Below are 461,373 nucleotides of genomic sequence, written 5' to 3'. Positions count from 1 at the left end.
CCGGGCAGGTGGAACAGCAGCGGGAAAAGCTGCGCAAAGAGCTGGAGATTAAGGAAAAATTTGAGATGATTGTCCCGATCATGGAGACCGGCTTCATCAATGCGCTTTGCATGTTTGAGGACAACGCGGAGGAGCTGAAAAACTTCAGCCGCCTGCTGGGAAACGAATCCACGGGCGGCTACGTGATGATCATCGCGTTTGACGATAAGGACAGCAGAGGCGGCAACAACCGCATCGGCGCCGGCGTCAAAGGGCAGGCGCTTTACAACCGGTACCGCGAGGCGTTAAAATCAATGAGCCGGTGCATGGTTGGCCCGATCATGCTCAACCGTCTGGTGGTTTATGTTTGCAGTGATTTTCCGGAGCCTTCCTTTGAACAGCGGCTTGCGGCCCTGAAGCTGGCAGAAAATCTATACGACCGGGTGGGAAGTTTGCATCCGGAGATCTCTATTGGTATTGGACGCAACTACGGGCGTTTGGATGAGGCAAAGAAGAGCTACCGGGAAGCTTTACAGGCGCTGAGTATGGCGGACAGCCGGCCGGAGGCCACCAACATCCTGCATTTTGATGATGCGGTGAAGGGGATGGAAGACAACGACGCGCTGTATGAAGACCAGATGGTCCATCTGATCTTTGCAAAGGCGGCGGAGGGGGATTCCACAGGAGCGGTCCTGGCGTTTGAGCGCATGTTTTCCGGCCTGTGTAAGAATGAACCGCAGGATTTTGATATGATTAAGAATAAAACGATCGCCCTGGTGGTAGAATTTGGGAAGCGCTGGGGGAACGTGATCGGCAATTCCTGCAATGCCTTGTCTGCGCTGTTGCAGGCGGAACACATGGATGTGCTCCACGAGCTCTGCCGCCGCTTCATCCGGGATGCGGTGGAGCGCATTGATTCCGGAAAGCAACGAAAAATCAGCGCGATCATTGAGCAGGCGGACCGCTATATGGAGGAACATTTTGACCAGGATATCGCCCTGGAAAGCGTGGCCCGCGCGGTCAACCTGAGCCCATATTATTTCAGCCGGTTTTACAAGGATGAAACGGGAACAAATTTTATCGACCGGCTGACGGCGATCCGGATGGAGAAAGCCAAACAATATCTGGCGCGCGCCGAATATACCGTTAAGGATGTGGCACGCATGGTGGGATATGCAGACCCCAATTATTTTTCCAAGCTGTTTAAGAAAATTACGAATATGACGGCGACGGAATACAAAGAATCCTGTGGGAGGTGAGGGCATGAAAAAGCAAAAGCATTTGTTCCGCCGCTGTGCGCTGCTTGTGTTAGCGGTACTGCAATGCACCATGGCGCTGGCCGCGTGCAGCGGCGATACGTCGCCGCCGGAGCCGGAACAGGAAAAGCGCTTGCTGGTGGGTTTTTCCATGGCGACGCTCAAGGAGGACCGCTGGCTGCGCGATCGGGATATTTTCTCCGCAAAGGCCAAGCAGGAGAACATAGACGTCATCATTGCCAACGCAAACAACAGCACGGAACGGCAGTATGAGCAGGTGGCGGACATGGTGGAGCGGGGAATTGACGTGCTGGTGATCGCACCGCACGACAGCGATAATTCCGCACAATGTGTCACGCTGGCCAAACGGGAGGGGATTCCCGTAATCTCTTACGACCGTCTGGTCAAGAACGCCAATGTGGATGTTTATGTTTCCTTTGACAATTACAAGGTTGGGGAACTGCAAGGCGAGGCCATTCTGGAGGAAGTGCCGGAGGGCGGTTACATTTTGCTGAACGGGTCCGAGGACGACAGCAACAGCCAGATGTACCACCAGGGCTGTATGGACCGTCTGCAAGAGGGGATCGACAGCGGCAAAATCCAGATTGAGGCGGAGACCTGGGTGGAGGACTGGCGCAGAGAGACGGCCTTTGACTTTATGTCCGATGTCCTGAAGGAAAAAGGGGACAGCATCAGCGCGGTGATCGCGGCGAACGACTCCCTGGCGTGGGCGGCGATTGACGCTTTGTCCGAAGCGCGGCTGACGGACAGGGTGAAGGTGGTAGGCCACGACGCGGACCTGGCGGCCTGCCAGCGCATCGTGGTGGGAACGCAGCTGATGACCGTTTATAAACCGATTCCCAACCTGGTGGACCGGACGATCGAAGCCTGCCAGACACTTGCCGCGGGGAAAAGGGTCGATTCTGACAAGACCATCGACGACGGAACCTATCAGGTCCCCTATCTCATGTGCGATGTCATCAGTGTAACAAAAGAGAATATAGATGACACGGTGATCAAGGATGGCTTCCATTTAAAGGAAGATGTCTACCGGCGGGAAGAATGAGGAAAAGGCTCTGGATTTTTTTACCCAGGGCCTTTCTTTTTTTGTTGCAAAATAATACAGGCGAAAAATAAAAATGGTGTATATGTTAAAAAAGACCTGAAAAAGTGCAAGAAAATTTATTGATTCTCATTCAATTCCATTGTATGATGAATACAACAAGGAGTGTTCAAATCTCCTATGAGAAAGGTGGGAACGAAGAGGTATAGAAAGGGAGAAGAAATGGGTAAAGATGGTCTTTTCCAGCTGATCACAGCCGGAAAAGGAGACAAGAAAGGGGTTTGTATGAGAAAGAAAAGATTACTCAGCCTGCTGTTGACTGTGGCAATGGTTTTCTCCATGATGGTCCTGCCGGCGACGGCGGCACAGGGGGCGACCTTGGCGCAGATCGGCGATGTGACTGCACTGGCGGAGGACGGCAACGTGCTGACCTTCAGCTGCGACAGACAGGAAGTGACGGTTGAGCTGTGCACAGACCGCACCGCACGCATCCAGCTTTCCCTGGATGGCGCGAACGGTTACCGGCCGGAGGATCCGCAGTACTATATGGTACAGAAGAACATCTGGGACCCGGTAAATCGCACCGTGACCGAGGAGGACGGAACCATCAAAATCCGTACCGACGCCATGGAAATCCGTGTGCAGAAAAGCCCGCTTCGCATCGGCATGTATGATCTGGAGGGCAATCTGCTCAGCAAGGACGCCGATGATCAGGGCATGTATTGGGACGATTCCGGCGTACGCGGCGTCAAGCGTGTGGAAGGTGCCAAAAATGCCGGCGGCATTTTCGGTTTTGGATCCGGTGACCACGGCCGCCGTTCCAATCTGAATCGCTACGGCAGCGACTTTACGGAATTCAGCATGAGCCACGGCCGGCTGATCGCACCGTTCTTTATGAGCACGGTCGGTTACGGCGTGTTCCTCAACACCATTGAGAAGGAAACCAAGTTCTTTAAACAGGGCGGCGGTTTCCAGACGAAGGGCTATCTGGATTATTTCTTTATGTATGGCCCGGACTTTAAGACCATTCTGAACGAGTACGCGGAGATTACCGGCCGCATGGAGCTGTACGGCAAATGGGCGCACGGCTTTATGCTCTCCAAGTACGGCAACGACAACGCGACACAGAAGGAATTCCTGGAGTGGCTGCATCGTCTGCGCGACGAGGGATATCCGACCGACTGCTATGTGTTCGACTACGGCTGGCGCGGCGACGTTGCGGATAACGGCAACCCACAGCACGGCGCGGGCGAAAAGTGGGGCAAGCAGATGTGGAGCAACGATACCAATAAATTCCCGGATATCGACGCCATGTTTAAAGAAGCGGACGAGCTGGGATTCCATGTCGGCCTGCATAACAACGCGGGTACGCCGGAGGCTTCCGGCGGCAAGGAACTCTACAAGCCGGAGAACGAGGAAAAATGGGTGAAGTCCTATATGGACAGCGTAATCACCACCGGATACGGCGATTGGTTCTGGCCGGATGAGTTCGACGTTCTGGGCACCAACACCGCCCCGACGTTCTCCTCCAAGGGCGCCTATGAGGCGTGGCAGGAATATACGGACGAATCCCGTCCGATGTTTGTCACCAGAGGCAGCTATGCGGGCCAGCACTTTGCGACCGCATGGTCCGGCGATATCAATAATACCAGCGCGGAGCTGGATAACCAGATCGGTTTCAGCATTGACGCAGGCCTGGTCGGTTACTGGACATCCTCCAACGACCTGGGCGGCTTTATGAAGCGCCCGAGCAATGAGCTGTATACCCGTTGGGTTTCTGAGTTCGGTGCGTGGAGCGGTATGATGCGTACACACGGCCACGATGGACGCGAGCCCTGGACCTTTGACCAGACCGCGCAGGACACGCTCAAGCAGAACCTGCAGGTTCGTTATGCACTGTACCCGTACACCTATTCCCTGGCATGGCAGGGCTACAGCCAGGGCGTACCGATGATGCGCGCCATGCTGTTGGAAGATGACAGCCAGTATAACCCGGCTGCCTGGGATCTGAACAAGCAGTACTACTATGGCGATTGGTTCCTGGTAGCGCCGGCTTCCGCCACAGCGGACACCACCGTCAAGGTGTGGCTGCCTCCGGAAACCACATGGTACAACTATTATACCGGCGAGCGCTATGAAGGCGGCCCCATCGGCAAAAACATCACCGTGGCGGCGGCGCTGGAAGAAATCCCGGTATTTGTTAAGTCCGGCGCAATTGTCCCGATGGGCCCGGACGTCAACTATGCGGACGAAAAACCGCTCGACCCGCTCACCCTCGACATCTATCCGAAGGGAAAGACCTCCTTTACCCTGTACGAAGACGATGGTCAGAGCCGCAAGTACATCACAGAGAATGCTTACAGCACCACAACTTTTGAAAGCATTCAGGACGGAACCGATATCTCCTTCAAGATCCATGAGAGAGTGGACAACAATCCGGCGGTCTACACCCCGGATGCGCGTTCTTACAATCTCAAGTTTAACCATATCGCAGAAGTCAGCGGCGTGACCATCAACGGTACGGCGATTACAGCTGCGGATTCCCTGGAAGCATACAACGCCGCGGAGCAGGCTTACTGGCTGGATACGGACGCCAACACCGTCTATGTCCGCACCCCGGATACCGGCAAGGAGATCGATGTAGTCCTTGCGTCTGGCGGCATCGTGGAGCCGGAGCTGGGCGACGAGAACGAAGGAAACCCGCCGACCAGAATCACGGACGGCAGCGTCATTGAAATGGAAGAGACGGAAATGCTGCCCGCGAGCGGCGGAGAAGTCAAACCGGACAATGAGTGGAAGGGTTACACCGGCAGCGGCTTTGCCAAGGGCTTTAAAGCGGTTGGCGATGCGGTTCAGTTCGACGTCAATGTTGAGACCGCCGGCACCTATGATCTGGTGCTGCGCGTCAACAACGGCAAAAAGAACGCGCCGCAGTTCGACAGCACGCCGCGCACCGGCGGCCTGTATATCCAGAACCAGAAGGCGGTAGACCTCGCCTTTGCAGTGACCGACAAGTGGGGCGAAACCGTGGATGGCGTCAAGCAGGGCGTTTGGGTGGATTACACCTACCGTGTGAAGCTCGAATCGGGCGTTACCACCATGAAGATTCGCGCTGAGGGCAGCAATCCGGGCAATTACAATCTGGATTCCCTGACCTTCCGCTATGTGGACACCTCTGTCAACGCGTTCAGCAAGATTGAGGCGGAAAGCGCATCGCACCTGGAGGGCGGCGTGGCAGTCGCTGCGGATACCGCGGCCTCCGGCGGCAGCAAGCTCGCCGTGACAGAGAACGGCGCCTGGGTGCAGTTTGACGAAGTGCGCGGCAGCCAGAAGAGCGGACTTGCCCTGCGCGTCAAGAGCACCACCGGCGGCAGCATAGTCGTCTATGAAAACGGTGTGGGTGATAAGATTCTTGCCACGCTGGAAATCCCGGCAAATGGCAAGTGGACCACACTGACATCTGTATCAAAGGATACGGATGCTGTGACCAGCAACATTTACCTGTCCTTTGTTGCGAAGGAAGGCGCGGAGAGCTTTGACTGCGATGTAGACTGGTTCCACTTTACAACCGATAAAGCGACCATCGATGCATACAGCCAGATTGAGGCGGAGACCGCAAACGAGCGCCATGGCATCGATACCACCTCAAAGACCATCAGCGGACAGCGTTATACTCTGCTGAATCACATTGAGGACGGCGACTGGGCGAAGTTCAGCGACGTCAACTTTGGCGAAGGCGGCGTGGTAAGCTTTGAAACCCAGGTGGCAGCCGGCCTGCAGGGCGGTACGCTGGAAGTTCGTCTCGACTCCGTGAACGGTGTCAAAGCGGCGGAAGTCGAAATTGCACCTACCGGCAACTGGGATACCCTGAAGGTGTATTCTGGCGACTGCATGGAAATCACCGGAATTCACGACGTCTATCTCAAGTTTGTCAACACCTCCACCACCAGTTCCATCTGCGATATGGACTGGATCAAATTTATTTCCAATCGCAAGGTAATTGACGCCTTCAGCCAGATCGAAGCGGAAACCGCCGACGATCGGCAGGGAATCGATACCGCCTCCAAGACGGTTAACGGACAGAAAATTACTGTCTTGAACCACATTGAGAATGGCGATTGGGCCAAGTTTAACAACGTAGACTTTGGAGACGGAGACGCGGCGAGCGTGGAAGTCCGCGTCGCGGCCGGCCTGCAGGGCGGCACGATGGAAGTCCGTCTCGACGCCGTGGACGGCGAGAAGGTCGCAGAGGTAAAGATTGCAAATACCGGCGACTGGAATACGCTGAAAACGTACACCGGCGTATGCGATACCGTTGTCGGCACGCATGACGTCTATCTCAAATTCGTCAATACAGAGACAGATAAGTCCATCTGCGATATGGATTGGTTCCGCTTTAAGAGCGACCGTTCCTCTGTTTCCACAGAGGTGACCGGCGGCAGCGCGACCGTAGCAGTGACGCCGGAGAGCGTAAAAGTGGGCGACACTGTAACTGTCCGTATTTCCAATATCGAGATGGGCAGAAAGTTTAAATCTATTTCCGCAGTCGATGCGGATGGCAACACCGTTGCGCTGACCGAAGTGGAAGCGGGCAAAGAGTACACCTTTGTCGTGCCGGACAGCACACGTGTGGACGTTACTGTAACGCTGGAAGAGGGCGAGAACGACATTGAGTCCGGAAGCGTCTTTGAACTGGAGAACGCCAGAGGCGATACCAGCAGCGGCAATGGCGACGGCAGCGGCAAAGTCCGTGTGGACACCGAGTGGAAGGGCTACACCGGCAGCGGCTATGTAGCGGGCTGGAAAGCGGTAGGCCACTTTGTTGAGTTTGATGTCAATGTCAAACAGGCCGGCATGTATGACTTGGCTCTCCGTGCGGCCTGCGGCAAAAAGAACGGCGCACAGTTCGATAATACGCCGCGCACAGGCGCGCTGTATGTGGACGGCGTCAAGGTGAAAGATTTTGCATTGAAGGTCCGTCAGAGTTGGGGCGAATGGTTTGAAGAAGTTCTCTCTGGCGTTGCCCTGACGGAAGGCAAACACACCATTAAGATTCGTTCCGAGGGTTCTGCAAACTCCGGCAACTTTAATCTGGATTCCCTGCGGTTCGACCGCGTCTCCGGCTTGGAGAAGCAGGTCCTGACGGTGCAGTATGGAACAAACGCAACGCTGTCTGTAGAGGGTGCATACGAAGCGCTCATCGAGCGGGACGGCATGCTCGGCGCGACGGTCTATGCGGGCGACACGCTGACCTTCAGCTTCACCCCAGCAGACGGCCCGTTCGCAAGCGCGCAGCTTAACGGAGAAGACATCCCGTTTGAGGCAGACGGCTGCACCTACACCTTTACCATGCCGAACGATAAGGCGTCCCTGCGCTTTGTATTCACCAGCGTAAGCAAGGGGATTCTGGAAACCCTGCTGGAGAAGGCAAACGAAGTGACCAATGAGCAGCTTGCTGGTCTGGTCGAGTCCGTAAGCAATCGCTTCATCGCGGCGCGCGACAACGCGAAGGCCGTCTATGAAGACGACAGTGCCACCCAGGAAGAAGTAAACGAAGCCTGGAAGGAACTGCTCGACGCGATGCATTACCTCTCCTTTGAGGCGGGCACCAAGGACGAGCTGGAATACTGGCTCGACTACGCCGCCATGCTCGACTTGAACAACTTCACCCCGAAGAGCCTGGAAGGCTATGCGGAAGCGCTCGCCTATGCGGAAGAGATCTACAACGACGAGGGCGAAACGCTGAAGGCGGAAGTTGAAAAGGCGGCAAAGAACCTGCAAGAAGCAATCCTGCGCCTGGAGTTCAAGGCAAACACGGAAGTGCTGGGAGCCTTTGTACAGCAGGCACAGGAGATTGAAATTGACAAGTACCTGGACGGCCCGGAAAAAGACAAGTTCAACGAGCTGTTCCCGCAGGCGGAAGCCCTTCTGGAGGACGCGAATGCGACCCAGAAGCAGGTGGACGAAATGGCGGACGCCCTGTACAAAGCGATGATGAACCTGCGCATGATCCCGGACAAGAAAGTGCTGAAGGACCTGATCGACGAGTCGGAAGCGCTCAATCCGGATGATTACACCGAGGCGAGTTACGCAATCCTGCGTGCGGCGCTGAACAACGCGCAGGGCGTCTATGAAGATGAGAACGCCACCCCGGAGGAAATCACGGCGGTCTGCGCGACGGTAGAGAAGGCCCGTGCGGGTCTGGTTCTGGCGGACAAACCGGAAGAGCCTGCCAACAAGCCGAGCAATAAACCGTCCAGCAACGGCAGCAAGAAGCCGGTTGGCAACACCTCCGGAACAGGAACGGCAGTTGCTGTGCCCAACCCGTTAATCAACGCGGTACAGAACGTGATGGGCCAGAAATCCGTCCGTTCCGATACCACGGCAAACTTCACCTTGAAGAGAGGCAGCGCCTACTGCTTCAAGATGACGGTTGTCAACGGCAGCAGCGCGGCCCCGAACTTCACCGTGGGTAACGGCAGTGTGCTGAAGACCCAGTTTGTGGCGAAGATCGGCAATGACTACTATTACAGAGTCTGGGCGGTCGGCACTCCGGGCCAGAGCACCGGCGTGTATACCACAATGGCGAGTGAGAAGGTCCAGCAGCACTGTGTGGTAACGATTGGCTGATTGCTGCCACTGAAAACCACCGTAGGTGCGAATGACGTTGCACGTCCGCAGCAGCACTGTGTGGTAACGATTGGCTGATTGCTGCCACTGAAAACCACCGTAGGTGCGAATGACGTTGTACGTCCGCAGCAGCACTGTGTGGTAACGATTGGCTGATTACTGCCACTGAAAACCATCGTAAGTGCGAATGACGTTGTACGTCCGCAGCAGCACTGTGTGGTTACAATCGACTGATTGCCGCCACTGAAAACCAACATAGGTGTGAAAGACACTTTGTGTCTGTATTCCAGATGCGGTAAAGAGCAGCCGGTCCTGTGAAAAACAGGGCCGGCTGCTTGTTTTTTTGCCTTATAATTCCAAAGTAGATACAAGTAAATATGTTGTAAAATTATCAATAGTATAAATATATTCTGTGTATTTTATAGAGAATTCTATTGACAATCTCTTCCAGTTGTAGTTTAATAAGATCATAGGTTCAACGGATTAATAACTATAGTGAGGTTTTCATTGGGGAGGGGAGATGGTATTACATTCAATATAGCAAAAGAGCTGTTTATGGAACCATTTCCATACTGATACAACTGATAAAGAAAAGGAGGGACAAAATACAGGATCGGGCAAACGATTGGAATAAGGAGTTTATGAAACGAACGGGGGTTTGAAAATGAGTTTGAAAAGAAAAGGCGCAGCGAAGAAAATTCTGGCGGCGGCTCTTACCATGACTATGCTGTTTGGAACAATACCGGCGGCGCCGGTAGCCAGCGCTAAGTATTCGCCGGGCAATCCGGAGCTGGCGCGTCAGGTGGCAAGCGAAGGTATGGTATTGCTGCAAAACAAGGACAATGGCCTGCCGATTCCGCAGGGCGGTTCGGTGGCACTTTTCGGGCAGGGCCAGATCGACTACGTGAAGGGCGGCTGGGGTTCCGGTGACACGAGCGTAGATTATCTGGTCAATATTCTGCAGGGAATGCAGAATAAAGAAAAAGAAGGCAAGATCACCCTGAACAAAACGTTGGTTGATGCTTATACAGCGAACAAGGCGTTGACACTGACGGCAGATATGGCCAACACGGCGGCAGCCGAGTCTGATACGGCGGTTGTAGTCATCAGCCGCAATTCCGGTGAAGGCTCTGACAGAAGCGCCGGAAAGGGAGATTATCTCTTAAGTGATACCGAATCCCAAATGCTGGATCTGGTCTGCGCGGCGGGCTTTGAGAATGTTGTCGTGGTCCTGAATATCGGCGGTATTATCGATACCAAATGGATCACAGCGCATCCTGAGATCGACTCCGTTCTGATCGGCTGGCAGGCCGGTATGGAGGGTGGAAACGCCATCGCGGACGTGCTTTGCGGAGACGTCAACCCCTCCGGCAAACTGACGGATACCTGGGCGAAAAATTACGAGGATTATCCGTCTTCCAATAACTTCAGCAATAACGCATATGTCAACTACGAAGAGGATGTCTTTGTAGGATACCGTTATTTTGAGACCTTTGATCAAGAGTATGAGAAGGTCAGCTATCCGTTTGGTTACGGCCTTTCCTATACCACATTTGATATGACCGATGTAAAGGTTACATACGATGAAGAAAATATCAATGTGGAAGCGACAATCACCAATACCGGCGATGTGGCGGGTAAAGAAGTGGCGCAGGTCTATTTCAGTGCGCCGCAGATGGGTACCGGTACCGCTGTCTTGGGCAAACCTGCAAAAGAGCTGGCGGCTTATGCAAAAACGGGGCTTTTGGAGCCGGAGGCTTCTGAGACTCTGAAAATGTCTTTTGCAATCGAGGATATGTCCAGTTATGACGATACTGGGATTACCGGACATAAATCCGCTTATGTGCTGGAAGCCGGCGACTATGACGTCTATGTCGGCAATTCTATTCGGGACGCCGGCGAAAAGGGCGTGCGCGGTACCTATACGGTAGAAGAAGCGTATGTAACCGAGCAGCTTTCCGAGCAGGCGGCTCCGAAACGCCTTCCGAAACGTCTTTTGGCGGACGGCAGCTATGAGGATATGCGCAGCGAGGCTATCAAAAAGATTTCCGCCACAGAGCCGACAAAGGTGGAGGCGGAAGACTATGAATCCGCACATGCAAACGTAGTGGTAGAGTCATTTGGCGATGGACAGTGCGTGGCGTTCATGGACAGTGCGGAAGAACACCGCTGGGTTTCCTATAGTCTGAATGTGGAACAAGCCGGAACCTATGCCGTGCAGCTCCATATGTCCAACGGTTATGCGGAAATTAAAGACATGGTTACTGTTGAGGTGGAAGGCCGCGATCAGAAGGTTGTTGTTAACCTGCCGCAGACAGGCGACGGCAGCGGCAAAGCAGAATGGTATAACTTTATCGACCTGGAGCCATTTGAGGTTAAGCTGCCAAAGGGTCCCTGCACATTAAAGCTTACCTGCAAAGGTACCAAATACGGTAACACCGACTATATGACGTTTAATATGGTTCAACCGGAAGAAGGTTTTGCCATTTCTGCAACAGAGACCTCCCGCGTGGAAGCAGAACAGTTCTTCGGCGCGGCGGGCAGCGTCCGAATTGAAAACTGTGTTCCCAACCATCCGCTGGGCTATGTGCCGCAGCCGGGTGACGAAGAAATCAGCACGCTGGCCTACATGAACTATGAAGGCAACTGGGTTACCTATTACCTCAATGTGGAAGAAGAAGGCGAGTACAACATTTCTTTCAGCATGTCCAACGGCCGTCCGGAAATCCCGGATATGATGCGCGTTTACGTGGACGGCAAGCTGCAGCCGGGCATCAATTTCAACCTTCCGCAGACCGGCGACGGTGAAGGCAAGAGCGAGTGGTATAATTTTGAGACCTTTGGCCCAATTCAGGTGAATCTGCCGAAGGGGCTTTGTGAATTCAAACTGGTTTCCACCGGATTGTTCGGTAATATCGACTATATGGATTTCTCCAAAGCAGAAGCTGAGGAGCCTGCGGCGGCAGCGTTCCGTGCCTCCTCTGCCGCGAGCAGTAAGGCTGCGGGCAGCCGTGCGGCATCTTCCGCAAAAGCGGCGGACGATGAACCGACGGATAAAATCATGCTGATCGACGTCTATCATGGGACGGCGACGATGGACGATTTTATCGCGCAGCTCTCCAATGAAGACTTGGCTTATTTGTCCCAGGGACATCCCGGTATTGCGACAGGTATTATCGGTGGACTGGACGAATATGGCATCCCGGGAGCGCAGACCACCGACGGACCAGCCGGCGTTCGTTCCGGTACAGCCACCGCATGGCCGTGCTCTACGAACCTGGCCAGCACGTGGGATGTTGATCTTGCACAGAAGGTCGGCAAAGGCGTTGCAACAGAGGCGTTGGAGAAGAAGCTGGATATCTGGCTTGCACCTGGCATGAACATTCACCGCAATCCGCTGTGCGGCCGCAACTTTGAGTATTACTCTGAAGATCCGCTGCTCACTGGTAAAACGGCGGCTGCTATCACCGAAGGTGTGCAAGGCGAAGGCGTTTCCATTACCCTCAAGCACTTTGTGGCAAACAACAAGGAAAACAACCGAAATGCGAGCGACAGCAGAATGTCCGAGCGCGCTCTGCGTGAAATCTATATGAAGGGCTTTGAAATCGCGGTAAAGGAAGCGGACCCGTGGTGTATCATGTCCTCCTACAACTATGTAAACGGAACGGAAGTTTCTGAAAACTACGATATCCTGACCAATATTCTCCGTGGCGAGTGGGGATTCAAGGGTATGGTCATGTCCGACTGGGGCAATGACAGCACCCACTGGAAGGAAGTCAAAGCGGGCGATGATGTCAAGATGCCGAGTGGCAGCTCCGACAGCATCCTGACCGCTCTGGAAAACGGCGATCTGACCCGTGCGGAGCTGGAACGCAATATTGCCCGCACGCTGGAAATGATCATGAAAACCCCTGTTATGGATCGCGAAATCGTCAACCCGCCTCAGCCGGAATATGTGCCGATCAGCGCGACGGAAGAAACGACCATTAAAGCAATCGATTATTTCAAAGCCCTCGGTATCGGCGAAGAAGCCTGCGAGGACGAAGGCGGCGGTACCAATCCGACTCATACGGACAAGGGCAACTGGATGAAGTACTACTTTGATATTGAAGCTCCCGGCACCTATGATTTCTATACCAGAGTGGCGGTTAACGCGGATGGTGGATTTGACCTCCGTCTGGACGGCAAGAGCATCGGCGGCGTTTCCAGCATGGCCCCCACCGGCGGCTGGCAGAGCTGGACGACCCTGGAGCCGTTTGAAATCACCCTTCCCGCCGGACGTCATGAGCTGCAGTTCTACTGCACGGTCACCGGTTTTAACGTCAACTGGTTCAAATTCGTACCCAAGGTAATGGAAGATGTCTCCTACACAGTCAACTATGTTGGCAGAGATGCTTCCCTGCTGGTAAACGGCGAGGAGCAGAAGTTTGCGGACAACATCAGCCGCTACGACGGTATTGCAAAGCGCGGCGAGACCGTGGCGCTCAGCTTTATCCCGCGTGCGGACGGTAAGGAATTCAGCAAGGTCCTGCTTAACGGCGAACCCGTTGCAATAAAGGATCCGACACGCTTTGACTATGTGTACACAGCGGATTACCAGAACAACACGCTGAATTTCTCTTACACCCTGCTGAACAAATCTACCCTGCGCACTGTACTTGCAATTGCGGAGGATTGCCTCACGACCGACGAGTACAAGGAAGCAATTCCGGCGGTGCAGGAAGCCCTGACCGACGCCATCGCGGCGGCAACAGCGCTGCTGGATAACCCGGACGCGACGCAGGCGGAACTGAATGACGCAAGCTTCAAGCTGATCGACGTCATCCAGATGCTGAGCTTCAAGGCCGGCGATAAGACCTACCTGAATTATCTGATCAATATTTCCGAAGAGGTCGATACGGAAGGTTCCCTGCCGAGCGACATCGAGGCATTTGAGAATGCCCTGGAAGCGGCAAAGGTCGTCGTTGCGGACGATAATGCCCTGGAAGAAGAGGTAAAAGACGCGGCAGACGCGCTGTACGACGCCATGATCGCCCTGCTGGATAAGGTGGATAAAACCTACCTGAACACTGTGGTCGTCGAGGCAATGGCCATTGCCGAAGAGATCGAAGCGGGCGCGTTCCTGCCGGATAATCAGGAAGCGTTCCAGACGGCATTGGCAGAAGCGAAGAAAGTCGTGGATGACGAAGAAGCGTCCCAGAGCGAGATCAAGGCGGCGGCGAAGAAACTGGCGGACGCGATGGCGGCTCTGCGCAGAGTACCGAACAAGAAGGCGTTGGAAACCCTGATTGCGGACGTAGAGAAGATGGACCTCAGCAAATATGAGGCTTCCGGCGTCAATGCGCTCCTGAGCGAAATCAAAGCGGCTAAAAACTACCTGGATACAGACCTTGACGCAGAGGATCAGCCCGAGATCGACGCGAGAGCAGCAAAAATTGACAACCTGGTAGACGCGCTGGTCGAGAAAGGCAAGGACAACAACAGCCATGGCAGCTCCGGCGGCGGTTCCGGTAATAAGGGCGGTTCCTCCGGTAAGGTTTCCGGCGATGGAACAGCTCCGGTTGTACCGGCGGCCCCGGTCGTAACGGGTGGAACAACTGTGGCGAAGACCGCTTCCGTTGTTTCCGATACCACATTGCCGTTCTCCATTAAGAGAGGCGCGGCGTACTGCTTCAAGATGACGGTTGTCAATGGAAGCGCTGCGGTGCCGAGTTTCACTGTCGGCAATGGCAATGCATTCAAGACCCAGTTCGTGGCCAAGATTGGCAATGCGTATTATTTCCGCATTTGGGCGATTGGCGCACCGGGCCAGAGCACCGGCGTATACACCCAAATGCCAAATGAGGCGCCGCAGCAGCATTGTGTTGTCACAATCGCTTAAAAGGGGTGCTCGCTGTAAGCGCGTCCCGACCGGAGCTTCCGGACGAAGCTCCGCAGAAACATTGTATGATTACCGTCGCCTGACAATGGATAGAGGTCCGGTAATCGTAAAGACAGACCAAAGCCATACAGGGCGCCCGGTTCCATCAAAATGGAGCCGGGCGCCTTTTTTCAGCTGCTGTTTTCCCTTTTACCAAGCCCGGTTCCATGGGATTCGGATTGAATTTCCATCAAAAGTATGGTATGATAAAACCAGTTAAAGGATGGTGGAGAGGATGGAAGTAGGTCAGCGAATCAAGGCGCTGCGGACCTCCCGCGGCCTGACGCAGGAAGAGTTGGGACGGCTGCTGGGCGTAAAAAAGGCGGCGGTTCAAAAGTATGAAAACGGCAGTGTGGAAAACCTGAAACGGGCCACGATTGCAAAGCTGGCGGAGATTTTTGAAGTAACGCCCTCTTATCTGATGGGATGGGAAGAGAAGCCAGAAGGGCAGGCGCCGCAGATCGACGGCGTATATCTGAACCTTGCTAAAACGGCGCAGGACTTAGAGTTGGACCCGGAAGACGTGGAACTGATCATGCAGACGGTTGCGCAATTAAAAAAACGGGGAAGCCGCAGTAAAGGCTGAAACGATAATAAAGCAGTTTGGAAAAATCTTAAAAAAGGTTTTTCCAAACTGCTTTTTATTTTGCCGTTTCAGTGAATGGGTAAATATATATCCTGTGCAAAATAAAATCCTTCCATTATATACCAATAATATAAAAAAGAATTAATAACATGGATAATTTATATATACTATGTTAGTAAAATATATCTAAATATGTAATAAGCGGAGCTGAAAAGGAGATAATTGATTTCCTTTTTAGATATAAAATGGGGAGGAAGGAGGTTCAATTGCGTAAAATTTTGGAAGAATGAAGGATGGTTGAGAATTGAAAAGGAGTGATTTTATGAAAACACGGCTGGGCAAAAAGCTCGCCGCGGCGGTATTGGCATGTACCATGCTGTTCTCGGCAGGGCCAATTGGCGCGGTCGCGCAGGCACAAGCATTTGAACCGGTGGAGACGTTCTTCACGGTCGACAAAGAAACAAACGGTGCATTCAACGGCGTATATGGGTTAGACGGCTATACGCTGCCCGCCTATGATGGCGCAGGCACCGGCAACCGGACACCGCGGGACAATTATCCCGACTATGTGGAAGGTGTTACGTATTCTTATTTTGCGCGCCACGGCACATGGTTGAAGAGCGGCGCACCGGACGTCTCCAAGATCGCAGTGGAAGGCGAAGAAAAACGTCTGGGTTATATTTTTGACGATGAAAAAATGGTTATGCATGTGGATGTCAACGACGACGAAATGCATACCATTACCATTTATGCGGCTGAGGGCCAGGACCGCGAGCAGAGCTATCAAATTTTTGAGGCTGGCACGGACCGCGCACTCTCCGACAAAGTGACCATCTCCAATTTTATCAATGGCCAGTATGTTTCCGCGGAATTCTGCGGGGATGTCGACGTGGTTATTTTGAATGAGAATATTAAAGAGTTGGTCACAAACGTCGTGATTAGCGGTGTATTCTTTGACACACTGGCATATGATGATGTGCCGGTGCGCAAAGTTACAGTCAGCGCGCCAAATGGACAGACTTCCTTTGATGAGTCGGACTTCCCGATCCAGATGATCGCTTCTGTTGCGCCGTCTTATGCGGCCAACAAAGAGGTTTCATGGTCTGTGGAGCCCATGCAGTCCGAGAACGAAGGCAAGGCCACGATCGACGGGACAGGCCTGCTGAACATCGAAGCGCCGGGCAATTACAATGTGATTGCGACGGCGAAGGACGGCACCGAAATCAGCGGCAGTTGCTTGATCAGCGTGGTTGAAGGCGAAGCCGCCGAGTGGACGGTCGACGAAACAACGATGGGCGACTGGACCGGTACTTACGGCGGGGACGGATATGTGCTGAACGCCTGGAATGCCGGCTCTGTCGACGTGGAAAAGTTGCCCTACTATGTGGACGGCATTACGTACGGCGTGGAAGACCGCAACGGCAACTATACAGCGAAAACCGGCACGGCGGCAACGCTGCCGTACGGCCTCGTCAATCCGGACGACGAAACAGGCACCCGCAAAATTTCCTACCGCTTTGATGACAAGTGCCTGACAGTGCGCATCCGTGTGAACGATACGGATACGCATACCCTCACATTCTACGCACTGGCGGAAAATGAAAACGGCAGAGCGGTCAGCTACCAGCTCTTCCAGCCGGGAACGGATATTCCGATATCCAAGAAGACGGAAATCGGTACCCTCTCTAAGGGCAAATATGTGACCATTCCGTTCAGCGGCTCCGTTGACGTCAAAGTCAACAATGAAAATTACAGCCCTGTTAAAACGAACGCAGTGGTCAACGGCATCTTCTTTGACAGCGACTACGGTGAAGTGGTCCCGGTCAAACGGTTGGTGATTGCGCCGGAGGACGGCGAAACCATCCGCCAGGAACTTGGCTCCGTGCAGATGAAGGCGACCGTTTATCCGATCATCGCGACGGACAAGTCGATCACCTGGTCCGTGCAGTCCGATGATCCGGACGTTGCAACGATTGACGCGGACGGTTTGCTGACGATTTTAAAGAGCGGTTCGTTTAAGGTCGTGGCAACCGCAAACGGCGGCGAGAATATCACCGCGGAAGTTGGCTTTACCAGCCTGGGAGACGTCGCGGTTCCGGAAAAGACGGAAATCGTAAAGCTGGGCGACACGTTCACCATGATTCAGAACGATATGGTCCGCGTCGTATATGACGAAATGACCGGCCGCTATTCGGTGTATGAGCAGGAAAGCGGTTTGCCGTATGTGCTCAACGCCTACACACAGGTCAACGATGACAAGAGCACCAATGGGTATGTATTCCATATGGAAGACGTGACTGAAGACGGCTTCGCGGGTAAAACCATGCGCATGATCGGTGAAAAAGACGGCGCGAACGGCATTGTGCTGGATGTGACGCTGGAGGATCATTGCGGCGATGTCATTCTGACCGCTGGTATTGTCAACAACACCGACGCGGGCGTCAAGCTGATGCAGATGTACCCGATCATTGCCAATTATGCTGGCAGCGGCGGTATCTTTGTCGGCCCCGACCCGGCTGAAGACCACACGATCCTGACCGGCGAGGGCAACTGGACCGTGCCGCGCGTGGTAAACAGTGCGACGGCAACCTCCAAGAACAACACCATGCTTTCCTACCGGAACGATCCGGAGAAGGAAAGTTTCCTCATCGGCGGCCTGACCACCTATGAGTTCCAGAACACCATCGACACCGCGTACAACGCGGGCCTCTCTCTGGAAAACAACGGCAGAAAGAGCGTGGATGCGAAAATCCGCATTTATGATAACACAGGCAAACTGGTCGACGCCGGGCAGCTCTATATGGGCGACAAGGCGCTGATCAACTTTACCGAAAAGAACCCCTACGATTCCCTCGACGCCTATGCGACCAAGCAGGCAGATGCGATGGAGGTCGATCTAATCGACTTTGACCCGTATTACTATGAATGCCTCTGGTATGTCAACTGGCTGACCCCGGGCTCCAACAACGCGGACTTCGCTGTGCAGGAGGTCAAGGATCTTGTGGACCGCGGCATGGCAAATTATGCGATTCCGAACCTGCGCGTGGAGCCGGACAGTTATGTCAACCCGAATGAGCAGCTCTGGTGGGACGATGCACATTGGAAGCAGTTTGGGCATATGACGGACAACTATCCGACCATTAAAGACTGGAACAAGGCGATGAACAACGCCGGCGGCGAGGGCGGCCTCTATATGCAGGCTTCCTATCGTTCCGACGACTACTGCGAGCAGTACCCGGGCCACATGCTCTACAACGATCCGCTGGAAGGCCCCGACTACACCGATCCGGAATTCATTGCCCATATGGCGGATGTGTATGCCAATATTAAGGATGCGGGCATCCGCTCCCTGTTCTTCGACTATGCGGGACAGTACCACGGCAAGAGCGGCGGATATCTGCTGGATAAGACCGGCGGTTTTGAAGACCCGTATGCTACAACCGTTTCCGCATACCGCAATATCTTTGCGCTGCCGAAGAAGTATGTCGGCCCCGATATGCGCATTTCTGAAAACTCCTGGGAGCACAGCGGTTCTGATTTGGCGATCGGTCTGATCGACATTCAGCGCACCATCGGAGATACCAACCAGTTCTCCCCGGAAATCGCCCGCACGGCGATGTACCAGTGGTACCGCCATAGAAAGACCAAGCTTCTCTATTCCGACGTTAAAGTTTTTGAGGACAACGATCTCGACCTGCGCCGCGCGCAGATTACCGGCACCGCATTTCTGTTTGGCAAGATGACCATCGGCGAGAGCGTCACCCGTATGGACGACCAGAAGATCAAGGACATCGGCCGGTCTGTTCCATTCCCGATTGACGGCATTTCCGCCCGCCCGGTCGGCCTCTTTGAGTGCGGTACGGACATTCCGGAATACTTCGATTACAAGTTTAATTCCGAATATGACGACCATATCCTGATGTTCTGGAACCAGGGCAGCCAGACCAAGACCATGCAGGCGGATCTGGGCAAAGACACCGCGTTCGGCGGCGTTGGACTCGACCCGGAAAAAGAATACGAGGTCTGGGACTTCTGGAACTGGAATTACATCGGCAAATATCAGGGCAGCGACATCCTGAGCCAGCGCGTCAGAAAGAACGAGATGCGCACCATGGCGGTCCGCGAGGTCCGCGACGACCCGTATCTGCTTTCCACCAACCGCCATGTCCTGCAGGGAGCGTTTGACGCAAAGAACATTGCATACGACGCAGCCAGCAAGACCATGACCGGTACATTTGAAGTGGTTGGCAACGATACCTACAAGGCGATCATCCCGCTGGATGGCCACGAGCTGATTGCGAAGGATCTGAAAGTCGACAATGAAAATGTAACGGCGAGCTTTGTACACAGCGCGTTTGGCAATTATGTGGAATTGATCATGGACGCTGCGGAAAATCAGACAGCCAACTGGACGCTGACCTTCGAGGAAGGCACGATGGAGCCCGATACCGAGGCGCCGACAGATGTTATGGGTCTGAAGGCTTCTGCGGATTATGACGGACTGGTTTCCCTCACCTGGCAGCCGTCCACGGATGACAGCGGCTTTGTGCGTTACAATGTTTATGGTTCCGATCAGGCGGACTTTGTGCCGTCCGAGGATAACCTGATTGTCACGGTAAATGAAACCTCCTTTGTGGACGAAATTGTCCATAATGGAAGCTACTATTTCGCGGTCGCGGCGACGGATGCGTCCGGCAATGTCGGCGGCGCGGCAAGTGTCCGCACCCAGTCCGTACCGGAGGCAATCCCGGTCAGTAAGATGACTGCCACCGCGGGGGATGCAAACTCCACAAGTGAAGCGGCCTCCAAGGTTCTGGATGACAATCCAAGCACGATGTGGCATACCAACTGGAACGGTGTTTCCAGAGACAAGCAGTGGATCGATATTAAATTCAATGCACCGACCGTCGTCAACACCTACCGGTATCTGCCGAGATCCGGTGCGGGCAACGGTACCATCAAACAGTTTGAACTGCTTGCCAGCAAGGACAATGGCGCAACCTATGAGAAGATTGCTTCCGGTGAGTGGAAGGCGGAAGACGGCTGGAAAGAAGTCCGTTTCCCGGCCACGACCGTTACCAACCTCAAACTGATGTCCATCACCTCCGTGGGCAACTATTCCTCCGCGGCGGAGATCCGCGCATACAATACGCCGGATATGACGGGAATTTCCATGCGCGAAACAGCGGTTTCCCTGGATGTAGGTGACAACGATACGCTTCTGGTGGATATCTATCCGACGAATTTGAGCGGAACGGCGCTTACATGGACTTCCTCTGCTCCAGATGTGGCGGTAGTGGACGAAAACGGCGTGGTTACCGCGCTGAAGGAAGGCATGGCAGTCATTACAGCAAGTGTTCCGGATACGGAATTCCAGGCAAGCTGTGAAGTATCGGTTGGCACGCCGGTTCCGGAGGAGCATACAATTACGGTCCGGTACACAAAGAATGCGAGCCTGTCCATCGATGGCGAAGTACAGAAGCTGGCAAACCTGCTCGGCAAGTATGAGGCTGAAGTACTGGCGGGAACAACGCTTACACTGGACTTTACGCCGTTTGTAGAAGGCAGAAGCTTCGCAGGCGTCACGGTCAACGGCGAAACAGTGGACTTTGACATAGACGCGTATACGTACACCATCGATATGCCGAATCAGGCGGTCGAAGTAGACCTCCATTTTGAAGCAGTCGATAAGAGTGTTCTGGGTGCGACGATCGTTTATGCGGAATCCTGTGCGGATGAAGCGGCGCAGGCCATTCCAGTGATAAAGGCGAAGTATGAGAAGGCGCTCAAGCATGCCAAAGAAGTTGATAAGCAAAAGACCGCAACCCAGCAGGAAATCAACGATGCGTGGGGCGAATTGCTCGACGCGCTGCATCTCCTCAGCTTCCAGCCGGGCAATAAGACCGCGCTGCAGGGCCTGATCGACGTCGCCAAGGCGGTGGATCCGGAACTGTACACGGAAGCCAGCATGGAGAAAATTGCAGCGGCGGTTGCACTGGCAGAAGGGGTCATTGCAGATGAAAACGCAATGGACGATTCCATCCAGGAAGCTTATGACGCACTGATGAAGGCGCTGGATGAGCGGCAGATGAAGGCGGATTTGAGCGAGCTGGAGAAGATGATTCAGCAGGCAAAGGATATTATTGAAAACAGAGACAGCTACATTGACAGCGGCTTTGACAAGCTGCAGGAAGCGCTGGACGCGGCGGAAGAAATGACCGCGGAAAATACGCAGAAGGAAGTCAATGCGGTGGTCAAGACGCTGACCGAGGCGGTTGCAAACATGCGTCTGAAGGCGGATAAATCGAAGCTGGAAGCGTTGATTGCGGAGATGGAAAAGGTCGATACCTCCCGCTACACGGCAAGCAGCGCCCGCGTGTTCCTGAACGCGCTCAAGGACGCAAAGGATGCGCTGGCAAATAGGAATCTCAGCGAAGACGATCAGCTGTTTGTAGACGAGAAGTGCAATCGTTTGCAGGCCGCGAATGCCCAGCTGGAGCACAAAGGCAGCGGCGGAAACGGCGGTTCCTCCTCCGGGAATAAGAACACTTCCAATTCCGGCAAGACCTCCGGGGAAGGCACGCTGGTTGCCGTTACCACTCCGGGCGTCGTTACAGGCGGTGCGACGGTTGCACAGGCGGCGTCGGTTATTTCCGATACAACGCTGCCGTTTACCCTCCGTAGAGGAAGCGCATATTGCTTCAAGATGACCGTTGTCAACGGAAACAACCTTGTTCCGAACTTTACGGTCGGCAACAGTGACGTTTTGAAGACACAGTTTGTCGCAAGGATTGGAAACGACTATTATTACAGAGTGTGGGCAGTCGGCACACCCGGCGCAAGCACCGGCGTTTATACCCAGCTGTCCAACAGCGTGCCGCAAAAGCATTGTGTTGTCACGATTGCTTAAAATAGGTTTTGCTGTAAACACGTCTCAACCAGAGATCCCGGGGCAGAATCCGGTTAAACACGGTACAGTAATCATTGATTGAGATTTTAAACGGGCCGGTTAAGAGAATCGTCGTAGACGCGTGCCGGCCGCAGTTCCATTATGTTGTCAGAAATGGATCTCGCTGAAAGCGTGTCCCGACAGGAGGCCCCGGGTCAGACGGCACAGAACCACGGTGGGGTTACTGTGCACTGATTTGAAATCGCACTAAAAAGCAGACCAACTGAGAATCCCCCGGCCATTTGGCCGGGGGATTCCGTGTTTTTAGAGAGGAGAGAAGGAAGAGCGTGATCGTGCAAACGCTGTGAAATGGCCCTTTGCAGCAACTGCCGTCTGCAAAATCTGGCAGTCATTTGCTGGGTTTATCAAATTTCTTTTTCAAAGCAAGCAATGCCTTTTTTTCAATCCGGGAAACGTATGAGCGCGAGATTTTTAATTTCGACGCAACCTCCCGCTGGGTCAGCGGAAGATCGCCGTTGAGTCCGTAGCGAAGTTCAATAATGGTTTGTTCGCGGGGAGAAAGGGTTTCCAGTATGTAGCGCTTCAGCTGTTCGGATTTGATTTTCCAATCCAGGTTGTCAACAATATTGTCCTCTGTGGCCATAACGTCCATCAGCGTCAAAGCGTTGCCGTCCTTATCGGTGTCGATCGGTTCATTCATGGAAACGTCCTGCGCGCTCTTTTTGGAGGCACGGAAAAACATCAGCACTTCGTTTTCAATACAACGTGCGGCATAGCTGGAAAGACGGATTCCCTTGGAGTTGTCAAAGGTGTTTACCGCTTTGATCAGGCCAATGGTACCAATGGAAATCAGATCGTCCTGATCATTTGTGTTTGAATAGTATTTTTTTATAATATGTGCAACCAGCCGCAAATTGTGCTCAATCAGTTCGTTGCGGGCTGTCTGATCCCCGTTTTGCAGGCGTTCCAGACAGTCTTTCTCTTCTTCTGCGGTGAGCGGCCTTGGGAAAGAACCGGCTCCGGTGACATGCAGAACCCAAAAAATCAGCCCGGAGAGCGCGCAGGAGAGCAGAGCCGTCAGCATAGAATCGCCCCTATCCAATTTGTATTAAGGTGGCATTATATCAACAATTAGTATATAACAGCTTGTGAATGGGCTAAATAGCCATGTGTTGTGATGCCGCCTTTGGTCATACCTCTATTCTATGGATAAAGTGCTTGTTTGTTGCCAGTCCGTTTAGGGAAATAATTGGTCGGCGGGGCGGTGTCCCTGTTGTTGATTATTCCGAAAATGTTCTCTGTCGTATAAAGTAACAGTTTTTTCACGGATGGAAGAAAAAAGTCTGGACACAGAGGATGCGGCTAATTGATCCGCGGCAATTAAATCTTTCCTGTGGTTGCGTATACTATGAACAGTATATAAGTTTGAAAGCAAAAAGGAGTGGCAGAAATTGGCGATTCGATTGGTGGCCCTGGATATGGACGGCACAATTCTTTTGGACGACCATCTGACAGTTACCCCGGCGGTACGGCAGGCGATCTGTGCAGCGGCGAAAAAGGGAGTACAGGTGGTTCCTGCCACGGGGCGGGTTTTTTCCATGCTGCCAGATGTGTTTCAGCGGATGGAGGACGTCCGTTATGTGATTAATTCCAACGGCGCGTCGGTGCGGGATATGCGGGAGGACAAAGTGATTTATCATAAGTGTATCTCTGCTGAAACTGCTGGAAAAATTTTAGATATGCTGGAGCCCTACGGCTTGTTGATACAGTTCTATTGCGAAGGAAACATTTATACGGAAAAGCGTCTGATGAAACATGTGGATGAACTGCCCTTTTCGAAAGAGTTTATTGCAGAGATTCGGAAGACACAACAGGAAGTGGACAGCCTGCGTACCTTTTTACAGGAGCATCCGGAAGGCATTGAAAAATGTAATCTGGCGCACGTACCGTCCCCGCTGCGTGAAGAACTTTGGAAAATGTTTGACGCCATTCCGGAGCTTGCCGTTGTCTCATCTGCGGGCAGCAATCTGGAGTTAAACCAAAGGGATGCAAGTAAAGGTGATGCGCTGCGCCACCTGTGTGAACAGCTGCACATCGCTTCGGAAGAGGTGATGGCGGTAGGCGACAGCGGCAACGATATTGAAATGCTGCGGTTTGCCGGATGCTCCGTCGCCATGGGGAACAGTACGCCGGATGCGATGGAAGCCGCCAAATACCGGACGGCTTCCAACCAGGAGGACGGCGTGGCGCTGGCGATTCAGAAGTATATTTTGGAAGGCTGAAGAAGGGTTTCTTTGGCGGAGTACAAAAAGGCAGATAGCCTCGAATACAATAAAAAGCCCGCACAATCCAAATGAAAACGGATTGTGCGGGCTTTCTTTTATAAGGCAGTTATAAAGAAGAGGTTTCCTGTACCAGCCGCATGAATCAACGCGAAGTTTACGATTATATGGAATATCCTGGCATAATTTGTATAAATCAGGAGTTTGTATACTCAATGTATTCGTCGTAGGTGCCCATGCGGTCGATCACACCGTCGTCAGTGATCTCAATGATGCGGTTTGCGATGGTTTGAATGAATTGATGGTCATGTGAAGCAAACAGTACAATCCCCTTGAAATCGATCAGGCCGTTGTTAACCGCTGTAATGGATTCCAAATCCAGGTGGTTGGTGGGCTGATCCAGTACCAATGCGTTGGAACCGAACATCATCATACGGGAGAGCATACAGCGCACCTTCTCGCCGCCGGACAGCACATTGACAGGCTTTTGCACGTCGTCACCGGAAAAGAGCATCTTGCCGAGGAAGCTGCGCAGATAGGTTTCTGTGGTGTCCTGCGCGTATTGCTCCAGCCATTTGATAATGCTGAGGTCGCAGCCGTTGAAATAGGCGGAGTTGTCCTGCGGGAAATAGGACTGTGTTGTGGATACACCCCATTTAAAATAGCCTTCGTCGGGCTCCAGCTCCTCCATCAGGATTTTAAACAGCGTGGTCAGGGCAATATCGCTCTTGGCCAGGAATGCAATTTTATCGCCTTTATTGACGCGAAAACGCACATTGTTCAATACTTTTATGCCGTCCACAGTTTTGGAAAGGCCTTCGACCTCCAGAATCTCCTTACCGGGCTCGCGGTCCATCGTGAAGCCCACAAAGGGATAGCGGCGGCTGGACGCCGGCATTTCCTCCACTGTAATTTTATCCAGCAGTTTTTTACGGGAGGTCGCCTGTTTGGATTTACTTTTATTGGCGGAGAAGCGCTGAATAAAGGCCTGCAACTCTTTAATCTTTTCCTCCGCTTTTTTATTCTGGTCGCGCATCACGCGCTGCATCAGCTGGCTGGACTCGTACCAGAAATCGTAGTTGCCCACGTAGAGCTTGATTTTGTTATAATCGATGTCCACGATGTGGGTACACACATTGTTTAAGAAATGTCGGTCATGGGAAACGACGATCACTGTTCCAATATAGTCCGCAAGAAAATCCTCCAGCCAGGAGATGGATTTTACATCCAGGTCATTCGTCGGCTCGTCCAGCAGGATGATATCCGGCTGCCCGAACAGGGCCTGCGCCAGCAGGACTTTAACCTTCTCGCTGCCGGTGAGAGAATCCATCTGCGAATATAGGGTCATATTGTCCACGCCGAGGCCCTGCAAAAGCTTGCCGGCCTCCGTTTCTGCTTCCCAGCCGTTCAGCTCCGCAAACTCCGCCTCCAGTTCCGCCGCCAGGTCGCCGTCCGCGTCGGAGAAATCCTCTTTTTCATAGAGGGCGTCCTTCTGCTTGAGGACCTCATACAGGCGCGGATTGCCCATCAGGATGGTTTCAAATACGGTGTATGCGTCGTAGGCATGGTGGTCCTGCTTCAGGACGGACATGCGCAGTTTGGGGTCGATAACAACTTCCCCCTTGCTGGGCTCCAGTTCTCCGGAGAGGATTTTCAGAAAGGTGGATTTTCCCGCACCGTTGGCGCCGATGACGCCGTAACAGTTGCCCGCCGTAAACAGCAGGTTGACGTGGGAAAAAAGCGGCTGGCCGCTGAAACTCAGGCCGAGATCGGAAACGGTAATCATGTGTTTTTCTCCTTTATCTGTCCGTTTGGTAGTTTTGTTATTTATTATACTGTTTGTATATAAAAGACTGTGGGAAAGGGAACTTTCCTGCAAACGCCTTTTATTTTACCATAAAGTGCGCGTTTAAAATATGGCGAAAAAGATGAAGGAACGGAATCTCTCTTGTTATTTTTGAGGAAAACTGCTACAATTAAAAAGATACAATCACAATGACACAGGAGGTGTCTTATGAAAATTCAGGAATCGGGCGAAAATTACCTGGAAACCATTTTGATTTTAAAAAACCGGAACGGGTTTGTGCGCTCTGTGGATATAGCCAATGAGCTTAATTTTACAAAGGCGAGCGTCAGCCGCGCCATGAGTATTCTCCGCAAGGCGGAGTTGATCGTCATGGAGAAAAACGGAAATATTGTTTTAACGGAAGCGGGATTGAAAAAGGCCAGCGCCGTATATGAGCGCCATACCACGCTTTCCCGATTTTTACAGCTTGCACTGGATGTCTGTGCGGAAACCGCCGCGCAGGATGCCTGCCGGATGGAGCATATCCTCAGCGAGGAGACGTTTGACAAGATCAAGGAATATGTGCAGGCGCGTCAAAGCGATTGCGAATAGAGGTGCGGAAAATGCGTTTTATTACGGCGGAATGTCCCCACTGCGGCAAGGTGCTGCAGCTGCCGGACGATGCGGAGCAGGTGGTCTGCATGTACTGTGCGAAGCCGATCGATGTGCCGGCAATTTTGAAAAAGCAGGCCGGATCGGAGCAGGAAGAAGAGCTGTTTGTCTATTGGATGGGGGAAGCCAAACGCTTGATGGACGACGAGCTGGTTGCCTTCTGCGCCGATATGCGGCAATTTACGGCGGAAAAATATCCTCCGGCCTTCGAAGCTTACACGGTTCGTCTTGCGCCGGTCATCAATACCTATTGCAAGGCGGCGGAAAACGGTTCCATGGTTTGTGCGGCGGAAGAGTTCAGCGAATTTTTGATGGGTAAATATTTGGAGCACTTTCAAAAAGAGGGCGTAAAAAAGAACGACTCCAAATTTTTTGACTACCGTTATACGGTCGTTGCGTTCCTGATTCCGGGCATGCTGGAGAGCAGGCACAAAGCGGCGTATGAACTGGCGGACCATTTTTTGGCACACTGGAACAAGGAGTACCCCAAAAATCCGCTGGGAAGAGCGGATTTTGAAAGCATCAACCGCGGCTTTAAAAAGAAGCTGTGCTTTATTACCACGGCGGTCTGTGAATCCCTTGGTAAGGGGGACGACTGTGCGGAGTTGAACGCGTTCCGCGCGTTCCGTGACCATTGGCTGCTGGTACAGCCGGAGGGGGAGCGGAAAATTCGCGAATATTATCTGTTTGCACCGATGATCGTGGAGAGAATTGAGCGAAATCCGGAAAGAGAAGCAATTTACCGTTCAATCTGGCGGGAGGATCTGGAACCGTGCCTCAAAGCGCTGGAGAAGAACCAAATGGAAGATTGTGCGCAACGCTACGAATCAATGGTTGGACGGCTGGAACAGCGTTTTCTGCCGTGTTGAAAGGAAGGAGTGCATCTGAAAATGGATACAGGCAGGTTGGAACAGCAGCTGCGATTTTTGGTGGAGGTCGACAAGATGAAAAGCGTCTACCGGCGCACGATTCTGATCGATAAAACCCGCCGGGAATCGGATGCGGAGCACTCCTGGCACTTTGCCCTGATGGCGATGCTGCTGCTGGAATATGCGCCGGAAAACGTCAGCTGTGAGCGTGTGATGCGCATGGCATTGGTGCATGATCTGGTGGAGGTCTATGCAGGCGATACCTTTGCGTATGATGAACAGGGGTATCTGGATAAGGAACAGCGCGAACAGGAAGCGGCGGACCGGTTGTTCACGCTATTGCCGGCAGACCAATCGGCAGAGCTTCGCATGCTGTGGGAGGAATTTGACCGGGCAGAGACGCCGGACGCGCAATTTGCCGCGGCAATCGACCGGCTTCAACCCTTCCTCAACAATTATCTGACGCAGGGGCATACCTGGGCATTAGGCGATGTAAAGAGCGAGCAGGTTTATAAACGAATGGACATGATCCGGATCGGTATGCCGGAAGTATGGCCGTTTGTGGACCGGATGATTCAGGAGAGCATTGAAAAAGGCTATTTGCAGAAATAAGAGCGGAAATCAGCGAACGGGCTGCCAGTATAAAAAGCTGGCAGCCCGTTTTTGCAATAGTATGAAGTTTACCGAATCATCGTTGTTTTGACAGCGCGCTTTAAAAAGCTCTGTTCTGCCCCCGTTACCCTACGCGCCTTTTTTCTCGGAGGCCGGCAGCAAATCGACAATCACGAGTTCCGGCGGGTTAAAGACGCGCGGCCGGTGATTCCGGCAGAGCCCGCGGCTGACGATCAGCGTCGTACCGCCCAGCTGGTAGCGCCCGCCCGCATAGGCGGGAAAAATCCCCTGATGCGGGGCGAACAGGCCGTTCAGGATGCCGGGGATGCGTACCTGTCCGCCGTGCGCGTGACCGGCCAGAACCAGGTCGAAACCGCTGTCCCGATAGTACGCAGTCAACTCCGGATGATGCGACAGCAGTACGGTGTAGACGCCATCCCCCGCAGCCGCCTGGCAAGCTTGAAATTGCTTTTTCCAACCGGCGGCAATGCGATCCTTGCGAAGACTGAAGCCGCTTGGATCGTCGACGCCACAGATGCGGAGCGGCTGTTGATTTAACATTACGGTTTCCGCGGCGCCTTCCAAAACGATGACGCCATAGGAACGGAACATCTCTTTGATTTTTTCCACTTCGCCGGTGCGGATCTCGTGGTTTCCCGTTACATAATAACAGGGATAGCGGTTTCCAATCGCCGCAAGGAGCAGTTTGGTGTTGTCGTGCGGCAGTTTGTCGTCTGCAATATCCCCGGCGAATAAAACAAGGTCTGGATTCTGCTCCTGAATGGCGTGGATCAGCGTTTCCTGCTTGTTGCCGTACCGACTGCTGTGCAGGTCTGTCAAAACAGCCAAACGCACGGCGGCGGAAACCTTTTTTGTTTCAATAGAATAGGGCCTGACGGTCAGGCCCTGCCAAAAGGCGGCGGTAAAAAATGCGAGTGCCGCGAGAACAATTCCAATTTCAATCAGAACACCCATATATTTTCCTTTTTGGCTTTTAGTCGTTCATGTCGTACTGGTGGGACGCGTGAAAGAAACGGCTTGCATTACTTCCGCGCTTTGGCGGGCTGGAGCTGAAAAAACTGCTCGTACCACAGGATGAAGGAATAGACGGACCAGATGCGCTGCATATTGGCGGCTTTACCCGCCTTGTGGTCGTTGAGAAGCTCCATAATGGCCTCCTGATTAAAAAACATCGCAGCCACGGGCCCCTCGAATTTTTCCCTCACCATGTTGTAGTATTTGTCCATGCGCAGCCAGTCGTTCAGCGGGACAGGGAAGCCCAGTTTCTTTTTATTGGCGGTGCGTTCCGGCAGCTGTTTGATCGCCGCGCCGCGCAGCGCAACCTTGGTGACGTCTCCGTGCACGCGATACCGGGAGGGAATCTGCATCGCCAGCTCCAGCATCTTTTTGTCCAGGAACGGCACGCGCAGTTCCAGAGAGTTTGCCATGCTCATACGGTCGGCCTTTTGCAGGATGTCGAACAGCATCCAGGTATGGATGTCCACATATTGCAGCTGGCTTGGCTCGTCCAAATCTTTGACCTTATCAAAATACGGCTTCGCATAGTCAACCGGATTCTTCTGGTGGTAGTCTTTTTTCAGATAGCGGTTGACGTCGCCGTAGGTGAAGACAAAATTGCTGCGCATAAAGCGCTGATAGGGTTCCATGCCGCCACGCACAAGGAAATTTTTTCCCTTAAAGCCCGGCAGCTTTTTTGCGGCGGAAGCAGCGGCGCGGCGCAGGCCCGCGGGAACCTTCCGGTACGATTCAAAGTGCATACCGGCCAAATACATCGGATAGCCGCCGAACAGTTCATCCGCGCCTTCGCCGGAAAGAACCACTTTCACGTATTTTCGGGCGTTCTGTGCCAGAAAATACAGCGGTACTTCAGAAGGATTTGGCAGCGGCTCGTCCATGTAATACTGGATTTCCTTGTTGGCTTCAAAGAACTCGTCCGCGCTGACCTTATTGCTGATATTTTGTACGCCGACGGTTTTGGAAAAATCCTGCGCATAAGGCAGTTCGCTGTATTTTTCCTCTTCATAGCCGACGGAGAAGGTTTTGACGTCCTTGGTCACTTTGGAAACCTCTTTCACCACGTAGCTGGAATCCACGCCGCTGGAAAGGAAGCAGCCGACTTCCACGTCGCTGATCTGGTGGGCCTCCACGCTTTTGGTGAATTCCTCCGTGATACGCTGTTCCCATTCCTCCAGCGTTTTGGATTCGTCGATCTGGTAGTGAATGTCGTAATATTTTTGAATGGTCATTTTGCCGTTCTGGTATTCAAAATAATGTCCGCCCAAGAGCTTATAAACATTGCGGAACATGGTTTCTTCGTCCGGGATATAGGAATAACACATGTACTCCGGCAGGCGTTCTTCGTTCAGCTCCGGCTTGAAGGCGGGATGTTCCAAAAAGCTCTTGACTTCGGAACCGAACAGGAAATCGCCGTCTTTGTGATAGTAATAAAACGGCTTAATACCGAAGATGTCGCGCGCGCCGAACAGCTTTTTTGCCTTGCTGTCCCAGATGACGAACGCGTACATACCGCGCAGCTTCTGTAAAAAGTCTGCGCCGTACTGCTCGTAGCCGTGCAGCAGGACTTCGGAATCCGTGGCGGTTTTAAAGATATGGCCCTTTTCAACCAGGTCTTTGCGCAGCTCCTGGAAATTGTAAATTTCTCCGTTGAAGACCAGCGCCATCGTACCGTCCTCGTTGAGAATGGGCTGGGAACCGCCGGACAGGTCGATGATACTCAGACGGCGAAAGCCGAGTGCGACGTCGTCGTCCACATAATAGTCGTCCTGATCCGGTCCGCGGTGCCGGATACGGTCCGCCATTGCACGAATGACTGCGTTGCGGTCGCCGCCGTATCCGTTTGTAAAAAATCCTACAAAGCCACACATGGGCAGTCCCTCCTTGTCGTTGGGCAGTTTATTCTTTCGTAATTAAAGTATCGTATGCGGGACGAAGCGGTTTTTCACAGCGCAGGATGCCGGCACGCGCTAATACATCCAGTGTATCCAACACACCCGGGCCAACGGGATAATCCCGCTTAATGAGCGAAAGCTCCGTACAGCCCAAAATGACGCATTCCGCACCCTGCTTTTGTACCGCGCTGGCGGCAGCATGAAACTTGTCCAGCTCGACGGGGCGGCCCGCTTTACAGTCGTCGTAAATCAATTGCATGACACGCTGCTGGTTGGTTTCGTCCGGCAAAACGCATCCGATTCCCTGTTCTGCCAGTGCATACTGAAACAGCCCGGCGCGCACAGTGCCGGTGGTCGCCAGAATGCCGGCGGTCTTTACGCCGTTTTCCCTGAGGTGCAGCGCGGTTTCCCGCAAAGCGTGCAGGAAAGGAATCCGCACCGCCGCGGAAAAATCTTCATACAGCGCGTGGGAGGTGATGCAGGGGATTGCAATACAGCAGGCCCCTAAAGCTTCCAGTTTTTGCGCCGCTTCAACGATGGGCACAAGGGGAGAGGGCTTGGCATGATCCAGAATGTAGGCCGTCCGATCCGGAATGGAGGGCCGGTTAAACACGATCGCGTCCAGATGCTCCTGATCGGTTTGCGCGTCCGTCATCTCCACAATGCGGCGCAGAAAATAGGCGGTTGCCATCGGGCCAAGTCCGCCGATCACTCCCAGTGTCTTCATTCGTGCAGCCCCTTATTGCCAAAGTATTTCTTGTACTTTTTGCGGTAGTTCATCTGGTTCAGGAAGAAGGACAGCGCATGCTTTGGACTCCAGTCCGGTTTATACTGCATGGACTGGCAGTATTTCCCCTCTTTAATGAGGTTGCGCGCCTTTTCCTTTAATGACGCGTCTTTGACATATTGAAAAATAACATCTTTGGGGATGATGCTCCAAAGTACTTCATTGGTGGCGACGGTAAGCTCCATATTCTTCTGTTCGATCACGTCGTCAACCAGCCATTTGGCGAGGTTGTATCCGGCGGCGGTCACATAAAAGCTGCTGCGGCCCTGCCGCAGGTTCATCTCAAACAGCTTGTACTGTTTGTCGCGTGGGTCGTACTTCATATCAAAATTGGCGAAGCCAATGTAGCCGATGTCTTCCAGAAAACGCTTCATGCGTTCCGCCAGCTCCCGGTCGCAGGTGCTGATGATCGCGGCGTAGCTGCCAATGCCTTCCGGAGAATGCTCCTCCAGCAGGGCGTGCCCCAGCGCGATGAGTTTTACCTTTTTATCGCGTCCGCTGTAGCAGTTCATTACGCGCATGTTGCTGTCGTCACCGGGGATGTATTCCTGCAGGATCAGGTGGTCCTGATAGGAGGAACTGTAGATGGCGTTCAGAATGTCGGTGAATTCCTGTTGGTTGTTGGCGACAAACACCTTCTTTTTATACGGGAAGTGGCAGTTCCAATAGGCCACGGAGTTGCTGGGTTTAATGATCACCGGGAAGTTGAAGGGAAGCTGAATTTCCTTGTAATTCTCATAGGTGCAGGCCGTGGTTTTGGGAAACGCGAAACCATGCTCTTCACAGACCTGATAAAAGCTCTCCTTGATGCTCAATCGCATCAGAAGTGCTTCGTCAATGCATTCAAAACGGTAATAAGGGCGCAGCTTGTCCTGATTGCGCACCAGCAGTTTAATGTAATTGTCGCCGCAGGGGACCAGCAGAAGCGTCCGGTCCGGATAACGGCCCGCGAAGGCAATCAGCGTTTTACAGAAAACGGTATCGTCCTCCAAATTGGGTTCCACGCACTCCACCGTGACAATCTTGCTGTTGGAGGTCGCGTTTAAACGGCCCTTTCCCACAGCGACACTCTTGATGCCGTAGGCTTCGTGAAACGAACGCGCCATGCCGTAGACGTTTACATCGCTGCCAAGCAGTACCGGCAGAAAATCGGGTTGACTCATCCAAATTTCCTCTTTTCTTTATCGGGCGTGCGGGCTGCATGCAATCCGCACGGTTCTCTTTTCAGTATGGGCCGGCCGGACCTCTGCCATACCGAAAATCCGGCCGCTATATTTGATTATTATACTATCTTTACCAGGGAATGACAATAATAGATTCCCGGATTACGGGCATGGAAGCGTATCAAATAAAAAGGGCGGCGGGAAAATTCCCAGCCGCCCGGTCGATGCTTTTAAGAGAGGGGCCCCTGCAGGTATTCAATGTATTCCTCCAGACACATGCCCAAACGATTGATTTCCTCCGCGTTTTCCTTGCCGACATACCGGTAATGCCAAGGTTCAAAAATGATGCCGGTGACGTCCTGTTTGCCGTCCGGATAGCGCTGGATAAAGCCGAACTGCGCGGCGTTCTTTTTCAGCCATTTGCCCTCCGGCGTATCGGCAAAGTCGCTGTCCAGTGTTTGATGGTCGACGGCGCAGATATCCGCCGCAAGCCCCAGATTGTGTTCGCTGGTGCCCGGTACAGCCACGGTGGTCTTTGCCGCGTCATAGGCTTCCTCATAGGAGTAGCCCTGGTTTTCGTATTTGGCCATTTCTTCTTCAAACAAATTGGTTTGCTTTTCAATTGTCCGGTAACCGGAACAGACCATCAGGTCCAGCCCCGAGCTGTTGCCGGCTTCCAGCAGGGCGGTCAAAGCGTCGAATGCGCGCGCGTCGAATTCCTTTCCGTTGGGAAGCGCTTTGGTTTCGATGGAATGATTTTTTGGAAGCGGATTTTCTTCATTAACCAACAGTAAGCGCCAGTCGTCCAGACGGGGATCGGGCGTCTGTGGGCTTGTACCGCCGGCAGGAGACTGCTGCATGTATTCGGATACCGATTCCGTGGGGGGCATATCCGGATTGACCCGGGACTGAGCTGCGCCGTCCGCCAGATTGTTATATAACGCGGTTGTACCGAATCCGATCAATACCAGCGCGGCGATTGCTCCCAGGACAATCTTGATCCGGCGTCTGCGCAGAGCGATGACTCTATACGTCTTTGGCATGTCTTTCCTCCTGTATTTTCGTTCCTGTTCTATAGATAATACAGTTTAACCAATGGATTCCTTGCATACTGTCCCTTATTATACGCAGTTTTTGAACAAAAGACAACAAACAAACGGGTGCATTTTAAAATCGTTCGACAAAAAATGAGGGACACAGATATTCTGTGCCCCTCATTGGTAAGACGGTTTATTTTACATATCCATGCTTTTGACGCCATTCCTCTGCCGTGCCGTTGTAGAAGAAATCGTTGGTTTCACCGCTTTTCCAACCGGCGGAAGAAGCGATCTTGCTGACCACAAAGCAAAGCACCAGTGAAACGATCATGGCCAGGCACGCGTAGAGCGGGCCGTCCGGCGTGGTAAATCCGGAGATGGCGACCGGCACAAACGCGGTCAGGAAGCCGCCGATCATACCGGCCCAGGCGCCGGCACGGTTGATCCCTTTCCAGTACAGCGCGATTGCGTACGGGGCAAGGAACGAGCCGGAGATGATGCCCCAGGAATACGACATCATTTCCAGAATCGGCGTCGGGTAATTTGCCACGATGTAAGAACCGACCACAAATACCAGGCACAGGATACGGGTGAGCATTGCAACGTTGGAATCGCTCATTTTCGGTTTCCATTTCCCCTTGATGAGGTCCATGGAGACGGTGGAGCACGCAGTCAGCGTGATGCTGGAGAGCGTGGAGACAGATGCCGAAATCAAGAGCACCAGCACGATGCCGATCAGGATATTCGGGAGCCCTGCCATGTTCAGCATGTTGGGAATGATGTAGTCCTTGCCGCCCGCAGGCATGCTGTCGCCAAAGAACAGGTGCGAGAAAGAGCCGATGAAGTAACCACCGCCCGCGACCAGAAGGGCGAAAAGGGTGGAGATGATCGTACCGCGCTTGACTTCCCGCGCGTCGCGGATGCCGTAATACTTATGGATCATCTGCGGCAGGCCCCAGGTGCCAAAGCTGGTCATCACGATGGTTGCAATCAGAGAGATGATGCTCTGTGTACTCATGGGCGTCATGCCGCTCTGGCTCATGTAAGAAGTCATGCGCTGGAAGCCCTCGGAGAGGCCCCCGACCTGCGGGCAGATGACGACCATCGCCAGCAGCGCCGTCACGCCGAACATCATCACGATGCCCTGTACAAAATCGGCTTTGAGAGTCGCCATGTAACCGCCCAGCACCAGCACCACTGCGGAGGCGACCGCAATCATGATCATGCAGACGCGCTCATCGATGTTCAGAAGAATGGAGCAGACGCTGGTCAGGCCCTTGTAGACAGAAGCGGAGTAGGGAAGTAGGAAGATGAAAATGACAACGCTGGAAAAGATTTTCATACCGCTGCTTAGGTACCGTATCTCGAAGAGCTGGGGCATGGATTTGATTTTCAGCCTGCGCGTAACCTCGCGGGTGCGCCCAGCCAAAACCATCCAGGCGAGCAGAGAGCCAAAAATAGCGTTGCCGATGCCGACCAGTGTGGCATACAGGCCGAAGTTCCAGCCGGAGCCGCCGGAGTATCCGATGAACATCACCGCGGAAAAATACGCGGTGCCGTAGGAAAGAGCGGAAATCCACGCGCCCGCGTTGCGTCCGCCCACGGTGAAGTTTGCCATGCCGCCGTTGCTGTTCTTGGAGTTGATCACGCCGATTGCCAGCATGAAGATGGCGTAAATGGCGATGACAATCCAAATGGTCGTTTCTTTACTCATGTTACCAGCCCCTCAATGTGCTTTTTTAGTTTAAACCATCGATGAATCAACTTGCTAAATCGTATGTTATTTTATCAAAAAGCGGAGGGAATAGCAAGAGGTTTTATGCAGAAAATATAATTTTTTGTTATAAATGAGCGTTTTGCTTATTATTATACAAATTTAGAATAAAAACCACCTGCACCGCAGTTGCGATGCAGGTGGTTTTTGGTGTCATATTGCCGTATTTGAATACACAGAGTCGTTCACAGGCACGAAGTATCTTGCACGCTTCCAGTCAGAACGCACTTACAGAAGTGATAACGCCATGTTTTTGAGGCTGACGTACAACATCCTTCGCAGACACAAGGTGCCGCACACCTGCGGCGCTTTTCAGTGAAAGCTTCTTTCCAAACAGGGCCGTTTCAGACTCCGTTTATACAGAGGCGATCCTCTCAACTGGCCAATATTCGTTTCAGCCAACCGTTATCACACAGTGCTGCTGCGAACGTACAACGTCATTCGCACCTACGGTGGTTTTCAGTGGCAGTAATCAGCCAATCGTTACCACACAGTGCTGCTGGGCCTTCTCGCCAGACATAGTGGTGTACACGCCAGTGCTCTGGCCCGGTGTGCCAACCGCCCAGACTCTGTAATAGTAGTCGCTGCCGATCTTCGCCACAAACTGGGTCTTCAGCACGCTGCCGTTGCCCACGGTGAAGTTCGGGGCCGCATTGCTGCCGTTGACGACCGTCATCTTGAAGCAGTAGGCATTGCCTCTCTTCAAGATGAAGTCTGCTGTGGTATCGGAACGGACGGACTTCTGGCCCATCACGTTCTGTACCGCGTTGATTAACGGGTTGGTTACGGCAACTGCCGTTCCTGTACCGGAGGTGTTGCCAACCGGCTTCTTGCCGCCGCTGTTGGACGGCTTATGGCTCGGCTTGTTGTCGGGTTTCACAGGATCTTCCGGTTTGTCCGCCAGAACCAGACCCGCGCGGGCCTTCTCTACCGTCGCGCAGACCGCCGTGATTTCCTCCGGGGTGGCGTTCTCGTCTTCGTAGACGCCCTGCGCGTTGTTTAATGCCGCACGCAGGATTGCGTAACTCGCCTCGGTGTAATCGTCCGGGTTGAGCGCTTCAGACTCGTCGATCAGGTCCTTCAGCACTTTCTTGTCCGGGATCATGCGCAGGTTCATCATCGCTTTGTACAGGGCGTCCGCTATTTCATCTACCTGCTTCTGGGTCGCATTCGCGTCCTCCAGAAGGGCTTCCGCCTGCGGGAACAGCTCGTTGAACTTGTCTTTTTCCGGGCCGTCCAGGTACTTGTCAATTTCAATCTCCTGTGCCTGCTGTACAAAGGCTCCCAGCACTTCCGTGTTTGCCTTGAACTCCAGGCGCAGGATCGCTTCTTGCAGATTCTTTGCCGCCTTTTCAACTTCCGCCTTCAGCGTCTCGCCCTCGTCGTTGTAGATTTCTTCCGCATAGGCGAGTGCCTCCGTGTAGCCTTCCAGGCTCTTCGGGGTGAAGTTGTCCAAGTCGAGCATGGCGGCGTAATCGAGCCAGTATTCCAGCTCGTCCTTGGTGCCCTCCTCAAAGGAGAGGTAATGCATCGCGTCGAGCAGTTCCTTCCAGGCTTCGTTTACTTCTTCCTGGGTAGCACCGTCGTCTTCATAGACGGCCTTTGCATTGTTGCGCGCCGCGATGAAGCGATTGCTTACGGACCAGACCAGACCGGCAAGCTGCTCGTCGGTCACTTCGTTTGCCTTCTCCAGCAGGGTTTCCAGAATCCCCTTGCTTACACTGGTGAACACAAAACGCAGGGACGCCTTGTCGTTCGGCATGGTAAAGGTGTAGGTGCAGCCGTCGGCCTCAAACGGGATGTCTTCGCCGTTCAGCTGCGCGCTTGCAAACGGGCCGTCTGCCGGGGTGAAGGTGAAGGTCAGCTTGTCGCCCGCATAGACCGTCGCGCCGAGCATGCCGTCCCGCTCGATGAGCGCTTCGTATGTACCCTCTACTGAAAGCGTTGCGTTTGTTCCATACTGCACCGTCAGGACCTGCTTGCTGACCGGTGCGGAATCTTTCAAAATGACCTGAACGGTAACGCCGCAGGGAGGCATGGTGAAGGTGTAGGTTCCGTCTTCCTGTTTGATGGTTTCAATGTCGAATCCATCTTCATCAGTGACGGAAACAGACTGAACTTCCTTGCCCTGCTGTACATCCGCAACAGAGATGGAAACGGAATCATTTTCTTTTGCCATCGCCGGGCTAGCCGTCACATTCGCTGTGCCGCTGGTGACATCCGCGACGGAAACCGCATAGGTTCTTGGTGTAACCGGTTCACCCCATGCGTCAAAGGTGAACAGAGAGTAGCCATAGGAGGTACCTCTCTCCACACCCTGCATGCGCAGATAACGGCCTGTACCGGATACGTCAAAGGTTTGTTCGCCTTCTCCGGAGGCACTTCCTTCATAGATGGTGGTGTACTGTTTGTTGTCGTCGGATACCTGAATCAGATATTTTTTGCCATAGGCAGCTTCCCAGTTGAGGAGGACCTTATTAATGCGGTAGGCCTCTCCCAAGTCGATGGTAATCCACGCATTGTTGAGGACTTCCGCGGAAGAACCTTCGATATAGGAGCTCCAGCGGGTGCCGTTGCTGCCGTCTACCACGTAGGAAGCGGGGTATTTGGTTTCTTCCAGATTGGCAAAGGTCTCCTTGCCCTGCGCGATGCTGACGGGGCTGTCGTCGATGGTCCAGGTTCTGCGGCTGTAGACGGTTTCTCCGTCCAGGGTGTACTCTGCCGTGACCTCGTACAGCTTTGCATCCGTGCGCGGAACCTTGACCGTATAGGTCTGTACCTGCCGGTCTCCGCCGTCCGCGTCTCCCGCCGCTTTGACGTCGTATACCTTGGTTTCGCTGTGTATTTCTTTGCCGTCCTTCAAAACGGTCAGCTTTACTTCCAGCCCGTCAAGGTCCTCGTTCCGGTCGTTGATGACAGTGACGGGAAGTTCCTTGACCGTACCTTTGCGGACGGTTTCGGACCAATCCTTGATGATGACGCCGACCGGTGCAAACGCGTTGCGGAACGCTTCTTTAATGCAGGGGTGAATGGTGGGCGTATTGATGTCGGGCATGAAAATGTCGCTGGTTGCGCCGCCCGCGTTCGGTTTGGAATAGGTGAGGCCCGCAAAGTGCATGAGGCCGACATAATGGCGGCCCTCACGCCAGAACTCGCTGCTCTGTCCAACCGCTTTCGCGTAAAATTCCAGGCGCTCTTCGCGGGTGGAGCCGGGCAGCCACTTGTCATAATAGCCTTTTGTCAGGGAAGTCGGGTCGCCGTAGCGGTCCAGCCAGAGCCAGCCGTATTCATTGTTGATTTTGGGATTGTCATTGTTCCAGGAATCCCTGCCGCTACTCTTGTATTCGGTATTGGAGATGGTGTTATAGTCGGAAAGGGTAAACGAGTTATTCAGGAACATATACGGGTGGCATTCACTGGGGTCTGTATCGCTCTGCGGGGCAGTCCAGCCATTGTCCCAGGGGCGGTTCTGAATGTCGTAATCGCGTACCGCCCGGATGGTAGCGGAATATTCTGTAAAATTGTTCGCCTCGTTCTGGATGTCCCAGATGATCAGGGACGGATTGTTGCACTTTTCGTCCATCCAGGCATACATTTCCGGAGAGAGCGTCTCCATGGTGCAGCCGTCGGCACAATGTCCAAAGACGGCATACTCGTCCATGATCATGAAGCCCTCTTCGTCCGCGACATCATACCAGACGTCTGGCGCAAAGCCGACGTGGAAACGCAGTGAATCCCAATGCATGTCCTTAAACTGCTGGTAGACGTCTCGCGCCCACTCGCGGTCAAACGGATGGTCCGCACGCAGCGGATCTTCATAGAAGCGGTTCATGGCGACGTTGGTGCCGCGCAGGTAATAGACCTTGCCGTTTAGCATGGGCAGCTTTGTCTCCGCGTCAAAGTGGAAAGTGCGCATGCCGAAGCGGTCGGTATAGGTATCGCCGCTTGTGATGACCTCCATCTCGTACAGGAAGGGATTGTCCGGCGTCCAGAACTTGTCCTCCGTGCAGCCTTCAATGGAAATGGCTTCCACGTCAAACTTCATGCTGCTGCCCGCGGGAACGGAAACGTTTGATTCCGTGTGGGTGCCAACCAGCTTCTTTTCCTGTGTGGGGACGCCGTCTTTAAAGACGCCCAGCTCATAAACATTGAACGTAACGTCGGTAATGACGTCGGCATCCGTGCGATTGTTGAGCGTCGTGCGGGTTTTAACGGTACCGTTTTCCAGATTGGGCGCGGTCTGCAGCGCCGTTACGGCGGGAGAGTCGTTCAGAATAAACGTGACGCCGTCGATGATACCGGAATAGTAGCTGTTGCGTTCTCCGTCGGTGCCCACATGCGCGGGGCAGTCCGGATCGGTCCGCTGCTGTTCATAGTTGCCCAGCATGATGACGATATCATTTTTACCCTCGTGCAGCAGATCGGTGATGTCCATATTGGACGACGTGTAGTTGTACTGGTAGTCGCCCACATAGACGCCGTTGACGTAGACATAACGTCCATAATACGCCTTGCCGATACGCAGCACCGCATTGCCCTGCGGAGCTTCCGGCAGGGTGAGAGTGGTGTGGTACCACAGCGCGGAATTGTTGTAGTTCGGCATTGCGACGCTGGCCTGATCCCAGAAACCCGGCACGGGAATGGAGTTGTCGAACGTCTTGGGAATCGCCTGAGGGATGGCGCTTCCTTTGCTGAAGGAAGAGCGCGTGCATTCCCAAATGCCGTTCATATTGAGTTCCAGGCGCTCACTGCCGGTGGGCATTTGCTCCACAGCGAACCGGCTGATCGGTTTTGCATAGTTCAATGACAGGCTGTCCAGATACAGCTCGGCGTCCGCGGGCAGGGAGATAGAGAAGGTTTCCCCGGACGCAATGGGGATTTCCTTTTCGCCAAAGCTCTCATAATAGTGGGGACGTGTAGCGGGCAGCGTAACCTGCCGGCTGGTATCCCCGATTCCAATCGTGACCGGAACCGGAACGTCGGCCTTATACTTCAGATTGTATACGTTCAGTTCTCCCAGGTTGTCCGGGACCGTGAAGGAGACGGACTGACCCGCTTGCTCCATCTTTACGGAGGTGCCTACAGCGGCCATGATGTCCTCGTAAAGCGCCGCGCCCGTCAGCTCTGCATTTTTTGCCAGCAGAGTATTGGCGGCAATCGTTTCCTCCGTGTACAACTGCCCGTAGGAAAGCGTGAAGTAATCGAGATTGACGTCCATCTGCGGAACCAGCTTGATCGTTGCGCCTTCCGGAATATACAGCGCATCGGAGTCCGCAATTTTCAGGGTGTCCATGTACCAGCCCCCGGTGGTGGAGAAGTTGATTGCGCCGATCTCCTCATAGGAGCCGTCCTCCAGCAGCATGTAGACCGTAATGGTACTGGTGTTGGGGGAAGAATACGCCACGGAAATGCGGTTTGCCTGTGTGGTGCTCTCCAGAATGAAGCCCTTGCCGCCGGTTTGCCCCATGTAGGCGCCGCCGCTGGCGGTTTCATCCCGGTTGATTGATCCGGTGATTACCTTGCCGTTCTCATCGACCACTGTGGTGCTTTCCGCCTCAAACCGGGAAGCGGGGATGCGCCGGTAAACAGGAACCACTTGCAGGTCTTCGTCGGCCCGGCAGACAAGCGTGCCGTCTTCCCGCACGTCGCCGATTCTTTCTTCGCCGTTTACCAGGACGGACTGCAGCTCGCAGTTTTCCAGCGGCATGAAGCGGACCGTGGTTTCACCGCCCTTTGCGGCCCAGGTGCCGGTGGAGCAGATGCTCCAGCCGTTGTTATGTGCCTGTACGTTGACGTTGACCACGTCCGTTGTCTCCGGTGGATTTTCCACCGGTGTGCCATATACCTCAAATTCATAAAGAGAGGTGCCGTAATCCTGCCGGTAAACTTCGTTGGCGTACATACGGATATAACGGCCCGTACCGGAAAGATCCAATGCTTGTACGCCGCCGCCTTTGGCTCCGCCGTTATAAACGGTCGTAAACGTGGTGTAGTCGTTGGAAACCTGAATATCATAATCCTTGGCATAGGCGGCCTCCCAATTCAGCACGACACGGGAGATGTCGTATACGCCGCCCAGATCGACACAAATCCAGTTCTCATCCGTGGGGCCGTGCCGTTCCGGCAGGTAAGCGCCGGTGGCCCAACGGGTTTTCGCGTTTCCGTCCAGTGCAAGGCTGGGCGTCATTTCAGCATGACTGCGGTCTGGGCGGCTTGTGGTTGCCGGTTTGTTTAGGGCAATGTTTTCCTCCGCAGCCAGAGCGGCGGCAGGGACGGCCCCAATGCCCGTCAGCAGCATGGTGGCGGACAGGAACAGTGCGGTCAATTTCCTCTTTAGCAATGAAAACTCCTCCTTTTCGTTACAGGAATACCTTGTATTCCGATTCTTCCTAAAACAAATTCACCTGCCTTTCGGATCGCCGGAACAGAATTTCCGGACGATCCGGCGAATTTCAATTCCGACAAGAGTAATTCAATGAATAGTTGCAATTTTATTAAAACACATCTAAAAAAAGAAGTCAATGTGGTTTATTCATGTGTGGAATGCTGCGAAAATAATCTTTAGAGTTGACGATAGGAACGGTGAAATGCAGGTGAATGGAGAGCTCAAAATGCAGCAGGTTTCGCATCCCGAGCAGATCAAATCCTATGGTTGAATGGAGGAGTCGGCGCTCTGTGCGCACATGAATGGACGTCTTACCTGCCACAGGAAAGACCTGGCAGAAGAACAGGATCTGCCCCGCCTGCTGAGAGAAAGGGCTCAAAACCTGTAAAATCGGCCGCAGGAAGGAAAATGCCGCCCTGGTTACGGAGGCCGGATACCGGCAGCCAGGCAAAACACTTTTTAGATAGGCGTTGCGAGGCCAATCATCTCATGATATGAATCAGAGGGCGGATCGTCTGCTGTTCAACCGGGCGGCAGAATGAGAAGGGCTTCCCGGTGTCATTCCTCAGGCGGATGTCGGATTTTGTTAGAATTATGTAAAGTGGAAAGCAGCCGGGATTTTCAACGGTTTTCTGTTTGCGAACATAGTAAAGTGGTGGAAAAGCGGGGGAAACAAAGCAGTCTGCCTCTTTTTTCGGTTGAAAACCCGGTGGAAAATGTGGAATTCTTTATTCCATCCAAATGGGGATTGAGGAAAATACAGGGATTATGTAAAATGAAATACATGGATATCAATTTATACTTGCCAAAATGGTGCCAGGTAAAGACATCCTGAAAAGAATGCCGCGATATATGACAGACGCCGGATAAAATAATGATATGATAAAGAAGGGGAGCGCACGCAGCAAAAATACGTGTGCTCCCCTTTATTCAGAGTACTATTCTGCACTGATGGTTTCCACAATGGACAGTTCCCGGATGCGCTTTGCTGGCCCGCGCACCGCAAGAAATGCGGTTACGGCGACTAGGGCAATGATCATACAGAGAGGGACGACAGGAATTTGCCATGGGTCGCCCCAGCGGAAGGTCACCATTTTGGTGAAAAGGAACCAGTGAATGGGCAGACCGAGCAGACAGCCCGCCAAGCTGCCTGTGGCGGCATAGGTTGCCGCCTCGGCCGTTACCATTCGAATGAGCTGACGGCCGCTCATGCCGATGGCCCGCATAGCGCCGTATTGCCGCATCCGAGCGGAGACGCTCATGGAGAGGCTGTTGACAACGTTGAAAACGGTAATCAGTGCAATTACGGTCAGGAACCCGTAGACAAAGAGGGAAAAGGCGAGATATGCCCCGGTCACTTCGGCATTGCTGGCGCGGCGGTCCGAAAATTTTATCTCCGGTCCGGCCAGCGTATGAATTGTCTCCACCTCGCTTTCGGTGATCCCCTGGGAAACCTGTAGGTCGATGATGGTATATCCACCCGGCCCAAAGAGATCTTGGAAGGTATCCTCGGAACAGATCACGTTTCCGAGTCCCTTTCCGGTGCTGAAGACGCTGTCGGAGAGAACGCCGACAATTTTCAAATCCTTGGGCGTGCCATTGCATTCCAGCGTGACGACATCGCCCAGCTGCAGCGGGTTTTCCGGACTGTAGACGGTCAAAGCGGTTCCCGCTTCGTCCTCGGCCGCTTCTACCGACCCCTCCAGCAGCGCCTGTTCCGCCCATCGAAACTGGTGCTCCTCGTAGGAGATCAGATCAACGGTGCCATGCAGCTCGCCGCGTGTGATGGGGACGTCGTAGGCAAACATCCTGCCGTAGGCGCGTTCTATGGCAGGATTGTCCTGCAGGGACGCCAGCAGTTCGCCGCTGATGGAACGGGTGCTGTCCGGACTGACGACCGAGAGATCGGGCGTCGTGGGATCGAGCGGCGTGAGGGCATGGTTCATAAAACTGATAAGCGTGGAAAAGGACAGAAACAAGATGATGCTTAAGGCAAAGGAACCGGCCATCAGGAGCAGGTTTTTTCGATTTGCTTTGGCATGGTGAATGCCAAGGGCTGTATCCACCTTTAAACAGGCGGTATGGGCGGCGTTCCGGGCCGGCGCAGTACTGTCCGCATTGCCGGACACTGCCGTCAGCGGGGAAACCCGCGCCGCCCTTTTAGCCGGAGCCCTGGCCGCCAGCAGAACGGTCAGTAAACCGATCACCGCGCCGACCAGGAGGCTGGGGACACTCACCGCAAACACGGGCATATCTGCAAAATAATAGGGGCTGAGCCACCGCAGAACGGCACACAACGTCCAGATTGCCGCGATGCCAATTCCCAGTCCCAGCGGAATTGCAAACCGGCACCAGGAAAGGGCCTCGGCACGCACCAGCCGGATTACCTGTTTGGGTGTGGCGCCGATACAGCGCAGCATCCCGAAAAACTGGATGCGCTGGGCCACATTGCTGTTCAAACTGCTGGCGATCATCAGGATGCCTGCCAACAGCACCAGGAAAACAAGGATGGCAGCCGTCAGATAAAGCCCCAGCATAGTCGGATCGTCGCTCTGTCCCATGAGTCCCAGCAGCTTGAAGTTCTGTCCAACCCGTTCGTCGGAGAGACCAAGCTGCAATTGAATGTCAGATATGGCTTTTTGAATGTTGCTGTAAGGGGAAAATTGCACATAGTACATCCCGGGGACAGTCCCTGCGTTTTTGGCCGCTATTTGTGGAATCGCCCGGTACTGTTCCGTCGAGAGAAAAATGCCGTAGGCGTCAAAGCGCAGCATCATGGACGTGTTTTCTGCAAATCCACAAATCGTCAATGTCAGCGGATTTCCCTCCGGCATTTTTACGGTGATGGTGTCTCCCAGTTTGAGGTTCATCGCTTCCTTTGCGTTTTGTGTTACGATTGCTTCCTGTCCTCCGGCGGGGAAACTGCCTTCCAGGAGAGGGATACCGGTGTAAATGTCCGAAAGAAAACTGGCGTCAAAGCCGCAGATTGCCGCCGGTTTTTCACCGAGGGAGCAGTCCGGCTCCGCCTGATAATTATAGACGTCATACCAGGAGATGGCTTCTACGTCCGGTCGTGCGGCGATCAGCGCCGCATCCTCATCGGTGATCTGTTTGAAGGCGGCGTGCCAGTTGCCGTCCGTTTTGTACGACTGGATTTTCTGGCTGCGAAGGAACATGTCTGCCATGCCGAAAATCGCCGTGACGAGAAGAACGGAGAAAACGATACAGAGGATGGACATCCGGTTCTGCTTTTTATGAGCCCGGGCGGAGATGGGGACCAGATCAAGATAGCGTTTCATTCCCTCACCCCGCCCAAATCGGTCAGTACGCCGTCGATCACCCGCAGCACACGGTCGCAGGAAGCAGTCAAATTGGCGTTATGGGTGATCATCAGGATAGTTTGCTGAAAGCGGCGGGAGGCCTGCACCAGCAGTTCCATGACGTCCTGGCTGTTTTTACTGTCCAGGTTACCGGTTGGTTCATCTGCCAGAATGAGCATGGGTTTCATTACCAGGGCCCGGCCGATGGCCACGCGCTGCTGTTGGCCGCCGGAGAGCTGGCTGGGCAGGTGATGACGCCGGCCGCGCAGGCCAAGCACCTGCAAAATTTCATCGATCCGACCCGGATCGGGTTTCCGGTAATCCAACAGCATGGGAAAAGCAATATTCTGCTCTACCGTCAGTTCGCTCACCAGCTGAAACGACTGGAATACAAAGCCGATATTCCGGCGGCGGAAGACGGTGCGCTCCTGCTCCTTCATGGTAAACAGGTTTTCTCCGTCCAGCAGTACCGTGCCGGAGGTGGGATGATCCAGTCCGCCAATGCAGTTGAGCAGAGTGCTTTTTCCGGAGCCGGATTCCCCGACCACCGCAACGAATTCTCCCTTAGGCACTGAAAAGGTTACCTCCCTCAGTGCCTGCACGGCTGTTTCTCCGGTTCCGTAGGTTTTGTTCAGGTCTTTGACCTCTAAAAGATTCATGTCATCTCTCTCCTTCTGTGTAAAGCTTCTGCGGGTGGCGGGGTGTCAGGCAAAGGGCGGCGCTGCAGGCGCAGGAAATCAGCAGGGCGGCGCCGGATACCTGTGCAAGGCCGGTCAGGCCGCCGATACCAAAGCCGAAGGTGAACATAAAAACCGCCAAAGCGCCCAACAGTGTCATAGCGGCCAGCGGGAACAGAATGCGCCTGCGCAAAGCGGTTTCCGCGTGGCAGGCGGCTGCAAAATAGGCGGCGCCCTCCAGCAGTAAAAGTCCACTTAAAAGGACGGGCGTAATCTTGGCAAGATAATGGGCGAAGATGACGCAGTGAACGCCGAAGATGAGGATCAGGCCGCCCACCGCCAGATTTGCGTAAGAGAAGGGTGTTCTGGCATCCTTATGCAGAAGAAAACACACGATGCGAAGCATTCCGCTCAACAGGAAATATCCAACCAGAAGAGCGTAAAAGACATTGCTGAGTAAAAATTCCGGGAAAAGAAGCGTCAGAATGCCCATCAGACCCAGAAAGACAGCCTGTAGTAGGGCATGCCTACTGTAATTTTTAAGAAACGAAATACCCATCTGTTTACCCACCTTTCGATACGGAGCTGCTCCCAATGGAAATCATTCATAGTCAGTACCTCCTATAACAAAAGGATACCAATTGGAACTTACAATCAGATGAATTTCAGCTTACACTTCCGTAAGAAAGGAGATGGTAAAAGCAGCGCCTTCACCCGGCGCGCTGCGCACGGTCAGCACGCCGCCCTGTCCTTCAATCATTGCCTTTGCCAGCGGCAGGCCCAGCCCCACGCCCTGGCGGTCCAGGGAATGGCGGCTGCGGTAAAACCGTTTGAAAATATGGTGAATGTCCTCAGCCGCAATGCCGCACCCGTCGTCCGAAACGGTAATGCGGGAGACGGCGGGGGAATGTTCCCAGGCAATGACGATTCGGCCCCCGGGCGAAGTGTGGTCCAGCGCGTTCTTGATCAGGTTGCCGACGGCCTCGCTTGTCCACTCCGGGTCGCAAAAAAACGTATCCTCCGGATTACCCCTCACGGCAAGGGCTTTTTGCTCCCGCTCCGCTCTGGTTTTCAGTTCCGCCATTGCCCGGTTGACCAAAGCGTCTACGCGAATCCGCTTCCGCTCAAAAACAATCCCGCCCGCGTCCAGGCGGGTGATTTTTAAAAGGGATTGAATCAGTCCCTCCATACGGCCAAGGGCTGTCTCTGTTTTCTGTGAGAACTCCGTCACAACTGCCGGATTGCCGGATTCCTCCTCGATGATCTCGTGGTACATCCGCAAGGCGGCCAAAGGTGTTTTTAACTGATGGGAAATATCCGATATCGTATTCTTGAGAAATTCTTTTGTCCTGTGTTCCGTTTCTCCCTTGGCCTGCAATGCACAGGCCAGGTCGTCCACTGCCGCAAAAAGCCGCGCCAACGTTCCTTCACCGGTACGGGGCAGGTGGAAGGAGAAGTCGCCGGAGGCAAAACTGCGGACGGTTTGTTCCGCAATGCGGTATCGGTGGTCCAAACGGGAAAGGAACAGCAGAGCCGCGCACAGCAGCAAGGCCGCGCACAGGACAATCCCCGGCAACAGATTCCAAACCGTGTTTTTTTCAAATGTCCGCAGGGTGGGGAACAGTTGTCCGGGTGTGTTTTCCGTTCGGCCGATCCGTTCCAGCAGTTTTCGGCCCAGTCCGTTGTCCGATGCATTGTTCAGGGCGGCTGCGATTGTTTCCTGCGGCACGTCCCGTTCCAGCAGTCCTCCGGCGATGGCCTGTTCCCGTTCCAGCAGCATCGTCTGGGCGGCCCGCGCCTGCCCCACACAGAACAGAAGAAAGCCTCCGATCAGAGTAACGCAGAGTAAGGATACGGCCAGCAAATACCATCGGTTTTGTTTGTCCCGAAAAAGCGTCATACCGGCACCTCATTCCATTGATATCCAAAGCCGCGTACCGTCGTCAAATGTGCCGGATGCGAGGGGTCCGTCTCAACCTTTTCCCGCAGGCGGCGGATATAGACGGATAGGGTGTTGTCATCCACAAAATTTCCGTTCTGATCCCAAAGGGTATCCAGAATCGACTGGCGGGAAACCACGTGACCCGCGTTCCGCACCAGCAGACAGAGCAATTTGTACTCGCCCAGCGTCAGTTCCAGCGGGATGTCCCGGAGGGTAGCACGGCTTTTTAACAGGTCAATCGCAATGTCCCCGCATAAAATCTCCCCACTCTCCGGCGCATCTGTCCGTCCGGTCCGGCGCAGCAGGGCGCGGATACGGGAAAACAACTCTCCCATCCGAAAGGGCTTGGTAATGTAATCGTCACCGCCGCAGTCCAGGCCGCGGATGACGCTTACCTCCTCATCCGAAGCGGTCAGGAAGATGATCGGCACGCGGTTGCCCCGTCCCCGAACCCATTCACAGACGGAGAAGCCGGTCCCGTCGGGCAGGGTTACGTCCAGGAGCAGGAGGTCGAATGCCTGCTGTTCCAAAAGGGTTTTTGCTTCACCCACAGTCCGGGCGATTTCAAAGGTATAGCCGTTTTTTCTTAAAGCGTATTGCAGTCCATCGATCAGGCTGATGTCATCTTCTAAGAGCAGGAGTTGATTCATATGGCGTTCCCCCTGTAAATAAACTTTATATAATTGTATTATACCAATAGATTGCTCTGAGACACAGCGGGTTTGGCGCAACTTACGAAACTGTAAGTTTTAAGAAAAGCCCGTTCATGTGAGGATGTATTTGTGTTTTGCATTTGTTTCATTGCTCTTCATTATAAAAATCCGATTTCTGGAAAAAGAGACTTGAAACGGCCGGGGCTTTGTGATAAAATAATAAAGCTATGCGGGAGTAGTTCAGTGGTAGAGCGTCAGCTTCCCAAGCTGAATGTCGCGGGTTCGAACCCCGTTTCCCGCTCCAAACATAATAAACCCGGAAGTCCAGCAAGTTTGTGGACTTCCGGGTTTTATTTTTTAAAATACCAAAATTTATGCAAAAAGAATAATTTACAACGATTCAGGAATCATGCTCATCCTTGTTCCCGTCTGATCAAATTTTAACGTAATAATTGTATGGTTCTGAATGTCCAGGTTGAAAACATATCGATATGGGTTGATACCGACGGAAAAGATAAATTGATGCTCCCCAACCGGGATGGAGTACGCCATGCTTTGCCCGTACAGAACGGAACTGACTGGTTGGCCGTCTATGCGGATATCGATGATCGTACAGGAATTGCAAGGCATATAGCCTTCCGGCCAATAGATGGAAACTTGCTTTTTGAGAATATCTTCTGCCGGCGGCTCGGTCTTTATCAATTGTATTTTAATTGGAACCGGTTTTCCACATTCCAGACAGAATTTGCTGTGATCCGGGATTTCTGTTCCGCAGTAGATGCAAAACATGAGTGTATGCTCCTTATCCTGTATTTTTTCCTATCATAGCATGTTTATTTTGCTTTTTCCATTGTCTTTCGAAATATTTCACCCTTGTGTTATCAAAAGAGAACCCTTCCGCGGCAAATCAATTGTTGCGGAAGGGTTCTTATGTTTGAAGTAAAGCAGAGAACGGCGAAGGGAATTGTCAATACCTTAAAGTATCAATTTCAGCCAACCGTTACTACACAATGCTGTTGTGTACGTACAACGTCATTCGCACCTACGGTGGTTTTCAGTGGCAGCAATCAGCCAATTGTAACCACACAGTGCTGCTGGGCCTTCTCACCCGCCATTGTGGTATACACGCCGGTGCTCTGGCCCGGTGTGCCGACCGCCCAGACTCTGTAATAGTTGTCATTGCCGACCTTCGCCACAAACTGGGTCTTAAGCACACTGCCGTTGCCCACGGTGAAGTTCGGGGCCGCATTGCTGCCGTTGACAACTGTCATCTTGAAGCAGTACGCGCTGCCTCTCTTCAAGGTGAAATTCGTCGTGGTATCGGAACGGACAGACTTCTGGCCCATCACGTTCTGCACCGCGTTGATTACCGGGTTGGTTACGGCAACTGCCGTTCCTGTACCGGAGGTGTTGCCAATCGGCTTCTTGCTGCCGTTGCTGGACGGCTTATGGCTCGGCTTGTTGTCGGGTTTTGCAGGCTCTTCCGGTTTGTCCGCCAGAACCAGACCCGCGCGGGCCTTCTCTACCGTCGCGCAGACCGCCGTGATTTCCTCCGGGGTGGCGTTCTCGTCTTCGTAGACGCCCTGCGCGTTGTTCAGCGCCGCACGCAGGATTGCGTAACTCGCCTCGGTGTAATCATCCGGGTTGAGCGCTTCCGACTCGTCGATCAGGTCCTTCAGCACTTTCTTGTCCGGGATCATGCGCAGGTTCATCATCGCTTTGTACAGGGCGTCCGCCATTTCATCCACCTGCTTCTGGGTTGCATTCGCGTCCTCCAGAAGGGCTTCCGCCTGCGGGAACAGCTCGTTGAACTTGTCTTTTTCCGGGCCGTCCAGGTACTTGTCAATTTCAATCTCCTGTGCCTGCTGTACAAAGGCTCCCAGCACTTCCGTGTTTGCCTTGAACTCCAGGCGCAGGATCGCTTCTTGCAGGTTCTTTGCCGCCTTTTCAACTTCCGCCTTCAGCGTTTCGCCCTCGTCGTTGTAGATTTCTTCCGCGTAGGCGAGTGCTTCCGCGTAGCCTTCCAGGCTCTTCGGGGTGAAGTTGTCCAAGTCGAGCATGGCGGCATAGTCGAGCCAGTATTCCAGCTCGTCCTTGGTGCCCTCCTCGAAGGAGAGGTGATGCATCGCGTCGAGCAGTTCCTTCCAGGCTTCGTTTACTTCTTCCTGGGTGGCTGTGTCGTCTTCATAGACGGCCTTCGCGTTGTCGCGCGCCGCGATGAAGCGTTTGCTTACGGACTCAACCAGACCGGCAAGCTGCTCGTCGGTCACTTCGTTTGCCTTCTCCAGCAGGGTTTCCAGAATCCCCTTGTTTACACTGGTGAACACAAAGCGCAGGGACGCCTTGTCGTTCGGCATGGTAAAGGTGTAGGTGCAGCCGTCCGCCTCAAACGGGATGTCTTCTCCGTTGAGCTGCGCGCTTGCAAACGGGCCGTCTGCCGGGGTGAAGGTCAGGGTCAGCTTTATGCCCGGCACCACCTTTGCGCCGTAGATGCCGTTGCCGTCGATCAGCACATCCGCCTCACCGGCAATTTCCACATCTGCCTGATTCGGGTTCCACTGCACGTTCAGCAGCTGCGGATCTGTGGCTGCTGCTTCTTCAAATACAAAGGAGTGCAGGGCGACCGCGCCCTCAACCAGTTGGAGGGTGATGTCTTTCACGCCGTTGAAACGTTCAGAGGGAATATCCACGGTAAAGTCTCTGTCGTTGGCGGCGCCCCAGCCGCCGGTTTGCAGAATCCGGACGTCCGCGTAATCGTTCTCGCCGGTTCCATAGCGGAAGCGCAGGACGGCTTCTTTTTCCTTTTCGGAATCGCTGCGTCCGTTAGCGGCGCGGACCGTCAGCTTTATCGCGCCGGAGCTACCGAAGTCGAGGCCCTTATAGTAGAGGGTTTCTCCCTTGTCAAAGCCGCCGACGACCTGATCCGGTTCTGCGCGTTCCAGTTTCACGCTGCCGTCCAGATCATCATAGTTCCGGGCGTAGGTGACGGTATACGCGGATTTGGTCTTTCCGGTCAACACCAGGCTGTCCAGTGCATCCTGCAGCTTCTTTGCCGCAGCAGCGACCGCGTCTTCATCATCCATATCGACCTTGGACGCTTCTTCATAGGCCGTGGTGAACACCTGCCACGATGCCTCCGTGTACAGCAGCGGACGGTTTTCCACCGCTGCCAGTTTCTCCTGTGCTTCGTTCATTGCGTTCACATAATTGGGGTTTATGACGGGCTCGCTGGTGTATCCGGTGAAGAGCAGTGCTTCCAGGTCAAAGCTGGTGCCCTTATCGAATCCGATCACCAGGTTCTGCGCGCCCTTGATCCCCTTTGCTTTAAAGGTCTGCTTGAAAAACGTCTCCGAAGAGAGTTCATAAGATTCGCCTTCGCCGGCCTTGAAGACAAAGGGAATGGTTTTTTCTTCGCCCGCGTCTTCATAACGCAGGTAGCCGCTCACGTCCTTGCCGTTCAGGGACCGGCCCTGGATGGTCACGTCCTTGGAACCGAACGTGCCGAACTCCACGTGGTTGAACCGGATCTCCACCTGATCGGTGATGGCGCTGACATAGTTCTGCATGATGATGTGGCTGCCGCCGTCGATATCGGTTATGGTGATATCGCCCGCCGCGGATTCCGGCTCCAGCTTTTCATACGCGCTGACGTATTGTATGGAGCCTTCTCCAAACCAGAAGGAGTTGAACGCGATGCCGCCGTTCTGCGAAACCAGGACGACGTCGTTCAGGCCGGAGATGCGCGGGATATCAAAGGTCTGGGATTTATACTGGCTCCATGAGCCGGTATTCTTGAAGTTCAAAGTGGCGATCAGCGGGCCGGTGGAGGAGCCGGTGCGCAGCTCCAGTACGGCGTCGTAGCTGTTGGCGTTGGCGCCGTTCAGGGTGATGGTGGAACAGCCGTTGAGGCCGAACTCCACTTTTTCGTAGCGCAGCCAGTTGCCCTTGTTGATATTGCCGAGCGCGGTTGCCTTTTCGCCGTCTTCTCCTGTGCCGGATTCTGACTTGAAGCTGCCGTTTCCTTCGGAATAGGATTCCGACTCAATGGTGGCATAGGCGTCGGTGTTGGTAAGCTCTTTAAAAGTATCGGTCAGGTATTCCTGTGTCAGTGCGGCCTTCGGCTGGAATTCTTCCGACGCCATGTATTGGAGGATGCTGGCATACAGCTGCTTTGCCTCCGGATAGACGTCCATCTGATTCAGCAGGTCGAAGGTGCAGACGACCAGCTTGCCCTTGCCGACGTTTGCCTCAAACAGGCTGCCCAATTTGCGGCTCCACTCCATGTGGTCGATATTCCATGCCAGAGGTTCCAGGTCCGCCGGTGCGTCGTCCAGTACAACCGCGCGGGAACCCTTCATCAGATTGAACCACTGGTAGTCGCTGAAAAATTCCGTTGGGAAGTTCGCAAAAATGGGATGCTCGTTCTGCACGTACATACCCATTGTGTGCGCGTTCCGGTCGGAACGGTGGAACATTTTGCTCCAGTAATCGGTGGTCCAGCGGACCGCCACGCTGTCGGGGATGACCTTTTCGGAAGGCTCCGGCAGATAGAGGACCTTGCCGCCGTTTTCCAGTGCGTTCAGCGTCGCCTCGTCCAGGTTGGAGGAAACAGTTACATCGGCGGGAACGGTGGTATCGATTTGCTGCGGATACACCCAGATGTCGTAGCTGTTGCTGCCGATGGAATCCACGGATACCTCCACCGTCAATTTAGCCGCTTCCGTAAGATCGGACAGGGAGGCGGAGAAGGTTCCCAAATTGGTGACGCTTCCCTGTGGAACATCCATTGCTTCGAGAGCTCCCTGTGCGAGGACCGCGTCGCCGTTTTTCAGCTTCCACTGTCCCACTTTGCCCTGGAGCGCAGCCGGGCCGTAGTTAACCACGGAGATCGTGCCGCTGAGTTCCTGGTCGTTGCGGTAGACCATCTTGGGAAGCTGTGCCAGCACGACGACGGAGTCGTTGAAGCTCTTATACTGTTCGGTGGTGAACCCGCCGGGCTTGTCTTCCATAAAGTTGTCCAGAATGCCCACATGTGCGGTGCCCTGGCCGGGGAAGTCCTGGATGCTGAGCAGCTGGTAGCCGCCAAGGCCGGGGGTGCGCAGTGCGGTTTCCAGATCCGCGCGATAACCGATGGCGGAGACGCGCGCGGAAACCTTGGAGAAGGTTTCGTTCATATAAAGCAGGCCTTTGCTCTCCATCAGGTCGCGGTAGTATTGCAGGTTGCGCGCCTCAAAGACGCCGGCTTCATACTTCGGAATTTCTTCGTCGAAGAGCGGGAGCACTTGATACTGACCCGCCTCGTGGTTCATCAGCGGCTTGTCGACGATGCTGATGGCGTTTGTGTAGGTGAAGTTGCTGTTCGGCTGCATGGATTCCAAAGCGCCTCCGGAGGCTGCGTCCACCCAGGAGAAGGAAATGCGGGTGTGATACGGATCGGAGTTGGCTTTGGTTTTACAGGTTGTCCAGTAATCATCCCCTGCATTGAGGGACGGCGCCCAGTAATTGTTGTTGCTGCCTTCCGCGTACAGGCGGGTATCATCCACACTGCGGCAGAGCTCGCGCAGCGCATTGGCGCCGTCGCGGTTGCTGCCGGTGGTGTTCAGCTCGTTGCCCCAGGCAAACATGACGAACGACGGATGGCTCGCCAGGTATTCCAGGATGCGGACGGCTTCCTCGCTGTAATACTCGTTGAACGGTGTTCCGCCAAAGCCGTACAGCTCGGGCTGCATGTAAATGCCAAGCTCGTCCGCCGCTTCAAACGCCGCTTCGGGCGGCGTCCAGGAGTGGAAACGGAAGAAGTTGATGCCCAGGTCCTGCGCTTTGGTAAAGAAATCGATCCATTCCGCCTTGGTCATGTACGGATACCCGGTGAGCGGGAACACGGCGGAGTTGCCCTCGCCGCGCATGAAGGTGGTCATGCCGTTGATGGTAAATTTGGTGCCGGAGGTTTTAAACTCACGCATACCAAAGTTTTCGGTAAAGGAATCGGCTGCGCCGTCGGCATCCAGGTCCACAGTCAGGCGGTACATGGAGGGATCGAATTCCGACCAGAGGCGTGCCTCTTCGCTCATCGCGTAAACAACCGCAATTTCTTTCTCGGTGTCACTGCTCTCCAAAGAGAACGCCTGAACCATCTGCGGAACGGTGTGCGTTGCTCCGTCGTGGTTGTAGCTCTGCGCGTTCAGGGTTAGGGTGCCGCTCACCGCCATGCCGGTGTCGTTGGCGACGACGGCTTTGACCGTTGCGGTTTTATCCTGGATATTCGGATAGACCCGGACGTCCTTGATAAAGACGGGGGTGCTTGCTTTCAGCTCAATTTTGCCCAGAATACCGTTCCAGTTGGTTACGGTTTCTTCTGTCAGCATATGGCATCCGGTACCGACCGGGTAATCAGTGTTGCGCACCTGAACCGTCAGGGTGTTTACCTGTCCGGGAACCAGGCCGGTCAGTGTATACTCCTGCGCGACGCCCAGTGTGTTGTTGGCGTTGCAGTCGGTTTGCTCTTGGCCGTTGACCCAGACGCGGGTGTTCTTTGTGCGCTCCATCAGAAAAGTAATATGCTTGCCTTCCCAATTCTGCGGGATAAAGACCTGCTTCTGATAGACCGCGTCGCCGGTATAGGTGTACTTGCGGCTGAGGCGGTTGGTGTTGACCGACGTATTCAAATTGCCCTTCTTGTTTTCATCCAGCGTGCCGGGAAGCACACAGGTGTCGGACAATGCGCCGTCGTCTACGGAGTAGGAGCCCAGCTTCAGCTCCCAAACGCCCGCAAGGGATTTCAGGCTGGTTACAATGCGGTCCTTAAAGGTTTCCATCGCCTGTACCAGTGTTTCGTAAGCCAGATGGACCGCTTCTTTGTCCGCCTCGCTGTTGTTCAAAACGGCTTCTGTTTCGTCCAGCACAGCCTGAAAATTCTGCTTGGCCTGTTCGGAAACCTGTCCGTCCGTCTCTCCGGTGGGCGTGCTGTCGTTGAGAGCGTTTGCCTGCTCCGCAAGGGCGGCAAGCTGCTCTTTGGTGTATGTAATGCGCGCATTGCGGAAAGCGTCCAATGCACTGCGGAGAATGTCCGCTGCGTTCTGGATTCCCTCCAGATCGGACTCCGGCAAGGAGGCCGCTTTCAGCTTTGCGTCTTCAATGGCCTGTTTTAATGTGTTTACGGCATCCTGCGGATACTGGTTCGGCTGGCTGCCGGTTTCCGCTCCCGCAAGAAAGCTTTCTGTCTCGTCAATGCTGCTCCAGAGCGGTGCATAACTGCTGGAGGACGCGTAAATGTTCAGTTCCGCACAGGACATCATGGAGGCGTTGACGGCTTGCAGCTTTACATAACGGCCGCTGGCCGGCGTCTGCAACACGGCTTCCTTTTCCGCCATATCGGCGCCCCAGGCGCCCTCCGCTGCTTTTGTGTAGGTTTGTCCGTCTTCACTGACAAATACTTCATAGTTTCTGACGGTGCCGTTCTGGCTGCCGTCCTGCCTCGGCAGATAGGTCAGCCTGGAGATTTCTACGATGCTTCCCAAATCCACGGTGATCCAGTGCGGAGACGGCGGCGTGGTGCTCCATTGGGTGTGCCACATCGAAGCGGCGTTGCCGTCGACCGCCATGGAGGCGTAACAGGTATCGCTGGTTTCCTCCTGGCTGGAAGCGGTTGCCTCCATCAGGAATTGGGGCACTTTGACCGGTTGGTTTTCCCGGACGGCCGCCTGTGAAAGCGACACCGGGATGCTGCTGACCAGCAGGGCGGCGGCGCATACAAACGCTGTAAGTTTCTCTCTAAATCGATTTCTTTTCAAATTTTCCCCTCCATCATACGTAGGCGCAAACGGTCTGATTCCGTTTGCTGTTCGAATCAATCCATTGGTCATGATTTTGCTGCGGCCTTCTCACCTCCCCATTCGTTCCTATAGACGTGTGCGGTTTTCACATCCTTCCCGGGACAAAACTGGTCCAGTCGAACTTTACAAATGATAAAATAGTATCTCTTTTATTAAAACATGCGCAATTTTTTTTGTCAACCTGTAAAGAGTTTATAGATATTTGGTAAATTCATAAATGAATTTTGGAGTTCTGCCGATGTCTTACATCAGATGTTTTGATCGAAGTGCGCCAAAAAGAGAAAGGCCTGCCGCGGAACGATTTCCGTTCCGCGGCAGGCCTGTTTATCCAAGATTATTCAGCTTTAATTTTTCTGCACTCCAAATAGAAGCGTTTGTCCCAGGCATGTCCCATAGAGAACGTTTTGCGCGGGAGCGCGCCGTCCAGCACAACGGTTTTAAACAGCTCCTCTTTCGGCATGGCTTCCAACAGGAAACCGATGTTTCCGGGTTTGGAGGAAAGTGCTTCGACGACTTCGTTTCCATGGATATAATCGACCCTTCCGCCGTTTTCCGCGATATAAGCGTCCAGGAACGATTGCAGCGTGCCAACCGGCAGGTTGGAAACGGCCGCGTTGAAGCGAAGCTCCTTCTTTTGGCCGTTGTTGCAAACCAGGATGCGCTGGCCGTCCGCAGAGCCGCACTGTGATTCCAGCGCCGCCAGAAACATTTCCTCGTCCACGTCGAAGACAATGCGGTGAATCGGTTCGAATTCCAGAGAGGCGTCGTGCAGGTTGACCACCTCTACCAGCGCGTAGCGGGCCGGATGTGCGCGATATTCTTCCTCCGGCAGGGTCTTTTTCAGATTTTCATAGCAGGTTTTTGCCGTTGCAAGGGAGTGATTTCCGTCGCCCACCGCAAACAGGAGGGGGGATTTTCCATTCAGGCCGTAGTGCCGGTTGAATGATTCCGGGTCGGCCAGTTCGCCCAGCGCGCCAAGGATGCGCATGGATTCCGCATCGTCGCACTGGTATCCGGCAATGGAACCGCTGTCCTGCATCAGGTCAAACCGGTAAACCTCTTCCAAATCGCCCATGCGGTCTGCAATGGGTTCAATCACGGTCTTTGCGGGGTCGTCGATCAACAGCATGATATGCGGGCATTCCAAAGAGGCGTCCTCACGCACCTTAACACGGGGCGGGATGCGCTCCAATACAGTGCCCTCCGTCGCGCGGATCAGGGATTCCGAACCCTTGGTGAAGTCATACTGCTCCAGATCGACCACACCCATCAGGCCACGGCGCAATTTTCCGTCGCGCAGGGTGCGTTCCACATACAGGAACTGGTCCGTTACGCGGAACAAATCGGATGCCAGATAGCGATCCATTGCGGCATTGACGTCCGCAATCCGCTTTTCCACACCGTCTTCCTCCAGATAAAGCTCCGGCACAATCATGCGCAGGGTGGACGGCGCTTCACCGACGAACTGCTCCACCTCCTGCCAATAATCCGGCTGTGAGGTATATTGGTCGCATGCGACTACGCTCCACTTGGTCAAATCCGCGTTTGCGGGCAAAAGGGCCTCTGCGGGATAAAAACCCAAACCGTTCATATCATTTCTCCCTACTTTTGGATTGCCTGTGCACGGCGGCCAGGCTGTGAGACACAAAGAGAAAGGCCATCCGCATGGATGGTCTTCCTGGAATTTATGTCTATTGTATCGCGTTGCCAATAAAAATTCAAGGCTGTTTCGACAGTTTCTGCAAGCTTAAAATTAAGAATCAGTTGCACTTTTGGGGACAGGGTGCTATCATGGAGAAAATGAAACATAGGGGAGGACTTATGATGCAGACGCCCACCGTATTTCTCTATAATCTGGATACTCCAAAGGGGAGCCAAATCAAACGCATGTGCCTGCCGATGAAAATTCGTGTCCGTTCGGTCAAACCGGAGGAATACGCCGAACCGCTGGCGGCCTTGTCAGGGCAGATGGAGCCGACAGGCCATATACCGGAGAACGCCGTCTTTACCGACGAAATGCTTTTGCTGGTTCATTTTACGAACAGCCTGCTGGATGCTTTTTTGCAGGGCTTCCGCAGGCATAAAATCGCGCCGGTGGCGCTGAAAGCAATTTATACGCCTCATAACGCGGCATGGAATTCCATTCAGCTCCGGGAAGAACTGGTGAAAGAGCGGGAAGCGATGACGCGGGGCGGGCAGGCGCACGGGCCGGAAACCCCATGAAAATTCTGCTCTCGCCCGCTAAAAAAATGAATGCCGACGTGGACTTTTTGGAGCCGCGCCAGTTGCCCGCACTGCTGGAGCGGACGGAACAATTGATGCAGTATCTGCGGAGCCTTCCGTATGAGGAACTGAAAAAGCTGCTCTGCTGCAACGATGCGATTGCGCGGTTGAATTTTGACCGCTACCGGAAGATGCAGCTGCGCCGGAACCTGACGCCCGCGCTTTTGAGCTATGAGGGAATTCAATATCAATATATGGCGCCGCATCTTTTCACTGAACCGCAATATGCGTATGTGGAAGCGCATGTGCGGATTCTCTCCGGATTTTACGGCGTATTGCGGCCGTTTGACGGCGTGGTTCCCTACCGGCTGGAGATGCAGGCGAAGGTACAAACACCTTTCTGTAAAAATCTATACGATTTCTGGGACGGCAGCCTGTTTGACCAGTTAGAGGAACCGGAGGGAACGATTGTGAACCTGGCCTCTAAGGAATATGGAAAGGCGGTGCTTCCGTATGTTCCGCAGGGAGTGCGGGTGATCACGCCCGTCTTTGGAGAGCGCTGTGAGGATAAAATCATGGAAAAAGGCGTTTATGTTAAAATGGCGCGCGGAGAGATGGTCCGTTATATGGCGGAACACGCGGTTTCCTGTCCGGAGGAGATCCGGCAGTTTGGCAGGCTGGGATACCGGTATTGCGCAGAACGGTCAAGCGATTCAGTCTTCGTATTCCTCCGATAACATGCTATTGATGGAGGCGGTGGAAACGACGACGTCCGATGCTGGCTGCAAGGCGTCGACGGCGCAGCGCAGTTCCTCCAGCTTAACATAAATTTCATTCTGATTTTGAATCAACATATTCAGATTGTGGTTGATCAATCCCAATTCCTTACATACCTTTTTATGATGTTTCATTGTCGTATTCGCCTCGTTCTTTTTTCTACAGTATACACGTATTTTTCTAAATAAGCAACCACATGCGTGTGAGAAAAGACGTCAGAACGCTCCCCGGATGGCAGAATAGTATGAAGGGACGGGGGTGAATATCATGAACAATCGGCAGTTATTGACACAGCTTAATACCGTCCGAAATGCAGTTTTGACCTACCAGCGGATGCAAAATACCTCCTGCCAGGTAGAAAGTCTGCTGCGCCAGGCGGGATGGGCTGCCGGTTATATGCAGGATATCCGTGCGCTGAGCAGTGCCATGCGGCAGATTCAGTACACAATGGCGCATGTACGCCGCCGCGGAAGACGATAAAAAACAGCAGTCCCGGATCTTTACAAAATCCGGGACTGCTGTTTTTTATAAATATAGAATTGTAAGGGCTTAAATTAATGGGCGTCGCAGGCGCATTCCTCACACGCCGGGACTTCTCCGACAAAAGGCGTGGGGTCGATGCCCTGGCGCTTATAATAGTCGGATACCGCCGCTTTAATGGCCTGTTCAGCGAGAACGGAACAGTGCACCTTAACCGGCGGCAGGCCGTCGAGTGCTTCCATCACGGCTTTGTTGGTCAGTTTGAGCGCGTCTTCAATCTTCTTACCCTTGATCAGTTCTGTTGCCATGGAGCTGGTGGCGATGGCCGCACCGCAGCCGAAGGTCTTGAACTTCACGTCCGTGATGGTATCGCCGTCGACCTTAATGTACATGCGCATGATATCTCCGCAGCGGGAGTTGCCGACCTCGCCGACGCCGCTGGGATCTTCCATCTCGCCGACATTGCGCGGGTTTGCAAAATGATCCATTACTTTTTCACTGTATGCCATAAACGATCAGCCTCTTTTCTTTGACATTCTTTTTCTTTCCATATTATAAATCAGTTATACTTTTTTCCATGAATGATTTCGTCCCAAAGCGGGGACATGGCGCGCAGCCGCTCCACGATGCCGGGCAGGACCTCCAAAATGTAGTCGACGTCCTCCTCCGTATTCTGGTCACTGAAGGAGAGGCGCAGGGAGCCGTGCGCGATCTCATGCGGCAGGCCGATGGAAAGCAGCACATGGCTGGGGTCCAGGGAACCCGAGGTGCAAGCGGAACCGGAGGAGCCGCAGATGCCGTTCAGGTCCAGAAGAAGAAGAAGGGACTCGCCTTCGATGCCTTCAAAACAGAAATTCACATTTCCCGGCAGGCGTTTGATGTGGTCGCCGTTTAAGCGGGAACGCTCAATCTGTAAGACGCCGTCGACCAGTCTGTCCCGCATGGCGGTCAGGCGTTTGGCACGTTCCTCCATGGTGGCGCAGGCCTCTTTTAAAGCGGTGCTCAAGCCGACGATACCGGCCACGTTTTCGGTGCCGGCACGCCGCCCGCGCTCCTGTGCGCCGCCGTCGATTAAATTGGGAAGCTGTACTCCTCTGCGGACATATAGCGCGCCCACGCCTTTGGGACCGTGGAACTTGTGCGCGGAGAGAGAGAGCAGGTCGATGTTTTGCGCTTTCACGTCGATCGGCACGTTGCCGACCGCCTGTACCGCGTCGGTGTGGAACAACACGCCATGCTGTTTACAAATAGCGCCGATCTCCGGAATCGGCTGGATGGTGCCGATCTCATTGTTTGCATACATAATGGTGATAAGCGCCGTATCCTCACGAATCGCGGCTTCCAGCTCCTCCGGACGGACAAGGCCGTCTTCGTGTACGTCCAGATAGGTGACGGAGAACCCCTCTTTTTCCAGAGAGGCGCAGGTATGCAGCACAGCGTGGTGTTCAAATTTAGAGGTAATAATATGTTTTTTCCCCTTCTTTGCCTGTACATGTGCTGCACCCTTAATTGCCCAGTTGTCGGCCTCGCTGCCACCGGAGGTAAAGAAAATCTCGCTCGGTTCCGCGCCGAGACAGGCGGCAACTTCTCCGCGTGCCAGCTCCAGCGGGCGCTTGGCGTCCCGGCCTACAGAGTACAGGCTGGACGGGTTGCCGTAAATCGATGTAAAATACGGTTTCATCGCCTCAAAAACGGCGGGGGAAACCGGTGTTGTAGCGGCGTTATCAGCATAAACAAAACGTGCCATGTGTTCAATCACCTTTTCTTTCCTTTATCAGTGTGCCGATGCCCCAACCGGGCCGGCAAAATTTTTTACAAAATTGGATTGGCAAATCCTGACTGATTTACTATGATTATAATATACACCTTTTTAGTATAGTATGCAATAGGGTTTAAAAATTTTTTCACTGCCGTCCGGCTTTGGCGCGTTCCGCCGCCGCTACCGCCAGGCGGTCGCAGCGTTCGTTTTCCGGATGGCCGTTATGCCCCCGCACCCAATGGATGGTGATTTTGTGCTGTTCCAGCAGGTTCAGCAGCGTCTCCCACAGGTCTGCGTTCAGAGCGGGGGATTTGTCCGACTTGCGCCAGCCGTTGCGCCGCCAGCCTTTGGCCCAGCCCTTTTCTATGGCGTTGCAGACGTATTGAGAATCGCTGCACAGTGTTATTTCGCACGGTTCTTTCAGGCATTGCAGGGCGGCAATGACCGCACTGAGTTCCATGCGGTTGTTGGTGGTGTCCGCGTCGCCGCCGCTGATCTCCTTTTCCACGCCGTTATACCGCAGGACCGCGCCCCAGCCGCCCGGCCCGGGGTTGCCCTGGCAGGCGCCGTCCGTAAAAATTTCCACATGTTTCATCGTATCCATCCTTTTCCTAATATATGTATCCTATGTTTCCTGTTTGTTTTATAGGCAGTTTCAACCTAAGTCAATTGTGAGCTGCGATTCCGCTAGGTTATTATAGCATAGAAATATATTGCGTGCGCGCGGAGCCGCAATTTTTTTCAGACGGCGGTGCAATTGGTTTAACAAGCGCAGAAGGGGCCATAATATGAATAAAAGTGCGGCCTGCTTTTTAGGAAACTTGACAGCTATCCAATATCAAGGTACAATAAAAGCAATCATAACCGGTGGGAAACGGCGCCGTTTTTGGAAAAGGACGGGCCAGACCCGCGGTCGGGAATGTATCTGCCGCAAAAGCCGTGTGGACGGTGTGCGGCGTCCTGCTGAAAAACATTTCACAAGTATTTTAAATGTGTGGCAGGATGGAATTTACCCGGATCAGGGGATTCCTTTTTCACTGAAATATTATTAATGCGCGCGGTTCCGGCAGCGTATCCGGAGCGGCTTTGCGCGGATTAAAAATATAAATATTTTACTTTGGAGCGTCATGCCCGCCAGGCACCGTTTGCAGGCGGACATTTTATCGGCGTATCCAAAAATAATGGAGGTCATATCTTGACGGAAAGAAATCAGAATCAAACGGATACGGTGCACCTGCAGGAGACAGCTGCAGAAACAGGGGTGCATCCGGCGCTGTATGGAAAAGTAACTTTGCCAGCCAGAGCGGAAGAAACGCCGGAAAAAAAGCCGGAGCAGCCCCGCCGCCGTCCTGCAAAGCGGCCGGCGCAGCCCAAAAAACCGCAGCAGGCGGAACCGGCCGTGGAACAGGCGGCCAAACCGGCACGCGGCAAAAAACGCGGACAGCCGCCGGTGAAGAAGCCGTCCATTAAAGCCTATTTTCTGGGCGGGCTCAACGAGATCGGAAAGAACTTTACCCTGTACGAGTGTGAAGGCGATATGTTGATTGTGGACTGCGGCATGGCGTTCCCGGACGAGGATATGCTGGGCGTGGACCTGGTCCTGCCGGACTTTACCTTTGTGGAGCGCAACGCGGATAAAATCCGCGGCATTGTGCTGACGCACGGACATGAGGACCACATTGGCGCGCTGCCGTACCTGCTCAAGCGTGTCAACCTGCCGATTTACGGCACCATGCTGACGCTGGGTCTGGTGGAAGGAAAGCTCAAGGAGCACGGCCTCGCGGGCAAGGTCAAAATGAACGTCGTCAAACCGGGGCAGACCGTGAAGCTCGGCTGCATGAATGTGGAGTTTATCCATGTGAACCATTCCATCCCGGATGCGGTCGGTTTTGCGATCCACTCTCCGGCGGGCACCGTTGTGTACACCGGTGACTTTAAGATTGATTGCACGCCTGCCTGGGGCGAAATGATCGACTTGGGCCGCTTTGCGGAGCTGGGCAACGAGGGCGTTCTGGCCCTGCTGGCGGACTCCACCAACGCCGAACGGCCCGGCTACACCAAGACGGAGCAGATGGTGGACAATACCTTTGAAAACCTGTTCAAGCGCGCGGAGAAAAAGCGCATCATCATTGCGACGTTTGCGTCCAACATCAGCCGCGTGCAGCAGATCATCAACTGTGCGGTTCGTTATGGCCGCAAGGTAGCGCTTTCCGGGCGCAGCATGCTGAACGTGATGGGCATCGCCGTGGAGATGGGGTATCTGCAGGTGCCGGACGGCGTGCTGATCGACATCGACTTGCTCAACCGCTACCCCAAGGAGAAAGTGGTGCTGATCACCACCGGCAGCCAGGGTGAGCCGATGAGCGCCTTGACGCGCATGGCGTTTGCCGACCACCGAAAGGTGGAAGTCGGCCCCGGCGACTTTATCATTATCTCTGCAAGGCCGATCCCCGGCAATGAAAAAACCGTGGGCGCGGTGGTCGATGAGCTTTTGAAGCGCGGCTGCGAGGTCATCTACGAATCGATGTATGAAGTGCACGTTTCGGGCCATGCCTGCCAGGAGGAACTCAAGATCATCCAGGGGATTACCAAACCCAAGTATTTTATTCCGGTCCACGGTGAGCAGAAGCACCTGCGCAAGAACGCGGGGCTTGCCGCCTCGATGGGCATGGACAGCTCCCGGATTTACATCGGCGACATCGGCGATGTGGTGGAGCTGAACCAGGATTATATGAAGAAACTCACCAGCGTCCCGGCGGGCCGCATTTTGGTGGACGGCCTCGGCGTGGGCGACGTGGGCAGCATCGTGTTGCGGGACCGCAAGCATTTGGCGGAGGACGGCCTCATCGTTGTGGTGTGTACCATCGACGCGTCGGGCAATGTGGTTTCCGGTCCGGACGTTGTCTCCCGCGGATTTGTCTATGTGCGTGAGGCGGAACCGCTGATCGACGAGGCAAAGAAGCGTGTGGTCGCCGCTCTGGAGAGCTGCTCGGAACACCACATTCATGAGTGGGGCGCCTTAAAGACGCGCATCAAGGACGAGTTGTCGCGCTTCCTGTACGAGCGTACGCGCAGAAGCCCGATGATCCTGCCAATTATCATGGAAATATAAAACGACATGCTGGCTGCGGCGGAAACGCCGCGGCCATTCGTCATGCGTGCCGGCCAGTTTGGATTTTAAGGAGTAGGAACGGTGAAAAAAAAGATATGGGTTGCATCGCCGGTCTGCCTGGTTGTCGCGGCGGTTATGCTGGCGATGGCAGGGGTAAGCTGGTTTACCCACAATCCGGCGGTGTTTGTCACAGAGATCATTCTGGCAATCGCGGCTGTGATTCTGGTCGCGATTTCTATTTTCCGGTTTCAATCGCATATCCTGTATTCGGTACGGGCCGTGCGGCGTGTCCTGTCCGGGCAGGAATACCAGGCGCTGCAGCGTTTGACCATGCCGGTTGCCATCATCGGGGAAGCCGGGGATATCGTCTGGGCCAACCCCGCGTTTCTGGAGAGTGTAGGCGGAACGAGGGACTGCCGCGGGGAAAATATCCTGCGCTACCTCTATCCCCACACGCTGGAGCAGGTGATGCAGGCGAAGGGGACGGATGTCGGCGTTGGGAACCGCCGCTTTACCGCCTATGCCTCGCAGACGGCGGGGGGCAGCATCCTGTATCTGGTGGACGATACATATTATAAGGCCGTCAACAAAGAATTTGCGGAAAAACGGCCGGTTGTCGCCATTGCGCATTTTGACAACCGGGAGGAGCTGGCGCGGGACCTCAACGGAGGTGAAGACGCGCGCCTCGCTTCCGATGTGGAAAGTACGCTGGCGGAATGGGCACAGAGCATGAACGGTTTTCTGCGCCGTCTCAGCGGCGGCCGCTTTTTAATCCTGACAGACGAGGCCCATATTCGGCAGGCGATGGAAAAGCGCTTTGAGATTCTGGACAAGGTCCGCGGCATCAAAACGGTGGAACGCCGCAGCCCGACGGTTTCCATCGGTGTGGGGCGCGGTGCGGGAAACCTGCAGGAATCCGAGCTGTGGGCGCGCAAAGCGCTGGAAATGGCGCTGGGCCGCGGCGGCGACCAGGTGGCGGTCAAACAGAAAAACGATACCTATGAGTTCTTTGGCGGCTTGAGTAAGGGCGTGGAAAAGCGCGACAAAGTGCGCACCCGCGTTATTGCCGCCACACTCTCCGACCATATCAAGGATTCCGACAATGTGATGATCATGGGTCACAGGTTTTCCGACCTCGATGCGGTTGGTTCGGCGGTCGGTATCTGGAGCGCGGTGACCAAGGCGCTGCAAAAGCCGGCATATGTGGTGACCAACCGGCAGCAAAGCCTGGCCGGGCAGCTGATCACCCATGTGGAGGCGGCGGCGCCGGGCAAGACAGTGTTCCTTGCGCCCGCGGAGGCGCTGGAGCAGATGACGCCCCGCACCCTGCTGATCGTGGTGGACACGCATTCTCCGGACTTTGTGGAGAGCAAGGACCTGCTGAACCGGGCGGCGCGTGTGGTGGTAATCGACCACCACCGCATGATGGTCAAGCACATTGAGAACGCAATTGTCTTTTACCATGAGCCGTACGCCAGCTCCACATCGGAGATGGTGGCGGAACTGGTGCAGTATGTCGGCGACCACACGCTGACGCAGGCGGAGGCCGAGGCGCTTCTGGCCGGCATCATGCTGGATACCAAGAGCTTTGTGCTTAAGACCGGCGTGCGCACCTTTGAAGCGGCCGCATATCTGCGCCGCCGCGGCGCGGACACGGTGGAAGTTAAGCGTATGTTTGCCGATACCATCGACAGCTACAAGGCGAAATACGCCATTGTTTCCGCGGCGGAGATCATGGAAAGCTGCGCCATCGCCCACACGGACCACGAGTTCCCGGATATCCGGGTAACCTCTTCCCAGGCGGCGGACGAACTGCTCTCCATTCAGGGCGTCAAGGCGTCCTTTGTGATCTTCCCCACGGGGAATGTAATGAATATTTCGGCGCGTTCGCTGGGAGATATCAATGTACAGATTGTGATGGAGGAGCTGGGCGGCGGCGGTCATTTGAACATGGCGGCGGCACAGATTCCGGATATCACGGTGGAACAGGCCAAAACACAGCTGCTGGCGGCAATCAAAAAGAAGGTACAGCCGGCGGGGAATCAAAAATAGGAGGAAATTTACCATGAAAGTCATCTTATTGCAGGATGTAAAGGGAAGCGGGAAAAAGGGCGAGCTTGTCAATGTTTCCGACGGGTATGCGCGCAATTTTCTGTTTCCGCGCAATCTGGCCAAGGAGGCCAACGCACAGGCGATGAACGAGCTGAAAAACGCCGAATCTGCCAAAGCGCATAAAATTGAGATGGAAAAGAAGACTGCAACGGAGGCCGCGGCCAAGCTGGAGGGCAAGAGCGTCAAGCTGACGGCCAAGGGCGGCACGGGCGGGCGCCTGTTCGGCTCCATCACCTCCAAGGAAATTGCGGAGGCGATCCGCAAAACCTACCACATCGACGTGGATAAGCGCAAGATCGAAGTGGACGGAGATATTAAGGCGTTTGGCACCTACCAGTGCGTGGTGAAGCTCTATACCGGTATCAGCGCCAAGGTTTTCGCTGTGGTATCGGAATCGCAGGAAAAATAAAGGAAGAGAAAAGCGGGAGGGATGCACATGGACAATTTAACGGCGGGTTACAGCGCCCTGAATTTGCCCTTCAGCCCGGAGGCGGAACAGTCCGTCCTGGGCGCGATCCTACTGGATTCTTCCTGTCTGGACCGGGTGGCGGAGATCCTGCCCCGCCCGGACTATTTTTATCAGACCAACAACAGCCTGATCTATGCCGCCATGCTGGACATGTTCACGGTGGGCAGGCAGGTGGACTTCGTCACACTGCTGGAAAAGCTCAAGGAATATCGGGAGTTTGACGAGACCAGCGGCAAGACGTATCTGCTGCAGCTCGCGCAGATTGTTCCTTCGATCAGCAACGTTGAGTCGTACGCCCGCATTGTGCGGGATAAATACGATATCCGCACGCTGATCATCACCGCGCGGGAAATCATGGAGGAGGCGTCCGACGGCGGTGTCGACGCCGAAAAACTCCTCGATTCCGCGGAGCAGCGGATTTTTGACATCCGCCGCGGGAAGAATATGCAGGGGCTGCAGCGGATCGACGAGATCATCATTCAGACGCTGGACCGGCTGGACCTGCTCAATTCGCCGGACAGCGATTTATTCAAGGGCGTACCCACCGGCATTCGGGAGCTGGACGATACCATCACCGGGCTGAACCGCTCCGACCTGATTTTGCTGGCGGCGCGTCCCGGCATGGGTAAAACGAGCTTTGCGCTGAATATTGCGCGGCACGCGGCGGTCAAGGCGGAGAAGAAGATTGCATTTTTTTCTCTGGAAATGACGAAGGAACAGCTTTCTTCCCGTTTGATCTCCACGGAAGCCATGGTGGGCGGCACGAAGCTGCGCACCGGCAAGCTCAGCGAGGACGAGTGGGTGCGCATCATCGAGGCGGGGGACATCCTCTCCAAGACGAAGATGTATTTTGACGACAGCTCCGGCATCACTGTACCGGAGATGAAGGCAAAGCTGCGCCGCCTCAAAGATGTGGATCTGGTAATCATCGACTATTTGCAGCTGATGTCCGGTTCCAACAACCGCAAGGGAGACGGCAACCGCGTACAGGAGATTTCAGAGATCACCCGAAACCTGAAGATCATGGCGAAGGAGCTGAACGTGCCGGTATTGACGCTTTCACAGCTGTCCCGTGCCAGCGAGCAGCGCACCACGCACCGGCCGATGCTTTCTGACCTGCGCGATTCCGGTTCCATTGAGCAGGACGCGGATATCGTCCTGTTCCTGTACCGCGAGGATTACTACGCGAACGCGGACGCGCCGGGAGAATCCGACGACCGCAACAGCGGCGAATGCATTGTGGCGAAAAACCGTCACGGCGAGACAAAGACTGTGCCGCTGCATTGGCAGGGCGAGTTTATGCGCTTCACCGCACAGGAGGTTTTGCGCAGTGAATGAGGAAATTGCAAACATAAAAGAGCTGGTTCAAGGGGTAATCGCCGAGTTTGGTATGCTCCCGCCGGGCGGCAGGGTCGTTGTGGGCCTGTCGGGCGGGGCGGACTCAATGGCGCTTACCCATTTTCTCGTTTATCAGGAGAAGGCGGAGGTACTTGCAGCGCACGTCAACCATGGCCTGCGCGGGGCGGAATCGGATGCGGACGAGGCGTTTGTCCGCAAATGGTGCGCGGAAAACCACATTCCACTCCGGGTTCTGCATGCCGATGTCAAACGCCTGGCGGAGGAGCGGAAGCAGGGTCTGGAGGAATGCGGGCGGGAGGTGCGCTACGCCTTTTTTCAGGAGCTGGCGCAGGACGCCAGGATCGCCACGGCGCACACCCTTTCCGACAATGCGGAAACCGTTTTGCTCAACTTGACAAAGGGTACGGGCGCGCGCGGGCTGTGTGGGATTCCACCGGTGCGCGGCAATATTATCCGTCCGCTGATCCGCGCCACCCGTGAACAGGTGGAAGCGTATTGCCGGTTTTACGGGCTGGCGTATGTGACGGACAGCTCGAATCTGGAGCGGAATTTTGCACGCAACCGGGTGCGGCTGGACGTCGTGCCGGTTTTAAAGCGGATTAATCCCGCCTTTGAGAAAGAAATTGCGGGCATGACCATGCGGCTGGCGCGGGATGAATTGTTTTTGCAGGGGCAGGCGGAGCAGGCGGTCCGGCGGGCGGAAACGCCCCATGGATATGACCTTGCCGTTTTAAAAACGCTGGCGCGGCCGGTCCTGGTGCGCGCGGCGGCGGTTATACTCCGGCGCGCCGGGGAGGTGCGGCTGGAAAGCAAGCATCTGGAAGCCGCCGCGGACGTGATCGCCGCAGGAAAAGGCTCCGTCAGCGTTGCGGGAGGAATACAAATCGCCGCGCAGGGCAATACTCTTTTTGTCGCACCGGAGCGCATGGAGCCGTGGAGCGTGCCGGTTTCATTCCCGGTCACACGGACGCCGGACGGGCGCAGCATTTGTTTAAAAAAAATTAACAAGAATGCCGTTCAAACCGAGAATAAATTTCATAATTTGTTATTTCATAATTGTATCAACTGTGATACAATATGGACTAATCCAGTCTTTCGGACCCGGCGCGCGGGCGATGTTTTTCGTCCGGCGGGCCGCGGCGTGTCGAAATCGCTGAAAAAGCTGTTTAATGAGGCAAAGCTGGAACCCCTGCTGCGCGACAAAGTCATTTTGTTGGAAAGCGGCGGGGAAATTCTTTGGATAGAGGGCTTTGGCCCGGCGGAAAGCGCCCGGGTTTTGCCCGGAACACAGCAGGCGGTTACAATCAGAGTGGAACCTGCCGGGAGCAGCGCACAAGTGTGCGGCTCCCAGGACGAATGGGAAAGGGATGGATAAACCAATGGTGAATGATATTCAGGAAGTGCTGTTCAGCGAATCGTATCTGGCGGAAACGGTCCAGCGGATCGGCAAGCAGATCAGCGAGGATTACAAGGATAAAAACCTGTTGATGATCAGCGTGCTGAAGGGTTCCGTGGTCTTTATGGCAGACCTCATGCGTGCGATCACAATTCCGTGCCGGGTGGACTTTATGTCTGTGTCCAGTTACGGTTCCGGGGTGAAAACCTCCGGCGTGGTCAAGATCGTCAAGGACTTGGATATTCCGCTGGCGGGTTACGACCTGCTGGTGGTGGAGGACATTCTGGACAGCGGCATGACGCTCAGCTACATACTGGAGCTTCTGCAGTCCCGCGGACCCAGAAGCATCAGGCTCTGCACGCTGTTTGACAAGCCGGAGCGCCGCACCGTGGACATAAGCGCGGATTATGTAGGTACCAATGTCCCGGATGCCTTTATTGTGGGCTACGGGCTTGATTATGATGAAAAATACCGCAATCTTCCCTTTGTGGGCATTTTAAAGCCGGAGGTATACGGCGGCTGACGGAACCTCTGTAAAGGAGTGAATGTAGATTTTGGAAAATAAGGACACCATGAAACGCATGCTGATCTATCTGGGAATCCCAATCGCGCTCTTTCTGGTGATTGCTCTGCTGTTCAGCAACCGGCCTTCGGAAAAAGCCTACGTCTATTCGGATATCGTGAATTACTTTCAGGACGAACAGGTGACGGAGTTTTCCATTAACATGGGCACGGGCGAGATGCGCCTGCAGCTCAACGATGAAAAGAAGAGCATTATCAACTATACAGCGCCGAACTCGCAGTATTTGCTGTTGGAAATTCAGCCCTATGTGGATGAGTACAACGCCAAGCACGACGGCGAAGAGCGCATGAAGCGCGACATCCAGCGCGCGCCGGAAACCTCCTGGCTGGTGAGTATGCTGCCGATGCTGGTGGTGCTGGCCCTGGGTGTGTTCCTCTGGTGGTTTATGATGAAACGCCTGAACTCCACCATGGGCGACGCCGGCAAGCAGATGAACTTTGGCAAGGCGAAGATCAAGCAGATGGCGGATGAAAAGCGCAAAACCACGTTTGCCGATGTGGCGGGCGCGGATGAGGAAAAAGAGGAACTGCGCGAAATTGTGGAGTTCCTCAAAAATCCGAAGAAATACAACGAGCTGGGTGCACGCATCCCGAAAGGCGTGCTGCTGGTGGGCCCTCCGGGCACCGGTAAAACACTGCTGGCGCGCGCGGTCGCAGGCGAGGCAGGCGTGCCGTTCTTCTCAATTTCCGGCTCGGACTTTGTGGAGATGTTCGTCGGCGTTGGCGCATCCCGTGTGCGCGACCTGTTTGAACAGGCAAAGAAAAATTCTCCCTGTATCATCTTCATCGATGAGATCGACGCGGTCGGCCGCCAGCGCGGCGCTGGACTGGGCGGCGGGCACGATGAACGCGAGCAGACCCTGAACCAGTTGTTGGTGGAAATGGATGGCTTTGGCGCAAACGAAGGCGTGATCATGATCGCGGCGACCAACCGCCCCGACGTTCTCGACCCGGCGCTGATGCGTCCCGGCCGATTTGACCGCCAGGTGGTTGTCAGCTATCCGGACATCAAGGGCCGTGAAGAAATCCTGAAAGTCCATGCGCGCGGCAAGCCGCTGGCGCCCGACGTGGTGCTGCGGACCATTGCGAAGACCACGGCCGGCTTCACCGGCGCTGACTTGGAAAACCTGCTGAACGAGGCCGCTCTGCTGGCGGCCAGAAAGAATCTCAAGGCCATTACCATGGCGGAGATCGAAGAAGCCACCATCAAGGTGGTAGTGGGTACGGAGAAGAAGAGCCATGTGATGACAGAGCGGGAAAAGACCCTGACGGCGTATCACGAGGCGGGCCATGCGGTGGCGACCTTCTACTGTCCGACGCAGGACCCGGTGCATCAGATTTCCATCATCCCGCGCGGCATGGCGGGCGGCTATACCATGCATCTGCCCACGGAGGACCGCTCCTATCAGTCCCGCAAGGAGATGAAGGAGGACTTGGTTGTCCTTTTGGGCGGCCGTGTGGCGGAGGCTTTGACGCTGGACGATATTTCAACCGGGGCTTCCAATGACATTGAACGCGCGACCAAAACGGCGCGTTCCATGGTGACAAAATACGGCATGAGTGAAAAGCTCGGCCCGGTACAGTATGGCGCGGACGACAGCGAACCGTTCCTGGGGAGGGACATGGGCCATGTCCGCAATTATTCCGAGGAGACCGCTTCCGCGATCGACCGGGAGATCAAGAGCCTGCTGGTGGATGCGTACCATCGGACGGAGACAATTCTCACCGAACACATGGACCAGCTGCATGATGTGGCGAAGTTCCTGTACCAGAATGAGAAGATGGGCGGGGAAGATTTTGCCGCTGTCATGAATGGGACGTATCAATATCCGGAAGAGAAAAAAGAACCCGTCACAATCGGGTAAAATAGAAAGAGGGGAATGTACAAACATTCCCCTTCTTTTTGCGGATGGGATTCGTACGTATGTTTTTGTCGAAACAGGGGCATCCGCAGAGTACAGGAACGATAAAACTTGGGGAGCGATTAATTCAATGGCAAAGAAACCGGTTTATGGCAATGAAAGCATTTCATCCCTGAAGGGGGCGGACCGTGTCCGCCGCCGTCCGGCCGTCATCTTCGGTTCGGATGGCATCGAGGGGTGCGAACATTCTATATTTGAAATTTTATCCAATTCCATCGATGAGGCGCGTGAAGGCTACGGCAGCGAAATCACCATCACCCGTTACGCGGATGATTCAGTGGAGGTCTGCGACCACGGGCGCGGCTGTCCTGTGGACTACAACCAGAAGGAAGAGCGATACAACTGGGAGTTGGCCTTCTGTGAGCTGTATGCGGGCGGCAAATACAACAACGCGGCGGCGGAGAGCTATGAGTATTCGCTGGGCCTCAATGGTCTGGGCCTGTGCGCCACGCAGTATGCCTCCGAGTATATGGATGTAGAGGTATGCCGGGACGGGTTCCGGTTCAATCTGCATTTTGAGCACGGCGAGAACGTTGGCGGCCTCAAAAAGGAGCCGTACAACGGCAAAAGCGGCACCAAAATCCGCTGGAAACCGGATATCCAAGTGTTCACGGATATCCATGTGCCGGCGGAATACTATCTGGACATTATCAAGCGGCAGGCCATCGTTAACGATGGGATTCGGTTCCTGTTCCGCAACCAGGCAGGCGGTAAATTTGAAACAACGGAGTTTCTCTATCAGCAGGGCATTGTAGATCATGTTAAGGAGATTGCGGGGGAAGACGCGCTTACGTCCGTGCAGTTCTGGCAGGCGGAGCGCAAGGTGCGTGACCGCGCCGACAAAGCGGAGTACCGCACCAAAATCAATGTGGCGCTGGCATTTTCCAATCGCAGCAAGCAGGTTGAATATTACCACAACTCCAGCTGGCTGGAACACGGCGGCGCACCGGACAAAGCCGCGCGCAACGCCTTTGTGTATCAGATTGATTCCTACTTAAAGCAGACCGGCAAATACAATAAGAACGAGAGCAAGATTACCTTTGCGGATGTGGAAGAATGTCTCATTCTGATCATCTCTTCGTTTTCCAACCAGACCTCCTATGAGAACCAGACGAAAAAAGCCATTACTAACAAGGGCATTCAGGAGGCCATGACGGAGATGCTCCGCCATCAGCTGGAAATTTATTTCATTGAGAATCCGCTGGAGGCGGACAAGATTGCCGCACAGGTCCTGATCAACAAGCGCAGCCGTGAGGATGCGGAAAAGACGCGCCTGAATATCAAAAAGAAGCTCAACAGCAACATGGATATCACCAGCCGCGTTGCGAAGTTTGTGGACTGCCGCACCCGCGACGTCAACGAGCGCGAAATTTTCATCGTGGAGGGAGATTCTGCGTTGGGCGCCTGTAAGCAGGCCCGCGACCCGAACTTTCAGGCGATCATGCCGATCCGCGGCAAGATCCTGAATTGCCTCAAGGCGGATTACGATAAAATTTTTAAAAGCGAGATCATCACCGACCTGCTCAAGGTGCTGGGTTGCGGCGTGGAAGTCAAGGCGAAGGCAAACAAAGAGCTGTCCACTTTTGACCTGTCCCAGCTGCGCTGGAACAAGGTCATCCTTTGTACCGATGCGGACGTGGACGGCTTCCAGATTCGCACGCTGCTTTTAACCATGCTGTACCGCCTGACGCCTACCCTCATCAACGTGGGCAAGGTGTTTATCGCGGAATCGCCGCTGTTTGAGATCACGACAAAGACGGAAACCTTCTTTGCCTATACGGAGAAGGAGAAAGATGACGTGCTTAATAAATTGGCAGGGAAAAAGTTTACGATTCAGCGTTCCAAGGGATTGGGCGAAAACGAACCGGACATGATGAACCTGACCACGATGAATCCGGAGACGCGCCGTCTGATCAAGGTGATGCCTGAGGACGCGGCGCGCACGGCGCAGATTTTTGACCTGCTTCTGGGGGACAATCTCTCCGGGCGCAAGGATTATATCGCGGAAAACGGACATCTGTATCTGGATGCCGCGGACGTCAGCTAAGGAGGTGAGAATATGCCGAGAAAACGCAAGGAACAAGCCGCGCCGCGCGCCAAAGCAAGCGGCGTCATTGAGGGCGCCGGCGAGATTGTAGAACAGCAGATCACGGAGACGCTGGAACAGAACTATATGCCCTATGCGATGAGCGTCATTTTGTCGCGCGCCATCCCGGAGATCGACGGCTTTAAGCCCGCCCACCGCAAGCTGTTGTATACCATGTATAAGATGGGTCTTCTGGGGCAGACCCGCACCAAGTCCGCCAACATTGTGGGACAGACGATGAAGCTGAATCCGCACGGCGATGCGGCAATTTACGACACGATGGTGCGATTGAGCCGCGGTTACGAGGCTCTTTTACACCCGTTTGTGGATTCCAAAGGAAACTTCGGTAAATTCTATTCCCGTGATATGGCATGGGCGGCATCTCGTTATACGGAAGCGCGCCTGGACGACATCTGCAAGGAGCTTTTCGGCGACATTGACAAGGACACCGTCGACTTTGTGGACAACTACGACAATACCCTGAAGGAACCGACGCTTCTGCCGGCAAGTTTTCCGACGGTATTGGTGAATGCCAACACAGGCATTGCCGTCGGCATGGCGAGTTCCATTTGCCCATTTAATCTGGCGGAAATCTGCCAGACAACGATTGCGCTGATGCGGGACCCGGAACACGATATTGCCTCCACCCTGCAGGCGCCGGATTTTCCCGGCGGCGGACAGATCATTTACGACGCCAAGCAGATGCACGAAATCTACCGCACCGGACGCGGAAGCTTCCGTGTCCGGTCCCGGTATTCCTACGACAAAGCGGCCAACTGCATCGATGTGACGCAGATTCCGCCCACCACCACCGTGGAAGCGATCGTGGAAAAGGTGGTGGACCTGGTCAAGCAGGGAAAGGTCAAGGAAGTCGCGGATATTCGCGACGAAACCGGCCTGGACGGCATGAAGATCACCATCGACCTCAAGCGCGGCGTAGAGCCGGATCGTTTGATGCAGCGATTATTTAAGCTTACGACGCTGGAGGACAGTTTCTCCTGCAACTTTAATGTGTTGATCGGTGGTATGCCGCGCGTACTGGGCGTAGGTCCGCTGTTGCAGGAGTGGGTAGCGTTCCGTATCGAGTGCGTCCGCCGCCGCACGTATTACGACCTCAGCAAGAAGCGGGACAAGCTGCACCTGCTCAAGGGTTTGCAGGCGATCCTGCTGGATATCGATAAGGCGGTTTCCATTGTCCGCAATACGGAGGAGGAATCCGAGGTGGTGCCGAACCTGATGATCGGCTTCGGCATCGATGAAATTCAGGCGGAGTTTGTGGCGGAGATCAAGCTGCGCCATCTGAACCGGGAGTATATTCTCAAGAGAACGGAAGAGACGGACCAGCTGGAAAAGGACATTGCGGTACTGCAGGCGATCCTGGACAGCAAATTCAAAGTGAAAAGTATCATCATTGCGGAGCTGCAGACGGTCGCCAAGCAGTACGGGCAGCCGCGCCGTACGATGTTGATCTATTCCGATGAGCTGGAGGAGTATACCGAGGAGGAAAGCGTGCCGGACTATCCGGTGCATCTGTTCTTTACCAAAGAAGGCTACTTTAAAAAGATCACCCCGCAGTCCCTGCGCATGAGCGGAGAACAGAAGCTCAAGGAAGGGGACAGCGTGGCACAGCAGATCGAGAGCAGCAATGCGGCGGAGCTGCTGTTCTTTACTGACCGCGCGCAGGTGTACAAGGCGAAGGCCTCCGACTTTGGGGACACTAAGGCCAGCGTGCTGGGCGAATATATTCCGGCGAAGCTGGGGATGGATGAGGGGGAAAACGCCCTCTATATGGCCGTTACAAAGGATCACAGCGGCTATATGCTGTTCTGCTTTGAAAACGGCAAGGTGGCAAAGGTGGAATTGCAATCGTACGCCACAAAGACCAACCGCCGCAAGCTGCTGGGCGCGTACAGCGACAAAGCCCCGGTTGCTGCTATTTTGCAGCTGCATGAAGACAGTGAGGTCCTGTTTACCAATGCGCAGGGCCGGATGCTGCTGGTGCATACGGGAGCGATCCAGCCCAAGGCAACGCGCAATACGCAGGGTGTTGCAGTAATGACCCTGCGCAAGGGCGGACGCCTGATGCAGGCCGTTCCGTATGCAGAAGGGATGCTGATGAAACCGGACCGCTACCGCAAGAACATCCCGGCAATCGGCGCGCTGCCGACGGCGGAGGAAACGGCGGGAGAGCAAATCACATTATCATAAAAACAAAAAGCAGGCGCCGACAGCCAATAGCTGCCGGCGCCTGTTGTGGTTTTCGAAACGGCAAACGCATGCATTCCGAAACACCAAGAATAGCATGACCGGATTCGCGGGTTGTTATTCATTTTTTATATAAATTATTTTGCTGACATGCCAGACTGCATTGAAAGAGATACAAATGCAATTCGATACTTCTACAGCAGCAAGGATTGTCTTTGTCATTTTTACTAAATCTGTTCCATGTTTACAGATGATGGCAAAGTTTCTTTTTTGGCAGCTGTTATGAGAGAGGCAGACAATACATTGGCCGGCGTCTACGTGGACCGGGCGTATCAGGAAGAAAAACTTGCATTATATGCCTCCATTTTAGGGCAGGCAGATGGCGCCTTGGCAGACGTGTATATAGAAAAAGCATATCGAGATCAAAAGCTTACCTATTTTGCGAGCGCGGCACCGTATCTCACCGATGATGCCCGGCAAGCCTGGATTGCCCGGTGTTCCCGGGACAGGCGGAACACCTATCTTGCGGTACTGACCAAAGAAGCCGGATAAACTGCCGGATGCTTGCAGTTCTTTTCAAATCCCTGTACAATAACGGCAAGGGAAAGAAGGGATACGATGGAAGGTTCTGATTTCTTTTTAGATGCCAGGGAACTGCGTTTGGAAAAAAATATCTGGCGCGTATTCGATACGCTCCAGACGCCGCGCCTGTATGCAAAGGGACAGATGATCTATCTGCAGGGGGAACACGCGGAATACTTGTACTATTTACGCAGAGGCAGGGTAAAGGTTTTTCTCAGCTCGGAAAACGGCATGGAAAAAACACTGACCATTCTGGAAGAGGGAGAAATTTTTGGGGAAGCGGCGTTTTTAGATCAGCTTCCGCGCATGTCCTCTGCCAAAGCGCTGATTCGTTCGGAGATTGTGGCGGTGGACCGCGCCTGCCTGTTGCAGTATTTTGCCCGCCAGCCCGCGCTGGCAATGGATTTGCTGCGGTATCTGGCACGTACGGTGCGGATGCTCTCCGCACAGGTGGACCATATGACGTTCCTGCGCGCAGACCAGCGCGTGGCACAGTTGCTGCTGAATCTGTCGGGCGCGGAGCACAAGCCAGTCAGCTGCACGCATGAGGAACTGGCAAATCTGGCGGGCACCTCCCGCGTGACAGTCAGCAAAATTTTGGGGCGGTTTGAAAAAGAGGGGTGGATTGCCACCCATTACCGAAAAATCTCTGTGACAGCGCCGGAGCAGCTGCGGAGCTTTGCGTTTACATCACAAAAATAACGGAAACGGCGGCAAAGCAGGTGCTTTGCCGCCGTTTCTGGTTGTAGTTGGTTGTTTTATCTTTGATCCAATGGGATATACTCTCTGTGAGCCGAAATGCTCTTGTATGCGGGACGGATGATTTTGCCCACGTTGATCTGCTCTTCCAGCAGATGCGCGCTCCATCCGGCGATACGTGCCATGGCGAATACCGGCGTGAATAATTCGGGCGGAAGGCCCAGCATATGATATACGAAGCCGCTGTAGAAGTCGATATTGGCGCTAACGCCTTTGTAGGTTTTCCGCTCTTCTCCAATGACGAGGGGCGCAAGGCGCTCCACACGGGAATACAGGCCGTATTCCTTGGACAGGCCTTTCTCCTCGGACAGCTTCTGCACGAAGGTTTTAAAGATGTTGGCGCGCGGATCAGAGATGGAATACACCGCGTGGCCCATGCCGTAGATCAGGCCCGCCTTATCAAAGGCTTCCTTATTCAACAGCTTATGCAGGTAGCCGCGAATTTCGTCCTCGTCTTCCCAGTCCTTGATGGTGGCTTTCATATCCTCGAACATCTTGACCACCTTGATGTTTGCTCCGCCGTGCTTCGGTCCCTTCAGGGAACCTAGCGCCGCCGCGATGACAGAGTAAGTATCCGTGCCGGAGGACGCTACCACGTGCGTGGTAAAGCTGGAGTTGTTGCCGCCGCCGTGCTCCGCGTGCAGGACAAGCGCAAGGTCAAGAATGCGCGCTTCCAGATCCGTGTATTTGTGGTCCAGACGCAGCATATACAGGATATTTTCCGCAATGGAAAGCTCCGGCTGCGGAACATGAATGAAAAAGCTGTTGGAGGGATGCAGTTCACGATAATACGCCTGGTAGCCGTAGACGGCCAGCTGCGGGAACAGAGCAATCAATTCAATACACTGGCGCAGAACGTTCGGCAGGGATGTGTCGTTGCCCTTTTCGTCGTATGCGTACAGGGTCAAAACGCTTCTGGCCAAGGTGTTCATCATGTCCGATGTGGGGGCTTTCATGATAATGTCGCGCACAAAATTGGTGGGGAGCGTGCGGTACTTGTTCATGATCTGCTTAAACTCTTCGAGCTGTACCATGGTGGGAAGCTCTCCAAACAACAGCAGATAAATGGTTTCCGCAAAACCAAAGCGGTTTTCACGCAGGAAGCCGTTCACCAGATCCTGTACGTTGACGCCGCGGTAATACAGCTCGCCGTCGCAGGGAACGGTCTGCCCGTCGATCACCTTGCTGGACACGATCTCCGCGATCTCCGTCAGACCGGTCAGGACGCCCTTGCCGTTGATGTCGCGCAGGCCGCGCTTGACGTCATATTTGGCGTAAAGGCTGGTATCGATGGTGCTGTGCGATTTACAAAGATCCGTTAGCTCCAGAATGTCGGGAGTGATCTCAAAAAATTCGTCATTCGTTGTTTTTGCCATTCTGATTCCTCTTTTCCTATGGTATTCAGTAAAGCCGGCTACACTGCCCATTCTTCAAACGGCTTTGTACTCCCCGGCAGCCAGGGGCAACTGCCTGCAGCGCCACGACGACGGCACTTCAATTTGACGCATTATCGTTAAGCAGTTAACTATTAATATTAAGTATAATACATTTTGGCAGTTTTAGCAAGCAGCCACCTGTTAACTAAATGTGAATTTCATGCAAGAATGTCTGAGGAATGGGGAAAAAAGCCGGGCAAGATTATGCAAAACGGTGAGAAAACAAGCGTCCTGACAGCATTAGGAGCAAAAAATATGCCGGATGGAAGTGCCGCAGCTGCAAAATTCAATCAGAATGTGCAATGAAAATCGAACCGGGTTGCATGCTTCCGCCGATTGGATTACAATAAGAATAAATATGGCTCGTGAAGGGGGCAATGGCGTGAAAAAGAACCATATCGCAATGGGCTTGCTTGTTATGATGGCTTTTGCAACAGGTATATGGTGGTATTTTCGTCCAGCGGTATTGGGCAATATAAACCATGCGAGTACAGAACCGGAGACGAGCGTTTCAACCATTTCCTTTTCCGGAGAGGCGGGCGATAGAATAAAACTTTCATTTCAGTCGACCATAGAGAATGGGAATCTGGATATAGTGGTTTGTGATGCAAAGGGGACGGTTGTAAAAGAACTGGACAGGGCGAAAAGATTAGAAACGTTTGTTACTCTGGATGATACAGATACATATACATTGGAGGCGGATTATCGAGATTTTATAGGAAATTTTCAAATTACAGTTTATAAAGAATCATGAGAACAGCCCTGCGGGGCGGAAAATGGGGGATTCCTGTGTTAAAAGATTTACTGAAACAAAACAGAAGCTACCGCGGATATGACGAAAACCGCAAAATCACCCGAGACGAGCTGGTGGAGCTGGTGGACTGCACGCGCTATGCGCCGTCCAGCGTCAATATGCAGCCATTTAAATACTATCTGGCCTGCGACGCGGAGACGGTTGCGAAAATCCAGCCGCTCACCAAATGGGCTCGTGCCCTGCCGGAATTGACGCTGCCGCATCCGGGGCATTGTCCCACGGCATTTATTGTGATCTGCCAGGAGACGGAGTGGCATTCGTCCCTTCCGCGCTTCCAGAGAGATGTGGGCATTGTGGCGCAGACCATCCTGCTTGCCGCAGTGGAAATGGGTCTGGGTGGCTGTATGATTGGCAATTACGACGCGGGCGAGGTCCGGCAGGCGCTCGGTCTGGCAGAGCATTTAAGCCCGGTTTTAATTGTTGCGCTGGGAAAACCGGACGAAACAATTGTCCTGACCGAGGTGGGAGAAGATGGTTCCACCGATTATTATCGCGACGAACAGGACGTGCATTATGTCCCCAAACGCAGTCTGAAGGATATTTTGCTGTAATAAAGGAAGGCGGTGAAGTATGGCGGTCTCTCCCTTTGTAATCGGAGTGGCGGGCGGTTCCGGCTCCGGCAAGACGACGCTTGCCACAAAACTAAAGCGCGCCATTGCCGACAATGCGCTGATCCTTTCGCACGATTTTTATTATCGCGCCAATACGGATATTCCCTTTGACGAGCGGGTCAAAGCCAATTACGACCACCCCAATGCGTTTGATACGGACCTGCTGATCGCGGATGTCAAAAGGCTGAAGGAGAACCGGCCGATTGACCACCCGGTGTATTCGTTTGCCACGCATTCCCGCACGCCGGAAACCGTACATGTGGAGCCCGCGCCGGTTATCATCCTGGAAGGCATTCTGATCTTTGAAAACCGGGAGCTGCGCGACCTGATGGACATCAAGGTGTTTGTGGACGCGGATGCGGATATCCGCCTGATCCGTCGGCTGCTGCGCGATGTGAAAGAGCGCGGGCGTAGCCTGGACTCCGTCATTTGCCAGTATGTGGAGACGGTCAAACCCATGCATGAACAATTTGTGGAGCCCAGCAAAAAATACGCGGATCTGATCATTCCGCAGGGCGGGGAAAACCGCGTGGCACTGCATATGCTCGTGGACCGCATCAATGCGCTGCTCCAGCATACGGCGCTGTTTGATCTGTGCTGAAAAAGAAAACGACGGACCGATTCATCGGTTCGTCGTTTTCTTTTTCATGTTTTTATAAGCGATGAGACTTTTTGTACGATCCAATCCCCAACCAGCTTGGTGGGAGATGACAATGCCACCGACAGAACGAGAACCAGCAACGCTTTGTATCCGTCCGGAATGTCAACCAGGGACCGGACCGCCAGCATCAGCACGTATTCGTTCAGATAAATATAGTAGGCCCGATCCCCCAACTTTGCCAGCAGCTTGGAGTGCAGCCCTCTGGCACTCAACAGGCCGAACAGCGAGACGCAGAAAACCAGGTAGGAGAAGTTCAGGAGATAGTATGTCTCGTACCGGACAAACCCGTATGCGTTCAACTGCGTAAAAATAAATGCCAGCGCGCAGAGAACCGAGAGTCCTTTTCCGGAGAGCCTTTGATACCGCTGGTAAAACAGATAAAATATGACGCCCAGGCCGAAACTCAGATGGTGGGAGTAGCACTCCATAAACGGGGAATCTGGTGTGAGGCCCTGATAGAAGACAAAGCCGTTGACGATGGCGGCCGACACAAAGATCAGGAACACAAGGATTGCTTTCCATTTGAGGGAAAGCTTACGGATGCAGAACACCAGAAAGAAGATGAGGTAGCAAAGCAGGATGTACTGAATGTACCACATGGAAGGGTCTGTGCTGCCGATGTCCACCAGAATAAAACTGAGCAGAATGCTTTTGGGAGGCACTTGGAAAACAGCATAATAGACGATTTTTACAAGATTGACGATCCACAGCGGAATCAAAACCGCCAGAAGCCTGCGCGGGATAAACCCCTTCAATCCTTTTTTGTGATAGGAAGAAACCAGTCCGAAGCCGGAAAGAAACAGAAAGATTTCCACCGCGGGCGCGCCCAATACCGGTGTGGCTGGAATACCGATCCAGCCGTGCACCAGGGTCATATGTCCAAACAGAACCATCAGAATTGCCAGACCCTTCAGTTCCCGAGAGGTGTCCCTGCCCAGCTTTTCCCCGCTGGCAGAGGGTGACTTCCGAAATGACAGAATTAAAAGAAGCGCGACCAAATAGAATAAGCCGTATTGCAAAAACGCGTTCATAAATAGCTCCCTTTCCTGTGCTGTGCGGCCTAACTGCCGGCCAGCTTTTGTTTAATATCCGGGATACACACGCCCTGCTGCTTCAGGGACTGAATCTCTTCCAGCCGGGCGACTGCTTCCTCCCGGGGGAAGCGGCGAGTCAGATTTTCTCCTTCCTGCTCAAAGGGGAGTATCCCCTCTTCCGTGTAAAATTTCAGGGTGCTGTACCGGCACCCGGTCAGGCGCACCAATTCTCCAATGGAGACATATTCGGACGCCAGTATTTTTTCCATTGAACGCTGCCGGGACATGATTTACCCCTTCCTGTCATTTTAAAATTGCCTGCGGATATCTGCGCAGGCGCATGCCCTGGACGGGTACTTTGCTTTGAAAGATCGTGGGTACGGCTTCATATAGAATGTTATCTATTTTGATCAGCGGTACGGTGCCCTCGCGCAGGATGGTATAATGGTGGCCGTATTTTTCCAGACGGGCGGTCACGTCGTGCAGACGGTTTTCTTTTCCCTCAAACCACGCCTCCACGTCGATAAAAATGGACTGCGAACGCTCCAGAAAAGGAAAGCTGAAGTTGACGCCGATCCCGACTGGCGTAGTAAAGGTTTGCTTTTTTGCCTTTAAAAAGTTTTTGGCAAAGAATTCCCAGGAGTTGTGGATTTCCACGACAAAAAGCTGTTTGGCGAGGGCGTTTTCATAGTAGATTTCGTTCATACGGCTGGCGACCTGATGGACCTCTTCTTCTGAAAAAAGGTCAAATAGGCAGCTGCTTTCCCGCAGGAGCCAGAGCATCAGCAGCATTTCGTCCGTTACCGCTCCATCCTCTAAGATTTCCGCGCGAAGCCCCTCTGTCAGGCGCGCATACAGGGACTCGTCACTCCGGTATTCCCGCATGGATACCTCCGCTGTGACGTAGTTCATATCGCAGCCCAACAGGTTTGGAATTTCTTCCAGCACGTCGTGTGCTTTCAGGTAATCCGTGAACGAACGCTCAATGGTCTTGAGTTTCCGGCTGGAAAAATGGGCAACCTGCTCCAAAAAATGGGGCAGGGTATTTTGTACCGATGCTTTCTTTCCCAGGATGCATTCCAATACCGCCCGCTGATGCTGCGGAAGGCCCGAGCGGTTTAAATGTGTGCGGTCGAACGTCAGCTGCTCCCCCTGCATGACAAATCCGTGATCCATGTAACATTCCAAAATTGCGGCAGCGGCCATACAACGCACAGCAATTTTCTTTACGGTGGGCATATGAAGGCTATCCTGCGCGTTGAGTGCAATCAGAGCAAAATTTTGTGCAAAGGTGAATGTTTCCATAATAAAACCTCCTCAGGATCTCTCTGCGGATAAATCGTATTTACATACTACTTATTACTTACTACTTACGATTTAAAAATAGCACAGCAAATGAGGAAAGTCAAGAGACCCGCGGATAAAAAGCCGGAAAGATTTCTGCGTTTATCAATGATAGAGAATAGAAGCAGTTTTGGAGAGCGAAAGAAGAAATAAAGAAAGGGCCGTTGCAGAATACAAACTGCAACGGCCCCGGAAGTTTACCCGGCAGCACAAAAGGCCCGTAAAGGACCCTATCACTCGTTCCCACTCGCTCTTCTCAGGAAGAGGATTTCCGGTTAGGACGCTTGCCAGGGAGGAAAAAAACTCGCTCGAAGTTTTAAACGAACATCGCCGGAGGCGCGTGCTGACTGCAAGTCCGCCGCTTTTCTGAAAAGCGAAAAACACACAGCTTGCTCTATGCCACAATCAAAACAGGAGCTGTTTTGCAACGTGCCCGCGTATGGATCAGAATGCATGAATTTTTTCGCGGGTGATGTCTGCCAGCGCGGCGCACCCGGTCATTTTCATCGTGTCGCGCAGCTCGGACAAAATCTTCTGCGTGTACAGGGCAACGCCTTCCGCGTTTCCTCCGCAGGCGGCGGTCACGTAGGGCCGTCCGATCAATACCGCGTCCGCGCCGAGGGCAAGCACCTTAAAGACGTCCGCGCCGGTACGGATCGCGCCGTCCGCCAGCACCTTGATGCGTCCGCCGACCGCGTCGCAGATGGCGGGGAGCACCTCCACTGGCGCGGGCGTGTGATCCAGCACACGCCCGCCGGGATTCGGTACGATGCTGCCGTTTGCCCCGGCGTCCACCCCTTTTCGCGCCGCCTCCGGGGTACTGATGCCCCTTAACAGGGACGGCGGCCACGTGGGGCCGCCCGATCAATCCCGCGTCCGCGCCGAGGGCAACCCCCTAAAAGCCGTCCGCGCCGGTACGGATCGCGCCGTCCGCCAGCACCTTGATGCGTCCGCCGACCGCGTCGCAGATGGCGGGGAGCACCTCCACTGGCGCGGGCGTGTGATCCAGCACACGCCCGCCGTGATTCGATACGATGATGCCGTATGCACCGGCTTCCACCGCTTTGCGCGCGCCCTCCGGTGTCATGATGCCCTTTAACAGGAACGGCAGCTTGGTGGAAGAGATGATCTCCCGCAGCTCATCCACGCTTTTGGAGCAGACCGGCTTACCGGCCGCCGCCAGCAGGGGAAGCCCGGCGGAGTCAATATCCATGCACAGCGCCATTGCGCCGGCATCTTCCGCCAGCCGGATTTTTTCCAGCACCTTGGCCTTGTCCCAAGGCTTGATGGTGGGAACGGCGACGCCGCCCACAGCCTTTACCGCGCAGAGCGGGTCGGTGAAAAAATAATCCGCCGCGCCGTCTCCGGTGAAGGCCGCGCAGCCCGCGGCGACCATGCCGGGAACCAGTTCCACCGCGTACGTCTTTTCGTTAAAATAGCCGTTGTAGTTATTGGAAAGGCCGCTGATTGGAGCGGCGAAGACCGGGCCGGCAAAGGTTTTGCCGAACAGGGAACAGGCGGTATCCTGTCCCTTGTTGGTATAGATCAGGTCCATGTTGATTTTTATCCGCGCCAGCGCCTCGTAGCTGTGGATGAATGCGGCGCCTGTCCCTTTTCCACCGGTTCCGGGAATTTCCCCGCGACAGGCCATGCCGTTGCATTCGCGGCAGACGCGGCAGTTCGGGGCCATGTTTTTCCTTGCGTTTTCCAAAAGTTCTTTGTATTCCATTTCGGATGCCTCCTCAGATTCATTGCGCCCAGTATTCCATAGAGAGGCGAAGCCTCAGTCACAACGGAACAATGTTCTTTCAGCCGTCGGAAGCTCTGCTTCCGGTCACGGCGTGAGGTTATTATACCATATTTTTGAAGAGGTTTCTATTCTAATGCAAAGAAGGCCGCCCGACGAAATCCTCTGAGGAAGATGGTTTCGCCGGGCGGCCCTGTTTGGAGTTTATGAATTTGATGTGGAAAAATCGGTGATCACTTCTTTTTCGCTGCCGTCCGGGGAATAGACAAAGCGGTCGATGTGGTTCCCCTCGTAAAAATACTGCGGCGGCGTGGGCCGATAATGGTAATCGAAGGTATCGATGATGACAAGCTTTACCTTCATGCGCGCGGGAATAATGCTCTTTATGTAGACGCTGGCCTGCTGGCCGGGAATGACATCCTCGCGGCTTTCCGCCAGGCCCGCCAAATTGGGAGACAGCTCCACAAAAATGCCGTACGGCTCCACGGAGCGCACAATACCCGCTACGGTTTCTCCGGCGGCAAACTGGGCCACATTTTCTTCCCAGGTGCCCAACAGCTCCTTATGGCTCAGGGTGATGCGCCCGTTTTCAATGGATTTAATGACGGTGCGGATATTCATTCCCACGCTGAAGCGCTCCCGCGGATGGTCGATCCGGGAGACGGAGATGGCGTCGATGGGCAGCAGCGCAATGATGCCGCAGCCAATGTCTGCAAACGCGCCAAAGTTTTCCAGGTGCGTCACCTGCGCGTTGATGATGTCGCCGGGCGCCAGGCGGCTGACAAACTGTTCCCTGCATTTTTCCTGTGCAATCCGGCGGGAGAGCAGCGCCGTGGTGTGTCCTTCGCCGTCCTTTTGAAAACCGGTCACAACAAAGCAGACCGGACGGTTGACTCTGGAAATAATCGCGATGTCGCGCACGGTCCCTTCCCGAATGCCGACCGCGCCTTCCTCACGCGGGATCACGCCTTTGACACAGCCCAGGTCGACCAGCAAATTGTGAGCGCTGTCACAAACCAGCGCACGTCCTTCCAGAATTTGACCCGTGCGGCAGGCTTCGATCAGCGCCGCGGTGCTCTGCAGAGCCGCGCGGTTTTCCACTGTGTCGATCAGCCAGCCCTCGGGGTAATATTCAATCATTTTAAACCCTCCTTACTGTCTTACCGTATCTATATGCGATTTTTAACAGAGGCATTCGTGCGCAAAGGTGATAATTTTGTGAATTTAAGCCCGCTTCGCTTGCATATTTCCGGGGAATATACTATCATTAACATATTACGCCGTCATTTCGGCAGACTTTAATGTAATAGAAAGAGAGATCGATTATGAAATTTGGAAAACGTAAAGCCGTCAGCGCTTTTCTGGCGTGCGCTTTGATTTTGTCCCTGTCCGCCTGCGGCGGCGACCCCGCTCCGGAGAGCGAAGCAGAAAGCGCCCCGCCGGAAAGTTCGACCAGCTCCACTGTGTCCAGCGGAGAGAATACTTCCTCCCAGGCGGCGGATCCGGTGGCGATTCCGTCCGACGCGGAGGACCACGTGCGCCCGGACGACGGCAAGCCGGTCGGTTACCAGATGGACAAGCCGGCGGCAGGCGAGGAGATCGCTGTGCTGCATACCTCTATGGGCGACATTAAAATTCGCCTGTTCCCGGACGCCGCGCCCAAGGCGGTGGAGAACTTTAAGGGCCATATTCAGGACGGCTACTACAATGGGCTGACCTTCCACCGTGTCATTGAAGATTTTATGATTCAGGGCGGCGACCCGGCGGGCGACGGTACAGGCGGCGAGAGCATCTGGGGCGCTCCCTTTGAAGATGAGTTTAACAGCAATCTGCTCAATATCCGTGGCGCGCTCTCCATGGCGAATTCCGGCGTGGACACCAACGGCAGCCAGTTTTTTATTGTACAGACCGATGAAAAGGTGACCGATGAGACCGCAGAAAACATGATGTTTAATATGTATATGAACCGCGAGGTCTGTAAAGCAACGCTGATGATGAATGAAAAAGGTGCGTCCGGCGCTTCCCAGGAGGAAATGAACGCCTATACCGACAGCCTTAACGCCGGTTTGAATGAAGTTGCGGCGGCGGGTATCCCGGAGGATCAAAAGGCAGTTTTGCAAAAGGCGATTGATCTGTACAAGGAAGTTGGCGGTACGCCGCATCTGGACTATAAACACACGGTATTTGGCCAGGTTTTTGAGGGCATGGATATTGTGGACCAGATTGCTAAGGTGGAAGTGGATGCGAACAGCATGCCAACGACCCCGGTCAAAATCGACAGTGCGGAACTTGTTGCTTACGAGGCGTAATAATCGACGCGGAAGAAAGGCATACTAAGGAGGAAACAGCGATGAGCGAGAGCAATACACCGAATCCGCAGGAAGAAAACCGCGGCCCGCAGGAGCCCCAACAGCCGCCGTATCCACCCGTGCCGGGACAGCCGCCCTATCCAGGCGATCCGACAAAGGGGCCGCAGACGCCTCCGCCTTACCAGGCGCCGTACCAGCCGTATGGACAGCCGCCGTATCAGCCCTATGGGCAGAACCCGCCGCCGTTCCAAAAGCCGCCGCGTGCACCGTCCAGCCCGGAGACGGTCAGGCTGTACAACATCCTTTCCTATTTCAGCTTTTTGTGGATTGTCGGACTGATCGCGGACCATCACAACCCAAAGGTGCGCTTCCATGTAAACCAGGGCATTTTGCTTTCAATCCTGGAATTGATCCTTGGGATTGCGGTTGGAATTGTCAGCAGTCTGCTGACGTCGATCTTTTCGGTGGGATTCGGCCCCCTGCTGGTGTTTTCCCAGTTGGGCGCGACCGTGGTGGGATTGCTCAAGCTGGCGCAGTTTGGCATTATCGCCGCGTTGATCATCATTGGCGTCATGCACGCCGTACAGGACAAAGAGGAGCCGCTGCCAGTCATTGGCACCCTGTTTACCGTGGTGAAATAACGCGGCAAAACAGGAGGGTATACCATGTCTGAGAAACTGGTTCATGCAACGGAGGATTCCTTCGACGCGCTGGTATCCGGCCATCCGCTTGTGCTGGTTGACTTCTGGGCGAGCTGGTGCGGCCCCTGCCGCATGCTCGGACCCATTATGGATGAGCTTGCGGAGAAGTACGAAGGCCGTGCCGTCGTTGCAAAGGTCAACACGGAGGAGGAGCCGGACCTGGCCGCGCGGTTCAACGTGCAAAGCATTCCCAACGTCCTGCTCTTTAAAAACGGCCAGATGATTGAAAACGAAGTGGGCGTGCGTCCACTCCAACATTTTGAAGCGCTTTTAGACAAAAATATCTGAGGCGGTTCTCTATATTTCTACTGCTAAATATCGCCCGCCGCATTGACAAGCTTTGCGGCGGGCGATATAATTTTTTAGTATTTTTGCAGGGTCAATAGGTAAATCCTGCAATTTTAGGAAGGATAACCCTGAAAAGAGATTTGAAAAACAAAATGCAGCAGGAGGGGATTGGATGTCTGTCAAGTATATTTTTGTCACAGGAGGCGTTGTGTCCGGACTGGGAAAAGGGATCACCGCGGCTTCGCTGGGGCGTCTGCTCAAAGCGCGCGGGCTGCGCGTCACCATGCAGAAGTTTGACCCGTATCTCAACGTGGACCCCGGCACGATGAACCCGTTTCAGCACGGCGAAGTCTTTGTCACGGATGACGGTGCGGAGACCGACCTGGACCTTGGCCACTACGAACGTTTTATCGATGAAAATCTGACGCAGAACAGCAACGTCACCTCCGGGCGTATCTATTGGAATGTGATCCGCAAGGAGCGCAATGGCGATTACGGCGGCGGCACCGTGCAGGTGATTCCGCATATTACCAACGAAATCAAAGACCGAATCGCCGGGGGAAAAGACGACGTGGACGTCGCGCTGATCGAGGTGGGCGGCACGGTGGGCGACATCGAAAGCCAGCCTTTCCTGGAGGCAATCCGTCAGTTTGCCGCGGAGGTTGGGCGCAGTAATTGTTTATTCATCCATGTGACGCTGGTGCCTTATATTGCCTGCTCCAAGGAATATAAAACCAAGCCCACGCAGCACAGCGTTAAAGAACTGCTGAGCATCGGCATCCAGCCGGACGTGATCGTCCTGCGCTCCGAGCAGCCGGTGGGTACTGAACAGAAAAAGAAAATTGCCCTCTTCTGCAATGTGCAGGAAGATTGCGTCATTGAAAACCTGGATCTTCCCTTGTTGTACGCGGTGCCACTCGCGCTGCGGGAGGAACGGCTGGATGATATCGCCTGCCGCCACTTTGGATTGGACACGCCCGGGCCGGATTTGGCGGACTGGATCAACATGGTAAACGCGGCGATGGATCTGCAATCCAGTGTACGGATCGCGCTGGTCGGTAAATATGTCGAATTGCATGACGCTTATCTCAGCGTTGCAGAAGCCTTGACCCACGGCGGAATTGGAAACGGTGTAAAGGTGGAGATCGACTGGGTGGACTCGGAAACGATTACACCGGAAACCGTGGGCGGGATTTTAAAGGACGCGGACGGCGTTTTGGTTCCCGGCGGCTTCGGACAGCGCGGGGTGGAGGGTAAAATTGAAGCGATCCGCTACGCGCGGGAAAACGGCGTGCCGTTCCTCGGTATCTGCCTGGGGATGCAGATGGCGGTGGTGGAATTTGCCCGCCACGTGCTCGGCTACGAGGACGCAAACTCCGCGGAGTTCGACCCGCAGAGCTGCCATCCCGTGATCGACCTCATGCCCGAGCAGAAGGATGTGGTCCAGCTGGGCGGCACCATGCGGTTGGGGAAATATCCATGCAAACTGGAGGAGGGCTCCAGGGCGGCGGATTTGTACGGTGAACCACTGATTTACGAACGCCACCGCCACCGCTTTGAGGTCAACAACGAATTTCGCGAAGAGCTGGAGCGCGCTGGGGCAAGGTTTTCCGGAAAGTCGCCGGATGGCCACATTGTGGAGATGATGGAGCTGCCAGACCATCCCTGGTTTCTCGCGGCGCAGTTCCACCCGGAATTTAAGTCCCGCCCCAATCGTCCGCATCCGCTGTTCCGGGGGTTGGTTGGCGCGGCGAAGGCCTACACGGAACTCCGTCAAAAGTAATACATCTTTAGGTTTTAAAAGACACCATAGAAGGGTATCAAGGTTTCATCAGCAATATGTCGGTGAGTAAAGCAGACTAGAAACGAAAACCTGGAAATGGATCAGACAGCGGATGTGCTGCAATTATTTTTACGATAAAAGAACCCGGTTCCTGCACAGCAGGAACCGGGTTCTTTTATGATACAAAGCAGAATCTGGCAGAAACAGCTGCCAGGTTATTTTTTAAATACCCCTATGCCCAGCAATCCGGGGCCGGTGTGAACACCCAACGCGGGGCTGATCTGTCCTTCCACCACGATTTTTCCTTTGGGAATGCGCGTTTTTAAGTCCGCCTTGATGAGATTTGCCTCATCCTGTGCCGCGCCATGCATGATCGCCAGTTCCACCTCACTGTCTCCGGCGGCATTCTGTGCCAGCGTTTCAATTTTACGGATGGATTGCCCGCGGCCCAATGCCTTTGCAACGGTATAGTAGATCCCTTCTGTGTTACAGGAGATTACCGGTTTCAGGTTGAGGGCAGTGCCCAACGCCGCCGCAACCAGGCCGATGCGCCCACCCTTTTGCAGGTATTCCAGAGTTTTCACACAGAAGAAGATGCGGCAGTTGCCCACCTGTTTTGGAAGGGTGTCGATCAGCTCTTCCCAGCCCATTCCATTTTCCAGATATTGCGCCGCGCGCAGGGCAAAGAATCCGCTGCCGATGGAGATGTTTTTTGTATCCATGACATAGCAGTCCAGCCCCTCGTAATCCTCGCAGAGGATTTTCATCACGTTGTAGGTGCCGCTGAGCCCGCTGGAAATGCATACGACGAAGACCTTTTCATAGCCGTCGGCTTTAATCCGATCCAGGATCGTATTAATATGGTCGCCGCCGGGAAGGGACGTTTTGGGAACCTCGACCGGCAGCATGGCGTAGACGGTGTTGGCCGTGATATCGACGCCGTCCAGGTATTCACGTTCCTTGTAGAGAATTTTTAGTGGAATCTGGTAGATATGATATTTTTCCGCCAGCGCTGCGGGGATATCTCCGCCGGAATCCGTTAAAACTGCTACTTTGTCTTTGTTCATTTTACAGCCTTCCCATCTTATGATTCTATCTTATATGTAATAAAAAACATGGTATTACCTGATATTCGTAACAAGATTATAACGGCATTTTGCACAAAAGTCAAGCAGAGGCAGAACCCGGCGTCAAACTGCGCCGGGCTGCCCTGCCACGCCTGCGTCAGGCGTGCGTGTGAGGCGGAAAATAAGAGTTTGCGTAGATGTCGCGGATTTCGCTGATAAGCGGGTAGCGTGGGTTTGCCGTGGTGCATTGGTCCTCGTGCGCTCGCTCGGAAAGCGCCTGTAAATTGTCAAAGAAGATCTTTTCGTCCACGCCGCAAGCCTGGATGCTGGTGGGGCAATCCAGTTCTTTTTCCAGACGGTAAATCGCCTCAATCAGATTGTGCACGCTCTCTTCCGTCGTTTTCCCGCGGCAGCCGATAAACTCCGCGATCTTGGCATACTTTTGGTCCGCAATGAACTTCTCATATTTGGGGAATGCCGGGAATTTGGTGGGCTTTTGAGCATTATAGGCGATCACATGGGGGAGAATGACCGCATTGGCGCGTCCATGCGGAATGTGATATTCGCCGCCCAGCTTATGCGCCATCGAGTGGTTCAATCCCAGAAATGCGTTGGTGAACGCCATACCTGCGATACAGGAGGCGTTGTGCATCTTCTCGCGGGCTTCCGGGTCAGCGCCGCCGTTGTGGTAGGCGCGCGGCAGGTAGTCGAATACCATGCCGATTGCCTGTAGTGCCAGCCCGTCCGTGTAGTCGCTTGCCATAATAGAAACATATGCTTCAATTGCGTGCGTCAGCACATCCAGACCGGTGTCGCGCGTAGCGGCTTTGGGAAGGTCGCGGACAAACTGCGGGTCGATGATTGCGACATCGGGGCGCACCGCGTAGTCTGCCAGCGGGTATTTGATATTACCGTTCTGCCGGTCCGTGATGACGGCAAAGGAAGTCACCTCGCTGCCGGTGCCGGAAGTGGTGGGGATCGCCACCAGCTTTGCCTTTTCTCCCAGACGCGGGAATTTGTAGGCGCGTTTGCGGATGTCAAGGAATTTCAGCCGCAGGCCGTCGAACGAGGTCTCCGGATGCTCGTAGAACAGCCACATGCCTTTGGCAGCATCCATTGCGGAACCGCCGCCCAGCGCAATGATGACATCCGGTTCAAAGATGCGCATTGCTTCCACGCCGCGGCGGATGGTGGACACATCCGGATCCGGCTCCACATCGGCATAGATTTCGGAATGGCAGTAAACCGCCCGCTTGCGCAGGTAATACAGAACTTTGTCCACATATCCCAGCTTGACCATCGTGGCGTCCGTCACAATGAACGCGCGTTCAATGTCTGGCATTTTCTCCAGATATTGCACAGAGCCTTCCTCAAAATAAATCTGCGGCGGGATTTTAAACCACTGCATATTAACCCTTCTCTGCGCAATGCGCTTCTTGTTGATCAGGTTGACGGAGGAGACGTTGGAGGTCGTGGAATTGTGGCCGTAGGAGCCGCAGCCCAGCGTCAAAGAGGGCGTATTGGTGTTGTAAATATCGCCGATCGCGCCCTGCGAGGAGGGAGAGTTGGAGATGACGCGGCCCACCTTCATCTCTTTGCCGTAGGCCTTGATCAGATCTTCGTCGGTGGAGTGGATGACGGCGGAATGGCCCAAGCCACCCAGCTCCAGCATTTTTTTCGCCATGGCAAAGCCCTCGCGGCTGTCCTTGACAACAAAGTAAGCCAAAACAGGGGAGAGCTTTTCACGTGAGAGCGGGTAGTCCGGTCCCACGTCCTGCAAGCGTGCGATCAGGATTTTTGTTCCCTCCGGCACATGGACGCCGCTCTGCTCTGCAATCCAGCGGGCAGGTTTTCCTACAATGTCGGGATTGACAGCCTGCGTCTGCGGATTGATGACATAATTGGACACCTTCTCAATCTCCGCTTCATTGAGAAAATAGCAGTTGTTATCCGCCATGATGCGCTCAAAGTCGTGCGCTATGACCTCGTCCACGATGACCGCCTGTTCCGAAGCGCAGATCATACCATTGTCAAACGTTTTGGACAGCATCAGATCCGTGCAGGCGCGTTCCAGCCGGGCGGTCTTTTCAATATAGCACGGCACATTGCCGGGGCCGACGCCCAGCGCCGGCTTGCCGGTGCTGTAAGCGGCTTTGACCATGCCGCTGCCGCCGGTCGCCAAAACCAGCGAAACGCCGGGGTGGTTCATCAACGCGTTGGTAGCCGCAATGGACGGCGCGGTGATCCACTGAATGCAGTCCTTCGGTGCGCCGGCTTTAACCGCCGCGTTGTACATCACGCGCGCCGCCTCGGAAGAAGAAGCCTGTGCGCCGGGATGGAAGCCGAAGATAATCGGGTTGCGCGTTTTCATGCAGATCATGGACTTAAACATGGTGGTGGAGGTCGGGTTGGTCACAGGGGTCACGCCCGCGACGACGCCGACCGGTTCCGCGACCTCCACATAGTCCTCCAGCTCATTTTCGTCGACGATACCGACGGTTTTCTGATTTTTAATGGAGTGCCAAATATATTCCGTCGCAAACATGTTTTTGATAATCTTGTCTTCCACGACGCCGCGGCCCGTCTCTTCAAAGGCGAGCTTTGCCAGGCGCATATGCTCTTTCAGGCCGGCCAGCGCCATGGCATGCACAATGTTGTCCACCTGCTCCTGTTCCATCTCCATAAATTGTTCCAGTGCGGTGTTGGCTTTTTTCACCAGGCGGTTGATCATTTCATTGACGTCTTCCTGCGGCTCCGTCGCGCGTTCCCGTGCGGCGGCCTCGATGGCTACATCGGTTTGTGCTTTTACCGGGTCCGCCCGTTTCACGACGGGAACTCTATGTGTATTCTCTTCAGGCATGCTGTTTCCTCCCGTTCTGCGTTTGATATGCGTTATTATGTCCTGTGGAGAAAACAAATATGCCGTTTTACGGAATTGCCGGGCGTTTTAACAAGTGAAAAAAGGAGATAAAAAAGAGCTGTGTTTTCTTAGTTCCTGAGTGCTTTCCCGGTTGGCCTGATAGGAAAGGATTTTTTGTTACGTTTAGAAGTGGAAAATCTGATGATTTTCTTCATGTAATAAAAAAATCTCTTGACTTGGAGTTTGCTCCAAGTGTTAGACTGTTGAAACAGGGCTTTGCATGAAAGATCATTTGGTCCACTACATAGGTTTACCGCCGCATAAATCTTGCGGCGGAGAAAGAGGGAAAAATGCGTAAAAAAGTTTTGATGCTGTCCGCCAGCCCGAGAAAAGGCGGAAATTCGGACTTGCTTTGCGATGCGTTCATGCGCGGGGTGGAAGAAACGGGCGGTTCGGCAGAGAAAATATTTCTGCGCGACCACGAAATTAGGTACTGTACCGGCTGCGGCGTCTGTAACACGACACACCGCTGCGTGCAAAAGGACGACATGGAGGAAATTCTGCGTAAAATGATAGAAGCGGATGTGATTGTCATGGCAACGCCGGTCTATTTTTACTCCATGGATGCGCAGATGAAGACGCTGATTGACCGTACCGTTCCACGCTACACGGAGATTTCAGACAAGGATTTCTATTTCATTGTGACTGCCGCCGATACCGATGTGGGCATGATGCGGCGGACCATAGAAGGATTCCGCGGCTTTACAGAGGATTGCCTGCATGGCGCGCAGGAAAAAGGAATCATCTATGGAACAGGAGCCTGGCAGATCGGAGAGATCAAAAACAGCCCCGCCATGCAGCAGGCGTATGAGATGGGAAAACATGTTTAATGTTGCTGAAAAGAGCCGTTTTCTGTTTTTAATAGGCCTGTTTGTATTATAGGTCATAAATAATACAAACAGGATTTATTGAGTGGAGGAATAAAACGACTTTTGGCATGTAAATCAAAAAACGGTACAGCTTCTGCTGTACCGTTTTTGATAGTTTCCTTATTTTTTTGCTGTTTCCGCGGGGGGGGAATTGGTAATCCGGTAGCACAACGTCATCAGGCTGTCGTTCAAATGGACGTTTTCCACAATGGTATCCGGATATTTCATGGTGATGTCGTAGTGGCTGAAGTTCCAAAAATTGCGGATACCCAGCCCATAGAGCCGGTCGCTCAGGGTACCAACCGCGGCGCGCGGCACACAGAGTACCGCCATCGTCGGTTTCTCTGCCAGACAGAACTGATCCATCACGTCCGTGCTGCGCACCACCAACCCGTTGATGGTCTCTCCCATTTTATCCGGAGAGTTATCAAAAATGCCCGCCAGAATGAACCCTTCCGTTTCAAAGGAGAGATGAGAGGCAATTGCCCTTCCCAGGTTGCCCGCACCGACCAAAATGGCCTTGTAGGAATGAGACAGTCCCAGAATATTACCGATTTCCGTACAGAGCTGGTCCACCATGTAACCGTAGCCCTGCTGGCCGAATCCGCCGAAGCAGTTGAGGTCCTGCCGGATCTGGGAAGCCGTCAGGCCGAGCTTGGCGGAGAGCTCGGTAGAGGAGATGCGTGTGACGCCCTTTTCGTTCAGTAGCTTCAGGAAGCGGTAATACCGCGGAAGCCGCCGGATGACGGACATCGATATATTATCCCGTTTTGGCATGGTTGCAAGGTCCTTTCAAAAATAGGCGGCAAGAGCAACGCTCTGTTTCCCGCCTGCAATTTCGGCGTTTAAAAAGTGGTCTGGATTACAGCATGGCAGCAAGGCGTTTGTCGATCTCTTTCAGGAAGGTTTCCGTATCGACAACGGTCTTGCCGGGCAGGTTGGAAAGGCTGGCAAGATCGCCGGTCATCACGCCTTCTTCGATGGTCTGGATGGAAGCCTGTTCCAGCTTGTCGGCAAACGCTTCCAGTGCTGCGTTGCCGTCCAATTCGCCGCGCTTACGCAATGCACCGGTCCATGCGAACAGCGTCGCCATGGAGTTGGTGGAGGTCTTTTCCCCCTTCAGGTGCTTGTAGTAGTGGCGCTGAACCGTGCCGTGCGCCGCTTCGTATTCATACACGCCGTCCGGGGAGACCAGCACGCTGGTCATCATTGCCAGGCTGCCGAACGCGGTGGCGACCATGTCGCTCATTACGTCGCCGTCGTAGTTTTTGCAGGCCCAGATGTACCCGCCCTCGGAGCGGACCACGCGTGCAACCGCGTCGTCGATCAGGGTATAGAAATACTCAATACCTGCCGCGTCGAATTTCTCCTTGTATTCCGCGTCGAAGATCTCCTGGAAAATATCCTTAAAGCGGTGGTCGTACTGCTTGGAAATGGTGTCCTTTGTGGCAAACCAGATGTCCTGTTTGGTGTCCAGCGCAAAGTTGAAGCAGGAACGGGCAAAGCTGCCGATGCTCTTATCCAGATTGTGTACCCCCTGGATAATGCCGGGCGTCTGGAAATCGTGGATGGTGGAACGGCTCTCGTTGCCGTCCTGATCCGTCACAACCAGCTCCGCTTTCGCGCCCGCGGGAATCTGCATCTCCACATTGCGGTATACGTCGCCGTAAGCGTGACGTGCAATGGTGATGGGCTTTTTCCAGGTGGGGATAAAGGGGGTGATCCCCTTGACCAGGATCGGTGTGCGGAACACCGTGCCGTCCAGAATGGCGCGGATCGTGCCATTCGGGGATTTCCACATTTCCTTCAGGTTGTATTCCTCTACGCGCGCGGCGTTCGGGGTGATGGTGGCGCATTTGACGGCGACGCCGTATTTCTTGGTGGCCTCCGCACTGTCAAAGGTAACTTGGTCATTCGTCTCGTCGCGATGCTTCAGACCCAGATCGTAATATTCCGTTTTCAGGTCGATATAGGGATTGAGCAGAATGTCCTTGATCATTTTCCAGATGATGCGGGTCATTTCGTCGCCGTCCATCTCGACCAGCGGGGTTGTCATTTGAATTTTATCAGCCATGGGGTGTCCCTCCCGAGCGATTTATTTTATTTGGATTGTTCCCTGGTATAGTTCAGCAGGCCGCCTGCGAGCACCATTTCGCGCTGGCGGTCGGAGAGGACCGCTTCCGCTTCAAATTCCGTGCCCTTGGTCAGATTTTTGACCATGATTTTGGTATTGCCCGCGATGGCGGTGCGGATGTCCGGCAGCTGGAGCTCGTCCATCTGGTCCACCGCATCGTAATCAGCCTCATTTTTAAAGACCAGCGGGATGATGCCGGCGTTTGCCAGGTTGGCGCAGTGGATGCGCGCAAAGCTCTTGGCGATGACGGCCTTCACGCCGAGATACAGCGGAACCAGCGCCGCATGCTCACGGGAGGAACCCTGCCCATAGTTTGTGCCGCCGATCACAATGCCCTGTCCGTATTCCTTGCAGCGCGCCGGGAATTCCTTGTCACACACGGCGAAGCAGAAATTGCTCAGGTAGGGGATGTTGGAGCGGTACGGCAGAATTTTCGCGCCGGCCGGCATGATATGGTCGGTGGTGATGTTATCGCCGACCTTCAGCAGGGCCTTTGCGGTGATGGTGTCCTCCAGCGCCTCCGTGGTGGGGAATTCCTTGATGTTCGGGCCGCGCAGGACTTCCACCTGGTCCATCTCGCTCTCCGGCGCGGGAGCGACCACCATGTTGTCGTTGATCAGGAACTTCTCCGGCAGCGCGACCGGCGCTTCTGCACCGAGGGTCTGCGGATTGGTCAGCACGCCGGTGATGGCGGAAGCTGCCGCGGTCTCCGGGCTGACCAGATAGACCTGTCCGTCCGCAGTGCCGGAGCGGCCCTCGAAGTTGCGGTTGAAGGTGCGCAGGGAAATGCCGTTGGAGTTCGGGGACTGGCCCATGCCGATGCACGGGCCGCAGGCGCATTCCAGAATGCGCGCGCCCGCACCGATCAAATCGGCAAGCGCGCCGTTCTGCGCCAACATATTGTAAACCTGCTTGGAGCCCGGCGCAATGGACAGGCTTACATCAGAATGTACGGTCTTGCCCTTGAGGACGGCCGCTACGCGCATCAAATCCAGATAGGAGGAGTTGGTGCAGGAGCCGATGCAGACCTGGTCGACCTTGATTGCACCCAGCTCGTCCACGGATTTTACATTGTCCGGGCTGTGCGGGCAGGCGGCCATCGGGACCAGTTCGGAGAGATTGATTGCAATTTCTTCGTCGTAAACGGCGTCCGGATCGGAGGCCAGCGCCACCCAGTCCGCCTCGCGTCCCTGCGCTTTCATGAAGTCAAGGGTTATTTCGTCGGAGGGGAAGATAGAGGTGGTCGCGCCCAGTTCCGCGCCCATGTTGGTAATGGTTGCGCGCTCCGGGACGGTCAGGCTTTTAACGCCCTCGCCCGCGTATTCTACGATTTTGCCCACACCGCCCTTGACGGAGAGAATCTGCAAAACCTTTAAAATGACGTCCTTCGCGGAAACCCAGGGGGAGAGCTTGCCGGTCAGGTTGACACGCAGCATTTTCGGCATGGTGATGTAGTACGCGCCGCCACCCATCGCGACCGCCACGTCCAGTCCGCCTGCGCCCATCGCAAGCATGCCAAGTCCGCCGCCGGTAGGCGTATGGCTGTCGGAACCGATCAGCGTTTTGCCCGGAATGCCAAAGCGCTCCAAATGTACCTGGTGGCAGATGCCGTTGCCGGGGCGGGAGAACCAAATGCCGTGTTTTTTGGCAACGCTCTGGATAAAGCGGTGGTCGTCCGCGTTCTCAAAGCCTGTCTGCAGGGTGTTGTGGTCGATGTATGCGACGCTGCGTTCCGTTTTGACGCGCGGTACGCCCATCGCTTCAAATTCCAGGTAAGCCATTGTGCCGGTGGCGTCCTGGGTCAGGGTCTGATCAATTTTCAGGCCGATATCGCTGCCAACGGTCATTTCACCGCTGACGAGATGGTTTTTGATGATCTTTTGCGCTAAAGTCAATCCCATACTGATCGTTCCTCCATTCATTCTTGTCCGATTTCCGATCCTTATCGTTCTAATCAGATTTTTATTATTCCTATTATCGGTCAATTTGATCAGATTGTCAATATATTCACAGGAATTGTCGGTGCGGAAGGAACGGATTCTGTGCAGGAAAAACAGCCGTTTGCTGCACACTTGATGGACACTGTAAATGATGGTATAATAACCGCACGGCGTTACCAAAATCAGAGATTTTGACGCCTGGGCGAACATTGTTCCGTTGTGATAGAGACTGTGTCTCTTTAATGGAATAATAACCTCACGCCGTGACCAAAAGCAGAGCTTCCGACGGCTGAGAGAACATTGAATCATGCCAGCTGAAAACAGTTTGTTAAATTGCTGCGCGATGCGAACCGTTCTGCATAAAGGGCATGATTGAATAACCGCACGGCGTTACCAAAATCAGAGATTTTGACGATTGGGCGAACATTGTTCCGATATGATGAAGGCTTCACCTCTTTATGGTATAATAAATGCAAACAGAACAAACTTGCGCCTGTATGGCAATTTTTGTGCCGGAGCCGCGTATGAACGGCGGTTTCCCCGGCACACTAATGCGGTAGGAGGTGGCAAATTTGGACAAAATGTATTCTGCCATGCGTGCCGCGCGGTATTCTATCGTCCCGCCGGCGAGCAATAATGACAGCAATGATAGCGGAGAAAATAAAGAGCAAAACGACGCGCGCGACGAAGAGCGGCGGCAAACGGAACAGATTGTCGACACCGGCTCGGTTATTACGGGCGACGGGCGCCATATGATCCACTGCCTGACCATCATCGGGCAAATCGAAGGACATAACGTTTTGCCGTCACAGAACAAGACCACAAAATACGAACATGTGATCCCGCAGCTGGTGGCAATTGAGGAAGAGCCGCGCATTGACGGCCTTCTGATCATCCTGAATACGGTGGGCGGCGATGTGGAGGCGGGCCTTGCACTCGCGGAGCTGGTGGCCGGAATGAAAAAGCCCACGGTTTCCCTGGTGCTGGGCGGCGGACATTCCATCGGTGTGCCGCTTGCGGTCGCGGCCAAGCATTCGTTCATCGCGTCAAGCGCGACCATGACCATTCATCCGGTACGTATGAACGGCCTGATGCTCGGTGTGCCGCAGACGCTGGAGTATTTCCAGCGCATGCAGGAGCGGATCACACAGTTTGTCACGGACAATTCCCACATCACACCACAGCGGTTTTACGACCTGGCGATGAACACGGAAGAACTTGTGATGGATGTCGGCACCGTGCTGGACGGCCCGGATGCTGTGCGGGAAGGGCTGATCGATTCGCTGGGCAGCCTGTCCGATGCGATCGACTGCCTGTATAAGATGATCGACAAGGATAAGAAGGCGGCAAAGAAGCCCGCCAAATCGACAAAGAAAACCGGCAAGAAAGCGTAAAATATAGCTTTGCGGCGGAATGAAAGAGTTGATAAGCGCGGTTCGCCGCGCTTTTACATAATTTGCAGACTTTAAAAATTTATACAAGCGTTTACCGCTTGAAATCAGGTGATAAAGTGGCTGGAAAATACGAAAAACAAACGCAAAGCCCCAAAAAGAAGGCCCCTCCCAAACGAGCGGCGCCCGATCCAAAGACTCGCCGCCAGGCGGAAAAACAGCGCGCCGCAAACCGGCGCGTGCAGGAACCGAAGCTCACCAAAGAGGAGCGGGAGGCGAAACGCGCGGAGGAGGCAAAGCAGCGCAACCAGATCGTCGCAATTTTGCTGTTTGCCCTGTCCATATTCATGGCGTGCCTGGTGTTGATTGAAGGCGACCATGTCTGGTTCTGGCTGCACAGCGTTCTGATGGGCCTGTTTGGCACCTGTTCCATCCTGTGGCCGGTGCTGCTGCTGTACATATCGGTTGTCACGGCCTTTGAGCGAAAGAGCAGCCGGACGCGGGGCCGGGTTGGCCTGATGGTGGGCATCATTGTGCTGGTGTGCGCCGCTTTCTATATCTTTGCAGAGCATTCCGCCGTGGGCGTGTCCTACTTCCAGGAGCTGGGAAGCCTGTACGGCGAGGGCATTTCCCGCAGCGGCGCGGGACTGGTCAGCGGGTTGATCGGCATTCCTCTGGTGGCGGCGCTGGGGAGCGTCGGCGCGCGGATTGTCATTATTCTGCTCCTGTTTGTGGCGGTTATGATTTTAACCGGCACCAGTCTGGTGCAGTTGTTCCGTGCGGTGACCAAGCCGGCGGAGGCGGTTGCCAGCAACATCGGCGAGGCGCGGGAGCGCTGGCAGATGGAGCGGAACCGGCAGGATTCCATCGACATCGCGCTGGACGCGGAGGACGAAAACAAGCTGCCCGCACATCCGGTGAAGTCGGCAAAGCCGGTTAAAAATGAGAAGCTGGAAAAGCTGGAGAAGGTCTTCAGCACACCGGACCCGGTGCTCAATAAAGAGAAGCCGAAACCGGATCCGGTAGAAACCGCAGAAGCGCTCAGCAAACCGATCGGATTGCAGCCGACGGAATCGGCGGTGGAGCCGGTCAAGGACCCCTCTGGTTCCACAGAGGCCGCCGCCGCGTTTATCCGCAAAATGACGGAGAAAAAGCCGCCGGAACCAGTCAAACCCGCTCCGGAAATTCAGCTCACCATGCTGGACGAGCCGCCGATGGACGGGGATTATCATTTCCCGCCCGCCTCCATGCTGGAGGTTTCCAAGGCGGTGGATGAGTCGGAAATTGCAAATGAATTGCAGACGAACGGAAAGCGTCTGGTCGAAGCGCTCAAGAGCTTCGGCGTGCAGACGAAAATTCTGGATATATCCCGTGGCCCGGCGGTCACCCGCTACGAGCTGCAGCCCGCGTCGGGCGTTAAAATCAGCAAGATCACCAATCTGGCGGACGACATCGCGATGAATCTTGCGGCTTCCGGCGTGCGGATCGAAGCGCCGATTCCGGGTAAGGCCGCCGTGGGGATTGAGGTGCCGAACCAGAAGGTCAGCGTGGTGCGTATGCGCGAGCTGATCGAATCCAATGCGTTTGCCACCAGCAAAAGCCGCCTGACCGTCGTGCTGGGCCGCGACATTGCGGGTGCGATTGCCACGGCAGATCTGGCGAAGATGCCCCATCTGCTGATTGCCGGTTCCACCGGTTCCGGTAAATCGGTCTGTATCAACTCTTTAATTGTCAGTCTGCTGTACAAATCCACGCCGGACGAGGTCCGCTTTTTGATGATCGATCCGAAGGTCGTGGAACTGGGAATTTACAACGGCATCCCGCAATTGCTGGTCCCGGTGGTGACCGATCCGCGCAAAGCGGCGGGCGCGCTGAGTTGGGCCGTGACGGAAATGCTCAAACGCTATAAAATTTTTGCGGAAAACAATGTGCGCGATCTGGCGGCGTATAACCGGTTGGCGTCCTCCTGCAATTACCAGACGGAGGATGGGCAGCCGATGCAGCACATGCCGCAGATCGTCATTATCATCGACGAGTTGGCGGATCTGATGATGGCCGCGCCGAACGAGGTGGAGGATTCCATTTGTCGTCTGGCGCAGATGGCGCGTGCCGCCGGTATGCATCTGGTCATTGCGACGCAGCGTCCCTCCGTGGACGTCATTACAGGCATTATCAAGGCCAACATCCCCAGCCGCATTGCGTTTGCGGTTTCATCCCAGGTGGATTCCCGCACGATTCTCGATATGGGCGGCGCGGAAAAACTGCTGGGACGCGGCGACATGCTGTTTTCTCCGGTGGGTTCACCCAAACCGATCCGTATTCAGGGCTGCTTTGTCAGCGACAGCGAGATTGAAAGCGTCGTTAATTTTGTAAAGAAATCGCAGGAGCCGGGCTACGACCAGGGCATTGTGGAGGAGATCGAAAAGAACGCCGTGGCCGAAAAGAGCAGCAACGGCGCGGATACGGATCCCTCTGACACCGACCCGATGATGCAGGAGGCGATCAAATGTGTGGTGGAGGCCGGTCAGGCGTCCACATCCCTTTTGCAGCGCCGCCTTCGTCTGGGCTATGCCCGCGCGGGCAGGTTGATCGATGAGATGGAGCAGATGGGCATTGTTGGTCCGCACGAAGGCAGCAAGCCGCGACAGGTTCTGATCACCTATCAGCAATGGCTGGAGATGAGCATGCGCGTCAACGATGAGCAAAACAGCCAGCAGGGCTAGTTTTCAAATAACCGGAGCCTGTATCATAATGCACGGCTTGCGTGAAATTTCGGCTGAATAAGAGTGGTTCTCCCCCGTCAAAGGCGGGGGAGAATTGTCTTTAGCCAATCTTTGCATATGCATTCTGCGGTGATACAACCTCCTATTTTATAACAGGGGAATCAATATGGCTTTTTTACCGATCACAAAAGAAGAGATGGAGCAGCGCGGCTGGGACGCGCCAGATTTTGTACTGGTGACGGGCGACGCCTATGTCGACCACCCAACCTTTGGCACGGCGATCATTTCGCGTGTGCTGGAAAGCTATGGATACCGTGTGGCGATTCTATCCCAGCCCGACTGGCGCACGGACGAGGATTTCCGCCGCTTTGGCATGCCGAAGCTGGCGTTCCTGGTCAATGCCGGGAATATCGATTCCATGGTTGCGCATTACACCGTTGCCAAAAACCGCCGGAAAACGGATGCGTACTCGCCGGGAAGCAAGCCAGGCCTGCGCCCGGACCGCGCGACCATCGTTTATACGCAGAAGCTGAAGACGTTGTATCCGGATACACCGGTGATCATCGCCGGGCTGGAGGCGTCCCTTCGCCGGTTTGCCCACTATGACTATTGGGACGACCGGGTGCGCCCTTCGATTCTGGCGGAGTCCGGCGCGGACCTGCTCTCCTATGGAATGGGAGAAAAACAGGCGGTTGAGATTGCCGGGCGCTTGCTGGATGGAGAGCCAATCCAAAACATCACCGATGTGCGCGGCACCTGCTATCTGGTTCCCACCAGAGAATACCGGCCCGGCCCGGCGGTGGAATGCCCCTCCTTTGAGCAGGTCAGTACAAATAAACGGGAGTACGCGGTCTCCTGCCGGAAACAGCAGGATGAGCAGGACGCGGTGCGCGGAAAAAGGGTGATCCAGCGCCACGGGGACCGAATATTGGTTCAGAATCCGCCGATGGCGCCGCTGACACAGGAGGAGCTGGATGCGGTATATGAGCTGCCCTATGAGCGGACGTATCATCCCAGCTATGAAAAGCTGGGCGGTGTTCCCGCGATTCAGGAGGTGGAATTTTCCATCACACATAACCGCGGCTGTTTTGGAGCGTGTAATTTCTGCTCCATTGCGTTCCATCAGGGGCGCGCGGTCACCGTGCGCAGTGAGGAATCTGTCCTGCGCGAGGCAAAGCTTCTGACAGCGAACCCACATTTCAAGGGGTATATCCACGACGTGGGCGGCCCGACAGCAAACTTCCGCCAGCCGTCCTGCAAAAAGCAGGAAACGCAAGGACTTTGTCCGGGCAAAAAATGTCTGGCGCCGAAGTCGTGCCCGGCTTTACAGGTGGACCACAGCGAATATCTGGACATGCTGCGCAAACTGCGCGCTCTCCCCAAGGTAAAGAAAGTGTTTATCCGCTCCGGGATTCGGTTTGATTACCTGATGGAGGAAAAGGACGATTCTTTTTTCCGGGAGCTGGTGGAGCATCATGTCAGCGGGCAGCTGAAGGTCGCGCCGGAGCACTGCACCGCACGCGTGCTGGACTGTATGGGCAAGCCGCATATCGAAATATACCTCGCGTTCCAGAAGCGCTTTTTCAAGCTGACCAAGGAAGTTGGCAAGGAACAGTACCTGGTGCCATACCTGATGTCCTCTCATCCAGGCAGTACCTTGCAGGACGCGGTGGAACTGGCGCTGTTCATCAAGAAAAACCACCTGCATCCGGAGCAGGTGCAGGATTTTTACCCGACGCCCGGCACCATTTCAACCTGCATGTTTTATACGGGATTGGACCCGTACACGATGAAGGAGGTCTATGTGCCGCGCGACAACAAAGAAAAGGCAATGCAGCGCGCGCTGATGCAGTATTTTATTCCGAAGAACAAGCCGCTGGTGATCGAGGCGCTGAAGCTGGCGGGCCGCACGGACCTGATCGGTAAGGGCGAAAACTGCCTGGTGTGGGGAACAATTCCCGGCATAAAAAGAGAAGTACCGGACAGAAACCGCCAGAGGAAGCCGCAGAAACGCGGCAAGCCCGCCGTCAGAAAGAGAAAATAATATGCACGGAGATTTGCAGAAAAACGCGCTGCGGCCCGGGATGATCCTCCTTGCCGTGTTGGTGCTGGCCTGCGCATGTATTCCGGCTTCAGCGGGGAGCTGGCACAGGCTGGGCAAATTTTTTAGTTTAAACGATTTTTCCGATGCCGCGGATGATATGCCATTCTCTCTGCATGTATTGGAAGTAGGCAAGGCGGACAGTCTGCTGCTGGAATGCGGCGGGGAAGCAATGCTGGTGGACGGCGGTACGGCGGACCGCGGGGAAGAGGTTATCCGTTACCTTCGTCGGCGCGGCTGGGACTCCCTGCGGTATGTGGTTAACACCCACCCGGACGCCGACCACATCGGCGGCCTGGCGGAAGTGCTGAAGGACTTTTCCGTGGGAACCTATCTTTGCCCAAGGCTCCCCGATTCCCTGCTGCCGGATACGGAGGAATTCCGCGCGGTGAAAAACGCGCTGGCCCAAAAGGAGATGGAGCCGGTCTATGCGGCAGATGGGCAGTCATTTTCGCTGGGAAAAGCGAGCGTTACCATTTATCAGCCGGAGGTTGAAGCGAAAAGTCTCAATAATGCCTCCTTGATTCTTTACGTTGCGTATAAGAACACTTTCTTTTTACTGATGGGAGATGCTGAGCTGGAGGAAGAGGAGGCACTTCTGGCGCAAAATCGAACGCTCAAGGCGGATGTACTGAAGGTCGGCCATCACGGAAGTGAGACCTCCACAGGCAAAGCGCTGCTGAATGCCGTGACTCCAAGGTTTGCAGCCATTTCCGTTGCGAATGACAGAAATAATTTGCCGAGAGTGAAGGTATTGCGCCGCCTGCAAGCGGCGGGAACAGAGGTGTGCCGCACGGATGTCAGCGGTACGCTGCTGTTCCTGAGCGACGGGAAAGAAGTGCGGCTCTTGACGGAACGCTGAAGCGCCTCTTGCATCCCGGCGCAATTTCCGATATGATTAGAGAAAGTGAAACAAAAAGGAGGAATTTCCTGTGCGGATATTGGTCATCGACCGGTTTGAGGGTACGTTTGCCATTTGTGAAAACGAGGAGCAGAAGCTCTTTGCCATTGAGGCGTCGGAGCTGCCGCAGGGCGCGGCGGAAGGATCGGTTCTGGAAATCGACGACGAAGGAACCATCCGGGTCAACGAAGAGAAGACAGCGGCGCGCCGTTCCAAGGTGAAAAAGTTGCAGGACGGCCTGTGGAAATAAGAAGAATATGTATCATAGATGCATGTTCTGCGCAAAATTTTGGGAGAATAAAAGCGATGGGGCCGTTGCAGGATACAAACTGCAATGGCCCTAGAAGTCTGTGCGGCAGCATATAGGGTCTACAAAGAACGATATCACTCGTTCCCACTCGCTTTTCTCAGAAAGAGGACCTCCTGTCGGGACGCTCGCTTGAGGCTAAAGCCTCGCTCGAGATTCTAAACGACCATCGCCGCTTTTCAGAAGCGGAGAAAAACATATTTTAAGAATTGCCACAAGGTGAAAATGGTCCTCGCCGGAGGCGTGTCCTGACCGGAGGTCCGCGAAAGACGTTGCACGTCCGCTGCCCTTTGATCCCGCCGCTTTTCAGAAAAGCGGAAAAACACTTTCTAACCATTGTCTGCAAGGTGAAAATGGTTCCCGCCGGAGGCGCGTCCTGACCGGAGGTCCAGAAAAGCGGAAAAACACATTTTGCTTTACGCTGTAATTCATAACAAGGTCTGTTTTCCCTTTGTCGGCGCCATACCGTGTATTTTCCTTTCAGAAAGAGAATACTATGAAGGAGAATCAAAAGGGGGCTGACATATGTTTCAGAATACCATACAGGGAGAAACCGTCTACGGGAACCTTTTAAATGGGGAATGGGTAGAGTCCGCATCAGGCCATTTGCTGGAAATCCGGTCACCAGTGGACGGCAGTCTGGTCGGTAAAATACAGGCCATGACAAAGGAAGAGGTCACAGAAGCCATTCAGGATACAAAGCTGCACGGAAAGACATGGGCGGAGTGGCCCATTCATGAACGGGCGGAAATTTTTTACCGCGCGGCGGATCTGCTGGTGGAGCGCGCGGAGGAGATCGCAGATATCCTGACCATGGAGGTGGCCAAGGAACGAAAGTCGGCGCTGTCTGAGATTGTCCGTTCTGCGGACCTGCTTCGATATACGGCGGATATGGGAAAGAGCATGGAGGGGCAGGCCATCAGCGGAGAGAACTTCCCCGGCGGTTCGCGCCGGAAAATGTCCTTTGTGCGCCGGGTGCCGCTGGGAACTGTGCTGGCAATTTCCCCGTTTAACTACCCGGTCAACCTTTCTGTTTCCAAGATTGCCCCGGCGCTGATCGGCGGCAACACGGTGGTGCTCAAGCCTGCCACACAGGGCGCGGTCAGCGCGCTGCATCTGGCGGATGTTTTGCAGAGCGCCGGGCTGCCGGGCGGCGTGCTCAATACAATTACAGGGCGCGGCAGTGAAATCGGCGACTATATTGTGACACAGGATGGGATTGATTTTATCAACTTCACCGGCAGTACGGAAATCGGGCAGCATATCTCCAGCCTGGCCCGCATGACGCCCCTGCTGTTGGAGCTGGGCGGCAAGGACGCCGCAATTGTACTGGAGGACGCAGACCTCGACTTTGCGGCCAATACCATCGCGGACGGCGCCTTCTCCTATTCCGGGCAGCGCTGCACGGCGGTAAAACGCGTGCTGGCGACGGACGCGGTGGCGGACCAGCTGGTGGGAAAACTGAAAGCCCGCGTGGAACAGATGAAAGTCGGCGACCCGCGCGAAGGCGCGATGATCACGCCTTTGATCGATGAAAAGGCCGCGGAGTCGGCACAGAAGCTGATTGAGGACGCGCTGGAAAAAGGCGCTCATCTGCTGACCGGGAATAAACGCGAGAAAAATTTGGTATATCCCACGCTCCTGGACCACGTGACAAAGGAGATGGAGGTTGCGTGGATCGAACCGTTTGCGCCGATTTTGCCGGTTATCCGGGTGAAGAGCATTGAACAGGCAATTGAAATTGCCAATCAATCGGAATACGGTTTGCAGTCTTCCGTCTTTACGAACGACATCAACAAGGCGTTTTCCATCGCGGAACAGCTGGAGGTTGGCACCGTGCAGATCAACAACAAGACGGAGCGTGGGCCGGACCACTTCCCGTTCCTGGGCGTCAAGGCCTCCGGTATGGGAACGCAGGGCATCCGCTACTCCATTGAGGCGATGACCCGGCCGAAGGCGATTACCGTGAACCTGCGCGACGAAGATTTATCATAACCGGCTATTGGTGGATTTATAAATAGAAAAGACGTTCTTGCCAGCTGAATCAGCCGCGCAAGAGCGCCTTTTTCAATTTATGTTTATTACATCATTTGCGCAAAGGATATTATCAGACATATCGAAAGGATAAAAACAGGTATTTGTTATTTCCGTCCCGCATCAGCGCGTGTTTTCATTCGGCAATGTGATGGGCGGGCCGTGCGTGCAGGCTCAGCCTGCCCTGCTCAGTTGCCGTCTTCGAGGCTTATTTGGTTGAATTTTTCGGTGAGGTCGCGGGTGCTGAGGACGGATTTCTGTTCGCTTGCCGCATCCAGCACAACGGAGCCGCGATGCATCATAACCAGCCGGTCGCCGTAGTTGATCGCAAATTTCAGGTTGTGCGTCACCATCAGCGTGGTCAGCTTTTTTTCACGCACGATGCGCTCTGTCAGCTGCATCACGTTTTCCGAGGACTTCGGGTCCAGTGCGGCGGTGTGTTCGTCCAGAATCAGCAGGTCGATGGGTGTCATGGTGCAGATCAGGAGGGCGAGCGCCTGCCGCTGTCCGCCGGAAAGGCTGCCCACAGAGAGATTGAGTTTATCCTCCAGCCCGAGCTTTAACAGCTCCAGCTGCGTGCGGTATGCATCGATCCGCTTTTTGTTGACGCCGCGCCGCAGGTTGTAAGCGCCGCCCTTGTTGTCCGCCAGAGCCATGTTTTCCAGAATCGTCAGTTCGGGGCAGGTGCCCTTGCCGGGATCCTGAAAAACGCGCCCAATGAATTTAGAGTGCTGGTATTCTTTTAATCGCGTGATGTCCCGCCCGCCCACCGTAATGGTTCCGCTGTCGACCGGGATACTGCCGCACAGCAGGTTCAAAATGGTGGTCTTTCCGGACCCGTTGCTGCCCACCACGGAGACAAACTGCCCTTCTGCAATGGAGAGATTGAAGTCCTGAAACAGAACGACTTCGTTGACGGAATGCGGATTGAACGTCTTGTAGATGTGTTCCATCCGCACAAGCGCGTTGCCGTCAGATTTGGGTTGGATTGACATGTTGCTTTCTCCTCCTTCCGGACAGCAGGTTGTTGGAAACCAGCGCAAGCGTGAACAGCACCGCCATCAGCAGCTTCAGGAAATTGGTCGGCAGACCCAGTTGCATGGCGATCACCAGACAGGCCTTGTAAAGAATCGCGCCCAACACGACGGACAGGGTCGGCTTGATAAACTTTACTTTGCGGAACAGGCTGGTGCCGATGATTACGGAGGCCAGCGCCATGACCACCATGCCGGTGCCGCTGCTGACGTTGGCGGATTCGCCCTGCTGCGCGAGAATGCAGCCCGCCAGCGCGGTGCAGGCGTTTCCAATCGCCAGGCCGATGATTTTCATGGTGCCGGGGTTTTTTCCAAGAGAGGTGACATATTGCGCATTGTTGCCGGATGCGCGCAGCAGCAGGCCGGACCTGGTTTTCAGATACGCGTCCAGCAACAGCTTGACGATCAGACAGACGATTCCCGCAAAGATCACAATGCGATAGGGGGACGCCGCCTCCGGCAGGAGCGCGGCGGGACCGGCGTTAAAAATGGTATTCCTGTTGTAGAAGGGCAGAATGGAGCTGCCGCCGGTGATCACCAGGTTGACGCTCCACAGGCCCGTCATCACCAGAATGCCGGAGAGCAGATCGGTGATCCCCAGCTTGACATGCAGAAATCCGGTGATACAGCCAGCCAGCCCGCCGCATACAAATGCAATCAGGCAGGCCAGCCACGGATTGACGCCCGCGGTGATCAGCGCCGCCGTAACGCATGCGCCCAGCGGAAAGGTGCCGTCCACCGAAAGGTCCGGAAAATCCAGCACCGTGTAAGTGATGTAGACGCCAATTGCCATGATGCCATAGATAAAGCCTTCTTCCAGGACGTTGATCAGTAGACCAAGTGCGATATCCATAAAAATCGGAACCTGCTTTCTGTTTATTTACTCAGTGCCGTTGCGTCTGCATATGCAGAGGGGAGGGAAAGCCCTAATGCGTTGAGGACCGACTCGTTGTAAACCGGCGCGTAATCTTTTACCATAAAAACAGGCAGGTCGCCAGCCTTTGCCTCGCCCTTCAGAATCTGTGCGGCCATTTTGCCGGTTTCTTTGCCGAGCGCCACGTAATCGATGCCCATGGAGGCCAGACAGCCGTTTTTAACCTGCTCTTCCTCAGAGCCAAAGACCGGAATGTTCGCCTCGTTGGCGGCTTGTAACACCGTGGAGAGGTTATCCACCACGTTGTTGTCGGTAAAATTGTTGATGCAGTCCACGCCTTTGGCAATCAGCGTTGCCGCGCCCGCCGCCACTTCGGAAGCGCTCGTCACACCGACGTCGACGATTTCAAAGCCGTACTCCTTGACAATCTCTTTGATTTCCTTGAGCTGTGAGACGGAGTTTGGCTCGCTGGTGGTGTACAGAATGCCGATCTTTTTTGCGTCCGGGAGGAACGCGCGGATCATCTGTACCTGCTGTTCCAGCGGAAGCACATCGGAGGAACCGGTGCAGTTGCCGCCGGGCTTTTCATTGCTCTGTACGATGCCCGCCGCGACCGCGTCGGAAACGGCGGTGAATACCACCGGGATGTCTGTGGACTTCGCGGCGGCGTAGGCGCTCATGGCGGACGGCGTCGCGATGCCTGCAAGCAGGCTGTATTTCTTGGCAACCATATTTTTGGCGATCAGGTCGCTGTTGGAAGTGTCATTCTGCGCATTCTGGAAGTCGATCTCCAGGTTTTCGCCATCTTTAAAGCCCGCTTCCTCCAGTCCCTGTACAAAACCGTTGTAGCAGTTGTCCAGGGAAGGATGCGCGGCAAACTGGATCACACCGATCTTGATTGTTTCATTCTGGCCGCCGGCGCTGCTGCCGGCAGGGGCGCCGCATGCAATACAGGTTACCGCCAATACGGCGCTCATCATCAGGGCCGCCATTTTTTTCAAAAGATGTTTCATCGGTAAATTCCTCCTGAAAGTTGATTTATCATAATTGTTGAGGGAACGTCCCGGCGACCGGGACAGGGATACAGGAAACGCCAGCCATCCGCCAAGGACACCACCTCCTGAACAAGGTCGATTTGAAAAAAAAAGCCCTTGCCCCTGTAAAACAGGGACAAGAGCTGTAACTCCTGCGGTACCACCCGGATTGGCGAAAATTCGCCCGCTTTGTTCATGCACAATGAAAAATGCATGCTCCCCTGATAACGGGCGGAGTCCCCGTCAAAAGCTACTGGGCGCAAAGCCGTTCATTTTGCCCTCCCAAGTCCATTCCGCCTGCTGTTTCCCGCCGCAATTCCACCGCCTGCGGCTCTCTGTGTGGTCCCTATGCCTGCGTACTACTCTCGGTCATCGGTTTGATATGTTTTCTTTGTCTGCTATTATATGCCGCGGCCTTTCTTTTGTCAAGCGGAAGACGGATTTCTCTTAATACCTTACGATACTTTGTGGAAAAGTAAGGCTGTAATATTGCCCTTTTATCCGGTTTGTAGTACGATGGCATTGGAATGAGAAAACTCCTGTAACCGTCACAAAATCATCACAGTGGCATGCGACAATCAATATAAATAAGGAGGAGTGCATGCATGTATCGCATATTGGTAGTGGACGACGAGGATAAAATTCGCGAGCTGATTAAAAAATACGCCGTATTTGAAGGGCATACCGTCACAGAGGCAAAAGACGGCATGGAGGCCGTCGGCATTTGCCGGGAACACCCGAACGAATTTGACATTATCATCATGGACGTCATGATGCCGGAGCTGGACGGCTTTTCTGCCGTGCGGGAAATCCGCAAATCCAATTCCACGCCGGTGCTGATGCTTTCCGCACGCGGCGAGGAATACGATAAAATCCACGGTTTTGAATTGGGCATTGACGACTATGTGGTCAAGCCCTTTTCCCCAAAAGAGCTGATGATGCGCATTAACGCCATTATGAAGCGCGCCCAGCCCGCGCCGGACCAGCCGCAGAAGGAGCAGGTCAGCTTCGAGGGCCTGACAATCGACTTCACAGGACGCATTGTGACCATCGATGGGGAGAAGGCGGACCTTTCCCCCAAGGAGTACGACCTGCTGTTTTATTTTGCGCGCAACCGCAACATTGCCCTGACGCGCGAAAATCTGATTACCAACGTATGGGGGTACGATTTTTACGGGGACGACCGCACGTTGGACACGCATATCAAATTGCTGCGAAAAAGCCTGAAGCAATACAGCAAGTTTATTGTAACGCTGAGGGGAGTTGGCTACCGTTTTGAAGTTTCGTGAGCGCTGGGAACGGATAGAGGAGCGCTTTCACCACGGACCGCATGGCCGGATCAGCATGAAATGGGGATTGTTCAGCGGCTTTGCCATTTTTGCGGCTGTGATCCTGGTCCTTCTGTGGGTGTTCCAAACCATGTTCCTGAACGATTTTTACCGATTTATAAAGATTCGGGAAATCAAGGATACCGCGCAGACCATTGAAAAAGGCATTAATTCCGACGACCTGGGCATGCAGCTGAGCAAGCTTTCTCAGAATAACCAGGTCTGCATCATTGTATCGGATGAATTTGGAGACCTGTTCTACTCGGAGGACGCCTCGCCGAGCTGCGTCATTCATCGACTGAATCCGCTGCAGCGCGCGGCCATCTATATGCTGACGGACCGCAACGGCGGCACCTATTTTGAGACGTTCTTCAGCGACAATCTCAAGACGGCGCCGGATCTGCAGCGCCGTACGTACCGCGGGGAGGACCCCGATGCACCGGAAAATATGATCTATACCTTTATTGTGGAGCGGGAAAACGGGCGCAAGCTGCTGGTGCTGCTGAACTCCACCATCTCGCCGGTCGGCGCGACGGTGCAGACGCTGCGCATCCAGCTGATGTGGATCACGGTGATCATGCTGGGCCTTGCCATTGTGCTGGCGCTGTTCATGTCCAGAAGGATTTCCGGCCCGATTATTCAGATCAATTCGTCCGCGAAGGGATTGGCGCACGGCGACTACAACGTCGAATTCCTGGAGCGGGGCTACCGGGAGATCGCGGAGCTGGGCGAAACGCTCAACTATGCCGCGAAGGAGCTTTCCAAGGTGGAGACGCTGCGCCGCGACCTGATTGCCAACGTTTCCCACGACCTGCGCACGCCGCTGACCATGATCACGGGGTACAGCGAGGTCATGCGCGACCTGCCGGGCGAAAACACACCGGAGAATGTGCAGGTCATCATCGACGAGGCCAACCGGTTGACAACGCTGGTCAATGATATGCTGGACCTGAGCAAGATGCAGTCCGGCACGCAGACGCTGACCCGGAGCGTATACGACCTGACGGAAAGCATTCGCAATATCCTGAAGCGGTATAACAAGCTGACGGATTATAATATCAGCTTTACCGCCGGACGGAATGTGGAGGTCTATGCGGACGAGCTGAAAATTTCTCAGGTGGTGTACAACCTGGTCAACAATGCGCTGACCTATACCGGCGCGGACAAATGCGTCTATGTGCGTCAGCTTGAGCTGGGCAGTAAAGTCCGCATTGAAGTGCGCGATACCGGGGAAGGCATCGAGCAGGATAAGCTCAAGGATATTTGGGAGCGCTATTACAAGGTGGACAAAGCCCACAAACGCGCGCAGGTCGGTACCGGGCTGGGGCTTTCCATTGTCCGGACCATCCTGGACATGCACGGCGGCGCGTACGGCGTGCAGAGCGAAGAGGGCGTGGGAAGCACCTTCTGGTTTGAGCTGGATATGAATACGGAGCCCGGCTGATAAGAAAATTTACAAATCTTCCTCTTTTTGGTTTCAATCCTGTTGCATCGTCCTCCAATATGGTACAATAAGATATATCTATAAATGGAAGGGGGCATCGCGCGGGTTGGGGAGCACGCCCGTGCGGCTTTTTATGAATATATCGGTGATTGGATGCGGACGTTGGGGAAGTTTTCTGGCCTGGTATGCAGACCGGTTGCATCATACGGTTACCCTGTATGGGCGGGATGGTTCCAAACGCTTTGCGGAATTGAAAGAAACACGGTCAAATGGTTTGGTAACGTTAGGAGATTCCGTACAGCTGACCAGCGATTTGAGCCGGGCTGTGCAGAACGCGCAGATTTTGATTATTTCCATCGCGGCGCAGAGCTTGCGCATGCTGATGCAGCAGTTGTCCGTGCTTGACCTGAACGACAAGGCGATTGTGCTCTGTATGAAAGGTCTGGAAGCGGATACGGGTAACCGCCTGACACAGATTGTGGAGCAGTATGTGCCCAAAACGACAACGGTTTCCATTTGGGTGGGGCCGGGTCATGTGCAGGACTTTACGGCGGGCATCCCTAACTGTATGGTGATTGACAGCCGTTCCCCGGAGGCAAAGGAGATGCTGGTTCAGGCATTTTCCAGCGACCTGATTCGGTTTTATTACGGCAGCGACCTCATCGGCAACGAGGTGGGAGCCGCGGCGAAGAACGTCATCGGCATTGCGGCCGGTATGCTGGACGGACTGAACAAAACGGCGTTGAAGGGCGCGCTGATGGCGCGCGGCACGCGCGAGGTGGCCCGTCTGATCAAGGCGATGGGCGGCAGCGAGATCACCGCTTATGGCCTGAGCCATCTGGGAGATTACCAGGCCACCATTTTTTCCGAGTACAGCCACAACCGCCGCTTTGGCGAGGCGTTTGTGCGCGGAGAACCATATGGGGAATTGGCGGAAGGTGTGGCGACGACGACCGCTCTTTTGCGCCTGAGTGAACTGTACGGGGTGGAAATGCCGATCTGCCGTGCGGTCGACGCAGTGGTCAATCAAAAGGCGGAACCGAACCGGGTTTTGACAGACCTCTTCCTGCGGAGCCTGAAAAAAGAATTCTGACCGTTCCTTTCTTTGTTGACAAATTTGGTATAGTTTATTACAATAGAAAACACGTCCGGTAAGATACGGGCGGATTTTTGCCGTGAGAGGCGATAAAGGAGATATCTGTATGAGTGAAAACTGCACGCACGATTGCAGCAGCTGCGGGGAAAATTGTTCCTCGCGCCAGTCCAATCCTGCGGATTTTCTGGAAAAGCCCAATGCGATGAGCAGCATTAAAAAAGTAATCGGCGTGGTCAGCGGCAAGGGCGGCGTCGGTAAAAGCATGGTGACCTCCATGCTGGCGGTCCTGCTGAACCGCCGCGGCGCACATACCGCGGTGCTGGACGCGGACATTACCGGCCCTTCCATCCCGAAGGCGTTCGGCGTGCATGAAAAAGCGATGGGCAGTGAATTTGGCATCCTCCCCGCGAAGACCAAGACGGGCATCGACATCATGTCGGTCAACCTGCTGCTGGAAGACGAGAGCGCACCGGTTGTGTGGCGCGGCCCGATCATTGCCAATACAGTCAAACAGTTCTGGACCGATGTGGTATGGGCGGATGTGGATTACATGTTTGTGGACATGCCTCCCGGAACCGGCGACGTGCCGTTGACGGTGTTTCAGAGTATCCCGCTGGACGGCATTGTAATCGTCACTTCTCCGCAGGAGCTGGTATCCATGATTGTTGCAAAAGCGGTCAATATGGCGAAGATGATGAACGTGCCGATCATCGGCATTGTGGAGAACATGAGCTATGTCAAATGTCCGGACTGCGATAAGGAAATTAAGATCTTCGGCGACAGCCATGTGGAGCAAACGGCGGAAACCTTTGGCCTGAAGGTGCTCGGCAAGCTCCCGATCGATCCGGAGGTTGCAAAGAATTACGACGCCGGTCTGGCGGAGTTGGTGAACGCGGATTGGTTGGATGCTGCCGCGGACGCCGTGGAGGCTCTTTAAGCTGTGTTTTTAAAATCGCCCTGATTTTTACAAAAATCGGGGCGATTTTCGTTTCTTTTTTATAAATGGTAGGGTATAATAGGACATAAAGTACATTTTGAGATAAGAGGGGTTTATATGAAACAAGGGGTTTCCAAGACGCTTTGGCTGATTTCCGGGATTGTGTTGATTTTTGCGGGGGTGCTGGCGATCATCGCACCGACGTCCATCATTCTGTCCCTGACCATCGTATTTGGGCTTGCCATGCTGATTACCGGCCTGGCGGAAATCGGCATTTATGTATTTGCGCGCAGCGCGATGTACGGCGTTGGATGGCTGTTGGCGAACGGGATCCTGACCGCGCTGCTGGGCCTGTTTGTCATGTGCAACCAGGTGGTGACAGAAGCCATCATTCCCTATATTTTTGGCTTGTGGGTCGTGTTTTCCGGCGTGCTTCGCCTGGTCGATGGATTGGACCTCAAAAAATTTGGGGTGAAGGGCTGGTATTGGATGGCTCTGGTGGGCGCGGCGTGCGTCCTTTTGGGTTTTATCTCGTTCATCCGCCCAATCATTGCGATCAACATCATCGGCGTCATGATGGGCGTGATTTTCCTGTTGCAGGGGGCGGCGGCGCTCTTTATGTGGTGGTTTGAAAACCGGCTGAAAATTGATTGAGAAATAGATGATACACATAAAACCGGGCTGTATCACGATGCAAATTTTGCATAGAATATTGGCAGTATAAGAGTGATTCCCCTCGCCGCTGGCGGGGGGATTCGTCTATTCAGCCGGTTTTTATGGATTCTGCCAATTGTGATACAGCTCTGTTTTTTGCTGTATGAAGGTTCTGTTAATTATTTGTGAAGAGTCTCAGGGTTCGCTTGACAAAGATCAAAAAAGGCTTATAATCATACATTATTCATAGTATTAACTATTTATAGATGCAATGGTTAAGAGAAAGCCGGTTTAAAAAGCCGTGCAGCGGGGAAGCATTGAAGGAGGATTTTTACAAATGGGACCGTGTTATAGTCGATTATTGGAATTGTTTTGGCGTTATCGCAGCGTCAGGCCGTTTCTCTCTCAGGCGGAAGGACTGCCTATGAGCGCATTTTTCATGATGCATGGCATTGCGCTTTGCGGCAAGGTTCAGGAGGAACACGGGGAAGAGACCGGCGTGCGCATTTCCGAGATCAGCCGACGGACCAATATGTCGATGCCCGCCGTGTCTCAAATGCTGAATTCGCTGGAGAGCAAGGGCCTTGTGGTCCGCAGTATGACAAAGAATGACCGGCGCGCCGTATTTGTGTCCCTCACCCCCACGGGAAAAGCCCTGCTGGAGGAAGCGCGGGAGGACCTGTTTGCCACCATGGAAGAAGTGGAACGGCGGATGGGCAAAGAGGAGACGGATCAGCTGATTCAGCTTTCCACGCGGCTGTTTGACATTATGGATGAGATGAGAAACCAGAAAAAATCAGAGGGAAAGGGTGAATCCACTCGATGAGAAAACTCGCAAGGTACTTAAAGCCGTACACCTGGCCCATTATAGCATGTGTGCTGCTGCTGTTCGGCCAGGCGATGTGCGACCTGAACCTGCCGAACCTGATGTCCAATATTGTCAATGTTGGCATTCAGCAGGGCGGCATAGAGGATCTGACGCCCCAGGCCGTCAGTGAAAATGGTTTTGCGCTGATCAAGACCTTTATGACGGAGGAAGAGCAGGACCGGATGGACGGCGCATATCAGAAAATCGACGCCGGCAGCGCGGAAGCGGAAGCTTACCGTTCCGCTTATCCGGCGCTTGCTTCCACGAATATCTATGTGCTGCGCGCGGAATTGCCGGAGCAGGTGCAGCAGTTGGCCGAAGCGTATGAGAAAAGCGTCATGACCTTCTCCAATGTGATGAAGGGCGCCAACGAACAGGGGGACGTGGAGTTGTCCGCCGATAAGATGAGTCTGCATGACCTTGATTTCACAGAGCTTTACCGTGCGCTTCCCATGCTGGAACAGCTTCCGGAGGAATCGGTTCAGCAGGCGCGCAAGCTGGCGGAGGCCTCCCAAAGCTCGATGGGCGGGCAGATGGGCGTCGCCATGACGCGCGAATTTTACAAGGAACTGGGCGTAGATGTGAACCAGATCCAGAGCAATTATATCCTGAAAACCGGCCTGTTCATGCTGCTGCTGACGTTGGCCGGCGCGGTTGCGACGATCTGTGTGGGCCTGCTGGCGGCGCGGGTTGCGGCAGGCACGGCGAAGAATCTCCGCCGGGATGTGTTCCGCAAGGTTGAAAGCTTCTCGAACGACGAGTTCGACCAATTTTCCACAGCATCCCTGATCACGCGTACCACCAATGACGTGACGCAGGTGCAGATGCTGCTGATTCTGGGCCTGCGCATGATCTGCCTTGCGCCAATCATGGGCATTGGCGGCATTTTGATGGCATTGAGCAAAAGCGTTTCCATGAGCTGGATCATCGCGCTGGGCGTGCTCATCCTGATCGGCATTGTGGTGGTGGTGTTCTCCATTGTCACGCCGAAGTTTAAAATTGTGCAGAAGCTGGTCGACAAGCTGAACCTGGTCACCCGGGAAAACCTCAGCGGAATGATGGTTATCCGTGCGTTCGGTACGCAGAAATTTGAAGAGGAACGCTTTGAGAATGCCAATAAAGACCTCACCAGCACAAACCTGTTTGTCAACCGTGTGATGGTTGCCATGATGCCCGCCATGATGTTTATCATGAACGTGGTCTCCCTGCTGATTGTCTGGGTGGGCGGCCACCAGATCGAACAGTCCATGATGCAGGTGGGCGACATGATGGCGTTCATGCAGTACGCGATGCAGGTGATCATGTCCTTCCTGATGATCTCCATGATGTTCATTATGGTGCCGCGTGCGGCGGTTTCCGGCAGCCGTATCGCGGAAGTGCTGGAGACGGAGCCGACGGTCCGCGACGCGGAGCAGCCGGTACACCTGAAGGAGAGAGCAACGGGAAAAATTGAATTCCGCGACGTCAGCTTCCGCTACAGCAATGCCGAGGACGACGTATTGCAGGATATCAGCTTTACGGCCCTGCCGGGACAGACCACCGCGTTCATCGGTTCCACCGGTTCCGGCAAATCGACGCTGATCAATTTGATCCCGCGCTTTTACGATGTAACCTCCGGAAAAATTTTACTGGACGGCGTGGATATCCGTAAAATCCCCCAGCATGAGCTGCGGGAAAACATCGGGTATGTACCGCAGAAGGGCGTATTGTTCTCCGGAGATATCGCGTCCAACCTGCGCTACGGCAGCCCGGATGCGACGGATCGGGAGATTGAACGTTCTGCCGAGGTGGCGCAGGCCGCGGAATTCATTCAGAGTATGCCAGACGGTTTGCACACGGATATTTCACAGGGAGGAACCAACGTCTCCGGCGGGCAGAAGCAGCGCCTGTCCATCGGCCGTGCGCTGACGAAACGGGCGCCCGTATACATTTTTGACGACAGCTTTTCGGCGCTCGACTTTAAAACCGACGCCGCCCTGCGCCGCGCGTTGAAAAAGGATACCGGCGATTCCACTGTGCTGATTGTTGCCCAGCGCGTCAGCACCATCATGGACGCCGAACAGATTATTGTGCTGGACGAAGGCAAAATTGTGGGAATCGGCACCCATAAGGAACTGATGCGGACCTGTGGGACGTACCAGGAAATCGCCCGTTCCCAGCTTTCAGAGGAGGAATTGGCATGAGCAGTCCGATGAAAGCCCAGGCGCCCAAAAAACATGGCCCGTTTGGCGGCGGGCATGGACCGGTGGGAGCGCCTACGGAAAAGGCAAAGGATTTCAAAGGCAGTATGGGAAAGCTGCTGCGGTATCTTGGACGGTATAAAATCCGCGTCGCCATTGTGCTGGTGTTTGCCATGCTGTCCACTGTGTTTATGATCGTGGGCCCGAAGATTTTGGGTACTGCGACCACAGAAATGTTTAACGGCATTATGGGGAAAATTGCAGGCACCGGGACCGGCATTGATTTTGGACGCATCCTGCAAATTATCCTGTTTTTGTTGACGCTGTACCTGATCAGCCTGGCGTTCTCCTATATTCAGGGCTGGGTCATGACGGGCGTCTCCATGCGTGTGACGTACAATCTGCGCAACGACATCATGAAGAAGATCAACCGGATGCCGCTCAACTATTTTGATACCACCAGCCACGGCGAGGTTCTCTCCCGTGTGACAAACGATGTGGATACGCTGAGCCAGACGCTGAACCAGAGCATCACGCAGATCATCACTTCGGTGACAACCATCGTGGGTATTTTGATTATGATGTTTTCCATCAGCTGGCAGCTGACGCTGGTTGCGCTGTGCATCATCCCGGTTTCTCTGATTTTTATTCTACAGATTGTCAAGCGTTCCCAGAAATATTTCTCGGCGCAGCAGGAATATCTGGGCCACGTGAACGGCCACGTCGAAGAGATGTACGGCGGGCACATGGTGATGAAAGCATTTAACGGCGAAGAGGCCTCCGTGCAGGAATTTGACAGCTATAATGAAACCCTGTATCACTCCGCGTGGAAGTCGCAGTTCCTCTCCGGCCTGATGATGCCGGTGATGAACTTTGTCGCCAATGTGGGCTATGTGGTCGTCTGCATCATCGGCGGCTGGCTGGCTTCCGGCGGCCGTCTGGACGTGGGCGGTATTCAGGCGTTTATCCAGTATGTACGCCAATTCACCCAGCCGATCACGCAGGTTGCCAATATCAGCAATATCCTGCAACAGACCGCGGCGGCCGCGGAGCGCGTGTTTGAATTCCTGGAAGAGCCGGAAGAAACGCCGGATGTGCCGATTGTGCATATCAATGACGACGACGGCGTGCCGGATAGCGACAGCCTGATTCATATTCATGGCAGTGTACAGTTTGCACATGTCAAATTTGGATACAATCCCAATAAAACGATCATCAACGACTTTAGCGCCAACATTCTGCCGGGCCAGAAGGTGGCGATTGTCGGCCCCACGGGCGCCGGAAAGACCACCATGGTAAAGCTGTTGATGCGCTTCTACGATGTCAACGAGGGTGCGATTCTGATCGACGGCTACGATATCCGCAATTTCTCCCGCGATGAGCTGCGCTCTGTCTTCGGTATGGTATTGCAGGATACCTGGCTGTACAACGGCACCATCCGCGAAAATATCCGATATGGCAGGCTGGATGCGGACAACGACGAGGTGAAGGTAGCGGCGAAGGCCGCACAGGTACACCATTTTGTGCGCACCCTGCCGGGCGCTTACGATATGGTGCTTAATGAGGAGGCCAGCAATGTTTCCCAGGGGCAGAAGCAGCTGCTGACCATCGCGCGTGCGATCCTGTCCGACCCGAAGATTCTCATACTGGATGAAGCGACCAGCTCCGTTGATACCCGCACGGAGGTGCTGATTCAGAAGGCGATGGATAACCTGATGAAGGGCCGCACCAGTTTTGTGATTGCGCACCGGCTGTCCACGATCCGCGACGCTGACCTGATCCTCTGCATGAAGGATGGCGACATTGTGGAGCAGGGCACGCACGACGAGCTGATGGCGAAGAATGGCTTCTATGCAAATCTGTACAACAGCCAGTTTGAAAAGGTTTCCACGCCGTTGGCAGAGTCGTAAGAGGAAAAATGTCCGCAGTAATTTCCTTATAATCATACGAAAAGGGCTTATCGAAAAGATAAGCCCTTTTTTTGTGCCAAAAATGGTTTGGTATAAATTGAACGATTTTTGGTCATTTTTTATAAAATGATTCGGATAATTCTACGTGCATTTTTCTGCAACATATGGTATAATACAAAAACAAGAAAAAGATATGCCAAATTATGGTATATCCTGCGCCCGCTTGTAACATAAAAAGGAGGAGACCAAACATGAAAAAAAGCAGAATCATTCTCTCAGGTGTCTCCGTGCTGTTGGTGCTGAGCCTGTTGATCGGAGGAACGATGGCATGGTTTACCGACACGGAGAAAGTCAACGCCAACTTTTCCGCCGGCGTGCTGGATATCAGTGTGAAGCCGGATGTGGAAGGCCAGACGACGCTGGAATTTAAAAATCTGCGTCCTATGAAGTATGAAAACTTTGAAAAAGAACTGAATCCGACGGGTGGACACAACCGAGTAGACAAGAACGGTATGAACATCGGTGATTTTGATCCGGCTCCGGTTTATTTCCAGCCGGTTAAGATTACCAACGGCGGCACGCTGCCCACGAAGGTGGATATTTCCGTCAATCTGGGGGATTTCTGCAAAGCGGGCGAAGGCAATACCGGCTTGAGCGAGGATGGCAAAACGATTCACTGGGACAAGAAAAACAATGTGCCCTGTACCAATGGCCTGGAAAAAGTTTTGAAAATTTTTATCTACAAGAATACCGGTACGAGCTGGGAAAGAATCAAAGACGTCAACCTGAATCAGTCTTATGACAATACGGTAGCCGATCCGGATGCATTGGCGACGGATAACACGGAGCCGGAAACCAAAACCGTATACACCACGGCGATGCTTCCGGCGGGCGGCGATGAAACCTATGTGATCGCGGGCTATCTGCCGGAAACTGTCGGCAACGAATACCAGGGCAGGCACTACCATGCGGACCTGATGTTCAACGCGTATCAAATGGATGAAGGCGCGAGCGGCGGCAGCCCCGATGGGGATGTGGACCGGTTTAAAGACAATGTAAAACTTGAATGGCGTGAGGGTGGCCAGGCGGGCGAATTGGCTGCCAGCAAGTTCATTACGTTGAAAAACAGCGCCGATATTTCCGCGGCGGAGTACGCGGCGCCGGCCGGCTATGTGTATGATCCGGAAGATCAGGCGGAGGCGGTAACCGTCGATGACAAGACCGGTTTGGCTGTGCCCGCTACCGTCGTGTTCACCGTGAAGAAAGGGGATTCCGATTTTTCCGGGGGTGACGGCACGGAGGAAAACCCGTTCCTGATCATGAACAAGCGGCAGTTTAATAAAATCCGCGATTACAGTGATAAGTTCTTTGTTTTGGGTGCTGACATTGCGCTTGGCAGCGATTACGTCCCCACCCAGTCCATCAGCGGCGGACTGAACGGCGAATACCAAGGCGCCAGATATACGGTCAGCTATACCATAAACGGTGTGGACAATTTGGGCCTGTTTGTAAACAATACGGGCGTTTTAAAGAACCTGACGGTTGAAGGAACCATTAACAGCAGCGGCAATGACGTGGGCTCCATCGCGGTAGTCAATGCCGGAACCATAGAAAATTGCACCTCTTCGGTCGATATCAACGGCACCCTGCGTACGGATGAAGCAATGGAAGCGAATGAAGGTAAAAACTGCTACTTTGGCGGGCTTGTTTCCACAAACACAAAAAATGCAGTGATGAAAGCTTGCAGCTATACCGGTTCCATTAACGCAGGTTTGGCGCAATATGAATTGATATTGGCAGATCATCATTTATGCCATATGCACCTTGGCGGCCTGGCTGTAGTGAATGCCGGCACAATCGAAAATTGTTCGCTGGCCGCTCCGGAAAACGGTGTAAATGTGCGCGGCGTGTGCTGTGTGGGCGGTATTGTTTCTGAAAACAAGTCCTCCGGCATCATCCGGAATATCACAACAACCGGTCATACAGCCGGTTATCTGGTTGCAGATGATGAAGGCAGGCTGTTTAACAGTCAGACGATTGTCCAAAACGATGGAATCTATGAATAAGGAGGACGCATTATGAAATTTACAGGCAGTAAAAGATGGAAACGCTTCCTTGCGGTTGGGCTGACGGTGGCACTGATCATAACGGCATTTTCCATTGTTGCGGCGGCTCAAACGAGGGCTTCGCAAAAAACAACCACAGTTACCATCCGGTGGACAACGGCGTTGGCGCCAAACGCGTCCGCGACCTTAAAAACGGATAAACCCTCAACATATAACGGATATCCGGTTACCTATTCCACACGTTATGGAGCACCGCTCATTACCATTGATTTGGGCGAATATAATGTCAGCCTTGACGAGTTTCAGATTCCTTCCCTCAGCACCTTCTGCGACCTTCACGGCACTTCCGCGGTTGACTATGTATCCACCCATAGCGGAGACAAAAAAGAGGGACAAAATCTTTTGCTCTTTAATGGCGGCAATGAACTGGTTTATTATCTGAAAGGAAGTGCGGAACCGGAAAAGAAGACCGCAACCGTGCATGTCTATGGCCGCGGAGAAACCGGCGCGTGGACAGGCCCTACGCAGAGCAATCCAAAAACATATACGGTGGAGCTGGATCAGGATTCCGGTTATGGGAGTTTTACCATTCCAACACTGGCGTCTGCGGGCTTTACCATTACAGATTCCACAGTGAAGCTTGCCCACTGTACCGTTCCAGGTTCCACACAGCAGCAGCCGGGCGCGTCCATCCGTTTGTCAGAAGGGACCTACTCCGTAATTTACGAGTTCCAGAAAAAGGATCCGTCTGAAATCGAGAAAGACTTTATCGTTCAGTTTGTCAATTCAGATGGGGATGTGATTCCTGATTTATCCTACACCATTCATTTTGATGCTTATGGGACAAAGGTAGTCGATGACGATCTTGTGTATAAGTATCTCGCAGAAAAGAGCTACATGCCCAATCCCAAAGGGCAGTCTTACCGCGTGACGTATTCCGACGGCGCGTTCAATCCGCAAGAAGTAAAATTCCAGGTTACCGCGGTTAGTACGCACAACTGATCAGAAACCTTTTTTAAAAAGCCCCGGCAGGCGATTCTTCTAAAATCGTCTGCCGGGGCTTCCTTTTTGTTGTTTCCTTTTCTGTGATATGTTATAATAAAAATGCATAAAATTTAGAATGCCGTATCCAAAAACATTGTATAGGATGAAATGGGAGGAAAGTTCTATGACAGTACGCGACGTAGTACAAATTTTAAAGGCGGAAATCCTTGCGGAAGGGGATTTGGATGTGGAAGTGCGCACAGCGTGCGGAAGCGATATGATGAGCGATGTGCTGGCCTTTGTGAAGGACCAGTCCGTCCTGCTGACAGGCTTGACCAATCCGCAGGTGGTGCGCACGGCGGAGATGATGGACATGCACTGCATCATCTTTGTGCGCGGCAAGGAGGTCGATGATACCATCCTGGAGCTGGCAAAGGAAAAGGACATGACGGTGCTGCGCACACCCTACCGGATGTTCACCGCATGCGGCCTGCTGTATACAAATGGATTGTCAGGGGGATGTGACGTTACATGAGTACCCTGCATTTTGATTATGTAGTTCCGGGAGACGATTTCACCCAGGCGGGCGCGGCATCCAGCGACGTCAAGAGAAAACTGAAAAAGATCGGCTGCAGCTCGGATGTGATCCGCCGCGTCGCGATCGCCATGTACGAGGGAGAAATTAACATGGTGATTCACGCGGGCGGCGGCACGGCGCACGTGGAGATTGATCCGGACAAAATTTATGTGGCGCTGGAGGACCATGGTCCCGGTATTAAGGATGTGAGCAAAGCCATGCAGGAGGGCTGGTCTACCGCGCCGGATAACGTGCGTTCGCTGGGCTTCGGCGCGGGTATGGGGTTGCCCAATATAAAAAAGTATTCCGACGTTTTGAAGATAGACACCGAGGTCGGCAAGGGAACGACCTTACATATGACTGTTTTCACGGATCGGAGCAAAGCAGGCGGTGATTAATTTTGGATAAGTTTTTCCATTCCGTCATTTTGGACAAGGATAAATGCATGGGATGTACCAACTGTATCAAGCGCTGCCCCACGGAGGCGATCCGCGTGCGCGACGGCAAGGCGCTGATCCTTTCGGAGCGCTGCATTGACTGCGGCGAATGTATCCGGGTCTGCCCGCATCATGCCAAGCGTGCAAAATTTGATCATCTGGATCTGTTGGACGGTTACGAATATAAAATTGCCCTTCCCGCCCCTGCACTGTTCGGGCAGTTCAATAACCTGGACGACATCGACATTGTGCTCACCGGTTTAAAGGCCTTTGGCTTTGACGAGGTGTACGAGGTGTCCCGCAGTGCGGAACTCATTTCCGACGCAACACGCAAACTGATGCAGAAGGGCGTCCTGGAGCGCCCTGTGATCAGCTCGGCGTGCCCGGCGGTGGTGCGATTGATCCGTGTGCGCTTCCCGGACCTCTGCTCCCACGTGCTGCCGCTGAATTCCCCCATGGAGACGGCGGCGCGCATTGTCAAAAAGGAAGCGATGAAGAAGACGGGACTTCCGCTCGAAAAGATCGGGGCCTTTTTTATCACGCCTTGTCCGGCTAAAGTGACAGATACCAAATGTCCGATCAATTCCAAAACTTCGTATGTCGACGGCGCCATCGCCATCAGCGAGATTTTTCCAACACTGGTGGAAAAGATGGAGCACGCGGATGCGGTGGAGCCGATGATGCAGTCCGGCGTAATCGGTGTCGGCTGGGCGTCCAGCGGCGGCGAATCCGCCGCCCTGCTCAACGATAAATATTTGGCGGCGGACGGCGTGGACAATGTGATCCGTGTGCTGGAGGAGCTGGAAGACGAGCGCATCAAAGAGCTGGATTTCATCGAGCTGAACGCCTGTGCGGGCGGCTGCGTCGGCGGCGTGCTTTGCGTGGAAAACGCATATGTGGCAAAGGCACGCTTACAGCGGCTGCGCCGCTATTTGCCGGTATCGCAGAACCATCTGGAAGGGGATGTCCCGCCCTGTATGCAGTGGCAGGACAACCTGGAATTTGCACCGGTGCTCAAGCTATCCGACGACATGGGAGAGGCGCTGCGCATGATGGCAGAAATGGACGAGATCGCCGCGCGGCTTCCCGGGCTGGACTGCGGCTCCTGCGGCGCGCCCACCTGCCGTTCCTTTGCGGAAGACGTTGTGAAAGGCGCGGCAAAAGAGAACGAATGCATCTTTGTCCTGCGGGAAGAGATCAAGCATGTGGCCCAGGCGCTGTCCTCTATGGGCGGTTTTGTGCCGGGACATAATAAGGAGGACGGAACCGATGACGGTAAAGGAACTGTATGAAAAGCTGGACTTGAAACAATTGGTAGAGGGCGACTTTTCGCGTGAGGTGACGGGAGGTTATACGGGCGACCTGCTCAGCTGGGTCATGGCGCGCCTGCCCGCGGACGCGGCCTGGTTCACGGTGATGGGCAACGTCAACGCCATTGCGGTGGCGTCCCTGGCGGACGCGGCCTGCATTGTTCTTACGGACAATGCGGGACTGGACGAGGATGCGCGGCAGCGTGCGGAGCAGCAGGAAATCATTGTGCTGAGCAGCGAAAAGAACAGCTATGAGCTGGGAGCGCGGCTGGCGGAGCTGCTCAAGGAATGAGGGCGCTTTACGATCTTCACCTGCATTCCTGTTTGTCTCCCTGTGGCGATGATGATATGACGCCCTGCAACCTGGTGAACATGGCAAAGCTGCTGGGATATGATATCATCGCCCTGACGGATCACAATACCTGCCGGAATACGTCGGCAGCGGTTCAGGCAGGAGAAGCGGCGGGGCTGATTGTAATACCGGGCATGGAGCTTTGCACGGAGGAAGAGGCGCATGTGGTCTGTTTGTTTCCGGATGTGCCGTCCGCGGAGGCTTTTGAAGCGTATGTGAAGGAGAAGAGCTATTCCATCCGGAACAAGCCGGAAATTTTTGGCCATCAGTATGTGATGGACGCGGAAGACCATATCCTTGACGAGGAGGAGCGCCTGCTCATCAACGCGACGCAGATCAGTGTCAACCGTGTCTATTGGGAGGCGGTGCGGTTTGGCGGGACGGCGTTTCCCGCGCATGTGGATAAGCCGGCATACAGCGTGATCGCATCCTTGGGCGCGATTCCGCCGGAAGCCGGATTTCGCACGGCAGAGATTAGTTTTAACGGCAGCCTGGAAAAGCTGCTGAAAACCAACCCGGAGCTTACAGCATTGAGACATTTGCACAATTCTGATTCCCATTATCTGGAACATATGCGGGATCCTTCGTGCAGCTTGGAGCTGCCGGCGTGTTCCGCAAAAGGTTTGATTCAACTTTTAAATGAGCCAAAGGGCAAATAAGAGGAATAAAACAATCCGATCTGTTAAATCAGTAACAATCTATGGAAGAATCCCCAGGGGATGCGATATATCAAGGGGTAATTGATAAAATTATAACAAACAAATGAATTTCCCATGGAAAAAAAGCAAGGAATCATGAAAATTTAGTAGAAAATGTAGATTTTAGTCGTGCATTATGCTATAATTAACAACAATGCATATGGGGCGTTCTGTCCGAATTTTTAATGGAACGCCGCATTTGAAATCACAGGGAGGAACGAGAATGCAAAAAAAAATCAGCAATCTGCCTTTCAGTGGAACCCCGGAGCAGGAGAAACAACTGCACGCGGTTATTGAAAAGCACAAGGACGACAAGGGCGCAATCATGCCCGTTCTGCAGGAAGCACAGGAAATCTACGGCTATCTGCCGGTAGAAGTGCAGACCATGGTGGCGGAAGGTCTGGGCAAACCGCTGGAGGAAGTTTTCGGCGTGGCGACCTTCTATTCCCAGTTTTCCCTTACCCCCAAGGGTAAATACAACATCTCCATCTGCCTGGGCACCGCGTGCTATGTAAAAGGCGCGGCGGCGATCCTGGACAAGGTCAGCGCGAATCTGGGCATCCAGCCGGAAGAGTGCACCGAGGATGGAAAATTCTCTCTGACCGCCTGCCGTTGTATCGGCGCATGCGGCCTGGCTCCGGTTCTGACCATCAACGACGACGTTTACGGCCGTCTGGTGCCGGAAGAAATCGACGGTATTTTGGCAAAGTACAACTGATATGCGTGAACTGTCTTTAAATGTGATGGACATTGCGCAGAATTCCATATCGGCGGGGGCGAGTCTGGTCACGATAGATGTCTGCCAGAGCAGCGCGGCGGACCGGCTGGTGATTTCGATCATCGACAACGGCCGCGGCATGAGCGCGGAGCAGGTGGCCCGGGTGACGGACCCGTTTTTTACGACGCGCACCACGCGCAAGGTTGGCCTCGGCATTCCGCTTTTTAAAATGGAGGCGGAAATGACGGGCGGCGGGCTGCAGATTCACTCTGTGCCCGGCGAGGGCACGACTGTGCGTGCGGAATTTGTGCCGTCCCACGTGGATTTTATCCCGTTGGGAGACATCAATTCCACCGTGCTGCTGCTGATTACCTGCAACACGGACCGGGATTTTGTGTTCCATCACAAGATGGACGAACGCGAGTTTACCCTGGACACCCGCGAACTGCGCGGGATTCTTGGAGAAGAGGTGGAGCTGAACACGCCGGATGTCGTTGCGTGGATCAGGGAATACCTCGAAGAACAAACAGAATGCATCAAAGGGGAGAAAATATAGTTATGAAGTCGTTAGCTGAACTTCAGGCAATCCGTGATAAAGCCCGCAGCAGAGTGACGCTGCGCGAGGGACAGGACGACGCAATCCGCGTGCTGGTCGGCATGGCCACCTGCGGCATTGCGGCGGGTGCGCGCCCGGTCCTCACCACCCTTGTGGACGAGGTGGCAAAAAGAGGCCTCCAGAACGTCATGGTGACCCAGACGGGCTGCATCGGCATCTGCCAGTTTGAGCCGGTCGTCGAGATCGTGGAGCCCGGTAAGGAAAAGGTCACCTATGTCAAGATGACCCCTGAAAAGGTAACGCGTGTTGTCAACGATCATCTGGTCAACGGCAATGTCGTGACAGAATACACCATCGGCGCAAATTCAAAATAAGGAGGCTGCAAAATGTATCGTTCCAATGTATTGGTTTGCGGCGGTACCGGCTGTACCTCCTCAAACAGCGAGCTGATCATTGATAAGCTCAAAGAAGAAATTGCCGCACAGGGCCTTGAAAAAGAGGTCAATGTGATTCGCACGGGCTGCTTTGGCCTGTGTGCGCTCGGCCCGATCATGATCATCTATCCGGAAGGCGCTTTCTACAGCATGGTAAAGCCCGAGGATGTGCCGGAGATCGTGGAAGAGCATCTGCTCAAGGGAAGAATCGTCAAGAGACTTCTGTACCAAGAGACCGTGGTGGAGAATTCCGATGCCATCAAGTCCCTGAACCACACGCCTTTCTATGAAAAACAGAACCGCGTTGCGCTGCGCAACTGCGGCGTGATCAACCCCGAGGACATCGACGAGTACATAGCAGTGGACGGCTATCAGGCGCTGGGTAAGGCCCTGACGGAAATGACGCCGGAACAGGTCATTGATGTAATGAAGAAATCCGGGCTGCGCGGCCGCGGCGGCGCGGGCTTCCCGACCGGCCTGAAGTGGAGCTTTGCTGCACAGAACCAGGCGGATCAGAAGTACGTCTGCTGCAACGCTGACGAAGGCGACCCAGGCGCGTTTATGGACCGTTCCATCTTGGAAGGCGACCCGCACGCCGTGTTGGAAGCCATGACGATCGCCGGCTATGCAATCGGCGCGTCCCAGGGCTATATTTATGTCCGCGCGGAATATCCGATCGCGGTCAAACGTCTCCAGATCGCCATCGATCAGGCCAAGGAATACGGCCTGATGGGCGATAATATCTTTGACAGTGGTTTTAACTTTAATATTGAGCTTCGCCTCGGCGCGGGCGCATTCGTATGCGGTGAAGAAACCGCATTGATGACCTCGATCGAAGGCAAGCGCGGTGAGCCGCGTCCCCGTCCGCCGTTCCCGGCGCTTAAGGGATTGTTCGGCAAACCGACCATCCTGAACAACGTCGAGACCTGGGCCAACATCCCCCAGATTATCCTCAAGGGCGCCGACTGGTTCTCCTCCATGGGTACGGAGAAGAGCAAGGGCACCAAGGTGTTCGCGCTCGGCGGCAAGATCGAGCACACTGGCCTGGTGGAAGTGCCGATGGGCACCACCCTGCGCGAGATCGTCGAGGAAATCGGCGGCGGCGTTCCGGGCGGCCACACCTTCAAGGCGGCACAGACCGGCGGACCTTCCGGCGGCTGCATCCCGGCTTCCCAGATGGATGTGCCGATCGACTATGACAACCTGATTGCCATCGGTTCCATGATGGGTTCCGGCGGTTTGATCGTCATGGACGACACCACCTGTATGGTGGATATCGCGAAGTTCTTCCTGGAATTCACCGTTGACGAGTCCTGCGGCAAATGTACGCCCTGCCGCGTCGGCACCCGCCGCCTGCTGGAGCTGCTCAACAAGATCACCAGCGGCAACGGCACCCTGGAAGACATCGACAAGATGGAAGAGCTGTGCGAGTATCTGAAAGAGAACGCGCTGTGCGCTTTGGGCCAGACCGCACCGAACCCGGTGCTGTCCACGCTGCACTATTTCCGCGACGAGTACATCGCGCACGTCACGGAGAAGCGCTGTCCGGCGGGCGCCTGCAAGGCTCTCACCAACTATCATATCATTGAGGACAAGTGTAAGGGCTGCACGCTCTGCGCGCGCAACTGCCCGGTTGGCGCTATCACCGGTACGGTCAAGAAGCCGCATGTGATAGACACGGTCAAATGTATCAAGTGCGGCGCTTGCATGGAGAAGTGCAAGTTCAACGCAATTGTGAAGAGATAAGAAAGGAGTGTGCCAACAATGAGTATGGTCAATATCAAAATCAACGGCATGCCCCTCTCAGTGCCGGCTGGTTCCACCATTTTGGAGGCCGCAAGATTTGCGGGAATCAATATCCCGACCCTGTGCTTCCTGAAGGACATCAACGAAATCGGCGCTTGCCGTATGTGCGTTGTAGAAGTAAAAGGCGCCCGTTCCCTGGTGGCGGCCTGTGTTTATCCGGTCAACGAGGGGATGGAGGTTTTCACCAATACGCCCAAGGTGCAGCAGTCCAGAAAGCTGACATTGGAGCTGTTGCTCTCTGTGCATGACAGAAAATGCCTCACCTGCAAGCGCAGCGGAAGCTGCGAGCTGCAGTCGCTGTGCTATGAGCTCGGCGTGGACGACGCCGAATATTTCGACGGTTCCAAGCCGGAAGCGCTGGTCGATGAAACCACCGACTATCTGGTGCGCGACAACGGCAAGTGCATCCTGTGCCGCCGCTGCGTCGCAGCGTGCGCCAATCAGCATGTATCCGTCATCGGCCCGAACAGCCGCGGCTTCGATACCCATATCGGCTGCATGTTTGAGCGTCCGCTGAGCGACGTGGCCTGCGTATCCTGCGGCCAGTGCGTCGTAAGCTGCCCGACCGGCGCCCTCACCGAGCGCGACCAGTGCGACGATGTGATGGCCGCGATCAACGATCCGGAGAAGTACGTCGTGGTACAGACCGCTCCGGCCATCCGTGCAACGCTGGGCGAATGCTTCGGTATGCCGGTTGGAACCAACGTCAAGGGCAAGATGGTTGCAGCGCTGCGCCGTCTGGGCTTTGATAAAGTGTTTGATACCGACTTCGGTGCGGACCTCACCATCATGGAAGAGGCCACCGAATTCCTCGGAAGAGTGAAAAACGGCGGCGTTCTGCCGATGATCACTTCCTGCTCTCCCGGATGGGTGAAATTCTGTGAACATTACTTCCCGGATCTCCTGCCGAACGTTTCCAGCTGCAAATCCCCGCAGCAGATGACCGGCGCAATGATCAAAACCTGGTTCGCAGAGAAGAACAATCTGGATCCGAAAAATATCGTGGTTGTGAGCGTCATGCCCTGCACCGCGAAGAAATTTGAGATCAAGCGCGACGATATGAGCGCGGCAGGCGAAGAACTGCCGGATACCGATATTGCGATCACTACCCGCGAGCTTTCCCGCCTGATCAACATGGCGCATCTGGACTTCGTCAACCTGCCGGATGAGGACTTTGACGACGCGATGGGCGTTTCCACCGGCGCGGCCGCCATCTTTGGCGCGACCGGCGGTGTAATGGAAGCGGCTCTGCGTACCGCAGCAGATGTTCTGGAAGGCAAGAGCGTCGAGAACATCGAGTATACCGAGGTGCGCGGCACCGAGGGTATCAAAGAAGCGGTTTACCATATCGGCGGTATGGATGTCAAGGTTGCGGCCGTCAGCGGCCTGAACAATGCCAATGAGGTGTTGGAGAAGGTTCGCAGCGGCGAGGCGGATTACCACTTTATCGAGATCATGTGCTGCCCGGGCGGATGCGTCAACGGCGGCGGCCAGCCGATCCAGTCGTCCACCGTGCGCAGCTTCACAGACCTGAAGGCGGACCGTGCCAAGGCGCTGTATGAGGAAGACAAGAACCTCCCGCTGCGCAAGAGCCACGAGAGCCCGTTGATCAAGCTGGTCTACGATGAGTATCTGGGCGAGCCCGGCAGCCATAAGGCGCATGAGCTCCTGCACACCAGCTACGTGGCGCGCAAGAAATATTAATAAATTTCGGCGTGGATGTCACGCATTTTAAAGAACCCGAAGCGGCAACTGTCGCTTCGGGTTCTTTGCAGCAGAAAGTTGGAAGGTTTTGCTTTTTACTGTCCAATACGGTATAATAACCTCACGCCGTAAGCGGAGGCGAAGCCCCCGACGGCTGAGAGAACATTGAATCATACCGGAATGAGAAAGCATGAATCATATCCCGAATGAACCGTTTTCAGCCGTTGGACTGTTGCACGGTCCACGGATATGTTATAATAGCTTCAATACCGTAGCCGGAAGCAGAACTTCCGATTGACGCTTGTAAAAACAGAATACGGTTGTGATAGAGGCCTTGCCTCTTTGCGGTATCATTTCAAAAATAGAAATGCTTTTGGGAGGTGCACTTTGGAAAAGCTGCTGATACAAATGGCACGAATTGTCGATTCTGTGAATGGACGGGATGAAACAGGCGATATCCTGATTGAGAATGGAAAGATCACTGCTATTGGTAAAAAAATTGACTGTCCGGATGCAAAAAAGCTTTGGGCGGACGGTCTGGTTGCCGCGCCTGGATTGGTGGATATGCACGTTCATCTGCGGGATCCCGGATTTACGGAAAAAGAAGACATTCTGACAGGCTGTAAAGCGGCGGCGGCGGGTGGTGTAACCAGCCTGCTTTGCATGCCGAATACAAAGCCGACGATCGACACACCGGATACGGTGCGCTACATTTTAGAACAGGCGGAACAGGCGGACGCGCGCGTTTATGTTGCCGCTGCGATTACACAGGGGCTGCGGAGCGAGCAACTGAACGATCTGTCTGCGCTGAAAGAGGCGGGGGCAATTGCATTGAGCGACGACGGACGCCCTGTGGTGGATTCCCGTCTGATGGCGCAGGCCATGCAGGCGGCACCCGGGCTGGGGCTGTGCGTGGTTTCCCATTGCGAAGACCTGTTTCTTTCAAAAGGAGGCCTGATGCACGAAGGTGTTGTTTCCCAAGAGCTGGAGGTTCCAGGTGTGCCGGCCTCGGCAGAGGATTGCGGTACCGCAAGGGAAATCGCTTTGGCGGAAGCCTACGGCGTGCCAATTCATATTTGCCACGTCAGCTCCCGCACGTCCGTTGCCATGATCCGCGACGCAAAGCGCCGCGGCGTACGGGTGACGGCGGAGACAGCCCCGCACTATTTCAGCTTGACGGACGAGCTGCTGCGCGCAAAAGACGCGGATTACCGGATGAGTCCCCCTCTGCGCACGGAGCGCGACCGGCAGGCGGTTATTGAAGGGTTGCAGGACGGCACCATCGATGCAATTGCAACGGATCACGCGCCGCATACGCCGCTGGATAAGGCCAATTTTGCTTCCGCACCGAACGGAAGTATTGGAATGGAAACGTCGTTGGCGGCTGGAATTACCTATTTGGTGCAGCCGGGCCTGTTGACGCTCGGCGACCTGCTGCGCTTGATGAGCGCGGCGCCGGCGCGGCTGTTAAATATTCCGGCGGGAGCGCTTTTAGCGGGCCGGTCTGCGGATTTGGTCCTGTTTGATGAGAAAGAGAAGTGGACCGTGGATCCGGATAAGCTTCATGGAAAGAGCCGTAATGCGGTCTTTAAAGGCCGCACGTTGAGAGGCAAGGTTAAATATACCGTTTGCAGAGGAAAAATCGTGTACCGCGATACCTGATAGACTGGCATGACTGTCCGCCGTTTTTTGTGAGCGGTGGGCGTAAAATAATCGCCTTGGAGGAATGAAAATGTCGTTTGACAGATTGATTGAGAAAATTGCAGAGATGCAGAACCCCACAGTAGCGGGCCTTGACCCGAAACTGGCGTATATCCCGTCCTATATCAAGGAGAAAGCGTTTGCACAGCATGGCAAGAATCTGGATGGCGCCGCCGCCGCCATTCTGGAGTATAATAAAGGGTTAATCGACGCGTTATGCGGTATCGTTCCGGCGGTCAAGCCACAGTGCGCGTACTATGAAATGTACGGCTGGCAGGGGGTAAAGACGCTGCACGACACCGTCGCGTATGCGCGTGAAAAGGGTATGTTCGTCATCACCGATGGTAAGCGCAACGACATCGGCACCACCATGGAAGCGTATGCCGCGGCGCATCTCGGCACAGTGGACGTGGAGGGCGAATGCTGTGTCCCGTTTAACGGCGATGCACTCACCGTAAACGGCTATCTTGGTTCCGATGGTGTAAATCCCCTGCTGTCCATCTGCAAAGAGCAGGATAAGGGCATTTTCATTTTGGTGAAAACTTCTAACCCATCCTCCGGAGAGCTGCAGAACCGCACGTTTGACGACGGCAAGACGCTGTATGCCACCATGGGGGCGCTTTGTGAATCCTGGGGCGAACAGCTTCCCGGCGCGCACGGGTATTCCGGTGTGGGCGCGGTGGTCGGCGCGACCTACCCAGAGCAGCTCAAGGAGCTTCGCACGGCTCTGCCGCATACCTTCTTCCTGGTGCCGGGTTACGGCGCGCAGGGAGGCGGTGCAAAGGACGTCGCTCCGGCATTCGATGTAAATGGCTGCGGTGCGATTATCAATGCCTCCCGTTCCATCCTGTGCGCGTGGCAGAAGCAGAACGCGCCGGAAGCAGATTTCGCCAAAGCCGCTGCCGCGGAGGCGGTGCGGATGCGCGATGAAATTATTGGAGAGATTGGATCGATTCAGTTATGAAATATGATGTAAAGCAGTGCAAGATTTTGCGCAAGCGGGAGATTGCTAAGGGTATTTTTGATGTGACAGTACATAGCCCGGAGTTTGCACAGGCAGCGCAGGCCGGTCAGTTTGCGCATATTTATGTGCCGGGCAAAACGCTTCGCCGCCCCATTTCCATCTGTGGGATTGACCGGGAAAAAGAGACGCTGCGCTTTGTTTATCAAATCCGGGGAGAGGGCACGCAAATTCTGGCGGAACAGAACGAGGGTGATGATCTGGACATCCTGGCGCCGCTCGGAAACGGGTTTCAGCTGGGAGACCCCTCCCGCAAAGCGGTGCTGGTTGGCGGTGGAATCGGCGTGCCGCCTCTGCTGGGCGTCGCGGCAGCCTATGGCCACAATGCAACGGCGGTGCTGGGATTTCGCAGTAAGGATGCAGTCATTCTACAGGATGACTTTGCAGCTTTGGGCTGTGCCGTCCGCATTGCGACGGACGACGGGACGGCGGGCCACCACGGTGTGGTGACGGATTGCTTGCAGGATCTGGACTTCTCCGTGATTTATGCCTGTGGCCCCATGCCGATGCTGAAAGCGGTGTGCAGGGTTGCGCGGGAACGCGGTGTGGAATGTCAGATTTCTCTGGAAGAGCGCATGGCCTGCGGGATTGGCGCTTGCTTAGGCTGTGCCTGTAAGCTTCATCGGGACGGCAAGGAGTTTTACGGCCACGTTTGTAAGGATGGGCCGGTGTTCCCCTATCAGGAAGTTTGTTTAGAGTGAGGAAGGGCGGTACAATATGGCAGATTTACGAGTAAATATTGCGGGAGTGGATTTTGCAAATCCCCTGATCGCCGCCTCCGGCACCTTTGGATTTGGGCGGGAATATCAGGAATTTTATCCGCTCTCCACGCTGGGAGGCATCTCCTGCAAGGGGATTACGCTGATGGAACGTCCGGGCAATCCGCCGCCTCGCATCGCGGAAACGCCGTCCGGTATGCTCAACTCGGTGGGATTGCAGAACCCCGGCGTCGATCATTTTATTGAAAAGGACCTGCCTTGGCTGAAGCAGCAGGGGACGGTGGTTATCGCCAACATTGCAGGCAACACACAGCAGGATTACTGCCGTATGGCAGACAAGCTTTCCGCCAGCAGCGTCGATCTGGTGGAACTGAATATCTCCTGCCCCAACGTCAAACAGGGCGGGGTGCAGTTTGGAACCTCCTGTCAGGGGGTGGAGGAGATCACCTCTGCGGTGCGCAAGTACTGCAAAAAGCCGTTAATGGTCAAGCTGTCCCCGAATGTAGCGGATATTGGAGAGATCGCAAAAGCGGCGGAAGCTGGCGGCGCAGACGCAATTTCCCTGATCAATACGCTGACCGGCATGCGCATTGACATCCGTACCCGCCGCCCGATTCTGCACAACAACACCGGCGGCCTTTCCGGCCCGGCGGTGTTCCCGGTGGCGGTGCGCATGGTCTGGCAGGCAGCGCAGAAGGTCAAGGTGCCTGTGGTGGGACTTGGCGGAATCAGCACCTGGCAGGACGCGGTAGAAATGCTTCTTGCGGGCGCGTCGGCGCTGCAGATCGGCACGGCGCTCTTTACGGACCCATATGCCCCGGTGAAGATTCTGGATGGGCTGAACCGCTATTTGGATGAAAATCATATTGCCTCCGTTACGGAGCTGACCGGCGCCGTGTGCCCGTATGGAAACTGATACAAAGAGAGGACCTGGCATGAAAGATTATAGGAACGTGATGGCCGATCCAGCGCGGCATACGCCCATTCCGCCAAAGCCGGAGGAAGCGACGCGCGTATTGCTGGTGCGCCACTGTGAGGCAGAGGGCAATACAATGGGCGTCTTTCAGGGCAGTTCGGACTGCGGAATATCTGGCAATGGGGAACAGCAGCTGGAATTGCTGGGCCTGCGGTGCCGCAATATGCGGATCGATGCGCTGTATACCAGTCCGCTCAAGCGTGCCTATCAAACAGCGGAGGCGGTCAATCGGTATCATAACCTGCCGATCCACACGGATGTGCGGCTGATGGAGCTGGATGGCGGCGACTATGAGGGACTCCCGTGGGCGGAGCTGCCGAACGTCGCGCCGGAGCAGGACAGCAACTGGTATACTGCGCCACAGGATTTTATCGCGCCAAACGGAGAGTCCATGCGTCAGGTATACGACCGTGTGTGGGAAGCGCTTCTTTCGATTGTACAGAAGAATCGTGGGAAAACCGCCTGTGTCGCGTCCCATGGGTGTGCAATTCGCAATATGCTTTGTCACGCAAAGGGGTGGCCTTTGGACCGGCTGAATGACGTGGATTGGTGTGATAATACGGCGATCAGCGTCATTGACATTGACCGGGAAGATATTCCGCATTTGGTCCTGCAAAACGACGCAACCCATCTGACGCCGGATGTCTCGGTCTTTGCCAGGCAGACCTGGTGGAAGCGGGAGAATTTGGAGCGGAAAAGATGAGGATTTTAGCGGTTGATTTGGGAAAAGCCCGTACCGGACTTGCTGTCTGTGACGAGGGAGAACGCCTTGCATCTCCAGCCGGTGTGATTCAGGAGTATAACCGGGAAAAGCTGGCGGTGACTATCGCGGAACAGGCAAAGGCATATGGCGTTGGAGAGATTGTCGTCGGCTTGCCGCGCAATATGGACGGCAGCGAAGGGGAGAGCGCCCAGGGCGCGCGCCTTTTTGCGGAACAGCTGCGGGCATTGACGGAACTGCCGGTTGCGTTACAGGATGAACGCGGTACGACGATTACCGCGCACGGGTATCTGAACGAGACCGATACGCGCGGCAAAAAACGAAAGGCTGTGGTGGACGCGGTTGCGGCAACCATCATTTTAGAGGATTACCTCATGCGGCGCAGGAACGGAGGAAATCCTGCAAACGTGTAAACAGCTGTTGCCTGTTCGATCGTTTGCAGGCGGAGCTGAATGAAAATCATATAGAGATTGACTTTTTACGGAAAGGGAACGCTGCTGAGCGACAGTTCGGCGGCGTTCCCTTTCCGATTTTTTGCCAGCCTGAAAAAAACGGATCGATTTTTCAGATGTTGCGGTCAGGAAAGAATGGGGCGGCATGTACTGGGGTGTGTTTTAGAAAAAATTGTTAATTATATAAACATTCCTGTTGTAAAGTGGGAGTTCTGGCAAGAAATATAAGGTTTATTCTTTTTTTCGCACACTTACAAGGTTTACTCCTATATAATAATTTTAAAAAGATTTAATAAATGTAAGGATGAAGGAACAGATGAAGTGGAGTAAACGGGTCATTGTCTTCCTTCTTTTGTGTTTTGTACTCATTTCCATGTTGATTCTGATTTCTTTCGCCCAGTACCGTACACAGCTGGACGAGGAGTTTGATCAGTTGATTGGAGAAAATCTGACAGCATACGCAGAGGGGCAAAGAACGGAAGTTCAGGGAATGATAGTGGATATCAAAGGTACGCTGGAAGCGATCGCCGTCATGGTGGATTCCGCGGAGATTGATCCGGAAGGCACGTGGCTGGCAAATTATCTACATGCTATTGGGGAAAAACAGGCACGCTATCAGGTAACGTATGCGTCCTTGAGCGAGTTGTTCAGTGGTTTGAACGACTCGGGCGTCCGTCCGGAGGACTGGCAGACGTATGATCTTCTGTCCCATGGAAAGGCTGTGGTTTCAAACGTACGGTTTTCCGAGCGCATGGGGGAAAAGTACTATTTCAGCATCGCGGTTCCGGTGTATGAAAATGGAGAAGTAGTAGGCGTTTTAAGGAGCCTGGTGCAGGCGGAGAAGCTGGTTCAGACGCTGCAAACCAGTTATTTCAGGGAACCGGTACATAGCTACCTGGTAAAAGGGAACGGCGATTTTGTGGAGATATCGGAGCCGCTTCCAAGCAATCTGTACTCAGCAATGAAGTCCTATTTGGCAGAGCAGAAGGATCTGGACTCCATTCGTGCGATGCTGAAGCAAAATCAGAATGCGACCTGTAAATTCAGATTGGCAGATAAAAATTATATTTATGTTTCAACTGTTTCATTGGGATACAATGATTGGCATATCGTAAACTTGACAAGCGCTGAAAATGTTTCGCATCATTCAGAAGTCATTATGCGGTATACCGTAGAAATGGGCGTGTTTTTAATCCTGTTGACTGCGGCTGCGGGGTTGGCGTTTTTCTGGACAGTTCAGCGGCAGAGGAAGAAACTGCGGTTGGAACATGAGCGATACGCGGTTCTGGCAAAATTCTCCGATACGGTGCTGTTTCAATATTTCTATAAGGATCAGATTTTGGAGTTTACCTCCAATGCACAAAAGCTGCTGCCGCTGTCCAGTTCCCGAATTTGCGGTTGGAAGGAGGCCTCTGGACAGATGTTGCATCCGGACGACCGAAAGCTCGTAGCATGGCAGATGGAAAACCCGTTGCCTGAGGGCGAAATTTGCAGCCAGGAATTTCGTATGATGGGATTGGACGGGACATATTTTTGGTGCCTCTGTCAATATCAGACCTTCTATGACAAAAAGAAAAAGCCCTATCTGGCGATGGGAAAGCTGGTGGATATCAGCAGTCAGAAAGAGCGGGAGCGTATTTTGCTTGAAAAATCGGAACGGGATTCGCTGACCGGGCTTTATAATAAGGCAACGGTGGAAAATCAGATTCGCCTGTATCTGCAAAAGGAGTGCTCCAAGGGCTTTCTCTATATGATCGATATTGACAATTTCAAACAGGTGAATGACCGCCGCGGCCATGCGGAGGGCGACCGGCTGCTTGCGCAGATTGGGACGGTGCTGTGCTCGGTATTCCGCGAGGAAAGCGATATTCTGGGGCGTGCCGGCGGCGATGAATTTGTAGCCTTTATGACTGGTTCCGATGATCAAAGTGTAGCAGCGGATCGGGCCCAGCGCATTCTGGAAAAGATTCGTGCACTCAGCGATTTGTCGGCAGGCAGCGACCCTGTTTCCTGTAGTATCGGCGTTGCCGCATGGCCGGGAGACTCCGCCAAGTATGAAGACTTGTTCCGTGCGGCAGACCATGCGATGTACCTTGCAAAAAAGAAAGGGAAAAATACGTTCTCTTTTTAGAGTTATTAAAACGGGACTCACTGATATAAAAGTATGAGGTGTGTATGGAGCAGATTCAGTTGAGAGTATTCAAAGATACGGATATCCTTCCATTTGAACAGTGGCTGCATCAGGATTATGTGGCGCAATGGTATGAGCAGCCTTCGGCGTGGATGGATGAGGTGCGGCAGCGTGACGGTGCGTTCCGTTTCATTCATCACTTTATTGCCGTATACGAAGGCGTGGACATTGGATTCGGCCAGTACTATGCGTATGAAAAGAGCGGCGAGGATTGGCACGGAGCAATAGAAACAGCCGGCACCTATAGCATGGATTATCTCATTGGCGAACGGGCGTACTTAAAAAAGAGCCTGGGGACCAGCCTGGTAAAAGCTTTGCTGACAGCGATTTTTCAGGAGCCTGACGCACAGCGTGTAATTGTGCAGCCTGAGGCAGAGAACCGGGCTTCCTGTAACACATTGCGTTCCGCGGGTTTTCAATATGATGAGGAAAACAGGCTGTACCTGTTTCTGCGGGTTTGACCGGTCCGGAGAGGTTTTAAAGGAACAATACATGATAAGGCCGCGGCGCACTTTTAGAATGCGCCGCGGCCTTATGTTTTATCTAATGCCTGTGTTTCCGTACAGAGACAGCGTTCAGGAATCGGCCTTTTTCAGCTGTTCCTCAGCCTTGAGCATATGGTCCTCGTAACCGTCAATTTTCTTGTCCAACCGGGCCAGTACAGTTTGCATTTCTGCAATGCGTTCTGCCAACAGCCGCCGCTGTTCAATTAAAAGTTCCTTCCGGGCGGGAACGGTTTCACTGCCCTGCTGGAACAAAGAGACATACTCGATCAGAGCTTCAATTGGCATGCCGGCGTTCCGCATACATTTGATAAACTCAACCCAACGGCAGTCTTCCTCCTCATAGGTCCGGACGCCGCTTTTGTTGCGGTGTACCGGGGGAATCAGTCCGATGCGTTCATAGTAGCGCAGCGTATCTGCGGAGAGGTCAAATCGTTTGCTCACTTCGGTAATCGTCATGGGAAAACCTCCTGTTGCCAATTTTTTAAAGAGTAAGGGGGCAGGACGAAAGTCTTGCCTGCTTGTTTAACAGTGCATTAGCCGTTAAAAAGATCATACCACTTGGAGTGAGCTTCAAGTCAAGGGGATACAGATAAATTTTTATTTTTTCTTGACATGGTGTGCACTCCAAGGTGTATGCTTTGATAAAGAAAAGACATATGGAGGGATAAAAATGAATATGGAAAACATGAAAAAGGAATTGGGACCGGCTTCGGTGTTTCCTATTGGTGAGGTAAATCCGTTTGGAGCGTTTTTTGACGGGGTCAGCTATTTACAGATGTTGACGACATCAGGAGTCAGCATCGGCAATGTTGTTTTTGAACCGGGATGCCGCAACCATTGGCACAGACATATAAACGGCGGGCAGATTCTGCTGTGTACCGGTGGCCGGGGCTATTATCAGGAATGGGGAAAACCTGCGCGGGAATTGCATCCGGGAGAAGTGGTACAGATCGGGGACGAAAAACACTGGCACGGCGCAGCGCCGGGCAGTTGGTTTTCTCACATTGCAGTAGAGGTTCCGGGTCAGGAGGCGAAGACGGAATGGCTGGAGCCGGTGGATGCGGAAACGTACAACAAGTTGAAATAAGAACCTGCTGCAAATGAAAAAGCCGCCCTTTCGGACGGCTGATTCAAGAAGAGTTTAGAAAAGGAGAAATATGAAAAGAGAAGTTCTTGTAATCGGTTTTGGGTTCCTTTTGGATTGGTTATAGTATACCGGCCGTTTGTGAAAAATACCTGAAGACCGGTTGAACCTTTATAAAAGGGACCCTGATGATTTGGTCAAGCTTCAAAGTACGGGAAATGAAAACGGCCCTGCTTCAAACAAGGGCCGTCAGTCATCTTATTATCACATGCCTAAGCACTTGCGCAGCAGTTCCCAAAGATCTTTACAATTCATGGGTTGTTCCTCCTTGCAACGAAAAAATTGTCTCGCGAGGACATTGAAATAATAACAAATTTGTAACCTTTTTGCAAATGCAATTTCTGGGAACGCAAATATCAATTGCCGGAAGACGCAATTTCAAGGGAGATCTTGGTGATGTAATCTTCACTGGACTGGTTGGTGATTTCATCCAGCAGACCATCTTCATAGGAATATGCCCCTATTTGCAGGTGTTTATTGTTCAGAAAAGCCAGCAACTTTTGATATGTTCCCGCAGTCGATTCGTAACTGCCGCGGTGATAGGCGGTGGCAAAGATTCCGGCGGGCTTGTAATGCACCGGTAAATCCGCGGGAGGAGCCGATACCTTTGTATAAAAGTAGGCGTATTGGCCGCATCCGGCGTTCAAAATGGCTTCCCGCTTAACCATCGTGCCCAGAAAGGCGGCACAGGGAAGCTTGTTCCTGCTGCACAGATTGATGTGCTCCGTCAGGATTGTCAAAGATTCGTCGTCGCTGACACCTTCGATGGACTGGCTCAAAACAAGAAATTCGGCGGGCTGTGTCTCCAGCTTGACTGTGTCGCAGTCAATTTCCCTGGCACGGCGCACCAGCTCGATTTTTGCGTCCATCATTTGGTGGATGCGGTGAAGGTTTTGCAGCGTCTCTTCGAGTGCGGTTCTCTGGCGCTCAAACAGCGCGACAAAAGCGTCAGGATTCCGTTGGTCAAGATAGGATTTAATTTCCTTGATGGGGGTTCCCATTTCACGGAGCGTATGAATGACACTGAAGGCTTCGAGCTGTAAATAGGTGTATAGACGATACCCGTTCTCGCGGACCGATTCCGGCTTAAAAATGCCGACTTCGTCATAGTAGAACAAGGTTTGCTTGCTTACCCCACACATTTTGGCAAATTCCCCGGTGGTAAAAACCCATTTTGTATTTTTTTCCATGATTTTAAAAAATCTCCTTGACTATATGGTTACTATATACTTTATTATAAGCTATGCTGCCAATTTATACAATGGAGTTGTGCTTTATGAATTCGTTAGCAAGGGAGTTCCGCTTTGGCTCCCTGATCGGTTTTACCCTGCCAACCATCATTATGATGATCTTCCTGTCCTTTTACACGATTGTCGACGGTATTTTCGTCGCCCGATATGTGGGGTCAAATGCGCTGTCTGCCGTCAATATCGCCATGCCGCTGATCAACATTATCACCGGCGTCGGCATCATGTTTGCAACAGGCGGAAGCGCCGTTGTGGCCAAGGAGATGGGAGAAGGGCAAGAGGAAAAGGCCCGCGGGCATTTTTCTCTGATCATATGTTTTTCCATTCTTGTCGGTTTGATTATCGCGGGGATCGGTCTGTTTTTTACCGGGCCTATTACACATTTGCTGGGCGCCACGCCCGTCCTGTACGATGATTGTTACACCTATTCCATCATAGGAATGTTGTTTGCGCCTGTCTGCATTGTGAAATGCCTGTTCGACTATTTTCTGGTTACCGCCGGCAAGCCGCAGATTGGCCTTTTAAACAGCATTTTGGGCGGTGTCATCAATATGGTATTGGATTATGTCTTTATTGTTCCCATGCAGATGGGGATCGCCGGTGCGGCAATTGCTACCGGCATCGGGCAGCTTTTGCCGGCGATCATCGGCATTGTCTTTTTTTGCAGGAAAGGCAACGAGTTGCATCTGCAAAAACCATCGTCTGATTTTAAAACGCTGGGCAAATGCTGCGTCAACGGTGCGTCTGAGATGGTTACAAACCTGTCCATGGGGATTACCACGTTCCTGTTCAATATGGTGATGTTGCATTATCTGGGAGAAAACGGCGTGGCGGCGATCACCATCGTTCTATATGCGCAGTTTTTTCTGGTTTCCGCCTTTTTGGGCTTTACCTCCGGCGTTGCGCCTGTCATCAGTTTCCACTACGGCAGCAAGAACTGGAAACAGGAGCAGCGGATTATACGGTATTCGTACATTTTCATCCTGGGCTCGTCCGCAATTACTTTGGTAGCGGCAATTCTCCTGGCGCCATTCCTGATGGGGATTTTCTCACCGCAGGGGACGGAAGTTTACGACATTGCCCTGCACGGATTTTATCTGTTTTCCATCAGCTTTATCCCGGTGGGAATCAATATCTTCGCATCGGGGATGTTTACCGCATTTTCCAATGGGATTGTTTCCGGTTTCCTGTCTCTTTTGCGTACATTGGTCTTTGTGGTTTTGGGAATTTTGGTTTTGCCCATGTTCCTGGATATCGACGGCGTATGGCTCACGATTCCCTTCGCGGAGTTCGCCGCAGTGTTTTTCTCTGTTGGCCTGACCTGGAAATACCGGCAGCGTTACGGGTATGGACGGAGAGAGGATACGGTAAAATCGATTCCAGCGGTACAAAAAGTGGAATAAAACGTCTGCATAGAAAAATGCACAGGTCCGCCGCGGCGAATCTGTGCATGGCCTGTGCAGGCTTTTTCTTTTAGGTGAGGCGGATGAACCGGCTGTCGGAATAACCGACATTGCCGTTGTAATTGACCACGTACCAGCCCTGCCATTCCCCGTTGACGGTGATCGGCGCGCCGTTGGGCGCCTGCGCGATAACCGGCGCCTCCAGGCTGGGGCGGGCGCGGATGTTCAGATTGCCGCCCTGCGTTGTGACAACGCCTTGACGGGCCGGCTGTGGATTGCTGATAAACGGCAGACCGAAATACTCGGTGAGGCTCTCCACGATATTGGCGGCGATCTCGTTGATATTATTGCGGATCCAGTCGGCGTCCTGCACGTTGTCGTGATAAGCGACCTCGATCAATACGGAAGGGGCATTTGTCTTGGTTACTTCTGCAAGTGTCGTGGTGGGTACCGTCTTGACCAGGCTTGGCTGTGGATAAATGTTTTTGAAGTTATCGGCAATGATGGTAGCGGCGCGTTTTCCACGTTCACTGGCAGGATAATAATAGACGTCGGTTCCCCTGATTTGTCCGCTTAAATTGGGCGGCGCAGCGTTGGAATGCAGCGCCAGATGCAAGTCGTAATAACCTTCGTTGGATTCCCGAATGACCTGGCCCAGGGTCATATCCTTCCGGCTGCGGGTGAAGCGGATGCCGTTCGCACGCAGATAGGGTTCCATGGCGTCTGCGATCAGGTTCATGTAATACTGTTCGTTGCCGCCGCCGACATATTCGTTAAACGGCTGCAGCGATGGGCTGAGATAAATAATGGGCATTCAAATTCCTCCCTGTCATTATGGTTTAAAAAATAAGCATGTATCCTCAGTTTATGCCGCGGCTTTGGGAGGCGCCAGTTTTTTAAAGAAATCTACGCTGCTCTGCCCCGGTGGACGCAGATACCGCCCCAGGCCGTAAAGGCATTCGGGGTCCCTGGTAATGGTGTTAATGCGGCTCTCACAGGTCAACGTGGCGGAGAATCCCAGGCTGCGCACGATGGGGACAGCGTCGTTGCTGATTGCGCCGAAGGGGAAGACAAAAGTGTTTGGCGTGTAACCGGTGTGTTCCTGCATCTCCTGCTGCATCTGTGTGATGTCGTCGGTCAGAAGGGCGGTATATGCCGCAAGGCTTTCGCCTTTCAGCTTTTTGGTGCCCAGGCGTTTCCCGTTGCTGGAATGAAGGTTGTACGAGTGATTCTGAAATTCCACATAGCCGGAGGACATCATTTCTTTGATCTGGTCCCAGGTCACATGGGAATAGGTGGCGTGGTTGGCGTCTGCTTTGCTGAACTGGTCGGTGAAATATCCGATGGGAGAAATGACGATCTTGCTTTCATATTGCTTGGCCAGAGGAAATGCGTACAGATAATTATTGTAGTAGCCGTCGTCGAAGGTGAGCATGATGGGGTTATCCGGCAGGGCCGTTCCCTCGTTTACATAGTTCAACAGGTCCTGCATATTGACGGTATGATAGCCGTTGTCTTTCAGATATTTTAAATCCTCTTCAAATGTCGCGGGCGAAATGATATATTTGCCCTTTCCCTCCTTCAACATACTGTGATACATGATGATGGGAAGTTCAATGCCCTCCTGCTGCACCTGTGCGCTGGCAAGCTGCGCTTGCCCAATTTTGCTGCTGGTTAAGGCGCAGGCGCCGACGGTTGCAAGAACCAGCAGCAGAGCCAAAACCCGCTTGATATGGAACGTTACATACATATACGGATGCTCCTTATGCAGTTACTGCTAATATATATAGAGAAATGCGAAACTTTATGATATAATAACCTCACGGCGTGACCAAAATCGGAGATTTTGACGCCTGAGAGAACATTGAATCATACCGGCTGAGAAAATGAAGGCAATTTCAAAGATGAAAGAGTCTTTCTGTAAGTCGGGTATGATTGAGTAACCTCACGGCGTAACCAAAATCGGAGATTTTGACGCCTGAGAGAACATTGAATCATACCGGCTGAGAAAGTGCAGGCAATTTCAAAGATGAAAGAGGTTTCTTGTAAGTTGGGTATGATTGAGTAACCTCACGGCGTGACCAAAATCGGAGATTTTGACGCCTGAGAGAACATTGAATCATACCGGCTGAGAAAATGAAGGCAATTTCAAAGATGAAAGAGTCTTTCTGTAAGTCGGGTATGATTGAGTAACCTCACGGCGTAACCAAAATCGGAGATTTTGACGCCTGAGAGAACATGAAAATGTATAGAACAAATTTAAGAATGAGATGGTGAAGTAATTTGAACGATGATAACAAAGAGATGATTCCAGAGCAGGAAGTACAGCAGGATGAAGAGCAGGCGGATAACGGGGGAAAACCCCGCAGAAAGTTTAATAAAAAGGCATATACCTTTGGAATTGCCCTGTTGCTGATGTTTTTTGCAATTTCCATTTATCGCACGCACATGAATGGGTTTGGTATGATTGTACAAACGACGGATACCTACAATTATGAGGTGCAAACGCTGGAGCAGCCGGTCCTGTTCACAATCGATTTGGATGATCTGAAAGGCAACGAGGGAAACAATATTTACAGTGATGGCGACTGTACCATTAATATTTCTACGGTAGAAAAGGCGGACGACGGGTATCTGCTTACTTTTATGGCAAACCCCAAGCATGACTTCTTCCAGAACTACGCGGTCTTGGTTTCCGCAGCACAGGAGGAATACCAAATTGTGCCGGACGGAACGGCTCATCTGGCGGTGCTGAAAGCGGAATTGAACGGAAGCTACCAAGACGAAGCTTTTGTCGGCGAGCCGGGCGAAGCGAACGACATCGGCACGCTGTTTACTTATACCATTCCCGTAGAAGAAACAACCGGGAAGGTAACGTTGACATTTAGTGGCCTGCGGAAAATGAACTGGGATATCAAAAGATAAAAACATAATGCTCCGGTTCTTACGATTTTCAGCGAATGTACGCCGGTTATTCCAACGTGCCGTCGTTGATGGGATAAAAGAAAAGATTGATACCCGTACAGGAACGATCGTAATCCAGTATGACCCGCATTGCACCCAAAAATAGTCCCGTGCCAGGGTTCCATTCCTGACACGGGATTTTTGTTTGTAGCGTTTTGTTTCGTCAGCTTCAGATCCAGCAATCCTTTTTTAGCAGCGATGGCATTCCTCATATCGCGCTTTTTCAGCTGGAAGCGTTAGTGAATTACGCCACTTTGAAAGTTGGCTTTTCAGCCGGCTTGTCAAACGCCGCTTTTGCTGTATCTTGCTTTGCGATTTTGTCCGCATGGTCGGCACGAAAATCTTTTTTGTGTTGTGACCATTTATAAACGACTTTAATACTCTCGTTGCGCCGTGTATTTACCTCTGGAAATAGAAAAATCTCCGTCGTAATTTACGACGGAGATTTTGGAGCTTGTGATCGGACTCGAACCGATGACCTGCGCATTACGAATGCGCTGCTCTACCAACTGAGCCACACAAGCATTTATAGGAACCGGGTTCTTTTATCTAGCCCTGTTTGTTAGTATACCACATTTTTGCCAAGTTGAAAACAGTATCTTTCCAAACAATCCGCGACCTGCGCATTACGAATGCGCTGCTCTACCAACTGAGCCACAGTAGCAAATGATTTAGAAACGATCAAACCCAATATATACTAAAATCCCAGATTATGGGTATTTCATACAAATGAATTCTGACAGCTAGATTATTATATAAAATTTTACCGGTAACGTCAAGGGCTTTTCTAAAAATATTTGGTTTCCCTGAGAGATTCGCAGACTTTCTGTAAATACTATTGACAAAGTTGACAGTATTGTAGTGAAGAATGTTGACATATTTATCCGAAAATATCTTTATTATATTATAATATAGCATATACTACCCAAATTACATGAAAGATGGGAATCAATGTTGACAGATAAAAAGCTGTGCGAAAAACTGCGCGCGCTCCGAGAAAATAACGGTTTTAAACAGTTGGAAATCGCCAAAATTCTGAATTGCTCCCGTTCTACTTACACGTATTACGAAACAGGCAAAACGACGCCTTCCATTGCTGTTTTGAAAACTCTGGCAAAAGTTTATAATGTTTCCTTGTTGGAACTGTTAGCGGATGAAAAGGAATCCGGGGAGTTGCGTGATGCCAACCGTCCCGACAGTTTTGATCATATTAAATATATCTATGACCTTTCTCCCAATGAACGCATGTTGGTTGGGATTTTTCGTGCTGCATCGCCCAAAGAGCGAGAACAGATTTTGGCTCATAGTAAAAGCGTTGTTGGTATCAAAAAATAATCGCCTTTTCTCTCCTTGCGCAGCGGCTGGCCTTATGATAAACTAAATATAGAAGAGTTGGTCAAAGCGAAATCGCCGTGTTTGGCGTTTTCTTTGCTTTGGCTTTTTTATAAGTAGCCGGCCTTTACCGGTATTCCGGTAAGCTGTTTGTATTTTTAAGAAATGGAGAGGATCCCGTGGATTATGATGCTTTTACCGGCGGCGTTGAGCCGGGAGGACTGCGCACGAAGAATCAGATTCGGATTTTGATCTGCTATCTGCTTTCCAGTGTTGATGCGCCGTTGTCCCGAGAAGACGTCATCCATATTATGCAGGACAACGGTCTTGCCAATTATTTTGAAATTGCGGATGCGGTTGCGGAGCTCTTAGCGAACGGGAATCTTATGGAAGACCCGCAGCATCCAGAACTTTTGACCGCCACTCCTCAGGCGCACATGATTGCCAAGCAGCTGGATGCCGCTGTGCCGATTGCGGTGAGGGAGCATGCGGTTTCTGCAGCAGCCAACCTGCTGGCGGCTGCTAAAAGGGAACGTGAGAACAAGGTGGAAATTCGCCGCACAGACAACGGCTATAATGTGGTCTGCCATGTTTCCGGCGGGGACATGGAGCTGATGAGCTTTACGCTGTACGTGCCGGACTTGTACCAGGCAAGGATGGTCAAACGGAACTTTCACCGCGCGCCGGAAAACGTCTACCGCATCCTGTTGGCGGCGGTGACAAATAACACCGATCTGGTCGCAGATATTTTAAAAAGTGCAAAGGGAAAAGCTTTATAGCTGTTCCAAAATCTGTCGGGCGGCGGCGATTTCGGCTTCGTCCGTTTCAAAAATTGTATATTCGCTCATCATGGGCAGCCCCATGCTCACGCCGGCTTTCCGGTACTGCATGGCGCTGTCCTTCTCTTTTTTGGCGGAAAGGTGAAAACTCTTTGCACCGGTTTTCATCGCCAGTTCGCGCAGATTGCCCGATTTTACGCCGCTGCCTACCAAAATTTCAACCGGCCCGGCTTGCTGGACCAGATCGCGCAGCAGTGCTGCGCCTTCGACAGCGCTGTTTTGCTGGCCGGAGGTCAGGATGGTATCGATTCCCAAGGTTTTTGCTTCCTCCAATGCGCGGTAAGGATCGGCGCACACATCAAAGGCGCGGTGAAGAGTAAGGCGGCAGTTTTTGCAAAGCGTCCGGACTTTTTCCATTTTTGTAAGGTCCAGGTTGCCGTCCGGAAGCAGAAAGCCTGTGACAATGGCGTCTGCGCCCGCCTGCACCAGTGCGGAGATTTCCTCCAGCATCACGGCAAATTCGTCATCGGTATAGCAAAAATCACCGAAGCGCGGGCGGACCAGCACATGAGTGCGCAACCCGGTTTGCTCTTTTACCTGGCGGAAGAAGGGCAGGCCCGGCGTAAGGCCGCCGACGACCAGTCCGGTGCAGAGCTCGAGCCGGTCCGCACCACCGCGCATGGCCGCTTTTGCGGAGGCGATGTTATCGACACAGGCTTCCAAAATAAAATGGTTCATAGAGGACCTTCCTTTTCAATACGTTATTCGGCTGTATTGTACCACATATGATTTGAGAAATCCAGAAAAACAGATCTGTATCCCTGATTGGAAGAATGTGTAAAAAGTCGGCTAAATGGACAACTCCCCCACTAAAAGCGGGGGAGTTCCTCTTATCCTGTCAAGATTTTGGCAAAGCTTGCATCAAAAATACAGGTCTATTTTTATCATTAAGAAGATACAGGACGTTTATTGTTTCTCATTTTCGGAAAGATTTTTATCTTTCAACGAAATAATCCATGCTTCAATTGCTTGCGCCAGTACATATTGTTGTTGTAGAACGGCCATACCGGTTTCCGGAATATTCGGGACGATTTTCTTTTCCCGAATGTTATCCTCCAGATACGCCTTTAATGTTTTTATATTGTTTTCAATTTCTGTGAGACAAGTTTTTTGGCCTTCTGGTGGAAGACTTGATAAATTTACAACTACGGCGTTAAAGTCCAGAAAAAAGCGAACAGGCTGCGAGGCAATCTCATACATAAGGCGTTCAAATTCCTTTTCGCCAGCTTCTGTCAGAGAATAGACTGCTTTTTCCGGCATTTTTCCCTCTTTTACAGAATTGCTTTTGATATAGCCTTTTGCTTCAAGCTGAATCACTTTTTTATAAATGGAGGGTGTGCTGATTTTTACCCACTTGGATATGTTTCGGTATTCTACCAGTTTTTGAATGTCGTAGGCGCTTAAGGGTTCTTTTTTTAAAATTCCCAGTACGATCAAATCGATGGTTGCCATTTACTCCTCCTTTTTTTATTGACAAATAGTATAAATTATAGTAGTATAATCAGCAGCAACGATATACTATAATTTATACTACTGTATTTTGCGTTTTGTGTCAAGAGAAGGGAGAAGGTAAGATGAAAAAACATCATACAAAAATGGACTTGTTGGGAAGCGCACCAATACCAAAGGCGCTTTTGGCGTTGGGACTCCCAACGATGATTGGTATGTTGATCAACGCGCTTTACAATTTGGTGGATACCTACTTTGTGGGAGGGCTTGGAACCGACCAGATGGGAGCAGTTACGGTGGCGTTTCCCCTTGGGCAAATTGTTGTAGGTTTGGGATTGTTATTTGGAAATGGCGCCGCCGCTTATCTTTCAAGATTGCTTGGGCGCGGGGACAAAGATACGGCGAATAAAGTAGCCAGTACGGCCGTGTACAGCAGTATTTTGGTGGGAGCAATTGTCATTCTTTGCTCTGTCATTTTTCTGAAACCAATTTTGAAGCAGCTGGGTGCGATTGAAAGCGTCCTGCCCGATGCGATTGCCTATTCCGGTATTTATATCACATTCTCAATTTTTAATGTATTTAACGTCACCATGAACAACATTGTGTCCAGTGAGGGGGCTGCAAAAACGGCAATGTGTGCATTAATGACGGGCGCCATATTGAACGTGCTATTAGACCCTGTTTTCATCTATGCGTTGCATCTGGGAGTTGCCGGTGCGGCTATCGCCACTGCCATTTCACAAATCGTTTCCACCTTGGTTTATTTATGCTATATCCTCCGCAAAAAGAGCGTGTTTCATTTTCGTATCAAGGATTGTTGCTTTTCCAAAGAGATCGTATCTGAAATTTTGAAAATAGGGATTCCCACATTGCTTTTCCAATTGCTGACCAGCCTGTCAATCGGTATGATGGACAATGCGGCCAAAGAATATGGAAATTCCGCGCTTGCTGCGATGGGACCGCTCACAAAAATGATGTCTATGGGTAGTCTGATGGTATTTGGTTTTTTAAAAGGTTTCCAGCCGATCGCCGGATTCAGCTATGGTGCAAAAAAGTTTGACCGCCTGCATGAAGCGATCAAAACTTCCATACTCTGGTCTACGATATTTTGTCTGATATTTGGTTTGATCGTTGCCATATTTCCTGCACAGATCATGTCCCTGTTTACAAAAGGCGATTTGGAAATGATCCGCGTCGGTTCCATCGCATTGCGGGCAAATGGCCTTTCTTTTATCCTTTTTGGTTTCTACACGGTATATTCCTTTTTGTTCCTGGTGATGGGAAGAGCGAAAGAAGGTTGTATCCTTGGCGCCTGCAGACAGGGAATATTTTTTGTGCCAGTTATTCTGCTTCTCCCGATGTTTTGGGGGCTGAATGGCGTGCTTTATGCCCAGCCGATTGCTGATGTGCTTTCTGCTGTTGTTACCGTATGGATGGCTGTACATCTTCATAAGGAATTGGTTGTGACAAAAGAGCGTTTCTTATCGGCAGGATAATAAACAAAACTGCTTTCACCGCACGTATTTCCCTTTGTTTTTAAACGGCTGCATGAACCAACAGAAATAAAAAGGAAGAAAGCCATACAAACGCTTGGTTTGTATGGCTTTCTGAATGGTTCATTCAATTGTTTAGAGTGGATGAAGCTTTTTGAGCGCAATGTGATTATGTAAGAATTAAATTTAACAGGAGCATGAGCGTCACGCCAGGAATTCCCGCGGCACCCGACACGCCGATTGCCAATGGGCTGAGCGGCAGCGATACGCCCGTGAAAAAGCCGGTGAGATTGACCACCGCTAAAGCGCAAAGTCCGGTTGCAACGCCGCCCATTGCACGTTGGACCGGGTGGGACGCCCTTACGATTACCTGTAATAGGACCAAAAGGGCAAATACACCGAGTCCCGCCAGAATCACCATCCAACTTGTCATTGTACATCACCATTTCCCTTCGCTTGTCTTCCGTTTGCCTGTTTCTTTGTTATCGACTGAGGGGAGGGAAAAGCCTGCGGTTCAGGCCTGACCCTCCGCCCTTTTTGACTGAAACGGCGTACAGCTGATCCCTTTGCGCTTTGCGGTTTCCAACAAATGACGGTACCGCGCGCGCAGCGCCTCGCGCTGGTAGATACAGGCTTCGATCAGGTCGCCGTCGCATTCCAGTTCAAACCAGCGGTCGTTGCAGGCCATCAGCCTGCTGACTTCCCGGACTTCCTCCAAAAGCTGCTGCTTTTCTTTTTCCTCCTTTTGATTGGTTCGTTCCCGGCCATCCACCAGTTGTATCAGTTTCAACACCGATTCCATAGTAACACCACTTTCCATCCGCACCCGTGCGGTTCCGTCAGAGTCCCCGCGCGTACGTTTATCTTTATGTTCCTATGGTGGGCGTTTATTCCATCCTTTATTCCGGTTTTTGGAGAAAAAGCAAAGGAAATCTTAACTTGGTTTAGCATAAGCAGAGTTGAGATAGGGGAATGATGCGTAATGCAATTGTAAGAGCGGGCGGACATGGGGAAAGAATCCAAAAGAAAGCGAATTTTTGACAGATAGAAAAACCCCGGCACGGTTTTTTCACCGCGCCGGGGTTTTGTGTTGGAGATCATTCCGCCGGAACAAAGTCGATGCGTCCGCTGGCCACATCCGCGGCGGCCGCTTTAACACGCAGAGGTTGGCCGATGGTCAGCTTCTTGCCGGTTGTCTCGTCGTATTGGGTAATCAGGCCGTCAAACTGGAAGTGTGCACCCTCAAAGGATGTGACCGGGACAAAGCCCTCCACCGTGTTGGGGAGCTCCACAAAGACGCCGCGCATGGTCACGCCGCTGATGATGCCATCGTATTCCTCGCCGAGATGCTGCGTCATATATTCCGCCATATAGCAGTCCTCCGCGCTGCGTTCCGCCATCATCGCGCGCACCTCACACTTGGAGGACTGAGAAGCTGCCTGTTTTGCAAAGTCGGCAAAGTGCAGGTCCATTTGCTTGTCCTTCTCCAGATACGCGGAGATGATGCGGTGAATCGCGGTGTCGGGGTAGCGGCGGATGGGGGAGGTGAAATGACAGTAGTCCTCCAGAGCCAGGCCAAAATGCCCGACTGGCTGGGTGTCGTAGCGGGCTTTTGCCATCGTGCGCAGCAGTTGATGAGAAACCACCTTCTGCGCCGGCGTGTTTTGCGCCTGCGCCATAACTTTGGCAAAGTCGGCGGTTGTCACGCTGGCGCTATGCCGCAGGCTTACGGCATTCAGGCCCAGCGCCGCCACCAGATCCGCCAGCGTTTCCACGCGCGCGGGGTCCGGCTGCTCGTGAATGCGGTAGACAAACGGGATACGCGCCTGCTTGGCCAGCTTTGCCGCCGCCTGGTTGGCGGCAATCATCAGCTGTTCAATCATTTGCTCTGATTCGCCGGTACCGCGCGGACTTACATCGACGCACACGCCTGTTTCGTCCAACGTGAATTTAGATTCCGTACTTTCCAAATCAACTGTACCATTTTTCCTGCCGCGTTCGCGCAGGATGTCCGCCAGTTCGCGGGCGGCGTTCAGGGAACGGATCACCGGCGCGTATTTTTTGCGCAGCTCCTTATCGGCCTTGCCCGCAAAAATCTCGTTGACTTCGGCGTAAACGCCGCGCACTTTAGAGTTGATGACGCTCTTGCGGAACCGGTAGGACAAAATGGCTCCCTGCTTATCCAACTCGATGATCGCGGAGAGCGTCAGTTTATCTTCACCCGCGTTCAGGGAGCATACGCCGTTGCTGAGCTCCACCGGCAGCATGGGGATGACCCGGTCCGCAAAGTAAACGGAGGTGCCGCGTTCCCGCGCCTCCATATCGATTGCGCTTCCCGCTTTTACGTAATGGGAGACATCCGCGATGTGTACGCCCAGCCGGTAACCCAGCCGGGTGCGGCTGACCGATATGGCGTCGTCCAAGTCCTTGGCATCCGCACTGTCGATGGTGCAAATGTTGGTGTCCCGCAAATCCAAACGGCCCTTCAGGTCTTTTTCGGAAATCCCTCTTTTGGAGACCTTCTTCGCTTCCGCCAATACTTCATCCGAAAACTTGGTGCGGATGCCGTTTTGATCAATGATGGCGTCTGCACAGATTTTAGCGCTGTTGGAGGTTCCGTAGACCTTGACGATCCGCGCGGACAGGTCGTCCCTTCCGGGAATTTGGTGAATTTCCGCCTGTACCTTCGTCCACGCCCGCAGGTGTTTGATGCTATCTTTCTGGACCGGCAGGTTGTACCGGATCGCATCGTCCGGCGCGAATTCCAGGCCCAAGTCGCCCTGTACCAACGTACCGGTCAGCAGGCGGCTGGCTTTTTCCGTCACGGTTTCCACGTCGGCGGAAAAACCGCGTTCGCTGCGCTGAATGTGATCCAGCACGACGGAATCTCCGATGAAGGCGGATTTCAGCTGGCGGGCGTGGATAAACAGATCGTCGCCGCCGTCTTCAGGCCGCGCGAAGGCAAAGCCCTTGCTGAGGGATACAATCACGGCATTTTTTACGCCCTCGATTTTTTCCACGGGCTGGCGCAGCTTTTCGCGAATCGGGCGCAGGTTTCTTGCCTTGGGAGCCCCGCCTTTCTCCGCACGTTTGACAGCGCTGGACGGCGCCATGCGCGGGCCGGGCGCAGCCTGTACCCGGTGCTTTTTATTGACGCTGACAAGGCCCTGCTGTTTGAGCTGGTTTAAAGCCTGATAAAACAGCTTGGTGTCTTTAATTTTCATCTTTTGAATCAGGCCGCGGGAAGTAAATACCTGCGGCGTTTTCTGCACAACATGCAGAATTTTATCTTTCATTTCTTCCAACATTATCTTGTACTCCTTTGCCCGCCGTCTGTAGCGGGGCGGCGCGGTCCGCGCCTTTACTCAAATCATTCTTCCCTGGTTTTAACGGTTTTATATCTTTGTTTTTGAGGACTGACTCAGCTAAATTCAGGCAAAAAAAGCCCCGCTTTCAGAAGCGGGGCTTTTTGCATTCGGATTTATTGGCCTACGCCAAAAAACAGGATCGCGTTCAATACGATGACCAGAAGGAAGAAGCCGACGGCGACCACCTTTGTCCATCTTGCGAGAAACGCATCCACGGTCCGCGCCTGGTTTTTTGCCAGAAATGTATCCGCACCGCCTGTAATTGCTCCCAGTCCCGCCTGATGGCCTTCCTGCAACAGAACAATCACGATGATAGCGATGGAGAACAAAGCCAGAACGACCCCGAAAACAATTTGCAACGCGTTCATACTGCACCTCCGATAATACTGCCTGGAGCCTAAGCTCCCATAAATAGCTTTGATTATAGTACCACAAAAAAGCAGCTATTGCAAGTATCTTTTCCATTTTTCCCGGCATTTGCGCCCAAGCCTCTGCGGCCTAAAAAGGCCCTGTGCCTGGAACCATTTGATTTTACCTGCATAGGATGGAATAAATGGGTCTTTCTGAGAACAAAAAGGCCGCAATCCGGTGAGGGGGCTTTGCTATGGCAACGATCAGCCTGTGTATGATTGTAAAAAATGAGGAAGACGTCCTGGCGCGGTGCCTGGACTCCGTCCGGGCTTGTGTGGATGAAATCATCGTAGTGGACACCGGGTCCACAGACGCGACAAAAGAGATTGCGCGGAACTATACGGATCAGGTGTATGATTTTCCGTGGATCGACGACTTTGCTGCCGCTCGGAATTTTTCTTTTTCAAAGGCGGAAATGGACTATTGTATGTGGCTGGACGCCGACGACGTTTTGCTGGAAGAGGATGCAAAGCAGCTTTTAAAATTGAAAGCGGAACTGGACCCGTCGGTCAGCATCGTCATGATGAAGTACCACACGGCTTTTGACGGTGAAGGAAATCCGACCTTTTCCTATTATCGGGAAAGGCTGATCCGCAACCGGATGGGATTCGTCTGGCAGGGCGCGGTGCATGAGGTGATTACGCCCGCCGGGAAAATTCTCCATGTCAATACGGCTGTTACGCATCAAAAGCTCCATCCGAGCGACCCGGACCGGAATTTGCGCATTTTTGAAAAGCTGCGGTCAGAAGGAAAATCTTTAGATCCGCGCGAACAGTTTTATTATGCGCGCGAATTGTATTATCATAAACGGTATGAGGACGCATTAAAGGAATATGCATCCTTTCTGGACTCCGGCCGGGGCTGGATAGAGAACGAGATTGACGCATGCCGGCAGATGTCCTACTGTCATTACGCCTTGTCAGAGGACGACTTAGCGCTGCGCGATTTATTGCGCAGCCTGGTTTATGATACGCCGCGGTCTGAGGTGTGCTGTGAAATCGGCAAGCATTTTTTGGACCGGAACCAATTGCAACAGGCGGCCTTTTGGTTTGAAACTGCGGTGGAGCAGCCGCGCAGGGAAGAAGCCGGCGGGTTTTCAGAGCCCGACAGCCATGACTATCTTCCGTATTTACAGCTGTGTGTCTGCTACGACAAACTGGGCAAATATGATGTCGCCAATTTTTACAATGAATTGGCGGGAGAGTGCAAGCCGAATTCCCAAGCAGTGCAGTTCAATCGAACGTATTTTGAAAAGCGGCTGAGCGAAAACAAATGAATGGTTATATAAACATATTGACGGGTTGCCTGTGATCTGGGCAGCCCGTCTTTCTTATAAAAAATCTGGTAAACGAAGGAAAAACATGATGGTAAAATGTTACATATACGCTCTATCTGCAACAAAATGAACTGTGTGGAAAAGATACTTTCTTACTAAGTAATAAAATTAGAAAAATATGATAAATCATCCAGTTATTGCATTAAAATTAAGATATTATTGCTTGAAATAAGGAACAGGAGAGCAGGTACACAAATGTTGAAATTTTTTATCTAAAAGTGTTTTATATCTTGTGATTGAACCTGGGATGTGTTATTATTAACAATATCTTCATGGCGATTTTGTGTTTCGTTATACAGATCTGTATAATGAGGGACAAATGGAACCTTTTCCACATGAGGGAATAGTAGTATCTTAATAGTGTTCTAAAGGAGGAATGCTGAGGTAAAATTTGAGAGGTGAGACAATGAAGAGAAGAGAACGAGTGAAGGAGGTATTTGAAGACGTGAAACATAGCAAAAAGCTGTTGGCTTTGCTTCTGGCAGCAACAATTGCGACAGGTAGTTTCACCAGCGCGCTGGCGATGACGGAGCAGGATGTGAAGGACAGCGCCGAGAGTACGGTGCTGACGGAAGTAACGGATGAAACCGAACGAGAAATCCTGTTTAACGACGATTGGAGATTCTATTTGGGGGACCCTTCCAATGCCAGTGACAAGAACTTTGACGATTCCGACTGGCGCAGTTTAACATTGCCCCATGACTGGAGCATTGAACTCGATTTTACAAATGGTAATGCGACCACTTCGGAAATTGGCCATCTGGCCGGAGGTACCGGCTGGTACAGAAAAGCTTTTGTTCTGCCGGAGGAAATGGCGGGAAAGCGGATTAACATTGAATTTGGCGGTGTCTATATGAATAGCACCACCTATGTCAATGGTAATTTGATTGGCAATTACCCCAACGGATATCTGGAATTTACGTATGATATTACCGATGACCTGATCTGTGATGGTAAAACAGAAAACGTGATTGCAGTTCGCGCGGAAAACAAAACCGAAAGCAATGGTAAAACCAGCCGCTGGTATTCCGGCAGCGGCATTTACCGCAACGTCAATCTGATTGTGACGGAGCCGGTGCATCTGGCCAAATACGGCACGAAGATCACCACGCCGAATCTGGAAAAAGATTATGATGTAAGCGACTTTACAACAGATGTCAATATTGCAACAAAGGTACAGAATGATTCTGACGCGGAGCAGACGGTTCAGGTGCGCACTTCCATCCTTAATTATGAGGACGACAGTGTATTCACTGAAGCGGAAACCTCTGAAGAGATTACGGTTGCCGCTGGTAAGACGCAAACAGTGGAGCAGACGTTGGAAGCTGTGAATCCGGAACTCTGGTCCGTGGATTCCCCGAATCTGTATAAAGCTTTAACCGAAATTTTGGTAGACGGCGTTGTAACAGACCGTTACGAATCCCGCTTTGGATTCCGTTGGACAACCTTTACCACAGATGACGGCTTCTATTTGAACGGCGAATGGATGAAGCTCAAGGGCATGTGTATGCACCATGATCAGGGCGCCTTGGGCGCTGTGGCAAATTACCGTGCGATTGAGCGCCAGATGCAGATCCTGAAGGGGATGGGCGTCAACGCCATCCGCGTGACGCATAACCCGGCGGCGGACGAGCTGCTGGAAATCTGCGACAAGCTTGGCCTGATGGTCATTGAGGAAGCGTTTGACAGCTGGTATAAGGGGAAAAATACCTATGATTATGGCAGGCGCTTCTTTGAACAGGCCGCCACGCATCCGGACGCGAAGCCGGGCCAGACCTGGGGACAGTTTGACCTGCAGCTTATGGTCAACCGCGGCAAAAACTTCCCATCTGTCATCATGTGGTCCATCGGCAATGAAATCTATGCGACCGATGATACAAAAGGCCTGACAGTAGCAGATTATTTGTTGGCAGCAGGCAAGGAAATTGACGACACTCGACCGTATACCATGGGGGAAGACAAATTCCGCATGAATACGAACGAGGGCAACTACACGGCGGTTGCCTCTAAGATGGATGTGGTTGGCATGAACTATGCGGAAGCTAACTACGACTACCGCCACAATCAACATCCGGATTGGATCATCTACGGCGCTGAGAATTCTTCCGCAACGAAGAGCCGCGGCATCTATGCGCATCCAGACAGAAGCGGCTCCATGGATTCTGGCTCGCATCCGGATTACCAGCAGTCCTCCTATGACAACGACCATGTGGGCTGGGGCCGTACGGCGACCAGCTCGTGGGTGGCGGACCGCGACAGGAAATTTGTGCTCGGCGAGTTCGTGTGGACCGGTTTCGACTACATCGGTGAGCCGACCCCGTGGAACCAGAATGCCTATGCGCCTCCGAAGAATTCCTACTTTGGCGTAGTGGACACGGCAGGCTTTGTAAAGGATGACTATTATCTGTATCAAAGCCAGTGGACCAGTGTGGAAGAGAATCCGATGGTACATATCATGCCGCACTGGAACTGGGATGATCCCGCCTTGGCTTCCCAGGTTACTGTAAATGGTAAAATTCCGGTTCGTATTTATTCTAATGCACGCTCCGTGGAGCTGTTTAAAGACGGCGAAAGCCTTGGCATGCAGACCTTTAAAACCATTGCGCCGTATCAGGATGAAAACGGCGACGATGTGGTCTATCAGGTTAATCCGGATAGCGATAGTAAGCTGTATCTGGAATGGCGTATTCCGTATGAACCCGGTACCCTGACTGCGGTTGCTTACGACGCCGACGGCAATGAAGTTGCCGAAGATGTTGTAGCTACAGCAGACAACCCGGCGGCAATCAAGCTTTCCGCGGATCGTCAGGTCATTAAAGCGGACAATTATGATCTCTCCTATATCACGGTGGATGTTACCGACGCGAACGGCAACTTTATGCCGACAGCGGACAATCAAATGTATTTTGATATCACAGGAGACGGCGAGATTGTCGGCGTGGACAACGGCAATGCCCCCAGCTGGGAGCGTTACAAAGACTATGACGGCGTTTGGAAGAGAAAAGCATTCAGCGGTAAAGCGCTTGTGATTGTCAAGTCTACGAAGGACGAAGGTTCCTTTACATTGACAGCGACTGGCGATGGCTTGTCCTCTGATAAGATTACTTGCTATACCACGGCGGATATTGAAGACGGCAGCCGTATTCTCGGATATGATGCACCGTCCTCTGTAACAACCAATGTTGGTGTACAGCCGGCTCTGCCTGCGTCCGTAACTGCGATTTACAGCGACGGTACCAAGGAAGATGTTTCGGTTGAATGGGACGCTGTTTCGGACGAGGATCTGGCACAGCCGGGTTCCTTTGTTGTCAGCGGTACCGTTGACGGCGGAGAAGCGATTGAAATCACTGTTATTGTCAAGGGTGTACTTGGCGTAAGGGATACCCGCATTGTCACGAAGACCGGGACAGTCCCGACTTTGCCGGCTACTGTCAAGGTTGTGTACAGCGACGGTACAGAGCAGAGTGCAGCTGTTACTTGGGATGCAATCACAGAAGACGAAGTGGCACAGGCCGGAGTGGTTGAAAAGATAGGCACGGTGGAAGGCCTTACGTCCATAAAGGCAAAGGCGTACATTCGCATTGGCACAGAATCAGTGCCGGGCAAGAACATAGCCTTAGCGTCTGAAGGAACTACTATTTTGGGATCCACTAAGCATGGAACAGGCGATAACTACGACGGGGCTGTAATTGATGGCAATACCGGCGATGGGAATATGCGCCCCTGTTGGAACAACTGGGTTTCGGGCGGAATTGGCGACGCCGCTACGGATGATATTACGCACAGCGGCGAAACTTCCTGGCTGGCGTTGACCTTCCCGGAGGCATATTCCATTCAAAAGGTTGGTATTTATTACTTTACAGACAGTGCAACCCAGCTGCCGCAGCAGGCAATCCTGCAGTATCAGGATGCGGAAGGAAATTGGGTGGATGTTTCCAATCAGAGCAAAAAGGATAATTTTGCGGGTAGAGTCAAGAACGATATCACTTTTGACGCAGTAACTACGCAGGCAATGCGCTTGGTTCTGAAGGGACAGCCGACTGGCTCCAATTTCAGACCAGTTGGCGTTACCGAGTGGGAAGTATATGCGGATACGATTGACGCTCCCGTTCCGAGCAGCAATGCGACGCTGACCGCGCTGCAGCTGAACGGCAAGGATCTGGAAGGCTTTACACCGGATACATTCGCTTACACCTATACGCTGGGCTTTACGGAAGAAATTCCGGAAATCACAGCAGTGGCGGCGGATAATGCCTCCGCGTTTGTCATTCCTGCAATGAGCGGCGATGATGCGGCGGTTATCTCCGTTACGGCGGAAGACGGCACAACCAATCGCTATACCATCCAGTTTACCCGCAGCACAGCTATGATCCACGAGGCTGTGATTGCAGCGGATAAGGCCACCTTTGCGGAGAACGAGCTTGTTCCGTTTACGCTGACGGCGAAAATGGAGGACGGCACCGTTCTGGATAACAAAGACCTGAACGTCACATACGATGTGAAGGCGGTTGACGCAGAGGCAAAGGGCTGGATCAAGGTAAACAGCAATATGCAGATTGAGGCGCATTCTGCCGGTACGGTGGAACTGACCGCCGAAGTTACCTATCGCGGCAAGAGCATTTCCTCCAATACGTTGACGCTCACCATCACGGAAGGCGCGCCCATTGTTGTGATCGCCTATGACGTCGTGACGGTGACCACAAAGAAGAATGAGGCCCCGGTCCTGCCTGAAAAGATTAAGGCGTATGTGGAAAACAGCTTCGCAAGAGAGCTTTCCGTCACATGGGATTCCATCGATCCTTCCAAGTATGCGGGCTTCGGCCAGTTTACGGTGGAAGGCACTGTTGAAGGACAGAGCCTGAAACCCACTGCAACCGTTATTGTGAAAGATGCGGTGGCAGCAAGACAGTTCTCCACGGCAACCCCGTATGCGGTTGTTCCGCAGCTGCCGGAGACGGTTACTGTTTACAACAGCGACGGAACCTCGACGACGGATGTAGCAGTTGTTTGGGACGATGTATCTGCCGATGCCTTTAAGGTAGAGGAAGGCACGATTGTTCCGGTCAACGGTACGGCGACGGTTGATGGCACGGAGCTTCCGGTTGTCGCGAATGTCCGCGTCACCAAGACGGAAGTAACGCAAAGTGCAAACTTTGCGTTGATGCGCAACGGCTACGAACTGCCGTTTGCAATCGCTTCCTATACCAATGACGTTCCCGAGTCCACGGACCGCGTAGACAAGCTGAATGATGGTACCGTGTCCTTTGCGACAACAGATGAAGACGGAAAGAACATCTGGTGCGATTGGCAGCGCGGCGCAGGCGGCACAGAAAACTGGATCGGCGTCATCATGGCGCACGAAGGTGTTGTCACAAAGAGATTTGTAGACAAGCTGAATGTTGGCTTCTATGACGAAGGCCCGACCGGCGGCACACAGAAGCCGTCCGATTACCGCGTTGAGTACTACACCGGCCCCGTCGATTTTGAGTTGCCGGCAGGTCCGTCCACAGGGCTTGGCCCGAACAACCCGCGCGGCCATATCCGCGATAATTACCCGGGCAGCCCGCTCAACAACGAAGACAACTGGACAGAAGTTACCTACATCAATGGCAAACCGTCCGTAAAGACCGGCGCGCTGACGGAAGTCTCCTTTGAGCCGGTGGAAACCTGCATCCTGCGCGTCTATATGGTCCCGACCGGCACTGTGTGCCTGGGCGCGACGGAACTGCAGTTCTTTGGAAAGATTGCAACAGCGAAATCCAATTACGAAGTCACGGCAATTCGTGTTGGCGATCAGGAAATTCCGCTTTTCCCGGGCATGATGGATTATGAAATCAAGCTTCCGTCCGCGGAAGTCCCGACCGTGACTGCAACGGCTACAAACAACGCTTCCGTTACAGTCGTTCCCGCCACAGACGCCAACGGCAAAGCGCAGATCATCTTTGTGCCGGAGGACGGCAGCGTGGCGAACATCAAGACCTATACCATTCAGTTCAGCAGCGACGTTGTAGAGCCCACCTATCCGGTGCAGGTTGCTCCGGCAGAGGGCGCGACCGTCAGCAGCAATGTCCAGCAGGCGAAGGAAGGCGATACCGTCACCGTCAGCATTGCGGACATCGCATCCGGCAAACAGTTTAAATCTATTGCTGTTGCTGACGCACAGGGCAATTCGGTTGTAACAAATGAAGTTGTAAAGGGCGAGCAGTACACCTTTGTAATGCCTGCCTCTGCTGTAACGGTAACGGTTACCCTGGAAGACACGGATCCGACTGGCAAACATGTTCTGCGCGCCAACTATAACGGCAAGGATGTTTCCCTGTGGATCAACGGCGAGCAGCAGAAATTTGCGGATAACATCGGTTACTATATGGTGAAGCTGGAAGCGGGCGCGCCGATCGCGCTGACCTTCAAGCCGCGCCATGATGGCAGAGAGTTCAGAGAAGTTACACTGAACGGTGAAGCCCAGACTCTGTTGGGTACCAAGGAGTTCCTCTATACGGGAACCATGGACGCAACAGATACCATTCTTGACTTTACTTTTGATGTTGTGTACAAGAGCCTGCTGAAGATTGTCATCGACGCCGCCCAGGCAGAGGTGGACAATGGAAACGCAGACAAGGTGATCCCGACTGTCAAAGAGAAGTTTGAGGCCCGCTTTACGACGGCGAAGGCCGTCTATGCGGACGCAGAAGCAACACAGACTCAGATCGACGCAGCTGCATACGATCTGACTGTGATCCTGCATTACATGATGTTCCGTCCCGGCAGCAAGGAAGACCTGAAGAAGATGATCGACGACGCAAAGGCCATCGACTTCTCCAATTTCCTGCCCGAAGGAAAACCGGCGGTAGAAGCGGCTTTGGCCAAGGCAGAGGCTGTTTATGCAGATCCGGACGCCTTGCAGGGGGACATCGACGATGCGAGCGAGGCTTTGTTCGACGCGATGATGGCGTTGCAGCGTCCGGCGGATCGCGAGCTTTTGGACCGTCTGATCGAAGAAGCGGACGCAATTGTCGCTGATTTGGATAAGTATGTTCCGGCCGGACAGGAAGAGTTCCTTGCCGCTCTGGCAGAGGCGAAGAAGCTGACCGAGACCGCGACACAGGATGAAATCAAAAAGGCAGTGGATACGCTGACGCTGGCGATGGCGGAGCTGCGCAAGAAGGCGGACAAGTCTGAACTGGAAGCGCTGCTTGAATCCGTTGAAACCCTCAAGGCCAGCGATTACACACCAGAGAGTTTTGCACGTCTTGCCAAAGCAATCGCAGATGGACAGGCCGTTATGAAAAACGAGAACCTGAGTGATCGCGACCAGGCTATTGTGACAAACTCGATCAATGAAATCAACACGGCGAGGGCTCTGCTTGTTCCGGCAAACCAGACGAGTAAACCGTCCAACGGTGGTTCTTCCTCTGGCGGCGGTTCCTCTTCCGGCAACGTCTACGGTGGTACCGGTACAGCGGTTGTAACCTCCCCGGTGGTAACAGCGGGCCAGGATGTGTTGGCGGCGGCTTCTGTCCGTTCCGACACGACCCTGCCGTTTACCCTGAAGAGAGGCAGCGCGTACTGCTTCAAGATGACCGTGGTTAACGGCAATGAAAGCACCATTCCGAACTTCACAGTGGGCAACGGCGGTGTGCTGAAGACCCAGTATGTAACAAAGATCGGCAACGATTATTATTACAGAGTATGGGCGATTGGCAAGCCGGGCCAGAGCACGGGTGTTTACACCGCTCTGCCGGGCCAGAACCCGCAGAAGCATTGTGTGGTTACAATCGGCTGAAAATAACTGCAAAATCCCGAATTTATAAGAGGAGCCGCAGACTAGGGTCTGCGGCTCCTTTTCGTTTGTGGATGAATCAACTTGCTATTTAATATCATTTCTCGGAGAGAATGATTCAATCACTAATATTTCTGATGACGCGCTAATTCGATTGATGCGCTTGCAGGCATATGGTATTATATAACAATAGTGATGGAGATTTCAGGGAATATTTATCTATATCTGATAATTCCCGAATCTCCTATTATGAAAAGAAAGGAGTGTTAAAAGCAGAGACAGGATGCCTTTTGACTGGCATCGGAAGGAAAGAGAAGAAATTCTGGATTAGGGAGGTTTTGAAGGAATGGTACGATCCAAAAAGTTGATGGCGCTTCTGCTGTCTTTGACTCTGGCAACCAGCAGCTTTGCCGGTGTGCCAGGATTTGCACAGGTGGCAGAACAACAATCGGATTCAGCCCGGCAGGTATTGCTGCTGGAACAGGAAACAGAGCGGGAAGTAAACTTTAACGAAGGCTGGCGGTTTCTTTTGGGGAATCCCTCCAACGCGAATGACAGCCGCTTTGATGATTCCGACTGGCGGCAGCTCGATTTGCCGCATGATTGGAGTATTGAACTTGACTTTGACCGCAATTCCCCCTCTACACATGAGGGCGGCTATTTAAACGGCGGCACCGGTTGGTATCGCAAGACATTTATGCTTCCCGCCGAGTGGGCGGATAAGCGCGTATCCATCGATTTTGGCGGCGTCTATATGGACAGCACGGTCTATGTAAACGGGGAGCAGGTGGGCAACCATCCATATGGTTATACGCCGTTTTCCTACGATATTACGGATCGTTTAACAGCTGACGGCGTGACAGAAAATGTGATCGCCGTTAAGGTGGTCAACCAGCAGCCCAGCAGCCGCTGGTACTCCGGCAGTGGTATCTACCGCGATGTGTCGCTTACGGTAACAGAGCCGGTCCATGTGGGGCGGTACGGCACATTCCTCACCACGCCGGATTTGGAAGAAAAGAATGGAACCGGCGAAGTGACCGTGAACGCGCAGACGGATGTTGTCAACGATGCGAAACAAGCGGTGGAAGCCGTTGTTACGACAACGCTGTATGATCCGGACGGACAGGAAGCGGCACGGGGAACGGCAGACGCGCAGACTGTCGCCGTGGGAGAGACCGTTCTGGTGGAGCAGGAAATTCCTGTTACAGACCCCGTGCTCTGGTCCACCAAAGAACCGAATCTGTATCAGGCGGTTACGGAGATTGAAATAGGCGGCGAGATTGTCGATACGTATCAGACGACCTTCGGTTTCCGGTGGTACCAGTTTGATCCGGATACCGGCTTCAGTTTGAATGGAACAGACATGAAGCTGCACGGCGTCTGTATGCACCACGACCAGGGTGCTCTGGGCGCTGTGGCAAACTACCACGCGATTGAACGCCAGATGCGGATGATGAAGGAGATGGGTGTCAATGCGATCCGCGTGACCCACAATCCGGCGGCGGACGAACTGTTGGAGGTCTGTAACAAACTGGGCCTGATGGTGATCGACGAGGCGTTTGATACCTGGTACGGCACGAAAAAAGCATATGATTACGGACGTTTCTTTGAGAAGGCCTGTACGGATCCCTCCGCGGAGCCGGGCATGACTTGGGCGGAATTCGACATCAAGACGATGGTGGACCGCGGCAAAAACGATCCCTGCGTCATCATGTGGTCCCTGGGCAATGAGATCGGGGAGACCAACCAGGCAAAGGGCCTGACGACAGCGCGGAACCTGAATGGCTGGATCAAGGAAATCGATCCAACCCGCCTGACCACCATTGGCGAAAACAAGTTCAAAAGAAATCCCACGCAAAATTGCTTTGACGTATCCGATACGGTGGACGTGGTCGGCATGAACTATGAGGAGCCGAATTATTCGCTGCGGCATGAGCAGCACCCGACCTGGAGCCTCTACGGCTCGGAGACTTCCTCCGCGGTCAAAAGCCGCGGTATCTATCAGACCAACAATGCCCTCATGCAGCTGACCTCCTATGATAAGGAGCACGTCGGCTGGGGCCAGACGGCGGCGACCTCCTGGAAAGCGGCGCGCGATCATGCGTTTATCGCGGGAGAGTTTGTATGGACCGGCTTCGACTATATTGGCGAGCCGACGCCGTATTATAACAGCTATCCGGCAAAAAGCTCCTACTTTGGCTCGGTGGACACAGCGGGTTTCCCAAAGGACTCCTTCTATATCTATCAAAGCCAGTGGACCAGTGTGGAAGACAACCCAATGGTGCATATTCTGCCGCATTGGAATTGGGGTGCTGATAAAAATGTTCTGGTAAATGTCTACTCCAATGCCGCCAGTGTGGAATTGTTCCTGAATGGGGAATCTCTGGGCGAAAAGGCGTTTGAGCAAAAGGTGACAGATTACGGCCTGGCGTATCAGGAAGCGGCGGACGGCAAACTGCAGCTGGAATGGAATGTTCCATTTGTGCCGGGCGAGCTGAAAGCGGTCGCCAAGGACGAGCAGGGCGAACCCATTGCGGAGGACGTGGTCCGCACAGCAGGTGAGGCGAAGAAACTGCGCGTCACTCCGGAAGAAAAGGTCATCGCGGCGGACAGCTACGATCTGTCCTACATCACAGTGGATGTGACGGACGAGAATGGGACAATTGTCCCCGACGCGGACCATCTGATCCAATTCCGCGTGACAGGAAATGGAAAAATTGTCGGTGTAGACAACGGCAATCCCACCAGTGTGGAACGGTATAAAGCGGAACAGCGCAAGGCGTTCAGTGGCAAAGCGCTGGTCATCGTCCAGTCAACAAAGGATGCGGGCGCTTTTACCCTGACGGCGACATCGAAGGGATTGGAATCTGCACAGACAAAGGTCTTTACGATCGATCCAAACAGCGAGGAGACCGGGGTTGTTGGTTACGAGACCCCTGATCTGACGATAAAAGCCGGAGAAATCCCGTCGCTTCCGGAGCAGGTAACGGCGATTTATGCCGACGGCAGCGAGGAAACGGTTGCGGTTACCTGGGGCGAGCTTCCCGATCTGACGGAAGCTGGCAGCTATCGGGTGGATGGCGACACGGAGGACGGCGGAAGTGTAACACTGCTTATCCATGTCCGCGGCGAAGCAGGCGTCAAGGCGTATTCGGCGGCGACGTTGGTCGGCAGCATTCCGCAGCTTCCAGAAACAGTTCAGGTGCTCTATACGGATGCCAGTGTAGAGGACAAGCCCGTAGAGTGGGACGCGATCACCCCGGAAATGGTTTCTGAAGAAGGCGTATTTACCGTTTATGGTGCGGTGGAAGGAACTTCCCGGAGAGCAGCGGCAACGATCCGCGTTTCCAGCGAATCGGTACAGACCAATGTGGCACGCAAGGGAGAGGCGATCACCTCCTTCCCCGGCAACGATAATATCCATTCCATCAACGACGGCGTACTCCGCCCGGCGAATGCCGGTTCTACCCGGTGGACCAACTGGCAGGCGGGCGGCCAGCACCGCGCCTCTGATTGGGTGGGCATCGCGCTGGATCAGGCGTATACCGTGGACCAGGTTGCCGTGGACTTCTATACCGACGGTGCGGTATCCCTGCCCAAGTCCCTGATTGTGGAGACCTCAACCGATGGGGAAACCTGGACTCCGGTTGCAAATCAGAGCAATACAGACAGCTTTGTCCTTCCGGCGACCGGGCGGTCGAACGATATTACCTTTGACCCGGTGGAGGCGGGCTATGTCCGCATCAACATGACCTGCCATACAGACGGCAGCGGCGCACCGGACAAATTTATCGGTGTGACAGAGTTGCAGGTATTCTCTCACGTGGTAGCCGCTCACTCAAATGCGGCGCTTTCCGCAATTTCGGTGGATGGGCAGCCGCTGGAAGGCTTCCAGCCCGATGTCTATCAGTATGAATATGCGGTAGGTTTTGATCAGGATGTTCCGGCTATTACCGCGGAGGCGGCGGACAATGCAGCAGTTTCCATTTTACAGGCGGTTAATACCGACTCCGCCGCACTGGTCTATGTACAGTCCGAAGATCACAGTGTGGAAAATATCTATACGATTCAGTTTGTACCTGCGCAGGCGCCGCTGCAGAAGGCGGTTCTCTCTGCGGTGCGTACGGACATTACAGAAGACGACACAGAAGCGCTCCTTCTGGAAATTACGCTTACGGATGGCAGCAAGGTGGACCGCTCCGCCTGCACGGTGAAGTATACGGTTCAAACGGAGGGGGAAGCACAGGCGGAGGTTAAGGAGCATGCGCTTTCCGCAAACAGCGGACCGGGTGCGGCGATTGTTACAGCGGAAGTTACCTATGGAGGAGATACCGTTTCCTCCAATGCCTTGCGCTTTACCATCGCAGCGAATCCGGAAAAGACGACGATTACCTCTTATGAGGCAGTGCGGGTTCTGACAGACAGGGGCCGGCAGCCAACCCTTCCGGAGCGCATCAAAGCGACCTTCAATACCGGTTTACCGAAGTTGGTTCCCGTCGTCTGGGATACCATTCCAGAAGAAAAGCTGGAGGAATACGGGACGTTTACCGTTGAAGGAACAGTAGAGGGGCAGAAACTGAAGCCCACGGCGACCGTTGTAGTGCAGGGGAATCTGGCGGCGAAGAACCTTTCCATGGCGACGCCGGTCGGCATCCCGCCCGCACTGCCGGAGCAGGTTCCCGTCTATCTGAGCAACGGCGGCACGATGGATGTAGCGGTTGTATGGGATGCTTATGACGATGCCCTCCTGTGGGAAACGGGAACCTTCGTGGTAAACGGTACAACAGAGACGGGTGTACCGGTCAGTGCTTCGATCCGCGTATCGGATGAAACAATCAAGGGCGACAACGTGGCGGCTGCCAGAGAGGGCTGGGCGCTGCCCATCGCGGTTGCGTCCTTTACACATGACATCAACCCACCAAATTCCGACAGCGTGGCGGAGGTCAACGACGGTCTGGTCAGCTACGACGCCAATGTGCTCAAGAACAAGTGGACCAACTGGCAGCGCGGTACCCAGCGCGCAGGCGATTGGGTGGGCGTTGTGTTCGGACTGGGCCTCCCCGAAAAGAAATATATTGACAACTTGGAGGTGCATTTCTACACGGACAGCGGCGCCAGCCTGCCCGCTGATTTCCAGATCCAGTACTATGTGGGCGAGGATGCGCCGGTGATCCCGGAAAACCCGGGCCGTGTCGCGCAGGTGGCGGATAATGCCATGAATGAGGAGGCCAATTGGCAGGATGTATCCAATCTGGTTTCTGATCCGGCGCAGACAACAGAGAAAGCGGGCAACACCTATACGTTTGACACCGTGGAAACCTATGCGATCCGCATCAAGATGACGGGTGTCAGCGGCAAATGCCTCGGCGTTACTGAAATGCGCGCATTTGAAAAGAGCGTCGTGGCGCACGATGACTTTACCGTGGAAGAAATTCTGGTGGATGGCACGCCGCTGCAGCTTGCAGGTGGACAAAAGGAATATGAAATTGAGGTTTCAGGTACAGAAGTTCCGGCTGTAACTGCGGAAGCAGATCACAATGCGGCGATAACGATTCTTCCCGCGAGCCGTGTTCCGGGTACAACACAGATTATATTTACTTCGGAAACGGGAACCAACGAGGAGAGCTATCGCATTCGGTTTGTACAGAAGGCGGAAGAGCCGGTACGGCCGCAGGGTTCCGGTACACAGGCTGATCCGTTCCGCATTACCAGCGCGGCAGAGCTGGACAGCCTGCATACGCTGGGGACCTCTCGCTTGGAAGGGCTGTATTATTACAGTGTTGAGAATGACATTGACTTGTCCGACCGTATCTGGATGCCGATTGGCACAAAGGAGGATCCATTTAGGGGAACTGTCTTGGGCAATGGGCATACCATCAGCGGCCTGCGGGTGGAAAGTGCCGATTCCCATGCCGGCCTGTTTGGCAGCTTGAAGGAGGCCGTCATCGAGTCTTTGACGGTGGAAGTCGACACGGTTCAGGGCAAGAACTATGTAGGCGCATTGGCGGGATACGCCAATGAAGGTACGATCACGGACTGCCATGCAACAGGCGGAACGGTGACAGCGACAGCGGAAAAAGCCGGTGAAGCCGGCGGCCTGCTGGGCGTGGGCCTGTATACGGTGATCCGGGACAGCAGTGCGTCCGTGGAAGTTCGCGGCTATTCCAATATCGGCGGCCTGCTGGGCGACTACTCAGGAGAAGGCTACTACGGCGAAGGCATCGCCAACTGCTATGCAACCGGCGATGTCACCACCACGAATACAGAGCCCGAAACGCCCGTGCAAGCGGGCGGTCTGATTGGCAAATGCGCCACGAAGATCAACGCAAAGGGCGGCCTGACCAACTGTTACGCGACCGGCGATGTAATCGGCGCGGGACGTGCGTTCGGCGGACTGGTGGGAAGGAGCGGGGACAGCGCGATTGTCAACTGCTACGCGACCGGCGAAGTGGGCGGCACCAAGGAGGCGGGCGGCCTGATCGGCCAGGGCAACGTCGCAAACTTGGTCAACTGTTACTCCACCGGCACGGTGAAGGGCGAGGCCGGGAAGGTCGGCGGATTCGTCGGCAACGCGAACGGCGTATCCTTTACGGACTGCTATTGGAACCAGGCTGCGGCTGCGGCATTTAACGGTTGGGGGACTCCCAAAGCGGGAGAGCCAACAGCAATGGCGCCTGCGGATATGCAAAAGCTCTCGTTTGCCCTGCTGTTGAATGAAAAGAAACCTACTCTGCCCAAGTACTGTGCAGACTGGGGCTTTGATGCGGAGAAAAACAACGGTCTGCCGGTTCTGTGCGGCGTTGGCGTCGGCAAGGACGTCGATAAGGCGGAAGAGCCGGAAGAAAAGCTTGTCCACTATACAGTGTTGCTGAGCAACGTGGGCGGCCTGCTGCAAACAAGCTTTGAAGTGGATGTAAAGGTAGGAGACAGCCTGCAGCTCGGCTACGAGTACGGTAAGAAGTGGGGAAGTGGCGCGACCAGTGACTACGGCTATTGGCTGACGGTCAACGGCAAGAAGGTCAGCTGCGACAACTACGGCAAGTGCAAATTCATCTACAATGGCGAAGAGGTCAAGGTCGGCACGAATATCGGCTGTATCACCTCCAAACTGCCGCCGGTGGATATCCCGGCAATTGTCCCGACAGCGGACATGGTTGGAAACAACCAGACATTGGTTCTGCCGCTGCGCGACTTCACGGAGAATGTGATTACGATTCCGATCGTAGCGCAAAACCTGGAGAGGCAGGAGATCGGCTTCTTCACCTTCACGGTGGATTCCTACACGGATTCCAGCCGGTTCCAGGTGAAGGACCTGACACAGCGCAACATCAAGGTTACGATGAACAGCGGCTATGAAGTGGAAGACTGCACACCGGTGCAGACGATGAACTACGCGGTCCTGCTGGGCGCAGACGGCGTGGCAAAGCTCGGCACGAGCGCCGAGTGGATGGGCCAGTTCGCTGTGGTCGTAAAGACCGTGGCTGTGACGGGCGTCACGCTGGACAAGACAAACCTGACTTTGGAAAAGGGCGCAACGGATACGTTGACCGCGACGGTTCTGCCGGAAAATGCGACGAACAAGAACGTCACATGGACGTCCGAAGACCCGACGGTTGCAACCGTGGAGGACGGCGTTGTCACAGCGAAGAAATCAGGAACCACGGTGGTCACCGTTCGCACAGTGGATGGCGATTACAGCGCAACCTGTAATGTGACCGTGAAAGCGGCCGGACCGGAAGAGCCGCAGGCTCTGACGGTGACCTATGGCTCCAATGTGACGCTGAAGGTCAATGGAGAAGCACAGCCGATTGCGGATAAGATCGGCAGATACCAGGTGCAGAAAGCGGAAGAGGGAACCGCGTACCGGTTCACCTTTGAGCCGCGTCTCAGCGGCCGGATGTTCCGCTCCGTCACAGTGGGCGATGCGGAGCCGGCAATGATCAGCGGCAGCACCTACAACTATGATTTCACCATGGGCAAAGAAGAGGCCGCACTGCACTTCACGTTTGAAGTGACGGACAAGAGCGTCCTGGGCCTGATTGTCGATTACGCGAAGGAGCGCATCGACGCGGGCGACGTGGAAGTTCTGGTGCCGGATGTGAAGACGCAGTTCATAGCGGCGTACAACACAGCAAAGGCTGTGAATGAGGACGCGACCGCGACACAGGCGGAGATCAACAAGGCGTGGAGCGACCTGCTGCACATGATCCATTACCTGGAGTTCCGTGCGGGTGACAAGGAAGACCTGCGCGACATGATCGCGATTGCGGAAGGCCTTCAGGAGGCGAATTACACCGCGGCAAGCTGGGCGGCCATGCAGGCAAAGCTGAGCGAAGCCAAGGTTGTGGAGCAGGACAAGAACGCGCTGGAGAACGACGTCAAGACAGCGACAGAAGCCCTGTATGACGCGATCATGGAGTTGAAGCTTGTAACGGCGAACTGGAGCGGGCTCCAGAAGCTTCTGGAAGAGGCGGAGAGAATCGAAAGCGTACTTGACAGCGAGTACCTGCCGATTGGACAGGATGCCTTCAAGGAAGCGCTGAAGGCGGCAAGAGAACTGCCGGCGGACGCGACACAGGCACAGATCGACGCGGCGGCGAAGACGCTGACCGTAGCGATTGCCAGCCTGCAGAAGATTCCGAACAAGGATGCGCTGAAGGCGATCCTGGACCGCACGGCGAATGTGGACCTGAGCGGCTATCCGGCGGCAAAGGTAGCGTATTATCTGGCCAGACGCGCCATCGCGGAGAATGCTATGAACAATCCGCTGGCGACGCAGGCAGACGTGGACAGCGCGTGTGACGGATTGCAGGATGCGTGGGATAAGCTGCATGACAACCACAACAGCAGCAAGCCGTCCGGCGGTAATTCCGGCTCTTCCGGCAACAGCTACGGCGGCGCGGGCACAGCGTCGGCACAGACTTCCCCGCTGGTAGCGGCGGCGCAGGGCGTAACCGTACAGGCGAGCGTCCGTTCCGACACAACGCTTCCGTTTGTACTGAAGAGAGGCAGCGCGTACTGCTTCAAGATGACGGTGGTCAACGGCAATGCAAATACGGTACCGAGCTTCACCGTAGGCAACGGCGGCGTATTGAAGACGCAGTTTGTAGCGAAGATCGGCAACGATTACTACTACAGAGTGTGGGCGACCGGCAAGCCGGGCGAGAGCACGGGCGTGTACACAACTCTGCTGGGCCAGAATCCGCAGAAGCACTGCGTGGTAACCATCGGCTGAGTTTCCAGACGAATCGATTGACAACCTGAATAACAGGACCGCACCCTTGGCAGCAGCTGAGGGTGCGGTCCTTGTTTCTGTAAATGGATCAGAAAAATAATTTCTGGTACTGTTTGACAAAAAAGGAGCGTGTCCAGCAGCTGCATCATGTAAAATAAAAGCGATCCAATGTCCATTTTGAAGGTAAACGTGCAAATCGATGGCTTTTGGCAGGGATAAAAAGGCGTGGATACAGAAAGCGGGGTGTTGACAAAATAATGATCTGTGGTAAAATAATACTTAAAATTTTTTAATTATTGGATATAGGGGCGTAGCCATGCTGGAAGCCGTTTTTAATGAGATCTACATGAAGTTCAAGCTGAATTTTTATAAGAGTGTCTTCCGGCGGGTAGGAGAGCGCAAGCTTTCACTGAGCGCAACGGAGGTTTTTTCCGTTGAGGTCATTTACGCGCTGGGGCGTCCCACCATCCGGGAGTTTGCCGATTTTATCCACATCTCGCAGCCGAATGCCACTTATAAAGTCAATTCCCTGGTCAAAAAAGGGTATGTCAATAAAGTGAATTCCACATCGGACAAGCGCGAGTACCATTTGGAAGTGACGGCAAAATTTCGGGATTATTACCAGGTCAACGATACCTATATTAAAGAGGTGATGGGCCGGATCCGCGAACGGTTTACCGAAGAAGAGGCCAGGCAGTTTGAGCGGATGCTGACCATTATGTCAAAAGAGTTGATGTAGAAAACCAAAACAGAGGGCTTCCTGCGGGAAACAGTCTGTTTTGTTTCATAGATTGAATTTTAATAAAAAGGGTGGTACAACCATGGCAATCAGAATTCTTACAGATTCCACATCGGACATTACACAGGAACAGGCACAAAAAATGGGCTTGACCATCGTTCCTCTGAAGGTGGTCTTTGAGGACGGCGAGTATCTGGACGGCGTGACCTTGCAGACAGAAGAGTTTTATCAAAAGCTGACGGAGTGCAAGGAACTGCCTTCTACCAGCCAGCCCTCGCCGGATGCATTTAAGAAATATTTTAAAGAAGCGCAGGCGGCGGGCGACAGCGTTGTGGGAATTTTCATTTCCAGCAAACTGAGCGGAACGGTGCAGAGTGCCAACATTGCCAAAGAAGCCTGCGGCTATCCGGAAGTCTATATTGTCGATAGCTTGAATGCGACGATCGGTATGCATCTTCTGATCGATATCGCTGTTTCCATGCGCGATGCGGGCAAGTCTGCGCAGGAGATTGTGGAGGAAGTAGAAGCGGCAAAGAACAAGGTTTGCCTGCACATTGCGGCGGACACGCTGGAGTATCTGAAAAAGGGTGGCCGTCTGACCAAAACGGCGGCATTTGCCGGAACCCTGATGGGAATTAAGCCGTTGATCGGCCTGGAAGACGGCGTGGTGGCCGTGCAGGGCAAGCCGCGCGGCATGCAGAAAGCGTTTGAGGATTTACTCGGTCTGGTGGAGAAAAACGGCGGCGTCGACCAGCAGCATCCGGTTTACATCGGTTATGCCGGCAGCGCGGAAACCATGGCGCCTTTCCAGAAGTTTATTGAAGAAAAGCTGACCGGTGTGCGTATTTATACCAGCCCCGTTGGATGTGTCATCGGGACACATACCGGCCCCGGTGCGCATTTCATCGCCTATATTAAAAAATAAGCGGGCGCTTTTGAGTTTATAAAATAATCGGCTTTGCAGAGATGCAGGGTCGATTTTTTGTTATGAGAGGGAGATTCGATGTATATTCTGTTTAAACGGATTTGCGCTTTGTTTAAAGAAGGGGCCTGAAAAGGGAATCATATTTGGATAGAAGGATACAAATGTCGTCTGAGAAACGAAAAAAATACAAGAAAAGGATAACTTCAGGTTGAAAAATTGTGCAATCTATGGCATAATAAAAACCTGCGCATGCTGTTGTTTTTGAACAGCAAAAAATATAGGAGGGGATTCAGTGGGAAAGGAAAGAAGCAGCTTTTCCAGTAAAATTGGCTTTGTATTGGCGGCGGCCGGTTCGGCGGTCGGATTGGGAAACATTTGGAGGTTCCCTTATCTGGCGGCAAAATACGGCGGCGGAATTTTTCTTCTGGTCTATATCATCCTTGCGGTTACGTTTGGTTTTTCTCTGATGATCGCGGAAATTGCGATCGGCCGCAAAACGGGGTTGAGCGCGGTTGGAGCGTACGGCGCGCTGAGTAAAAAGTGCGGCTTCATGGGCTGGCTGACATCTCTGGTGCCAATGATTATCCTGCCGTACTACTGTGTGATCGGCGGATGGGTCATCAAATATTTTGCGGCGTTTATCTCCGGGCAGGTGCAGGCTGCCGCGGGAAACGACTATTTTAACGGATTCATTTCACAGACGGGACAACCCCTGTTCTGGTTCTGCCTGTATGTGGCGGCAACCGCTTTTGTCGTGCTGCTGGGTGTGGAAAAGGGCATTGAAAAAGTCAGTAAAATCCTGATGCCAGTCCTGATCGTACTGTCCATTATCGTCTGTATTTATTCCATGACGATGCCCGGCGCACTGGAAGGCGTCAAATACTATCTGCTGCCGGATTTCAGTAAGTTTTCCATCACAACAGTGCTGGCGGCTCTGGGACAGCTTTTTTATTCCATGTCCCTCGCGATGGGAATCATGATCACCTACGGCTCGTACATGAAAAAGGACGCCAACCTGGAAAGCTCTGTCGGCCAGATTGAGCTGTTTGACACGGGAATCGCCTTTATCGCGGGTATGATGATTATTCCTGCGGTCTTCGCTTTCTCCGGCGGCGACGAATCTGCTTTGGGCGCAGGCCCCGGCCTGATGTTCGTCACCCTGCCAAAGGTATTTGCCAGCATGCCGATGGGCGGATTCATCGGCACGGTTTTCTTCCTGTTGGTGCTGTTCGCGGCGCTGACCTCCTCTATCTCCCTGATGGAGACGGTCGTTTCCATTTTCCAGGACAAATTCCACTGGAACCGCAAGGCGACCTGTCTGGTCGTGATGATCGGAATGCTGGTGATTGGCGTCCCGTCCTCGCTCGGCTTCGGCGTGTGGGACTTCATTCAGCCGCTCGGCATGTCCATTCTGGATTTCTTCGACTTCATCAGCAACAGCGTGCTGATGCCGATTGTGGCGTTCCTGACCTGTATCTTTGTCGGTTATATCATTAAAACAAAGGTCATTGTGGACGAGGTCAAGCTTTCCTCCAAGTTCCGGCGTGAAAAGCTCTTTGTGGTGATGATCAAATATGTAGCGCCGATCTGCATTGTCGCCATCCTGGTCAGCTCGGTTTTGAACGCGTTTGGCATTATAAAAATTTAACAAGGCGAACAAAAACGGCAATATTGTGAATCGTCAAAAAATTAAGTTTGTATCATGTATGTTTTGCAAAAAGATTCTGATAAATATAAAAATGATCCCCTCCCCCGCCACAGGCGGGGGAGGGGATCATCAATTTTACTGATCTCGAAAGTTTCATGAAAATGCGCGTTTTAATACAGACTCGTCTATGCTTCCAAACCTTCAAACTGCATGTTGTAGTATTTGGCGTAGATGCCGCTTTTTTGTAAAAGGGACTTATGATTGCCGCGTTCCTGAATGCCGTCGTCATCCAGTACGATGATTTCGTCCGCGTTGCGAATGGTGGATAGACGGTGTGCAATCACAATCGTGGTGCGGTTTTTGGAGAGCTGCTCCAGACTGTGCTGGATGTGCTGTTCGCTCTCGTTGTCCAGCGCGGAGGTTGCCTCGTCCAAAATCAAAATCCTGGGATTTTTCAGGAACACCCGCGCGATGGCAAGGCGCTGCTTCTGCCCGCCGGAAAGCCGTGTACCGCGCTCTCCCACGTAGGTGTCGTAGCCGTCCTCCAGCCCGGAGATGAAATCATGAATGTTGGCGTTTTTCGCCGCTTCAATGATTTCTTCCATGGTGGCGTCCGGTTTGCCGTAGGCGATGTTATCCTTGATGCTGCCGGCAAACATGTAAACGTCCTGCTGTACGATGCCGATGGAGCTGCGCAGGCTTTTCAGAGTCAGACCGCGCACGTCCTGCCCGTCAATGGCGACAACACCGTTTGTGACGTCGTAAAACCGGGGAAGCAGGGAGCAGAGCGTCGTTTTTCCGCCGCCGGACGGGCCGACCAGCGCGACGGTTTTGCCCGCGTCGATGTGGATATTAATGTGGTTCAGGATGGTGTTTGCGTTGTCGTAGCTGAACGAGACGTCCTGATAATCGATTGTGCCCTTCACGTTCTTCAGCTCTTTGGCGTCAGGTACATCCACGATCTCCGGTTCTGTTTCTACAACCTCTAAAAAGCGCTTAAAGCCGGAATAGCCCTTCTGGAACAGCTCGGTAAACTCAATCAATACGTCGATCGGGTTGATAAAAATGTTGATATATAGCGCGTAGACCGCCAGGTCAGAGAGCTGAATGGCCCCCTGCGAGACAAAGTATCCGCCGCTGACCAGCACCGTGGTAAACAGGACGCCCTGAAAGAAGTTGTTGCCCGCGTGAAAGCTTCCCATGCGGCGATAGTTGCGCTCTTTGGAATCCAGAAATTGCAGATTGCTGTCCGAAAACTTTTCCCGCTCCAAATCCTCGTTGGCAAAGGACTTGACCACGCGGATACCTGCGAGACTGTCCTGCACACAGGAGTTGACGCCCGCAATCTTTTTGCGGTTGTCCATAAAGACCGCGCGCATCTTTTTGTTTTGCTGGATGCTGAATACCAGCATAATCAAGGTGACCGCCGCCAGAATCAACGTCATCGGCACATTGATCCAGAGCAGCAGAGCAAACGAGCCCAAAATTTTCAGCAACGAAATAAAAATGTTTTCCGGCCCGTGGTGTGCCAGCTCTGAGATGTCGAACAGGTCGGAAATTAGCTTACTCATCATTTCGCCGGTGTTGTTGCGGTCGTAATAGGAAAACGACAGGCGCTGAAAATGGTCAAACAAGTCCTGCCGCATGTCGCTCTCCATGCGCGCGCCCATCACATGGCCCTGGTAAGTGATGTAGTACCGGCCCAAAAAGCGGACGAAGTACATGACCAGCAGACCGATGGCCAGCCACGGAAGCGTCTGTAAAATGACTTGTGTGCCGCGTGCGAACAGGTCCTTGGTGAGCCAGTTCAAAATCTGGGGGAATGCCAGGTCGATCAGACTGACGACCAGCGCGCAGAACATATCCAGCCAGAAGACGACGCGGTACGGTTTGTAATATTTAATGAACTTCTTTAAGACAGACATGTGCCCTCCTCATAGTAAATGCGTGTCACCGGGCACAGACGGGGGATGCTCAGAGCGTTTCCGGTTCCGGGTATTCCTCGCCAAATGTTTCCACGGTGACGGTTTTCATGATTTGATCTTCGCGCGGGCGGTCGTTGTAGTCGCGGGCGGCACTCACAATGCGGTCCGCCTCCTCCATGCCGGAGATCACCTTGCCGAACGCGGCGTACTGGCCGTCCAGATGCGGTGCATCCGCGACCATGATGAAGAACTGGGAGCCTGCGGAGTCCGGGCTCATGGCGCGCGCCATGGAGAGAACGCCGCGGGAATGCTTCAGGTCGTTCGGGAAGCGGTTCATGGCGAACTCGCCCTTGATGCCGTAGCCGGGGCCGCCCATGCCGGTACCCTCCGGATCGCCGCCCTGAATCATGAAGCCCGGAATGACGCGGTGAAAGATCGTTCCGTTGTAAAAGCCCTTTTTGACCAGGGAAATGAAGTTGTTGACCGTGTTGGGTGCGACCTCCGGGTACAGCTCCGCCTGAATCGTGCCGTTGTTGGTTTCGATGGTGATGATCGGATTTTTCATCTATAAAACCTCCTGATGTAAATTTTTTGCACAAGCAGTTTTCCTATTATACCTTTCTTTTTCAGAAACGGCAAGGCGTATGAAGATTTTATGGTTCATTTTGGAGCGGTTTTGTGGTATACTTATCTACTAAGACATTAGGGGCATTCTGAAAACTTCAAACTCTTGGCTAATTCTACTGAAAGCGGCTCGTTTGCGCCCCAAAAGCCTCGGAATACATACAGTATTCCTGCGTTTTTGGGCCATAAGTCGCTCGCTTTCAGCGAATTTTCCGGTGGTTTTCTGTTTTCAGAAACGCCCTTGAAAATACCTGTTATCAGGAGATGCGTGGGCGTTGGTTCCCACCGGATTGGAGTAAAAATGGAAGATACGTTTAAACTGGTGGTGCCCTGTCTGTTGGGCGTAGAAGGCCTTGTGGGCGACGAACTGCGCCATATGGACGCGCAAAATGTGGAGCCGCAGAATGGCCGCGTGCTTTTTGACGGGGACGCCGCCATGCTGGCCCGCGCCAACCTCTGTTCCCGCTACGGGGAACGCGTACTGGTCCAGCTGGGAAGCTTCCGGGCACTCAGTTTTGAGGAGCTGTTCCAAGGGGTGAAAGCCCTGCCGTGGGAACGCTGGATCGGCAAAAACGACGCGTTTCCGGTCAAGGGAAGCTCGCTGAATTCCAAGCTGGCCAGCGTGCCGGACTGCCAGTCGATTATTAAAAAGGCAATTGTGGAGCGGCTCAAGCAGAAATACCATGTCAACTGGTTCGAGGAGACGGGCGCTCTGTACCAGGTGCAGTTTCTGCTGATGAAGGACGTGGTCAGCATTATGATTGACACTTCCGGTGCGGGTCTGCACAAGCGCGGTTACCGTGCCAACGCAACGGACGCGCCCATCAAGGAGACGCTTGCCGCGGCGATGGCGTACCTGTCCCGCGTGCGCAGCGACGGTGTGGTGGTCGATCCCTTCTGCGGCTCCGGCACAATCCTGATCGAATCCGCGCTGTACGCGATGAATATTGCGCCCGGCCTGCGCCGCCATTTTGCGGCGGAGCGCTGGGAGGGCATGGGGCCGGAGATCTGGCAGAGGGAAAAGGAACGTGCGCAGGATCTGGTCCGGCGCGACACGGGCTTTACCTGCTACGGCTACGATATCGATGGCGCGGCAATTTCCCTCACGCTGGAAAATGCGAAGAAGGCGGGCGTAATTTCCTGCCTGCGCGCGGAAAAGCGGGACATCACCGCGTTCCGGCCCGCAGGAGAACGCGGCAACGTGATTTGCAACCCACCGTACGGGGAACGGCTGCTGGATTTAAAAGAAGCGGAAGACATCTACCGCACGATGGGAACCGTCTTTGCGCCGAAGCAAAAGTGGAGCTATACGATCATCAGCCCGGATGAAACCTTTGAGGACTGCTATGGCCGCAAAGCCGACCGCCGCCGCAAGCTGTATAACGGGATGATTAAGTGCCAAATATACATGTATTACAAGTCTTGACAGGGGCCGTTGAAGAACAGCCCTTTGTGGTTTAGGGCAAAATGTGTTTTTCCGCTTTTCTGGACCTCCGGTCGGGACGCGGACTTCCAGTCGGGACGCGCCTACGGCGAGTACTATTTTCACCTCGCGGACAAGGCTTAAAATATGTCTTTCTCCGTTTCTAAAAGCGGCGAGGATCATTGTCACTTTGCAGGTAATGGTCAAAATGTGTTTCTCCACCTTTCTGAAAGGTGGCGGGATCAAAGGGCAGCGGACGTGCAACGTCTTTCGCGCCTCCGGCTATGGTCGTTTAGAATCTCGAGCGAGGCTTTAGCCTCAAGCGAGCGTCCCAACAGGAGGTCCTCTTTCTGAGAAGAGCGAGTGGGAACGAGTGATATGGTCCTTTATGAGCTTTTTGTGCTGCAAAATAAACTTTCGGGACCGGGCGGAAGCCCGGCCCTTTTTTCTCTGTTTTGGGCGGAATTGTAAATAATTTATGAAATTGTAATTTTTCGGGAAAAACCCCTTGATTTTTTATAAACGAGTGGCTAAAATAGGTTTAGCACTCAAAGATACGGAGTGCTAAACAAAAATAACCTTTCAAGCGGCGCAGAAAATGAGCCGCGCAGTTTGAAAGTGTATTTTTCATATAGTAAAAGTTTAGTAAGATCATTTCTTGAAGGAGGAACTTTAAATGACAGTCAAACCTTTGGCAGACAGAGTATTGATCAAGATGGAAGAGGCGGAGGAAACCACGAAGAGCGGGATCATCCTCGCGGGCTCCGCAAAAGAAAAGCCGCAGGTAGCAAACGTGATCGCGGTTGGCCCGGGCGGCCTTGTGGACGGCAAGGAAGTCACCATGACCGTCAAGGTTGGCGATAAGGTTATTACCAGCAAATATTCCGGTACAGAGATCAAAATGGACGGCGAGGAATACACCATCGTCCGCCAGAGCGACATTCTCGCGGTTGTAGAGTAATTTGACCGGTTCCCGGAAATACACATGATATGTTTGGAGGAATAACAATATGGCAAAGCAGATCATTTATGGCGAAGAAGCAAGAAAAGCGCTTTCCAGCGGCGTAAACCAGCTGGCAGACACCGTAAAAATCACCCTTGGCCCGAAAGGCCGCAACGTGGTTCTCGATAAGAAGTTCGGCGCGCCGCTGATCACCAACGACGGTGTGACCATCGCAAAGGAAGTCGAGCTGGACGATCCGTTTGAGAACATGGGCGCGCAGCTGGTCAAGGAAGTTGCTACCAAGACCAACGACGTTGCGGGCGATGGCACCACCACCGCGACTCTGCTGGCGCAGGCGCTCATCCGTGAGGGCATGAAGAACGTTACCGCGGGTGCGAACCCGATGGTTCTGCGCAAAGGTTTGCAGAAGGCGGTCGACGTCGCGGTTGACGCTCTGAAGGAGCATTCCAAGAAGGTCGACGGTTCCAAGGACATCGCGCGCGTTGCAACCGTTTCTTCCGCGAACGAGGAGATCGGCCAGCTGATTGCGGACGCAATGGAGAAGGTTTCCGCCGACGGCGTCATCACCGTGGAAGAGAGCAAGACTGCAATGACCGACTGTGACGTTGTGGAAGGCATGATGTTCGACCGCGGCTACATCAGCCCGTATATGGCGACCGATACCGACAAGATGGAAGCCGTCATGGACGATGCGTACATCCTGATTACCGATAAGAAGATTTCCAACATTCAGGAAGTCCTGCCGCTCCTCGAAAAGATCGTACAGTCCGGCAAGAAGCTGGTCATCATCGCGGAGGACGTGGAAGGCGAAGCGCTGACCACCCTGATTCTGAATAAGCTGCGCGGCACCTTCAACTGCGTGGCGGTCAAGGCGCCGGGCTTCGGCGACCGCCGCAAGGAAATGCTGCAGGATATCGCGACGCTGACCGGCGGCCAGGTTATCTCCTCCGAGCTGGGTCTGGAGCTGAAGGATACCGAACTGTCCCAGCTGGGCCATGCACGTCAGGTCAAGGTTGACAAAGAGAACACCATTATCGTCGACGGCGCGGGCAACCCGGACGAGATCAAAGCCAGAGTCCACCAGATCCGCACCCAGATCGATGCCACCACCTCCGATTTCGACCGCGAGAAGCTTCAGGAGCGCCTTGCAAAGATGGCGGGCGGCGTAGCGGTCATCCATGTCGGCGCGGCGACCGAGATCGAAATGAAGGAAAAGAAGCTCCGTGTAGAAGATGCGCTGGCTGCAACCAAAGCGGCTGTGGAAGAGGGCATCGTATCCGGCGGCGGCGTTGCGCTGATCGACGCGATCCCGGCGGTTACCAAGCTGCTTGACAGCACCGACGGCGACGAGAAGACCGGCGTGCAGATTGTCCTGAAAGCGCTGGAAGAGCCGGTTCGCCAGATCGCTGCAAACGCAGGTCTGGAAGGTTCCGTCATTGTGGAGAATCTGAAGAAGGCCGGTAAAGTCGGCTACGGTTACAACGCACTGACCGAAGAATACGGCGATATGATCAGCTTCGGCATTGTCGACCCAACCAAGGTTACCCGTTCCGCATTGCAGAACGCGGCTTCCGTTGCGCAGATGGTTCTCACCACCGAGAGCCTTGTCGCAGATAAGAAGGAGCCGACTCCGCCTCCGATGCCGGCGGATCCGGGCATGGGCGGCATGTATTAATCTCAATAAATAAATGGAAAGGGACTGTCGAAAAACAGTCCCTTTTTTGTTTGTAGTACTAAGTGAAAGATAAAGAGTGTTTCTCCGCTAACGGTTAAAACGAGTTTTTCCGCTTTTCTGAAAAGCGGCGGGATCAAAGGGCAGAGCCCTTTGCCGTTCTCCGCAGAGAACGGAACCTCTTCCTGAGAAGAGCGAGTGGGAACGAGTGATAAACTTATTTACAAACCTTTAATGATACCGTGTTTAATTTTCCCCGGCTCCGTATGGAGCCGGGGATTTCTGTGTCATAATATCCCTAACCAGCGGAGCAGGTAAATACAGTCCTGAAAACCCTGTTGGTAGATGTAGGGGCTTTCAATGGTCTGCACCCAGTTTTTCGCGGCGTCAAATTTATCGATCCATTCGTCGTTTTCGCCCAGCTGCTCCTGTATCTTTTGGTACAGCTCGGAGCAGGTGTCGGATGCGCGCTGGTACTCCGGATGATTCTTCGTTTGTTCGTAGGAAAGGCGGCCATAGGATTCCGCGCAGCACTGCCGAAAGTTTTCCGCAAAGTTTGGATATGCGTAATTTGATTCCATGTGTGTTCTTCCTTTCAAATTTCGTTTGCCGCAGCGCTTGCAGGAAATGGCCGCACAGTGTATACTATTTGTGCGGACCGCTCCTGTGAGCGGCTGCGGCATGGAGGGGAAGCGGTGACTGTTTTGCGATGGACGCCGCTTCCTTTATTTTTCATCACTCTGCGTTTATCACCTCACTTTATACATACAATTAATTTAATAAAGTATAAATTCACTTTACAGTTAAATAATACATTTTTATACACGTGGTGTCAATAGAGGATTCATTTATAAATCAATTAATAAATTCATGTTTGATTTTTTACGCTATTTAATGTATAATTATTCTAAGAAGGTGATTGAATGGGAATGGCTGGAAAGATAGAACATTTATTAAGAGAAAGAAAGATAAAGAAAAAAGAACTCGCTGAGAAGTTAGGGACAACGGCGTCAAATCTCAGCGGAAAACTAAATAGAGATAATTTTTCGGAGAAGGAATTGCAGGAAATTGCGGAAGCCTGCAATGCAACTTTTGAAGGAAGCTTTATTTTAAACGATACGGGAAAGACTATATAAACGGGCTGCCGGTGTGCTGGGAACGAATCCCCGCCGCCGGCTGTTTTGTTTTATAGAAGTTTAAAGTTTATGGCAGTTTCAGGGATATTTACCTCCCTTTGACAATACAGTGAAGAGGGATGGAAAACATTACACTTTTGTAAAGAATCCCGTAAAACCGGGCTTTTTCGCGATTGAGCCCGCCTGGATTCGCCCCGGAGCGACCCGGTTCGCGGGGGAGAGTAGCTTTACAAAAAGGGCGGAAATCCGCCTTCTCCGTCCTCCTGCGCGGTTTGTGCAAAAATTTCGGTTATGGTAAGATAAATGCAATCACCGGAGAGGAGGTGTAACGATGGAACCCAGTTCCTATTTATGGCTCGCAGTGATTGTCATCGCTGCAATCGCAGAGGGGGTTACGACGCAGTTGGTTTCGATCTGGCTGGTGGTCGGCGGCATCGGCGCGCTGATCGCGGATATCTGCGGGGCGCCGTTCTGGCTGCAGTTTACCATCTTTGTGGTCGTGACCGCAGTCACGTTGGCAATCACCCGCCCGCTGGTAAAGAAGGCCATGCGCTTTCAAAAGGAAGATACCAACGCGGGGCGATGTATCGGCAAAGAGGGCGTCGTCCTCACGCAGATCAACAATATTCAATGTGCCGGTCAGGTGACCGTGCTCGGTAACGTCTGGACCGCACGTTCCGCGGACGGTTCCATTCTGCCGGAAGGGGAGAAAGTACGCATCAAAGCGATTGAGGGCGTAAAGCTGATTGTAGAACCGGCGCACGGCGCCGGCTGCATCGAAGAAAAATAAAGGAGGCTGTTTTTATGCCGTATGTGTTGTTAGTTCTGGTTCTTTTGATTATCATTGTTATTATTTCCAACATCAAAATCGTGCCGCAGGCGCACGCGTTCGTCATGGAGCGTTTGGGCGCGTACCATGTCACCTGGGAGACCGGCCTGCACGTCAAGGTGCCGTTTATGGACCGGATTTCTAAAAAGGTTTCCCTGAAGGAGCAGGTCATTGACTTTCCGCCCCAGCCAGTTATTACGAAGGATAACGTGACCATGCAGATCGATACCGTCGTATACTTCCAGATTACGGACGCAAAACTCTACGCCTACGGCGTGGAAAACCCGATCTCCGCGATTGAAAACCTGACGGCGACGACCCTGCGTAACATCATCGGCGACTTGGAGCTCGACCACACTCTAACTTCCCGCGACGTCATCAACACCAAAATTCGGTTGATTCTGGATGAGGCGACCGATGCATGGGGCATCAAAGTCAACCGTGTAGAACTGAAGAACATCCTGCCTCCGTCCGAAATTCAGGATTCCATGGAGAAGCAGATGAAGGCGGAGCGCGAGCGCCGCGCCAGAATTCTGGATGCGGAAGGCCAGAAGCGCAGCGCCGTTTTGATTGCAGAGGGCGAAAAGGAATCCGCCATCCTGCACGCGGACGCGCTCAAGGAGTCCAAGATTCGCGAGGCGCAGGGCGAGGCGGAGGCAATTCTCTCCGTGCAAAAGGCTCTGGCGGACAGTATCAAAATGCTGAACGAGGCGAACCCGGGCGAAGGCGTTATTGCCATCAAGAGCCTGGAGGCGTTCCAGAAGGCGGCGGACGGCAAGGCGACCAAGATTATCATCCCGTCCAACATCCAGTCTATGGCCGGTATGGCGACTTCTTTAAAGGAGCTTATCTCGGAGGATAAACTGGCGAAATAAGCCGCGTTTGAACCATCTTGCGGCAGAATATACAAAATACATGGGGATAAAGCAAGAACCTCTCCATATCTGGACGAAAAAGGAATTTTGCTGGAAATCGCTTGCTTTTAATGTCGAAATATCCTAAAATAAAGGAAGTGAATGCCATACCGGCGGTTGGCATCCGGAAAAAGCCGGAGGCAGAAAAACAACAGCGGAGGTATGCGCGATGAAGGGGTTTACCGTTCGGATTTGGTCTTTCTGCGCAATGGGCTTCGACTATCTTTCTTTATAAAATCAGGGCTGCGTCGTATTGCCGTCGCAGCCTGTTTTTTATTTCAAAAAGGAAGATTGCTGGAAAGAACCCCCTTCCTAAATTTATAAAGAAACAGGAGAGTGCACAGCTATGGCAGTAAAAAAGGTAGCAGTCATTATGGGCAGCGACAGCGATTTTCCCACCGTTTCCGCGGCGATCAAGCGCCTGAAAGCGTTTGAAATCCCGGTGGAAGTACATGTGATGTCCGCACACCGCACGCCCCACGCGGCGGCGGCTTTTGCGGGCGACGCAGTGAAAAACGGTTTTGGCGTGATCATCGCGGCGGCGGGTAAGGCGGCGCATCTGGGCGGCGTTCTGGCGGCGCACACCACACTTCCGGTCATCGGTATCCCGGTCAAGTCCTCCACGCTGGACGGCTTGGACGCGCTGCTCGCAACGGTGCAGATGCCCAGCGGCATCCCGGTGGCGACCGTCGCCATCGACGGCGCGGACAACGCGGCGATTCTTGCGGCCCAGATGCTGGCGCTCTCCGACGAAAGCCTTGCGGCGAAGCTCGTGGAGATGAAGCAGCAGATGGCGGACGGCGTCGCTAAAAAGGACGCGGCGATTCAGGAAAAGGTGGCAGAGCTTTAATTTAAAACTTGAAACCGGCTGGCCCGGGGAGGAGATAACAATGAACAGTTTTAGCGATCGGTACAAAGAGGCGGGCGTGGATGTGACCGCCGGATACAAAGCGGTGGAGTTGATGAAAAACCATGTCGCGCGCACCAAGATTCCGGGCGTGGTTTCCGGCATCGGCGGCTTCGGCGGATTGTTCCAGCCGGATCTGGGCGGCATGGAGGAACCGGTGCTCGTCAGCGGGACGGACGGCGTCGGCACCAAGCTCAAGCTTGCGTTTTTGATGGACAAGCACGATACGGTCGGCATCGACTGTGTGGCGATGTGCGCGAACGACGTGGTCTGCTGCGGCGCAAAGCCGCTCTTCTTTCTGGACTATGTGGCGGTTGGCAAGAATGTCCCGGAGAAGGTCGCGGAGATCGTCTCCGGTATCGCGGAGGGCTGCGTGCAGTCCGGCTGCGCGCTGATCGGCGGCGAGACGGCGGAAATGCCCGGCTTCTACCCGGTGGACGAATACGACCTCGCGGGTTTCTGTGTGGGCATGGTGGATCGCAAAAAGATCATCGACGGAAGTAAGCTGGCGGAGGGCGACGTACTGGTTGGCCTGGCCTCCTCCGGCGTGCATTCCAACGGTTTCTCTTTGGTGCGCAAGGTCTTTGACATCAACGAGAAAACGGTCAACCGCTATGTGGACGAGCTGGGTATGACACTGGGCGAGTGTTTGCTCACCCCGACAAAGCTCTACGTCAAGCCGATTCTGGCGCTGATGGAACAGTGTGAGATCAAAGCGGTTTCCCATATCACGGGCGGCGGCTTCTTTGAGAACATCCCGCGCATGCTGAAGGACGGCCTGACCGCGAAGATCAACACGGCGGCGATCCCGAAGCTCCCGATCTTCGACCTGTTGCAGAAGGAAGGGGATATTCCCACGCGCGAGATGTACAATACCTTTAATATGGGCGTTGGCATGTGCGTCGCCGTTGCGAAGGAGCAGGCGCAGGCGGCTGTGGAGACGCTGAAGGCCGCGGGCGCGGACGCGTTCATTATGGGCGAGGTGGTCTCCGGCGGGGAGGGCGTCGTTCTATGCTGAACATAGCCGTTCTGGTTTCCGGCGGCGGCACCAATTTACAGGCGCTGATCGACGCGCAGAACGCCGGACAGATCGAAAACGGCGCGCTGTCCTTGGTGATCTCCAGCAAGGCGGACGCGTATGCGCTGGAACGCGCCAAACAGGCGGGAATTTCCACCCGTGTGCTGCTGCGCCGGGCGTTTGCCGGGCAGGCGGATTACGACGCGGCGCTGCTGGCGCTGCTGGCGGAATACCAAATCGACCTGGTGGTGCTGGCCGGCTTTATGACCATCATCAGTGAAACGGTGATCCGTGAATATGAAAATAAAATCATCAACGTGCATCCCGCGCTGATCCCGTCCTTTTGCGGTCCGGGCTTCTACGGCCTGCACGTGCACGAAGCGGCTCTGAAAAAGGGCGTCAAGGTGAGCGGCGCGACCGTCCACTTTGTCAATGAGGTGTGCGACGGCGGACCGATCATCCTGCAAAAGGCGGTGGAGGTCTGTCAGGACGACACGCCGGAGACGTTGCAGCGGCGGATTATGGAACAGGCGGAATGGAAATTGCTGCCGGAGGCGGTCTCCCTGTTTTGTGCGGGAAAGATCGCTGTGGAAAACGGCAGAACCATCATAAAAGACTGATCGGAAACAGGGAAAGGGCGTAATGAAAATGGTGACAAAGAATCTTGCTGAGGAACTGGCTTCCAATTCCTATCCGGGGCGCGGCATTGTCCTGGGCAGAAGCGCGGACGGAAAACAGGCGGTCATCGCCTATTTCATCATGGGACGCAGCGAAAACAGCCGCAACCGTGTGTTTGTAGAGGATGGCGCGGGCATCAAAACCAAAGCGTTTGACGAAAGCAAAATGGTGGACCCGTCCCTCATTATCTATTCCCCGGTGCGTGTGCTGGGAAAAACCACGGTTGTGACCAACGGCGACCAGACGGACACCGTCTACGATTATTTGCAGCAGGGCAAGAGCTTTGAGGATGCGCTGCGCACGCGCACCTTTGAGCCGGACGGCCCGAACTTTACCCCGCGTATTTCCGGCGTGGTGGAGCTGGAAAACAACTGCTATAAGCTTTCCATCCTGAAGAGCGCCTGCGGGGACGAATCCTCCGCGCGCCGCTATTTCTTTGACTATGACGCGCCGCGCGCAGGCGAGGGACACTTTATCCACACCTATGAGGGAGACGGCAACCCGCTGCCGTCCTTTGAAGGGGAGCCGACCCAGGTCAAGCTGGAAGGCGGCATTGACGCGTTTACCGATCTGGTCTGGAACGCGCTGAACGCGGACAACAAGGTTTCCCTGTTTGTCCGGTATATCGATCTGGAAACCGGTGAAGCGGAAACCAGAATCGTCAACAAAAATCAGTAATGGGGGAGTTACCAATGGCAAACGAGCTTTTATTGAAATATGGATGCAACCCGAACCAGAAGCCGTCCCGCATCTTCATGCAGGACGGCGGAGACCTGCCGATTGAGGTGCTCAATGGCAAGCCCGGTTTTATCAATTTCCTCGACGCATTCAACAGCTGGCAGCTGGTCAAGGAGATGAAGGAGGCCACCGGATTGCCGTCCGCCGCTTCCTTTAAACACGTCAGCCCCGCCGGCGCGGCGGTCGGCCTGCCGTTGACGGAGACGGAACAGAAGATTTATTTTGTGGACGATCTGGAGCTATCTCCGATCGCCTGTGCCTATGCGCGCGCCCGCGGTGCGGACCGCATGTCTTCTTATGGCGACTGGGCGGCGCTCTCCGATATCTGCGATAAAGAGACGGCGACCCTGTTGGCCCGTGAGGTATCCGACGGGATCATCGCGCCCGGCTACACCGACGAGGCGCTGGAAATTTTGAAAACCAAGCGCAAGGGCAACTATAATGTGGTCAAGATCGATCCGTCATACAAGCCCGCGCCGATTGAGCACAAGGATGTCTACGGCGTGACCTTTGAGCAGGGCCGCAACGAATTCAAAATTGACAACAGCCTGCTGGAAAACATCGTGACGGACAATAAGGAGATGCCGGAGGATGCAAAGCGCGACCTGCTGATTTCTCTGATTACGCTGAAATACACGCAGTCCAACTCCGTCTGCTACGCCAAGGGCGGGCAGGTGATCGGCGTCGGCGCCGGCCAGCAGTCCCGCATCCATTGCACACGCCTGGCGGGCAACAAAGCGGACATCTGGTTCCTGCGCCAGCATCCGAAGGTGCTGGGTCTCAAGTTCAAAGAGGGGATCCGCAGACCGGACCGCGACAACACCATTGACGTCTATATCTCCGACGAGTATATGGATGTGCTGGCGGACGGCGCATGGGAAAACCTGTTTGCCGAAAAGCCGGAGCCGCTCACCAGCGAAGAGAAGCGCACCTGGCTGGATACGCTCACCGGCGTTTCCCTCGGCTCTGATGCGTTCTTCCCGTTTGGCGACAATATCGAGCGCGCGCATAAGACAGGCGTGCAGTATATTGCGGAGCCGGGCGGTTCCATCCGCGACGACCACGTGATCGCAACCTGCAACAAGTACGGCATCGCCATGGCATTCACCGGCATGCGCCTGTTCCACCATTGATCGGCGGGAGGGCATAAGAGTGAAAATACTGGTAATCGGCGGCGGCGGACGTGAGCATACCATTGTCCGCAAGCTGAAAGAAAGCCCCAAGGTGGAAAAGCTTTACTGTGCGCCGGGCAACGGCGGCATTGCGAAGGATGCGGAATGTGTTGCAATTTCCGCGATGGACCTGGATGGCGCGGTAGCCTTTGCAAAGGAACACCAGATCGATCTGGTGTTTGTCGCGCCGGACGACCCGCTTGCGGCTGGCATGGTGGACCGTTTGGAGGCTGCGGGCATTCCCGCTTTTGGCCCGAACGCGCTTGCGGCGGAAATTGAAAGCAGCAAGGTATTCTCCAAGGACCTGATGAAAAAATACAACATCCCCACCGCAGGCTATGAGGTGTTTGGTAACCCGCAGGATGCGGTGGCTTATATAGAAAAAAACAACCGGTTCCCCATTGTCGTTAAGGCGGACGGACTCGCGCTCGGCAAGGGCGTGATCATTGCCGCAGACTTGCAGGAGGCAAAGGACGCGGTCAAGAAGATCATGGAGGACAAGGCGTTCGGCGCGTCCGGCAACCAGGTGGTCATTGAGGAATTCCTCACCGGCCCGGAGGTTTCCGTGCTGGCGTTCACGGACGGCAAATGCGTTAAGCCGATGGTTTCCAGCAAGGACCACAAGCGTGCACTGGATGGAGACAAGGGCCTGAACACGGGCGGTATGGGAACCATCAGCCCAAACCCGTTCTACACCGATGCGCTGGCACAGACCTGCATGGATACGATTTTCCTGCCGACAATCCGTGCTTTGCAGCAGGAAGGCCGCCCCTTCAAGGGCTGCTTGTATTTTGGCCTGATGCTGACGCCGAACGGCCCTAAGGTGATCGAGTACAACGCCCGCTTTGGCGACCCGGAGGCGCAGGTCGTCCTGCCGCGCCTCAAGACCGACCTGGTGGACATCCTGCTGGCGGTCCGTGAAGAACGTCTGGATAAGCAGCCGATTGAGTGGAACGATGGCGCGGCGGCCTGTGTGGTGATGGCGTCCGGTGGCTATCCCGGTTCCTATCCGAAGGGGTTGGAAATTACCGGCCTGGACGAGAACGGCCAGGTGGACGGCGCGACGGTCTATCATGCGGGAACCAAACTGGAAAACGGCAAATTCTATACCAGCGGCGGCCGTGTGCTGGGTGTTACCGCGACCGGCGCGACGCTGGAAGAAGCACTGCAAAAGGCCTATGCGGCGGTGGAGAAGATCCACTTTGACGGTGCGCACTACCGCAGGGACATCGGCAAATACTGATAAGAATCAACGGGCCTGGATCACGTGCGGTTTGCACGAGAGACCAGCAGAATCAGAGAGACCCCCTCGCCTTGGCGAGGGGGTCTCTCTGATTCTGCTGGTTTTTATGCGTTTTGTCAATTGCAAAAAAGGCCTTTTCAATTGAGCATGGCGACAAATAAAGTCAGATATCCGGCAAATGTAACCCAGAGCAGATATGGGACTTGCAGCCAGGCGGCGGGCTTGCTGATTTTGGAGAACAGAATGATCATGGCCAAAATCAAGACCCAAAGCAAAATCAGCCAGACAAAAGCAAACCAATAGAGCTGCAGGTTAAAGAAGATAACCGACCAGAGGAAATTGACCGCCAATTGTACCGCGTAGACCCACAGGGCAGCTCTTTTATTTTTGGAGTCCGAAACGTAAATCAGATAGGATGAAATACCCATCAGCAAAAACAGAATCGTCCAAACGACGCCGAATACCCAGCCGGGCGGAGAAAGCGGCGGTTTGGTCAACCCCTCGTACAGCTCCATGCTGTGCATGGTAGCGAGCGCGGAGACACCGGCGACGCCCATACTGATCAACAGGCTGATAATCAGCGGTTTCCACTTGATTTTCATAGGATCCCCCCGTTTCTTTTCTATATCATATGGAGGAAAACCGCCCACCATACCACCAGGGAAAAACATCCAATATTTTGCGGTGCGTCATAAGAAGGAAACGGGACGCAAAAGAACCGGCGCGGTCTGCACCTCGCCGGTTTGGTTTTTTGATGTACAGCAGTGATGATCAAACCATCTGCAAAAACACGTTTGCTGCGAATAAGCAAAGAACGCTTCCAAAGAGGAGGTCCATGCGGCGGAAGCTCCAACGCGTCGTTTTTTTCTTAATCAGGTTGGAAAGAGCCGTGAGAATGCCCCACCAGATGTAGGTCCCAAGAAATACGCCGCACACCAACAGAATTCCCTGCAAAAGTCCTGCCGTGCCGGAAATGCCAAAATAAGAAAAGGCGAACAGAAAGGTGAGGACCGCCGTTGGATTGGTGATGCCAACGGCAAAAGAGGAAAAAAACATCTTTGCAAATCCGATTGCTTCGCCTTCGTGACGGTCTGCTTCATTTTTACGCAACAGCAGGCGGATTCCCATAAACAGAATGAAGCTGCCGCCAAGGACATTGATAACGGTTTGATGTTTCAGGAGAAAATCGGAAAGGAATGTCATTCCAAAAGCGCCCGCACAGGCGTAGACGCAGTCGGCAACAGAGGAGCCAAGCCCTGTCAGGAGCCCAGCTTTTATGTCACTGCGGAAGGTGCGCTGCACGGTTAACGTACCCACCGCACCTACGGGAAGTCCAAACAGCAGGCCGATCAAGATACCTCGCAGCAGATACTCTGTCATACGCGTCCTCCCAACTTTGTTTTGTCTGATTCGTGAAAGAGATTGCATGCTGGCAAGTGTCAAAAAAGCTGTGCTTATAAAAAACAGAAGAAGTTTTTACGGACAGCGCGTTGGAAAGATACTTGCCAGGGGGATACCGCCGATGTCAAGCGCAGCAGCACCGCTCTGTTACAATCACCTTGCCTTTTGCGTTGTCCCAATCCATGATGATTTCGCCTACAGTCGGAACGTAAATATGGCCGGAAAGCGGATTTTTAATGCTGACAATGGGTGCGGTGAGGGTTGCTTCCACCTCGGAACGTTCAAAACACAGATCGGCGTCCGCCATCTCGCAGTCGATCAACTTCAGGTTCCGGCAGTAGCACAGCGGCTGAGTGCCGATGATCTGGCAGTTTACAAAGGTGATATTTTCACTGTACCAGGCCAGGTATTCGCCTTTGACGACGCTGTTCTTGACGGTGATATTTTTTGCATGCCAGAAGGCGTCCTTTGTATCAAAAATGCAGCCATCGAATACCGCGTCCTGGATGTACTGAAAGGAGTATTTCCCCTTCATGCGCACGTTTTTAAAAGTCAGATGATCGGAGCGCATCATAAAATATTCGCTTTCGGCGGTGCAGTCCTCCATTGCAATGTCCCGCACCGACCAGCCAAATTCTGGGGAAACGATGTCACAGCCGTACAGTTTTACCTTGCTGCATTCTCGCAGCGCTTTAATACCGTGGAGTTTGCTGTTGTTGATCTCTACTCCGTCGGAATACCACAGCGCTGCCCGGCAAAGCGCGGTCAGTTCAGAGTTTTCAATTTTAAGGTCGGTATCGTGCCAGAACGGATAGCGCAGATTAAAGAAACAGTGGTCAACCTGCACCGCTCTGCCTTCTTTAAAAGCGCTTTCGCCGTCAGCGGGACCGTCAAATGTGCAATCCTTTACAAGCAGGCCGTCTGCGCCGTAAAGCGCTCTCTCTTCGTCAAAGGTTTTGTTGGTTATGGTTTTCATTGCGGGTACCCCTTTCCAATGGTTTTATGCCTGACCATTTTTGGATTTTTGTATTTGATAAATCAGGTAATCCAGGCAGTCGATGCAGGTTTGCTCACTGTGTATCTGGTCGAGAAGGGTTCGCCTGTGAGCCGCCAGCCGTTTCAGACCGTGTGCTTTTTTACCTGCCTGCCAATCAGCCATAAAGTTTGTAATCATTTCGGAATCGCATCCTGCATCCTTCAGATTTTGCAGGATGAATTTTTCGTTTTTGCTGGTCTCCATGTTGCGCCTCTTTTCAGTGTCAAAAATCAATCGCCATCGCTGATTTGGATGATTTTATTGTTCCAACCCTCCACTACAGGGTTATTTGCTACCGCGCTCCGGAATGTCTCCGTGTTATCGAAGTACCCCACCGGTGTATATTCGCCGGATAATTCCGCATTGCCGTAAAACAGGACAATCCGGTTCGGCTCGGAATAATAAACGGCTCCGGCGGCGGCTTCCGTGACGCTTTCGGGATTCGATGGAATCTCGTACCGGCTGGGAATGTCATAATACTGCATGACCTCCCAGTTGTCATAGTCCTCGTAGTGATAGATGGGCAGTCTCCAATCGGCGGTTCCCACGTGGCGTGCAATGGCGGTAGCCGTCTCGTTGTTGTACAGATGCATGACAAAGGGCTCCCCCTCGTCGCCAAAGCGGACGGTCAGTTCAGTGGCCGCCGGTTCTGCGTCGTCCGGCTCCACCTCAGAACTGCCGCCGGTATCTTCCTGGCTGCTTGCAGAGTTTGCAGGGAGGGAGGAGAGGTCCGTTGCATCGCTGCCGGAAGGAAGAGTCTGGCTGCATCCGGCCAGCGCCGCAGTAAACAGCACAAAAGTGAGCAGCAGGGAAACATGTTTTAATATCTTGTATTTCATAGTCGTTCCTTTCCTGTGCCGGTTTCCGGCACATCTCAGATGAAAACCGTGTTGATTTTCTGTTCCTATCATATGCCTGACAGCGATACATAGCAAATACTTATGTTAAATAGTTAGATATAGTAAATAAGTATATATAAATTACTCCGCCATCAACATGGTTAAGTCCTGCCTTTTGATCCTTCTAGAGGCGAACCAGCCAAAAAAGAAAAACAGCAGGGTGACGAGCAAGCCGGGGAACAAAATGGTGCCCATCTCGGGAGCGGATATAAAATTGCTGATCCCAGCCAGCTTCATTACCGCGGATACCAGGGGATCTGTAACAAGTGCGGCGAGAAGCGTGCCGACAGCAGCACCGGTCATTGCTGTCATCCCCAAGCGAAGCGCAAAGGTAAAACGCAGGCGGTTGGACGTAAATCCGACGGCCTTGTAGATGCCCAGATCCTTCTGCTCCGCGGCTAAAATTTTACTTCCGGTCATGGCGGGTTCTACCCAGGGAAAAAACCCAACCACACCCCTTTCTTTTTAACCACTTTATGTTTATAAAAGACAAGGAACCAGGCCAGGATTTTCGCCCCCGCGGAAAAAATTTTACTTCCGGTAATGGCGGTTACGACAAGAAAAAACAGCACACCCATACCATAAAGAAAGATCATAAGCATCCGCATGGCGGAGACAAGGCAAAAAAACCCGGGCCAGGTATTTTCATGTATATGGATGTCCCCGCCGTAGACCGTTTCCAGTGTCTCGATGATGGCCGGTTTCTGTGAGGGGTCGGAAAGAAAATAGTGCCAGCACCAAAGGTTTGGAGAATCCGAAGCGATCTTCAAGTATGCGTCCCGGCTCATGCCGATGTTCTGTCCCATGTCGTTGGCGCAGGAGTAGATGCCGGAAATCGTATATACATCGCTTCCCAAACCGGCTCCCACGATGAGGGAATCGCCTACGCCCACACCGAAATCCGCCGCTACAAATTCGGTGACGACGATTTCACTGTCGGCTGCGGAGGTACGGCTCTCTATAAGATGGAAACGCTCCGGCTGGTCAATCACATTGGCGGTAAAATCCACACCGTTTACCGTTACACTGGGCATAGCCAGCGCATATGTATCACGGATGCCGGAGTAGGATTGTATGGTCTGCTCGAATTCCTCACGGGTCAGTTCTCCAAAGGATTGGACGCCCAAGTCGTGGTCTGCGGGGTTGAATGCGTCCATCATCCCTTTGCCGTCTGCCCCCAGCCAGGCGTCCATCCGCCCAACCAAAGACGCAAAGAAGACCAACAGAACCGCTACCAGGCAGGCTCCAGCATACCGCCGCTTGGAAGTCAGAAGCTGGCGCAAAGCAAGGCTGGCGGACAGCCCTTTGCCATGGATGGAAGGCAGTCTTTTAATGGAAACCGGACGTCCCTCTGTTTCTCCCCGAATGGCCCGCATCGGGGTCGCGCGGCTGATCTTTCGCAGCTTATAAAGAAGAAAGCTGATAAGCAACAGGTACACAATGGCAAAGGCAGACAAGCACAAACCAAAGGGAAGCGAAGAAGGGATCAAAATACCGGTTGTTGTAAGCGTCATGGCGTTTACAAGTCCGGTCGCGGGAATGGCAGCGATCAGTCCCAAAAGCATCCCAGGCAAAATGACCGTCAGATATGTTGTCAGTTGGACGGTCCGCAGCTTTTGGCTGGTTAAGCCCACAGTTTTGAGAATGCCCATATTGACAAAATCCTGCTCGATACCGCTTTGCATATGATGCCCAAGCACCACCATGGCGGCCAAGAGCAGTACGGACGCAAAAGCCAGAAGAAATCCGCTGAAGGCGTTTTGCAGCACCAGCATGAAGCCGGCAATGGCTGTTTGACTGTGTACAAACTCGGTGTAACCGGGCAGGCTGGTTTGTTCGTTGATTTGCGCGCTCAGTTCTCCGATGGATTGGCCGGGGGGATCCGCAAAGATGTGGAGCATAGCTCCTTCCCTTGCCAGTGCGTCGATTCCCGCATTCTCCAGAAGGGTCAGGGCCTTGTTCCAGCCAGCCTCACCGATGAGAAATCCTTTCATGCCAATCATTGAGCTGCCCATAATGGGGTCTTCATACCAGCCCGCAATAGTGAGGGTAAGGGCTTTCCCTGCCCGTGCGATGGGGAAGGTGATATCGTCTCCGATCTGGGCGCCAAACATTGAAGCCAGAGAGGGGGATACATAAACCTCGCCGGGAGCAACTTTGTCCGGCTGCGCTCGGTATCCGAAGAGGTCGTCGGTAAAGAAACGGTAACGGTTTTCCTGCGGGACATAAAAGATCAGCTGTCCTTCGCTGTCTGATTCCTGTCCATGGATCGAGTAGTTTGTATAGAGGAGACGCTGATACGCGACCCGTTCCACCGCGTCCACGCCGGCGATCTCTTCCGCTAAGCCGTCCCAGTCGTCGGCGCCGGACACCCAGACTGTTAAATCGCCAAAACCGACTCTGCGCAGTTCGGATGTGAGATAGCTTCCGGAACGGGCCCAGACCGTCAGTACGGTGGCAAGGGACAGAGAAACGATGAAAATCAGAATGAAGATGCCGGCCAGACCGCCTTTGTGCCGGTTCAGATTTGCTTTCAGCAGTGCTTGCAGTTCCATATCATCCCCTCCTTACCACTCCAAAGAGGAAAGCCAGCCGCTTACTTTTGCTTCCCGGTCTTTAGCGAAAGCTGCGTCGTAGGAGGGCAGGGAAAGCTCGTCGAGGAGTTTGCCGTCCTCCAGGTAAAGCAGGCGGTTGCCCCGGATAGCCGCCCGCAAATCGTGCGTGACCATCAGGATACTCTGCCCATTTTCATTGAGGTTGGAAAGCAGGTCCAACACCTCTTCTGTATGGGAGCGGTTGAGCGCCCCGGTGGGCTCGTCAGCAAAAATGAGACCGGGTCTGTTGATCATAGCCCGCGCGATGGCCGCTCGCTGCGCTTCCCCGCCGGATACATGGGAGGGCAGCCGGTCTCTGGCGCTTTCCACGCCCATTTGCCGGAGCAGGTTTTGCGCTTTTTTTCGTATCTCTTTCGGTGTTCCGATTTTTCCCACATAACCCGCCATCGCCACATTTTCAAAAAGCGTCAGATTGCTCACCAGTTGCGTTTGCTGAAAGACAAAACCAAACACGGTAGCCCTGAGCCCGGCCATCTGGTTTTCAGAAAGGCCGGTCATTTCTGTTCCGCGGTAGGTCACCTTGCCGCCGGTAATCTGGTCCATTCCGCTGAGGGCATAGAGCAAAGTGGATTTTCCCGCCCCGGACGCGCCCATAATGATAGTGAAATCGTCTTCATAAATATCCACGTTTATGGATTGAAGAATGGTTGTATGGCTGCCGTTTCCCGTAAAGGTTTTGCAAATATTCCGGCCTTCGATCAAAGTTTGTTTCATCCGGCCCGCCTCGCTTCTTCCCGATATGGTTGGAGAACCAGCCGCTTTTTCCCTGTGTGGGGGTCCGGGAAAATTTGTTCTACAAAATGAACCGTAAACTCGACGTAAGAAAGCCCCTTTTCTTTTAAAATCTGATCCATCTGCCGATCTATTTTCTCCCGGATCATCGCTTCCAACGCCGATTGAGAGATTTCGGCCCGCATCTCAAAGGCGTTATTCCCGGTTTGGAGGAACTGATAATCCAGCAGGCCTTCCACGCAGAAGTCTTCAATCGCCAGAGGATGCAGGAATTCGCGGTTGCCCTCTTCGTCTTCAAACCAGAAGATATCCTCACTTCTTCCAAGGAGGCCGACGGCCTTTGAGAACGGGCAGCGGCTGTGCTCGTCCGGCGCTTCTATTGTCAGCCGGTCAGCCAGCCGGTAGCGGATCAGCGGTTGACTGAAGTTGTAGAGGCAGGTGAGATACATCACACCGTTTTCCACTTCAATCACATTCATATCGTCAAACAGCAGAACTCCCTCCGTTGGATCGGCCTCGACGCCTAACGCCAGAGACTCGCTGGCTCCATAAAAATTGATCACCTGTGTGTGGAAGGTATTCTCCAGATAGCGCCGCAGGCTCGCGCCCAAAGGCTCCCCACAGGAAACGACTCGCAGGATTTTTAAGGCGACATCGCCGTTTTCCGCAAGTTCCGCAAGAATTTTGATCGCGGAAGGATATCCGATGATGATATTGGGGCGGAACTCCTGAACCTGGCGTACCCATTCAGAAAGCGGCGTTTGAATATCCAGATAAAGCTGGCTGACCCCACGCCGTCGATGCCGTCGCCGACTGCCATGGCCCCGCCGTAACGTCCGTCAGTGGCGGCGATATAGAGAATACGTGGCTTCCCTGCCAGAAGCTTTAAAATCTGCGGCATGGACATTCCCCATAGAGCCCCGCGGAGGATGCCCAGAAGCATGCTGCTCCAGGCTTTTTCGTCGTAGACAAAGTATCCCGGTTTGCCGGTGCTGCCGGAGGAATGTACCACATGGTATTCACCCAGGAAGGGCTTGCGGCCGATGGTTTCCTGTTCGTCAAACCGGCGCAGCTCCTCCTGCCGAAGGCCTGGCATGGTAACCAGTTCGTCGAAATGCTTGAGCAAAGCGGATTTATCCATTGTGGGAAAGTGAGAAAGCGGGGTAGTGTCAAGATTTTTCGCCGTAATACCGGCCTTTTCAAAAGTCTTACGGTAATAGTCTGAATACGCATAGGCATGGCGGAGCATTTTACGGAGCTTGACCTGCTGAAACGCATGCATTTGGTGGAGCGTCATCTTCTCGTTTCGTTTGAGCTGCCAGAGGTTCCATAAGGTTCTTGGGATGTTCATGCCGGTTCACCTCCTTTGATTGTCAGCACATAGCCGGTTTCATAGTTTTCCCGGTGGTAGTACCGGGCTTCTCCGGTGGTAAGATTCATCACAATGCTCCATTCGGTGGATGCAAATTCATCAAAGTTGTCCTTGCTCACGCTGTCCAGTGCATCCCGCATATCTGTCATGCGCATGTGTTCAGATTGGGAAAAGCGTTCCATCAGGAGGTCGTAGCGCTCGTGGGATTGACGCGTACCAACGCCGTATTTTTCTCCATCAGACAGATAAAAGTTGGTGACCGCCGGTGTTTCCGTCACGACCATTTCGTTGTTCACATACTCTACAACCACACTGTTGCCGCTCCGGTCCGCCAGGGCGAAGTGGACCATGTAGCCCATGGAAGCATGCATATCGTATTGCTGCAGTAGCATTAAAGCCTCATCCACGTCCGCGGCGTTGTCCAGCAGCAGACGGACCGCCGTTGTAGTGGTGATGTCCGGTTGATCCGTGTCCTGATCGATGGTGTCACTGTCCTGGATCATATTTACCGAAACTGCCAGCCCTGCCTCGTTCATGCCATCCAACGGGGCATACAGCGCTGCGAGTGTTTTTACCTGATCCAGTGCAAGCGCTGCTCCCACAGTACCGCTTTCCGCTCCCTGGGCCACAAAATCGGTATTGACAGTAGAAATAGAGGCATAGCCATCGTCGGGATAAGAGGCTACCACCAGGGCATTGCAGGTGTCCCAGTCAAAATTCCGGCCAAAGAGGGCGTCGCCTTCCGGACTTGTCGCGGCCAAGGTGCTGCAGCCGAACAGATTGCCTAAAATCCCTTCGATGTTGAAGTTGTCAAGCAGGTTTGCAGCCAGATACTCGACGACATCGCGATCCGACGATGCGCCCCCTTGTGCCAGAAAATCAGAGAAACCGTAGTCTCCCTCGAACCTTACGACATCCAGGCCGTCTTCCAAGGCGGTGATTTTGTCTGTGGGGATGATTTTCGTCCCGTTATCCGGTTCCGACCCGCTGCTTGTCATGCCGCTGCTGTCTTTGTTTATGGGCGGGTTCGCCTGTTGGCTGCATCCGGAAGTCAGCAGAGAGAAAGCCATGAGAATACAGGCAACGATTCGCTTTGCGTTTTTCATTCGGGATGTTCTCCTTTGTTTTGCGATTTAATCTGTGCCTTCATCTTAGCATTGAAATTATGGGATAGCAAATACTTATGTTGGATACATATCTATGCTAAAAAACTATATCAAAACAAAAAGGAAAGCACCAGATGAAAATGCGGACACCGCGATGCTGTTTGGGAAGAGAGCTGAAAAATACAAGAAGCTCCATGTGGATTCTTTTTCACCACATGGAGCTTTTCTCTTATGGGTCACGAATGCTTCTTTTTGGCTTACAACCTTTTGCCGTTCTATATCTCTTTATGGCTGGCGATGCAGCCGGTATTCGTTCGGTGTATAGCCGGTTTCGGTTTTAAATAACTTGGAAAAATACGAAAAGTTTGAATAGCCGACACGAGAGGCAATTTCTCCAATGCTGTATTCCGTCTGCCGCAGCAGCCGTTTGGCTTCCTGTAGCCGCGCGCCGACCAGATAGTCGTTGATGGAAGTCCCCGTTTCTTTTTTAAACAGGCGCCCCAGATAGTCGGGATTAAGGAAAACCTCGCCCGCGAGTCCTTCGCGCGTCAGCGGTTCGCCGAGGCGCTGCGAAATGCTGCGCTTGACCCGATCGACCACGGAGTCGGACGGTGGGCTCTTTTTTTGCGGTTCCGTATGCGGGTGCCCTTCCTTGGCGAGCATTTGCACAGCGGTATACAGGGCGTGGACCGGACAAGGGCCTGCCTGAGAGTACCGGACCTCTGCGTGCAGATGTGCCCGGCAGGCGGCAGCAAACCGCCTGCATCGGGAGGTGATTTCCGCAGGACTGCATACGGGCAAAAGCACCGCGAAGCTGGATTCGTCCATGGAGACAATCGGAATCTGTGGAAAGCCCTCCAAGAGGAGTTCGGCGGCGATGTTTTTGAAGGCATAGGCAAACAGGTTCCGTTCCACAATGGCGGAACCGGCGGCTTTTGCATGCAGCAGCACAGGGGTGTAGAGCGCATCCGCATCGAATTCGGCGGCGCGCAGACGGGCGTCCTTTTCAATGAAGCGGTAGTCGATCCCCTGGTAAGCGCCCGACAAAATATCGTACCAGAAGCGTTCCGCAACCAGGTTCTTGTTGCTTTCCCAATATTGCCGGCCCTGCTGCTGTTCCCGCTCCTCCTGCTGCCGTGCAATCTGTGCGGCGGCTTTTTGCAGCGCGCGGCCCAATTCCGCAAAGTCCACCGGCTTTAACAGGTAATCGGAAACGCCGTTCCGGATGGCCTGTGCCGCGTAAGAGAAATCTGCATGACAGGTCAAAAGGATACAGACGATCTCCGGAAAATCGGTTTGCAGCCAGGCCACCAGTTCCAGTCCGCTTTCGCCGGGCATCTCGATGTCGCACAGCAGAATGTCAATGCATTCCTCCTGCAAAATCTGCTTGGCCTGTTTGCTGCTGTTTGCAACAAAGACGCTGCCGACGCCCCAATTTTTCCAATCAAATGCCTGCCGGAGCGCGTTTGCCGCAATTACCTCGTCATCCACCAAAAGAAGCTTCATGGCCGGGGCCTCCTTCCTTCCGGACAAGAGGCAGCCGCAGGTGCACGGCAGCCCCGCCGGATGCCAAGTTCTCAAAATGCAGAACGGCCTGCTGTCCATAGATCAGTTTCAGCCGCTGCTTAATGTTATAAATACCGATATGCGCTTCCTGGTCCTCGTCGGGAAGCTCCGCGAGGTTCAGTTCCGGCAGCAGAGCTTCCGGATAGCCGGAGCCGTTGTCAGAAATCCAAATATCCAGCGCTTCTCCGTGTCCTTTAATAGAGATGTGAATTTGTGTTTCTTTCTCGTTGGAATACGCGTGCTTTACAATGTTTTCTACAAAGGTGTGCAGAACCAGGGTGGGGATACAGGCGCTGTACAGGGCGGGTTCTATCTCCACGGAGGGACGGAATTTGGCATCAAATCGCAACTCCTGGATGCGAAGGTAATTTTGCACATGGACCAGCTCTTCCTGTATGGTCACCAGTGTGTCCGGGCTTTTAAACATGTAGCGGAAATGCTTCATTAAGCAGGTGGTCATTTCCAGAATCAGGCGATTATCCTTGACCAGCGCAAGGCTGTAAATGACGTTGAGGGAATTCAGAAAGAAGTGCGGTTTGATCTGTAGGTTTAAATACTGCAATTGTGCCCGATTCCTCTTTAGTTGCTCCTCGTATACATCGATTTTTAAGGTGTGGATTTCCCGCGTCATCTCGTTGAAGGCGTCCGTCACAGCGGCCAGTTCGGTGGTTCGGGGCATATCGGGAAGACTTACGTCAAAATTGCCGTTGCGCACTGCGTGCATACCGTCTGTGACGCGGCGCAGCGGAACAAAAATTTTCTTCCAGAGCAAAATCATTAAAATGGGGATACCGGCGATGGAGACGACGGAAAGCAGGACCAACAGGATGTTGGACAGATCCAGGCCCTCCAGCAGGGTCCGGTCCGGAATCAAAAACAGGAGATGAAACGAGCCGGTTGCGGAGGCGACGTCCGCGATCAGATAGTCCGACCGGGAAAAAAGATGCGCATCGGGCTGCAATTCATTTGAAAGGACGATGTCCTTTTCCTTCAGAAGCATCTGGTCGGTCATTGGCTGCCGGTTGGCAGTGGAAAGCAAGACCAGGCCGCCGGTGTTTTCCACCACCTTTTTGGTGGGGGTCGCCAGATTGTCCGCACAGATCCAGGAACCGGCATAGACGCCATTCAGCTTGGTGATGCGCAGGAGATAAAACTGCCCGCCGATCTCCTGCGGAAACCAGCCCGTTTCCCATTGATCCGCAAAGGCGGCATCCGTCAGGTGTTCCAGCAGGAATTTACGGATGGCGTTCCGTTCTGTTATGGTTTCGTTTTTCAGGCTGGCGGCGATATAATCCCGCGTGGTGTGGTAGTAGAAAAACAGCCCGTCCGTGTTTTGATACGCACGCAGGTATTTAGAAAACGCGTTTTGTACGGCAGTCAGCGCATTCAGCCGCGCCAGACTGTCCCGCGGCGCGGATATTTTGGAATAGGTGGAGGTGTCCAGAAGAAAGGAGGAAAGAAAGGAAGATGTATTTTCCAGATCCCGGTCGATCGATTCCATCCGAAGCGCCAGTGTGTTCCGGTTGGCTTGAAACGCCTGGTCCCGCACGACGCGGACCGCGTGCAGGCTGCTGGCCAGCGCGATCAGGACCACTGGCACCACGCACAGAAGAAAAATAGCGGTGATCTGACTTCGCATGGTGCGAAATATCCGTTTACGGCCTGTCACGTTTTGTCTCCCTCTTTCATCTAAAATTGCATTTGCATCTTTGTTTATTTTAGACTATTATGATAAAAAAGTCAAAAGCATAAGGGAATAAAGCTTTTTTCAATAAACTAAGTAATCCGAATACGAAAGTCGGAATAGCAACAATCCAGGTCGGGATAGAGGCAGAAAACACAGGGGAAAAGCGGTATGATAAACCCACAGAAAGCTTTTCCTCCGGCTGGAAGGAGAGTTTTTATGAAGCGAATTTATCTGGCGGCAATCCTCGCGTCGGTTTTGTTTCTGACGGGATGTACCGGAACAGAACCGGAAAAGAGGGCAGAACCGGAAGCGGAATTGCCAATTGTCCGCGTGCAGGTTGCAGCGTACGCAGAGCCGGAAGAATACGCGCTGGTCAGCGCGGAAGCGGACCGGATCGGCGTGGAGAAGGCGGGCGTACATATTGAGCTGGTGGCAAATGCGGACGCCGGCGGCAGCTTTTATATAAGCAACAGCGAGCCGACGGATCTGGTTTATTGCGGTTACAGCAGCTACAAGGAGTACGCGTCCAAGGGATACCTGGCGCCGCTGGACAGTGCGCTGGAAGATTGCGGTCAGGACATTGTGGAGGTGATGGGGAAACCAAAACTGGAGCTCGCCCGGCGGGATGGCGTAATATACGGCGTTCCCAAGGCGATGGGCGATATTGAGTGCGACGGCATCATGTTTGCGAAAAAATATCTGGACAAATATGGGATCGATGTCTCGCAGATCAAACGATTTGAAGATCTGGAGAATGTATTTTCTGTTATCCGGCAGCAGGAACCCGACCTGATTCCCTATGTGGCGAATGTGCCTCTCGCTCCGGTGGACACGCGATGTGTCATCGGTGACGTGCTGGCTGGCGGGATGGCAATGGTGTACTATGGCGACGATTCCCTGCGGGCGGTCAATTTGTATGAAACGCCGGAATACGAAGCGCGGGCGCGATTGCTGCGCCGATGGTATCAAAAGGGCTATCTGCAGCAGGATGTTGTGACCAATATGGAGACTGGTGTGGATCAGGTGGCGGCAGGCAATGCGTTCTGCACGCAGTTTGTCATTCGTCCGGACGAGGTCCATTATGCGAAGGCAATCTATGGAGACACCATGGAGTTTATTTCCTTTGGCGACCGGCCGCATCGGAATACCCTGAGCGACTGCATGTACCTCTGGTGCGTCAACGCACGGTCGGCGCATCCACGGGAAGCGGTCAAGGTGCTGAACCTGCTGTATACCGACAGCGACCTGACCAATCTGATCTGCTATGGATTGGAAGGGCGGCATTATGTGAAAACCGGAGACGGGCATTTTGATTACCCGCCCGGTATCAACAAAGATAACGTAACCTATACCTTTCTGGGCAAATGGCTTTTTAACGGTTCGCTGGCAAACCCGTGGACCGGAACCCCCTTGGATATTGCAGAGCAAATGAAACGATTTAATCGTTCGGCAATCGTATCCCCTGCCTATGGATTTCAATTTGACGAGGACCAGCTGCGCGGCGTAGATCTGGACGAGCTGGAAGCCGCGGCGGCCCCATACAGGCGCGGCCTGGGCTTTGGCGTATTGGACGTCGATCAGGCGCTGCCGGCGCTTTTGGAAAAGTGCAAAGCGGCCGGTGCGGACAAGCTGGTCGAGGAGACGCAGCGTCAGCTGGACCAGTGGAAGGCAAGCCGGCGCTAAGGCGGGAACGGGAAACGGTTGCGGGACAAAGAAGCACGCGGAACAATTGGAAAAGAAAAAGGAGAGACAAAAGATGAGGCATCTTTGGAAAAGAACCGTATCCCTGATGCTGGCATGCATGCTGGCGGCGGGCAGCACCGTGGCAAACGCGACCACCGGACCGGTCGGCACAACGGACATGAGCATTGCCAATACGAAGCTGGCCAAACAAATGGAACTGGAAAGCATTGTCCTGGCGCAAAATGAAAACAGCGTTTTCCCGCTGCGCACGGATAAGCCCGTGGCGGTGTTTGGCAACGGACAGATTAAGCCGTCCACCGGCGGCAGCGGCTCCGGCGCGGCAAACGGCGCGTATACAACAAACTTCCTGGACGGCATGGATAAGCTGGGCATGGAAGCGTATCCGGAGCTGCGCGCCTATTACGAAGCGCACGTGAGTCAGTCCGGCAATGTGGACCACGGCTGGGATACCGCGAAGGAGGCGCCGGACGAGTGGGGCACCCCGGTTTATTCCGGCACGGGCTTCAGCATGACGGCGGGTGTGGCGACGCCGGAAGTCAAGCTGGACGACGGCGAAGTGAAGGACGACGGCCTGGTGGCCCGCGCAGCGGAGGCCTGCGATACGGCGGTCGTGTTCCTGACCCGGACCACCGGCTCTGAGGAGATGGACCGCATCCAGCAGCCGGGCGACTGGTATCTGAACCATTCTGAGAAAGTCCTGTTGGAGCAGGTCAGCGATAAATTTGACAAAGTGGCGGTCATCATGAGCGTCAACGGCTCCATGGATATGTCCTGGGTCAAGGAGTACGGCGTGGACGGCGTCATGATTTCCTACGCGGGCGGCTCCCAGAACGGCTACGCGCTGGCGGAACTTGCGTTCGGTTACGCCAATCCCAGCGGAAAGCTGGCGGACACCATTACGGAGACTTATGAAGAACATCCCACGGTGGACAGCTTCGGCTACACCTCCTATGCGGACGCCGGGCTCGATTTTGCAAAGAACAATTCCGCGTTCGGCCCGCAGGACCCGGTTTCCCTGTACACGACGGGAATCTTTGAGGGACAGCGGTATTTTGATACCTTTGGAAAAGACGTCCTGTATCCCTTCGGCAGCGGCCTGTCCTATTCCGAGTTTGCGTTTGAGGACATGAGCGTTTCCGTAAAGGAAGGGGCAAAGGAGCTGACCGTTGAAGTCACCGTTGCAAATGTGACGGAGGACCCGGAGGCTGTCCCCGGTAAGGAGGTCGCGGAGGTATATGTCAGTGCGCCGGAGGGCGACTTGGAGCAGCCCTATCAGAAGCTGATTGACTTTGAGAAAACGAAGCTGCTGGCGGGCGGCGAATCGCAGGAAATCACATTCAACATCCCGCTTGAAGACTTTGCTTCCTACGACGAGGAACAGGCGGCCTACATTTTGGAACCGGGCAACTATTATATCCGCGTGGGCGGTTCTTCCCGCGATACGCATGTGGCGGGCTGCTTCCGTGTGGAAGAGGAACTGCTGGTGGAACAGCTCTCCAATGAACTGGTGATGTCTGAAGACGCCAAAGCGCTGTTTGAAGAAAAAGCCCTGACCACCAAAAACGCGAAGCCCATCACCTATGAGGGGGAGGAAGAAGAACTGGCCGCGGCGCGGGAAGCTGCCGCAACCGTGGACGCTTCCAACATCGATGCAAAGACACAGGCCCCGCAGCTGGAAGAGACCGTTGTGGAAGAGCTGCCGGAGGACGCGCCGGTCTATAAATACAGCGCTGTCGTGGACGGTACCATCAGCCTGCCGGAATTTGTATCCCAGATGACACAGGACGAACTGGTCATGTTCTGCTCCGGCGGTGCAACGGCGGGGATCGAGACGTATTACGCCGATGATTCCGGCATCCGCATCGACAATGTCGGGACAAAAGCGAATATTGGAACCAGCGGCGCGGGACAGTCCCGTACGGTCGAGCGTTTGGCCATTCCGTCCATGATCTATGCGGACGGTTCCGCGGGTATTTCCTACAATGCATCTGAATCCCTGGGTCTGGATAAGAATGTCGGCTGGCCCCGCGCGGCGGCAGTGGCCTGCATCTGGAACAAGAACTTGCTGAAAGAATTTGGCGAGGCCGTCGGAGAAGAAATGGTTGCCATCAATGTGGATATCTGGCTTGCGCCCAGTATCAACCTGCATCGCAACCCGCTCAACGGGCGCAACAATGAGTACTATTCCGAAGACCCGATTCTGAGCGGCATCACCGCCGCCACTGTGGCGACGGGCGTCAACGAGAGCGGCGTTACGGTCTGCCTGAAGCACTACGCCGGCAATGATCAGGAGTGGTACCGCCGTGGCCTGCAAAATGAAACAACGTTGGAAAAAGGCACCAGCCTTGACGCAATGAACGTCATCAGCACCGAGCGCGCGCTGCGTGAAGTAACCCTCAAGCCGTTTGAAATGGCGGTGAAAACCGGTGCGGTGACCAACGTCATGTCCGCGTTCAATAAGCTCAACGGCCAGTACTGTGCCGCCAGTGAAGAACTGCTGATCGACATTCTCCGCGGAGAGTGGGGCTTTGACGGTTTCGTCGTCACCGACTGGGGCGATCTGGATACCATCGCAGACCCGGATTTGGAAATGGCGGGCGGCAATGACGTCATCATGTCCGGTAAGCATGTCATGTATCGCATCCCGGATAAGATCGTGGAGGGCCTTGGAGAAAAGGGAACTGTCACCATCGAGGACATGCAGCGCAACGCTTACCACTTCCTGCGCGCCATCGGGCAGAGCGCGCTTTCCACCATGGAGGATAAGCACCAGTATGCGGAGACACTGGAAATCCGCACGACGGAGCTTCCGCTTGCAAAGGTCAACCGCGAATACGCGGAGAGAAAGGTCAATCCGCTGATTGCAGCTGGCGGCGAAGGAACCTCCTATTCCTTTTCTGTCGCGCAGGACAGCAAGGACCAGCTCCCCGAGGGCTTGACACTGCTGCCGAACGGCCGGATCACCGGCAAAGCAGCGGAAGGCCAGCAGGGCGTCTATGATATTACCTTCCAGGTAACAGACAACGAGGGCGCCGTCGCCGTGAAGGAGTTACAGCTGACGGTGGAAGGTGAACTGGAAATCGTGCCGGAAGCGCTGCCGATCGCCCGCCAGAACCAGGAGTACCGTGTGGAACTGGAAGCAAAGGACGCGGACGGCAACAAGATTGCAGGTGCAGTTTATCGTACAGAAGACCCGCTGCCCAACGGCATCACGCTTTCTGAGGACGGCGTGCTCAGCGGCAGTTCCCAGGAAGCGGAGCCGAAGCAGTTTGACATCGATGTGCAGGTAACTGCCCCGGACGGCAAAAACGGAACCGCGCATTATACCCTGCATACCATTGTGAAGTCGGTAGAAGTCAGCCTGGAAGAGCTGAGCCATGCGGAGCTGAATACAAGCTACACCTGCGACCTGCAGGCGGAAGGCGGCTTGGCCCCGTATACCTGGAAGGTGAAAGACCTCCCGTCCGGATTCGCTCTGTCCGGCAGCAGCATCAAAAGCGGCAACCTGATGTTCGGCCTGTTCTTTATCCCCGGCGTGGTGCCGGAATCTGCGGAAGGCAAATATGAGATCACCCTGATTGTCACCGACGCCCTGGGTGAAAGCAGCACCAGGGTGGTTCCGCTCGTCGTCGGAGACCCGTCTGAGAGCCAGGAGCTGCAAATTGTGACCGGCAGCCTGGAGATGGGCAACGCGAACGAAACCTATCCCACCGTGCAGTTGAAAGCCGCAAACGCGCAGGGCGATGTCAAATTCTCCGTCGATGCGTCCGGCGACCCGCTGCCCAACGGCCTGGAGCTGTCTGAAGATGGCAAACTGGAAGGCACGCTGGCCTCCGATTCCTCCGGGGTTTATCAGATCGTCATCCGTGCGGAAGACAGTGTCGCTTCTGTGACAAAGACCTTCCAGCTGTTCGTCAAGGGCCGTTTGGATTCCGATCCAATGCCCTTCAGCGTATTCACGGCAAAAGAAGGCAAGGCGTTCTCCCAGGAGATTAAGGCGCTGAATGGCCCGTTCAGCACGGACTATACCTATAAACTTGCGGCGAACAGCGATGCACTGCCGGAAGGCCTCAGCCTGACGGAAAAGAACTTTATTGGAACCATCAGCGGTACGCCGGCGGCTGGAACGGCGGGCACATACAACCTTTATCTGGAACTGGATACGCAGACCTTTGCAGGCAACCCGGTTACCAGCATCGTACCGTACACGCTCATAATTGAAGAGAATACAGACGCTCCGGAGGCTGATAAAACCCTGTTGAACAAGGTCATTGGCTATGCGGAAGAACAGATGGCATCTGAAGCGTATGAAGGGGTTCATGCGGATGTCAAAAAGGGCTTTGAAAAAGCCCTGGCCGAGGCGAAGCAGATAAGAGGCAATTCGGACGCGACCAGGGAAGAGGTACTGGAAGGCTGGACCAATCTGGTCAAATGGATCCACGCTCTGGGCATCGAGGCGGTCGACAAGTCTCTCCTGGCAGAAGCCATTGCAGAGGCGGAGCGCTATGATCTGGATCAGTATGTAGAAGCCGGAAAAGAAGCGTTTATTGCGGCGCTGCAGGAGGCGCAGGACGTCTATGCGGACGAATATGTGACCCAGCAGGAGATTGAAGCGGCGACGGAGAAACTGATGAATTCTATTCTGGAACTGCGGTTGAAGGCGAATAAAACAAATCTGGAAGAACTGTTGAAGTCTGCGAAACAGATCGACCTGACCAAGTATACAGCGAAGACCGCGACAGCCGTTCGTCAGGCGATCGCAGAGGCGGAAGCCGCCATGGCGGATGATGCCCTGAGTGAAAACGATCAGGCGTATGTGGACCAGCTTGCAAAGAATCTGGAAACGACTGTCAAGGAGCTGGAAAGGAAGACCAGCAGCTCCGGCAAGACCTCTTCCAGTTCGATACCGGCTGGAAATGCATATGGCGCGGATGGCACGGCATTCGTCACAGGCGGCACAGCGGCACAGGGCGCCTATGTCCGCTCTGACACGACGCTTCCGTTCACAGTCCGCAGAGGGCAGGCGTATTGCTTCAAGATGACAGTTGTCAATGGCGCTTCCGGTATCGTACCGAGCTTTACGGTCGGCAATGGAAACGTGTTTAAAACGCAGTTTGTCGCGCAGATTGGAAACGATTTCTATTACAGGGTCTGGGCCATCGGCGCACCGGGCCAGAGTACCGGCGTGTATACGCAATTACCCAATGGAGAGCCGCAAAAGCACTGCACAGTCACCATCGGTTAATTGAGAACATCACCGAGGTGCGTACTTGACCGCAGCTCCACGGCACAGTTACCATCAGAAATAAATGGTTATAAAACAATCCCCATGTTTTATAAATAAGCGAAGAGGTCCTCCACATTCTGGAGGACCTCTTCGCGCTTTGTTTTTTCTGTGTTGCGCCTTTAATTGCGGCCTTTGCCGATATAAAAGATGGCAATCGCACCTGGGCCGGTGTGCGCGCCGATGATTGGACCGATGTTGTTTGTGTAAATATGCTTGGTCTTATAGCGGCTCTTAATCTCTTTTTTCAGATAGGATGCATCCTCCGGGCAGTCGCCGTGGATGATGAAAACCACCTGGTCGCCGCTGTCACGGAAGTTCTTTTCCATGTGGCTCAGCAGCGTGTTCAGGGACGGCCTGCGCCCGCGAACCTTTTCCATCGGGACCAGTTTGCCCTCTTCCGTGATACGCAGAATCGGTTTAATGCCCAGCATCGTGCCGACCAGTGCCGCCGCGCCGGAAAGCCGTCCGCCGCGCTTGAGGAAGTTCAGGTCATCCACCGTAAACCAGCCGGACACCAGAAAACGCTCGCTTTGTAACCACTTGCTGAGCTGGTCGATGTCCATACCCTCATTCTTTTTCTGCACGGCATAATAGACCAGCAATCCGGTTCCGAATGTAGCAGTCAGGGAGTCGCAGACGTGAATTTTGCGTTCCGGGTATTTCTGCGCCAGCTCTTCAGCAACCAAAACGGAATTGTGAAACGTTCCGGAAAGCGCGGAGGAAAAACCGATATACAGAACATCCTGTCCATTTTGCAGGTATGATTCAAAAACTTCCGTGAAAATGGCCTGGTTGATCTGGTTGGTAGTGGCCATTTCACCCTTGCGAAGGCGGTCAAAAAAGGCCTTTGCGGTGAGTTCCCGCTCATCGGGATCATGCGTATAGCTTGTATCACCCATCTGAAAGCCCATGGGGATGACGTCGACTCCGAGTTCTTCCACCAGCTTTGGTGTCAGATCCGCACAGGCGTCCGTGATGATTTGATAGTCGTTCATACAGATCGTTTCCTTTCCTTTGGGCGGCAGCGGAAAACTGCTCAGTCTTTACTCTTTCCAAGGAAAAACAACGCGATGGTACCGGGTCCGGAATGCGAACCGATGACCGGTCCAATATAGTTGATATAGGTATTCTTTACATGAAAGCGCGATTTTACTTGTTCCGCAACATATTCTGCGTCTTCCAATGCATTTCCATGGCTGATGAAAACCGTCTGTTCTTCCGGACATTCCACCGTCTTTGCCATGTGGTCCACAAGTGCGTTCAAAGACTGCCGCCGTCCGCGAATCTTTTCCACCGGAATCAAATGGCCCTTGTCATCTACATGCAGCACGGGTTTGATGCCCAACATCGTGCCGAACATGGCCGCCGCACCGGAGACGCGTCCGCCGCGCTTGAGAAAGTTCAGATCGTCCACTGTGAACCAGTGCGCCAGCCGGTTGCGGTTGTCCATAACCCATTGGTACAGTTCATCGATGGAACGCCCGGCGTTTTTCTGCTGCACCGCGTTGTAGACCAGCAGGCCTTCTCCCATGGATGCCGCGAGAGAATCTGCAACCAGGATTTTGCGGTCCGGGTATTTTTCCGTAAGCTCCTGCGCCACCAGGCGGGAGCAGTTATATGTTCCGGAAAGTCCGGAGGAGAACCCAATATATAGAATGTCCAAGCCCTTTTGCAGGTATGGCTCAAATGTCTCTGTAAAAGTCAGGGAATTGATCTGGTTGGTAGTGGCAACCTCTCCGGCGGACAGGCGTTCGTATACCTCTTTGGTAGGAAGCTCGCGCTCGTCGGGGTACTGCAAATAGGTAGTTCCGCCCAATGTATACTCCATCGGGATTACGTGCACGTCCAGTTCCTCCACCAGCGCGGGGGTTAGGTCTGTATTGGAATCGGTAATGATTTGATAACCGCTCATAAATTCAGCTCCTTTTGTCCATAACAACTTCCATTTTGGGTCAAATGTCCATCAATGGATTATCCAATATTATACTCGATCCCAAAACGTCTGTCAAAGACTGGAACGCTGACTGGATAAAACAAAAGGCTCCTGTCAAAAACAGGAGCCTGATTTTTTAAATGAATCCCGCCTGGCCGTAATGTGCGAAATAACCTGCCTACGAAAGACAGGTGGGTGCCCGCCCAACGGTTTTCCACTCCCTTCTTCCAGCACAAGGCCGGGAGGTCTGCGGTCCGCCGCCGGAGCTAAGCTCCCGATTTAAAAGTGTAGGGTTATTTATACACAAGTCCACGCACCAGGCAGGGGGAACATTTAATCTTCTGGTTCTTCTTCGTAGAGCTCTTCAAAATGCTTTTCAAAGATTTCCGCAAGGCGGTCCAGCAGTTCTTCGTCTTCCACTTCCGCAAGCTGCTGCTCGCCGTCCTCTTCGATTGCCTCGAAGATGTAATAGGTGCCTTCCGATTCCAGCTCATCCTGCGGATCGTCAAAGGTAGGAAGCAACGCGTAGAAGCAGCCTTCATCGTTATCAATTACATCGAGGATTTCAAACTCGTGTTCTTCACCCTCGTCATCGATCAATGTAATCAGATCAGCGCCGAATTCTTCGTTCATTGGGGTCATCTCCTTTACAGATTGATCTTCGTTATTTATTTTACCTTTCCAGGAACGCTAAGTCAACAGAAATCTTTTGTTATAAAATTATCTATATATAAACGCTAAAAAGTTTAAAAAAAGTATTGACATTCACAAAAACGGGGCTTATAATATAGACAGAAACAGGGGAGAGAAAAAGAATTAAGATGCCAGATAAGTAAACGCTTTGGTGGTATTACAAAAATGGTACCATGAGAAGCAATAGGGAAAAGGCATCGGCTATTGAAAAGGTCTCTTTCATGTAAAGGTAGCTTTTAAGAGAAAGGGTGAGTCCCATGGACACAGAAAGTATACAGTTTCAAAGTGCAGTCTGTCGGGCTTGCACTTCTGAACAATAAGATCCCCAACAGTGGAAGCTGTATTCCTGAAAATTGATTAGTCTATCCTAAATAATCAATTTTATTTATTTGCAACCAATGAGATACCAGCTGTTACCAAAGTGCAAAGTATAAACAGGTTGGAAAATACAGTGTTTATCGCATAGAGGAAAAGCTGGAGAATCCAAATGAGCAACCACAGACACCGGTAACTGAAAGCAGGATAGAGCAATCGGTCAGTATTCTGGAGAAAATTGCATCGCAACACTCAAATAGTCTGTAAACCTGGAAATCTTTAAAAAAGGACAGAACGAAAGACAGGATGAGGTCTACAATCAGTATTTCGTTTTTAGAGGGGTTGTAACTGTATAACGGAGAGCCTGTAATGCCGGATTCTGAAAAGACCGGAGCGAAAACAGGAGGAAGAAAACAGCCAACCAGTCGAAAAAGAAAGCTGTAATTGAAAAACCGATAATGCCTGTAAGCTGGATTTCTTTTGAGAAGGTACAGAATAAAAGCAGAATGAAAGTGAGCGGTCCAATTGGATCAACAGGGAATTTGTAACCAGAAAGCCTAGAAGCCTGTATCGCTGGTAGAGTGAAGTACTTGTTTAGGTTGAATGCCGGAAGAAACCTGCATATAGTTTTTGAAAACGAAAAGATTGGAATAAATCGTAAGTTGAAGAGAGAACTGATGATGCAGAATTTTCTAAAGGCGATCGTTTCTAGCAAAGATCAGAGAGTAAAAAAGGACCCGCGCGGGAAATTTGATTTATTCACAAGCTGATTTTGCAAAAGAACGGTATCATTCATTATCTCGTTTTTATAAAATAACGCGAAAAGGAATGAGTCCAAAGGGCAATTGAATTTTTAGCCGACCATGAATTGAGAAAGGATACGATCTGTATTAAGAATCAACCAATGGTTTGCACAAACAAACTCCTTTATTCGGAATAGCGTGATCTATACTTTAAAACCCGGTTAACTTTTATTAAAAAGTAGTTCAGCATGAACATGAAGTATTATTTGGGTAGTTCTAAAATATAGTTTCAAACACGCGTAAGATTCCAGAATCGTGGGAAGATAAGGAATGATTCCAATGGTTCCCATGTACTAAAATTCCAAAGACCTGAAAAGGTATTTAGATAGTAAGAGGATCATAATTTGTTCGATAGCTCTGAATAAGGAAGCTCTGGTAATTAATGTTACCGGAGCTTCTGTTTTTATGTTTTCCTTTTTCTTCTATTTTGTGTACAAGTTGTGTATAATAAGGATAGGAAAAGCAGCCAAACTGAACATAGACTGTATGAAGGAGGATTCGGTATGAATCAATACGATGTCATCGTTGTCGGCGGAGGGCCGGCTGGATATACGGCGGCTCTGTACTGTGCCCGCGCGGCACTTTCCACTTTAATTATAGAAGCAATGGCACCAGGTGGACAGATGGGGACTACTGACCAAATTGACAATTACCCGGGGTTTGCAGACGGCGTAAATGGATTTGAGTTGGCCATGGAAATGCAGAAACAGGCGGAACGTTTTGGTGCAGTCAGTGTTTTTGCACAGGTTTCTTCGTTGCATTTAGACGCCCCAGTCAAAAAAATTTGTACAGAAGATGGCGAGAAATATGAGAGCAGCGCCGTGATTTTGGCACTTGGCGCTTCTCCGCGAGAACTGGGATTGCCAAACGAAAAGAACTTGCGCGGGAAAGGTGTTTCCTATTGCGCAACCTGTGATGGAATGTTTTATAAAGGAAAGACAGTTGCTGTCATTGGCGGTGGAGATACCGCGGCTGCGGATACAGTTTTTCTATCCAAGATATGCGAAAAGATCTATTTGGTGCATAGGCGCGATACGCTCAGAGCGTCAAAAGCGTACCTGAAGCCGTTGGAAAAGTGTGAAAACGTAGAGTTTGTATGGGATTCCGTCGTGGAGAAGATTTTGGAAAACGGAAAAGTAACCGGTATCCGCGTGAAAAATGTTAAGACGGAAGAGCAAAAAGAACTGACCTGCGATGGCGTTTTTATCGCAGTGGGAAATATTCCGAATACTGGACTTGTGAAAGAATCGCTCCGATTGACCCCGGCAGGATATATTGATGCAGGAGAAAGTACAGAAACAAATTTACCGGGTGTCTTTGCCGCTGGCGACGTACGTCAAAAGGTTTTGCGCCAGGTTGTAACAGCAGTTTCTGATGGCGCAGTAGCCGCGCACATGACAGAAGAGTATCTTACCAAAAAATAAATTGACAGTTTGGCGATGAAAAACCCTGACGATACAGCAGTGATAGGACTGTTTTATCGTCAGGGTTTTCTTTGTGTGGCTTGAAAGATAGGGTATACAGCCCAAGCGACTTAATGTTTGATAGAAATTTTAGGACCAAAACTGTAAAAATTGCAAAATAAAATATTATTCTGTCATTAATAGGGTGAATATGTTATACTTGTACCAGAATATTCCTGAAATCAGGAGGTGAAATCGTGTATATAGCCCATATAAATACAAACGATGGGACAGAACAGAGCATTTTACAACATTCACAGGAAACAGCAGAATTGGCGGAGCAGTTTGCAGACTGTTTTGGCGACGGGGAATATGGAGCGCTCTGTGCGCTGTTGCATGATGCGGGAAAGTATACCGAAGCGTTTCAAAAACGAATCCATGGCGCCAATATCCATGTGGACCATTCCACCGCCGGTGCACAAATTGTTAATAAGATGATACCGGGTATGGGAATGTGGTTGGCCTATTGCATTGCAGGCCACCATGGAGGGCTGCCAAACGGAGGCAATCCCACGGATACGCAGGCAGAGGCGACCCTATGTGGCCGTTTGAAACGCAAAGTCGAAGACTACAGCGCTTTTTACGATGAAAATACACTGCCGCCGCTGCCCCAAAAACAGCCCTTCCAGCCGCTCTATAAGGCGGGCTTTTCCATATCCTTTTTTATCCGTATGCTGTATTCCTGTCTGGTGGATGCGGATTTTCTCGATACAGAAACCTTTATGAAAGGCGGCCATACAGGACGCGTGCAAAGTCAGGTTTCATTGGAGTACCTGAGGGATAAATTGGATCAGAAGCTGAAAACCTTTGCGGGAGCCACGAAACCCATCCACATTAAGAGAAATGAGATTTTACAAAACTGTCTGGAGGCTGCCGATTCAGACAGAGGGTTGTTTTCACTTACTGTCCCGACAGGCGGGGGAAAAACATGGTCATCCCTTGCCTTTGCGCTGCGGCATGCAATACGCAACAGAATGGACCGTGTGATCTACGTTATCCCCTATACCAGCATTATCGAACAGAACGCAGGCGAATTTAAATCCGTTTTGGGAGAAGAAAATGTTTTGGAACACCACTCCAACTTTGATTTTGAAGAAGACCGGGAAAATGATGTGCTAAAAGTACAAAAGCTGGCGGCGGAAAATTGGGATATGCCCGTGATTGTTACGACGAATGTGCAGTTTTTTGAATCCTTGTTTGCCTGTAAATCATCCCGATGCCGGAAGCTGCACAGTATAGCGAACAGTGTGGTGGTATTTGATGAGGCGCAGATGCTGCCGACAGAATACTTATTACCCTGTGTCAGAGCCATTGCGGAATTGGTGGCGAATTACCGATGTACGGCGGTTCTGTGCAGCGCGACGCAGCCGGCGTTGCAGCCCTTTTTCCCACCGAATATGCCAATGCAGGAAATCTGTAAAAATACTCGGGAACTGTACGACTTTTTCCGGCGGACACGATTGATCTATCGGGGAGCGATGTATAACCAAATGCTCGCGGAAGAGATGGGACAGGCCCAGCAGGCGCTATGTATTGTGGACAACCGGAAGCAGGCGCGGGATTTGTATCAGTTGCTGGAAGGGGATAGATGCTACCATCTTTCCACTTTGATGTATCCGATGCACCGTAAGAGGGTGATTGCGGAGATAAAATCGCGCTTAAAAGAGGGAAAACCCTGCAAAGTGGTCGCGACGCGGTTGATCGAAGCGGGCGTGGATGTGGATTTCCCCGTGGTATACCGTGCAATGGCAGGTCTGGATTCTCTGGTGCAGGCGGCGGGCCGATGTAACCGCGAGGGAAAAAGAGGAATCAGCGATGTGTTTGTATTTGATCCGGAAGAACAATATGCCAATCGACCACATGCACAGGGACGGCCGTTGAAAGCGGCGCAATTTGTGATGCGCCATCATGAAGACCTGTCGTCTCCGGAAGCGATCCATGCGTATTTTACTGAACTGTATAAAGTAGAGGGGCCGGAGGGCTTGGATATACCCCAAATTGTGGATGAACTGGAGTCCAGCCGGACTGAATTTGGATTTTTATGTAATTTTCCAGAAATAGCGAAAAAATTCAAGATGATCAAAGAAAATACTGTTCCTGTCATTATCGCCAAAGAAGAGCGCGTAAAGCAATGGGTTCAGGAACTTGCGAAGGGGCCGAACCGCGATTTACTGCGTCGCTTGCAGCCCTATGCTGCAATAACATATCAGCAGGAATTTGACTGTTTGCGAGACGCCGGAGCCATTACATATATTTGTGGAAAAACCGCAGTCTTACTAAACGATGAAAGATATAGTGAGCAACTCGGGTTGGATGCCCTGGCATCCAGTGGAATCGGAATTATAACATAAAGGGGGACTTGATTTGGGATATGGCATTAAATTGAAAGTTTGGGGCAAATATGCGCTTTTTACCCGCCCCGAAATGAAGGTGGAACGCGTCAGTTATGATGTGATCACTCCTTCCGCCGCAAGAGGTATCATAGAGGCGATTTACTGGAAACCGGCGATTAAATGGAAAGTTGACAGGATTCAGGTGTGCAGAAAAATTTCGTTTACCAACGTCAGAAGAAACGAAGTAGGGTGTAAAATATCGGCTCGGAATGTCCGATCGGTTATGGAAGGCGCGAATAAACCTTTGTATATTGATACTTCGTCGGAAATCCAACAGCGAGCTTCTATGTTGTTACAGGACGTCTGCTACATCATTGAAGCACATTTTGAAATGACGCAGCAGGCGGGAGAACGTGATACGCCGGAAAAGCATTACGCAATTGCGGCGCGCCGGATGCGGAATGGACAATGCTATCATATGCCGTGCTTCGGTTGCCGGGAATTCCCTGCGCATTTTCGTCTGGTGGAAGAGGACGAGCCGGAGCCGTTGGGCATCCCGGAGAGCCGGGATTTGGGATATATGTTGTACGACATGGACTACAGTGATTCCCAAAATATTCAGCCGGTCTTTTTCCGTGCCAGAATGGAAAACGGCGTAATTGATTTACGTGACTGTGAGGTGGTACGATGATTTTGCAGTCGTTGGTGCGTTACTATGAAATTTTGGCGGAGAACGACGAGTGTGACATTGCCAGCCCAGGATATTCCTCAGCAAAGATATCTTTTGCAGTCAACCTATCTGCCCAAGGAGAGCTCTTGGGTTTGATTCCCTTGAAAAAGAGCGTTTTGCGCGGAAAAAAGACCGTGGAAATTCCAAGGCCGATGAAAGTGCCGGAGCAGGAAAAGAAGACGGTAGGCGTTAAGTCCAATTTTTTATGTGAGAATGCCGCCTACATTTTTGGAATTGACAGTAAGGGAAAGCCGGAGCGAGCCCTAAAGTGTTTTCAGGAGTTTCAAAGGCGGCACCGGGAAATTTTACAGGATGTGGATTGTCTTGAAGCGAAGGCTTTGTTGCAGTTTATTGAGCAATGGAATCCGGAGCAGGCAGCGCAATCTCCGGTGCTTGAGCCATATATGGATGAATTGCTTTCGGGTGCATTTTTGATCTTTAAATTGGACGGAGGTGCATATTTACATCAGGTACCAGCGATTCAGTGTGCGTGGGAAACGAACAAAAATGCAGAAAAAAGCGGTGCGCAGATGCAGTGTCTGGTCACTGGCAAGCAACAACCTATTGCAAGACTGCACCCCAGTATTAAAGGTGTAAAGGGCGCTCAATCTATGGGTGCGTCTATCGTATCCTTTAATGGCCCAGCATATGAATCTTATGGACGAGAAAAAAGTCGGAATGAAGGCCAAGGATTAAATGCACCTGTCAGTCAATATGCGACCTTTGCATATACCACGGTTTTAAACTATCTTTTAGCGGATGAAAAACACCGGATCGTTTTGGGCGATACCACCGTTGTCTATTGGGCGGAAAGCTCTCAGCCGATTTATCAGGATGTCTTTGGCGGCTATTTCTCTCCTGCTCCAACGTCAATAGATGAAAAGCAGGTCCAGAGTAAAGGGGCAGAGTTTCTGGTTAAAAGTGTAGTAGAAAAATTGCTGCGTGGCCAAAATATTGCTGATTTTTCGGATATTTTAAATCCTAAGACAGATTTTTATATCTTGGGCCTTGCCCCTAACGCGGCGCGCCTTTCCATTCGTTTTTTCCTGCACAATACCTTCGGGAGCTTTATTGAAAATATGCAGCAGCACTATAAACGTCTGGAACTGGAGCATGCGGCGTATGAAAGAGAGATCATTTCCATTAGAGAAATGTTGGAGGAAACCGTATCAGAAAATGCGACAGATAAAAGCGCTTCTCCCCTTTTGGCTGGGGCGGTTTCCCGTGCAGTTTTAATGGGGCAGAATTATCCCGCGCTGCTGATGAATGCCGTTATGCTGCGAATTCGTGCGGAGCATGAGGCAAGCTATAGAAAAACGGCAACCATTAAAGCATATCTATTGAAAAATTTTAAAGGGTATCAGGAGGAATGTAAAGTGGCTTTAAATGAAGAAAGCAATAACAAGGCATATGTTTTAGGCCGATTGTTCGCTGTTTTGGAAAAAGTACAGCAGGATGCGAATCCTGGGATCAACGCAACGATCCGGGATCGCTATTTTACCTCTGCCTGTGCAACGCCGGGCGCAGTTTTTCCAGTGCTTTTGCGGCTTTCGCAGCACCACATCGCCAAAGCGGCGTATGGTGGTGTCAGTGACAAACGCATTGAGCAGCTTTTACAAAAACTGGACGTAGAAAATGATCCGATTCCTGTTCACTTGTCTTTGAACGAGCAGGGTGTATTCATTTTGGGATACTATCACCAGAAAAATGCAAACTATAAAAAGAAAGAGGGAACTGAAAATGAGTGAACCGATTTGCAACCGCTATGAATTTGTAATCCTGTTTGACGTGGAAAACGGAAATCCCAACGGAGACCCCGACGCCGGAAATATGCCGCGTATTGATCCGGAAACCGGTCATGGCATCGTTACAGATGTATGCCTTAAACGCAAGATCCGCAACTACATAGAAACCGTCAAGGAAGATGAACCGGGTTATAAAATTTATATTAAGGACAATGTGCCTCTGAATGCAAGCGATGAAACTGCGTTTGAAATGCTGCAAATTGATCCTAAGAATATTAAAGAAGCCAAAAAGAACCGTGAAAATCTGGATTTGGAAATCCGTGACTTTATGTGCAAAAACTTTTTTGATATCCGGACCTTTGGTGCGGTTATGACCACCTTTGTAAAAGCAAAACTGAACTGCGGCCAGGTTCGAGGTCCGGTGCAGCTGACCTTTGCCAGAAGCATCGACCCGGTTGTACAGCAGGAGGTTACCATTACCCGTGTGGCAATTACGACCAAAGAAGACGCGGAAAAAAAGGGAACGGAGATGGGAAGAAAGTATGTGATTCCCTATGCGCTTTATCGTGCAGAAGGATTTATTTCTGCCAATTTGGCCCGGAAAGTCACCGGTTTTTCCGAAGAAGACTTAGAACTGTTTTGGAATGCAGTTGTCAATATGTTTGAGCACGACCATGCCGCGGCTCGTGGAAAAATGACCGTGCGCGAGTTGATTGTTTTCCGCCATGAGAGCGAGCTGGGGAACGCTCCGTCATATAAGCTGTTTGATACGGTATCCGTTAAGCGGAAAGAGAGCGTACAAATCGCCAGGCAGTATCAGGACTACGAGATTGCGGTGGATACGGCGGTATTACCGGAGGGAGTCAGTTGCGTCAGGATGGTGTGATATGGCGTATCGTGAGGAAGAGTTTCTAAACATTGCGGGAATTCAGCATTTTTCCTATTGTCGCAGGCAATGGGCATTGATCCATATTGAACAGCAATGGCAGGAAAACATCTGGACAGTAGAAGGCAGCATTATGCATGAAAAGGCGCACGATGCGCTGTTTACCGAAAAACGCGGAGACGTGTTGATATCCCGAGGTATGGCGGTGTTTTCCGGGACATTGGGCGTCAACGGCGTTTGCGATGTAGTAGAGTTGCATGCATCTCCCGATGGAATTCCCATCTTTGGAAGGGATGGAAAATGGCGTCCTGTGCCAGTGGAATACAAAAGGGGAAAACCGAAGGAAAACGACGCGGATCGTCTGCAGTTATGTTGTCAGGCAATGTGTCTGGAAGAAATGCTGGGCTGCGACATTCCAGAAGCTTCGCTGTTCTATGGAGAAACAAATAGGAGAAACAAGGTGCCCTTAGACCAGGAACTGCGTGACAAGGTACAGGCAATACTGTTGGAAATGCATGCGCTTTATAACCGAGGACATACGCCAAAGGTAAAACCCGGTGCGAACTGCAAAGCATGTTCACTGGCGGATTTGTGTTTGCCCAAAATGATGAAGCAGACGACCGTTGCGGCCTATCTGGATAAAAAGTTGCGGGAGGACACCGTATGAAAAAACTGGGAAATACAATTTTTGTAACCACTCCGGAAACCTATTTAGCGCTGGACGGTGAAAATATTGTAATACGAAAGGACTCTGTAGAGTTAAAACGTGTTCCACTCCATAATCTGGAGGGAATTGTTGCGTTTGGTTATACGGGAGCCAGCCCCGCTTTGATGGGAGCTTGTGCAAAACGAAACATTGCACTCAGTTTTTTAACGTCTCACGGACGTTTTTTAGCTCGTATTACAGGAGAAGAATACGGCAATGTTCTGCTGCGAAAAACGCAGTACCGTTTGTCAGACAGTGTTGTGGCAAGTACGGAGATTGGGAGCCATTTTATAATTGGAAAACTATACAATGCCTGGTGGATTCTAGAGCGTGCAATACGTGACCATGCGCTCCGTCTGGACATAGAAAAAATGAGACGTGTGGCACAGTTTTTGAAGACATCCATAGAGCAGATACAGCAGGCAAAAAATTTGGATGAGTTGCGGGGCTATGAGGGAGAAGCGGCAACACAGTATTTCAGTGTATTTGATGATTTGATATTACAGCAGAAGGAAAGCTTCTATTTCCACGGCAGAAATAGCCGCCCGCCGCTGGACTATGTAAATGCGTTGCTTTCGTTTGTGTATACACTCCTGACACACGATACCGCGGCTGCTTTACAGGCGGTCGGTTTGGACCCATATGTGGGGTTTGTCCACAGAGACCACCCGGGCAGGGTGTCGTTGGAGCTGGACCTGATGGAAGAATTGCGTCCCGTAATGGCGGACCGTTTTGTCATATCCTTAATCAATAAAAAAGAGGTCAAACCATCGGACTTTGTGCGAAAGGAAAACGGCGCGATTTTGATGGAAGATGACGTTCGAAGAACCATTTTGACAAAGTGGCGGACCAAAAAGCAGGAAATAATATCGCATCCATATTTAAATGAAAAAATCCAATGGGGTTTGGTTCCCTATGTACAAGCAATGCTGTTGGCACGTTATCTCCGCGGAGATTTAGATGCATATCCACCGTTCTTGTGGAAGTAGGTGAAGGGAAATGCTGGTACTGATCACATATGATGTCAACACGGAGACGCCGGCAGGAAAAAAACGTTTGCGCAAAGTAGCAAAACAATGCGTTAATTATGGACAAAGAGTGCAAAATTCTGTTTTTGAGTGCATTCTGGATGCGGCCAAATGCAAGGAGGTACAGCATAAACTGGAAGTTCTGATCGACCCCAAAACAGATAGCCTTCGGTTTTATTATTTAGGAAACAACTATAAAACAAAAGTAGAACATGTTGGGGCAAAACCATCTTTTGATGTCACGGAACCTTTAATTGTGTAAGAAAGGCCAGTGCGAATCGGAAGCTAACATAAAAATGCAGGGAGATTCGCACTGGCGAAAATGAAATTTGAGTCTGTATTGGAAAATTGCAACCTAGATGAGAAGCTTTAGTTTGCGTAAAGAGTGGAAATAAATTGGATATATGTATAAGTTGCATTAGTAGAGAGGGTGATAGTTAGATACTTTTGCTGTCAGGCTCCGTGCGAGCCTGTGGGTTGAGATATAAAAAAGCCGCCCAGGTGAAAACCTGGGCGGTGTCAGGTTACGTGCGAGCCCATGGATTGAAAGCAGCACCCCGACACGGGTGGAAGGGGTCCCTAGGTCAGGCTCCGTGCGAGCCTGTGGGTTGAAATACTCTGAGTATCCAGAGGTTTTTTGGCGGAGTATGCTTCCAAATAGTAAAGCTTGCTGTAAAGATTGGGCTCTTTTTACTTTATCATTTGCTTTTCAATTTGGAGCAACGCTCTATCAAAAAGCTTTTTATCTATCAAACTCCGGGTTAAACGCATAGAAGTTTTTGGAGTTCAAATTATCTGTTGCAATTCGTAATGCTTCGCCAAAACGCTGGTAATGCACGACTTCACGTGCACGCAGGAACTTGATTGGATCGCGTACGTCGGGATCGTCTGCATAGCGAAGAATATTATCATATGTCAGACGAGCCTTTTGTTCTGCAGCCAGGTCTTCATGCAGATCGGCCAGCATATCTCCGGAAACAGCAAATGTGTTTGCGCTGAACGCTTCTCCGCTTGCCGCCTGTGGATATACAGCAGTGGTATGATCCACAAAATACGTATCAAAGCCGGCCTTTTTGATATCTTCTGTGGATAGACCACGGGTTAACTGATACACGATGGTGCTGACCATTTCCAGATGCGCTAGTTCTTCTGTACCTATATCGGTCAGAATTGCCTTTAATTCCGGATAAGGCATGGTGTAACGCTGGCTGAGGTAACGAAGAGATGCACCCAGCTCGCCATGCGGTCCTCCGCATAGTAAAAAGAGAGGAAAATTAGACTTGATAGTGGATTTCCAAATGCTGATTTTGAGAGTCAAACACAATGTATTTAATGAAAGTGCCTAACAAACGATTTTTGCCCAACGGTAAAATATCAGGATTTAATAGAAGTGTTGGCAACGTGTAGGCTTCTTCGCTATGAATAGAGAGAAACAGACAACACTTTTCCTGAAGCAGAGCAATTTGACTTTTTAGTCGTTGTTTTTCTTCCTGGTACTCCTCCAATGTTTCAACCCCGGATTCGTATGCGCATCGCAGCCGGTCCAGTCTCTGTTGCTCTCTTTCAAGCTGAACCTGGAGGAATTTCCGATTCCTTGAGCAGTCGGACAGCTCCAGTGAAATCGAGCAGGAGTTCAAATCTGCACAGCAGACTGCAAGGACCATGCTCTCTAACTTTTGTACGGATATACAGTGAGATACATTGCAGGTACCGTGGGCATATGCCTGACATTGAAAGGAACTGCGCGAAGATTTTACCAGTCGCGCTCCGCAGTTGGAACAACGCACAAGGCCGGATAGAATCGTTGGCTGTGCCGTTTTGGCGTGTTTGCTTTGTTTTGCCTGAGATTGATTCAAACGATTCTGCACCTGTGTCCATAGATCAGGGGAGATGAGAGCTTCGTGGCGTCCATCTGTGAGCAGGGCGGATAGATCCGATCTGCGTCCGACGGTATCGGCCGTATGCCATTGAATTTTTCCTGCATAGACAGGGTTGTAAAGGATGTAACGAATCGCACGGCTTTCCCACAAATTTCCCTTTGCGGTGCGGATGCCAAGCGCATTCAGCTCCTGTGCAATTTCCCGGAAAGATGCGCCGCCGTTAAAACGGCGGAAAATGGACTGTACGACAGGGGCCGTTTCCGGATTCGGCAGGTAGGCTTTTTCCCGGATCATGTATCCGAACGCGGGAGGCGTTACCGGTTCTCCCCGGCTGACCTTTTCCTGCATACCGCGCTTTACTTCCTCCGCCAGATTGATGCTGTAGTATTCGTCCATGGCTTCAATGATTGCCTCCATAAGCATGGAGAGCTTGTCGTCCCCCAGTTGCTCTGTGACGGAGACAACGTCGATTCCCAGCTGTTTGCGGAGCATGGATTTATATACAATGCTATCCCGGCGATTGCGTGCAAAACGGCTGAATTTCCACAGGATGATGCAGTCGAATGGTTTTGGTTTTTGCTTGGCAATGCCGATCATCTGCATAAAAGCCGGACGTTTTTCCGCTTTTTTTCCGCTGATCCCTTCTTCCTCTCGAAAAATATATTGCTCCGGAAGGGAAAAACCGTTTCGCTGGGCGTAATCCCGAATAACTTTTAACTGGCTGTCTGGACTGTATTCCAACTGTCCATCCGTGGAGACGCGAATATAGGCCGCGGCGGTTTTCATGGCATATCCCTCCTCATTATCATGTTTAATCAATCGTTTGAGGGAATATGTAAAAATTCTGCATAGGACAATCCATAAAAAGAATACGCTTTTTCAGGAGGGATGCTTATGGGTTCGAAAGGATTTACGGCGGCCGTTTTTATAGACCAAGGGGAAAAGACAACAGAACTTGCTTCCTATTCGTTTTGTAAAAATCCATCGTCTCAAGGAATTTATTGTTACGAGCTGGAAACGGGAGAAGAAGCAATTCGTGAAGGGGATAGGGTGGAAATCAACCAAAAAATAGCGGAACATTTAAAACCGGTTTTGTGTCAATTAAAAGAAGACGCCTTATGGAAAGAGAAATAGGAACTGCCGCAATTCGCGCGACAGTTCCTATTTCTAGTTCATCAGCAGTTCTACATATTGCTGCAGGTCATTGACGGAACGGATTTCTTCGGACCTCATACTGATTGCATCCTGCATATCGGGGGGAAGCGAGCAAAAGTACAACTGTACATCGGGTGCTTCCTCGAAAAGGTCATCCAAGCTGTTGGCCATTTGACATCCCTCCTGTTGCATCAAAACGTCACATGTCTTCTTCTGTCTGAAAGTTGACGGCGAAGGCGTGCAGATCGTCCATGGAAGAAATGCTGTCCGCTTTGTATCCGAGCGTCTGTTTGACATCGTACGGAAGCAGGGAATAGTATTGGCATGCTTCATAGTCTTTGGACAGCAGTTGGTACATGTCGGCATATTGTCCCATATTACCATCACCCCGCTTTTAGTTTTAACAGGAAACGGCGTTTTTAACAGCCGAAACTTTTTTCAAAATTTTCTTCTACCTGTTTCCAATTGATCACGGAAAACCACCTGTCCACATATTCGGGTCTGCGATTCTGGTATTGCAGATAGTAGGCGTGTTCCCACACATCCACAAGCAGCAGAGGGCGCATGAAGCTGGGAAGGGGCGTATCCTGGTTCGGCGTTTTTACAACGTGCATCCGCCCTTCCTGGTCGACGACCAGCCAGGCCCAGCCGGAGCCAAACTGCGTGACGGCTGCAGTTTTCATTTTTTCTTTCCAATCCTCAAAGGAACCGAAATAGCGGTTGAGTTCCTCCATAAATTTCTGGGAAGGGCGTGTGTCTTTCTCCGGTCCCATGCAGCGAAAATACAGCTGATGATTATATACGCCGCCGGCGTTGTTGCGTACAGGCGTACGAATGGCTTCCGGCAGGGAATCTCCCTGTGTAATCAGCTTTTCCAAGCTCCAATCGTGGTAATCCGGAACCTTTTCCAGCGTTTTGTTTAAGTTGTCCACATACGTCTGTAAGTGTTTATCGTGATGAAAATGGAGCGTTTCCGCGTCGATCTGCGGTTCCAGCGCATCGTATGCATAGGGAAGAGGCTCCAGGGTGAATGGGTAATGCTGGCTCATGGAATCATCCTTTCTTTTTGTGATGGGTATTCCCTTTATAGTATGTTGCGGAGCATGTGTTTCATGCGAATGGGTGGCTATACAAGTTGGAAATGGCCCCGGAGGAAAATTCCAGCCGGAGCCATTTTATTAAAAGCTGAAAGTCAGTTGTCACCGCGCGTCAGCTTGTCCACATAATTGCACAGGCTTTCAAAGGAGTTTACACCATCCGCGCGTTCGCTGATGGTTTCCTGTACGTAGGCCGGCAGGGTTTCAAAATATTGGCGCGCTTCGCCATCGCTTTCCAGCAGGCTGTAAAGATCGCTGTATTTCTGCATGTTCGTATCACCTCCGCGCTTAGTCTTTACGAAAAAGAACGGAACATACATCACGAACCGCCATGCGGTCCACCGTACTGCGAGATGACGATTTTAGCAAGTGCGGCGTTCGGATTTTTAATTTTAATTGGATATTGCAGCCTTTTTTCGTAAACCCACATTAGTTATCATCCTCCATTCCGGTTTCCCACGGCCACGGGCCGGTAATCCAGGCCCAGCGGCTTGTGTTGGAGCTGGTCTCATGAAGAGGACCATAAGCTGCTTCGTATTGTGCGGTCAGTTCGTCCGCTTTTTTGCGGGCTTCGTCCAGTTTTCTTGCAGCGTCACAGTTGTTCGGATGGGAATCCAGGAAAAGGTGAAGTTCCCACATGGAGAAACGCAGAGAGGAAATTTTACGCATCAGCATTTCCTGTTCGTTCATTTGGGTTCACCTCTCCTTCCATAAAACGGTTTGTTCAATTCCGGGAATATCGTACCGTTATCCAGGCCCTGTTCCGGCGTGTAAATGGTGCTGAACTGCTGAAAAGGCACGTAAGCCATTGCAGGCACGGTTACAGCCGGCAGAGGAGTCGGTTGGGCAAGATCACACATCTGCCCATTCATATTGTTGGCCATAGTGACTCTCCTTTCAAGTGATTTTAACGCATTCCAATTTGGAATGATATGGAGCTTATCCCATCTTCATAGTATGCAGAGGGCAAGGACCCGGTGCCCTTTCGGTGCGCAAATTTCGCTTGTATATTTTCAAGAACTGTTATAGAATAAGAAAACAGCTGAAAAATAAAGGAAGAAAGCAAATGTCCGCATACTTGTGCGGGATGCAGAAATTTGAGGAACCGATATGGGGCATAAATTACTGGAAGTTTTAAAAAAGAACCTGTTTGTCATAATTACGATCGTTATATCCGCTGGTGTTCTGTTGTATTTTTTATTTACCACCGACGGAATTACCTCGCTGGGGCAAATTGCCTCCAGTATTCGCGTGGAGTGGCTTTTGGTGGTGTTGGGCGCCATGGCGGGCGGTTGGGTGCTGGAAACCTATGTGCTCAACGTCTTTTGCAAACATCTGTACCCCAATTGGCGGTATGGGCAGTCCTTTCATGTGGCGATGGTCGGCCTGCTGTACAGCGCGCTGACGCCGTTTGCCACAGGCGGCCAGCCGATGCAGATGTACTCTATGAACAAAATGGGTATGGATACCGGTAAAGCCGGTTCCATTGTAGCAATGAAAACGCTGACCTATCAGGCGATTATGGTGATTTATGCAATGCTCATGGTGGTGCTGCGCTTGGGGTATTTTCAGCAGAACGTCAGCAATTTTTCGTTTGTTACGATCATCGGCCTGGTTACCAACGGGACGTTTATTCTGGCGGTCACGCTGTTTATGCTGAGTGAAAAGGCGACCAACCGCTTCCTGCGTTTTGTCATGCGCACACTGTACCGGTTCCGCTTCTGTAAGCATCCGGTTGCAAAGTACAAAAAATGGCATAGTCAATTAAAGATGTTTCACGATAGCGCCCGGACGATGGGGACTTCCCCGAAGGTCTATTTACAGGCGGGTTTCTTTACTGTGGTGCAAATTACGCTGGCAGGTTTAATTCCCTACTTCATTTTCCGCAGCTTTGGTTTGGCAGGAAATCCGGAGGCAACCGTCCTCACTATGCTGGCGGCGCAGACCTTTGTGACGATGGTTTCCGCCTTTATTCCGCTGCCGGGTTCCTCCGGTGGGGCGGAAGGCAGTTTTTACCTGTTTTTTGGCATGTTCTTTGGACCGACGATCATTCCCGCTATTATGCTATGGCGGCTTGTCACATATTATGCGAATATTCTGTTCGGCTGCATTTCCGCCTCCACAGGGCGTAAAAAGTATCTGCCGGACGAGGAAAACCCCGCAAAAATGCAATAGAAAAAAGGGAGCCGATCGGCTCCCTTTTCCGTATAAACCGAAAAATTTACAATTTGTTTTCACCCCTTTGGTTGAAAAAAGAAATGAGCTGCACTATACTGAACCTGAATAAAATGGAATTTTTGGTAAGGAGTGTTTGTTTTGCAAAAAATATGGTTAAAAAGAGGATTGGCACTGGCACTGTGCCTGCTGTGCGCGGGTGGTGCAGCTGTTTATATGCCGCCGGTGACAGCGGACGCGGCTGTTTCCGTTGCAGCGGCGAGCCCGGTGATCCGTCTGGATACGGCAAGCTGTGAACTGAAAACAACGGCGCAGAAATACTATTTGGCGGTTACTGTCACACCGGACCGCGGCACGCCGCCGGACGCGGTTTCCTCCAATCCGGATGTAGCAGTGGGAAAATATGTGAAGAAATCCGGCAGCAACTATCTGTATGAAATCAGCGGCCTGAAAGAGGGCCTTGCAACCATTTACCTGCGGTATGCCAACACGGAGAACATGCTGGCAGTCAAGGTAGGGGATGAGAAGGGGACGGTCAATGTCCGTGTGCCGGAGGGTTCAACCCTGCGTGAGGTGGCGCAGACATTGGAGCGCAGCGGCGTGTGCACCATGAAGGCCGTTTTTGACGCGGCAAACAGCAGTGCCTTTGACAGCTATTCCTTTATTTCCTCGATCCCCAATGCGGACAGCCGTTATTACAAACTGGAGGGCTATCTTTATCCGGATACCTACAACTTCTGGAAGGGACAGAATGTGGAAAGCGTGCTGAAGGCCATGCTCAACAATTTCCAGACAAAGACGGCAACGATCAACTGGCAGAACAGTGCGGGGCTGACAAAGGAGCAGGTGCTCACTTTGGCGTCCCTGGTACAGCGGGAAGGCACCGCGGCGGATATGGCGAATGTCTCCTCTGTATTTTACAACCGTCTGAACTCCGGCAGCAGTGTAAATGTGTACCGCCTGCAGGCGGATTCCACCATGTACTATCCGTACCGGGCAAAGGGCAACGTGCCCTCTCAATTCCCGGATTTCCAGAGCACCTATAATACCTACAATTTTGAAGGTTTGATGCCCGGACCGATCTGCAATCCAAGCCTGACAGCGATCCAGGCGGCGCTGAATCCGGCGTCTACCAATTATTACTATTTCTGTCACTCAGCAGCGGGCAGCTCCTATTTTGCATCGACGCTGGAGCAGCACAATGCGAATCTGGTGGCAGCCGGGCTGCGCGCGGCAAATACAGGCGCTGTGACTGCGTAATGTTCTAAATTTTAAGTTCAATAGAAATATCAAAAAGGAGGCCCTTCCAACGTTTGGATGGGCCTCCTTTTTGATGCACACGGAGAGAACATTATAAATACCTATGTTAATTGCAGATTTTTTTCTGTTTTCCATAAAATTGCGGTTAGGATCGTTGCGCAGATGTCGGTTGCAAGTTGTGCCAGGATTAAGCCGGGGATTCCCCAGATATGTGTAAAGAGAAGAAGCAACGGAATAAAAAAGAAGCCTTGCCGGCACATGCTCAAGATGCTGCCCTGTTGTGCTTTGCCAATTGACAAAAAATAATTTCCAATGACAATTTGGAAGCCTAACGTCATAAAGGAAACAGCGTCGATCGTCAACGCCAGTCTTCCAATTTCCATTACGGCCATAGATTCTTGATTAAAGAGGTAGATCAACTGTTTAGAGAAAAGAATGCACACAACGCCAAATAGAATATTGACTGCGGTGCTCCACAGGAGGACGGTTTTTGTCGCCTCAGCAACTCGCTTTTTATTCCCGGCCCCGTAATTGTACCCTACGAGAGGGGAATACCCTTTTAAAAAGCCATACAGGATACTGGTGTCCAAAGACATGATGCGGTTGACAATTCCCATGGCGGCGATGGCTGTTTCTCCAAATGGGCGGGCGGCGATGTTGGTCAGGCTCACTGCACCGCCCGATAAAAGTTGGAAGATACAAACCGGCAGGCCGATTTTGAAAATTTGTCCATATACAACACCATCGGGTCTCCATCTGTGAATGGAAATATGAAGCAGGCTTTTTCCCCTCAGCAAATAGAGAAGATATAATACAGTGGAAATGAACCGGGAAACCAGCGTTGCGACCGCTGCGCCTGCAACACCCATATGGCATGTAAATATCAGGATGGGATCTAAGATCAGGTTGGTACAGCCACCCACCAGCATGGCAAGCATTGCAAAGGATGGATTTCCTTCGGCAACCAGTAAATTGTTCATCATGACGTTGAACACATTGAAGATCAGCCCGAAGATATAGATCATCCCATACGCCTTTACAAAAATCATAGTACTGTCTGTTGCACCTAAAACAGTCATCAGGGGATCAAAGCAAACCAGCATGCAGGCCACTAAGACTGAAATGATAATGGTTCCGGAAAAGATGGCAATGCTGCTACAGACAGAAACCTTCTCGTAATCTTTTTTTCCAAGAAGTCTGGAAATGTAGGAGCCCGCGCCGCTTCCAAACAGTAAACCAATTCCAGTCCCCACCATCGTAAGCGGGTAAACAATGGATACAGCCGCTGTCTGCAGGGTTCCCAGCTGACCAACAAAGAATGCGTCTACAATGTTGTACAGAGCAGATACCAGCATACCAATCATAGTGGGAATCCCCAGTTTTAACAGTGCTTTCTGAATCGGTTGTTTTTCTAAAAGATCCATTCTTTTTTGCGTTTCATCCATAAAAATAAAATCCTTTCCCTAAAGTGAATTTAGTTGCAATACTGTATAGCATCTAAACAAATACGGGTAAAAAAATGCCGCCGTTTGCGACAGCATTTTTTAAATACGGAATCATTCATTCAGCTTTTGATCAAGAGCATTTTCAAAGGAGGAAAGAAATTTAACCATGAAGGCGTAAAGTTCCACCGGCATATCTCGGAGCAATCGAATGGTTTCATCATTGGTTTGACGATGATACTCGTTATGGACAGCATAATTTTTTTGCCCGTCTTCTGTAAGTGTTAAAACCACCTCTGTATCCGAATGAGGGGAGCCCCTTTTTTCGATGGCGCCCTTGTCTACCAGCTTATAGATCATTTGAGAAGCTGCACCCTTCGTAATTCCTAACGTATGGGCCAGTGTCGTAATATTGATTCCCGGATGATCTCCAACAGCAGCGATTGTATGAATTTCAGCCCTTGACAGGAGTGTATCGGTCCCATAGGTGCGCTTCTTACTTTCCCATTGGTTGTATTTGTGAATGACTCGCTCCATTAGAACGGTAAGCTCTATACGTTCGTCTATCTTTCATCCCTTCCTTCTGTTTAGAATTTATATAGTATAGCTTCTATACATTAGAGTATTCCTTGATTCTGGAATTGTCAAGTGTTTATAAGAAAAACAGTGCGAAAAGTGCCAGATTATATTTTCCTTAATAAAAATGCTCCCGTTACTTTGCAATACAAAAAACGGGAGCATTTTCTTTTTTAAAATAGTGCGACCAGGCCTGTAAGCCGAGTTCTGTCGTGAACAGTCATCTATCTTGGCCGTGCGTTGCCGCTCCGGCTCAGTGCCACCTTCTCGGGACGCGCCGGGCCGACGCATGGTGTCCCTCTGCGGTGTTGCTCCGAATAGGGTTTGCAGAGCCGCACAGTCTCCTGTGCGCTGGTGAGCTCTTACCTCGCCTTTCCATCCTTACCGTAAAACGGCGGTATATCTCTGTTGCACTTTCCCTAGGGTCGCCCCCGGCGGCCGTTAGCCGTTATTCTTGCCCTGTGGAGCTCGGACTTTCCTCAGGCGGACCCTTTCGAGTTGCGCCCGCGACTGTTTGGCCTGCTCGCAGGTTATTATTTTACCGTATTTTAAAAGAGATGTCAACGCTGCGCTCCGCTCTTGTGCAAGGCGGTGTGCTCCTCCAGCAGGTTGTTTTTGATGTCCCACAGAGGCTGAGAGAGGTCCACGTAGTACTGGTGTGGATTTTCAAAACGCGTAACTTCATCCCAGAGGCTGTCCACCTGTTCCGCACAGTATGCTTTGATTTCCTCCAGGCTGCGTTCCTCGCCGATATAGCGGCCACCTTCAAACAGCTTCTTGCGCAGCTTCACCGCGCGGAAATTGGTAACCAGCTTGCGTTTCCAGATGTGCTCCGGATCAAAAATTTCATACGGCTGCGTGTCGTCGATTTTTTCTTCATGAAGGGTGATGACGTCGGCGATCGCCTTGCCGGTCTCGCGGTCAAACAGACGCCACAGGCCTTTAAAGCACGGCGTGGTGATTTTACTGACGTTTTCACTGATTTTAATTTTCGGCGTAATGGTGCCGTCTTTATTTTCCACGCCGGCCAGTTTGTAGACGCCGCCAAACACTGGCTCGGAGCCGGAGGTGATCAGTCGTTCACCCACGCCAAAGCTGTCAACTTTCGCACCTTGAATCAGCATATCGCGTATAATATACTCATCAAGAGAATTTGAGGCGCAGATTTTACAGTCGGGGAAACCGGCCTCGTTCAGCATCTTGCGGGCCTTGCGGGACAGATAGGTGATGTCGCCGCTGTCGATGCGGATGCCGGCGGGACGGAACCCGCGCGGAAGCAGCTCTTCGTTGAAAACCTTAATCGCGTTGGGAACGCCGGATTTTAAAACGTTATAGGTGTCCACCAGCAGTGTGCAGCTCTGCGGATACTCGCGGGCGTAGGCGCGGAACGCGTCCAGCTCGCTGTCGAACAGCTGCACCCAGCTGTGGGCCATGGTTCCCAGAGCCGGTACGCCGAACTGCGGGTCGCTGATGGTGCATGCGGTGCCGCAGCAGCCACCGATGTATGCGGCGCGCGCACCGTAAATCGCGCCGTCGGCGCCCTGCGCGCGGCGGGAACCGAACTCCATGACAGCCCGCCCTTCAGCGGCGCGGACAATCCGGTTTGCCTTGGTGGCGATCAGGCTTTGGTGGTTGATGGTCAGCAGCAGCATGGTTTCAATCAGCTGCGCCTGGATCACGGGGCCGCGTACAGTGACGATCGGCTCGCCGGGGAAAATGGGCGTTCCCTCTGGAACGGCCCAAATGTCGCAGGTGAACTGGAAGTTTTTTAAATCGTTCAAAAAATCCTCCCGGAAAATACCCTTGGACCGGAGGTATGCAATATCGTCATCGGTGAACTGCAGATTTTTGATGTAATCTACAAACTGCTGCACGCCGGCCATGATGGCAAACCCGCCGTCATCCGGAACCCGGCGGAAAAACATGTCAAAATAGACGATAGTGTCCCGGTAGCCGTTGGCGTAATATCCGTTGGACATGGTGATTTCGTAAAAATCGGTGAGCATGGTAAGATTGCGCGCGGACATTTCCTGAGTGGTCATTTTAAACATCTCCAATGATAGAATAGCTGCCGTGCGCTGAAGCGCGGCGAGCGATAAAAGCCAATATGCAAGAGCATAAACCCTGTTTTGCATATTATAACAAGGTTAGAAGAAAATAACAAATGAATTCTCTTGTAAAAATTGACGGGAAAGACCGTGTCGAAGAAGATAAAAAAATGTCGGATATTTTTATTGCATTTTCAACAAATAGATACTATAATAGAAATATCGAGTGAATTTGACTGGATATACCGGTGGATTGGAAGGTTTTATCCAGAATTCTCATCGTTTTAGGGGTTGTTATGGGTTAAATTTAATGAACGTAGGGAGTGAATTAGGATGAGATTACGCAAACAGGCACTTGGAACCCGCAATCTTGTTGGAGCGCGTGTAGAGATGGCCCGCAAAAGCCAGGGTATGAAGCAGAAGGAGCTTTTGGCTCAGCTTCAGGTTAATGGGGTCGACATGAACGCTTCCGGATTGTCCAAGCTGGAAGGCCAAATCCGTTATGTGACGGACTTTGAGTTATTGGCGCTGTCCAATATTTTGAACGTCTCCGTGGATTGGCTTCTTGGAAAAGAACAATAAGTTCTGAATGCCAGAGGGCGTTCCGCTCGGCGGGACGCTCTCTTTTTTATGCCCTATTGGCAAAGCTTACGGCAGAATGAATCCCTTCTATGTCCCATATATATGCATGGGGAAGGAGGGAACGCTTTGTTAAATCAGAAGCTTTGGGGGCGATTGAAGCCGTATGTTTTGTTTATTGCGTGTTACACGGCGGGCTTTGTGCTGTTCGCCTGTACGCTGCGTTTCACTTTTCCGTTTGTGGCGGGATTTCTGCTGGCGCTGCTTTTGCAGCCGGGCATCCGGTTTTTGCGGCAGCGCCTGCATGTGACCTCCGGGCCGGCCGCTGCTGCGGCAACGTTTGCCATTTATCTTTTGTTATTTGGCCTGGTGTTCCTGCTGGGACTCTGGCTGGTCAGCGAGATCAGCAATCTGATCCGCGCCATAGCGGAAATGGATATCGGCCGTTTGACAGAGCCGTTAAACCGGCTCATTGCACAGGCGGGCGAATTTGCCAGCCGCATCGATCAAAACTTTATTCAGGAGAATCAGAAACAGATCATCAATTTTGCCCAGACGGGTGCGTCGATTCTTACAGGTGTCCTGACGGCGGTGCTGGGGGTTTTGACCTCTCTGCCCACGGTGCTGGCGATGTTTCTGGTAATGGTGGTTTCCACGTATTTCTTTTCCAAAGATATGGTAAAGATTAAGGCGGCGGCAGTACAGGCTTTTTCACCGCGTATGGTAACGCACCTGCGCGACGCCTCCCGGCATGGCGTATCGATGGGCGGACGGTATTTTGCATCGTATCTGCTGCTGTACTTCATTACTTTTCTGGAGACGCTGGTGGTCTTTGCGTCTGTGGGGGTACCGTATCCATTGGTGTTGAGCATGATTGCCGGATTTGCGGATATCCTGCCGGTGCTTGGGCCGGGTGCGGTGTACCTGCCCGTAACCCTGGCCTATTTGGCAAATGGGAATCCGCTGCGTGCAATCTCGTTGCTGGTTTGCTGGCTGTTGATCACAGCGATCCGCCAGGTGCTGGAGCCGAAGCTCGTCTCTGCCACGACGCATATCCATCCCCTGACGATGCTGGCGGCGCTTTACTTTGCCTTGGTGGCAAACAGTTTTGTGTTGTTGATATATTTTACCAGTTTGCTGCTGATGCTTCAGGTTTTGAAACAGGCCGGAATTTTACGGCCTGTTTTTTATTGTGAGCGACCCCTGGCTTCGCCGGCAGAAAGGAAAATTTGGCAGAAAGTGCATTGACAGACAGAGTGCTGCGTGCTATAGTATTGCTGTACTAATACGCATAATACAGAAAGGACGGTGAGAGAATTGTTGTTTTCACTGGATTACAAGAGCCGGCTGCCAATTTATGAACAGTTGTATAAAAATATCACGCGCATGGCGGCACTTGGCGCCGCAGAGGAAAACGAACAGCTGCCTTCAGTCCGTGCGCTGGCGCAGGAGTTGGGCGTGAACCCCAACACCGTGCAAAAGGCTTATCAGCTGCTGGAGCGCGATGGCATTATTTATTCAGTGCCCGGTAAAGGGTCGTTTATATCAGAAAATATCAACGCTTTGTCTCAGCAAAAAGAAATGGCGGCACAAAAACTGCGGGACGCCGCAAAGAGCGCCCTGGATTGTGGGATGCCGAGAGAAGAAGCGGTGCGCCACGTGGAGAACGTCTATGAAAGACCGGCGTCAACAGAAACGAATGAAACACCCCTGAGATAAAAGGAGGGATTTACGATGATAGAAGCAAGAGAATTGACGAAAAAGTTTGATCGCATAACGGCGCTGGACCACATTTCGTTTCAGGTTCAGTCAGGGTCTGTGTTTGGCCTGGTAGGCAGCAATGGCGCGGGTAAATCTACATTTCTGCGCACTTTGGCGGGGATTTATCAACCGGATGGCGGCGAGATTTTGCTGGACGGTGAGGCGCCGTTTGAAAAGACCGCGGTAAAATCCAGGATCTTTTTCATTCCGGACTACCCCTATTTTTTGCCGCAGGCGACGCTGACCGACATGGCCGCATTTTATAAAAAGCTGTATCCCAACTGGAGCGACGGACGGTATGAAGCACTCTGCGGGATGTTTCCAATCGATCGGAAAACAAATATTGGCAACATGTCAAAGGGGATGCAGCGCCAGGCAGCGTTGATCTGTGCGATGGCGACGCAGCCTGACCTGCTTTTACTGGACGAAATTTTTGATGGGTTAGACCCGGTGATGCGGCAGCTGCTCAAGCGGATCATTGGCAGCGAAGTGGCCGACCGCGGTATGACGGTAGTGATTGCATCTCATAACCTGCGGGAGCTGGAGGATGTATGCGACCATGTGGGCCTGTTCCACAGAGGCGGCGTGCTGTTTGAGCGCGATCTGGATGAACTGAAGCTGGGAATTAACAAAGTACAGGCAGTCTTTAAACCAATGCCGGAATACAGCGCTTTTGAAGGACTGGATATTGTAAAGACGGACCTGCGCGGTTCACTCATCAGCCTTGTGGTCCGTGGAAAACAGGAAGAGATTCTGGAACACATCAATGCGCTTCATCCGGTATTTGCGGAGGTGCTGCCGCTGACTCTGGAAGAAGTATTTATCAGTGAAATGGAGGTGGCGGGATATGACATCGAAAACATCCTCAAATAAATTTTTATCCGAACTTAAAAACACGTATCTGTGGGCGTCAAAGAAGAACCTGGGCATGACGTCGCTGTTGGCGGTGCTGCTGTTCCTGGCGTTTCCGCTCGTTGTTTGGTTTTCCCTTGCCAATACGGAAATGAACATCTGGATACCGGCGGGGGAACAATATGCAAATGTTTTCAGACGGACGTCTTTTGCGTCCATGACCTTTTTTGTGACGCCGCTTTGTCTGCTGTTCGTCCTGCTGACGGCGGTTTCGCTGTTCCAGTACATGCACAATAAACGCAGCGTGGATTTGTTTCATGCACTGCCGGTGGGCCGTTCCGCCATGCTGCTGGGACGTTTTCTGGCGGGGCTGACAACGCTCTTTGTACCGCTGCTGATCAATTTCAGCGTGGTGGCGGTGGTCGGTCTGTCGTATGGGATCGAAAACAGTGGGACGCATATTGGCTATTTATACAGCGTGCTTCTGTGGCTGTTCCTGATGCTGGCAGCGGCGCTTTTGTTCTGTGTGCTGATGGCGGTTTGCAGCGGAACGACACTCGACATGGTTTTGTCCGTCATCGGCGTCAATATCGCCTACCCGCTTTTGATCCTGGCCGTTCTGTTTGTGATATCCTGCTTGCTGCCGGGCTTCAATACGGAGCACGTTTCACCTCTTTTGACAACGCTCATCTCTCCGTTTACGGCTGTTTTTGCAGCAATTTCATCTGTTGACCAGGCATTTGATGCTGAAAAAATCACTTTTTTAATTTGGTGGATCGTTTTTTCGGTCTTTTTGGCTGTGTTGTGCGTCTATCTATACAGAAGGCGCAAGAGTGAGTCTGCAGAAAACACCTTTGCCTTCGCGATTCCCAAGCAGATCATCCGGTTTCTGCTTACCGCGGTTGGCGGCCTGGGACTGGGGCTCATCTTCTACTGGTACAATTCCACGACCCTCAATTTTCTCCTGGGCCTGCTGATCGGTTCTTTGGTGGCGCACATCATTGTGGAAGCGGTATATTCCCGCGGTTTCTCCCGAATGGTGCGAAGCCTGGGCGGCTATGGCGTGTTTCTGGTGGTATTCGCAGCCTTCTACGGCATTGTCTGCACAGGCGGTTTCGGTTATGCGGATCGTGTTCCCAGCGTAGACCAGGTTGCAAGTGTAACCTATCAGGATTACTCTTATTACGACAGCTTTACGGACTGGCATTTCTACATTACAGATGAAAAGTACAATACGCTTGCAAAAGCGGAATCTCATGTGGTGCAGCCGGAGAACATCGAGAAGGTTCTTCAATACCATCAGGGCTTAATTGATTTCAAAAAGTCAATTGGTTTTCCGTACCGCATGGAACGACAGAACGGGACGCTTTGCAGCATTACGTATCATCTGAAAAATGGCAAAACGCTCACCAGGACCTACTGGGATGTTTACCGGGATTCGCATTCCGTCGGCCTTCCGAAAGAGCTGAAGGATCTCAGCGGCGAAATCTGCAATTCCAGGGAATACAAAGAGAGCGGGAATATGTTGTTTTATTTGACACCGGAGATTGTCACCGGCGTGCAGATCGAGGATTACACCCCGGAGAAAGAAACGACCTCTGTCTCCTATAAGCTGGCCCCGGAGGAGAGCGAAAAGCTGCTGGAAGCGATGCGCCAGGATGTGTTGGATATCGATGTGACGCAGGTGAAGGGCCGGTATGCGGAAACAGCGGAAAGCACGGAAGCGGCGGAAGTTACCCGCGGGGATAATGTGGCTCTCAGTTTAGTGCTTGGAGAAAAGGATACAAGGCTGTTTACTCCAAAGGAAGGCAGCAAATTAAAAGAGTTAATCGGCGCCTATTCTGGAAAAATTTCTCTGGAGCAGGGGCAATATCAGATGTCTGGCATGGAAGATAGCCATACATGGGCATTTATGAAAGAGCAAGGTTGGATTAAGTAAACAAAAATCCGTTAGAAATTTGTAAGAAATTTGTCACCTGGTTTGAAAGAAATTGCCGGTATCATGTGTATTACTGATAGAAGGCGATTTAAATAATCTACTCGAAGGGAGGAACGCCCCGGGCAAAACGCGGCGGGGACGGCGAACGATGAAAAAATGGATGGCGATGGGATTGATAACGCTGCTCTGCTTTACGGCACTCTGCGGATGTGGAAGACAGGAACCCTCCGCGGTGGTATATCGAGGCGGCGCAGCAGCCCCTCTGGTGACGCTGACCGCCGACGGCCCGTTGGACGTTCTGGACGAAATGCTGCGTTCGGTAAAACCCGCACAGGAAAGCACATTTCTGCCGGAGAACGCGGATTATGAAATCAATCTGACGCAGAATGGAGAGGCCCGGAGCGTAAAGGTCTGGCTTCAGAAAAACCGGGTATACCTGCGGGAGGGCAGCGACGGCAAGCTGCTGGTTTCTACCCAGGTGGACGCTCCCAAGCTCAACAATCTGTTTGAAGGTGAAATGACAAACGTTTAAAGAAAAGAATTGCAAACAGGCAGACCCTGCTGCAATAGATGGAAAAAGACGCCCGGTGGAACGTGTCCGCCGGGCGTCTTTTTTGCACAAGCTTGTTTAATTTTAGTCCTGCGGCTCAAACACATCTTTTCCCAAGCCGCAGAGAGGACATACCCAGTCATCCGGGATGTCTTCAAAGGCAGTGCCGGGCTGGATGCCGCTGTCCGGATCGCCCACTTCAGGATCATACACGTAACCGCATGCGGTGCAAACGTACTTTTTCATACTGAAAGACTCCTTTTTTAGTAAAATCCATTTTGATGGAATTCTGGCTGTTTCTTATCGTTCGCCAAATGCCCCGGTTTATGCGTGCGTCGATGGAAAAACACCAGAGAATTGGTTAAATCTAGCAGATTAACCTTCTAAAGTATAGTCAATCGATGGACGTTTGTCAATAGGAATGATTACTGAATTTAAAATCTACCAGATGTTCCGCCAAATTGCCGGGAAAAACAACATTGCGATGCATCTTGCGGACAAACGCTTCTGCTGTCCGGTAATCTTTGGATATAACGCCGCAAGCTTCTTCTGTTCTGTACGCCACAATCTTTGCGCAGTATCCTCTTTTTGGATTCCCAAGCAGGTAATACCGCAAGTTTGTGTTTGGCAAATACACATCCCCAATATGTCTTGTCAATTCCTGCGTCCTCCTTTTCTCTGTTGTGAAAATTATTCACGCGTGACATCTATAATGATAAAGTATAATTGAAAATAAAGCAAGAGAAAGAAAAAAGATTTTTCCACAAAACAATTGTTTGCGCTAGATGTTCCAAACGGGCATCGTCGCACGAATACATATTGTGTCGAATTTTAGAGGAATAGCAAGAATCTTGGAACAGAAAAACGGATTTTCATATAAAATGACTGACGTTTGTGCAAAATACAGTAAAGATGGCCAGAGATGAGATGATTCATGATCTAGCATACCATATCTTGTACATGGTTTCGTTTCCATGAATAATAGAGCACATACAAGCACACCGAACAAAGCGTTCCGAGTACCGCTCCGGCCAATACGTCGCTGGGATAGTGGACAAAAAGAAAAATACGGCTAAAGGCAATCAGAATCGCCATCACGAGCGCGGGGATGGCCTTTTTGCGGTATACCAGCAGCAGCATGGTCGCGGCTGCAAAGGAGGAGGCAGCGTGGCCGGAGGGGAAGGAAAAGCCGCTGGGGGGAGGGATCAGCAGGGCAACGGAAGGGTCGTCCATGAAGGGCCGCGGCCTGCAGATGATGTTCTTGAGAATGACTTCTCCCAGCAGATACGTAATGGCCAGTGCCGCCACCAGTAAAATTCCGTTCTTGCGGTGTTTTTTGATGAGCAGCAGGATCAGGGCTGTGCACAGCCAAATCAGGCCAACTTCCCCCAGCATGGTGATGATGGGGAACAGGAAATCTGTTACAGGGTTATGAAAATATTGTTGTATGAACTGCATGATGGATGCATCCAATACATCGCCTCCTTTTCTTTTATATCAGAGTATATATCAAAGCATAACGTTGTTTTTCCGCTGCGTCAATAGCATTCCCTGAAAACATACGCTTCCGGCTTCTAGCAGGAACAAACGGCTCATATAAATTGACAAAGGGCAGAAACATGCCTTGTATCCGCCTGTCACCGGGCGGAAAAGGGACAGGAGGGAACGGAGATTTGGAATGGCAAAGCCTGACAAAAGCGGAATGTGAAAAACGTCTCGGCACAGACGCACGGGCAGGGCTATCAACCCAGACAGCACGGGAACGGCTGAAACAGTACGGTAAAAATGAATTGGACCCGCCAAAAAAGAAAAGTCTGCTGCTGCGCTTCCTGGCGCAGTTTTCAGATTTTATGGTCATTGTCCTGCTGATTGCAGCGGGAATTTCTTTTGTTACGTCTTACCTGCAAAAGGACAACGATTACATCGATGCGATTATCATCCTAGCCATTGTGGTTATCAACGCCATCACAGGATTGGTGCAGGAAAGCCGCGCGGAAAAAGCCATTGAGGCGCTGAAAAAGATGAGCAGCCCGCACGCGCGGGTCATACGTGACGGAAAAGAATCCGTCATCGACGCGGCGGCGCTTGTCCCAGGCGACGTGGTTCTGCTGAAAGCGGGCGATCTGGTGCCGGCTGACCTGCGCCTTCTGGAAGCCTATGAGCTGAAAGCGGAAGAGAGCGCACTGACCGGGGAGAGCCTTCCGGTTTCCAAACAGGCGGAAAAAACGCACCCGGCGGGGACGCCGCTGGGAGACCGGAAGAACATGGCGTTTGCGACCAGTTCTGTCACCTCCGGGCATGGCAGCGGCATCGTGACAGCGACCGCCATGCAGACGGAGGTTGGCCGGATTGCGCACATGATCAATTCTCAGGAGGCACCGCAGACACCGCTGCAGCGCAAACTGGAGCAGACCGGGCGGTGGCTCGGCATCGGGGCGCTGCTTGTCTGCGCGGTCATCTTTGTTATGGGCCTGTTCCAGCATGTGCAGCCGCTGGAAATGTTCCTGATTTCTATCAGTCTCGCTGTCGCCGCCATTCCGGAGGGGCTTCCGGCGGTAGTGACCATTGTGCTGGCAATTGGCGTGCGCCGTATGGCGGCGAAGCGCGGAATTGTGCGCCGCATGCCTGCGGTGGAAACATTGGGCAGCGCGAGTGTGATATGCTCGGATAAGACCGGAACGCTTACCCAAAATAAAATGACGGTAGTGGAGTTGGCAACCGCGTCCGGAAAACTGGCGATAGACTCGAATGAAGGAAGAAACCTGCTCAAGCTGGCGGCGCTTTGCAGCAACTGCTCTTTTTCCGGAGGCGTCGTTTGCGGGGATCCAACAGAAGCCGCCTTGGTGCGGGCGTGCCCTACGTCTAAAAAGGAGCTGGATGCTTTATATCCGCGGGTGATGGAAATCCCCTTCAGCTCGGAGCGCAAGATGATGACCACGGTGCACCGGATGGAAAATGGAAGATATCGTGTCATTTCCAAAGGTGCGCCCGACGTGTTAATGACCCATTGTACCAGCCGGACAGCCGCCGGGCAGAACGATGCGATGGCGCGCCGCGCGCTGCGTGTTTTGGGCGTTGCCTATAAGGATATAGACGCTTTGCCGGCGGATAAAACGGAACTGGAACGCAATTTTAAATTATGCGGCCTGATTGGTTTGATTGACCCGCCGCGCCCCGAGGCAAAAGAGGCGGTGGCCCTTTGCAAGCGCGCCGGAATCCGCCCGGTGATGATCACCGGCGACCACGCGGCCACCGCTGCCGCGATTGCGGAGCAACTCGGTATTTTGCAGCCCGGACAGTCTGTCATGACCGGCGCGGAGTTGAACCGCACCAGCCAGGAGGAACTGACAAAAAACATCTACCGGTATTCCGTATTTGCGCGCGTTTCACCGGAGCATAAGGTGCGGATAGTGCAGGCGTTCCAGGCGCGCGGCGAGGTGGTCGCCATGACGGGAGACGGCGTCAACGATGCGCCCGCGTTAAAGACGGCGGACATCGGCTGCGCGATGGGGCAGTCCGGTACGGATGTCGCCAAAGCCGCCGCGGACATGATTCTGACGGACGACAATTTTGCGACAATCGTTGCGGCAGTACGCGAAGGGCGCGGTATCTTCGAAAATATTAAAAAGACGGTTCATTTCCTGCTATCCTGCAACATCGGCGAGATCCTGACAGTGTTTGTCAGTTTCCTGCTGCGCCTGCCGACGCCGCTGCTGGCCATTCAGCTGCTGTGGGTCAATTTGGTTACAGATTCCCTGCCGGCGCTGGCACTGGGTGTGGAGCCGATTGACCGTGACGTTATGGAGCGCAAGCCAATCAAGCCCACACAGAGCATTTTTGGCGGGGGAATGGGCTATAACATCATTGTGGAAGGCTGCCTGATCGGCTCGCTGGCACTGCTGGCGTACAGCATCGGGCGTATCTTCTTCGATGTGGATCCCGCGGCGCCGATCATCGGCAGGACAATGGCCTTTGCGGTTCTCAGCTTTTCCCAAGTGGTGCATACCTTTAATATGCGTTCCTCTGAATCTGTTTTTCGGGCTGGAATCTTTAAAAATAAAAAGCTGGTGTTGGCGGCAATCGCCTGCATCGCGTTGCAGTTGAGTGTGATCATTGTTGAGCCGCTGTCCCGTATTTTCAAGACCGCTTCCCTGGCGCCCATGCAATGGCTGGTCGTGGCGGCCTTGGCATTGGTTCCGCTGTTTGTAGTGGAGGTGGAAAAGGCGCTGGCAAAGCGTGCACGACGCAGAAAACAGCGCAAAGAGGATCGTAAAAAAGCGTTTGTTTCGTAAAAAAAGTCTGTGTGATCATTGGCAAAATTGACGATTCCCCCCGCCCTACGGCGGGGGGAATCACTCTTATCCTGTAAAATACGCACGAGGAGCCAGACTGTTTTACAAGATCAACAGAAATTAAGAATACAGGAGGAATATGCGGCAATGGTTTTGTCGCACCAGGCGTCAAAATCCGGGTCGGGCGTCTGACATTCAGGGTGGGATAGGACGTATTCTACTGTGCGCTTTACGCCTTGGTCAAACCGCGTGGTAGCGCAATAGTCCGGAACAAGGCGCTTTAGTTTTGTGTTGTCGAATATGACGGAATGCGCTTTGTCACCGAGCAGCGTGCCGAGCAGGTCCGGACGAAACGCTGCTAGCAGATCGGAAGAGATGTGCGTCAAATTTGGCTTGACGCCAAGCGCTTTGCCGATGGCGTCAAACGCCGCGTTCCAGGTGAGGCTTTCGTCGCTGGTGATGTGTACGGCCTGTCCAATTGCGTGCGGGTTGCCCATCAGACCGGTAAAGCCCTTGGCGAAGTCGGTATTGTGTGTAAACGTCCACAGGGACAGTCCGTCCCCATGCACGATCACCGGTTTTCCCTCCAGCAGGCGGGCCAGAACCTGCCAGCTGCCCTTTTTACCATGGATCGCCACCGGTACGCTGCGGTCGCCGTAGGTGTGGCTGGGTCGGACGATTGTCACCGGGAAGCCGGACACCCGGTAGGCAGTCATCAGCAGATCCTCGCAGGCGATTTTATCGCGCGAGTACTGCCAGTAGGGATTGTACAGAGGCGTGCTTTCCGTGATCAAATAGTTTGTGACGGGCTTTTGATAAGCGGAAGCGGAGCTGATGTAAATGTATTGTTCCGTTTTGTCGTGAAACAGCTCAATGTCCCGTGCGGCCTGCTCCGGCGTATAGGCGACAAAGTCGGCTACCACATCAAAGGTTCGTCCACGCAAAAGGGAAACAATCTGATCGACATCTTCAATGTCGCCCTTCAGCATTTCTGCACCCTTCGGTCCGCCGGTTCCGCTACGGGTCAAAAGGGTGAGTTCCACGCCCTGTTTGACAGCGAGTTCCGATACGGCAGAGCTGATCGTTCCTGTGCCTCCGATAAAAAGTGCTTTCATATTGCACACTCCTTCTTTTTGTATTATAATAACTTCTATAAAACATCTTGTTTTGGTGTTTTAATCGTAACACAGATTGGAATAATAATCTATCAGAATAAGATGAAATGCGGAGCAAGTTTTGCGGGAAGGGGAAGCTATGCTGAGGGATTTATCGGGAGTCCAAATGTTTTTTTGGAATGTATTGATTATTGGAATTTGGCATGTAGCCATATTTTTAGCATGTATCAAATTGCCGCCGGCCACCTTTGACGCGACAAAACCGCGCTATGCTGCGCGGGCCTGGGAGCATAACGGCCGTTGGTACCGCGATAAGCTGAAAATCCAGATGTGGAAGGATAAAGTACCGCAGCACATTGGCAAGGATGGATTCTCCAAAGCCCATTTGACGGATGTTTCCATTGAATATCTGGATGAGTTTATTATGGAAACCTGCCGTGGGGAATGGATGCATCTGACCAATTGCATTTGCGCGGTGGTGGTGTTGCTGCTCAATCCGCTGGGCGTTGGTTTGCTGTTTGCGTTTTTGATTCTTTTGGGTAACGTGCCCTTTGCCGTGATCCAGCGGTACAACCGGTTCCGCTTGCAGGTGCTGCGGAAGAAGCGCGTGCGCGATTTGCGAGCGGCGGCGATGGAGACGGACCCGGCGCCGGTTTCCGCTTAATTGTATATATCAAGGAGGAGTGACAATGCTGCGAAAGGTACTGTTGTTCCTCCTTGTTTTCTTGTTTGGAGCGATCTTTTTTCCAGCACATACAAGTGCTGCAGCGGAGGAATATTTCCAGTTTGCGGTGGACAGGCAGGAATACCGTCCGGGGGACAAATTATATTTATCCATTGATGCACAGAAGCAGGAGGAAGTCGCTGCAGGATTTCGGCTTTGTGCAGAGTATGACGATACACGCCTTTCTTTTGTCCGCGTCGAGACGTCCGACCAGATTAAAAGCAAGACGCTTTATACCGACAGCAGCGGCAACCCGGTGCGCAGCACCTATGTCTGCAATGTAGACATGGGCCATCCACCGGAACTGTCCGGAACGGTCATCACCTACGTGTTTGAGGTGAAAGAAGGTGCGGCTGCAGGAGAAACTGACCTGCAGATACATATGGACCAGATTTGCAATTGGGACGGCGTGCAGTTGAACCGGGACTGCAGCGCGAGTCTGAATTTTACAATACTGGCTGCAAAGTCCGGCAAGGCGTATTTAAACGCTTTAAAGCCATCCAATGGAAAGCTGGAACCGGTGTTCTCACCCGATGTACTGGATTATGTACTAAATGTACCGTCTTCTGTTTCCACAGTGGAGTTTCAGACAGAAGCTGCGGAAAATGGCAGTGTAAAGGTCAGCCGAAAAACTCTGCAAAAAGCGGGCAGCGCCACCACGATTACGGTTACGGCTCTTTCAGAGGATGAAAAGGAGCGGACGCAGTATGTCATTACGGTCAATCGCGCGGCGGTTCCCGAGGAAGAGGCGTATCTTGTTCAATTGGAACCGTCGCACGGCGTATTGCGTCCATCCTTTTCACCGGATATTTTGGAATATTCCGTAGATGTTGATGCGGATGTACAGTATGTCACCTTTCATGCGCGGGCTGGAGAGGACGGTTCCGTGAGTGTCAACCGGGAGAAGTTAAACCGCGCGGGAACCGCAACAGAGGTCAAAATAACCGCTCTTTCTTCTGACAAGAAAAACCGTGTGACCTATACGGTGACAGTGAATCGCGGGGAAGTGCCGGTTTATTCCAGTGTTGCACAAATTCCATATTTGACGGCACTGCAGCCTTCAGAGAGCGTTCTGGAACCCACTTTTTCACCGGATACTTTTGCCTATTTCATGCGGGTCGGTTCGGGAACGCGGGAGGTTATATTCCAAGCCAGTGCAAGCCCGGATGCGACGGTAACTATTAACCGCAAGACGCTGTTTAAAGCGGGAAGCGAAACAGATATTGTAGTGACAGTTCGTTCTAAGGATGGAAAAGAGAAGGTTGAGTATGTTGTAACAGTATATCGGGAAGAAGAGGCAATGACAACTCAAACGGACAGTGCTGCCAGTGGCAAGCCAAGAGGGCAGATCGTATCAAAGAGCGGTTCTGCGCCACAGGGTGAAAAATGGAATGAAACCGGACCAACTGGAGCTTCTTCTGAGGAGGAGACGTATACGCCAGAGATGCCGCCAGAGGTGCAGACCGTTCAGCCGGAAGAGCAGAGGATAGAACCGCTGCCGCAAGCAGGGAGCATACTGTTGCGGGAGGGCAATCAACTGCCCGTTTTCCTGGCCGGAATGGGCGGTACGCTCTTATGCGTTGTGTTGGGGGCTGGCCTCGTACTTCTGGTGCAAAGATTTGGAAAAAAATAAAAATAAAAAAATTAAAAAAACACTTGCAATTGAAGATTAGATATAGTATAATAAATTCTGCACTCAAGAAAGAGTGTGGATATCGCGGAGTGGAGCAGTCCGGTAGCTCGTCGGGCTCATAACCCGAAGGTCGTAGGTTCAAATCCTGCCTCCGCAACCAGTGGCGTCTGTGTCATCGGCAACGATGATGCAGGCGCTTTTTTTATTTCCTCCGGAAGTATGGAGGAAAAATCCGCCAAAGAATGAATCTCGATGCGATCGGCGTAAACATCAATGCGAGTGATATATTTTTTTAGGACCTCTTTGATAAACCGCGGGTCGTTTTTCAGACGGTCCGCGTCTTTTGTAAGCTCTGCGATCAGCTCGTCCCTTGTGAGGGTGACGGTAGATTGCAGAGCTTTTATTTTTTCTGCAAGGATTCCGCGGCGAACCTCCAGGTCGGCAAGCTTTTGGCGCACGGCGTCGCTGCTGAACCCGTCAGCCAATACATCAGTCAGATTGGATATTTTAGCCTCAATTGCATCATAGCTGTTTTGCAGGGCTTTTGCATCCTCGCCGTCGGTCGCTGCGGCCGCAGCAAGGATACCGTCCGCGGTTGCCTCAATCATGCTTTGGTCAAACAGAGATTTTTTGAGCAAGGATACAACCAGTGGCTCAATGTCGTTCGCTGGCATGTTTTTTGCCTTGCACGTTTTCTGGCGGCTTTTCGCTCCGCAGATATAGGACTTGTATTCATAACCTTTTTTGTTGGTCGTGGTGTTGCCGATCATGGCGGCGCCGCACTCCCCACAGTAGAGGACGCCGGTTAACAGGTAGGTTCTTCCCCTGCGGGAGTTGTTCAGCTTGTTGTGTTTATTCTCTTCCATTCTTTTTCTTACCTTCTCCCAAATTTCTTTTGTGACAATCGGAGGAATGACACCCTCAATTTTAACAGCCCGGTCGCTGGGGCCGCCTCCGGCCCATTTGGTCATGTATTTAACCTGGCGCTTGCACCAGGTATAAGTACCGGCATAGCGCTCGTTTTTTAAAATCTCATGTAAGGTGTTTTTCCCAAATGGTTTTCCCCGCCGGCCGCGGAGGCCGGACGGAAGGGCGGCGAGTATTTGATCGTAGCTGCGCCCGCTTGCGTACATCTCAAAAATCATCTTTATAACGGGCGCTTCGTCATCTCTAATAATGTACTGGCCGTCGTTTATCGAATATCCAAACGGCGCATATCCTCCCAAAAATTTACCTTGCTGTGCCAAATAATCTATCTTGTCCATAGACTTGATGCGGGACGTGAGCACATGAGTCTGGCCGATGCCGACCGTGATCAGCTCCGTCAAAAAGTCCGATGGATTATCCAGGTCTCCAAGCCTGTCCATGCAGGATTCAACCGCCACGCCGCGCGCCCGCATCTCCCGGCGGAAAGAAAACCAGTCCACCACATCACGGGAACCGCGCGTCAGATCATAAAGGACAATGCAGTCTATCATTCCGGCCTCTACGGCGCGCATCAGGGCTTCATATCCTTTTCGGTCGAGATTTGTACCGGTCAAGGCTTCGTCCTTATACAGTCGATTATCGGGCAAATAATAGCCATTGTCAGCGCAGTGCTTTTTAATAACCGCGTATTGGACCTCTATGCTGCATTGTTTATCGGTTGAGTACCGGGCGTAACCGGCGGCGCGTATCATTTAAAACGCCTCACTTTCTATTATTTGTACAATCAAACTATATTTCTAAAAAATACCAATCAAAATTATGGAACAAAAGTCAAATGCGACGGCCCAGTGTTATATAGAGGGGGGGAGGGGATAAGCCCTCAACTATATAATAATGGGGAGTGTATAAAATGGATAAAAATTGTATTTGCCCGGAAAGCTCTATAAGGATTATCCAAAACGCCGTGCGCAGAAAGCAGCACAAAGAGTCAGACAGCCTTGTCTTTTTGGACCTGTACCGGTCGGGCAGGGAAAGCCGCGTTGACCATCTGGACAAGCCCGGCGAAAAAGTCAGCCTGGACAGCGGTAACATCATCGCCTTTGAGTACATATCCGCGCTCAACCAAAAATCGATAAAATAGGTCATACGCCTGCCGCGGGATACCGAGTTCATCCCGGCCTTCGTCCTCCGCCTCTGGCTCTTCAGGGGCGGGGGATTTTTTTTTACCTATTTCATCATTTATGTCAATTGAATAGGCTCTATTTTGTTTAATATAATTCGGATCGTATTTTTCCTGTTTACCATAATGATAATCATTAACGTCATCACGCACTAGATAATCTAAAGTAACATCAAAATATTCGCACAACTTTTGAATCGTAGGTAATTTTGCATTTTGGTATCCCTTTTTATAAAATGCGTCAATTGTTGTATATGGAATACCGCTTTCTTTTGACAGTACGCTTTTGTTTATTCCTTTTTCTGCAATTAGATTATCTAGTTTTTCTAAAAAATTCATTTTATCAAATCCTTTCATAAGCTCTATTACATTGTAACGTTATATCGGCTACAAGTCAAGAAAATAATTACGATGCATTGTAAAAATAGTATTGACTTATTACAATGCATCGTATATAATATTAACAACAGATACGATGCATCGTAATTCGAAAGAGAGGGACACAAAGTGTTTGATAATTTAAGAAACGCACTTGAAAACAAAAAAATCTCCATGAAAGCATATGCAGCGGTTCTGGGGGTTACAGAGAAAACCGTACAAAACAAGTTAAGTGGTCAAACTCCGTTTACGTTACCGGAAGTTTGGGCAACCTGCTTCGATCTGCTCCCAGAATATTCTTGGACGTATTTATTTAATCAGGATACATTCCAAAAACCCGCATGAAAAAGCCGCCCCTGTAAGGGGGCGGCGAGATCAATCGATATTTCTATTGTGTCCATAAAAAACACGTCCATTTTCTAGGTTTTTACGATATTGACATGCCGTGGCGTAGATTAAATCCGGATGGATACATTTCATTTGATCACTACAATCCACACATTTGCTACAGCATCCAAAATCCGAAAAGCAAAAAGAAGCAGTAAATATTTTTTTCAAAATTGGATAAAGCATCGTTAGTTTTTCGGATAGTTCATCAAGATTTATACGACAAAAATCCAATTGCGATTTAATTTGTGTGACTTTTACACCCTCGTTTTCAAACAGATTTTTGAATTTGGAAGGGAAACTCACATATTTAAAATTACCATTAGATTTTATTCTCGCGTAAAGAATGTTTTTAGTCGTCGAAGAACGAAAAGCCGATGGTTCGACGTGGATTAAAATACTATTTTCAGCGCCAACGTTTTCGCATAATTCAAATCTGCATGTTTGGTTTAAATCATCTGACATTATATCGTTTAGCCTTTGAACAAAATCATAGTCATACATTTCAATCACCCCAACATGTCATAAAATACGGATTCTGATATGATTTGCAAATCATACCCCTTCAATATGTATTCTTCTGCTTTTTTCATCTTGCCACTTTTGCCGTCGTGAATACTTTTGCAATAACTTAAATTTCCTACAACCAGAAAATTGGTATGCCTATTTATAGAGTCGCCGCAAATCCCGCCTGCATCCACAACTGCCTGCATTGCTTCTTTTCGTGTAAACCGATCAAGCGCTCCTGTAAAAACACAGACCTTTTGATACAGAATATGAGACTCGTCAAAATATATTTTACAGGTATTAATCTCTCTCGCTTTTGTCCGGGAAAAGCCTAAACACAGCACCTCTAAATCAATGTGGTTTTTATGTACATATTGTTTTAAATGTTCGTAGCACCGGTGAGTTGTATCACAATCTGCCAACGCGCGATGCTTGGTCGAAACAGTCAAATCAAAGGCGTTTGCAAGAGTATCTAATTTGTAGTTTGGAAGTCCCGGAATAATCCTGCGAGACAGCCTCAACGTATCAATGAAATTATTATCCAATAGAACACCTATATCACGCATACAACAATCATAAAGAAAATTAATATCAAAATTGACATTGTGCCCAACGATAATAGAATCTTCAACAAAACTTAAAAACGAAGGTGCAACGTCCTCGAAAGAAGGAGCAGAAGATAGCATTTCATTCGTAATGCCTGTCAAGGTCGTTATGAAGTCACTAATCGGGAAATACGGACGCACTAACGAATTAAAACTTGAAATTGGAGTTTGGTTCTTTATTCTTATTGCGCCAATTTCGATGATTTCGTCATATTTTGGGTCTAGGCCCGTAGTTTCTATATCAACAACAACATAGCTATCGACACACTGTAGCAAACTTTTACCTTTAAATTCTCTGTTTGTGGTAGACATTATTTTCCCTCCAATTCGTTTATATTTTACCATCATATAAATTTTCTTACAATGACAAAATTCAACAAAATAGAAAAATACGCATCATAGCAAAGAGAGGAAGTGAAAATCATGGAATGCAACGGGCGCGCGGTAAAGATCATCAGGGACAACCAGCCGGTAGACATAGACGGGATCGTCCGTACTGCAATAAGCTTTTTGACCAACGGCGACCCTGCCGGATACATAGACAGCATCAAAAAAAGAAGGGCGGCAGGGCAGACAGATAATTCTAAAAATTGAGAGGAAGTGAAAAAATGGACACTTGGAAAAGAGTCATGGAAAACCTGGTGAGGCCCAACACGGACGAAGACAATTACAATTATCTGATGGGCGTCAACAATGCCCTTTTCGGACTTCACTCCGGATATACGGGAGGGGCGGATTACATGCCCAATTGTAAATGGTATCAGCAGGGGTACAAAGATACCATTGAAATGGTCAGCGGAATGACCGTAAAAAAATTGAAAAAATTGAAAAGAGGGAACAAAAAATGAAAAAACTTAATGAAATTGCGAAAACAAACCATATCGTTGCTTACGGATTCGGCGCAATCGTATCGTTCGCCGCTCTGTCTAATCCGGGTGGACCGGAAATCGTGGTATCTACGTTGTCTCCATCAGCGATGATCAATATGGGCGTAAGCGACTACTACGCTCCGGTCTTTCCGCGCGGAGCACAGTACACAACCGCCGCCGACATTGCTAATGCTGATCTGGCTGTCAATCATGTGTCTGCATCCCGTGTGCCTGATGCGACCGTAAACTTGATTGTATCCCGGCATCCTGGCACGATCAAGGTGTTAAGGGATTGCTATCCCTCGGCATCCGTGTTAACCGGAAATGTGTCCCCGGAAGATATTCGCGGGCGTGTGGTTGTTGGAACTCTCCCTCCGCACCTGGTCGCAGAGTGCCGCGCATATATCGCGGTCACCATCGACAGCTTTGACCACACCAAAGACGGAGACCTTGACGGCGGAGAGTTGAGACGGCGCATGCGCATCTACGATCCGGTCGCCGTGTCAATCGATTAAGGAAACGCCAAAAGAAGGTGAGGAAATGGAAAGAACGGAAAATCTGTATCTCGTGACGAGCTATAGCGATCGGAAGCTCCACGTCTGGGCCACATCCGGCGGGCAGGCGAAGCGCCTCTACTGCCGGGAGTATGGCATCCGCCCGAGCGATGCATGGTGCGGCGTCTCGTCCTTGACGGCGCACAAGTTGACACCTGCGGAGGTCGCCGCATGGCAGGGGCAGACCGAAATGAGTCGTGTGACCGGTGCCTTTATCACCGGGATGCTCGACCTGCACGCAAAGGTGTACGAGGACGCATGTCGTAGGTAAAACACATCTATATAAAACTGACATTAAAAAAACGAAAGAAGGTAAACAAATGAGACGGAGAGAAAAACCGATGGGAAACCGGAATTGCACCGGAGCACGCATCACGCTGGCCCGCGAAAGACTGGACATGAAGCAAAAAGACCTTTTGGCCCAGATCCAAGTAAAGGGAATTGAAATGAACGCCTCCGGCCTGTCCAAAATCGAAGGCCAGAACCGGTACGTTATGGACTTTGAGCTGAAAGCCTTTGCGGAAGTCCTTGGTGTATCGGTTGATTGGCTGCTGGGAGGCGAACAAAATGAATGATCAACCTTACATAAAGCACAGCCGACTGGGTGTGATCCTGTTTGTCGTCGGCCTGGTTGGTGGATTCCTCACAGCGATGGCGTCGGACAGCGGCATGCTGACCATCTGGCAGGTGTGGGCGCTCGGCACGATCGAGAGCCTGGCCATGGGGATCGGCGGGTTGATGCGTGAGTAAAAATCACAAAACGGAGGTTGAGAAGAAACAAAAATGAAAAGCTGTATGGAGAGAATGAAGGAGAATCACACGGATGAGAAAATTGCGTCGTTTCGGGTAAAACAGAAACTACCGTATGAAGCAAAGATAAACTATGCATACACTCGCGCATGGGAGTTCTATAACGAGTGTGGTAAGCGAGGACTGAACTGTCATGTATCCGTAGGCGGTCTGGACAGCATTACGCTACTGTTGTTTTTGCGATCCATTGGAATAGATGTTCCAGCGGTTTCGGTATCGACCCTGGAAGATAAGAGTATTCAGGCCATACATAAAGCATTGGGAGTCATCTCGCTGAAACCATTAAAGAGCAAAACACAAGTTTTGCAGGAATGCGGGTTCCCTGTACTGTCCAAAGAAACGGCATCGAAGATCGAGCTGCTACAGAATCCATCTCCGAAGAATGCCACAGTTCGGCATGCGATCATCACAGGAGAAACCGGAGAGTATGGTGGGAATCGGACAGGTACACGGATGAAGATGGCTCAGAAATGGCTGGAGCTGTTTGCAGGTGGTGAAAATGAACGGGAAGATGTGCAATATCAATGTGCTCCGTTTAAAGTATCCGCCAAGTGTTGTTATTACCTCAAAGAGAAGCCGTGTGACGACTGGGCGAAAGAACACAACAGTGTACCGTATCTGGGTCTCATGGCGTCCGAAGGAGGCCGTCGCCAAAAGTCGCTTATGATGAATGGATGCAACTACTTTGGAAAGACAGCGATACGGTCGGCGCCATTTGCAATATTTGACCGTCAAGACTTGTTGCAGCTTGCCCTTGACCTGGAAGTACCTGTTCCGGAGATATACGGCACCATAGAACGCCAAGCGGATGGCACTCTTTACACAACAAGAGCACAGAGGACAGGCTGTTCCATGTGCGGTTTTGGGATCCAGCTCGAAAAGAGACCCCATAGGTTCGACCGACTCTACGAAGACAATCCGAAAGAATGGGATTTTTGGATGTACCGATGTGTGAAGGATCCAGTTACTGATGAAGTATATGGATGGGGCAAGGTGCTGGATTACATAGGGGTACGTTGGACACCAGAATCGTTAGAAACGGATTTGACTTTGCGAGAACGAAAGGCTGCCAATAGGAAGAGAAAAAAGGGGGAGATATAGATGCATAGCAAAAAAGCCGCCGCCAGAGTTGCGACCTCTGACAGCGGCGAAGGAAATATTGCCAAACCAAATATAGCGCACAGCGAAAAGAAAGTCAATCACGATCCGCCGCCGGACATCTGCATCACCTGCCGTGCCCACACCTCTTGCAACGGTGCATGGCGTAAAAGCTGCAAGCGAGTAAAAGCGTATAATGCCCGTGCGGAAGAAAGAAGGATAAACGGGCACGGCGCAGAAATCGCAAACAAAATCCGCAGCAGCAGAAAACGGCACGAAGGGAGGCCGGGGAAAAATGGGTACATCCCATACTAACTATCCCGGAAACGTCCCAACACGCATATTGCATTATTGTAATAATTTTGCAATAGCGCAAAAAGGCGATTATTACCTGTTTATTAAGGACTTCTCCCGCCTCTCCGGCGGAGGCTGGGAATTTACGCATGCGATCATAGCCAAAAATCCCATTATGATATGGACAACATATTGGGGATCAGTAAATCAAGCTGTCCGCGAAAAAATTGGAAAGATGTTGATCGAACAAGGGTGTAATCCAGACACGGGAGAGCCTATCCCATATGCCCCGGAAGGATATGCACGCCCGGAAAGAAGTGTAAAATGAAACTCACAAAAAAGACCGCTGCAGCCCTTGCGCGGCAGGAAATCGGAAGCGCCTCAAGCATGAAGGCGATCGGACAAGATGAAAAAAGATACTATATTTTCGCAATGGGAAGATTTCGAGCAGAAATCATTAACCATCCGGAAAACGCCACGTTCATAATCATGGTCATTTATGACTTGGACAGCGATTGTTCTATTCGCAAAATTTTCAACCGGGAAACGCTTGCGTATAACGCTCACGAGACAGAGCGCATCAACCGGGACGAGCTGATCGAAGAGGCATATACGATCCCGCCGCACATCTTACGCGAGATCATTGAAAACATGGAATAGGAGGCCGTCTGCATGAACCCTAAAGACGCCCGCCGCGGGCCGGACCCGGAATGCAAAAACACATGCCAGTGTGCGTCCTGCACGCAGCTGCAAACCTGTAGGCTGCACCGGGGTGTAGCCGTAAAGAATCCATACATACACACGCCGTATCCCTGCCGGGGGTGCAAAGGCGCAAATGATCCGTTAGTAAAGCGGATGAAGGTTGACTGCGCCATGTGCCAGACTCTCGCGTGGCCGCAGAAAAAGGTCCCAAGAAAAGGTGTAGCGCAATGAACCGCTTCACACCGGACAAAATTGTCAACACAATTTGCCCGATTTGTGGAAAATCCACGCCGCGCGCAGTGTGTATCTGCCCTGTGCATCATGCCCGCGTGTGCATGGATCACTGCTATAACGATTGCTCGATCCACGACAACCGAATCGGGCACTGCATGTACAATGATCAAAAATGATCCATCCATAAAACAAAAAATCACCCTCTGACTATCAGGCCTGGCAGCCGTCAGAGGGTGAAACCTTACTCATATCTGAGCGCTTTTATTATATCATAAGCGCCGCAGATACGCAAGCCAAAAAACGGCATAAGACCGGGCTTTGACCCCTTGGTAAAGGTATTAATAATAGGCCGGGAAAGCAAAAAAGAAGGACGGGAAATCTGCCATGGGATACCGGAAAAAGACATACCGGACAGGACCGGTAATAGAGATCGAAAAAACCTATTATGTCCCCCGGAGCCAAGAACGCGCGTCGAAAGCAGCGGCCACGGCGGAAGCGGTCAAGAAGAACAACGATAAGCTTGCCCGCCGGGAGCTTACGCGGCAGCTAACGACGTACTTTACCGCGAATGATTGGTTTCTCGCTCTTACCTATCGCAAGGAAGAGCGTCCGGACCCAGAAACCGCCAAAAAGCAGATGAAAAAATTTTGGCGGGATATGCGGAAACTGTATGCTGAAAACGGGCAAGAGCTATTTTACATATCCACAACAGCGATCGGTTCCCGCGGAGGAATCCACCATCATGCGGTCGTAAATTACATCGACCTGAGAGAGATCAAAAAGCTATGGCCTTACGGACAAGTGCGACCGGTCCTGACGTACATGGATGGTGCATTCGCAGCCCTGGCCGATTACATCATCGATCAAAACAAAACGGCACCAGATAAGACCGAGATTATACCGGGCCGCCGCTGGTCTCACTCGCGGAACATCAAAAAAGTCGAACCCAAAATAGAGGAAGTCTCCGCAAAAGAGTGGAAAAAGGAACCGCAGCCGCTCAAGGGATACCGGATTATATTAGAGTCGGTTGAGAACGGAGTGAATCCCATAACGGGAATCCCCTATCAGTTTTATCGAATGATAAGAATTAGAAGGAGAAATAAAAGTGAACAGTGCTTTGCATAGCTCGAAAAAAATGGATTGGTGTACGCCTCAAAGTTTTTTGAAAAATTAAATGAAGAATTTAATTTCAAATTGGATGCAGCGGCCACAGATAAAACTGCAAAATGTTCGCGATATTTTACGCCGGAAACCGATGGGTTAAAATCGTCGTGGAAAGTGGAGGGTGACGGAGCGGTATTTTGCAACCCACCCTACGGAAGAGAAATAGAAAAATGGGTTCAAAAATCATACAACGAGGCGCAGAGCGGGACGACAATTGTTCTTTTAATTCCAGCACGCACGGATACTTCATATTTCCACAAATACATTTATGGAAAAGCGGAAATTAGGTTTGTCCGCGGAAGATTAAAATTCACGGACGAAAACGGAAAAGAAAAAGATAGTGCGCCCTTCCCATCGATGATCGTAGTCTATAACAGGAAAACAAATAAAAGGACAAAGGGATGATTTAATGGGAAAAACCAATTTCATCTATTCGTCATCGGAGGCATACACCCCGCGCTACAAATGCCGCATCTGTGGAAAAGAATTTGATGGAACACCGGTTTGTGCGAAACACGAAGCTAAAGTTTGCATGTGGAACGCTATACGAGGTCAAGACAACGAATACATGGGTTTTGATGGTAGCTACACCGGCCACGAATGCAAAAACGGAAGCTTTGGGATTGCTGACCTCATCGGCTTCCGCCGGGAAAGCGGGGCAAAAAAATGAAGCAGTACAGCGGAAAATCCGCCGCCAAAAGCTGGCAGGGCAGGGTCAACCGCGCCCAAGGCGGGTATTTTGAAGACCGTATCAAAAACGGATGCCAAAAATATCGGGACCAAGGCCGCGCGGATGTCGATAAGGTCCCAGAGCCGTTTCACGTCATCAAACGGTTGTCGGGCTTGCAGTTTGTGGGCAACTTCGTAGGCCGCGCGCAGCCGGACTTTGCCGGGACCCTGATCGGGGGCCGTGCAATCCGGTTTGAGGCCAAGCACACCGATACCAGCAAAATGAACAAGTCGGAAGTGAAAGACCATCAGGCAAAGGCCCTTGCCGGCCACTACAAGATGGGGGCCGCTACCGGTGTCTGTGTCGGGATCAAGCTGCAAACCTTTTTTGTGCCGTGGGCCATTTGGAACGACATGGAACGAATATTTGGGCGGCGGTACGTGACAGCCCAAGACCTGCGCCAGTACGAGGTGCAATTCGACACGAAAAATAACGCTGTGCTGTTTTTGGATTTTGTAGGCTTGGGAGATAATCCAAGCCGGGCAATCGCAGCGGAAAAAGAAAATATACAGCGGAGAATGAAATAAGGAGGAAAATAACCATGAACGAAATCAAAATCGGCCAGCGGATCAGATGGAAAAGTACCGGATCCGGACCAATGGTTGGAACGGTCATAAACAAAATCCCGAAAAACCGGCCAATGTCTCAGTACATGCCGCAAAACACTGAGCCGCGGCAGTGCCACACAAAGAGAGAAGTCAGCGACCGCGAAAGGTATCTGGTAGAGGTATTCGGAGAACCTCCCGCTTATTATGCTATCTCGATCAGCCGTAACATCCAGATCGTCGGTCAAACAATTGGTGATAAAGTAAAAAACGATTTGGACATGATAGCAAAAGAACTTGCTAAAACAGAAACATGTCCCCTCAAAAAAGACTGGGACTGCATATCCGTAGGGCGCGAATGCGTCAAGTGTTGGCGCCGCTATCTTGATCAGCCGCAAGAGGATGTCTGCGATGAGTAAGCGAGACGTGAAACTTGACCGGTATGGAATTGGGAAATACGCATATCGGGAGCTGCACAATTTTTGTTTGCAGTATCAAGAGAAGAAAAGAGACATACCACGGGCCAGCGGAGAGTGGAAAGAAAAGCTGATACATGACTGTGAGCTGATAGAGCAGACAGCGGTAGAGGTATCGGACCGAGACTATCAATGCATCATCCTGCATGTAACACAGGACATCCCATGGCACAATCTTAGGCTTGTACATGGACTGATGACATACGAGAGAGGATTTCGAGAGGAGCGGCGCAGATTTTATCACGCGCTGGCCCAAAAGAAAAAAATTATAGAATAGCCGTTTTTGGCACGTACTTTTGTGGTTTGATAGATGCATAGAGTACGTGCCATGACTATTTTTATAGATAATCTCCGTAAAGGCTCCTATAAATAAAATCCGGGATAGATGGAGCTGAAAGGAGAAGAGATGGATTACATAAATAAGATATTTAACGAAGACTGCATAAGCGGAATGAGCCGTTATCCAGATAAAAGTATCGACATGATAATGTGCGATATGCCATACGGAATAACGCACTGCCGCTGGGATGGGTTGTTTCCGCTCGAAGCTCTTTGGAAACAATACAAAAGGATTATAAAAGACAACGGTGCTATATGCTTAACTGCCTGCCAGCCGTTTACAACTCGCCTTATTAGCAGCCAGTCCAAGCTATTTAAATACTGTTGGTACTGGAACAAAAATATGGCAACTGGTTTTGCCAACGCAAAAAAGCAGCCCCTTCGATGCGTCGAAGAGATTTGCGTGTTTTATAAGCGCCCGCCTGTATACAACCCACAAGGGATTGTAACGCTAGATACTCAGATACATCGTAAGGGTATTTCTAATCCGCGACATAACGATTGGGCCTATAGTATTAATGGGTTTAAAAATGGAGCAGACACATATATAACCAATTACCCACGTCAAGTTTTAAACATTAAATGCGAACGCGGTTTACATCCAACACAAAAACCAGTCGCCCTATTTGAATACCTGATCCGTACATACACCAATCCGGGTGATTTAGTCCTTGATAATTGCATGGGGAGCGGAACTACAGCTATAGCCTGCATGCATTCGGGACGAAATTATACCGGTTTTGAATTTGATGAAGCGTACTTTAAAATATCAGAAAATCGCATTTTAAAAGAGTGCATAAGCAAATGAGGGGGAGTACGTGCCAAGGTGTTTTTGAGGCACAGCGGAAAAAGAAAGGCGGAAGCTTACGCCTCCGCCTTAGGATCACCGTATTCGCGCCGCATGGCGGCTTCCGTTATTACCCACTGCTTTCCGTATTTCTGTGCATCAATACCCGCCTTTAGCTTTCCATAAGACAGAGCTTTGCGCAGTGTGCTTTCGTTCAGGCCCCACATATTTGTGGCGTCTGAAAACGCAAGCAGCCCGTCGAACGGAGTCGAGACCGTTTCCCCATTCGCCCAAAGCTCATCGCAGGCTATGTCGATGTCGTCGTTCCAGCACACTCCATACCCTCCGGCGTCAACCTTTGCCAGAGCAAAAAGGCCGGGAACGTCACATAGGGACCGGAACACAGGGTGACGATCAAACAGCGGCTTGAAATCATACCGCTTGGTCGTGCCGCAAACAAAGCCTACCAGCATTTTATAATCCGGCAATGCGGACACAGTTTTTACTTTATGGAACATATAGCTTCCTCCTTATTCAAGCGGTGGCAGTGCCTTAAATTCTTGTGTGTTCCAGATGTTCAGTAGTTCTTCCCGGTGCATCCCGACCCATTCCCGCATCATTGCAAGCGCCTTGTTTGGGAGATCGCCTTCCATCATTTCTCCGGTTCGTATGTCGATCGCTCCGATATATTCGCCATAGATTACGTGGATGTGAGGCGGATTGTGTTCCTTTCCGAGGAAGAGCATTTTGACCACCAAACCATAAAACCTTGAGAGTACAGGCATTTTGTTTCACCCCCTTTCTGTAACTATATTATATCACGGTATCGTGATTAAGTCAAGGGGTTTTTCGTAATTTCTAAAGTTTAAAGTTTTTGGAGGCAAAAGACATGCCATTTAAAAAAATATGCAGGCATGCTGGTTGTCTACAATTGGTGGAGCACGGAGAATCATATTGCAAGCAGCACAAGTCCAAAGAGGCAACAAGGAAGTCCGAGAGGCAGAGGCAATATGATCAATCCGTGCGGCTTGAAAGAGACGCGAGAGAACATGCGTTTTATATATCCGCTGGATGGAAAACGATGCAGAAAAGAATCATGTCGATCTACAGCGGTTTGTGCTTGTGGAGTTATTACAAGAACGAATCAATAGAAAGTGCCGATGAAGTACATCATATCGAGCCGATCAAAGAACGCTGGGACTTGAGACTGGACCCGGATAACCTCGTGCCTCTGTCTCACCGGGAGCACATGCGCATTGAAAAAAGGATGCACAGCGGAGATATGCGGGTAAAAAGCGAGCTACAAGAGCTAAAACGGCGTTGGAATGTCGACTTCCGAGGGGGTAGGGGGCTGTAAAAAAGTTCCGGCTTGCATGGTGCAATACCGCAAGGCCTCTTTTTCCGCGCAAAAACTCCCCACGGAAAATTTGAAATTTGGATTGGTGGCTGATGAAGAAGAAAGGTCCCGGAAAATACGATAAATACCTGCTGATGCAGTCCGCGGGCGCACAATATGTTTGCTTTGATCTCTATTTATCACGATATGAATTGGGTAAATTTTTGGATCATTTACCGCGAGAAAATGAGATTTTCAAAATGATTTCTCCCGCCGGTGGATGGAGCAGTTGCAGCCTTGTCATGTGGATTGCAACGCAGTGTGTAATCCACGGCCTGCTGGTTACAACTTTACGCGTAGGCCAAAAAGAACTAGATGCGATTGTAGCGCTAAAGAAAAAAGGCGCGATTGAAAACGTGGAATTTTTACTCAGCGGCCTTGCCAAGGAAAATAAGGTACGAGGCAAGGACTACGGGTACAGTCAAAATTTTGAACAGGTTTGCGAGCGCGCCGGTATCAAATACCGGTATGTCAAAAATCACAGCAAGGTAATTTTGCTGGACACCGACAAAGGAAAATTTGTGATTGAAACGTCCAGCAATTTTAATGAAAATCCCAAGATCGAACAATTTAGCTTTGAGAAAAGCGAGGAACTATATGATTTTTATAAAAGAATTTTTGACGAATTGCTGGGGGTGGGGTAAATGGCAGGCCCAAGACAACCGATTGATCTGTTGAAGGCAAAGAAAAAAGCGCACCTTACAAAAGCCGAAATAGAAGAACGGGAAAGAGCCGAAATCCACGCGCCAGCAGATGCAGTGGAGCCGCCGAAGTACCTTATCAAAAGGCAAAAGGATGAATTTAACCGGATCGCCTCCCAGCTAATCGATCTGGGGATCATGTCGAACTTGGACTGTGAATCACTTGCCCGGTACATCATCGCAGAAGAAAACTATCGCAAGACCGTTAAGATGATGCGCAAATTGCCGTGCGAACCGGAAATGATCGGGCTGATTGACAAGGTAACGGCGGTGCAGGATCGCGCGTTTAAGCAGTGCCGGGCTGCGGCAAGCGATTTGGGGCTGACGATTTCAAGCCGGTGCAAATTGGTAATCCCAAAAGAGCCGGAAAAACCAAAGAGCAAGTGGGATCAGTATCGGAGTGGTACGACCGGTGGATAAAGCAATCAAATACGCGGAAGCAGCGGTTAAAAACGCGCTGGATCGAAATGTTGGAAGCAGCGAAATCATGGGAGCACAACGGTTTTTGAAGGACCTGGAACGCCAGGGGACGCCGGATTTTCCGTTCGTATATTCTGAAAAACGTGCCGCCCACATGTTCGGATTTTCCGAACAACTCATCCTGGCGGAAGGAGACGATCCGCAGCCGTTCCGGCCAGCGGATTTCCAGGCATTTATTATGGCGAACTGGAACGGATGGGTGATAAAAGACACCAACAACAGGCGGTTCCGCACATCGTACATCCAGGTTGCCCGCCAGAACGGAAAAAGCGTGATGAACGCCATACCATCCCTTTATTATGGAAATTTTGACGGTTATCAGTACCCGCAGGTCTATGCAACGGCCACAAAAGAACTGCAAGCGCGCATTGTCCTGAAAGAGTGTATAAAGTTTATTAAAGCGGACCAGGAACTGGAACGGGAACTCTTTAAAATCAAAGAATACCGCGGGGAAATCGAATGTCTCCTGACAAATGGAACGATCAAGGCGCTGGGCAGGGATACGGACAGCATAGACGGCTTTCGTCCGTACTTTGGAAGCGTCGATGAATACCATAAGCACAAAACCAACCAGATGTACAAGCTCTTGACGGATGGGTGTAAAAAACTGAAATCCTGTTTGGTATCCATCATCACCACTGCGGGATTTGATTTGAACAGCCCATGCAAAAGCGAATATGACTACGGAAAGAACATACTGAGTGGATTTCCAGATGAAACACACTTTGTTTTCATCGCGGAACCAAATCAGGAAGACGCCATAGGCGAGCGAATCTGGAACGAGGAAGTTTGGCAGACGGCGCACCCACTTTGGACGCCGGAAACATGCATCAGCATGCGCGCGGACGCGATCAAAGCCAGAGAAAAAGGCGGAGACGATCTGCTGAACTTTATGACAAAGGACCTCAACATATGGGTACAGGCGACGGAACACGGGTATTTAAACGAAAGAAAGTGGACCGAATGCGCAAGCGACACCACAATCGACGACATGGCCGGGCGCGCCTGTTATTTGGGACTGGACCTCTCTGCCGGCGGGGACTTGACCAGCGGATCGTTGGATTTCCCGCTTGACAATGGAAAATTTTTTATCGATTCCCATTCTTTCATGCCGGAAAATCGGCTATTGGAACACGAACAAACCGACAAGGAGCCGTATCGTATATGGGCGAGAGACGGTCTGCTGACATTGACACAAACCGGCGGCGGGTACATCACCGATTACAAATACATTTTGCGATATTACAAAGAATTGGCAGATCGCTTGAACCTTGAAATCCTTGGGATTGCCTATGACCCGCATGGAGCATCGGCGTTTCTCCCGGATTTAGAAGATACATTTCATTGTGATTTGATAGAAATAAACCAGTCGGCGCGCAGTCTGAATGATTCAACGGATCACTTTAAGAACTGTGTAGATGCAAAAAAAATCATCTATGATAGAAAAAACACGCTGCTGGCATGGAGTTTTAGAAACGCGGTCACGGTATCAAACAGTTTTGGAGAAATCAAACTCAGCAAAGATTATGCCTCCAAACGCATAGACCCATGCGACGCGACGATCGACGCACACAAGCTGGCAATGGGAACAAAGCCAAAACTGGACATATCGAAATACGATTTAGAAAAATGGTGGGGTCTGGAATGAAAAAATGGTGGAATAAAATACGGGACAGCACGGAAGATGTATGTATCCTCTCAGGGCTGTGCTGCATCGCGGCGGCGGCGCTCTGCGTTTGCATTCCGTTGGGGCTGCTCGCCGCAGGGATTGAACTTGTAGGGATTGGGGCTTGGTTTACGATCCATCCGATCGGAGGCGGAGATAAATGATTTTTAGAAAATCATATCTTGCAGCCACGCAGGCGAAAGCTCAAATGAATGACGGATGGGATAGCCTGCGGGAAGCTCTTGGAATGGATGAATCCGACAGCATCAGAGGGGAAAAGGCCCTAAAGGAAGCCACGGTATACACCTGCGTGAAAATACTGTCTGAAACGCTGGGAAAACTGCCCTTGAAGGTATACCGGTACACCGAAGGCGGACAGCAGCAGGTAAACCACTCAATCGCGCCGATTTTGAAACTGCGGATGAATCGATATATGAGCGCGATTACCGGTTGGAAATGCCTGGAGGCGCAGCGAACGTTATATGGAAACGCCTATGCGTGGATTTCTGCATCAAAAAAAAACGGAGCGATAGAAGGCATATACCCGTTGGACAGCCGCAGGGTGTCGATTTATATGGACGACGTCGGATTGTTGAGTGGAAACAGAATGATCTGGTACTACTATACCGACAACGACGGAACGCCATACTGGTTTAGGCAGGATGAAATTTTGCATTTCAAGGGCCTCTCGACCGACGGGATTGTAGGACTGAGCGTCATAGAGGCCCTGCGCGCGTCGGTAGAAAATGCAAAGGCCAGCGGGACGTTTTTAAACACCAGCTACAAAAAGGGCATGATGGCCTCCGGCGTGCTGCAATATACCGGCGACCTAGATACAGAAAAGTCAAACAAAATACGGAATCAATTTGAAAAGATGACAATGGGAATTGTCAACGCAAACCGGATTGCTGTTATGCCAATGGGAATGCGGTTTGAACCGTTCCAGATGAAACTGACAGATGCGCAGTTTTTGGAAAATTCGCGGTTTACGGTCCAACAGCTTACAGCGGCATTCGGGGTCAAGCCGCATCAAGTGAACGATCTGACAAAGGCGTCGTATGCATCCGTGTCGGAGAGCAACCGGGAATTTTACACAGATACCATGATGGCAATTCTCGCGGAATACGAACAGGAAATCAATTACAAGTGCTTCCTGCCAAGCGAAATCAAGGCCGGATATTATGCCAAATTTAACGCTGACGCGATCACGCGCGCGGAAATTGAAAAGCGGATGACCATGTACAAGGACGCGATTCAAAATGGGGTTATGACGCCAAACGAGTGCCGTCAAAAAGAAGACCTTCCCCCGCGGGAAGGCGGAGACGAACTATTCGGAAACTCTGCCCTGGCACCGGTAAAACTGCTGGCGCAGGGCATGGCGATGAAAGGAGGGAACGCGATTGGCGATACTTAAACTATCCTGCGAAAAAACCGGGGCCAAGGGAACCATTGAAATCAAAAATAAAACACCGACCATTGCGGAGCTATACATATTTGGTGACATAGTTGGAACGGAATGGGAAAAGTGGGCGCCGGAAGATAAATGCCCAATGGAAATTGTTGATTTTTTGAAAGAGGTAGAGGACAAAGAAGAAATCCACATGTATATCAATTCCGGCGGGGGTGATGCTTTTGCCGGTAAAGCGATGTATGAGATATTGATGCGGTCTAAGGCGCGTAAGGTTGCGCATATCGACGGTATGGCTGCCAGCGCCGCCACAATGCCTCTCTTTGCGGCGGATGAAATTATCGCTCCGGCGGGAGCTTTAGTGATGATGCACGATCCGTGGACATTTGCAATAGGAAATTCTGTTGACCTGAGAAAAACAGTGGAAACGCTGGAAAAACTCGAAGAATCCTATGCGGAAATATATCGCGCTCATCTGAAAAGCGATACGGAGGTTGACATCCGTCAAAAAATGCATGATGAGTGGTGGGTGAACGGCGCTGAACTGGCTGATTTTTTTGAAAATGTAAAAACAGAAGAAACAAGGGTTGCTGCTTGCTCCAGCGCGATGTTTGTAAAGTATAAAAATTTACCAGAATCCGCGTTGAAAAAGGCAAAAGAAGATGAGCAGCGGGACGAAAAAGAAAAGCTGCTCTTAATGATTGATGCGATTTGAGAAAGGGGATTAAAACTGTGACAAAAGAAGAAAGAGAACTCCGGGTACAGGCAAATAAGCTGAAACAGGAAGCACGCGATCTGGTGGCAAAAAACGAGATGGAAAAGGCGAAGGCAAAGGTGGCGGAAGCAAAAGACCTGATCGAAAAAGCCGACCTGATGGCAGAGCTGGATACGGATCCGCCGCCCGCTGATCCGCCGAAAGGTGAAGTAAAAGACAAAGAAGAAGCAAAAGCGGATTACAGAAGGGCGTTTTTCTCCGCACTCCGAAGGCGCGACATGTGTGTCGCGTGGCTGAGGCCGAACGAAAGAAGCGCTTACGACGCCGCGCTGGATGTTTACGCTGCCGAGGGATTGCACGAGACGCCGGACGAAAACGGCGGACTGCTGCTGCCGCAGGACATCCAGACCAAGATCAACGAGTACAAGCGCACACTTGACCGTTTGGAGAGCCTGGTTGACGTAATTGCGACAAACATGAAGTCCGGAAGCCGCGTTTACGAAACTCTTGCGGAACTGACGCCGTTTGAAAACCTCACATCGGACGACATGGATTTGCCCGAAATGATCCCGCCAAAATTTGAGGCCATCAAATACGACATCAAAGATTACGGCGGATGGACGCCGATCCCGAACGATCTGCTGGAAGATACTGATCAAAATATCATCGCGTTTTTGGTCAATTGGATCGGGAAGAAATCGGTTGTTACCAGGAATCAACTGATCTGCGCGAAGCTCAACGCGCTGGATGCCACTCCATTTGCCGATTACAAAGCGATCAAAAAAGCGATCAACGTAACACTGGATCCGATCTTTGCGGCAAGCTCCATTATCCTGACCAACCAAGATGGGTACCAGTATCTTGACACGTTGGAGGACAAAAACGGCAGGCCCTTGATGCAGGTGGACATTACCAATCCCAGCGGAAAAGTTTTTGCCGGAAAATCTGTTAGAGTCGTATCCAACTCGACGCTGCCGACAGAGACCAGCGGCACCGGAGACGCGCAGAAGCAGCTTGCCCCCATTTTTATCGGAAACATCCCGGAGTACATCAAGATGTTTGAGCGGAAAGGGCATCAGATTGCATCTACAAACATTGGCGGCACGGCATTCCGGAAGAACCGGACCGAAATGCGCGTGATTGAGCGCGAAGACGTCGTGACGGTGGATGCCGCCGCCGTTGTACGCGGCGCAATGGATGTAACCGGTAAAATCTGATGGGAACGCTTTTGGAAGATGCCTTGAAATATGCAAGGGTGGACCAGAGGGAGATTGAATATGGCGCAAAAATCATCTTTGATGCAGCTGAAGCGTACATAACAGAGGCGATCGATCAAAAAAGCAGGGAACTCAACGAAGCGAATCCGGCATATCGACTGGCGGTATGCATGCTGTTTTCGCATTGGTACGACAACCGGGAGGCGGTCGGAAACGATAAAGACCTTGGTTTCGGTCTGCGGAATTTGATTTCTCAGCTGCAAGCCGGAGCCTTGCAGGAGGATAGCTGATGAATGCAGGCGAATTGAATGAAAGAATCGGATTAAAACACCTGCAAAACAGCGGCGCGTATTTTTGGTGGGACAGTACAGAAGACACTTGGGCAAAGGCGGAAATACAGCAAGGGAGCAATTTATTTTCAAAGGTTGGAATTGGGGTGGCGGGCGTAAAATTTACGGTTCGCCGCCGCCCTATATCCCTGAACAACGCCATAGACTGGAATGGGAAACACTGCTTTCTAACGTCGATCAAAGAAATAAACCGGATGTACTGTGAAATACAGGCTGCGATGATCGAACCTGTAAAATGTATTGCGTCCAGGAGGCCAAAAACGAAGGACCAGTACAACCGCCCGCAATGGCAAGAAGAGCCGATCCGTATCGCTGAATTTCCGGCCTGTTTAACCGAAAAGTATATGGGTTATCAAAAAGATACGCCGGAATCTCAGACCACGACCACCTTGGTGATAGTAACGCCAAAGAAAATCGAGCTGCTATCAGGGGACCTGGTAAACATCGGCTCCGAAACCTATGTTGTACAAATCGCTCATTGCCTGGATCAGTACAAAAATGAGTATGAAATTGTCAATACAAAGGATGTGTAAAAATGTCCCAGAGCATTGACACGTCGCAGTTTGATGGGTTTTCGCGCCGGGTGGAAAATATTTTGAAGGGAAATAAAGAAGCCCGGCGCAAACTCCATGAACGGCTGGCGTCTATTGCAAACGAAACCTTGGACCAGAAAACGGACGAAAGGTTGAACGGAGACACTACGAAAATAAAAGGGTGGCAGGAAAAAGCCGTTGGAACAAAAGGCGGATATGCAGCCGTAAGACCGCGAAAAGGCGAGCTGCCGCCGAACGGAAAAGGGAATGCGTACAGATATGGACAAATCACAAACGCGATCGAAAACGGGCACCGCGTCCGTCCACCCTCCCCGGATACAAAGCGAAAGCGGCCAGGCCGGGCTAAAATGATCGCCGTAAGCGGAAGGTTTTTTTACAAGGCGGCAAACGATGAGTTGGGGAAAAAGGCCGTTGAAGAAGCCGAACGGTTTGCGGACGAAATTTTGCAGAGAATGGAGGGCGGATAGTTGCTCACATACACAAACCTGATAGATGCAATTTGCGCCGTGTTGTGCAAGATGTTTCCGGGCGCGACCGCGTATACGGAGAATTGCCCGCAGGAATTTGAAAGGCCAAGCTACTACATTGAATTGAAAAAATGGGAATCGATTCCAGCCACCCGGTGTGCCGTGAAATGCAAGGCGGAATTTACGCTGATGTATATGGGAGAACTGGATGCCCATAAAAATCCGATCATGTCGCAGTTGGTAGACGCGCAGCAAAAGATCATATCGGCGTTTTCCCCCGGTAAGCTCGCCGTTGGAAATCGAAAGCTGAATATCTCGACCAAGGTGGACGAAGCCGGGCCAAATTTGCTTGCTATGACCATCACGGTATCGTATTTTGACGACACGGACGAACAAGCCGAGCAATATCAGACCATCAAAACAGTAGAAACGACCATAAAGGAGGCATAACGCTATGGGACTGCCAAATATCAATATCGCATTTAAAACAGCTGCGGCCGCAGCCGTGCAGTTATCAAAAAAAGGTACGGTCGGACTGATCATAAAGGACAGTAAGCAAAACGGCGCGCACGTGATTACCGGCGCAACAGAGGTTCCGGCAGAACTTGCGGCGGACAACCAGGAATATGTAAGCCGCACGTTTTTGGGCTATGTCAGTGCGCCGAGCAAGGTGATTTTGTACGTCCTGCCGTTGGACGCAGCAAACCTGACAGAAGCGCTCGACTATTTTGCGACACAGACGTTTGATTACCTCGCCGGTCCGCCGGATACCTCAAGCGCGGAATCGACCGCCATTGCATCCTGGGTGAAAACGCAATGGGAGCAGGGAGCGACGCCGCGCGCGGTTTTGCCGGGGCATACAGCAGATAACGAAGCCGTGATTAATTTTGTGGCAGAGGAAATCCAGACAGGAGATCAGATATACACCGCGGCGCAGTATTGCAGCCGCATCGCGGGATTGCTGGCCGGAACGCCGATGAATATATCCTGCACCTATGCCCCGCTTCCGGAAATCACCGACATTAAGCGCATGACCAAAGAGGAAATGGATACCGCGATTGACGCCGGAAAGTTCATTCTGATGCACGACGGACGCAAAGTGAAAGTAGGCCGTGGAATCAACTCTCTGACCACCACAACCAAAGACAAGGGAGAACAGTTTAAAAAGATCAAAATCGTGGATGCCGTGGCCGCGATCAAAAGGGATATACAGATCACCGCGCAGGACAGCTACATCGGGAAGTACGCCAACAGCTATGACAACAAATGCCTTTTCATCACGGCGATCAAAGGATATTTTACGCAGCTTGAGATCGACGGTGTGCTTGACCCCGGAAAAAACACAATCGACATCGATGTAGAGGCGCAAAAAGCCTATTTGCAGAGTACAGGCGTAGATGTGTCCGCGATGAGCGAGCAGGAAATCCGCAGCGCAAATACCGCGGATAAAGTGTTTTTGCTGGCAAACATCAAAATTTTGGATGCGATTGAAGACATCGACTTGCAAATCGTAATTTAAGGAGGCATAAACCGTGGAAAGTGCAAAAAGAGTCATATCCGGTACTTGGGGCGAAGTCTGGCTGGATGGTGAGTACGTGACCGAGTGCTACGGGATGCAGCTCAAGGTGTCGTTTAAAAAAGAAGATATTGCCCGGTGCGGGATGATGGCGGTTGACAAAAAGATCACCGGAATAGATTGCACCGGCTCCGTGAAGATGTATAAGGTATCCAGCCGCATGGCGCGGAAGATCGGAGAAAAAATCAAGAACGGCGAGGACGCCCGGTTTACGATCATTTCAAAGCTGGACGATCCGGATGCCTACGGCGCGGAGCGCGTGGTGGCAAACGGCGTGTCCTTCGATGATCTGACTTTGGCAGACTGGGAGGCGAACACCGCCGGGAAAATCGAATCCCCGTTTACCTTCACCGATTACGATTATCTTGACATGATCCCGGAGGTATAAAGATGGACGTATTAAAAAGCCTGCTTGCGGCAGACGAAAAGCTGATCATGGCGGCGCCGGAAAAAGATTTCAAGGTAAAACGTCTAAGTGAAATTTGCGGGGAAGATGTGATCTTTTCCCTCAAGGCGCTGTCCTACAGCCGCGTAGCGGACATCAAAGCTTCCGCCGCCACAAAGGACCAGGATATGAGCATCCACATCGTGCTGGCCGGAGTTACCGCGCCGGACCTGAAATCGAAAGAGCTGATGGAAAAATTCAGCGTGCCGACTCCTGCTGAATTGCTCAAAAAGATGCTGCTTGCGGGAGAAATCGAAGACTTGGCGCAAGAAATTGAAAAGTTGAGCGGATACCGCAAAAGCACAGTGGAGGAAGTTAAAAAAAAATAGAGGAAGACCCGGAAGTACAGCTGATGTACTACCTGTTCGCTGAAAAAAATATACTGCCCGGCTCTTATTACAACCTGCCCGCCGGGGAAAAGGCTGTGATAAGAGCTTTTTTTGAAAAAGACATGGAATCCAGAAGAAGGTGAACGCAGTGCCGAATGTATCCATCGTTATAAGCGCAAGAGACAATTATTCAAACGCAATAACGTCAATGCGTAATGCAAATTCGGCGTTTTCAAGAGAAACCGACGGATTACAGCATAAAATTGATGCGTTAAATCGAACAAAGGCAACCTTGAAAATAGAATCAGATCGAGCGAAAAAGCAATTGCAAGAAGCAAAAAAGGCGATGCAACAAGCTCGTGATGAAATAAGAAACTTAGAAGACGAAGCCGGAAAAACAAATAAGCTTGTCGAGCTACAAGAAGAATACGACCGAATCCAAGAAAATTTGAAGCTTGTGACCAGGGAGGCGCGATCCGCACAGCGTGAAATGGAAAACCTGGGACGCACAGAACGCCGAGAGGGAAACCGGGCTGGAAGCGGAGGCGGCAGGCCGGACGGCGGAGAATCAGGACTCCTGAAATCGTTTGCATCCGCCGGGTTTACCCAGATGATCGGAAACGCGCTTGCCTCCACGGCGAACACAGCGGTATCAAGTGCGTTTGGTAGCGAAACGGGAACAATGTTTGGATCGATTCTGGGGAGCGCTGCCGCGGGGGCTGCCATGGGGTCGATGATTGCGCCGGGAATCGGGACGGCCATCGGCGGAGCGATCGGCGCGGGTGTCGGGGCTATAACCGGCGCAACACAGATATTTGAGAACCAGGATCAGGCATACCGAACAGCGGTACAAGAGCAATATCAAGTGGTCACACAGGAACAGCAAGAGAATTTGACCGCCGGAAGTGGGATCGCGGCGCAGAGAGAAACGGACCTCGTGTCGTTTACGACGCTGTTTGGAAACGATAAAGGAAAAGCGGAAACGTTTTTGAGCGACTTGAAGGATATGGCCAATTCAACGCCATTTTTGTACGGAGACCTGACCGCCATGTCTAAGACGCTGAAAACGTTTGGCTATGACGAACAAAACACGTTACCGACTCTGACCAGCGTCGGTAACGCTGGTGCGGCATTGGGCATGACAACGCCCGATATGAACATGGTTGCAACAGCTATCGGCCGCATGAAATCCAGCGACAAGGCGACGCTGGAATACCTGAATATTTTGAACGACCGTGGCGTTGATGCTGTCGGATACATCGCCGAGAATCTGGGGAAATCTAAAGGTGATGTCTATGACCTGATATCAGAAGGAAAATTGAGTGGTGTAGAAGTCTCCGAACTCATCATCCAAAAATTTGATGAATTGTACGCTGGGGCCATGGAGGAACAATCTAAAACCTATGCGGGCATGCAAAGCACGCTGACCGGATGGAATCAAGAAATGCAGTCTGCCATGGGAAAAGGGTACAACGAAGCCCGGAAAAAGGGAATCCAGGATGAAATCCGGTTTTACGAGGGCGACTCTGGCGAAGAAATGAAAGAGGCCAATCGCAGAATCGGAGAATATAAAGCTTCTTTGGAAAATCTCCAAGAAGAAATGCAACGAGACGCCTACAAATCCGTAACCCAAGGAAATATATATAATACATTTTCAGAAGAAACGCAAAAACGTCTATCCGAGCTGTACAAAGAATATGCGGAGGCTTCCGCCAAGGATGACGGCGCCGAAATGGGGCGTGTGTTGCAGGAAGCACAGGTAATCGCCGCTGCTGAGTACAACAAAACAGAGGGCGCGAAGCTTGAGGTGGAAAGTCAAAAAGCACTGGTTGGCGGAATACGCGACGCCATGGTACAGGATGAAGTGTATAAGACTTTTGGCTATGAAATGGGAGAAGAATTTAGTAAGGGCATGGCGGTTGCTCTTGCAAAAAATGATCCGGTAAAAAACTATCTCAACGGAGATTATACCGACGGATTTTATTATGGGGGACCAACAGAAACAGGCGAGGCCCCGCAAGAGGGGATCGGAACCTACTCAAACCAGAGAGAAAATCAAGAAAAGGAAACCGCGCCAGCAGATCGATCCGGTGCACAGCAATATGGACCCGCGAAAGCATTTGGCATGGCACGTGTCCCTTACGACAATTTCCCTGCCCTCTTGCACGAGGGAGAACAGGTGTTGACCGCGGCGCAGGCGAGGCAGTACGCGTCTGGGGCCGGGCCGGTTATCGTTGTAAATATGGACGGGATGCAGATCAGGGAAGGTGCAGAAGACGAAGCCCGTCACGTTGCCGAATTAGTGGCACAAGAAGTGTGCCAGGCAATGAGAACGGTATAAGGAGATCGACATGCTAAGAAAGATTATATTTAAAAACGCGGAAAATGGCGCGGAAATGAACATGCCGGTCACTCCCCCGTCATTTGAGATCACAACGGATCGCAATATGGAAACGGTCAACATCCATGCCATGGGCGATGTTGCGCTGCTGGGGACCGATACATATAAAACCATCAAATTGGATTTTTTGATCCCGGCGCAAAAATATCAGTTTGTGACAGTGAACGAAATCGTGGAACCATACGCCTATATCTCGACGTTTGAGCGATTCAAAAATGAAGGGACCGTTCTGCGGCTGATCATCACAGACACGACGGTGAACATCCCTGTCAGAGTCCAGAGCATCACGTACAAGGAGCAAGACGGGTCGAATGACTTGTACATGTCGCTGGAACTGTGCGAATACAAAGAGCTTGCAGCCGTAAAAATCGAGGCGGCCGCAGCGGCCAGTTCCGCGCGCGCCGTGGAAGCCCCGCCCGCCACACCTCAAACGTACAAAATTGCGTCCGGAGATACGCTGGGGGCGATCTGCCGCAGGTTTTACGGGAGCGCCGGACTTGCCGCGAAACTGGCGACATTCAACGGGATCAAAAATCCAAACCTGATCCGTGCGGGATCGGTCCTGCGGCTGCCGGATAAATCAAAATTGGGGTGATGCCATGATTACGATCACGCTGCAAAACAGCAGCGGCGTCTATGACATAACGACGCTCGTCCCGACCGTAACCTGGTCGGGAAATTATAAGCAGTGTACGCGGACGCTGTCATTTGAACTGCTATCATCCCCCATAGACAAATCAGTGCCGTCCGTATCAATCGAAAACGGGAATTACGTCACACTCCTGCAAGACAGCACCACGTTGTTTACGGGAATCGTGTTTAGCCTCCAGAAATCCAGCGAGGGAAATACGATCAAGGTGACGGCGTATGACCGGGGAATATATCTAAAAAGCAACAAAGTGGTAAAAAAATATACCGGCCAAGCGCCGGAATCTATTGTGAGAAGTATATGCAGCGAGCACGGGATCACTGCCGGGGACATCGCTACAACAGGAGTACCGATCACGCGCAATTTCATTGGCGTGTCTCTCTATGACATCATTCAGACGGCCTATACGCTCGCGGCGGCCAAGACAAAGAAAAAATATCACCTGGTTTTTGACGCAGAAAAGCTCTGCGTGCTGGAAAAAAAGGTGAACGACAAAACCCTGGTGCTGGAGGGCGGATCAAACCTGATCGATATAAGCACAACGAACAGCATCGACAGCATGGTAAACCAGGTTGCCATATATGACAAAAATGACAAGCTGATCCGGACCATTAAAAACGACGATACAATCCGTCTGTATGGCCTGATGCAGAGTCAGGTGAAACAAAAGGATGGGGAGGACGCCACGGCAGAGGCGCAAAAACTGCTCGATGACAATGGGCTGCAACAAAAAATCACGGTCAACAACTTGGGTAATATCGCAAACGTAACCGGCGGAACTGTTGTGGTCCACGAGCCGCACACCGGTGTATATGGGCTATTTTATATCGATGAAGACACGCACGAATGGAAAAAAGGGCTGTACCTGAATAAGCTCGTGCTAAACTTTAAAAACATCATGGATGAGCGAGAGGCCGGAAGCCTGCCGAATAAAACGGGAAGCAAAACCGCGGGCAAAAAGAAGAATAGACAAATTGTCCATCTGAATCTCGGAAAGAAGGAATGACATGGAAGGAAATGCTTTTGTGGAATTGGCGGCAGCGATAAAACCAAAAGACGAGGCAAGTATCGTGTATCTGGGAAAAGTGTTGTCCCTCTCCCCTTTCTGCATCGATCTTGCCGGAACAATTCAGCAAGGAACGGACCTGCTGAGGAACCCAGACATTCGGGACCTAGAAAACGGGGATCAAGTGCTGATGATCTCAGTGAACTGCAACCAACAATTTGTGGTGGTCTGTAAGGTGGTGTGAATATGACGCTTTTTCCGTCGTTGCAGCCGCAAGCTGTGACAGTGACGCAAGACCTGCCGCTATACCGGGAAACAGCCTGGGACTATAGCGAAAATACACCGATATTTAAGGGAGGATCACCGGTAATTGTAACCGGAGTTGAGGCGGTGAAGGTGTGGGCATACAAAGCTCTATCGACGCCGCGGTACATGTATGAGATGTACTCGTGGGATTTTGGAAATGAAATGGAATCCCTCATTGGACAGGCATACACAGAAGACTTAAAGCGGTCGGAAATCCCACGTTTTGTAAGGGAATGCCTGTCGGTAAACCCGTATATTACCGGCGTGACCGATATAGCAATGACGCTGCAAGACGACAAGCTGAACGGAAGCTGCACAATACAAACCATTTACGGGGGTGACACGATCCGTGTATGAGGAAAAAACGTACGAAGCCATAAAAGCGGATATTTTATCCAGTATGTCAAATGAGCTTGACAAGCGGGAGGGCAGTTACACAAACGATATTATCTCCCCCGTGTCGTTGGAAATCAGCAAGGTGTACGAATCGATCAACGCGGTGATCCCTATCGCATTCGTGGATGAAGTCTCTGGAGAGTACCTTGAAAGGCGATGTGCGGAATACGGAATTGAACGAAAGCCGGGAACAAAAGCGAAAGCAACCGTCACGCTTACCGGAAGCAACGGGACGACCGTAGCTAAAGGGACCGTGCTGCTGTCGATGCCAGGGTTGGAATATCTTACGATAGCGGCGGCAACCATTGCAAACGGAACCGCCCAGGTAGAAGCGGAAGCGGCGGAGATCGGATCAGAATACAACGCGGATGCCGGGAACATCGACCGGTTGGCCTCCAGCATAAGCGGCATCACCGGCGTAAGCAGTGGAAAGGCGGAGGGCGGAACCGACCGGGAAACGGACAAGGCGCTATACGGAAGGTTGTGCGACGTCCTGCAAAATCCAAGCGCAGGCGGAAATCTATACGATTACAAGCGCTGGGCAGAAGAAGTAAACGGAGTTGGCCGCGCGAAGGTGCTGCCGCTGAACAACGGACCGGGGACTGTCGGGATCATCATTGTGGACCAAAATATGAGGCCGGTCGGAACGGAAATTACCGCTGACTGCAAAGCGCACATCGAAGACCGCCGGCCGGTTGGCGCAGCGGTCACGGTTGTGTCCGCAAGGGCGCTGACAATAAACGTATTGGCGCAGGTAAAAACAGACGGAAGCGTCGGCGCTGCCGCCATAAAAGCAGAATTTACCGCGGCGGTTGGAAAATACCTCGATGAGCTGGCGTTTGTGAAAAACGAAATTGTCTATAACCGAGTATCGTATATCCTGCTGGGAATGCAAGGTGTAACAGATTATGTCACGCTGACAGTTAATTCTGGTAAGGCAAATATATCGCTGGATACCGATCAAGTGCCGGTCTTAGGAAACGTGGGGGTGACAGTTGTATGAAAGCCCTAAAGAACCAAGTGCCACCAGATTATCTGAAAAGCCCAGAAACCTGTGCGACGCTGGACGCGATGAATCCGGAAGCAGTCGCCCTATGGGAAGCTCATGAATCTCTCTTGGATCAGCTTTTTGTGAGTACAGCCACTTGGGGGCTGGATTTTTGGGAAAAACTTTATGGAATCGAGACTGACATAAGTAAACCGTACGATTTCCGCCGCTCGCGCGTTATCAGTAAAATCCGCAGCAAAGGGACCGCGACGATTGCGATGATAAAAAATGCCGCGGAAAGCTTTGTAAACGGAGATGTAGAAATCATCGAACATCCGGAAAATTACTCGTTTGAAGTGAAATTCAGCAGCCTTGGAATACCCCCAAATTTAGAAGACCTGACCGCGACTATTGAAGACATCAAGCCCGCGCACCTTGCTTTTAGTTATATATATAACTTTTTGACTCATGCTGGTGTGTCGGCCTATACACACGGACAGCTACATGCGTATACCCACGATCAAATACGGAATGGAGAAATGCGGGAATGATCGATACAACCTATTACAAATTGCACAAGCCTGCCGAAAACGACACTTATGATATAACCAAACAAAACGAGAATATGGATGCGATTGACTCTGCGCTGCGAGGATTGGAGACAGGAAAAGAAACGCCAGCCGCCGCCCAGGATAAAGCGGATCAGGCCAAAGCTGCGGCAGTTGCGGCGTGCCGACCAGTTAACTGGATGCCGTCGGCAAAAGAAGTTGGGGCACCAGACTTGATTGACGGAAAAATTAAAATTGGACAAATACCAATTTTGCCCCCGGTGGTCACGACAGCAGGAACAGGAAGTCTATATACCGCAACAATTGACGGAATCGCAGAGCTATCAAAGGGGCTAACGATTACAATCATCCCGCACACCGTCAGTACCGTCAGCATCCCATCGTTAAACCTGAATGGACTTGGATCAAAAAGCATTAAAATCAGAATAAATAATAGTCAAACCACAGGGACAAGCAAAAACAGCAACTGGATTTTGGCTGGAAAGCCTCAAATCTTACAATATGATGGGACGTGTTGGGTTGCGGTTGGAGTAACAAAGACGGATAGCCAAGATATATCCGGGATCATACCAATATCAAGCGGAGGGACGGGAAAAAGCGGGTGGACCGCCAACCGGCTGATCTATCCCACGTCGAGTAGCACACTGTCGCAACTGTCCCCACCTACATCTGGAACAGGGTATTTAACGCAGGGAACGAGCGGCGCTCCATATTGGAGCGGAAAAGAGAGCATGTGCGGGACGATTGGCGCCGTACCAACAAGCCGGACAATAAACGGAAAACCATTGACGTCAAATATCGTGCTAACCGCAGGCGACGTAGAGGCCACGGAAAAAATAGAAGCCCCAACGAAGGACGCCTGCGTATTATGCCGAGATACCGAAGGACCGTATTACTGGACATCGATAAACGAGATTTCCGGAACTTTTGACACCAAAATTACAATAAATGGGGAAAGCTCTCAAAATATATATTTTAAAGAAAGAGGAAGCAAAGAAGGGTACTGTCAAATAGCCAGAAATTCGCGTGGCAGATTTGCAATTGAAAATATAATAACAAAAAGAGATGATCAGGGTGCGGCAGTGACCAGTGGAACTATAAATCTCACGATCGGGAATCTTAGCGCGGAAACAGATAAAACGTGGGAGAAACCAGATTTAATCACTGTATATGTATCGGAAGGGATAAAAAGCGATACATACAAATTATACGGGGAACACAATGTTACTGTATCAGAGACAATCCCGACTGATTTTATCGGAGAGGGTTGCATTGTCTTTTGTACAGCCGACCACAAAATATATAGAGGCATCAACGGATCAAATGTTGCTTTCTAAAAAACGAGGTAAAGAAAAAATGGATATATTATCTCACGCCATCAGTTTTAGGCGGAATGTAGAATATGCCGCAAACAAGCTAACTGACAGCGAAGCAGCCGAAAGAAGAACGATGTTTAAGCCGTGGAAGGCAAACGAACGAGTCTGTTCGGGAGATCGTCGGTATTTTCCGCCGACAGACAAACTCTACAAAGTCCGCGACGGCAAAGGCCATACCACGCAAGCCAATTGGACGCCAGATGTTATGGCGGACTCATGGGAAATTATTGACGTATCTCACAGGGGCACACAAGACGACCCGATTCCAGCAGCGCGGGGCATGGAATACACATACGGACTGTATTACTCTGACCCAGAGGACGGCAATCTGTACATTTGCCAACGAACCGGGGAGTCAAAAGGAGGAAAGATCAATCTGCAATACCTACCGCATGAGCTGATTGGTCAGTATTTTGCGGAGGTAGCCGAATGACCCTTACACAAAATCTGGTTCCAGACAGCAAATACAGCATCAAATGCCCCTACTCCATGTCACCAACCCGTGTAGTTATCCACAATACCGCCAACGATGCAAGCGCGGAAAATGAAGTCGCATATATGACCAACAACGATGCTCAAGTCTCTTTTCATTATGCCGTCGACGATATTGAGGCCATCCAGGCGATTCTGGAGACCCGGAACGCCTGGCACGCGGGCGACGGGAATGGACGAGGAAACCGGCAGGGCGTCGCGATTGAGATCTGCTATTCCAGAAGTGGAGGGCCGCGGTTTGAACAGGCTGAAAAAAATGCCGCCGAGCTGACCGCGTCGATTCTGGCGCGGTACGGTTGGGGATTGGAGCAGGTGACAAAGCATCAGGACTATTCTGGCAAAAACTGCCCGCACCGCACGCTGGCACTTGGCTGGCCGCGGTTCCTGGACATGGTGAAGCAGGCACTGTATGCAATCAAGTCCGACACGACGATGGACATGCACCTACCAGAGGGGCAGGTCTATACGGTAAAGCTGACCAGCTACAAAAAGCCGGCTTTCACCGCCGGAAACGGTGCGGTGCTGAAAACGAGGTTTGGGAAGCAGCAGGGATGGGACTGGTATTTCCAGATCAAGGCGATCGGCCCGCCCGGCGCGGGCTGCGGCGTGTACGCGAACGGCGAGCGGCTGTTTGCTGTGACTATTACATAAAGGAGGACAACACCAATGGAACCAGAAAGCATGGCGGTGCAGGCTCTTGAAAGCGCCAAGTCTGCACATCACCGGCTTGATCGGCTGGAAGTTGAGGTTAAGGACATACATGACCTTGCGGCGGCTATGGCGGCCACCCGGCAGGAGATTACCGGGGTGCAGGAGGACATCAGGGAAATCAAAAAGAACGTCACCGAACTAACCAAACGCCCCGCTGCATGGTGGGACAAGCTGATTGCGGCGGCAATCGGCGCGGTGGCAACGGGCATTGTGGGGGCCGTACTGGCCCTGATTTTTAAATGATAAGGAGAGATAAAACATGGAAGCAATCGCATTATTTCTGACCTTGGCAGTCACAGTAGAAGGAATCGTCGAATACATCAAGACCATCATCGACGGCGAGCGGAAAGCCGCCGTTATCCAGATCGGCGCACTGGCGGTAGCTGTCGCCCTGTGCATCCTGTCCGGCGCAGACATTTACGCAGCTATTGGTGCATCCTTTACCGTGCCTTACGTTGGGTGCGTCCTGACGGGCGTTTTTGCGTCGCGCGGCGCGAACTATGCTTCCGATATTTTGGGCCGTCTGAAAGGGGCAGGTGGCGGCAAATACGCAGCCTAAAATACATAACCCCGCCTCTTTGACGGGGCGGGGTGTATTTGATTATAGGGGGCCAAATGATTACTTTAAACAAAAATTGGAGTTTTACTGCGGATAGAACCGACTTAGAAATTGGATATGCAGAAGAAAATAAAGTGTTTACTTTAAAAATTCAAAAATCCGGAACGGAATACATGAATTGGAATATTGTACTGGACGTATCTCAAAATGGAGAAAAGAATATTTGGGCCGTAGAGAAATCGGAAGAAGCCGGAAATACGATTTTATCCATACCGATTAAAAAGGAATATACAATGAGGGCTGGGAAAATCGCGGCCCAGTTGAGAGCCACACATACAGACGGACGCGTAAAAAAATCTGCGCAACTTGTGTTGTATGTAGATCAAAGCATCAATGCGCCGGATGTAGTCCCGTCCCCGCTACCGTCGGAATTTATTGAATATGAAAACAGTATTTTGACCGCGCGAAATGACGCAAAGGCCGCCGCAGGCCGGGCCGAGGAATCAGAGCAAGCCGCGGCAGACGCTGTGGAACAGTGTGAAAAAATCTTAGAGGACGTAAAGACAAGCGGCACATGGCGCGAGTTTGGCACCACTCCGTGTACGTTTAGCGTCTCCCAGTTTGGCGAGGTGAAGCTCAAGTCCGATGCGGCGAGCTGCACGTATCGCGCTTATAGCGACACGGTCAAGGACATGGATACACAGTCTCGCACCTACTCCGGTGGGATTACGGAAGATGTCTCTAAAGGATACTACGAGTATACATTATCCAGCACGGCAACCCAGTGGTTTAATGTGTTTGTACGGATGATTTATAAAGATTTAGAGATCGGAAAACGGTACAAAATTTACGTTGATACGACCGACTTAAAGCCTGGCTCAAATACAGCTACCATGTTGTATGGCCAATTTATGCTTAACGAGTCAACCAACGGAAGCAAGGGCGACCAGATCATGCCCCCAATGCGTATATCGTCAGCGGGATTACATGGCTATGAGTTCACAGCCTCATCCGCTGACGTGATGATGGAATACTATCCCGGTAACGTAGTGGCAGAGTTGGTCGCCGGATACCAATTCAGGTTCCGCGACATATACATAAACCGGGATGGGGCGGGCACGGCCCACACGCCGGTATATGATCGGAAAGGCGCGTTTGAAAGCGAAGTTGTTTTGATAAATGTACCTACACCGATTCATTTTGAGTCGGATCCAATTTGTACAATTTGGTATTCGCGGGCCGAATCAAATGTTTTTACCATAAACGGAATATCTCCGGACAGTGGCGGAAATGTGATATTGCCGAATCCTCCTTTGTCTCGAATGGACGGCAGAACGTTGGTCTGTTTTGGGGACAGCATTACAGGCATGTTCCGGCCACCCACGGATTATCCGTCGATCATAGCCAAATTGACAGGAATGCAAGTATACAACGTTGGAATGGAGGGGTGCCGCATGTCGCGGCATCCGGATCAATACTATGATGCATTTTGCATGTACCGGCTGGCAGATGCAGTAGCATCTGGTGATTACTCGTTACAGGAGGCCGCGATAGGCCACACCGGCAGCTATGCGGCGGAGCGGGTGTCTAATCTCAAGGATATCAATTGGAGGGATGTCGACCATGTGACCATTTTTTATGGCACAAATGACATCCAAGGCGGGGTGCCGTTGGATAATGCCAACAATCCCAAGGACACAACGACCTATCTTGGCGCAGCACGGTACGCGCTGGAAAAGCTCTGGGGCGCGTATCCCAATCTCAAGATTCTGCTACTCACGCCAATCTTCCGCTACTGGGACAATGAATATATTGATAGCGACGAAAAAACTTTTTCCGACGGTAGACATTTTTATGAATTTGGAGATGCATTGATCCAATTGGCGAGAGGGTACAAAATTCCCGCCGTGGACATGTATCGAACATTAGGAATCAACCGATTTAACCGAACGCATTATTTCCCGCCAAACGACGGCACGCATCCAAATGAAACCGGGAGAACATTGTTGGGCGAAAAAATTACATGTGAACTTTTAAGCTCCTACTAAAATTTACATTGGAGGCATAAAGAATGGCAATCCAAACCGTGAAGGCGGTCATAAACGGCCAGGAACACAATCTTACGTATAACAGTAGCAGCGGAAAGTGGGAGGCGACGCTTACCGCGCCGGGAAAATCGTCTTACAACCAAAGTGGGCACTATTACGGTGTCGCAGTCACAGCTACAGATAACGCGGGCAATACCGGCACGGCCAGCGCTTCCACAAGCGGCGCAGTCGGTGAAGCCCTGCGTCTGGTTGTCCGCGAGAAAGTCAAGCCCACAATCAGCATCACGTCTCCCGGCGCAGGTGCGCTGCTCACCGACAGCACGCCGACGATCACCGCGCAGCTCCGAGATGACGACAGCGGAATCGACATCAGCACGCTGGCGCTCAAGATCGACAGCGGTGCCACGGCAGGAAGCACAGCAACCGGCATGACCGTCACGCAGGTAACGGGTGGATACGACATTATCTACACGCCACAGACGACCCTTGCAGACGGTGCGCATACCATCACGATCAATGTGTCCGATCACGATGGGAACGCGGCAACAGCGGCCACGCGTAGCATCACCATCGATACTACGCCCCCCACACTGGATGTGACCAGCCCGCAGGACAACTATGCAACCAACCGCACGGCCCTGACGGTATCTGGTACGACCAACGATGCGACCAGCGGGCCGGTGACGATCCGCGTTACACTCAACGGCACGGACCAGGGCGCGGTAACGGTCAACAGCTCCGGCGCATGGACCAAAGCAGTAACGCTGCGCGAAGGCGTTAACACCATCGTGGTGACGGCGACCGACCGGGCAGAAAAAACAACGACCATCACACGCACGGTAACGCTCAACACCACGGCACCAGTGATTTCCGCAGTGACAATCACGCCGAACCCGGTCGACGCGGGCAAAACATTTATAATAAGCGTGACGGTGAAATGAGCGCAGCGGTGAGGATGTGGGGGCGGGCAGATGCGTTCGACCTCACGTTTGATTTGGGAAAAAGCGGGGAATGGCAGGCGTCAGTCCCCGCAGACCTTGAAGATGGTCAATATGCATGTGAGATATGGGCCGAAAACGCTATTGGTGAACAAACCTACTGGACGGGGATGCTCTATATGGTGGACAGCCGTCTGGTCTGCATCCATCTGGCGAACGATCCATATCAAGTGGTGCTACTGCCGGATCGCACAGGAATCGCCTTGATAGACGACCGGTACGTCGCGGTCTTGAAAAGGGGGTGCGCGTGTGTCGCCAACGTATAAGATGGACTGGATACTCGGAGAGGACAAATATGTGGACCTGGAGGTGCGCAGCCGGCCGGCCGGCCCGGTAGTTGTTCCTCGCGCGGTTTGGAATCTGAAGCGGAACATCGAGGGCACAATCGAGCAAACCGGAACGTGTGAAGTGGACGGCGGGCGCATCGGCGTGCTTGTAGAGCCGCAGCAGGTGGGCGCATACACGCTGGAAATTACTTACGAGATACCGCCAGAAACGCGGAAGGTACGGGTGATGCTGGATGTCCGTTAAAATCATATCCGCAAAAATCGAACCGCAGATAGTAAATGCCGGGACACAGTATCAAATTACCATCGGCGCGGAAGAATACGGCGTGCTGATGGAGTACATGGGGTACATCCTCGCGGACAGCGACGGCATGGAGCTGCACACCGCCGACAAAAAGGATTATCTGCTGAATTACACAGATACGGAGATTGATGCGGCGCTGGGATGGCTGCTGGACTTAGGGAGGCAACTGGAATGAGTAACAACACAACACGTGCCGCTGGGCCAGGCGGCGTTGGGGGCGTCGACGGGGACGCTTATCCACTTGCGTACACCGGCGCGGAGATCGACACGGCCATATCCGGCTGGCAGACGGCGAAAAGTCAAGCTGACGCAACCGCCGCTGACATTGCAGCCGGTAAAAAGGCGATCACTACTGCGGGACTGGTGACGGGAACCATGCAGGCCAGCGGCGGAGATAGTGGAATTGCAGATGCGATAATTAATAGGAGTGTTGAAAATATTAACAGCATAGCGGAAAACGTTGGCGAAAGTGCTTTTTATGGTTGTGAAAAACTTGCTACGGCTCGTTTTTCTGTAGCGCTGAACGTTGGAAAATCTGCATTTCGTCAGTGTGTTGCCCTTGCAGAAATAGATTTTCATGAAGCACAGGAAATAAGCGAGTATGCATTTTACGGGTGTAAGGTTTGCAATATTTTTATTTTTAGATCAAAAAGCTTATGCAAACTTGTTAATTCTAACGCATTTACAAATACTCCTATACGGTCAAGTGGTGGATACATTTATGTTCCTAGCGACTTATTGGATAGGTATAAATCAGCTACAAATTGGGGCACGTTTAGTTCTAAATTCCGCGCCATTGAAGATTATCCAGAGATCTGTGGAGGTACAACATGATCAAGACAGAGACTATCGCCATTGATGGAAAGCAGTACGATCGCACGTACTCAACCATCAGCTGCTATATTGAGCGCGACGGCGCACGGTATTCGGAGGCTATCGATCCTCTGAGCAGCGGACGAATGTACAAGGAGACCGATATTCCGATTGAAAATGAAAGCAATGAGCTAACAGCTTATCGCACAGCCTACAACATCGTTACGACCGGACAAGAGGTAGCGCCATGAACCCACGCGTAGACGATCACGGGATGGTCGGAAAAGGTGTGCCGTTTGACCGAATACGCAGGATTACCGGATACTTGGTAGGTACGGTCGAGCGGTTCAATGACGCAAAACGTGCGGAAGTGTGCGACCGCGTGAAACACAGTGTACATAAGCAAATGCCACAAATTACCTGTAGCGATCTGTGACTCGACGGGAGTATAATATAACTGTCTCCATCTATCCCGGAGACAAAAAGAGCCCCCCAACCTGTTTTTTCCAAAATGCAGGTTAGGGGGCTTTTGTTTTTTATATTTTGGTGTTTAGTTTTTCATACGGACGTTGTAAGCGCCTTCCGGCGACTGATTTCCCTAGTATGTGTTGTACTTTATTATACGATTCAACGCTAATAATCGCGGGGTGATTTCCTTTGTATATTTTTCCACGGTAACTGTTATACCCCGCATATATCGGACGGGTCAATATTTTGCGAACACTCTCAGCGGTTTGAACTTTACCGCGTTTGCCCGTATACCCTTTGAGCCTGCAAAGTTCGGCCACGGCGGATAGGTTTTTGTATTCAAGATATTTTTTGAATACGTACCGCACTCGTTCGGCCTCGCGTTCATTAATTCTGAGGCTGTCTTTTCCGTCAAGATCGTAGCCTAAAACATCGTGGCATGTTCGTTTACCCTGTGCGGCGCGTTCTCCCATTGCGGCGCTTACGCGCTCTGCTGTCAATTCCCGTTCTAGTTGGGCGAACACACCGCAGACCCCCACCATCGCTCGGCCCATTGCGGTGCCCGTATCAAACGACTCGGTCAAGCTGACGAAAGTTATACTACATTTTTGCAGCACGCCCAGTGTATCATAGAGATCAGCTACGGAACGGGTAAACCGGCTCAAAGACCAAACTACGACAAGATTAAAACATTTATTTTCAATGTCTTTTAAGAGCCGCTTCATACCAGGACGATGCTCTATATCCTTTCCGCTAATTCCTTCATCGGCATAAACAAAATAGACACCATACCCGTGATCCTCGCACCATTTTCGCAGAGCCCTTTCTTGTGCCGACAGAGAATACCCCTCCCGCGCTTGATCAAGCGTCGATACCCTTATGTAGATAGCTGCTTTTTTGCGCATATTCTTGCCTCCATAGGCCGGGCCGTGCTATAATAAACACGGCCCGGTTTTGTGTGTTTACTTGCCGGCCGCTTCGCCGTTGTCCTGTTCCCGCAGGGCAGCGGCATTTTTAATTGCGTGGATGCCAGTTGTGTCGATCAAAACCGGCTGGTTGTTGTAGCCAGCGGTTAAAATGCAGTGCTCTCCGGCGGTGTTGTAGATGGCACTACTGCCGTCAACACACTCCGCGACCTCAAAGCCATCGGGGAGGATATATTCTTCCGGGTCGTACCAGATGCGGCTGATATTCTGCGGCTCATCCAGGGTAAAAGCATCCTGCCTTCCGAACTGACACCGTGACTCAGATGTACAGCGGTAGATGGTGACTGTTTTGATTTCTTTCATTTTGGTTCCCTCCTGTTAATTAAAATAAAAATTGGTGCCATTGTTTAATCGGCACTCTGAATACGTGCCTAAGCTACAGCTAAAGTCGCGGAAGATACACGGCGGGACGCTGTTCCGTTTAACTACGGAGGCCGAATATCCTTTATTCGTCAACCTCGCAATGTGCTTTTTTACCTCGCGAAGAGGGGATAAATCGTAAAACGCGCCATCTTCTCCAATTACTTTGACAAAGCGGTATGAGGACGGAATGCGATCTGTGCTGAGACTGATTATATTTCCTTTCATTTTTGATTCCTCCGTTTCTCTTTTGGTCTATCTATATTATAGCACTTAACTTTGTGCGAAGCAATTGACGTATGGCACAAAGTTAAGTGCTTTAAAGTGTACAAAATGCACTTGATTTTGTGCTGAACATTTGATAAGATAATATAGAGGTGATCAAGTGATTAAATACGATAAACTATTTATGCTCTTAAAGGATAAAGGATACAGTGCAACCCGCATAAGAGATGAAAAACTGATTGGGCAGGGTACATTAACCGCATTGCGAAGGCACACCGGCGGTCTGGACGCGAAGACAATAAATAAATTATGTCGGGTTTTGCAGTGTCAGCCTGGCGATCTAATGGAATATGTAGATGAAGAAAATCCCCCCGATAAGCCATAACGGCCTGTCAGGGGGATTTTTTATTTTTGCGCATATCCGCAGCATCTGAGAGCAGCTTTAATATTTTAGTATCAAAATCATCAGGTACCGGGTACATCTTTTTTAGGTCTTTGTCCGGGGGCAAATTTTTGAGGCTGTCGTCTATTATCTCATCCTTGTGTTTTTGCAAAAGTTCTTTTAATTCTTGCTCTGACAGGGCCATGATAGTATCACCGCCAATCTACGGGTATTATGCCCGGCGGGCAAAGAGGATAACCAAAAGATTATTGTTCACCCACTGGCTCCGGGGCGAGACTCTCCGCAATTTTGATCAGATCGTCCTTGCTCACATCCGGATCATAGCACGTTACTCGGTAAAAATTTAATCCGTCAGACCAGCCCAGCATTTGGCGCTCACCTTTACGGCTATAAGTGGATTTGTCCCCGTTAATGTAGACATATCCGACCTCATCGCCGGAATGATCATACTTTAGGTTGCCTCTTTGGTAATGACTTATTTTTATCTCTAGTTTTTCATCCCCGCCACGGTAATATGTTTGGTGCGCCAAACGGTGCAGATCATTTACATCTCGTTCCGCTAATTCATATCCGTCTGGCATGTACGCGGGAGAGTATACCGCAAATTTTGGTAGCTCGTCCTCCGGTAGCATGCCAGCGGTAACATGTTCGCCCGGCCAAATGCCTCCAATTAAGTCAATAAACCACTCACGTGCAGCGGATACTGTCATAATTGTCATTGCGGCTGCAAGGAGGGCGGCGATAAGAGCAATTGCGACGCGCTTGCCAACCCGAGCCGCAATTATATGCGGTTTATATGATTGATCATATCTATGTAAGGCCATATCAAAGGCTTGCTGCTCTTTTTTTAGGTGCGGATATTTTATATCCTCCGCGCCCATCATAAGCGCAGCGGAATTGACCTCAACTATCCGGTTAATAATATTTCCCCATTGCTCTTCTGTGAAATCCATTTGTTCGCCTCCTAAACAATATCATCAGGATTCAAATTATGTATACGTACATAATTTTTTAATTTCTCAATCCCTCGTGACCGCAAATGTCTTACATTGGCAGGGGTAGTATGCAGGCGTTCTGCGATCTCGTCATCGTCTTTTTGCTTGATATATGTAAGCTCCAAAGCATCCCGGTAGCGTTCCGGCAAATTGTTAAACAATATGCTTATATCGATGATCCACTCGTTAAAACCCTCGGGCCTGATCTCTTGTATATCATCGCAGTCGTCGAGAGAGATTATTTCCGGATGGCGTTTTCTTTTTTTATAAATAAGCCGGGCCGCATCGTGGGTGTAATCAAATATTTTATGACGGATAAAGGACTCGTCGGCGTTTGCTGGGTCTGCATATATCTCGTCCGCCCTCTCTATAAATTTTTGCATACCGGCCATTGCAGCATCTTCGGCATCCTGCCGATTCCCAAGCATCTTATAAGCCGCCCTGATAAGTGACTGCTTGTATTTATTGTGTACTTCGATAATTTTCTGGGTGTGTTTTTTATTATCATCTGATGGACCTACCAATAATATCCACATAAAAAATCCCCTTTATATGACAAGATTTTAAAATCTTATCACACAAAAAGGGGATTGTAGGCTGGGAATATATTCTTTAAATTAATTATATAGAAATCTAAGCGCACGCGGAAAGATATTGTACGTAATCTTTTAGCGAGTCTCTATAAATCAGTAGTGGTCGCCACTGGTTGCAGACCTCCGCAACCAGCTATATGTACGCCTACGTTTACGGTGAATGAACCGTCGACGTGGGCGTATATTTTTGTTACAAGCTGCTTGATGGCGGCGCGTGGATCTGCCGGTAAGGTTTCCAGCGCCTCATTGAGCAGCTTTTCTATTTTATCGCCGCTGACGGGTTGGCGATTGGATTGCGTGCGCCAAATAATATCCTCCAGCTCAGACTTACGCAGGCGAAGCTTGTCCATTTCATCTTGCAATTCCGGGTAGTTGATGCCGGATAAAATCGCTTTTGTGCCGTTGCTGATTTTGGCGATGACACCGTTCAGTTCACGCCGCTCCGCGGTCAGATCAGGGCTGGCAGAATTCACTTGATCGGCAATTTTCCTGGAAGTCTCCGCAAAGTCAGTCTCAAGCAAGAACGCCTGCAATTGCTGAATCACAAAAGCTTCAATTTCGTTGGCACTGATATTTTTTACTGTACAGGTGTGTGTACGGTATTTGTTGCCGCAAATATAGCTTCTGGTTTGGTATCCTTTTGAGTTGGTGGAGCAGTGGCCAACGTAGGTACTGCCGCAGGCTTCACACTCAATTAGACCAGAAAGCAAGTATTCCTGTTTTGCTTTGTTGCTGGCGCGTCTCTTGTTATCGCTCATTCTTTTTTGCACCTCGTTCCAAGTTTTTTCATCGATGATTGGTGGGATAACCCCTTCTATTCGTACTGCATCGGGGTTCGGAGTTCCACCGGCCCATTTTCTCATCAGCTTACAGCGGCGCTTGAGCCATGTGTATACGCCTATGTATCTCTCGTTGCGCAGGATGCTTGATAAGCTGTTTTTGCCTAAAGCACTACCCCGTTTACCATTTATGCCTTTTACAGCCTCTAAGATCGCGCTGTAGCCTTTTCCAGCGGCGTACAGTTCAAATATTTTTCGGACAGCGGCAGCCTCTGCGTTGTTGATGATGTATTTACCATCCACAATATCGTATCCAAGCGGTGGGACGCCGCCGCAGAATAGGCCTTTTTTTGCGCGCACGGTGGTTCCGGCAATGGATTTGACCCGCGTGTCAAGTACCTGGTGCTCACCTAATCCGACCGTGATCAGCTCCACGAGGAAATCATTTGGATTTGTCACGTCTCCCAGTTCTTGTGTAGCAGAGATCACCTGCACGCCAAGCCGGGCCATCTGCTTTCGGAAGGCGAACCAGTCACCGACGTCACGGGAGCCGCGGCTGATGTCGTAGATGACAACGGCGTCGAATTCACCCCGAGCCGCCGCCGCGACCATATCTATGAAGCCAGCACGGTCCATGTTGGTTCCGCTCTGTCCTTCATCGCTGTAGTAAGAGACCACCTGTATCCGGTTTTGATGGCAATATTCTTTTATTTTATTAAATTGGTACTCTATGCTGTTTTCCGTCTGTCGGTTTGTGCTGTAACGGGCATATGCCGCAGCCCGAAGCGGTTTGGATGCTGGACCGTAAAAGCTCATTTTTTGTCCTCCAATCATTGACGACGAAAAGCCAAGCAGGTATAATAAGCATGTTTCGTTATTACTGCCTGTTGGTCTTACCCGCCAACAGTCTCTCATGCCTGATCTGGTTACCGCCAGGTCAGGCATTTCCTTTGCCGCTTCATCCTGTTGGCGCAGGGTGAAGCGGTTTTTTGTTATCGGAATAAAAAGTATTTATTTATTCTGTACAATAAAATAGATGGTCGATTTGTTTCACATGTGAAATTTTTATAAAATTTCTAAAGCTTCTTGTCACAAAACGCTACTTAAAAGAGGTTATATTGGGTGGAAGATTGTATTGATGCGGCCGGTCGGTACTCTTCCAATACAAAATAAGGAGGAAGAGGCAATGGTTTATTTAAATGGCTGGTAACTAAAGCATTAATATTTGGATAATGGGAGGGTTACATATGAAAAATTTACGCAGAATTTATATGCTTCTGCATACATCATCCAGCGGTCCGAGCCTCATCCAATTGTCCATCCGCGAAGCGCGGAAAAGTAGCGTCCAAAATCTGAATGATTCCAGCGAGGACCTGAACTTGAGTGTCGGTAAAATCCTCACCTTCACGAAGGTATCCAAGAGTGACCATCGCTTTGCAAAATAATTGAAATTCTTCTTCATCGAAATCCTCCGTCTCCGGTTCTTCCGGGTCGGGGGATTTTTTTAGTTCTTCTCCACCGTTTAATCTTTCTAAGCTGACTCCTAACCCTTTTGATAATTTAAATGCGACTTCAAGGGCTACACTTTTTTGGAACCTGGTAATTATTCCTCTAACTGTTGAGTCTGGCAAATTGCATATCCTGGCTGTTTCGGCAATTGATAAATTCTTTTCATTCATTATTTCACGTAGAGTTTCGTGAACTGGTTTGTTCATGTATTAAAGCCTCCTTTTCTTGCATTATATCACAGAAATCACTCAATGCAAGAAAAAGTTCAAATTTTATATTGACTTTTTCGCTCGTTGAGTTATAATAAAACCAATAAATCGCTCGATGAGTGAAAGGAGGGTTGAAAATGCCAGCTACAAATAAAATAGCGTTTGAAAATCTTAGGGCTGAAATGGGAAGAAAGCAATTAACTATTGGTAGTATAGCAAATTCTATTGGTATGAAGAGAGAAACTTTGGGGCGTAAGCTATCACGTGAATCTCCGTTAAAACTCAACGAAGCCTTTTTAATTGTACAAAAATGTTTTCCAGAAAAAGAAGTTGAATATATTTTTGAAGAAGCTTGTTCGGAAGTAAAAGACAATCAGAGGCCTACATAAGAAAAGCCGCCCAGTTAAGGGCGGCGGAATAGTTAATCAATAACATTTGAGACAAGAAATACATCAACCGACATTAAGCTTTTCCCGCAATGCGTCCTGTAATACTTGGGAAAAGTTCATGCCTTTTTCCAAAGCGGCGGCATTGAGCCATGCGGGGAGCGTTACAGTACGGTTTACGGAACGGTTTACCTGTGCTAAACGGATTGACGGCATATAAACGTCAATCAATGCCGTGCGTTCATTTTCTCTTGCCTGTACCTGTGTAAGTGGTGTGGGAGTAGGAATTTCTTCACCGTCTTCCTCCAGACCATACATGACGCAGCCCAACAGTTCCCGAGCAGAGATTAAAGCGTCGTCGTCATTGATCCCGCTGGTGGCGGCGTTCAAATCCGGGAAAACAACTGCGATCTCCTGTCCAGCTTCATAAGTGAAAACTGCGGGATAAAAGTAACGTTCAGGCTTTTTCATTCAGAAGTAACCTCCTTTATTAAAGTTGTCAGGGAGGGGGTCGGGGCTATCTGAACTTTAGCCCCGACTGGTCTTCAATGCGATCAAGCGTTGGGCGGGGAATATCTTTGTCAGGATGTTTAACTGTTGTCCGTCCCTTTTTGGTTGGATGTTTAAATTGATGGTGGCTTCCAACCACGTTTACTTCATACCAACCATCTGCTTTCAGCATTTTAATGACCTCCCGTGAAGAATAACTTTTCATGTGTTGTTCCCTCCTGACAATCTTATAATAACACATATAAAAGTATTTGTCAATGGGTTTAGCAAATATTTTTATATGTGTAGAAAAGGTGCACGTTTTAGCTCTCGATAGCGGCGAGGAGGTGAGGGATTGGAGAGAGAACAGATAACGATTCGCCTGTCGGCTGAGTTGTTGAAGACACTCAGACAGGAAGCAGATAGGCGAGGGTACCCAACCAAAGATTTAATCATGTTTATTTTAAACGACTGGCTGAATTCTCAAAACTCTCCATTGGCATTCAAGTAGAATTCGACTGCTTGCTCAATCTCTTTGGCGACGGAACGTCGATGCGCTTTTGCTGATGTTGAAATGCGCTCAAACAGATCAATTTCCATTCTCAGAGTAAATCTTTTATCTGTTTCCTTTGTAAAACCATCATTTGCAGACATATACGAACCTCCTTTTGACGTCTAATTGACGTTTTAATAATAGCAAATATTGCAGACAAAAGCAAATATGACTATTGACGTCAAATAGATGACATGATACAATTAATAAGGAGGTGACGTCAAACAAATGACAAAAGATGATAGAGTGAGGTTTACATTCCGAATTCCTGAAAAAACATTTCACCAATTGAAGGAAGAAGCTAGATGCATGGGAGTATCTACAAATGCTCTCATTCTGCAAATATTGTGGGAGTGGGCAAACAAACAGAAAACCGCATAGAAAAAGCCGCCCGAAGGCAGCGGGGAGGTAGTAAAAATATCTGAATTTGAAATTGTCAGATTAGTTTTGGCTGTCACAGCATCCTACAAAATAAAAAAGGAGGCGATCCCATGCCGGATCAGATCAAGGGAAAATTAGTGATTGATGAAGATGCTGTACCTCTTACGCCGGACACGCTGGTACGTGCGCTGTTTGGCATGCCGCTTGACCGGTTGGCCAGAGAAATCCGTGAAAATAGAGGTGGAAAGTACGATTGTCTGTACAGCGACGAGTGAAAGGAGGACAAGCCATGAACAAAGACAGCCCATACATAAAGCACAGCAGGCTGGGTGTGATCCTGTTTGTTGCCGGCCTGACCGGAGCATTTCTCACAGCCATGGCGTCGGACAGCGGTATGTTGACCATCTGGCAAGTGCTGATCCTAGCGACGGCAGAGAGTCTGGCCATGGGGATTGGCGGGTTGCTGCGTGATAAAGATTCACAGAATGGAGGTCGAGAAAAACAAAAATGAAAAGTTGTATGGAGAGAATGAAGGAGAATCACACAGACGAGAAAATCGCTTCGTTTCGGGTAAAACAGAAACTACCGTATGAAGCAAAAATAAACTATGCATACACACGCGCATGGGAGTTCTACAACGAGTGTGGCAAGCGAGGACTGAACTGTCATGTATCCGTAGGTGGTCTGGACAGCATTACTTTGCTGTTGTTTTTGCGGTCCATTGGGATAGATGTTCCAGCGGTTTCGGTATCGACCCTGGAGGACAAGAGCATTCAGGCCATACATAAAACATTGGGAATCATCTCGCTGAAACCTTTAAAGAGCAAAACACAAGTTCTGCAGGAATGCGGGTTCCCGGTACTGTCTAAAGAAACGGCGTCGAAGATCGAGCTGCTACAAAATCCATCTCCAAAGAATGCCACAGTCCGGCATGCAATCATCACAGGAGAAACCGGAGCATACGGAGGAAACCGGACAGGCACCCGGATGAAGATGGCTCAGAAATGGCTGGAACTGTTTGCAGGAGGTGAAAATGAACGGGAGGATGTGCAATATCAATGTGCGCCGTTTAAAGTATCCGCCAAGTGTTGCTATTACCTCAAAGAGAAGCCATGTGATGACTGGGCGAAAGAACACAACAGTGTACCGTATCTGGGTCTCATGGCGTCCGAAGGAGGTCGCCGCCAAAAGTCGCTCATGATGAATGGATGCAACTACTTTGGAAAGACAGCGATACGGTCAGCGCCATTTGCGATATTTGACCGCCAAGATCTGTTGCAGCTTGCCCTTGACCTGGATGTACCTGTTCCAGAGGTATACGGCACCATAGAATGCCAAGCAGATGGCACGCTTTACACAACAAGAGCACAGAGGACAGGCTGCTCCATGTGCGGGTTTGGAATCCAGCTCGAAAAGAGACCGCATCGATTTGACCGGCTCTACGAAGACAACCCGAAAGAATGGAATTTTTGGATGCACCGATGTGTGAAAGATCCAGTTACAAATGAAGTATATGGGTGGGGTAGGGTGCTGGACTACATAGGGGTACATTGGACACAGGGATCATTACAAACAGATCTGGACTTGCAAGCAGGGAAAACTGCCAGCAGAAAGAAAGGATGACGAAGACTTGAGATTGCGAGAATATCCATTGGGGAACCGCAATATTGTAGGTGCCCGTGTTACGGAAGCACGCCGCCGTGTGAACATGCCTCAAAGAGTCTTACTTGCAAAAATGCAGGTCAAAGGCATAGAACTGAACACATCCGGTTTATCCAAATTGGAAGGGCAGCACCGGTATGTTATGGATTTTGAACTTGCGGCGCTGGCTGATATTTTGGATGTAAAAGTGGATTGGCTTCTGGGAAGAAACGATTACATAAAGGGGAAATAGAAGATGCAGAAGAGCAAAAAAGAAGCCGCTCCGGGCGTTGGAAGCACCCAGAGCGGCAAAATGAAATGCGACAACATTTCTAATCAAAGTGTAGAGCAAAACAGCGAGGATGTCAAGGCGTTGGAAATGGTAAAGGAATTGGTTTGGTTAAAAGAAAACGTGGAAAAGCGGTATACCGCCGGCAAGGTGGATTCTTGCTATGCGTATACCTATGACGATGATAACGGCGCTCAGGCCAGTGTTTCCTTTACATGTGCGGGAGAACTGTACACCCTGACTTTGCATCATGAGGTCTGAGAGATGGAACAAAACGAGAAGACAGAAATACGCCTTTTATACCGACAGCGTCAGTTTGCAGTAGCTCAGCGTGGAGACTGGTTTCTATTTATCCGGGACCTGCAACGAACACCGGACGGAAAATGGGAATTTACAAATGCGATAGAGTCGTTAAATCCTTTGCCAATCTGGGATACATACCGCGGCATGGCGGATGCCGACGCGGAAAGAAGGATCCGAGAATGGCTGAAAGAACACGGATGCAACCAAACAACAGGAGAACCGCTTCCATATGCACCCCGGAGGGCGGAGCCAGGGGAAATTGTATAGGACAACCTTTTTAAGGCAGGAAGGATGGAACATGCCCAGGAAAGAGAACAGAGACCGAATATATACCAGCCAGAAAGAAGCGTGCGAGAACTGTCAATGCCATAGCTGCACAAAGCAGGAGACCTGCCGGCTACATCATCCAATTTTGCCGGGGATGGGTAGAGACACGCTGCCGTATCCCTGCCAGAGCTGCGGTCAGGACGGAGCTTATCGGCCCTTTGTACCCAGGACAGCGGTGGCAATCTGCCAGATGTACATAACGCCATCTGCGCACAAATATAACAAATGGGATTCGTGATGAAGCCGCCGTATGACAATACCGTCTGTCCCATCTGCGATAAGACCGTGAACGAAGTACGTGTCTGGTCCCATTGTCCCATGCTTTGCGCCATGGTTTGTATGGACCATTGCTATAAAGACTGTCCATTTTTGGACAAGTGGTCCGCACATTGCAGGTATGATGTTATACCGATGAAGACGGACAACAGATGAATAAAAATAAAAATCACCCATCGACATGAGGCCCGGCAGCCGTCGATGGGTGAAGCATTACCCGGATAGTATCCAGAGCAAATATATTGTACACCATTTGTTCCCTGGGTATTATCCCAACAGGCAAAAGTCCGGGCCTTTTCTGCCTTGGTTGAAGTATTAACATTACGGGCATGTCCGGGAGAGGGAGGAAGAGCGGTGTACCTGAAGAAGACCTGCAAAGCTGGAATCACCATAGAAGTACACAAGAGCTATTCCGCCCGGTATGGCCGAAACATCCCACGGGGAAACCGGGAAAGCCGCACACCGGAGGCGATGAAGAAATACAACGAGAAGATGGCGTGGAGAAAGCTCACCCGGCAGATCAATGCAAACTTTTTCCCCGGGGATCTTTTTCTGACCTGTACCTACCGGAAGGAGGAGCGCCCGGATCCACAGCGGGCGAAGCGGAACGTGGAGAATTTCCTGGACCGTGTACGCAGGCGCTTCAAAAGAGCAGGGGTAGAGTTTAAATACATTCAGGTAACAGCCTATGGAAAAAAGGGCGCGCCCCATCATCACGTGATTATCCCTGCATTTGATTACCGGATCGTTGCAGCATGTTGGCCGCACGGAGCCATGCGGTTTACAGGCTTGTATCCGAATGGAGAATACTCTGCCCTTGCCTGGTATCTCATGGGACAGTCTCACCTGTCGCCAAACGGAGAAGAGAGCATCCCAGGGAACCGGTGGTCCGGAAGCCGGAATCTTATCAAGCCGGTAGAGAAGATACAGGAAGTGGACGCCCGGGAATGGCGTGAGGAACCTAAGCCCATAAAGGGCTATTACATAGATCCGAATTCTGTAGAGAACGGGATTTCGCCGGTTACGGGGATTCCATATCAGTTCTACAGGATGATTCAACTGCGCCCATTTGAGAAAGGAAGGTCAAAGAATGCAAAACGATCCGCGAAAGATGCAACAGCAATGGCAAGGTACGGTTAACAATGCGCAAGGGCATCTCTTTGAAGACGAGATCAAAACAGCCTGTAAGCAATACAAAGCACAGCGGCGCGCAAAGATCGACAAGATACCGGAGCCGTTCCGAGTGACGAAGAAGCACGGAAGCGGACTCTTCACCGGCCGGTTTACTGCGGCCGCAGAACCGGACTATCAGGGGACGCTGGCAGGCGGCCGGTCCATTGTGTTTGAAGCCAAGTACACAACCACAGAGCGCATGCATCGGAACGTTCTGACGCAGGAGCAGCTGAACGCGCTGGAAGACCATGCGGGAATGGGCGCAATCGCAGCGGTATGCGTTGGAATCCGTGACCGCTTCTTTTTCGTGCCGTGGGTGGTGTGGCGCGATATGAAGGAGTTTTTTGGGAGAAAGTACGTTACAGCGGAAGACCTACAGCATTATCGCGTCAAGTTTAATGGTGCCGTGCTCTTTTTGGATTACTTACGATAAAGGAACGGGAGGGGGCATGTTGCAAAAAAGTGTAAAGCTGGAACGGGGAATCTATAAACGTTGTAAAGCGACGGCGGAGGACTATTATAACCTTTTAAGGCGAAGAAAAGAGATAGAGGAAGAAGTGATCCTGGCGGGCAAAAATCCCTCTGATGGAATGCCGCATGGCGGAACCAGCGATGACGAAACAGCGCGCAAAGCGGAACGGTTGATTGCCCGAAAGCGCCATTTGGATGATCTTATCAAGGCTGTTGAATTGGCATGGAGCTTTGCCAGGGACGATACAGAAAAGGAATTTATCAGATTAAATCTGTTCAGCCATGTTCCGATGAATCACATAAAACTGCCGATGTCATTGCGTACCATGAAACGCTGCCGCCAGAAGTTTCTCATCAATTTAGCTGCAAATTTATTTGAAATATAAAGGTTGGCCCCATTTGCGTCAAAAACTGTTATAAAATAGTATTGTCAAGATACGTCAAAAAGACATATTTAACTTCTTCATGCTCTTCCTCTCCTCTGGCGCCCTGTTTTTACAGGGCGCTATTTGTTTACCTGAAAGGGGCCATTGCGGTGGATTACAGGAATGTGATAGCAGAATATGAAGCTGAAATAGCACTGATGGATGATAAATTATCGAAACTGAAGACCGGCCGCCAAGATGTGAACGCTTACATCATGCAGCTCATTTGTATGCGAGGAGATTTGTGCCAGCAACTCCATGAAGCGAGAGCTGCTGCAAGCAGAGGACGGCCTCCGGATTGAGGTGACCAGCAATGGCATTAAAAGCAAAACAAAAGCGATTTATTGAAGAATACCTTGTTGATTTAAATGCAACGCAGGCGGCAATCCGAGCTGGATATTCTCCGGAATCCGCCGGATCAATCGGAAGTGAAAACCTGAAAAAACCTGAAATCCGCGCGCGCATAGACCGTGCTATGGCCGAGAGGTCGAAGCGGACCGGGATCAACGCCGACCGCGTCCTTCGGGAACTGGGGCGGATCGCCTTCGTCGACCCTTCCCAGGTGATAGATCTGAACACGGCGGAAGTGAAGCCGGACGCAAGCAAGGATGACCTGGCCACAATCGCCGGAATAAAGGTCAAATATGTCCCACACAAGGACTTCGACGAAGACGGGGAACCGATCATTGAACAGGCCATAGAACGCGAAATCCGTTTGGTTGACAAGTTGAAGGCCTTGGAACTGTGCGGAAAGCACTTGGGGATGTTAAAGGACAATCAGGAAAGCGTGGCGCCTGTGACGGTGGTGATCAACTATGACTATGGCGACAACGATTGAGTTCAGAGCCGCCGCCCAGTTTAACCCGATCTTCCGCCCCGTGAACGAATGGCGCGGCCGCTATCGCATTTTGAAGGGGTCTGCCGGTTCTGGCAAGTCTGTGAATATCGCCCAGGATTATGTCGCTAAGCTGTCCGATCCCCGCTATACCGGCGCGAACCTTCTTGTCGTCAGGAAGATCGAGGAAACCAATCGCGATAGCACCTTTGCAGAGTTACAGGCCGCGATCTACCGAATGTTCGGCCCTTATGCCGAACGCTTCTGGAAAGTCAACCTGAGCCCCTTGACCTTGGAATGTAAGATCACCGGGAATAGAGTCATCTTCCGAGGCGTGAAGGATCAGCGCCAGCGGGAGAAGGTGAAGTCGATCACCTTCAAGAACGGAAAACTGGTCTGGATATGGTGTGAAGAAGCGACAGAACTTCTTCCCGAAGACGTTGACATTCTGGACGACCGCCTTCGTGGCGATCTGTCCAAACTGAACCCGAATCTGTATTACCAGATCACAATGACCTTCAATCCGGTCAGCGCGACACACTGGATCAAGGTCCGTTACTTCGACAAGGCTGATCCGGACGTCCTGACCCACCATTCCACCTATCAGTCGAATCGGTTCATAGACCCGGCCTATTCCCGCCGTATGGAGCGCCGGAAGGTTGAAGACCCGGAAGGGTATCGCGTCTATGGCTTGGGCGAATGGGGTGAGCTTGGCGGTTTGATCCTGACGAAATTCGAAGTACATGATTTCCCGACCGGCCGCGACTTCTTTGACGGTTTCTACTATGGCCAGGACTTCGGCTATAATCATGCCGACGCGATTCTGGGGATCGGCTGGAAGGACGGAGAAATATACGTCACTTCCGAAGTGTACGTCTTCGAGAAGGACACCGAAGAAATAATCGGACTTGCCCGGAAGGCCCAGGTTGACCCGTGCGTGGAAATGTTCTGTGACAGCGCCGAGCCGGACCGGATCAAGACTTGGCAGAAGGCTGGCTTTCGCGCCCGGCCCGTGAAGAAAGAACCTGGAAGTGTGAAGGCCCAGATTGATTTTTTGAAAGGCCGGAAAATTCATATTCACCCTTCATGTGTGAACACCTTGAAGGAAGTCCAACAATGGAAATGGAAAAAAGACCCGACCACGGGCCTTTATATCGACGAACCAGTCGAGTTCATGGACGACGCTATGGCGGCCCTTCGCTATGGAGTAGAGCGTCCACGACGCGGTTCTTCTATCACAGTTTTGAAATGAGGTAGCACGAATGGAACTGTCCGTCATGGACCGGATCAACCTGCTCCTGTCCGATCCTGAAAAAGTACCTATGACTTTGGCCCAGATCGTCAGCGAAGAAATTCGGGAGTTCAAACGGTCAGAGCAATATAAAATCATGCTGGAAGGCGAACAGTATTACAGAAATCGTTCTTCTGTTCAAGCTAAAACTAACGACGTTGCCAACCGTTCGAACGCTAAGATCGAACGACCAATACTGAAAAAGCTGATCGACCAGAAGGCGAACTATCTTTTGTCAAAGCCCTGGACCGTGGACACCGAAAGCGAAACCTACGGCGCCGCGCTGAACGAGGTCTTCGACCAGACCTTCCGTCGGAAGATCAAGAGCCTGGGAAAAGGCGCGGTCATGTCCGGGATCGCCTGGATTCAACCATACTTCGACGACGACGGGACCCTGGCCTTCATGCGCGTCCCGTCGACAGAGGTCGTCCCGCTGTGGCGGGATTCAGAGCGAACGAAGCTGGACGCCTTCATTCGCTTCTACGACCAGATCATCTATATTGGGACCAGGAAGCACACGATCACACACGCCGAATTTTGGTGGACCGGCGGAGTGAAGTATTTTAAGACCGACACCTTCGCCGGGTCCGGCGCCGGAGACTTCCAGGTCGACAAGGACCACGGCGACGAATCAAACGACTGGACGGAACCACACTTTACCGTCGGAAACAAGGCGTACAACTGGGAAGAAGTTCCGATCGCATGGCTAAAATACAACGAAGAAGAACTTCCCCTGTGCTACTTTGTGAAGGACCTGATCGACGACATCAACTGGCAGAACAGCGTAACGGCTGATGTCCTTCGGGACGTGGCGAAGTTCATCTATGTCCTAAAAAACTATGGCGGTCAAGATTTAGGCGAGTTTTTGAAAGAATTGAAAGAGTATCTGGCGATCAAGGTTGACGCCGACGGTGGCGTTGACAAGTTACAGGCCGATCTGAATATAGACGCCGTCATGGCCTTTCTGGATAATGAGCGCCGAGATCTGTATGACTTTGCGTCGGCCGTGGATACAAAGGACCCGAACCTGGGGAACGCCAGCGGAACTGCGATCGGATTCCGGTATATGGATCTTGACGCCGACTGTGATTCCCTGGGAACCGAACTGAAAGATACTTTCCATCGGCTGAAACTGTTCATTGACGTCTACTTCCAGATTACTGGAAAGGGCGATTTCACGAAGGACAACTTTGACGTGATCTTTAATATGGACCTTCCTGTCAACGAAACCGACGTGATTAACAACGCCCGAACCAGTGACGGTCTTCTATCCAAACGGACAATCCTCCAAAATCATCCGTGGGTCAAGGATGTCGATGAAGAACTGGATCAATTGGACGCCGAGAAAAAGAAAGCTATGGAGGACTTTGGTGTCGGCTTGTTTGACGATTCCTTGGGAGCAGGTAATGATCAGCAGACGACCCAGGAAGGCCAGAAAGGCGTCCCTGGAAAGGCTGGTGGCCTGAATGAGAAGGGATAAAGAATACTGGATCGCGCGTGCCATACAACGCGAGAACGAAGCCTATCTTCGCGGTGCTGGCCTGTCAGCAAAAATGTTTCAAGAATACGACACTGCTGCGAAGGAAATTCGGCGCCAGATAAATGATTTCTATTCAAAGTACGCCGGAAAACATGGCTTGACCTACGAACAGGCCGTCCGCCTTCTATCCCGTTCGGAGTTCCGCGAATGGAAGGCAAGCTTGGGCGACTATGTTGAGAAGATTGCCAGAGAGCCGGACCCGCGCGTTAAAGCCCTTCTGACGGTACAACTGGACGCCCTATCCACTAACAGTTCCATTTCCCGTCTTGAAGCTTTGCAAGGACAGATCGACCTGATCCTGAATGACTTGTTTGAAAAGGGCGTGGCCCAGATGAAGGCCGAGTTCGGCGATGCCTTCCAGGAAGGCTACTACAAGAAGATTTTTGATATTCAGTCCCGCGCCGGCTTCCTGAACGAGTTTGCGAAGCTGAACGAAGGCATGATTGAAAACGTCTTGTCGTATCCCTGGTCCGGGGCCATGTTTTCGGACCGCCTATGGCAAAACAAACAGGCTCTTATGTTTCACCTCCGAGAGACGATTACGCAAGGTGTCATGCAGGGAAAGAGTGTCGCAGCCATGTCGAAAGAAATGTCGGCCAAAATGGGACAGTCCTACAAGACGACTGAACGTCTGATTCGGACGGAAACCGCCCACTTCCACAGCGAAGCGGACAAAGCTGCATACAGAGCCGCCGGCGTTCAGGAATATGAGTTCGTCGCCACGCTGGACAGCCGAACAAGCGACGTTTGTGCGTCTCTGGACGGGGAGCATTTCAAACTTGAAGACGCCCAGGAGGGCGTCAACTATCCGCCCTTGCACCCAAATTGTCGATCGACCACGGTTGAATATGATCCGGACGATGCTTTGGACTGGTACAATTCCGGAAATCCCATGCCGGAGAATATGACATACGAGGAATGGTTAAAGACTCAAGATACAAGAGAGCCAAAACCGGAGTCAAAATCAGTTACAAAAAGCAACAAAATGCTTGAATCATCTCAAGACAAAGTTTATAATAATGGAATAGAAATTAGTGAAAAACAGTTTGGCAAAAAAATTGGAAAACATACTGTGGATTTTGGAATGGATCCATCAGACCCGAATAGTCGTGAGAAAATGAGAGCCATTATTCAAGATATAGTCTTAAATAGAGATGAGATTGTGCATGGAACATGGCGAGGATTAGGTGAAATACTTCCTAATGGTCAAAGAGCTGCTGGACCAGCTGATTTTATTATAAAAGGGCAGGATGTTGTTGTTGCGCAGAATGGTAAATTTGTTACTATAATTAAAAACGGATTAACAAGCAATTTGAGGATCAAAAATGCAAAGGAGAAAGGGGGATTGTAAGGTTGAAATTGACACCAGAGGATCAGTTTTTTGATCTAATACAGAAGGAGGCATTAAAGCATGGAGCCAAGTTTTTTGTATCGTGTGGAGAAGGGCATGAAATACAAACAGATCAATTTGAAGGTGAAGACTTTTCAGGCTGGTTAGTGCCTCTCGAATATGCAGAGTCTTTCCATAAGGATTGGATGACGAGTGACGATCAAATACTTGATCGCTGGGGTGAATATTTCACCTTTGCAGAATGGTCCATTCAAGGAGAAAGCATTAGAATTAATTTTGATGCGCATTAACAGTAATTATTAAGAGGAGAAGGACGGTATGGAGCTTGTTTTAAAAGGTCGATTAAAAAACTTGGTGGTAAACGAAGACGGGATACATATTCAGTATGCGAAAGCAATGATGAAAGGGGAAAAGACAATTCCATTTTCACAAGTAGTGTCGGTTCAGGTTAAAAAGCCTGGATTGATGAACGGATATATCTATTTTCAGACTGTGGGTGCAACTGGAACGAAGGCAACGATACAGGATATTTCAACAGATGATAATTCGATTGTTTTTAGCGGAAAAGATAAGTATCAGGCGGCACTGGAGATTAAAACATATGTTGAGCATGCTCAAAGAAATAATGCAGTAAGTCATGCACCACAGTCTACAGCTTCCGCTGCAGATGAGATACTGAAATTAAAAAATCTTTTGGATATGGGAGCTATTACACAAGAGGAATTTGAAACTAAAAAAAGACAGTTGTTAGAACTGTAAAAAATATGGTACAAATGTATAATTTATAGCTTTATTGTAATGAAATCAACGTCGCTAAACTATTTTTATAGGTTATAATCTGGAAAATAGGAGGAGCTTTTATGAAGGCAATCATGATTTACCGTAGTGGTCTTCCCACGCGGCCAAGTAAAGAGTTGTTCGAGTTAGAAATAGACTCGTGCGATCTTATTCTCAGCCAGATTGAACTGAAAGCTATCGGAAAAAATAAAGTTATTCAAAGTTATAGAATTCCTCTGATGAATATTGTGGAGTGTGGATTTGTAAGTGAACAAGAATTTATAGAAAAGGATAAAAATGTTATCGGTCGTGGCCTCGCGGGAGGGTTGCTATTTGGGCCAGCTGGTATGGTGCTGGGTGGAATGAGTGGTATTGGCAATAAAAAGAAAAAAACAACAGTAGGGCTATTTGTCATTACTTATTTATCTGAGAACTCCCCAGATGAATTGAGGAGCTTTGTTCTTGAAACAGGGTGGAATAGTCGGGATTTAACAAATATTAAATTTGCGAAAGAAGCTGGAAAGATATCCGCCGCAGCTACAAAATCATCTATGGTCAATACCTATTTAAATCACTATGTTGCAACAAACCAGGACGGAAGTATCACACTCTAAATTAAATGTTATAAACGAAAGCAGCTTACCGTAAGGGAGGCTGCTTTTTTATATCTTTATCTTGTTAAATTAGCCGCACCTGCCCGGCGCACAGGTGGGACCGCAAAGCGTGTGGAAGTCACGATAAAGACAGCGGAAGAAAGGAGTCACCATGATCACAGAGAGCATTAAAACCATTCTGGGGGAAGACCTGGCAAGCCAAGTCGAAACAGCCTTGAAAGGCAAGGGCAAAGACGGGAAAGATGTGGATTTGGTCGTCGGGAACGACGGAACTTTTGTCCCGGCCGATAAGTTTAACGGTGTCAACAGCGGCAAAACAAGCGCTGAAAATGCGCTGAAAGCGGCCGCTGAAGCATTAAAGGCAATCGGGGGATCTGGCGATCCCACAAAGATCGCGGACGACGTCAAGACGGCCCAGGAAACGATCGATACCCTTCGGACTACCCACCAGAAAGAGATCGCGAAAATCCAGAAGAACACAGCCCTTCGAATGGCCTTGGCTGACAAGACTCACGATCCGGCTGACATTATTTCTCTTCTGGACATTGACAAGATTGAAGTTGACGAAGCTGGCATCCTGAAAACCAACTTGGATGGTCTTCTAAAACCTTATCGGGAATCGAAGCCATACCTGTTCAAATCTCAGGAGCCGGGAAAGACCCCCGACATTAAGGGAGCGAAACCCGCTGACCCTGGCACAAAACAGGAACCGGTCGCACAGGTCGACGGCCCTGTCGTGATCTAACACTTACACACAATACACTGAAAGGAATGATATTCAATGGCAAGAACGAAAGCTATTAGCCTGATCCAGTCCGGTTCGACGAAGGTCGAGCTGTCCGAACTGTCCGGATTGGTAATTCAAAACATTCAAAAGGAAACCCTGTCTTCTGGTCTGAAGTCTCAATCCTACACCGGAAACCCCGCCAGCGGTTCCGTCGAATATCGGCGCTTCAAGAATAGCGCGTCCCAGGAGTACGGGACCGCCAGAGCCGCCGGCAAGGGAACCGCCCTGACCGTTCCTCCGACTACCGTGAATCTGAACACCCACCGCGAGATCGTGGAGGAAGCTGCGAAGTTTGACCTGGATACCTTCGGCGTCGGAAACATCATGGCCCGGCGCGCCGACAATCACGTCGATACCGTGGCCGCTGAGTTCGATACTGCCTTCTTCCAGGCCGGCTTCACCGAAGGGACTGCCTTCACCACGTCCGAAACCGATGCCGGAAAGATCACCGAAGCCCTGATCCAGAGCCTTGAAACCGTGAAGAACGACTATGTTCGCGGCGTTCCCCGTAATATTATGCGCCTGATCCTGTCCCCGAACTTCTATGGGAATATGCGGGACTACCTGGACAAGACCGTCCATAACGCGAACGTGGACACCGCCGCCGAGGATTTCACCACCTTCCACGGCGTCCGCGTCTATTCCAGCGTCTTTCTTCCCACGGACGCGAAAGCGATCATTATGATTGAAGGCGCGATCGCACAACCTGCAGTCATTTATCCCTACAAGGACCCGGAGAAGATTCCCCTGTCGAACGACTATGGAATTTCTATGTTCTACGACTACGGGACGAAGGTCCTGACCCCCGACCTGGTGTTTACTTACTCCAACCCCAGTGCGTAAAGGAGGGGCCGGCATGAAGTTCAAGAATAAACAAACCGGTGTGATCCTGGAACCCCGAAGCGAAATAGTCCTAGAGCAGCTTTGTAAAAGCGACGACTTCGCCCCCTGTGACGGTCCTGACGGCGCCCAAGGCGGTGAAAAGTCCCTTGCGAAGCTGAACAAGGACGACCTTCTGAAAGTTGCCCAGGAAGCCGCTATCGCGGTTCCTGACGGCGCCACAAAGGCCGATATTGTCAAGCTGATCCAGGACAAAGCCACCGAGTAATTTGAAGGTCACTGAAAGGTGGTGGAAACGTGCTTGATCAGATTCTTTCTGCTCTGGACGGCCTGACAGACCTTGAACGCGCGGAAGTCCTTTGTGTGCTTATGGCGCAGAACGACCGCTTGTCGAAGGTCAAGGCTCTTCTAGGGATCACTGGGACGGACCAAGATGACCTTCTTCTGTTCGTGGTCCAGACGACCGAAGAAATGGTCCTGGCCTATATCAACCAGGACACGCTTCCGGCGCCGCTTGAAAAGGTCCTGGTCGTCATGTGCGTCAGCTATTACAAGGCCGCCGGCCTGGGGACCACCCAGGCGGCCGTCGGCCCAGTCTCGTCTATAAAGCGCGGGGATGTCCAGACATCCTTTGCCAATGCTTCCGGTGCTTCCGGATCGGCGTCAACCTTCAACTTAGGCGCAGACGGCCAGGACTTCTTCGGATGGCGAACCGTCCTGAACAACTTCCGAAAATTAAGGTGGTGATCGTATGGTTGGAAACCCCACCGCCGAGCGCGCGGCGATCGAAATGACTTACGAAGACACCGCCAGCGTGTCCAGAACTGAACCTGTGACCGGGGCGAATAACATCACGAAGACTGCCCTGGTCGTGAAATACAGTGAAATCATTTGCGCGCTGTCGTACACAGGAAGCGACAAGAGCAATCAGACGAAGGCACAGAACGAAGTCGAATATGACGCCGTGATCTTCGCCGCGCCTGATCTTCTGGTCCTTCCTGGCGACAGTGTAATTCTGAAACGGTTTGGCCGCGATGACCCTTCCAGTCAGCTTCTTCTGATGTTCGAGGTCGTCGGCCGGCCGGCCATGTATGCCACACACCAGGAAATCAGAGTAAAGGACGGTGATCTGGCGTGAGCATTGACAGACGTAGCATGGATGCCTTTGGGATACAGCTGGAAACCTTGAAAAAGGACATTCCCGAAATTATGGATGAACTGATCGTGGGTGAAGGGGTATACGCCGTGAAACAGGCGCGACTGATTTGCAAAAATGACGCACCTGATATTGTCAACACTGGCGACTATCGCCGAAACTTTGATGCTGATACAAGAGCTATTTGCACAGGACAGACATACAGAATCAGCGTTTACAACAACCTGGACTATGCAAAACCCCTTGAATATGGATTCCGAAGTCACTTTGTTCCTGGACACTGGGAAGGGAATGTCTTTGTCCATATTCCAAACGATCCGGAAGGCGGAATGTTTGTTGGGCCGAAGAACGGATATGTGAGGGGCCATTTTACCCTTCGACGTGCGGTAAAGCGAACCAAAGATACCCAGGTTGCCCGTCTGAATCGGAAAATGAACCGATTGATTCGTGAACGCCTGGAAGGAAAGAAGGCGACGACGTGACGCTAAATAATATCCTGGAATCCGTCGCGAAGAAGCTGTCCGGAATCTGGCCCGGCCGGAAGGTCTACGTCGGAGAAATCCCAAAGGACTCCAATGGCCAGTTCTTCGTCGGGATCATTGAGTCGGGACAAGAAAAGCACCTGGACCGACGCTGGAAACGGAGCGTCCAGATCGAAGTTTTGTACTTCCTGAAATCGAAGGACACTATGGACTTCAACGACTGGGCGGAAGAAATGTATGACCATTTTGAAACCCTGGATGTCAAGGAGACTGGCGACAAGAGGCGAACAATCCGTCTGACAAACCAAAAGGCCCGGCCGAATACGAACACGCGTGTCTTTCAATTTATGTTTGATGCGGACTTTTTCTTTGTTGTGACACCGTTGGAAGTTCCCTTCATGGAAGTTTTAAATCAATCGGAGGTTTTGAAGTAATGACACAGGAAATGAAACAGCCGGCGAAGAAGCCGGCCGGGGCGTGCCAATCGCCGGAACCGACATTTACGAAAAGCCAACTGGTCAAAAGTAAAACGTTGGGCCTTCCCAAGGATGCCATTATGGTTGTACTGGAAGACGGGAAGCTCTATACAAAGGACCAGGCTGAAAGCCTGGTCATTGATTTTCTGGAAAGGAAGGTGTAAATCATGCCTATTGGCGGCGGAACATTTACCGTACAAAACAAGATTCTACCCGGTGCCTATGTCAATTTTGTTGCTCTTGGGAGTGTGGCTAAAATGGGCGCGCGTGGCGTCGCTGCTCTTCCCCTGGAATTGAACTGGGGGCCTGAGAACAAGGTCTTTTCTATATATGCCGAGGATTTCAACAAGACTTCTATGAATGTCTTTGGCTATGATCCCACGGCGCCGGACCTTCTTCTGGTCCGTGAAGCCATGAAACGCACAAGGACTCTTCTGATCTATCGCGTCAATTCCGGCGGCACGAAGGCCAGCGCCGAAGTCGGCGGAATGACCGTGACGGCCGTTTGGGGCGGAACACGCGGGAACGCGATCAGTATCGCGATTTTGACGAATGCCGATGATGCGACGAAGGTCGACGTCGTAACATATCTTGACGGAATGGCTGTGGATTCCCAAACCGTTGACAAGGCGTCCGGATCAGCCAGCTTAAAAGCAAACGATTTCATCACATTCGGGAGCGTGGACACCCTGAATGCGGCCGTCGCGACGCCCCTGACCGGTGGAACGAACGGAACCATCAACGGAGCTGCCCACACGGCCGCTCTGAACGGTTTTGAAGTCGAAACCTTTAATGTAATTGGTTATCCTGGAACAGACGAAGCGATCAAGTCCCTGTATGCGGCATTTGTTAAGCGTCTTCGGGACGATGAAGGAAAGAAGATCGTTGGCGTCCTGTATGACTATAAGGGCGACCACATGGGATTGATCAATATCAAAAATGGCGTAATCCTGACTGACGGAACCACCATTACCGGAGATAAGGCCGTAGCCTGGGTGACTGGCGCGTCCGCCGGTGCGGAAATCAATGAAAGCTTGACGAATACCGCCTATGACGATGCCGTGGATGTGGACATTAAATATACGAAGTCCCAGTTCGAAGCGGCGATCCAGGCTGGCGAGTTCGTTTTTTATGCAGACTACGGGAAAGCGCGTGTCCTGACAGACGTTAACAGTCTGACCACTTTCAGCCAAAATGCATCCAAGGATTGGACGTCAAATCGCGTGATCCGTGTCTTGGACAATTGGGCGAACGACGTTGCCCGCATCTTTGGTGAATCGTATATCGGACTTATCACGAACAGCGACACCGGTCGTCAGCTTTTCAAAGCCGATTTGGTCAGTTTGGCATTACAGTATCAAGACATTGATGCGATTAGCGACTTTAAATCCGAGGACATTACCATCCAGCAGGGCAACGGAAAACGCGACGTCGCGGTAGATTGCGCCCTGAAACCGAATGACAGCATGGAAAAGTTGTATATGACCGTGACAGTCAACTGACAGAAAGAGGTGAACAGAAATGAAAACTCTGAATGCGCCTGACACCATCTCCGGCAAGGAGGGACGCGCTTACGCAAAGATAAACGGCAACAATGAAGAACTGTTCTTTGTAAAGACCATTGAAGCGTCTGTTGAGAAATCGAAGTCAGAGGTAAAGGCGATCGGAAAGCGTATGACCGGCCACAAGACTACCGGCGGCAACGGAACGGGATCTATGACCCTCTATTACCTGACGCCTCTTTTCCGAAATATGGTGAAGTCCTGGAAAGACACCGGCGCCGACATTTATTTTGATCTGGTCATCGAGAACGACGACCAGGAATCCCAGGCTGGGAAGCAATCAACACTTCTGATCGGTTGTAACCTGGATTCTGTTGTTCTGGCAAAGTTGGACGGCGACAGCGATGATCCGTTGGACGAAGATGTCGATTTTACCTTTGAAGACTTCGATATTTTGACGCCCTTCACCAAGTTCTAATAGAAAGAGAGGTAAACGATAATGGGTAAATTACAAGAATTTCTTATGAGCCAGGAGGAAGCCGGTGAGGTCACGACCGAAGTTCAGATCAGCCAGTTTCCCGTCCCTTTTACAATCAAGTCGATCACCGAGGGCGAGAACAAGGCAATTCGAAAGAGCTGTCAAAAGGCCACTTTTGAGAAGAAGACTCACCAGAAGCAGACCGAAACAGATCAGGACCTCTACAACAACCGCCTTGTTGTGGCGTGTTGCGTGGACCCGAACCTGAAAGATGCTGATCTTCAGGCGAAGTACGGTGTCCGTGGCGCGGAAGCCCTGATCGACGTTCTCCTGAAACCAGGCCAGTTCATTGATCTTCTTCTGGCTGTTCAGGAAGTGAACGGATTTACGGAGGACATCAACGAAACGAGGGATGAAGCAAAAAACTGATCACGGGGGGCGGAAATGATGCGGAAGCCGACGGCGAATCGGTCTATGCTCATTACGCCCTCCACCGGCTGAAAATCCTTCCCGGACAACTTATGGCCCTTCCTCTTCGGGAACGGGCCTTTATTTATGCTTCCATTGACCTTCAAATCGAAAAGGAAAAGAAGGAAGCAGCGAAGGCGAAGCGGAAGGGAAAGAAAGGACGGTGACGACCAATGGCCGGCGTATCGACCAGTATGTCCATCCAGGACAGAATGACAAGCAAACTGAACAAAATCGCGTCCGCCTTTAAGAAAATGGATCGTGCGGCCCAGGCTGCTGACGCGTCGACGCGGAGCGTGGATCCAGGCCAGAATTTTGAAAGAGGTTCCGGCCTGATCGATCGTGCCCAGAAGAAGTTACAGTCCTTCATCAGCAAACAACGAGAAGCTGGAGACGGAGCCAATGCCGTTGAAGATGCCTGGTCACGGGTTGAAGGTGTGATAAAGAAGGCAATTGCCGCCTTTTCAGTAGCAAAAATTGTTGGAGCCATAAAGCAGGCGACGGAACTGTTCAGCACACAATACACTGCCGAGGTTCAACTGGCGGTTGTTATGAAGAGTGCTGGCATGGACGAAAATGATTTTGACAGAATTAGAAGTAAAGCTTCTGAACTACAAGGGAAGACCACTTTTGGTGATGAAGCCTATATTGCTGGTGCGGCGGAGCTGGGAACTTACTTGAAAGACGCTGATGCACTGGAATCTATGATGGGAACGCTTGCGAATTACGCCGCTGGTATGGGTGGTATAAGCGCGGACCCTGCACAGATGGTTGAGTATGCGACACAATTAGGCAAAGCATTGGATGGGGCCTATGAAGGTTTAAGGAAAAAAGGTTTTTCGCTTTCAGATGCTCAAAAAGAGATTATAGAAAACGGCACAGATTTGGAGAAAGTCGCCGTGATCACGGATGTCATAAATCAGTCCTGGGGAGGTCTGGCAGAGTCTTTTGCAAATACACCAGCAGGTAAAATTCAACAACTACAGAATAAAATCGGAGATATGGGTGAGGTCATCGGAGGTAAATTATCTAACAGCGTGATGAACCTAATGAATGCGGTGGACAAATTTATTTCCTCTGGTTCTATGGAAAACTTCATCAGTAATTTATGTTTAGCTTTAGACTCAATTGTAAATGCTCTTGCTTGGATCGTAGATAAAGCAAATGAAGTAAGTCAATATATACAGGAGAATTGGACCACAATTGCTCCAATTTTCTGGGGAGTAGCGGCAGCTGTGCTTGGCTATGCGGTGGCGCTCGGGATTCAGACCCTTGCAACATGGATTGCAGATGGCGCTGCAAAATCATTTTTTGCGACTCTATTAACAAATCCTTTATTTTGGATTGCTTTGGCAATAGGTGTTGTTGTAGCAGCAATTTACAAATGGGTTCAGTCAGTGGGCGGTCTGAAAGTCGCTTGGCTTATTGTCTGCAACGCGATACTGACCGCATGGGACTGGGTAAAGATCGGATTCTTCACCGGCGTTTACTGGGTCATGGACCTGTGGAACCGGCTGCAACTGGCATTTTACACAGCTGGGGTGAATATTCAAAACTTCATGGGTGACATGAAGGCTGGCGTCTTGACGATCCTTCAAAACATGGTCAACGGAGCGATCGGCATTATAAATGGATTTGTTTCCACCCTCAATAAAATTCCAGGTGTCAGTATTGATCTCATTGACCAGGTCACTTTTGGAACGACGGCGCAACTTGAAAACGAAGCCGCGAAACAAGCAAGAGCATCCGACCTGGCTGCTTATCAGAAGAAGATAGACACTCAGATTGCCGAACGTGACGCCGCCCTGAACACCATGAAGGTCGAAGCGCGCGCAGCTACGGCCCAGCGTGAAGCAGAAATTGCGGCTGCGAAAGCCGAAAAGGCTGAACAAAATGCAGAGGACGCAGAGGAAAAAATACCATCCGCCTGGGACACCGCTGGGGCTGGCGTTACCGATGTCGGTGCGGTTGACAGTGTTGGATCTGTCGGATCAGTTGATAGTGACATCAACATCGCTGAAGAAGACTTGAAATTCCTTCGGGACGTGGCCGAAATGCGCTATGTCCAAAATTTTGTCACATTGACACCAACCGTTTCCGTAGATGCGAAAATCAGCGAAAAGATTGACGTCGACGAAGTCGTTACCCGGATTGAAAGCAAATTGGAAGATGAATTTGTCATTGCTGCTGAAGGGGTGTATGCGTAATGAAAAACTACGGAATATCCCTAATTGTTGAGGAAAGGGAAATCGCGATTCCCGTTCTTCCAGAGCAACTGAGAGTGACTTCCCCTGGAAAGAACGAAACGACAACCGTCCTAAACCTGGGAGAAGTCTTAATCCTTCGGAAGAAAGGTCTTCGGACTGTTGCCTGGGACAGTTTCTTCCCTGCAAACAACGCGCCCTATGTCACCAGCCGGATCACGGACCCGGTCAAGATTGTTCAGGCAATCCAGAAGGCGCGTGACAAGGAAAATCCGCTCCGCTTCCTGATCACCGGAACGGACTTGGATATAAACTTTCGAATGGGCGTGGAAACTTTCGACTATGAAGAACGTTCCGGCGAGCTGGGGGACTTCTACTATTCAATTAAGCTATCAGAGTGGAAGGACTGTTCGCCCCGCCGAATTATTCTTCCGACTGACCCGGCGAAGCCGGCCCAGGCTCAGGAGCCGGCGCGCACGGGAAAACCAGAATCGACTACCTCAAAAACTTATACCGTGAAGTCTGGGGATTGCCTATGGAATATTGCGAAGATGTTCTATGGCAAAGGGAGTGACTACACGAAGATTTACAATGCTAATAAAGGAGTAATCGGAAGCAACCCGAACCTGATCTATGCAGGTCAGGTCTTAACGATCCCATGAGCATTTCAATTTTCTATCAGAATAATGTGGTCGGCGACGCTTTCGATATTACGTCCCTTTGCGCCGCTGCAAAGTGGTCGACGAAGCGGTCCGGTTCCCCCGCGTCCCTGGAACTGACTGTGATCGCCAACATTGAAGTGGTTTGGTCCCATGGCGGCATTATCGCCCTGAAGGACGGAAACAACGGACTTTTCTATGGTTACGTCGTGAAGATCAGCCAAAATGAGAAGGACCAGGTTGTGGTCACGGCCTACGACCAAACCTGGTATTTGAAGAAGAACAAGGAAACCTATGTCTTCAACGGCAAGCGCGCCGACGAAATCCTGACCCAGATTGCTGCCGACTTTGGCCTGAAATGCGGTGTGCTGGAGAACACCGACTATGCGATTCCATCTATGATTGAGGATGGCCAGACCCTATTTGATATTGTTCTGAAGGCACTGGACCACACCCTGATTAATACCGGGAAAATGTTCGTCCTGTGGGACGAATTCGGGTCCTTGCGGGTCACAGACGTCGCGAAGTCGAAGCTGGACCTGTTCGTCGGTGACGGAAGCCTGGCGACAGGGTTCACCTATGAAACGGATATAGATTCCGAAACTTACAATAAGATCAAGCTGGTCCAGGACAACAAGTCCACCGGAAAGCGAGACGTCTATATTTTCCAGGACTCGAACAACATGACGTTTTGGGGCGTCCTTCAAGACTACGAAGCAGTCGACGAAAAGCTGAACGAAGCGCAGATCAAGGAGCGCGGCAGTCAAATGCTGGAACTATACAACCAACCGAAGAAATCTTTTGAAGTGAAGGCGATCTTAGACCTGTCTGTCCGTGCCGGCTGTGCTCTATATATCGGGATTGGCCGGATCGGCGTCAGTTCCTTCTTCATCGTCGAGGAACACACGGCCGACTTGTTAAAAGAAACTATGACCCTAAAATTGAAGGTGGTGTGATATGGCTTTACTTGACACAATGAAAAAGGTCGCAGAACAGTCGCAAAACGTGACGGTTCCAGCGGCCTTTCTATTTGGAACTGTGACAGCGGCGGCGCCGCTGACGATCCGGGTTGATAACCGCTTCGACATATCCGGGGACGCGATTGTCCTGATGAAAGAGTTCAAGGCCGGCTATTATCCGACTCATACCCACACGATTGATCCGCATGACCACGCCATTCCACAGCATTCCACGCAAACGGCCGGAACTGGACCACACACGCACGGTATCGCGTCGTTTCAGACGCAGAAGACCGGCCTGACAACAAATACCGAAGTTTACTTCGATCTTGCTATCGGCGATAAGGTGGTTCTTCTTCGAAATCATGGCGGACAATCGTTTCTGGTTCTGGGAAGGATGTGATCCTATGGCATTGATACCAAATCCAGGGACGGTTACGATCGGACAAGCCGTCGAAGTCGCTCCGACAGCTGCTCAGACAACCAGAACCTACAAGATGGATATGGAGGCCGGTCGTGTGGCCGGCTTCGTTGACGGCACAGAAGCCATGCAACAAGTAATTTTGAAAATCCTTCTGACAGAACGGTTTGACTTCTTGATTTATTCCTGGAACTATGGAGTGGAACTGAAAACGGTAGTCGGAAAAAGTTTTCAGGTGCTTTCAAGTGAAATCAAACGAGTGATCCGCGAAGCCCTTCTGGTGGACAGCCGGATTACCGACGTCGTGGACTTTAAAATCCAGCAGATTGACAAAAGGTCCGTGAACATTGCCTTTACAGCTGAAACGGTCTTCGGTGAAATTCCGATTAAAAGGACGGTGACGACCGGTGTATGAGAACATGACCTTCGAAAATATTATGGATCGCTGCCTGGCGCGCGTGTCTTCTTCGGTCGACAAACGTGAAGGGTCAATCATCTATGATGCTATCGCGCCTGCAGCAACCGAACTGGCTATCATGTATATTGAACTTGCCTATCTTCTGGATCGGGCTTTTCCAGACACCGAAACTGGCGATGATCTGACAAAGAAGTGCCGAGAACGAAGCGTCTTCCGGACAGCGGCAACCTATGCAATTCGAAAAGGCTACTTTGAAGAAGCTGATGGGTCGGGCTGTGATTTAGAAATAGGGACCCGCTTTTCCGGGGGAGACATCAACTTCACTGTTACCGATCGAATCGCGGCCGGCCAATACAGGTTGACAGCGGAAACCGCTGGTGACGTTGGAAATGAATATATCGGAACTTTATTTCCGATCGACTACGTCCCTGACCTGACAGCGGCACGTTTGGCTGACATTTTGATCCCTGGCGAAGATGAGGAAACTGACGACGCTCTTCGGGCGCGATACTTCGCTTCTTTGGAAGCCCAAGCGTTCGGCGGGAACATTGCCGACTATAAAAACAAGGTTGAGCTTCTTCAAGGCGTAGGAGCTGTAAAGGTGATCCCTGTCTGGAACGGAGGCGGGACGGTCAAGATCATTGTCGTCGACAGTGAATGGGGTGTTCCATCGTCTGAGTTGGTCGAGTATGTCCAAGAGGAAATTGATCCTGTAGGAATCCAGGGAACCGGTGTGGGACTGGCGCCGATTGGCCATGTTGTTACCGTGGAGGGTGTCACAGGTACCACAATCGACATTTCTTTTACTCTGACCTTCAATACCGACGTTACCTGGTCCATTGTTCAGGACGCTGTTAAGGCAACGATCCAAGTCTACTTTGACGAACTGTCCCGCTCCTGGGCTGATTCTGACAGCATAGTCGTTCGTATTAGCCAGATCGAAACGAAGGTACTGAATGTGGCTGGTGTTATAGATATAGCAGGGACCGCAATCAACGGAAAGAAAACGAATATAACCCTGGATCTAAATGCAATCCCTATTCTGGGGGAGGTCACGAATGGAACTTAAAGAATACTGGCCGCGCTATCTTCAAGACTTGATCGAATTTGACCAGATTGCCAGTGCGGAACAACCGGAGTTTCAAGAAGCAATGCAGGATGTTCAGGGCGCTTCAAATGATTTCTTTTTAGATAGCTTGACCGACTATGGCTGTCAACGCTGGGAAACAATTTTGAATCTTCCGAAGATTTACAATAACACCTTAGAAGAACGTAGATTTAGAATTATGACTTGGCTGAATAGACAGGCCCCTTTTACAATGACTACCCTTTGTCAGCAACTATCATCGTTGTGTGGTGAAGGAGAATACACGGTAGAGCTTAATGCAGAAAATTACCTATTAATTGTTAGGATTTCTATAACGTCAAAAAATAATTTTGACGATATAGAAATTATGCTTCATAGTATTGTGCCAGCAAATATTGTAATAGACTTTGATTTAATGCGTAATACCCATCAAATGATAAGCAGATATACTCATACGGAACTTTCATTACATAACCATGACCAGATAAGAAACGAGGTGTTTTTATAATGCCAGATTTTACGAGTAATTATAAATTGGAAAAACCACTTCCGAACGATTTTTATAATGTCAAAACTCAAAATGATAATATGAACACAATTGATAAAGTAATGAAAAATCACGATACATCAATTTCCGGATTGATAGCTCACAGCGAAAATATTGATATGCACGTAACGGCAGAGGATAAAGTTTTGTGGGATACAGGAGCAGAAACAGCAGAACAGGCCACAGAAAACGTAACGAAAGCATTGTTAAAAATCATGAATCTGGAAAGCCGCGTCGCCCGAATTGAAGATGCAATATTTAACGACATTACTGGAAATCCGTTTCTTACGACATTCGATTCACTGTCAGGAATCGTTCTGGTAAAGGGTGTTTGGAACGAAGAACAACAAAGAATAGAATGTTGATGAAGGAGAATGGAAAATGGCAAAAATATTAAGTGATCTCCCTATTGATACACTTGTAAAAGATAATGAAACACGTTATTATGATAAACCCATTACTTGGCGGATCGTAGACAAAAACCACTCTGGTTATTCTTCCGGGGCAATTACTTTAATGTCAGATAAAATAATAACAGTTAAATGTATTGATGCAAAAGAAGCTTCTAACAGTAATAGCGACCGCAGAGATTATGGCAATAATCGTTACATCCATTCTAATATTAGACAATGGATGAATAGCTCTAAAGGTGCAGGCGAATGGTATTCTCCTCAACACAGTGCGGACGCTCCACCAAACGATGATAACGTATGGAATCACTTTAATGACTATGATCAAGAAGCCGGATTTTTAAACGGATTCTCTGTCGGCATGCAAAACGCCCTATTGCCAACTACCCTTACTGTTGGTAAATCAAGGACCGATGGCGGTGGTACAGAAACATTTGTTGATAAAATTTTTCTGGCTTCATGTACAGAAGTAGGGCTTTCTGGTGATGCGGTTTGTGGTGTGAAACTGGCAGCGTTTAATTCGAATGAAGCGCGACGTGCCTATCCTACCCCTGAATGTGTAAGCAGGAGCGAATATACTAAGCTTGATGTTTCATCTTTGTTTGGGTATTGGTTGCGTGATGCATACAAATCTGAGGCAGATAGTAATTATACTTATAATTTCAACCCCACTACCCCAGATGACTTGGATTACCAGTGGGTGCATCGTGGTCATAGAGGAATTCGTCCACTTTGCAATTTGCCGTCTTCTGTATTGGTTTCTGATTCTGCTGATAATGATGGTGCATATCACTTGATTTTTAATCATGCGCCAACAATTCCAACCACAATAACTGTGCCGGGAATCGTTCGTGGTGGCGCGAATCTAACCATAAACTGGGGAATTTCTACAGATGAAGATAACAATTTGAGCGGATACATTTTAGAGCGTCAATACAACGGCGGAGAATGGATTCAACTGTATAAAGGCATTAGCCGTACATACACGGATACCATTACTTTTGGTTGGACAAGCGTTGCCTATCGCATCAAAGCATATGACAGCATGGACGCAGAATCTGATTACAAAACCAGCGAGACCCGAAACGTCATCAACAACATGCCGCCAATAATCAGTGGAAACGATAGTGATCTAGGACTTAAAACAGAAGCTTTTAGCCTGACGTACACAGTAACGGACCCTGACGGTGGAACGGTCGCTGTTGTAGAGAAAATTGATGGTGTACAAATAAGAAGATTTACAACAACTGACGTGCAAAGTTATTCGTTCGACATTACCGCAGCGGAATGGGTAAAGCTTTTAAACGGATTGCATACATTGGAAATCGTCGCTACTGACAGCTCCAATGACACTGTGATAAGAACCTACACATTCCAAAAAAATGAGACTGAAATTGAAATCACGTTAAAAGTTGCACTTTCTGCTAGTGATATAATTACGAAGGCAGTAATGAGCGTAAACAGGCAAATTCCAACGGGAGCGACGCTTACAATTGAAGCTTGCAATAACGGAAATGATACATCTCCTACATGGGAGGACGTGACACAAGCTGTTACCAGCGGAAATAAATTCTTTTTTTCGAACACGATAAAGACCGCCGCCTCGTGGGGATTTAATTATCGAATTAGGGTAAACCGTAATGGAACCACTGGTGATTGTTTTGTTATGTCAGTAGGAGGAAACTTCGAATGAAAATCATCCGACGTCCAAGCACGAACTTCAGTGACCGCGGCGGTTGGAAGCCGGACATCATAGTGAACCACATCACGGCCGGAAGCACAGCGGCGGGCGCGCTTGCCACTCTGTGCAGTCCCGCACGGGAAGCGTCAGCTCACTTTGTGGTGGATAAGGACGGCACCGTGTACCAGCTTGTCGCACTTGACCGCGCGGCGTGGAGCAATGGGACCAGAATACTGTGACGGATAACCGGTATTATGGGCGCTCCAAGCTCGGCGTAGTGCGTACCCGGCATGTGAACGCCAATCTTTATACGATCAGCATTGAGCACGTTTGTGTAAGCTGTGGCACCCTGACGGCGGTGCAGCTTGCGGCCAGTATAGAGTTGCACCGCCATATTATCGCAGAGATCAAGCAGCTTTATGGCGTGGACATTCCGGTTGACCGGAAGCATATCGTGGGGCATTGCGAGATCAATCCAATTACAAAGCCAAACTGTCCGGGGAAGGATTTTCCATATCAAAGCATTCTGGAAGGGGTGCAAAGGGTGGAAAGCGATACCACGCAAGATATTACCCTTGCACGCGGCAGCAGCTACCACGTCAAGCTGACATCCCCGAGTAAGCCCGCGTTCACGGTAGGAAATGGCGCGGTGTTGCAGACCTTCACGGGCCGCCAGAATGGAAATGAGTACATATTCGGTATCCGGGCGAATGGAAAGCCCGGTCAAAGTACGGGCGTATACGCGGATGGCAAAATGCTGTTTACGATAACTGTAAAATAGATTTTAGGGGGAACCAACTATGAACGAACATGTTGTGCTTGGAATCAAAACAACCATCACTGCGGCCTGTGCCGCCCTGTCCGCCTGGCTGGGCTGGTTTGGGTGGTTGGTTGTCGCCTGGGCCGCCTGCATGGTGATCGACTACATCACCGGATCCGCGGCCGCCTGTCGGGCGGGGGAGTGGAGCAGCGCCGTTGCTCGCGATGGTATCTGGCACAAGACTGGGGCGATTGTCGCGGTGATCGCCGCAGCGCTGGCAGACTGGATGATTGGCCTGGTTGTCAACAACATCCCAGCGGTCGTCCTGCCATGGGATTACTCCGTGCTGCTGTGCCCGATCGTTCTGGTCTGGTATATCCTGACCGAGCTGGGAAGCATCATTGAGAACGCCGGCAAGCTGGGCGCGCCCGTTCCAGCGTTCTTGGCCAAGATCATTTCCGCCTGCAAGGGCAGCGTGGACGCGGCCGGAGACAAGCTTGCCGGCGAAGATGAAGAGGAATAAACGGAGCCTCCGCAAGGAGAAAGGTGGTGCGAGGTATGGCGGTCGGTGGTGGAAATTGGCAGGCACAAAATAAGATACTTCCTGGCGCATACATAAACTTTACCAGTGGACATGCTGAAACAGCTATTTCAGCGGACGGCGGGGTGATTCCAAGACCGGAATTCACACCTCCGTCGGTGGACGCTTCCGGGATACTGGTCTTTGCGATTGCACCTAATGTTACGACCAGCGGAGCGTTGGATATGGAACTTGTCCCTTCCGTAGATGTGAATGGGGTATTAATTTTTGACAGGGGTGATTGATGATGGCTGAATATATCACAAAAATCCGCACAACGGATGGAGACAAGCAAGTTGATTATAATGCGCTGGCGAATCTGCCGCAAGCGTTGAAGAATCCAAACAAGCTGACTTTTACCGGGGCAGTGGCGGGGGAGTATGACGGTTCCAAAGAAGTTACCGTGGACATCCCTGTGAGTGGCGGGTCTGACTGGACGTTTTACAGCCAAACGCCCTGCCGGCTGTCCGGTTCTTCTATCGGCAGCGTCAAACTGGTTTCATCCGAGACGTGCGATTATAGAATTTATTCCGATACGGTGAAGAACATGGACAGCGCGGGGAGAACGTTTCACTGGTTAACTGAGAGCCATTCAAATGGCGTTTATGAGTTTACTGTCAGCATTGTAAATAATAAGCCCAGCGGATGGTATCAAGTCTTCTGGTCTATGAAGTTCACTGATCTGGAAGTGGGAAAAGCATATAAACTGTATATTGACACAACGGGGCTTACGCCAGATTCCACAACCACAGGGATGAATTTCGGGCGATTTCTGCTGGCCAGTGTTGTCAACGGTACCAAAAGCGATCCGATCATTAATACCACGGAAGTTGATCATGCCAGGCTGAATTCCTGGGAGTTTACCGCGACGACGACGGATGTACTATTAGAGTATTACGCGGGAAAAGAGATTTCCGAGTTGGTAAATGGTTATACAGTACGATTTAAAGACCTTTATATCAATTACGCGGACGCGGGGAGTGAACATACTCCCATCCTGAATCAATCCGGCTCATTTACGGGGGAACAGGTATTCCCGGAGTATACAGACAGGCTTCATTATGAGTCGACGCCGTCCTGTGCGGTTTATTATTCCGAAGCGAAGTCCAAGCTTTTTACGATCAATGGTCAGGAGCCAGACATAAGTGGAAATATTGAAATTCCAGTCAGTCGCCTGCAGGGTAGGACGTTGGTCTGCATGGGCGACAGCATCACGGGTATGTTTGCACCGCCCGCAGATTATCCATCTGTTATTGCCCGACTGACCGGCATGGCGGTGCACAACTTGGGAATGGAAGGCTGCCGAATGAGTCATCACACAGACCAGTATTACGACGCATTTAGTATGTACCAGCTGGCAAATGCGATTTCGACCGGTAATTATACGTTGCAGGAAGCGGCAGTAGGGCATACCACAAATTATGCAGCTAATCGCGTGGCGACTTTAAAAGCTATCGACTGGAGCAAAGTGGACTATGTGACAGTCCTATATGGGACGAACGACGTCCAAGGCGGAGTCGCGCTGGATAACGCCGAAGACCCCAAAGACACTACCACATATTTGGGGGCTGCACGGTACGCCCTGGAAAAGCTCTGGATGGCATATCCCAATCTCAAGGTGCTGCTGCTCACGCCGATCTACCGTTACTGGCCTGATGCAAGCCAGGACAGCGACGAAAAGACCTTCACCGGCGGCAAGCACCTTTATGAGTTTGGTGATGGGCTCATAGAGGTTGCAAAAGCGTATAAAACCCCCGCTGTGGATCTGTACCGTAAACTGGGCATTAACAAGGTTAACCGGTCATATTATTTCCCCGTTGGCGATGGCACGCACCCCAATGATTTGGGCCGTGCACTGTTGGGGGAGAAGATTGCGGGGAAGTTTCTGAGTGAGTTTTAAAGTGAATAGAAAACAACAGCGCAGCTGTCCATAATGGATAGCTGCGCTGTTCTGCTTTTAAGGCTTAAACATGGGCTTTAGTTTACATATAATCCCTGGATATTCTTCATGGCCTTTTTGATTTCGTATTTCTCCATTTTCTTACAAAGTTAATTACAAGGGAAATTAGAATTTTGACAACGGCGATAACAATTAGAAATAAAGCGAATTTTTCAAGCATAATTGACAGCTTAGAAGAAAAAGTGTATTCTATGGGTGGGCGATAAACCCGCCCATAGAACACGGTTTAGACTTACGTTAGTTTGTCAATAATAAGTAACGCAAGTCCTACGAGGAAGTCTACGATAGCGGTTATTGTGATGGTGCGAACATCCAACCGTGGTTTCGTAGACTTTTACATTTTATGCAGTCTTGTGGAAAGTAGCACATATAATAGGTTGCAGACCTCCGCAACCAAATTTTAGCCAGGAACCATACAGGTTCTTGGCTTTTTCTTTGCATTTTGGACACTAATGGGAATTTTCTTTGTCCAATGACACCAAGTGATTCTGATTCATTTTTAAACTTATCTTCATATGCCCGTGGTTCCATGACGTCTCCTAATGTATTACAAATAATAAAATTATGTCATTGGTGGGCGTTTTCTGTGATGTACCGCATAAGTGTTTGTTTTTATATGATGAAAATAGCTCGCAAATTTCTCATATAAAAAGGTATAATGTGTTGGATGCGAATCAATGACAAGATCAACATCAATAATCTTATCATTGCCGTAACTGTTTTCAGATCAATTTTTCGTCAGTCAGAGTGAAATATTTCTCTTCATAAAAGAGAACATTTTTTCTGAGCAGCTGCTAACCCGGCGGAGTCGGTTCAGCGAAAAAATCTGTGGACGGCTTTAATCTGCGTGTTATCATATTTAATGCTTGGCAATTATAATGGACGCTCCCTTGCTATTACTTGTGTATTATATCTGGAATACATGAAAGGTAACACAAAGAAGCATTTTTTAATAAATAGCGACTTTTTGGAGCTCTTTTATAAATGCTGTTATAGGGTTTAAGATACTTGCTCATCGGAAGTACAAAACCAATTTTGGCCTGCATGTGTCTTCCTGCTACGGAAGTCTTTTACTGGTTGGCGTATTTTTTGTTGTTATAAAAGTAATTGATCGAAAAAGATAAAGCAGCCTTACTTAGTACAGGCGTTTTTATACTAGTTTTTTTCTCTGTTTTTTTGTACCTCTTTTTCATACTTGCTTTGCTCTTTTTACTGTCTATGTATAGATTCTATTTTAAAACGAAGCAGGAGCGTTGATTCGCCTTATGGGCCATCAACGCTCCTGCTTCGTTTTTCTAATGTTATTGTAATAGCCCTTCAAAATTGGACTTAACCGTATCATTTGTAAGAAAAAGTTTGTATGTATATGAACATGAAGACATCTCCCGCTTCTCCGCCTGTACCAGCAGACGGAGCTTTTTTGCAACAGCCAATTAGCGTAAAATACGTTTTGCCGCCTGCAATATAGAAGAAACGAGGGAGTTGTTTTGATGGAAAATATCTACGGTTATATCCGAGTTTCCAGCACGGACCAGAATGAAGAACGGCAATACTTTGCGATGCAGAGCAAGGCCATACCTGAAAAACATATCTACATAGATAAGCAATCCGGAAAAGATTTTAACCGACCCCAATATAAACGGCTGATTAAAAAATTGAAACAGGGTGATCTGCTTTATGTGCTGAGCATCGACCGGCTGGGACGCAATTACGAAGAAATTCAAAATCAATGGCGGATATTAACCAAAGAGCTGGGCGTTGATATTTGCGTGATCGATATGCCCTTGTTGGATACTCGGAACGGAAAAGACTTAATGGGGACATTCATTGCTGATTTGGTCCTGCAAATTCTATCCTTCGTCTCTCAAAGCGAACACGAGAATATCAAAACACGCCAAGCACAGGGCATAGCGGCCGCAAAAGCGAAGGGCACGATCTTTGGACGACCCGCAATTAGTCTGCCGGACGATTTTCGCCAGGTAGTCCAAGCATGGGAGAAAAAAGAGATCAGTATACATCGAGCGGTAGAACAATGCCACATGAGCGAAGCGACATTTTACCGGCGTCTTAGAGAATTGCGCAACCGGCAAACGGAATAAAAACAAGCCTACATCAACGCGTGAGTCCGAATAGGTTTCCTTAAACCCTCTGTTATCTACTTTTTGATGCACGATGCTGTCAAAAAGTAAAACTATCAAAAAGTGTACCTTCTGACAGTACTTAAACTTTTACTATAATAGCACAGACGACAAAAAACAACAAGGTATTTTGAATCATTTTATAAGTTTTGAAAATGCTTTTTTCTAAATACAAAAGAAGACTGTTTCGATCAAAAGGTACACTTTTTGATCGAAACAATTTGCTTGGAACGACGATCAAACGAGAGAAACGTAATGAGATAAAACCGCGAAAAGGATTTAAGGTTAAGAAGGATTGGTAAGAGGAAGGAGACAGAATTTGGACAGTTGGTATTGCTGTGGCTTGAGTCTTCAAAATGCCCGCCTTTCCAATATGGACAGCATTTTTTGGAGGGAATGGCCGTCGCCGGAAGGTCCGCTGTTGCTGGCGGTGGTATGTGATGGTGTGGGGAGCACTCGCGACGGCGCCTTTGCTTCACACTATTCAACAAGGGCGCTGGCGGTTTGGCAGGAGGAAACAGACAGCAGCAGACTGGGGTTGTCTCTGCGGGACCGGGTGCTTGACATTAATCGGGAAGTAATAAAAGCGGCGCGGAATAAGAATCTGGATGCGGCGACGACGCTTTCCGCGCTATTGATCTCGAAAGGGCGATATGTGCTTGTACATGTTGGAGACAGCAGAGTCTATCAGTGCGACGGCGCGGAACTGTGCCAATTGAGCCAGGACAACCTCTCTGATTCCGGGAAACTTACAGCTTGTATTGGCCGCTGGGATACGCTTACCGTCCAGTATGAAGAGGGTGAAGCTGATAGAAAATCTTTTCTCCTGTGTACGGACGGCTTTTATAAGCGCATAGCGAAAGATGAACTGCAGAAGGAAGTCAACCAGATCCATGGAAGGCGTGCAGAGCGTATGTTGGAGCGTTTGGCGCGCAGGGCGATAGATTTGGGCGAGACGGACAATATTTCTGCAATTCTGCTCCAAAGCAAAAAATGAGGTGACTTATATGAAAGTGCAGCTTTTAATTGCAACGGAAGATACGGATTATTCCAATCATCTTTCCGGGGTTTTGTTAGATAAGTATGCAAAGTGTTTTGAGGTAAGTACGTGTTCCTCAGATACATGCCTGTCGGAGATGTTGTCCGTCCATCGCTATGATGTTGCGCTGCTCGGCCCGGAACTAGCGGCGGGAACAACATTGAAGGAGGTGTCATTGCCTCTGATTCTGTGGGACGGAATGACGGGCGCAGGCGAACAGTCCGAACGGTATGACACTGTGCGAAAATATCAGCGCGTTTCGGCGATTGTAGAAGACGTTCTGGAAAAATACGCCAGTACCTCCGAAAAAAAGGAGTTCCCAGAAAGTCGAAATGCTCATATTACCGCGGTCTGGTCCCCAGCTGGCGGAACAGGAAAGACCACAGTGGCGCTGGCTTATGCTGCCCAGTGTGTGGCAAACAAGAAGCAAACGATCTATTTGGACTTGGAATATTTCTCCAGTGTGCCGGTGTATTTTTCCAATGACGGCAAAAGTATCAGCGAAGCATTTGGAAAACAGGGCGGTAATCTTGCGCTGCTTCTGCAAAGTATTCGTAAGCAGGATAATGGTTCGGGTATCTTCTATTTTTGTCGGCCCAACAATTATGACGACATGAATATCCTCTCCTCTCCGGAGGTTCAGGAGCTGGTTGCGGCAGCATCCAACGGAGCAGATGAAGTCGTGTTGGATCTGTCTGCGGTTTGCGACGAACGCTGCCGGGAATTGCTAAAACTGGCGGATGCTGTGTTGGCGGTAATGGATGGAAGCCAGAGGTGCCAAGCGAAATGGGAACAATTTTGCTGCCAGCATGATCTGTTTGAACAAATACGTCCCAAATGCGTTTGGGTGGGAAATATGGGTGCTCAGACCGGCAACGCTGCTGAACGGGCGGTGACGCTTCCTTATGTACGCTCTGACAACCCAATTTCTGTGTATAAGAGCTTGTCCGCGGTTAATTTTGGCGTATAGAGGACAGGAGGAGCAATGGCGTGACAGAGATAAAACGTGATGAACTGATTCGGCAGTTGAAAACAGAGGTGCAGAACAATCCCGACCTTACCATCATGAGCGATGAGCAGTTGTGGGACTTTATTCTGCGGACCATGGAAGAAAAGCAAAATTGGGCGAAAACGAGCAGCCCTGAAGCATACCGGGAGCTCTCTACCCTGAATTTTCGGGAGCGTAATCAAATCGTATCTACGGTTTATCAATCCATCAGGGGATTGGGCGTGCTGGGGCAGATCATCGCCGATTCCGAAATTACGGAGATTATGATAAACGGGCATAAGAATATCTTTGTGGAAAGAAAAGGACATCTCTCCCGGTTGGACATCCATTTTGAAAGCCCGCAGGAACTGACGACCGTCATTACGAAATTCGTTTCACAGGCGGGCCGGTCGGTCAATGAAAGCGAACCCATTGTGGATACCCGTTTGGAAGACGGCTCTCGTGTGAATGTGGTCATGCCGCCTGTGGCGCTCAATGGTCCTATCGTTACCATACGCCGTTTCCCCAAGGAAGCGATGACGGTGGAAAAGCTCATCGGATACAAGTCGTTCACGCCGGAGGTGGCGGAGGTCCTACAGGTTTTGGTCAGGGCCAAATACAATATTTTCATAAGCGGGGGCACGGGCAGCGGTAAGACAACCTTTCTGAACGCCTTATCCAATTTTATCCCGCGGGATGAGCGCGTCATTACCATCGAGGACTCCGCGGAGCTGCAAATCCGCTGCATTGACAACCTGGTGCGGCTGGAGACCAGGAACGCCGGCGCGGGCGGCAGTGGCGCCGTCACGATCCGGGACCTGATCAAATCGGCCCTGCGCATGCGGCCCGACCGTATCATCGTGGGCGAGGTCCGCGGCGCGGAGGCGCTCGATATGCTTCAGGCGATGAATACCGGCCACGATGGGTCCCTCTCCACCGGCCACGCGAACTCCACGGAGGATATGCTGCGCCGTCTAGAGACCATGGTGCTCCAGGGGGCGGAAGGATTGCCGCTGGAGGCCATCCGGCAGCAGATCGGTTCAGCGGTGGACATTGTCATCCATCTCTCCCGCCTTCGCGATAAGAGCAGGAAGACGATGGAGATTGTAGAAATCCTGGGGTACGACATTGATGAGCGGAAGTACCGGATCAATCCCCTTTACCAGTTCCGTGAGACGCCGGAGAGCACAAGGGATAAAGTCGTCGGGAGCCTGGTCCGGACGGACAAGTCCATGAAAGATACACAGAAGCTGACAAACGCCGGTATCAACCGGACGATTTAGGAGGGGGCGGCGATGGAAGACAACCTGTTTGTGTCCACGAGAGAGGAGACTCCCTCTCAACGCGGGCAGAAGGACCGGCAGCCGATGGCGGTGCCGGATTACGCGGTGAGCCCGTCGGGGCCGGCAGATCACATTCTGGCGTTCCTCATCGGGTTTGCCGCAGGGTTTGCGGTGCTGTTTATTTTTTATAAAATTCTTCCGCTGAGCCTTGTAGGCGGGGCGCTTGTAGGAATCGTAAACATTTTTGCCGCCGCGCAAAACGCCGTTCATAAACGTCTCATGAGACTCCGAATGGAGTTTTATGACCTTTTGGAGGCGATGTCAGTGGCAATGCGGGCGGGGAATCCTGTGCTGAAAGCACTTTTGAGCGCGCGGCAGGACCTCTCCATGATCTATCCCGAGGACAGTGACATCATGGCGGAGCTAAACCTTATTCTCAGCCGGTTCAACAATGCCGTGCCGCTCTCCAAATCATTTATGGATTTTGCCCGGCGCAGCGGCTTGGAGGATGTGGAGAGCTTTGCCTCCATTTATGCCACCATCGAGGGAAAATCCGGCCGGGCAGACGAGATCATCCGCGAAACCCAGCAGATTATTGCGGATAAAATGGAGATCGAAATGGAAATTGACACCATGATGACCGCCGCCAAGTCCGAGGTCAACATTATGCTCTTTATGCCGCTGGTCATCCTGCTGATCATCGGCTACGCGGGCGCCGGCTTTATGGACGCGCTCTATACCACGCCTTTGGGGCGGATCGTGGCCACCGTGGGGCTTATCGTGTTTGTCATCAGCTTCATCATGGCGCGGAAGTTTAGCAATGTGGAGCTGTGAGGAGGGGTGGCTATGCTGATGATCGTATTATCAGGTCTTGCCACGGTGCTGATGCTTCTGTGGTTGATTCTCCTGTTTCAGGCGCGGGAGGAAGATTGGATCCAGGCTGCTTACAATACGGTGCTGGGCAATCTGGACGAAATTGCAGAGCTGGAACAGAAGGACCGCAAAAACGCCAAAATACTGGCGCGGTATCACGGTTTGGCGGGCAAGGTCATGCGGCTCTTTCTGGGCAGTTCGGAAAAGCAGATCGCCAAGCGGAAGGAGGCCAATGTCCGGCTGCAAAAGGGGAATTTGAAGAGCGTGGGAATACTCGCGATGCCGGGCTACGTCCTCCAGCGGCGGGTGGACGCCATCGGCAAGGGGAATTTCAACAAGGTCATTTATGCTCAGTATGCGGAGCTGGACGGCAAAAAATATGCGGCCAACCGCACCCGGCGGCTTTTGGCGCAGATGCTTTCCTGCCTTATTCTGGGGATGGCGCTGACGTTGGCGCTGGGGTCCATCCTGCTGAGCACGGGGGACGTAAACAGCGGACTGGCCGTTTCGCTGGCAGGAACAGCCATTGCGGTGGTGCTGGCGTACGCGTTCTACAGCGACGTGAAGGATCGGGTGGCCAAACGCCGGGCAGCAATCGGCCGCCAGTTCCCCAACGTGGTTTCCAAGCTGGCCCTGCTCGTTACCTCCGGAATGATTATGAACCAAGCGTGGAAAGAGACGGCCTGCAGCCAGGACGGGGAGCTCTACCTGGAAATGCGGAAGGTCTCGGAGGAACTGGACAACCTGGTGGAGCCGGCGGTTGCGTACGCCAATTTTATTGATCGGTGCTCTACCAAAGAGACCACAAAGCTGGCCACCGCGATGATCCAAAACCTGTCCAAAGGCAACGCGGAGATCGGCCTGCTGCTCAAGAGCATGGCCCACGAGGCGTGGCAGGAGCGGCAGCATACCGCCAAGCGGGATTCGGAACAGGCAAATGCCAAGCTGATGATCCCCACCATGCTGCTCTTTGTCGCGATCCTCATCATGATTGTGGTACCTGTCATCACAAACTTCAGCGGTTTGTGACGAAGTACATAAATGTTCTGTGCGAAAGGAGGGGAAAGCAATGTTGAAAAAACTCGACAAGGCGGTCATTGCGTCTCGTCTGCATGTTTGGGAATTCTTCCGGAAATTAAAGGAGGATGAGCGGGGAGTTGACGGAATCGTGGTGGCCGTTCTGCTCGTCCTGGTGGCTGTGTTGGCCGTCGTGTTTCTGTGGGGAGCGATGAGCGGTTGGTTAGACGATATGTGGAAAGATGTGACCAGTCAGGCATCTGGAATAAAGCCAATGTCATCTGACGGGGGATAAAAGGTTAATGAGAAGAGGAGGGGGACCGTCTTGCTGCGGAAGCTTCGATTGAAAAAAGACAACAGGGGGAGCGCCGTTGTGGAGGCGGCGATCCTCCTTCCCATTATGATTATGATTTACGCCGGCCTGGTTTTGCTGGCGATGTATTTGCCCACACGGGCACTGCTCCAACGAGCCACCCAATATGCCGCGACAGCCATCGCGGTCCAGCGCAGCGATACCTGGCTGGACTGCGACGCGGAGGGGACGGGCTACGAGTGGGTGCGGAATAAAAAGGATTTGGACAATGTGTACGCCGCGCTGTTCCACGCAATCGGTTCCGGGGAGGACGGCGGGGAGGCGGAAGCCATCGTTTCCCACGTGGAATCCTCCGGGATACAAAACCCGGTGGGAGAGCTGAAGGTGGAATACAGCGTGACCAATTATGTAATCTATAAGGAAATCTCCATCACCGCCACCCGCACCATCCCCATGCCGGTGGACCTGAGCTTTGTAAAGTTTCCAAAGGAAATCCCCGTTACGGTGACGTCCACGGCGGTGGTGCAGGATGGGGACGAGTTTGTGCGCGATATGGACATTGCGGCAGATGTGGCGGCCTGGCTCGATGAAAAATACAATATCTCGCAGGCATTTTCCAAGGTGGGGGATTTATGCAGCCGGTTTAAGGACGTCCTGGGAATATAAAAACGAGGGGGATGAACGTATTGCGGCACAACTGTAAGGGAATGGTGACGGTTTTCGTCAGCCTTTTGCTGATCCCTTCCATTTTGGTCAGTGGGACGGCGGTGGACTTGGCGCGGATTTATGCGGCCCGCAGCGTGGTACAGGATGCCAACCAATTGGCGGCCAACTCGGTTTTGGCCAGCTATGACGCCCTTTTGCAGGACCTCTACGGCCTGTTCGGGGTCATGCAGTCGGATGAAAAGTTGGCGGACATGGTGGATCAGTATGTGGAGGTTGCCGTCTTTGGGCAGGAAAACCGGAAGCAGGGGTTGGGTACGTTCCAGCTGACCTACGGCTCCAATTTGAAGCCGGGGGCGGTGCTTCCCGCGCAGGGGCAGAACCTGGATAATCTGGATGTGCTGCGAAGGCAGATCGAAGAGTATGCCAAATTCCGCGCGCCGGTGATCCTGATCGACCAGTTACTGAACCGGCTGGAAGCGTTTAAAAAGGTCAAGAAGGATTCGGAGGTCATCGAGAAGAAAATGGACGTCGATGACAAGATAGAGGATTTGGAAAAGGTCTATCAGAAAATTTACGACCAAATTCAGGTGGTCAATAGCTGCGCCTCGGACGAGGAAAGCGCCATAACGGAGATCAACGGAATATTGGAAAAGATCAACGACCAGCTTAAAAAAGCGCTTGAGGTACGGGATGACTATAACCGGTTTATGAACTTTGACGATACCGGCTCTGCGGAGGATCAAAAGAAGAAAAATGTGTTCCATACCCATTATAAGGGCTGCCTGGAGAATGTTGCGACGCTGGTGGCCGGCGGCAAGATCAAGACTTTGTGGGATAAGAACAAGGGAGAATTCACACAACAGGAACAGGTTGAAAAATCGCTGGAAACCTGTATGGAAGAGAAAATAAAATCGATAAAGGCGTATCACGACGAATTGGATAAACTGGTGCGCTACTGCGAGGAAGGGGACAAAAAGAAAGCGGAGCTTTCCCGCAAGGTGGACGAGCTGGAAGATGCGCTGAACGCCGAGGACGGCTGTTCAGAGGATTTAAAAGAAGGGATGACGGCGCGGAAAGCGGAAAACGGGAACCGGTCTATGATCGATGTCTACCGCGACCTTTTGGGATACGAGATAGTCCCTATGGGGGAGGCCATGCGGGATCACGACAATGCGCAAATCGATAGGTTTATCGAGCTGCTGGATACATACCAGTACGGCGACCATATGGGTGGGACGATAGAAAACAGAGGGAAGATCGAGCTGGATGATTTAAAAAGGATGAAGGAAATTCCCGAGTATGATATTGACTGGTATCGGGATCATCAGGATCAGTTTCCTGAATTAGAAGAGCCCTTCACCAAAATCAGCAATTTAGGACCGTCACTGGTTAAAATTGAGCTACCGAAGGACGACCCATATGAGCCCTTTCAAAGCGCGGCGTTTGACCGCACGCGCAACAGGATGTTCTATGAGGAGCTGAAAAAGATGTGCGGCAGCTCCGACAATAACGGAAAAAAGAAGGCGGCAAAGCAGACGGTTTCCAAGCTCTTTAAGCAGATTCAGGAAATTTTCCGCGGCTGCCTGGTATACGAACCGGAGGGGGCCTGGACCTACCGGCCCAATGCAAGCGGTGGCGCTCCCGGGGACGATGGCGAGGTTTTGGAGTCTGGGTTCGGCTCCGATGGGGATTGGGGCAAGGAAGGCGAAGCGAAAAAACAGACCAAGGAGGCGCTGCACGGGGACTTGATCAGCCGTCTGGCCGATTTGGGGGACGATGTGGCAAACCGCTGCCTGCTGCTGACCTACGATACCGAGATGTTCTCCAATTATGCCACTAAGGCGGACGGATCGGAAAAGAACATGGCGGGGATTCCCCTAAGCACGGATGTGAACTACTATTTCCAGTCGGAGCTGGAATACCTCTACGCGGGAAACCTCTACGACGCCAGAAGCAATCTCAAGACCGTTTCCGGCATGATCCTGCTGGTGCGCTTTGTCTTCAACTACATAGCGTCCTTCAAAATCGGAGAAGTCAACCGCTTGGTGAACAAGGTTAAGCGCACGCTGACGCCTATCAGCGGTCCCTTCGCCTTCCTCATGGGCGAGCTGGTGCGGATCGCCATGGCAATGGGGGAATCCGCCATGGATGTGGGGCGCCTCCGGTCGGGACATACGGTGGTCCTGTATAAGCAGAGTAAAAACTGGCGCTTTAGTATTTGGGGGCTATCCAATACGGCGGATGGAAGCCTTTCAGAGGACTTTGAGGTGGACACGGAGGCCTCCTCCCTGGACGACGAGGAACCATCCGCCATGAACTACACGGATTACCTGCGCATTTTCCTACTCTTTGTGAGCGACAACGCGCTGGCCGAACGCACGAAGAACCTGATCGAGCTGAATCTGACAAACAAGAAAAACAACATCGGGAGCAGCGGGGACCGTGCCGCACGGGAAGCGGCCATGACCGCGGTCCCATTGGAGGACCTTTCAAAAGCCGCGACTGGGTTCAGCATCACCACCACGCTGGATTTGCGGATGCTCTTCCTGTCCATGCCCGTGGCGCGGCAGGGCGTAAATGGAACGATCCCGCCCGGGACCGTCCCGGTTTCCGTCACTGATTACAGGGGGTATTAAGCATGAAGGGGGACGAAAAAGGATATATCGTGGTGGAGACGGCCACCGCTTTCATGCTGCTGGTGCTGCTGATGGTCTCCATTCTGAGCCTGGTCAACATCGTAACGGTGCAGTCCCGCGTCCATTACGCGCTGACCCAGGCGGCGCAGACGATTTCTCTCTACAGCTACACGCTGGAGGTGACGGGAATGGCGGACAGTATCAAAAGCAACGCCGATAAGGCCGAGCAGGCGGGCGAGATCAAAGAGAACATCAATGAGATATTGACCGGGCTGAAAAACCTCTCCGAGGGACAGACGGCGGAGGTGGGAAAGAGCGCGACGGTCCAGGTAAAGGGTTGGGTGGAAAACACGGTACAGGATCCCAAACAGACGATCCAGCTGATGCTGAATTACGGCCTGAAGGAGATGGGCGACGCGGCTTTTTCAGCTCTGGTCCGGCCGCTGGTGGGGCGCTATCTGGACAACGGCGACCAGTCGGGGGACGAATATCTGAAAGCCTTTCATGTGGACGGGGGACTGAAGGGGCTGGAATTTTACAGCTTTCATTCTGTCGCCAGTACAGACTTGCCAGCCACGCACAACAGCACGCTCATGGACAGCAACGGGGACGTCTGGCTCACCGTAAACTATGAAATCGACTACACATTCGGCGCGCTTCCTCTGCCCTTTGAGCCCAAGCTGAAGATCAGCCAGACGGTGAAGACAAAGGCGTGGCTGGGCGGCGACGGGGAAGGGTATCAAAAATGAAGCAGTTAAAATGGAAAACAGCGGTACTTTGGGCCGCCCTGCCCATCCTGATGACAGTGTTGTGGCTGGTCCGGTTCAAAAATCTGTCCCCCTTTCCCCTGCTGCTGCGAGAAATGGTTTTGGCTTTTGGATATGTAGCCGCGGTTGGAGACGCCAAAAACAAGCTGGTGCCCAACCGGCTGGTGCTGGTGATGCTGGGAGGATGGGTGCTGACCATGACGCCCCAGCTCTTCTGGCAAACGGAAAAGACGCTGCCCGTTTTGGTGAGCGGCGTCCTGGGAGCCCTGCTGGGCGGGGCGGTGTTCCTCACCGTCTACCTTTTGAGCCGTCACGGTCTGGGCGGCGGGGACGTAAAATTCATGGCCGCCGCGGGGCTTTATCTGGGCATCCAAGGGGTTCTTCCCGCCATGCTGGCGGGGTCCATATTGTCGGCGGCGATCGGGCTGGGCCTGATCCTTGCACGGCGGATGGACCGCAAGGGAACAATGCCCTTGATTCCCTTTTTGTATGTGGGAATCCTGTTGACAATATTTTTCCGATAAGGAGGGAGCTTGGTGAAACGTGGGGAACGGATTTTACTGGCGATGGGCTGCGTATTGCTGCTCCTCGTTTCCTGGATAATGGCGTTTCAGGCAAAGAGCGATACACAGAAGCAGACGGAGCTGTTGGAGCAGGCGGCGGCTTATATAGAGGACGAAATCTATATCCGCGCTGTACCGCTGTTGGAGGAAGCCACCGGATATTCTGGGGAACGCACAGCTGAATGCGAAAAAGAGTTAAAAAAGGTTTATCTGGCTCTTGCCGAGAAGGGCTACCGTAGGAAATACACCGATCTCCTGGAGCTGCAGATGGCCCGCGCGGACGCGAAACCGGAGGTCTTTATGGAAGCAGCTCAATACTATCTGACACTTTCCGACGACGAAGAGGCCCTGAAAGCTTTACGAGTGGGCGTTCAAAAGACGGGAGACGAGGAGCTGAACGCACTGTATGAGGAAAATCGCTACGGTTACACTTTTGGCCGCACGATTTATGAGGACGTCGCCGGCGCCGCCAACGGAGCCATACAAGTCAGGAAAGAGGGAGCCTGGGGCCTTGCGCGAACCGACGGGACGCTTGTAATTCCATGTATCTATGACAAAGTCAGTACGTACAGCGGCGGACAGGTTCTGGTAAAAAAGAGTGGTGTGATCTCGGCGGTGGACGCGGACAACAACCGGGTGGCCCTTCTTCACGCCGCCGCCTCTGATTTTGGGAATTACAGTGAGGCTCGCACCTCTTTACTTCTGGAGGACGGTTGGCACATTGCAGATGGAGAATTCCATACAGCGGCGGCGGCCTATGAAGCGTTGGGTATGTACGCCGGCGGCTATGCCGCCGCCAAGCAGGGGGGACGCTGGGGTGTGGTCGACCAGTCGGGGGAATGGTATATTCCACCGGAATACGACGAAATTGTCCTTGATGAGCTGGGCCGGTGCTACGGACAGTCGGCAGTTTTTGCGCGGACAGGGGCCGACGTCTTTTTGCTGATAAACGGGCAGAAAGTTGGGGAACCCTATCAGGACGCCCGGCCTTTTGCTGATGGATACGCGGCGGTAAAACGGGAGGACCATTGGGGATTTATCGACGCCGGCGGGAACGTAAAGATCGACTTTCAATTTGACGACGCGCTTTCCTTTGGGGGACATCTGGCAGCCGTCCAGATTGGACAGGATTGGGGATACGTCAGTCTTTCTGGAGAAGTCGTCATCGAACCGTTCTTTTTAAAGGCGAAAAGCTTTTGTGACGGCAGCGCGCCGGTGTGTACGGTGGATGGCTGGGAATTCATCACCCTTTTGGAGGAGACGATATGAATTATGAGATTCAAAGAAAAGAAAATTCACTGTCCGGGACTGTGCTGACGGTTCAGATCCCGGAGCGAGACGTGGACCGAAAAGCCCTGTATACGCTTCAATATGATATGCCGGAGTTCCTAATTCCCTTTCGCTATCGTGATGTGGACGGTCAGGTAGAGCTGACATACCAAACGGGAGAACGGAGCAAATTGCGCTATTTTTATGGCCCAAAGATGCCGGAGGATTACGTCTGCCTCTGGGAGGGCCTGCTTCAGCCCCTGTTAAGCTGTAGCGAATGGTTCCTCAAGCCGTTTTCCTTTGTATTGAAACCGGAATACCTCTATCGGGATAAACAGGGCCGGATCAGCTACCTTTATATTCCCTCCCGGGAGGATTATTCCAGCGGAGATCAACTGAAAAGCATGGCGATGCAGGTGGCGGAAAAGAACAGCGTGAGTTCCCCAGAACTGGAGAACATGGTGCTTCGTATGTTGATGAAGGATTTTCAGCCAAAAACCTTTTTGGAAGCGCTGCACAAGGCTCAGACGCCCGCAAAACCGGCACAGAAGGAAACCCTTTATCCGCCCATGCCGCCGTTGCCGGCTATCAAGCAGGAAAAGCAAGAGACGCCTCCGCCGCTGAAGGATCCGCTCCCGGCGCCCGTTCCCATCGGGGACGGCGATATTTTTATTGATCTCTCCGGAAAGGAAAAAGAGAAGAAAAAGGGTGGCTTTTTTCGGTTTGGCGGCAAGGAAGAAAAAGCTGTTGGGAAAAAAGGCAAGGAGAAAAAAGGACGGGAGAAAAGAGTGTTTCCAGCGGGGAAACAGCCCATCGTGGCCGGAAAAATGCCTGGGGAAAAACCGTGGACGGACACGCCAGTCTACATTCCCCCCGCCGCGGTTCGCCCGGCGCCGGTCAGCAGCGAGACCCAGTTTCAAAAGCCGAAAGCGGTTTGTCCGGCGGCAGAAGAAAACGAAACCCAGCTGGAGGAGTTTGGAACCCGTTTGCGGCTGGTGGGTTCGGTAGACCTGCCTTCGGTCATTCCGGTGCATATCGAGGTGGGGGAAGTCTTTACCATCGGGCGATTTGATACCTCTGTTGGGCGTAAGCAATCCAGCTTTGAGTTCCGCGAGGACACCAAGGCGGTCAGCCGCCATCACGCGGCCATCGAACGGGATGTGGACGGCTATATCATTACGGACATTTCTTCCCGCGCGGGGACCTTTGTGGAAGGCAGGCCGCTCCAACCGAACCTGCCTTACCGGCTGCGGAAAAATGTAAAAATATCCTTTGGGACCAGCGGCGCAGATTATATCTGGGAAGAGTGAAAAGGAGGGCCTTTTATGTTCAGCGCGGCAGTCAGCGAAATCCTTTTATACGGCGGGATTGCGGTCATGGGCGCTGCTGCCGCCGCCGCAGTGGCCGCAGTTCTGCTCTTTCATCTATCTGGAAAACGGTTGGCGGAATGTTTGGAAAAAGAATTTGGGAAAAAACGGCGTTGACGTCAGGGGGGAAAGCCTATGCCCCAGATCATTGCGGGCGTATATGAAATTGTAAAGGAAATTGGTTCAGGCGGCGGTGGATTCGTTTATCTTGCTAAACATCTGCGGTTGGGAAAATGGGTGGTCCTCAAGGCGGACAAGCGTACCCTGTCTGCAAAACCGGAGGCGCTTCGCCGGGAAGTCGATGCGTTGAAGGATCTGAGCAACACATACATCCCACGGGTCTATGATTTTGTGGCGGAGAACGGCACCGTCTATACGGTGATGGACTACATAGAGGGGGAGAGCCTGGATAAGCCTCTGAGCCGGGGGGAGCGGTTTTCTCAGCCCCGGACGATCAAGTGGGCAAGACAGCTATTAAACGCCTTGTGTTATCTTCACAGCAGGCCGCCCTACGGAATCCTCCATGGGGATATCAAACCTTCCAATATCATGCTAACCCCACAGGGGGACATCTGCCTGATCGACTTCAACATCGCTTTGGCCCTTGGAGAAGAAGGGGCGGTACAGGTGGGCAAAAGTGCCGGATACGCGTCTCCGGAGCACTATGGGATCGACTATATCCAAGGCGATGGAGTTTCAGATGAAGACCCCAGCACTAAAATCTCTGCCAACGTGGAGACGGTTTTGCCGGGGGAGAGCAGTCAGAGCGGGGACAGTTCCGATATGCAAAAGAAACCGGTGCGCGTGGACGTCCGCTCGGATATTTATGGTTTGGGAGCAACGCTGTACCATCTGCTCAGTGGAGTCAGGCCGGCCAGAAACGCCAAAGAGGTGGCCCCGCTTTCCCCCAGAGCATTCAGCCCCGCGGTAATTGCGATCATTCAAAAGGCTATGGAACCGGATCCGGCACGCCGCTATCAAACCGCCGAAGAGATGCTGTATGCGCTGGAGCATCTGTGGGAAAACGATCCCAGAACAAAGCGACGCCGGCGGCGCATCTGTGCGGTGACTGCGCTCCTGGCTGGCATTTTTCTGCTGGGCGGCGGAGCTGCCTTTACCGGCCTGAAACAGATGGAACAACGGCAGAGCGCCTATGCGCTGGCAGAATACGCCCAAAGTGCTTTGCGGAAAGGAGACGTGCAGGGAGCTGTCCACTATGCGCTTGAGGCAATGCCGGAGGAAAAGACGATTTTCTCCGCTGGAGAAATTCCACAAGCGCAGAAGGCGCTGACGGATGCGTTGGGAGTCTATGATCTTTCGGACGGCTTAAAATCTCACCTGACGGTGGAACTGCCCTCGGAGGCGTTGAAGGTGACCCTTTCTCCGGATGGAACCCGGCTGGCGGCGCTCTATGCCTACCGCATTATGGTTGTGGATACCGAGACGGGAGAGCAACTGGCAGATTTGCCCGCGCAGCCCACTGCCGCGGCCGATTTATGCTTCCTCAATGAGAATGCCCTCGTGTATGCTGGGGAAAGCGGTCTGTCCGCCTACGATATCGGCGCAGGAAAACAGCTGTGGTGCGGCCAAGCGGCAACCCACCTGGCCCTTTCCGCGGACAACGGCCGGGTAGTCGGGGTGTACGGCGCGGAATCCCATGCGACGGTATACGATGCCGCCACCGGTGCAGCGGTACAAACGGTCGATTTTAGTGGACGGAGCCAACACGTTTTACCCGGCGGCGGTATTTTGGCCGACCCGGAGGACAGCCTGCTGGCCCTGAACGGGGACGGCAGCCTTCTCGCAGTAAGCTTTGAGGGGGGCGGGCTGTCCCTATATGATTTGGTAAGCGGCGAAGACGCGGAAATCTTTGACACGTCGGCGTTCACGCATTTTGAGGGCGGTTTTTACAAACAGTATTTTGCCTTTTCCGCATGGAATACGACCGAGTGCATCTTTGCGGTGGTGGACACCCAAACGATGGAGCAGACCGGCGGATTTTCAGCGCAGACGCCCTTCCAGCTTCAGGTGGACGACCGGGGAATCTGTGTGGCGTCAGAAAATGTCCTGGTCCAGATTGACCCGGTCACGGGAGAGCGGAAGGAGCTGGCCTATACCTCCGCAGATATGCTCAAATTTGCAAGGGGCGGCGGGCATACGCTGGCGTCCATCGGCGGCGGGGCGTATTTCCTTTTCGACGATGACGCCCAGATCATCGCGCAGGGAGAGCGGGAGACCGGCTGCGAGCTGCTGGGAATCGCGGGGCCCTATGCGGTCCTTGCCAGCCGGGAGACCCCGGTTGTGCAGATTTTAAAGCTGGAAAGCCATTCGGAGGCGTTGCTCCTCTCCTACGACCCCTCGTACCCGCATGCGGAGGCCCGCCTGAGCGCGGACGGAAAAACGGTCATGCTGTTCCAATACGACCGCTTTTATCTCCTTTCCCGGGAAGGGGAGCTGATCGCGCGGACGGACATTCCCGATGCAATGCGGGTCTATGACCAGCAATACCGCCGAGAAGGCGGGGAATCCCGGCTGGAGGTCATCTACGAGGACGGCACAGTGCGGGCTTACTCCGCTACGGACGGCTCCGTCCTCTGGGAGCGGCAGGGGGAAAAGCCCGACGAGAGCTTGGAGGAAAGCTTTGAGCTTTCCCAATGGAGGATCAAGGCGCCCCTTCATGAAACCCCTGTTGTTTACGATAAACGCACGGGGAAGCCTTATAAGGAATTGGAAAAGGACTCCTATCTCACCTATGTTACGGAGACGGGAGACTATATGATAACCCAGTACCTTTCCGGGCAGGGGGAGCGCTATGGGCTCCTTCTGAACCGAGACTTTGAGACACTGGCATACCTGCCCGGTCTGTGCGATGTTGTGGGGGAGACGCTGGTGTTTGACGATGATTTGGGGAACCTGCGGCAAAGCCGCATTTATTCCTTGCAGGAGCTCAAGGCCCTTGCAAAAATCAAATAAACAGGAGGAACAGAACATGAAAAAGAGAAGAAACCCGGGAAAATGGAAACGAAGGCTGGCATCTCTGCTCACACTGGCGATGCTGGTTTCCACGGTTTCCATCGCCGCTGGGGCGGCTGCGGAAGAAACCGGGTACGCCGCCCCCACGGCGACGGCGGAAACGATGGCAAACGCGAACGCATGGATGCAAAGAGAAACCATCAGCGAGGACGAGCTGATGAGCACACTCTCCCTGCTGCCCCTGGAGGAGCGGACCAGAGAGGTGGACCTGACCGCGTATCTCCCGCCAGAGCTGCGTATGTTTAAGCTCAGCGACCTTCTGACCGACCCGGATATTCCGGATGACGCTAAGGTAGCATGGAGCACAAACTATGACGATATCTATACCGTCAACGATCTAGACGACAGGATCGATCTGCAAGATGATGGGATTGACAATATCCGCTGTGTGGTGGGCTCTGCCAAACAACTGGACGATACCAACATCTACTATGATATTAATTTGATCAAAGCCGATGACGACGAGTGGCTGGTTCCTACCTTATGGCTTCCCGGGGAGGAGAATACTCCCATCCCCGTCCTTAACACCTGGTATAGCAGCGATGACGAAGCGAGCGATTTGGCTGTTGATCTATCCCATAATGCGCCGATCAAAGAAGAATTTCGATGGAGCTTGGCGTTTAGAGAAGGATTTGACGCCACCGGTCGGTTTGACAGAGTGATGATAATTGCCGATGACAATAGCTTTAGCAGGGACGGTGGTGGACGCGATATCACCTCGAGTATCTGGAATGTGGATATGGATGCGGACGATGCCGGTTTTCACTATCCAAATGACTTCAATGAGTATGAGATGTACCTGTTTAAGGGTGATGAAATAGTCGGACGGGAAACTTTCTATGTAGACTTCAATGCCATGTTTACCGGTGTTGAAACAGAAAGTTGGCTCCGTGATGAGAGAGGTACGGATGTAGCTGCCAGGCGCAGCTCTACTACTTATAATAACGGTGTGAAAACTCTCACCTATTCCCTTTACAAGGAGTATCCAGCCAGCGGCCAATATTACCAGAGCCTTTCTTATTATCTCGAGGGAATGAAAAACGACGAGGTGGAAATGGCAGTCATTGGGGATTATGCGGACATGGACGCCGCCCTTGCCGCCAGTGCGGAAGACATCAAGGAATCCTTGTTTAGCAATAAAGGCTATCTGGCCAGCTACGGCGGAGAAGGAGTAATGTTTTCCATCTTTGCCGGCGGAGAGGTGTTTCATATTGTGATCCGCGCGGAAGACGGCGATGAATCCATTGAACCGGACGGCCCCCGTGAACCGACGGAGCGTCCCGGCTCCAGGGACACGTATTTCCGCATGCAGGGAGCCGAGGAAATCGGCGACTATTATGTGGTCCCCTATGAGGAAGACACCTATTACTACAACGGATTCCAGACCGTGTTGGTGCTGGATGAAGAGACGGATCTGTCCACTTTGACCCCGGAGTTCTACACCGGACATGAGGTCAGAATGTACGCGGGCACGCCCGCCGTGGAGCAAAGGTCAGGCTTGTCTGTCCAGAACTTTACGAACGGCCCGATACAATACTCCGCCTCCTCCGGGGACAAGGAAAATGTGAAGAACTACTGGGTTACGTTTGTAAAGAAGGATTCCTCTGGCCCCAAGCTCTATGTAAACGGCGTCAACGGCCCGCAGGGCGCCCGCCGCGAGCTGTTTTTAAATGGCTTCCACGGCAGGGTGCACGATATTTTCATTGCCAACGTGGGGGCCGCGCCGCTGACCGGGCTGAAGGCGGAACTCACCGACGCCCAGAATGTGCGGCTGGACGATTATTGGACGGTCGGCGGCGAAGGCAACGATACCCTAGCCGCCTTTGATACGCTGGAAATTCCAGACGGCACGCATGGCGAGCTGCCAAATGTCGCAAAGGTGCGCATTGTCCCAACCGGCGACGGCGAAATCAGCGGCACCCTGACCATCTCCGCGGACGGACAGGAGCCAGTGGAAATCGAACTGACCGGTATCGCCGGCGACCCCACCATTACCACAACCGAAATTCCAGATGGCATTAAGTATGTCCCCTACGGCACCATGCTCCAGACCAACAATATGTACGACTGGAACAAGGTTACATTCACCCAATGGATCGGAAAACTGCCTAAGGGCCTCGTACTGAAACCTAACGGCGAGCTCTACGGTACGCCCAAGGAGAGTGGTCGTTTTGCACTCGGTGTAAGGATGTCCAGCAGCACTCGATATTTTGAAGACTCATACGCTTACTTCACTTTCGAGATCAAGGAAAACACCAATGAAAACGTAAACGCCGCCACGGATGAAGGCTATATGATTACCGAGCGCGTACCGGACCGGATGACCACCTATACCGATGAAGTATTTGAGGTGGAAGGCGTTCTGGCCGAGTTTATGGACTTCTGGCTGGACGGCGAAAAAATGGAAAAAGATACGGACTATCTGGCCGAGGAGGGAAGCACGAAGATCACCATCTACGGCAAGACCTTCCAGCAGGCGGGCAGCGGCACGCACACCATAGCCGCGGAATTCCGTGTCGACGGCGATATCAACAAGGCATTGAAGAAGGCGGCACAGAACTACATAGCTGGAAAGAAGTCTTCCGGCGGCGGTGGCGGTGGAAGCAGCACATCCTCGCAAAATACATATGCGCAGGATGCTGTCGCGGCGGTTGTGGGTCCCACGGCTTCCGCTGTTGCGGTCCCGGCGGGTGTCAAGTACATCCCGTACAGCGCAAAAATTTCGGCCGGAAATGCAGCAGCCGGAAGCAAAATCACCTTCACAAAGCAAAGCGGCAATCTGCCCATGGGTTTGGAGCTGAAGCCCAACGGCGAGCTTTACGGTGTCCCAAAGGAGAGCGGCAAGTTTACCTTCCAGGTGAAAATGAGCAGCGGCGCTTCCTCTGCGAAGGATACGTATGCCAACCTGACGCTGGAAATCAGGGAAAATACCAATGAGAATGTGAATGCCGCTGTCGATGCGGCCCATGCCGTCATTGGGCGGATTCCCGACAGGATGGACGTCTATGCCGACGAGAAGTTTGAAGTCGAAGGCGCCTTGTCCGAATTCATGGGTTTGTGGCTGGATGGCCAGAAGCTGGAGAAAAATGTGGATTATCTGATGGAAGAGGGCGGAGTGAAGTTTACCATCTACAGCAAGGCGTTCGAGCGGGTCGGCGCGGGTACCCACACTCTTGCGGCCGAGTTCCGTGCCAACGGCGACATCAATCAGGCACTGAAGAAGGCGGCGCAGAACTATACCATGGGCGGAAGCACGGATTCCGGTGCGGAGCCTGCACAGGGCGATCAGCCTGCACAGGGCAATTCGACAGTTGAAATCCGGGTGGGAGACGTGGTGAGCTTTACCGGTGCAAAACACTATTCTAATGCCAACGCTTCCGACGCGGTATCCTGTAAGCCCGGCCAGGCGACTGTTACCCAAATTTACAACGGCAGACATCCCTATCACTTGGTCGCTGTTGCAGGAGGTGACTCCACAGTATACGGATGGGTGGACGAGGCGGATATTCTCAGACGGTATGCGGAAGTGAGTGTGAAAGTCGCAAATGGCGCTAAAGTCAGAGTCAAAAGTGGCGCAAAGACCTATACCGGCGGTGGGCTCGCAGCTTTTGTTTATCGGGATACTTATACGGTGATGGCAGTGTACGGGGATCGTGTAGTTATTGGAAAAAGCGGCGTTGTTACGGCGGCTATGAATGTTAGTGATCTTACGATTGTGGGATAATCGATCCCGTTTATTGATGTATTAAATAGATGTTCGTTGAGCATGCATAACAAAAGAGGACTGTCCACAAGGGCGGCCCTCTTTTGTTATGCTTATTTTTAGAACATATTATGAAATGAATCCCCTTTGCAATGTTGTATATCAAGCAAATACATTCTCTTTGGAAGATAATTTAACGGACTCCATAAGGCTTTGATAATTGGTATAAGGACAGAGAACTGTATGAGTGAAACAATAAGGGCACCCGCTTACGCAAGTGCTCCTGTCATTCATAAAGGTATGAATGAACTACTAGTAAATCCGGCAACGGGGGAATGAGAGGATTTTCTTTAACTCGTCCGTATTCGTTTAAGTATAATTAAAAAATGCTTTCCTCTTACTTTTACTTTTTAACATATAACCCCTTCTTTGGCTGACAATTATGACAATTGGGCATAAAGTCAAAATTTATTTAACTGGACGGAAAAAACCGAGCCGTCGCCCACAGCGCTGGTCACTTTGATTGTCCCTCCATGCTGCTCCACGATCAGGCGAACAACAGCCAGACCCAGGCCGGAACCGGGGATTTGTTGGGAGCGGGAAGGATCAGCACGATAGAAGGACTCAAAGATGTGGGGCAGCGCGTCCTCAGCGATGCCAATGCCAGTGTCTGCTACCCGGATTCGGATACTGTGTCCCTCTTGTTCCAGTCCCACGGTTACCGTCCCGCCGGGTCGGTTATATTTCAAGGCATTCTCGATCAGATTATAGAAAGCCCGGTATAAAAGGCCGGCATTCCCCTGCACAGCGGCGGCTTCGCCAGAGACGGACAATGCAACACGATTTACTTCTGCCTCGCCGGACAGCTCCCGGACAGCCTGATCCAGAAGAGGCCGCAGCTCTACTGTTTCATCCTTCGGAACAGTTTCCAGGTTTGCCAGAGATAACAGTCCATCCACTGTCTTAATAATACGCTCCAGACTTTCACCAGTATCTGTCATGAACTCCCGGTAGTCCGCTTCTGTTGGATGGGGAGACATTTCCAACACCTGAAGAGAGGACTTGATGACAGCCAACGGAGTTTTCAATTCGTGGGCTGCGTTGGCGGCGAAGCTCTTTTGAATAAGAAAGGATTCTTCCAGTCTGTCCAGCATTCCATTGAAAGATTCTGTAAGGGCCAATACTTCCCCCTCGGCTCCTTGTGTGGCGACTCGGCGGTCCAGATGCTGATCATCCACGCACTGCACAGATTTTGTCAGGTGCTTGAGCGGGCGCAACATCTTTCCCGTGGCCCAATAGGTACATACCAACGCCAGAGCAACGATCAGCGCTGTAACCAACAGAGACTGGGTGGAGAATTTTTGGGATGCCTCCTGATAGAATGCACCGGGATCTGTCAATGTGGTGTCGAGCTCTGCGAAATTTTCCAAAGCGGGGTCGATTTCTGCCAGACCCGATTCAATTAACAGGGCATAATCCCCGTAGTAGGTATTGGCGGCAAAAAGGGAATTGGTGGTAAGCAGCAGGCAGGCGGCCAGCAAGATCATACCTACAATAGCGGTCAGTCGGGCCTGTAAAGTCCATTTTTTCATGATGATACCTCCTTGGAATCTTGAATGCGGTAGCCTTGCCCCCTCTGGGTAACGATATACCCCGTTGCTCCTGCTTCATCCAGTTTTTTGCGCAGAGAGTGAATATGAAATCGGAACGCGTTGGAAAAGGGGTCGGCTTCGCTGTCCCATGCGTGCTCAATAAGTTCTTCTGCGCTGACGACACGATTGGTGTGAATCAACAGGTATTCCAATAAGGTATACTCCTTTCGCGTCAACGCCACGAGTTCTTTGCCATACCATACCTGCCGAGCGGATGTATCCACCCGCAGAAGACCGCAGCGCAGCTCGGTGCTGCCAGTGGTGAAGCTTCGCCGCAGAAGGCCGCGGATACGGGCTTCCAGCTCCTGAAAGGCAAAAGGTTTCGTCAGATAATCGTTGCTGCCCTCGTCCAGGCCGCTTATTTTGTCCTCGAGGGTATTTCGGGCGGAGAGAATAAGAATGCGGAAGTCGGCATCCTTATTACGGATACGCCGCAGAACCTCCATGCCGTCCAGTTTAGGCAGGTTCAAGTCTAAAATCATCAGGTCATAATTGTTGAGGTAATACAAATCAAGGGCTTCCTCACCGTCATAGGCGCAGTCCACCGCGTAACCCAGCAGACGCAGCCCCTTGGCTATGTTTTTGGAGAGCAGCGCTTCGTCCTCTACCAGCAGCAGCTTCATCGCTTCACGTCCTTTTTATAAAATGTATTGGATTTTGCGGGTATGCCAATGCCGGAGGCGTGTGCCTCCGGCATCTTTAGTCTTACCAAATTACAATGCGATTCTCAGGGGACACGTACATTCCGTCGCCGGGGCTGATCGAATAAGTGTCGAAGAATTCCTGAAAGTTAGAGAGTACCCGGTTGACACGCAGAATGTTGGGCGCATGCTGATCTGACTGGGCCAGCTCTGCCAAAGTTTTATAGTCGGCCACCTTCAGCCAGTAGCGGGCATAGCTGCGGAAAAAGGCGTCGTAATCCGGGTTTTCCATAGTGGAGAGAATTTCCAGGCCGCAGGCAATGCCGCCGATATCGGAAATGTTCTCGCTCAGGGTTTCTTTTCCGTCAACAGGGATACCGGGAGCGGCTTCATAACCGTCATAGAAGGCCTCTGCCTTTTTACACAACTCCTGGAAGTGGGTGTAATCGCTGTCTGCCCACCAGTTGCGTACAGTGCCGGTGGCATCATATTGCGCACCGCCGTCGTCAAACATGTGGGTGATTTCGTGGGCGATCGTGCTGCCGATAGCCCCCAGATTGGCTTCAAAGGAAGCGTTTTTATCATACAAAGGGGCCTGAAGTATACCGGCGGGAAAAATTAAGGTGTTGGTATTTCGGCTGGCTGCAGCGTTAACGGTAAAAGCCGCCATGGGGAAGCGGCGGGGGTTCACCGGTTCGTCCAGTCCGTTCACCATCTTTTTCCATTTATCCGCTTCAGAGGCCGCCACGTTTGTGAAATAACTGCCGCCGTCGGCAACTCCTCTGATATCGGCGTAATTAAAGTCCCATTTGTCGGGGTAACCAATCATCACCGTGATGTTATCCAGCTTTTTTATGGCCTCCTGCTTGGTAGGCTCCTCCATCCAATCCAGGCGGCTGATGCGGGTCTTAAAGGCACGGATCATCAGCTGCACCATATGCTCGATTTCGGCCTTGGACTCGGCGGGAAAATAGCGATTGACATAGAGCTGGCCCAGCTCTTCGGAGAGGAAGGATTGAACGGCTTCGTTGGCTGTTTCTTCGGAGGTGCCTGTCTGGGAACCGAAGGTTTCCGCCATGTCCTGGCTGAGATATCTGCTGAAGCCGGAGATCAGAGCGATTTTTTGCAGGGCCTTAAAAAGTTCCAGGTTTTCTTCAGTAAACCAGACGGCATAGGCGGCGAACTGCTTGTCATCGAAGACCTGCATCCGGGCATCGGCTTTGAGACCGATAGCAGTGAGCAGTTCCGATGGTTTGGCCTGGGGCATCAGCTTATCCAGGGATGCGGGCGTGTAGCGTTTGGTTTGGCTCTGAAGATTACCCAATTCCTCAGCACTGGAGGAATTTTTTGCCAGAGTATGCTCCATATTGAGCAACCCGTCGACCAGCCGCGCTGCTTCCGTTTGACTCTCACCCGCTGCTATAAGCTGATTCACCATGGAGGTGCGGTATTCTTTTATCATCATGTTGTCCGGATCGGCGTAATCTTCTGGGGGAAACATGGGGGTCAGGGGCATGAGCTGCATCACTTTCCTGGTGCTGTCCTGCGTATCGGTGACTGCTATCATGGGAAAAAGGCCGTTTCCCATATTGCCCAGTTCCTGCACCGCCAGGACAATGGCCGCGATTAACTCGGGAAAGCTTTGAGCGGCATCTGCGGCGTCCAGGTACTTTTGCAAGGGTTTTATGCCTGCTGCATCCCGCGCCTCCAGCGCAAGGACACTCTTGTAAAAGTCCCGGATTTTTTGCTCCGGGCTGCCATGCGCGTAGTTCTCTCCACTGTTCATGATTTCTAAGATCAGATCGTGAAGCTGACGGTCTGTGTCGGCGGTTACGGTACTGGAGCCGCCGGCGGTGGAACCGTTACCGGGAAGTTCCAGTGCATCCATTTCCCCTTTGTTCACAGCGGCGTAAAAATTATCTTTCAGATGGGAGCCATACGCTTGGAAAAATCTCTGCGCTACGATCTCTGCATCTTTCTGTGTCACAGGGGCGTTCATCTTTTCATTGCCGGAGGGTTCATCGGAAGAGGTGCTTTTTGAACCGGAATTCATATCGTCCGCCATGTCTGAATCCGAAGCGGTCATACCATCGCCGTCTGTGGACGGCGTGTCCTGAACCGCTGCATCGGATGGAGCAGGTAAGTCAGAAAGGCCTAAGTCGGAGGCAGCCAACACACCGCCATCAGACAGATTGCGCAACGCGCTCCAGGACCACTCGGGCGCATCGGTCAGATCTACAGCTGGTGGAGCGGTGTTTTTTCCATTCCCTGTTGGGGCAGGAAGGTGGCCGAATGCCCGGCTGGCTAACACAAACATTTGCAGCCGAGTGGCCTGCTCCGTCTCGGAGAATCCTTCCAGAACGGAAGCGCGGTCCGCGTTGGGGTTGTAGTCGTCAGCCGCCTTAATCAGATAATCGGCAAGCCGGCCGATTGTAAGCGGTTGTATGCCCATTTCTTCCGGAACCAGTGTGTTCCCATTGAGAATGGGCTTGGCACAGCCAGTCAATGTCAGGGTCAGCATGAGTGTTGCCGCTGTCAATCTTAAAAAGATTTTTGTCTTCATAAAAATATCCTTTCTGCTTCCACGATGCGTCAACAGCGTGGGTACTGCGGAAAGGATATCATATGCTATGTTAGATTTTCGTTAGGATTGTACCGTCTGAATCAAAGAGCTTCATTATTTTGCGGTTTCCCGGCGAAGTTAAGTTTTGAAGGAGTTATGTATATACATAACTGGAGCAGAATGGGGTGCACCTGTCGTATATCGATTGGTTTGCTGACATATTTTAAGCTTGCCCAGAAGGTCCATCAGTTGTTTCAGAAAAAACCGGCCAGTATTGCAGCATGGTTGTTCTCTCAGGTGAAATTCCGAAGCAGGCTGGCTTTGGATACAAGAGAGCGGCCTGACAGACGATCCGATATATTCTAACACTCGAAGAATACTTTCGCTTCTTTTCGTCCAGCAGGCGTACATTACACCCGCGCGAGAGTTCCTGTGCCTGCGCTTATAGTATCTCAAGTATAGCAAATGAGGTCAAAAATAGCAACGGCCTGCAGGGAATGGTAGAAGCCCAAAAGGGAAAATGTTATTGTAGTTTATCATTAGATATCATTGCCGAAAAAGTTTCCGTTTGGAGATGGGACGGTTCTTTTTCATTCAGGTACCAATTTACTCAGAAAGTCCAGTTCAGTTTATCTTTCTAGATATGACAACACCTCTTGTTGCAGCTTATATCTGCAACAAGAGGTGTATTATCATTAAATATGGATGTGGATTAATAAGTAAGATGTTTTACGGATTGCGTATGATGAGGGAATATGCCCTGTAAGCATCGACCGCGTTTTTAGAAAAACAATCAGCCGATTGTGACTGTGCAGTGCTTGACCGGATTCTGGCCTGGGGTCTCCGGTCGGGATGTGTTTACAGCGGGAACCAATTTAAGCAATTGTAATGGCACAATGCTTTTGCGGTTCCCCGTTGGGCAATTGTGTGTACACGCCGGTGCTCTGGCCCGGCGTGCCGACGGCCCAGACTCTGTAATAGCAGTCATTGCCGATTTTGGCGACAAACTGCGTCTTGAGCACGCCGCCGTTGCCGACGGTGAAGCTCGGCGTCAGGTTTGCGCCGCCCTGCACTGTCATCTTGAAGCAGTATGCGCTGCCTCTCTTGAGGGTGAAGTTTACGGTGGTGTCGCTGACGACATACGCGCCCTGTGTGGAGACGCTTTGTGCCGCGTTGACCACAGCGGTACCGGCCGCGCCGTAGGTATGGGAGGAACCGGTGGAGCTGCCCTTGCCGCCGGACGGTTTCCGGTCAGGCTTCACGGGTGTTTCCGCCTTTTCCAGATTGTCCTTTGCGTCCACGGCGTTGTGATATGCTGTCGCAAGGGTTTCGTCGTCCGCGGTTTCGTCCGCTGCGGCTGCCTTCAGGTCGCTCAGCGCCTGAGCAAAGGTTGCCGCGCTGGCCTTGGTATAGCCGTTCAGGCTGATCTGCTCCATCTCGGCGATCAGGTCGTTCAGTTCGTCGCGGTTCGGGATTTTTCTGAGGCCCGCCATAGCCAGGGTGAGTTTTTCCGTCATCTGGTTGATTTCCTTCTGGCTGGCGCTTTCTTCCATGGCTCTGGCTTCATCCAGTGCTTTCTGGAAGGCGTCTCTGCCGGTTTCCAGATACGCGGAATCCAGGACGGCTTCGATTTCTTCCGCCTTTTCCATCAGGGAGAGGAGCTCGCTCCAGTCAGCCTTGTCCTCGAGGTCCTCCATCGCCTGATTCAGCGATGCGCAGGCCTCCTGGATTTCCTTGTCCATGGCGTCTTCGTCGTCATAGACGGCCTGAGCTGCTTCGCGGGCTTTCTGGAAGGCCTGCCAGGAAGCGCTGGTGTAAAGCTCTTCATCCAGCATTTCCGCTGCGGTCAGTGCCTCTTCCAGCGCGGTCTTGTCGCCCTTTGCAAAGCTCAGGAACTGGATGACATGCAGCAGATCCTTCCAGGCGCCGTCGATGTCCTTCTGGGACGCGTTGAGCTGCTTTTCAATTTCCTGTGCGTTCTTCAAAGCGGCGTCAAACTTCTTCTGTACGGAGGGGACCGCCTCCAGATATTCTTTACCGCCGTTCAGCGCTTCTGCCGCTGTCAGCACGGTGCGGAGGATTTGCTTGTTGACCACGGTGAACGCCAGGTCGTATTTGGCAGCCGTCGGGAGTCCGTCGATGGTCATGGTGTAGGAATCCGCGGTGAAGTTCTTCTGCGCCTCGCCGTTGACGGAGACGCCCGCGAATTCTCTTCCTTCCACTGCCGGGATAAAGGTCAGGGTGGTTTTGCCGTCCGGGGTGAGCTCCGCTTTGTAGCTGCCGGTCAGGTTTGCCAGCTTCTGCTCTTCGTCGTTTACAAACAGGGATGCCTGCTTGCCGCTGTAGGTTACTTCCAGCGCTTTTGGACTGGGTTTGACGCTGTTCACGAATCTGGCATCCGCGAAGTCCACGACTACGCTGCTGTTGTCCATTTCCGCAATCAAAACCAGCGCTTTGGCGTTGCCGGGCAGTTCTATATCAACGCCAAGCGCTGCGGAGGTGCCCGTCATCCAGCCGGTATTGGGGAGGATGGAGACTGTGTTGCCGTCTGTGGTGATGACATTAATTTGCAGAGATGCCCAGTTGGGGGTAACCGTATCTACGCCGGCCACCGCTTTGAAGCGCTCGTAACCCATTCCCTCAATCGGGATTTCCACCTGCATCACCCTGCGGGATTCGTAAGTAGCATCCGGATGCTGCATGGAGAGGCCTTTTTCATACGAGGTGGTTTTACCGTTGTAGTTCAGGGAAAGCGCTTTGTTGAATGCTGTATGATCCGCCGTCAGGTTTCCGCCGCCGGTGCGGACCCAGTTGCCTTGGTCGAGATCGCTCACGTAGACGACGTCCACCAGTGTGAAGCGAATGGTGTAGATCTTTGTTTCTCCGGAAAGTGCTGCCTTTACAGTGGCGGTGTCGCCTTCGACAGAAATCTTTACCGGGATGCTGGACATCGCGGTGGTCGCCGTAACCTTCGGCGTGCCGGCGTTTGCGTTGACCTCCATGGTGTATTCCATCTTCATGGGATCGAAGCCCGGGAGGGAAACGCCGTTGACCTGGATGTCGGTGATCGGATAAGCGACGGTGCTGGGCTGTACAGCAACCTTGCTGCCCGCCATTTTATCTGTGCTGCCCGCCACAGGGGAGATGCGGAACGCGTGGGTGTAGGTTTTGTCGGTGTCCAGGCGGTACGGATCCAGCGGCACATGTCCAAAGAAGGCGGTATTGCTCACACCGCGCTGTTTATAATCGATACACCAGATGGTATCTTCGCGCATGGTTACCTGGTAGGGATGGCGGAAGGAACTGCTGGAATTATACGGATGGCTGTCCAGCGCCGGGTTGAGTTCCTCTGCCGTGTAATGCTGTGCGGAGGTTTCCATGGATCCATCAGCTGTGACCATCAGGCCCGTGCCGGCTTCATCCGTCAGGGAGGTCCAGCGGACATCAGTGCGGTTGCCGTTTTCCTGCGGCTTCATGTATTTGTACTCAAACTGCTCGTCCACAGTGCTGTTGTACACGCCGAGCCGGTAGCCGGTGTTGCGGTCACAGTAGTTTTCCTCAGGGCCGCGTCCGTAGTATTCCAGGTTTTCAAATCCCTTTGCAACCTGCATGCGCATGCCGACCTTTGGCAATGCGGGCTGGTTGTTGTCGCCCGGGGCAAAATTGCTGTGCGGCACCAGCTGATTGCTGACGACGATTTCGCCATTGCTGTAAATATCGTAAGTAACGTAGTTGGAAGCATCCACCAGCAGATCTTCGGATATGGAAACGGAAACACACTTGTTGTTTTCGTTCTTCTGTACCGTGACTTCTATATTCTGCATGGTGTCCTCCGCGTTGCGGAGTTCGGTCGGGAAGGAGTTGGTGATATCGTTATAGGTCTGTGCTCTCCAATAGCTGGGAACCGGGCCCTTTTCCAGGATGGTAGTTCCATCCAGAGAATAGTTGGTGATGACGCCGGTTTTCTTGTCGAGTGCGATGGAGAATTCCTGGCCGGCGGTGGTAGCGCCTTCCAGATGCAGTTCTGTTTCATTTTCTGTAACCTGGCCGAATTCCTGCATGGCGGAGAGGTCCATACCCGCCATGGCGTCCGTCTCATAGGAAAGCGGGATTTGCTCAAAGGCCAATTCATCGCCGGCTTTGGCCCAGGAGGTATCCTCACGGTAGCGCACGCTGAATTCCAGGATATAGTCCGAACCGGCTTTGGGGGTGAATTCCGGAAGATTGAGCTGAACGGTGGTTTCCGCGTTCGGCGCCAGGGACAGATCCATGTCCTGCTCCTCGCCGATTGTTTTCGTGTCCTCCGTCAGTTTCCAGAAAACGTCGTACTGGTCCAAGTTGGTGTTTTCAAACTCGTTGACAATACGGAATTTGCCGTTGGTGGGATTGCCCTCGCTGTAGAAGTTTACCTGCTGGTGCACCTTGCGGACTTCCACAACCTTTGCGCTGGGCGAGCGGTCCGCAAAGATGAGACCGTTTGCGCAAAATGCGTCTGCGTTGGAATAGCGGTCGATCCAGTCGCCGCCGTAGCCCCAATAGGAGTTTCCTAGCTTGTCTTCCAGCCAGTCGTAGTTGGTTTCGTGGGTTTCCACCTCTTCGCCCGCAAAGTCGAGCCAGTAGACGACGTCCGCATCGTCTTTTGTGCGGCTTTCCGACTGTAGTTCTTCCGCGGTCAATGCCTTTTGGTAAATGCGGACGCTGTCAATTGCGCCGCCGAAAACGCGGTCTGAAGAAGCGGAGTCCAATCCGACCGTCAGTGCGGTGTTGGCGCTGTCAAACGGAGCGGAGGCGGTGGTGAATTTTGCGCCGGTGTTCTCCAATTCCTTGCCGTCCCAGTAGAAGTGCAGGCTCTTGTCCGCCGCGCATACACCGGCCAGCTGGTGCCAGCTGCCGTCTGTAAAGTTTTCCGGCAGGCCTGCTGTTGTTGCGGTTCCGGCCGCCCAGCCGTCCACAAACAGCTCAAAATAAGCGTTGCCGCCTCGGCTGTTGACCTTCAGGCCCAAGCCGTTGTCGCCGGTGGAGATAAAGCCTTCATCTTTGCCGGAGGGGATGCGGTCGGTCTTAATCCAGACCTCCATCGTAAGGGCTTCGCCCTTTGCCTTCAGGTTGCTGCCGCGGTTCACCGTCAGGTAGCCGCCCTGAATGGCCTGGGTATTGTTGCGTCCGTCCGTCCACGATGTTCCGGCGCTGAGGGACGCTTCCGTTCCGGTGTTGACGTCTTTAATGGTATATGTGGTCTGGTTTTCCGGAAGCGGTGTGGTGACCGACTGGTCAACCCAATCCCAGATGAAGCCGCCCTGGAGGTTCGGATATTCGCGCACCAGATCCCAGAACTCTTTGAAGCCGCCCAACGCCTGCCCCATGGCGTGTGCGTATTCCTGCTGCATATAGGGCATCTTGTAATCCGGATTGTTCGCATAGCTTTCCACCGCGCTTTGCGTGGGGTACTGCGTGCTGTGAACGTCCACGATGTTCTTGCGGCGCTGTTCCATATCCATGGGGTCGGCGCCCTCGTCCTTCTGGTAGCGGTGGTAGTAGTTGTCAGATTCGCGCTCGTACATTCTCAGGCGGCTGGGATCGCGCTCCAATACGCGCTGGGAGCTGACCCAGAAGCAATAGTTTTCGTCGTAATTGTGCTTGGTATAGGTTGCCTCGTTGCCCAGGGACCACATCACAATGGACGGATGGTTCTTGTAGAGTTCCAGCATGTTGTCCGTGCGGTCCACAACCGTTGCAACCCACTTCTTGCTGCCCGAGGGGATGACCTGGGAGGCGTCCTGATACTCGTTGATATAGCCGCCGTAGTGAGACTCAATGTTTGCCTCACAGCAGATAAACAGGCCCATTTCATCCGCCAGCTCATAGAGCAGTTTGTCGTTCGGATAGTGGGAGGTTCGGATGGAATTGACGTTGTACTGCTTCATCATTGTCAAGTCCTGAAGAATGTCGTCCCGTGTGACGGCACGGCCTGTTTCAATATTGGTGTCGTGCCGGTTGGTACCGCGGAAGACCGCCTTTTCACCGGTGATCTGCATCTGTTCCTGTCCGGCTTCGTTGATGTTCACCTTGTAGATTTCACGGAAGCCGACGCGCTGCACGGCCGTCTCAATGACCTTGCCCTCTTCGTCCTTCAGCTCGATCAGCAGCTTGTAGAGGTTTGGCGTATCCGGGAACCACTTGTCCGGATTGTCCACCCGCATGGAGCCTGTGACAGTCTTGCCGGTGCTTGCCACTTTTTCCAGGAAAGCTTCCTGCGTCTGTTCCGTGCTGGGTTCCGTTGCCTCGATATGTACCGGACCGAGCGTTGCACTTTCGATTTCCGTATCGTCCATGTCGAGCAGCGTCGCCTCAACGCTGTAATCGCCGGCCTCTGCATTGTGCAGGCCGCGCACGTCAACGTCCAGCTCCAGTGTGGCATCGCTGTTTTTATCCGCGCGGTCGTCCAGTGCGGTGCGGACGAAGAAATCGCGGAGTTCAACGTCGTCCTTTGAGTAGAGATAGACGTCGCGGAAAATGCCGCTCATGTTGATGTAGTCCTGGTTTTCCAGGTAACTGCCGATGGACCAACGGTACACTTTCAGCGCGATGGTGTTTTCTTCTCCCGGCGCGTTTAAATACGGGGTAATATTAAAATCGTGCGCGGTGTAGCTGTCCGTCGTATAACCAACGTATTGCCCGTTGACATAGAGATAATACGCGGAGCATACGCTCTGGAACGAAACAAAGATTTCCCTGCCGTCCCAATCTTTCGGTGTAGTGAATGCGGTGCGGTAAAATCCCACCGGATTGTATTGGGTTGGCGCCTGCGGATCACGATAGTTGACTTTCTGCCAGGAGCCATTTTCCAAAACAATGGATCCCCAGGGATAAATGCTGTTGGTGTACATCGGCTCGTCAAAATATTTGAAGTTGCCATCCTCGTCCTTGTAGGTCTGCCATGCCTGCGGTACAAACTCCGGTGTAAAATCCTGTGCCGCCTGTTCGTCCAGCGTTTCCGCCAGGTAAGCTGCGTCCTTCTGGTCCGCTTCCTCCGGCGTTTTCACCAAGGCGAAATCCCAGTCTTTTCCGCTCAGCAGCTGGTAATAAGCGGAATTCTGCGCGTCTTCGTCCAGCGAGGACGCCTCGTTTTCCAGGGCGAGCGAGCGGTCTTCATAAGGGATAAACTGCGCGTGGGAGGGTTCCCGGTTGACACCCGGAATTTCAATCCCTTTGTACCATTCCGTATGTTCCCCCGTGGGTACATACGCTTCGGCAGCCTTCGGTGTGCTTGCCGCAAAAGCCGGCAGACATGTGCTGGCGGCCATCGCGGCGGCCATTAAGAGAGCGAGTGCAGATCGAAACGGCCGTTTCCTTTTTACTTCCATGTTCTTCTCCTCCTTCAAAAATTGAATGAATCTGAATGCATATTTTGTCTATGCGAATTAATTATAAAATACCAAGTGTTCCAAAAGTGTTCCATAAATTGTAAAAAATACGACAATTGGCCTTTTGTTTTCTATAAAAGAGAAAAACACCTCGGCAAAACCAAGGTGTTTTTCCTTTATAATAGGATGTCCGAAGAAGAAAGAAGGACTTGTTCTTATATTTGTACCAATGCGGCAGACCTGCGTCCGGACTGTAAACATCCGGGCAGGTCACCGCAGAGATTTTTTCAATCAGCCGTTGGATGTTTTAGCTGATTGGTGACTGTGCAGTGCTTGACCGGGCTCTGTCTGGGGCCTCCGGTCGGGATGTGCTTACAGCGGGAACCAATTTAAGCAATTGTAATGGCACAATGCTTTTGCGGCTCCCCGTTGGGTAATTGTGTGTACACGCCGGTGCTCTGGCCCGGCGTGCCGACGGCCCAGACTCTGTAATAGCAGTCATTGCTGATTTTGGCGACAAACTGCGTCTTGAGCACGCCGCCGTTGCCGACGGTAAAGCTCGGCGTCAGGTTTGCGCCGCCCTGCACTGTCATCTTGAAGCAGTATGCGCTGCCTCTCTTGAGGGTGAAGTTTACGGTGGTGTCGCTGACGACATACGCGCCCTGTGTGGAGACGCTTTGTGCCGCGTTGACCACAGCGGTACCGGCGGCACCGTAGGTATGGGAGGAGCTGGTGGAGCTGCCCTTGCCGCCGGACGGTTTCCGGTCAGGCTTCACGGGTATTTCCGCCTTTTCCAGATTGTCCTTTGCGTCCACGGCGTTGTAATATGCCGTTGCGAGGGTTTCGTCGTCCGCGGTTTCGTCCGCTGCGGCTGCCTTCAGGTCGCTCAGCGCCTGAGCAAAGGTTGCCGCACTGGCCTTGGTATAGCCGTTCAGGCTGACCTGCTCCATCTCGGCGATCAGGTCGTTCAGTTCGTCGCGGTTCGGGATTTTTCTGAGACCCGCCATGGCCAGGGTGAGTTTTTCCGTCATCTGATTGACTTCCTTCTGGCTGGCGTTTTCTTCCATGGCTCTGGCTTCATCCAGTGCTTTCTGGAAGGCGTCTCTGCCGGTTTCCAGATACGCAGTATCCAAGACGGCTTCGATTTCTTCCGCCTTTTCCATCAGGGAGAGGAGCTCGCTCCAGTCGGCCTTGTCCTCAAGGTCCTCCATCGCCTGGTTCAACGATGCGCAGGCCTCCTGGATTTCCTTGTCCATGGCGTCTTCGTCGTCATAGACGGCCTGGGCTGCTTCGCAGGCTTTCTGGAAGGCCTGCCAGGAAGCGCTGGTGTAAAGCTCTTCGTCCAGCATTCCCGCCGCGGTCAGCGCCTCTTCCAGCGCGGTCTTGTCGCCCTTTGCAAAGCTCAGGAACTGGATGACATGCAGCAGATCCTTCCAGGTGCCGTCGATGGCCTTCTGGGATGCGTTGAGCTGCTTTTCAATTTCCTGTGCGTTCTTCAAAGCGGCGTCAAACTTCTTCTGTACGGAGGGAACAGCCTCCAGATATTCTTTACCGCCGTTCAGCGTTTCCGCCGCTGTCAGCACGGTGCGGAGGATTTGCTTGTTGACCACGGTGAACGCCAGGTCGTATTTGGCAGCCGTCGGGAGTCCGTCGATGGTCATGGTGTAGGAATCCGCGGTGAAGTCCTCCTGCGCCTCGCCGTTGACGGAGACGCCCGCGAATTCTCTTCCTTCCACTGCCGGGATAAAGGTCAGGGTGGTTTTGCCGTCCGGGGTGAGTTCCGCTTTGTAGCTGCCGGTCAGGTTTGCCAGCTTCTGCTCTTCATCGTTTACAAACAGGGACGCCTGCTTGCCGCTGTAGGTTACTTCCAGCGCTTTTGCACCGGAGGTCTTTTCAAAACGGATGGCTGCGCCGCCGGAAGTGGTCATGCCTTTGCGGCTGTGCGCCGTAATGGTACTGCCGTCGGCCTGCTTGAATGTGTACTCCAAAACCGGGGTTTCAAGTCCCGCGAGCTCCAACGTAAGTACATCATCGCGTGTTACGGTCTTGGTTTCTGCGATCAGGCCATTGAGAGGTTCTTCCAGATCCAGCGGATTATCCGGGTTGTCTCTGTAGATGTAGGCGGTATAGGTGCCTTCACCCAGGAAGTCCAGATCAATATCGACCGGTTTGTTCTCTTTGTAAGCGCAGATCACGCCCAGATACCAGTCGTCGCCATTTCTACGTGCCATCTCAACCAGTTCACCAACCTGGCCGTCAACCAGTTTGCTTTCATCCCATTCTGCGGGCATAGCGCTCCAATACTTTTCGTAATGTGGAATGGACTGGTAAACCGACGGCTTATCCGCCAGGCATTGGATGCCGCTTTCGTAGATAATCGGCAGTGCGTACATGTGCGCCAGTGTGAACAGCGGCGGGTTGTCAAATTCCTGCGGTTTTCCGGTATCCGGATCCAACGGGCCGAAACGCACGTTGTTCAAAGCGCCGAAGGAAGCCATCGGGGTATAATCCAGCGGACCGACCGCGCCTCTCGTGAAGGGAATTACGCAGTTGTTAGCCGAGGTCAGGTCGCCGCCCCACGGACGGCTGCCGCCGCCGTAATCATTTACGTCGCGCCAGTCGCTGACTGCGTAGCCTTCCGCACCGCCGACGGCTTCTCTTGTCAGCGCATTTGGGTAGGTACGGCGCTCACCGGCCGGTTTTACGGTTCCGTGCAGATTGATGATCATATGGTTTTCCGCCGTCAATTTCAGCAGATTGTCGTACAGCTGCATCATGGACTGCGTTGCGGAATCGAAGAAATCGGGCTTGATTCCCGCAATGCCGAGTTCCGCCCAGTAGGCGATGCGCTCGCGCTGTTTTTCTGTCACAATATCATTTTTATGGACCCATACCAGAAGTTTGATGCCTTTGCTCTTGGCATATGCAACCACTTCTTCGGTCCAGGAATAGTAACCCAGGTAGCGCTGACCAGCCGGTGCGTTCGGATCGTAACCGGGCACGTTCTCTTTGTCCTGCGTCCGATTGTACGGGATCATCCAGCCTTCGTCCAGCAGTTGATACTGCCAACCCATCTCGGCGGCGAAGTCGATGTATTCCTTGTAGATGCGCAGGCCTTCGGTTTCAAACTTGTCGGCCGGAATCTGATCGTGGCGGAGGTCGCCGTTCAGCCAGGACCAGTTGGATACGCCAGGCTCCACCCAGCTGGTGTCTTCGATGACGCTGTCCGGGCTCAGGTTTTCCGGCATGGTGTTGTCCATGATCGCTGCCAAATCGCCCATGACCAGGAAACGCCACGGGGAAGTAAACGGCGCGGTGGTGACAACCGGACCTTCGGCGGCTTGTTCCGGCGCAAATTTTACATGGAACATCTTGCCTTTGCCGCCCTGAATGACCGATCCGCAGTAAGTGCCGGTCATCAGGTCCGCTTCGGAGAACAAGCCGTAGCTGCCGTCTTTGGTCTGGTACAGCAGCGGAACATTGTATACAGAACCTTCAATGTTCGCCCTGCCGCTCTGTTTTCTGTGGGGCCATTCATTTGCAACGCTGGAATTGTCTCCGCTGCTCTGGCCCCAGAATTGCTGATACTCCTGCGGGAGCTGCAAGCCTGTGAATTCTTCCGTAATCGTCAGGTCGTTCTCTCCATCGATCGCGTAGCGCAGCGCGATCCCGTCGTCATATGCACGGAAGATCATACTGTATGCAACGCCATCCTTTGTAAACGGGAATGTGACTTCGCGGTAGCTGGTATCTATATGTTTTACCTTGCCGCCGATGAGGTCGTAAGAATCGTTGGCAATCTGCTCGGATACATCGCCCAGGACCAGGCCGGAACGGAAATCCCCCAAGTTGGTGGCAAGGCCGGTCGGAGAGACGCCCGCAAACAGTTCGTCATCTTTGCATGCGAGATATGACACAGTGCCTGCCGCGCGGTCGTATGCGACCAGAGCGGCAACGTCGCTGTTCGGTGCTTTTACCTCAAAAATACTTCCTTCAACAGGTTCTGTTCCAACGACCACCTGTGCATGTGCTCTCAAAATGGAGCCGTCGTCCAGTTCTGCACGAAACAGAATGGAGGCGGTGCCATTGCTCTTTGCGGCAGCTGTAATTCCAGTGCCTGTTTTAGTGATTTCCAGTACAGAGGGGTTGCTGCTTTCAATGGTATAATCTGTGATGGTATTGCCAAAGCGATCCGTTGCGGAAACGGACACCGAAGTGCTTTTGCCTACCGCAAGCAGAGTCTGTGCAGCCGTTACTTCTGCAACCGGCTCCTGCGGTTCCGGCTCGGGGGCAGCCGTTTTGGGGAGTTTCCAGAAGCTGGTTTTCGCGCTGCCGCTCGCCAAGACAGCCGGCGTGCCGTCCGAGGTGCCGTCGCCGTCCAGCGCAATGTAAAGCGGCGTTTCAGCTTTTTTATTCAGAATCTGGAACGTATCGTTGCTTGCCGGAACAATTTTCCACCACTGGGAATTGTCCGCATTGTTGATGTTGCCAACTGTCAATTTAACGCCAGCTTCCGCCTTGAAATCGGTTGGCATTAAGACGGTCGCGGTCGTATTCTTCGGTTGAATACGGTAGTATTCCATGTTTGCGTCGGGGATCAGGCGCCAGTACAGCGCATCGCCCTGGTAGTTCCACCACAGATCCACAACGGTTCCGGGGGCGGTGGCGCCGCCGTAAGTCTCAATGCCGGCGTCCTTTAACGAAGATAGAATCTGATAGGTAGCAGAGCTATCCCATTCGGGTGATTTTTCTGTCTTTACATAATGGATTGCCGCACCGCCGGTTTCCGCGAGCGGGATGGAAAGGGAATCGTTTTTAGTGACAGTCTGTGTTTCAGTGTCAACAACTTCCATGGGGTCTTCGCCGTCCAGGAAAATATAGGCGGTGTAGGTACCTTCTCCAAGGAAGTCAAGGTCGAACTCTGCTGTGCGGGCCCCGTCGCAGATAATCCCCTGGTACCAGTCGTCGCCGCTACTGCGTGCAATGTTGACATATTCACAGGGAACACCGTCCACCAGAAGGGATTTTTCCCATGCGGAAGGCATACCTTTGAAATAATGTTCATAGCCGGGATGTGCACGGTAGACTTCCGGTGTGTCGGCCATGCATGAGACGCCGGCCTCAAATATCACCGGGAGCGCCGCCATATGGGCCAGCGTAAATTGCCGGTGGTCACCGCTGACGCCAAAGGAGGCCATGGGGGTGTAATCCATGGGGCCGACGGCGTTGCGGGTGTAAGGAAGCGTGCAGTTGTGGCGTGCGCTGACGTTGTCCGGAATGAAGTCATACTGCTCTGCGCCGAACACTGCTTCGCGCGAGATAACCTGCGGCCAGGTGCGGCGTTCGCCGGTCGGCTTGCCTGCGCCGTGCAGATTCAGAAGCATATGGTTTTCTGCTGTCTTTTTCATGAGCCGTTCGATTTGCAGAATGGTGTCCTGCGACTGGGAATCGAAGAAATCCGGTTTGATTCCCTTGAAGCCCATTTTGGCCCACTCCGTAATGCGCTCCTGCTTTTCCGGGGTATCAAGGTCTGAACTGTTGGCCCAAACAATCAAGCCGATGCCTTTTTCATTGGCATACTGAACCAGATCGTCCGTCCAATCGTAGTAACCTTCGTAAATGTAATCGCTGCCTCTGGGCGCTTTTTTCTGCCAGCCTTCGTCTAACAGCTGGTATTGCCAGCCCATCTCTACCGCAAAATCGACGTATTTCTTGTAGATTTCAAAAGCGTCCGTCTCAAAATTGACGTTTGGATCGGTGTGGCGCAGATCGCCGTTCAGCCAGGTCCAGTCCACAGTGCCGGGCTGGATCCAACTGGTATCTTCTACCTGGCAGTCCTCGCTCAAGGTTTCCGCCATGGTGTTTTCCACGATGGTTTTCGGGGTGCCGATCACGGCAAAGCGCCACGGAGAAGTAAACGGCGCTTCTGTAACCACGTCGTCTTCCTGCTCCGGTGTAAAGGTTACGCGCAGCAGGCCAGTTCCGTCCCCCTGTAACTGTGCGCCGCAGTAGGTAGCGTTCAAGTCGGCTTCAGAGAGCAGTGCCCATGCGCCGTCACTGGTTTCATAGAGCAAGGGCATGCAGTAACCGCCGCGCAGCTTGTGCGCTTCATGCTCCTGTGCGACCGATTCATTGGCGTATTCGTAGTCCATAGCCTGTGCAACAGAACCGCTGGCCAATTGGAATCCGGTGTTTTCCTCAGAAATGTGGAGTTCCGCTCCGTCTTCCGTTTCAATCACATAGCGAAACGCCATACCGTCGTCGTAGGCGCGAACTACGATACTGTAGGAAACGCCGTCTTTGGTAAAGTGCAGCGTCATCTGATTGGCCGTTGCGCTGACCTGGTCCACCTTGGCGCCGATCAGATCGTATAAATCGGTTACCGTTTTGTCCTCACGAGCTGCAAACGTCAGGCCATCGCGAAAATCTCCTTCGCTGGTCACAAGACCGGTGGGGGAGCTGGCAACAACGGTCTTTCCTTCGTAGGAAGAAACAAACCGCACTGCGCCTTTATCATTCATAAAGAACAGGGCGGAAACGGTTCCGTCCGGAGAGGAAACCGACCAGGTTTGTCCCTCCTGACCAGCTCCAACGATGATCTCACAGGAGGCAGTGCAGACGATATCCCCGTCCACTGCTTCACAGGTGATCGTTGCGATGCCGTCGGAAATACCGGTGACTTTGCCCGTCTTTTCATTAACGGCGGCAACTTCTGGATTGCTGCTGCTGAAGGTACACTGGTCTTCGGTCAAATCAATTTTTTCTTTGCCGTTTGAATAAGCGGAAAGTACCATTCCTGCGGCAGCGCCTACTGCAACGGAAGGCTCCTCCGGCTGAATCGCGATGGTCTGCAGGCGATCCAGAACCGAGCGGTCGCAAACCAGTTTGGCATCCGCCCACACGGCATTCGGGTAGCCGCTTGTTGCCATACGAAGCACCGTTGTTCCTTCCGGAATGATTACGTCTATCGGCGTGATGCCTTTGCTGCTGTTTAGGGATTTTGTATAGATTTCTTTGCCATCCGCTTGCAGCGTGAAAGTGGTGGTGCCCCAATCACTCTGGATGGCAATCTGTGCCTGAAAACGCAGGGCGCCATATCCGGTCAGATCATAAATGATTTCTGCGTTTCCGCTAGTGCCCAAACCTTTTTCAAACGGCACGTCCGTGCCGTCCGCGTCCTTCAGGACAATCTTTTGAACGTTGACGTCTCTGTCTTTGCGAACCAGCCACCAACCGTCGTGGGCTGATGTCCATTCCATGTCGCTGAGGTAAATGCTGGTGGTGTCCCCATCGGGATTTCCCGCTTCCTCTGTGTTCACGCGTGCAAACGCGGGAATCCAGCTGGTAAATACTAAGGTAAATACCAACACCAGGGATAACGCAGAGTTCCATGCTTTTTTTCTCATTCTCATTTTTCTCCCCTTCCAATTATTTTGTGTACATTTCTAGGATACAGTATGTACATTCATTACTATATCAGACGAAGCGTTCCAAAAGTGTTCTTTGTTAATTCCAAAGTTATAGTCAAATTGCGCACATGCTGTTTTAAAGTGGCTCATCTGAGAAATTGTAAGCGTTTTTATGAGAGCCCCTTTTCATTTAAATGCATATGTCTCAGGCTGAAATAGTCTGACTTGTTTTGTGGAATAAAACATATGATTTTTATGAAAGCGGTCAGTTGTAAGAAAAAACAGTGCCCTTTGCTTATAATAGGGATTCCGGCACTATACAGTTGGCTATCTTTGTTTTTTGAATTTGTACAGAAATTCAATTGTATGAACCCGATAAAAATATTTGGTCGAAAGTCATATGTGTGGATAGCCTTTACAATGTCATTATTTTTTCATATATGGCGCTAAATGAAAGGACAGTATATGTTATAATACGCAGACAAGAAGTGATGGTTGGGACTTTTGCAGCCAAGGCATATTGCGAAAGGTTTTCATGTTTCATTATTATCAGTGAAGTGCGAAAGCGGCAGGTGATAAACGGCCTGTTTACACAGCTAAATGGAGTATACGTCGATTCCTCGAGTATTCGTTGGAATCGGCGTATATTGTTTTTTAGGATAATAAAGCTTCCCCATTCACATTCTGTATAAAAGTGATAGATTAGATGGAATGTTTGCTCTGAAAGTGTGCGGGAAGGACTGCTTTATTTCTATTAAATTCATATTCTATAACTTATATATAAATTATAAGCTTTTCAAAGCCACTCTTGGTTGAAGACTTGTGGCGGTTATCTGTTTTTACTGATGCGTCCAACCTATTTGAGCTGTCCGTAAACCCACATGTAGTGTAGTCGTTAACATCGGTCAAATGTACGGAATAAAATTTTTCAAACAATACAAGTACGATGGTGATTAACAGGATACAGCCGGACGTGAGAGTGCAATAGAAAGAAGGAATCGTCAAGTTTGGAGCAATTTTGTTGTTTCCGGAAATTAATGCTGCGGTGAATAGAATGAAGGGAACTACAAAAATAAAAATGGCAGATGTTTATAGACATCTGCCATTTCAATCGGCTTATGGGCGGGATCGCTTATTTGTTCTGCAATTCAACCAACATTCGGATCTGTTCTAAAGCGTAATCCTGGAATTCCGGGCGCAGAGCTTGAAATATCTCTAATGCCTCTTCAAGCTTTTTGTTGCAGGGAGGGGTATGGTCGAACATTTCACCATCTCCCGTTTTAAGCCAGGTTTCGTTTACGCCGTACAGATCGCAAATATGGCGAAGCTGGAGCTCCTTAGGCTGTACCCGGTCGTATTCCAAGTTGCTGATCACATCTCTGCTGACGCCCAGTTTTTCTCCGAACTCTCTTTGGGATAATTTTAAAGCCTCTCTTACAGCTTTTATTCTGTTAGACAATTTATTTGCCTCCTGTCTTCAAGGATACGTCTATATTACAACACAAAAAAGCGCTTGTCAACACAAATATAGAAAGATAAGAGCGTTGACAACTCATGTAAAACGTGTTATATTGAGGATACAACACAGCGGCGTAAAGGAGAGTGTGGCAATGACACAGAACGAAAAACAAATTAAAAGGATAGCGGAGTTAAACTCGATTTTTCTGACTTTGGATGATAAAGGGCAAGACAGCGTACTGATGATCTTGCGGTCATTGGATTTTGCGCAGACAGTTATGAACTTGTCACAAGAAGGTGAAAAGTCTTCCAAGAACCGTCCTGCTTAAATATTCGCAATGGTAAATGTTGATAAGTGCTTGAAAAAAGACCTTCCTTAAGAAAAAGCGACGAGATGCATGCGGATTTAAGGTTCTTCAGCAAATGAAAAAACACCTGCAAAAAACGTCCCGGTAATGTACCGAGACGTTTTGTATGAATTTTTAGCATTGTCGTGTATCTGAAAAAAATTCGGCAATGCTAAATACATCTCTTTTAACCAAGGATTTTCGTATAGTAAATAACTTTAAGAAAAAAGATGAGAATTGCAGGACAACACCTGCAATTCTCATCTTTTGACTAGAAAGCTGACGGCAAATTAAGCCGGTTTTAATCCATCCATATAACGCCTTTTTAGATCCATGGAAGGATGTACATAGCGGTTCATCGTTGTATTTACATTTGCATGTCCTAAAAGCTCACTTAGACTCTTTACATCAAACTTGCTTTCCACGCATCGTGTGGCAAAGGTATGCCGAAGTACGTGAAAATTGTAACTCTTAAGGCCCGCTGCTTTTAAATATCTCTTAAAGTAATTTTGGTACGTACGGGGCTCTAAATACCGTCCTTCTTTTCCTGTTAAAATAAACGCCTGCGGAGAAACCTCTTTTGAGAGATCAAACAGAATGTTTTCTAAAAAGGCCGGCAGGGGAATGTCCCGGATGGAACTCTGGCTCTTCGGTGTATCTAGAATAACAGATGTCTTCGTCTTTGCATTGGGGTCTTCGTTATGAATGCGCTGCAGGGTACCACGTACCATCAATATGCCCGAGACAAAAGAGATATTTTCCCATTTTAATGCACAGAGTTCGCCTAGGCGTAACCCTGTATACAACGCAAGCAGGATCCCAACAGTTTGATAATTTAAATTATTTAATAAAAAATTTTCTAGTATTTGTCTTTCCTCAGAGGATAAAACTGTTACTTCTTTCACGGTTACTTTTGGCTTAACAGATAGATTATAATAAGGACTCAAACATAGGTGCTGTTTTTCCCCATAATCCAGCGCAGATTTTAACAAATAGAGTATATCTGAGATCGTTTTGGGAGAGAGCCCTCCGGATTTATCGATCCTTCCGCTGGCAATTTTCTGCTCGACAAAACGATCCAGGCGGTCTGCGGTAATCATATCAAGCCTGATACTTCCAAGCCCAGGCAATATGTGCTGGTTTACTAAAAAGGTATACTGACTAAAGGTAGAAGCCTTCACCGTAATACGAATCGCACGAAGCCATAATACAAACAAATCCGATACGGTTAAGCTGTGGGTATGTTGCGGTTGGTCAACAACAAGAGAGGCCTTTTTTAACGCTGATTTGACCTCCGAATAGGTTTTTCCATAGATGGAACGATATTTCGCTTTTCCATTTTCAGCGTATCCGACGAGATAGCGGCCTTCCCAACGGCCATCTTTTCGTTTGTAAATATTTTCTCCTTTTCTGGGCATTTTTCCACCTCTTATTCTCTAATTTTATGACCAAAAAATTGACGGGAATTATATCTGCTACATTTATATTGTTAACAAATTGCAAAGAAATTTGTTACTGAAAATTCACTAATATCCCAAAGATGCATAAATTTGCAGAAAAAAGAATTTTGAACCTTGCGATATAAGGGTGCAGGGATTATAATATACAGAAGAATTTCGACCGTTTTTTACATCTTAAAGTTATTTACTTTAGGAAAATAATTTGAAATAGTAAGGAAAAGGTTTTGGTAAGTAGACAAGCAATTTTCTTACCAAAAACTTAATGAAGACAGCGTGCTAATGCATTTTCACTTTACTAGAATACCACATTTTGACAAAATTTGCTAGGAGGAGAATTAAATTGAAAGCTACTGGAATTGTCCGAAGAATCGACGACTTGGGAAGAGTCGTCATCCCAAAAGAAATTCGTCGTACTCTGCGGATCTTTGAGGGAGATGCACTGGAAATATTTACCGATGCACAAGGAGGGGTTACTTTTAAAAAATATTCCCCTGTGGGAGAATTGGCGGCGTTTGCAGAACAGTATGCAGAAGTCCTGAGCAATGTAACAGGCAAGCCCTCTGTTATTTGTGATAAAGATCATGTTATTGCTGCCGGGATATCCCGAAAAGAATACATTGGCAGACGCGTTTCTGTTGAATTGGATGACTATTTACAGGAGCAAAAATCGTACATCTGTAAAGAAAATGACGAGAAGCTCTATCCGATAGAAGGAATTGATAAAGTGGCTGGCGTTGTATATCCGATTGTTGTCTCCAGTGAAATTATGGGTGCAGTGGTTTTGTTGCAGGACGATGAGTTTACGCCGGCAAATGAATCAGAAGAGAAGCTGACGAGAGCTGCAGCAAGCTTTTTAAGTAAACAAATGGAAAAGTAAGTTGCGCAAAGGCGGCTGGAAATCGTAAAGCTTTATTCCAAAATGAACAATTGTATCATTGCCTATTAAACCATATGAATTTTAAATGGTTGTATATTATGCAGAAAATATGGATCGATAAAATGGAATAGAACACAATTTTGGAGTTTGTAAATCTGGTTGGGTGAGACTACTTTACCTTAAAAAATGCCATGATTACAAACATGGTGATACCACCGATGATAAAGCAGGCGATATTTATCCACATGGTACTGTCCACCTTTCAATAAAATTATGTTATAAGATTTGCGTTTTATGAGGGATCATGCGGAGGGAAACTGATATGATATTTCGCTTTTGTAAAAGAATATTTGACGTTGTAGCAGCGTTACTTGGGCTTGTTATACTGCTTCCTGTATGTTGCGTTGTGGGGGTTGTCATTAAATTAGAATCCCCTGGCCCTGTGTTGTTCAGGCAGCCAAGAATGGGATTACATATGAAGCCGTTTACAATTTATAAATTTCGAACCATGTATGTAGAAGCACCAAAGGACTGCGCTACCAGAAATTTGGAAAATTCGGGTTCTTATATTACGCCTGTCGGGAAATTTCTGCGCAATACAAGTATTGACGAAATCCCACAGCTGATAAACATTCTCAAAGGAGAAATGAGTTTTATTGGCCCCCGACCGGTTGTTCTTTCAGAATTAGATTTGATTCAGTCCAGAGAAGGGAAAGGCGTTTACGATGTAAAGCCTGGGCTGTCCGGCTGGGCACAGATCAATGGACGCGATTTAGTCAGTGTTGAAGATAAAACATCTTACGACACATACTATGTGGATCATTATGGCTTTAAGATGGACATGCTTATATTTTTGAAGACCATTCTTTATGTGTTAAGGAGAGCTGATATTCAAGAGGGAAAAACAAAGGTCTTTCGTTTTGAAAAACAAATGGAAGAATCCGTTGAAAATAAAGCAAGTTAAATGCTTGCATTGTTTAAAATTTATTTTATTTAGAGAGGATTGAAAACATGGAGGAAACTACCGAGCTCGATTTGCGGGAACTCTTTTATGTCATTCGTAAGCACATGAAAGGAATTCTTGCCGGGTTGGCGGTTGGCCTGATTTGCGCCGTATTGATTTCGATGTTCGTGCTTCCTAAAAAGTATACTTCATCGGTTTCGCTGTATGTAAATAATGGACAGCCGATTTTAAATAATGCTTTAAATGTGAATGATATTAACGCTTCTCAAAAGCTTGTTGGCACTTATATAGTGATCCTGCAGGATGAGCACGTGATAGAACAGGTGGCAGAGCAACTAAGCCGTCCGGTGTCAGCGGCCAAGCTGGCAGGAATGATTTCCATGGGGGCGGTAAACGATACAGAGGTACTTTCTATTTCTGCCAATACAGAGGATCCACAGCTTTCGGCGGAAATTTGCAATGTGTTTGCGGATATAGCACCGGAGGTACTGCAGCGAGTGGTAAAAGCAGGCTCTGTGGAGGTACTGGGAGAAGCAAAGGCGGCAACAGCTCCGTCCTCTCCAAGTGTAGTAAAAAATGCTCTGATTGGAGCTCTAATCGGTTTGGTTCTTATGATCGGATGGACGTTCTATCGGGAAATGGCGGACAACACAGTGAAGAGTGAAGACGATTTGAGAAAGCATGTTGATGTTCCTGTGTTGGGGGAAATCCCTAAAATCCGTGTTGAAAAGGAAAGAAGGTGATTGTTTGGCAAAGCGTTATTTAAGGGGCATGGAAAAGTTGAATTCAACCATGTGGACCAGCTATAGGCTGGATGATACAAAGAAATTCCATGTTACAGAAGCATACAAGCTGATTCGAACCAATCTGCTGTTTACTTTATCAGATGCGGATAAAAAAGTAGTTCTGGTTTCGAGTGCGGAACCCGATGCGGGAAAATCCATTAGCTGTGCCAATTTGGCAATTTCAATGGCCCAAACAGGTGCGCGTGTTTTGCTGATTGATGCGGATATGCGCCGCGCGGTACAGCACCGTATTTTTGGTATTCCGAAAGGAAAGGGTATTTCCCAGTTGCTGGGTGGTTTTTGCGGCTTGGAAGATGCTATTGTGCATGATAAGTCGTCGTTAGATATTATAACGGCAGGTCAGCAGCCTCCCAATCCGGTAGAATTACTTGCCTCCAAATCGATGAACACGATTCTGGAAAAATTGTCCGAACAATATGATTATATTTTTATTGATACGCCTCCAGTGAGCATTCTTTCGGACGCTTTGGTTTTGGCTGATAAGGTCGCGGGTGTTGTTTTGATTGCCAGGCAAAAGCAGACGACTTACGATATCTTGCAGAAAGCAATTGACAGTATTCGCAAGGTAGATGGCGTGGTTCTTGGAACGGTAATCAATGATGTTGAAGAGAAAAATAAACCGTATAAATCCTACTCTTCCTACTATAGCTCCTATTATGGGAGCTATGAGCCGAAAAAAGCAGCGGAAAAATGAGGGGAATGCCATGTGGATAGATTTTCACAGCCATATTCTTCCTGGAATAGACGATGGTGCAAAAGATGTGGAAGAAGCTTCTGCGATGTTGCACGCTATGGAAAATCAGCAGGTGAAGACAGTATTTGCCACCCCGCATTATTATGCCCATTGTGATAAGATAGAGGATTTTGTGGAGAAAAGGCAGACTGCGCGTGCTCAATTGGAAGAAGGGAATTCCATAAAAGTCGCCTTGCGAATGGCTGCGGAGGTCGCGCTTGAACCGGAGATTTGTCGGTTGGATTTAACGCCGCTTTTTTATGAGGGTTTATCCGCTGTTCTGCTCGAATTGCCGGCATCCCGCTATAAAAGTTGGATGGTACAGGAGATTGAAGAGATTGCGTACGCCTTTTCAGTGATTCCTATATTGGCCCATTTTGAAAGATACCTATGGTACGAACAGGAAGGCCTGCGGGAACTTTTGCAGCTTCCTAAAGTGGTTGTTCAAATCAGCGCTAACATGCTGGCCAATCGGGAAACGATGGATTTAATAAAAGACTTGCATTTTTTAGGAATCCCGGTCCTTTTGGGCAGCGACGCGCATAATTGCGGGGCACGGCCGGTGTGCTTTGATGTTGCGCAAAAGATTTTAAAAAAGAGAAAGTATGGAGAGCTAGAAGCTTGGATTACTAAAAGTACGCAGATGATTCTCAGCAGCTGAATTTTCCCGTATATGAAGCTGAAATGATTTTGTGTTTGATGGGCGTTCAGGCTTTCTTTTTTTATATTGATTTAATGAGGTATTTATATTATGACGGATGTGTTTTTAGTTGGGAGTAAAGGAATTCCTGCCCAGTATGGCGGATTTGAGACTTTTGTTGAAAATTTGACAGCAGGTAAAACGGATCCCTCCATCCGTTACCATGTTTCCTGTATGAATCAAGAGGAAAAGCATTTTGAGTATCATGAAGCGGACTGCTTTAACGTAAAAGTGCCTTTACCCGGGGCACCAGGTCGTACTTTACATGTCAGCCGTGTGCTACGACAGGTGGAGCAGTGGATAAAAGAAAATCATCCTGAAAATGTGATTGTTTATGTTTTAGGATGCCGGGTTGGACCATTGCTGTATCTGCATGCAAATCGACTAAGAAAATACAATGCCAGAATTTTTGTAAATCCGGATGGCTTGGAGTGGAAACGGGCCAAGTGGAACGGTTTAGCCAAAAGAATTCTACTGTATTGTGAGGCTTGTATTGTAAAAAATGCGGATCTTGTTGTCTGTGACTCCCAAAATATTGAAAAATATGTACAAGCCACATATCCGTCAAAGGCCCGGGCCACAACGTTCATTGCTTATGGAGCGGATGTAATACATTCTACCTGTTCAATGGAAAAACTCCAATCGTGGTACGAAAAGTTCGGAGTGCAAAGCGGAAATTATTATTTAATTGTAGGACGATTTGTTCCGGAAAACAACTATGAAACAATGCTGACTGAGTTCATGCAGAGTAATACCAAGAAGGATCTTGTGGTGATTACAAATGTAGAGCAGAACAAGTTCTATAAATCCTTGTCCGAAAAAACAAGTTTTGAAAAGGACTCGCGCATTAAATTTGTTGGAACCGTTTATGATCAGGAATTGCTGAAAAAAATTCGTGAAGAAGCATATGGCTATATTCATGGACATGAAGTTGGCGGCACAAATCCGAGCCTATTGGAAGCTTTGGCAAGCACTAAAGTAAATCTATTACTTAATGTAGGATTTAATCAGGAGGTAGCAGAAGAAAGCGCTCTGTATTGGTCGAAACAGCCAGGCAGTTTAGCGAATTTGCTTGAAGCGACTGATTGCTTAACACTGGAAGAAAGGACACGCTTTGGCGAGAAGGCGAATTACCGTATAAAAGATGTCTATAACTGGGAGTCGATATGTCGACAGTATGAAGGATTGTTTAAATGAAAAGAAATGCGTTTTTATCGGGCAGCTTAATGTCAATGGTGGAGCAGGGGTTTGCCAGTATTACGTCTTTCCTTACAGGTATCATCATTGCGAGAGCAACCAATTTAACCATATCCGGTTCTTATGCGCTCCTACTTTCTATTGTTATGATTTTTTTGGGGCTGCAACGTGTGGTAATTGCTGTACCATTTAATGTTCATTATCCTAAAATGCAGAATGAGAAAGATAAAATGACATATATTTCGGCATCCGCTGGAATTGAGGTTGTTTTTTTGATACTACTTGTAGCCGCTATCCCGATATTAAGAATTTTCATTTTTCATGAAGCTGCTGTTATTCCCTTGATTATTTTCTTTATAGGATATTTGGTAAAGGATTGTGCGAGGCAGTATTTTTTTGGTATCAATCGTATCGTTCGCTGTTTGATTATGAGCTGTACACAATGCGTTATACAAATTGTTCTTTTATTTTTACTTGCTAAGGACGATATGTCATTTAATGCAATCCTGATGGTAATTGGATGCAGTTGCATGTTTTGTACCGTTGTATTTCTTATAGGAAAAATAAGGGTGTCGTTACATCCCTGGGCTTTAAAAAAAGCATGGAAGACGAACTGGTGGACAGCTAAATGGAGTATCGGAATCAGTATGTCTGATTCTATTAAAAATCAGCTTGCCTTGTGGCTCATTAAGCTATTTATATCAATTGATGCTGTTGCAATTTTTAATAATAATAACACGCTGGCTGTTTTGCCACAGCCGGTTTTTGTAGGCTTATCACAGTACCTGTTGCCCAATTTCTCCGCGGCATTTGCGGAGAAAAAAGATACGTTAGTTAAAAAGCGCCTGCTTATGGTTGGCGGGTTAATTTTAGTTTGCAATTTTTTATGGGCAGGAATCTTGTTTTTTATTGGAAGACAATTGATGAACTGGCTTTATGGGGAAGAGTATCTTGTTGGTACAGCCATTTTAATGGTTTGCTGTATTCGTGGGATTTTCATGTCTTTCGTCAATATGGCCTCTGCGGTTCTTCAGGCCGTTCAGCGTCCACAGATTATTATGCGGACTTTGATGTTTTCTATTGCGTTCCTGGCTGTTGGCGGAAGCCTCCTGATTTGGAAAGCAGGGATTATGGGGGCCTGCATCACTATGTTGATGGTATATGCCATTCCTGCGACAATGCAGATCGTAGAAATTATCAGGGTATTTAAGGAGAGAAAATGAAGCAATCTGTTTTTTTATCTGCTTATAAAAATCAGGACGAAAAAATAATTTCAATTTCATTGCTTTTAATATTATTGTCTAGTTTGGTTTTGCAAAATGGATTTACTGCCCATAAAATGCTTCTATTGCCTATCGCAATTTTGCTTTTGGTGACTTATATTTTTAGCAAAGGGATAACGAAAATCCGTGTAGGTTACTTACCGTTGTTTATTTTTGCCTTTGTAGCAATATATTCCACTGCTTTTATCAGTTCAGATAAGCTTTTTAGCTTTTGGAAAATTGTTGAGTTTTTGTCACTACTTTTGTTGGCAATTGTTTGTGGGGATTATCAAGGTCGATATGCAGAGAATATCTTTGATGATTTTAGCTGTAACCTTATATTAAAGTTTATAAAGGTAATTGTTGTTTTTAGCGCAATAGTTACAATTCTTTTACCTAACCAAAATCTTCTAACATCGGGATATGCGATTCCCAGAGCGATTTTACCAGCTCTTTTAAATGTCAATACCATCATTCAAATTAATGCCAATTCCTTAGGATGTATGGCCGCAATTCTTTTGTTTGATTCGGTTTATCGTAGTATGATGTTTTCTCCGAACAGGAAGTTAACGTTTGGTAAAATTGCATATTGGTTTTGTGTGGCGTTTGTGCTTCTGTTTGCGCAAAGCAGAACAGCTATTGTGGCGTTGACAATTGCTTTTTTGATCTGTTTTAGTTTGGGTGCGACTAAAAGAAAAAAGATGCTGCTGTTTATGCTGTTTGTAGCTATAATTATTGCATGCAACGCCGAATTAATATTCGAATATATTTTGCGTGGAAGAACAAGCGAAGATTTAGCCAACTTATCTGGAAGAGCCGATTATTGGCCTATTGTTATGGACAAAGTAAACAATGGTAGGCCGGACCAATTCCTTTTTGGTTTGGGATTTGGCACAGCGGTAAAACAACAGTATGGAATTTATCAATTTGCCACTTTACATTCGGATTTTTTCGACTCCTTGGCAAATGCAGGTTGGGTTGGCGCGGCGTCCTATGTGGTATATATTGCTTATAACCTGTTTCGGTCCTTTAAACAAACCCTCATTTCTGTGCTTGCAGGGAGGGCTGAAAAGATTTATTCTTCTGTTTATAAATTGGGGATCATCATTATCATTGCGGTGCGATCCTTTACCGGTACGACAGTGATGTCTATGAGTGTGTTTGCGTTGCTTTTTATAGTCATTCTTGGAAACATAGGCTGTAATATAAAAAAGAAGGAATGATACGAATGAATACGAGAACGTCTACACGAGATTCTCGCTTTGAGCTGCTGCGGATTATCAGTATGCTTTTTATTATTGCAGGACATTATGCATACCATGGAGGAGTTCTGGAAAACAGCATAGGTGTGAATCGTGTTCTGGGGGCTTTGGCTCACGCAGGGGTTTACATAGGCGTCAATTGTTTTGTATTAGTAAGCGCCTACTTTTTATTAAATACAAAGTTTTCGGTAAAACGTGTTGTAAAAATTGAAGCGCAAGCCCTATTCTATTCAAGTTTAGCCTTTCTGATTGCTTGTTTTTATTTTCATGATTCAATAACTGGAAAAGAAGCCGTAAAGGTATTTCTGCCGACAATTTTTAGAGAGTATTGGTTTGTAACTGCTTACATCGGTTTATTATTGCTGTCTCCATTTTTAAACTACGTCATACAGGAATTTACAGTAAATTTGCCGTACTATAGAAATTTATTGCTTGTCAGCACATTGATGTTCTCGATGATCCCCTTTTTTATGCCAACCAGTACACCATGGGGAAATGACCTGCTCTGGTTTGTTCATCTCTATTTTCTGATGGGATATTTAAAAAACAGGGATTGTCAAGTAACTTCAAAGGCGAGATCAGGTGGAATGTTATTTGGACTATGTTTTTTCTGTTCGTTTGTAAGTTCCATTGTTTTCATTTGGATTGCGAATGGCATACCGGTTCTGAATCGGGTAGGAGTAATAAGTTATCTAAGTCTGTACAAAGAGTCTCCGTTTCAGTTACTGGGAGCGATTGGACTGTTTTTGCTATTCGCAAACATAAAAATGCGCCCCTCAAAGTGGATCAACCGGATAGCGGCGACCACGTTTGGTGTTTATCTCATTCACGACAACCCATTGCTGCGAACGCATCTTTGGCAGGATGTTCTACACACCGGTCAGTTTTATGACTCTCCCTTTTTAGGACTTCATATGATCGTTTCCATTGCTGTAGTTTTTTTAATCTGCAGTTTGGTGGATGAGATTCGAAGATGGATGGGTTGTGCACTAAAGGGAGTCAATATTTTCCCGAAGCTGCAAATGAAAATTGATAACTTATTTAATTTGCATTCGGATTCATGTGCATAACGGAGACTAAAATATAGACGTGAAACAATAAAAGTTTGGAAAGGTTTACTATCGATATGAAATTATTGGAACAGGTATTTACAATCATTAATGACAGCGGTCTAAACTACTGCATTCAAAATAAATATGAAATGATGCCTGAGGAAATCCCTTCAGATATCGATATGATGTATAAAGATGCGGATGAAAAATTCCTGGATGCTTTAATTATAAAAATTGCTAAGGAGACAAAACTTCTTGTTACGCAAAAAATCCTACAAGGGTTTTATGAGTATACTTACATCTTAACACCAGCGACTCCAACGGAGCGGTTTCAGCTGCAATTGGATTTCTATAGAGCTATTTCTCGAAAAGACTTTCCTAATGTGATGCCGGCGGAAGATATGTTGGAGAATCGCCGATTTTACAAGTGCTTTTATGTGCCGGATTATTTTGATGAATTAAAGTATATGTGGATCCGCCGGACCATCAAGCATGATATGAATGAGGAGCATTTGCAGATTGCCCGCGATTTATTTCAGCGTGAGCCGGAAAGGTATTCAGAAAAGTTACGGTTAGTATTTGGTGAAGAAGCAAGCACTCTGATTTTGAATATACTGCATTCAGGTAATGTAAAAGATTTTTATCAAAATTATGAAGTGTTTCAAAGAAGTGTGAGAAAGATTTCCGATCAAAACTATCATTTGAAAACACGTATCAGTAACTGGGCCTTTCAGGTTGGAAAAGTAATACCCAAAAGAGTTTTTTATACATCGGGTATTTCCGTTGCTTTTTTGTCTCCCGATGGAGGAGGGAAAAGTACGGTCATATCCAGTGTTTCCAAAACAGTATGCGGCAGCTTTTATGGAATCGAACAAATTTATTTTCGCCCCCATTTATTAAAAAATCTTGGCCATTATAACCCTCTGCATCCCTCCGATGAGGCGGAAAGCAATCCAGACCCGCACGGCAAGGAACTGAATAACCCGTTGAAATCTATGCTGCGTTATTTTTATTATAACATGGATTATCTACTGGGGACCTGGTGCAAAGTACTGCCGTTAAAAATAAGGAAAAAACTAGTACTCTTTGACAGGTACTACTATGACTATTATGTGGATCTGAAGCGATATCAATACCGGCTGCCGAAATGGTTCCCCAAGGCGTTTGCGTGGAGTATTCCAAAACCCAATCTGGTTTTTATTCTGGATGCCCCGGCGGAAGTATTATATGAGAGAAAACAGGAATTGCCGTTGAACGAGCTGGCCAGACAGCGGTTGGAATACCAGAAAGTTGCAAAATCTCTGCCGAATGCGCACCTGATAGATGCGACGAAACCGGTGGAGGAGGTTACGGGGGAGATTACAGAAATTATTTTAAATTATAAAGCCCATCAAACCGCAAAATTGCTTCGTTGCAAGGTGGATGAACAGGGGTATTTACAATGACAAAATGGGATGGTTTCAAACAGGAACTAAAAATGCTCGGAATAGAAGAGACCCAAAACGCTTCTGTTTATCTCGTGTTGCCTAATAAGGAAAATGTACGCTGGGTATTTCCCTCAATGAGCAGAAGAGCTCTTAAAATAGGCCTGATGCTCTATTCTCCCAATACGAAAAAAGGGAAGCTGTATAAAAGGTATTTGGAGCTGATGCCAGTCTGGTTTTTAAAAAAGATCGAACAGAAGCATCTGACTCATTTACAATGGAAGAAGAGCCCGTTTATTGAGAAGGATCAATGTCCTGCCTTCTTTATGGGGAATGGTGGCCCGCACAGTAAGGTTACTATTCAAGTACAGGATTCTTTTGGACCTTGCTCCTATTTAAAATATACGTACTCTCCTGTGATTGTACCATTGTTTCAAAATGAATCGGAGGCATTAAAAGAGCTGGAACAAAAAGCACCTGCGCTGCACATCTCTCATGTGATTAGCCAGAGTAAGCGGGGAAGGGCATCAATATTCCAGACCTCATCTGTAAAATCTTTGAATGGAAAAACTATCTTCGATTTGACAAAGCTGCATGTTGATTTTTTGGTTCAATTGTTTTCTGCGACCAGATCGGGTTCGTTGTGTCTAGGCAGTGTATTTTACATGGAAACAAAAGAAAAATTGAAACGGTTACCAATAAAAGACAGAAAATGGATAGACGCTCTTTTTGAGCGGTGTATTACTTCGCTTTTGCCGGAAAACCTGCCGGTATCTCGAATCCATGGAGACTTTACACCGTGGAACACAGTGATGGAAAAGGGGATTCTGTCCTGTTTTGACTGGGAATACAGCCGGCGGGAGTGTCCTCCTGTTTTTGATGCCATCCATTTCTTGCTTCAGCCTAATATGTTGAATCCCCAAAAGCCGTTGGAGCAGATTTGGACAACGGTAAAGCAAAATGTGCAGTTGCTTTCCTATTTCGAACAAGTTGGATATCCTGCTCATTTTATCCGGCAATATGTAATGCTCTATTTAATGGATATTTTTCTGTTTTATCATTCACGGTCAGAGGAACATTCGAGCCAGGAGCAACAATTGATGAACCGATGGAAAGCATTGCTGCATCTATTGGAAGAAAGGGAAAAGGTATGAGCACCATACTGATATCTGCCTATGCCTGTGAACCGGATAAGGGTTCTGAGCCTGGCGCAGGCTGGCATTGGGCCAAACAAATTGCTAAAAAGCATGCAGTCATTGTATTGACCCGCGCCAATAATCGGGGAAGCATTGAAAAAGAACTTCAAAAACATCCGGATCCCAATATGACATTTTTATACTATGATGTTCCTAAGTGTTTTACCTTTTGGAAGCGTGGACAGCGAGGGGTTCAGTTGTACTATGTTCTGTGGCAGATTGGGGCGTACCGTGTTGCGAAAAAGTTTACGGTACAGACGAAAGTGGATATCGCTTTAGCGCTTACCTTTGGCAACATGTGGCTTCCCACCTTGATGCATAAATTGCCCTGCCGGTTCATCTGGGGACCGATTGGCGGCGGAGAAGGGATTCCAAAGGAATTATGGAGTCACATTTCAACGAAACAGCGGCTTTTTGAAATCGTGCGTCATATTAATCCGTATCTATGTATCACCAATCCCTGGTTTCGGAGTGCCTGTAAAAAAGCAGAAACGCTCATCATGCGGACTGAGGATTCACGAGTCTGCATTCCTGTAAAATATCAGAACAAGTGCAGAATGATGATAGAAACAGGAGTGGATATTGCAGACTGCGAGCAAATGTCGCAACAGATACAATCGTTAAAAGGCAAACCGTCGTTTGTTGTAGTGGGACGATTAATTAGCCTTAAATTCGTAGATATTGCTGTTCGAGCAGTTGCAATTGTACGCCAACGTCATCCGGACTGTCTATTAAAAATTGTTGGCGGTGGTAAATGCAAAAAGAAACTGGAGTATTTGGTTCATGAACTTCAGATTGAAGAAAACATTTTATTTGAAGGAAATGTCCCCAGAGAAATATGTCTTCAGCATATTTCCGATTCCTTAGCGATGCTTATGACAAGTGGCAAAGAAGGAGGGGCATGGGTACTCTATGAAGCCATGATGTGCCATAAACCCATTATTTGTATGGACACATCCGGTATGCATATGCTGGTGGATCCCAATGGGGGCATTAAAATTCCCGTTGCGGACTATGACACGTTGGTAAAAGCATTTGCCGACGCGATGTGCAGATTGATTGATAATCCGGATTTGGCCCATAAAATGGGGGAGGTTGGATTTAAGCGTGTTTCCACGGCTTTGCTGTGGGACGAGAAAGGACGCTTTTTTGAGTCGATCCTGCAAGAGAAAGGAAGGGAAAATGAAAGTTCTGATTGTCCATAATTTTCATCGGTCCGGTTCGGCCAGTGGGGACGACCAGGTGTTTCGGCATGAGAGCGCTTTGCTGGAAGCAGAGGGTGTGACGGTATTGCGCTACTCTGTCAAAAACGATTCCTTTGACCAACAAAACGGCCTGGGGAAAATGTTTTCCGCGCTGTCTATGTTTTGGTCCTGGAAAGCGTATCGGGAAATCCGGAACATTTGTAAAACAGAGAAACCGGATGTGGTCCATATCCACACGTTCTTTCCTTTGCTTTCTCCTTCTGTGTTTGTAGCCGCACATCGCAGCAGCGCAAAGGTGGTGCAGACGCTCCATGACACGCGCTATGTTTGCCCTAACGCAACATCGATGCGCGATGCGGAGTTGTGCAATGCCTGTGCGGATGGAAAATATTTTCGAATGTGCAAATACAAATGCTTTAAAGGATCACGTTTGCAATCGCTGATTGTCGCCTGTATTTTTAAAATACACCGCCTGCTGCGTATATTTTATAAGGATATTGATACGTATGTCTGCCTCAATGACGTACAGATGGAGTTATTGGAACAAGCCGGGTTTGATCGAAATAAGATGATCAAAAAATATAACAGCGTTTCCCAGCCTGTACCAATAGAAACTTCGCTGCCGGATTTGCCGGAACGGTTTGTTGTTTATTACGGTCGGATTGGCGAAGAAAAAGGGATGGACATCCTATTGAACGTTTGGAAGCGGTTGCCAGAAATCCCTCTGGTTGTCATGGGGGACGGTCCCTTGGCGGAAGATTTTCAGAAATTTATGAAAAGCAATCAGATGACCAATGTACAGTATTTGGGTTATACGCCGCATGACAAATGTATTGCAATTGTACAAAAGGCAGAGTTTGTGGTTTTTCCATCTGTTTGGTATGAGGGATGCTCCATGGTTATCATCGAATCCTTCAGTCTGAAAAAGCCAGTAGTTGCAACAGATATTGGTTTTATGAAGGAAGCCATTCAAAGTGGTTACAACGGTCTGAAATGCAGGCGGAAGGATGTGGCGGATTTTACCGCAAAAATTCGATACCTGTGGGAGCATCCACAGGAGGCAAAAGAAATAGGGGAAAATGCGTACCGGGATTTCCAAAAGAACTATACCGAAGAAGCAGACGTTCGAAAGCTGCTGGAAATATACGAAAGGTAAAAACTCGTGTATATGCGATAACTGAAACTTTATAGAAAGGAAAGAAAATGGTAGAACGCTATCATTGAAAGGGAACAATGAAAGGAATTGTATTGGCCGGAGGCAGTGGGACGCGCCTGTATCCGCTGACAAAGGTTACGAGCAAACAGCTTCTTCCCATTTACGATAAGCCGATGATTTATTATCCCTTGTCGATCCTGATGAGCGCGGGCATACAGGATATCCTGATTATTTCCACGCCGGATGATACGCCGCGCTTTGAATCCCTTTTGGGAGACGGACGGCAGTTCGGCATCCGTCTGAGTTATCAGGTGCAGGAGCGCCCGGAAGGGTTGGCACAGGCGTTTATTTTGGGAGAGTCGTTTATCGGGGAAGAGAATGTGGCGATGATCCTGGGGGACAATATTTTTCATGGCCACGGGCTGGACAAGCATCTTCGGCAGGCGGCAAACCGTGCACGCGGAGCGACCGTGTTCGGCTATTATGTAGACGACCCGGAGCGGTTCGGCGTGGTGGAATTTGATTCCGAGGGCCGTGCGGTTTCTCTGGAGGAAAAGCCAACGGTGCCAAAGTCCAATTATGCGGTGACGGGCCTGTATTTTTATGACAACCGCGTGGTGGAATATGCCAAAAACCTGAAGCCCAGTAAGCGCGGCGAACTGGAAATCACTGATCTGAGCCGCATCTACTTGGAAAATGGCGAGTTGGAGGTTACGCTGCTGGGGCAAGGCTTCACCTGGCTGGACACGGGAACACATGAATCCCTGGTGGATGCCACCAATTTTGTCAAGACCATCGAGACGCACCAGAATCGCAAAATTGCCTGCCTGGAGGAAATCGCCTATAACCACCACTGGATCACCCGGGACGATATGCTCCGCGCCTATGAGGAGCAGAAAAAGAACCAGTATGGCAAGTATTTGATGGACGTCCTCAACGGCAAGTTTATTGACCTGTGAAGGAGGGGAAATAAATGAAACTGATCATCACAGGCGGCAATGGACAACTGGGGAAAGAGCTGCAATCCATTTTGAGAAAGGGCTTTTCCGAGATCGGTCCCATTGCAAAAGAGTACGGGGATTGCACCGTGCTGGCTGTGGACATTGAAGACCTGGACATTACAGACAACCGTCAGACGGCATCGTTTATCGAGCGGGAAAAGCCAGACGTCGTTGTCAACTGTGCGGCGATGACCAATGCAGACATGTGTGAAGTGGAACGCGATACGGCATACCGGGCCAATGCATTAGGGCCTGCGAATCTGGCGAAGGCCTGCGAACGCATAGGCGCTAAGCTCTGCCACATTTCCACCGATTATGTATTCGGCGGCGAGAGAAATGTCCCGTTCAGCGAATACGACTTCTGTAATCCCAAAAACATTTACGGCAGTACCAAGTACATGGGTGAGGTCTATATTCGCGAATTCTGCTCCCGGTATTTTATTCTGCGGACTGCATGGCTTTATGGATACGAGGGCAGCAACTTTGTCAAGACCATTCGCCGGCTGGCAACGGAGAATAAGACTATTAAGGTAGTTAGGGATCAGGTTGGCAATCCGACGAACGCCAACGACCTGGCGCATCATATTCTGAAGGTAATTCGGACCGAAGAATATGGCATCTATCATTGTACAGGAAATGGTATTTGTTCCTGGTACGATTTTGCCAAAGAGATTGTTTCGTTTTCCGGTTTGGATTGTGCCGTGCAGTCCTGCACCACGGAAGAGTTTCCACGTCCGGCACGCCGTCCGGCATACAGTGCGTTGGAAAACCGTATGCTGCGCTGTACGGTGGGGGATGAAATGCGGCCCTGGGAGGACGCGTTGCGGCAGTACATCCACACGCTGGACGAAGGGGAGGTATGATGAAAACATATCTTATAACCGGTGGCGCCGGTTTTATCGGAACCAATTTTGTTTATTACCTGTTGAAAAAATATCAGGATATTTGTATCGTCAATGTGGATGCTCTGACCTATGCGGGCAATCTGGAAAACCTGCGCGCGCTGCGGGGCGACCCACGCCATCGGTTTGTCCGCGCGGATATCTGTGATACAGAGGCAATGGAATCGCTGTTTCAGAAGTACGACGTACAATACGTGGTAAATTTTGCGGCGGAGAGCCATGTGGACCGCAGCATCGCTGATCCTTCCATTTTTGTGAAGACAAACGTAGAGGGTACGGTTAACCTGCTGAACCTGGCTAAAAAGTATTGGACCATCGGAGAGGACATCTATCGTGAGGGCGTCAAGTACCTTCAGGTCTCTACAGACGAAGTATACGGCTCCTTAGGGGAGACCGGATATTTTACAGAAGAAACGCCGCTTTGTCCGCACAGCCCATATTCCGCCAGTAAAACGGCAGCGGATTGTTTTGTAAAAGCCTACGGTGATACCTATCGGTTTCCGGTCAATATTACCCGTTGTTCCAATAACTACGGTCCATATCAGTTTCCGGAAAAGCTGATTCCGCTGATGATTACCCATGCATTGCAGCACAAGAAGCTGCCGATCTACGGGGACGGTATGAATGTGCGCGACTGGCTTTATGTAGAAGATCACTGTAAGGCGATCGATATGGTGCTGACAAATGGCAGTGTGGGAGAAATCTACAATGTAGGAGGTCACAATGAGCGTCCGAACCTCTTTATTGTGCAGGAAATCCTGCAATACCTGCATACACATGCGGACGCACAGATCGGAGAAGACCTGATTGAATATGTTGCGGACCGAAAAGGGCACGACCGCCGTTATGGGATCGACCCCGCCAAGATCAAAGAGGAGCTGGGCTGGTATCCGGAGACGAAGTTCGAGGATGGCATTCGCCGCACTATGCAGTGGTATCTGGATCATCCAGACTGGATGGAGCGTATCGCGGACGGTTCCTATCGGGGTCTCACGGCGCTGTAACAGAGAAAGTGAGGATGAAAAGTGGGTAAATTTACGTTTCAAGAGACGGAAATAAAAGGGGTTACCATCATAGAACCGACTGTATTTGGGGACGACCGAGGCTATTTCATGGAGACATACCAATACGAAGCTTTCCGCGCCGCGGGCATTTCCGCCGTGTTTGTACAGGACAACCAGTCCAAATCCAGCAAAGGGGTTTTGCGTGGCCTGCATTTCCATACCAGGCATCCACAGGGAAAGCTGGCGCGCGTGACAAAGGGGACCGTCTACGATGTGGCGGTGGACATTGACCGTAAAAGTCCCACCTATGGGAAATATGTGGGTGTAATCCTTTCGGAGGAAAACAAAAAACAATTTTATGTCCCGGCAGGAATGGCACACGGTTTTCTGGTGCTTTCCGATGAAGCGGAGTTCTGCTATAAATGTACGGATTACTACGATCCCAGCGGGGAAGGCGGTATCCTGTGGAACGATCCTGATGTTGCAATCGATTGGCCATTGAAAGGACTCGAAGTGAAGCTGTCGGAAAAGGATCAGAAGCAACCTTTATTACGGGACCTTTTATAGGGGACGGAACGATGGATGCATCATCCGTTGTACAAATATTAAAGGAAATTTTTAAGGAGTGAGTTACATGAAAACGAGAAACAGATTCCTATCATTGGTGTTAACACTTGCGCTGGTCTTCACTTGTTTTGCCGCCTTGCCGGCGTATGCAGCGGACAATTCGTATGACATCCGCGTGATCGGAGGAACAAGCATGGAGGCAGCGGGGTACTCCGGGACGGCGTTTAGCATGAAGGAGAGCTCTGCGGCGCAAAAGCTTACCTTCCAGGCGCAGATTTTTGATCCGGCAGGAAAGCCGGTGACCTTTGCAAATATTCTGGCGGTGCAGGCAGCCGTTTCCGTTCAGCAGTACAACGGCCAGCTCCCGATTTCCGGTGTAACACAAACAAAGTTTTTATCCGGACTCGCCATTACGGATCTGCAATCGAACGGTGTCTTTACGGTAACGGCAAACGTTGCGGCCAATACGGCGTCCGGCTCCGTTGATGCGCTGACTCTCACTTACCAGGGCGCAACGGCAAATGTGGGCGTTTCCGTTGGTACCGCATTCAGAATGTACAATGCGAAGGGCAAAAACATCACGATTAAAGCGGTTGGCAACGAGACACGTATTTATGAAGACTCTGTACCCGCGATACTCAACGGCAGTATGGACTTCACCAACGCGATGATTTCCGGGGGAGAGGCGTCCGGTTCGGCTACCATTACAATGGAGAGCGGTACAGTTGCCTACATATCCGGGTATACTGTGAAAAACGGAACGAGCACCGTCAACGTAACCGGTGGAACCGTGACGGGTAATATTCTGGGCGCGGCCGGAAACGGCGTATCCAATGTTAACGTCAGCAATGCAAAGGTTGGGACGGACGGTTTGGCCAACGGCGCAATCTACGGTGTCAGCGGCAACTTCACAGGAACGACAAACATCACGGTGAAAAACAGCACGGTTATGTCTGCGGTATATGGCGGCGGCAATCGTGACGACCATTATGGAACGGCAAATATCTGTGTGGAAAGTTCTGTCGTTGGCGACGAAATATACGGCAATACGCCGCTGATCAGTGATATGTTCGGCATTGCCGGCGGCGGAAAATACGGCAGCGGCGGCGCGAGCGTCTATATTACGCTGTCCGGTTCCACCAAGATCAATGGAAAAATAAAAGGTTCTTCCATGAGTCCGTCTTTTGGAACACAGTCGTTGGCATCGTCTAAGCTGACCTTGGATGGCGTAACCGTCCAGAAGGCGGCGCTTGTCGATATCAAAGAAGTAGTTTCTCAAAACGGAGGAAAAACCGCGTAAGTTCTGGAGGATTTTAGATGAAAAGACTATTATGCACATTGTGGATTTCTATGTTGGTTGTACTGTTTTCAGCAAACGCTTTCGCAGCCGGTTTCAATACGCATGAGCAGAGCGTACTTTCCGCACTGCGCAGCGGTGTCTCCGTCAACGGGACGACCATTCAACTGCCGGCGCAGTATTTAAACCAGGCGGAAAACTATCTGAATACGGTAGATCTCACGGCGGAGCAGGCAGATGAAATCATTGGCTATATCGGCCATGCGAAATCCCTTGTGAGGGAGGAAGCGCAGAAAACCGGCGCGACCTCCATTGCCGAGCTGAAAAAGTCCGGTAAAACGCTGCTGAATCAAATCGTAAGCGATGTTCAGAAAGCGGCGGCTGTGGCTGATTTAAAAGTCGGCTACGATAAAAATACGCTGGTTGGTACGGATGCGTCGGGCAAAACAGTTTTCAGCGCGGCAAAACCGATCAAGAAGACCGGCGGAGACTGGCAGCCCCTTGGCCTGATTGCTTCTGCTGGTACGCTGGTCGTTCTGGCAGGCGGTGCGCTGTGGGCAGCCCGCAGATTCCGGCTGTATGAAGAGGCATAATCGGGGACAGCGCAGGCTTTTGCCTGCGCTGTCGTTTATCGGAGTCCCAATTCTGTTTTGTGCAATTGGATATCTCATTCTGTATTTATCTGTGGGCTCGCTGCTGGGGACTGCTATGTCCTTTATAGACCTGGCGTTTTTGCAGGAACGCCCGCAGCACCACGCAGAATATCAGAATATCTTTGAAGAACAGGCAGAAAGCCGGCCGGATACCGGGAAGCTCAAAGCTTCGGAGATCACGGTCCCCGGCTTTGGTGACCAGTTCGGCAAACTTACCATTGAGGGGACGCAGGTTGACGCCAAACTGTTCTTTGGAGACAGCAACCAGGAGTTTAAGAACGGTGTCGGCGTGTACAACGGCAGCGGTCTGCCTGGTTACGGAAAAACGGTTCTGATTGGGGGCCACAACAATACCTTCTTTCATGATTTGGGAAGTGCCCGGGAGGGCGCGGTCATTACCGTTGAGACCAATTACGGGACATACCGTTACGAAATAACCGAAAGCAAGGTACTGCAGGCAACAGATCAATCGGCCTATGACCTGGAAACCGCGGAAGAAAATATTGTCCTGTACACTTGCTATCCGTTCGACGCGTTGGGGCTGACACAGGAACGGTATTTTGTCTATGGAAGCTACTTGTCGGGTCCGCAGATCGACCTGTATGAATAGGAGAGAGCATATGAATCACGAAAATAAACGCCGTGCCGCATGGGCGGTCAATGGAATCTTTTCGTTCCTGCTCTCGTTCTTTCTGTATCTGGCGATTCTTTGCCTGGTGTTCAGTCAGACAATTTTACAAGAGGGGTTTGCGAGGCAAATTCTAGCAGAGAGTCGGTATGTTTCACTGCTTGCTGGGGAAATACGGGATGAATTTATTGCATACGGAGGAGTCGGCGGCTTTGAAGAAGCCTTCTGGGAGGAAAAATTTTCACAAATTGTTTCGGAAGAAATGCTGGAAGCGGATGCAGCCCGCCAGCTGCACAGCTTATATACAGGGACGTCCTTGGAAACCAACGAGGAATTGGTTCACTCCAGCCTGTATACGGCTTTTTTAGAAGAAGCAGTCAGGCGGGGGACCGCCGTTGATGCGGACAAGGAGAATGACCTGCAAAGTTTGGCGGAAACCTGTGCGGAGGTATATGGAGAGGCGGTCCGGATTCCCTATGCGGACCGGATTGGAGGGCTGCTTGTCAAAGCAAAGACGCCGCTGTATGCGGGTCTTGCCGTACTTGCATGCCTGTCCGTACTATGCGCCGCGATAATAACATGGCTGAATCGAAAAAGCGGCCGGTGCCTTTATTGGCTGTATGGCGGGTTGGCCGGTGCGGCGCTTTTATCCGCTGTGGTGCCTCTGGGAATATTGTTCTCCAGAAAAATCGGGAAAATTGGTATTTTCAGCCAGGCGATGTATGCGTTCAGTACGCTGTTGCTCACGAGGACGCTATATGCATTCCTGCTGGCTGCGGGAATCCTGTTGTTGCTGGCGATCGTTTTACTGGCGGTTCAAGGGATACGGCGGGCGGGAAAAAGGCCACCGCTGGAAACAGAAAATGTACCCAAAGGATAAACACAAAGAGAGGGCTTTCAATCGTACTTCTGTCCTACGATTGAAGGCCCTCTCTTCTTTATGTTTTCCTGGGGACAGGCTTTAAACAACTTATTCTTCGGCAGTCAGAATTGAAATCTGGTGATCCTCTAAAAATTGGATGATATCCACCGGTGGGCGGGCATCTGTAACCAACACATGAATCTGTTCCAGACCGCAATAAGTGACCAGGGAAGCGGTATTGTACTTGGTATGATCCGCCAGCAGGAAGACCTGCCGGCTGCGTTGTACAGCCATACGCTTAATTTCCGATTCCATCGGGGAGGAGTTGGTAACGCCGCTGGCAATAGAGAGACCAGAGGTTGAAAGAAAAGCCTTGCTGATGTTATAGTTTTTCAGCTCCTGTACCGAGCCTGCGTCTGTAAAGGATAGAGTCTTTCGATTCAGTTGGCCGGAAAGGGCAATTACGTTAATATTTGGATAGGGGATCGCCCGGTATATGATTTCCAAATGGTTGGTCAAAATAGTCAGGTTGTCCCGTTTGGAAAGCGTTTCAATCATATGCAGGGTCGTTGTGCCGGAATCGATAAATATAATATCTCCATCGCGCACCTGCTCTGCCGCTAAAGCGGCGATGCGCTTCTTCTCTCCCAACTGGGCAATATTGCGTTCATCAAAAGAGGCCTGGGCTTTTTGTGTCTGGACGGTGATCCCACCGTAAATCTTTTTGTAGCGGCTGTCTGCCAGGATTTCATCCAGATCCCGCCGGATGGTGCTCTTTGAGACTTGGAAAGATTCGCAGATCTGGTCCAGCGTAACCGTCTTATGTTCGTTGATGTATGCTTCAATTTGCTGAATCCTCTGTGAACGCATGGTAAGCCCCCCTTTATCTGTAAGACTCTATTTTGAATCTTTAGTATTATTATAATGAAACATGTCGAAAAAATCAATTAGAATAATTTAATTTTAGAAAATGAGATAAGTAACCGGATGAGTTTTGGAGTGAAAACCGGTTTGTCAATGAAAAAACAAGCGGAAAGCTCTGTGCAAAAAAGAGCTTTCCGCTTGTTTTTTCATCAGGCGTTCTTTACCGTAAAGTTTTCGTCCCGCCAACATTTATAGCACATCCCAAGATAGCTTTCATTGCCGCCAATCAGAATCTGCTCCCCATCCCGCACGATTTTACCATTTCGGATTCTGGCGTTTACCTCCGCTTTCCGGCCGCAGCGGCAGACGGATTTAATCTCGGAGAGGGAGTCGGCCAATTCAAATAGGCGTTTGCTTGCAGGGAACAGATGGGTCTGAAAGTCGGTTTTTAAGCCGAAGCAGAGAATGGGAATCTGGTCTACTGCCAGGTCCTTAAGCTGCTCTACCTGCTCCGGCGTGAGAAACTGTGCCTCGTCAATAATCCATACCTGATATTCCGGATGTTGATGGAACCAGTCCAGCAGATTGACCTGACTGTCAATGACATAACAGCGTTCTTCCAAACCAATGCGGGATTTGACAAGGTTTGCACCGTCGCGGTTGTCGACGCTGGGTTTCAACAGTGCGACACGATACCCCTGTTCTTCGTAGTTGAATTTGACCATCAGCGCGTTTGCTGATTTGGAGCTGTTCATTGCGCCATATTTAAAATAGAGCTTTGGCATAACAATCGCTTCCCGTTCTTTTCGCATTTTTCCTTATTATATCCGCATTTTCCGAACAATGCAAAAGGAAAACACAAGAACAGAACCGATTTGTCACAATCCTGTCCACCTTGGCATAGTTTATAAGGCGGGGACAACCCCGAGAAAAATAATAATGGAGGGATCGTTGATGTGTTGCAACAACAATTGGTGTGGATGCGGAAACAGAGGATGCTGTGGAGGAAACGGCGGGGTCGCTGTTCTGCAGGATTATGTGCCTGCGGCAGGGGGCTGCGGTATGGCTGTAGATGCGGTAGGCAGCGGATGTGGGTGCGCTGCCGCCGCTGCGGAAAGCGCTGTTGCCAACGCTAGCGGATGTGGCTGCGGCTCTAACTGGGGCTGTGGTGCAAATGCGGGCTGTGGCTGCGGCTCCAGATCGGGCTGCGGTTGTGGCTGTGGAAATTCCTGGTATTAAACGCAACCGGATCACATTGCATGATTGAGAGAGGCACCGCATAAAATAGATTGCAGAAGTGGCGCCGCGGCTTTTTTGAAAAACTTCCGGATAGCACTTGACTTAGCAGGAAATTTTTCCTATACTTGAAACAAATAGAATATCTGGGTGAAGATACCGGGAGAGACCGTTGATGCGGCGCCGAAGGGGCTATGCAAAAAACTCTCAGGCAAAAGGACCGGTATCGGACAAAACTCCGAAAAGCCGCATTGCGGCACCGAAGAAGCAATCCCAATCCGGGAGAATCTTTCAGGTTATATGACGGGGCGCACAGTTTTTGTGCGCCCCGTTTTTTTGTCCAAATTTACCCGGAAAGAAAAGGAGGCCCATTATGGAGAAGAGAACGCCCCTTTATGAACGGCATGTAGAGTTGGGGGGACGGGTGGTTCCCTTTGCTGGATTCCTGTTGCCGGTTCAGTACAAAACCGGCGTCATTGCAGAACACATGGCAGTGCGGGAGCATGCAGGTCTGTTCGATGTATCCCACATGGGGGAGGCTGTCCTGGAAGGCCCTGACGCGGAAAAGAACCTCAATGCCATTCTCTCCAACGATTTTTCAGGGATGCCCATCGGCGGCGCGCGCTACACCCTGATGTTGAACGAGCGGGGCGGTGTGGTTGACGACCTGATTGTGTATCGCTGCGGAGAAGAGCGCTTTTTCCTGGTGCTCAACGCGTCCAACACGGAAAAGGACGTAAATTGGCTGCGCGGTCATCTGCGTGGAGAAGCAACTCTGGAGGACATTTCCGACCGGACGGCGCAAATTGCCCTGCAGGGCCCGGACGCCAAGGCAATGATCACCAAATTTGTACCGGAAGAAGCGCTGCCGAAAAAGTATTATTCCTTTGTGGAGCATGTATCCGTCGCAGGGGTGGACTGCATGATCTCCCGTACCGGATACACAGGCGAATTCGGATACGAGCTGTATATGGACCCGTCCGGCGCGGCCGCCGTTTGGGACGCTCTGTACCGGGAAGGCGCGGTTCCGTGCGGTCTGGGTGCGCGTGATACGCTGCGTTTGGAAGCGGCAATGCCGCTGTATGGTCATGAGCTGGACGATGAAACGGACCCGATTTCCGCCGGCCTGGGCTTTGCCGTCAAGCTGGAAAAGCCGAACTTTATTGGAAAGAGTGCATTGATCGCGCGGGGAGAGCCGGTCCGCGTCCGCGTAGGGCTGAAGGTTACGAGACGCGGGATTATCCGTGAGCATGAAACCGTTTATGCCGGAGAGACGGAAGTTGGAAAGACGACGTCCGGTACGCACTGTCCCTATCTGGGCGCCGGCTATGCCATGGCGTATCTTGACAAGGCAAGTGCGGCGGTTGGAACGCAGGTGGAGGTATCGGTGCGGGGACGCCGGATTGCGGCGGAGGTCGTACCGCTGCCGTTCTACAAAAGAGCATAACAGAAAAAACGAAATCAATAAACTGGAGGGCTTTCATATGAATATTCCTGAAAATCTGCTGTATCTGGATTCCCACGAATGGGTGGAAAAGACCGGTGAAAAAACTGCGCGCATTGGTCTGACCGATTTTGCACAGGACCAGCTGGGCGACCTGGTATTCGTCAATCTGCCGGAAGAGGGCGATTCTGTCGCCGTTGGCGAGAGTTTTGCCGATGTGGAGAGCGTCAAGGCGGTTTCCGATATTTACAGCCCGGTGACGGGAACGGTCGCCGCAATCAATGCAGATCTGCTGGATGCGCCGGAAGCAATCAACCAGGACCCGTACGGCGCGTGGCTCATTGAGGTAACCGATATTACGGAATATGGCGAACTGATGGATGCCGTTGCTTACCAGGCTTTCTGTGAGGAGCAGAATTGATTCTGTCGTTCTAGTACATAAAGAAAGGAATGTGCACCATGGGAAGCTATGTTCCATCCACTGCGGAGCAGCGGCAGGAAATGCTGCGGACCGTCGGCGTTTCCTCCTTGGAGGACCTTTACACGGATGTCCCGGCATCCATCCGGATGCCGGATTTACAGCTGGAAAACGGACAATCGGAGCTGGAGGTTTCCGCTGCTATCCAAAAAATGGCGGAAAAAAATCATCTATTCGGTTCTGTTTTCCGCGGCGCGGGCGCATATAACCACTATATCCCGGCGATTGTCCGCCGTGTGACCTCCAAGGAGGAGTTTTTGACAGCTTATACACCGTATCAGGCGGAGATCAGTCAAGGCATCCTCCAGTCCATTTTTGAATACCAGACAATGATCTGTGAGCTGACCGGTATGGATGCCTCCAATGCCTCGGTATATGACGGTGCGTGCGCCGCCGCGGAAGCCGCCGCAATGTGCCGTGACCGCAAGCGCAGCCGCGTTCTGATTTCTGCCGCTACGCATCCGATGGTCATTCAGACCATCCTCACTTACTGTGAGGGCGCGGATGCGGAGGCGGTTCTGGTTCCCGCAAAGGACGGTGCGACGGATTTGGAGTCGCTGCGGGAACTTCTCTGCAACACGGACGCTTGTTTCTACATGCAGCAGCCCAATTTCAACGGCTTGATCGAGGATGCGGAAGCGCTGGGAGAACTGGTGCACGCGGCCGGTGCAAAGTTCATCATGGGCGTCAATCCGATCGCCGCCGCAGTTTTGAAAACCCCGCGCGAATGCGGCGCGGATATTGCTGTGGGAGAAGGCCAGCCGCTGGGCATGCCGCTTTCGTTCGGTGGGCCATACCTGGGCTTTATGGCCTGCACCAAGGAGCTGTTCCGCAAGCTGCCGGGCCGCATTGTGGGTGAGACGGCGGACGCGGCGGGCCGGCGCTGTTATGTGCTGACGCTGCAGGCGCGCGAACAGCACATCCGCCGGGAGAAAGCCTCTTCCAATATTTGTTCCAATGAAGCGCTCTGCGCCATGACGGCCTCCGTCTACATGGCGGCGATGGGTCCTGCGGGAATGCAGAAAACGGCGGCGCTCTGCTATTCCAAGGCGCACTATCTGGCGGAGCAAATCTGCGCGCTTCCCGGCTTTTCGCTGACGTACGCCGCGGATTTCTTCCATGAATTCGTAACCAAAACCCCGGTTCCGGCGGAGGCGCTTCTCACCGTACTGGAGGAAAACGATATTCTGGGCGGCCTCCCGGTGGAAAATGGCATCCTCTGGTGTACAACCGAAAAGAATACGAAGGAACAAATAGACCAGCTGGTCGCATTGTTAAAGGAGGCGGCGAGCGTATGAAACTGATTTTTGAAAAGAGCGTTCCGGGAAGGGCCTGTACCCTTCTGCCGGACTGCGACGTCCCCATGGCGGCGATTCCGGAGACGTTTGTACGGAAAGCGCCGCCGCATCTGCCGGAGCTTTCCGAAACAGACATCAGCCGCCATTATACGGAGCTGGCAAAGTGTGTGCACGGCGTCAACGACGGGTTTTACCCCCTCGGCTCCTGCACAATGAAATACAATCCCGCACTGAATGAGGAGATGGCCGGGTTGGCGGGCTTTACCGGCGTGCATCCGCTTCAGCCGGAGCACACGGTTCAGGGAAGCCTGGAGGTGTTGGCAAAGGCGGAGGAAATCCTTTGTAAGGTGACGGGGATGGATACCATGACCTTTCAGCCTGCGGCGGGCGCGCATGGTGAGCTGACGGGACTTCTGCTGATCAAGGCATACCACCGCGCGCGCGGCGACGCCCAGCGCACAAAGATCATTGTGCCGGATTCGGCGCACGGCACCAATCCCGCTTCCGCATCGATGACGGGCTTTACCGTGGTAAACATTCCCTCCGGCGCGGACGGCTGTGTGGATTTGGAAAAACTCCGTGCGGCGGTGGGGCCGGATACCGCGGGCCTGATGCTGACCAACCCCAATACGCTGGGACTCTTTGACAAGAATATTCTGGAAATTACCCGCATTGTACACGAGGCGGGCGGCCTGAATTACTACGACGGGGCAAATTTAAATGCGGTCATGGGTGTGGCGCGCCCGGGCGATATGGGCTTCGACGTGGTGCACTTGAATCTGCATAAGACCTTTTCCACCCCGCACGGCGGCGGCGGACCAGGCTCCGGTGCGGTGGGGGCGAAAAGTTTGCTTGCGCCGTTCCTGCCGAACCGTCATGTGAAATGTCAGGGAGACTTCTATGCCTTTGAGGACGCGCCGCAGACCATCGGCAGCGTCAAAGCGTTTTACGGCAACTTTCTGGTGGTGGTGCGGGCGCTGTGCTACATGCTGGTTCTGGGAGAGGACGGCATGCGCGATGCGTCCCAGATGGCTGTCTTGAACGCAAACTATTTGAAAAAGCTGCTGGAACCGCATTGCGAGGTGGCGAACGAAGGCATCTGCATGCATGAGTTTGTCCTCACGCTGGAAAAACTGAAAAAAGAAACCGGTGTATCCGCCATGGATGTAGCGAAGTCGATGCTGGATTACGGGATGCATCCGCCTACCATGTATTTTCCGTTGATTGTCCATGAAGCGTTGATGCTGGAGCCGACCGAAACGGAGTCCAAGGAGACGCTGGACTGGGCGGCGGGCGTCATCGCGGAGATTTTGGAAAAGGCGCATACTGAACCGGAAGCCCTGCATAACGCGCCGGTTACCACCCCGGTTGGCCGGCCGGACGAGGTAGCGGCGGCACGCAACCCGAAGCTGCGGGCGGTTTTTGATGCTTGAGCGGCTGCAATATGTAGAAACTGCCGGGACGAATCCGTATGAGAACCTGGCATTGGAAGAATACCTGCTCAATGCGGTGGAGCCCGGCTCCTGCATGCTGTATTTGTGGCAGAATCGCCGGACGGTGGTGATTGGCCGCAACCAAAACTGCCGCTGGGAGTGCCGCGTGGAAAAGCTGGAGGAGGATGGCGGGCATCTGGCCCGCCGCCTGTCCGGCGGCGGCGCGGTCTTTCATGATATGGGCAACCTAAATTTTACATTTTTGACCCACCGGCAGGATTACAATGTAGACCGTCAGCTGGAGGTGATCCTGCGCGCGGTGCGCATGCTGGGAATTGATGCGGAAAAGACAGGGCGCAACGATTTAACTGTGAACGGAAAAAAGTTTTCCGGCAACGCGTTTTACCGCTCCGGCACGCGGTGTTACCACCACGGCACGATCCTGATTGACGTGGATACGGAACAGATGTCCCAATATCTCTCCGTTCCAGAGGAGAAGCTGCAAGCCAAGGGTGTCCAGTCGGTCAAAGGACGCGTGGTCAATCTGAAGGAACTGTGTCCGGGACTGACAATAGAAAAGATGAAAACTACGCTCTATACTGCTTTTGGGGAGGTTTACGGCCATACGCCGGACATTTTGCCTCTGTCGAGAATAGACCGTGCGGGATGGGGGCGCCTGACGGAGAAATTTGCTTCCTGGGAATGGCGTATCGGCAGGGAACCAGATTTTTCCTGTGCGCTGAAACGCCGGTTTCCTTGGGGCGGGATGGAGTGGAAGCTGCTGATTTCCGGTGGAATTGTCAAGGATGCCGCTGTCTATACGGACGCAATGGACGTCTTTTTTGCACAGTCCCTGCGCAATGCGCTGCTCGAAAAAGTTTTTTCCAAAAAGGACTTGGAAAAAGCAATCCGGGAACTGCCGGTAGAAAACGCGGAACAGGAGCAGATGCGGCGCGACTGCGGTGTGCTGTTGGAGGAGTTGAAATAATGGATCAATTTGATTTAATCGTAATTGGCGCCGGACCCGGCGGCTATGTGGCGGCACTGGAAGCCGCCCGGCTGGGGAAACGGGTTGCGATTGCGGAGAAACGCGAGGTGGGCGGCACCTGTCTGAACCGGGGATGTATCCCAACAAAGGCTTTGCTGCGCGCGGCGCGGGTGTACCGGGAGGCGAAGGACAGCGAGAAGCTGGGAATCTCCGTTTCCGGCGTCAGCTACAATATGGAAGAGATGCATGGTCATGTACAGGAAGTAACGGCACAGCTTCGCAGCGGAATTGAATTGTTATTGAAAAAGGCAAAAGTGACCGTACTGCACGGAACAGCTGCCATAAAATCACCGAATACGGTGTATGTGGGGGAAGAATGCTGCACAGCGGAGCACATCCTGGTTGCAGCAGGTTCAAAACCGGCCCGCCCGCCAATTCCCGGCTTGGATTTGCCCGGGGTAGTCACCAGCGACGAAATGCTGGAGGGCGGCGTGGACTGCAAGCGGCTGGTGATCATCGGCGGCGGTGTCATTGGTGTGGAATTCGCGCAGATATACGGTACCTTGGGCTGTGAGGTGACCATTCTGGAGGCGGCGCCCAGAATCCTGCCGGCGATGGACCGGGAAATTGCGCAGAATCTTGCAATGATCTTTAAAAAACGCGGCGTGCAGGTGCATGCCAATGCGTTTGTACAGGAGATTGCTTCCGTTCCTTCCGGCCTGCTTTGCCGCTATACGGAAAAGGAGCAGGCACAGGAAGTGCAGGCGGACTGCGTGCTTGTCTGTACAGGGCGGGTGCCGAACACACAGGGGCTCTGTGCGGACGGGCTGGCGCTCTGTGAAGAGCGAGGGTATATCCCTGTAGATGAACGATATGAAACGCGGATTCCGGGGATTTACGCCATTGGCGACGTTGTGCAGGGCGGCATCCAGCTGGCGCACGCCGCGGAGGCGGAGGCGAAAAACGCGGTTCACGCAATGTTTGCGGAAAATAAGGAAAAGGATCTGAGCGCAATTCCATCCTGTATTTTTACAGAGCCGGAGATTGCCGCCGTGGGACTTACAGCGGACGAAGCGAAAGCTACGGGGCGCGCGGTGTCTGTCAAAAAATCTTTGACCTCTGCAAACGGAAAAGCAGTAATTGACGGAGCTGACAGGGGATTTGTAAAGCTGGTGTTTGACACGGAGAGCCGCGCGCTGCTTGGCGCGCAGCTCATGTGTCCCCATGCGTCGGAAATGATCGGAGGCCTCACGACGGCGGTGTCGGCGGGGCTGACGGAGGAAGCGATGATGCGGTCGGTGTACCCGCATCCGACTGTCAGCGAAACGATATTGGCATAAATGAAAAGACGCTGGACCACATTGGGTTCAGCGTCTTTTCATTTATGTGGATTCTTTGTTCAGTTGAATGGGCGGATCGGTGGGTTCTTCCTCCGATTCCGGTTTATCCGGCGTGTTCTGCATCACCTGGTCCCGCGTCAAATGCTTGGCGCGGAGGCGGCGGCGCGTCGAATCGCGCAGCAGCGTGTACAGGATGGAAAAGACCGGAATGCCCAGCAGAATGCCAAGAATGCCGAACAGATTGCCGCATAGGATAATGGAGAGCAAAACCCAGATGGGCGGCAGGCCGATGGACGTACCCACCACGCGCGGGTAAATCAGATTGCCCTCGATTTGCTGCAAAATCAGGAAGAATACGATGTAATACAGCGTGTACCAGGGATTCACCAGGAGCAGGATGAATCCGGCGGTGAACATGGAAATGTAGGGTCCGATGATCGGAATCAGGCTGCACAATGCGACAATGCAGCTGATCAGGATCGTGTAAGGGAGCTGCAGGAGATTCATGCCGATATACACCAGGAAAAACCAGATACAGGATTCTGTCAGCTGCCCGCGGACAAAATTGGAGAAAATCCGGTTGGAAAGAGCGGAAACTTCGATGGTGCGCTTGGCGACCCGGTTCGGCAGGAACGCGTAAAGCAGGCGTTTGAGATTGGAGATCAGTTTTTCTTTGCCAAAGAGCATATACATACAGAAAATGAAGCTCATTGCCATGGTAAACACGCCGTTGGCCACGCTTGCCGTGATGCTGAAAATGGACCCCATAAAGTCGGTGGTGACCTGCGTAACTTTGGAGAGTACGGAAGGCCAATCGATTTTAATGGAATTGATCTGTTCCTGTGTGATGTTGTGCTTTTGCAGGAATTTGATAATTTCGTTGGATAGGCGGTTGATATAGGTCGGCGCACTGTTGATCAAAACCTGCAGGGAAGAGGCCAGCTCCGGGATGACAAACAGGATGATCGCGCCCAATATAATGATCAGCGTCAGGAAAGACAGCACCACACAGACGGCACGCCTGCATTTGTTCCATATCTTGCTGTTCCGACGGTTTAAAAAGGCAAAGACCTTTTCCTCATAAAACTTTAAAAATACATTGACAACAAAGGCAATGGCAATACCGATGAAGAATGGGGCCGCCATGGAGAATACGGAGAGAAGCGTGCCCAATAGCTTGTCCACGTTAAACAAGGCAAAGATCAGAAGGACCGTGTACGTGATAAGCAGAATCGCTCGTTTCATGGAGGTTTGCCCGCGGATCAGTTCTTTTATTTTCATATCATACTCCCTCAGGCCGTTTCAAAAACACGGCCGTTTTCAATCGCATTATTGTTATTATATAACCCACCGCGGGGGAAGTAAAGGAAGAATGTACCGCAGCACACAAAATGATCCAGACTGGATGAGAAAGAATACAGCAGGTTGGTAGAAACTGTATCTGTTTTGTGACGGTATCCAGATGCAAAAACCTGCCAATAGCCTGTGCCGTTTCAAAAAGTTTATGCAGTGTTGGCAAAGAAGGCAGCGGCAGTTCCTTTGTTTTACGCACCGTGTTCCTACACCTTTCAACAAGCTGTTTTGTGTCTGCCAGCACAAAAAGACAGCATCCAATGGATTTTTGGGTGCTGTCTTTTAAATGCGATTTGGTTATGGTTTGGAATGCCGTAAAACAATCGGTAGGGATTTTGCATACTTATTGGAACAAAGATGTAATGGAATTCCAAATATTTTTAAAGAGATTGACGATGCGGTCCCAGACGCCGACATCCTCCGCGGGCTGTTCCAGATCGGTTTCCGGCGCGGCTTCTTCATCCACCTGAATTTCCTCTGTGCGCAGGATGATCTGGATGCTGGAGGGCGTTGGATTCTTGCCGGAGGTAAAGGAAACCATCTCCTGCTCGGCATCCAGATCCAGCAGCTTGGTTTCGTCTTCGTATTTGTCGACTTGCTCATCGATGGTGTCTTTAATGGTGGTGTTTGCGTCCTGTAGGTCCGAGGTGTTGTCGGAGCTGTCCAACGCTTTGGACAGAACGTCGATCAAACCATCCAGGGTTTGTTTTGTTCCGTCGTTCAGACTGTCCCCACTGTTTCGCAGCGTGTTTTCCAGGTCCTTTAGGAACGCGGTGGTGCTTTCCAAGGTGGCGGAGAGCTGCTGGGTCAGCGCGGCACTGTCGGAGAGAAGGCTGACCGTTCCGTCTTGATACTTGTTTAGCGTGTCATTCAGGGCATCCAATGCGGTAATGAGGGAAGAACAGGTGTCGATACTGCTTTTCAGGGTGGTACTTGCCCGGTTCAGCTCCGCTGCTACATCCGCCGCGGAATCCAGATCAGAAAGGCCTTTCAGGCTTTCCAGCAGCTTGTTTGCGGAATAACCAAGGTCATCCAGTGCTCCGATTGCATTGCCGGTGTTACCCAGGATATCGGATAGTTTCTTGCCGGCCTGTTCCAATGCGGCAATATTTTCATCCAGTCTGTCCCGATATTTCTTCAGCGGTGCGAGGACGGTGTCGGACGCACCCTGCTGGGTCAGTTCTTCGATGGTCTGGTCCAGCTGTGCGCGCACATCCTTCAAGGTCGCCAGCAGTGCGCTCAGTGGGTCCGTCTGATTGTTGATGGCATTCTTCAAAGCCTTGATGTCGTCCTGTAAAGGGGAGAGGGCGTCACTCAGGTCATCGATGGCATCCTGAGCGGAGGACAACTGTTTGTTGCTGATGGAAGAATCGTTGATCGCGTGTTCCAGGTCTTCCAGGCTGCCCTGCAGCCGTGTGAGGGATTTTTTCAGCTCCGCCAGATCGGGCTGCAGCGCATCTACCTCTTTGACCATTGCATTGACGTTGCCGGAAATCTCGCCGACCATGCTTTCTCCGTTTTTTAAATGGGGAACCAGTGTTGTAATGGTCTGGGAAAGCCTGTTCAGATCATCCAGAGAATCATCCGCACCGCCGTACAATCCATCCTTGGCTGAGTGAATAGAATTGCGGGCCTGCTGCAGGTCTTTCAGCCCCTGCTGGGTCAGCTTGAGACTGCCGGACATGTCGTCCAGCACGCCCAGGATACTGTCCAAGTTATCATAGATCGCATCTGCGGAGTCACCGATTACATCTTTGGCTTCCTTTAGCTTTTTGATGTTTTTCATCTGTTCCAGCGTGCCGGGAATCATCATCAGAATGATTCCGGAGCTTTCAAAATTTTCCGTGCCGATACGGATTGTAAAGGTGGTGTGCTCGCCGGGCAGCGCCGCAAAGATGATTGCCTTATAGGTGCCGATTGACTGTGTCTGTGATCCGGGCGCTTCAATGCTGAGAACGTCCTCTACATTGACCATGGTGGCGGCCTGCAGCAGCATGTTGTCGCGGTAATAGGCGCCGGCCTTTTCGTTGGGAATGCATTCCACCTGCATTTCTACCAAACCGGACGCGCCGGCAAGGCTTTCCGCCTTTGCCGGAACGCCGTTTAGCTTGTAAGTAACTTTGAAATTCCACGGCAGGATGATGCTGTTTTCCTCCGGCGTGCATTCGTAAAAGAAATGGTCACTGACGTCGTCGGACAGCTTCCATTTGACGCCTTCTTTGGTAAGCTCCGGCTGGTCGTATCCTGACATGTTGTTTACTTTTTGGTAGGAGCCGTAATCGAAGAATTCCCTGTTGCCATTCAGGCTGCAGCCTTTGACAATACTGGTGTCTGTCATCGTGCCGTAGTAGTCCAGATTGACATAAACCGCTTCATCCGTGGTGACGGGGATTTCCGCTGCATTGGCAGCGGGTGCGGCTAGCGGCAGCAGCATGGAAAAAGCCAGCAAAAGGGAAAGAAAGCGTTTGTTTTTATTCATGATCGGTGTCCTCCTTCTCCTCCTCCGGCGTTCTGGCCAGAGCATTGATATCTATTTTTTCTTGTTCAATCTTCTCATGTTTCTTTTTCCGCTGTTCCATCCAGGCCTTCCGTTTGCGGTAACGCAGGGCCTTGCGCAGCTTCCGGCGGCGCATCTTCCGTTTTTGCCGCATGGAGAGCTGCACTTGCTTCAGCTTTGCCTGACGCAGCTTTTCCGCGTGTTTCCGCCGGCGCATCTGGTTGAAAATAATTTTATCGCTCATGACGAGCAGGACCGGCAGCAGGAACAAAACCAACAGCAGGCTGAGCAGCGCGCCGCGGCCGACCAGGTGTCCCATGTCTGCGATGGCGGAAACGGTGGAGATAAAGTACAGACCGTATCCAACAATGGTCAGGATGGAGCCGGAGGTCAGGATGGACAGTGCGCTCTGTGAAATTGCCTGTATAGCGGCTTCTTTTTTGTCCATGTCCGTACGCGCGTCCAGATAATTGTTGCTCATCAGGATCGAGTAATCCACGGTGGCGCCCAGCTGCAGGCAACTTACAATAATGTAGCCCATGTAAATCATGGTGTCTCCGGTAAAGTACGGCAGGGCCATATTAAAGAAAATTGCGACTTCAATGGGGATCATCACCACGATGGGAATGATTGCGGAGTGGAAGGTGAACAGAATGACGATGGCGACGCCCAGCAGGGACAGGATGTTGACATAGCTGTAGTCCGTTGTGATGATGGACTTGATATCCTGCGTGGAAGGCGTCATGCCCACGATGTATGAATCCTCCGGATAATACGACTGCACAATGGAACGGATTTCATCGGCACACTGGAAAGCGAGATCACTCTCATCCTTGGTGCGTATGTAAATTAACATCCGGCTGTAATCCTCCGTGTGAAGCTGGCCTGTCAGGGATTCCGGAAGAAAGCTTTCTGGAATGCCCTCTGGCAGTGCGCCGGAAAGGGAGGTTACCGATTTGGTATAGTTCAGGTCCTCCAGGGTGTGGGTCAGTTCCCGTTCCGTCACATTATTGGTGTTGGGAATCAGTGCCAATACCAGGTTGCTGCGCCCAAAGCGTGCGTTGATCGCCTGTTCATCCTCATACACCTTGGTGCCGGGACTGGACCCCAGCGCACTGTTGCCGTAACTGAAGGCGTTCATGTTTTGCGCGGTAAAAGCGGGAATGACAAGGATCGCGATGACGGCCAACACGCCATACCGGATTTTAAAAACAAACTTTCCAAGTCCATGGAAGGAGGGCATAAAGGAACAGTGTTCCGTCTTTTCAATTTTATCGCCCCAGCGGAGCAGCAGCGCCGGCATCAGGAGCAGGACGGTCAGCAGGCTGATGACAATGCCCTTTGCCAAAACAAAACCAAGGTCAAAACCAATTTTAAATTGCATCAGCATCAGAACCAGGAACCCCACAATGGTGGTCGCGCCGCTGGACAGGATGGATGTGACGGAGCTGCGCAGCGCGTTTGCCACCGCCTGCACCGGCTCCAGCCCGGCCTCCCGCTCACGGGTAAAGGAATGCAGCAGGAAAACGGAGTAGTCCATGGCAATGGCCAACTGTAAAATGGAGGCCACGCTGAAGGTCATAAACGAAACTTCTCCAATGATCAGGTTGGTGCCCATGTTGATAATGATTGCCACGCCCATGATGAACAGGAACAAAAACGGTTCAAACCAGGAAGTGGTGGTCAAACACAGAATGACGGCAATCATGACGACGCCCATCGCCATTGCAATTGCAATTTCACGGGTCAGAGTCTCATCCAGCGATTTATCCTGTACCGCGGCACCCATCAGGTACCCCTTGTCTCCGGTGATTTTTTCAATCTCGTCGATTGCCTGGCGGGTGGAGGGGTCGGAATCCCCATCGTCGAAGATGATGTCCATGACGGCATAGCCGTCCTTGTAGTAATCTTCGATGTTGTCATAGTCAATAAACAGTTGGGATTGGTAAACGTCTGTGGCGGTATCCGCCCAGGTGACCATATTGACGCCGTCGACGTTGCTGATGCGGTCCTTATACATCTTCGCTTCATATAAGGAGACCTCGCCGACCATGACGCGCGCGGTGCCGGGATAACCGAATTCCTCCTCCATGATGTTCAGTCCCTGCTTGGACGGGGCCGTATCGGGCAGATATTTGCTCAGATCGTAGTTGACGCTGACAAAGCAGGTGGCGACAACACTGCAGATGACCGCGACGGCGAAAACCTTTTCTATGATGTTGCGGCTGTTGATGATCAGGTCGATGAGGTTGTGGGACGCATGCTTCTTTTTATCCAAACCGGTTCGCCTCCAAAGAAATCTCGTTACTTATTTAACAACAAAGCCAATCATACGGGATGACAAACGGAAACGTATATAATAAAAATACATAAAATATCGTTTATTCCACCAAAATCAAGAACTGTTCCGAGTACAGGCTGATTTGCGGCGGTTACTTCTCCGGAACTGCTGCGGCGTCATGCCGGTGTAGCGCTTGAAAATCTGAATGAAATAACTTTGGGAGACAAAGCAAAGAAAATTGCTGATCTCTGAAAGACTTTTATCAGAAAACAGCAGCAGGTTCTGTGCCTCGCGGATGCGCTCCTGCTGAATGTACGCAGTCAGGTTGACGCCGGTTTCCTGTTTAAACAGACGGGAAAGATAGCGCGTACTGAGCTGCAGCTCAGCGGCGAGCGTCTGCAGGGAAAGCTCCTGATGCAGGTGGTTGTCAATGTACTGGATACATTGTGAAATCGGAAACGAATACGCCTTTTGCGTCTGTGCCTGCGCGACCCGCTCCGTCAGATCGAACACCATTTTGGCACAAAGGGCATAGACGTCTTTCAACTCCGAACAGTTTTCCATGTGCTGCACATAGACGTCGCTTAGCCGGAAGGCATTTTCTGCACGGAGGCCGCCGGCGATCGCGGCACGGGAAATCAGCGCCGCAATGGTGATGCAGGAGTCCTTTGCCTGCCGCAGAGGCGAGGAGGAGAGTGTTCCGGCAGAACCGGATATGTAGGTGTCCAGCAGCTTTTTCAGTTCCGCCGTATCGCCTTTTTTTACACATTCCGTAAACATCTGCTCGTATTCAAAGGAAACAGGCATGCTGGTCAGTTCCTGCCGTTCAAAATAGTTGGCTTGCAGGTCACGGTCGATGCTGTCCTGGGAGAGAAGCTCTTGATTGGCGATCAGAAATTCCGACAGATGGATTTTTTCCTGAAAGATGGTCAGGTACAGCATCTGCGCAAACCGGAGAAACTGCGCTGTGCTGTAAACCGGTATTTGTTTTGAAGCCGCGTATAAGCGGTGTGTATCGATGCAGGTGAACAGCGGCGCGATGCTCTTGATGGCGGATAAACTGGGATCGCACAGCAGGGCCGGGCCAAGAATCAAAAAATATTCCTGCCCGTCTACTGGGAACGGCAGGAAGGAATAGAGAAGGGTGGAATGAAATGTGTGCAGGGTTGGCTGGGAAGCGCTGTTCTTGCGCAGTTCCGTTAGCACAGCGCTTTTCAGCTGGATGTCCTGAAATTCCGACTGATGTGGGCAGAAAAAGCATGTGTTTCCCGATGCATCGGAAATTTGAATCGGAACGCGGGAAATTTCGTAAAGGAGCCGGCAAAATTCAAAAATGCGCTCTAAATTGGTTTGAAATAACATTTAATCACCTTTATAATAATGTGATACCATGGCACTTTCGATAAAAAGCTTGAAAGATTCTTTGGCCCGAAGAGCTTGTTGCAGCGATGTCATCCTTCACCTTACTGCAAACGCTTTGCTCCAGTTCTTTTTATCAACGGAGTGCTCTAAATGGTTTGGAAAAACTTTTACACGTTAAAACGAAAAAATTAAAAAAACCGTAACAAACTTATTTAAAGTATAGCTTATATTAAATATATTATATATACTTTAAAACTATTTGAACAAATTAAGAACGGAGGGAAAAAATGGACATATTAACATTCAAAAATAAAATATGGGATCTGACACGGCAAATCATGGATGGAATGGACGCTGTTTTTCGCCCCATCAGCGAACGGAACGGGTTGACCCGTGCGCAGCTGCAAATATTGCTGAAAATTCACATTGCTGAACAGCCGGAAACTGTGGGCAGCCTTGGCAAGCATATGGGAATATCCGCTGGGAATATGTCCTCCATGTGTAAAAAGCTGGAACAGGACGGTTTTTTGCAGAGATGCCGGGACACACAGGACGAGCGGATCGTCCGGCTGGCACTGTCGGATAAAGGAATGACTGCGATTGCGCAGATCAACGAACTGATTGAACAGCAATTTCGGAACTATTTGTGTAATATGGGAGAGAAGAAGATAGAGGCCATTGTGGACAGCATGCAGGAGCTTAGCCGGATTTTGGCGGAGATGTCCGCCGGTTTGGAAAGCGGCGGTGCATGTATAAACGGACCAGAGAAATGATTTGTAATGAAAAAGCACTTCCTGCAGAACGGCGGCGCATCTGGACGGATGTCCGCCGTTTTGCCTGCGTTGGGGTTGACACTTTTTTGTGAGTGGGATAAAATCAGGCAAAGTACTTTTATCATGAAAAAACCTGCGGCGGATTTTCGGGAGGTGATGGCATGAAGACGATCCACGGTGTCAGTGCTTCAAAGGGAATTGCAATTGGAAAACTCAGTCTCAATAAACAGACGCTGGAAAAAGTCCTGCGGCATCCGGTGACGGATATCAACGCGGAGGTAAACCGTCTGATTGCCGCCCGTACGGCGACGGAGCGCACCCTGCGCGGCCTGCATCAGAAGGCCCTCCGGGAGCTGGGCGAGGAGGATTCCCTGATCTTCCAAATTCATCTCATGCTGTTGGAGGACCACGACTATTTTGACAGCATCAAGGATTCCATTGTACAAAATAAAGTGAATGCCGAATATGCCGTCTGGATGGTTTCCAACCGGTTTTATCTGTTGTTCTCCCAGATGGAAAACGAATACATGCGCGCGCGGGGGGACGATATTCTGGATATTTCCCAGCATTTGCTCCGTTACCTGAATCCCGCGTTTGCCATCCGCCTGGAACGTCTGAGCGGCCGGGGAATCATCGCGGCGGCGGACCTGCTGCCGAGCGAGGCGGTACGGGTCGATCGCAAAAGGACGCTGGCGTTTGTTACGCGGGACGGCTCCCAGTATTCTCACGCGGCCATCCTGCTGCGCACCATGGGAATTCCCTATGTTGTGGGCTTGGGAGAGGGCTTTGACGAGCTGATCCATGCGGAATGCGTGATTGTGGACGGTTCCCGGGGCGACGTGATCCTGGACCCCGATCCGGCGGCATTGCACGAGTATGAGGAACGCGAACGGAAATATCAGGAGCACCAGAAGGCGCTGCGCGAGCTCAAGGGCTGTCCCGCCATAACAAAGGACGGCTATCGCATCGACGTGCATGCCAATATCGGCCATGCGGAGGACGTCGACCTGGCGCTGGAAAACGATGCGGACGGCATCGGTCTGTTCCGTACGGAATTTTTATATTTGGGCAGCAATGCCAACTCCACGGAGGACGGGCAGTTTGAGGCGTACCGCAAGGTACTGCAGCAAATGAAAGGAAAGCGTGTGATCATCCGCACGCTTGATGTAGGAGAAGAGCCTGGAACCAGCCAATGGAGGTACCGTGACTATGAAAATCCGATTTTGGGCATCCGGGCGATCCGTTCCAGCCTGCAAAGCCGGGGCGTATTCATGACGCAGCTCCGGGCGATTCTGCGGGCGTCCATTTACGGCAAAGTGGCAATCATGTTTCCGGTGATCACCTCGGAGCAGGAGATTCTCGATGCCAAGCGAATGGTCCGGCAAGCACGCGAAGAGCTGGAAGCGGAGGGCGTTCCCGTGGCGGAGCGCATTGAGCTGGGCGCTATGATTGAAACGCCCGCTTCGGTGATTATCAGCGATCTGCTGGCGCGGCACGTCGACTTTTTCAGCATCGGCACCAATGATCTGACGCAGTATACCCTGGCGATGGACCGGAACAATCCCGCAATCGCGCCGTATTACAATCTGCACCATCCGGCGGTGATGCGCATGATCCGCATCGCGGTGGAGAACGCCAAAAAGAACGGCATCTGGACAAGCATTTGCGGCGAGTCGGCCTCCGATCCGCAGCTGACACAGTTTTACCTGTCCCTCGGCGTAGATGAGCTTTCTGTGGCGCCTTCCGCTGTGCTGGAAATCCGCCGGGCGGTGCGAAAGACGACGCTGGCCGCCGTACAGGAGGAGACGCTCCATAAGTTTTGCGGGGAGGACGGACAGAACCTGTAAAATCCGGCAAAAGTCAGCAAAAACCGCTTTTAACCGCGAAATTTTGCATTTATCCCCCAGAATCCTTGACATAGAGGGGCAATGTGCGTATAATACAGGATAAATAAGGAAAACAGCGTACATGGAGAGGTTGACAGACGGCAATCCATGATTATCCGGGGTGGAAAGTGTTCTTCAATGGCTGCACTTATCTATTTCCTGCGTCGTGGCACAGGCGGATGGTTGAATCCTGCATGACCGCATATAGGAGAAGGCAGTGACGTTTTCGTTGCTGCCTTTTTTGTTGAGCAAAGGAAGAAGCCGGCGGCTGTCGATCTGTGTATTTGCAATTAGGAGGGCGTTGCGGTGAGTGAAAATATATTGGAACTTTGCCATATTAGCAAACAGTTCAGCGGAACGGAGGTCTTAAAGGACATCAGCCTGGAAATCCGCAAAGGGGAGTTTATCACGTTTTTGGGCTCGTCCGGCTGCGGCAAAACCACAACCCTGCGCATTATTGCGGGGCTGGAAACGCCGGACACCGGGAAAGTCCTTCTAAATGGGAAGGATGTCACCGATGAAGAGCCGAATAAACGTGACGTCAACACAATTTTTCAAAACTATGCGTTGTTTCCGCATATGAACGTCTTTAACAATGTGGCATACAGTTTGAAACTGCGGCGCGTACCGAAACCGGAGATCAAAAAACGTGTGCTGGAGCTGCTGGAGCTGGTGCAGCTGGCCGGTTTTGAAAAGCGCATGCCGAACGAGCTTTCCGGCGGGCAGAAGCAGCGCGTGGCAATTGCACGCGCGGTGATCAACAATCCCAGTGTGCTGCTGTTGGACGAGCCTTTGGGCGCGCTGGATTTGCAGCTGCGCCGCCAGATGCAGCAGGAGTTGAAGAAGCTGCAAAAACAGCTGGGCATCACGTTCCTCTACATCACGCACGACCAGGAAGAAGCCATCAATATGTCGGACCGGATCGTGGTGATGAACGACGGGCAGTTTGAGCAGGTCGGAACCCCGGCGGAAGTGTACGATCATCCGAAGACCAGCTTTGTGGCAAAATTTGTCGGCACCGCGAACCTCTTTGAAGGGACTGTAAAGGAATTGAACGGCGAACAGGCGGTTATCGACCTTGGAGGAGAAACTGCGGTCGCCCATACGGGCGGACATGCCTTCCAGCCCGGCCAGAAAGCGGTATTCTGCGTCAAGAGCGAGAATATGACGGTGCGGGAAGAACCGTCTGAACATTTTAACCTGAAAGCCACGGTTGTGGAAAACAGCTATGTCGGCGGGATGATCCGTATCGTTTTCCAGCGCCCCAACGGGGAGCAGGTGATTTCCACCAAGCACGGGATACACGCCAATGTGGATGCCGGGCAGGCCGTTTACCTCTGCTGGAAGCCGGAGGCCGCGGTCTTTGTGGATTTGTAAGGAGGGGGGGGACGGATTTGAAAAAAACTGCGCGCAGGAAAAAGGATAAAGCGTGGACCATGGCGGTTCCGCTGTACCTGTTCACCATTGTCTTTGTGGTGATTCCGTTAATTTATATCGTGGTTTTAAGCTTTTTGCAGAAGGACGTCCTGTGGGGCGTAACCAACCAGTTTACGTTAAACAATTATGCCAAAATGTTCGACCCGGTGTATGGCAAGACCTTTTTGGATTCGCTGAAGCTGGCGTTTGCCACGACGCTGATCACCACGCTGATGGGATACCCCTTTGGCTATTTCATGGCGAGACTCGCGCCCAACCGGCGCAATTTTGTGATGCTGTTGGTTGTGGTGCCGTTCTGGACAAACGCGCTGGTGCGCATCTATGGATGGATGATCCTGCTGCGAACCAAGGGTGTCCTAAACCAGGCGCTGCTGGCGCTGGGAATTGTTGACGAGCCGATTAAAATTTTGTATACCTACGGCGCGGTATTGATCGGTATGGTGTATTCGCTGCTGCCGTTTATGATCCTGCCGGTCTATTCCAGCGTAGAAAAAATGGATTGGTCGCTGGTGGAAGCGGCGCGGGATCTGGGGGCAGGGCGGATCAAGGCGTTTTTCACTGTTACGCTGAAATTGACGCTGCCGGGTGTGCTCTCCGGCTTTGTGCTGGTGTTTGTCCCGTCGATCGGCCTGTTCTTTTTGGCGGACCTGCTGGGCGGCGGCAAAATCATGCTGGTGGGCAACCTGATCAAAAACCAGCTGTTGCAGGCGCGTGACTGGCCATTTGGCGCGGCGCTGTCCGTGGTCCTGATGCTCATGACGTTTTTGATCATCTTCCTATACCGGAAGCTGACCCATTCCAAGGATTTGGAGGGATTCTTTTAAATGAAACAGAGAAAAATGCATCTCTCCAGCCTGTATCTGGCGTTCGTTTTGGTCTTGATGTACCTGCCGGTGCTGATGGTCGTGATTTATTCTTTCAACGATTCCAAAAGCGATGTCTCCTGGGCGGGGTTTACGCTGGAATGGTACGGCAAAATGCTGCACAACAGCAGCCTGATGGAGGCGTTGCGCAACAGTATTGTGTTGGCGGTTTCCAGCTGCGCAATCTCCGCGGTGATCGGCACCATCGGCGCGGTGGGGCTGGTGCGCTGCAATTTTAAGACGAAGGGCCTGTTGGAGAACGCGGCGATGCTGCCGATTATGATTCCGGAGATTATTCTGGGCATGGTGTTTCTGGCGTTCTTTTCGTTTTTAAATCTGCCGTTTGGCATGATGACGTTGATTCTCGCGCACACCACCTTTTGTATTCCCTATATTTTTATTGTGGTCAAGGGGCGGCTTGTGGGCATCGACAAGTCTATCGGGGAGGCTGCGCGCGATTTGGGCGCGTCGGAATTCCGTATGTTTTTTGACATCACGCTGCCGCTGGTGGCCCCGGCGGTAGCGTCCGGCACGCTGCTGGCATTCGCCATGTCGCTGGACGACGTGGTCATCAGTTTCTTTGTTACAGGCGCGCAGACGAATACTCTGCCGATCAAAATATATTCCCAGATCAAATTGGGCGTCAGCCCGGAAATCAACGCGCTGTGCACTGTAATGCTGGTATTTACCTTTATCCTGATCCTGATTTCCGGCAGAGTGGGAAAGACCAGGAAGAACCGAACCATTTCAAAGGAGGAACAAAGAAGATGAAAAAAGTATTTGCATTGATCCTGGCGGCGGTGCTGGCGATCGGCACGTTGGCAGGCTGCGGCACGGATCCGGCGGGCAGCTCCGCAGGACAGGGAGAGGGCCAGACCAAGGACCTCAACATTTTTACCTGGGATGGGTATATTCCGCAGGACGTGCTGGACGGTTATACGGAGCAGACCGGCGTAAAAATCAATATCTCCAATTTTGAGTCCAATGAGGAGATGCTGACCAAACTGGAGGCAACGGGCGGCGGCGATTATGACATTGTGATTGCGTCCGATTACATCATCGACATTGCGCGCAAAAAGGGCGGGATCATGCATGAGCTGGATACCTCCAAAATTGCTAATTACAACAACATCGATGCGGCATTCCAGGGCCAGTTCTACGACCCGGATAACCAGTACACGATTCCGTATGCCGCCGGTACGCCGGTCATCGTATACGATCCGAGTTTGGTGGATATCGACATTCAGGGCTATGAGGACCTGTGGAATCCCGCACTGGCGGACAGCATTGTTGCAATGGACGACGGGCGCAACCTGATCGGTATGACGCTCAAATCCATGGGTAAATCCTTTAACGAGACAGACGAGGCAGTGCTGGAGCAGGCCAAGAATAAGCTGATGGAGTTGAAACCCAATATCCGCACGCTGGCGGTCAACCAGCTGCAGGACGTCATTCTCAGCGGCGAAGCGAGCGTGGGGTATATGTTTGCTTCTCAGGCGGCGATGGCTGTGGAAGCGAACCCCGACCTGAAGGTGGTCTATCCCAAGGAGGGGATGGGATTCGGCATCGACAATATCATTGTTCCGGCAAAGGCGCCGAACCTGGAAAACGCCTACAGCTTTATCAACTATATCCTGGACCCGGAGGTGGGCGCAAAGATTTCCAGCCAGATTTATTACCTCTGCCCCAATAAGGCTGCCGCGGAATTTTTGCCGGAGAGCTTTACCAGCAACGCGGCGCTGTTTATTCCTTCCGAAGTGCTGAAGAACACCGAATTTATCCAGGATGTGGGCGAGACGACAGCGGCCTATGATAAGATCTGGACCGAGTTTAAGCAGCAATAAGGCGACCGTATGGATGCGATAGAAGAACGAATCCTGCGGGTTATCGATCAGAGGGCCGAAGACATCATCGGCTTTGCGGAAGAAACCTTTCACACGGCGGAGGCCGGCTTCTGTGAAGAGCATACGGCGGCGCGTGTGGCGGCTTTTATGCAGTCCCTGGGGCTGCAAACCGAGGAGCATCTGGCGGTGACGGGCGTCCGTACGCGCATCGGCAGAACAGACGGCCCCGTCGCCTGTGTCATCGGGGAGCTGGACGGCATATACTGCAAGGACCACCCGTTTTCGGACAGGCAGACCGGAATGTCCCACGCCTGCGGCCACCACATGCAGCTCGCCGTCTTACTGGGCGCGGCATGTGCGCTGAGCGATCCGCAGATATGCGCGTCGTAGGACGGTGCGGTGGATTTGCTGGCTGTGCCTGCGGAAGAGCATGTGGGGACGGAGCGCCGGAAATGCCTGATGGCGGCGGGCAAAATTCACGCCTGCTGCGGCAAGAGCGAGCTGCTCTGCAACGGAGCGTTGGACAATGTGGACCTGGCGCTCACAACGCATGCGCATATGGTTCCGTGCGACAGGGAATTTCTGTTGGGGAATCCCTCTTCCAACGGCTATATTTCCAAAACGATCCGGCTGCTGGGGAGAGCGTCTCACGCAGCGATTGCGCCGCATGAGGGCGTGAACGCGCTGGATGCCGCCTCGTTGGGCTTTTCTGCTCTGGGGATGCTGCGCAGTACCTTCCGGGAACAGGACTATGTGCGTGCCCATTTTATCATGACAAAAGGCGGAACCGCTACCAATGTGGTGCCCGACGAGGTGGTGATCGAAGGGCAGGTCCGGGCGAAAACGATGGAAGCCATGCGCGGAGCCAGCGAAAAGGTAAATCGTGCGTTCCAGGCGGGCGCATATGCGTTCGGTGCGCGGGCGGAGATCATCGATGAGCAGGGCTATCTTCCGGTACGGTATCTGGCGGCGGTTCCTGCGCAAATAGAAGCGGCGAAGCTGCTGCAACCGGAAGCAGATTTTGAAACAGTCACACCATTTATGCACAATGCGGCATGCACCGATGTGGGAGACCTGACGCACATGTTACCGGTGGTCAATTTCTCCATGGGTGGCTTTACAGGTTCCCTGCACAGCGCGGATTTTACGGTGACGGATGCCAATCAGGCGTATATCCTGCCGGCAAAGCTGATGGCTCTGACGGTGTATCAGTTGTTGAAGGACGGCGCAAAGCAGGCCAGGGAAGTGATGGCGAACTTCCAGCCTGTGTTTACCCGGGTGGAATACCGGGACTATGTAGAAGCATTTTACCGCACGCAAGAGCTGTAAGCTCCCGTGTATGCGGACGATAGAAAGGAAGCGGGGCAAATGGGGAAGCGGGCGGAGCGAATCTGTTTTCTTGGAAAAAATGGAATCGGAAAATCCGTGATTGTATCCAATCTGAGCGAGGCGCTGTGCAGACAGGGGCACCGCGTGTTGCAGATTGGAAACGATCTCAGCCTGAGTTCAACCCTGCTGCTGCTCCAAAATGCGGATATCCCGCCGGTGCTGAAAGCGCTGCGGGAACAATATGCGGTGGATCTCCGCCAGTTTATCGCGCAAAGCGACTGCGGCGTCTATTGCATGGAGCTGGGCGGCGTGACGCCGGGTGCGGGGTGCATGGCGCGCGGGATCGGCATGGCGGACGAGCTGCTGGAAAGCCAGGGCGTGTTGGAGGAACTGGGGATCGACTATGTCTTATACGATATTTCCGGGGAAATTCCCTGTACCGGCTACATGCTGCCCATTCGCGACAATATTATGGACCAGTGTATCATCATGACGACAGGAAGCTATTCCTCCCTGTTCACCGCAAACAACCTGATGACCGGCATTTTGTACGCGAGGCGGAACCGCGCAATCCCCATCCGTCTGCTGGTCAACTATGCGGACCGGTATCCGGCCCGCCCATTGCTGGAGAACTATGGTAAACAGGTCGGCGTGGAGGTCATCGGCTATCTGGACTTTGATCAGGAGGTGGAAAACGCCGTATTGGCGGGAACCACTATCTTTGAGCGGTGCCCCTGTAAGAAAATAGCCGAACAGTTTATGGAGATTTCCCGCAGGGTGATCCAGGCAGGCCCGGAGGCAACGCCGGTCCCGCTGGACGGAGAAGAAATGCGAAGTTGGGCGCGCGGGTGGAAAAACCTGGAGCTTGCCCAGCAGGGCGGCAGCCGGAACCGGGAATATTCCGGCAATACCTGAATGGGAGGGGGTGGGTCCATGCTGGACCTTGTTATCCGCGGCGGATTGGTGGCGGATACTGAGCACCGTACGTTCCTGCCGTTGCAGATTGGCATTAAAGACGGAATCATCGCCGCGCTTTCTAAAGAACCGCTGCATGGCAAACGGGAAATTTGTGCGGAGGGCCTGCTCGTTTCTCCGGGCTTTATCGACGTACACGGTCATGTGGATGGCGATGACTATGCGGGGGAGCTTTCCGTCTGCCAGGGGATCACTACGACGGTAGGCGGCAACTGTGGTCTCAGCCCGGTGGACATGAAAGCCTTTTTTGCAGAACAGGAGCAAAAAGGCTTTGCTGTCAACCAGGTGGAGCTGGTGGGCCACTCATTTTCCCTGCGCAAGGCGGTCGGTTTGGAGGACGTGTATGAAAAGGCGAGCGATGCGCAGATTGCACGGATGAAGCGTCTGGCATACCAGGCTCTGCAGGATGGCGCCTGTGGGGTTTCCTTTGGGCTGGATTATTCGCCCGGCGCGTCACTGAAGGAGATTGAAGCGCTGGCGGAAGTCAGTGCTTCGTTTGGACGCATTGTTCCCGTGCATACCCGTCTTTTCACGCTGTATGATCTGTCCTCTCTGTATGAGATGCTGTATATCGCGCGTAAAACCGGTGCGCGGCTGCTGTTTTCCCATTTTGTATATCAATATGGGGAGGGCATTATGCGGGAGGCGCTGGACATTGTGGACCGTGCCCGGCAGGACGGCCTTTGGGTCCGCATCGACAGCGGCCTGTATACAGAGTGGGCAACCTATGCGGGTACAGCAACTTTCGATGAGCAGACCATTCGGGATAACGAGCTGCGCTTTGGCGATATGCTGGTGGCGACCGGTCCCCACATGGGGCAGTGGCTGGACGAGGCGCTGTACCGAAAGGTGCGGGAGCAGGAACCGGATGAGTCGATCATTTGCTTTACCGGGCAAAAAGAGGAGATCTATGAAGCGCTCCGAAAGGACTACGCAATGCCCTCTACCGATATCGGCGCGTACCGGAAGGGGGAGGGGCATCCGCAAATAGCCGGCTCCTTTCCAAAATTTATCCGGGAGATGGTGCGGGAACGGGGAGAGCTCACCATGGAAGAGGCAATTTACAAAGCGACTCTGTTGCCCGCGCGGACGTTTTCACTGCCTGATAAGGGGAGAATCGCTGTGGGCGCGGACGCCGATCTGGTCATATTTGATCCGCAGGCGATCGCAGATACCGCGGCGTTCCCGGATCGCGGCCAGCCGGATGCAAAACCAGTTGGGATTGAGCATGTTCTGGTCAATGGGGAATTTGCCGTGGAATCCGGCGTGTTCTGCGGAACGCGGAGCGGAAAAGTCCTGCGGGCCAGTGGAAAGAGCCGGTCCGGCGGTCGAAGAGCTGCCGGTGCAAAGACAGGATTTGTCAAGGCCGCATCCTTTCGAAAACCGGAATTGTGATATGGCAGGTAAAGGAACCGCTGGTTTGACAATCCTGCGACAGCTGACAAAGAACAATCATTTCATAGTCATAGAGAAAAGGCGAACACCTGCACACGAATTGCGGATGTTCGCCTTTCTTTTTAAAACGAGAGCAGTGCAGAATTGTATTTTATGATGATGAACCTCTTGTGACAGGTGTACAGTAAAAACGGATTTATTTAAAAACCGGCTTGTCTCCGATGCATTCAAGATAAGAGAAACCCGCCGAGCGCATCCATTTTCGGATGTGCCCGGCGGGTTCTTTATACGAGGTGATAGATTCGCTTTTCCGATGGGAACCGGATTACGCAACCTTCACGGTGCAGTGCATCTGTGCGCTCTGGCCGTTCAGTGTGGTGTAAACGCCGGTGCTCTCGCCCGGTGTGCCGACCGCATAGACCTTGTAGTAGAAGTCGTTGCCGATGCGGGACACGAACTGCGTCTTGAGGACACTGCCGTTTCCTACGGTGAAGCTCGGGACCAAACCGCTGCCGTTGACAACGGTCATCTTAAAGGTATATACGCTGCCTCTGTTCAACGTGATAACGCCGTTCGTATCGCTGCGTACACTTGCAGCCGCGCTCTGGCTGGCGGAGACAATACCCGCGGTGCCATAGGCGTTGCTGGTGTTTCTGGTGGAGTTGCTGCTCTTCTTGGACGGTTTGGTATCCGGTTTCGGATCCGGCTTATTGTTGTTCTTCGCGTCCTCAACCGCTTTCAGCGCGGTCTGCATGGCAGCGACTGCCGTTTTCACGTCATCCTCAGTCGCATTTTCGTCCGCCAGAACTGCCTTTGCCTGGCTCATCGCCTGCGCAAGCTGGTTCACAACAGCTGCCGGAACGTTGGTTGTGCTGGTGCTTTCACCCTCTGCGACCAGATCCTTGAGCGCATCTTTGTTCGGGATGACGCGCAGGTCCATCATTGCCGCAATCAGCTCGTCGACCTTTTCAATCACGGCTGCCTGGGTTGCGTTTGCATCCTCCAGCAGAGCCTTCGCCGAAGCGAGAACCTCACGGAAGGTTTTCATTGCGTCGTCGTCAAAGTACTTGCTCTGATCGATTGCTTCGCCGTTTGCAATGGCTCCCTCCAGCTGGGTGGTATCCGCACGCTCTACCAGGTCGTTCAGTGCTTTGTAAAGAGCGTCAACCGCCGCCTGAATGTCGGCTTCCAGTACGTCTGCGTCGTCCATCAGGTCCGCCGCGTCTGCATAAGCCTTGTCCAGAACCGCCAAGCTGTTTGGCGTGTACATGTCGCGATCGATCATCTCTGCCAGCTGCATCGGGGCTTCCAGCTTTGTCTTGTCGCCCGCAACAAAGCTCAGATAATGCAGTGCGTCGATCAGTTCGCTCCAGGCGTCGTTGATCTCTGCCTGTGTGGCAGCCTTGTTTGCCTCTGCTGCCTTCGCCGCCTTCAGAGCCGCCTCGTACTTCTTCTGTACGGAATCGACCGCCAGAGCGGCTTCATCTGCACAATCTTCCGCAACTGCAATGGTGCTGCGCAGGACCTGCTTATTCACCACGGTAAAGTCGAGATTGATCTCCGTGTTCTCGTTCGGCATTACCGTTTTGAGAATGTACTCGTTGACATTAAAGTCTTCACCAATTGCGACAGCCTCGCCATTCACGGTGACGCCTGCAATCTCTCTGCCCTCAATTGCCGGGGCAAAGCTGAAGGCCATTGCGGTGTCTGCCATCACGACGTTCTTGTAGGAGCCGATCAGGTTTGCGAGCTTCTGCTCTTCACCGTCGATGGACATCTTCACATTTTTCGGGAAGTTTACTGTCAGCATATGCTCGGCAGGCTCTACCGCGGGCTGATTCAGAGTTGCAGCCACGAAGGAAACGTTGCCGCCGTTTGCTTCGATTAACTCGTAGCGAACATACAGGGTGCTTTCTTCTTTTGCCTTCAGGTTGATGGTAACTGTGGTGTAGAAATTGGTATCCAGATTGCCGAACTCATAGCTCTGATTTTCGGTCAAACCGGATGCATCGTAGACGGTGAGTCTGCCTCTGCCCTTCCAGCCGCCGAGATAGAGCGTCAGAATCTTCTCTTCCGGACCCGCTTTTGCCTTGACGGTGAAATCACTGCCTACCTTGCTCTGCTGTAGGCCGGTGATCAGATCGGTTGCTTCCTTGTCCGGCGTGCCGTCCGACCAGCTGAACGCAGTCCGATGGTCGTTGAAGCCAACAAGGGTGGAGGAAGTGGTCAGGACAAGCTGCTCTTCGTCGACCGCCTTGCGGTTGATGTCGGAGGTTGCCGCTCTGCCAAGGTGGATCCAGTCGAGGTTACCCTCTTCTGTGAGGTTGCGCTTCTCCGGATACTTGTCTGTTACGTCGACCGTGCGCTCCACAGCCTTGTTGACGTCGTCTCCCGGATCCGCGTTCGGGTCGCGGAGCGCCGCCGCCGCAAAGGTGATGTTGCTGCCGCTGGTCTTCGTGTAGCGGACCACCAGCTCCGTGCCGGTTTCGGAGGTCATGTCGATGGTAACCTTGCGGTAGTAGGACTTGCTTTCATCACCGAAGGTATAGGTGTCGATTACAGTGTCAGCCGATTTATCAAAGATTTCCAACTTGGCATTGCTCTTCCAGCCGCCAATGAACAGGATCAACTGTTTTTCCTCTTCCGTCGCCTTAACATTGAATTCAAAGCTGGCGTCGGTATCAAAGATGACCGAACCATTGCGGGTTTCATTTACGGTTTGGATCGGCGTGCCGTCCGAATAGCTGAAGCTTGTGCAATAGTCGTTAAAGCCGCCCATACTGCGCGCATTTTGCTTCAGGAAGGTAATCTGCGGGACAGTGCTGTCTTTTCTGATCGTCTGTCTGGCGTCCGACACATTGGTCTGAATCCAATCAAGGTTGCCGAGGGAGCTCAGGTCCACCACGTACGGCATTTCACTGCTGACGTCAATGGTGCGTTCCACCGGCAGCTTGTAGCTGTCGTAGACAACGGCTTTGTCATAATCCAGGTTCGGAATTTCCGGATCGACCGCATTGTCAAATGTGGCGATCAGCTTCATGGCTTCATAAACATTGCCGGATACTTCCACTTCGTAAACAGTGCCGTCATTGGCGCCGCCGTCGATTTCAAACGGCATCGCGCTGGTATCCTGCGCAACCGCTGTGAAGTTGAGGGTCTGTCCATCTGCGGTGGTTACGCTCTGCAGATCGCCCCAGCCCTCCGGCTGATGAATGCGAACGGTCCAATCGCGGTTGTCAAAGCAGCGGTCGCCGTCAAAGGTTCCCTTTGCCACGCCAATGTCGATGACGGTCTTGCCGTCTTCAAACTTGGTGGACAGCTCGGTGGTACGGAATTTGCCTTCCGTGTAATCGTTGGAGATGGTATCGTCTTCATACAGGGTGGTGGTGTCACTGTTGCGGGTGGACGGGTAAACGTCCAGCGTCATGTGGCTCCAATCCTTCTCCTTCGTGGTCATCATTTCGTCGGCCAACGGGAGGATCGCACCCTTCTTGATGTACATGGGGGTTTCGCTGATCGGTGCTTCCACTTCGATGCTGCGCGGGCCGTAAACCGTCTCGCCGTTGAACAGATCGATCCATTCGCCTTCCGGAATCCAAACGGTTCTGGTGCAAATGGTCTCTTCCTGCTCATCATCTACGACGTACTGCATTTTGCAGATGGCTTTGTCGGTTTTCTCATAGTACTCATAGCGCACGTTATAGGTTTCGCCAGCCTTCAGGACACCATCGGAAGTTTTGACGGTGGTGGACTGATCCTTCCAGGAATCGACGAACAACTCGTCGTTGATGTAGATGCGGGCGCCGTCGTCGCTGCAGGTTTGCAGTTTCACGTCCTTGTCACCGATGGTGATGGTGCCCGTGTAGCGGATGCTGAAGTTGTCCGAATTGATGCCGTTTACCGGGCTTCCGGTTCCCCAGTCATAATCGATGTTGGGAACCGTCTGGGTAAGGACCGGCTCGCCGTTCAGGCTGTAGTTGTTGAAGTACTCCGCCTTCAGGCCCTTTTGGCCGTCGGGAGTCTTCAGCCATTCGGCGGGAACCGCCGGATCACCGTTGTTGGAATCGGTGATGGTCGGCGCAATCAGAATATCGTCGCCAAGCAGGTACTGGTCGTTCCTTGCGGCGCTTGCATATTCCGGATAATAGAAGTCCAGTCTCCGGACCAGCGGCATACCGGTCTCATAAGTTTCATGAGAGAGGTTGTAGAAGGTCGGGAGCAGGCGGTAACGCATGTTGACGTAATCGCGGATGATATTCAAAGCTTCTTCGCCCTTCACCCACGGCATACGGCCCTCTTCCACATCGCCTACCCAAGAGCAGTGCGGGCGGTAGATCGGGGAAAGCGTGCCGTACTGCATCCATTTGACATACTCGTCCGCGCTCATCGCGTTGGAGGAAGTCTGATGGGTACCGACGTCCACGCTGACATACGGAAGGCCGCCGAGCGCGCCGTATTTCACAGCGAACTCCAGTTCATTATACAGCGTTTCCTGATGGCCGCCGGTATCGCCGGTCCAGGTCACCGCATAACGGTGCTGCCCAACGTTCGGGGCGCAGATTTCAGCGCCGTTGGAGGTACCGTCGATGTTGCTCATCATAAAGAGACGGCGGTCCGGATATACAGCCTTCTGTGCGTCCGCATAAAGCGCCGCGCCGATGGTTTCATGTGTAAAGCCCTCCGGCGGCACGATGGTTGTAGACCAGTTGCGGTCATACCACCAGGCGTCCAGACCCATGTCCAGCAATCTGGTCAGATTATCATAACGATACTGGATTTCCTGCGGGATAATCGCACTGTTCTGTTTGCCGTTATCCTTCGTCGGTTCCGGATGGTCGTTAAAGATGATGTCGACATTCTTCTCGTGCGCTCTCTTCAGGAAGTCTTTCATATCCGGGAAGAGGTCCGTGTTGATATCGTAACCGATACCGCCGGTTCCGGCGCTTCTCCAGTCCGTATCGATGACGAGGTTGTCGAGCGGGACCTGATAGGTTTCGTGGTAGTCCGCGATCTGCTGCATGGCTTCCGCGTCGTCGTACTGATAGTAACGGCTGTCCCATGCGCCAAAGGTGGACAGGGGGAGCATCTCGGTCTGGCCGGTCAGCTTCACAAAGTCTTTGCGCACCTGTGTGCTGCTGCCCTGCGGCAAGAACACGTACATATCCGGCGCGTCGTTGCTCTGGTCAAAGCCGTTTGTGTCGCGGTTTTCGATGTTTTCATCCGGCTGCGGGGTAAAGCCCCATTCCGGAACGGTCATTCTGGGATTGTCGCCCAGTTCCCAGGACATGACGTTTTCGCCCGGGTCTGGCAGATAGACTTTGCTTCCCGGCAGGCCCTTGTATTTCCAGATCAGACGACCTTCTTTATCACTGATGGTGATGCCGGAAAGATCCTCCGCGTCTGCGGGTACAATGATGTCAAAAACGCTTGTGCTTAAAATAACAGTGCCATTTTCTTCCTTGCGGGTGACTTCGGTTCCTTCCCATTGGTCGCGGCTGGGAATATGGAAGGTTGTACGATCTTCAAACCCTTTGGGACCTTTTTCCTCCAAACGCACAACTGTGGGGGACAGAACCTGCACACGTACGTTGCTGATGATCTCGGACGCATATCCTTGCGCATTCATCTCAACGGCAACCGCGCGGCTCTCTTCCTTTGCGGATGCGAGGGTCATCGGCATGGAGCTGGACAAAAGGACCGTTGCACAGAGCACCAGGCTTAAAATCCGGTTCTTATTCCTTTTCATTTTTTTCTCTCCCTTTTTTAACACTCGGTGGAATACAGAAACGTTTTTGCATCGGCGCAAAAGGAACCGCCTTTTACACCAATTTTCCAGATGCGGAGACAGCTGCACCTGATTCGGCGCGATACGGTACGCATTTCCCCATCGCCGGCAACCAGAACAAACTGTTCATATAAAACTGCATATCCTCTCCTTTCTGGTCTGTTTTAGAACTTGGAATATTTTTATATCCAATCGAAAATCGGGCGGTAAACCCCCTTTTTAATACCAGGATTGAATATAAACAATATTTCTAAATTTAGTTAAACCATATATAAAATATAACCAAAATAGAGAATGTATGTCAATGGAATAAATTGTGATCATCTAAATTATTTTGCTGTTTTATTTAAATGAAGCGCATTTACAGCAATTTTTTGCGGCTCATCTCATTTTTTAGGTAGGTATAGTTTTTTACTGCAATGTTTACGAATAAGAATTTCCGAATGTGACGCTTATTGCAGAATAGGGCTGTCTCATCCATAATCGAAAAGGGAGCGTTAAAAAAGGAGTTGACTCATTTATGCGGATTTTGTAATTTTTATCGGTTAAAAAGGTCCCGCTGTGCGTCATTCTGTGCTATACTATACAAAAATACGCGTAAAGCGAGGACGTTTATATGGCGAAAACATTGGTGCTGGCGGAAAAACCATCTGTCGGCAGAGAATTGGCGCGGGTGCTGGGCTGCCGGCAGTCTTCCGGCGGGTATCTGTCCGGCCCGCAATATATCGTTACCTGGGCGTTAGGGCATCTGGTGGAGCTGGCGGAACCGGAGGCTTACGGGGACCAATATAAGACCTGGAGCATGGAGACACTGCCCATGCTGCCGGAGAAAATGGAATTGAAAGTCATTTCGGAGACGACCAAACAGTACGGCGTGGTGAAAAAGCTGCTGCACAGCCCGGAGGTCGGTTCTCTGATCATTGCGACAGACGCGGGACGGGAAGGCGAGCTGGTGGCGCGCTGGATTCTGGAAAAGGCCGGTTTTCACAAGCCGATCAAGCGCCTGTGGATTTCCTCCCAGACGGATAAGGCCATCCGGGAGGGATTTGCCAAACTGCGGGACGGCAGGGACTATTATAATCTGTATATGTCCGCGCAGTCGCGCGCAGAGGCGGACTGGCTGGTCGGCCTGAATGTCACGCGTGCGCTCACCTGCAAGTTTAACGCGCAGCTTTCCGCGGGGCGCGTACAAACGCCAACCCTGGCGCTGATCGTGCAGCGGGAAGAAGAAATCCGCAAATTTGTGCCGAAGGACTATTATACGGTCAAGGTGGATTTGGGCAAGTTCTTCGCAGCGTGGCACGACCCCAAAAATCAGACGGGCATTTTTGACAAGGAAAAAGCGGAAGCCATTGCGCAGAAAATCAAGGGCAAGACGTTTAAGATTACAGAGATCAAAAAGACCTTTGGATCCACGCCGCCGCCGATGCTTTATGACTTAACGGAGCTGCAACGCGATGCGAACAAGCTGTACCAGTATTCTCCCAAGCAGACGCTGAACATCATGCAGCGGCTCTATGAGATGCACAAGGCGCTGACCTACCCGCGTACGGATTCCCGGTATCTGACAGCGGATATTGTGCCGACGCTGCAGGAGCGGCTGCGTGCGGTGAACCATGGCGAGTTTTCTCCGATCGTCGGAGAAATTTTCCGCACCCGGAAGAGCATTTCGCATAACTGTGTCAACAACGCGAAAGTGACGGATCACCACGCGATCATTCCAACAGAAGAACAGGTTAACCTGATGAGCCTGAACCTGGAGGAAAAACGTATTTATTCGCTGGTGGTAAAGCGTTTTCTGACCTGTTTTTACCCAAGCTACGACTATAAAAAAATCCGCATTGAGCTGACGGCGGAAGGAGAGCGCTTCTCGGCCTCCGGACGCGAAATTCTTGAGCTGGGCTGGAAAAAAGTGACAACCGCACAGGAAGAGGACGAAGAAGAAGCGGTGGAACAGGTGCTTCCAAACCTGAAACAGGGCGACGTCTTCCCGTGCAGAAATGTACAGCTGAAAACGCTGAAGACCGCTCCTCCCGCTCGGTACACGGAGGCGACGCTGCTTTCCGCAATGGAAAATCCCTCCCGTTTTATCGAGGACAGGGCAATGAAGGAATACATAGGGGGTGGATTGGGAACGCCCGCCACCCGCGCGGACATTATTGAGAAGCTTTTCACCTCTTTTTATGTGGAGAAGAAAGGCAATTCGCTGGTGCCGACGTCAAAGGGCATGCAGCTGATCAACCTGGTCCCGCCGGATCTAAAGGAACCCCTGTTGACAGCCAAATGGGAAAAGCGGCTGGAAGGGATCAGCAAGGGCGCGGAAAACAAGAATGTCTTTATCAAAGAGATAAAAGGGTATGCGTCTTCTCTGGTGAAAACTGTTTCTGCCAGCGAAGCAAAATATGTGCATGAAAACCTGACGCAGGAGGTCTGTCCGGATTGTGGCAAACGGTTGCTGATGGTCAACAGCAAAAAGGGCAAAATGCTGGTCTGTCAGGACCGCACCTGCGGGTACCGGCGCAATGTGGTGGTGGAAACACGCGTCCGCTGCCCCAACTGTCACAAGTTTATGGAACTCTTTGGCGAAGGAGAAAAGAAGACCTTTGTCTGCCGCTGCGGCTTCCGTTCCAAGGCGGATAAATTGTTTGCCAATAAGGACAAAGACGCGAAAGCCAGCAAACGGGATGTACAGCAATACCTAGACAGCCAGAATAAGAAAAAGGAAGAAGGCGTCAGCGCATTTGCCGCCGCATGGGCGAAAAGCCTGGAAGAGGCAAAGAAGAAAAAATAACCTCCGGTATGGATTAATCAAATAATAATCCAGGCGATCCTTGCTATTTTCTGTGCGATATTCTATAATAATAGCGGAGCGGGAAAGGATAGAATCGCTCTGAAGTGAGGGAGGTATTTTGATGAAACAATATGTGATAACGGTGGCGCGCGGATACGGCAGCGGCGGTAAAACCATCGGCAAAATGCTGGCGGAGGATTTGGGCGTCCACTATTACGATATGGAGCTGTTGCGGCTGGCTTCCGATGAAAGCGGCATCAACGAGCAGCTTTTTGCAAAGGCGGATGAAAAGTTGAAAACACCGCTGTTGTTTAAAAACCGCAAAAGCGTTTATACTGGGGAAATCATCCCGCCGGACAGCGAGGATTTTGTTTCCGATCAAAACCTGTTCAACTATCAGGCAAAGGTGATTCAGGATTTGGCGGAGAAAGAATCCTGTGTTATCATCGGACGTTGCGCGGACTATATCCTGCGGGATCGTGCCAATGTTGTCCGCGTGTATGTACATGCGCCGTTTGACTACTGCGTGGAGAAGACAATGGAAGTCCATCAGAATATGGATGAAGAGGAAGCGAAAAAATATATTCGCAAGATGGATAAGCGCCGCGGTGATTATTACCGGTATTTTACCGGACGCGACTGGCGCAACGCCGACAATTATGACTTGTGCCTCAACAGCAGCGATTTAGGCTGGGAAAAATGTGTGGCACTGGTGAAAGCGTATATGGAAATTAAATTGGCATAATAAAAAGGCGGAACCACGCGGTTCCGCCTTTTCAGCTTTGTTATATTTCCAGACCAAGCTCGTCCATCTTTTCGCGCAGTTTGATGAAATCGTCAAACGCATCCGGTTTGTTGTGCGGATTGCGCAGCAATGCGGCCGGATGGAGTGTGGCCATCATCCAGACGCCGTTTTTTTCTGTGAAAACGCCGTGTTCTTTGGTAATTTTAAAATCGGGCCGAATGAGCTTCATGGCGGCGATGCGCCCCAGGCAGACAATGATCTTCGGTTTGATCAGGTAGACCTGGTTGCGCAGCCATTCAATACAGGTTTCCTGTTCCTCCGGCAGCGGATCGCGGTTATGCGGAGGCCTGCATTTGACGATATTGGCGATGTATATATTTTTATGGCGGTCCAGATCGACGGCAGCAAGCATCTTATCCAGCAATTGCCCGCTGCGTCCCACAAACGGTTCGCCCTTCAGGTCCTCCTGTTCGCCGGGCCCCTCTCCAATGAATAAAACCTTGGAATTTTTATTTCCCACGCCAAATACCAGATTGGTGCGCCCCTCGCAGAGGCCGCATTTCTGGCAGCTCATACAAACGGGTTCCAGTTCTTCCCATGTCTGATACATTTCCTCATCTCCTTTTGATGCAATGTGTACAGTATAGCATAAAATGTTCTGCCGGAAAAGACAGGAATTCCGTTGAAATTTCCTACATTCTGCGGTACAATAACGATAGTACACCGCCTGTTTGTACAATGGGAGGCAAAATTTAAAGAAGTAGGGAGACAATATTATGAAAATTATGGTTGAAACCTCCGCGCGCCATGTGCATTTGACGCAGGAAGATTTGGATACATTGTTTGGAAAGGGGTATGAGTTGACGCCGAAAAAAGCGCTTTCTCAGCCGGGCCAATTTGCCTGTGAAGAGAAGGTCGAGGTTGTCGGCCCCAGAGGCTCTTTGAAAATGTCCATCCTGGGCCCGATCCGCCCGGAGACACAGGTTGAAGTGGCAAAGACGGACGCCCGTGCGCTGGGAATTGACGCGCCGCTGCGCATGTCTGCCGATTTGGAGGGCACGCCCGGCTGCAAAATCATTGGACCGAAGGCGGAAATTACCATCGATAAGGGCGTAATTGTTGCAAAGCGCCATGCGCATTTCCCGCCCGATGACGCGGTGGCGTTTGGTGTGACGGACGGAGAGGCAATTCAGATCAAACTGGGGTATAACGGCCGTTCCCTGATTTTAGGTGACGTGATCGCGCGCGTCAGCAAGACTGCTGGTTTGGCGGTCCACATCGACACGGATGAGGCGAACGCGGCGGGCCTGACCGGAACAGTCGACGGAGATGTGATCGTAGGTTAATAAAGGCTGATTTTTCACTGGAGTGAAGAAGAGAAAGAGGAAGCCATGCGGAAATGCGCCGCATGGCTTCTTTATTTGCCAAACTGTCCTGGTTAAATAGATTAAAATTGGCCATTGTGTAAGAGACAGATCGCTTTATAATAGAGAATAGAAACGGTTTTCCGTTTAGGTCTTGTCTTGTTCATGAACGACGCAAGTGAAAAGAGCACAACACGCCATCCAAACAAATTTATGGAAATGGCTTGGTTGTGGTACAAAAATGAACCGGACAGGAGGAAATCATTATGCAGGAAAACAGATATGAACTCAATAAACAGCTGGCGCAGATGCTCAAGGGTGGTGTGATCATGGATGTCACCACACCGGAACAGGCAAAGATCGCGGAGCGGGCGGGGGCTTGCGCCGTGATGGCCCTGGAGCGTATCCCGGCGGATATCCGCGCTGCGGGCGGCGTGTCCAGAATGAGCGACCCCAAAATGATCAAGGGCATTCAGCAGGCGGTTTCCATTCCCGTGATGGCAAAATGCCGTATTGGGCATTTCGCGGAAGCGCAAATTCTGGAAGCGATCGAGATCGATTACATAGACGAAAGCGAAGTGCTTTCCCCGGCGGACGACGTTCACCACATCGATAAGACAAAGTTCCGGGTGCCGTTTGTCTGCGGTGCAAAGGATTTGGGGGAAGCGATGCGCCGCATTGCGGAGGGCGCGTCGATGATTCGCACCAAAGGGGAGCCGGGCACGGGTGATATTGTGCAGGCGGTCCGCCATATGCGCAAAATGAATGCGGAAATTGCCCGTTTGACCTCCATGCGTGAAGAAGAGTTGTATGAAGCCGCCAAGAACTTGCAGGTTCCGTATCATCTGGTGCAGTTTGTTCATCAGAACGGCAGGTTGCCGGTGGTCAATTTTGCAGCTGGCGGTGTGGCGACGCCCGCGGATGCGGCACTGATGATGCAGCTGGGCGCGGAGGGCGTGTTTGTCGGTTCCGGCATCTTTAAATCGGGAGATCCGGAGAAACGTGCTGCGGCGATTGTTAAAGCGGTGACCAATTATCAAAATCCGGCGATGCTGGCAGCGCTTTCTGAAGATCTGGGAGAAGCAATGGTTGGCATCAATGAACAGGAAATTGAAGTGTTCATGGCAGAAAGAGGCCGGTAATGCGCATCGGTGTGTTGGCGGTCCAGGGTGCGTTTGTAGAGCATGAGGCCATGTTCCATCAGCTGGGCGCGGAGGTTTTTGAAATCCGCCAAAAGCGGGATTTGGACCGGCCGTTTGACGGGCTGGTGCTCCCCGGAGGGGAAAGCACGGTGATGAAAAAATTGCTGCGGGAACTGGACCTGCTGGAACCGCTCAGGAGGAAGATAGAGGATGGAATGCCTGTTCTGGCGACCTGTGCCGGACTGATCCTGTTGGCGGAGCAATTGACCGACGGAGAACCGCCCTGTTTTGCAACGCTGCCGGTCACGGTCAGGCGGAACGCCTATGGACGCCAGTTGGGCAGCTTTTCACAGGAGGCGGATGTGCAGGGGATCGGCTCGTTTCCGATGGTGTTTATCCGCGCGCCATATGTCGAAACGATACAGAACGGGGTGGAAGTGTTGGCGACTGTACAGGAAAAAATAGTTGCGGTGTGCTATCAGAATCAAATTGGCCTGGCGTTTCATCCGGAGCTGTCCGGCAGGCCGGACCTGCACCGTTTCTTTCTGAAACGAGTGGAACAATATCAAAAGCAAGCGTAAAAAACGCGGCCCTTACCGGTTAGGCAGGGCCGCGTTTTTTTACAATATACGGTTCTGTTTCATTTATTTGTGGAACTTTTCCACAATGTCTGTTACAGCAGCAATTACATAATTTACCTGCTCATCCGTCATGGTGGGGTAGAGCGGCAGAGAGATGATCCGTTCAAAATGCTTCTGGGTCATCGGGAAGTCGCTTTCCTGATAGCCGAATCGGTTTTTATAAGCCGACATATAGTGCACCGGAATGAAATGTACGCTGGTGCCCACGTTCCGTTCATTGAGCTCCACAATGAACTGGTCGCGGTCGATGGTCAGCAGCTCCGGTACAATGCGCAGGACATACAGATGCCAGCAGTGCGTGGCGTAATCAGGAACGAACGGCGGGTCAAGTGCGTCGATCTTACCAAAGGCCTCCTGGTATCTTGCGGCGATCTGTAATCTTGCCGCCTGCATTTCCTCCATGCGGGAAAGCTGTACCAGGCCCAGCGCCGCCTGTAAATCGAACATGTTGTACTTGAAGCCGGGCTCCGCGATGTCGTATTTCCAGGTGCCGCCTTTTGCATAGCGGTTCCATGCATTGTGGCTCATCCCCTGGCCGACCAGGATACGTGCCTTTGCATCGATTTTATCATCGTCGGTGACCAGCATACCGCCGTCTCCGGTACACAGATTTTTGGTGGCATAGAAGCTGTAGCAGGCGGCCCCGGGCAGCTTGTTGCCGATCAAACGGCCCTTGTAACGGCTCCAGAGCGCGTGTGCCGCATCTTCGCTGACAAACAGGCCGTGCTGATCGGCAATATCATAAATACGGTCCAGGTCGCAGACCTGCCCACTATAGTGAACAGGAACGATTGCTTTGGTTTTCGGGGTGATTTTCTGTTCAATTTCTTCCGGATCAATGCAGCCGGTGCGATAATCGATATCTGCAAAGACGGGCGTAGCGCCGGTGTGGAGAATGGTATTTGCGGTGGACGCAAACGTCATCGGGGTGGTAATGACTTCATCCCCCGGGCCGATGTCCTGCGTCATCAAAGCCACATGCAGCGCCGCGGTGCAGGAGTTGACGGCTACCGCGTGCTTCGCCCCCAAATATGCGGCGAATTCCTTTTCAAAGCGGTTGGTGCGCGGGCCTTTTGCGATCCAGCCGGATTTCAGGGTATCCACCACCTCGTTGATTTCCGCGTCTGTGATGTCCGGAACATTATAGGGAATGAAATCTTCCCTTTTTTTAAAATTGCTCATGCATGTTTAGCCTCGTTTTCATTCAAAATTGGCGTTTGCCAGCCTTGCGCCTGCAAATCGCCGTATACGGTTTTAACAATATTTATGGATAAATCATAATACGATTGATATTTATTGTCAACACTAATTGTATGCCGAAAGATTGACTAAAAAGGGCCATAGAGATATAATGTAGTGGAATAAATTGTGAAAGGAAACTGTCAAATTGCATCATAATGGCGGTTTCTTTTTGTGATCATAGAAAAGGGGCATTTGTGTGGCAGATACCAGCAGCGGTGCGTTTTTTGCGCATCCCAGCGCCTGCGTGGACGAAGGCGCGCGGATTGGGGAAGGGACAAAAGTGTGGCATTTCTGTCACATCAGCCGCGATACCGTCATAGGCCGGAACTGTACGTTGGGCCAGAATGTCTTTGTGGCGCCGAACGTCAAAATCGGGAACTTCTGCAAAATTCAGAACAACGTTTCGGTTTACGACGGCGTGGAATTGGGTGATTACGTGTTCTGCGGGCCGTCCATGGTGTTTACCAATGTGCAGCGGCCGCGGTGCAAATATCCGCAGACCGGACATGCATTCTATGTGCGCACACCGATCGGCGAGGGCGCCAGCATCGGCGCAAACGCGACCATCGTCTGTGGCCACCGGATCGGAAAGCATGCGTTTATCGCGGCGGGCAGCGTGGTAACCAGGGACGTCCCCAATCATGCGATCATGATGGGCGTGCCTGCGAGACAGCACGGCTGGGCCTGTGAATGCGGTGAAGCGCTGGACGGGTCTCTGGTTTGCCCTAAGTGTGAGAGACGCTACATTCAAGGCCCGGATGGCCTTGAGGAGGAAAACAGATAGATGAAAAAAATTCAGTTTAATGACCTGGCGGCGCAGTACGCGCATCTGAAAAAGGAAATTGACGCAGGAATGGCAGATGTACTGAACGGCTGTCATTTTATATCCGGACCGCACGTGGAACAGCTGGAAAAGGAGCTGTGCGCCTACACGGGGATGAAATACTGTGTGACGGTTTCCAGCGGTACGGATGCTTTATTGATGCCCCTGATGGCAAAGAATATCCACGAGGGGGACGCGGTTTTTGTGCCGGGCTTTACCTTCTTTGCAACGGCGGAGGTAGTGAGCCTGACAGGCGCGACGCCGGTCTTCTGTGATATTGACCCGGAAACCTTTATGATGGATCCGGAATCCCTGAGCAGCCAGATTGAAAGGGTGCTGCGGGAGGGAAAGCTCACCCCCAAAGCGGTGATCCCTGTGGACCTGTTCGGTGAGCCTGCGGATTATCCGGCAATTGAGAAAATTTGCAGGGAACACGGCCTCTTTGTTATGGAGGACGCCGCGCAGGGCTTTGGCGGCGCAATCAATGGAAAACGTGCCTGCTGCTTTGGTGATGTATCGGCCACCAGCTTTTTCCCGGCAAAGGTACTGGGCTGCTACGGTGACGGCGGCGCGATTTTTACAAACGACGAGGAGATGTACCAGGCGCTGATTTCCATTCGTGTGCATGGCAAAGGCTCCTATAAATATGAAAATGTCCGATTGGGGTTGAATGCACGGCTGGATACCCTGCAGGCGGCGATTCTGATTCCAAAGCTCCATGCGCTGGATGAGGAGATCAAAGTCCGCAATGCGATGGCGGACCGCTATGCGGAGCGGCTGCGGGGAATTGTGGAGCCGCAGCGCATCCTGGATGGATATTTTTCCAGCTTTGGGTATTATACCGTTAAGGCAAAGGACGCTGCTCAGCGAGAGATCATTTTGACTGCTTTGAAGGAGCAGGGAATTCCCTCCATGATCTATTATCCCATTCCGCTGCACTTACAGAAGGTTTATGCGCCGCTGGGGTATCAAAAGGGCGACCTGCCCATTTGCGAGGACCTGTGTGACCGGGTGTTCAGCCTGCCGATGCACGGCTATCTGACCCGGGAAGAAGTCGATCAAATCTGCGATGTGATTCAAAAAACCGTCGCGAATCAATAAATATGAAATAAGGTAGGTATGAAGGATGTCTGATGTGAAAAAGCAAATGCTGGATAAAATTGCGGACAAGACCGCGGTAATCGGAATTGTCGGCCTTGGCTATGTGGGACTGCCGCTTGCGACAGAATTTGCGAAATCCGGTTACAAGACCATTGGTTTCGATGTACAGGACGCAAAGGTACAGTCCGTCAACGAGGGGCACAATTACATCGGCGACATTGTGGATGATGTGTTTAAAGCAGTCGTGGAATCCGGCAAGCTTTCCGCTACCTCCGATTTCTCATTCATCAAGGATGTGGACGCAGTCGCCATTTGCGTGCCGACGCCGCTGGACAAGTACCAGCAGCCGGACATCAGCTATGTGAAGGGTTCCACGGAGTCCGTGGCAAAGTACATGCATCCGGGCATGCTGATCGTTTTGGAATCCACTACCTATCCGGGTACGACGGAGGAGTTGCTCCAGCCGATTCTGGAGGCGAGCGGCCTGAAATGCCAGAAGGACTTTTATCTGGCGTTTTCTCCGGAGCGCGTGGACCCCGGCAATAAGCAGTATAAGACGAAGAATACGCCGAAGGTCATCGGCGGCGTAGGCAAGGATTCCACCGAGGTGGCGGCCGAGCTGTACCGCAATGTGCTGGAGGGCGGCGTTCATGAGGTGTCCTCCCCGGCGGTCGCTGAGATGGAGAAGCTGTTGGAAAATACCTACCGCAACATCAATATCGGCCTGGCAAATGAAATGGCGATCATCTGCAACCGCATGGGAATCAATGTCTGGGAGGTCATCGATGCGGCAAAAACAAAGCCGTACGGCTTTCAGGCGTTTTATCCGGGCCCGGGCCTGGGCGGCCATTGCATTCCGCTCGATCCGTTTTATCTGGCCTGGAAGGCGCGCGAGTTTGATTACCATACCCGCCTGATTGAGACATCCGGCGAGATCAACACCGCAATGCCGGAGTATGTTGTCGACCGCGCCATGAAGGTGCTGAACAAAAATAAGGTTGCCATGAACGGCGCGAAGGTGCTGGTGCTTGGCGTGGCCTATAAGCCGGACATCGACGACTACCGCGAAAGCCCGGCGCTGAACGTGATCGACCGCCTGAATGAACAGGGGGCGGTGACCACTTTTTACGACCCGTATATCCCGGAATATAAACACAAGGGCGCCGTGCATACCGGCGCAAAGGAATTGACCGACGCCATGCTGCAGGAGGCGGACATTGCGATCATCTGCACCGACCATGCGTGTTTTGATTACGACCGCATCCAAAAGCTGAGCAAAGAGGTTTTTGATACCAGAAACGCAATGAAGAACGTTGCGGATCGTTCCAATATTGAACTGCTTTAATTTTCTTTGTCTGGAATCCCCCCGTTTCACACAACGGGGGGATTTTGCGGAGTATATCGGGATGAGAAAGCCTGTGAAATATTACTGAAAAAAGGATGTTAGTGATGAAAAAACTTCGTTTTGCTTTGATCGGCTGCGGCCGTATTTCCAAGAATCATATTGTCGCCACGGCGAAAAATACGGAGCTTTGTGAGTTGGCAGCGGTTTGCGATCCGGTTGCGGAGCGCGCGGAACAAAAAGCGGCTGAATATGAGGAGCTGATGGGTGTCCGTCCGACAGTCTATACGGACTATAAAAAGATGCTGGAGCAGACGGATGTGGACTGCTGTGCCATTGCGACGGAGAGCGGTTACCATGCAGCCATTGCGCTGGACTGCATCCGCGCGGACAAAAACGTGCTGATTGAAAAACCGATGGCGCTTTCCACCGCAGACGCGGAACAGATGATTCAGGAGGCGAAGGAGCACGGCGTCACCCTCGGCGTTTGTCATCAGAACCGGTTTAACGATCCGATCCAGCAGCTGCATTGCGCACTGGAGGACGGGCGCTTTGGCAAACTGGTCAACGGAACCGCGCGGGTTCTCTGGAACCGCACCATGCCGTACTATCAACAGGCGCCGTGGCGCGGTACATGGGCGCAGGACGGCGGAACCTTGATGAACCAGTGCATTCACAATATCGATCTGCTGCAGTGGAGTCTCGGCGGCGAGCCGGACACGGTGATGGCAATGACGGGCAATTTCCTGCGCGATATACAGGCGGAAGACTTTGGCGCAATTTTGATCCGCTTTAAAAATGGCGCAATTGGCATTGTAGAGGGCACCGCCTGTGTGTATCCGAAGAATTTGGAGGAGACGCTCTCCGTCTTTGGCGAGACGGGTGCAGCGGTCATTGGGGGCCTGGCGGTCAACCGGGTGGAAACCTGGAAGTTTGCCGAGCCGGCGCCGCAGGATGAAGAGGTTGCTCAGCTGGTCGGCACGGATCCCAAAAACGTCTACGGAAGCGGCCACACGGCGCTCTATAAAAATTATATTGAGGCGGTCAACAGTGGAAAAGAGCCGTTGGTCAGCGGCGCGGAGGGCATGAAGGCGATGAAGATCATTCTGGCCGCATATCAGTCGCAGAAGACCGGCCTGCCGGTCAAATTTGATGGCCTGCAATTCTCCACATTGGACATGCAGGACGCCGATGTGCGCTACCAGAGAGGATAAAAGATGAAGATTGTTACAGTAGTCGGTGCAAGGCCGCAGTTTGTGAAGGCTTCGGTTGTCTCCGAGGCGCTGAAAAGCGTGTGTGAGGAAGTGCTGGTCCATACCGGACAGCATTACGATAAGAATATGTCCGACGTCTTTTTTGAAGAGCTTGGTATTCCGCGTCCGGCGTACAACCTGGGGGTTGGGTCCGGATCTCACGGACATCAGACCGGCGAGATGCTTATGAAGATTGAAGACGTGCTTTTGCAGGAAAAGCCCGATGTGATGCTGGTGTACGGGGATACCAATTCCACGCTGGCCGGCGCGCTGGCGGCCTCCAAGCTGCATATTCCCGTGGCGCATGTGGAAGCAGGCCTGCGTTCCTACAACATGCGTATGCCGGAGGAACAGAACCGCGTATTGACGGACCACATTTCCCAATGGCTGTTCTGCCCCACACAGACGGCGGCGGACAACCTGCAAAAAGAAGGCGTCACGCGCGGGGTAGAGATTACCGGGGACGTGATGCTCGATTCCGTCCTGCATTTTTTAGAGGTGGCGAAAAAGAATCCGCAGAAGACCGCTGTTTTTGCACAATTGGGCATTCAGCCGAAGCACTACCGCCTTGCGACCCTGCACCGCGCGGAGACGACGGACGGTGGACTGGAAGCAATTTTGCGTATTTTCCGTGCCTTTGAGCAGCTTCCGCAGCAGGTGGTGCTGCCGATTCATCCGCGCACCCGCCCACTCGCGGAGCGCGCGATTACAGAGGGCGGATTCCGCAATATCCAACTGATCGACCCGGTCGGGTATCTTGAGATGCTGCTCCTGACTTCCAACGCCTGCCAGGTGCTGACCGATTCCGGCGGCTTGCAGAAGGAGGCGTGGTTTATGGAGGTTCCCTGTGTCACTCTGCGCAGGGAAACCGAGTGGGTGGAGACGCTGGCGGGCGGCTGGAATGTTCTTGCGGACCTCACCACGGAAGATATTTTGCAAAAAGCGCTGCATACGCAGGTGGACGCGGCGGCGCGCGGCAGAATGCCGTTCGGCGATGGGAAGGCCAGCGAGAAGATTGCAAATGCTCTGAAAAAAGATGCGGAGTGATTCATTTTGAATATCATATATATCAACCATTACGCGGGCTCCGACCGACACGGCATGGAGTACCGGCCCTATTTTATGGCGAAACGCTGGGCGGAGGCGGGCCATCAGGTGACGATCGTTGCCAGCTCCTTTTCCCACCTGCGCACTAAAAATCCGGATATGCAGGGACAAAAGACCAAAGAGGAATGGTACAATGGCGTCCGCTATTTTTGGATTGACGGGCCGTCATATCAGGGAAACGGGCTGGGACGCATCAAAAATATGCTTTCATTCCTGCACGGGCTGAAAAAATACCGGGCCGAGATTGTCAAAGAGGGAAAAGCCGACGCGGTAATTGCCTCCTCCACCTATCCGTTGGATATTTACCCCGCGCGGAAGCTTACCCGTCAATACGGCGGCCTGCTGATCTATGAAGTGCACGACCTCTGGCCGCTCAGTCCAATCGAGCTGGGCGGAATGAACCCGCATCATCCGTATATCATGCTGATGCAGAAAGCAGAGAACGACTGCTACAAATACAGTGATTACGTGGTTTCCCTGTTGCCTTGTGCGGAGGCGCATATGAAGGAGCACGGCCTGGCAGACGGCAAATTCATTTATGTACCGAATGGAATTGTCAAAGAGGACTGGGAGCAGGAGCCGCACAATCCACCTGTTTATGCGGATATTTTGCAGAAGTATCATCGCGACGGCTGGTTCCTGATTGGCTATACAGGCGCGCACGGTATTGCCAACGGGCTGGACAGCCTGGTCGAAGCGGGCAGAGAGCTGCACGGAAAGAAGATCAAGCTGATTCTGGTGGGCCAGGGGCCGGAACGCGACCGTTTGACGCAAAAGGTGAAAGACCTTCACTTGGAGGAAAATGTGGAGCTGCTTCCCGCGGTCAAACGGGATGCGGTACCGGAGCTGCTGGCGCAATTTGACGCGTTATATGTTGGATTGCAGCGCCAGCCTTTGTTCCGCTTTGGCGTCAGCCCAAACAAGCTGATGGACTATATGATGGCAGGCAAGCCTGTGATCTTTGCCATTGATGCGGGTAACGACATGGTGGCTGACTCCGGCTGCGGTGTATCCATCGAGCCGGAAGACAGCGCTGCAATTGCGCTTGCCGCCGTACAGCTGGCTGACTTGCCAAAAGAAGAGTTGGAACAGATGGGCCGGCGCGGCAAAGCGTACATTTTGCAGCATCACGAGTATAATGTTCTGGCACAGCAGTTCCTGGATGTGTTTGCCTTACCCAAAAAAGAAAAAAAATGACCGGCCAACAGCAGGAACAGCGGCAGATCGCGTTCCTGCTGCTTTCATATCGCTTAGAAGTAAAAAATGCTCAAGTCCTCTCGAGTCCGGGATGCGTTTCGGTTAACCTGGCAGGAAAATGTTTTTGTTACGTTTAGAGATTGAAAACCTTATGATTTTTTTAATGTATATAGAAAGAATTGGCGGCAATAAAATCTTTAAAATTCTATGAAATTATCATTTTTGCTGTGTGTGATACGATCCTTTAAAGGGTAAAATGGAGTCCGAGCCAATAAGCAGGGCGATGAACAGTGGCGTGAAGGAATGGAATGAGCTGTTTGACCTTTCCATGTGCTGAAATTAGAATGATAAAATCTGGTTACATGTTTCTTGGCCTTGGGTGGACAAAGCGATCAGAAGAAGATTGTTTAAATTTTGTAATTAGACGAAACTGATTATGGGATGGTGAGAAGATGATAACAGGATACTACTGCACCAATATTTTTTCTGAGCAAGCGAAAGAACTGATTGCGTTTTATAGGGAAACGTTGGAAATACCCGTTATTAAAACCGATGATGATCATTCAAATGGGGTTTACTTTGGCTTTATAGAAAATACGCCCACCCTTTGTATATGGGATTGCAAAAAATGCAACGTACAGCCGACTGGACATCAATCCTTTGTATTTCAAACCAAAACGCTTGATTTAACAATGGAATGTTTAAAGAAAAAGGGGCTTTTTCTGCCCGAAGCCATTAAATACGATTGGGGAACTTACGAAGTTCGCTTAAGTGATCTTGACGGAAACGAGATAGTAATAGTTGAGTTTGTGTGATAGATGGTTTCTGTTTGTAGAGAGACTATGAGCACTTTGTGAAGTACGTCTTATTCTAAATAGAGCGTGCTTTCTCTTTCATCGTTCTTCCTAATAACAAGAAGGGTACAACGGTACACACGTTGGGGAGTTATCCCCTTTGAACGCCCGATGCGGAGGGAGTGATTCCTCTGATAAAAATAGTAGTTGCGTTTTCTAAATTCCTGAGTGGGGTCTGATTCATTTGGCAGAAAAGAACTTTCTGTTGCGCTCAGAGGTAGAAAATCTGGCGATTTTCCTGATGTAATAAAAAATTTGTTTCAGGGGCTTTACAAATGGAAAATCTTGTGCTATTATAACGTCAAGAACAGTAATCATTATTAAAAATACGATAAACGATAGCTCTTGATTGGAGAGGAGGTTTGAAAAGCAAAATGGAAAAAAGGCAGAACTTCAGCCGCAAAAGAGAGGCTATTTTGGCGACGATCCGCGGCACAAAAGTTCATCCCACTGCGGAATGGGTTTACCAGCAGCTAAAACCTGCGTATCCGGATTTAAGTCTGGGTACGGTCTATCGGAACATCTCTCAGTTTAAAAACGACGGCGTAATCATCAGTGTCGGGGTTGTAAACGGCCAGGAGCGGTTCGATGGGGATTTAAAACCGCATACACATTTTATTTGCACAAGCTGCGGTGCGGTGATCGACATTCCCGGTGAGTTTATCAGCCAGCGAGTCAATAAACAAGTGGCGCAGGAGCATGGCCTGCAGGTGGAAAGCAACGAAGTGATTTTCCGCGGAACTTGTTCAGAGTGCTTACAAAGACATTGAGTCTTTATAAATAATAATTATTATCTGATATGGAGGAAATGGTCATGAAAAAATTTGTGTGTTCTGTATGTGGTTATGTGCATGAAGGCGAGACTGCGCCGGATTTTTGCCCGCAGTGCAAAGCGCCGAAGGAAAAGTTTGTAGAGAAAGTGGAAGGCGCTTCTTTTACCTGTGAGCATGAGGTTGGCGTGGCTTCCGGCTGCGATAAAGAGGTCTATGAGGGCCTTGTGGCAAACTTTAACGGCGAGTGCTGTGAAGTTGGTATGTACCTTGCGATGAGCCGCCAGGCGGAACGTGAAGGCTATCCGGAAGTTGCGGACGCATTTAAGAGATATGCGCTTGAAGAGGCGGAGCATGCGGCAAAGTTCGCGGAGCTTCTGGGTGAAGTGCTGACCAACAGCACCAAGAAAAATCTTCAGATGCGTGCGGAAGCGGAAGCGGGCGCCTGCGACGGCAAGTTCCAGATTGCAAAGCGTGCGAAGGAGCTGGGCTACGATGCAATTCATGATACGGTGCATGAGATGGCGAAAGATGAGGCCCGCCACGGCGCCGGATTCAACGGCCTGCTGAAGAGATACTTTGCCGACTAAATCATTACATATTCCCTGATATTGAGATTCATTAGAGGATGGCCCCGGACAGATTTTGTCCGGGGCTGTTTTCATTTCATTTTCTCAATTTGCCGCAAAATAGTTGCAGAGGTTCTTTTTATCGTCTATACTAATGGAAGTTTTCATTTTTGTCTGGGGAGAGGGAAGACTGAAAAGAGACGGTACAAATGGTTCCGGATGTGCGGCTTGCTCCGGTTCCGGAAATTATAAACATTGGAGGAATGTATGGATTCACTGGTACAAATGATTGTCGATGGGCTCAGCAGTTCCGCTTCCAGAGAGTTAATTATTTTTTTGGTCTCCATGATGCCGATTCTGGAGCTTCGCGGAGGAATTTTGGCAGCAAGCTTGCTGCAGGTCGATTGGCTCCGCGCTATGGTGATCTGCTTTGTGGGAACAATTTTGCCGATTCCTTTTATTTTGCTGTTTATTCGGCAGATTCTGGAATGGTTAAAGAATACCAGGTTGGTCAAGTTGGTCCATAAACTGGAGGAGAAGGCTGAACGGAAAAGCAAATCGATTGAAAAGTACAAGACGTTAGGCCTGTTTTTGTTTGTCGCCATTCCACTGCCGGGAACCGGCGCGTGGACGGGCGCACTGGTAGCGGCCCTGATCGGCATGCGGTTCAAGCACGCGATGACGTCTATTGTGCTGGGTACGTTGACAGCGGATGTCATCATGGTAATTTTGTCTTATGGCCTGTTGGGCGCGATTTTATAAAATTGATCAGAGGCAGGGAAAAGCATGCGGGAATTGTATGATATTGCGGTGGTTGGCGGTGGCGCATCGGGGCTGGCGGCAGCTTTATCCGCAGCTAAACAGGTGGAACAGATGAAACAGCCGCTGCATGTTGTTCTTTTGGAAGGGAACGCGCGCATTGGAAAAAAGCTGCTTGCAACCGGCAATGGCCGCTGCAACCTGACCAATCAAAACATCGCTGCCGCGCATTATCATGGAGACAGAAAACTGGCCGCACCTGTGCTGGAGCGGTGCCCGCCGAAGAAAATACTAAAATTTTTTGAGGAGTTGGGTTTGCTCTGCCGGGAGCTGGATGAGGGAAGAATTTACCCTTATTCCCTGCAGGCGGCTTCTGTGCTGGACATCCTCCGGCAGCAGGCGGAGCAGTATGGTGTAGAGATACTCTGTGATTGCCCGGTCAGCCGTGCGGCCCGGCAGAAGAACGGTTTTACGCTGGTTTCAAATGAACGAACGATACAAGCCCGCCGTGTAATTCTGGCAACCGGCGGGCTTGCGTATCCGCAGTTGGGTGCGAATGACAGCGGGCATCGCATGGTGCAGGCGTTAGGCCATAGTGTGACGCCCCTGCATCCGGCGCTGGTACAGATGAAGACGGAACCGAAGCGGGCAAAGCCCCTCAAAGGGATGCGCAGTATGGCGGAAGCGATTCTATGGTGCGATGGAAAAGAGCTGCAGAGATCGGCTGGGGAAGTGCAGTTTACCGAACATGGTCTTTCCGGTATTTGTATGTTTGAGCTTTCCCGCAATGTGGAACCGTTGTTGCGGAAAAATAGAAAGTTAGAAGTGTCTTTGGATTTGCTGCCGGAATATACGGAACAATCGATTTTTCAAATGTTGTGCAAAACAGCAGAAAAGCTGCCACAATTGCCGGGCGCCGACCTTATGAGCGGGCTGCTCAACAAAACAGTTGGGCGAGAAATCTTACGTCTGGCGGTTCCGGACCTTCCCCAGGCAGCTCACGGTTTCCGCACCGGACAGCTTCGCGCGGCGGCGCGAATGGCAAAGGCGTTCTGTTTTCCCATTACAGGCGTGATGCCTTGGAGCAGCGCGCAGGTCACGGCGGGCGGCGTGCCTTTGCAGGAACTCTGCATGGATACGATGGAGTCCAATCGATGCAGGGGACTTTATCTGACGGGTGAGCTGTTGAACATCGACGGGGACTGCGGTGGCTTCAATCTGCATTGGGCCTGGAGTACAGGGCTGATCGCGGGCAAAGCCTGTGCAGCCTCTTTAGAGAAAAAACGTTGACGCGGAGGGGACAGGGTTGAACTATAGAATTTCAGAAATTACGCTTCCGCTGGATGGGACCATGGACGATTTGCAGATTTTGGCGGCAAAGCGATTGGGTGTTGCACCGGGGGAGGTGAAACGTCTGCGGCTTTGGAAAAAGTCGGTGGACGCCAGAAAAAAAAGCGATGTGCACTTTAGCTGCACAGTCGAATGCGAATGTGCGCACCTGCGCAACAGAGGGGATCGAAAAATTCAGGAGGCGCTTCCTTATCAATATGAGCTTCCTCAAAGCCGCCCGATGCCGGTCCGACCGGTGGTTGTGGGATTTGGTCCGGCCGGCCTTTTTGCCGCGCTGATTTTGGCACAGGCGGGACAGAGACCCATTGTTTTGGAGCGTGGTCAGGCGGTGGAAGATCGTGCAAAAGCGGTGGAACAGTTCTGGCAGACAGGCAACCTGAATCCACAGTGCAATGTGCAATTTGGAGAAGGCGGCGCGGGAACGTTTTCCGATGGAAAGCTGAACACAGGCACAAAGGATAAGCGCGCCAGAAAAGTTTTAGAGGAATTTGTTGCGGCAGGGGCTCCGGAAGAAATTTTATACGAGGCAAAACCGCATATTGGAACAGACCGTTTGCCCGGCGCGGTTCGGCAGATTCGGGAGACCATTTGCCGTTTGGGCGGCACGGTTCATTTTGATTCTACAGTTGTGGATTTTCTGGCAAAGGATGGCCGCATAGCAGGCATACAGATACAGCCGCAAACTGGCGAAGCTTATGTGTTGGAAGCGGAAACCGTGATTCTGGCGGTGGGACACAGTGCACGGGACACATTCTTTCGATTGGATCAACTGAAAATTCCCATGCAGCCAAAGCTGTTTTCCGTCGGTGCGCGTATCGAGCATCCGCAGGCGCTGATAAACCGGGCACAGTATGGCAAATTTGCAGAGCATCTGGCGCTGGGCGCGGCGGATTATAAGCTTGCAGTCCATTTGCCAAACGGAAGAGGCGTATATACTTTTTGCATGTGTCCCGGCGGAAGTGTCGTGGCAGCCGCCAGTGAGGATAAGCGGCTGGTGACGAATGGTATGAGCAATTTTGCACGCGATGGGCAGAATGCCAACGCGGCGCTCTTGGTGGGCGTCGGCCCGGCGGATTACGGAGATGATTCCCCACTGGCGGGTGTGCAGTTTCAGAGGCGGCTGGAAGAACGCGCGTATCAGTTAGGTGGGGGCGCATATGCCGCACCGGTACAGAGGGTAGAAGACTTTTTGCAGCGGCATGCGTCCAGGGGATTGGGAGGGGTGCAGCCAACCTATCGGCCGGGCGTCCAACCTTGTTCCTTGGACGACTGCCTTCCTGAGACAATCGTGGATTCCATGCGGCAGGGGATTCTGCAAATGGACCGCTATCTGCACGGTTTTGCATACCCGGACGCAGTGCTGACGGCGGTGGAAAGCCGCAGTTCTTCTCCGGTTCGGATTCTGCGGAATGAAGCGTATCAGTCGCCGCTGCTCCGGGGATTTTATCCCTGTGGAGAAGGCGCTGGATATGCGGGCGGCATCATTTCCGCCGCGGTGGACGGGATCCGCTGTGCCGAAAAGGTGTTGGAACAGACGGTTTGATAAAGGTAAGTATAAAAACTGGCGGCTGAATCATTCAGCCGCCAGTTTTTTGCTGTTTTACAGGAGGCATAAATCATGATCTGCCTTTTCAGGGCCGCTCTATGGGGTGTACAAATGCTGTAAAGAGAGATCGGACGCAGCTGACGCGTAAAAAGTTATCACAAAATGGTGACGGTTTGCCCGTTCAGCATTACAAAACTTTAACTGTCCTTTCATAGGATAACTTGCTATAATGTAGTCGAATCAGAAAGAAACAACGATATCTTGTGGGAGAGACGCATATGAAAAGGGCGAAATATGTCAGAAAAAACAAAAGAAAACTGCATACGACAGCGACGGCGTTTGCTGTTTTGATCCTGTTCGCAGTGTTTTCCGGAACTTGCCTGGGATTGAGCAAGTCTATTGAGCATACAGAGGTGGTGGGAGTTTCTCAGTCTATTCAAAACATGCTGTATGCCGCGGCCGCCCCGATGCAAAACCTGCCGGTTCTTCCCATCCTTTCAGAAATCAATCCTTCTGTAACGCCGGAGGAAAAACCGCAGGAACCGGAGGCTCCGCCCGCACAACAGCATGATGTTCTTCCCAATGATCCATACCCTTCGCTGTATGCAACGAAGGTGGAACAGGAGAAGATGGATCCCAAAGATCGGGTGGCGTACCTGACCTTTGATGACGGTCCGTCCAGCTTGACGATCCCGCTGTTGGATGTACTGGATCGATACCAGGTCAAAGCAACGTTCTTTGTGGTTGGAAAGACGGATGAAGAAAGCCTCAATGCAATGAAGGAAATCGTCAAACGTGGGCACACCATTGCGGTTCATACCTATACGCATGATTACAAAAAAATTTATGCCTCTGTTGACGCGTATCTGGAGGATTTTGCAAAGATACATGCGCTGATCAAAGATACGACCGGTGTGGATACGGCCCTGTACCGGTTTGCGGGAGGCAGTGTCAATTCCTATAATCAGCAGACTGCGAAAACAATTATAGCGGAAATGGACCGCCGAGGGTATGTCTATTTTGACTGGAATGTCGATTCAGGAGATGCAACCCGGAACAATACGGAGAGCCAGATTTACAGCCATGCGGTCAATGACAGCAAACGCTTTTCCCGGCCGGTGATTCTGTGCCATAATACGGACGCCAAGAAAGCGACGCTCAATCAAATACCAAAGATTATTGAAGCGCTCCAGAAATCCGGGTATCGGTTCGACGTCTTAAAACCGGAAACGAAACCGGTGGTCTTTCGCATTCCAGAAAACTGAACATCAGGCTTTGCATCATTGGCAGAACGCATGAAAATCGGTTGAATTGACGCTCCCCTCCCCCGCCTTTGGCGGGGGAGGGGAGCGCTTTGATCCTGCTGAAATTTTGTGAAATACGTGTACATTGCAGCCGCTATTTCATTTTGCCGGACCGGTACTCCGCAAGGAGCAGGTCGACAATACGTCCGTAGCTTTTAACGCCGTCCTCCTGGCGATTGGCTTTTAAATAAGCGTTATTGACCTGGGTTGCCGTTTCCGAAAGAGGGCCTTCAAACTGCTTCCAATAGGCGGAGTTGGCCTGTAGGTCCAGTCGGACGCCTTCATTCAGTGTCGACGCGATTTCCTGAGCGGCCTGCGGGTCTTCTCCGTAAAGTGCGTTAGACACGTAACGATAGGAGAGCATTTTCCCGGAATACTGGAAATCCGGATCTTCACTGGCAGCGCAGGCCAGCGTTGCGATGAAGTTTGCCTCATCCTCGCGCATAAAGCCGTTTAGATGCGCCAGCTCATGACACATGGTTGCCGGTATGGCGTAAGGAGAGATATCCACATTGACGTTGGCCTCCATGGTAAAAGGAATAAAGATACCGGTGGTATCGCAAGCGGACATCACCCGTGAGAAAAAGACAGGCTTTGGTCCGCCGAAATTGCCGCTAAGGAGTGGATACTCCCGCCCGGCGGCATTCATGGCCGACTGCGCGCGCTGGCTGACACTGTAAATGCCGGGCGCATTCAACTTCATGACCCCGGTATCGTCGGTTTTTACCTGGCCGCGGAGAGTGTTGACATCAGCAGCCAGCCTTTCGCAGAGTGCTTCCAATTCTTCTACGTCAGCGGGTTGAATGGATAAACCGGAGGTTTCCGCAAAGGTATAGCGGTGATAATTGATACCACAGGTAATGGTAAATAAAAAGAATAGCAGGGAAACGGCGCAGAGCGGCTGTATGACAAAATAAGTCAGAGCCGCTTTACGCTTTTGGGTTGCCCGTTTGGTTTTTATAAATGCGGCGATCAGATAAATCAAAATAGCGGGAATCAGAAGAACGACAAGCGCTTCTGCGATGGAAAATGGAACGAGAGAAGAGAGCGCATTTCCCCAATAAGAGAGAATGCGGTAGGGATATACAGCGTACCATTCGGCAAAAGCGGGAAATTGAACCGCTAACAGCATCAAAGCAGCGGCAGGTATCAAAAGTAGCAGCACATACCACCTGCCGGATAACCCGGGTTTTTTAGATGGAAGCATAAGTAAAGAAGCCTTCCTTTCTGTAACATTTTCCTAATTGTAACACAGAAAGAACAGATGTGATACAGGAAAAAGAAAGCAGCTCCATTACACAGAAAAAATGAGTCACTATGTATTGGCTAAATTTTTTGTCGATGGGACTCGATATTTCCAGCTCGACATAAAAATAGACCAAGAATGTATTATCATTTTTAAAGAATCTTTAACATTCTATGAACCTGAATCTAATGAAAACTTAGCAACTAAATAAGAATGATTGGTAGGATGGCTCAGATGACAATTGAAAATATCATGATGCTTTTATGTGGTTTGGGGCTCTTTTTGTATGGCATGAAGCTGATGGGCGAAGGCCTGGAACTCACGGCGGGTTCCCGGCTGAAAAGTATGATTGAGAGGCTTACAACCAATAAGTACATGGGTGCGCTGATCGGTTTGGCGGTTACGGCGGTCATTCAAAGCTCTTCCGCCACCACGGTGATGGTGGTTGGCTTTGTAAACGCGGGGCTGATGAATCTGGCGCAGGCAGTGGGCGTGATTATGGGCGCCAATATCGGTACTACGGTTACCGGCCTGATGATTGCAATTAAGCTGAACAGCTTGGCGCCGATTGCCATTTTCCTGGGTGTCATCATGATGATGTTCTGTAAAAAGACCAATCACAAGCATATTGGCCAGATTATCTGCGGCTTTGGCATCCTGTTTTTCGGCATGACCGTGATGAGTACGGCGATGGAGCCGTTGAGCGAATCCGAATTCTTCCGCAATCTGTTTATCCAGTTGCAGAATCCGCTGCTGGGACTGCTGGTGGGCTTGGCGTTTACGGCTTTAATCCAGAGTTCTTCCGCGTCGCTTGGCGTTTTGCAGGCGTTGGCGGCTTCCGGGGCGATTACGCTGAATTCCGCGGTTTATGTAATTTACGGGCAGAATATCGGCACCTGCGTGACGGCCATCCTGGCCTGCGCGGGCGCGACAAAAACCGCGAAGCGCACAGCGACGGTTCATCTGCTATTTAATGTGATCGGTGCAACGATGTTTACCCTGTTGACCATGTGGACGCCGTTTGTTGATTTGGTAAAGATGATGGCGCCGGGAAACATCCTGATGCAGATTTCCATTATACATATTTTCTTCAACGTGGTGACGACCGCCATTCTTCTGCCGCTGAGCAAATACCTGGTTGATCTGGCCTGCAAGGTTATCCCGGGCGAAGACCGCCAGCAGGAGGCGCTGCATCTGGAGTATCTGGATCAGCGTATCCTGAATACGCCCCCGATCGCGGTTGCGCAGGTGATCAAAGAGGTGGAGCGTATGGCACGCCTGGCGCGTACCAACTTCCTCAACAGCATGGACGCACTGTTCCAGAAGGACGAAGCGAAGCTGAAAGAAATCGAGGAAAACGAAGTTGTACTGAATTTCTTGAATCAAAAGATTACGGAGTATCTGGTGCAGATTAACGGGCTTGATTTGCAGGATCCGGATCGCCAGGTCATCGGTGCGCTGTTCCATGTGGTCAGCGACTTTGAACGCGTGGGGGATCACAGCACAAATATCGGTGAGATGGCGCAGATTGTGATCAATGGGAAGGCGAATCTGAGTGAAACAGCGACTCAGGAGCTGGAGCATATGCAGCAGCTGGTCATCACTATTTTTGACGATTCGGTCCGCCTGTTTTTAAACGGCGGAAGAAACACGGAGCTGGCATTCCAGGTGAACCGTATTGAAGAAACGATCGACTCGGAAACGGACCGTTTAAAAGACAATCATATTCAGCGTTTGAACAACGGGACCTGTACGCCGCAGTCCGGCGCGGTCTATAACGATATGCTGATGAATCTGGAGCGAATCGCAGACCATGCGACCAATATTGCATTCTCCACAGAGAGCATTCCGAACCTGCCGGCCAAGGGGTTGGTGAGCGCTTAAAATATTATAAAATAAAGGCAGGGCTTTCGGCTTGGAGCGGAAGCCCTATTTTTGCGCTGTTTTTTGAACGTAAGCGGTGCGCTACCCGTTGATATAAAGAAACAAAAATGGTACAATACTATTCTATAAAAGAGCGGCTGCACGGAGCAAAAAGGAGGCGGATTTTATGAAATGGTACATGAAACAGGAGACAGGAGCAGGGAAAGACCTCTTTACCGTTTATAACGCCTGTTGTGATCCGGTTTACCGCCTGGCAGGGGATATGCAGATTCTTGGGGGAAAGGTTCGTCTGTGTGACGAGGAAAACCGTGAGGTTGCCAGAATCACGCATATGGGATTGGCGGGTATTTCCCGTTATACCATTGTGATAGGGGTAAAAGAGTGTGCCCGTATATTGCAGAATCTGGCGTCCAGTAAAACGCCGTACCGGTTGAGAGGGGTTGACTGGCGTTTGCGCGGCGACGTTTCCATGCGTTCCTTTGACATTGTAGACGCAAATGATGCCATCGTCATGTCGCACGGACGCTGCTGGGAAGCCTGCGGCGAATCCTTTGCGATTGACGTTGAAAACACAGCGAACGATCTTCTGTGTATCTGCATCGCGGCGGTCATCGACAGCAGCGCGCTGGCAGGTGCGGCGGTCGCGCTGCCAGTTAGTTGAAACCCATTGACAAAAAAGGCTTGAAATGGCATACTATAAAAAGTTGTTTTAAAATGAAAATGGTCGAAAACGTCGTGCCGTATATTGCAATATGCGTCATGACGATTTGCTTATTTAGGGGGAAAATCGATGAGCAGGGAACTGGCAAAGACCTACGACCCGCAGGAAGTGGAAGACCGTATCTATGATTTTTGGTTGAACGGCGGGTATTTCCATGCGGAAGTGGATCCGGATAAAAAACCATATACCATAGTGATTCCGCCTCCCAACATCACGGGACAGCTTCATATGGGCCACGCCATGGACGAAACATTGCAGGATATTCTGATCCGCTGGAGAAGAATGCAGGGGTATTCCGCGCTGTGGCTGCCCGGTACGGATCATGCATCCATTGCGACGGAAGCGAAAATTGTTGAGGCGATGCGGCAGGAAGGAATCAGCAAAGACGACCTGGGCCGTGAAAAATTCCTGGAGCGCGCATGGGCCTGGAAAGAAAAATATGGCGGCCGCATTGTGGAGCAGCTTAAAAAACTGGGCAGTTCCTGCGACTGGGAGCGCGAGCGGTTCACCATGGATGAGGGCTGCAACGAAGCGGTGCGCGAGGTATTTGTCCGCCTGTATGAAAAGGGATTGATCTACCGTGGAGAACGCATCATCAATTGGTGCCCGCACTGTAAGACGTCCATCTCCGACGCGGAAGTGGAGTTTGCGGAGCGCGACGGCAACTTCTGGCATCTGCGCTATCCGCTCAAAGACGGCAGCGGCTATGTGGAGCTGGCGACCACACGCCCGGAAACCATGCTGGGCGATACCGCCGTGGCGGTTCATCCGGACGATGAACGCTACAAGGCGCTGATCGGCAAGACGCTGATTCTGCCGCTGGTGAACCGTGAAATTCCCGTGGTGGCGGATACCTACGTGGAACAGGATTTTGGAACCGGCGTCGTAAAGATTACACCCGCGCACGACCCGAATGATTTTGAGGTGGGCCTGCGCCATCAATTGGAAATCATTAACGTGATGAACGACGATGGCAGCATCAACGAAAATGGCGGCAAATACGCTGGGCTCTCCGGCCTGGATGCGCGCAAGCAGATCGTAAAGGATCTGGAGGAGCAGGGCTTCCTGGTGCGTGTCGAGCCGATCAAGCACAACGTCGGTTCTTGCTATCGCTGCCATACGGTGGTGGAGCCCCGTATTTCCAAGCAGTGGTTTGTAAAAATGGACCCGCTTGCAAAGCCGGCCATTGAATGCGTGCGTGACGGACGCGTCAAGTTTATTCCGGAGCGCATGGAAAAAATCTATTATAACTGGATGGAAAACATTAAGGACTGGTGTATTTCCCGCCAGCTTTGGTGGGGACACCGTATACCGGCGTGGTACTGTGAGGAATGCGGCGAGACAATCGTCGCAAAGGATGCGCCGCACACCTGTACGAAATGCGGCTCCTCCAACCTTCGCCAGGACGAAGATACACTGGATACCTGGTTCTCATCCGCTCTGTGGCCGTTCTCTACGCTTGGGTGGCCGGAGCAGACGGAGGACTTGAAATATTTCTACCCGACCAATACATTGGTTACTGGATACGATATTATTTTCTTCTGGGTAGCCCGTATGATTTTCTCCGGAATGGAGCATATGGGAGAGCCGCCGTTTAACACGGTCTTCATTCATGGCCTGATCCGCGACGCGCAGGGGCGTAAAATGAGCAAGTCCCTCGGCAACGGCATCGATCCGTTGGAGGTGATCGCGCAGTATGGTGCGGATGCACTGCGCTTTACGCTGGTTACAGGCAACAGCCCCGGAAATGATCTGCGTTTCTCCCAGGAGAAGGTGGAGGCCAGCCGCAACTTTGCCAACAAGATTTGGAACGCCTCCCGCTTTATCCTGATGAACATCGACGGCCACAATGTAAAGAATGAACTGCCGGCGGAACTTGCTTTGGAAGACAAGTGGATTGTTCACGAGTTTAACCAGGTGGTCAAATCGGTCACCGACAATCTGGAGCATTTTGAGCTCGGTATTGCCGTGCAGAAGCTGTATGACTTCCTGTGGGACGAGTTGTGCGACTGGTATATTGAGATTGCAAAGATTCGTTTACAGTCCAGCGATGAAGCGACCGCGCAGGCGGCGCGCCAGGTGCTGGTCTGGGTCATGACAGGTACATTGAAATTGCTGCATCCGTTTATGCCGTATATCACAGAGGAGATCTGGCAGACGCTGCCGCATGAAGGCGAGGCCATCATGGTTTCTCAGTGGCCGGAGTTTGAGGAGACGCACTGCTTTGCAGATGCGGCCAATGATATGGAAAGCATTATGAGCGTGATTCGCTCTGTGCGCAACCGCCGTTCCGAAATGAATGTGCCTCCGTCCCGCAAAACGCATTTGTATATTGAGACGGCAAAAGAACAGACTTTCCAAAACGGCGCGGCAATGATCGAACGCCTTGCCTTTGCCAACGGTGTGGAGGTTGGGCCTTCCTATACGATCGATGGCGCGGTGACCATTGTTACCAGCGACGCGAAGACGTATATTCCCATGGATGAGCTGGTAGATAAAAAAGCGGAGCTTGCGCGTTTGACGAAAGAGCTGGAGTCTGCGGAAAAACAGTATGCGACGACACAGCAAAAGCTGAATAATGAAAAATTTATGTCCAAGGCCCCGGAAAATGTAGTGGATGGCGTACGTCAGAATGCCGCCAAATTGCAGGAGCGTATCAAGCTGATTCAATCCAGCATTGAAGCCCTGTCCTGAACCCAGGTTGGATAAAAATAGTGGATATTTCGCAATACACGTTTTAAACAGTATATTGGCAGGATAAGAGGGATTCCCCCGCCTTTGGCGGGGGAATCCTCAAATTCAGCCGATTTTTTGTACGCTGTTAGTTGTGTAACAGTCCCTTTTGCGAATGGAAAACAATGAGATTTAGAATGCAGGTGACAAAAATGACCTATGAACAGGCGATCGAAACGATCAATTCTCTGCTCCGCTTTGGAATGAAGCCGGGCTTGGAGCGGATGCAAAAACTGCTGCATTTGCTGGGAAATCCGCAGGATCGGCTAAAATTTATTCATGTGGCAGGGACAAACGGCAAAGGCTCCACCTGCTCCTTGATTGCGTCGGTGTTGGAGCAAGCGGGTTACCGCACCGGACTTTTTACCTCCCCATACGTCAGCGATTTCTGCGAACGCATCCGGATTGGGGCGCAGATGATACCACATGGTGAGCTGGCGGAGCTGGTGGAAGAAACGTATCCGGTTGTGCAGGAGATGGACCGGCACGGAGAAGTCATTACCGAATTTGAGTTTATCACCGCGCTTGCTTTGCAGTGGTACGCAAAGCGGGAATGCGAGCTGGTGGTGCTGGAGGTAGGGCTTGGAGGCCGGCTGGACGCCACCAATGTGATCGGTACGCCGCTTGTTTCGGTTATCACGTCAATCTCCCTTGATCATACCGCAATTCTGGGAGATACGGTGGAGCAAATTGCTGTGGAAAAAGCAGGAATCATTAAGCCGTATGGAATTACAGTCACTTATCCGGAGCAGACGCCCGGTGCACTGAAAGTTATCCAGCGGACAGCGGCAAATCAGCACAACCAGTTTATTGAAGCGGATAGCTCTATCTTGACCAGAGTATCCGGCGACCTGCATGGTACAAAATTGCGGTATCGGGACTTGGAACTGCATCTGCCGCTGGTGGGGGACCACCAAATTAAAAATGCAGCGACGGCTTTGGCAGCGCTCTCCGTACTGATCAGGCGAGGCTACCGCATACCGGATGAGGCGATTAAACAGGGCTTTGCTTCGGTCCGGTTTCCCGCCCGGCTGGAGCTTTTGAGCGAGCAGCCGCTGGTGCTTTTGGATGGGGCGCACAATCCGGATGGAACCCGGACGCTGGCAAACGCGATCCGCATGTATCTTGGCGGGCGCAGGATCGTCGCCCTGATGGGAATGCTTGCCGATAAAGATGTATATACGGCGGCGGAAAACCTGGATGGCCTGTTCGATCTGATTATAACGCTGGCGCCGGACAATCCGCGTGCAATGCCAGCGGATGAGCTGGCAGGGTTGTGGCAGGTCCGCGGCGTTGAGGCACGGGCGGCGCACAGTGTACAGGAAGCACTGCAGCAGGCATTCGCTTCCCTGCAGGATAACGATGCGCTGGTGATCTGCGGTTCCCTCTATCTGGCGGGAGATGTTCGCGCTGCCGCGGTAGACCTTTTAAAAAAGATGGAATAAAAATCAGCTTGTCCGCAGATTTCGAGTGAAATTGCATATGAAAACCCTTATCTTTATAGGTAAGGGTTTCTTTTCGTTCTTTTTAAAAGATCGGGTATAATCCGGACTCTTTTGGGAACCCTATTCTATCAATCATGATCGGGAATTTTATACATAGGAGGCAGTCAAATGGGCGTCAGGCTGATATTAAAGGATGGCTTTCTTACGGCAATGCTCAGTGGAGAAATCGACCACCATTCCGCACGGGAACTGCGGGAAGAAATTGATGAGACGGCAATGCGGACCAAGCCCCAGATGCTGACCATGGATTTTTCCAATGTGCAGTTTATGGACAGCTCCGGGGTTGGATTGATTATGGGAAGATATAAGCTGGTGCAGCTGTGGGGCGGCGCGGTGAGCATTGCAAACCTTCCGCCAAAGCTGGAAAAGTTGATCTCCCTTTCCGGTCTTCGGGAACTTTGTACTATCGTAAAGGATGTGAAAAGTGATGAAAGTGAAGAATGAAATGAGCGTGTCTTTTCCAAGCAATTCGGCAAATGAATCCTTTGGCCGCGCGGTTGTATCAGCATTTGCCGCACAACTGGATCCGACCATCGACGAGTTAAGCGACATCAAAACAGCGGTCTCGGAGGCGGTCACCAACTGTATCGTGCATGCATATCGTAACGCGATAGGAATGATTTACATAAATGCGAAATACGATGAAAAGGGTACGCTGCAAATCCGGATACGCGACAAGGGCTGCGGCATTGAAGATGTGGAGCAGGCGATGCAACCCCTGTATACAACCGCGGAAGGGGAGGAGCGCGCCGGACTGGGCTTTGCTGTTATGGAAAGTTTTATGGACAAGCTCCGGGTCACCTCCAAGCCGGGCAAGGGAACGACGGTCACGATGCAAAAGAATCTTGCGCGCCGTGTGATGAAAAATGGATAGGGATCGGAGCGTCCAGGAGAATCTTGGCCTGGTGCATGCGTGTGCGAAGCGCTTTAAAGGGCGTGGCATCGAGTACGACGATCTGTATCAGGCGGGATGTCTGGGACTGGTCAAAGCAGTGGATCATTTTGACGAAAGCCGCGGCCTGCGGTTTTCCACCTATGCGGTACCGGTTATATTGGGAGAGATGCGCCGTTTGTTTCGAGATGGAGGAGCGGTCAAGGTAGGACGGTCGCTGAAGGAGCTTTCCGTGCGCGCTTCCAGGAAAGCTGCCGAATTTGCAGAAAAGGAGGGGCGGTCCCCAACGGTCGGAGAACTGGCAGAACTCTTGGGCGTGGAGCCATCGGAAGCCGCGCAGGCCCTTGGTGCTGCACAGATGCCTCTTTCCTTGACGGCATCGGAAGAAGAAGGCGGCGGGCAGATCGATGTCAGTGTAGAGGGAGAGGACGAGAAAATTGCAGAGATTCTGTCTCTGAAACAGGTTGTCAAAGAGCTGCCCCCTAAAGATCAGAACATAATTTACTTCCGGTATTTTAAAAGGCGAACCCAAACAGAGACGGCACAAGCTCTGGGTATGACGCAAGTGCAGGTTTCCCGCAGGGAGAAAGTTATTTTACAGGAGCTGCGAAGAAAACTGGTATAAATAGCCGCGTTGAACCGGTTGATCCGGCAGAAACGGATTCTTTTGTTACATTCATAGGTGAAAAATCCGGCGGTTATTCTAATGTATAAAAAGAAGCAGGAGAAGACATTGATCTTCTCCTGCTTCTTTTTATACTTCTGTCAAATCTTTTAAATCGTATGGAGTCTGCTGATATACATAATAGTTGAGCCAGTTGGAAAACAAAAGGTGTGCGTGTCCACGCCAGGAAAAATGGGGCTGTAAATCCGGGTCGTCATTCGGAAAATAGTTTTCCGGGATATGAGGCTTCAAGCCTTTGCGTACATCGCGGAAATACTCATTTGCCAATGTGTCCCGGTCATATTCGCTGTGCCCGGTTACAAAGAACTGACGCCCATCTTTTTTCGCAACGAGGTGTACCCCAGCAGCGCTGGAGGTGGAGAGAATGACAAGCTCTTCGTGCGGTTCAATGTCTTCCCGGCGAATCTCCGTGTTGCGGGAGTGCGGCACATAAAAGCTGTCGTCAAAGCCACGGACTAAAGGATGATGTGGATCCAGCACCCGATGCAAATAGATTCCGCTTAATTTTTGCGGCAGCTGATATTTGGGAATTCCAAAATGGTAATACAATCCTGCCTGCGCGCCCCAACATATATGTAGCGTAGAGTAAACGTTCCTGCGGCTCCAGTCCATGATGTGGCAAAGCTCTTCCCAATAGTCGACTTCCTCAAACGGCATGTTTTCTACCGGCGCACCTGTAATAATCATTCCGTCAAACTTGTCGTCCTTCAGCTCATCAAAAGTTTTATAAAAGGTATTTAAATGGGAAGAGGACGTATTTTTCGATACATGCGAGGCCATTTGCATCAATTCTACATCGACCTGTAAAGGCGTATTGCTTAAGACGCGTAATAGGTGCGTTTCTGTAACAGGTTTAATGGGCATCAGATTTAGAATTACAATTTTAAGCGGACGGATGTCCTGCATATTTGCCCGCTCATGAGTCATAACAAAGATATTTTCTCCCTCAAGGACTTTAATAGCAGGCAGCTCCGCCTGAATTTTAATAGGCATAGGATACCCCCGATTCTATTGAGGATTTTCAAACATTCCAGTATAATGAAGGTAAAAAAGATACATACTATTTCTAAGTATACCAAATTAACAGGAAAACCGCAAGATAATTGGTGGAAACAGATAGGATTAAAAAAATATCAAAAAAACGTTGACATTGTGGATTGCGTGTGATATTATAGTGAAGCCGTCGAGAGACAGAGAAAAAGTGCTTGACAGATTGAACGATAAGTGATATCATAAAAGACAATCTCCTGTATAACAAGACGGAAGACAAAAGGACCTTGAAAATTAAACAACGTAAAGAAAAGAAGAACCCGTAATGACTTTGAGAGAAAAGCCCACTTGAGAGAGTGGGAAGTACTTTCGGACGAAGGTTTGTCGGAACCATAAACCGACATAAAATACACGTTAGTGTATCGTATTTAGAGCTTTTCAAAAGACTCTGAAGTATGATTTAAACGCTTCTTCGGGAGTGATTAAATACAATATTTTAGAGAGTTTGATCCTGGCTCAGGACGAACGCTGGCGGCGTGCCTAACACATGCAAGTCGAACGGAGTTAGAAGAGCTTGCTCTTCTAACTTAGTGGCGGACGGGTGAGTAACGCGTGAGTAACCTGCCTTTCAGAGGGGGATAACGTTCTGAAAAGAACGCTAATACCGCATGACGTCATAGTACCGCATGGTACAGTGATCAAAGGAGCAATCCGCTGAAAGATGGACTCGCGTCCGATTAGCTAGTTGGTGGGGTAAAGGCTCACCAAGGCGACGATCGGTAGCCGGACTGAGAGGTTGAACGGCCACATTGGGACTGAGACACGGCCCAGACTCCTACGGGAGGCAGCAGTGGGGGATATTGCACAATGGGGGAAACCCTGATGCAGCAACGCCGCGTGAAGGAAGAAGGTCTTCGGATTGTAAACTTCTGTCCTATGGGAAGATAATGACGGTACCATAGGAGGAAGCTCCGGCTAACTACGTGCCAGCAGCCGCGGTAATACGTAGGGAGCAAGCGTTGTCCGGATTTACTGGGTGTAAAGGGTGCGTAGGCGGATCTGCAAGTCAGTAGTGAAATCCCGGGGCTTAACCCCGGAACTGCTATTGAAACTGTGGGTCTTGAGTGAGGTAGAGGCAGGCGGAATTCCCGGTGTAGCGGTGAAATGCGTAGAGATCGGGAGGAACACCAGTGGCGAAGGCGGCCTGCTGGGCCTTAACTGACGCTGAGGCACGAAAGCATGGGTAGCAAACAGGATTAGATACCCTGGTAGTCCATGCCGTAAACGATGATTACTAGGTGTGGGTGGTCTGACCCCATCCGTGCCGGAGTTAACACAATAAGTAATCCACCTGGGGAGTACGGCCGCAAGGTTGAAACTCAAAGGAATTGACGGGGGCCCGCACAAGCAGTGGAGTATGTGGTTTAATTCGAAGCAACGCGAAGAACCTTACCAGGTCTTGACATCCTACTAACGAAGCAGAGATGCATTAGGTGCCTTTCGGGGAAAGTAGAGACAGGTGGTGCATGGTTGTCGTCAGCTCGTGTCGTGAGATGTTGGGTTAAGTCCCGCAACGAGCGCAACCCTTGCTATTAGTTGCTACGCAAGAGCACTCTAATAGGACTGCCGTTGACAAAACGGAGGAAGGTGGGGACGACGTCAAATCATCATGCCCCTTATGACCTGGGCTACACACGTACTACAATGGTCGTTAACAGAGAGAAGCAATACTGCGAAGTGGAGCAAAACTCTAAAAACGGTCTCAGTTCGGATTGTAGGCTGCAACCCGCCTACATGAAGTTGGAATTGCTAGTAATCGCGGATCAGCATGCCGCGGTGAATACGTTCCCGGGCCTTGTACACACCGCCCGTCACACCATGGGAGCCGGTAATACCCGAAGTCAGTAGTCTAACCGCAAGGAGGACGCTGCCGAAGGTAGGATTGGCGACTGGGGTGAAGTCGTAACAAGGTAGCCGTATCGGAAGGTGCGGCTGGATCACCTCCTTTCTATGGAGACTTAACCAGCTGGAATATGTTGGTTTAACATCCAAGGTCAGGCATTACGGAACGGATTTTCTAAACGTTGTTTAATTTTGAAGGCCCTTTAAGGCTGAGCCTTAACGCACGGCCCGCCCTGTAATGGGGATGGGAAGTGAAAGCTGGGACGGGCGGGACAGAAATGGCCTGCTCCCGGAACAGAATAGGACAAGGTAAAGCCAAAGAGAGTTTTCAACAAAGGGAATAAACGAAGGTTAGAACACCTGAGTGAACAACCAAATACTTGGGGGTATAGCTCAGCTGGGAGAGCGCCTGCTTTGCAAGCAGGAGGTCAACGGTTCGATCCCGTTTATCTCCACCAGCAGACTGAGTCTGCAC

Annotated in this window: 401 protein-coding genes, 4 tRNA genes, 1 rRNA gene, 2 other RNA genes, 2 pseudogenes, 2 riboswitches and 1 other annotated feature (1 of these 413 only partly in view); of the genes and pseudogenes, 294 read left to right on the top strand and 116 right to left on the bottom strand. The window is 51.6% G+C overall.

Annotation, left to right across the window (positions count from 1 at the left end; genetic code table 11):
• From BN2106_RS12285 to BN2106_RS12260, 6 genes are all read left to right on the top strand, one after another.
• Positions 1 to 1,238 carry the 3' portion of a response regulator gene (locus BN2106_RS12285; protein ID WP_050698870.1) on the top strand. The gene continues 358 nt to the left of window position 1, outside the view, so only the last 1,238 of its 1,596 coding nucleotides appear in the window; its start codon lies beyond the left edge, outside the window; the stop codon is at positions 1,236 to 1,238.
• 4 nt (positions 1,239 to 1,242) lie between these two features.
• Positions 1,243 to 2,301 (top strand): sugar ABC transporter substrate-binding protein, encoded by a 1,059-nt coding sequence (locus tag BN2106_RS12280; RefSeq protein WP_050698869.1) that lies wholly within the window; start codon positions 1,243 to 1,245, stop codon positions 2,299 to 2,301.
• A gap of 282 nt (positions 2,302 to 2,583) precedes the next feature.
• Entirely contained in the window at positions 2,584 to 8,928 is a 6,345-nt protein-coding gene (locus BN2106_RS12275) for a carbohydrate-binding protein (RefSeq protein ID WP_195891843.1), read from the top strand.
• Between the two features lie 664 nt (positions 8,929 to 9,592).
• A complete protein-coding gene (locus BN2106_RS12270) occupies positions 9,593 to 14,809 on the top strand; it encodes a glycoside hydrolase family 3 C-terminal domain-containing protein (RefSeq protein ID WP_050698867.1) in 5,217 nt (1,738 codons plus the stop codon).
• 274 nt (positions 14,810 to 15,083) lie between these two features.
• Positions 15,084 to 15,434: a helix-turn-helix domain-containing protein gene (locus BN2106_RS12265; RefSeq protein WP_050698866.1), complete on the top strand. Its 351-nt coding sequence runs from the start codon at positions 15,084 to 15,086 to the stop codon at positions 15,432 to 15,434.
• 322 nt (positions 15,435 to 15,756) lie between these two features.
• Positions 15,757 to 22,344, top strand: coding sequence for an Ig-like domain-containing protein (locus tag BN2106_RS12260; RefSeq protein ID WP_050698865.1), 6,588 nt, complete (start codon positions 15,757 to 15,759; stop codon positions 22,342 to 22,344).
• 388 nt (positions 22,345 to 22,732) lie between these two features.
• Here BN2106_RS12260 and sigK read toward each other — a convergent pair whose 3' ends face one another.
• Positions 22,733 to 23,428 carry an RNA polymerase sporulation sigma factor SigK gene (gene sigK, locus BN2106_RS12255; RefSeq protein WP_050698864.1) on the bottom strand — a complete coding sequence of 232 codons (696 nt, stop codon included), beginning with the start codon at positions 23,426 to 23,428 and terminating at the stop codon, positions 22,733 to 22,735.
• Positions 23,429 to 23,795: 367 nt separating this feature from the next.
• Here sigK and BN2106_RS12250 point away from each other — a divergent pair, with 367 nt between their 5' ends.
• The gene (locus tag BN2106_RS12250; RefSeq protein WP_050698863.1) at positions 23,796 to 24,626 is read left to right on the top strand and encodes a Cof-type HAD-IIB family hydrolase; all 831 of its coding nucleotides are present in this window, start codon (positions 23,796 to 23,798) and stop codon (positions 24,624 to 24,626) included.
• Positions 24,627 to 24,822: 196 nt separating this feature from the next.
• Here the strand turns inward: BN2106_RS12250 and BN2106_RS12245 are convergent, their stop codons facing one another.
• Complete coding sequence (locus tag BN2106_RS12245; protein WP_050698862.1) at positions 24,823 to 26,412, bottom strand: ABC-F family ATP-binding cassette domain-containing protein; 1,590 nt, start codon at positions 26,410 to 26,412, stop codon at positions 24,823 to 24,825.
• Between the two features lie 228 nt (positions 26,413 to 26,640).
• On the opposite strand from BN2106_RS12245, the gene BN2106_RS12240 reads away from it, so the two are divergent.
• The 3 genes from BN2106_RS12240 to BN2106_RS12230 are packed head-to-tail and all read left to right on the top strand — an operon-like array spanning position 26,641 to position 28,565.
• On the top strand, positions 26,641 to 27,024 hold the full coding sequence (locus BN2106_RS12240; protein ID WP_050698861.1) for a metal-dependent transcriptional regulator: 384 nt from the start codon (positions 26,641 to 26,643) through the stop codon (positions 27,022 to 27,024).
• 11 nt (positions 27,025 to 27,035) lie between these two features.
• Entirely contained in the window at positions 27,036 to 27,953 is a 918-nt protein-coding gene (locus BN2106_RS12235; protein WP_050698860.1) for a CFI-box-CTERM domain-containing protein, read from the top strand.
• 21 nt (positions 27,954 to 27,974) lie between these two features.
• Complete coding sequence (locus BN2106_RS12230; protein WP_050698859.1) at positions 27,975 to 28,565, top strand: HD domain-containing protein; 591 nt, start codon at positions 27,975 to 27,977, stop codon at positions 28,563 to 28,565.
• A gap of 129 nt (positions 28,566 to 28,694) precedes the next feature.
• Here the strand turns inward: BN2106_RS12230 and BN2106_RS12225 are convergent, their stop codons facing one another.
• The 12 genes from BN2106_RS12225 to BN2106_RS12170 form a co-directional block, all read right to left on the bottom strand.
• On the bottom strand, positions 28,695 to 29,540 hold the full coding sequence (locus BN2106_RS12225) for a metallophosphoesterase (protein WP_050698858.1): 846 nt from the start codon (positions 29,538 to 29,540) through the stop codon (positions 28,695 to 28,697).
• Positions 29,541 to 29,608: 68 nt separating this feature from the next.
• Positions 29,609 to 31,471 (bottom strand): asparagine synthase (glutamine-hydrolyzing), encoded by a 1,863-nt coding sequence (asnB, locus tag BN2106_RS12220; RefSeq protein WP_050698857.1) that lies wholly within the window; start codon positions 31,469 to 31,471, stop codon positions 29,609 to 29,611.
• Between the two features lie 28 nt (positions 31,472 to 31,499).
• Positions 31,500 to 32,222, bottom strand: a complete 723-nt coding sequence (gene cuyB / locus BN2106_RS12215; protein ID WP_050698856.1) for a cysteate racemase — start codon at positions 32,220 to 32,222, stop codon at positions 31,500 to 31,502.
• Positions 32,219 to 33,445 (bottom strand): carboxylate--amine ligase, encoded by a 1,227-nt coding sequence (locus tag BN2106_RS12210; RefSeq protein ID WP_050698855.1) that lies wholly within the window; start codon positions 33,443 to 33,445, stop codon positions 32,219 to 32,221. Before BN2106_RS12210 ends, cuyB begins: the two co-directional genes overlap by 4 nt.
• A 230-nt stretch (positions 33,446 to 33,675) precedes the next feature.
• Entirely contained in the window at positions 33,676 to 34,488 is an 813-nt protein-coding gene (locus BN2106_RS12205) for a M15 family metallopeptidase (RefSeq protein WP_050698854.1), read from the bottom strand.
• A gap of 187 nt (positions 34,489 to 34,675) precedes the next feature.
• Positions 34,676 to 36,196, bottom strand: a complete 1,521-nt coding sequence (locus tag BN2106_RS12200; protein WP_050698853.1) for a sodium:solute symporter family protein — start codon at positions 36,194 to 36,196, stop codon at positions 34,676 to 34,678.
• A gap of 532 nt (positions 36,197 to 36,728) precedes the next feature.
• Positions 36,729 to 42,596, bottom strand: coding sequence for a discoidin domain-containing protein (locus tag BN2106_RS12195; protein WP_050698852.1), 5,868 nt, complete (start codon positions 42,594 to 42,596; stop codon positions 36,729 to 36,731).
• Positions 42,597 to 43,579: 983 nt separating this feature from the next.
• On the bottom strand, positions 43,580 to 45,940 hold the full coding sequence (locus BN2106_RS12190) for an ABC transporter permease (RefSeq protein ID WP_050698851.1): 2,361 nt from the start codon (positions 45,938 to 45,940) through the stop codon (positions 43,580 to 43,582).
• Entirely contained in the window at positions 45,937 to 46,620 is a 684-nt protein-coding gene (locus BN2106_RS12185; RefSeq protein ID WP_050698850.1) for an ABC transporter ATP-binding protein, read from the bottom strand. The genes BN2106_RS12190 and BN2106_RS12185 overlap by 4 nt, the downstream gene beginning before the upstream one ends.
• Before the next feature lies 1 nt (position 46,621).
• Entirely contained in the window at positions 46,622 to 47,053 is a 432-nt protein-coding gene (locus BN2106_RS12180; protein ID WP_207641722.1) for a hypothetical protein, read from the bottom strand.
• A gap of 255 nt (positions 47,054 to 47,308) precedes the next feature.
• Complete coding sequence (locus tag BN2106_RS12175) at positions 47,309 to 48,538, bottom strand: sensor histidine kinase (protein ID WP_050698848.1); 1,230 nt, start codon at positions 48,536 to 48,538, stop codon at positions 47,309 to 47,311.
• Positions 48,535 to 49,230, bottom strand: coding sequence for a response regulator transcription factor (locus tag BN2106_RS12170; protein ID WP_050698847.1), 696 nt, complete (start codon positions 49,228 to 49,230; stop codon positions 48,535 to 48,537). Before BN2106_RS12170 ends, BN2106_RS12175 begins: the two co-directional genes overlap by 4 nt.
• A 232-nt stretch (positions 49,231 to 49,462) precedes the next feature.
• On the opposite strand from BN2106_RS12170, the gene BN2106_RS12165 reads away from it, so the two are divergent.
• Positions 49,463 to 49,537 (top strand) — tRNA-Gly (locus BN2106_RS12165).
• 86 nt (positions 49,538 to 49,623) lie between these two features.
• Here BN2106_RS12165 and BN2106_RS12160 read toward each other — a convergent pair.
• The 3 genes from BN2106_RS12160 to BN2106_RS12150 form a co-directional block, all read right to left on the bottom strand.
• Complete coding sequence (locus BN2106_RS12160; protein ID WP_050698846.1) at positions 49,624 to 50,022, bottom strand: zinc ribbon domain-containing protein; 399 nt, start codon at positions 50,020 to 50,022, stop codon at positions 49,624 to 49,626.
• 278 nt (positions 50,023 to 50,300) lie between these two features.
• Positions 50,301 to 57,023: a carbohydrate-binding protein gene (locus tag BN2106_RS12155; RefSeq protein WP_050698845.1), complete on the bottom strand. Its 6,723-nt coding sequence runs from the start codon at positions 57,021 to 57,023 to the stop codon at positions 50,301 to 50,303.
• Between the two features lie 376 nt (positions 57,024 to 57,399).
• The gene (locus tag BN2106_RS12150) at positions 57,400 to 58,656 is read right to left on the bottom strand and encodes a DUF1015 domain-containing protein (RefSeq protein WP_050698844.1); all 1,257 of its coding nucleotides are present in this window, start codon (positions 58,654 to 58,656) and stop codon (positions 57,400 to 57,402) included.
• A gap of 233 nt (positions 58,657 to 58,889) precedes the next feature.
• On the opposite strand from BN2106_RS12150, the gene BN2106_RS12145 reads away from it, so the two are divergent.
• Positions 58,890 to 59,288, top strand: a complete 399-nt coding sequence (locus BN2106_RS12145; RefSeq protein WP_050698843.1) for a DUF3783 domain-containing protein — start codon at positions 58,890 to 58,892, stop codon at positions 59,286 to 59,288.
• Complete coding sequence (gene yaaA / locus BN2106_RS12140) at positions 59,285 to 60,025, top strand: peroxide stress protein YaaA (protein ID WP_050698842.1); 741 nt, start codon at positions 59,285 to 59,287, stop codon at positions 60,023 to 60,025. Before BN2106_RS12145 ends, yaaA begins: the two co-directional genes overlap by 4 nt.
• Here yaaA and BN2106_RS12135 read toward each other — a convergent pair.
• Complete coding sequence (locus BN2106_RS12135) at positions 60,002 to 60,199, bottom strand: hypothetical protein (RefSeq protein ID WP_050698841.1); 198 nt, start codon at positions 60,197 to 60,199, stop codon at positions 60,002 to 60,004. The two genes, yaaA and BN2106_RS12135, sit on opposite strands and share 24 nt — an antisense overlap.
• Positions 60,200 to 60,332: 133 nt before the next feature.
• On the opposite strand from BN2106_RS12135, the gene BN2106_RS12130 reads away from it, so the two are divergent.
• A complete protein-coding gene (locus tag BN2106_RS12130; protein ID WP_050698840.1) occupies positions 60,333 to 60,545 on the top strand; it encodes a hypothetical protein in 213 nt (70 codons plus the stop codon).
• Positions 60,546 to 60,619: 74 nt separating this feature from the next.
• On the opposite strand, the gene nifU is transcribed toward BN2106_RS12130, so the two are convergent.
• From nifU to rnhA, 3 genes are all read right to left on the bottom strand, one after another.
• Positions 60,620 to 61,054 (bottom strand): Fe-S cluster assembly scaffold protein NifU, encoded by a 435-nt coding sequence (nifU, locus tag BN2106_RS12125; protein WP_050698839.1) that lies wholly within the window; start codon positions 61,052 to 61,054, stop codon positions 60,620 to 60,622.
• Between the two features lie 50 nt (positions 61,055 to 61,104).
• Positions 61,105 to 62,292, bottom strand: coding sequence for a cysteine desulfurase NifS (gene nifS, locus BN2106_RS12120; protein ID WP_050698838.1), 1,188 nt, complete (start codon positions 62,290 to 62,292; stop codon positions 61,105 to 61,107).
• 157 nt (positions 62,293 to 62,449) lie between these two features.
• Complete coding sequence (rnhA, locus tag BN2106_RS12115; protein WP_050698837.1) at positions 62,450 to 62,899, bottom strand: ribonuclease HI; 450 nt, start codon at positions 62,897 to 62,899, stop codon at positions 62,450 to 62,452.
• Positions 62,900 to 63,092: 193 nt separating this feature from the next.
• Between rnhA and BN2106_RS12110 the strand changes: the two genes are divergently transcribed.
• The 12 genes from BN2106_RS12110 to BN2106_RS12055 all read left to right on the top strand — a co-directional run bounded on the left by BN2106_RS12110 (position 63,093) and on the right by BN2106_RS12055 (position 78,831).
• Positions 63,093 to 63,356, top strand: a complete 264-nt coding sequence (locus BN2106_RS12110) for a hypothetical protein (RefSeq protein ID WP_050698836.1) — start codon at positions 63,093 to 63,095, stop codon at positions 63,354 to 63,356.
• Positions 63,357 to 63,595: 239 nt separating this feature from the next.
• Positions 63,596 to 65,416 carry a ribonuclease J gene (locus tag BN2106_RS12105; protein WP_074017549.1) on the top strand — a complete coding sequence of 607 codons (1,821 nt, stop codon included), beginning with the start codon at positions 63,596 to 63,598 and terminating at the stop codon, positions 65,414 to 65,416.
• Positions 65,417 to 65,497: 81 nt separating this feature from the next.
• Complete coding sequence (locus BN2106_RS12100; RefSeq protein ID WP_082236490.1) at positions 65,498 to 67,468, top strand: DHH family phosphoesterase; 1,971 nt, start codon at positions 65,498 to 65,500, stop codon at positions 67,466 to 67,468.
• Positions 67,469 to 67,481: 13 nt separating this feature from the next.
• On the top strand, positions 67,482 to 67,937 hold the full coding sequence (gene rplI / locus BN2106_RS12095; protein WP_050698835.1) for a 50S ribosomal protein L9: 456 nt from the start codon (positions 67,482 to 67,484) through the stop codon (positions 67,935 to 67,937).
• Positions 67,938 to 67,958: 21 nt separating this feature from the next.
• Complete coding sequence (gene dnaB / locus BN2106_RS12090) at positions 67,959 to 69,335, top strand: replicative DNA helicase (protein ID WP_050698834.1); 1,377 nt, start codon at positions 67,959 to 67,961, stop codon at positions 69,333 to 69,335.
• A complete protein-coding gene (gene tilS, locus BN2106_RS12085) occupies positions 69,328 to 70,731 on the top strand; it encodes a tRNA lysidine(34) synthetase TilS (RefSeq protein ID WP_242846324.1) in 1,404 nt (467 codons plus the stop codon). The genes dnaB and tilS overlap by 8 nt, the downstream gene beginning before the upstream one ends.
• A gap of 4 nt (positions 70,732 to 70,735) precedes the next feature.
• Complete coding sequence (gene hpt, locus BN2106_RS12080) at positions 70,736 to 71,275, top strand: hypoxanthine phosphoribosyltransferase (RefSeq protein ID WP_050698833.1); 540 nt, start codon at positions 70,736 to 70,738, stop codon at positions 71,273 to 71,275.
• A 49-nt stretch (positions 71,276 to 71,324) separates the two neighbouring features.
• Positions 71,325 to 73,199 carry an ATP-dependent zinc metalloprotease FtsH gene (ftsH, locus tag BN2106_RS12075; protein WP_407921755.1) on the top strand — a complete coding sequence of 625 codons (1,875 nt, stop codon included), beginning with the start codon at positions 71,325 to 71,327 and terminating at the stop codon, positions 73,197 to 73,199.
• A 127-nt stretch (positions 73,200 to 73,326) separates the two neighbouring features.
• Complete coding sequence (locus tag BN2106_RS12070; RefSeq protein WP_050698831.1) at positions 73,327 to 75,303, top strand: DNA gyrase/topoisomerase IV subunit B; 1,977 nt, start codon at positions 73,327 to 73,329, stop codon at positions 75,301 to 75,303.
• A gap of 12 nt (positions 75,304 to 75,315) precedes the next feature.
• The gene (locus BN2106_RS12065) at positions 75,316 to 77,550 is read left to right on the top strand and encodes a DNA gyrase/topoisomerase IV subunit A (RefSeq protein ID WP_050698830.1); all 2,235 of its coding nucleotides are present in this window, start codon (positions 75,316 to 75,318) and stop codon (positions 77,548 to 77,550) included.
• A 279-nt stretch (positions 77,551 to 77,829) separates the two neighbouring features.
• The gene (locus BN2106_RS12060; RefSeq protein ID WP_154666520.1) at positions 77,830 to 78,099 is read left to right on the top strand and encodes a hypothetical protein; all 270 of its coding nucleotides are present in this window, start codon (positions 77,830 to 77,832) and stop codon (positions 78,097 to 78,099) included.
• Between the two features lie 66 nt (positions 78,100 to 78,165).
• On the top strand, positions 78,166 to 78,831 hold the full coding sequence (locus BN2106_RS12055) for a Crp/Fnr family transcriptional regulator (RefSeq protein WP_050698828.1): 666 nt from the start codon (positions 78,166 to 78,168) through the stop codon (positions 78,829 to 78,831).
• Between the two features lie 56 nt (positions 78,832 to 78,887).
• Here the strand turns inward: BN2106_RS12055 and BN2106_RS12050 are convergent, their stop codons facing one another.
• Positions 78,888 to 80,264 (bottom strand): citrate/2-methylcitrate synthase, encoded by a 1,377-nt coding sequence (locus tag BN2106_RS12050; protein ID WP_050698827.1) that lies wholly within the window; start codon positions 80,262 to 80,264, stop codon positions 78,888 to 78,890.
• Between the two features lie 174 nt (positions 80,265 to 80,438).
• Between BN2106_RS12050 and BN2106_RS16235 the strand changes: the two genes are divergently transcribed.
• The 4 genes from BN2106_RS16235 (at position 80,439) to udk (ending at position 82,350) form a co-directional block, all read left to right on the top strand.
• The gene (locus BN2106_RS16235) at positions 80,439 to 80,630 is read left to right on the top strand and encodes a hypothetical protein (RefSeq protein WP_154666519.1); all 192 of its coding nucleotides are present in this window, start codon (positions 80,439 to 80,441) and stop codon (positions 80,628 to 80,630) included.
• A gap of 76 nt (positions 80,631 to 80,706) precedes the next feature.
• A complete protein-coding gene (locus BN2106_RS12045) occupies positions 80,707 to 81,078 on the top strand; it encodes a hypothetical protein (protein WP_050699463.1) in 372 nt (123 codons plus the stop codon).
• Between the two features lie 35 nt (positions 81,079 to 81,113).
• Complete coding sequence (locus BN2106_RS12040; RefSeq protein WP_050699462.1) at positions 81,114 to 81,689, top strand: nitroreductase family protein; 576 nt, start codon at positions 81,114 to 81,116, stop codon at positions 81,687 to 81,689.
• 19 nt (positions 81,690 to 81,708) lie between these two features.
• Complete coding sequence (gene udk / locus BN2106_RS12035) at positions 81,709 to 82,350, top strand: uridine kinase (protein ID WP_050698826.1); 642 nt, start codon at positions 81,709 to 81,711, stop codon at positions 82,348 to 82,350.
• A gap of 44 nt (positions 82,351 to 82,394) precedes the next feature.
• Here the strand turns inward: udk and BN2106_RS12030 are convergent, their stop codons facing one another.
• From BN2106_RS12030 to BN2106_RS12005, 6 genes are all read right to left on the bottom strand, one after another.
• Positions 82,395 to 83,441, bottom strand: coding sequence for an acyltransferase family protein (locus tag BN2106_RS12030; protein WP_050698825.1), 1,047 nt, complete (start codon positions 83,439 to 83,441; stop codon positions 82,395 to 82,397).
• Between the two features lie 29 nt (positions 83,442 to 83,470).
• On the bottom strand, positions 83,471 to 83,731 hold the full coding sequence (locus tag BN2106_RS12025; RefSeq protein ID WP_050698824.1) for a helix-turn-helix domain-containing protein: 261 nt from the start codon (positions 83,729 to 83,731) through the stop codon (positions 83,471 to 83,473).
• 16 nt (positions 83,732 to 83,747) lie between these two features.
• Positions 83,748 to 84,749: a hypothetical protein gene (locus BN2106_RS12020; RefSeq protein ID WP_050698823.1), complete on the bottom strand. Its 1,002-nt coding sequence runs from the start codon at positions 84,747 to 84,749 to the stop codon at positions 83,748 to 83,750.
• Positions 84,750 to 85,232: 483 nt separating this feature from the next.
• Entirely contained in the window at positions 85,233 to 85,625 is a 393-nt protein-coding gene (locus BN2106_RS12015) for an alpha-hydroxy-acid oxidizing protein (protein ID WP_082236489.1), read from the bottom strand.
• Positions 85,626 to 85,683: 58 nt separating this feature from the next.
• The gene (locus BN2106_RS12010) at positions 85,684 to 86,517 is read right to left on the bottom strand and encodes an alpha-hydroxy-acid oxidizing protein (protein ID WP_050698821.1); all 834 of its coding nucleotides are present in this window, start codon (positions 86,515 to 86,517) and stop codon (positions 85,684 to 85,686) included.
• A gap of 222 nt (positions 86,518 to 86,739) precedes the next feature.
• A complete protein-coding gene (locus BN2106_RS12005; protein ID WP_050698820.1) occupies positions 86,740 to 87,675 on the bottom strand; it encodes a S1 RNA-binding domain-containing protein in 936 nt (311 codons plus the stop codon).
• 185 nt (positions 87,676 to 87,860) lie between these two features.
• On the opposite strand from BN2106_RS12005, the gene BN2106_RS12000 reads away from it, so the two are divergent.
• The 4 genes from BN2106_RS12000 to BN2106_RS11985 all read left to right on the top strand — a co-directional run bounded on the left by BN2106_RS12000 (position 87,861) and on the right by BN2106_RS11985 (position 91,616).
• Complete coding sequence (locus BN2106_RS12000) at positions 87,861 to 88,844, top strand: peptidylprolyl isomerase (RefSeq protein ID WP_050698819.1); 984 nt, start codon at positions 87,861 to 87,863, stop codon at positions 88,842 to 88,844.
• Between the two features lie 41 nt (positions 88,845 to 88,885).
• Positions 88,886 to 89,485 (top strand): hypothetical protein, encoded by a 600-nt coding sequence (locus BN2106_RS11995; protein ID WP_050698818.1) that lies wholly within the window; start codon positions 88,886 to 88,888, stop codon positions 89,483 to 89,485.
• 24 nt (positions 89,486 to 89,509) lie between these two features.
• The gene (gene trxA / locus BN2106_RS11990) at positions 89,510 to 89,833 is read left to right on the top strand and encodes a thioredoxin (protein WP_050698817.1); all 324 of its coding nucleotides are present in this window, start codon (positions 89,510 to 89,512) and stop codon (positions 89,831 to 89,833) included.
• Positions 89,834 to 90,005: 172 nt separating this feature from the next.
• Positions 90,006 to 91,616 carry a CTP synthase gene (locus BN2106_RS11985; protein ID WP_050698816.1) on the top strand — a complete coding sequence of 537 codons (1,611 nt, stop codon included), beginning with the start codon at positions 90,006 to 90,008 and terminating at the stop codon, positions 91,614 to 91,616.
• A 215-nt stretch (positions 91,617 to 91,831) separates the two neighbouring features.
• Here the strand turns inward: BN2106_RS11985 and BN2106_RS11980 are convergent, their stop codons facing one another.
• Positions 91,832 to 92,683, bottom strand: coding sequence for a DegV family protein (locus tag BN2106_RS11980; RefSeq protein ID WP_050698815.1), 852 nt, complete (start codon positions 92,681 to 92,683; stop codon positions 91,832 to 91,834).
• Positions 92,684 to 92,840: 157 nt separating this feature from the next.
• Positions 92,841 to 95,543: a bifunctional acetaldehyde-CoA/alcohol dehydrogenase gene (gene adhE, locus BN2106_RS11975; protein ID WP_082236488.1), complete on the bottom strand. Its 2,703-nt coding sequence runs from the start codon at positions 95,541 to 95,543 to the stop codon at positions 92,841 to 92,843.
• A 350-nt stretch (positions 95,544 to 95,893) separates the two neighbouring features.
• Here adhE and BN2106_RS11970 point away from each other — a divergent pair, with 350 nt between their 5' ends.
• On the top strand, positions 95,894 to 96,433 hold the full coding sequence (locus BN2106_RS11970; protein ID WP_050698814.1) for a flavodoxin family protein: 540 nt from the start codon (positions 95,894 to 95,896) through the stop codon (positions 96,431 to 96,433).
• Positions 96,434 to 96,592: 159 nt separating this feature from the next.
• Here BN2106_RS11970 and BN2106_RS11965 read toward each other — a convergent pair whose 3' ends face one another.
• The 3 genes from BN2106_RS11965 to BN2106_RS11955 form a co-directional block, all read right to left on the bottom strand.
• Entirely contained in the window at positions 96,593 to 97,249 is a 657-nt protein-coding gene (locus tag BN2106_RS11965) for a redox-sensing transcriptional repressor Rex (RefSeq protein WP_050698813.1), read from the bottom strand.
• A gap of 85 nt (positions 97,250 to 97,334) precedes the next feature.
• On the bottom strand, positions 97,335 to 98,546 hold the full coding sequence (locus tag BN2106_RS11960) for an NADP-dependent isocitrate dehydrogenase (RefSeq protein WP_050698812.1): 1,212 nt from the start codon (positions 98,544 to 98,546) through the stop codon (positions 97,335 to 97,337).
• A 26-nt stretch (positions 98,547 to 98,572) separates the two neighbouring features.
• Entirely contained in the window at positions 98,573 to 100,507 is a 1,935-nt protein-coding gene (locus tag BN2106_RS11955; protein ID WP_050699460.1) for an aconitate hydratase, read from the bottom strand.
• A gap of 620 nt (positions 100,508 to 101,127) precedes the next feature.
• On the opposite strand from BN2106_RS11955, the gene BN2106_RS11950 reads away from it, so the two are divergent.
• The 6 genes from BN2106_RS11950 to BN2106_RS11925 all read left to right on the top strand — a co-directional run bounded on the left by BN2106_RS11950 (position 101,128) and on the right by BN2106_RS11925 (position 109,964).
• Positions 101,128 to 101,940, top strand: coding sequence for a ClpP family protease (locus BN2106_RS11950; protein WP_242846347.1), 813 nt, complete (start codon positions 101,128 to 101,130; stop codon positions 101,938 to 101,940).
• A 116-nt stretch (positions 101,941 to 102,056) separates the two neighbouring features.
• A complete protein-coding gene (locus BN2106_RS11945; RefSeq protein WP_050699458.1) occupies positions 102,057 to 104,660 on the top strand; it encodes an FtsK/SpoIIIE family DNA translocase in 2,604 nt (867 codons plus the stop codon).
• Between the two features lie 166 nt (positions 104,661 to 104,826).
• Positions 104,827 to 106,704, top strand: coding sequence for a YgiQ family radical SAM protein (locus BN2106_RS11940; protein WP_050698811.1), 1,878 nt, complete (start codon positions 104,827 to 104,829; stop codon positions 106,702 to 106,704).
• 1 nt (position 106,705) lies between these two features.
• On the top strand, positions 106,706 to 107,623 hold the full coding sequence (locus tag BN2106_RS11935; protein WP_050698810.1) for a ComEC/Rec2 family competence protein: 918 nt from the start codon (positions 106,706 to 106,708) through the stop codon (positions 107,621 to 107,623).
• A 70-nt stretch (positions 107,624 to 107,693) separates the two neighbouring features.
• Complete coding sequence (locus BN2106_RS11930; RefSeq protein ID WP_050698809.1) at positions 107,694 to 107,912, top strand: DUF3006 domain-containing protein; 219 nt, start codon at positions 107,694 to 107,696, stop codon at positions 107,910 to 107,912.
• A 582-nt stretch (positions 107,913 to 108,494) separates the two neighbouring features.
• Complete coding sequence (locus BN2106_RS11925) at positions 108,495 to 109,964, top strand: NADP-dependent glyceraldehyde-3-phosphate dehydrogenase (protein ID WP_050698808.1); 1,470 nt, start codon at positions 108,495 to 108,497, stop codon at positions 109,962 to 109,964.
• A gap of 227 nt (positions 109,965 to 110,191) precedes the next feature.
• Here BN2106_RS11925 and BN2106_RS11920 read toward each other — a convergent pair whose 3' ends face one another.
• From BN2106_RS11920 to BN2106_RS11910, 3 genes are read right to left on the bottom strand one after another with little or no spacing between them, the layout of a single operon-like run.
• Positions 110,192 to 110,998, bottom strand: a complete 807-nt coding sequence (locus BN2106_RS11920; protein ID WP_050698807.1) for an ABC transporter ATP-binding protein — start codon at positions 110,996 to 110,998, stop codon at positions 110,192 to 110,194.
• Complete coding sequence (locus tag BN2106_RS11915) at positions 110,976 to 111,890, bottom strand: ABC transporter permease (RefSeq protein ID WP_050698806.1); 915 nt, start codon at positions 111,888 to 111,890, stop codon at positions 110,976 to 110,978. The genes BN2106_RS11920 and BN2106_RS11915 overlap by 23 nt, the downstream gene beginning before the upstream one ends.
• Before the next feature lie 23 nt (positions 111,891 to 111,913).
• Complete coding sequence (locus BN2106_RS11910) at positions 111,914 to 112,924, bottom strand: ABC transporter substrate-binding protein (RefSeq protein WP_050698805.1); 1,011 nt, start codon at positions 112,922 to 112,924, stop codon at positions 111,914 to 111,916.
• A 150-nt stretch (positions 112,925 to 113,074) separates the two neighbouring features.
• Positions 113,075 to 113,327 (bottom strand) — a binding site (T-box leader).
• A 223-nt stretch (positions 113,328 to 113,550) separates the two neighbouring features.
• Between BN2106_RS11910 and BN2106_RS11900 the strand changes: the two genes are divergently transcribed.
• From BN2106_RS11900 to BN2106_RS11765, 28 genes are all read left to right on the top strand, one after another.
• Positions 113,551 to 114,234 carry a response regulator transcription factor gene (locus BN2106_RS11900; protein WP_050698803.1) on the top strand — a complete coding sequence of 228 codons (684 nt, stop codon included), beginning with the start codon at positions 113,551 to 113,553 and terminating at the stop codon, positions 114,232 to 114,234.
• Positions 114,221 to 115,717: a sensor histidine kinase gene (locus tag BN2106_RS11895; RefSeq protein ID WP_242846323.1), complete on the top strand. Its 1,497-nt coding sequence runs from the start codon at positions 114,221 to 114,223 to the stop codon at positions 115,715 to 115,717. Before BN2106_RS11900 ends, BN2106_RS11895 begins: the two co-directional genes overlap by 14 nt.
• Before the next feature lie 133 nt (positions 115,718 to 115,850).
• Entirely contained in the window at positions 115,851 to 116,810 is a 960-nt protein-coding gene (locus tag BN2106_RS11890; RefSeq protein WP_050699457.1) for an NAD(P)H-dependent glycerol-3-phosphate dehydrogenase, read from the top strand.
• A 109-nt stretch (positions 116,811 to 116,919) separates the two neighbouring features.
• A complete protein-coding gene (locus BN2106_RS11885) occupies positions 116,920 to 117,750 on the top strand; it encodes an Mrp/NBP35 family ATP-binding protein (protein ID WP_050698801.1) in 831 nt (276 codons plus the stop codon).
• Between the two features lie 117 nt (positions 117,751 to 117,867).
• Positions 117,868 to 118,404 carry an HdeD family acid-resistance protein gene (locus BN2106_RS11880; protein WP_050698800.1) on the top strand — a complete coding sequence of 179 codons (537 nt, stop codon included), beginning with the start codon at positions 117,868 to 117,870 and terminating at the stop codon, positions 118,402 to 118,404.
• Positions 118,405 to 118,828: 424 nt separating this feature from the next.
• Complete coding sequence (locus BN2106_RS11875; RefSeq protein WP_050698799.1) at positions 118,829 to 119,230, top strand: MarR family winged helix-turn-helix transcriptional regulator; 402 nt, start codon at positions 118,829 to 118,831, stop codon at positions 119,228 to 119,230.
• Complete coding sequence (locus BN2106_RS11870) at positions 119,227 to 121,455, top strand: ABC transporter ATP-binding protein (RefSeq protein ID WP_050698798.1); 2,229 nt, start codon at positions 119,227 to 119,229, stop codon at positions 121,453 to 121,455. The genes BN2106_RS11875 and BN2106_RS11870 overlap by 4 nt, the downstream gene beginning before the upstream one ends.
• Entirely contained in the window at positions 121,452 to 123,362 is a 1,911-nt protein-coding gene (locus tag BN2106_RS11865; RefSeq protein WP_050698797.1) for an ABC transporter ATP-binding protein, read from the top strand. The genes BN2106_RS11870 and BN2106_RS11865 overlap by 4 nt, the downstream gene beginning before the upstream one ends.
• Before the next feature lie 251 nt (positions 123,363 to 123,613).
• Positions 123,614 to 125,428, top strand: a complete 1,815-nt coding sequence (locus BN2106_RS11860; RefSeq protein ID WP_050698796.1) for a TasA family protein — start codon at positions 123,614 to 123,616, stop codon at positions 125,426 to 125,428.
• A 12-nt stretch (positions 125,429 to 125,440) separates the two neighbouring features.
• On the top strand, positions 125,441 to 126,430 hold the full coding sequence (locus tag BN2106_RS11855) for a hypothetical protein (RefSeq protein WP_050698795.1): 990 nt from the start codon (positions 125,441 to 125,443) through the stop codon (positions 126,428 to 126,430).
• 166 nt (positions 126,431 to 126,596) lie between these two features.
• On the top strand, positions 126,597 to 126,947 hold the full coding sequence (locus BN2106_RS11850) for a DRTGG domain-containing protein (RefSeq protein WP_050698794.1): 351 nt from the start codon (positions 126,597 to 126,599) through the stop codon (positions 126,945 to 126,947).
• Positions 126,944 to 127,387 carry an ATP-binding protein gene (locus BN2106_RS11845; protein WP_050698793.1) on the top strand — a complete coding sequence of 148 codons (444 nt, stop codon included), beginning with the start codon at positions 126,944 to 126,946 and terminating at the stop codon, positions 127,385 to 127,387. The genes BN2106_RS11850 and BN2106_RS11845 overlap by 4 nt, the downstream gene beginning before the upstream one ends.
• A 2-nt stretch (positions 127,388 to 127,389) precedes the next feature.
• Positions 127,390 to 128,718, top strand: coding sequence for a [Fe-Fe] hydrogenase large subunit C-terminal domain-containing protein (locus BN2106_RS11840; protein WP_195891840.1), 1,329 nt, complete (start codon positions 127,390 to 127,392; stop codon positions 128,716 to 128,718).
• Positions 128,696 to 129,028 (top strand): DRTGG domain-containing protein, encoded by a 333-nt coding sequence (locus BN2106_RS11835; RefSeq protein WP_050698792.1) that lies wholly within the window; start codon positions 128,696 to 128,698, stop codon positions 129,026 to 129,028. Before BN2106_RS11840 ends, BN2106_RS11835 begins: the two co-directional genes overlap by 23 nt.
• Positions 129,025 to 129,747 carry a PHP domain-containing protein gene (locus BN2106_RS11830; RefSeq protein WP_050698791.1) on the top strand — a complete coding sequence of 241 codons (723 nt, stop codon included), beginning with the start codon at positions 129,025 to 129,027 and terminating at the stop codon, positions 129,745 to 129,747. Before BN2106_RS11835 ends, BN2106_RS11830 begins: the two co-directional genes overlap by 4 nt.
• Positions 129,748 to 130,009: 262 nt before the next feature.
• Entirely contained in the window at positions 130,010 to 130,504 is a 495-nt protein-coding gene (locus BN2106_RS11825) for an NADH-quinone oxidoreductase subunit NuoE family protein (RefSeq protein WP_050698790.1), read from the top strand.
• Position 130,505: 1 nt separating this feature from the next.
• Complete coding sequence (locus tag BN2106_RS11820) at positions 130,506 to 131,060, top strand: ATP-binding protein (protein ID WP_050698789.1); 555 nt, start codon at positions 130,506 to 130,508, stop codon at positions 131,058 to 131,060.
• A gap of 2 nt (positions 131,061 to 131,062) precedes the next feature.
• Positions 131,063 to 131,434: a (2Fe-2S) ferredoxin domain-containing protein gene (locus tag BN2106_RS11815; protein ID WP_050698788.1), complete on the top strand. Its 372-nt coding sequence runs from the start codon at positions 131,063 to 131,065 to the stop codon at positions 131,432 to 131,434.
• A gap of 12 nt (positions 131,435 to 131,446) precedes the next feature.
• Complete coding sequence (gene nuoF / locus BN2106_RS11810; protein WP_050698787.1) at positions 131,447 to 133,240, top strand: NADH-quinone oxidoreductase subunit NuoF; 1,794 nt, start codon at positions 131,447 to 131,449, stop codon at positions 133,238 to 133,240.
• An 18-nt stretch (positions 133,241 to 133,258) separates the two neighbouring features.
• Positions 133,259 to 135,004 carry an NADH-dependent [FeFe] hydrogenase, group A6 gene (locus tag BN2106_RS11805; protein ID WP_050698786.1) on the top strand — a complete coding sequence of 582 codons (1,746 nt, stop codon included), beginning with the start codon at positions 133,259 to 133,261 and terminating at the stop codon, positions 135,002 to 135,004.
• A gap of 408 nt (positions 135,005 to 135,412) precedes the next feature.
• Positions 135,413 to 136,666: a dihydroorotase gene (locus BN2106_RS11800; RefSeq protein ID WP_050699455.1), complete on the top strand. Its 1,254-nt coding sequence runs from the start codon at positions 135,413 to 135,415 to the stop codon at positions 136,664 to 136,666.
• Positions 136,667 to 136,736: 70 nt separating this feature from the next.
• Positions 136,737 to 137,669, top strand: a complete 933-nt coding sequence (gene pyrF, locus BN2106_RS11795; RefSeq protein WP_050698785.1) for an orotidine-5'-phosphate decarboxylase — start codon at positions 136,737 to 136,739, stop codon at positions 137,667 to 137,669.
• The gene (locus BN2106_RS11790) at positions 137,666 to 138,427 is read left to right on the top strand and encodes a dihydroorotate dehydrogenase electron transfer subunit (protein ID WP_050698784.1); all 762 of its coding nucleotides are present in this window, start codon (positions 137,666 to 137,668) and stop codon (positions 138,425 to 138,427) included. The genes pyrF and BN2106_RS11790 overlap by 4 nt, the downstream gene beginning before the upstream one ends.
• A 16-nt stretch (positions 138,428 to 138,443) precedes the next feature.
• Complete coding sequence (locus BN2106_RS11785) at positions 138,444 to 139,361, top strand: dihydroorotate dehydrogenase (RefSeq protein ID WP_050698783.1); 918 nt, start codon at positions 138,444 to 138,446, stop codon at positions 139,359 to 139,361.
• 19 nt (positions 139,362 to 139,380) lie between these two features.
• On the top strand, positions 139,381 to 140,124 hold the full coding sequence (locus BN2106_RS11780) for a histidine phosphatase family protein (RefSeq protein WP_242846321.1): 744 nt from the start codon (positions 139,381 to 139,383) through the stop codon (positions 140,122 to 140,124).
• Entirely contained in the window at positions 140,121 to 140,555 is a 435-nt protein-coding gene (gene ruvX, locus BN2106_RS11775) for a Holliday junction resolvase RuvX (RefSeq protein WP_050698782.1), read from the top strand. The genes BN2106_RS11780 and ruvX overlap by 4 nt, the downstream gene beginning before the upstream one ends.
• A gap of 355 nt (positions 140,556 to 140,910) precedes the next feature.
• Positions 140,911 to 142,725, top strand: coding sequence for a sensor domain-containing diguanylate cyclase (locus tag BN2106_RS11770; RefSeq protein WP_050698781.1), 1,815 nt, complete (start codon positions 140,911 to 140,913; stop codon positions 142,723 to 142,725).
• A gap of 44 nt (positions 142,726 to 142,769) precedes the next feature.
• The gene (locus BN2106_RS11765) at positions 142,770 to 143,246 is read left to right on the top strand and encodes a GNAT family N-acetyltransferase (RefSeq protein WP_050698780.1); all 477 of its coding nucleotides are present in this window, start codon (positions 142,770 to 142,772) and stop codon (positions 143,244 to 143,246) included.
• A gap of 114 nt (positions 143,247 to 143,360) precedes the next feature.
• On the opposite strand, the gene BN2106_RS11760 is transcribed toward BN2106_RS11765, so the two are convergent.
• Positions 143,361 to 143,747: a MerR family transcriptional regulator gene (locus BN2106_RS11760; protein ID WP_050698779.1), complete on the bottom strand. Its 387-nt coding sequence runs from the start codon at positions 143,745 to 143,747 to the stop codon at positions 143,361 to 143,363.
• Between the two features lie 220 nt (positions 143,748 to 143,967).
• On the opposite strand from BN2106_RS11760, the gene BN2106_RS11755 reads away from it, so the two are divergent.
• The gene (locus tag BN2106_RS11755; RefSeq protein WP_050699453.1) at positions 143,968 to 144,378 is read left to right on the top strand and encodes a cupin domain-containing protein; all 411 of its coding nucleotides are present in this window, start codon (positions 143,968 to 143,970) and stop codon (positions 144,376 to 144,378) included.
• Positions 144,379 to 144,791: 413 nt separating this feature from the next.
• Here the strand turns inward: BN2106_RS11755 and BN2106_RS11750 are convergent, their stop codons facing one another.
• Positions 144,792 to 145,625 carry a MerR family transcriptional regulator gene (locus BN2106_RS11750; RefSeq protein ID WP_050698778.1) on the bottom strand — a complete coding sequence of 278 codons (834 nt, stop codon included), beginning with the start codon at positions 145,623 to 145,625 and terminating at the stop codon, positions 144,792 to 144,794.
• Positions 145,626 to 145,711: 86 nt separating this feature from the next.
• On the opposite strand from BN2106_RS11750, the gene BN2106_RS11745 reads away from it, so the two are divergent.
• Positions 145,712 to 147,085 carry an MATE family efflux transporter gene (locus BN2106_RS11745; RefSeq protein ID WP_195891839.1) on the top strand — a complete coding sequence of 458 codons (1,374 nt, stop codon included), beginning with the start codon at positions 145,712 to 145,714 and terminating at the stop codon, positions 147,083 to 147,085.
• 70 nt (positions 147,086 to 147,155) lie between these two features.
• Here BN2106_RS11745 and BN2106_RS11740 read toward each other — a convergent pair whose 3' ends face one another.
• Together BN2106_RS11740 and BN2106_RS11735 are read right to left on the bottom strand one after the other, a co-directional pair.
• The gene (locus tag BN2106_RS11740; RefSeq protein WP_050698777.1) at positions 147,156 to 147,899 is read right to left on the bottom strand and encodes an N-acetylmuramoyl-L-alanine amidase; all 744 of its coding nucleotides are present in this window, start codon (positions 147,897 to 147,899) and stop codon (positions 147,156 to 147,158) included.
• A gap of 51 nt (positions 147,900 to 147,950) precedes the next feature.
• On the bottom strand, positions 147,951 to 148,835 hold the full coding sequence (locus BN2106_RS11735; protein ID WP_050698776.1) for a polysaccharide deacetylase family protein: 885 nt from the start codon (positions 148,833 to 148,835) through the stop codon (positions 147,951 to 147,953).
• A gap of 533 nt (positions 148,836 to 149,368) precedes the next feature.
• On the opposite strand from BN2106_RS11735, the gene BN2106_RS11730 reads away from it, so the two are divergent.
• A complete protein-coding gene (locus BN2106_RS11730) occupies positions 149,369 to 150,010 on the top strand; it encodes a hypothetical protein (RefSeq protein WP_050698775.1) in 642 nt (213 codons plus the stop codon).
• 487 nt (positions 150,011 to 150,497) lie between these two features.
• Here the strand turns inward: BN2106_RS11730 and BN2106_RS11725 are convergent.
• Positions 150,498 to 150,573: transfer RNA gene (locus BN2106_RS11725), tRNA-Thr, on the bottom strand.
• 427 nt (positions 150,574 to 151,000) lie between these two features.
• Between BN2106_RS11725 and BN2106_RS11720 the strand changes: the two genes are divergently transcribed.
• Together BN2106_RS11720 and BN2106_RS11715 are read left to right on the top strand one after the other, a co-directional pair.
• Positions 151,001 to 151,384, top strand: a complete 384-nt coding sequence (locus BN2106_RS11720; RefSeq protein WP_050698774.1) for a helix-turn-helix domain-containing protein — start codon at positions 151,001 to 151,003, stop codon at positions 151,382 to 151,384.
• A 176-nt stretch (positions 151,385 to 151,560) separates the two neighbouring features.
• Positions 151,561 to 152,160: a DUF4364 family protein gene (locus BN2106_RS11715; RefSeq protein ID WP_050698773.1), complete on the top strand. Its 600-nt coding sequence runs from the start codon at positions 151,561 to 151,563 to the stop codon at positions 152,158 to 152,160.
• On the opposite strand, the gene BN2106_RS11710 is transcribed toward BN2106_RS11715, so the two are convergent.
• Together BN2106_RS11710 and BN2106_RS11705 are read right to left on the bottom strand one after the other, a co-directional pair.
• Complete coding sequence (locus BN2106_RS11710; RefSeq protein ID WP_050698772.1) at positions 152,155 to 152,898, bottom strand: copper homeostasis protein CutC; 744 nt, start codon at positions 152,896 to 152,898, stop codon at positions 152,155 to 152,157. The genes BN2106_RS11715 and BN2106_RS11710 overlap by 6 nt on opposite strands.
• 228 nt (positions 152,899 to 153,126) lie before the next feature.
• The gene (locus BN2106_RS11705; RefSeq protein WP_050698771.1) at positions 153,127 to 153,672 is read right to left on the bottom strand and encodes a PadR family transcriptional regulator; all 546 of its coding nucleotides are present in this window, start codon (positions 153,670 to 153,672) and stop codon (positions 153,127 to 153,129) included.
• A 122-nt stretch (positions 153,673 to 153,794) separates the two neighbouring features.
• Here BN2106_RS11705 and BN2106_RS11700 point away from each other — a divergent pair, with 122 nt between their 5' ends.
• Positions 153,795 to 155,165, top strand: coding sequence for an MATE family efflux transporter (locus BN2106_RS11700; RefSeq protein WP_050698770.1), 1,371 nt, complete (start codon positions 153,795 to 153,797; stop codon positions 155,163 to 155,165).
• 166 nt (positions 155,166 to 155,331) lie between these two features.
• On the opposite strand, the gene BN2106_RS11695 is transcribed toward BN2106_RS11700, so the two are convergent.
• From BN2106_RS11695 to secG, 4 genes are all read right to left on the bottom strand, one after another.
• Positions 155,332 to 155,595, bottom strand: coding sequence for a pro-sigmaK processing inhibitor BofA family protein (locus BN2106_RS11695; protein WP_050698769.1), 264 nt, complete (start codon positions 155,593 to 155,595; stop codon positions 155,332 to 155,334).
• Between the two features lie 81 nt (positions 155,596 to 155,676).
• On the bottom strand, positions 155,677 to 155,964 hold the full coding sequence (locus BN2106_RS11690) for a DUF2508 family protein (protein ID WP_050698768.1): 288 nt from the start codon (positions 155,962 to 155,964) through the stop codon (positions 155,677 to 155,679).
• A gap of 295 nt (positions 155,965 to 156,259) precedes the next feature.
• A complete protein-coding gene (rnr, locus tag BN2106_RS11685) occupies positions 156,260 to 158,470 on the bottom strand; it encodes a ribonuclease R (RefSeq protein WP_050698767.1) in 2,211 nt (736 codons plus the stop codon).
• Between the two features lie 173 nt (positions 158,471 to 158,643).
• Positions 158,644 to 158,898: a preprotein translocase subunit SecG gene (secG, locus tag BN2106_RS11680; RefSeq protein WP_050698766.1), complete on the bottom strand. Its 255-nt coding sequence runs from the start codon at positions 158,896 to 158,898 to the stop codon at positions 158,644 to 158,646.
• 236 nt (positions 158,899 to 159,134) lie between these two features.
• Here secG and BN2106_RS11675 point away from each other — a divergent pair, with 236 nt between their 5' ends.
• The 6 genes from BN2106_RS11675 (at position 159,135) to BN2106_RS11650 (ending at position 180,604) form a co-directional block, all read left to right on the top strand.
• Positions 159,135 to 160,217: a tetratricopeptide repeat-containing glycosyltransferase family 2 protein gene (locus tag BN2106_RS11675; protein ID WP_050698765.1), complete on the top strand. Its 1,083-nt coding sequence runs from the start codon at positions 159,135 to 159,137 to the stop codon at positions 160,215 to 160,217.
• A 466-nt stretch (positions 160,218 to 160,683) separates the two neighbouring features.
• Positions 160,684 to 168,060, top strand: a complete 7,377-nt coding sequence (locus BN2106_RS11670) for an Ig-like domain-containing protein (RefSeq protein ID WP_082236484.1) — start codon at positions 160,684 to 160,686, stop codon at positions 168,058 to 168,060.
• A 343-nt stretch (positions 168,061 to 168,403) separates the two neighbouring features.
• On the top strand, positions 168,404 to 177,292 hold the full coding sequence (locus BN2106_RS11665; protein ID WP_050698763.1) for an Ig-like domain-containing protein: 8,889 nt from the start codon (positions 168,404 to 168,406) through the stop codon (positions 177,290 to 177,292).
• 316 nt (positions 177,293 to 177,608) lie between these two features.
• A complete protein-coding gene (locus BN2106_RS11660; protein ID WP_050698762.1) occupies positions 177,609 to 178,031 on the top strand; it encodes a MarR family transcriptional regulator in 423 nt (140 codons plus the stop codon).
• An 82-nt stretch (positions 178,032 to 178,113) separates the two neighbouring features.
• Positions 178,114 to 178,956 carry a DegV family protein gene (locus BN2106_RS11655; protein ID WP_050698761.1) on the top strand — a complete coding sequence of 281 codons (843 nt, stop codon included), beginning with the start codon at positions 178,114 to 178,116 and terminating at the stop codon, positions 178,954 to 178,956.
• 292 nt (positions 178,957 to 179,248) lie between these two features.
• Entirely contained in the window at positions 179,249 to 180,604 is a 1,356-nt protein-coding gene (locus tag BN2106_RS11650) for a sodium-dependent transporter (RefSeq protein ID WP_050698760.1), read from the top strand.
• Positions 180,605 to 180,789: 185 nt separating this feature from the next.
• On the opposite strand, the gene BN2106_RS11645 is transcribed toward BN2106_RS11650, so the two are convergent.
• Complete coding sequence (locus tag BN2106_RS11645) at positions 180,790 to 182,529, bottom strand: ABC transporter ATP-binding protein (RefSeq protein WP_050698759.1); 1,740 nt, start codon at positions 182,527 to 182,529, stop codon at positions 180,790 to 180,792.
• A gap of 49 nt (positions 182,530 to 182,578) precedes the next feature.
• The gene (locus BN2106_RS11640; RefSeq protein WP_050698758.1) at positions 182,579 to 183,094 is read right to left on the bottom strand and encodes a peptidylprolyl isomerase; all 516 of its coding nucleotides are present in this window, start codon (positions 183,092 to 183,094) and stop codon (positions 182,579 to 182,581) included.
• Between the two features lie 360 nt (positions 183,095 to 183,454).
• On the opposite strand from BN2106_RS11640, the gene BN2106_RS11635 reads away from it, so the two are divergent.
• From BN2106_RS11635 to groL, 3 genes are all read left to right on the top strand, one after another.
• A complete protein-coding gene (locus tag BN2106_RS11635) occupies positions 183,455 to 184,579 on the top strand; it encodes a THUMP domain-containing class I SAM-dependent RNA methyltransferase (protein WP_050699451.1) in 1,125 nt (374 codons plus the stop codon).
• A gap of 673 nt (positions 184,580 to 185,252) precedes the next feature.
• A complete protein-coding gene (locus BN2106_RS11630) occupies positions 185,253 to 185,537 on the top strand; it encodes a co-chaperone GroES (protein ID WP_050698757.1) in 285 nt (94 codons plus the stop codon).
• 49 nt (positions 185,538 to 185,586) lie between these two features.
• Complete coding sequence (gene groL, locus BN2106_RS11625) at positions 185,587 to 187,215, top strand: chaperonin GroEL (RefSeq protein WP_050698756.1); 1,629 nt, start codon at positions 185,587 to 185,589, stop codon at positions 187,213 to 187,215.
• 284 nt (positions 187,216 to 187,499) lie between these two features.
• On the opposite strand, the gene BN2106_RS11620 is transcribed toward groL, so the two are convergent.
• Positions 187,500 to 187,793, bottom strand: a complete 294-nt coding sequence (locus BN2106_RS11620; protein ID WP_050698755.1) for a hypothetical protein — start codon at positions 187,791 to 187,793, stop codon at positions 187,500 to 187,502.
• Between the two features lie 342 nt (positions 187,794 to 188,135).
• Between BN2106_RS11620 and BN2106_RS11615 the strand changes: the two genes are divergently transcribed.
• The 9 genes from BN2106_RS11615 to purD all read left to right on the top strand — a co-directional run bounded on the left by BN2106_RS11615 (position 188,136) and on the right by purD (position 195,847).
• The gene (locus BN2106_RS11615) at positions 188,136 to 188,348 is read left to right on the top strand and encodes a helix-turn-helix domain-containing protein (protein WP_050698754.1); all 213 of its coding nucleotides are present in this window, start codon (positions 188,136 to 188,138) and stop codon (positions 188,346 to 188,348) included.
• A 331-nt stretch (positions 188,349 to 188,679) separates the two neighbouring features.
• Positions 188,680 to 189,138 carry an NfeD family protein gene (locus BN2106_RS11610; protein ID WP_050698753.1) on the top strand — a complete coding sequence of 153 codons (459 nt, stop codon included), beginning with the start codon at positions 188,680 to 188,682 and terminating at the stop codon, positions 189,136 to 189,138.
• A gap of 14 nt (positions 189,139 to 189,152) precedes the next feature.
• Positions 189,153 to 190,052: an SPFH domain-containing protein gene (locus BN2106_RS11605; protein ID WP_050698752.1), complete on the top strand. Its 900-nt coding sequence runs from the start codon at positions 189,153 to 189,155 to the stop codon at positions 190,050 to 190,052.
• 385 nt (positions 190,053 to 190,437) lie between these two features.
• Positions 190,438 to 190,941, top strand: coding sequence for a 5-(carboxyamino)imidazole ribonucleotide mutase (gene purE, locus BN2106_RS11600; RefSeq protein WP_050698751.1), 504 nt, complete (start codon positions 190,438 to 190,440; stop codon positions 190,939 to 190,941).
• 40 nt (positions 190,942 to 190,981) lie between these two features.
• Positions 190,982 to 192,016, top strand: coding sequence for a phosphoribosylformylglycinamidine cyclo-ligase (purM, locus tag BN2106_RS11595; RefSeq protein ID WP_050698750.1), 1,035 nt, complete (start codon positions 190,982 to 190,984; stop codon positions 192,014 to 192,016).
• The gene (gene purN, locus BN2106_RS11590; protein ID WP_050698749.1) at positions 192,010 to 192,636 is read left to right on the top strand and encodes a phosphoribosylglycinamide formyltransferase; all 627 of its coding nucleotides are present in this window, start codon (positions 192,010 to 192,012) and stop codon (positions 192,634 to 192,636) included. The genes purM and purN overlap by 7 nt, the downstream gene beginning before the upstream one ends.
• Positions 192,637 to 192,664: 28 nt before the next feature.
• Positions 192,665 to 193,372 (top strand): IMP cyclohydrolase, encoded by a 708-nt coding sequence (locus tag BN2106_RS11585; RefSeq protein ID WP_050699450.1) that lies wholly within the window; start codon positions 192,665 to 192,667, stop codon positions 193,370 to 193,372.
• A gap of 14 nt (positions 193,373 to 193,386) precedes the next feature.
• Positions 193,387 to 194,565 carry a phosphoribosylaminoimidazolecarboxamide formyltransferase gene (locus tag BN2106_RS11580; protein WP_050698748.1) on the top strand — a complete coding sequence of 393 codons (1,179 nt, stop codon included), beginning with the start codon at positions 193,387 to 193,389 and terminating at the stop codon, positions 194,563 to 194,565.
• A 19-nt stretch (positions 194,566 to 194,584) separates the two neighbouring features.
• Positions 194,585 to 195,847, top strand: coding sequence for a phosphoribosylamine--glycine ligase (purD, locus tag BN2106_RS11575; protein WP_050698747.1), 1,263 nt, complete (start codon positions 194,585 to 194,587; stop codon positions 195,845 to 195,847).
• Positions 195,848 to 195,984: 137 nt separating this feature from the next.
• On the opposite strand, the gene BN2106_RS11570 is transcribed toward purD, so the two are convergent.
• From BN2106_RS11570 to BN2106_RS11515, 12 genes are all read right to left on the bottom strand, one after another.
• Positions 195,985 to 196,449, bottom strand: coding sequence for a TspO/MBR family protein (locus BN2106_RS11570; protein WP_050698746.1), 465 nt, complete (start codon positions 196,447 to 196,449; stop codon positions 195,985 to 195,987).
• A gap of 169 nt (positions 196,450 to 196,618) precedes the next feature.
• Positions 196,619 to 197,227: a LysE family translocator gene (locus BN2106_RS11565; protein ID WP_050698745.1), complete on the bottom strand. Its 609-nt coding sequence runs from the start codon at positions 197,225 to 197,227 to the stop codon at positions 196,619 to 196,621.
• 145 nt (positions 197,228 to 197,372) lie between these two features.
• The gene (locus BN2106_RS11560) at positions 197,373 to 198,224 is read right to left on the bottom strand and encodes a DUF3737 family protein (RefSeq protein WP_050698744.1); all 852 of its coding nucleotides are present in this window, start codon (positions 198,222 to 198,224) and stop codon (positions 197,373 to 197,375) included.
• Between the two features lie 24 nt (positions 198,225 to 198,248).
• On the bottom strand, positions 198,249 to 198,488 hold the full coding sequence (locus BN2106_RS11555) for a hypothetical protein (RefSeq protein ID WP_050698743.1): 240 nt from the start codon (positions 198,486 to 198,488) through the stop codon (positions 198,249 to 198,251).
• 26 nt (positions 198,489 to 198,514) lie between these two features.
• A complete protein-coding gene (locus BN2106_RS11550) occupies positions 198,515 to 199,123 on the bottom strand; it encodes a cyclophilin-like fold protein (protein ID WP_195891838.1) in 609 nt (202 codons plus the stop codon).
• Between the two features lie 141 nt (positions 199,124 to 199,264).
• Positions 199,265 to 199,603, bottom strand: coding sequence for an FtsX-like permease family protein (locus BN2106_RS11545; protein WP_050698742.1), 339 nt, complete (start codon positions 199,601 to 199,603; stop codon positions 199,265 to 199,267).
• A gap of 8 nt (positions 199,604 to 199,611) precedes the next feature.
• Positions 199,612 to 201,738 (bottom strand): ABC transporter permease, encoded by a 2,127-nt coding sequence (locus tag BN2106_RS11540; protein ID WP_050698741.1) that lies wholly within the window; start codon positions 201,736 to 201,738, stop codon positions 199,612 to 199,614.
• Between the two features lie 12 nt (positions 201,739 to 201,750).
• A complete protein-coding gene (locus tag BN2106_RS11535; protein ID WP_050698740.1) occupies positions 201,751 to 202,512 on the bottom strand; it encodes an ABC transporter ATP-binding protein in 762 nt (253 codons plus the stop codon).
• Positions 202,509 to 203,297 (bottom strand): AMP-binding protein, encoded by a 789-nt coding sequence (locus BN2106_RS16805; protein ID WP_242846346.1) that lies wholly within the window; start codon positions 203,295 to 203,297, stop codon positions 202,509 to 202,511. Before BN2106_RS16805 ends, BN2106_RS11535 begins: the two co-directional genes overlap by 4 nt.
• A gap of 580 nt (positions 203,298 to 203,877) precedes the next feature.
• Positions 203,878 to 205,008 (bottom strand): linear amide C-N hydrolase, encoded by a 1,131-nt coding sequence (locus tag BN2106_RS11525; protein WP_050698739.1) that lies wholly within the window; start codon positions 205,006 to 205,008, stop codon positions 203,878 to 203,880.
• Between the two features lie 285 nt (positions 205,009 to 205,293).
• Positions 205,294 to 206,514 (bottom strand): response regulator, encoded by a 1,221-nt coding sequence (locus tag BN2106_RS11520; RefSeq protein ID WP_050698738.1) that lies wholly within the window; start codon positions 206,512 to 206,514, stop codon positions 205,294 to 205,296.
• On the bottom strand, positions 206,492 to 208,213 hold the full coding sequence (locus BN2106_RS11515; protein WP_050698737.1) for a sensor histidine kinase: 1,722 nt from the start codon (positions 208,211 to 208,213) through the stop codon (positions 206,492 to 206,494). Before BN2106_RS11515 ends, BN2106_RS11520 begins: the two co-directional genes overlap by 23 nt.
• Positions 208,214 to 208,477: 264 nt before the next feature.
• Between BN2106_RS11515 and BN2106_RS11510 the strand changes: the two genes are divergently transcribed.
• Complete coding sequence (locus BN2106_RS11510; protein ID WP_050698736.1) at positions 208,478 to 209,944, top strand: ABC transporter substrate-binding protein; 1,467 nt, start codon at positions 208,478 to 208,480, stop codon at positions 209,942 to 209,944.
• A 73-nt stretch (positions 209,945 to 210,017) separates the two neighbouring features.
• Positions 210,018 to 215,210, top strand: a complete 5,193-nt coding sequence (locus BN2106_RS11505) for a putative Ig domain-containing protein (RefSeq protein ID WP_050698735.1) — start codon at positions 210,018 to 210,020, stop codon at positions 215,208 to 215,210.
• A 161-nt stretch (positions 215,211 to 215,371) separates the two neighbouring features.
• Here BN2106_RS11505 and BN2106_RS11500 read toward each other — a convergent pair whose 3' ends face one another.
• The 4 genes from BN2106_RS11500 to BN2106_RS11490 all read right to left on the bottom strand — a co-directional run bounded on the left by BN2106_RS11500 (position 215,372) and on the right by BN2106_RS11490 (position 217,818).
• Positions 215,372 to 216,247, bottom strand: coding sequence for a DegV family protein (locus BN2106_RS11500; protein ID WP_050698734.1), 876 nt, complete (start codon positions 216,245 to 216,247; stop codon positions 215,372 to 215,374).
• Positions 216,248 to 216,288: 41 nt separating this feature from the next.
• Positions 216,289 to 217,164, bottom strand: a complete 876-nt coding sequence (locus BN2106_RS11495; RefSeq protein WP_050698733.1) for a DegV family protein — start codon at positions 217,162 to 217,164, stop codon at positions 216,289 to 216,291.
• A gap of 161 nt (positions 217,165 to 217,325) precedes the next feature.
• Positions 217,326 to 217,515, bottom strand: a non-coding RNA gene (gene ssrS / locus BN2106_RS15635) — 6S RNA.
• Between the two features lie 3 nt (positions 217,516 to 217,518).
• Positions 217,519 to 217,818 (bottom strand): DUF1292 domain-containing protein, encoded by a 300-nt coding sequence (locus BN2106_RS11490; RefSeq protein ID WP_050698732.1) that lies wholly within the window; start codon positions 217,816 to 217,818, stop codon positions 217,519 to 217,521.
• A gap of 1,681 nt (positions 217,819 to 219,499) precedes the next feature.
• On the opposite strand from BN2106_RS11490, the gene trxB reads away from it, so the two are divergent.
• The 8 genes from trxB to cas2 all read left to right on the top strand — a co-directional run bounded on the left by trxB (position 219,500) and on the right by cas2 (position 228,149).
• The gene (trxB, locus tag BN2106_RS11480) at positions 219,500 to 220,420 is read left to right on the top strand and encodes a thioredoxin-disulfide reductase (RefSeq protein ID WP_050698730.1); all 921 of its coding nucleotides are present in this window, start codon (positions 219,500 to 219,502) and stop codon (positions 220,418 to 220,420) included.
• Between the two features lie 236 nt (positions 220,421 to 220,656).
• Positions 220,657 to 222,810: a CRISPR-associated helicase/endonuclease Cas3 gene (locus BN2106_RS11475; RefSeq protein WP_050698729.1), complete on the top strand. Its 2,154-nt coding sequence runs from the start codon at positions 220,657 to 220,659 to the stop codon at positions 222,808 to 222,810.
• Positions 222,811 to 222,823: 13 nt separating this feature from the next.
• Positions 222,824 to 223,483, top strand: a complete 660-nt coding sequence (cas5c, locus tag BN2106_RS11470) for a type I-C CRISPR-associated protein Cas5c (RefSeq protein WP_050698728.1) — start codon at positions 222,824 to 222,826, stop codon at positions 223,481 to 223,483.
• Complete coding sequence (cas8c, locus tag BN2106_RS11465) at positions 223,480 to 225,270, top strand: type I-C CRISPR-associated protein Cas8c/Csd1 (protein WP_050698727.1); 1,791 nt, start codon at positions 223,480 to 223,482, stop codon at positions 225,268 to 225,270. The genes cas5c and cas8c overlap by 4 nt, the downstream gene beginning before the upstream one ends.
• The gene (gene cas7c / locus BN2106_RS11460; protein ID WP_050698726.1) at positions 225,263 to 226,153 is read left to right on the top strand and encodes a type I-C CRISPR-associated protein Cas7/Csd2; all 891 of its coding nucleotides are present in this window, start codon (positions 225,263 to 225,265) and stop codon (positions 226,151 to 226,153) included. The genes cas8c and cas7c overlap by 8 nt, the downstream gene beginning before the upstream one ends.
• A 1-nt stretch (position 226,154) precedes the next feature.
• Entirely contained in the window at positions 226,155 to 226,820 is a 666-nt protein-coding gene (cas4, locus tag BN2106_RS11455; protein WP_050698725.1) for a CRISPR-associated protein Cas4, read from the top strand.
• Entirely contained in the window at positions 226,817 to 227,848 is a 1,032-nt protein-coding gene (gene cas1c / locus BN2106_RS11450) for a type I-C CRISPR-associated endonuclease Cas1c (RefSeq protein ID WP_050698724.1), read from the top strand. Before cas4 ends, cas1c begins: the two co-directional genes overlap by 4 nt.
• 10 nt (positions 227,849 to 227,858) lie before the next feature.
• Positions 227,859 to 228,149, top strand: a complete 291-nt coding sequence (gene cas2 / locus BN2106_RS11445) for a CRISPR-associated endonuclease Cas2 (protein WP_050698723.1) — start codon at positions 227,859 to 227,861, stop codon at positions 228,147 to 228,149.
• Between the two features lie 480 nt (positions 228,150 to 228,629).
• Here cas2 and BN2106_RS11440 read toward each other — a convergent pair whose 3' ends face one another.
• Positions 228,630 to 229,193, bottom strand: coding sequence for a manganese catalase family protein (locus BN2106_RS11440; RefSeq protein ID WP_050699448.1), 564 nt, complete (start codon positions 229,191 to 229,193; stop codon positions 228,630 to 228,632).
• Complete coding sequence (locus BN2106_RS11435; protein ID WP_050698722.1) at positions 229,162 to 230,553, bottom strand: recombinase family protein; 1,392 nt, start codon at positions 230,551 to 230,553, stop codon at positions 229,162 to 229,164. The genes BN2106_RS11440 and BN2106_RS11435 overlap by 32 nt, the downstream gene beginning before the upstream one ends.
• Positions 230,554 to 230,661: 108 nt before the next feature.
• On the opposite strand from BN2106_RS11435, the gene BN2106_RS11430 reads away from it, so the two are divergent.
• A complete protein-coding gene (locus tag BN2106_RS11430) occupies positions 230,662 to 230,901 on the top strand; it encodes a hypothetical protein (RefSeq protein ID WP_050698721.1) in 240 nt (79 codons plus the stop codon).
• 33 nt (positions 230,902 to 230,934) lie between these two features.
• Here the strand turns inward: BN2106_RS11430 and BN2106_RS16225 are convergent, their stop codons facing one another.
• The 7 genes and pseudogenes from BN2106_RS16225 to BN2106_RS11405 all read right to left on the bottom strand — a co-directional run bounded on the left by BN2106_RS16225 (position 230,935) and on the right by BN2106_RS11405 (position 232,903).
• Entirely contained in the window at positions 230,935 to 231,093 is a 159-nt protein-coding gene (locus tag BN2106_RS16225) for a hypothetical protein (protein ID WP_154666516.1), read from the bottom strand.
• 28 nt (positions 231,094 to 231,121) lie between these two features.
• Positions 231,122 to 231,298, bottom strand: coding sequence for a hypothetical protein (locus tag BN2106_RS16220; protein ID WP_195891837.1), 177 nt, complete (start codon positions 231,296 to 231,298; stop codon positions 231,122 to 231,124).
• A 43-nt stretch (positions 231,299 to 231,341) separates the two neighbouring features.
• Positions 231,342 to 231,971: a superoxide dismutase gene (locus tag BN2106_RS11425; protein WP_050698720.1), complete on the bottom strand. Its 630-nt coding sequence runs from the start codon at positions 231,969 to 231,971 to the stop codon at positions 231,342 to 231,344.
• 143 nt (positions 231,972 to 232,114) lie between these two features.
• A complete protein-coding gene (locus BN2106_RS11420) occupies positions 232,115 to 232,288 on the bottom strand; it encodes a hypothetical protein (RefSeq protein WP_195891836.1) in 174 nt (57 codons plus the stop codon).
• A 59-nt stretch (positions 232,289 to 232,347) separates the two neighbouring features.
• Positions 232,348 to 232,449, bottom strand: a pseudogene (locus BN2106_RS11415) (manganese catalase family protein); the annotation flags it as partial.
• Positions 232,449 to 232,709 carry a spore coat protein CotJB gene (locus BN2106_RS11410; RefSeq protein WP_050698717.1) on the bottom strand — a complete coding sequence of 87 codons (261 nt, stop codon included), beginning with the start codon at positions 232,707 to 232,709 and terminating at the stop codon, positions 232,449 to 232,451. The pseudogene BN2106_RS11415 and the gene BN2106_RS11410, both read right to left, overlap by 1 nt.
• On the bottom strand, positions 232,706 to 232,903 hold the full coding sequence (locus BN2106_RS11405) for a spore coat associated protein CotJA (protein WP_050698716.1): 198 nt from the start codon (positions 232,901 to 232,903) through the stop codon (positions 232,706 to 232,708). The genes BN2106_RS11410 and BN2106_RS11405 overlap by 4 nt, the downstream gene beginning before the upstream one ends.
• Positions 232,904 to 233,129: 226 nt before the next feature.
• Here BN2106_RS11405 and BN2106_RS11400 point away from each other — a divergent pair, with 226 nt between their 5' ends.
• Together BN2106_RS11400 and mltG are read left to right on the top strand one after the other, a co-directional pair.
• Positions 233,130 to 234,194 (top strand): lysylphosphatidylglycerol synthase transmembrane domain-containing protein, encoded by a 1,065-nt coding sequence (locus BN2106_RS11400; RefSeq protein WP_050698715.1) that lies wholly within the window; start codon positions 233,130 to 233,132, stop codon positions 234,192 to 234,194.
• A 141-nt stretch (positions 234,195 to 234,335) separates the two neighbouring features.
• Positions 234,336 to 235,454: an endolytic transglycosylase MltG gene (mltG, locus tag BN2106_RS11395; RefSeq protein WP_154666514.1), complete on the top strand. Its 1,119-nt coding sequence runs from the start codon at positions 234,336 to 234,338 to the stop codon at positions 235,452 to 235,454.
• A 101-nt stretch (positions 235,455 to 235,555) separates the two neighbouring features.
• Here mltG and BN2106_RS11390 read toward each other — a convergent pair whose 3' ends face one another.
• The 4 genes from BN2106_RS11390 to BN2106_RS11380 all read right to left on the bottom strand — a co-directional run bounded on the left by BN2106_RS11390 (position 235,556) and on the right by BN2106_RS11380 (position 239,499).
• Positions 235,556 to 236,899: an MATE family efflux transporter gene (locus BN2106_RS11390; protein ID WP_050698713.1), complete on the bottom strand. Its 1,344-nt coding sequence runs from the start codon at positions 236,897 to 236,899 to the stop codon at positions 235,556 to 235,558.
• 111 nt (positions 236,900 to 237,010) lie between these two features.
• Complete coding sequence (locus tag BN2106_RS11385; RefSeq protein ID WP_050698712.1) at positions 237,011 to 237,433, bottom strand: MarR family winged helix-turn-helix transcriptional regulator; 423 nt, start codon at positions 237,431 to 237,433, stop codon at positions 237,011 to 237,013.
• Positions 237,434 to 237,652: 219 nt separating this feature from the next.
• Positions 237,653 to 237,998, bottom strand: an RNA gene (rnpB, locus tag BN2106_RS15425) — RNase P RNA component class A.
• A gap of 34 nt (positions 237,999 to 238,032) precedes the next feature.
• Positions 238,033 to 239,499 carry a nicotinate phosphoribosyltransferase gene (locus BN2106_RS11380; RefSeq protein ID WP_050699447.1) on the bottom strand — a complete coding sequence of 489 codons (1,467 nt, stop codon included), beginning with the start codon at positions 239,497 to 239,499 and terminating at the stop codon, positions 238,033 to 238,035.
• 354 nt (positions 239,500 to 239,853) lie between these two features.
• Between BN2106_RS11380 and BN2106_RS11375 the strand changes: the two genes are divergently transcribed.
• The 6 genes from BN2106_RS11375 to BN2106_RS11350 all read left to right on the top strand — a co-directional run bounded on the left by BN2106_RS11375 (position 239,854) and on the right by BN2106_RS11350 (position 245,183).
• Entirely contained in the window at positions 239,854 to 240,102 is a 249-nt protein-coding gene (locus tag BN2106_RS11375) for a helix-turn-helix domain-containing protein (RefSeq protein WP_050698711.1), read from the top strand.
• A 126-nt stretch (positions 240,103 to 240,228) separates the two neighbouring features.
• On the top strand, positions 240,229 to 241,347 hold the full coding sequence (locus BN2106_RS11370) for an AI-2E family transporter (RefSeq protein ID WP_195891835.1): 1,119 nt from the start codon (positions 240,229 to 240,231) through the stop codon (positions 241,345 to 241,347).
• Between the two features lie 69 nt (positions 241,348 to 241,416).
• Positions 241,417 to 241,818 carry a GntR family transcriptional regulator gene (locus BN2106_RS11365; protein ID WP_242846319.1) on the top strand — a complete coding sequence of 134 codons (402 nt, stop codon included), beginning with the start codon at positions 241,417 to 241,419 and terminating at the stop codon, positions 241,816 to 241,818.
• Between the two features lie 15 nt (positions 241,819 to 241,833).
• Complete coding sequence (locus tag BN2106_RS11360) at positions 241,834 to 242,733, top strand: ABC transporter ATP-binding protein (protein ID WP_050698709.1); 900 nt, start codon at positions 241,834 to 241,836, stop codon at positions 242,731 to 242,733.
• Positions 242,708 to 244,651 (top strand): ABC transporter permease, encoded by a 1,944-nt coding sequence (locus tag BN2106_RS11355; protein ID WP_050698708.1) that lies wholly within the window; start codon positions 242,708 to 242,710, stop codon positions 244,649 to 244,651. The genes BN2106_RS11360 and BN2106_RS11355 overlap by 26 nt, the downstream gene beginning before the upstream one ends.
• A gap of 148 nt (positions 244,652 to 244,799) precedes the next feature.
• Positions 244,800 to 245,183, top strand: coding sequence for a hypothetical protein (locus BN2106_RS11350; RefSeq protein ID WP_050698707.1), 384 nt, complete (start codon positions 244,800 to 244,802; stop codon positions 245,181 to 245,183).
• Between the two features lie 102 nt (positions 245,184 to 245,285).
• Here the strand turns inward: BN2106_RS11350 and rd are convergent, their stop codons facing one another.
• Positions 245,286 to 245,447, bottom strand: a complete 162-nt coding sequence (gene rd, locus BN2106_RS11345) for a rubredoxin (RefSeq protein WP_050698706.1) — start codon at positions 245,445 to 245,447, stop codon at positions 245,286 to 245,288.
• Between the two features lie 693 nt (positions 245,448 to 246,140).
• Positions 246,141 to 246,674 (bottom strand): phosphatase PAP2 family protein, encoded by a 534-nt coding sequence (locus BN2106_RS11335; RefSeq protein WP_050698704.1) that lies wholly within the window; start codon positions 246,672 to 246,674, stop codon positions 246,141 to 246,143.
• A gap of 200 nt (positions 246,675 to 246,874) precedes the next feature.
• On the opposite strand from BN2106_RS11335, the gene BN2106_RS11330 reads away from it, so the two are divergent.
• On the top strand, positions 246,875 to 249,493 hold the full coding sequence (locus BN2106_RS11330) for a calcium-translocating P-type ATPase, PMCA-type (RefSeq protein WP_074017519.1): 2,619 nt from the start codon (positions 246,875 to 246,877) through the stop codon (positions 249,491 to 249,493).
• Positions 249,494 to 249,603: 110 nt separating this feature from the next.
• Here BN2106_RS11330 and BN2106_RS11325 read toward each other — a convergent pair whose 3' ends face one another.
• Positions 249,604 to 250,608, bottom strand: a complete 1,005-nt coding sequence (locus BN2106_RS11325) for an SDR family oxidoreductase (RefSeq protein WP_050698703.1) — start codon at positions 250,606 to 250,608, stop codon at positions 249,604 to 249,606.
• 232 nt (positions 250,609 to 250,840) lie between these two features.
• On the opposite strand from BN2106_RS11325, the gene BN2106_RS11320 reads away from it, so the two are divergent.
• The 3 genes from BN2106_RS11320 to BN2106_RS11310 all read left to right on the top strand — a co-directional run bounded on the left by BN2106_RS11320 (position 250,841) and on the right by BN2106_RS11310 (position 253,125).
• Positions 250,841 to 251,272, top strand: coding sequence for a glycosyl-4,4'-diaponeurosporenoate acyltransferase CrtO family protein (locus BN2106_RS11320; RefSeq protein WP_242846318.1), 432 nt, complete (start codon positions 250,841 to 250,843; stop codon positions 251,270 to 251,272).
• 25 nt (positions 251,273 to 251,297) lie between these two features.
• Positions 251,298 to 252,965: a cadherin-like beta sandwich domain-containing protein gene (locus BN2106_RS11315; protein ID WP_050698701.1), complete on the top strand. Its 1,668-nt coding sequence runs from the start codon at positions 251,298 to 251,300 to the stop codon at positions 252,963 to 252,965.
• Between the two features lie 83 nt (positions 252,966 to 253,048).
• A tRNA-Met gene (locus tag BN2106_RS11310) sits at positions 253,049 to 253,125 on the top strand.
• On the opposite strand, the gene BN2106_RS16960 is transcribed toward BN2106_RS11310, so the two are convergent.
• On the bottom strand, positions 253,082 to 254,644 hold the full coding sequence (locus tag BN2106_RS16960; protein ID WP_407921754.1) for a recombinase family protein: 1,563 nt from the start codon (positions 254,642 to 254,644) through the stop codon (positions 253,082 to 253,084). The genes BN2106_RS11310 and BN2106_RS16960 overlap by 44 nt on opposite strands.
• Positions 254,645 to 254,880: 236 nt before the next feature.
• Positions 254,881 to 255,411: a helix-turn-helix domain-containing protein gene (locus BN2106_RS11295; protein WP_050698698.1), complete on the bottom strand. Its 531-nt coding sequence runs from the start codon at positions 255,409 to 255,411 to the stop codon at positions 254,881 to 254,883.
• 168 nt (positions 255,412 to 255,579) lie between these two features.
• Between BN2106_RS11295 and BN2106_RS11290 the strand changes: the two genes are divergently transcribed.
• Positions 255,580 to 255,795, top strand: a complete 216-nt coding sequence (locus tag BN2106_RS11290) for a helix-turn-helix domain-containing protein (protein WP_050698697.1) — start codon at positions 255,580 to 255,582, stop codon at positions 255,793 to 255,795.
• 30 nt (positions 255,796 to 255,825) lie between these two features.
• Here BN2106_RS11290 and BN2106_RS16215 read toward each other — a convergent pair whose 3' ends face one another.
• Both BN2106_RS16215 and BN2106_RS11285 read right to left on the bottom strand, forming a co-directional pair.
• Entirely contained in the window at positions 255,826 to 256,341 is a 516-nt protein-coding gene (locus tag BN2106_RS16215; protein WP_154666513.1) for a hypothetical protein, read from the bottom strand.
• A 5-nt stretch (positions 256,342 to 256,346) separates the two neighbouring features.
• The gene (locus BN2106_RS11285) at positions 256,347 to 257,261 is read right to left on the bottom strand and encodes an exonuclease domain-containing protein (RefSeq protein WP_050698696.1); all 915 of its coding nucleotides are present in this window, start codon (positions 257,259 to 257,261) and stop codon (positions 256,347 to 256,349) included.
• A 111-nt stretch (positions 257,262 to 257,372) separates the two neighbouring features.
• Here BN2106_RS11285 and BN2106_RS16210 point away from each other — a divergent pair, with 111 nt between their 5' ends.
• From BN2106_RS16210 to BN2106_RS11200, 17 genes are all read left to right on the top strand, one after another.
• Entirely contained in the window at positions 257,373 to 257,543 is a 171-nt protein-coding gene (locus tag BN2106_RS16210; protein WP_195891833.1) for a hypothetical protein, read from the top strand.
• Positions 257,544 to 257,557: 14 nt separating this feature from the next.
• A complete protein-coding gene (locus BN2106_RS11280) occupies positions 257,558 to 257,797 on the top strand; it encodes a hypothetical protein (RefSeq protein ID WP_050698695.1) in 240 nt (79 codons plus the stop codon).
• Positions 257,794 to 258,333 (top strand): CRISPR-associated protein Csx16, encoded by a 540-nt coding sequence (locus tag BN2106_RS11275; RefSeq protein ID WP_050698694.1) that lies wholly within the window; start codon positions 257,794 to 257,796, stop codon positions 258,331 to 258,333. Before BN2106_RS11280 ends, BN2106_RS11275 begins: the two co-directional genes overlap by 4 nt.
• A gap of 25 nt (positions 258,334 to 258,358) precedes the next feature.
• Positions 258,359 to 258,643 carry a hypothetical protein gene (locus BN2106_RS11270; protein WP_050698693.1) on the top strand — a complete coding sequence of 95 codons (285 nt, stop codon included), beginning with the start codon at positions 258,359 to 258,361 and terminating at the stop codon, positions 258,641 to 258,643.
• A gap of 49 nt (positions 258,644 to 258,692) precedes the next feature.
• Entirely contained in the window at positions 258,693 to 258,947 is a 255-nt protein-coding gene (locus BN2106_RS11265; RefSeq protein ID WP_050698692.1) for a helix-turn-helix domain-containing protein, read from the top strand.
• The gene (locus tag BN2106_RS11260; protein ID WP_050698691.1) at positions 258,940 to 259,122 is read left to right on the top strand and encodes a hypothetical protein; all 183 of its coding nucleotides are present in this window, start codon (positions 258,940 to 258,942) and stop codon (positions 259,120 to 259,122) included. Before BN2106_RS11265 ends, BN2106_RS11260 begins: the two co-directional genes overlap by 8 nt.
• Positions 259,123 to 259,155: 33 nt before the next feature.
• On the top strand, positions 259,156 to 260,283 hold the full coding sequence (locus BN2106_RS11255; protein WP_407921747.1) for a hypothetical protein: 1,128 nt from the start codon (positions 259,156 to 259,158) through the stop codon (positions 260,281 to 260,283).
• Positions 260,284 to 260,595 carry a hypothetical protein gene (locus BN2106_RS11250; RefSeq protein ID WP_050698690.1) on the top strand — a complete coding sequence of 104 codons (312 nt, stop codon included), beginning with the start codon at positions 260,284 to 260,286 and terminating at the stop codon, positions 260,593 to 260,595.
• Complete coding sequence (locus BN2106_RS11245; RefSeq protein ID WP_050698689.1) at positions 260,576 to 260,902, top strand: hypothetical protein; 327 nt, start codon at positions 260,576 to 260,578, stop codon at positions 260,900 to 260,902. The genes BN2106_RS11250 and BN2106_RS11245 overlap by 20 nt, the downstream gene beginning before the upstream one ends.
• Entirely contained in the window at positions 260,899 to 261,234 is a 336-nt protein-coding gene (locus BN2106_RS11240) for a hypothetical protein (protein WP_050698688.1), read from the top strand. The genes BN2106_RS11245 and BN2106_RS11240 overlap by 4 nt, the downstream gene beginning before the upstream one ends.
• A 660-nt stretch (positions 261,235 to 261,894) precedes the next feature.
• On the top strand, positions 261,895 to 262,635 hold the full coding sequence (locus tag BN2106_RS11230; protein ID WP_050698686.1) for a rolling circle replication-associated protein: 741 nt from the start codon (positions 261,895 to 261,897) through the stop codon (positions 262,633 to 262,635).
• An 18-nt stretch (positions 262,636 to 262,653) separates the two neighbouring features.
• Positions 262,654 to 263,079 (top strand): phage N-6-adenine-methyltransferase, encoded by a 426-nt coding sequence (locus tag BN2106_RS11225; protein ID WP_242846317.1) that lies wholly within the window; start codon positions 262,654 to 262,656, stop codon positions 263,077 to 263,079.
• Positions 263,080 to 263,083: 4 nt separating this feature from the next.
• Positions 263,084 to 263,344 (top strand): hypothetical protein, encoded by a 261-nt coding sequence (locus BN2106_RS11220; RefSeq protein ID WP_050698685.1) that lies wholly within the window; start codon positions 263,084 to 263,086, stop codon positions 263,342 to 263,344.
• Entirely contained in the window at positions 263,341 to 263,931 is a 591-nt protein-coding gene (locus BN2106_RS11215) for a Holliday junction resolvase RecU (RefSeq protein ID WP_050698684.1), read from the top strand. The genes BN2106_RS11220 and BN2106_RS11215 overlap by 4 nt, the downstream gene beginning before the upstream one ends.
• A gap of 14 nt (positions 263,932 to 263,945) precedes the next feature.
• Positions 263,946 to 264,368 (top strand): hypothetical protein, encoded by a 423-nt coding sequence (locus BN2106_RS11210; RefSeq protein WP_050698683.1) that lies wholly within the window; start codon positions 263,946 to 263,948, stop codon positions 264,366 to 264,368.
• Positions 264,361 to 264,702 (top strand): hypothetical protein, encoded by a 342-nt coding sequence (locus tag BN2106_RS11205; protein WP_050698682.1) that lies wholly within the window; start codon positions 264,361 to 264,363, stop codon positions 264,700 to 264,702. Before BN2106_RS11210 ends, BN2106_RS11205 begins: the two co-directional genes overlap by 8 nt.
• A gap of 108 nt (positions 264,703 to 264,810) precedes the next feature.
• Positions 264,811 to 265,572 carry a DNA-methyltransferase gene (locus BN2106_RS11200; protein WP_242846316.1) on the top strand — a complete coding sequence of 254 codons (762 nt, stop codon included), beginning with the start codon at positions 264,811 to 264,813 and terminating at the stop codon, positions 265,570 to 265,572.
• 56 nt (positions 265,573 to 265,628) lie between these two features.
• Here BN2106_RS11200 and BN2106_RS11195 read toward each other — a convergent pair whose 3' ends face one another.
• Positions 265,629 to 266,069, bottom strand: coding sequence for a DUF2442 domain-containing protein (locus tag BN2106_RS11195; protein WP_050698680.1), 441 nt, complete (start codon positions 266,067 to 266,069; stop codon positions 265,629 to 265,631).
• 12 nt (positions 266,070 to 266,081) lie between these two features.
• The gene (locus BN2106_RS11190) at positions 266,082 to 266,336 is read right to left on the bottom strand and encodes a DUF4160 domain-containing protein (RefSeq protein WP_050698679.1); all 255 of its coding nucleotides are present in this window, start codon (positions 266,334 to 266,336) and stop codon (positions 266,082 to 266,084) included.
• Between the two features lie 104 nt (positions 266,337 to 266,440).
• On the opposite strand from BN2106_RS11190, the gene BN2106_RS16620 reads away from it, so the two are divergent.
• From BN2106_RS16620 to nrdD, 35 genes and pseudogenes are all read left to right on the top strand, one after another.
• Positions 266,441 to 266,908, top strand: coding sequence for an HNH endonuclease signature motif containing protein (locus BN2106_RS16620; protein WP_050698678.1), 468 nt, complete (start codon positions 266,441 to 266,443; stop codon positions 266,906 to 266,908).
• A 92-nt stretch (positions 266,909 to 267,000) separates the two neighbouring features.
• Entirely contained in the window at positions 267,001 to 267,591 is a 591-nt protein-coding gene (locus BN2106_RS11180; protein WP_050698677.1) for a hypothetical protein, read from the top strand.
• Positions 267,592 to 268,068, top strand: a complete 477-nt coding sequence (locus tag BN2106_RS11175) for a phage terminase small subunit P27 family (RefSeq protein ID WP_050698676.1) — start codon at positions 267,592 to 267,594, stop codon at positions 268,066 to 268,068.
• On the top strand, positions 268,061 to 269,776 hold the full coding sequence (locus tag BN2106_RS11170; protein ID WP_050698675.1) for a terminase large subunit: 1,716 nt from the start codon (positions 268,061 to 268,063) through the stop codon (positions 269,774 to 269,776). The genes BN2106_RS11175 and BN2106_RS11170 overlap by 8 nt, the downstream gene beginning before the upstream one ends.
• A complete protein-coding gene (locus BN2106_RS11165; RefSeq protein ID WP_050698674.1) occupies positions 269,773 to 269,958 on the top strand; it encodes a hypothetical protein in 186 nt (61 codons plus the stop codon). Before BN2106_RS11170 ends, BN2106_RS11165 begins: the two co-directional genes overlap by 4 nt.
• A 44-nt stretch (positions 269,959 to 270,002) precedes the next feature.
• The gene (locus BN2106_RS11160; protein WP_195891831.1) at positions 270,003 to 271,208 is read left to right on the top strand and encodes a phage portal protein; all 1,206 of its coding nucleotides are present in this window, start codon (positions 270,003 to 270,005) and stop codon (positions 271,206 to 271,208) included.
• Positions 271,195 to 271,917, top strand: coding sequence for a head maturation protease, ClpP-related (locus tag BN2106_RS11155; RefSeq protein WP_050698672.1), 723 nt, complete (start codon positions 271,195 to 271,197; stop codon positions 271,915 to 271,917). Before BN2106_RS11160 ends, BN2106_RS11155 begins: the two co-directional genes overlap by 14 nt.
• Positions 271,918 to 271,934: 17 nt before the next feature.
• Positions 271,935 to 273,134 (top strand): phage major capsid protein, encoded by a 1,200-nt coding sequence (locus BN2106_RS11150; RefSeq protein WP_050698671.1) that lies wholly within the window; start codon positions 271,935 to 271,937, stop codon positions 273,132 to 273,134.
• Positions 273,135 to 273,157: 23 nt separating this feature from the next.
• Entirely contained in the window at positions 273,158 to 273,424 is a 267-nt protein-coding gene (locus tag BN2106_RS11145) for a head-tail connector protein (protein WP_207641721.1), read from the top strand.
• The gene (locus tag BN2106_RS11140) at positions 273,424 to 274,017 is read left to right on the top strand and encodes a hypothetical protein (RefSeq protein ID WP_050698669.1); all 594 of its coding nucleotides are present in this window, start codon (positions 273,424 to 273,426) and stop codon (positions 274,015 to 274,017) included. Before BN2106_RS11145 ends, BN2106_RS11140 begins: the two co-directional genes overlap by 1 nt.
• A gap of 2 nt (positions 274,018 to 274,019) precedes the next feature.
• Positions 274,020 to 274,505 (top strand): hypothetical protein, encoded by a 486-nt coding sequence (locus BN2106_RS11135; protein WP_050698668.1) that lies wholly within the window; start codon positions 274,020 to 274,022, stop codon positions 274,503 to 274,505.
• Entirely contained in the window at positions 274,506 to 274,955 is a 450-nt protein-coding gene (locus tag BN2106_RS11130) for a phage tail terminator family protein (protein WP_050698667.1), read from the top strand.
• Positions 274,956 to 274,959: 4 nt separating this feature from the next.
• Entirely contained in the window at positions 274,960 to 276,024 is a 1,065-nt protein-coding gene (locus BN2106_RS11125) for a phage tail sheath subtilisin-like domain-containing protein (protein ID WP_050698666.1), read from the top strand.
• A gap of 13 nt (positions 276,025 to 276,037) precedes the next feature.
• Positions 276,038 to 276,469: a phage tail tube protein gene (locus tag BN2106_RS11120; protein WP_050698665.1), complete on the top strand. Its 432-nt coding sequence runs from the start codon at positions 276,038 to 276,040 to the stop codon at positions 276,467 to 276,469.
• A 2-nt stretch (positions 276,470 to 276,471) separates the two neighbouring features.
• A complete protein-coding gene (locus tag BN2106_RS11115) occupies positions 276,472 to 276,855 on the top strand; it encodes a phage tail assembly chaperone (protein WP_050698664.1) in 384 nt (127 codons plus the stop codon).
• Positions 276,856 to 277,003: 148 nt separating this feature from the next.
• A complete protein-coding gene (locus tag BN2106_RS11110) occupies positions 277,004 to 279,196 on the top strand; it encodes a tape measure protein (protein ID WP_207641720.1) in 2,193 nt (730 codons plus the stop codon).
• Positions 279,197 to 279,206: 10 nt separating this feature from the next.
• Entirely contained in the window at positions 279,207 to 279,851 is a 645-nt protein-coding gene (locus BN2106_RS11105; protein WP_050698662.1) for a LysM peptidoglycan-binding domain-containing protein, read from the top strand.
• A 4-nt stretch (positions 279,852 to 279,855) separates the two neighbouring features.
• Positions 279,856 to 280,911: an XkdQ/YqbQ family protein gene (locus BN2106_RS11100; RefSeq protein ID WP_050698661.1), complete on the top strand. Its 1,056-nt coding sequence runs from the start codon at positions 279,856 to 279,858 to the stop codon at positions 280,909 to 280,911.
• 1 nt (position 280,912) lies between these two features.
• Positions 280,913 to 281,155 carry a hypothetical protein gene (locus tag BN2106_RS11095; protein WP_050698660.1) on the top strand — a complete coding sequence of 81 codons (243 nt, stop codon included), beginning with the start codon at positions 280,913 to 280,915 and terminating at the stop codon, positions 281,153 to 281,155.
• Between the two features lie 2 nt (positions 281,156 to 281,157).
• A complete protein-coding gene (locus BN2106_RS11090) occupies positions 281,158 to 281,574 on the top strand; it encodes a DUF2634 domain-containing protein (RefSeq protein ID WP_050698659.1) in 417 nt (138 codons plus the stop codon).
• Positions 281,567 to 282,616, top strand: coding sequence for a baseplate J/gp47 family protein (locus BN2106_RS11085; RefSeq protein ID WP_050698658.1), 1,050 nt, complete (start codon positions 281,567 to 281,569; stop codon positions 282,614 to 282,616). The genes BN2106_RS11090 and BN2106_RS11085 overlap by 8 nt, the downstream gene beginning before the upstream one ends.
• Positions 282,613 to 283,152 (top strand): YmfQ family protein, encoded by a 540-nt coding sequence (locus BN2106_RS11080; RefSeq protein WP_050698657.1) that lies wholly within the window; start codon positions 282,613 to 282,615, stop codon positions 283,150 to 283,152. Before BN2106_RS11085 ends, BN2106_RS11080 begins: the two co-directional genes overlap by 4 nt.
• A complete protein-coding gene (locus BN2106_RS11075; RefSeq protein WP_050698656.1) occupies positions 283,149 to 284,507 on the top strand; it encodes a hypothetical protein in 1,359 nt (452 codons plus the stop codon). The genes BN2106_RS11080 and BN2106_RS11075 overlap by 4 nt, the downstream gene beginning before the upstream one ends.
• The gene (locus BN2106_RS11070) at positions 284,443 to 284,979 is read left to right on the top strand and encodes a hypothetical protein (protein ID WP_195891830.1); all 537 of its coding nucleotides are present in this window, start codon (positions 284,443 to 284,445) and stop codon (positions 284,977 to 284,979) included. The genes BN2106_RS11075 and BN2106_RS11070 overlap by 65 nt, the downstream gene beginning before the upstream one ends.
• Positions 284,976 to 285,689 (top strand): peptidoglycan recognition protein family protein, encoded by a 714-nt coding sequence (locus tag BN2106_RS11065; protein ID WP_050698654.1) that lies wholly within the window; start codon positions 284,976 to 284,978, stop codon positions 285,687 to 285,689. The genes BN2106_RS11070 and BN2106_RS11065 overlap by 4 nt, the downstream gene beginning before the upstream one ends.
• Positions 285,690 to 285,704: 15 nt before the next feature.
• Positions 285,705 to 285,992 (top strand): hypothetical protein, encoded by a 288-nt coding sequence (locus BN2106_RS11060; RefSeq protein ID WP_050698653.1) that lies wholly within the window; start codon positions 285,705 to 285,707, stop codon positions 285,990 to 285,992.
• A 16-nt stretch (positions 285,993 to 286,008) separates the two neighbouring features.
• The gene (locus BN2106_RS11055; protein WP_050698652.1) at positions 286,009 to 286,308 is read left to right on the top strand and encodes a hypothetical protein; all 300 of its coding nucleotides are present in this window, start codon (positions 286,009 to 286,011) and stop codon (positions 286,306 to 286,308) included.
• Between the two features lie 56 nt (positions 286,309 to 286,364).
• Positions 286,365 to 288,356, top strand: coding sequence for an SGNH/GDSL hydrolase family protein (locus BN2106_RS11050; RefSeq protein WP_050698651.1), 1,992 nt, complete (start codon positions 286,365 to 286,367; stop codon positions 288,354 to 288,356).
• 23 nt (positions 288,357 to 288,379) lie between these two features.
• Positions 288,380 to 289,297: an Ig-like domain-containing protein gene (locus tag BN2106_RS11045; protein WP_050698650.1), complete on the top strand. Its 918-nt coding sequence runs from the start codon at positions 288,380 to 288,382 to the stop codon at positions 289,295 to 289,297.
• Between the two features lie 14 nt (positions 289,298 to 289,311).
• Positions 289,312 to 289,620 carry a PF13754 domain-containing protein gene (locus BN2106_RS11040; protein ID WP_242846344.1) on the top strand — a complete coding sequence of 103 codons (309 nt, stop codon included), beginning with the start codon at positions 289,312 to 289,314 and terminating at the stop codon, positions 289,618 to 289,620.
• Positions 289,604 to 289,885, top strand: coding sequence for a hypothetical protein (locus tag BN2106_RS11035; RefSeq protein WP_154666508.1), 282 nt, complete (start codon positions 289,604 to 289,606; stop codon positions 289,883 to 289,885). The genes BN2106_RS11040 and BN2106_RS11035 overlap by 17 nt, the downstream gene beginning before the upstream one ends.
• The gene (locus tag BN2106_RS11030) at positions 289,875 to 290,120 is read left to right on the top strand and encodes a hypothetical protein (RefSeq protein ID WP_050698647.1); all 246 of its coding nucleotides are present in this window, start codon (positions 289,875 to 289,877) and stop codon (positions 290,118 to 290,120) included. The genes BN2106_RS11035 and BN2106_RS11030 overlap by 11 nt, the downstream gene beginning before the upstream one ends.
• Positions 290,117 to 290,779 (top strand): leucine-rich repeat protein, encoded by a 663-nt coding sequence (locus BN2106_RS11025; protein ID WP_050698646.1) that lies wholly within the window; start codon positions 290,117 to 290,119, stop codon positions 290,777 to 290,779. Before BN2106_RS11030 ends, BN2106_RS11025 begins: the two co-directional genes overlap by 4 nt.
• Positions 290,776 to 291,009: a hypothetical protein gene (locus BN2106_RS11020; RefSeq protein ID WP_050698645.1), complete on the top strand. Its 234-nt coding sequence runs from the start codon at positions 290,776 to 290,778 to the stop codon at positions 291,007 to 291,009. Before BN2106_RS11025 ends, BN2106_RS11020 begins: the two co-directional genes overlap by 4 nt.
• 35 nt (positions 291,010 to 291,044) lie before the next feature.
• A pseudogene (gene nrdD, locus BN2106_RS11015) lies at positions 291,045 to 291,194 on the top strand (anaerobic ribonucleoside-triphosphate reductase); the annotation flags it as partial.
• Positions 291,195 to 291,294: 100 nt separating this feature from the next.
• On the opposite strand, the gene BN2106_RS11010 reads toward nrdD, so the two are convergent.
• Both BN2106_RS11010 and BN2106_RS11005 read right to left on the bottom strand, forming a co-directional pair.
• Positions 291,295 to 292,131 carry a recombinase family protein gene (locus BN2106_RS11010; protein ID WP_050698643.1) on the bottom strand — a complete coding sequence of 279 codons (837 nt, stop codon included), beginning with the start codon at positions 292,129 to 292,131 and terminating at the stop codon, positions 291,295 to 291,297.
• Positions 292,132 to 292,188: 57 nt separating this feature from the next.
• Positions 292,189 to 292,515: a hypothetical protein gene (locus BN2106_RS11005; RefSeq protein WP_050698642.1), complete on the bottom strand. Its 327-nt coding sequence runs from the start codon at positions 292,513 to 292,515 to the stop codon at positions 292,189 to 292,191.
• 442 nt (positions 292,516 to 292,957) lie between these two features.
• Here BN2106_RS11005 and BN2106_RS11000 point away from each other — a divergent pair, with 442 nt between their 5' ends.
• Positions 292,958 to 293,182: a helix-turn-helix domain-containing protein gene (locus tag BN2106_RS11000; protein ID WP_242846315.1), complete on the top strand. Its 225-nt coding sequence runs from the start codon at positions 292,958 to 292,960 to the stop codon at positions 293,180 to 293,182.
• A 7-nt stretch (positions 293,183 to 293,189) separates the two neighbouring features.
• Here BN2106_RS11000 and BN2106_RS10995 read toward each other — a convergent pair whose 3' ends face one another.
• The 5 genes from BN2106_RS10995 to BN2106_RS10975 all read right to left on the bottom strand — a co-directional run bounded on the left by BN2106_RS10995 (position 293,190) and on the right by BN2106_RS10975 (position 297,282).
• Positions 293,190 to 293,384: a hypothetical protein gene (locus tag BN2106_RS10995; protein ID WP_050698641.1), complete on the bottom strand. Its 195-nt coding sequence runs from the start codon at positions 293,382 to 293,384 to the stop codon at positions 293,190 to 293,192.
• Between the two features lie 61 nt (positions 293,385 to 293,445).
• Positions 293,446 to 294,153: a DUF4367 domain-containing protein gene (locus BN2106_RS10990; protein ID WP_050698640.1), complete on the bottom strand. Its 708-nt coding sequence runs from the start codon at positions 294,151 to 294,153 to the stop codon at positions 293,446 to 293,448.
• 11 nt (positions 294,154 to 294,164) lie between these two features.
• Positions 294,165 to 294,731 (bottom strand): sigma-70 family RNA polymerase sigma factor, encoded by a 567-nt coding sequence (locus tag BN2106_RS10985; RefSeq protein ID WP_050698639.1) that lies wholly within the window; start codon positions 294,729 to 294,731, stop codon positions 294,165 to 294,167.
• A 143-nt stretch (positions 294,732 to 294,874) separates the two neighbouring features.
• On the bottom strand, positions 294,875 to 296,383 hold the full coding sequence (locus BN2106_RS10980; protein ID WP_050698638.1) for a recombinase family protein: 1,509 nt from the start codon (positions 296,381 to 296,383) through the stop codon (positions 294,875 to 294,877).
• Positions 296,384 to 296,853: 470 nt separating this feature from the next.
• On the bottom strand, positions 296,854 to 297,282 hold the full coding sequence (locus tag BN2106_RS10975; RefSeq protein ID WP_050698637.1) for a helix-turn-helix domain-containing protein: 429 nt from the start codon (positions 297,280 to 297,282) through the stop codon (positions 296,854 to 296,856).
• A 140-nt stretch (positions 297,283 to 297,422) separates the two neighbouring features.
• Here BN2106_RS10975 and BN2106_RS10970 point away from each other — a divergent pair, with 140 nt between their 5' ends.
• A complete protein-coding gene (locus tag BN2106_RS10970; protein WP_050698636.1) occupies positions 297,423 to 297,674 on the top strand; it encodes a hypothetical protein in 252 nt (83 codons plus the stop codon).
• 63 nt (positions 297,675 to 297,737) lie between these two features.
• Here the strand turns inward: BN2106_RS10970 and BN2106_RS10965 are convergent, their stop codons facing one another.
• The 3 genes from BN2106_RS10965 to BN2106_RS15820 all read right to left on the bottom strand — a co-directional run bounded on the left by BN2106_RS10965 (position 297,738) and on the right by BN2106_RS15820 (position 298,814).
• Positions 297,738 to 298,142, bottom strand: coding sequence for a type II toxin-antitoxin system HicB family antitoxin (locus BN2106_RS10965; RefSeq protein WP_050698635.1), 405 nt, complete (start codon positions 298,140 to 298,142; stop codon positions 297,738 to 297,740).
• A 46-nt stretch (positions 298,143 to 298,188) separates the two neighbouring features.
• Entirely contained in the window at positions 298,189 to 298,386 is a 198-nt protein-coding gene (locus BN2106_RS10960; protein ID WP_050698634.1) for a type II toxin-antitoxin system HicA family toxin, read from the bottom strand.
• Between the two features lie 257 nt (positions 298,387 to 298,643).
• Positions 298,644 to 298,814 (bottom strand): Arc family DNA-binding protein, encoded by a 171-nt coding sequence (locus tag BN2106_RS15820; RefSeq protein ID WP_082236474.1) that lies wholly within the window; start codon positions 298,812 to 298,814, stop codon positions 298,644 to 298,646.
• Positions 298,815 to 298,941: 127 nt separating this feature from the next.
• Here BN2106_RS15820 and BN2106_RS16955 point away from each other — a divergent pair, with 127 nt between their 5' ends.
• From BN2106_RS16955 to BN2106_RS10680, 57 genes are all read left to right on the top strand, one after another.
• Positions 298,942 to 299,094: an Arc family DNA-binding protein gene (locus tag BN2106_RS16955; protein WP_154666507.1), complete on the top strand. Its 153-nt coding sequence runs from the start codon at positions 298,942 to 298,944 to the stop codon at positions 299,092 to 299,094.
• 110 nt (positions 299,095 to 299,204) lie between these two features.
• Entirely contained in the window at positions 299,205 to 299,369 is a 165-nt protein-coding gene (locus BN2106_RS16195) for a hypothetical protein (RefSeq protein ID WP_154666506.1), read from the top strand.
• Positions 299,370 to 299,383: 14 nt separating this feature from the next.
• Positions 299,384 to 299,605 (top strand): hypothetical protein, encoded by a 222-nt coding sequence (locus BN2106_RS10955; protein WP_050698633.1) that lies wholly within the window; start codon positions 299,384 to 299,386, stop codon positions 299,603 to 299,605.
• A gap of 17 nt (positions 299,606 to 299,622) precedes the next feature.
• Positions 299,623 to 300,717 (top strand): hypothetical protein, encoded by a 1,095-nt coding sequence (locus tag BN2106_RS10950; protein ID WP_407921733.1) that lies wholly within the window; start codon positions 299,623 to 299,625, stop codon positions 300,715 to 300,717.
• Positions 300,718 to 300,724: 7 nt separating this feature from the next.
• On the top strand, positions 300,725 to 300,988 hold the full coding sequence (locus BN2106_RS10945; protein ID WP_050698632.1) for a helix-turn-helix domain-containing protein: 264 nt from the start codon (positions 300,725 to 300,727) through the stop codon (positions 300,986 to 300,988).
• A gap of 3 nt (positions 300,989 to 300,991) precedes the next feature.
• Entirely contained in the window at positions 300,992 to 301,285 is a 294-nt protein-coding gene (locus tag BN2106_RS10940; protein ID WP_050698631.1) for a hypothetical protein, read from the top strand.
• A 999-nt stretch (positions 301,286 to 302,284) separates the two neighbouring features.
• A complete protein-coding gene (locus BN2106_RS10930; RefSeq protein WP_050698629.1) occupies positions 302,285 to 303,070 on the top strand; it encodes a rolling circle replication-associated protein in 786 nt (261 codons plus the stop codon).
• Positions 303,021 to 303,536 carry a Holliday junction resolvase RecU gene (locus tag BN2106_RS10925; RefSeq protein WP_050698628.1) on the top strand — a complete coding sequence of 172 codons (516 nt, stop codon included), beginning with the start codon at positions 303,021 to 303,023 and terminating at the stop codon, positions 303,534 to 303,536. The genes BN2106_RS10930 and BN2106_RS10925 overlap by 50 nt, the downstream gene beginning before the upstream one ends.
• A 19-nt stretch (positions 303,537 to 303,555) precedes the next feature.
• Entirely contained in the window at positions 303,556 to 303,960 is a 405-nt protein-coding gene (locus BN2106_RS10920; RefSeq protein WP_154666504.1) for a hypothetical protein, read from the top strand.
• Positions 303,961 to 304,312: 352 nt separating this feature from the next.
• Complete coding sequence (locus BN2106_RS10910; RefSeq protein WP_050698625.1) at positions 304,313 to 304,837, top strand: terminase small subunit; 525 nt, start codon at positions 304,313 to 304,315, stop codon at positions 304,835 to 304,837.
• Positions 304,821 to 306,086, top strand: coding sequence for a PBSX family phage terminase large subunit (locus BN2106_RS10905; protein ID WP_242846314.1), 1,266 nt, complete (start codon positions 304,821 to 304,823; stop codon positions 306,084 to 306,086). The genes BN2106_RS10910 and BN2106_RS10905 overlap by 17 nt, the downstream gene beginning before the upstream one ends.
• A 10-nt stretch (positions 306,087 to 306,096) precedes the next feature.
• Positions 306,097 to 307,605, top strand: coding sequence for a phage portal protein (locus BN2106_RS10900; RefSeq protein ID WP_082236473.1), 1,509 nt, complete (start codon positions 306,097 to 306,099; stop codon positions 307,603 to 307,605).
• Entirely contained in the window at positions 307,592 to 309,016 is a 1,425-nt protein-coding gene (locus BN2106_RS10895) for a minor capsid protein (protein ID WP_050698623.1), read from the top strand. The genes BN2106_RS10900 and BN2106_RS10895 overlap by 14 nt, the downstream gene beginning before the upstream one ends.
• 2 nt (positions 309,017 to 309,018) lie before the next feature.
• Complete coding sequence (locus tag BN2106_RS10890; RefSeq protein WP_050698622.1) at positions 309,019 to 309,306, top strand: hypothetical protein; 288 nt, start codon at positions 309,019 to 309,021, stop codon at positions 309,304 to 309,306.
• Positions 309,307 to 309,334: 28 nt separating this feature from the next.
• Positions 309,335 to 309,775 (top strand): SHOCT domain-containing protein, encoded by a 441-nt coding sequence (locus BN2106_RS10885; protein WP_050698621.1) that lies wholly within the window; start codon positions 309,335 to 309,337, stop codon positions 309,773 to 309,775.
• Positions 309,776 to 309,876: 101 nt separating this feature from the next.
• The gene (locus tag BN2106_RS10880; protein WP_050698620.1) at positions 309,877 to 310,407 is read left to right on the top strand and encodes a hypothetical protein; all 531 of its coding nucleotides are present in this window, start codon (positions 309,877 to 309,879) and stop codon (positions 310,405 to 310,407) included.
• 151 nt (positions 310,408 to 310,558) lie between these two features.
• A complete protein-coding gene (locus tag BN2106_RS10875; RefSeq protein ID WP_050698619.1) occupies positions 310,559 to 311,152 on the top strand; it encodes a phage scaffolding protein in 594 nt (197 codons plus the stop codon).
• Between the two features lie 36 nt (positions 311,153 to 311,188).
• On the top strand, positions 311,189 to 312,037 hold the full coding sequence (locus BN2106_RS10870; RefSeq protein ID WP_050698618.1) for a hypothetical protein: 849 nt from the start codon (positions 311,189 to 311,191) through the stop codon (positions 312,035 to 312,037).
• 13 nt (positions 312,038 to 312,050) lie between these two features.
• Entirely contained in the window at positions 312,051 to 312,302 is a 252-nt protein-coding gene (locus BN2106_RS10865; RefSeq protein ID WP_050698617.1) for a hypothetical protein, read from the top strand.
• A 29-nt stretch (positions 312,303 to 312,331) separates the two neighbouring features.
• Positions 312,332 to 312,781 carry a phage head-tail connector protein gene (locus BN2106_RS10860; protein WP_050698616.1) on the top strand — a complete coding sequence of 150 codons (450 nt, stop codon included), beginning with the start codon at positions 312,332 to 312,334 and terminating at the stop codon, positions 312,779 to 312,781.
• A 43-nt stretch (positions 312,782 to 312,824) separates the two neighbouring features.
• Positions 312,825 to 313,172, top strand: a complete 348-nt coding sequence (locus tag BN2106_RS10855; protein WP_154666503.1) for a hypothetical protein — start codon at positions 312,825 to 312,827, stop codon at positions 313,170 to 313,172.
• Entirely contained in the window at positions 313,169 to 313,672 is a 504-nt protein-coding gene (locus tag BN2106_RS10850; RefSeq protein ID WP_050698614.1) for an HK97 gp10 family phage protein, read from the top strand. The genes BN2106_RS10855 and BN2106_RS10850 overlap by 4 nt, the downstream gene beginning before the upstream one ends.
• A complete protein-coding gene (locus tag BN2106_RS10845; protein ID WP_050698613.1) occupies positions 313,669 to 314,106 on the top strand; it encodes a phage tail terminator family protein in 438 nt (145 codons plus the stop codon). Before BN2106_RS10850 ends, BN2106_RS10845 begins: the two co-directional genes overlap by 4 nt.
• Positions 314,106 to 314,312, top strand: a complete 207-nt coding sequence (locus BN2106_RS10840; protein ID WP_050698612.1) for a hypothetical protein — start codon at positions 314,106 to 314,108, stop codon at positions 314,310 to 314,312. Before BN2106_RS10845 ends, BN2106_RS10840 begins: the two co-directional genes overlap by 1 nt.
• Before the next feature lie 93 nt (positions 314,313 to 314,405).
• Positions 314,406 to 315,650 (top strand): phage tail sheath family protein, encoded by a 1,245-nt coding sequence (locus tag BN2106_RS10835; protein ID WP_242846313.1) that lies wholly within the window; start codon positions 314,406 to 314,408, stop codon positions 315,648 to 315,650.
• Between the two features lie 19 nt (positions 315,651 to 315,669).
• Positions 315,670 to 316,128, top strand: a complete 459-nt coding sequence (locus BN2106_RS10830) for a phage tail tube protein (RefSeq protein WP_050698610.1) — start codon at positions 315,670 to 315,672, stop codon at positions 316,126 to 316,128.
• A 21-nt stretch (positions 316,129 to 316,149) separates the two neighbouring features.
• Positions 316,150 to 316,557, top strand: coding sequence for a phage tail assembly chaperone (locus BN2106_RS10825; protein ID WP_050698609.1), 408 nt, complete (start codon positions 316,150 to 316,152; stop codon positions 316,555 to 316,557).
• 212 nt (positions 316,558 to 316,769) lie between these two features.
• On the top strand, positions 316,770 to 318,803 hold the full coding sequence (locus tag BN2106_RS10820) for a phage tail tape measure protein (protein ID WP_050698608.1): 2,034 nt from the start codon (positions 316,770 to 316,772) through the stop codon (positions 318,801 to 318,803).
• Positions 318,803 to 319,462: a LysM peptidoglycan-binding domain-containing protein gene (locus BN2106_RS10815; protein ID WP_050698607.1), complete on the top strand. Its 660-nt coding sequence runs from the start codon at positions 318,803 to 318,805 to the stop codon at positions 319,460 to 319,462. Before BN2106_RS10820 ends, BN2106_RS10815 begins: the two co-directional genes overlap by 1 nt.
• Entirely contained in the window at positions 319,459 to 320,415 is a 957-nt protein-coding gene (locus BN2106_RS10810) for an XkdQ/YqbQ family protein (protein ID WP_050698606.1), read from the top strand. The genes BN2106_RS10815 and BN2106_RS10810 overlap by 4 nt, the downstream gene beginning before the upstream one ends.
• A gap of 1 nt (position 320,416) precedes the next feature.
• Positions 320,417 to 320,821 carry a DUF2577 domain-containing protein gene (locus BN2106_RS10805; protein WP_050698605.1) on the top strand — a complete coding sequence of 135 codons (405 nt, stop codon included), beginning with the start codon at positions 320,417 to 320,419 and terminating at the stop codon, positions 320,819 to 320,821.
• 4 nt (positions 320,822 to 320,825) lie between these two features.
• The gene (locus tag BN2106_RS10800) at positions 320,826 to 321,254 is read left to right on the top strand and encodes a DUF2634 domain-containing protein (RefSeq protein ID WP_082236471.1); all 429 of its coding nucleotides are present in this window, start codon (positions 320,826 to 320,828) and stop codon (positions 321,252 to 321,254) included.
• Between the two features lie 4 nt (positions 321,255 to 321,258).
• On the top strand, positions 321,259 to 322,326 hold the full coding sequence (locus BN2106_RS10795; RefSeq protein WP_242846312.1) for a baseplate J/gp47 family protein: 1,068 nt from the start codon (positions 321,259 to 321,261) through the stop codon (positions 322,324 to 322,326).
• On the top strand, positions 322,316 to 322,852 hold the full coding sequence (locus BN2106_RS10790; protein ID WP_050698603.1) for a putative phage tail protein: 537 nt from the start codon (positions 322,316 to 322,318) through the stop codon (positions 322,850 to 322,852). The genes BN2106_RS10795 and BN2106_RS10790 overlap by 11 nt, the downstream gene beginning before the upstream one ends.
• Positions 322,852 to 323,256 (top strand): hypothetical protein, encoded by a 405-nt coding sequence (locus BN2106_RS10785; protein WP_050698602.1) that lies wholly within the window; start codon positions 322,852 to 322,854, stop codon positions 323,254 to 323,256. The genes BN2106_RS10790 and BN2106_RS10785 overlap by 1 nt, the downstream gene beginning before the upstream one ends.
• 16 nt (positions 323,257 to 323,272) lie before the next feature.
• Positions 323,273 to 324,994 carry a DUF6273 domain-containing protein gene (locus BN2106_RS10780; RefSeq protein ID WP_050698601.1) on the top strand — a complete coding sequence of 574 codons (1,722 nt, stop codon included), beginning with the start codon at positions 323,273 to 323,275 and terminating at the stop codon, positions 324,992 to 324,994.
• Positions 324,991 to 325,221, top strand: a complete 231-nt coding sequence (locus tag BN2106_RS10775; RefSeq protein WP_050698600.1) for an N-acetylmuramoyl-L-alanine amidase — start codon at positions 324,991 to 324,993, stop codon at positions 325,219 to 325,221. The genes BN2106_RS10780 and BN2106_RS10775 overlap by 4 nt, the downstream gene beginning before the upstream one ends.
• Positions 325,218 to 325,763 (top strand): N-acetylmuramoyl-L-alanine amidase, encoded by a 546-nt coding sequence (locus BN2106_RS10770; protein WP_050698599.1) that lies wholly within the window; start codon positions 325,218 to 325,220, stop codon positions 325,761 to 325,763. Before BN2106_RS10775 ends, BN2106_RS10770 begins: the two co-directional genes overlap by 4 nt.
• A gap of 19 nt (positions 325,764 to 325,782) precedes the next feature.
• Positions 325,783 to 326,265: a phage holin family protein gene (locus BN2106_RS10765; protein WP_050698598.1), complete on the top strand. Its 483-nt coding sequence runs from the start codon at positions 325,783 to 325,785 to the stop codon at positions 326,263 to 326,265.
• A 35-nt stretch (positions 326,266 to 326,300) separates the two neighbouring features.
• A complete protein-coding gene (locus BN2106_RS10760; protein WP_050698597.1) occupies positions 326,301 to 326,567 on the top strand; it encodes a hypothetical protein in 267 nt (88 codons plus the stop codon).
• 2 nt (positions 326,568 to 326,569) lie between these two features.
• A complete protein-coding gene (locus BN2106_RS10755; RefSeq protein WP_050698596.1) occupies positions 326,570 to 328,222 on the top strand; it encodes an SGNH/GDSL hydrolase family protein in 1,653 nt (550 codons plus the stop codon).
• A 1,550-nt stretch (positions 328,223 to 329,772) separates the two neighbouring features.
• Positions 329,773 to 330,381 carry a recombinase family protein gene (locus BN2106_RS10750; protein ID WP_050698595.1) on the top strand — a complete coding sequence of 203 codons (609 nt, stop codon included), beginning with the start codon at positions 329,773 to 329,775 and terminating at the stop codon, positions 330,379 to 330,381.
• 358 nt (positions 330,382 to 330,739) lie between these two features.
• The gene (locus BN2106_RS10745; protein ID WP_207641719.1) at positions 330,740 to 331,417 is read left to right on the top strand and encodes a PP2C family protein-serine/threonine phosphatase; all 678 of its coding nucleotides are present in this window, start codon (positions 330,740 to 330,742) and stop codon (positions 331,415 to 331,417) included.
• A 10-nt stretch (positions 331,418 to 331,427) separates the two neighbouring features.
• Positions 331,428 to 332,429 (top strand): CpaE/TadZ family protein, encoded by a 1,002-nt coding sequence (locus BN2106_RS10740; protein ID WP_050698593.1) that lies wholly within the window; start codon positions 331,428 to 331,430, stop codon positions 332,427 to 332,429.
• A 20-nt stretch (positions 332,430 to 332,449) separates the two neighbouring features.
• Positions 332,450 to 333,730 (top strand): TadA family conjugal transfer-associated ATPase, encoded by a 1,281-nt coding sequence (locus BN2106_RS10735; protein ID WP_050698592.1) that lies wholly within the window; start codon positions 332,450 to 332,452, stop codon positions 333,728 to 333,730.
• Positions 333,731 to 333,742: 12 nt separating this feature from the next.
• A complete protein-coding gene (locus BN2106_RS10730) occupies positions 333,743 to 334,564 on the top strand; it encodes a type II secretion system F family protein (RefSeq protein ID WP_050698591.1) in 822 nt (273 codons plus the stop codon).
• A 12-nt stretch (positions 334,565 to 334,576) separates the two neighbouring features.
• Positions 334,577 to 335,632, top strand: a complete 1,056-nt coding sequence (locus BN2106_RS10725) for a type II secretion system F family protein (RefSeq protein ID WP_050698590.1) — start codon at positions 334,577 to 334,579, stop codon at positions 335,630 to 335,632.
• 40 nt (positions 335,633 to 335,672) lie between these two features.
• Positions 335,673 to 335,915 carry a hypothetical protein gene (locus BN2106_RS10720; protein ID WP_050698589.1) on the top strand — a complete coding sequence of 81 codons (243 nt, stop codon included), beginning with the start codon at positions 335,673 to 335,675 and terminating at the stop codon, positions 335,913 to 335,915.
• Between the two features lie 30 nt (positions 335,916 to 335,945).
• Entirely contained in the window at positions 335,946 to 336,599 is a 654-nt protein-coding gene (locus tag BN2106_RS10715) for a TadE/TadG family type IV pilus assembly protein (RefSeq protein WP_050698588.1), read from the top strand.
• A 20-nt stretch (positions 336,600 to 336,619) separates the two neighbouring features.
• Complete coding sequence (locus BN2106_RS10710; RefSeq protein WP_207641718.1) at positions 336,620 to 339,235, top strand: DUF5702 domain-containing protein; 2,616 nt, start codon at positions 336,620 to 336,622, stop codon at positions 339,233 to 339,235.
• Between the two features lie 2 nt (positions 339,236 to 339,237).
• Positions 339,238 to 339,984, top strand: a complete 747-nt coding sequence (locus BN2106_RS10705) for a TadE/TadG family type IV pilus assembly protein (protein WP_050698586.1) — start codon at positions 339,238 to 339,240, stop codon at positions 339,982 to 339,984.
• A complete protein-coding gene (locus tag BN2106_RS10700; RefSeq protein ID WP_050698585.1) occupies positions 339,981 to 340,526 on the top strand; it encodes a prepilin peptidase in 546 nt (181 codons plus the stop codon). Before BN2106_RS10705 ends, BN2106_RS10700 begins: the two co-directional genes overlap by 4 nt.
• A 12-nt stretch (positions 340,527 to 340,538) precedes the next feature.
• Positions 340,539 to 341,834, top strand: coding sequence for a WG repeat-containing protein (locus BN2106_RS10695; protein ID WP_050698584.1), 1,296 nt, complete (start codon positions 340,539 to 340,541; stop codon positions 341,832 to 341,834).
• Positions 341,831 to 343,144, top strand: coding sequence for an FHA domain-containing protein (locus BN2106_RS10690; protein WP_050698583.1), 1,314 nt, complete (start codon positions 341,831 to 341,833; stop codon positions 343,142 to 343,144). Before BN2106_RS10695 ends, BN2106_RS10690 begins: the two co-directional genes overlap by 4 nt.
• 15 nt (positions 343,145 to 343,159) lie before the next feature.
• On the top strand, positions 343,160 to 343,318 hold the full coding sequence (locus BN2106_RS16185; RefSeq protein ID WP_154666499.1) for a hypothetical protein: 159 nt from the start codon (positions 343,160 to 343,162) through the stop codon (positions 343,316 to 343,318).
• Between the two features lie 18 nt (positions 343,319 to 343,336).
• Entirely contained in the window at positions 343,337 to 346,174 is a 2,838-nt protein-coding gene (locus tag BN2106_RS10685) for a protein kinase domain-containing protein (protein ID WP_050698582.1), read from the top strand.
• 16 nt (positions 346,175 to 346,190) lie between these two features.
• A complete protein-coding gene (locus BN2106_RS10680; protein WP_050698581.1) occupies positions 346,191 to 349,958 on the top strand; it encodes a putative Ig domain-containing protein in 3,768 nt (1,255 codons plus the stop codon).
• A gap of 440 nt (positions 349,959 to 350,398) precedes the next feature.
• Here the strand turns inward: BN2106_RS10680 and BN2106_RS10675 are convergent, their stop codons facing one another.
• From BN2106_RS10675 to BN2106_RS10650, 6 genes are all read right to left on the bottom strand, one after another.
• Entirely contained in the window at positions 350,399 to 351,529 is a 1,131-nt protein-coding gene (locus BN2106_RS10675) for a sensor histidine kinase (RefSeq protein ID WP_050698580.1), read from the bottom strand.
• Positions 351,526 to 352,212, bottom strand: a complete 687-nt coding sequence (locus BN2106_RS10670; RefSeq protein ID WP_050698579.1) for a response regulator transcription factor — start codon at positions 352,210 to 352,212, stop codon at positions 351,526 to 351,528. The genes BN2106_RS10675 and BN2106_RS10670 overlap by 4 nt, the downstream gene beginning before the upstream one ends.
• Before the next feature lie 82 nt (positions 352,213 to 352,294).
• Positions 352,295 to 354,793 carry a M13-type metalloendopeptidase gene (locus BN2106_RS10665; protein WP_050698578.1) on the bottom strand — a complete coding sequence of 833 codons (2,499 nt, stop codon included), beginning with the start codon at positions 354,791 to 354,793 and terminating at the stop codon, positions 352,295 to 352,297.
• 875 nt (positions 354,794 to 355,668) lie between these two features.
• Positions 355,669 to 362,157, bottom strand: a complete 6,489-nt coding sequence (locus tag BN2106_RS10660; RefSeq protein ID WP_082236469.1) for a glycoside hydrolase family 2 TIM barrel-domain containing protein — start codon at positions 362,155 to 362,157, stop codon at positions 355,669 to 355,671.
• 389 nt (positions 362,158 to 362,546) lie between these two features.
• Positions 362,547 to 369,563 carry a glycoside hydrolase family 97 N-terminal domain-containing protein gene (locus BN2106_RS10655; RefSeq protein WP_050698576.1) on the bottom strand — a complete coding sequence of 2,339 codons (7,017 nt, stop codon included), beginning with the start codon at positions 369,561 to 369,563 and terminating at the stop codon, positions 362,547 to 362,549.
• Positions 369,564 to 370,698: 1,135 nt separating this feature from the next.
• Complete coding sequence (locus BN2106_RS10650) at positions 370,699 to 371,025, bottom strand: helix-turn-helix domain-containing protein (protein ID WP_050698575.1); 327 nt, start codon at positions 371,023 to 371,025, stop codon at positions 370,699 to 370,701.
• A gap of 151 nt (positions 371,026 to 371,176) precedes the next feature.
• Between BN2106_RS10650 and BN2106_RS16180 the strand changes: the two genes are divergently transcribed.
• Positions 371,177 to 371,353: a hypothetical protein gene (locus BN2106_RS16180; RefSeq protein ID WP_154666498.1), complete on the top strand. Its 177-nt coding sequence runs from the start codon at positions 371,177 to 371,179 to the stop codon at positions 371,351 to 371,353.
• Positions 371,354 to 371,661: 308 nt separating this feature from the next.
• Here the strand turns inward: BN2106_RS16180 and BN2106_RS10645 are convergent, their stop codons facing one another.
• Complete coding sequence (locus BN2106_RS10645; protein WP_050698574.1) at positions 371,662 to 372,789, bottom strand: tyrosine-type recombinase/integrase; 1,128 nt, start codon at positions 372,787 to 372,789, stop codon at positions 371,662 to 371,664.
• A 382-nt stretch (positions 372,790 to 373,171) separates the two neighbouring features.
• On the opposite strand from BN2106_RS10645, the gene BN2106_RS10640 reads away from it, so the two are divergent.
• The 21 genes from BN2106_RS10640 (at position 373,172) to BN2106_RS10540 (ending at position 393,597) form a co-directional block, all read left to right on the top strand.
• Positions 373,172 to 373,708: a stage V sporulation T C-terminal domain-containing protein gene (locus BN2106_RS10640; RefSeq protein ID WP_050698573.1), complete on the top strand. Its 537-nt coding sequence runs from the start codon at positions 373,172 to 373,174 to the stop codon at positions 373,706 to 373,708.
• 322 nt (positions 373,709 to 374,030) lie between these two features.
• A complete protein-coding gene (locus tag BN2106_RS10635; RefSeq protein ID WP_050698572.1) occupies positions 374,031 to 374,672 on the top strand; it encodes a sugar transferase in 642 nt (213 codons plus the stop codon).
• 47 nt (positions 374,673 to 374,719) lie between these two features.
• Positions 374,720 to 375,415 carry a YveK family protein gene (locus BN2106_RS10630; protein WP_050698571.1) on the top strand — a complete coding sequence of 232 codons (696 nt, stop codon included), beginning with the start codon at positions 374,720 to 374,722 and terminating at the stop codon, positions 375,413 to 375,415.
• Positions 375,416 to 375,419: 4 nt separating this feature from the next.
• Positions 375,420 to 376,172 carry a CpsD/CapB family tyrosine-protein kinase gene (locus BN2106_RS10625; protein WP_207641717.1) on the top strand — a complete coding sequence of 251 codons (753 nt, stop codon included), beginning with the start codon at positions 375,420 to 375,422 and terminating at the stop codon, positions 376,170 to 376,172.
• Complete coding sequence (locus tag BN2106_RS10620) at positions 376,144 to 376,872, top strand: CpsB/CapC family capsule biosynthesis tyrosine phosphatase (RefSeq protein ID WP_154666496.1); 729 nt, start codon at positions 376,144 to 376,146, stop codon at positions 376,870 to 376,872. The genes BN2106_RS10625 and BN2106_RS10620 overlap by 29 nt, the downstream gene beginning before the upstream one ends.
• 90 nt (positions 376,873 to 376,962) lie before the next feature.
• Positions 376,963 to 378,108, top strand: a complete 1,146-nt coding sequence (cps2T, locus tag BN2106_RS10615) for a beta 1-4 rhamnosyltransferase Cps2T (protein WP_050698569.1) — start codon at positions 376,963 to 376,965, stop codon at positions 378,106 to 378,108.
• Positions 378,105 to 379,331, top strand: coding sequence for a lipopolysaccharide biosynthesis protein (locus BN2106_RS10610; RefSeq protein WP_050698568.1), 1,227 nt, complete (start codon positions 378,105 to 378,107; stop codon positions 379,329 to 379,331). Before cps2T ends, BN2106_RS10610 begins: the two co-directional genes overlap by 4 nt.
• Positions 379,328 to 380,593, top strand: coding sequence for an O-antigen ligase family protein (locus tag BN2106_RS10605; RefSeq protein ID WP_050698567.1), 1,266 nt, complete (start codon positions 379,328 to 379,330; stop codon positions 380,591 to 380,593). The genes BN2106_RS10610 and BN2106_RS10605 overlap by 4 nt, the downstream gene beginning before the upstream one ends.
• Positions 380,594 to 380,598: 5 nt before the next feature.
• Positions 380,599 to 381,702, top strand: a complete 1,104-nt coding sequence (locus BN2106_RS10600; protein ID WP_050698566.1) for an acyltransferase — start codon at positions 380,599 to 380,601, stop codon at positions 381,700 to 381,702.
• Between the two features lie 56 nt (positions 381,703 to 381,758).
• Positions 381,759 to 383,129: a hypothetical protein gene (locus BN2106_RS10595; protein WP_050698565.1), complete on the top strand. Its 1,371-nt coding sequence runs from the start codon at positions 381,759 to 381,761 to the stop codon at positions 383,127 to 383,129.
• The gene (locus BN2106_RS10590; protein WP_050698564.1) at positions 383,126 to 384,262 is read left to right on the top strand and encodes a phosphotransferase; all 1,137 of its coding nucleotides are present in this window, start codon (positions 383,126 to 383,128) and stop codon (positions 384,260 to 384,262) included. The genes BN2106_RS10595 and BN2106_RS10590 overlap by 4 nt, the downstream gene beginning before the upstream one ends.
• The gene (locus BN2106_RS10585) at positions 384,259 to 385,509 is read left to right on the top strand and encodes a glycosyltransferase (RefSeq protein WP_050698563.1); all 1,251 of its coding nucleotides are present in this window, start codon (positions 384,259 to 384,261) and stop codon (positions 385,507 to 385,509) included. The genes BN2106_RS10590 and BN2106_RS10585 overlap by 4 nt, the downstream gene beginning before the upstream one ends.
• On the top strand, positions 385,487 to 386,665 hold the full coding sequence (locus tag BN2106_RS10580) for a glycosyltransferase family 4 protein (protein WP_050698562.1): 1,179 nt from the start codon (positions 385,487 to 385,489) through the stop codon (positions 386,663 to 386,665). The genes BN2106_RS10585 and BN2106_RS10580 overlap by 23 nt, the downstream gene beginning before the upstream one ends.
• 77 nt (positions 386,666 to 386,742) lie before the next feature.
• Positions 386,743 to 387,624 (top strand): glucose-1-phosphate thymidylyltransferase RfbA, encoded by an 882-nt coding sequence (gene rfbA / locus BN2106_RS10575; RefSeq protein WP_050698561.1) that lies wholly within the window; start codon positions 386,743 to 386,745, stop codon positions 387,622 to 387,624.
• A 14-nt stretch (positions 387,625 to 387,638) separates the two neighbouring features.
• Positions 387,639 to 388,529, top strand: a complete 891-nt coding sequence (gene rfbD, locus BN2106_RS10570; RefSeq protein WP_050698560.1) for a dTDP-4-dehydrorhamnose reductase — start codon at positions 387,639 to 387,641, stop codon at positions 388,527 to 388,529.
• Positions 388,529 to 389,572, top strand: coding sequence for a dTDP-glucose 4,6-dehydratase (gene rfbB, locus BN2106_RS10565; RefSeq protein ID WP_050698559.1), 1,044 nt, complete (start codon positions 388,529 to 388,531; stop codon positions 389,570 to 389,572). The genes rfbD and rfbB overlap by 1 nt, the downstream gene beginning before the upstream one ends.
• 21 nt (positions 389,573 to 389,593) lie before the next feature.
• Positions 389,594 to 390,139, top strand: a complete 546-nt coding sequence (rfbC, locus tag BN2106_RS10560) for a dTDP-4-dehydrorhamnose 3,5-epimerase (protein ID WP_050698558.1) — start codon at positions 389,594 to 389,596, stop codon at positions 390,137 to 390,139.
• 67 nt (positions 390,140 to 390,206) lie between these two features.
• Positions 390,207 to 391,439: a hypothetical protein gene (locus BN2106_RS10555; protein ID WP_154666495.1), complete on the top strand. Its 1,233-nt coding sequence runs from the start codon at positions 390,207 to 390,209 to the stop codon at positions 391,437 to 391,439.
• A 17-nt stretch (positions 391,440 to 391,456) separates the two neighbouring features.
• Positions 391,457 to 392,029 carry a hypothetical protein gene (locus BN2106_RS10550; protein WP_154666494.1) on the top strand — a complete coding sequence of 191 codons (573 nt, stop codon included), beginning with the start codon at positions 391,457 to 391,459 and terminating at the stop codon, positions 392,027 to 392,029.
• A gap of 115 nt (positions 392,030 to 392,144) precedes the next feature.
• A complete protein-coding gene (locus BN2106_RS10545; RefSeq protein ID WP_242846311.1) occupies positions 392,145 to 392,699 on the top strand; it encodes a class D sortase in 555 nt (184 codons plus the stop codon).
• A 10-nt stretch (positions 392,700 to 392,709) separates the two neighbouring features.
• Complete coding sequence (locus BN2106_RS10540; RefSeq protein WP_050698554.1) at positions 392,710 to 393,597, top strand: hypothetical protein; 888 nt, start codon at positions 392,710 to 392,712, stop codon at positions 393,595 to 393,597.
• Between the two features lie 90 nt (positions 393,598 to 393,687).
• Here the strand turns inward: BN2106_RS10540 and BN2106_RS10535 are convergent, their stop codons facing one another.
• Together BN2106_RS10535 and BN2106_RS10530 are read right to left on the bottom strand one after the other, a co-directional pair.
• On the bottom strand, positions 393,688 to 394,449 hold the full coding sequence (locus BN2106_RS10535; protein WP_050698553.1) for a DeoR/GlpR family DNA-binding transcription regulator: 762 nt from the start codon (positions 394,447 to 394,449) through the stop codon (positions 393,688 to 393,690).
• A gap of 203 nt (positions 394,450 to 394,652) precedes the next feature.
• A complete protein-coding gene (locus BN2106_RS10530; RefSeq protein ID WP_050698552.1) occupies positions 394,653 to 395,228 on the bottom strand; it encodes a thymidine kinase in 576 nt (191 codons plus the stop codon).
• A gap of 277 nt (positions 395,229 to 395,505) precedes the next feature.
• Between BN2106_RS10530 and BN2106_RS16175 the strand changes: the two genes are divergently transcribed.
• The 7 genes from BN2106_RS16175 (at position 395,506) to lpdA (ending at position 402,660) form a co-directional block, all read left to right on the top strand.
• Positions 395,506 to 395,682 (top strand): hypothetical protein, encoded by a 177-nt coding sequence (locus BN2106_RS16175; RefSeq protein ID WP_154666493.1) that lies wholly within the window; start codon positions 395,506 to 395,508, stop codon positions 395,680 to 395,682.
• A gap of 147 nt (positions 395,683 to 395,829) precedes the next feature.
• A riboswitch (glycine riboswitch) is annotated at positions 395,830 to 395,912 on the top strand.
• A 3-nt stretch (positions 395,913 to 395,915) separates the two neighbouring features.
• A riboswitch (glycine riboswitch) is annotated at positions 395,916 to 395,988 on the top strand.
• A 64-nt stretch (positions 395,989 to 396,052) separates the two neighbouring features.
• Positions 396,053 to 397,126: a glycine cleavage system aminomethyltransferase GcvT gene (gcvT, locus tag BN2106_RS10520; protein WP_050698550.1), complete on the top strand. Its 1,074-nt coding sequence runs from the start codon at positions 396,053 to 396,055 to the stop codon at positions 397,124 to 397,126.
• Positions 397,127 to 397,163: 37 nt separating this feature from the next.
• Positions 397,164 to 397,544: a glycine cleavage system protein GcvH gene (gcvH, locus tag BN2106_RS10515; RefSeq protein ID WP_050698549.1), complete on the top strand. Its 381-nt coding sequence runs from the start codon at positions 397,164 to 397,166 to the stop codon at positions 397,542 to 397,544.
• Between the two features lie 38 nt (positions 397,545 to 397,582).
• A complete protein-coding gene (gene gcvPA / locus BN2106_RS10510; protein ID WP_050698548.1) occupies positions 397,583 to 398,899 on the top strand; it encodes an aminomethyl-transferring glycine dehydrogenase subunit GcvPA in 1,317 nt (438 codons plus the stop codon).
• Positions 398,896 to 400,332 (top strand): aminomethyl-transferring glycine dehydrogenase subunit GcvPB, encoded by a 1,437-nt coding sequence (gcvPB, locus tag BN2106_RS10505; RefSeq protein ID WP_050698547.1) that lies wholly within the window; start codon positions 398,896 to 398,898, stop codon positions 400,330 to 400,332. Before gcvPA ends, gcvPB begins: the two co-directional genes overlap by 4 nt.
• On the top strand, positions 400,325 to 401,320 hold the full coding sequence (locus tag BN2106_RS10500; protein ID WP_050698546.1) for a lipoate--protein ligase: 996 nt from the start codon (positions 400,325 to 400,327) through the stop codon (positions 401,318 to 401,320). The genes gcvPB and BN2106_RS10500 overlap by 8 nt, the downstream gene beginning before the upstream one ends.
• Entirely contained in the window at positions 401,320 to 402,660 is a 1,341-nt protein-coding gene (lpdA, locus tag BN2106_RS10495; protein ID WP_330379827.1) for a dihydrolipoyl dehydrogenase, read from the top strand. Before BN2106_RS10500 ends, lpdA begins: the two co-directional genes overlap by 1 nt.
• Before the next feature lie 42 nt (positions 402,661 to 402,702).
• On the opposite strand, the gene BN2106_RS10490 is transcribed toward lpdA, so the two are convergent.
• The 4 genes from BN2106_RS10490 to BN2106_RS10475 all read right to left on the bottom strand — a co-directional run bounded on the left by BN2106_RS10490 (position 402,703) and on the right by BN2106_RS10475 (position 409,997).
• Positions 402,703 to 403,941, bottom strand: a complete 1,239-nt coding sequence (locus BN2106_RS10490; RefSeq protein ID WP_050698545.1) for an AI-2E family transporter — start codon at positions 403,939 to 403,941, stop codon at positions 402,703 to 402,705.
• 415 nt (positions 403,942 to 404,356) lie between these two features.
• Complete coding sequence (locus BN2106_RS10485) at positions 404,357 to 406,492, bottom strand: YhgE/Pip domain-containing protein (RefSeq protein ID WP_050698544.1); 2,136 nt, start codon at positions 406,490 to 406,492, stop codon at positions 404,357 to 404,359.
• Positions 406,485 to 408,788 (bottom strand): efflux RND transporter permease subunit, encoded by a 2,304-nt coding sequence (locus tag BN2106_RS10480; protein WP_074017514.1) that lies wholly within the window; start codon positions 408,786 to 408,788, stop codon positions 406,485 to 406,487. The genes BN2106_RS10485 and BN2106_RS10480 overlap by 8 nt, the downstream gene beginning before the upstream one ends.
• 117 nt (positions 408,789 to 408,905) lie before the next feature.
• Positions 408,906 to 409,997 (bottom strand): helix-turn-helix domain-containing protein, encoded by a 1,092-nt coding sequence (locus BN2106_RS10475; protein ID WP_195891828.1) that lies wholly within the window; start codon positions 409,995 to 409,997, stop codon positions 408,906 to 408,908.
• Positions 409,998 to 410,440: 443 nt separating this feature from the next.
• Between BN2106_RS10475 and BN2106_RS10470 the strand changes: the two genes are divergently transcribed.
• The 10 genes from BN2106_RS10470 to BN2106_RS10425 all read left to right on the top strand — a co-directional run bounded on the left by BN2106_RS10470 (position 410,441) and on the right by BN2106_RS10425 (position 420,655).
• A complete protein-coding gene (locus tag BN2106_RS10470) occupies positions 410,441 to 410,926 on the top strand; it encodes a MarR family winged helix-turn-helix transcriptional regulator (RefSeq protein ID WP_050698542.1) in 486 nt (161 codons plus the stop codon).
• Positions 410,927 to 411,087: 161 nt separating this feature from the next.
• Positions 411,088 to 412,773, top strand: a complete 1,686-nt coding sequence (gene ptsP / locus BN2106_RS10465) for a phosphoenolpyruvate--protein phosphotransferase (protein ID WP_050698541.1) — start codon at positions 411,088 to 411,090, stop codon at positions 412,771 to 412,773.
• Between the two features lie 345 nt (positions 412,774 to 413,118).
• Complete coding sequence (locus BN2106_RS10460; protein WP_050698540.1) at positions 413,119 to 414,189, top strand: ABC transporter ATP-binding protein; 1,071 nt, start codon at positions 413,119 to 413,121, stop codon at positions 414,187 to 414,189.
• Positions 414,190 to 414,206: 17 nt separating this feature from the next.
• The gene (locus BN2106_RS10455) at positions 414,207 to 415,073 is read left to right on the top strand and encodes an ABC transporter permease (RefSeq protein ID WP_407921746.1); all 867 of its coding nucleotides are present in this window, start codon (positions 414,207 to 414,209) and stop codon (positions 415,071 to 415,073) included.
• A complete protein-coding gene (locus BN2106_RS10450) occupies positions 415,074 to 415,883 on the top strand; it encodes an ABC transporter permease (RefSeq protein ID WP_050698539.1) in 810 nt (269 codons plus the stop codon). It begins immediately after the preceding gene.
• On the top strand, positions 415,880 to 416,956 hold the full coding sequence (locus tag BN2106_RS10445; RefSeq protein ID WP_050698538.1) for an ABC transporter substrate-binding protein: 1,077 nt from the start codon (positions 415,880 to 415,882) through the stop codon (positions 416,954 to 416,956). Before BN2106_RS10450 ends, BN2106_RS10445 begins: the two co-directional genes overlap by 4 nt.
• 9 nt (positions 416,957 to 416,965) lie before the next feature.
• A complete protein-coding gene (locus tag BN2106_RS15810) occupies positions 416,966 to 417,346 on the top strand; it encodes a zinc-binding metallopeptidase family protein (RefSeq protein WP_050698537.1) in 381 nt (126 codons plus the stop codon).
• Positions 417,347 to 417,355: 9 nt separating this feature from the next.
• Positions 417,356 to 418,285, top strand: a complete 930-nt coding sequence (locus tag BN2106_RS10435; RefSeq protein WP_050698536.1) for a peptidase dimerization domain-containing protein — start codon at positions 417,356 to 417,358, stop codon at positions 418,283 to 418,285.
• Between the two features lie 39 nt (positions 418,286 to 418,324).
• Positions 418,325 to 419,200, top strand: coding sequence for a nucleotide-binding protein (locus BN2106_RS10430; RefSeq protein WP_050698535.1), 876 nt, complete (start codon positions 418,325 to 418,327; stop codon positions 419,198 to 419,200).
• Positions 419,201 to 419,218: 18 nt separating this feature from the next.
• On the top strand, positions 419,219 to 420,655 hold the full coding sequence (locus BN2106_RS10425; RefSeq protein ID WP_074017513.1) for an N-acyl-D-amino-acid deacylase family protein: 1,437 nt from the start codon (positions 419,219 to 419,221) through the stop codon (positions 420,653 to 420,655).
• Between the two features lie 325 nt (positions 420,656 to 420,980).
• Here BN2106_RS10425 and BN2106_RS10420 read toward each other — a convergent pair whose 3' ends face one another.
• A complete protein-coding gene (locus BN2106_RS10420) occupies positions 420,981 to 426,401 on the bottom strand; it encodes a TIM-barrel domain-containing protein (protein ID WP_050698534.1) in 5,421 nt (1,806 codons plus the stop codon).
• A 655-nt stretch (positions 426,402 to 427,056) separates the two neighbouring features.
• Between BN2106_RS10420 and BN2106_RS10415 the strand changes: the two genes are divergently transcribed.
• Both BN2106_RS10415 and BN2106_RS10410 read left to right on the top strand, forming a co-directional pair.
• On the top strand, positions 427,057 to 429,231 hold the full coding sequence (locus BN2106_RS10415; protein WP_050698533.1) for a DNA topoisomerase III: 2,175 nt from the start codon (positions 427,057 to 427,059) through the stop codon (positions 429,229 to 429,231).
• A 121-nt stretch (positions 429,232 to 429,352) separates the two neighbouring features.
• A complete protein-coding gene (locus tag BN2106_RS10410; RefSeq protein ID WP_050698532.1) occupies positions 429,353 to 429,976 on the top strand; it encodes a cytidylate kinase-like family protein in 624 nt (207 codons plus the stop codon).
• A gap of 40 nt (positions 429,977 to 430,016) precedes the next feature.
• Here BN2106_RS10410 and BN2106_RS10405 read toward each other — a convergent pair whose 3' ends face one another.
• Positions 430,017 to 430,586, bottom strand: a complete 570-nt coding sequence (locus tag BN2106_RS10405) for a uracil-DNA glycosylase (RefSeq protein ID WP_050698531.1) — start codon at positions 430,584 to 430,586, stop codon at positions 430,017 to 430,019.
• Positions 430,587 to 430,752: 166 nt separating this feature from the next.
• On the opposite strand from BN2106_RS10405, the gene BN2106_RS10400 reads away from it, so the two are divergent.
• The 3 genes from BN2106_RS10400 (at position 430,753) to pdxT (ending at position 433,063) form a co-directional block, all read left to right on the top strand.
• Positions 430,753 to 431,322, top strand: a complete 570-nt coding sequence (locus tag BN2106_RS10400) for a phosphate propanoyltransferase (protein ID WP_050698530.1) — start codon at positions 430,753 to 430,755, stop codon at positions 431,320 to 431,322.
• 284 nt (positions 431,323 to 431,606) lie between these two features.
• On the top strand, positions 431,607 to 432,482 hold the full coding sequence (gene pdxS, locus BN2106_RS10395) for a pyridoxal 5'-phosphate synthase lyase subunit PdxS (RefSeq protein WP_050698529.1): 876 nt from the start codon (positions 431,607 to 431,609) through the stop codon (positions 432,480 to 432,482).
• Positions 432,482 to 433,063: a pyridoxal 5'-phosphate synthase glutaminase subunit PdxT gene (pdxT, locus tag BN2106_RS10390; protein WP_050698528.1), complete on the top strand. Its 582-nt coding sequence runs from the start codon at positions 432,482 to 432,484 to the stop codon at positions 433,061 to 433,063. Before pdxS ends, pdxT begins: the two co-directional genes overlap by 1 nt.
• 63 nt (positions 433,064 to 433,126) lie before the next feature.
• On the opposite strand, the gene BN2106_RS10385 is transcribed toward pdxT, so the two are convergent.
• Positions 433,127 to 434,305, bottom strand: a complete 1,179-nt coding sequence (locus tag BN2106_RS10385; RefSeq protein ID WP_050698527.1) for a DegT/DnrJ/EryC1/StrS family aminotransferase — start codon at positions 434,303 to 434,305, stop codon at positions 433,127 to 433,129.
• Between the two features lie 256 nt (positions 434,306 to 434,561).
• Between BN2106_RS10385 and BN2106_RS10380 the strand changes: the two genes are divergently transcribed.
• The 13 genes from BN2106_RS10380 to BN2106_RS16790 all read left to right on the top strand — a co-directional run bounded on the left by BN2106_RS10380 (position 434,562) and on the right by BN2106_RS16790 (position 448,301).
• The gene (locus BN2106_RS10380; RefSeq protein WP_050698526.1) at positions 434,562 to 435,149 is read left to right on the top strand and encodes an acyltransferase; all 588 of its coding nucleotides are present in this window, start codon (positions 434,562 to 434,564) and stop codon (positions 435,147 to 435,149) included.
• The gene (locus tag BN2106_RS10375) at positions 435,150 to 436,289 is read left to right on the top strand and encodes a DegT/DnrJ/EryC1/StrS family aminotransferase (protein ID WP_082236465.1); all 1,140 of its coding nucleotides are present in this window, start codon (positions 435,150 to 435,152) and stop codon (positions 436,287 to 436,289) included.
• 25 nt (positions 436,290 to 436,314) lie between these two features.
• Positions 436,315 to 437,634, top strand: a complete 1,320-nt coding sequence (locus tag BN2106_RS10370) for a nucleotide sugar dehydrogenase (protein WP_050698525.1) — start codon at positions 436,315 to 436,317, stop codon at positions 437,632 to 437,634.
• 104 nt (positions 437,635 to 437,738) lie between these two features.
• Positions 437,739 to 438,845 carry a Gfo/Idh/MocA family protein gene (locus BN2106_RS10365; protein WP_050698524.1) on the top strand — a complete coding sequence of 369 codons (1,107 nt, stop codon included), beginning with the start codon at positions 437,739 to 437,741 and terminating at the stop codon, positions 438,843 to 438,845.
• A gap of 3 nt (positions 438,846 to 438,848) precedes the next feature.
• Positions 438,849 to 439,931 carry a non-hydrolyzing UDP-N-acetylglucosamine 2-epimerase gene (wecB, locus tag BN2106_RS10360; RefSeq protein ID WP_050698523.1) on the top strand — a complete coding sequence of 361 codons (1,083 nt, stop codon included), beginning with the start codon at positions 438,849 to 438,851 and terminating at the stop codon, positions 439,929 to 439,931.
• Between the two features lie 6 nt (positions 439,932 to 439,937).
• Positions 439,938 to 441,188, top strand: a complete 1,251-nt coding sequence (locus BN2106_RS10355) for a glycosyltransferase family 4 protein (RefSeq protein WP_050698522.1) — start codon at positions 439,938 to 439,940, stop codon at positions 441,186 to 441,188.
• Positions 441,189 to 441,640: 452 nt separating this feature from the next.
• Positions 441,641 to 442,003 (top strand): VOC family protein, encoded by a 363-nt coding sequence (locus BN2106_RS10350; RefSeq protein WP_050698521.1) that lies wholly within the window; start codon positions 441,641 to 441,643, stop codon positions 442,001 to 442,003.
• Positions 442,004 to 442,416: 413 nt separating this feature from the next.
• Positions 442,417 to 442,812, top strand: coding sequence for a Fur family transcriptional regulator (locus BN2106_RS10345; protein ID WP_050698520.1), 396 nt, complete (start codon positions 442,417 to 442,419; stop codon positions 442,810 to 442,812).
• A gap of 44 nt (positions 442,813 to 442,856) precedes the next feature.
• Entirely contained in the window at positions 442,857 to 443,402 is a 546-nt protein-coding gene (locus BN2106_RS10340) for an NADH peroxidase (RefSeq protein ID WP_050698519.1), read from the top strand.
• Between the two features lie 246 nt (positions 443,403 to 443,648).
• Positions 443,649 to 444,143, top strand: coding sequence for a COG2426 family protein (locus BN2106_RS10335; protein WP_050698518.1), 495 nt, complete (start codon positions 443,649 to 443,651; stop codon positions 444,141 to 444,143).
• Between the two features lie 24 nt (positions 444,144 to 444,167).
• On the top strand, positions 444,168 to 445,430 hold the full coding sequence (locus tag BN2106_RS10330) for an aminoacetone oxidase family FAD-binding enzyme (RefSeq protein WP_050698517.1): 1,263 nt from the start codon (positions 444,168 to 444,170) through the stop codon (positions 445,428 to 445,430).
• Between the two features lie 16 nt (positions 445,431 to 445,446).
• Positions 445,447 to 447,033, top strand: a complete 1,587-nt coding sequence (locus BN2106_RS10325; RefSeq protein WP_082236464.1) for an NAD(P)/FAD-dependent oxidoreductase — start codon at positions 445,447 to 445,449, stop codon at positions 447,031 to 447,033.
• Positions 447,034 to 447,314: 281 nt separating this feature from the next.
• On the top strand, positions 447,315 to 448,301 hold the full coding sequence (locus tag BN2106_RS16790; RefSeq protein ID WP_242846310.1) for a polysaccharide deacetylase family protein: 987 nt from the start codon (positions 447,315 to 447,317) through the stop codon (positions 448,299 to 448,301).
• A gap of 133 nt (positions 448,302 to 448,434) precedes the next feature.
• Here BN2106_RS16790 and BN2106_RS10315 read toward each other — a convergent pair whose 3' ends face one another.
• Positions 448,435 to 449,505: a DUF3810 domain-containing protein gene (locus BN2106_RS10315; RefSeq protein ID WP_242846309.1), complete on the bottom strand. Its 1,071-nt coding sequence runs from the start codon at positions 449,503 to 449,505 to the stop codon at positions 448,435 to 448,437.
• Positions 449,506 to 449,820: 315 nt separating this feature from the next.
• On the opposite strand from BN2106_RS10315, the gene BN2106_RS10310 reads away from it, so the two are divergent.
• The 7 genes from BN2106_RS10310 to BN2106_RS10280 all read left to right on the top strand — a co-directional run bounded on the left by BN2106_RS10310 (position 449,821) and on the right by BN2106_RS10280 (position 457,946).
• The gene (locus tag BN2106_RS10310) at positions 449,821 to 451,470 is read left to right on the top strand and encodes a Na/Pi cotransporter family protein (RefSeq protein ID WP_082236463.1); all 1,650 of its coding nucleotides are present in this window, start codon (positions 449,821 to 449,823) and stop codon (positions 451,468 to 451,470) included.
• Positions 451,471 to 451,636: 166 nt separating this feature from the next.
• Positions 451,637 to 452,131 (top strand): LURP-one-related family protein, encoded by a 495-nt coding sequence (locus BN2106_RS10305; RefSeq protein WP_050698515.1) that lies wholly within the window; start codon positions 451,637 to 451,639, stop codon positions 452,129 to 452,131.
• A 129-nt stretch (positions 452,132 to 452,260) separates the two neighbouring features.
• Positions 452,261 to 454,885 carry a valine--tRNA ligase gene (locus BN2106_RS10300; RefSeq protein WP_050698514.1) on the top strand — a complete coding sequence of 875 codons (2,625 nt, stop codon included), beginning with the start codon at positions 452,261 to 452,263 and terminating at the stop codon, positions 454,883 to 454,885.
• Positions 454,886 to 455,061: 176 nt separating this feature from the next.
• A complete protein-coding gene (locus tag BN2106_RS10295; RefSeq protein WP_242846308.1) occupies positions 455,062 to 456,369 on the top strand; it encodes a bifunctional folylpolyglutamate synthase/dihydrofolate synthase in 1,308 nt (435 codons plus the stop codon).
• 168 nt (positions 456,370 to 456,537) lie between these two features.
• Positions 456,538 to 456,873, top strand: coding sequence for an anti-sigma factor antagonist (locus BN2106_RS10290; protein ID WP_050698513.1), 336 nt, complete (start codon positions 456,538 to 456,540; stop codon positions 456,871 to 456,873).
• Entirely contained in the window at positions 456,857 to 457,303 is a 447-nt protein-coding gene (spoIIAB, locus tag BN2106_RS10285) for an anti-sigma F factor (protein WP_050698512.1), read from the top strand. Before BN2106_RS10290 ends, spoIIAB begins: the two co-directional genes overlap by 17 nt.
• Positions 457,296 to 457,946 (top strand): sigma-70 family RNA polymerase sigma factor, encoded by a 651-nt coding sequence (locus BN2106_RS10280; RefSeq protein ID WP_050698511.1) that lies wholly within the window; start codon positions 457,296 to 457,298, stop codon positions 457,944 to 457,946. Before spoIIAB ends, BN2106_RS10280 begins: the two co-directional genes overlap by 8 nt.
• A gap of 129 nt (positions 457,947 to 458,075) precedes the next feature.
• Here the strand turns inward: BN2106_RS10280 and metA are convergent, their stop codons facing one another.
• Positions 458,076 to 458,999 (bottom strand): homoserine O-acetyltransferase MetA, encoded by a 924-nt coding sequence (gene metA, locus BN2106_RS10275; protein ID WP_050698510.1) that lies wholly within the window; start codon positions 458,997 to 458,999, stop codon positions 458,076 to 458,078.
• A gap of 490 nt (positions 459,000 to 459,489) precedes the next feature.
• Here metA and BN2106_RS10270 point away from each other — a divergent pair.
• Positions 459,490 to 461,004, top strand: a 16S ribosomal RNA gene (locus tag BN2106_RS10270).
• 276 nt (positions 461,005 to 461,280) lie between these two features.
• Positions 461,281 to 461,356 (top strand) — tRNA-Ala (locus BN2106_RS10265).
• Positions 461,357 to 461,373 lie beyond the last annotated feature (17 nt).

The sequence above is a fragment of the Anaeromassilibacillus senegalensis genome (genome assembly GCF_001261775.1).
GTDB classification, from domain to species: Bacteria; Bacillota; Clostridia; order Oscillospirales; family Acutalibacteraceae; genus Anaeromassilibacillus; species Anaeromassilibacillus senegalensis.
Note: the sequence above shows the minus strand (reverse complement) of the source record. Positions and strands in the feature narration are given on the sequence as shown.

What these genes read in the sequence shown, in the direction of transcription:
- BN2106_RS11500 (WP_050698734.1), bottom strand. Translation starts at nt 216,247, where the DNA reads ATGAACGACTATCAAATCATCACGGACGCCTGTGCGGATCTGACACCA.
- BN2106_RS10990 (WP_050698640.1), bottom strand. Translation starts at nt 294,153, where the DNA reads ATGGATTTCACAGAAGAGCAATGGGGAAATATTATTAACCGGATAGTT.
- BN2106_RS11720 (WP_050698774.1), top strand. Translation starts at nt 151,001, where the DNA reads ATGTTGACAGATAAAAAGCTGTGCGAAAAACTGCGCGCGCTCCGAGAA.
- BN2106_RS10995 (WP_050698641.1), bottom strand. Translation starts at nt 293,384, where the DNA reads ATGGCCCTGTCAGAGCAAGAATTAAAAGAACTTTTGCAAAAACACAAG.
- gcvT (WP_050698550.1), top strand. Translation starts at nt 396,053, where the DNA reads ATGGAGAAGAGAACGCCCCTTTATGAACGGCATGTAGAGTTGGGGGGA.
- BN2106_RS11545 (WP_050698742.1), bottom strand. Translation starts at nt 199,603, where the DNA reads ATGACCGGAAGTAAAATTTTAGCCGCGGAGCAGAAGGATCTGGGCATC.
- nuoF (WP_050698787.1), top strand. Translation starts at nt 131,447, where the DNA reads ATGTATCGTTCCAATGTATTGGTTTGCGGCGGTACCGGCTGTACCTCC.
- BN2106_RS11710 (WP_050698772.1), bottom strand. Translation starts at nt 152,898, where the DNA reads ATGAACCATTTTATTTTGGAAGCCTGTGTCGATAACATCGCCTCCGCA.
- BN2106_RS11030 (WP_050698647.1), top strand. Translation starts at nt 289,875, where the DNA reads ATGTCCGTTAAAATCATATCCGCAAAAATCGAACCGCAGATAGTAAAT.
- BN2106_RS11060 (WP_050698653.1), top strand. Translation starts at nt 285,705, where the DNA reads ATGGAACCAGAAAGCATGGCGGTGCAGGCTCTTGAAAGCGCCAAGTCT.
- BN2106_RS10370 (WP_050698525.1), top strand. Translation starts at nt 436,315, where the DNA reads ATGTCTGATGTGAAAAAGCAAATGCTGGATAAAATTGCGGACAAGACC.
- BN2106_RS11885 (WP_050698801.1), top strand. Translation starts at nt 116,920, where the DNA reads ATGAGTGAAAACTGCACGCACGATTGCAGCAGCTGCGGGGAAAATTGT.
- BN2106_RS10950 (WP_407921733.1), top strand. Translation starts at nt 299,623, where the DNA reads ATGAAGGAGAATCACACAGACGAGAAAATCGCTTCGTTTCGGGTAAAA.
- BN2106_RS10830 (WP_050698610.1), top strand. Translation starts at nt 315,670, where the DNA reads ATGAAAACTCTGAATGCGCCTGACACCATCTCCGGCAAGGAGGGACGC.
- BN2106_RS11350 (WP_050698707.1), top strand. Translation starts at nt 244,800, where the DNA reads ATGAAAAAATGGATGGCGATGGGATTGATAACGCTGCTCTGCTTTACG.
- BN2106_RS12260 (WP_050698865.1), top strand. Translation starts at nt 15,757, where the DNA reads ATGAAAACACGGCTGGGCAAAAAGCTCGCCGCGGCGGTATTGGCATGT.
- BN2106_RS16180 (WP_154666498.1), top strand. Translation starts at nt 371,177, where the DNA reads ATGACACAGAACGAAAAACAAATTAAAAGGATAGCGGAGTTAAACTCG.
- BN2106_RS10675 (WP_050698580.1), bottom strand. Translation starts at nt 351,529, where the DNA reads ATGAAAAAATGGACTTTACAGGCCCGACTGACCGCTATTGTAGGTATG.
- BN2106_RS11735 (WP_050698776.1), bottom strand. Translation starts at nt 148,835, where the DNA reads ATGTATGTAACGTTCCATATCAAGCGGGTTTTGGCTCTGCTGCTGGTT.
- BN2106_RS12110 (WP_050698836.1), top strand. Translation starts at nt 63,093, where the DNA reads ATGAATAAAAGTGCGGCCTGCTTTTTAGGAAACTTGACAGCTATCCAA.
- BN2106_RS11665 (WP_050698763.1), top strand. Translation starts at nt 168,404, where the DNA reads ATGGTACGATCCAAAAAGTTGATGGCGCTTCTGCTGTCTTTGACTCTG.
- BN2106_RS11205 (WP_050698682.1), top strand. Translation starts at nt 264,361, where the DNA reads ATGAGTAAGCGAGACGTGAAACTTGACCGGTATGGAATTGGGAAATAC.
- BN2106_RS11820 (WP_050698789.1), top strand. Translation starts at nt 130,506, where the DNA reads ATGCGTGAACTGTCTTTAAATGTGATGGACATTGCGCAGAATTCCATA.
- BN2106_RS10660 (WP_082236469.1), bottom strand. Translation starts at nt 362,157, where the DNA reads ATGGAAGTAAAAAGGAAACGGCCGTTTCGATCTGCACTCGCTCTCTTA.
- BN2106_RS11080 (WP_050698657.1), top strand. Translation starts at nt 282,613, where the DNA reads ATGAAAGCCCTAAAGAACCAAGTGCCACCAGATTATCTGAAAAGCCCA.
- BN2106_RS10825 (WP_050698609.1), top strand. Translation starts at nt 316,150, where the DNA reads ATGGGTAAATTACAAGAATTTCTTATGAGCCAGGAGGAAGCCGGTGAG.
- BN2106_RS11920 (WP_050698807.1), bottom strand. Translation starts at nt 110,998, where the DNA reads ATGTCAATCCAACCCAAATCTGACGGCAACGCGCTTGTGCGGATGGAA.
- BN2106_RS10335 (WP_050698518.1), top strand. Translation starts at nt 443,649, where the DNA reads ATGGATTCACTGGTACAAATGATTGTCGATGGGCTCAGCAGTTCCGCT.
- BN2106_RS10780 (WP_050698601.1), top strand. Translation starts at nt 323,273, where the DNA reads ATGGCAAAAATATTAAGTGATCTCCCTATTGATACACTTGTAAAAGAT.
- BN2106_RS11025 (WP_050698646.1), top strand. Translation starts at nt 290,117, where the DNA reads ATGAGTAACAACACAACACGTGCCGCTGGGCCAGGCGGCGTTGGGGGC.
- BN2106_RS11900 (WP_050698803.1), top strand. Translation starts at nt 113,551, where the DNA reads ATGTATCGCATATTGGTAGTGGACGACGAGGATAAAATTCGCGAGCTG.
- BN2106_RS12275 (WP_195891843.1), top strand. Translation starts at nt 2,584, where the DNA reads ATGAGAAAGAAAAGATTACTCAGCCTGCTGTTGACTGTGGCAATGGTT.
- BN2106_RS10730 (WP_050698591.1), top strand. Translation starts at nt 333,743, where the DNA reads ATGGAAGACAACCTGTTTGTGTCCACGAGAGAGGAGACTCCCTCTCAA.
- BN2106_RS10635 (WP_050698572.1), top strand. Translation starts at nt 374,031, where the DNA reads ATGATATTTCGCTTTTGTAAAAGAATATTTGACGTTGTAGCAGCGTTA.
- BN2106_RS10600 (WP_050698566.1), top strand. Translation starts at nt 380,599, where the DNA reads ATGAATACGAGAACGTCTACACGAGATTCTCGCTTTGAGCTGCTGCGG.
- BN2106_RS11890 (WP_050699457.1), top strand. Translation starts at nt 115,851, where the DNA reads ATGAATATATCGGTGATTGGATGCGGACGTTGGGGAAGTTTTCTGGCC.
- BN2106_RS10595 (WP_050698565.1), top strand. Translation starts at nt 381,759, where the DNA reads ATGAAATTATTGGAACAGGTATTTACAATCATTAATGACAGCGGTCTA.
- BN2106_RS11515 (WP_050698737.1), bottom strand. Translation starts at nt 208,213, where the DNA reads ATGCGAAGTCAGATCACCGCTATTTTTCTTCTGTGCGTGGTGCCAGTG.
- rfbB (WP_050698559.1), top strand. Translation starts at nt 388,529, where the DNA reads ATGAAAACATATCTTATAACCGGTGGCGCCGGTTTTATCGGAACCAAT.
- BN2106_RS10870 (WP_050698618.1), top strand. Translation starts at nt 311,189, where the DNA reads ATGGCAAGAACGAAAGCTATTAGCCTGATCCAGTCCGGTTCGACGAAG.
- BN2106_RS11635 (WP_050699451.1), top strand. Translation starts at nt 183,455, where the DNA reads ATGGAAGATACGTTTAAACTGGTGGTGCCCTGTCTGTTGGGCGTAGAA.
- rd (WP_050698706.1), bottom strand. Translation starts at nt 245,447, where the DNA reads ATGAAAAAGTACGTTTGCACCGCATGCGGTTACGTGTATGATCCTGAA.
- BN2106_RS10690 (WP_050698583.1), top strand. Translation starts at nt 341,831, where the DNA reads ATGAATTATGAGATTCAAAGAAAAGAAAATTCACTGTCCGGGACTGTG.
- BN2106_RS10965 (WP_050698635.1), bottom strand. Translation starts at nt 298,142, where the DNA reads ATGAAAAAGCCTGAACGTTACTTTTATCCCGCAGTTTTCACTTATGAA.
- BN2106_RS10985 (WP_050698639.1), bottom strand. Translation starts at nt 294,731, where the DNA reads ATGTGGATATTATTGGTAGGTCCATCAGATGATAATAAAAAACACACC.
- BN2106_RS10980 (WP_050698638.1), bottom strand. Translation starts at nt 296,383, where the DNA reads ATGAGCTTTTACGGTCCAGCATCCAAACCGCTTCGGGCTGCGGCATAT.
- cas2 (WP_050698723.1), top strand. Translation starts at nt 227,859, where the DNA reads ATGCTGGTACTGATCACATATGATGTCAACACGGAGACGCCGGCAGGA.
- BN2106_RS15820 (WP_082236474.1), bottom strand. Translation starts at nt 298,814, where the DNA reads ATGTCTGCAAATGATGGTTTTACAAAGGAAACAGATAAAAGATTTACT.
- BN2106_RS11115 (WP_050698664.1), top strand. Translation starts at nt 276,472, where the DNA reads ATGGACGTATTAAAAAGCCTGCTTGCGGCAGACGAAAAGCTGATCATG.
- BN2106_RS11245 (WP_050698689.1), top strand. Translation starts at nt 260,576, where the DNA reads ATGGGTACATCCCATACTAACTATCCCGGAAACGTCCCAACACGCATA.
- BN2106_RS12210 (WP_050698855.1), bottom strand. Translation starts at nt 33,445, where the DNA reads ATGAGTCAACCCGATTTTCTGCCGGTACTGCTTGGCAGCGATGTAAAC.
- BN2106_RS11055 (WP_050698652.1), top strand. Translation starts at nt 286,009, where the DNA reads ATGGAAGCAATCGCATTATTTCTGACCTTGGCAGTCACAGTAGAAGGA.
- BN2106_RS11740 (WP_050698777.1), bottom strand. Translation starts at nt 147,899, where the DNA reads ATGCCCATTATTTATCTCAGCCCATCGCTGCAGCCGTTTAACGAATAT.
- BN2106_RS11605 (WP_050698752.1), top strand. Translation starts at nt 189,153, where the DNA reads ATGCCGTATGTGTTGTTAGTTCTGGTTCTTTTGATTATCATTGTTATT.
- BN2106_RS11570 (WP_050698746.1), bottom strand. Translation starts at nt 196,449, where the DNA reads ATGAAAATCAAGTGGAAACCGCTGATTATCAGCCTGTTGATCAGTATG.
- BN2106_RS11045 (WP_050698650.1), top strand. Translation starts at nt 288,380, where the DNA reads ATGGCAATCCAAACCGTGAAGGCGGTCATAAACGGCCAGGAACACAAT.
- BN2106_RS11970 (WP_050698814.1), top strand. Translation starts at nt 95,894, where the DNA reads ATGCGTAAAAAAGTTTTGATGCTGTCCGCCAGCCCGAGAAAAGGCGGA.
- BN2106_RS11705 (WP_050698771.1), bottom strand. Translation starts at nt 153,672, where the DNA reads ATGGCAACCATCGATTTGATCGTACTGGGAATTTTAAAAAAAGAACCC.
- BN2106_RS11095 (WP_050698660.1), top strand. Translation starts at nt 280,913, where the DNA reads ATGGAAGGAAATGCTTTTGTGGAATTGGCGGCAGCGATAAAACCAAAA.
- BN2106_RS11555 (WP_050698743.1), bottom strand. Translation starts at nt 198,488, where the DNA reads ATGGAGACCAGCAAAAACGAAAAATTCATCCTGCAAAATCTGAAGGAT.
- BN2106_RS10545 (WP_242846311.1), top strand. Translation starts at nt 392,145, where the DNA reads ATGTCCTTTATAGACCTGGCGTTTTTGCAGGAACGCCCGCAGCACCAC.
- BN2106_RS10705 (WP_050698586.1), top strand. Translation starts at nt 339,238, where the DNA reads ATGAAGGGGGACGAAAAAGGATATATCGTGGTGGAGACGGCCACCGCT.
- BN2106_RS10955 (WP_050698633.1), top strand. Translation starts at nt 299,384, where the DNA reads ATGAACAAAGACAGCCCATACATAAAGCACAGCAGGCTGGGTGTGATC.
- BN2106_RS16210 (WP_195891833.1), top strand. Translation starts at nt 257,373, where the DNA reads ATGGAATGCAACGGGCGCGCGGTAAAGATCATCAGGGACAACCAGCCG.
- BN2106_RS10750 (WP_050698595.1), top strand. Translation starts at nt 329,773, where the DNA reads ATGGAAAATATCTACGGTTATATCCGAGTTTCCAGCACGGACCAGAAT.
- BN2106_RS11505 (WP_050698735.1), top strand. Translation starts at nt 210,018, where the DNA reads ATGAGGCATCTTTGGAAAAGAACCGTATCCCTGATGCTGGCATGCATG.
- BN2106_RS11105 (WP_050698662.1), top strand. Translation starts at nt 279,207, where the DNA reads ATGCTAAGAAAGATTATATTTAAAAACGCGGAAAATGGCGCGGAAATG.
- BN2106_RS10700 (WP_050698585.1), top strand. Translation starts at nt 339,981, where the DNA reads ATGAAGCAGTTAAAATGGAAAACAGCGGTACTTTGGGCCGCCCTGCCC.
- BN2106_RS10865 (WP_050698617.1), top strand. Translation starts at nt 312,051, where the DNA reads ATGAAGTTCAAGAATAAACAAACCGGTGTGATCCTGGAACCCCGAAGC.
- BN2106_RS16185 (WP_154666499.1), top strand. Translation starts at nt 343,160, where the DNA reads ATGTTCAGCGCGGCAGTCAGCGAAATCCTTTTATACGGCGGGATTGCG.
- BN2106_RS11100 (WP_050698661.1), top strand. Translation starts at nt 279,856, where the DNA reads ATGATTACGATCACGCTGCAAAACAGCAGCGGCGTCTATGACATAACG.
- BN2106_RS10725 (WP_050698590.1), top strand. Translation starts at nt 334,577, where the DNA reads ATGCTGATGATCGTATTATCAGGTCTTGCCACGGTGCTGATGCTTCTG.
- BN2106_RS11355 (WP_050698708.1), top strand. Translation starts at nt 242,708, where the DNA reads ATGACATCGAAAACATCCTCAAATAAATTTTTATCCGAACTTAAAAAC.
- BN2106_RS11875 (WP_050698799.1), top strand. Translation starts at nt 118,829, where the DNA reads ATGAGCGCATTTTTCATGATGCATGGCATTGCGCTTTGCGGCAAGGTT.
- BN2106_RS12235 (WP_050698860.1), top strand. Translation starts at nt 27,036, where the DNA reads ATGCGTTTTATTACGGCGGAATGTCCCCACTGCGGCAAGGTGCTGCAG.
- BN2106_RS11200 (WP_242846316.1), top strand. Translation starts at nt 264,811, where the DNA reads ATGGAGCTGAAAGGAGAAGAGATGGATTACATAAATAAGATATTTAAC.
- BN2106_RS11220 (WP_050698685.1), top strand. Translation starts at nt 263,084, where the DNA reads ATGGGAAAAACCAATTTCATCTATTCGTCATCGGAGGCATACACCCCG.
- BN2106_RS10420 (WP_050698534.1), bottom strand. Translation starts at nt 426,401, where the DNA reads ATGAAAAGGAATAAGAACCGGATTTTAAGCCTGGTGCTCTGTGCAACG.
- BN2106_RS10885 (WP_050698621.1), top strand. Translation starts at nt 309,335, where the DNA reads ATGGAGCTTGTTTTAAAAGGTCGATTAAAAAACTTGGTGGTAAACGAA.
- BN2106_RS11925 (WP_050698808.1), top strand. Translation starts at nt 108,495, where the DNA reads ATGTTTCAGAATACCATACAGGGAGAAACCGTCTACGGGAACCTTTTA.
- BN2106_RS11240 (WP_050698688.1), top strand. Translation starts at nt 260,899, where the DNA reads ATGAAACTCACAAAAAAGACCGCTGCAGCCCTTGCGCGGCAGGAAATC.
- BN2106_RS11195 (WP_050698680.1), bottom strand. Translation starts at nt 266,069, where the DNA reads ATGTTCCATAAAGTAAAAACTGTGTCCGCATTGCCGGATTATAAAATG.
- BN2106_RS12190 (WP_050698851.1), bottom strand. Translation starts at nt 45,940, where the DNA reads ATGAAACGCTATCTTGATCTGGTCCCCATCTCCGCCCGGGCTCATAAA.
- BN2106_RS10805 (WP_050698605.1), top strand. Translation starts at nt 320,417, where the DNA reads ATGGCTTTACTTGACACAATGAAAAAGGTCGCAGAACAGTCGCAAAAC.
- BN2106_RS11645 (WP_050698759.1), bottom strand. Translation starts at nt 182,529, where the DNA reads ATGTCTGTCTTAAAGAAGTTCATTAAATATTACAAACCGTACCGCGTC.
- BN2106_RS10820 (WP_050698608.1), top strand. Translation starts at nt 316,770, where the DNA reads ATGGCCGGCGTATCGACCAGTATGTCCATCCAGGACAGAATGACAAGC.
- BN2106_RS10415 (WP_050698533.1), top strand. Translation starts at nt 427,057, where the DNA reads ATGGCGAAAACATTGGTGCTGGCGGAAAAACCATCTGTCGGCAGAGAA.
- BN2106_RS10430 (WP_050698535.1), top strand. Translation starts at nt 418,325, where the DNA reads ATGGGGAAGCGGGCGGAGCGAATCTGTTTTCTTGGAAAAAATGGAATC.
- BN2106_RS10620 (WP_154666496.1), top strand. Translation starts at nt 376,144, where the DNA reads ATGAGCCGAAAAAAGCAGCGGAAAAATGAGGGGAATGCCATGTGGATA.
- BN2106_RS11125 (WP_050698666.1), top strand. Translation starts at nt 274,960, where the DNA reads ATGGGACTGCCAAATATCAATATCGCATTTAAAACAGCTGCGGCCGCA.
- dnaB (WP_050698834.1), top strand. Translation starts at nt 67,959, where the DNA reads ATGCACATGGACAATTTAACGGCGGGTTACAGCGCCCTGAATTTGCCC.
- BN2106_RS10685 (WP_050698582.1), top strand. Translation starts at nt 343,337, where the DNA reads ATGCCCCAGATCATTGCGGGCGTATATGAAATTGTAAAGGAAATTGGT.
- BN2106_RS11325 (WP_050698703.1), bottom strand. Translation starts at nt 250,608, where the DNA reads ATGAAAGCACTTTTTATCGGAGGCACAGGAACGATCAGCTCTGCCGTA.
- BN2106_RS10385 (WP_050698527.1), bottom strand. Translation starts at nt 434,305, where the DNA reads ATGAGCAATTTTAAAAAAAGGGAAGATTTCATTCCCTATAATGTTCCG.
- BN2106_RS11825 (WP_050698790.1), top strand. Translation starts at nt 130,010, where the DNA reads ATGCAAAAAAAAATCAGCAATCTGCCTTTCAGTGGAACCCCGGAGCAG.
- BN2106_RS11695 (WP_050698769.1), bottom strand. Translation starts at nt 155,595, where the DNA reads ATGACAAGTTGGATGGTGATTCTGGCGGGACTCGGTGTATTTGCCCTT.
- BN2106_RS10555 (WP_154666495.1), top strand. Translation starts at nt 390,207, where the DNA reads ATGAAAACGAGAAACAGATTCCTATCATTGGTGTTAACACTTGCGCTG.
- BN2106_RS12065 (WP_050698830.1), top strand. Translation starts at nt 75,316, where the DNA reads ATGCCGAGAAAACGCAAGGAACAAGCCGCGCCGCGCGCCAAAGCAAGC.
- BN2106_RS11255 (WP_407921747.1), top strand. Translation starts at nt 259,156, where the DNA reads ATGAAAAGCTGTATGGAGAGAATGAAGGAGAATCACACGGATGAGAAA.
- BN2106_RS11560 (WP_050698744.1), bottom strand. Translation starts at nt 198,224, where the DNA reads ATGAAAACCATAACCAACAAAACCTTTGACGAAGAGAGAGCGCTTTAC.
- BN2106_RS11190 (WP_050698679.1), bottom strand. Translation starts at nt 266,336, where the DNA reads ATGCCTGTACTCTCAAGGTTTTATGGTTTGGTGGTCAAAATGCTCTTC.
- BN2106_RS10895 (WP_050698623.1), top strand. Translation starts at nt 307,592, where the DNA reads ATGAGAAGGGATAAAGAATACTGGATCGCGCGTGCCATACAACGCGAG.
- BN2106_RS11550 (WP_195891838.1), bottom strand. Translation starts at nt 199,123, where the DNA reads ATGAAATACAAGATATTAAAACATGTTTCCCTGCTGCTCACTTTTGTG.
- BN2106_RS11270 (WP_050698693.1), top strand. Translation starts at nt 258,359, where the DNA reads ATGGAAAGAACGGAAAATCTGTATCTCGTGACGAGCTATAGCGATCGG.
- BN2106_RS11845 (WP_050698793.1), top strand. Translation starts at nt 126,944, where the DNA reads ATGAGTACCCTGCATTTTGATTATGTAGTTCCGGGAGACGATTTCACC.
- BN2106_RS11955 (WP_050699460.1), bottom strand. Translation starts at nt 100,507, where the DNA reads ATGGGATTGACTTTAGCGCAAAAGATCATCAAAAACCATCTCGTCAGC.
- nifU (WP_050698839.1), bottom strand. Translation starts at nt 61,054, where the DNA reads ATGGCATACAGTGAAAAAGTAATGGATCATTTTGCAAACCCGCGCAAT.
- BN2106_RS11750 (WP_050698778.1), bottom strand. Translation starts at nt 145,625, where the DNA reads ATGGAAAAAAATACAAAATGGGTTTTTACCACCGGGGAATTTGCCAAA.
- BN2106_RS11430 (WP_050698721.1), top strand. Translation starts at nt 230,662, where the DNA reads ATGGGTTCGAAAGGATTTACGGCGGCCGTTTTTATAGACCAAGGGGAA.
- BN2106_RS11265 (WP_050698692.1), top strand. Translation starts at nt 258,693, where the DNA reads ATGAGACGGAGAGAAAAACCGATGGGAAACCGGAATTGCACCGGAGCA.
- cas4 (WP_050698725.1), top strand. Translation starts at nt 226,155, where the DNA reads ATGGCGTATCGTGAGGAAGAGTTTCTAAACATTGCGGGAATTCAGCAT.
- BN2106_RS10680 (WP_050698581.1), top strand. Translation starts at nt 346,191, where the DNA reads ATGAAAAAGAGAAGAAACCCGGGAAAATGGAAACGAAGGCTGGCATCT.
- lpdA (WP_330379827.1), top strand. Translation starts at nt 401,320, where the DNA reads ATGGATCAATTTGATTTAATCGTAATTGGCGCCGGACCCGGCGGCTAT.
- BN2106_RS11360 (WP_050698709.1), top strand. Translation starts at nt 241,834, where the DNA reads ATGATAGAAGCAAGAGAATTGACGAAAAAGTTTGATCGCATAACGGCG.
- BN2106_RS11315 (WP_050698701.1), top strand. Translation starts at nt 251,298, where the DNA reads ATGCTGCGAAAGGTACTGTTGTTCCTCCTTGTTTTCTTGTTTGGAGCG.
- BN2106_RS11050 (WP_050698651.1), top strand. Translation starts at nt 286,365, where the DNA reads ATGATTACTTTAAACAAAAATTGGAGTTTTACTGCGGATAGAACCGAC.
- BN2106_RS12010 (WP_050698821.1), bottom strand. Translation starts at nt 86,517, where the DNA reads ATGGAATACAAAGAACTTTTGGAAAACGCAAGGAAAAACATGGCCCCG.
- BN2106_RS11980 (WP_050698815.1), bottom strand. Translation starts at nt 92,683, where the DNA reads ATGAACAAAGACAAAGTAGCAGTTTTAACGGATTCCGGCGGAGATATC.
- BN2106_RS11580 (WP_050698748.1), top strand. Translation starts at nt 193,387, where the DNA reads ATGGCAAACGAGCTTTTATTGAAATATGGATGCAACCCGAACCAGAAG.
- BN2106_RS11660 (WP_050698762.1), top strand. Translation starts at nt 177,609, where the DNA reads ATGCTGGAAGCCGTTTTTAATGAGATCTACATGAAGTTCAAGCTGAAT.
- BN2106_RS11965 (WP_050698813.1), bottom strand. Translation starts at nt 97,249, where the DNA reads ATGCCAAAACGGGATAATATATCGATGTCCGTCATCCGGCGGCTTCCG.
- BN2106_RS12130 (WP_050698840.1), top strand. Translation starts at nt 60,333, where the DNA reads ATGAACAATCGGCAGTTATTGACACAGCTTAATACCGTCCGAAATGCA.
- BN2106_RS11490 (WP_050698732.1), bottom strand. Translation starts at nt 217,818, where the DNA reads ATGAACGAAGAATTCGGCGCTGATCTGATTACATTGATCGATGACGAG.
- pdxT (WP_050698528.1), top strand. Translation starts at nt 432,482, where the DNA reads ATGCGCATCGGTGTGTTGGCGGTCCAGGGTGCGTTTGTAGAGCATGAG.
- BN2106_RS10345 (WP_050698520.1), top strand. Translation starts at nt 442,417, where the DNA reads ATGGAAAAAAGGCAGAACTTCAGCCGCAAAAGAGAGGCTATTTTGGCG.
- BN2106_RS16955 (WP_154666507.1), top strand. Translation starts at nt 298,942, where the DNA reads ATGACAAAAGATGATAGAGTGAGGTTTACATTCCGAATTCCTGAAAAA.
- BN2106_RS10755 (WP_050698596.1), top strand. Translation starts at nt 326,570, where the DNA reads ATGGCTGAATATATCACAAAAATCCGCACAACGGATGGAGACAAGCAA.
- BN2106_RS11870 (WP_050698798.1), top strand. Translation starts at nt 119,227, where the DNA reads ATGAGAAAACTCGCAAGGTACTTAAAGCCGTACACCTGGCCCATTATA.
- BN2106_RS12200 (WP_050698853.1), bottom strand. Translation starts at nt 36,196, where the DNA reads ATGAGTAAAGAAACGACCATTTGGATTGTCATCGCCATTTACGCCATC.
- cas7c (WP_050698726.1), top strand. Translation starts at nt 225,263, where the DNA reads ATGAGTGAACCGATTTGCAACCGCTATGAATTTGTAATCCTGTTTGAC.
- BN2106_RS11745 (WP_195891839.1), top strand. Translation starts at nt 145,712, where the DNA reads ATGAATTCGTTAGCAAGGGAGTTCCGCTTTGGCTCCCTGATCGGTTTT.
- cas1c (WP_050698724.1), top strand. Translation starts at nt 226,817, where the DNA reads ATGAAAAAACTGGGAAATACAATTTTTGTAACCACTCCGGAAACCTAT.
- BN2106_RS11700 (WP_050698770.1), top strand. Translation starts at nt 153,795, where the DNA reads ATGAAAAAACATCATACAAAAATGGACTTGTTGGGAAGCGCACCAATA.
- BN2106_RS12170 (WP_050698847.1), bottom strand. Translation starts at nt 49,230, where the DNA reads ATGAATCAACTCCTGCTCTTAGAAGATGACATCAGCCTGATCGATGGA.
- BN2106_RS11655 (WP_050698761.1), top strand. Translation starts at nt 178,114, where the DNA reads ATGGCAATCAGAATTCTTACAGATTCCACATCGGACATTACACAGGAA.
- BN2106_RS10405 (WP_050698531.1), bottom strand. Translation starts at nt 430,586, where the DNA reads ATGTATCAGACATGGGAAGAACTGGAACCCGTTTGTATGAGCTGCCAG.
- purM (WP_050698750.1), top strand. Translation starts at nt 190,982, where the DNA reads ATGAACAGTTTTAGCGATCGGTACAAAGAGGCGGGCGTGGATGTGACC.
- BN2106_RS10855 (WP_154666503.1), top strand. Translation starts at nt 312,825, where the DNA reads ATGACTTACGAAGACACCGCCAGCGTGTCCAGAACTGAACCTGTGACC.
- trxB (WP_050698730.1), top strand. Translation starts at nt 219,500, where the DNA reads ATGAATCAATACGATGTCATCGTTGTCGGCGGAGGGCCGGCTGGATAT.
- purN (WP_050698749.1), top strand. Translation starts at nt 192,010, where the DNA reads ATGCTGAACATAGCCGTTCTGGTTTCCGGCGGCGGCACCAATTTACAG.
- BN2106_RS10485 (WP_050698544.1), bottom strand. Translation starts at nt 406,492, where the DNA reads ATGAATAAAAACAAACGCTTTCTTTCCCTTTTGCTGGCTTTTTCCATG.
- BN2106_RS12135 (WP_050698841.1), bottom strand. Translation starts at nt 60,199, where the DNA reads ATGAAACATCATAAAAAGGTATGTAAGGAATTGGGATTGATCAACCAC.
- BN2106_RS11405 (WP_050698716.1), bottom strand. Translation starts at nt 232,903, where the DNA reads ATGGCCAACAATATGAATGGGCAGATGTGTGATCTTGCCCAACCGACT.
- BN2106_RS12060 (WP_154666520.1), top strand. Translation starts at nt 77,830, where the DNA reads ATGAGAGAGGCAGACAATACATTGGCCGGCGTCTACGTGGACCGGGCG.
- BN2106_RS12050 (WP_050698827.1), bottom strand. Translation starts at nt 80,264, where the DNA reads ATGGCAAAAACAACGAATGACGAATTTTTTGAGATCACTCCCGACATT.
- rnr (WP_050698767.1), bottom strand. Translation starts at nt 158,470, where the DNA reads ATGTTGGAAGAAATGAAAGATAAAATTCTGCATGTTGTGCAGAAAACG.
- adhE (WP_082236488.1), bottom strand. Translation starts at nt 95,543, where the DNA reads ATGCCTGAAGAGAATACACATAGAGTTCCCGTCGTGAAACGGGCGGAC.
- BN2106_RS10585 (WP_050698563.1), top strand. Translation starts at nt 384,259, where the DNA reads ATGAGCACCATACTGATATCTGCCTATGCCTGTGAACCGGATAAGGGT.
- BN2106_RS10295 (WP_242846308.1), top strand. Translation starts at nt 455,062, where the DNA reads ATGCAGGTGACAAAAATGACCTATGAACAGGCGATCGAAACGATCAAT.
- BN2106_RS10875 (WP_050698619.1), top strand. Translation starts at nt 310,559, where the DNA reads ATGATCACAGAGAGCATTAAAACCATTCTGGGGGAAGACCTGGCAAGC.
- BN2106_RS10790 (WP_050698603.1), top strand. Translation starts at nt 322,316, where the DNA reads ATGGAACTTAAAGAATACTGGCCGCGCTATCTTCAAGACTTGATCGAA.
- BN2106_RS12000 (WP_050698819.1), top strand. Translation starts at nt 87,861, where the DNA reads ATGAAATTTGGAAAACGTAAAGCCGTCAGCGCTTTTCTGGCGTGCGCT.
- gcvPB (WP_050698547.1), top strand. Translation starts at nt 398,896, where the DNA reads ATGAAACTGATTTTTGAAAAGAGCGTTCCGGGAAGGGCCTGTACCCTT.
- BN2106_RS10630 (WP_050698571.1), top strand. Translation starts at nt 374,720, where the DNA reads ATGGAGGAAACTACCGAGCTCGATTTGCGGGAACTCTTTTATGTCATT.
- BN2106_RS11995 (WP_050698818.1), top strand. Translation starts at nt 88,886, where the DNA reads ATGAGCGAGAGCAATACACCGAATCCGCAGGAAGAAAACCGCGGCCCG.
- BN2106_RS10800 (WP_082236471.1), top strand. Translation starts at nt 320,826, where the DNA reads ATGGCATTGATACCAAATCCAGGGACGGTTACGATCGGACAAGCCGTC.
- BN2106_RS10550 (WP_154666494.1), top strand. Translation starts at nt 391,457, where the DNA reads ATGAAAAGACTATTATGCACATTGTGGATTTCTATGTTGGTTGTACTG.
- rnhA (WP_050698837.1), bottom strand. Translation starts at nt 62,899, where the DNA reads ATGAAACATGTGGAAATTTTTACGGACGGCGCCTGCCAGGGCAACCCC.
- rplI (WP_050698835.1), top strand. Translation starts at nt 67,482, where the DNA reads ATGAAAGTCATCTTATTGCAGGATGTAAAGGGAAGCGGGAAAAAGGGC.
- BN2106_RS11865 (WP_050698797.1), top strand. Translation starts at nt 121,452, where the DNA reads ATGAGCAGTCCGATGAAAGCCCAGGCGCCCAAAAAACATGGCCCGTTT.
- BN2106_RS10815 (WP_050698607.1), top strand. Translation starts at nt 318,803, where the DNA reads ATGAAAAACTACGGAATATCCCTAATTGTTGAGGAAAGGGAAATCGCG.
- BN2106_RS12005 (WP_050698820.1), bottom strand. Translation starts at nt 87,675, where the DNA reads ATGATTGAATATTACCCCGAGGGCTGGCTGATCGACACAGTGGAAAAC.
- BN2106_RS11435 (WP_050698722.1), bottom strand. Translation starts at nt 230,553, where the DNA reads ATGAAAACCGCCGCGGCCTATATTCGCGTCTCCACGGATGGACAGTTG.
- BN2106_RS15810 (WP_050698537.1), top strand. Translation starts at nt 416,966, where the DNA reads ATGGATGCGATAGAAGAACGAATCCTGCGGGTTATCGATCAGAGGGCC.
- ruvX (WP_050698782.1), top strand. Translation starts at nt 140,121, where the DNA reads ATGAGGATTTTAGCGGTTGATTTGGGAAAAGCCCGTACCGGACTTGCT.
- BN2106_RS10530 (WP_050698552.1), bottom strand. Translation starts at nt 395,228, where the DNA reads ATGCCAAAGCTCTATTTTAAATATGGCGCAATGAACAGCTCCAAATCA.
- BN2106_RS11215 (WP_050698684.1), top strand. Translation starts at nt 263,341, where the DNA reads ATGAAGCAGTACAGCGGAAAATCCGCCGCCAAAAGCTGGCAGGGCAGG.
- BN2106_RS11670 (WP_082236484.1), top strand. Translation starts at nt 160,684, where the DNA reads ATGAAGAGAAGAGAACGAGTGAAGGAGGTATTTGAAGACGTGAAACAT.
- BN2106_RS10880 (WP_050698620.1), top strand. Translation starts at nt 309,877, where the DNA reads ATGAAGGCAATCATGATTTACCGTAGTGGTCTTCCCACGCGGCCAAGT.
- yaaA (WP_050698842.1), top strand. Translation starts at nt 59,285, where the DNA reads ATGAAAATTCTGCTCTCGCCCGCTAAAAAAATGAATGCCGACGTGGAC.
- BN2106_RS10670 (WP_050698579.1), bottom strand. Translation starts at nt 352,212, where the DNA reads ATGAAGCTGCTGCTGGTAGAGGACGAAGCGCTGCTCTCCAAAAACATA.
- BN2106_RS12175 (WP_050698848.1), bottom strand. Translation starts at nt 48,538, where the DNA reads ATGACGCTTTTTCGGGACAAACAAAACCGATGGTATTTGCTGGCCGTA.
- BN2106_RS11020 (WP_050698645.1), top strand. Translation starts at nt 290,776, where the DNA reads ATGATCAAGACAGAGACTATCGCCATTGATGGAAAGCAGTACGATCGC.
- BN2106_RS16215 (WP_154666513.1), bottom strand. Translation starts at nt 256,341, where the DNA reads ATGTATGACTATGATTTTGTTCAAAGGCTAAACGATATAATGTCAGAT.
- BN2106_RS10540 (WP_050698554.1), top strand. Translation starts at nt 392,710, where the DNA reads ATGAATCACGAAAATAAACGCCGTGCCGCATGGGCGGTCAATGGAATC.
- BN2106_RS10425 (WP_074017513.1), top strand. Translation starts at nt 419,219, where the DNA reads ATGCTGGACCTTGTTATCCGCGGCGGATTGGTGGCGGATACTGAGCAC.
- BN2106_RS11160 (WP_195891831.1), top strand. Translation starts at nt 270,003, where the DNA reads ATGAATGACGGATGGGATAGCCTGCGGGAAGCTCTTGGAATGGATGAA.
- BN2106_RS11230 (WP_050698686.1), top strand. Translation starts at nt 261,895, where the DNA reads ATGGGATACCGGAAAAAGACATACCGGACAGGACCGGTAATAGAGATC.
- BN2106_RS12025 (WP_050698824.1), bottom strand. Translation starts at nt 83,731, where the DNA reads ATGTCCCGGCAGCGTTCAATGGAAAAAATACTGGCGTCCGAATATGTC.
- hpt (WP_050698833.1), top strand. Translation starts at nt 70,736, where the DNA reads ATGGTGAATGATATTCAGGAAGTGCTGTTCAGCGAATCGTATCTGGCG.
- BN2106_RS10305 (WP_050698515.1), top strand. Translation starts at nt 451,637, where the DNA reads ATGAAATGGTACATGAAACAGGAGACAGGAGCAGGGAAAGACCTCTTT.
- BN2106_RS11520 (WP_050698738.1), bottom strand. Translation starts at nt 206,514, where the DNA reads ATGAAGCTTCTTTTGGTGGATGACGAGGTAATTGCGGCAAACGCGCTC.
- BN2106_RS11210 (WP_050698683.1), top strand. Translation starts at nt 263,946, where the DNA reads ATGAACGAAATCAAAATCGGCCAGCGGATCAGATGGAAAAGTACCGGA.
- BN2106_RS11915 (WP_050698806.1), bottom strand. Translation starts at nt 111,890, where the DNA reads ATGGATATCGCACTTGGTCTACTGATCAACGTCCTGGAAGAAGGCTTT.
- BN2106_RS10835 (WP_242846313.1), top strand. Translation starts at nt 314,406, where the DNA reads ATGGGCGCGCGTGGCGTCGCTGCTCTTCCCCTGGAATTGAACTGGGGG.
- BN2106_RS10760 (WP_050698597.1), top strand. Translation starts at nt 326,301, where the DNA reads ATGGCGGTCGGTGGTGGAAATTGGCAGGCACAAAATAAGATACTTCCT.
- BN2106_RS11410 (WP_050698717.1), bottom strand. Translation starts at nt 232,709, where the DNA reads ATGAACGAACAGGAAATGCTGATGCGTAAAATTTCCTCTCTGCGTTTC.
- BN2106_RS11285 (WP_050698696.1), bottom strand. Translation starts at nt 257,261, where the DNA reads ATGTCTACCACAAACAGAGAATTTAAAGGTAAAAGTTTGCTACAGTGT.
- BN2106_RS10365 (WP_050698524.1), top strand. Translation starts at nt 437,739, where the DNA reads ATGAAAAAACTTCGTTTTGCTTTGATCGGCTGCGGCCGTATTTCCAAG.
- BN2106_RS11780 (WP_242846321.1), top strand. Translation starts at nt 139,381, where the DNA reads ATGAAAGATTATAGGAACGTGATGGCCGATCCAGCGCGGCATACGCCC.
- BN2106_RS12030 (WP_050698825.1), bottom strand. Translation starts at nt 83,441, where the DNA reads ATGAACGCGTTTTTGCAATACGGCTTATTCTATTTGGTCGCGCTTCTT.
- BN2106_RS10610 (WP_050698568.1), top strand. Translation starts at nt 378,105, where the DNA reads ATGAAAAGAAATGCGTTTTTATCGGGCAGCTTAATGTCAATGGTGGAG.
- BN2106_RS11140 (WP_050698669.1), top strand. Translation starts at nt 273,424, where the DNA reads ATGAATGCAGGCGAATTGAATGAAAGAATCGGATTAAAACACCTGCAA.
- BN2106_RS10900 (WP_082236473.1), top strand. Translation starts at nt 306,097, where the DNA reads ATGGAACTGTCCGTCATGGACCGGATCAACCTGCTCCTGTCCGATCCT.
- BN2106_RS11280 (WP_050698695.1), top strand. Translation starts at nt 257,558, where the DNA reads ATGGACACTTGGAAAAGAGTCATGGAAAACCTGGTGAGGCCCAACACG.
- BN2106_RS10280 (WP_050698511.1), top strand. Translation starts at nt 457,296, where the DNA reads ATGGATAGGGATCGGAGCGTCCAGGAGAATCTTGGCCTGGTGCATGCG.
- secG (WP_050698766.1), bottom strand. Translation starts at nt 158,898, where the DNA reads ATGAACGCGTTGCAAATTGTTTTCGGGGTCGTTCTGGCTTTGTTCTCC.
- BN2106_RS10590 (WP_050698564.1), top strand. Translation starts at nt 383,126, where the DNA reads ATGACAAAATGGGATGGTTTCAAACAGGAACTAAAAATGCTCGGAATA.
- BN2106_RS11380 (WP_050699447.1), bottom strand. Translation starts at nt 239,499, where the DNA reads ATGTCCGCGCGCAATCTTACCATGCTCACCGATTTTTACGAAATCACC.
- nifS (WP_050698838.1), bottom strand. Translation starts at nt 62,292, where the DNA reads ATGGCACGTTTTGTTTATGCTGATAACGCCGCTACAACACCGGTTTCC.
- BN2106_RS11610 (WP_050698753.1), top strand. Translation starts at nt 188,680, where the DNA reads ATGGAACCCAGTTCCTATTTATGGCTCGCAGTGATTGTCATCGCTGCA.
- BN2106_RS10655 (WP_050698576.1), bottom strand. Translation starts at nt 369,563, where the DNA reads ATGAGAAAAAAAGCATGGAACTCTGCGTTATCCCTGGTGTTGGTATTT.
- BN2106_RS10910 (WP_050698625.1), top strand. Translation starts at nt 304,313, where the DNA reads ATGGCATTAAAAGCAAAACAAAAGCGATTTATTGAAGAATACCTTGTT.
- BN2106_RS16195 (WP_154666506.1), top strand. Translation starts at nt 299,205, where the DNA reads ATGCCGGATCAGATCAAGGGAAAATTAGTGATTGATGAAGATGCTGTA.
- BN2106_RS10775 (WP_050698600.1), top strand. Translation starts at nt 324,991, where the DNA reads ATGAAAATCATCCGACGTCCAAGCACGAACTTCAGTGACCGCGGCGGT.
- BN2106_RS10795 (WP_242846312.1), top strand. Translation starts at nt 321,259, where the DNA reads ATGACCTTCGAAAATATTATGGATCGCTGCCTGGCGCGCGTGTCTTCT.
- BN2106_RS11250 (WP_050698690.1), top strand. Translation starts at nt 260,284, where the DNA reads ATGCATAGCAAAAAAGCCGCCGCCAGAGTTGCGACCTCTGACAGCGGC.
- BN2106_RS11135 (WP_050698668.1), top strand. Translation starts at nt 274,020, where the DNA reads ATGTCCCAGAGCATTGACACGTCGCAGTTTGATGGGTTTTCGCGCCGG.
- BN2106_RS10810 (WP_050698606.1), top strand. Translation starts at nt 319,459, where the DNA reads ATGAGCATTTCAATTTTCTATCAGAATAATGTGGTCGGCGACGCTTTC.
- BN2106_RS11640 (WP_050698758.1), bottom strand. Translation starts at nt 183,094, where the DNA reads ATGAAAAATCCGATCATCACCATCGAAACCAACAACGGCACGATTCAG.
- BN2106_RS10940 (WP_050698631.1), top strand. Translation starts at nt 300,992, where the DNA reads ATGCAGAAGAGCAAAAAAGAAGCCGCTCCGGGCGTTGGAAGCACCCAG.
- asnB (WP_050698857.1), bottom strand. Translation starts at nt 31,471, where the DNA reads ATGTGTGGCTTTGTAGGATTTTTTACAAACGGATACGGCGGCGACCGC.
- BN2106_RS11180 (WP_050698677.1), top strand. Translation starts at nt 267,001, where the DNA reads ATGAAGAAGAAAGGTCCCGGAAAATACGATAAATACCTGCTGATGCAG.
- BN2106_RS11815 (WP_050698788.1), top strand. Translation starts at nt 131,063, where the DNA reads ATGAAGTCGTTAGCTGAACTTCAGGCAATCCGTGATAAAGCCCGCAGC.
- BN2106_RS12070 (WP_050698831.1), top strand. Translation starts at nt 73,327, where the DNA reads ATGGCAAAGAAACCGGTTTATGGCAATGAAAGCATTTCATCCCTGAAG.
- BN2106_RS11390 (WP_050698713.1), bottom strand. Translation starts at nt 236,899, where the DNA reads ATGGATGAAACGCAAAAAAGAATGGATCTTTTAGAAAAACAACCGATT.
- BN2106_RS16225 (WP_154666516.1), bottom strand. Translation starts at nt 231,093, where the DNA reads ATGGCCAACAGCTTGGATGACCTTTTCGAGGAAGCACCCGATGTACAG.
- BN2106_RS10665 (WP_050698578.1), bottom strand. Translation starts at nt 354,793, where the DNA reads ATGAAGACAAAAATCTTTTTAAGATTGACAGCGGCAACACTCATGCTG.
- BN2106_RS11495 (WP_050698733.1), bottom strand. Translation starts at nt 217,164, where the DNA reads ATGAGCGGTTATCAAATCATTACCGATTCCAATACAGACCTAACCCCC.
- BN2106_RS11400 (WP_050698715.1), top strand. Translation starts at nt 233,130, where the DNA reads ATGGGGCATAAATTACTGGAAGTTTTAAAAAAGAACCTGTTTGTCATA.
- pyrF (WP_050698785.1), top strand. Translation starts at nt 136,737, where the DNA reads ATGTCGTTTGACAGATTGATTGAGAAAATTGCAGAGATGCAGAACCCC.
- groL (WP_050698756.1), top strand. Translation starts at nt 185,587, where the DNA reads ATGGCAAAGCAGATCATTTATGGCGAAGAAGCAAGAAAAGCGCTTTCC.
- BN2106_RS11760 (WP_050698779.1), bottom strand. Translation starts at nt 143,747, where the DNA reads ATGACGATTACCGAAGTGAGCAAACGATTTGACCTCTCCGCAGATACG.
- BN2106_RS11565 (WP_050698745.1), bottom strand. Translation starts at nt 197,227, where the DNA reads ATGACAGAGTATCTGCTGCGAGGTATCTTGATCGGCCTGCTGTTTGGA.
- BN2106_RS12150 (WP_050698844.1), bottom strand. Translation starts at nt 58,656, where the DNA reads ATGAACGGTTTGGGTTTTTATCCCGCAGAGGCCCTTTTGCCCGCAAAC.
- BN2106_RS10720 (WP_050698589.1), top strand. Translation starts at nt 335,673, where the DNA reads ATGTTGAAAAAACTCGACAAGGCGGTCATTGCGTCTCGTCTGCATGTT.
- BN2106_RS10580 (WP_050698562.1), top strand. Translation starts at nt 385,487, where the DNA reads ATGAAAGTTCTGATTGTCCATAATTTTCATCGGTCCGGTTCGGCCAGT.
- BN2106_RS10975 (WP_050698637.1), bottom strand. Translation starts at nt 297,282, where the DNA reads ATGAACAAACCAGTTCACGAAACTCTACGTGAAATAATGAATGAAAAG.
- BN2106_RS10470 (WP_050698542.1), top strand. Translation starts at nt 410,441, where the DNA reads ATGGACATATTAACATTCAAAAATAAAATATGGGATCTGACACGGCAA.
- metA (WP_050698510.1), bottom strand. Translation starts at nt 458,999, where the DNA reads ATGCCTATTAAAATTCAGGCGGAGCTGCCTGCTATTAAAGTCCTTGAG.
- BN2106_RS12145 (WP_050698843.1), top strand. Translation starts at nt 58,890, where the DNA reads ATGCAGACGCCCACCGTATTTCTCTATAATCTGGATACTCCAAAGGGG.
- BN2106_RS12020 (WP_050698823.1), bottom strand. Translation starts at nt 84,749, where the DNA reads ATGGAAACATTCACCTTTGCACAAAATTTTGCTCTGATTGCACTCAAC.
- BN2106_RS10840 (WP_050698612.1), top strand. Translation starts at nt 314,106, where the DNA reads ATGACACAGGAAATGAAACAGCCGGCGAAGAAGCCGGCCGGGGCGTGC.
- cuyB (WP_050698856.1), bottom strand. Translation starts at nt 32,222, where the DNA reads ATGAAGACACTGGGAGTGATCGGCGGACTTGGCCCGATGGCAACCGCC.
- ptsP (WP_050698541.1), top strand. Translation starts at nt 411,088, where the DNA reads ATGAAGACGATCCACGGTGTCAGTGCTTCAAAGGGAATTGCAATTGGA.
- BN2106_RS11175 (WP_050698676.1), top strand. Translation starts at nt 267,592, where the DNA reads ATGGCAGGCCCAAGACAACCGATTGATCTGTTGAAGGCAAAGAAAAAA.
- udk (WP_050698826.1), top strand. Translation starts at nt 81,709, where the DNA reads ATGGCGGTCTCTCCCTTTGTAATCGGAGTGGCGGGCGGTTCCGGCTCC.
- BN2106_RS11525 (WP_050698739.1), bottom strand. Translation starts at nt 205,008, where the DNA reads ATGAAAAACGCAAAGCGAATCGTTGCCTGTATTCTCATGGCTTTCTCT.
- ftsH (WP_407921755.1), top strand. Translation starts at nt 71,325, where the DNA reads ATGAAACGCATGCTGATCTATCTGGGAATCCCAATCGCGCTCTTTCTG.
- BN2106_RS10605 (WP_050698567.1), top strand. Translation starts at nt 379,328, where the DNA reads ATGAAGCAATCTGTTTTTTTATCTGCTTATAAAAATCAGGACGAAAAA.
- BN2106_RS12055 (WP_050698828.1), top strand. Translation starts at nt 78,166, where the DNA reads ATGGAAGGTTCTGATTTCTTTTTAGATGCCAGGGAACTGCGTTTGGAA.
- gcvPA (WP_050698548.1), top strand. Translation starts at nt 397,583, where the DNA reads ATGGGAAGCTATGTTCCATCCACTGCGGAGCAGCGGCAGGAAATGCTG.
- BN2106_RS11090 (WP_050698659.1), top strand. Translation starts at nt 281,158, where the DNA reads ATGACGCTTTTTCCGTCGTTGCAGCCGCAAGCTGTGACAGTGACGCAA.
- BN2106_RS10500 (WP_050698546.1), top strand. Translation starts at nt 400,325, where the DNA reads ATGCTTGAGCGGCTGCAATATGTAGAAACTGCCGGGACGAATCCGTAT.
- BN2106_RS11950 (WP_242846347.1), top strand. Translation starts at nt 101,128, where the DNA reads ATGTATTCTGCCATGCGTGCCGCGCGGTATTCTATCGTCCCGCCGGCG.
- BN2106_RS11770 (WP_050698781.1), top strand. Translation starts at nt 140,911, where the DNA reads ATGAAGTGGAGTAAACGGGTCATTGTCTTCCTTCTTTTGTGTTTTGTA.
- BN2106_RS11420 (WP_195891836.1), bottom strand. Translation starts at nt 232,288, where the DNA reads ATGCAGAAATACAGCGATCTTTACAGCCTGCTGGAAAGCGATGGCGAA.
- BN2106_RS10925 (WP_050698628.1), top strand. Translation starts at nt 303,021, where the DNA reads ATGCAAAACGATCCGCGAAAGATGCAACAGCAATGGCAAGGTACGGTT.
- BN2106_RS10960 (WP_050698634.1), bottom strand. Translation starts at nt 298,386, where the DNA reads ATGAAAAGTTATTCTTCACGGGAGGTCATTAAAATGCTGAAAGCAGAT.
- BN2106_RS11800 (WP_050699455.1), top strand. Translation starts at nt 135,413, where the DNA reads ATGGCACGAATTGTCGATTCTGTGAATGGACGGGATGAAACAGGCGAT.
- BN2106_RS11040 (WP_242846344.1), top strand. Translation starts at nt 289,312, where the DNA reads ATGTGGGGGCGGGCAGATGCGTTCGACCTCACGTTTGATTTGGGAAAA.
- BN2106_RS12270 (WP_050698867.1), top strand. Translation starts at nt 9,593, where the DNA reads ATGAGTTTGAAAAGAAAAGGCGCAGCGAAGAAAATTCTGGCGGCGGCT.
- cas8c (WP_050698727.1), top strand. Translation starts at nt 223,480, where the DNA reads ATGATTTTGCAGTCGTTGGTGCGTTACTATGAAATTTTGGCGGAGAAC.
- BN2106_RS10445 (WP_050698538.1), top strand. Translation starts at nt 415,880, where the DNA reads ATGAAAAAAGTATTTGCATTGATCCTGGCGGCGGTGCTGGCGATCGGC.
- BN2106_RS11830 (WP_050698791.1), top strand. Translation starts at nt 129,025, where the DNA reads ATGAGGGCGCTTTACGATCTTCACCTGCATTCCTGTTTGTCTCCCTGT.
- BN2106_RS11065 (WP_050698654.1), top strand. Translation starts at nt 284,976, where the DNA reads ATGACCCTTACACAAAATCTGGTTCCAGACAGCAAATACAGCATCAAA.
- spoIIAB (WP_050698512.1), top strand. Translation starts at nt 456,857, where the DNA reads ATGAAAGTGAAGAATGAAATGAGCGTGTCTTTTCCAAGCAATTCGGCA.
- BN2106_RS12205 (WP_050698854.1), bottom strand. Translation starts at nt 34,488, where the DNA reads ATGCCAAAGACGTATAGAGTCATCGCTCTGCGCAGACGCCGGATCAAG.
- BN2106_RS11540 (WP_050698741.1), bottom strand. Translation starts at nt 201,738, where the DNA reads ATGGAACTGCAAGCACTGCTGAAAGCAAATCTGAACCGGCACAAAGGC.
- gcvH (WP_050698549.1), top strand. Translation starts at nt 397,164, where the DNA reads ATGAATATTCCTGAAAATCTGCTGTATCTGGATTCCCACGAATGGGTG.
- BN2106_RS10490 (WP_050698545.1), bottom strand. Translation starts at nt 403,941, where the DNA reads ATGAAAATAAAAGAACTGATCCGCGGGCAAACCTCCATGAAACGAGCG.
- BN2106_RS11940 (WP_050698811.1), top strand. Translation starts at nt 104,827, where the DNA reads ATGGCTTTTTTACCGATCACAAAAGAAGAGATGGAGCAGCGCGGCTGG.
- BN2106_RS11850 (WP_050698794.1), top strand. Translation starts at nt 126,597, where the DNA reads ATGACAGTACGCGACGTAGTACAAATTTTAAAGGCGGAAATCCTTGCG.
- BN2106_RS10645 (WP_050698574.1), bottom strand. Translation starts at nt 372,789, where the DNA reads ATGCCCAGAAAAGGAGAAAATATTTACAAACGAAAAGATGGCCGTTGG.
- BN2106_RS16175 (WP_154666493.1), top strand. Translation starts at nt 395,506, where the DNA reads ATGGCTGTAGATGCGGTAGGCAGCGGATGTGGGTGCGCTGCCGCCGCT.
- BN2106_RS10410 (WP_050698532.1), top strand. Translation starts at nt 429,353, where the DNA reads ATGAAACAATATGTGATAACGGTGGCGCGCGGATACGGCAGCGGCGGT.
- BN2106_RS11535 (WP_050698740.1), bottom strand. Translation starts at nt 202,512, where the DNA reads ATGAAACAAACTTTGATCGAAGGCCGGAATATTTGCAAAACCTTTACG.
- BN2106_RS10450 (WP_050698539.1), top strand. Translation starts at nt 415,074, where the DNA reads ATGAAACAGAGAAAAATGCATCTCTCCAGCCTGTATCTGGCGTTCGTT.
- BN2106_RS11755 (WP_050699453.1), top strand. Translation starts at nt 143,968, where the DNA reads ATGGAAAACATGAAAAAGGAATTGGGACCGGCTTCGGTGTTTCCTATT.
- BN2106_RS11510 (WP_050698736.1), top strand. Translation starts at nt 208,478, where the DNA reads ATGAAGCGAATTTATCTGGCGGCAATCCTCGCGTCGGTTTTGTTTCTG.
- BN2106_RS11615 (WP_050698754.1), top strand. Translation starts at nt 188,136, where the DNA reads ATGGGAATGGCTGGAAAGATAGAACATTTATTAAGAGAAAGAAAGATA.
- BN2106_RS16220 (WP_195891837.1), bottom strand. Translation starts at nt 231,298, where the DNA reads ATGGGACAATATGCCGACATGTACCAACTGCTGTCCAAAGACTATGAA.
- BN2106_RS12225 (WP_050698858.1), bottom strand. Translation starts at nt 29,540, where the DNA reads ATGGGTGTTCTGATTGAAATTGGAATTGTTCTCGCGGCACTCGCATTT.
- BN2106_RS12245 (WP_050698862.1), bottom strand. Translation starts at nt 26,412, where the DNA reads ATGATTACCGTTTCCGATCTCGGCCTGAGTTTCAGCGGCCAGCCGCTT.
- wecB (WP_050698523.1), top strand. Translation starts at nt 438,849, where the DNA reads ATGAAGATTGTTACAGTAGTCGGTGCAAGGCCGCAGTTTGTGAAGGCT.
- BN2106_RS10340 (WP_050698519.1), top strand. Translation starts at nt 442,857, where the DNA reads ATGAAAAAATTTGTGTGTTCTGTATGTGGTTATGTGCATGAAGGCGAG.
- BN2106_RS11385 (WP_050698712.1), bottom strand. Translation starts at nt 237,433, where the DNA reads ATGGAGCGAGTCATTCACAAATACAACCAATGGGAAAGTAAGAAGCGC.
- BN2106_RS11960 (WP_050698812.1), bottom strand. Translation starts at nt 98,546, where the DNA reads ATGGCTGATAAAATTCAAATGACAACCCCGCTGGTCGAGATGGACGGC.
- sigK (WP_050698864.1), bottom strand. Translation starts at nt 23,428, where the DNA reads ATGCTGACGGCTCTGCTCTCCTGCGCGCTCTCCGGGCTGATTTTTTGG.
- BN2106_RS10970 (WP_050698636.1), top strand. Translation starts at nt 297,423, where the DNA reads ATGCCAGCTACAAATAAAATAGCGTTTGAAAATCTTAGGGCTGAAATG.
- BN2106_RS10400 (WP_050698530.1), top strand. Translation starts at nt 430,753, where the DNA reads ATGAAAATTATGGTTGAAACCTCCGCGCGCCATGTGCATTTGACGCAG.
- BN2106_RS11935 (WP_050698810.1), top strand. Translation starts at nt 106,706, where the DNA reads ATGCACGGAGATTTGCAGAAAAACGCGCTGCGGCCCGGGATGATCCTC.
- BN2106_RS11835 (WP_050698792.1), top strand. Translation starts at nt 128,696, where the DNA reads ATGACGGTAAAGGAACTGTATGAAAAGCTGGACTTGAAACAATTGGTA.
- BN2106_RS11860 (WP_050698796.1), top strand. Translation starts at nt 123,614, where the DNA reads ATGAAAAAAAGCAGAATCATTCTCTCAGGTGTCTCCGTGCTGTTGGTG.
- BN2106_RS11910 (WP_050698805.1), bottom strand. Translation starts at nt 112,924, where the DNA reads ATGAAACATCTTTTGAAAAAAATGGCGGCCCTGATGATGAGCGCCGTA.
- BN2106_RS10765 (WP_050698598.1), top strand. Translation starts at nt 325,783, where the DNA reads ATGAACGAACATGTTGTGCTTGGAATCAAAACAACCATCACTGCGGCC.
- BN2106_RS11375 (WP_050698711.1), top strand. Translation starts at nt 239,854, where the DNA reads ATGAGATTACGCAAACAGGCACTTGGAACCCGCAATCTTGTTGGAGCG.
- BN2106_RS12280 (WP_050698869.1), top strand. Translation starts at nt 1,243, where the DNA reads ATGAAAAAGCAAAAGCATTTGTTCCGCCGCTGTGCGCTGCTTGTGTTA.
- BN2106_RS11295 (WP_050698698.1), bottom strand. Translation starts at nt 255,411, where the DNA reads ATGAATTTTTTAGAAAAACTAGATAATCTAATTGCAGAAAAAGGAATA.
- rfbD (WP_050698560.1), top strand. Translation starts at nt 387,639, where the DNA reads ATGAAACTGATCATCACAGGCGGCAATGGACAACTGGGGAAAGAGCTG.
- BN2106_RS11805 (WP_050698786.1), top strand. Translation starts at nt 133,259, where the DNA reads ATGAGTATGGTCAATATCAAAATCAACGGCATGCCCCTCTCAGTGCCG.
- BN2106_RS11075 (WP_050698656.1), top strand. Translation starts at nt 283,149, where the DNA reads ATGATCGATACAACCTATTACAAATTGCACAAGCCTGCCGAAAACGAC.
- BN2106_RS16620 (WP_050698678.1), top strand. Translation starts at nt 266,441, where the DNA reads ATGCCATTTAAAAAAATATGCAGGCATGCTGGTTGTCTACAATTGGTG.
- BN2106_RS16790 (WP_242846310.1), top strand. Translation starts at nt 447,315, where the DNA reads ATGAAAAGGGCGAAATATGTCAGAAAAAACAAAAGAAAACTGCATACG.
- BN2106_RS11790 (WP_050698784.1), top strand. Translation starts at nt 137,666, where the DNA reads ATGAAATATGATGTAAAGCAGTGCAAGATTTTGCGCAAGCGGGAGATT.
- BN2106_RS11005 (WP_050698642.1), bottom strand. Translation starts at nt 292,515, where the DNA reads ATGAAAGAAATCAAAACAGTCACCATCTACCGCTGTACATCTGAGTCA.
- BN2106_RS11630 (WP_050698757.1), top strand. Translation starts at nt 185,253, where the DNA reads ATGACAGTCAAACCTTTGGCAGACAGAGTATTGATCAAGATGGAAGAG.
- BN2106_RS10290 (WP_050698513.1), top strand. Translation starts at nt 456,538, where the DNA reads ATGGGCGTCAGGCTGATATTAAAGGATGGCTTTCTTACGGCAATGCTC.
- pdxS (WP_050698529.1), top strand. Translation starts at nt 431,607, where the DNA reads ATGCAGGAAAACAGATATGAACTCAATAAACAGCTGGCGCAGATGCTC.
- BN2106_RS11985 (WP_050698816.1), top strand. Translation starts at nt 90,006, where the DNA reads ATGTCTGTCAAGTATATTTTTGTCACAGGAGGCGTTGTGTCCGGACTG.
- BN2106_RS11275 (WP_050698694.1), top strand. Translation starts at nt 257,794, where the DNA reads ATGAAAAAACTTAATGAAATTGCGAAAACAAACCATATCGTTGCTTAC.
- BN2106_RS16960 (WP_407921754.1), bottom strand. Translation starts at nt 254,644, where the DNA reads ATGATACGCGCCGCCGGTTACGCCCGGTACTCAACCGATAAACAATGC.
- BN2106_RS12185 (WP_050698850.1), bottom strand. Translation starts at nt 46,620, where the DNA reads ATGAATCTTTTAGAGGTCAAAGACCTGAACAAAACCTACGGAACCGGA.
- BN2106_RS11425 (WP_050698720.1), bottom strand. Translation starts at nt 231,971, where the DNA reads ATGAGCCAGCATTACCCATTCACCCTGGAGCCTCTTCCCTATGCATAC.
- BN2106_RS12230 (WP_050698859.1), top strand. Translation starts at nt 27,975, where the DNA reads ATGGATACAGGCAGGTTGGAACAGCAGCTGCGATTTTTGGTGGAGGTC.
- BN2106_RS11260 (WP_050698691.1), top strand. Translation starts at nt 258,940, where the DNA reads ATGAATGATCAACCTTACATAAAGCACAGCCGACTGGGTGTGATCCTG.
- BN2106_RS11620 (WP_050698755.1), bottom strand. Translation starts at nt 187,793, where the DNA reads ATGGAATCAAATTACGCATATCCAAACTTTGCGGAAAACTTTCGGCAG.
- BN2106_RS10740 (WP_050698593.1), top strand. Translation starts at nt 331,428, where the DNA reads ATGAAAGTGCAGCTTTTAATTGCAACGGAAGATACGGATTATTCCAAT.
- BN2106_RS10330 (WP_050698517.1), top strand. Translation starts at nt 444,168, where the DNA reads ATGCGGGAATTGTATGATATTGCGGTGGTTGGCGGTGGCGCATCGGGG.
- purE (WP_050698751.1), top strand. Translation starts at nt 190,438, where the DNA reads ATGGCAGTAAAAAAGGTAGCAGTCATTATGGGCAGCGACAGCGATTTT.
- BN2106_RS11690 (WP_050698768.1), bottom strand. Translation starts at nt 155,964, where the DNA reads ATGGAATCGGTGTTGAAACTGATACAACTGGTGGATGGCCGGGAACGA.
- rfbA (WP_050698561.1), top strand. Translation starts at nt 386,743, where the DNA reads ATGAAAGGAATTGTATTGGCCGGAGGCAGTGGGACGCGCCTGTATCCG.
- BN2106_RS10350 (WP_050698521.1), top strand. Translation starts at nt 441,641, where the DNA reads ATGATAACAGGATACTACTGCACCAATATTTTTTCTGAGCAAGCGAAA.
- BN2106_RS10310 (WP_082236463.1), top strand. Translation starts at nt 449,821, where the DNA reads ATGACAATTGAAAATATCATGATGCTTTTATGTGGTTTGGGGCTCTTT.
- BN2106_RS12240 (WP_050698861.1), top strand. Translation starts at nt 26,641, where the DNA reads ATGAAAATTCAGGAATCGGGCGAAAATTACCTGGAAACCATTTTGATT.
- BN2106_RS11765 (WP_050698780.1), top strand. Translation starts at nt 142,770, where the DNA reads ATGGAGCAGATTCAGTTGAGAGTATTCAAAGATACGGATATCCTTCCA.
- BN2106_RS11585 (WP_050699450.1), top strand. Translation starts at nt 192,665, where the DNA reads ATGGTGACAAAGAATCTTGCTGAGGAACTGGCTTCCAATTCCTATCCG.
- BN2106_RS10300 (WP_050698514.1), top strand. Translation starts at nt 452,261, where the DNA reads ATGAGCAGGGAACTGGCAAAGACCTACGACCCGCAGGAAGTGGAAGAC.
- BN2106_RS12160 (WP_050698846.1), bottom strand. Translation starts at nt 50,022, where the DNA reads ATGTTTTGCATCTACTGCGGAACAGAAATCCCGGATCACAGCAAATTC.
- BN2106_RS10785 (WP_050698602.1), top strand. Translation starts at nt 322,852, where the DNA reads ATGCCAGATTTTACGAGTAATTATAAATTGGAAAAACCACTTCCGAAC.
- BN2106_RS11785 (WP_050698783.1), top strand. Translation starts at nt 138,444, where the DNA reads ATGGCAGATTTACGAGTAAATATTGCGGGAGTGGATTTTGCAAATCCC.
- BN2106_RS10535 (WP_050698553.1), bottom strand. Translation starts at nt 394,449, where the DNA reads ATGCGTTCACAGAGGATTCAGCAAATTGAAGCATACATCAACGAACAT.
- BN2106_RS11010 (WP_050698643.1), bottom strand. Translation starts at nt 292,131, where the DNA reads ATGCGCAAAAAAGCAGCTATCTACATAAGGGTATCGACGCTTGATCAA.
- BN2106_RS11675 (WP_050698765.1), top strand. Translation starts at nt 159,135, where the DNA reads ATGGCAACGATCAGCCTGTGTATGATTGTAAAAAATGAGGAAGACGTC.
- BN2106_RS10375 (WP_082236465.1), top strand. Translation starts at nt 435,150, where the DNA reads ATGAAAAAAATTCAGTTTAATGACCTGGCGGCGCAGTACGCGCATCTG.
- trxA (WP_050698817.1), top strand. Translation starts at nt 89,510, where the DNA reads ATGTCTGAGAAACTGGTTCATGCAACGGAGGATTCCTTCGACGCGCTG.
- BN2106_RS12265 (WP_050698866.1), top strand. Translation starts at nt 15,084, where the DNA reads ATGGAAGTAGGTCAGCGAATCAAGGCGCTGCGGACCTCCCGCGGCCTG.
- BN2106_RS11855 (WP_050698795.1), top strand. Translation starts at nt 125,441, where the DNA reads ATGAAATTTACAGGCAGTAAAAGATGGAAACGCTTCCTTGCGGTTGGG.
- cps2T (WP_050698569.1), top strand. Translation starts at nt 376,963, where the DNA reads ATGACGGATGTGTTTTTAGTTGGGAGTAAAGGAATTCCTGCCCAGTAT.
- BN2106_RS10905 (WP_242846314.1), top strand. Translation starts at nt 304,821, where the DNA reads ATGGCGACAACGATTGAGTTCAGAGCCGCCGCCCAGTTTAACCCGATC.
- BN2106_RS11165 (WP_050698674.1), top strand. Translation starts at nt 269,773, where the DNA reads ATGAAAAAATGGTGGAATAAAATACGGGACAGCACGGAAGATGTATGT.
- BN2106_RS11880 (WP_050698800.1), top strand. Translation starts at nt 117,868, where the DNA reads ATGAAACAAGGGGTTTCCAAGACGCTTTGGCTGATTTCCGGGATTGTG.